The following is a 461,373-nucleotide window of genomic DNA, read 5'->3' as shown; positions in this document are numbered from 1 at the left end:
CGACATCCATAACAAGATAGCCGACATCGCCTTCAGTCATCAAGCTCTGCGCTAAGATATTGATATTTGCTTCAGCAAACAGACGGTTAATCTGTGACAGGACGCCTGGTACGTTTTTGTGGATATGTAGCAGACGATGCGTGCCTTCTTTAAACGGAATAGATACTTCTGGGAAGTTTACAGCCGTTGCCGTGTTGCCTTGGTCAGAATATCGCACAAACTTATCTGCAACTTCCAATCCAATGTTTGCCTGTGCTTCTTGCGTTGAGCCGCCAATATGCGGCGTCAAGATGACATTATCGAACTTACGTAGTGGTGACTCAAACTCTTCGTCTGCAGATTTTGGCTCTTTTGGGAACACATCAATCGCTGCGCCCAAGATTTTACCAGACTCAAGCACGGCAGTAAGGTCATCAATCTCAACACAAGTACCACGTGCCGCATTGATAAAGTAGCTACCCTCTTTCATATGCGCAAACTGCTCAGCTTTCATCATATAGCGCGTGCTTGGCAGTTCAGGTACATGCAAGGTCACGATATCGGCAGTAGATAACAGCTCTTCTAAGCTAGCTACTTGTACTGCGTTACCTAGTGGCAGTTTGGTTAAGACATCATGGTAAATGACTTTCATACCAAAGCTTTCAGCCAATACAGACAGTTGCGAGCCGATAGAGCCATAACCGACGATACCGATGGTTTTGCCGCGCACTTCATGTGAATTGGTCGCAGACTTACCCCAACCGCCGCGATGTACAGTGGCATTTTTTTCAGGGATACCGCGATAGAGCATGATGGCTTCAGCAAGTACCAACTCTGCTACCGAACGGGTGTTTGAGAATGGCGCGTTGAAGACCGGAATACCGAACTCACGAGCAGCATCTAAGTCTACTTGGTTGGTACCAATACAAAAACAACCGATGCCAATAAGCTTTTGTGCATGCTCAAGCACTTCGCGCGTCAGCTGCGTGCGCGAGCGAATACCAATAAAATGAGCATCTTTAATCTTTTCAATCAGCTCGTCTTGATCCAATGCATGGCTGATATTTTCAATATTTTGATAACCAGCATCTTTCAATACCTTTAAAGCATTGTCGTGCAGACCTTCAAGCAATAAAAACCGGATTTTGTCTTTTTGGAGTGATAACGCCATGTGAGAACTGTCCTATAATTGTCTTATAAAAATCATCTTAGGGATAAGCTTGGATGAATGAAATGAAAAGAGTCTGGATATCTTACACAAAATTGGTCGGCGATGTTAGCAGATTAAATGAATTATTGGTTATCAATCCTGAAAACTTTTTATGCTATAGTAAATCCTGCTATCTAAATGAGCGGCCATACCCTCTTTATGCTGTGTACCCATATATACAGGTAAACTCATAACGCTCTATCATTGCTACGCCCATTAGATTGCAATAATATACATCGTTCATATCCCTTTATGTACATACGTTCAGTTAAAGCCATTTGGCTATATAATAACTCGCATAATAATCCACTTTATCCATAGCGCTCACGTTGATACCGAGATTTGACCATGACTTCTTTATCTAGCCAAACCCTATCTAAAACCCCTACCTCTGCTGCTCAAACTCTGTTAAGTGCGCTGATTGATACCCATCAGTTTGATGCCAGCCAAATCAAAACTGATAGCGAAAGCTTAGAGCATTGGGGCAAGGACTGGACCAAGCATTTTGCCCCTGCGCCTGCTGCCATCGTCTTTCCAAAGACTACAGAACAAGTGCAAGCCATCGTACTACTTGCCAATAAGCACAATGTGGTCTTGACACCAAGTGGTGGTCGTACTGGGCTGTCTGCTGGCGCAGTCGCCGCCAATGGTGAGATTGTGGTCAGTATGGACAAGATGAACCATATCGGACAGTTCTATCCTGCCGATCGCATGGTTGAGATTGAAGCTGGTGTGGTGACTCAGCAATTACAGCAGTTTGCCGAATCAAAAGACCTCTACTACCCTGTCGACTTTGCTTCAGCAGGCTCCAGCCAAATAGGCGGCAATATCGGCACCAATGCAGGCGGTATTAAAGTGATTCGCTATGGCATGACCCGTCAATGGATTATGGGGCTGACTGTGGTTACTGGTAAAGGAGATATCTTGCAGCTCAATCGCGGTATGGTAAAAAATGCCACGGGTTATGATTTACGTCAATTGTTTATCGGTAGCGAAGGCACACTTGGCTTTGTGACTCATGCGCAAATTAAACTTGAGCGTCAGCCGAAAGACTTAAACGTCATGGTACTGGGCATGGACAGCTTTAATGATGTGATGAATGTGCTATCTGCCTTTCAAGCAAAGATTGATTTGACCGCCTTTGAATTCTTTGATGATGTGGCGATTGATAAACTCATGGCCCATGGTCAAGTACAAGAGCCGTTTGAATCGCGCACCAAGTTTTATACGTTACTAGAGTTTGAAGCGCCATATGAGCCCATCATGGATAAAGCGATGGCGATATTTGAAGACTGCATGGAGCAAGGTTGGGTCGTCGATGGTGTCATGAGTCAGAATTTAGCGCAGGCGGAAGAGCTGTGGAAGCTACGTGAATACATCTCTGAGACCATCTCGGTGTTCACGCCTTATAAAAATGATGTTTCGGTACTGATAAGCTACGTGCCAGAATTTATCGCTGAGATTGATCATATTGTCAGCAGCAACTACCCTGACTTTGAAGTCTGCTGGTTCGGTCATATTGGCGATGGCAATTTGCATTTAAATATCTTAAAGCCTGAAAATATGAGCAAGGATAATTTCTTTGCTGAGTGTCAGGTGGTGAATAAGCATGTGTTTGAGACGGTGCAGAAATATGGTGGTTCGGTGTCTGCTGAGCATGGTGTGGGTATGACTAAAAAACCATATCTACACTATAGCCGCAGTGAGACTGAGATTGAGTACCTAAAAGATATCAAAAAAGTCTTTGATCCCAACAATATTATGAACCGTGGGAAAATTTTTGATATGTAAGGCGTTTTTATTCCTGACATATCTTTGATTATTAAAGATAAATAAAAAGACGCTCAATCAATAAGATTAGCGTCTTTTTGTATACTGATCTGACGTTAACAAAGATACCGTCATAGCACTAGGACGATATCGTTTTAAAATAGAACAAATTATACATATAGCAGCGCTAAACCTGCGACGAGCAGCACACTTAAAAAACCTTGAACGATTAAAAACGCTTGATGCGGCGCAGCGATATGCCGCACCATATTACCAAGCGTATTATAAGTGGTGCCTGCTGCATTGATATGAGGCGGCGTATCAAAATTTTTGATCACTTGTAGAAACTGCTCAGTATGATCAGGCTTCCAATTGTGGGGCAAGAATGGCAAAAAAGGTGATAGCTGTGCCGCTTGTTTTTTGGTCGCAGGCGACCATAACCAACGCTCCAAAAACAGTAAGCGCATACGCCAATCAGCAAAGCTACGATGTTTGATAACGTGCAGTAATAATACCTGCACATTTTTATGACGTGTATCCGCATATATACGCTGAATTAGCGTATATACTTTGGCTTTTTCACCTTCGATACACTGCAAAAAATGCCCATTGCCATAACATAATGTGCCTGTAATGCCCTGCTGCTGATTATAATTACGAGCATGACTTTCTACTTCTTCAAATATCGTCGTACTAAAACGTGAACCAATCGTCATGCTACTGACGTACACCAATTGCACCAGTGCAGTATCTTCAATCTCATCTAATGTTCTAAAAACAGCAGTGTGAATTTCAGGCATCATTAAAATTTCCTAACGGGTCAATATTAAATATGAGCAAGGAAAACCAACCAAATAAAATTAAGTATAAACTTATCAAATGATGCTCCAATCAGGCATAAAGAATCACAAAAACCTAGCAAATCGTTACGACGTTTGACTGTTATTGGCTCATGAGCTTGATATCATATCAGTCGCAATTCACTGCAATAAACATATAATAAGCAGTAGATGCACGTTAAAAGGTATTCAATGTATTTTTGCAGTGCGATAAAGCCACTTGCAAACTTATAAAAATGCCTCACTAAAATAGATCATATGAAAAACGATTCTTATAACTTATTTTAAATACACAGATAAATGATTGTAACGATTCTGACAGCCTATTGGTATATTTTTCTCAACATTATTATACGAAAACGTCGCCTTTAAGTTGAGGCTTAAGTTTGCCATTATTGATCCCACTTATACAAAAATTAATCGCAAGATGCGTAGCACCTTCATTTATTAATATCACTTATTAACACCCGCTTATTAACACCCACTTATAGAAACGACAGATAGGAACCTTATGAGTAAGATAGAAAAACCGGACGACTTTCATCTGACAATTGCTGAAATTAAGAAAAAAGACTATCCCCAACTAAAAGCCTTGATGGACCGTGTTTATGTCAATTTAGGCGGTGCATGGTCAAAGAATACGATTCATACTTTGATTGATGCTTTTCCAGAAGGACAGATTGCTTTATTTGACCACGACGAACTGATTGGTATTGTCTTATCCATGCGCGTTGATTATGCCAAGTTCTCTAACCCACACACTTATGATGACTTGATTGGTCATAAAGAGATTATCAGAGACAATCCCGAAGGTGATGCTATCTATGGTTTAGACGCTCTGATTGACCCTGAGTATCGTGGTTATCGTTTGGGTCGCAGACTTTATGATGCCCGTAAAGAGCTGTGCCGTCAGTTAAATTTCCGCGCCATCTTGGCCGGTGGTCGTATTCCTAACTACCATAACCATCAAGATTTGACGCCGGGTGACTATATCGATGCGGTTGCCTCACGCGAGATTCATGATTCTGCGCTTTCTTTTCAGTTATCCAATGGTTTTATCGTTAAGCGTATTTTGACGGCTTATTTACCTGATGACGCACAGTCCAAAGGTTTTGCGACCTTGCTTGAGTGGGCAAATATTTATTATGCGCCTAAAGACTATAAGCCCAATACTCGCAAATCTGAGGTTCGTATTGGTGGTATCCAGTGGCAGATGCGCGAAGTTGAGTCGCCAGAAGAGCTGTTGCAACAAGTTGAGTTCTTTGTTGATATCATGGCTGATTACAACTCTGACTTTGCATGCTTGCCTGAATTTTTTAATGCGCCCTTGATGGGTCTGTGTGAATCGACTGATCAAAACATCGCGATTCGCTTTTTGGCAGGCTATACCGAATGGTTTAAAAACGAGATATCGCATCTGGCTGTCAGCTACAACGTCAACGTTATTACCGGCTCCATGCCATATTTGGATGAAGAAGATACCTTATTCAATGTCAGCTATCTGTGTCGCCGCGACGGTACGGTAGAAGAGCAACGCAAAATTCATATCACCCCGCATGAGCGTAGCGCTTGGGTAATTGAAGGCGGTGACGAGGTTAAAGTGTTTGATACCGATGCCGGTCGTATTGGTATCTTGGTCTGTTATGACGTTGAATTCCCTGAACTTGCTCGCCTAATGGCGCTTGATGACATGGATATTTTGTTTGTACCCTTTTGGACCGATACACAAAACGGCTATCTACGCGTGCGCCACTGTGCTCAAGCGCGTGCAATTGAAAACGAATGCTATGTGATGATTTGCGGCTCAGTAGGCAACTTACCACAAGTTGAAAGCCTCGATATTCAATACGCGCAGTCCTCTATCTTCTCGCCATCAGATTTTGCTTTTCCGCATGATGCGATTATGGCCGAAACGACGGCGAATACTGAGATGGTGTTCTTTTCAGATGTGAATTTAGACAAGCTTATTCATGTCCGTAATGAAGGGTCGGTACACAACCTGCTGGATCGCCGTGACGATTTGTATAGTTTGAAATGGAAACGCAAAGCTAAAATATCTGCTAGTAAGCTGAGTGATGATGAGCTTCGAGAAAACTCTGGTAGCGTGCTTTTAGGCGATCCATTACAAAACCGTGCGCAAAAGTCTTAAACGGTTACTATAGTTGAAATACTTTAAAGTCGCTACAGTACTACTGGTGTAAATTTTTTGCAGCCTCTGTCTGCGTAGGCACAGCAAGCAAGAAAAATTTGCACCAGTAGTACGTGTTGTATCGATATTACTTTTCACCGACTATAGCAAACCGTTAATTAATAAGATTCTTAATATTTTATATCATACGGCTGACCATTCCGCCGTATGATTTTATCTATTAGACATAACTGACGATAAAAAGTAGCTAATATGACGCCTGATATCGAAAATAAAAATATAAAAGTTAAGAAAACATCCAAGCAAAAAGTACTATCAATTATTAAAACTGTGCTGCTCTACGGCTTAGTATTCACCCTTATATACACTGCCGTTAATTGGTGGCGACAGCCTGTCATGCCAACCAATCCACAGTTGCAATTGATGGACTATCAAGGGCAGAGCGTTGACTTGACAGCAATGAGTAAAGATAAACCCACGTTGGTATATTTTTGGGGAACCTGGTGTCCGATATGTAGTGTTACCTCGCCCACCATAAATACGCTGGCAGCATCAGGTGACTATCCTATCGTTACGGTCGCTATAAAATCCGGTTCTGACCAAGATCTAGGTGGCTATCTTCAGGAGCATAATTATAATTTTACGACGATTAATGACCAACAAGGTATTATCTTTGATGATTGGCAAGGACAAGTCACACCGTCGTATGTGATATTAAAAGATGGGAAAATGACTCAAGGACTGACGGGTATTCAGCCTGAATGGTCGTTGAAATTACGATTGTGGCTATCATCGATTTTTTGGTTAAACACTTGAATAAATGATGACATAAAGCGTTGGTAATCCCACCATAAAAAGACTGCAAAAAATTTACACCAGCAATACTGTAGCGACTTTAAAGTATTTCAACTATAGATTAAAATCAATGAATAAAAACGGTTAAATCAACAACGACTATCAACTACTGAAAGTAGGGATTATCTGACGATAGTGATATGATGCTGTCTTGCATATAAAGACAGCATGAACATTGATTGCTCAATTTATTATCCTAGCAGATATAAAGTAACAACCAATCGCTCGTTAAATAAATTTTGTGACGGTTTTGACGGACATAGAAACGATACTCGGCAGCTCTTCTTACCCCACTCTTTTTGTCATATAATAGCGAGTGTTATCTACTTTCAATCCCAGTATTACCTTAAGTTTTGTAGCCAGCTTTACACGCACTTTTTAATTCAATTTACATTTTAATCACCATTTTAAAAGACGCCTTCTATGACTGATAAAAGTACTGATATGCCAAGCCAAGACTATAAAGACACGCTAAATCTTGCTGACACGCCGTTTGCGATGCGCGCCAACCTTGCCAAACGTGAGCCAGATTGGTTAGCGGCTTGGGAGGCAGATGACGTTTACGGTAAGATTCGTCAAGCACGTGCTGGTGCGACCAAATACATTTTGCATGATGGTCCTCCATATGCCAACGGTCAGATTCACTTGGGTCATGCAGTCAATAAAGTACTCAAAGACATTATCGTTAAGTCAAAAACTTTATCCGGTTTTGATGCGCCTTATGTACCCGGCTGGGACTGTCATGGTCTACCTATTGAGCAGAAAGTCGAAGCCAAACACGGTAAGGTCGGCCAAAAAGTTTCTGCCACTGAATTCCGTGGTCTATGCCGTGAATACGCCCGTACGCAGATTGAATTACAAAAGGCAGATTTTAAACGCCTAGGGGTGTTTGGTGACTGGGACAACCCTTACCTAACCATGAACTTCCACCAAGAAGCCAATATCGTACGCGCCCTTGCAAAAATTTATGACAATGGTCATGTGACTCGCGGTATGAAGCCAGTAAACTGGTGCTTGGACTGTAGCTCAGCACTGGCAGAAGCCGAAGTTGAATATCAAGATAAAGTCTCAGACGCTATTTATGTCAGCTTTGATATTGTAGACAGTGGCAAAGTTGCGGCATTGGCTGAAATAGACGGCAATATCGCTGCCGTTATCTGGACGACAACGCCTTGGACATTGCCTGCCAACCAAGCTATTGCACTCCATTCTGAGCATAACTATAGTGTGGTCGCCACTGAAAACGGCAACTTACTACTGGCGACTGACTTGGTTGAATCAGCGCTAAGTGAATTTAAGCTGGAGAATAAAGGCGTCCTAGCTACTGTATTAGGTCGTGAGCTTGAAGGTCTACATGCTCAGCATCCGCTTATCGAAGCTCGCCAAGTGCCATTAATCTTGGGCGATCACGTAACGACTGACAGCGGTACTGGCTTAGTTCATACTGCACCGGGTCATGGTCTTGACGATTATATCGTCGGTCTAAAATATAATTTGCCTGTTGAAAACCCAGTGAGTGGTACGGGCGTTTATTTAGAAAGCGCAGCGGTATTTGCCGGTGAGCACATCTATAAAGCCAATCCACAAATCATCGCTGCCCTACACGAAAACGGTCATTTAATCCGCCATACCAAAATTGAGCACAGCTACCCACATTGCTGGCGTCATAAATCACCGATTATTTTCCGTGCCACGCCGCAGTGGTTTATCAGTATGGAAACTAAAGGCTTACGTGAGCGTGCACTTGCTGATATTCCAACGGTTCAATGGACACCAGCATGGGGTCAAAACCGTATCGAGTCGATGATGACAGGTCGCCCAGATTGGTGTATCTCCCGTCAGCGTACGTGGGGCGTGCCAATTACCTTCTTTACACATAAAGAAACCGGTGAGCTGCATCCAAACACGCTTGAGCTGATGGAAACGGCGGCACAAAGAATCCATGAAGGCGGCGTAGAAGCATGGTTTGATGCCAGCTGTGAGGATTTCTTAGGAGCAGAAGCCGCTGATTATGATAAAGCGACTGATACTTTAGACGTTTGGTTTGACTCTGGAACGACGCATTTTGCCGTACTCGATCAACGTGACGAGCTGACCAATCCTGCTGATATGTACTTAGAAGGCTCTGATCAACATCGAGGCTGGTTCCAAACATCATTACTGACCTCAGAAGCGATGTACGAGCGTCCACCATTCAAGCAAGTATTGACCCATGGCTTTGTGGTTGATGAAAACGGTCGCAAGATGAGTAAGTCACTGGGCAATATCATCACACCGCAAGAAGAAATCAATAAAACAGGCGCAGATATGCTGCGTTTGTGGATTGCATCGAGTGACTATCGTTATGAGATGAGCGCGGGTAAAACCGTATTTAAGGGTTCAATCGATATGTATCGCCGCATTCGTAATACCCTACGCTTCTTGCTTGCCAATACGGATGATTTTGATCCTGCGACCAATAGCGTTGATATCAACGAATTGGTTAGCCTTGATAAATTTATCATTGAGCGTGCGCAAACGGTACAAGCACAAATCATTAGTGCGTATGATGCGATGGACTTTCACCAAGTCACGCAGCATATCACCGCGTTCTGCTCGCAAGACTTGGGTAGCTTCTATTTAGATATTATCAAAGACCGCCAATATACGACACAGACTGATGGTCAGCCGCGCCGCTCTGCACAAACGGCCATTTATCATATCGTCCAAGCGCTTATTCGCTGGATTACACCGATTTTATCGTTCACTGCGCAAGAAGCGTGGGAAGTATTACATGGTGCTGATAGCTATGTGTTCACTGAAGAATGGTACACCTTCCCAGAGTTTGAGCTGAGCGCCATCAGTAATGATGACTGGCAACGTATCATGCTGGCAAAAGACATGGTCAATAAACATATCGAAACGGCACGTGGCGAAAAAATCATCAATGCCAACTTATCGGCTGACGTCAATCTATATGCTGATGGTGCCATGCATGAAAGCCTAGCCAAGCTTGGTGAAGAGCTGCGTTTTGTACTCATTACTAGTAATGCAACTTTAAAACCTTTGAGCACTGTCCCTGCTCATTCAGCAAGCACAGATGAGCAAACGGACAGTAATAGCACAGGTGTCGTTGACTTAGTGGTCGAAGTACATGCTGCAACCGGCACCAAGTGCGTGCGCTGTTGGCACATCCGTGATGATATTGGTACAGATAGTACACATCCAGAATTGTGTGCCCGCTGTGCAACCAACGTCAGCGGTGACGGTGAGGTTCGCCACTATGCCTAACTCAACGCCTAATCCAACGCCTAATCCAACGAACGTACCAGACGATAAACAGCTGCCTATCGACGTCGACAACTCACCTAAACCGGCTCATGCCACCACGGGTAGCTCATCGACGCCTAAGAGTCGCTTGAATAAGACGCCAAAGATGGTCACTAATGGTCGCCTTGCGCTTAATTGGTACCTGTTATCACTGGTCGTGGTCATCCTTGACCAGTGGACAAAATGGCTAGCAGAAACCAATCTGACCTTTCTTAAGCCTGTGCCTGTGATTGAGCCGTTTCTGAATTGGACGCTCGCTTACAACTACGGCGCGGCTTTTAGCTTTTTGGCAGATGCCGGTGGATGGCAAAAGTGGTTTTTTGCAGGACTGGCGCTATTGATGTCGCTATTCTTGATAGGCTATCTAGTTAAAGCGCCTCGACAAGCCAAGCTGTTATCACTCGGTTTAGCATTGGTGTTAGGCGGTGCTGTGGGTAATTTGATCGATCGCTTATTACATGGTCACGTGATTGATTTTATCCATGTGCATTATGCCGATGTTTGGCATTATCCTATTTTCAATATTGCTGATATTGGTATCTGTATCGGTGTGGCACTGATTGTGATTGACATGCTGTTTTTGGAAAAGAAACGTGAAGCCTAGTGTTATAACGTCTTAGACTGCCTTTGAAACTAAAAGATGTATATCTTTAAAAGTGTTCTTTAAAAAAATAGCCACTATTATAGTGGCTATTTTTATGCTCTATAGTTGAAATACTTTACAGTCGCTACCGTATTGCTGGTGTAAATTTTTTGCAGCCTCTGTCTGCGTAGGCACAGCAAGCAAGAAAAATTTGCACCAGTAGTACGTGTTGTATCGATATTACTTTTCACCGACTATAGCTTTGTACTTTATCAAAAAGTACAAAAGATTTTAGCAATCAATCATCCGCATGTGCTTGCTTAAACTCAGCATACTCAACTTGGTACAATGAGCCAAGACGTTGCTGCAGATCAGTATCTAAAATCTTTTTCGCCTCTTTAAAAAACTTGTTTTCTTCTTCTTTTAAATGATGACGTACCTTATGAATCAAATCTGCACAGGTGCTATCCCACTTCTCTTGGCCAATACACCCGTCATCCAACGTTTCCATCATCTCATCCATCTCATGATGTTCAGTAATGGCATGCCGAGATAAATCAAGCCCATCATCGTGCTGCATGACTGGCACATATAAATGGCGCTCTTCTGCCGCCGCATGTGCCTTTAGCTCAAGCTTAAGTGCTTCATAGACGGCTTTACGCTGCGCCGCACCCTCTGTTTTTTTAAGCTTATCGCATAACGCCCGTTGAATCTCATGATTGCCGATTAAAGCCGAAAAAATATCTTGTGTCAAATTAACCTTATCAGCATTATTATCGTTACTCATTATTTCTTCCTTTAACATTATTGATGCGTTCGGTATTCAAATGGTTTTATTTAATCCTAAAACATCATAACAACAATAAAAGCCGCTATTGTCATCTATCAGTTAGCTATAGATAGTTATTTGGTTAACCTTCCCTATTCTCACATTAGAAATATACCGATATATACTGCTCTATAAACTTGCTTACCAACTATCAATATACCGTTCTTGTCATCAAGTGAGACCAATTTGTCTGGGTAGTCCGAGTTAAAGGTATGTATAGTCGGTGAAAAGTAATATCGATACAACACGTACTACTGGTGCAAATTTTTCTTGCTTGCTGTGCCTACGCAGACAGAGGCTGCAAAAAATTTACACCAGCAATACGGTAGCGACTTTAAAGTATTTCAACTATATATCGGTGAGATTAAGCTTATTTGGCATTAGCGCCTCTGTCGGTACGACTGGCGATTAGTACGACAATGCCTTGGCTGAAACGGTTAATGGATTGTATAAATCTGAGGTCATTCATTATTTAAAGCAGAACTGGAACGGCGTAAACGATGTTGAATTGGCAACTCTTGAATGGGTAGATTGGTTTAATAAAACCTGTTTGCATAGCACGATTGGTTATGTATCACCTTTTGAGTTTGAAAAGCGGTATTATGATAGTTTAGTCCTGTCAGGCATCACTGCTTGACTCAAGTAAATCAGCCTCCGATAAAGTCGAGGCGGTTCACAAGCTGGGATACTCTCAGTCAAATTAATATCCTAGTTCATTTAATATTCGATAATTATCACAGCCAGCTTGATCCCCGTTATCACAAGCTTTACCGAACCATTCTTTTGCTTGATTCTTATCTTGACGCAAACCTTTGCCCTCTTGGTACAGCGACCCAAGGTTAAACTGAGAAGCAATATGGCCCTGCTCCGCTGCCTTTTGATACCATTTAGCTGCTAAAGCAAAATCTTGCTGGACATCTTTGCCCTCTTGGTACAGCGACCCAAGGTTAAACTGAGAAGCAATATGGCCCTGCTCCGCTGCCTTTTGATACCATTTAGCTGCTAAAGCAAAATCTTGCTGGACATCTTTACCCTCTTGGTACAGCGACCCAAGGTTAAACTGAGAAGCAATATGGCCTTGCTCTGCTGCCTTTTGATACCATTTAACTGCTAAAGCAAAGTCCTGCTGGATACCTTTGCCATCTTGGTACAGCGACCCAAGGTTAAACTGAGAAGCAATATGGCCCTGCTCTGCTGCCTTTTGATACCATTCAGCTGCTAAAGAAAAGTCCTGCTGGACACCTTTGCCGTCTCGGTACAGCGACCCAAGGTTAAACTGAGAAGCAATATGGCCCTGCTCTGCTGCCTTTTGATACCATTCAGCTGCTAAAGAAAAGTCCTGCTGGACACCTTTGCCGTCTCGGTACAGCGACCCAAGGTTAAACTGAGAAGCAATATGGCCCTGCTCTGCTGCCTTTTGATACCATTTAACTGCCATACTATTATCTTGCTGAACATCTTGACCGTCTTTGTAAGTTAATCCAAGGTTAAACTGGGCTTCAGCATCACCGTTATGCGCTGCTTTTTGATACAATTTAGTTGTCGGATTTAAACGTTGTGCAGTATATGAAGGATTTTTTAAAGAATCCAACTTACGCTTTAGTAGTTTCAGGGGCATATTTTTCTTCAAGCTGTAGTGGTCAACTAATTTAAAGTACTCTTCCTTATTTATTAGCCTTTTACTCTACAGCATTAGCTGCTAAGAAAAGCGACTTTGATAAAGATGAGAAAAAATCTTGATATATTTTATAATTCTCAATTGGCTTTAGGTTGTAGTGAGCGTTAGCTCTAACGATTACAGACTTGCCAGAAGAAGAAGAAGAAGAAGAAGAAGAAGAAGAAGAAGAAGGTCTCGCGGTTACAGTCATTCTAACCTTGTTGCCATTGTATAATCTGGTAGCTGAAACCATACCAAGGTCAGTGTCAGCCTTATCAATTACAAAGCTCAAATCTTGTAACGTTGATATTACATTTCTAACTACTACAGTTCTATCACTAGTATCAAAAGATCTAGTTTGCATACTATAGTTGAAATACTTTAAAGTCGCTACCGTATTGCTGGTGTAAATTTTTTGCAGCCTCTGTCTGCGTAGGCACAGCAAGCAAGAAAAATTTGCACCAGTAGTACGTGTTGTATCGATATTACTTTTTACCGACTATAGTATCAAAAGATCTAGTTTGCATACTACGTAGTTCCACTTGAATATCAGCGCCTAAAATTCTGGCATCATGAGTTGTAGCACAACCAGTAATAAGAGTTATACAAGCTGCGAAGAAAGCTATTTTTAATGAGTTGCCTGAAACCAATATTTCCAAGAGATACAGCAACTTAATCCAGATTTCACAAGGTGCTTTAGTTTTAAATAAGATAAATTCAGGGTGAATTTTAAGTTAATAACATAAACAGCAAGTGAAATCATAAAAGTGCTTGAAGAAATAATCACAACAATATTTCAAAAATAATTTACGTTATAAGAATAATATTAACATTTTAAACCCCACTCTCAACTTGAAATAAGCAATTCAAACTGAAGTGGCGGGTTACCAAGTTTTTTGTTGAGTACAAAGCATAGATTATGTGACAGAATTTTACGAATCAATCGATGAGACAAATGCCATAAATCTCTTGCTCGTACCCTTTGTATATTAAATCGTTCTGATAGCTGACCAATGACTGTTTCAACGATACGGCGGGCTTTCATTAGCCGTTTTACCACAGGTTTGGGTCTATCCTCTTTCATGTTAGCTCTGAGTGGCGTTTGTAAATCCACTCCTTGAGCGTCGTAGTACTGAGTGAGACTAGGGCTGATATACCCTTTATCAGCGCCGAGCAAACCATAGATATTGTCAGTAATATCAGGCGCAACCGCTCTTTCATCAACATTGGCAGGAGCAAAGGTAAAGCCTTTAATCATGCCCGATAAGTTAACAAGCAAATGTCCTTCAAAGCCATAGTACCTCTCTTGCTTAGCCGCACAGTAGCTAAAAGCCGCTAAGTCTTGATAGTTTTTATGCCGATAAGCGCGTCCATAATGACAGACGGGTATCGGAAAACCATCCATAAAATGGATGTTGTCACGGCCCTCAAGTTGACTGACGTTATCTTGTATCCGCTGTTTGACTTGCCACAGATTCGCGCAATGCTTTGCGAAGTTAGGATATGAGCCTATGGCTGGAAACCAGGCTTGCCAGTGCTGGGTAAAATATTGCCAAATCTGTTTGTCTTGATCAAGGTTTAAAAATTCACCGACCAGTTCCATGCAAATGATCTCAGGATCACTCAGCTTTGGCGCGTAACCTGCACCTCGCAAGGGTTCAGTAACGACTATTTTGTAATATTGCTCTACCATTAAATAGATATTGATGATAAATTCGTCTATGGGCATCTCATGACTCCGTTGTATTCTTGGTCGAAAACAATAGATTAGTGAGATGCTCTTCTTTTTTCAATCACTTTCGAAGTTGAGAGTGGGGTATTTTAAATACATCAAAGAAACCTAAGTAAACAAAAATTTATTTTTTTTGTGATAGCTCAATCTTTGAGTCGGGCTAATAATGTAATAGACAAGTATGGAAGTTATGTAAAATGCTATACCTATTTTGAAGTCCTCTAACAACAGAATCATGCTTAGTTAAAGGTTTATGATAAACTCATCACTATAATCAATCCGATAAATCCTATTTAACAAAAGACACATTATTATGACCGACTCGCAATTTATCACGCCCAATGAAGATGTACGTATCACTTTTGGCAGCCTTGTGAAGCTGCATTTCGAAGTAACGCTCGAGAACGGTACACTGATTGATTCTACTTTCAGCCGTGATACGCCTGTGACTTTAACCATCGGTGATGAGAGCTTGTTACCCGGTTTTGAGCAAGTGCTGATGAATCTACGTGCAGGCGATACGCGCGCAGCCCACCTTGAGCCAGAGCAAGCGTTTGGTGAGTGGAATCCTGACAATATCCAACGCTTTAGCCCTACTCAGTTTGCCCTTATCGCTGACAATCCCGAGATTGGCATGCTGGTAGAATTTGAAGATAAAGGCAAAAATACCCTACCCGGTACGATTAGTGCCATCACTAACGACGAAGTTGAAGTGGACTTTAACCATCCGCTTGCGGGACAATCCGTGCTGTTTAAAATCAAAATTTTTCAAGTAACGCCGCCGGGTGTCACAGGTATCAAGCTCATTTAAAATGAAAAATTGATTTAGAATAAAATAAAAAAGGACAAACAGATGCAATATCAAACACTACCACAACTCAATGAAAAAGTTTCCAAAATCTGTTTGGGGACGATGACGTGGGGACAGCAAAACAGCGAAAGCGATGCACATGAGCAGATGGACTTAGCACTCAGCGAAGGCGTAAATTTTTGGGATACTGCTGAGATGTATCCGTCACCGCCGGATAAAAACAAGCAGGGCGATACCGAGCGCTTTATGGGTACTTGGTTTCATAAAACCAAACAGCGCGACAAAGTTGTGCTTGCCAGCAAAATATCGCCGATGGATTTTTTGCGTGATGGGCAAACACGCTTTAATGCCGCACATATCAGTAGCGCCATTGATGGCAATCTTGAGCGTTTGCAGACCGATTATATTGATATCTATCAGCTACACTGGCCTGAACGTCAAACAAACTATTTTAGTCAGCGTGGTTATACCGAAGCAATGGCAGCGCAGCCGCTCGATAATTTAACGCCTTTTTTAGAGACCATCCAAGCATTAAATGATGAGATTAAAAAAGGTCGTATTCGTGCTTATGGCTTATCAAATGATACTGCTTGGGGTCTGATGCGTTATTTATGGGAAGCGGATAAAAACGGTTTGATTGCACCCATCACCGTGCAAAACCCGTATAGTTTGCTTAACCGCTTATATGAAGTGGCTATGGCAGAGATTGCGCATCGTGATAACGTGGGTTTACTTGCTTATTCACCGCTTGGCTTTGGTGTATTGTCTGGTAAGTATCTCGACGGTAAACGTCCAACTGGCGCGCGTCTGACCATGTACGATCGCTTTGCCCGTTATACCAATGAGCAAGCACTAGCAGCCACCGCTCAATATGCCAAAATTGCGGCGGATGCCGGTTTAGATATGGCACAGATGGCATTGGCTTTTGTTAACTCGCGCTCGTTTGTGACCAGTAACATTATTGGTGCAACCTCGACCGAGCAGCTAAAATCTAACATCGATAGCATCCATTTAACCTTAAGCTCAGATGTACTAGCCGCTATCGAAGCTGTACATACGCAGCAACCCAATCCGTCACCATAATTGAGGCTTATCGGATTTTTATAAATTAAGATGAAAGCATTTATAAATTAAAAAAGGCGCAAATCGCAAGTATTATCACTGCGATTTACGCCTTTTTCATACACCCTTAACTAACCGATTTAAAGAATATAGCATTAAACTTTCGCTATTTTGGTCAATACGCGCGAATGTAATTCAGCTAAGCCTTCTCGCATACGTGCTTGTAATAAATCCGTCAGCTGACTTTTGGTCAAACCTTTAGGATCGATAGCTTCTAGTGGTAAGACGTAAGCGGTGACATCTTTACTATCTAATACCTTCTTTAAGCTGTCTTTCATCGTAAGCTTGCCGTAATAGGGTAATGCTTCACTTAACGTGCCATCTTTATTGACATAAGCAATCACCAGCGGGCGCACAGGTACGTCAGCATCTATTGCAGCTTGTAGTAAGGTGCCATGAATACGTTTGATTTTTTTGCCATCTGTGGTGGTCGCTTCAGGAAAAAAGATAACCGAAAAACCTTTGGTTAGAAAGTTGGCGATTTGCGAGGCGACTGAGCCTACATCACCGGAACCACGTTCGATAAATACCGTGCCTGCCGCGTGTGCCAGTTTACCAAAGATAGGCCACTCACCAATTTCAGCTTTGGATAAAAAGAAGGCAGGGCTTACTGTACCGACCACAGGGATGTCCATCCATGATACATGGTTAGAGACCCATAACCCGTGATGTTGCTCTACTCGCTCAACAGCAATAACCTTGACGCCAAAAGAGCCTGCCATTTTACGGCAAAAAGCTTGGATATAGCGTGGCAGTGTTTCGCGTGGCGGCTGTTTAAATGCCCCAATACGTTGGGCGGCGCGTAACCCACCAGCGATCGTGGTGGTCATGCCAGCAATCTGTTTGCCGCGCCCCAATTGCTGTTTGATTGAAAAGCCTGATTTGGGTTGGCTCATCTGTGTCCCTCGTGATTAAAAACTTATGATTATATATGGTAAACAAACGCAATAAGTATAACAAAGTTTATTCAGCCAGTGACGACTTGTTCACCGAGTTATGAATAGGTTTTGTGAGTAATTTGCTGCTAATATCTCTAACTGATGCAGTTTAGAAAGACTATCGTTGAAATACTTTAAAGTCGCTACCGTATTGCTGGTGTAAATTTTTTGCAGCCTCTGTCTGCGTAGGCACAGCAAGCAAGAAAAATTTGCACCAGCAGTACGTGTTGTATCGATATTACTTTTCACCGACTATATCGCACTGCTAGGATGAAATACTGACTAATGAACTCTGTAACATAAAATCATCGATAATTGTGTGAATACGCTTTAATATCAACTGATAAGACCACATATAAATGGTTATCTGAACGCGACTATTATGATTTTTTCTATTTATATAAGATTGGTCACTTACTCAATTTATTGAATAAAACCCATCTATTTAGCACTAATATTTAGAACTGATATTTAGAACTGAGATTTAGAATAAGCAGCGTTGCGATTTATTTACTTTATGCATAGGTGATACTCTTTGGAATATTTTGAAAGACATACCGGTGGCGAGCGCGCCATCATCGTACATTTAGACATCCGCCAAATTCAAGATCCTGATGATCTGGGTGAGTTTGAGCTATTGGCAGACTCAGCAGGCGCAGATCGCTTGGCACTGGTCACAGGCTCTCGTGCACGTCCCGATGCCAGATATTTCGTTGGTAGCGGCAAAGCAGAAGAGATAGCAGAATTGGTGCGCGAGCATGATGCGGATATCGTGCTTTTTAACCACAGCTTATCGCCTTCACAAGAGCGTAATATTGAAGCCTTGGTGCAATGCCGCGTACTTGATCGTACGGGTCTGATTTTGGACATTTTTGCGCAGCGTGCACGTACTTATGAAGGTAAACTACAAGTAGAGCTGGCGCAGCTTAATCATTTATCAACGCGTTTAGTTCGTGGTTGGACGCATTTGGAACGTCAAAAAGGCGGTATTGGTCTGCGTGGACCCGGTGAAACTCAGCTTGAGACGGATCGCCGTTTGCTACAAGTGCGAGTCATGCAGCTCAAAAGTAGAATTGAAAAAGTCAGACAGACACGTGCGCAAGGTCGAGCTCGCCGCCAAAAATCAGATGTGCCGACTATCTCACTTGTTGGTTATACCAATGCTGGCAAGTCCACTTTATTTAATCGCTTGGTCGATGAAAATATCTATGCGGCCGATAAATTGTTTGCGACGCTCGACCCGACGCTACGCCGCCTAGATTGGCAAGGTGTGGGACGCGTGGTATTGGTCGATACCGTAGGTTTTGTCCGTCACCTGCCACATGAGTTGGTTGAATCTTTCCATGCAACCTTAGAAGAGACGCTTGAGGCAGACTTATTGCTACATGTCATCGATTCTTCGAGCGAAGACATGCATGAGCAAATTCAAGCGGTGAAAGATGTACTTGCTGAAATTGATAATGATGTGCCTGTGCTCAATGTTTATAACAAGATCGATTTAACCGATGAGCCTGCACGTATCGGTTATGCCAGCGAAGGTCAGCCTAATCGCGTCTATGTTTCTTCTAGAGAAAACTTAGGCATGGAAGAATTGTCATTAGCCGTGCAGCAGTTACTCACTGGCACACTGACTACCTTTGATTTGACACTGCCCTATAATGCTGGGCAGTTAAAAAATGCCTTGTATGAGCTGGGTGTTATCCAAGAAGAAAGCTATGATGACAGTGGTCATGAGTGCTTAACGATTCGCTTGCCAAGCGATAGACTGAGACAGTTACTTGGTCAAGCCAACTTAGAGCCTTTAGATGTATTGCCATTAGCGCAAGCGACATTGCTGATGCCGATACTTGAAGAGTTTGAAAAACCTGATGAAGATGAAGAACAAACGATGACGGACGCTGAAGAAAAAGCGTTTGCTGAATTTGAGGCGTTAAATGCTGAAGCTGAAAGAGCAGCACAAGACTTGATAACAGAAGACATTCAAACACCTGACTCGCAAAAATAAGTCATTTACTTAGAATATTTTGAAGGAAGATAAAAGGACGCTATCGATGAATAGCGTCCTTTTTAATGTTAAATCAACATAGCACACAAGAGAAACTTGTACCAGCAGTAGCTATATATCGATATATTAATGTATCGATTTTATTACTTACAGTACTATATCGCCACTATTGACCGATACGCTTTATTAGTTGGCGCACTCTATATATAATCACTTATATACTGCACTCGTGAGTCTCCTCTCACTCATCTTTTTACCCTCTTATCTACACCTAACGTGGTCCACTTGCTTATGAAGTCTACCCATTCTTCAAAGATGCCTTTATGGATGGCATTACTCCTGACGCTCACCATTGTCATTACTGTGCGTGAGTCGGCGGTAATTATCTGTCAGTGGGCAGGTATTGAAAAAGCTGCCAATATCGTTGGCTTATTGACCATGTTTTTTATTTTGATTATTTGGCGGTTTATCAAAGGTATCCCAAGTTGGCTTACCCAAGCGAGTAATACCTTGCTTGTCGATAGTGGCTTTGCTTTTTTACCAGTCTCTACCGGTGCAGGCTTGCTGTTATTTGCTTTAGGAGATGAGCTATGGGGCTTTATGCTAACCATACTGATTAGTACGCTGATACCGATTTGGGGATTCGCTTTATTATCCAATCGCTGGCTAAAGCGCAATAATCATGCGAACAATAACACTACTATTAACGAGCAAAAATGACAGCCTTGAGCGGTATAAAAAAAGGAATACTATGAGTTTTGATAATGTGTTTGTGGCAACCCTTGCAGCGATATTGCTCACTTTAACAGCCCATATAATTGCTCGCATATTGGCACGCAAACTCTCATGGTTGCCGATGGTCATTACCGCACTGGTATTGGTCGTTATACTTTTATTCATTTTTCGATGGGATTACAATCATTATTACGGCGTGGCCAAACCTGTCTTTGACCATTTGTTAGGTTATGTCACTGTCTTATTGGCAATACCTTTGGCTGCCATGAATTTCAAAGGTTTACCGGTAAAGAAACTTGTCCTGATTGTGGCGATGGCAAGTTTGATTGGGGCATTATTACCCATGTCATTGGCATACCTATTTTCACTCAGTCACGACACGATACTGGCATTTGCCAGTCGTTCAGTGACCACTCCAATTGGTCTGAGCATCGCAGATTTAATCAAAGCACCTCTGGCGATGGCAAACCTGATTATTATCGTTTCAGGTATCATTGGCGGGACGTTGGCACGTTTCTTATTTATCGGCATTGAGGATGACCGCGCCAAAGGCTTAGCGCTTGGCTTAGTCGCTCATGCTTTTGGCACAGTAGAAGCGTGGCAGATTAGTCATACAGCGGGACGATATGCCGCGTTTGGCTTGGCAGTGAATGGTTTGGTCACTGCTGTCTGGGTACCTATCTTTGTCACGGCACTGTCAGTTTAATAGAATTTCGATACAATATAATTTCGATACAATAAAACCAAGCGCAGATAGTACAAGTAGTACATCAAGCGAGGATGACAATGTAGCGGATTTATATAGATTTGACTATAGTCTGTAGCCGCTTCTGACCTCGCACTTAACAAGTGCACCCTGCAATATCATATTGATTTCATTAAAAAATTTTATAATTAAAATATTTATTTAGATAGCTTATTAGGGCAATCAGATGTAGTAAAAATTTATTATATGTTATAGTAAGCAACTATTATTTTTTGTATCTATTGCAATTGGTTTTTGTTAGCCGTGGCTTTGTTTTATAGCGCTGAGGTTAGAGCCTATAAAACAAAGCCACGATAACCGCTTTGTCGCGCAAACCGATGTGTCTATGAGCAAGGCTATTTGCTACTACTCGATAAAAAGTGATAACCCTATGATCAATATTGCACCTTTCATGACCCGCTGCTTGTCTCCTATTTTACTCACCGCCGTCGCTCTATCTAGCCTACCTATCGCTGCTCAAGCAGGCAATATGTATATCTATAAAGATAAAGGCGGACAAGTACTCCTGACTAACGTCAATCCCAGTGGTAATTTTGATAAGTTTACTAAAAAAGTAAAAGTCACTTATTATAAAGATTCCAGTCTATATGATAGTGGTAGCAGCAATAGTAGTAATGATTACGGCAGTAGCTCGGCTAGCAGCAGCGGCACTCGTAACTCTTACGATAGCTATATTCTAGCCTCAGCGCAGCGCCACGGTGTCGATCCAGGGCTTATGAAAGCCATGATGCACACTGAATCTGCCTTTAATCCCAATGCTCGCTCACCAGTCGGTGCACAGGGTTTAATGCAGCTGATGCCAGCTACAGCACGTCGATTTAAAGTGAGTAACCCTTGGAATCCTGCTGATAACATCGAAGGTTCTGCCAAATATATCGCTTGGCTGATGCGCCGTTTTAACAACAATGTCGAGTTTGCAGTAGCGGGTTACAATGCCGGTGAAGGTAACATTGATAAGTACAATGGCATTCCACCGTTTAAAGAAACACGTAACTATGTTAAAAGCGTGATGAGCCGTTATCATAGCCTGTATAAAAACGATTCAGGGCTATCAGGCAATAGCATGAATGCCAATAATAGTAATATTGGAACTACTAGTAATGGCGGTGGTATTCAAAACGTCAGTTACGGCACGAGTAGTAATAGTAATAGCCCAAGCTATGCCAACTCTGCTTATTTGGCATTGCGCTAATCTCGTAAATCCAAAATAAAAACAACAGTCACAAAAGAGCCCGTTAAAATAAATAACGGGCTCTTTTGTGCTTGATTGCTTTTTATATAAAACAACCTATAAGTACTGAGCAAAATATACTCAGTACTCACAGCAAATTTTATAAATTATTTGTTAGCTAGTGCTTGGGTTGCAGCAACTTCAGCAGCAAAGTCTTCTTGCTTCTTCTCAATGCCTTCACCGACTTCTAAACGTTTGAAGCCAAGTACTTTTACGCCTTCAGCTTTTAATACGTCACCAACTTTTTTCTCATTGTCCATAACGTAAGACTGACGTAGTAACGTCACTTCTTCTAGGTACTTACGTAGGCCACCTTCGATCATTTTTTCAACGATGTTGTCAGGCTTGCCAGACTCACGTGCTTTTGCTTCAATGATGTCTTTTTCGCGCGCTAACAAATCAGCAGCAACGTCTTCGTCATCAATAGCAACTGGGTTGAACGCAGCGATGTGCATAGCAAGGTTTTTACCAGTTTCTGCACTGCCACCTTCATAAGATACCACTACGCCGATACGTAGACCATGGCGATATGCAGCAATGTTAGCGCCTTCAAGTACTTCAACACGGCGGATTTGGATATTCTCACCGATTTTTTGTACCAAAGATACGCGAGCTTCTTCAACAGTCTGATCATTGCCATATGGCAATTCAGCGATAGCAGCTACGTCAGTCACATTGTTTTCTAATGCAATGTTCGCTACTGTTTCTGCAAATGCAGTGAAGTTTTCGTCTTTTGCAACGAAGTCAGTTTGGCAGTTAACTTCTAACAAGAATGCTTTGCTTTCGCCTTGAGCGATGATGATAGCGCCATCAGCTGCGATGTTACCCGCTTTTTTAGCTGCTTTTGCTTGACCAGATTTACGTAGGTTATCAATGGCAGTTTCAACATCGCCATTTGATTCTTCTAACGCTTTTTTACATTCCATCATGCCAAGACCAGTACGGTCACGCAATTCTTTTACCATTTTGGCAGATACTTTTACTTCTGACATAAGAGTTACCTTTTATTATGTATGTGAGTGCACAATATCTAAACGCACTTAAATTCTGTATGGCGGCTTAACAACGCCACTTTAATAAATCCGCTGTAACAATAAGGCATGACGAGTAACACTACATCATGCCTATTGTTTATCTCTATGCTGTTAGTCACGTTATATGGCTGCCAATAGATAAATTATCAAGGTACCCTTACAACGTTAAACCATATCACTCAGCGATTTATTCTGCTGGAGTAGCAGCTTCTTCAGTTTGAGCATCAGCCGCTTCTTCAGTAGCAGGTGCTTCTTGCTCAGCTTTACCACCAGCTTGAGTTTGTGCGTATTCTTTACCAGCGATGATTGCATCAGCCATAGAAGTTACGTACAAAGTCACGGCACGGATAGCATCATCGTTTGCTGGGATGATGTAATCAACGTTATCTGGGTTAGAGTTAGTATCAACGATACCGATAACTGGGATACCTAGGTTTTTAGCTTCTTTGATAGCGATTGCTTCATGATCTACGTCTACAACGAAGATTGCGTCAGGTAGACCGCCCATGTCTTTGATACCGCCCAATGAACGCTCAAGTTTTTCCATATCGCGAGTACGCTCTAACGCTTCACGTTTGGTTAGCTTAGCAAATGTACCGTCTTCAGCTTGCTTCTCAAGCTCTTTTAGACGATTGATTGACTGGCGTAGTGTTTTCCAGTTAGTCAACATACCACCTAACCAGCGATGGTCAACGTATGGCATACCAGCGCGTGCTGCTTGCTCAGCGATAACACCACTTGCTGCGCGTTTAGTACCAACAAATAATACTTTGTTTTTCTTAGCTGCTAAGCCGTTAACGTAAGTCAATGCTTCGTTAAACGCTTTTACCGTGTGCTCTAGGTTAATGATGTGAATCTTGTTACGGGCGCCAAAGATATATGGACCCATTTTTGGATTCCAAAAACGTGTTTGGTGACCAAAGTGAGCGCCGGCTTGTAGTAGGTCGCGCATTTCAATTTTGGTTGGATTCTTTGTAGCCATGTTAAATGTCCTGTTGGTTGGGTTATGCCTCCACATCACAAAAACTGCCTATCTAGCGACACGCATCTGCCATTATTAATGCTTATCAATAGCGCATTAATCTTTTAGTAACTTTGGGCAAATTAATCAAGTCGCCAAACACCCAGCAATTTTTTGCCATGATGTGTGTGTCATTGGTTGATGGGTTGGTTTAAAAAATTGAGCTATGATTTGAACGTACAGAATACTGTAGAATAAAAATAGCTGGGCTGTATTTTATCATATAACGCTTAGCGACTGCTAGCGCTATTACAAATAGCTAATGCTCAATTAATCTGCATTATCAAGGTTCAAATTACGGTCTATCTGCCAAATTAAATAGCAACCAAGACTCATCAGTGAAAACATCGCGATACCGATTTTTAGTACTGGATTGACGGGGAATAAATTTAACAACAATCCACCAAAGATACCTACTGAGAACATCAGCGAGCCTTGTAGCGCACTTGCCATACCCGCACGGCGCTGTTGAAAAGCCAAGGCAATCGCTGAAGAGTTGGGCTGAGTCAAACCTAGACCTGCAATACAAAAGAAAATACAGGCTAATACCAATGGCAGCCAGGCATCTGTACCAAACACAATACCGAGGGTAAATAGCGCCCCTGCTGAGATGACTTGCATCATCGCCCCAAAACGTAAAATACTCAAAATACGAAAACGGTTGGTGAGCCATTGGTTAAGCTGCGTTAATGCTACAAATCCTGCGGCATTCATCCCAAATAGCCAGCCAAAATGTGTGGCTGATAGGCCATAAGTATCCATGATTAATTCAGACGCTGAGCTAATATAGACAAACATTGCGCCCATCAATAATCCGCCACCAATCGCCGGATAATTAAAGGTGGGATCTTTGAGCAACTCCCAATATTGACTGAGTATCTCTTTAGCAGGACGTACATTGCGATTTTCTTCGCTAAGCGTTTCAAAAAAGAAAAACTTGGTGAGTAATAAATTGAGCGTACCAAAAGCCGCCAAAAACCAAAATATAGAGTGCCAGCTAAAGAACTGTAAGAACACTGCGCCAAGTGATGGCGCTAATATCGGCGCTAAACCCATTACCAAAATCATAATAGAGAACGCTTTGGCAGTTTGCTTGGCTGTTAGGCGATCACGAATCGCTGCACGGGTAACAACTGCCCCCACACACGCACCGAGTGCTTGCAACGTACGACCGGTGAACAACACATATTCATTATTGGTGGTTGCACAAATAATGGAGGCAATCACATATAAAACCATGCCTATGTATAAAGGTTTGACGCGGCCAACGCGGTCACTAAAGGGTCCATAAAATAGCTGCCCAAATACCAATCCGACAAAATAAGCGGGTACGGAGTTTGCCATAAAGGCAGTCGATACGCCAAAGTCATCGGCCATCGATGGTAACGCTGGCAGATACATATCAATAGATAAAGGTCCTACCGCAACGATAAGACCCAGCATCATAATCCATGCGACAGGTAAATCGGCAGAGCGCACGCGGTCAGCAGCAACCGGTTTATTAGGAAGAGGGAATTTTGGAGCAGACATAGTTAAACCCTTTGACCTAGTGATTGTTATTTTATTTTTATCGACGAACCGCTATGCAAGCAGACAGTCTTATATCGCACTGTCTGCGTATATTTCAATAGAGGTATCACGTTACTAAAACAAACTTTAATCCATAAAACAATGGTTCGTTTAAAAAAATAATGGTTCGTTTAAAATAGGGCCAAGTTATTTAAACAATAAGCCATCTAAACTGTATTAACGGAACTGGCGCTTGCCAAATACGGTACTGGCTTGCTTGGCTTTTCTAAGGGCCAGTTTACGATTGCGCCCGAACATCATTTTTAACTGCCAGACTTTTTCTATATATAAAGTCATCGCAGATTGCTCAAACATGGCATTGATAACGCGTTTACTTGCCAGCACCGCATCGGGTGAACGTTCTGAAAATTCAGCAGCAAGTTGCTGCGCCTGTTCAAGCGGCGTGTCACTACAATGGCTGACTAGCCCTAGCTCTTTGCCTTCTTCTGCATTAACGGTACGGGCTGTCATTGCCAGCTCTTTTAGGATATCAGCGCGTACCACACCAAACCCAGATTGGGTCAAGCCCATATCTGGTACTAGCCCCCACTTTGCTTCCATAATAGACAATTTACAATCAGGATGGCTGATACGAATATCACATGCCAGCGCCAGCTGTAAGCCTGCACCGACACAATAGCCTTCAAGTACGGCTATGACAGGTACTGGGACATCGCGCCATACCAAACAAACACGCTGAAATGAGCTTTGCCAAGGTTTGATCAGCTCCCATAGCGCAAAAGCTTGGTTTTTTGGGTGGTTTAAGTCGCCCAAATCGATACCTGCGCAGAAGGTGCCTTCAGCACCATTTAAAATTACTGCACGTATCGTTTTGTCTTTACTGATGCGACCGGCTACCGCAATCAACTCTTCAATCACTTTAAAGCTCATGGCGTTTTTTTTCTTTGGTCGATTGATAGTCACGGTTAAAATGTCGTCGGTTGCGCTGACTTGTAACGTTTCATATTGGTAGGTGGCGATAGTGTACATAATCATCCTTAATAATTGAAATAATAGCTTGTATATAGACTGATATTAACAGCCTTGCCTCTCCGCTACTTTGTCAATAACTGACTGCCACGATATCGTTAGTCCTTAACACCATAGAACCCTCTATTTAAATCATTTTCCAAGTCATATCATTCTCACTCAGACGATGATAATTAAGCTGCGGATAAGCAGACAAATCAAGCGTTTGTAAGTTATTTAAAGCCGTTAATAAAGCCTCATAATAAGGCTCTAGCATTGCAAACTGCGCAGGCGTGGTATGTTGGATATTTAATAAACACCTCTCCTCTAAATCTTGGCTGGCTTGGCGCAGTTGTGGCACGCCCGTATAACGACTGCCGCCCAGTATCCGGTGGGCAATTTGCGCAAGCATACTGCGATTGTGCGCCTCCCATGCTTGCGTCAATGCTTGTTTTTCATCATTAATGGTATCGAGCATCATAATGATCAGCTTGGCAGCGAGATCCGGTTTATTGGCTGAGCGCATCAATGCATCTTGCCAATTTAGAATATCCAAAGTATTAAACACAGAGGCGTTTAAGTGACTGTTTTTTTGCAGATAAGCAGTATTTACTAACAACTCATCTTTATTATCATCGAGCGTTTGAATAGAACGCGTGCCAAATACCGATTGCCCTTGTTCTTGAAAACGCAGGCTTTCATAGCGTGGCTGAGTGTCACGTCGACTTTCACGCCTATAATCTTCACGCGGTTGACTGTCTCTTAGATAGTCATCACGGATTTTTTTTAATGATAAAGGTCGCGTAACTCTTTTCTCATTGCTCATCTTGGTAGGTTTATAACTCTTAACCTGCTCGCTTCGAATCATTTGATAAGTAGGCGGCGCTCCACTTGCTATACTAAGACTTTGTGAGTGCTCATCATTTTCTGCCGTTAATGGTGATGACGAAGCACTACGCCCGAGCCATTTTTGCAATACTTGTAGCAGCTGTGGCTGACTAATAGGCTTGCCGACATAATCATTAATACCACTAGCGATTAATTTATCACGCTCATCTGCCAGTCCATGTGCAGTGAGAGCAATAATGGGAATATGACTATCTGCTGCTTCAATCTTACGAATTTGCCGCGCCGCCTCATGCCCTGACATACGTGGCATTTGAATATCCATAAAGATAAGGTCGATACTGTTTTTATGCTGTGCCTTACCCTTTTCTTCTGTCGTCGTGTCTTCAATATGTAGGGCACTAACCGCTGATTTACTGACATCATCTCGCGTGACCGCTTTTGAGATTTGGGTTTTTTTCGACAGACTTTGTTTTTCAGTTTTGGCAGATTTGATATTTTTCGTTTGTTGCTTACTAATCATCTCTATCGCATCAAAGCCATTACTGGCCGTAATAACATGAATACCAAGTTCGCTCAGCAGCGCATCAAGTACCAGTAAATTTGGCAGATGATCATCGACTGCCAATACAGTAACGCCCTTCCAACGTGGTTCTGCAATACCAGTAGGTACGCTACGCTTTTGCGTATCAAGCATCGCATATAACTGTCTTTTGTCTAATGGCTCATACAAGATATTGGCATGGTAACGATTGAGTAGTGCTTGATCAGCGGCAACTTGATAACCAAAGACAGCAAGCTTACCTTGATAATGCAGACGTATTTGCTTAAGCAGTGCCATCATATCGTCTTGGGTATCATCATCAACGATGACCCAATCCCAATAGTTACCGTGCTCTTTTAACGATTCAAGTAAGCCAGGCAAGGAGTTGGCTTGGGTCAGTGTAATAGGCAAATGATGCAAACTGGCTTTTAGTACTTGTATAGACGCGGTGTGGTTAATCCAAATAAGAACATTAAACTCATCGGTCGCACTTGCCAATGGCGCTAATACTGGCAGCTCAATGGTCTGTCCGGTTGCTGCTTCTAATACATCAACATGCGCTGGCATACGAAACCAAAACGTTGCGCCTTGATTCGAGATGTTCTCTTGCATGTTGTCATAAAAACCAATATCACCACCCATCAGTCGCGTTAACTGCTTGGAGATGACCAGACCCAATCCTGTGCCACCATATTGACGCGTGATGGATGGATCTCCTTGGCTAAAGCTTTGAAAGAGCATTTTTTGATCAGAGAGTGAAATGCCCTTGCCACTGTCTTGCACGCTAATCATCAAATAATTGTCTTGATAGTCGTCTAAACTAACGCGTACCACCACGTCACCGCTATCAGTAAATTTAATCGCATTACCGACAATATTGGTCAATACTTGCTTAAGGCGCAGCGCATCGCCATTAACACGCATTGGCACATCGTTATAGAACAGTACCGCCATGCGCAGACCTTTTTCTGCAGACACCGGTGACAGCATATCAACTACGTCATAGATAGTGTCATAAAGATCAAATTCATGGCGATCAAGCACCAACTTACCCGCTTCAATTTTGGAGAAATCAAGCACATCATTGACTAATGCCAATAAGTGGGCGGATGATTTGCGGATGGTTTGTACATACAAGTCTTGTTCGGGATTGAGCTCACCGTGACGCGCGAGCAAATTAATAAAACCATCGATACTGTTGAGCGGCGTACGCAGCTCATGACTGATATTGGCTAAAAACGCTGATTTGGCTTGGCTGGTAGAGATTGCCGCATCACGTGCATTGCGAATAGAGATATTTTGCATTTCCATCTCATCAAAAGCAAGACGCAAATCATCTTCTGTCTGCTCCGCATGTTCTTTAAGCTCTTGAAAACTGACATATAAACGGCGTAATGTTCTAACCAAGTCTTGTTGTAATAAATTTAGCTCACCATTTGACTCAACTGGGATAGGCTGATAAAGGTTATCGACATGAGTACGCTGTAATTGCAAACGCAGCTCATAGATAGGCGCAATCCAACGTTTTGAGTAGATGTTTAAACTCAGTAGCAGAATTAACAGCGTAAACAAACCAGTGATCACCAATGCCATAGCAATACGGTAGCGCGCGATATAAAGCGGTTCACTATCCATATCGACTAATAACCACAGCGTTTGACCATCAAATTCACCCAATATACTGCCGTAAGCGGTACCAATGGGAGTTGGTTGTTGCGCCAAAAAACGCTCTGAGGGATCTACTGCGGGCCACGCCTCGTCCGTACCATAGCCGACTGTCGCGAGTACCTCATTATTCTGATTGACAATGGCGATACGCTGGACGTGTTGCTCTGCCCGCATACGCCCGAGTTTATCTTGGATACCCTCTAGCGTTGCCATCGCAGCTTGTAAGACACTGTTGGTAGTGCTTTCATTGTTGTTTTCTGTCGTCTGCGCCTTGGCATCATTTTGCGCTAACAGCTCAGGGACAATCTCTGCAATCGTTGGCGAATAGCGGATAAGCACCGCCTCAGCCAACACTGCTTGCTCTGAATTACTGGCACGCATGGTTTCATAAAACACCAAGATACCACCCACTGCTGCCAGTAAACAGATGGGCAAAAATACCAATATAACCAGCTGACCATAAGCGCTACTGGTATCAAAACGTTTTTTGTAAGCCATGCTGGGTACCATCTCCACTACTGTTTTTGCTACCAATATTTTACAATGCTTTTACTGATCGCTTATTTATCATCTATCAACGACTATATATAGCTTGCGATTATCTTAACAGGATTCTATCAGCGGCGGTTAGACAATCCTTATCCAAGCTCTCTACCTAAGCGCTGTCAAAAACTAAATGATATGATGGTGCAAATTTTTATTTGCCACAATAAACACCTGACAGCCGCGCTGTATTCACTTATTATTGTTAGCGCATTTATTAATACGTGATTATTTAACACTTCGATACCAGCGTATTATCCAATTATCAAAACACGACTGTCACCTTTAACGCATGGTTTTACAGACAACGCGTTACTATCTCGTTAAACTATTTGAAACCGATACCACTGAAACCGATACCACTAAGGATACTTTATGTCCGCTACAGCTCCGTTAAACGTCAACTTTATCACCCAGATTACTGACCTTGCTGATTGCGTCGGTCAAACGCCCTTGGTCAAATTGCAGCGTTTACCTGAGCAAGAGCAGATTGACAATGGTGCCATCATGCTTGCCAAGCTTGAAGGTAATAATCCTGCTGGCTCTGTCAAAGACCGCCCTGCGTTTAATATGATCTATCAAGCGGAGCGGCGCGGTGATATCAAGCCAGGTGACATGTTGATTGAGGCAACCAGTGGCAATACCGGTATTGCTTTAGCCATGGTGGCGGCAATGCGCGGCTATCCGATTACCTTGTTTATGCCAAGTAACTCAACCCAAGAACGTAAAGATGCCATGACTGCTTATGGTGCAACGCTGATTCAGGTAGAAGAAGGGATAGAAGCAGCGCGCGATATGGCATTACAAATGCAAGCAGATGGCAAAGGTATTGTATTAGATCAATTTAATAACCCTGATAATAAACAAGCGCATTATCTGACTACAGGGCCTGAGCTGTGGGCGCAAACTGAGGGTAAAATCACTCATTTTATCAGCTCTATGGGCACTACTGGCACTATTACCGGTGTAGCACAGTATTTAAAAGAGCAAAACCCTGCCATACAAATCATCGGTCTACAACCTGATGAGGAAGCAGCTATTGCTGGTATCCGCCGCTGGCCTGCCGCTTATATGCCAGGAATTTTTGATGCCGACCTAGTCGATGAGATTATGGATATCGATCAGCGCGTCGCTGAGGTCTATATGCGTAAGCTTGCCAAAACTGAAGGGATATTTGCGGGTGTCTCCTCCGGTGCAGCGGCATGGGCCGCCACACAAGTCGCTAAAGCAAATCCTGATGCCGTCATTGCCTTTATCGTCTGTGATCGGGGTGATCGTTATTTATCGACTGGCTTATATAATGTCGATGACAGCATAGATAATGCAAACTAAAATCGTTTATAAACCGCTGACAATGCCGTTGATGCTGTTAGCGCGTTTAATGCAGTACAGTAAAACAATAATTAGGTAGAAACCTCTATGTCACAAGCTTTTTCGTCTGACCCTATACTGGTCTTTGATATTGAGACGGTTGCGGATGTCGATGCTGCCCGCCGTATTTATCCGCAATTGGCAGAGCTCAATGATGCAGATACGCTCAGTGCGTTGACTGCCATTCGCATACAAGAAGCTGGGCATGATTTTATGCGTTTGCCATTGCAGCGCATTGTCTGTATCTCTGCGCTGTACATCAAAGATGGAATATTTTCGTTATTTTCGCTCACCGCTGATAAATTTAGCGAAGAAGAGATTCTTGCCAAGTTTTTTCGCGCATTTAATGATATTGAAAAACTGCCTAAACTGATTAGCTGGAACGGCTCAGGTTTTGATATTCCTGTGCTTATTTATCGTGCCATGCAATATGATTTGGCAGCGCCTTGGTTATTTGAAGAAGGCGAGCGTATCAAAAACATGCGTTTTGATAATTATGTCAATCGCTTCCATACGCGCCATATTGATTTGATGGATCGGTTTAGCCAATATGGTGCCAGTCGCCGCGAAGCTATGGATGTCGTTGCGAGCTTATATGGCTTGCCCGGTAAGACGGATGTCGATGGCAGTATGGTTGGCGAGCTTGTCAGCAATAATGATTGGCAAACGCTGTCAATATATTGCGAGTCTGATGTGATGAATACCTGGCTGATATATCTGCGCTGGCTGCGCTTGACTGGACAGCTGTCTTTACCAGATTTTGCAGTTTGGCAGCAGCAAAGTCGTGATTATTTAACCAAATTTACCCAAGCAGATGGCACGCCACGTCATCAGGCATTTTTGAATGATTGGCTTAACAGCTAAAAATTTTAGCTAACTATAGTCGGTGAAAAGCAATATCGATACAACACGTACTACTGGTGCAAATTTTTCTTGCTTGCTGTGCCTACGCAGACAGAGGCTGCAAAAAATTTACACCAGCAATACTGTAGCGACTTTAAAGTATTTCAACGATAGCGTACTGATAAATGCTGTCTATAAGCGATGATGATAGGTTTATAATCATCGCTTTTTTTACTTTGTGAGCGCCTAATACCTTGGCAGCTTTATATGTTAAAATTGCTATTATTTTTAACACCTTCATTTTATAGGCAGGTTTATGCAACCCACCGATTCAAAGACATCTACCTCAGATACGACCGAGCAGCCAAATGAGACTCAAACGATTACGATTCCGCCTAGTAAGAAAAAATCTAAGCCTTCGTCAAAGACGCGTCGTCGTCTAAAAGATGCTGAACCACTACCCTTTGCTATCGATGGCTTGTCACATGATGGTCGCGGCGTTGCCGTATACGGTAATGGGTTTGTGGAAGCCGATGGCCATATCACAGACAAACATGGCAAAAAAATCTTTGTCAGCTTTGCCTTGCCGGGTGAAAGCGCGTTGGTCAAAATTACCAATAGCCGTACCAGCTTTGAAGAAGGCGATGCCGTGAACATCACCGCCAATCCAAATCCTGAGCGCGTTGTACCTCCCTGCCCGCATTTTGGTGTTTGCGGCGGCTGTAATCTGCAACATTGGCAGCCAGAGGCACAAATTAACTTTAAGCAATCTGTCCTTGCTGAGATGCTAGTGCATCAAGCCAATGTGGCACCCGATCACTGGCTTGAACCAGTGGTTGGTGATCGTCTTGGCTACCGTACCAAAGCGCGACTGGGTGTGCGTTATGTTGCCAAAAAAGAAACTGCCTTGGTTGGCTTTCGTGAGCGCTCAAGTAACTTTTTGGCGGAGTTAAATGAATGTCATATTTTAGATCCACGTATCGGCTTTGAAATTGAAAACTTAAAAACCCTTATTAGCACTTTAGAGAGCCGTAATAAGATTGCTCAGCTTGAATTGGCGATGGGCGAGTATTTGCCAGAGTTGCCTGATGGCGATCAACCAGTCGCGCTGATTGTGCGTAATCTTGAGCCATTGTCAGATGCTGATATTGATAAGCTCAAGGTCTTTTTTGCGGCACGCAATTGGCAGTTATACTTGCAACCAAAGGGTGCGGATAGCATCCAGCGTATTGCCTTAACGGCTGCAGATGATTTAAGTGAGCAATTTGGACGTTTGTATTATCAATTGCCAGAGTATGATTTGACGTTTGAGTTTATCCCTACCGATTTTACCCAAGTCAATCTGTCGGTAAACCGTCAGATGACCAAGCTTGCTTGTGATTTGCTTGATTTAAAAGCGGGCGAGCGCGTTCTAGATTTATTTAGCGGTTTGGGCAACTTTAGCTTACCACTAGCACGATTGGTTGGTGAAACTGGCTCAGTTGTTGGTGTTGAAGGTAGTGAAGCCATGACTATACGCGCCGCTGACAATGCGCGCCGCAATGGTATTAATAACACCGAGTTTTATAGCCAGGATTTGACGCACGACTGTACGGATAAACCGTGGGCCAACCAAGGTTTTGATGCGCTGCTTATCGATCCACCACGTTCTGGCGCTTGGGAGATTATGCAATATTTACCTAAGTTTAATGCTGAGCGAATTGTCTATGTTTCCTGTAATCCTGCGACGCTTGCTCGTGATACCAAAGCACTACTCGAACAAGGCTATCGTTTAACGCATGCTGGCGTGATGGATATGTTTTGTCATACTGGTCACGTTGAGTCAATTGCACGCTTTGAAAAAGTCTCTGCTTAAACCCTATGTGATGGCAGCGTTTGGTGTTAACCCATGATTTTTATAGGCGTGAACAGATACAAGATAACAATCACACCTGTTTTATCTGCATAACGAGGCTAACGCTATCATTACAGAGGCTTGCTTGATTTGTCATCGCAACATGCGATAATAACAACCACTGCTTTTATTATTTATAAAAATACAGTGAGCCTACGTGCTCATGTTTCTATGCAAGATCCCTATAATTGATTTTATAGCTGCTAAAAAATGGATTTTTTAGCGGCTGTACTGATTTATAACTGACCATTTATCAATAGCAAGCTCATATCTCGCATTGTAGATGGCGTTATCATCAAGTCAAAATAGCTAAGAGGAGTGGGCTATGGTAAAAATTCGTGAAGGATTACCGCTGGTAGATGGACAAACCACGCAAGCCGACAGCGCAACTTTGGCAGCGCAACTGGTCGCGAATCAACGCTCGCATCAGTCTGCCAATAGCTATGCTCAAATCCCACTAGATATCAAGTATCAACTTGCCACTCGTAAACTCCATACCACCTTTGATCGCTCTGTCAATTACGCATATTACAGTCATGACTCAAATCTTGAAAATGACTATTTAAGGGATAAAATCCTTGATGAATCCGAGGCGTTTTCACAACAAGAGCTTGAAGCGTTAGATTTGGATCACATCAATATTGACGTACCCACTTGGCTTGACAATGTTGCCAAGCGTATTGGGCAAGATTCGGTACCCAATCTTAGCGCTGCCTGTGCGTTTATACGTAAGCACATGAATACCAGTGCATCGGAGCGTTCGGGCGCTTACGTGACTGGTATTGGCATGACTGATATCTTAACCTATCTCTATCAAGATGAAGATGCCCTTGTCGCTGCCATGCTCTATCGCAGTGCGCGCCAATCGATTATTAGTCTTAACGATATTGAAAAAAAGTTTGGCGCGGATATTTCAACCTTGGTTAAAGATACTTTGGCGATGGGTCAATTGTCTGAGATTATTGAAAGTAATAAGCGCTTAGAAGATCACTTTGTAAATAACCAACGTGACCAGCTATCAAATATTTATAGTATGCTGATCTCAGTCACCAACGATGTCCGGGTGGTACTGATTAAGCTTTCTGAACGTACTTTTGCTATGCGCGAGCTGACCTTTTCTAATGAAGATCGGCAAACTCGTGTGGCGCGTGAGGTTATGACCATTTACGCGCCGTTGGCACATCGCTTGGGTATTGCCCAGCTTAAATGGGAGCTTGAAGATTTAGCGTTTCGTTACCTTGCCCCTGACCGTTATAAAGAGATTGCCAAGCTGTTGTCAGAAAAGCGTAGCGAGCGTGAATCCTATATTCAGCGCGTACAAGATAGGCTCAATGAGTCTTTGGCAGAATCGGGTATTGAGGGCGAAGTTTCAGGACGTGTTAAGCACATTTATTCTATTTATCGAAAAATGAAGCTCAAAGGTTTATCCTTTGATCAGCTGTACGATATCCGTGCGCTGCGCGTTTTAGTGACCACTCCTTCAGACTGTTATCATGTCCTTGGGCTGGTACACGGGTTGTGGCGTTATATTCCTGAACAATTTGACGATTATATTACCAATCCAAAGTCTAATGGTTATCGTTCACTCCATACTGCAGTCATCGCTGAAAACAAATCGCTTGAGGTGCAGATTCGTACTCAAGAGATGCATTTTGAAGCCGAGCTTGGCATGTGTGCCCATGTCAATTACAAAGAAGGTCTAAAAAATAAGAAGGATAACTACCTTAACCAGCGAATCAGTTCATTACGTCAACTACTGTCTATCAATAATCAGCCGCGCTCATCCTTATCGACTGGTGACGAGTTAGAAGAAACTGAGTTTGATGATGAAGAGCAGTTGGTTGATTTTGATGAGCTCGAACGTATTTACATCTTTAGTCGTGATGGTGATATTACTGAGTTGCCAAAAGGCGCGACTGTGTTAGATTTTGCCTATTATGTCCATACGCAAGTCGGTAACCGCGCCCAAGCAGCACGGGTTAATCAGCGTTATGTGCCGCTGACCTATCAGCTCAAAACGGGCGAGCAAGTCGAGATTATTACCAAATCTTCACGTGAGCCCAATCGCGATTGGCTGGTGGCTTCACTGGGCTATATCCATACCAACCGTGCCCGCTCAAAACTTCGTCAATGGTTTAATAAACAAGACCGCGATAAGAATATCGAGATCGGTCGTCAGATGCTAAGTAAAGAGCTTGAACGCCTATCGGTGCACCCAAATAGCATTGATTTAAACGATTATACGCAGCATTTTAATGTTAATAATACTGACGATATCGTGGTCGGTCTGGTAACGGGTGAAATTGGTCTAAATCAGCTCACCAGCCATATTTCTCGTCAATTGCATCTAGAGCCTGAAAGATCTGAAGAAGATTTTGCCCCTACTATTGATAAAAGAGAATCAGGCAAGCTTGATGCTTATAAAATTCAAATCGATGGCTTAGATAATATTGAGGTTGGTTTGGCAGGCTGCTGTCATCCTGTACACGGTGAGCCTATTGCAGGTTACATTACTTTATCGCGCGGTGTCAGTGTTCATAACCGTGGTTGTCCTGAATATCTGCGCTTGATTGAACGTGACCCTGAACGCGAAATTAAGGCAGCTTGGAAGATTAAATCAGGTCGCTATCAGCCGGTTGATATTCATATAGAAGCGTATGACAGACGCGGGTTATTGCGTGACTTAACCCAAATTATTGATAAAGAGAACGTCAATATTCGTCAAGTTCAAACACTCAGTAACGATGATAATATTGCCTTTTTAAAGTTTCATATTGAGGTGTCGGGGCTGGCGCATTTATCCAAGTTACTTGCCAAGCTTGAACAGCAACACGGTATCTTGCATGCGCGGCGCGCGGTTGCTTAATGAGACTATTGATGTCATATCCCAAAGATACATTTAATCCTTAATAGAGATGTTATAAAATACTATGCCTGAGTTGCCAGAAGTAGAAACAACAAAAACCAGCCTTGCACCCTTATTAGGTCAAAAAGTCACCAACGTACAAGTATTTCAACCAAAACTGCGTTGGTCAATACCTGATAATTTAGCAGATTTGGTTGATTACACATTAGACAGCGTTGAGCGACGAGCAAAGTATTTAATTCTTAATTTTATACCGCTAGCTGATGATGGTATCTCATCTACTGTTCAACCTAGGAATTTACAGCCGCGACAGCTTTTGGTTCATCTTGGGATGTCAGGTAGCCTTCAACAACACAATCATGCAAGCGATAAGCGCAAACATGACCATCTAATCATGAGTTTTATCGGCGCTGATAGTACCCAAACACAGCTACACTATTATGACCCCAGACGCTTTGGATCTATCTTATGGCTTGAAGAGTATGGCGATAAACTGTTAAATCATTTGGGACCTGAGCCATTATCAGATGCGTTCACTGCAGACTATTTATATCACCTAATCCAACGTAGCCGACAGTCCATCCAAACTCAAAACAGTAAATCGATTAAAAAGCAACCCATCAAACGAGCCATTAAATCTGTGATTATGGAGCAGCAAGCTGTGGTCGGCGTTGGCAATATTTATGCAACTGAAAGCTTATATCTCTCAGGTATTCATCCTGCGACCCCAGCTAATGAAGTGTCATATGCGCAAATAGTTATACTGGTTGCCCATATCAAAACCATTCTACAGAAGGCAATTAAGCTTGGTGGTTCCACACTGCGTGATTTTACCGTTGCTGATGGTCAAACAGGCTATTTCCAACAGACCTTGAACGTCTATGGTAGGCAAGGTAACGCTTGTCCACACTGCGAATCCACTTTAGAAAACATTAAGCTGAATGGACGTGCTAGTGTCTACTGCCCTCTTTGTCAGCCAATCATTTCAATGTAAATTTGCTCAAAATAAAGATTTCCTAGATTAACACACCAAGTGCAACGCTTACTTACACATTCTGGCTAAGTCACTTTTAATCGTCTATCATCGGAATAAACCGACTAACAAACATGTCCTCATATGCTGCGCATTTTTGTTGCTTATTGACCTACATATTGCTTTAATAGAGCCAGTACTTACAAAAACAGTACTTACAAAAACACTGCAAGCCATTTATTTATCAGTAATATATATGTCATTTATCGTTGCCGTGATGTCTCTATTCTTGTAGAGATATCGAAGCTTCTATACATCATACTATTTATGTGTTTTAGGATATCATTATGACTGCTCAAGCTAATATCAAATGCACCGCGAAATATAAACTATTAACGGTTATGGTAAGTGCCAGTTTAGCGTTTGCGAGCATGCAGTCTGCTTTGGCAGCGATAGAAATTGATGAAACAGATTTTGGCCCCTCTTATGAGACTATGGCTGTAGATACTGTTGTAGGCAAACCATTACAATTGATAGCAGCCGTCGCAGGCACAGCAGCTTATATCGTCAGTCTGCCCTTCTCTTTGATCGGTGGTAATGCTGAGCAAGCACAGCAGAAGCTTGTTGTTGAACCATGGAATGCCATGAGTCGTTGCTTAGGCTGTACGATTGCTGAAGACAACTATTATAAATCGCAGGTCGTTGATAACAACGTTGATAATAACGTTGTGCGTATCGTGGTTGATCAACCATCAGAGATTATTATTAATACCAATGACCATGTTGTCGTTAGACCTTAAATATAAATGCAGTTAAGTACTTATAAACAAACCCAATAAGAAAAAGGCTAACATAACGTTAGCCTTTTTTATTTTTTAATCTGACAGTCAGTAAAAATACGCTTACTTATTAATATTACCAAGCTTAGCGCTAATTTCGCGCAGCAATTGCACTTCTTCAGAAGGTCCTGCGATTTTCTCTACAACCTCATCTGCACGGCGCAATCTATTGACCATTTTTACCATCATAAAGATAATAAATGCCAGAATTAAAAAGTTAATCAATACCGTAATAAAATTACCATAAGCCAATACAGGAACGCCAGCGGCTTTGAGAGCATCATAAGTCATTACTACACCTTCAGGTGTATCACCTAGTATCAAAAACATATTTTTAAAATTAATTTCACCGCCGGCAATAAAAGCAACGATGGGCATGATAACGTCCTCTACTAAAGACTTTGTGATCGTAGCGAACGCTCCACCGATAATCACACCGACGGCGAGATCCATCACATTGCCTTTTAAAGCAAATTTTTTAAACTCAGATACCATACTCATAATCTATCTCCTCAAAAATCTTATCGACCATAAAATAAGCGTATATAGTCGGTGAAAAGTAATATCGATACAACACGTAATACTGGTGCAAATTTTTCTGGCTTGCTGTGCCTACGCAGACAGAGGCTACAAAAAATTTACACCAGCATTACTGTAGCGACTTTAAAGTATTTCAACTATAAATGATGAATCTAACTTTGGATTTCAATCATGAGCATAAAATTGTTCGTCTTTTTAGCAAATTATATCCGACTATTGTCTTTTTATTTTATGCAAAAGGCAACACAAAAAAAAGCAGCATAGAATAGTTGGTATACCACTATTCTATGCTGCTCATTAGATATCTTTAATACGGAACCAAATAATGGATAACCACTATTTATTGTTCAATATTAAGCACCTTTCTTACGACCATAACGCTTACGTTCACTTTCAGTCAAATAGCGCTTACGTAGACGAATCGCTTTTGGCGTTACTTCTACCAATTCATCATCTTGGATGAATTCTAGTGCTTGCTCAAGCGTAAACTTGACTGCTGGCGTTAGTGTTAGCGCTTCATCAGTACCACTAGCACGGACGTTGGTTAACTGCTTAGCAGTCGTCGGGTTAACGGCCATGTCATCGTTACGTGAGTTAAGACCAACGATCATACCTTCGTAAACTTCAAGCTGTGGCTCAGCGAATAATTTACCGCGTTTTTGTAGGTTAAATAGAGCAAAACCTAGGCAAACACCCTTCGCCATAGAAACCAACACACCATTCGAGCGACCACCAACATCACCAATCTTTTGTGGACCGTAATGTGAGAAGCTTGACGTCATGATCCCTGAACCTGAAGTCAAGGTTAAGAACTCAGAGCGGAAACCAATCAAACCACGGGCAGGCATAGTCGCTTCAATACGCATACGACCTTTACCATCAAGTTCCATATTGGTCATCTCGCCTTTACGCAAGCCAATCTGCTCCATGATAGAACCTTGATGCTCATCTTCAATATCGAAGACCACGTTTTCATACGGCTCTTGTAGCTTACCATCAACTTCTTTAACAATAACTTCTGGGCCTGAAACACCCATCTCAAAACCTTCACGGCGCATGTTTTCGATAAGTACAGATAGATGAAGCTCACCGCGACCTGATACTTTGAATTTATCAGGAGACTCTGTATCTTCTACACGTAATGCGACGTTATGAATCAATTCACGCTCAAGACGTTCACGAATGTTACGCGAGGTCACAAATTTGCCGTCACGACCAGCAAAAGGTGAGTTATTTACTTGGAAGTTCATTGAAACAGTAGGTTCATCAACCGTCAAAGGCTTTAATGCTTCGACAGTGCTAGGATCACAAATCGTATCAGAGATATTTAGTGCATCAATACCAGTAATACAAACGATATCGCCTGCTTGCGCATCTTCTACATCAATACGATCAAGACCATGATAACCCATAATTTTCAAAATACGGCCATTACGAGTATTGCCATTTTTATCAATGACAGTCACTTGTGTATTGGTTTTTACTTTACCGCGCTGAATACGACCAATACCGATAACACCAACGAAGCTGTTGTAATCAAGGCTTGAGATTTGCATACGGAAAGGTGCTTCAGCATCCACTTGAGGAGGCTGAACCACATCAACAATAGTTTTGAAAAGTGGCGTCATGTCATCAGCTAAGTTATCAGCTTCTAGACCAGCAATACCATTCAATGCTGAGGCATATACCACTGGGAAATCTAACTGCTCATCAGTCGCACCAAGGTTATCAAACAAATCAAAGATTTGATCCATTACCCAATCAGGACGTGAGCCAGGACGGTCAATTTTATTGATGACAACGATAGGTTTTAGACCTTGCTCGAACGCTTTTTGAGTCACAAAACGGGTCTGAGGCATTGGACCATCAACCGCATCAACGACTAGAAGTACGCAGTCAACCATAGACATTACACGTTCAACTTCACCACCAAAGTCGGCGTGACCTGGGGTATCAACAATGTTGATACGGTATTCTGTACCGTCAGTGTTATCTGTCCAACGAATGGCTGTATTTTTAGCCAGAATAGTAATACCACGTTCTTGCTCAATATCACCTGAATCCATTGCACGCTCAGCAATGTTGGCACGGTCACCAAAAGTACCAGACTGATGTAATAGCTTATCAACCAAAGTAGTTTTACCGTGGTCAACGTGGGCAATAATTGCAATGTTACGCAGGTGTTTGATATCGTTCGCCATATAAAATGCTCGTTTCGTCTTAAAAAAATGCAGTAGCAGTAAGCACCGCTGGATAAACTTTTGCCATTAACCAGATAAGTAGGATTACGTTATGATTAAATAACCATACAATAGGTACAGCTAGATAATTAATAGAAGTAAAACATAGACTTATGGTGATGAATCCATCGTACAGATAGCTATGCTAATGTACACCTTGTCAATTTACAAAGTGTTTGGGTGGCTAGTATAACATTATTGCATCATAAATTTATGTAATTACTTACTTTTCTCGATACATCAATAAAAAAAAGCCACCCAATGGGTGGCTTTTTTTGTAACTAATTAGCTTATTACATAATTATTAGCTATTACTTATTGAACAACCATATCTTTAGTTTGTTCAACAGTCATCGTTTTGTCACCAGTGATGATGGCATAAACGCGACGGTTCATAGCACGACCTTCTTCAGTGTTGTTGTCAGCGATTGGTTGGTCATAACCATAACCAACGGTTGATAGACGGTTTGGTGCAATACCAAATTCGTTAGTCAACATAGATTTCACAGCAACAGCACGGGCTTCAGACAGACGTTGGTTATAACGTGCTGATGGACCAGTTTTAGAAGCATGACCTTCAACACGAGCAGTAGAGTTAGGATACTCACGCATCTTCTCTGCTACTTTAGCGATTTCAGGTTTGTACTGAGTTTTGATAGCTGACTTGTCGTTATCAAAGAATACACGTAGTTCCATTTTTAGCTCATCAGTAATATCTACTGGTACTGGGCAACCGCGCGCATCTACAACCACATTCATTGGAGTGCCTGGGCAAGCATCGATGCTATCAAGTACGCCATCGCCGTCTGAATCAAGATCAGATTCTACAATAACGATTGGTGGAGTCTGAACGTCAGGCTCTTGCATTGGTGGAACTGCTACTGCAGGTGCTAAGTGACCACCAAGGACTACTTCTAGGCCGGCCAAAGCCATGCCTTCCCACCAGTTGTTATCAAAGTTATGAATCGCACGAGCTTCACCACGTAGGCTTAGCGCATCATTGATACGATACATAGCACCTAGACCTAGGTTACCGATAGTATCTTTAGTTTCGGCAACTTCAGTACCCGCTGCATTTTCAATCTTAATTTTAGATTGGCCAGCACCAACCAATACATATGGCTTAAGCTTATTATCAGTGTAACCAGTGAATTGCTCAGTACCAATCAAGAAGTTACCAGAGATCATTTCTTGTTCAGCATCGAAGCTGTCAGTTGATGCTGGATCTACACCATCAGTATTTGATACACCATACTCTACTTGAAACTGGGTAGAAGGAGTCAATTCGATACCTAGTGCGGCACCAGTATATAATCCATTTTCTTTATAGAAACCACTATCGCCAACACCAGCAGGGCTCGTAGTTTCAACTTGCTCATCATCAGCGCCTTCGCTGTAGTGATAACCAAGTAGTAATGGGCTGATAGTTACGCCAGCATTAGCTGCTAGTGGGGCTGCGGTGATGGCAAACAAAGCCAAAGCAATTTTATTTAATTTCATGAAACTTTCTCCAAAGAATAATTTTAGTAGTGCATTAAGCAAAACTATTGCTCAAAAACAAACATCATTTACGAACGTACGAACTTAAAATTACAAAGCAAAACCAATTAAGATGTAGCTTAGCTATTATCAATTCAGTTTACAACTTTTTTCGTAAACCAGCTACACATTATTACACGATAATGTCATAACTAAAACACATTAGCCCGCTTAACTTACTGAGAGCTAACACACGTTACACTCTTTATCTTTTGTATGTTAGGTCGCAATAGATGATGAAACGATTCCTACCTATTGTTACAATTCATTTTAATACAAGTAGTTAATTTTCTCTATTGTTAAAAGCCGCTATTCACGAAATGAAACATTCTTTGACAGTAGATATATATTTGGTTTATATTGAACATATATCAATAAACAATATTTCACTATTATCTGTAAGATCTTTCTTTCGCGCTTTACGTCATGAATTATAAGAATAAACTGATAGAAGTCATTGAGTCATTAAACATATAAATTGCTAGGATCATCCTCATAATCAATACTTAAAACTATCTTAGCTATCCCTCTCATACAGGTAGCAGTCCATTATGACCATATCATATAGAACACTTTTAATATGCTCAAAAGATTGTAGACGCCATAATGAGCACGGATTTAATTTAGTAGAATTAATCATAACGGTTGCCATTTTGGCAATCATAGCAATGATTGCCACACCCTATATCTTAACCCAATTAGCTCGTATGGAAGCCAAACGTATTGCAGGTCAAATAGACACTACCTTAACTATGGCAAAAGCCGAGAGTTACATTAGAAGACAAAATTTACTGGTTTGCTTATCTAATGGTGGTGGTCTTTGCCATAGAGACAGCTTTAAACAGTTATTATTATTCTCGGATAAAAATAATAATAACAATTATGATGTTGGTATTGATGATTTGTTAGAAGATCAAGCGCTAAACCCGAAATACAGTACTTTATATTTGAGGGTCGGTAATAACCGCCATTACACTAAGTTTTGGGGCGATAGTGGCAGTCCTCGTGGGCATTTCGGACATATTAAATACTGTCCAACCTCAACCTACAATCACACCATGTATCAAATCTCATTTAGCCAAGTCGGTCGCATTACTTATAAGCCCCATGAAGATCATCCGACTGGATGTGGCACTTAATAAAATAGCCATACATGCTAAGCATTAACTATCGTAACTAGCGATGCATAGCTATTTTCATCATAATAACAGCCTGCTCTATCCCCACAAATAGCGCATCCGCTATCAAGGCATGACCAATATTTAGCTCATATATACCGTCAATTTGGGCAATCGCATTAACATTATCATGTGTAAGACCGTGACCAGCATTGACCAACAGCTTACTATCAATTCGTTTGGCGGTAATCACTGCAGTTTTAATACGTTCAAGCTCTACACTTCCTTTCTCTATATCACCTGCCAAACCTGCCTCAGCGTAAGAACCTGTATGTAATTCAATAGCATCAGCGCCACAAGTGACTGCTGCATTAATCTGCTTGTCTTCGGGATCAATAAATAGAGAGACTTTAATACCTGCTGCCTGTAATTTAGCGACATAATCTTTCAACAAATCCAGCTGTCCTGCTACATCAAGCCCGCCCTCTGTGGTTAATTCAGCACGCTTTTCTGGCACTAAACATACCCAATATGGTTTGACTCGGCAGGCTATCTCTAGCATCTCAGTCGTTGCTGCCATCTCTAGATTCATTCTAGTGGTCAGCTGCCCTGCCATCTCATACACATCGGCATCTTGAATATGACGGCGATCTTCACGCAAATGAATGGTGATACCATCAGCACCTGCTTTCTCACACAAAAGGGCTGCAGCTAGTGGGCTTGGATAGCTCACACCGCGTGCTTGACGTAAGGTTGCCACATGGTCAACGTTGACACCTAAGAGTGGTTTTTTTGATATATTATCTGAATTTTGCTCTAATGTATTCGGCAAAATCTGCGCTGTAGCCGTCATAAAAAATCCTTTTATTAATAGTTAGATCATTTACTAAAAATAGCCTGTAACGTATTTATGATAAGTAGTGTGTGACCATACGCTATCATTCGAAACGCTTTATAATTGATAACGCTGTTGCTGCTGCCAAAGCAAACGACTTTGTAGCGGCTGATAATCAAGCAAGTGATCAATCAATTGCCGATGCAAACGCGACCACATGTTTAGCGTATTAACAGATAAACCTTGCTCAAGCATCATCAATACCTCACTTCCATTAAAGACAGTATGCCTAACCAAACTTTCGCTGTCTTCATGATGCACAATAGGCATTAAACCGACATCAGGTAAGAATCGATAAACCTGTGCAGAATCGATAGGATTTTCGAGACTGTCTTGATTCAAAGTCAGTGAAAATCCCAACTCATTAAATAGATAGCTCTCAAAATGGCGCAGACACAAACGTAGCTCGTCAGCGCTTAGAGGTTTTTTGAGCTTGTATAGGCTATCTTGATAATGCTGCCATAATATTGGCATAGGATCTTCAGTAGGCAATAATCGCCATAATATCTCATTGAGATACAAGGCTGCATATTGATGCTGACCTGTGATGCTTTCTTGATACCGTGTTTCTGCATTTGCTGCATCATCATTTTGTGGAGCTGATTGATGAGCTGAAATAAAAGAGGCAATATTGATTTGACTAAAGGTTTTGAGATCACGTTTGCCCGTAGCAAAGAGTTGTAAGGGCATAAATAGTGGCGCGCCTTTTTTGCCAATACCATGTATCACCCCATGCTGCTGAGAAAATAAATAATATAAGGCGCGCTTTTCTTGATAAGGGCGCTGGTGTAATAAATAACCGATTAACGCTTCATTACGCATGGATTATTACTCCAGCTACAATCAGTCCAAAATAAAAGAGCGTTGCTATTAATATCCTAAACTGGTCAAAGCTCGTTCGTCATCAGACCAGCCACGCTTAACTTTCACCCACAACGTTAACATGATTTTTTTATCAAACAGCTGTTCCATATCTTTACGCGCATCCATACCCACTTGCTTGATACGTTGACCTTTATCACCAATAACAATCGCTTTTTGACCACTACGCTCAACATAAATAGTGGCATCGATAAAGGTACAAGCTTTACGTGGACGACCGGTTTTTGGATCAGTATGTGCCGCTTCATCTTTAAAACCATCAATTTGTACGGTTAAATCATAGGGTACTTCATCACCGGCACTACGCATGATCTTTTCACGAATGATTTCACTGGCTAAAAAACGCTCTGAGCGATCGGTGATTTGTTCTGTATCATAAATTGGTGCAGCCACTGGCAAATGTGATGCTATCACTTCTTGTAGACGATCTAAGTTTTGATTTTTTAATGCAGAAACAGGGACGATATCGGCAAAATCAAAACTGTCGTTAAAGGTCTCCATTAGTGGCAAAACGCTGCCTTTATCTTTCAAGGTATCGGCTTTATTAATCACTAAAACCACATTTAGATTGGTATCACCAAGCTTTTGTAGAACCAGTAAATCATCATCACGCCATTGGTCAGAATCAACAACAAACAATACTAAGTCGACATCTACCAATGCAGAGACGGCCGCTTTATTCATGCGCTCATTGATAGCACGCACTTCGTTGCGATGAATACCTGGAGTGTCGACAAATACTGCCTGCATCTCATCATTAGACAAGATACCGTGGATACGATGGCGAGTCGTTTGTGGTTTACGCGAAGTGATAGAAAGCTTTTGACCCAATAAATGGTTCATCAACGTTGATTTGCCGACATTTGGGCGACCAACGATGGCGACATAGCCGGTTTTAAAACCTTCAACGGCAAGTTTACTATTATCTGGTGAAAAAAATGCTTCAATTGCTGAATCGTTATCTACTGTATCGTTTTCCACTACGCTATCTTTTACTACATTATTTTGGCTTACATTCAGGTCAGTATTTTCGGTCATATTTGTGGCATTATCTTCATTATTTAATGGCAAGTCAGAGTGATTGCTCATGGGGTAATCCTATGGGGTTTGTCATCAGTCAAACTGCTGTATGCTCATATGACATAAACAGCAGCACTGTTATCAAGTTAAAAATATGTAATATCGCAATACTAATTCGTTAAAGAATAAGCATTTTTTAAAATGTAGAGATTATAATTTTAACGGCGTTACTATTAAGGCAGTACTATAAAATCAGGGCCATATTACAAAAGCTATTAGCGGCGTTTTTTGGGCACACCTGGCAACTTATGAAGCTGGTTAATCATCAGCTCAGCAGCTTTTTGCTCAGCAATCCGGCGACTTTCGCCAGATTCGGTAATATCAGGACAGTTAATAATGTTTACCTGACAGCGTACCACAAATAGTTGATGCGGGGCATTGCCGCGTGTTTCCATCAACTCGTAATGTGGTAAGTCAAATTGCTTCGACTGCAACCATTCTTGTAAACGACTCTTGGCATCTTTTAGGGCTTTTTGATCGTTCACATTATCAATCAAATCCCCATACCAAGAAAGCACACATTCTCGCGTGATATTCATATCTTGACTGTCTAGATAAATAGCACCAATCAATGATTCTACCGCATCTGCCAATATGGAAGCACGATTGCGACCGCCACCTTTACGTTCACCGACCCCCAATATCAGCTGATTTGACAGCTCTAGATTTTGAGCGATAATGACTAAAGATTCTTGCCTAACGAGCGTCGCTCGCATACGGGTCAGACGACCTTCGTTTTGGGTCGGATAACGATGATATAGCGCCTCACCAACAATCATCCCCAATAAGGCATCACCCAAAAACTCCAAGCGTTCATAGTTCTTTTTACTATCGAACGAGCGATGCGTGAGTGCCAGCTTTGCTAGGCTTAAATCATTAAACACATAACCCAATTTGCGCGTTAATACTGCTAAGCGTTGAATAAATTCTGAACTAATAACAAGCGTGTCATCAGATAGGCTATTTTTTGGTGGATTAGGAACCGCCTGAGGATACTGCGAAGTTGGTTTCATGCGTGGCTTATGATTATCCCTTTTGTTGCACTATTTAATCTCATCAAATAGTAACGTTTAAAAATATTAAATACAAAAAACCAGCTCATAGAGAACTGTTTTATAGCGTACTGGCTTGTTAAATCGTTGCTGTTTAGATTCTAAAAAATCGAATTAATCTGCTATTGTAGGATCAATATCGCCTTCAAAGCGATTCACAATATCAATATTACCAAAGAGCGTATGGGTTTTTTCATATTTTTTATAAATAGCTAACTGACCTGTTTTTTTATCTTTAAAGGTAAATATCTCTTCAGCCTTGGTATCGTAATCCGCATTAATAGACAACTGCTTATCAACACGAACAACGAACTGCTTAGCAGTTTCTTTCTTGCTATTAGATTCTTGAAGCTGAGCACCCAAGGTTTTGGTCAGCTGATAATCGGCAATTTGTGCCGGCACAATGGCAACAATTAATTTAGCAGCAACGCCCAAAGCGATGATAATAAAAACGATACTAGTGACACTAGCACCGCGCTGTGTAGATAAGCCAGATAACTGTTGCACCATAATACCTCTCAACGGGAAATTTTCTATATTCGTAACTTACCATGCTTATAAATTACTATATTTTAGTACATATTTATAAGCTAGATATCATTACATTAAATAGCTGTAATATTAGCACAAAACGTTTGTCGATAAATCCATCCGTAGAGCATTGATGCCATTAATCAATAGCGCCATTACGTTTAAAGGTGGGTAACTGCAGACCTGGCGGCTTATGCATCCAAATATACACCGCTTTTCCTGCTAAATTATCATCAGGCACAAAGCCCCAAAAGCGTCCATCCGCGCTGCGATCACGGTTATCACCCATGACAAAATACTGACCTTCAGGCACGTTAATACGCCACTCATTACCTTCTGAGCTCACCACTTCTGGCGACTGTTGCTGTAAAAATGGCGCATATTGTGAGCTGTTCATGCCATTCAAATAGCGCACGACATACTCATGCTTACCTTGGGTCTCTTTAAAGTATTGTGCGTCACCTTCTTCTTGCTGACCCATCGCAGCAGCATTCTCTTCCGTCAGCATTTGACCCGGAGCCACTTGACCTGCCGAATATAACTGTGACGTCAGCTCTGCATTGGCGTCAAAATCCATAGCTTGAGTAGCAACAGGCACGTCATTAATCGCAAGCGTACCTTGATTATAACTCACCGTATCACCCGGTAGACCAATGACGCGCTTGATATAATAAATACTTGGGTTCTCTGGATAACGAAAAACGGCCACATCGCCATGTTCAGGCGCACCGGTATCGATTACTTTATTATAAGTCAGCGGCAAACGTACCCCATAAGCATACTTATTGACGGCAATGAAATCGCCTGTATATAAGGTCGGCACCATGGAAGACGACGGAATATTAAACGGCTCAATTAAGAATGAGCGCACAATAAGCACCACTGCTAATACCGGGAAAAAATCATATGCCCAGCGTACCAACCAGCTCTCTTTACCGCGACCCCGTGTTTTACGTTGTTTAAGTGTCAGCTTATCTAATAGCCAAATAAGACCCAAGCCAATGGTTAATGGCACTAAAATCAAATTAAAATCAAAATCCATACTTAATTGCCTATTAGCGAGCTACTTATCCAACGATGACATCCGTAAAAACAGCCATGATATTCATTTATTAACAATCTAGTCTACCTGCAATACCGCTAGGAAGGCTTCCTGTGGAATCTCCACGTTACCCACCTGCTTCATGCGCTTTTTACCAGCTTTCTGTTTCGAGAGTAGCTTTTTCTTACGCGAGACGTCACCGCCATAACACTTAGCTAGGACATCTTTACGCATGGCTTTTACCGTACTACGACCAATGATTTGGCTGCCAATCGCTGCTTGGATAGCGACATCAAACATCTGACGCGGAATCAGCTCTTTCATCTTACTAACCAGCGCATTACCACGGTAGCGCGACTGGGTTTCATGAACAATCATAGCGAGTGCATCGACTTTATCACCATTAATCAAGACGTCAACCTTAACCAATTTATCGACCTGATAACGCTCAAAATTATAATCAAGTGACGCAAAGCCACGTGATACCGATTTTAGACGGTCAAAGAAGTCCATCACCACTTCACCCATCGGAATATCAAAGATCAATTGCACTTGGCGACCCATAAAACGCATATCGACCTGCACACCACGGCGCTCAATACAAAGCGTCATCACATTACCCAGATAATCCTGCGGTACTAAAATCTGACAGCGAGCAATAGGCTCACGGAACTCTTCTATATTATTCGGTTCAGGCAATCTTGATGGGTTATCAACATAGATAATACTGCCATCTTTTTTCACAATCTCGTAGATAACTGACGGAGCGGTGGTAATCAAATCCAAGTCATACTCACGCTCTAGACGCTCTTGGATAATCTCCATGTGCAGCATACCGAGGAAGCCACAGCGGAAACCAAAGCCTAACGCATCAGAAGTATCTGGCTCAAAAAATAGCGACGCATCGTTGATTTGCAATTTTTGCAGCGCTTCACGGAATTTTTCAAAATCAGTAGATTCAACAGGGAACATACCGGCATATACTTGCGGCGTAATCTGTTTAAATCCAGGAATACAATCGACATCAGGCGTACTGGCATGAGTAATCGTATCACCAACCGGCGCACCAGCAATATCTTTAATACCTGCAATAATAAAGCCTACTTCACCCGCTTCTAAGATACCCGTATCTAACGGCTTCGGAGTAAAGACACCAATTGATCCGACTAGATGCGCATCTTTGGTCGATTTAATATAAAGTTTATCGCCTTTTTTTATCGTACCTTGGCGTACACGCACTAATGATACGACGCCTAAATAATTATCAAACCATGAATCAATAATTAACGCTTGCAGCGGTGCGTCACGATCACCTGTTGGCGCAGGAATAAACTCAACCAACGCCTCAAGCAACTTATCAACGCCAAGACCGGATTTTGCTGACACGCGTGGCGCATCAACGGCATCAATACCAATGATGTCTTCAATCTCTTGAATAACACGTTCAGGCTCAACTTGTGGCAAGTCAATTTTATTTAAAACTGCCATGACCTCTAAGCCTTGATCAACAGCGGTATAACAATTGGCAACAGACTGCGCTTCCACGCCTTGTGCGGCATCAACCACCAATAAAGCGCCTTCACAAGCCGCTAAGGAGCGTGAGACCTCATAAGAGAAATCCACGTGGCCCGGGGTATCAATAAAATTCAGCTGATAACGCTCACCATTGGGATGGTCATAATACAGCGTCACCGACTGCGCTTTAATCGTGATACCGCGCTCACGCTCAATATCCATAGAATCAAGGACTTGTGCCTGCATCTCGCGATCTTGCAGCGCGCCACACATCTGAATAAAGCGATCGGCAAGCGTCGATTTGCCATGATCAATGTGGGCAATAATAGAAAAGTTACGAATATTGGCTAATGCAGTCACAAAGCGCCTACTAAATAATGGAGGATTGAATAACGAATATAAATGCTGTCAGATGGCAACAATAGAATAAACACTCATAGTTGATATTGGTCAATACACCAAGGGTACTATATAAAGCGAACATCGTATTGTAGCAAGTGAAATGCCCACAGCGCTGATTATTACTTATAACTATGCGCAGGCATGTGAGGGTATTCTAGCAGTTTTCCACTGTAAAGTAAGTTGATTTTATCAGCAAGCTTTGGTTTTATAAATGAGGGTAAACAAGCCAGCTTCAAATATAAAATATTTACTAGGTTAGATCTGATATAAATTTTGTGGGTAACTATTTATTCTAAGCTATAAAACAGGCAAAAAAAAACCAATCACAAAGGATTGGTTTTTTAAATTTGAACAACTGCATATAAATGGTGGCGATGAAGAGACTTGAACTCTTGACCTCACGATTATGAGTCATGCGCTCTAACCAGCTGAGCTACATCGCCATTTAAGGCTCGGTATTATGCCGATATGAGTGACTTACGTCAACCCCTAATTGGCTTTTTTTGCAAAAATATTGAATTAAATTCAAGATCAGAGCAATTTTAAAACACCAAACCGATACTGCTGTGCCTTTTTAAAGATAAGCTAATAAAGAGACACCTTTAAAAAACTGCTAAAAAGGTTGGTAAACCGATAAGCCGGGTTCTGTCGTGGACAATCATTCCTCTAGGCGCACAATCGCTCGTACGCTCAAGCAACCTACCCGCATCGAACGCGGGCCGCGCCATGCCGATGCCTATTTGGTCTTGCTACGCGTGGAGTTTACCATGCCGTGAACTGTTGCCAGCCACGCGGTGCGCTCTTACCGCACCCTTTCACCCTTACCGATGATATCTTGCGATAACAAAGGCGGTCTACTCTCTGCTGCACTGGTCGTCAAGTTACCCTGCCCAGCCGTTAGCTGGCACGCTGCCCTATGTAGCCCGGACTTTCCTCCCCTGCTCAATCTGTTGCCAGTGTGCAGCGGCGATTGCCTAGTCTACCAAGCGCGCTAGTATAGCAAAATAAATCCTGATTTCGGAAAGTTTTTTTAGCTTATTTTTAGCGATACTTTATATAAAGTTTTGAGGGAGTATATAATCTATATTATTAAAGCCATCATTGTCTTGCACAGGTAAGGATAACCAATGCGCCGTTGGATAATATTGAGCTAAATATTTTTGCAAAAATTCTATCGTACCAGCTGCTATCTCAGCATCCGTCTGAGCAGCACTATCATGAATATGGTTATAAACAATGCTATGAACTTCTAGACCACGCGATGTTATCGCCTCTAAACTAAGTAGAGTATGATTGATACTGCCCAAACGACCGGAAGTCACCAAAATAACGGGATAGCCTTCTTGAGCAATATAATCCAAGGTTAATAATTTCTCAGTGATCGGCACCAGTAGCCCGCCTGCCCCTTCTAATAACACCACCTCATAATCTGCTTGCAGACTTTTTGTGGCGCTCGTAATCACATCAGGATTAAGAATATCACTGGCAAGTCTTGCCGATAAATGCGGTGATGCAGGCTTCTCAAAACGATAAGGACAAGTGGTATTATCAACATCACACGGCTGTAGCGGAATACCCATCAGCTGACGATGGGTAATAATATCGTCCGCAACGCCCATTTTTCCGCTACTTAAATCTCTTGCAACGCCCGTTTGCACCAGCTTTTGGGTAATGACATTAATGCCTTGTTGCATCAACACTTTGGCAATCATACCAGTGGCATAAGTTTTGCCGATATCAGTATCGATACCTGAGATAAATAGAACGCTCATGGCTATCCTTACTATCCTTTTGCGGACAAAGAAGTTTGAGTTAAATAAATACTGACCACTTTTAATAACGCTTGGCACAGAGTTATAAGCTCACTATCAGTAATGATATAAGGCGGCATTATATAGACTAACTTACCGAAGGGTCGCACCCAAATGCCGTGTTCAATAAGTAAGGATTGAAAGGTCGGCATATCAACAGCGTCGTCTAGTTCGATAACAGCAACTGCACCTAAACAACGTACTTCCTTGACACCCTCTAGCTTCGCTGCTGAGGCAAGCTGCTCAACCATCAGTGCATGCATATTTTCCGTGCGCGCTTCAATGTCGTAAGACAGGATTAAATCAATCGAGGCACAAGCAACCGCACATGCCAGCGGATTGCCCATAAAGGTCGGACCATGCATCAGTGCTGAATAATCACTTTGGCTAATGGTATCGGCTATGGAGCGTGTACATAAGGTCGCGGCAAAAGTCATATAGCCGCCAGTCAGCGCCTTACCAATCGTCATAATGTCAGGGCTAATATTGGCATGCTCACACGCAAATAACTTACCACTACGCCCAAAACCAGTAGCAATTTCATCGGCTATAAGTAGCACATCATGCTCACAACAAAGCTGACGCAGTAGCTGTAAATACTCAGGGCTATAAAAGCGCATGCCGCCTGCGCCTTGAATAATTGGCTCGATAATAAAACCAGCAAGCTGATGGCTATTTTTAGCAAAAAACGCTGTTAATTCATCACGTTCATTTTGAGTAATATCACGCTCAAAGCCCATTGGTGGCGCTGCTACAAAATGCTGCATCGGCAACTGCTTGCCATAGAGACTGTGCATGCCATTGATAGGGTCGCAGACACTCATGGCGTGCCACGTATCACCGTAATAACCTGAATGGGTTGAAGCAAACTGCTGCTTGTTTGGGCGCTTAGCGGCGATTTGATACTGCAGCGCCATCTTGAGCGCCACTTCTACTGCAATGCTGCCGCTATCGGCATAAAATATCGCATCAATACCAGCAGGAACGATTGACAGTAATTTTTTACCCAAGTCTATTGCTGGTTGATGGGTCAAACCGCCGAACATGACATGCGCCATTTTGCCCAATTGCTCAATAATCGCAGCGTTTAGTTTGGGATGATTATAGCCGTGTACACTCGCCCACCATGACGACATACCGTCAATCAGGCGTGTACCATCTTGAGTGACGATATGAATACCGTCGGCATGGTCAATCATGATATTGGGATAACGCGGTGGCAGGCTGGCATAAGGATGCCAGAGATGTTGCTGGTCAAAATCGTTGGTTGATACAGTTGTCATATTTTATTTACCAGTAATGCGCTTGTATTTTGACATCAAATCACTTTCGGTTTCGACATGATTGGGATCATGAGGAATACAATCGACGGGGCAGATGACCACACATTGCGGCTCATCAAAATGCCCAACGCATTCGGTGCATAAGTCAGGGTCAATCACATAAATGTCATCGCCCTCTGAGATGGCTTCGTTTGGGCAGGCAGGCTCACACACATCGCAGTTGATGCATTCATCCGTAATTAACAACGCCATAGAATGCTCCTTGTTTTTCTATCAGGCATTTCTATCTATTAAGAAATACGCAATCTAACACAGATACGCGACCTATTTACTACCGAGCTTTTGAATAAAAGCTTCGGAAACACAAGGCGGTACAAATTTCGTTACATCACCGCCAAGTTTGGCAATTTCTCGAATCATAGTCGATGAGATAAATGAGTAATTCTGTGAAGGCGTCAAAAATACGGCTTCAAAATTCTCATCAAGCTCGCGGTTCATATTCGCCAATTGAAACTCATACTCAAAGTCTGACATCACACGCAAACCACGCAACACGGCGGTGGCGTTTTTTTCACGCATAAAATCGACCAACAAACCCTCAAAACCTATGACGGATACCTGCGGCAAATCAATAAAGACCGTTTCGACCAACGCCACGCGTTCTTCAAAGTTAAATAACGGCTTTTTATGGTGACCAGATGCCACCGCAATCACCACCTCATCAAATAATTTGGTCGCGCGCGTGACTAAGTCCACATGACCATTGGTAATGGGGTCAAAGGTGCCAGGGTATAAAATCTTGGTATGCAATTTTGAAGAAGTAGCAGAAGAGCTCATAGCAGGACCAATGTGGTTGGTAATAATGTGGTTGGTAATAATAAGCTATATGCTAGCAAATTTTATCCAAACTTAATACTTATCTGCTACATTTATCCTAACAGCGGAGCTACATTTGCAACGGTGGCTTTGTTACAATAGTCAGTTCGACTCATTCCTTTTATTATTTGGTAAAAATAACCTCGCTAAAAGGCTAGGATGAGGAATTAGCAAGACTAGGAAAATAGGGACAGGATATATTTAAGCAGTCCTTATGGAGACATTATGTCAAAAAAATCAAAAAAACCGGAAAATCAAATTTGTGCCAATAAAAAGGCTCGTCATGAGTACTTTATTGAAGAGACATTTGAAGCAGGACTGTCATTACAAGGTTGGGAAGTTAAAGCCATCCGCGCTGGTAAAATGACCATTACTGAAGCTTATATTATTTTTCGTAATAATGAGGCATTTCTATTTGGCGCACATATTCAGCCGCTGCTATCAAGCTCAACACACGTGAGCCCAGACAGTATCCGTACGCGTAAACTCTTGCTCAATCGCCGCGAAATCGAGAAATTATTTGGGGCAGTCAATCAAAAGGGCTATGCCTGCGTGCCATTGTCCTGTTATTGGAAAAACTCGCTGGTAAAATGCCAAATTGGTTTAGCACTCGGTAAAAAACAGCATGACAAACGTAAGACGCTTAAAGACCGTGATTGGGAACGTGATAAGCAGCGCGGCTTTAAAAAGGATTTAGATTAAAACTCTCTTTCAACAGATTGATTTTAATCTAAGCATCTTAAAAAACGGACGATTCCACATTATGTTGAATCGTCCGTAGTCAGTTTAAAATAAAATCGATACGTTATTAAAGAGCGGCGCAGCTTTAAAAGCCCGTTTGTGATGAATTTCATTAAGAGCGGGACTAAAATCCTATTGGATTAACCAGTGTTAAGATGGATACAGTTGTCGTTGCAACCCTTTAAAACAATGCAATTTGGCTAGAGATAAACACGCTTCTATTCTTTTAAATGCTCGATATAAACGATGAATAACGTCTAACAGAAATGATGGGCAGATACCGTAAATCCAATTTTGATCTGACTATCTTCCCTTTGATCTGACTATCTTCCCTTTGATCTGACTATCTTCCCTTTGATGTGATTACCTTCCCTTTGATGTGATTACCTTCCCTTTACAGTTACTCGATCAATAAATTTACTGCAGCAATCCTGAATAAACAACCAAGGTTTCTAGATTCTTAGCAACCTTGGTTGTTTGTAGATTACTTACGCTATCAACAACTTATCCTCAATCCTTTATGACATCATGAGTACGATTCATGTTAAAATGAGCGCCTTTAAATTAGCCATTAACTACCGTTATCAATAATGGCTATTATATATATGCATTTTTTCTGATTAAGGTTATCCCATGTCTGCCGATACCATCGCCCGCACCGCCTTTAAACAAGGCACCAAACCCCTTTACGACTACGACAAACATTGGGCAAGCTGCTACGAGCCTGCGCCTTATTTGCCAATGAGTCGTAAAGAGATGGATGAGCTTGGCTGGGATGCCTGTGACGTCATCATTATCTCGGGCGATGCTTATGTCGATCACCCAAGCTTTGGTATGGCGATTATTGGGCGCTTACTAGAATCACAAGGCTTCCGCGTCGGTATCATTGCTCAGCCAGATTGGAAGAGTAAAGATGCCTTTATGGAACTTGGTAAGCCAGTCTACGCTTATGGCGTGACGGCAGGCAACATGGACAGCATGATTAACCGCTATACGGCTGATCGTAAGATTCGTAGTGATGATGCCTACTCTCCTGGTAATGTCGCAGACAAACGCCCTGATCGCGCGGCTATCGTCTATAGCCAGCGCTGCCGTGAAGCGTATCCTGATGTGCCAATTATCTTAGGTGGTATCGAGGGTAGCCTGCGCCGTATCGCGCATTATGATTATTGGTCAGATAAAGTACGCCGTAGTATTTTGCTTGATGCCCGTGCCGATGTCTTATTATATGGTAATGCCGAGCGCGCCATCGTCGATGTGGTACATGGTTTATCAAAAGGCTATAGCTTTGAGCAAATGAGCAATTTGCGCGGTACAGCGTACCTGCTCACGCCGACGCGCCGCCATTGGCAAGCGGGCATGACCGAAGTTGCCAGTAATGATGTCGATACCGTTGGTCGTGTTGATCCTATTATCAACCCCTATGTGATGACTGAAGATCTTGACCTGTGTTCAATCGAACAAGATAAACCTAGCGACTCACCAGTTGGGCAAGCCTTGTCAGGAATGTCAGGGCAATATCCAGGATTCGTGTCTGAGCCAGTGACCAATAAAATCTTGAATACTGACCAAGTCGATGAAGAGACGCAAGTCGTACAAATGCGCGGCTTCAATAAACCGATGACAGCGCGCAAGCATAAGATAAAGATGCCGCCACGTGAGCAAACCGTCATTCGCTTGCCGGATTATGAGCATGTCAAATCTGACCCTGTGCTTTATGCGCATGCCAGCCGCATCTTGCACCTTGAGACCAATCCGGGTAACGCTCGGGCACTGGTACAACGTCATAGCAGCGGCGCGGGTAATTCACATACCTCTATCGATGTGTGGCTCAATCCGCCACCGATTCCTTTATCAACGGAAGAGATGGATTATGTGTTTGACTTGCCATATGCTCGCCTACCGCATCCAAGCTATGGCGATGCGCGTATTCCTGCTTACGATATGATTAAATTTTCGGTCAATATCATGCGTGGCTGTTTTGGGGGCTGTACTTTTTGCTCTATCACCGAGCACGAAGGACGCATTATTCAAAACCGCTCAGAAGAATCTATCCTACGTGAAGTCGAAGCGATTCGTGATACTGCCCCAAACTTTACCGGTGTTATCTCTGACCTTGGTGGTCCAACCGCCAATATGTATCGTCTTAACTGTAAAGATGAAACTATTGAGAAAAATTGCCGTAAACCGTCTTGCGTCTATCCTGATATCTGCGAAAACCTAATCACCGATCACAGTAATTTGACCCAGCTTTATCGTAAAGCGCGCGATATTAAAGGCGTGAAGAAAATCCTTATTGCCTCTGGTCTACGTTATGATTTGGCGATTAAAGACCCTGAATATGTCAAAGAATTGGTTAGCCATCACGTCGGTGGTTATCTCAAGATTGCCCCTGAGCACTCGGAAGAAAACGTGTTATCAAAAATGATGAAACCTGGCATGGGCAATTATGACAAATTTAAAGCCATGTTTGAGCAGTACAGCCAAGAAGCGGGCAAAGAGCAGTATTTGATTCCTTACTTTATCGCCGCCCATCCGGGTACCAAAGATGAAGACATGATGAATCTTGCGCTATGGTTAAAAGGCAATGGCTACCGCGCTGACCAAGTACAGGCATTTTACCCAAGCCCGATGGCGACCGCGACCACCATGTATCACACTCATAAAGACCCACTTCATAAAATCAGCCGTGATGAAGGTGATGTGGATATCGTTAAATCTGGTAAGCAGCGCAAATTGCACAAAGCTTTCTTACGTTATCACGATCCAAAAAATTGGGTGATGCTGCGTAAAGCGCTACAAGATATGGGTCGCGGTGATTTGATTGGTAAAAATCGTGGCTGCTTAATACCGCCATTTAACGCAAGCTTAGAAGGTCGTGATGCCGCGCAAGACAGCTACCAATCAGCGCGTAAGAAGAACAGCCGTCTGGGTAATGATTCGGTGAAACGTAGCAATAAATCAGCTGATAGCTGGTCAAATAAAGGTACTGCGGGCAAAAGCGCTAGTAGCAAAAAGAATGTGAGTAAAGGCAACTTCCAAACTCAGCATACCGGTCTACCACCGCGTAAAACTAAGTAATTAGATCACCAATGATCTGCTGTCTTGCAGTGGATCAAAAGCATTTATTAAATAAGTGCCTATTAGATAAGCGCCTATCAGCCACACGTTGATAGGCGCTTATTTATTTGATTTTAAAGCTGCCTTTGCTGCTTGCTCAAAGTAATCAAATCATAAATTCATAAAGTCGTTATTCCAAGCAACTACTCTCAATAACTGTCTATAAAACATCGGCATAAATAAACAGTCATCGAAAGGTGGCTGTTTTTTTATGCCTGCTCTGTTGAGCGCTTTGTAGGAAATGCGCCTCATTATCTGACTTGCTAGAATAAGAAACAACCCTTCTCTGTATTTCGCTATAGTCGGTGAAAAGTAATATCGATACAACAGGTACTACTGGTGCAAATTTTTCTTGCTTGCTGTGCCTACGCAGACAGAGGCTGCAAAAAATTTACACCAGCAATACGGTAGCGACTTTAAAGGATTTTAACTATAGAGAAGCGCACAGAAAGCTGTCAAAATAGCTCCTCTATAAAAATGTCTCATGACTTATCATAAAGAGGATACCTCGATGCCAAAGCGCCTTATAACTATACTCATCATTGCTACTGCCAGTATGTGGGCGCTGGCAGGCTGCGATAATAGTGCTGATACTGCTGCTAAAAAAACCGATGCGGCGGTATCGACGGCGGACTCAGCGGCAGCCAATACGATAGATTGGTCAGTCATGGATAGCGGTGAGAAACCAGCCGATCTTGCTAATTATCAGTATCCGTTTGCGCTCGATAGCCAAAATGTCCGTGATTATGCAGAGTATTTCAAAGTAGATAACGCCACAGCTCAGCACAATCTGACTGTGAGCATGGCAAGTAATGAGGCACTATCTAAAGCCTTGGATCAGCTCAGTGAAAGCTATGTTTCGCATGAGCTGACTGATGATAAAGATATGAAGCTAATCATTCATACCACGCCTGATATCGCTGCTGGCAGCTATGATTATGTATTGGCTGGGGAATTTGCAAAAGGGTTGGTGCTACCTATCGTAATTGTGCCAGATGGTAAGAAAAGTGAAGCGAAGGCGCATGGAGAGATGGTGGAGTAGCTAGTATTAGAGTAGCGTCTTATCTGCGTTTCTTTGTATACCACGCACAGTAACTTTTAATTATCAAAATAAAGCAGGGTCATAGAAATTTGAAAGCTAGCCTCAGTATCACTTGCTTTAAGGATGAGCAAATATGCCTATCATTTCTCGATTTTCTTTGACGACTCGCTCGTACCTCGCACCGCCTTTCAACTCTACATGAATAACAAATACATAATAGGTTATCACCCTTAATATGATTAAAGGAAAGTTGTTAGGATAACAGCACTTGAATAAAAGGAGTTTAATGTGCAACTATCTTTAGAAAAACTGCCAGTTTCAGAGCGTATGGTATTAATCGAGCAACTTTGGGATAGCATCATAAGCGATAGTAAGTCATTAAAAGATATTGAACGTATTACTTTAACATCATCACAAGAAAAGCTTGTTGAACTGCTTGATAAACGTCTTTCAGAGTATGCGGAAAATAAGTTTTATCATAGATTTGAAATGGAAAAGATGATGGGGTCTCGGGGCATTCAGATTCTTTGCCACTTTACGCCGATTAATAATCTTGAAAGTATTTTAAATAATGGCTTATACCCTAGAGATTATATAGACGAGAACCTACCTGACGCCATATGGACAGATGATGGAAGATTTGAGGGTATGAAGAATGGAGTTTGTTTATCGATATCTTTTCCTAACCATCAAATGTTTTATAGAAAAAGAATGCAGCTTAAAGATATTGAGTCCTGGGCTGTTATTGTTTTGGATGCTAGAAAGGTTATATTAAATCATGACTGTGCTTTTTTTCAAACTAATTCTGCTTTTGGAGACTATAGGAATAAATCATTAAGCGAATTTATGACTTCTAACGCATTTTTTTCGCTATTTGAGGAAAAAGTTGAAACCCGTAATGGAGTCGTAACTAGACAAGACTACTTAACAGATGAATTTCCTACTGATGTTCAGGCAGAGGTGGTTGTGTTTGATCACATTCCCCCTGATTCAATAGAAGCTTGTTATTTACAGAGTGAAAAATATCTAAAATATTTCGAAGAAAAATTTTCTAAATTCACTTTTATTGAAGATTCTAACGATAATTCGGCTTTTGGAAAAAGAGAGTGACTTTGAAATTATTAATAAGCTTCGAAAAGGACTAAAGTATGGCTCAAAGACCAACGTATATTCCCCAGTTTAAAAATAAATTTCTTGTTAAAACTGAAATGGTTGAGTTTAAATATCATTCAGGATTTGCAGCAGTACAAAAACAGAAGTCAATTGACGAACTTCATAACTCAATTCAAGAGAAGTATGGTTTTGATAAGATTTTAGAAGTTTCCAGTAAATCTAAAGAAGACTTAGGTGTGGCTCTTAGTGCTTTTAATTTGATGATAGCTGATAAAGCTACAAAAGAGAAATATAGTGTGGAATGTGCCTTTCAAAGCAGTAAGGTTTTTGAAAATGGTGGTGCTTATACTGACTTATTAAAAGTAACCTCCAAGCAAGCTAAAAAAGATGAAAGGTTGAGGAATTCAGGAAAATTAATTGGGTTTGAGTTTTATAATACTAAATGGCAATTAAACCCCTTAACAGCATTTTATGACTGGTTATATGTGAATGCCTTAAATCAAAACGTCCAGCTGCATGATAGATTAATGCAGTATCAAACCTTTACAGATATTGAATTCAATCCTAAAAAATCAATTAACTGTCAAGCTTATTCAATTGCGATGTTTGTAGCTCTTGCAAAAAGAAATATGTTAGAAAGCATAAGAAATCCTGATGAATTTTTAGATTTTTACAAAGAATTTCAAATAAGTAACACCTATCAACTAAATGAAAACCTTACACTATTTTAGTAGGTACAGGTCAGTTACGCTCAACGTATCCATCAGTTATCTTAGAGTCATAGGGTATAGCCCTCATTTACTTCTTGTATATTTTCAGCAGTAGCGCGAGGGACGAGCGCCGAGTAAACCATTAAAGTAAGACGACACATGACCCGCATATTTGCCCACTTTAAAAGAACTCAATGCTGAGGCCATGCTTTTTCGTTTCTGTATCATTGCTCTTTTAATAGCAAGGACTTGCTCTACTCCCCAACCAACGCCAAAAACTCTTCCTCACCCACCACCTTCACACCCAATTTCTCCGCTTTCGCCATTTTTGAGCCAGCCTTATCACCTGCTAGTAGCGCAGTGGTTTTTGCCGAGATGCTACCGGAGACTTTGGCACCGAGCGCTTGTAGTTTTGCTTTGGCTTCATCGCGTGCCATGCTATCAAGTGCGCCGGTTATAACCCACGTTTGCCCATCGAGCGGCAAGCCCTCTGATACCACTTGCTCGACCTTATCCCAATGCACGCCAGCTTCGCGCAGTGCAGTGATGACTTCGATATTGTGCGGTGCGCGGAAGAATTTATAGGCAAGTTCAGCAGTAATAGCGCCCACATCTGGCGTGAGTAGCAGTTTTTCGATACTGGCAGACATTAAGGCATCAAGGTCGCCAAATTGCTGGGCGAGGTTTTGCGCCGTCGTCTCACCGACACCGCGAATACCCAGCGCATAGATAAAACGTGATAGCGTAGTATGTTTACTGGCTTCAATGGCGCTGATGATATTTTGCACCGACTTTTCGCCTAGTTTTTCAAGCGTAACCAGTTCTTCTTGATGATTGTGCAACTGATAAATATCAGCGACCGTCTTGACCAAACCATGCTCAAAGAAGCTAATGAGCCAGCTCGCACCAAGCCCATCGATATCCATCGCTCGACGTGAGACAAAGTGAATGAGCGCTTCTTGCTGCTGCGCGGGACAAAACAGTCCGCCGGTACAACGTGCCAATGCTTCATCTTTGGGCAATACCACAGGAGAGTCGCACACCGGACAGGTCGACGGCAGCTGTACCGGTTCAGAATTTTCTGGACGTTGCTCATGCCAGACACGGGTCACTTTAGGGATGACATCACCTGCACGATGGACGCTGACCATATCGCCTGCACGTACGTCCAATCGCTGAATCTCACCGAAGTTATGCAAGGTAACATTGCTGACGGTAACGCCACCGACTTTCACTGGCTCAAGCTTGCCAACTGGGGTGATTTGCCCAGTACGTCCGACTTGCCAGTCGATAGCATGCAAGCGCGTCATGACGGTTTCGGCAGGGAATTTATAAGCGGTTGCCCAGCGCGGCTCACGTGATAGAAAGCCAAGCTGCTGCTGTAATGCAAGGCTATTGACCTTAATGACCATGCCATCAATCTCAAACGGCAAATCTGCACGCGTTGCAATGATTGACTCATAATAGGTTTGAGCCTCGCGTGGGTTTGATACCACTTCGACTGCACTGACGCTAAAGCCAATATCTTTTATCCATGCGAGCGCTGCTGACTGAGTATCGATAGTGTCAAGCAATCCTTGATTGACTGAATAGGCGTAAAACGCCAACGGACGACTGGCGGCTACACTTGGATCAAGCTGACGTAAGCTCCCAGCGGCAGCATTGCGTGGATTGGCAAAAGTTTTTTCCTCTTTTTCTGCCGCTAGGCGATTTAGACGCTCAAAACCTGCCTTGGGCATCAGTACTTCACCGCGCACCTCTAACAGTTCGATGTCAGCGGCATCAGCGAGCCAAAGCGGCATATTGCGAATGGTTTTGGCATTTTGGGTGATATCCTCGCCCGTTTGACCATCACCGCGCGTAACCGCTTGCGTAAATTTACCGTGGACATACTTGAGTGATACCGCCAAACCATCCAGCTTTAGCTCCATCTCATATTCTGGGCTTTGCTGAGCCACGCTTAAGCGATCATTAACGCGGCGCATAAAATCACGCAAATCATTATATTCAAAGACGTTCCCAAGCGATAGCATCGGGATGTCGTGGGTCACTTGAGTAAAAGCAGGCAACGGCATATCACCGACTTGATTGATAGGGCTGTCAGGCTGTACCAAGTCTGGATATTCTTCTTCAAGCTCAAGTAAAGAGCGACGTAATTGATCGTATTCGCTGTCTTCTAAGATAGGATTATCGAGCACATAATAGGCATAATTATGCTGCTTAAGTGTATCGATAAACGTACGCATCTGAGTGACGATAGCATCATCATTGGTAATAGGTTTTGCAGTATCGATGTCTTTAGAGGTAAGCGGTGAGATAGCATCAGTCATAGTCGGCGTCTTTTTCTTTGCAATTCAAGATGCCGATATGATAACAATTTTGCAGGATGCTCGGATGACATTTTAGCGAAAATTAGGATGTTGAAATACTCACAGACCGAAAACTATAGTCGGTGAAAAGTAATATCGATACAACACGTACTACTGGTGCAAATTTTTCTTGCTTGCTGTGCCTACGCAGACAGAGGCTGCAAAAAATTTACACCAGCAATACGGTAGCGATTTTAAAGTATTTCAACTATATAAAAGGCAAATAACGTTATCGCTATTTGCCTTTTATGGTACTGCTACTATTTATCTATTTTTAATCGACCTTGGTAGCGATTAACCTTCATAGTCGCGCACTTGATTGCGCAGTTGCTGCTTGTATTCAGGGGTGATTGGGTCATTCTCTTCATCAAGCATAACGGCGTCCAAATCGCTTGCCATCATATAAGCGATGCTCATCATACTATCGAAACTGCGCAGCGCTTGTGGATGCGGCAATGATAAGAAGACCACCACGCCGTTGTATGTATTAGTTGCCACGCTATGTGGATCAAAAGGTGCGATACCACTATCGGTAATGCCCATCATACTAAACCAAAGCATGCCAGTACCGTCTTTTTGCTCATAGCGATGGAACATATTCATCGCGCCATAGCGCAGACCATATTTATCAATTAATGCCAATAAGTCACGACCACGAATCACCGCTTGCGGACGGTCACGATATTGGTGCGGCAAGATGGTGATATTAATATTGTCTTTGGCGTTGATAAGAGAAGCGTTCTGCGCGTCATCAACTGGCTTTGATAAATGCTGATCGAGTATCGGGCTATTACTATCAAAGCTTGGCTCTTCTGCCGTATCAATAGATGGCACCAGGCTGTCCGTCGCCGATACCAAGCTTGAAAATGCATCAGGCTCTTGTTCGATATTCATTTGATCAGCGACTTCTACAAACTCGCTATTGCCAGCGTGCTGCTGTTCAGCCTGCCAGCGTGCATAGTCTTCATCATCTATTTGGCTATAATCGTCGCGTGCATCATCGCCTATATGATTGTTGGCAGCCGTCAACTGCTCATCGTCATGCTGATACGATTGGGTCATAGGCTTATCTTCAACGACAGCATTTAAATAACTACGGTCAGGAGTGATACTGGTCTCTCCAGCGACCGTATCATCCAAATCTGGCTGGTCGACGATATTGCGCTCATGACGCGGTATGATAGGAATACCGTTTTTATCATAATTGACCGCAGCAGCTTCTGCATTTTTGCGACGCTTAAAGCCACGCATGACCATAATTAGCCCAGCAAGCACAATCAATGCGGCAATGGCGATCAATATAAACTGAATAGCGGTCATGAGAAATAATCCTAATATACGACAAAAGGGAATACATAAGAGGGAATAAATGGCAATAGTCTAGCATGGCTAATTAATATCGTCACCATATAGTCATCGTTTACCATGAGGCTGACATACTTGCGTGACCTTATGACCTCAGCCCTAACTATACCACTGACAATCGCTGCCAGTTATCACTATTTTTGCTATTCAGCGATGCTCTTAATCAGAAAGGTAACGTGCTGCCTCATCAAGCGAGACGCTGACCAAAGTTGAAATACCAGCGTTTGGCATGGTGACACCTTTTAGCTCATCAGCAATCTGCATCGTCAGCTTATTATGGCTGATAAAGATAAACTGCAAGTCGTCTGCTAATTCATGAATGAGACTGGTAAAGCGTGCAACATTCGCATCATCGAGCGGTGCATCAACCTCATCAAGCACACAAAACGGTGCAGGATGCTGCTTAAATATGGCAAAAATCAAACTCAGCGCGGTCAGTGTCTTTTCGCCGCCTGAAAGCACGGCCAACCGACTGTTACGCTTACCTTTTGGTTGTGCCATCAAGGTAAGCCCCGCGCGCCACTGTTCTGATTTTGGCGCATTAACAGGCATATCTTCCACATTCAAGGTCAAGCTTGCTTGCCCGCTGCCAAAGACTTTTTCAAATAAATTGGCAAGCTCATTATTGACCGCATCAAGCGTCTGCATAAATAGCGTCTTGGTGGTTTCATCAATTGACGCAATCGCCTCGGTCAACGTCTGCATGCTGGCAGCAATATCTGCTGTCTGCTGCGCGAGTGGCTCTAAGCGTTCATTAACCTCCGCCAATTCTGCCACCGCGGCAAGATTAACCGCGCCTATTTTACTTAATTGCTGCTCAAGCTTACTACGCTCAGTCTCAAGCTCAGCGATTTTATCTGGACGTACACGGCGATCATGAGCGATAAAATCTGCTAATAAATTTGACACGCTCATTGTTTGCTGCGGGTGCTGAGCTATGTCCGATTGCGCTTTATATTTATGGCTCACTTTATGGTAAGCATCTAGCGCTGCTTGTGTATGATTGCTAGCATCATCTAATCTCGCTGCGCTTAGTGCTAGCTCGGTGGCAAGACACGCAAGCTCGCTTTGTTGAGTTTGTAAGATATTTTGTACGGTATCCAGCTCGACCTGCTGCTGATTATACTCTTGCTTCAGCGCTGTTAATGCTGTCTCGCGCTCTGTTAACAGTACCTGTTTCTCATCGCGCGCTGTTTGCGCTGTTTGCAGTGCTGCTTGCAGTGCTGGCAGCTTATTTTGCTGCTGTTCATAATTTACTTTTAGTCTTTGCTCACTTTGTAGTGACTTGTCGTGTTGCTTGGTAGCACGTGCAAGGCTGCTCGCACTATGCTCCAATCGCATCTCGCTCTGCTGAACACGAAGCTGCAAGGCTTGCCAAGCGTCATCATCTGCCTGACGCGTGCGGGTTAGCTCACTGCGTTCCGCTTGTAATTGCTGAGTTGTCGCTCGCGCATCAGCTATCTGTGGCGTTAGCGCTGCTATCTCGCTTTGGATATCCTGCTGCTCATCATTAAGCACTTGCTGCTCTTGAGCTAATTCCTGCTGCTCTTGCTCAAGAGCAGCTTTATCAACAGTTAGGCGTCGGCTGTCCGCTTGTAAGCGCTCAGCATTAGCGCGTTGAGTGGTGAGCTGCTGCTGATATTGATGTTTATCACGGACTAATTGCTCAGCTTGGGCACGCGTCTCTTCTAAGCTGACCGTTAGTGCATCATAGTTACGCTGGTTATTAGCAATAGCCTTTTTCTGGTCTTGTATTTTGCTTTCAAACTCATCAAGCAATTCTTCTAACGCTTGTAAACGGCTACGCTGCTGTAAACGCTGTGTTAAAAATTGACTGTTACTATCATTTTGCCCATCTTGCGCACCCACAAAATTACTGATATTCATCGTACCCTGACGACTGATAAGCCAGCCATCAGACGTGAGCAAAATAGCAGATGGCGGCAATACTTTTAAAACTTCTTCAAGCGCTTGTTTATTATCTGTCTCAGGTTGCGCAATATATAGATAGCATTGCTGCAAAAGTGCTAAGTTCGGTGCGGTAATCAGCTGCGATAAAGGCCGTACTTTATCAATTAAAGTATCTGGCAAATTACTGATAAATGGCTTTGTAGCTAACTCATTTTGCGTAGCAGATAACCATAAGCTGTGACCGCTCCCTACTGATGATTGACCTTTACTATTATGCTCGTTTTGTGCCGTTTGGTAAGTAAAAAGATGGGTAAAGTCATGTCTAAGAACTTGCCATAGGCTACTCGCTTTTCGAGAGTCATCATTGGCGTGTGATTGATTGGTTGGATTAGCAATTAATACATGACTTTCCAACCATAACGCCAACACGCTATCGAGTAGCTGTGCATGTTCTCGACCTTTTTCGCTTAGCTCAATCTGATCACGCAAAGTAGTAATGGCTAATTCATGAGAGTCGCTGGCTATTTCGTTTTCTAAACCAGTCTCCGAAATAGATGCTGGCGGTTGAGGTTTTGCCGTAGGTTTAGGATGTAATATTTGATGCAGGGTATCATACTCAGCTGCCAATACAGCGTGACGTTTTTCATGTTCATTCAACTCACGCTGCTGCATATTTAATCGCTGCTGTAACTCATGCGCTTGCGGTTGTAGTTCGGACAGGCGCTCATCGATGCTATCTTGTTGCCACTCAATCTGCTGCAACTGTTTGTTTAGCTCAGCAACTTGCGTCTCTAAGGTCTGATGTAAATTTTTCACATCCGCTTTTTCTTGCCCATCAGAACCATCATTATTACCAGGTGGTGATAGTGATTGTTGCATTTTCTGCCATAAATTCTGCCAACTTTGCTGACGGCGCTGCCATTTATCATGGCTTTGCTGATGGCGCTTTTGTGCTTGTGTATTAATAGCTTTTTGCTGCTCAAGTGTGCGAGCATTATCTTGCAGCCGTGATAATTGATTTTGCGCCTCATGCCATGCGCGTTGTAATGGTTGCTCGTTACGTTTATGCGATTCACGTTTTTCATTCAGCTCGCTAAGCTGCGGACGCAGTTCTTCTAATATATTCTGCTGCTCTGCTTGTTCAGATTTTAGACATTCAATCTCAGCAACTGCTTGTACGCACTGCTGATCCAAGCTAGCAAGCTGCAGCGCGGTAGCACTCAGTTGTGACTTTGTAGCGCTGAGTTGATGTTCAGACTGTTGATAGCTTAGCTGCTGCTTATAGTGTGCACTTTGAGCATCGTCTTTTAGCCACTGCTCTTGATTGATATGCGCAGCAAGCTTATCCTGCTTAGCTTTTAGGGTCTCATGGCTGGCTTGCAGGGCTGAGACCTCATTAGTGCTACTCTCATGGACGATTCTTTGCTGCTGCTGATTGTGTTTGGCTTGATATAATTGCTGAATGGCAAGTTGCTGCTTGATATCAGCAAGCGTTAATGCCAGTTCTTCGTAGCGCTCAGCACTGGCTGCTTGCTTAGACAGTCGCTTTTGTTGGCTAACCAGCTCACTTTGCATATCATGTAAACGTGCTAAATTGTCTTGGGTCCTCTTAAGTTTCTTTTGCGTTTCTTCTCGGCGTGCTTGATAGCGCGACACCCCTGCCGCCTCTTCGATAAACTCACGCAGCTGCATGGGGCTAGATTCAACAATACGCCCAATCATCCCCTGCTCAATAACCGCATAGCTACGCGCGCCAAGACCCGTACCTAAGAATACATCGACGACATCACGGCGACGACAGCGTGTGCCATTAATAAAGTAATCCGAGCGTCCATCCAAATTTACCTGACGGCGGACAGACAGCTCTTGATATAAATTAAACTCGTGGCGAATACCCGTTTTCTCATCTTGCGTATGCTCAAAAGTTAGCTCAACACTGGCAACACTTTTGGCGGCTTTATCTTGCGTGCCAGCAAAGATGACATCACTCATCGCCCCGCCACGTAACTGCTTGGCAGAGGTTTCGCCCAACACCCAACGAATGGCATCAATCACATTTGATTTGCCGCAGCCGTTTGGCCCGACAATGGCGGTAATGCCATGACGAAAGGTAAAAGTCGTTGGATTGGCAAAGGATTTAAAGCCTGCCAGCTTAAGGGATTTTAGACGCATGAAGGATCAGTAAACTTAGCAAAAACAGGCGGCTATTCTACCTGAAATTAGAGTGAGTTTTTAGGGTTAAAATTATAAGTGCATAAACGATTTTGATTGAAGGCTTTGATTGAACCCTTGAAGTAGTTTTTGTTCTACTTGGCAAACCTCATTTTGATTCAAGTAACAGTTATTAAACTCTATCAGCGATTGCCACGTGATACTGGCGATTTCTAAATGTTTCGCCACTTCTAGCAATTCATCTTTTAATAAATGCTTATATTTTTCAGGCTTGGTCTGACACATAGTTATTTCTTGATTTATGAGACTTTGCTTATCTTCTTTTAAAATGCTACCACCAATGAATAATAATAAAAACTTTGTATCTTTATCAATAAATCCTATTTTTAATAAATACTCGTACATTAGGCAATACTTTAATATTTGGTCAGCATTTTTTTTACCATTAAGCTTTAGTTCATTGGCAATTAATACATTCGCCTCATGGTTATAGGATAAATTATCCATAAACATAGCGTTTAGTTCGGTACTATATTCAAAGATACCACTATTACCATGTGTCGACCATGAACCGCTTTGGTCGAAATTAATGAATTGTCCATAGAATAAATTTAGATAACTATCACTACATAAACTTAGGAAAATATCGAATTCTTTATTTAGGTAATCTTCAGAAAAAAACTTAACTCGGCGAACAGCTTCCCTAGCATTACAAATACCCGTTGTTTTCTTTGAGTAAGTTTCTAACTGCTCAGACTCATTCATTTTTTGATTAAGCTTTTGACTAATAGCTTCCTCTATTTCTTCTAGACTCTTATCTTTCAATTCTAGACTTGTTGTCCATTCAATAATTTGACGTACATATTGTTTTTTGCTGATACCAAGTACACGCTGTGGCTCCCATACGAGAAACTCTACCATGTTGGATAAACCTGTCGTCCATGGAATCTGGTCTTTTAGATGGCTGATTGAGCCAAACACACGGCGATATTTTTCTGCAGCTTTCATTTACCAGTACCCTTAAGTTAACGCTTTAATTTCTATTAAAATTTAAAATCTTTATATAACCCCAAGCCCACTTAACAATAATTGTCCACCAGCAAATAGCAGTAGCACACCAAATGCACGCTTAAGTGTCAGCACAGGTAAGACATGGGCAAGCTTGGCTCCGACTTTTGCCATAATAAAGCTAGCCGCTGAGATACCTAAAAATCCTGAAATATGGACAAAGCCTATCGTGCCCTCAGGTAGATTGGCGACATCTTGACCAAACCATGCAAAACCTGCCGCGCCAGCCAATGCCAGCACCGGCGCCAAACTTCCCAGCGTACACCGCCACGCTTATTATGGGCAGTGAGTGAGCTGATTGAGGTCACAACGATGGTTGCAAGCGAGGTACCAATAGCCAAATGAGTCACCACTTCTGGCGGAAAATTATAAGCAGTAAAAATCCAGACCAATGCTGGCACGATAATCATGCCGCCACCGACGCCGAACAAGCCTGCGCTGACACCCGCAAACGCCCCTGCAATCACAAACCATCCATATAACATCATCGAATCAGCCTTTTATCCTGCATTTTTTATATTAAGTTATTTTATCTTTTTGGCACTTACTTATGATGCGCTTAATTGCATTTGCCAAATCATCAGCCGACCTTTATCCTATCTACTCTATAGTTGACATACTTTAAAGTCGCTACCGTATTGCTGGTGCAAATTTTTTGCAGCCTCTGTCTGCGTAGGCACAGCAAGCAAGAAAAATTTGCACCAGTAGTAGGTGTTGTATCGATATTACTTTTCACCGACTCTATCTTGTTTATCTGTGACAATCGCTCAGTATATCAAAGATTTCCCCTGCCACATTTATCAGATTTTCTATATTAACCACATCGAAAAAACTTATGCTGCCACTCGACTCTTTATCTGACTGCGCCTCTAAGTCATACCTTCTTACTCATTTGCCAGATCTTAACCATAGGCATTTATCTAGCAGCGTCTCGACCAACAGCGAGCTTATCGCAGCAGTACAGGATGGCACGCTCAATGCCACTGCAATGCATCTACTGACTGCCGAAACCCAAAGCGCAGGTCGTGGACAACACGGACGCTCATGGCAATCACCACGCGGCAATGTTTATCTGTCGTTATATCATCCTGTTCATATTCCCATTAGCGGTTTATTGTCGTTAATCATTGGCGTTGAGCTGGCAAAAATGCCCATTATACAAACATTAAATGACCAGCTATGTGCGCAAGGCTTAACGCCCATAGGGGTAAAATGGGCGAATGATTTAGGCTTTTATTCATATCAATATCACCATCAATCTGAGTTGCATAAAATCCTATTAGCAAATGAAATGACGCCATTTCATAAGCTTGCGGGTATTTTGATAGAGCCAGTTACTCAAGCGGGAAAATTAGTCGGGATAGTAATGGGTGTGGGACTAAATGTGCAAGCAACGCCCAAGCTTACTGCTCAAACCTGCGAAGGTATGAGCTATCAAGCCATTAGCTTACAGGATATCAAGCAGCTACTAGAGCCAGACAAATCAGCAAGTGCTTTGCTAAGTCTACGAGAGCTTTATCAGCAAATGAGTAAAGCATTAATGGCAGCAATGACACGTTTTGAACACTTAGGTTTAGAAAAACCAACCGGTCAAACCTATAATTTAGACAGCTTTTTAAAGCAATTTGACTCGATGGATGCCCTAGCAGGACTGCGCTTACGCATCACTCAAGAGCACAATGGTCAGACAGAGACGCTAACTGGCTATGCTTGCGGTATTGATACACATGGATGTTTGCAATTACGCCAAGATAACGGTAATATTTCTGCGCTTTTTACCGGACGCATCGACGTTATTGATAACGCTTAAAGCATTTACTTAATGCGCTCTATCTAAAGGGAATTTTATGCTCTGGCTTGATCTCGGCAACACCCGCCTTAAATACTGGCTGACCGATGATATCGGGCAGATAGTCTCGCATGATGCCAAGCAACATTTACAAGCACCTGCCGAATTACTCATGGGTTTGACCGACCGCTTTGAGCGTTATGCCCCTGACTTTATCGGTATCTCATCAGTGCTCGGCGATGATCTTAATATCAAAGTCTCAGAGACGCTCAGTCGCCTTAATATCCCGTTTGAATTTGTTCACGTCGATGCCAATTATCCACTGATGAAAAGCGCATACAACGACGAGCAGCTCGGCTGTGATCGCTGGCTACAAATGCTCGGCGCGGTGGATAAAACCAAACGTCAATGCCTGATAGGCTGCGGTACAGCCATCACCATTGATTTGATTGACCATGCGACGCATTTGGGTGGTTATATTTTCCCGAGTATCTATTTACAGCGTGAGTCGCTATTTTCTGGTACCAAGCAAATCACCATCTCTAACGGTACTTTTGATAGTGTCAGCCAAGGTATCACTACGCAAGACGCGGTGCATCGAGGGATATTATTATCCATCGTTGGGGCAATCAATGAGATTAGCACTCGTCATCCCAACTTTGAAGTGATTATGACCGGTGGCGATGCGGCTATTATTGCCCAACACGTCAACCGCCCCGTACGGCTACGAGATGATTTATTATTAAATGGTCTGGCACGCTATTTTGATCATAGTAAACAGTCTTAGCAATTTAAATTGCTTTTATAGAATACCAATAAAAAAGCAGTACGCTTAAAACGTACTGCTTTTTTAGTTTAGTAACTGCTGAATACACTTTACAATATTTTTTACTTAGTCTCGTTAAACAATTCACGACCAACCAACATACGACGAATCTCACTGGTACCCGCGCCAATCTCATACAGCTTGGCATCACGCCAGTAACGACCAAGCGGATACTCGTTGGTATAGCCATTACCGCCAAAGATTTGAATGCCCTCGCCTGCCATCCAAGTGGCTTTTTCAGCACACCATAAAATCACACTGGCACAATCTTTACGCACCTCTCGACTATGACCGGCAGCGCGCTGATCTAACATATCGAGGTTTTTACCGACGGTATATAAGAAGCTGCGTCCTGCTTGCAAGATAGTATACATATCGGCAACTTTACCTTGAATAAGCTGAAACTCACCAATCGCTTGACCGAATTGCTTACGGTCGTGGATATAAGGCACGACATTGTCCATCACCGCTTGCATGATGCCGACAGGACCAGCTGCCAATACTGCTCGCTCGTAATCCAATCCACTCATTAACACTTTAACGCCTTCGTTTAAGCCACCTAAGATATTCTCTTTAGGTACTTCAACATTATTAAAAGTCATCTCACCAGTATGACTACCGCGCATGCCCAATTTATCGAGCTTTTGCGCGGTGCCAAAACCTTCCATGCCTTTTTCAACGATAAAAGCGGTCATGCCTTTAGCACCTAATTCTGGATTGGTCTTAGCATAAACCATCATCACATCAGCATCAGGACCATTAGTAATCCACATTTTGCTACCATTTAGCACATAATGACCGTCTTTTTCTTCGGCTTTTAGCTTCATGCTGACGACATCAGAGCCTGCACCAGTTTCACTCATGGCCAGTGCACCAATAAACTCACCACTGATTAATTTTGGTAGATATTTTTGTTTTTGTGCTTCACTACCATTACGTTTGAGCTGATTGATACACAAGTTAGAATGCGCACCGTAGCTAAGTGCCACAGAGGCAGAGGCGCGGCTAATCTCTTCCATCGCTACCATGTGGGCGACGTAACCCATGTCAGAGCCGCCGTACTCTTCGGGAACGGTGATGCCATGTAAACCAATGTCGCCCATCTTTTGCCATAAATCCATTGGAAACTCATCGCTACTGTCAATCTCGGCAGCACGTGGAGCGATTTCTTTGGCAGCAAACTGTTGTACCATATTACGTAAGGCGTCGATATCCTCGCCAAGCTGAAAATTCAATCCAGGTAAACTCATAACTGTTCCTTTTATTTTGATGTTTAATTGCTGAGATATTTATTTAATTTATGACCAACGGTATTTTTAATGCCATTGGTTAAGACTGACGTTTATTAATCAAGGCACGCGCCACGTTTGAGCCGTTAGGGCGACCCAAAAACTCACTGATACGCTCACCCGCTACGACCAATTTATCCAAATTAATGCCAGTGCTGATACCCATACCATGCAGCATATAAACCACATCTTCAGTTGCGACATTGCCCGTTGCGCCTTTGGCATACGGACAACCGCCAAGTCCCGCTACTGAGGTATCAAATTCACTGACGCCCATTTGTAATGCCGCTAAGGTATTACTTAATGCTTGACCATAAGTATCATGAAAATGTCCCGACATCATGGTTATATCAGCATACTCTAGTGCGGCTTGTAACGCCCGCTGGACCTTAAGCGGTGTACCAACACCAATGGTATCAGCAATGCCAATCTGCTCTGAGCCAATCTCAACCAAACGCTTGGTAACATAGGCTACTTGGCTTGGGTCAATTTCACCTTCATAAGGGCAACCAACTGTGCAAGAGATAACGCCACGCACCTTGATGCCTTGCGCTTTTGCAGCAGCAGCAACGGGTGCAAAGCGCTCGATGCTTTCATCAATACTGCAATTGATATTTTTTTGGCTAAAAGTTTCACTAGCCGAGCCAAAAATAACGATTTCATCAGGACGATGCACGATAGCATTTTCAAAACCACGCATGTTCGGCACCAACACCGAATAGCTCACATCACTTTGGCGTGTGGCCGCAAGTGCTTCGAGCAGCGCGCTATTGTCACCCATTTGCGGCACCCATTTTGGCGATACAAAGCTAGCAGCCTCAAGCTTTTTCACTCCTGCGGCAATCAAATCATCGATAAGCCTTTGCTTAACCGCAGTTGGTACCGTCATGGATTCATTTTGCAAGCCATCACGTGGACTGACATCAACGATGGTGACGTGTTTTGGGTACGAGATACTCATACTGATTATCCTTTTTACTTACTGTCTTCATTGTCAATACGCAATAGCTCATCACCATCGGCAACCAAATCACCCGCAGCAAATAATAATTCTGCAACCACGCCATCTGTCGGTGCAGTAATGGTATGTTCGATTTTCATCGCTTCGATGACAGCTAATGGCTCGCCTTTTTTCACGGTATCACCGACTGCTACTTTAAAGGCAACGACTTGACCTGGCATTGGCGACTTTAAGCTACCGACCGCTGCATTCTCTTCGCCGACGTGCGCCATGATATCAACAAGCGTAATCTCATCTCGTCCGTTATCAGTAAACACATAGACGGTCTCATGGTTTGTCCAGCTTTGGGCGTTGATACGGGCACCTTCCAACCACAATATATGGTTGTGTGCGTCAATGCTGCTATAGCTGACTTGACCCTCATAGACTGTCGACGTTTGCGCCGCAACATTAATATTATCTTGAGTGTCCGTATTGGCGACTTCTTGTTCAATGACAAGCGTAAAGCTACTGAGCTTTTCAGCACCCTTTTTGTTATCTGAACAACCTGCATTGTGCCAGTTACTGATACGGGCACGATAAGGCTGCTCTGCACAAACCAAGCTAAACGAACGTGTATAATCGCTAAAGGCACGGAAACCCGTAGGCTTGCTAAAGGGATCAGCATCTGACCCATATAGTGCCGCCTCACTAGCAAGTTGCTGCGTAATAGCAGTAACCACGAGCGTTGATAACTCAAGCGGATGCTGATGAAACAGCTGCTCACGCTCACGCTCAATCAGCGCTGTATCAAGATTGGCTTGGCTAAACGACTCGGTATTAAGAATATAGCGCAAAAATGCCACATTATTAGGCAGACCTACAATGCGCGTTTGAGCGAGTGCACGATCAAGCTTGGCTAACGCCTGCTCTCGCGTTGGTGCATGCACAATGAGTTTTGCAATCATAGAATCATAGAACGGACTGATGACATCGCCTTCGCGTACGCCATCGTCAATACGTACATCTGCGCTGTTCTTGTTAATGATAAAGGTGCTATGCTCAGGCTTTTGGTAAATAAATAAAGTACCCGTCGCTGGTAAAAACCCATTGTCAGGATTTTCAGCACAAATACGTGCTTCAATCGCATGTCCGTTTATCGCGAGCTCTTCCTGTTTTTTCGGCAATGGCAAACCTGCCGCTACTAGCAGCTGCCATTCCACCAAGTCTACGCCAGAGATGGCTTCACTGACCGGATGCTCAACTTGCAGACGGGTATTCATCTCCATAAAATAAAAGTTCATCGAGCCTTCGCGCTGCTCAACGATAAATTCAACCGTACCTGCACCAAAATAATTGACCGCACGCGCCGCTTCGATTGCAGCGGTTCCCATCGCCTCACGCATCGCAGTATCAACACCTGGCGCTGGCGCTTCTTCTAATACCTTTTGATGGCGACGCTGTACTGAACAATCTCGCTCAAACAGATGGACGTAATTGCCATGCGTATCACCGAATACTTGAATTTCGATATGGCGTGGTTTTAGGGCGTATTTTTCGACCAATACTTGATCGTTACCAAAGCTGGTAATCGCTTCACGGCGGCATGATTCTAATAAATCAATAAAGTCACTGGGCTGCTCAACGATACGCATGCCTTTACCGCCACCACCAGCACTGGCTTTAATCAATACAGGATAACCAATGCTGTCTGCTTGCTGTTGTAAAAACTGGGCATCTTGATTTTCACCGTGATAGCCGGGTATCAATGGCACGCCAGCTGCTTCCATTAAGCGCTTTGACTCGGATTTACCGCCCATGGCGCGGATAGCATCAGCCGATGGACCGATAAAGACCAATCCTGCATCTTGGCAAGCTTGGGCAAAATCTGCATTTTCACTTAAAAATCCATAACCTGGGTGAATCGCTTGTGCGCCAGTCTCTTTGGCAATCGCAATGATAGCATCGCCTTTTAGATAGCTGTCTTTAGGAGCCGAACCACCCAAATAAACTGCTTCATCGCAGACAGCCACGTGCTTGGCTTCACGGTCAGCATCAGAATAAACCGCGACGGTACTCACACCCAAACGCTTGGCAGTCGCGGCCACTCGGCAGGCAATTTCACCACGGTTGGCGATCAAAATTTTAGAAAACATAACTATCCCTGTATCTTGTCGTTTTATCGTTGATAAATAATCAAACGGTAGGCTGATATTCACGCATGACCGTTTACGCTAAACTGGTTTTATTATTCATTGGCAATTTAGCGAACATATTTTTTATTGCTACTCTGCTACTAGCCAATTGGGCTGACGTTTTTGCAAGAATGCTTGTACACCTTCTTTGCCTTGCTCTGATGAGCGGATATCAGCGATGCCTTTGACGGTATCAGCAATCAGCTCATCGGTAATGGCTGCGCCTGCGACTTCATGCAATAAGCGCTTGCAGGTTTTGACCGCTTCAGGGCTATTTTTGACCACTTTGGCACAAAATGCCGCAACTGCTTCATCCAGCCACTCTTCGCTGACGCGCTCATGGATAAAACCAAGTTGACGGGCTTTTTTAGCATCGAATACTTCAGCACTTAAAAAATAACGCTGCGACGCTCTAGCACCTAGTGCTCTAATCACATAAGGGCTAATGGTCGCAGGCGCTAAGCCCAAACGTACTTCACTAAGACAAAAATTGGCAATTCTCACAGCGATGGCCACATCACAAACGGCAACCAAACCCATGCCGCCTGCATAAACATCCCCTTGAATAGCCGCTATCGTTGGCTTTGGACACTCATAAATAGTCTTGAGCATTTGCGCCAATTTATCCGCGTCTGCCAGATTTTCCTCATAGCTATAATCCGCCATAGCACGCATCCAATTAAGGTCCGCTCCCGCACAAAATGCTTTACCAGCAGCAGCTAGGACGATGACACGCACTGCATCATCAGCACCAAGTGACTTAAATGCGTCGGTCAGCTCAGCAATCATCTCATCATTAAAGGCATTACGTATCTCAGGGCGATTTAAGGTTACCGTCGCGATATGCTGCTCAACGGTGACCAATAAGCTTTTATAATTATTCAGATTTTGTTGCATAACCTTCTCTATATTTTATGTATGTATGAGCGCTAAATGACTTGCAAACTTACATTCTAAAGACACCAAAAGTTGTCTCTTCAATCGGCGCATTGTGAGCTGCGCTAAGCGCTAATGCCAACACGTTACGGGTATCAGCAGGGTCAATCACGCCGTCATCCCATAGACGAGCGGTGGCATAATAAGGATGACCTTGCTTTTCGTACATCTCACGAATCGGCGCTTTAAATGCCGCTTCGTCTTCATCACTCCACGCTTCGCCTTTACGGTCAAAGTTATCGCGCTTGACGGTTGCCAATACCGAGGCTGCTTGCTCGCCGCCCATCACAGAAATGCGCGCATTTGGCCACATCCATAAGAAGCGCGGGCTATAAGCACGTCCACACATGCCATAGTTACCAGCACCGAATGAGCCACCGACGATGACAGTAAACTTAGGTACTTTGGCGTTGGCTACTGCCATCACCATCTTAGCGCCATGACGGGCAATACCTTCATTTTCATACTTACGACCAACCATAAAGCCGGTGATGTTTTGGAGGAATATCAAAGGAATTTTACGCTTACAGCACAGCTCAATAAAGTGCGTGCCTTTTTGTGCAGACTCACTAAATAAGATGCCGTTATTGGCGATAATACCGACTGGCATGCCTTCGATATGAGCGAAACCACACACTAGCGTCGTGCCAAAGCGCACTTTAAATTCATCAAAGGCACTGTCATCAACGATACGAGTGATAATCTCTCTGATATCAAATGGCTTGCGCTTATCGGTAGGAATGACGCCATATAGCTCTTTAGCATCATAGCGCGGTGGACGTGGTTTTATTTGATTTGGAATTTGCTTAGCAGGACGGTTCAAATGACTGACGATATTACGGGCAATCGATAACGCATGAGTATCATTTTGCGCCAAATGATCAACCACCCCTGACAGACGCGTATGCACATCACCGCCGCCCAAATCTTCTGCCGTGACTTCTTCACCTGTTGCGGCTTTGACCAGTGGCGGACCACCCAAAAAGATAGTCCCTTGGTCTTTAACAATAATAGATTCATCACTCATCGCTGGCACGTATGCACCGCCTGCGGTACAGCTGCCCATAACCACCGCAATCTGTGGAATACCGGCCGCACTGAGATTGGCTTGGTTAAAGAAGATACGCCCGAAATGCTCTTTATCTGGGAATACTTCATCCTGATTGGGCAAGTTTGCACCGCCCGAATCGACCAAGTAAATACAGGGTAAATGGTTTTCTTGCGCAATTTCCTGCGCACGCAAATGTTTTTTGACCGTTATTGGGTAATACGTGCCGCCTTTTACCGTGGCATCATTACAGACAATCATACACTCAGTACCATTGATACGACCGATACCAGCAATCACACCCGCCGCTGGAATATCTTCGCCATACATATCGTGCGCCGCCATCGGAGCCACCTCTAAAAATGGTGTACCGACATCAAGCAAACGCTCTACACGCTCGCGAGGCAAGAGCTTGCCACGTGCCAGATGCTTGGCTCGCGCACGCTCTGAGCCGCCTTGGACGACTTTACGCAGGTGCTGATATAAGTCATCAACCACCTCTTGCATGGCAGCACTGTTTTGCTGAAATTCAGCGGCATTTGGACTCAGTTTACTGGTTATGATAGCGCTCATGATATCCCTTTTCTTTAATACGTAAATGCGAGTAATTTTTTTATTTTACGGTCTGGTTATAGTCATTTCAATACAATTTTGATACAAGGAAACCAAGCGCAGATAGTACAAGTAGTACATCAAGCGAGGATGACGATGTAGCGGATTTATATGAATATTACTATATTTTAGTCTTTGCTGATAAAATTCATTAGTAAAACAACTGCTAAAACGGCTCAATTTTTTATAAACCAAGCTCTTCTTTCATCTGCTCAATAATTTTATATTTCTGAATTTTGCCAGTGATGGTCATTGGATATTCAGTCACAAAGCGATAATAGGTCGGTACTTTATAATGGGCAATGTGCTCACTACAGAACTGACGCACTTCTTCTTCAGTTAAGCTGCCAGCTTCTTTAGGAATAATCCAAGCCGCCAATACCTCGCCATAACGCTTATCCGGTATACCAACGATTTGTACATCACGGATTTTAGGATGACGGTATAAATAGTTTTCGATTTCAACTGGATAGATATTCTCACCGCCGCGGATGACCATATCTTTACTGCGACCGACGATTTTGACATAGCCATCTTCATCCATAGTCGCCAAATCACCAGTGTGCATCCAGCCATCTTGAATGGCTTCACGGGTTTTAAAACGACTGCCCCAATAACCTTTCATCACCGAATAACCACGAGTCAGCAGCTCGCCCGTTTCGCCTAAGGGCACAATCTCACCTGTTTCGGCATCAACGACTTTTACTTCAAGCGCTGGCTGCACAAGTCCCACGGTCGAGACTTGTTTATCAAGTGGCGTATGCTCATTGGTCTGACAAGATACTGGACTGGTTTCTGTCATGCCATACGCAATGGTGACTTCTTTCATGTGCATCTCATCGATGACGCGACGCATCACCTCAATCGGACAGCTAGAGCCTGCCATAATGCCGGTACGCAAGGTCGATAAATCAAAGTTTTTAAATTCAGGATGGTCAAGCTCGGCGATAAACATCGTTGGCACGCCATGTAGACCCGTACATTTTTCGGCTTCGACTGCTTGCAAAACCGATAACGGCTCAAAACCATCATTTGGATAAACGATACAACCGCCATGAGTAAGAATGGCTAAATTACCAAGCACCATACCAAAGCAATGATACAAAGGCACTGGAATACATAGTCTGTCCTCTTCAGTGAAATTCATAGCCTCACCGATGAAGTAGCCGTTATTTAAGATATTTCGATGGCTTAAAGTCGCGCCTTTGGGTGTGCCCGTCGTACCACTGGTAAACTGTACGTTAATGGCGTCAGTGTTTTTAAGCTGGGCTTGACGCTCGGCGATACGTGGATCATTGGCATCACCTTCCGCCATCCATGCAGAAAACTTCTGCATAAACCCAAACTCTTCATCACTGTCTGGCTCATCAATCCAAATGATGCGCTCAATCGTTGGTATTTCAACCAAATCCAGCTGAGTGTAGTTTTTGTGGTAAATCTCAGGACACATCTCACGAATCAACTGCGCATAGTCACTGCTTTTAAAATGGCGCATCAATAGCAGTGCCGAGCAACCAAGTTTATTTAGGGCATATTGAAGCTCAAAGACACGGTAAGCGGGGTTGATATTTACTAAGATGACACCGACCTTTGCGGTTGCTAATTGCATCAAAAGCCATTCAGCGTTGTTGTGCGACCAGATGCCGATGCGATCACCAATCTCAAACCCCATCTCAATCATGCTGCTCGCGAGTTGATTGACTTGCTGTTGCAGTTCACGATAAGTCCAGCGGATGTTTTGATGACAGACGACCAGAGCTTCACGTTCAGGATATTTGGAGGCGATGGCATCAAAGAAATCGCCGATGGTCGCTTCAATCAGCGGTACATCAGGACCTTTATCATAGCTATGAGTCAGTGGGGCATTTGCCGAGCGTGCGCCCATATTGATACTGGGTATATTATTTAAAATGCTATCAAAGTCAGAAAATTGAGTCATAACGAGTCCTTTCGTTTTACTTTTTATAATGCTTATTAGTCACCTGTCACCCATTCACGCTTCCTTGAACAGGTTTTGACTAGCGTTAGCTACTATACCTCCTTAAATCGAATGCTGTCAATAATAGTAATACAATACGTATCATTTAAAAGAAAAGAATACAGTGAATTCATTAAATATGAACACAAAAAAGCCAGCACTGCATTAAGATGGCAGCACTGGCTATGGCTTATAGGTTTTTTTAATAATTATGCATTAGGGTTGGCAGGCACTTTGATAGTGACTGTTGCGCTAACTTCATCATTATCGTCGAGTAGATTCATGATTAGCTCTTCATCAGTTTCAGTGGTTACTTGCCAATTGCCAGCCGCTTGCGGTACGCCCGTTGCCATCACCGAAATCGCTTTATTTTTTAAACGAATCATCGGTGGCTTATGATCGTAACCGCTATGTTCTAGTCCCAAGATATCATCAGCGATGGTTGCTGCTTGTGCACGCAGTGGCGCTACATAACGACAAGCAACCCCATTGATAGACATACAATCACCAATCGCATAGATATTATCAGTATTAGTACGCAGCGTTGGCGCATCCACCACGATACCAGTGCGACGGTTGAACTCAACCCCAGCTGCAGTTGGCAATTTACCATCAACCGTCAAACCAGTACTAGCAATCACATGGTCAACCAGTAATATCTCAGATGTCTGAGCATCTGTATCTTCTCCATTAGAGGCAAATGGCTCATAGCTGACTTGCAGCTTACCAATATTGTTTTCACCTTCATTATCATCACTGCTACGAATAACATCCGTTACCTGATAGCCGCCCAAAAAGTTAATCCCTTGTGATTTGACTGCCGCTGCAATACGTGCGGTCGCTTTTGCTGGTAGCATTTGCGATAAAGGCGCATCATTTAAATCAATTAAGGTTACCTCATGACCCGCTTTTAGCAAGTCCTCAGCAATCTCCGTCCCTACCATGCCCGCACCAATAATGGCGACATGCTGACTGCCCGTTGCGAGTTTTTCTTGTAGCTGTCCAAAACGCTCAATATGGTTGACATGCCAAACCAAATCTTCTGGTAAGCTTTTTGGAAAGATAGGATGAGCACCCATTGCGAGTACCAGCTTGTCGTAGCTGATAGTGGCATAATTGGTATAAACGGGATCTGAGCGCAGCGCAGAGACGAGCTGTAACTGTTGAGTGGTAGCATCAATATCAGTCACCTGTGTATTAGCAAGTAACGTCACTTGCGCTGCCTTTGCAGCATCAGTGCCAGTCGCTCTTACTAAGTCTGATGCGCTTTTGTTTTGGCTAATTGCCATGGTTAGCATGGGCTTATGATAACGATCGCCGCTATCAGTCGTGATTAAGGTAATTGGCACCTCTTTGTCTTTGGCACGAATCGCATCGATGACGTGCCAGCCGGCTAAACCTGCGCCAATAATGACAATACCTTTGGCGTCTGTTGCCATAGTAGAAGGAAATGTAGTTTCTGTGCTCATACTGACTCCATGATAGATGAGGGATTATTCTAATTGTTAGGTGCTTGATGGCTATTGTATCAGTAAACAGACATTCACTCACCTATCCACTCACGCATGTATAGTTGAAATACTTTAAAGTCGCTACCGTATTGCTGGTGTAAATTTTTTGCAGCCTCTGTCTGCGTAGGCACAGCAAGCAAGAAAAATTTGCACCAGCAGTACGTGTTGTATCGATATTACTTTTCACCGACTATAGTCACTCACATAAAAATCACGGTTGGATGTATCAATATACTGATATTCTAATGCGATAAGAAATGCCATAAAAAGTGTCATAAAAAGTGTCATAAAAAAAGCATCTATAAATAGACGCTTTTAATGGAAGATTAAATGACGCTATGAAAATTTAATCGTTAATGATTTAAAATTTTCGATAAGAACAGTTGCGCGCGCTCACTTTTTGCCCCTTCAAAAAACTCATCTTTACTACAATTCTCAACGATACGACCTTCATCCATAAAGATAATACGATTGGCGACTTGACTGGCAAAGCCCATCTCATGTGTGACACACATCATGGTCATACCCTCACGAGTCAGCTCAACCATCACATCAAGCACCTCTTGAATCATCTCAGGGTCAAGTGCTGAGGTTGGCTCGTCAAACAGCATGGCAACTGGATCCATTGCCAAAGCGCGGGCAATCGCTACACGCTGCTGCTGTCCACCGGACAGCTCAGCTGGATACTTTGCTGCTTGCGCCGTTAGCCCGACGCGATCTAGATATGCCATGGCTTTTTGTTTGGCCTCAGCTTCTTTACGTCCCAACACTTTGATTTGAGCGACAGCCAAATTGTCAATAATCGTCAGATGCGGGAATAGCTCAAAGTGCTGAAACACCATACCGACGCTACTACGGAGTTTAGGCAAATTGGTTTTTGGTGCGCCAACGGAGATGCCACTGACCATAATCTCGCCTTTTTGAAAAGTCTCTAGTCCGTTGACCGTTTTTATCAAGGTCGATTTACCACTGCCTGATGGACCACAAACGACGACGACATCGCCTTTATGTACATGGGCGCTACAGCCAGTCAATACTTGAAAATCACCATACCATTTACTAACATCACTCATTTGGATGACGATTTCATCGCTTGCATGACCAGTGTTGGTGACCAGTCCGCCAAATTCATTTGTATACGTGTCAGCATTATTTATCACTGGCTCATTCATCACTGGCTCCTAACCACATTATTTTCATCATTATTAAATAAAGCTTTTAATGCATAAACTTCAACGTTAAGGTTCTCGTAAAAATTATTAGAATCTTAAACGCTTTTGTAGTTGTTGCACGCCAATAGAAGCACTCAAACTGATAATAAAATAAACAGCGCCTGCTCCTAATATATAGGGCGTTAATAAACCCATCAGCTCACCGCGTACATAAGCAGCGCGGAAGAAATCCGTTAAGCCAATCGCAAAGACTAATGTCGTATCTTGGAATAAAATAATACACTGCTGTAAAATCAGAGGTAGCATCTTGCGAAACGCCTGCGGCAAAATAATCAAGCGCATTGTCTGCCCATAGGTCATACCGAGTGCTTTGGCAGCATTAACCTGCCCACTACCGATAGATTGAATACCCGCGCGTACCACCTCTGAAAAGTACGCCGCTTCAAACATCATAAAAGCGACCACACAGGAGGTGAAAGCTGTATCGAGCTGTAAATATTTACCGGCAACCCAAAAATAAATCATCGGCACGGCAAAATAAAACCACAGCAGCACAAGCAGCAATGGCACAGAACGAAAGTAATTGACGTATAACTTGGCTGGTATCTCAAGCGCTTTGATACCAGACAAGCGCATCAATGCCAATACTGTCCCTAAGCTGATACCGCCCACTATGGCTAAAAACAATACCTTTAAAGTCGTCAGCATGCCACCCATCAAACCAGGGTAAGCAGTTGCAAGCTCGGTCATCATATTCATTTTTGACTCCCTGCAATCAGCCCAGGCACACGCAATTTACGTTCAATCAGCCCCATAATGGCAATTAAAGACAAATTGAATACCAGATAAATAATGGTCGCATAGGTATAAATCTCAAGACTGTTTTGGGTGTATTCACTAATGGTTTTGGTCTGACTAATCAGCTCCATCACCCCTACTAAAGACGCAACCGAAGCGTTTTTAAAGCAGTTGGTCAACTCCGAGCTAAGTGGCGGTAAGATAATCCGAAACGCTTGCGGCAGCAGCACTTCTTTATAGGCTTGCGGGATACTAAAGCCGAGCGCGTAGGCGGCATTGATTTGTCCTTTAGGTAGCGACTCGATACCGGTACGCACCTGTTCCACAATACGGGCAGCGGTAAATAAACCAAGACCGATACTGGCTGACAGCATGGCAGAGGTATTAGGAGACAAGTCTTTGTACCACCACTCTTGTATGGATGGCGTTAGCCAACCTGGGGCGATATAAAACCAGAAGAATAGTTGTACCAATAAAGGGATATTACGAAAAAACGTCACATAAGTGGTGCCGATAGCACGGGCAGTCTTATTAGGCAAAGTACGCATGATTCCAAAAATAGTACCAATCACCATGGCGATTGCCCAAGCAATACTGCCAATTAATAACAACCAGCCAAGACCAGTAATCATCCAATGGATATACAGCTCGCTACCGATACCAGTTTGCTCAAAAAGCACACCCCAGTTCCAGCTATAATTCATAATTGTCTCTCCGAGCAACGGTTAAAAAGCCCACGCTTTCAGACTGCTATCAAACAATTTGACAAACAATCTGAACACGTAAGCATGCTATGTTGAGGGACAAGGAGCGTTATTGCGCAGTCGCTACTTTTGGCTGATCGCTATCATGTGGATTGGCAATCAACGCTTTTAAGTTATCTGACATCTCAAACTTTAGATTGACATTTTTTGGTGGAATTGGGTTTAAGAACCATTTGTCATAAATGCTATTGATCTCGCCTGACTTAAAGACAGTGGCTAATGCATCATCGACCACAGCTTTAAACTCTGGATCGTCTTTACGCATCATACAGCCATAGATTTCAAACGATTGTGGCTCACCAACGATAACCCATTCATCTGGATTTTTTGCTTTGGCTTTTTCGCCGGCTAGTAACACATCATCCATCATAAAGGCCTCGGCACGACCGTTCTCTAGCATCAAGAAACCTTCGCCATGATCTTTTGCTGAAATGATATTGATATTCATCTTTTTATCATCGTTATACTCACGAATATAACGCTCTGAGGTTGTACCAGCAGTCGTGACCAAGGTTTTCCCTTTTAAATCATCAAAGCCTTGAATACCTGAATCTTTTTTGGTCAATAAACGTGTACCGATTTCAAAGAAACCATTTGAGAAGGCGACTTGTTTCTGGCGTTCTTCATTGTTGGTCGTTGAGCCACATTCGAAATCAACCGTGCCGTTTTGTACCAATGGAATACGAGTTTGTGAAGTAATGAGGTTATAGCGGATTTTTAGATCTGGCATATTGAGCTTTTGTTTGACAGCTTCAACCACTTTCATCTCTAAATCATGTGCATAGCCGATCGGCTGGTTAGGATCATCAGCGATGTATGAGAATGGAATAGAGGAGTCACGGTGACCGACGACGATAGTACCTGATTCTTTGATTTTATCTAAGGTGCCGTTGGTATTCGTCGTCTCGGTGCTGGTTTGGCTATTGTTATTACAACCTGCTAGAGCTAGTGCCATAAAGGCAACTAACGTTAACGGTTTGGATAGAGAGGTAGAAAGAGAATAAGTCATGAGATATGTCCTTTTATCACATTGCCACAAGATTGGAATGACATTTAAGTGCGATAGAGACCGTAAAAAACGCTATGAATTTGCGCTTATGAGCCCTATCGCTATGCATCCGTGCTGTTGCTGTTGTTTATCACTATGCAACTTAATATTACTGTACAACAAATTGACTGATGAGGGTAAATTTTTTTTACTCAGCCAACTATTTTAGGTTTTTAATTGCTTTGAGATGAAAATCCTTAGATAAAACAAGCTTTAACGTCATTCATATAGATACCTATAGTTGAAATACTTTAAAGTCGCTACAGTACTACTGGTGTAAATTTTTTGCAGCCTCTGTCTGCGTAGGCACAGCAAGCAAGAAAAATTTGCACCAGTAGTACGTGTTGTATCGATATTACTTTTCACCGACTATATTTACTAAGATTGATAAATCTGTATCTATCCCCATAAAGCTAGCAACCTCTTAATCTTATAAATGACCTATGACACAAGATAACCAAACCCCGACTGCCCATGAGCAAAACGCTGATCTGATGCAAGATAACGACCTTCGCCAACGCTTTTTTATTGAAGACTCTCCTGTGCGCGGTGATGTGGTGCGCCTATCGCGTAGCTATGCGACGATCATTGCGCAAAAGCCTTATCCTGAAGCACTGAAACGCTTACTCGGCGAGATGCTGACGGCAGCAAGTTTGCTGATTGGTACCGTTAAAATCAATGGTTGCTTGTCGATTCAATTGCAATCATCAGATAGCGATAGTCTGCTCAATTGGGCGATGGCTGAATGTGATCAAAACGGTGTCATCCGTGCCCTTGCCAGCTGGAAAAGTGACACTGACGAGCAAGTGCAAGCGTGGGACAGTATGCTGCATGCCAAAGAAGCGTTTGCTGAGCTGGGTGCTACCGGTCAAGGCGTATTGTTTATTAATATCCAACCGGATGGCGGCGAGCCGTATCAAGGTATCGTTGAGCGTAGCCATGACAATTTGGCAGACTGCTTGGCTCATTACCAAAAGCAATCGGCGCAGATTCCAACGCTGATTAATTTGGCATCTGACGGCTTGCAAGCGGGTGGCATATTGGTACAAATGCTACCGCGTACCGCTCAAGAAACCTACGAAGTTGAACAAAATGAAGATGCTGGTATTGATGATGACTTGTGGACACGCTTGTCTGTATTGACTCGCACGCTAAAAGCGGAAGAATTGACCACGCTTGATACCAATGAGATTTTGTATCGCTTATACAATGAAGAAAAAGTCGTTGCTCCTGAGCCTATCTCGCTATCATTTGGTTGTACCTGTTCACGTGAAAAGTGTGAGATGGCCATCGAGCAAATCGGCGAAACGGAAGCATTGGATATCATTGCAGAACAGAACAGTCCCTTTGAGATGGATTGCGGATTTTGTGGTGAGATCTATAAATTTAATAACGATGATATTGCAGCGATCTTTACTGAGTAGTCTTTTATCTCATTGATTTAAGCCTTTAGTCATAAAAATACCCTCAAGTGTCATGTTTGAGGGTTTTTCTTAGCATTAGCATTAGTCTTGGCATTAGTCTTATTATTTTAAATCTCTTATTTTAAATCTCATAGGTTTCTGGATAAGAATAAATACGGGGGTTAAGTGCATACTTTGCTTTATGAGCATCACCCAACCTATCATCTAAGAGCCAAGCAATGACTTGCTGATGTACCCTATCACTGTAGATCAAATTCATATGATTGACTCCATAAAAAATCGCTTTATGCCCTTCTGGTACTGCTAACGTATGTTCTTCGGTATGCTCACCAAGTGCCGACTCTACCGAAACCAGCCCATCACCCAGTAAGCTTTTGGTCTTAAACTCAAAATGAGTCTCGACCAAAACTGCTGCCACCAGATAGGTATTCACATGCAATGGCAAGTGAGTAGGATGACGAAAGTCTGCTGGTAGCACACTGCGCCCCTCTAACGCTTGCCAATCGGCATCTCGAATACTACCGTAACGCAAATCAATAATACCCGCACTGCGCATATCGCCAAGCTTTGCCAGTGATCCAGCAAAGGGTAGTTTGGCAATTTTATCTTGAACAAAATTTCCAATCTGCTCCAAACTTGCGCCATGATGCGGCGACCCTAAAGTCACAAGATTGCTCACCCGTTTAACCCAGCTAAAACCTTGCTCCTTGCCATAAAACAGCGCACTGCGACTCACCAAACCACCCATACTATGACCGATCAAATCAATCTGAGTGATGTCTGGATTATTCTCAACCAAATCTTGTAACACCTGAGCAAAGCTACGTCCATTACTTGAGATACGTCGACCTGTATTATAATTTAAGTACAAAACGGTCGATGATGGCAAGCTATACATGAGTACTTTTGCCAGATTATTCTCACCAGACACCTTCCAGCTTAAGTGGCTTAAACAAAGCCCATGACATAAGATAATAACGCGCCCTGACAATGCAGCGCTTTGCACCCGATTATTCGTATCATACAGCACCATCGATACCGCTAGTGGATTTTGATGCGTAATCAGATGATCACCCATCACCCCATTTAAGATATTGACCATGCGCCGCAAGTTCTTTGGTAATAGCCTCACTTTTTTGGGCTTTAAAACAGTATTATAAAGGTGCAGACCTGAAGCCAAATTGTTACCAACCAGCTGCATCGCCTGACGTACCGTACCATAAATACGTCCCGTGATACCCTGTTGCCAGCGCTCAACATTTCCCTTATTAAACCGCCCCAAAGGACGCAGTAATATCTCACGGTGGATGGCTTCTACAATATCTGTAACCTCGACCACACCCATGGTCGCAAGCTGTGCCAATCCTTCAAAAAAATCAACCAATGAGAGGGGCTGATACGGTTGGACGTCGCTACGATTGACGCTCTTTTCAGTCAGCTCATCCACATAAATATAGTCAAGTTTATCCAGTTCCTCATAGACGTCGCCTTGGAATTCTGCATCAATAGCAGATTCTTCCTCATTAGAAGGACGCCGAGTCGTCGCAAATAAATCATGAATGGTTTCTAAAGATTTTGGACTGAGCATAGTGTTGACATATCAAGCAATTAAAGAGGTTTTTCATACTATCCTGTAATTGTCTTAAACAGAAGAGAATGATTTAACTATCAAGTATCTTTATTGTCAAAAAAACATCAAAGTTTATAGCATGAAAGCTTGCACACTATAGTCGGTGAAAAGTAATATCGATACAACACGTACTACTGGTGCAAATTTTTCTTGCTTGCTGTGCCTACGCAGACAGAGGCTGCAAAAAATTTACACCAGCAATACGGTAGCGACTTTAAAGTATTTCAACTATATAGTAGCTATCGCCTAAAACACAAAAACCCTAAGCCATGACTTGGGATTTTTATGTTTACTAAGACGTATAAATGCTTATGCAAATGTCTAACTAGACAAAAGACTCTGCCAGTATCACATCACCATCCTCGCGTGTAATCATGACGGTCGCTGAGCGTGGCGTACTGCCTCCAGCAACAGCACCCCACGTATTACCCGGATGCTGAATGTTTATAAATAATGTCTTAAAATCTGGGGTCATGGTAATACCGGTGACTTCGCAGCCTGCAGGACCGACGAAAAAACGTTTGATATTGTCATTATTGGCAGGCATGCCGACTCGGGTTTTTTGCCCCGCTGACGTAGTAGTGAGGGTTCCATCGCTGACATTGCCCGGTAGCGCTGCTAGCAACATACAGCTACTGGTATCGGTATAAGCACCGTCATCTGTTTGAATCCACAATACGCCACGTGGATCGAAGTACAAACCATCGGGAGAAGAGAAATCATTATTGTCATTCAGTTGAGATAAGTTTTCTGCAGACAAATCACTCGGCGCGGCAAACAAATAAATATCCCATTCAAAACTTGTTGCCGCATGATCGCCCCCTGCTTCTGCCCAGCGAATAATATGGCCATTGTCATTGCCGAGCGCTTTGCCACCAGTGTCATAGCTGCGTGGGTTGGCAGCTGAAACTGGCTGATCATCACGTACGCCGCGATATTTATTATTGGTCAATGTCACATAGACCTCGCCCGTCATAGGACTGACTGATACCCATTCAGGGCGATCCATTTTGGTGGCACCGACCACATCTGCCGCCGCACGGGCAAAGACCAACACCTCATCTTGTCCATGAAAAGGCAAAACAGTATTCGAGACATCCAGTCCATTTTGACCATGGACGAGCGCTTTCCATTTACCACGACCATTTTCATTAAAGATAGCAACATAGAGCGTGCCATCATTCAAATACTTGTCACCTGCTTTCAATCCACCACCGATATCAGCATTTGACCATGTGGCTTTGGAAACGAACTTATAAATATATTCGCCCCGAGCATCGTCACCCATATAAAAGACCACAGGTTTGCCTTGCTCAACAGGGGCATAGGCGCAATTTTCATGAGCAAAACGTCCCAATGCCGTGCGTTTTTGTGGCATAGAGCTTTTATCAAAAGGGTCAATTTCGGTGATGTAACCAAAGGTATTAAAGCCATTGCGGTAATCATCAGCAGCGCTAGCACCGACGGCGGTCATATCCCAGCGTGAAAACTCGTCTGCTATCTTGGCATCTTTAGCATCAGGGGTATGCCATAAATACTCCCAACCTGGGAAGTTTTCCGTTGCCCCGTAGCGTTCGCGACCATAGTTATGCCCAGCGCTTAATTGGCTGGCATCTTGCCCACGTGCGAACACGCCCAAGAAATTTTCTTCAGTGGTCAGATAAGTGCCCCAAGGTGACAATCCTGCACCGCAGTTATTATTGATACCACGAGTCTGAAAGCCTGTCGGATCAAATTTGGTCTTAAGCAAATCAGAGCCAGCAACTGGCCCAGTTAGTTGAGCGGTCGTACTGCTAGTGATGCGGCGATTATATTTTGAATCTCGTACCATCTCATAGCCCATACCATCCGTGCGGCGTTTCATCTCTACCACAGCTACCCCGTGGCAGTTGACTTCACGGCGCACATCGCTGGCGCGGCGGCGGCTCTGAAAGATAGGCGCAGCATTATTGTCTTCTTTCACATCATAGCCAAAAGGACTCAGCTCGGCACTATTGACATATTCATGATTCATCACCAGCAGCCCATTCTCTGACGCTTTGGCATCATAGGCACCGCCCTTTTTACCAAAGAACCACATACCATCATGGTTATCACCCATACGCCATTCGAATGACTCTGCTGACTGCTCTCGATTGTCTTTCCAGTCATCGATACCAGATATCAGCGGCGTACCAAGAGGCAGTATTATCTCGGCCTTATAGCCTGCTGCCACGCTCATCGTTTCGGCAGTTGAATGCGCCACTGCCGTAAACTTCAAAGTTTCGGGACGTTTGAGATTACCTTGTGCAGGGATAGCAGCAGCATTGCCCTTATTTTTGATAGGACTGCTGTCACCGTCAGCACTATAGCCGACCAAGGGTAGCGCGCCAAAAAACGCCGCCGCCGTTAATCCTGTGCCACCTTTTAGGATACTACGTCGGTTTAAACGACGACTAATAATGGTTTGAAAATCGATATTGTTGGTCGGGTTGGAATTTTCAACGACTTCATGGGCAAGTTGTTGTTTGTTATTCAATAATGTCATTATCAGTCACCTTGCCGTTAGGCTTGATTGGCATGAAAGAGTTGATTGCAGTCTTATAGTTGCAACCATCAAAATAAGAATTACGCCTAAGCCTACTGAGTATTTATGACAGTACGTTGAAATACTTTAAAGTCGCTACCGTATTGCTGGTGTAAATTTTTTGCAGCCTCTGTCTGCGTAGGCACAGCAAGCAAGAAAAATTTGCACCAGTAGTACCTGTTGTATCGATATTACTTTTCACCGACTATAGATGATAATTTGATGGCAATGTGCCGATAACCTCATGACAAATGGCTATTACCACTGATAAACCAAAAAAATCCCAAGTGTTAACTTGAGATTTTTTGATAGCGTCAATGCATTTAAAAACTTATACGAGAATGCTTCTATAAAAAATTATCGAACCTGAACCTGCCATTCATGAGCATCTAACTTGAGTTTTAGCGCATCACCTGCCTGAAGTATCCCAACGCCACTTGGCGTACCAGTCATAATGACATCGCCTGCTTGTAGACTAAAGGCATGACTGATATCAACCAACAACTCATAAACTGGAAACAACATCAACGCACTATCACCATTTTGCTTGAGCTCATTATTAATGTAAAACTGATATTCGACATTTTTAAAGTCACCAAATGCTTGCGGCGCAATCCAATCAGCCAGCACGCAAGCACCATCAAAGCACTTGGCTCGCTCCCAAGGATGACCTTTGTCTTTTAGCTTGCTTTGCAGCTCGCGTAAGGTTAAATCAAGCCCTAAAGTTACGCCGCCAATAGCTTGCTGTGCTTGTGCGATGGTTGCCTTAGATAAATCCGCTGACAGCTGAATACACAGCTCAGCTTCATAATGTGTCTCACCAAACTGTTCTGAATCTGGACGCACAATATCATGATGCACACTGACCACTGACGATGCTGGTTTCATAAATAAGATGGGCGACGTTGGCACTTCATTACCCAACTCTTGAGCGTGCGCCACATAGTTACGACCGACGCAAACGACCTTGCCAATAGATGCACGTACGCTATCATTAACAGTGGCGTTGCTCGCGTCATCATTGGCACTGGCAGCAATTGTATCGACTAAGGATATAGATGGTGATTGGCTCATTCTAGGCACTCACAGCAAATTATTGATATTTTGAAAAGAGACATATACTGCACTATTTAACACGACGTTTATAATAAGTTGTTTTTCGTGACAACTTATTAGCCAACCGTATGCGTGCTCACATCTGGTGGCACATAGCTTGCGTGACGATTCATACGCTTTTCAAACATTCTAAAGCTGAATAAAATCACCCACGACAATAAAAGATAAACGATACCTGCAGCGAAGAACAGCTCCATCAAGGTATAAGTACGCGCACTAATGGTACGGGCAACGCCAGTGATATCCATCAAAGCAATGGTTGACGCTAGCGCACTACCTTTTAGCATAAAGATAACTTCATTACTGTACACTGGAATCACGATACCAAAGGCACGCGGTAACGTAATGCGCGTCAGTTTTTGCCACTTTGACATCCCAATCGCATCGGCAGCTTCAAGCTCACCCACCGGAATATTTTGGATTGCACCGCGGATAATCTCCGCCAAATAAGCACTGGTATTTAGGGTAAAAGCAATGATGGCACACCAATAGGCTTGACTTAGTACCGGCTCCCATAAGAAAGACTCACGTACAGCTTCAAACTGCCCAAGACCGTAGTAAATCAAAAATATCTGTACTAGTAGCGGTGTGCCACGGAAAAAGAAGATATACAGAAAAGGGAGTATCTGTACCATCCAGTTTTTAGACAGCCGTAACAGCGCCAAAACCAAACCAAAAAACAGCCCGATAACCCCTGAGAAAATGACCAGCTGTACGGTTAAAACCGCGCCACCGAGTAAATCTGGGATATGGTCAAAAATCACCTGCCAATTCCAATCCATAGTATCTGTCCCCTTATCCTATGGTCGATTGACGTTGAATGGTTTGACGGCTGAGCTTTTTAGCATAACGCGCTGCTGGATTGGCACGCCATTCAAGCCACATCATAAAGCCAGTAATCAGCATGGTCAGACCCAAATAAATAATCGCCGCCGCCATATAAAAGGTGAACGGCTGCTGTGTTGACTGCGCCGCGCGCGAGGACTGATACATGATATCTTTAAGACCTACAACCGACACCAATGCCGTATCTTTGAGCAAAACCAAGAATAAGTTACCCAATCCTGGCAACGCAATCTGCCATACTTGTGGCAAGGTAATGCGATAAAAAGTCTGAAAAGGACGCATACCAATTGCTTGCGCCGCTTCTTGCTGTCCTATCGGAATCTCTTGAATCGACATACGAAAGATTTCGGTCGCATAAGCACCAAAAGCGATAGACAATGCCATCACGCCGCCCCAAAAAGCGCTAATTTCGACATAGTCGTTATAGCCGAACTTTTTGAGGATACTCATCAGTAATATAGAGCCGCCATAATAGATAAACAGCACCAATAGCAGCTCAGGAATACCGCGCATCGTAGCGGTATACACGGTCGCAATCTTACGCAGCAGCCAGATATTAGACAGCTTCGCTGTGGCACCGAGCAAGCCTAAGACCATGCCGATGATCAAACTGGTCACGGCAAGCTGTATAGTGACGGTAGCACCGCTCAATAAGAGCGCGCCAAATCCTTGTAAATCAAACACAATTATCCACTCAGTCTCTTTATATTAGCAAATTGCAAAATATGAGTTAAAAGAATCAGCATCAATAGCTGAGCACAGCTAATAAACGTATTTTAGACCCAGTAAGTATGAGTCATTTGCGTCGTAGATGGACGCTAGATTGATACGATTATTGCTGCGGTAATTGACACAGCAAAAAAGAGCGCTGATTTTATCATATTCATTCGCTGCTATGTTAATACTCACGCGTAAAAGCACTGCCTAAATAGACACTTATAGTCGGTGAAAAGTAATATCGATACAACACGTACTGCTGGTACAAATTTTTCTTGCTTGCTGTGCCTACGCAGACAGAGGCTGCAAAAAATTTACACCAGCAATACGGTAGCGACTTTAAAGTATTTCAACTATATCACGACAAATATCAAATAAATCAGCTAAATTTGATAAAAACTGACCGTCTATAATGCTTAAAACGGAATGGTTTGTTATAAAAAAAAGACATCACCATAATGGCGATGTCCTCATGCTTATCAAGACACTATTCATGCAGTTTTGGATACGGCAATACTACTGAGCCTTTATTGTGCGGCGCTATCTATAGCTGGCGCTTCTGTTAGCGTTGCGCTTGCTCTTCTTTAGCAATCACCGCATCAGCCTCTACATTACCTTTATCTACGACTACTACTTCTTTGATATCATTAGCAGCGACTGCTTTTTGAGCAGCAGTGGTTGAGCTGGTACCAAAATAGCTACCCGTGATTTGATCATAAGTGCCATTGTCTTTTAACTCGGCCAAGGCTTTATTGAATTTAGCAACCAATGGATCACCTTTACGGAAAGCAATACCCATCGCATCATCGCTGGTGCTGATTTCTTGACCTTTTACTTCATAGTCTTTACCGGCTTCTGTTTTTAGCCAGTCGATACCAGTTACTTTATCAGACATCATCGCACGCACACGGCCTGACGTTAGATCTAAATAAGCGTTGTCTTGGGTATCATAAAGTTTGATGTCAGCGTCAGCGTGTTTATCTTGTAGATATTGCGAGGCAACCGTTGAACGCTGTGAGGCAATAGGCTGACCTTTTAGAGCGTCAACACTGACATCATCGCCTTTCTTACCGATTAAGATAATACCACTATGAAAATAAGGGTCGCTAAATTCGACCACTTCTTTGCGCTCAGGGGTGATTGACATGCCAGCGATAGCAGCATCAAACTTCTGCGCATTCAAACCTGGAATGAGTCCATCCCAATCTTGCGAAATGACTTCACATTTAGCTTTCATTTGCGCACAAAGCGCGTCGACCAATTCAATCTCATAGCCGATTAACTTACCATCTGCATCGGTATAGCTAAAAGGTTTATAGCTTGATTCTGTCGCTATTTTGATATTTAAAGGCACGTCAGTTGCGGCATCTGTCTCAGTAGTTTCTACCGGTGCAGCGCTATTATTACAACCTGCCAGCATCAGCATGGCAGCACTTAATGGTGCTAACCACAAGGCTTTTTTTGTCATTAATGAGGTCATTGCAACTATCATAGTGGGTATTCCTTAATATATTTACCAGCCGTATATATATCCGCCGCTTAAGACGGACATTATCAATCGACGATAATGATTACAGCTTATTGACCGAAGTTTTTCTGCTCAAGACGGGCAAGCTCACCATTGCTGCGAATTTCACTCAGCGCTTTATTAAAGTCTTCTTTAATTGCATCGCCTTTACGCACAGCAATGGCAATATTATCGTCATTGTCAATCTCATCACCAACGATACCAAAACCTTCAGGATTGTCTGCTAACCATGATTTGGCAGATACTTTTTCAGCCAGCACCACATCACTACGACCAGACTTTAGGTCCAAATAAGCATTGTCATAACTGTCATAAAGCTTAACGGTATTGCCGTCTTTGCCTTCATAATTATCTTGTAAATAAGCACCCGGCGTCGTTGAGCGTTGACCACCAAGCGTCAGATTCTTGATGACTTTAGGATCAAAGCTGCCTTTAGTGTCGGTCAGCCAAACCATCGTATTAGCAAAGTAAGGCTCGCTGAAATCGACTTTTTCTTGACGTTCGGCAGTAATAGACATACCGGCAATGACCGCATCATATTTTTGCGCCAATAAACCCGGGATAATACCGTCCCAATCTTGAGCGACAATTTCACATTTGGCTTGCATCTGCTCACATAAAGCATTGGCAACGTCAATATCAAAACCCGCCAAACTGCCATCGGCATTGGTATAGTTAAAAGGAGGGTATGCGCCTTCAGTCGCAATACGAATGGTCTTGCCAGAGGTTCCTGCTGCCGGTGTATCTGCATTGGTATCAGCAGCGTCATTAGCAGGTTGGCTACAAGCACCTAATACGAGCGCGGCGGTAACGGTCATCGATGACCACAATAGGCGAGAATTCGACATCATACGTTCCTTAAATTCTGATGGATTTTTAAGATAATTTTTAATCTCTAATTTTTAATACAGCGTTCTGGTATATTTTCTCTGACGTCCCTGCCAGACAAGCCACTCAGATTTAGGTAACTGGATATTCAGGCTATTAGGTATAGTCGGTGAAAAGTAATATCGATACAACACGTACTACTGGTGCAAATTTTTCTTGCTTGCTGTGCCTACGCAGACAGAGGCTGCAAAAAATTTACACCAGCAATACGGTAGCGACTTTAAAGTATTTCAACTATATATAGATATATGGGCAAGTGCTGTTCATACCCGCTCACAGGTCTTTTGATAATACCTGAGTGGAATATCAAAAACAAACGTTTTGCATACCGACTGTGATTATTGAGTAATAAACCCATTAATATACTTACCGATGTGCAATCTTAGTGTTTTAAATAATTATTACCAAGACTGTAATCTTACCAGATTTTAGCAATGGATTAATTTTGACGATGTGATGCCATAAAGTCTTTGACACGCTCAGACTTAGGATTATCAAAGACTTGTTCAGGCGTACCAATCTCTTCAATAACGCCCTGATGCAAGAACACCACTTTGCTAGAAACTTCACGAGCAAAACGCATCTCATGGGTCACAATCAGCATCGTGCGTCCCTCTGCTGCCAGCTCTCGCATAACAGCAAGCACTTCATTGACTAGCTCAGGGTCTAAGGCAGAAGTCGGCTCATCAAACAATAATACTTGCGGCTGCATCGCAAGGGCGCGTGCAATAGCAACACGTTGGCGCTGACCACCGGAGAGATTCGCTGGATAAGCGTCTTTTTTATCGAGCAGGCCGACTTTATCGAGCAGCTTTTCAGCATCACTAATGGCTTGGTCTTTTTTTATTTTTAAGACTTGTATTGGCCCTTCGATGATATTGTCAATAATCGTTTTATGTGGCCATAGATTGAAATTCTGGAAGACAAAACCCACGCGGGCGCGTAAGTGTTCTAGCTGCTTGATATCAGCCGCTTGCAATTCGCCTGACTTAGCCGGCTTCAACATCAGCTCATCTTTACCGATAATGATGCGACCTTGATTGGGCTTTTCGAGCAAATTGATACAGCGAAGCAGGGTCGACTTACCTGAGCCGGACGAGCCTAAAATAGAGATAACATCACCATCATAGGCAGTCAAAGATACGCCTTTAAGTACAGCCAATGAGCCGAAGCTTTTATGAATATCTTGTAAATCTAAAGCGATAGGTCGAGTCGGATTATTTGCAGTATCAAGCATGGTTTAGCAGACTTCCAATAAATATGAGTGAAAACATGAAGTAAAAAGGCGCTTGGCGATAATATAGTTTTTATAAAATGAGGCCCATAACGCACAATCAATTATGGGCCTCATTTTATCATCTTAATAGCATGAGCGCTGTTTTATCTGCCATATTAGTAGGTTGAGACGTGCTCTTCGCTTTCAGTCCCGTCCATCACCTCTGCATCTTCAGCAGTCGCTACCGCTGGCTCATCTTTCTTTACCACAGGCACTTAAGGTTAGTGCCACTGCAACCAATCCAACGCTCAACCAACTTTTATACTTGCCAGTCTGCTAAGCGTTTTATTTGTTCATTGCCATTATTATTCTCCAATATCAGTATCTATAGTTGAAATACTTTAAAGTCGCTACAGTACTACTGGTGTAAATTTTTTGCAGCCTCTGTCTGCGTAGGCACAGCAAGCAAGAAAAATTTGCACCAGTAGTACGTGTTGTATCGATATTACTTTTCACCGACTATATTATAATCAGTGATTAAATCATGCCTATGATATACGGACAAGCAACCTCTATTCACAAAATCGGCTTTACTATCGACCTAATCTCCTCTATGTTAAATAGCATAGCGCCACTAGAGCGCTGACCTTTCTCTATTTATAACGATAAGGATGTATATTTATGAGTCAAATGAATACCGCAGATATTACCGCTTATATGCAAAACGTCGGAAAAGAAGCGCGCGCGGCATCCAGAGCACTGGCTGCTGCCAATACGGGCGATAAAAACGCTGCACTGATGGCGATTCACGATGTATTAAAGAATGCCAAGCAAGATATCTTGTCTGCCAATAAAATCGACATGGACAATGGTCAAAAAAACGACCTAGATGCTGCGCTGCTTGATCGCTTAGAGTTAAATGACGCTCGCTTTGATGGCATGCTACAAGGTTTAAAAGACGTTGCAGCATTGCCTGACCCTATTGGCGAAGTCACAGACATGACGTATCGTCCGTCGGGTATTCATCTGGGTAAAATGCGCGTGCCACTTGGTGTGGTCGGTATGATTTATGAGTCGCGTCCCAACGTCACTCTTGAAGCGGCTTCTTTGGCACTGAAATCAGGTAATGCCATCATCCTGCGTGGTGGCTCTGAAGCTTTTGAGTCCAATCAAGCGATTGCCAAGTGTATTTTAGAAGGACTAAAAAAAGTTGGTATGTCTGAGTATAGTGTCCAAGTGCTAGAGACCACAGACCGTGCTGCCGTTGGTGAGCTTATCACCATGACTGACTACGTTGATGTTATCGTACCACGCGGCGGTAAAGGGTTGATTGAGCGTATCAGCCGCGATGCGCGCGTGCCGGTTATCAAGCATCTAGATGGTAATTGCCATACCTTTATTGACAGTGATGCCGATCCTGAGATTGCCATTAAAGTCAGCGTCAATGCCAAAACCCACCGCTATGGGACTTGTAATACCATGGAAACTCTATTGGTCGATGAAGCAATCGCTAATGAGCTATTACCCAAAATTGCCGAAGCTATCGTCAAAGCCGATGATGCGATGCAACTGCGTCTTGATGATAAAGCGCAGGCTATTCTGAATGACAATACTACCCTTAAAGGTCATCTATCAGCTGCCACCGCTGAAGATTGGGATACCGAATATCTCGCCCCTATCCTCGCGATTAAAATATTATCCGGCATTGATGAAGCGATTGAACATATCAATACCCATGGCAGTCATCATACTGATGTCATCATTACGGATAACTATACTAAGTCGCAACGCTTTATTCGCGAAGTCGACTCAGCAAGCGTAATGATTAATGCCTCTAGCCGTTTTGCCGATGGTTTTGAATACGGTCTTGGTGCCGAAATTGGCATCTCAACGGACAAGATTCATGCGCGTGGACCCGTTGGGCTTGAAGGTTTGACCTCACAAAAGTGGATTGTTTATGGTCATGGCGAAACACGTGCCTAATTTATTACGTCTTCACTACAACTTATAATGTCTCCTGCAGTATAATTGTTACAGAACGTCAGCTTAATTGCTGGCGTTTTTTTATTATTATTAATGAATATGTTATATATGACATATAGCCATTATTTTACATGATAAAAACCTATCGATAGGACGAGGATACCCATGCAAAGTGGCAAAATTAAGCACTGGAATTCCGATAAAGGCTATGGCTTTATCGACGTCGACAATCAAAGTGAAGACGTTTTTTTTCATATAAAATCAGTGCAAATGGCGCAGCCTATTAGCGAAGGGCAACGCGTCTATTTCAATAGTGAGCGCAATGACAAAAACCAGTTGCGCGCCACCGAAGTCACATCGGATGAATTGAGCATTTTAGAAACTTCAGTAGAAAATCCAGCTCATCGCAGCTCAGTTAATCATAATCAAAAAAACAACCGAAACCATACTCGTAAAAATAATCGTGGAAGCCAAAACAAGAAAAGTAGCCTCTCTACCCTATTCAGCTTGATTGCCATTATCGCTGTTGCGGTTTACTTCTTTGCTGATATAAAATCCAGCTTTTTTGCAGATAGCACGCCACCAGCTACCCTAACGCAAAACTCCATTGAAACCGCTAGCACCGCAAATGCAGTGGCTATCACTGGTGATGCGCAGATAGATCAAACCATTGCGCTTATTCAGCAAGGCGGTCCTTTTTCTTACCCTAACAAAGATGGCACCAAGTTTTATAATCGAGAAGGCAAGCTACCGGCGGAGTCGCAAGGTTACTATCGTGAATATACTGTACCCACGCCTACGGTTTCTCATCGCGGTGCACGGCGTATTGTTACTGGTGGTCACCCACCCACCATCTATTACTTGACCCTTGATCATTACGACAGCTTTCAAAAACTGGAGGTGAAATAATATGACCCAAGCTATTTACTATGTGAATCAAAGCAGCCTTGAGCGAAACCTTGTTAAAGGTAAAAACAGCAAAGCATTTGCCAATATTCCTGAACAATCAATCACCATACCTATGGAAGAGCGATTGAATAAAGAAACACTGTTACGCAGCTTAGCAAAAGCGTGCAATTTCCCAAGTTGGTTTAGTCATAACTGGGATGCGGCGTGGGACTGCTTAACAGACAGTGATATTGAGTATTTGACGCTTGATTTAACAGCCGTTAAAAGTATTAACATCGAAGATTTTAATGTATTCAAAAGCCTCATAGAAGATGCATTTAAAGAATTTGGCAAACCACAACTGTGGATTGTCGTGGCGTCCGATGATTTGTCTTAGTCGCTATAGTTGAAATATAGTTGAAATACTTTAAAGTCGCTACAGTACTACTGGTGTAAGTTTTTTGCAGCCTCTGTCTGCGTAGGCACAGCAAGCAAGAAAAATTTGCACCAGTAGTACGTGTTGTATCGATATTACTTTTCACCGACTATATCTCGAATTGAGGTTAATTTATAGGATCAAAAAAACCGCCTAGCAAAAGCTAAGCGGTTGTTTTATATCTGACTTTTAAAACCAACTAATCAGAAATTACTGGTTTTTAGCATAAACAGGAAGCTCTTTGCAGATTGCTTCTACTTTGCTACGCACTTCAGCGGTTGCTGCTTCATCGCCACGGCTGTCTAACACGTCACAAATCCAACCTGCCAAAGCACCTGCTTGCGCTTCATTGAAGCCGCGAGTCGTAATCGCTGGTGTACCAATACGGATACCAGAGGTTACGAATGGAGATTTAGGATCGTTTGGCACGGCGTTTTTATTCACAGTGATATGCGCATCACCCAACCATTTATCCGCTTCTTTACCGGTCATTTCTTGCTTCACTAGGCTGATCAGCATTAGATGGTTTTCAGTGCCACCAGAGATGATTTCATAGCCGCGCTCTTGGATGACTTTTGCCATCGCTTGGGCATTTTTCACCACTTGCTGCTGATAGGTTTTGAAGTTATTTTCTAAGGCTTCTTTAAAGCAAATCGCTTTGGCCGCGATAACATGCATCAACGGGCCACCTTGATTGCCTGGGAAGACAGCAGAGTTTAGTTTTTTGGCAAGTTTCTCATCACGAGCCAAAATCATACCTGAACGTGGGCCACGTAGAGTTTTGTGCGTTGTCGTCGTAACCACATCAGCAAATGGTACTGGGCTTGGGTAAACGCCACCAGCGATAAGACCAGCAACGTGTGCCATATCGACGAGCAAATAAGCGCCCACTTCGTCAGCGATTTCGCGGAAACGCGCCCAATCAACGACTTGTGAGTATGCTGAGAAACCAGCGATGATCATTTTTGGCTTATGCTCTTTTGCCAAGCTCTCAACTTGGTCATAATCGATAAGACCAGTGCCTTCGACCAAACCATACTGTACTGCATTATAGTTTAGACCTGAAAAGTTGATGTGCGCGCCATGAGTCAAGTGACCACCAGCATCTAAGCTCATGCCTAGTACCGTATCATTAGCTTCAAGCAGTGCTAAGAACACAGCAGAGTTTGCTTGGCTACCAGAATGTGGCTGTACGTTCACATATTCTGCACCAAACAATTCTTTTGCACGGTCGATTGCCAATTGCTCAACGACGTCAACGTGCTCACAACCACCATAATAACGCTTACCAGGATAGCCTTCAGCGTATTTGTTGGTCAAATCAGTACCTTGTGCTTCCATCACAGCTTGTGAGCAGTAGTTTTCTGAAGCGATAAGCTCAATATGGTTCTCTTGACGCACGCTTTCAGCAGCCATGGCTTTAGCAAGTACTGGATCAAAATCTTTGATAGAAATATCTTTAAACATAATAAGGTCCTAAGTGGTGATAGTCGTTAGTAATGACAGTCATTGAAAAGAAGCGAGTAGTAAAAGAAGTTTGAAATAGGCAAGCAAAAGGTATGGGCTTGTTATTAGCTTGTCAGATTTAACAATAAATTCGACACCTGTTTGCATCGACATCCTTGCTAAAGTTTAAGTGTAACATGAAATTTTATATGACGAACGCAAAAAAATCTCACCTTATATCAAGTAGACGACAGGGCGAAATTCTCTATATTTAAATCTATTTTTTTCAGTAACTTATCAATATACCATCTAAGTAGAGGTGATAAATCCATTAAAATTTATTCCCTAAAAACCTATCTGAATGAGATACTAAAAAATAGTTGGCTCATTAATTAGTTGTTTTAATTTGCTAATAAAGAATTTAAATGTCCAACTGTTTTTCACAGAACTGTGGCAAAAAGGTCTCACTAATGAGTAAAGGACGACCGTACCAATTATAAAGCGTCTGCCGTTGCCAGCCATCTACCGTATGTTTGATAAAGCGCTGATTGGGCAAGGTGCGGCTGCGCTTAAACAACACGTAGCCAATTGGGGTACTTTTTAACTGCTGTAGACGTCTGGCACTGCCCTGTAGACTGGATAACGGAAACAGGCTTTGCGCCTGTACCCATGGTAGCTCGTCATTGCCATATAATTGTACCTCGCGCACCCATGCTAGCCGCGGACGGCTCAGCGCCGCGCCTTGCATACCTAATTGCTTTTTTTGCGCCAAGGATAATAAACGATAACCCTCAAAGCTGCGTTCGACACGTAACGGCTGCCCTGCTTTTACCTCTAACAACGCCGTTAGCGAGCCTTCAGTATGTAGACAAACCAGCAGCTCAGGTAACGGTGATGAATAATTAGAGCAGCAAAGATGAGAGGTCATAGTTTATGGCTAATATGTGCTTTATTAAGTAGAAGATGGTTAAAGAATAAGGTTATTCATTGTTATCAAACGTTGGCATATTATCGATATTAAACGGCAAAGCTTCAAATGCTTGCTCTCGATACTGCGCCATATGTAGCCGATCTTTGTGGCAAAAATCAGCAATCGCTGGTACAAAACGTGCATCATAAATACGGTGTAATGAGTGGGTGGTAGTTGGGATAAAACCACGAATCAACTTATGCTCGCCTTGCGTCCCTGGGTCAAAATAGTGCAAGCCTTGCTCGATGGCAAACTCAATACCTTGATAATAACACAGCTCAAAATGCAAGCTATCATACTCACCAAGCGCGCCCCAATAACGACCGTACAAAGTCGCCATTTTATTGTCAGGCTTATCATACAAAAACAAACTGCTCGCAATAATCTCACCACCGGCATCAAGCGCTTGTGCCAACATTACATGCTCAGCCATATTTTGCGCCAAAGCTTCAAAAAAATCTATGCTCAAATAAGGCTGCTGCCCACGTACCGCATAAGTCATTACATAACAATGATAAAACGTCTTCCAATCGGACTCGATAATCTCATCACCGCATTTTCGCTGGCAGGTGATACCTTGCTCAGCAACTTTTCGGCGCTCAGCTCGAATGGTTTTGCGTTTTTTGGCTTTGAGGGTTGCCAAAAACTCTTCAAAATCTGCAAATAGTTGATCATTCTGACTTAGGTTCTTATTTTGCCATAAAAATTGACAGCCTTGACGCTCAAGTACTGGTGTATTGCTTGCTATATTCATTGATGTATTAGAAGCAGAATCTACTCCATGGCTTTGTCCTGCTGACCTAGTGTGGCTATTAAACGGCATCAATGTGGTTGCGATAGTAGCCATCTCAGGCGTGACAAATAGCCCATGCCAGCCGGAGGCATCTACTTGCTGCGCAATATCGTCCACGCCTTTAATGGCAGTGTTTATAATCTCAGCATCGAGCGTCTCGCCCTCTGCCAACCAAAGGCGTTGACCTGTAATAGGCGTATAAGGCGCACTGGTCACCAAACGCGGATAGTAGTCGAGACCGTACTGTGCATAAGCTTGCGCCCATGAATGGTCAAATACAAACTCCCCTCGATGATGACCTTTAATAAAGACGGGCAGCACTGCAACCGGCTGCTTCACTTTTATAGAAGCTTCTACAGAAGACAGACTTTGTTGTACGGTAAAGTCGTCATCAGATTCTACACGGTGCACCAATATATAAATAGGCAACCACCCAGCCTCCTCGCCAATTGCGCCAGTATCACTAAGCGCTTGCCAAAAAGCAAATGACATAAAAGGAGTGTCTGGCGTTTGCCACTCGCCTTGGCTTTGCCAACTGTTATCGTTAAGTAACACATATTGTAAATTCATAATCAGTACACTGTTTTTTTTGATGAATTTTCTTGATCATATATAGTCGGTGAAAAGTAATATCGATACAACACGTACTACTGGTGCAAATTTTTCTTGCTTGCTGTGCCTACGCAGACAGAGGCTGCAAAAAATTTACACCAGCAATACGGTAGCGACTTTAAAGTATTTCAACGATATCCTATCAAATTGGCATTTTTTTGCTGTCACAATTTGCAAGAATTTTGCATAACCGTTATAAAATCGGCGATACCGTTTAAAAAACGATGCGGTGCTAGTGATATATAAACAAAATTTTTATGCCATACGTGATAAAAATTGCGATTAAAAACAGGCAAATTGTATGGAAAAGATGATATCAATCTTGATGACTGATAGAATAAGGGTATTATTAGCTTAATATAATTCATATACATGAGATATGAGCGAAATAGTATACTTAGTTCAACATACGAGATTGACATCATATCGGATTTATAGTGGATGAACTATAATATACCGACAGTCATGTATCGTCAGGCAGTGTTACCCAATCGTTCAACCCCTTTTTTGACGGCAAGCTTGTCATAAAGGTTAAAGCAGCTGCCAAAAGATAGTTTTGCAAAATAACGTCAACAGGCAGTCTCAAAATTATTTGAATGCGTCGAACCGTTTCAATATATTTTTGTATGATTGCAAAAGTGACATACGATGTACTTAATTTAGCGCCATCGCCCATTATGGTATGAAGGCTGTATAAAGGTATTAAATAATATCCAAGCCCTACTCACTTCATTACTGACAACATAAAGGAACACTCTACTACAATGTCAAAAATTATTTATACAAAAACCGACGAAGCCCCAGCGCTTGCAACCGTATCATTCTTGCCTATTGTGAAAGCATTTACTCAAACAGCAGGCATCGAAGTTGACACCATTGATATCTCAGTTGCTGCCCGTGTATTGGCTGAATTCCCTGAATTTTTAAGTGAAGAGCAACGCGTTCCTGACAACTTAGCTGAGCTGGGTCGTCTAACACAAGATCCAAACACCAACATCATCAAATTGCCAAACATCAGTGCTTCTGTTCAACAGCTTAAAGCGGCGATTAAAGAGCTACAAGGTAAAGGCTATGCTATTCCTGATTTTCCAGAAGATCCACAAACGGATAAAGAAATAGAAATTCGTCAGCGTTATGGCAAAAGCCTAGGTAGCTCGGTGAACCCTGTACTGCGTGAAGGTAACTCAGATCGCCGTGCGCCAAAAGCGGTCAAAAACTACGCACGTAAGCACCCACATTCAATGGGTGAATGGAAGCAATGGTCACAGACGCATGTATCGCATATGCACAGCGGCGATTTCTATGACGGCGAGCAATCTATCACTTTAGATAAAGCACGTACCGTGCGCATGGAACGCTTAGCTGACGATGGTACTGTCAATGTCTTCAAAACAGGCCTCGCTTTGCTTGATAAAGAAGTCATCGACCTCATGTTCATGAGCAAAAAAGCGCTACTTGAATTTTATGAGCGTGAAATGGAAGACTGCCGTGAAGCGGGCATTTTATTTTCACTGCACGTAAAAGCAACCATGATGAAAGTATCGCATCCTATCGTATTTGGGCATGCAGTTAAAACATATTATAAAGAGGCCTTCAACAAACATGGCGCTTTCTTTGATGAATTAGGCATCAACGTGAATAACGGTATGGTAGACCTATACGACAAAATCTCAAAACTACCAGCATCAACTCGTGAAGAGATTGAACGCGATTTACATGCTTGCCAAGTACATCGTCCACGTTTGGCGATGGTTGATTCATCAAAAGGTATCACCAACTTCCATTCGCCAAGTGACATCATCGTTGACGCATCTATGCCAGCCATGATTCGTAATGGCGGTAAAATGTGGGGTGCTGATGGCAAGCCATATGATTGTAAAGCAGTTATGCCAGAATCTACCTTTGCGCGCATTTATCAAGAAATGATCAATTTCTGTAAATGGCATGGTAACTTTGACCCAACAACTATGGGTACAGTGCCTAACGTCGGTCTAATGGCACAAAAAGCGGAAGAATATGGCTCGCATGACAAGACTTTTGAAGCGAGTGATAATGGTATTGCCCGTATTGTTGACGAAGAAACAAATGAAATTTTGCTTGAACAGCGTGTTGAGAAGGGCGATATCTGGCGCATGTGTCAAGTTAAAGACGAGCCTATCCAAGATTGGGTCAAGCTTGCGGTACGCCGCGCGCGCGAATCAAATACGCCGGTCATCTTTTGGTTAGACCCATATCGTCCACACGAAAACGAGCTGATCAAAAAAGTAAAAATGTATCTAAAAGATCACGATACCACTGGTTTACATATCGAAATTATGTCACAAGTTCGTGCCATGCGTTATACCTTAGAGCGTGTCGCTCGTGGTCTTGATACGATTTCTGCTACCGGTAATATTTTACGTGATTATCTCACTGACTTATTCCCAATTTTAGAATTGGGCACCAGTGCTAAGATGTTGTCAGTGGTTCCATTAATGAAAGGCGGCGGTTTGTTTGAAACTGGCGCTGGCGGTTCAGCACCTAAGCATGTACAACAATTGGTTGAAGAAAACCACTTACGTTGGGATTCATTGGGTGAGTTCTTGGCATTAACCGTGTCGCTAGAGCATTTAGCACAGAATGATGGTAATGCTAAAGCCCAAGTATTGGCTGATACTTTAGACACAGCGACTGAAAAGCTGTTGTTAGATGACAAATCACCATCACGCAAAACTGGTGAACTTGACAACCGTGGCAGTCATTTCTACCTTGCCATGTACTGGGCACAAGAGCTTGCAGCACAAGATAAAGACAGCGAGCTAAAAGCACAGTTTGCTCCACTTGCGCAAAATCTTGCGGATAATGAAGCAGCTATTATTAAAGAGCTGAATGACGCTCAAGGTAAGCCTATGGATCTTAAAGGCTATTACTTAGCAGATGAATCATTGGTTGAACAAGCAATGCGTCCAAGCACTTTGTTCAATGCAGCAATTGCATCCTTATAATTAACTCATCTTATAAAAGTTAATTTATAGAAGTTAAATTAGCATAAAAAAACACTCCAAATATCTTAGAATTTGGGGTGTTTTTTTGTCTTTTATTTATGAGTGCTTTTTATATCAGACAGTACTTACAGCACCATATAGTCGGTGAAAAGTAATATCGATACAACACAACACGTACTACTGGTGCAAATTTTTCTTGCTTGCTGTGCCTACGCAGACAGAGGCTGCAAAAAATTTACACCAGCAATACGGTAGCGACTTTAAAGTATTTCAACTATAGCAATTGAGCACCATCCAAACGATAGACTTTTTGCCTTTATAAACTTTTTCAACTGCCGCATCGACCACTTTAATCATGACAGGTGTGACATTAACGCCAACACCATCACCTTCGGTAAAGGGAATAATCGGATGGTTTGGGGCATTAAAGGATAAATCAGCGTTTACGGTTATTTTTTTCGCCGTCTCTTGGTACGATAACCTTGTTATATGACATAAAGTGATGCTCCTTGATATATATTATGTGTTTTAAGCTTCCTTGACATTCTGTTATGCTAGCTGTTTTATCGTGGTGATGACAGCATTATAAATATTTGTACAATACGATAAACTTAAGGTGAAACACGTCATTACCTTTATGCTTTATTCGTATATTAATTCTTATAATGTATGCCCTGCTATCCGTCATTTTATTTTAGGAAACGCTATTTTATGTCCAGCTCCAGCCTAATTTTGTTTAATAAGCCTTACGGAGTACAAAGTCAATTCCGTGATGACAGCAATAATGATCATACTACCCTATCGGAATATTTTACGGACAAGTCACTCCGTATCGCTGGTCGGCTCGATGCTACCTCAGAAGGGCTGCTGATTTTGACCAGTGACGGACGGATTAATAAAGCCATTACTCAGCCACCATCTGCAAAGAATTTTGCACAAAACAAACAAAAACAAGGCAAGACCTATTTGGTGCAAGTGGAAGGCGTTGTCACTGCTGTCCAACTAAAGGAGCTGGCGTCAGGGGTCATATTAAAAGATGGTAAGACGTTACCTGCCTCTGCTACGTTGCTCGATGAAGCCGACTTACCGATTACATTATGGCAGCGTGATCCGCCCATTCGTGAGCGTAAAAACATCCCGACCTCTTGGTTAATGCTTACTATTTATGAGGGTAAGAATCGACAAGTCAGGCGTATGACTGCTCATGTAGGACTACCTTGTTTACGCTTGATTCGCTGGTCAGTAGCAGGGTTTGAACTTGGAGAACTGGGAGTTGGCGAGTTTGTACGCATTCATCTAAATAGTGAGCAATGCCGCAAACTTGGCATCATAGGTTAGCCACTGCGTTACTCTAACGAGAAATTTAACGATAAAGCGCTTTATTTTTAAATGTGACCAATAATATAGCACTGATATTACGACACCTTAAACATAGCGTCTCGAAAGAGTAAGGTTTATCTGTTAATATTTAACTCGGTGCTATATATGAATCGCACGCCTTTTTGCTCAGTTATTTGTTTAATTTATAGTAAGGATATGTCATGACTGCTTTTCATCATTTTGCCTTGTTTGCTACTGGCGTTTCTGCTGCGCTATTAATAAGTGCTTGCCAGCCAGCAGCAGATGATGTTGAGGTGAATGCAGCGCAAGACGATGCACAGGTCGCAATAGGACAAGTTGAAAGCCATGAAGACATGGATGCTCATGATATGACTACTGCTGGCACTGCGCTAGATGAGACATCAATGACGGACATGCTCAAAGATTATACGAAGTCGATGAGCGATATGAACAATGAGATGATGGTTGGTATGGCTTATAATGATCCTGATACCGCCTTTGCAAAAGGTATGCTTGGGCATCATCACGGCGCAGTAGATATGGCAAAGATTGCGCTTAAATACGGTACTGATAAAGAGATGCGCCAGCTTGCAAAAGACATTATCGACTCACAGCAGCTTGAGATTGATATTATGAATAAATGGCTTGCTAGCCATCCTGATGCGCCAAAGCCAAAGCCCAACACTCAAGCAATGCAACAAGCTTATGCTGCAGGTATGCAAACCATGCATAACAATATGATGGCTGGCATCGCAGACCCTATACCAGATATGGCATTTGCGCGTGGTATGCTGCCTCATCATCGCGGCGCGGTAGATATGGCAAAAATACAGCTCCAATATGGCACCGATGAAGAGATGCGTAAATTGGCACAAGACATCATTGATGCCCAGCAGCCTGAGATTGTATTGTTACAAGAATGGATTGCAAAAATGTTAGTTAATGCAGAAAAAGATGCAAGCAATCCTACCGATCAAGATACTTCTGCAAACACGAAAGAAGCTGTAGATTCTGCCAAAATAACCAAACCTAACGCTTAAACGTAAACCGTCCAAGATTTGGGGTTCATTTCATTAAACATGGATTTTTTACGATATGGTTATTAATTTCCGACGCTTATATGATTAAGAAGCTTAATCATTATAAATCTGCATTACATTAAGCCAATTTTCTTCCGTATTTGAGTGACCTAAATCGTTTTCAAGATCAGCTCTCAAGAAACGCAAGCTAACACTATGCGGAAATACTTTTTCTAAACTATTTTTTGCATGGGTATTATCGTTGAGCACTCTGGGTAAAACCTTGACCATCATCAGCTCATCACGGCGAAACAAATGGCATTCAATGTCGTGCGATGCATCATTGAATAGTGCTAATTGTTTGTTATCCGCTTTAATACCATCAATTGCGATAATAACATCATGTGCTGAGAGTCCAGCTTTTGCCGCTGCACTTCCACGCGTCACGCGATTGATCTTGATCCCAGCTGGCGTTTCAGTACACCTCATACCCCACGGCACATGCTTGTCAGCGGTTTCTTTATTATTGGTATAAAACTGAATGCCGTTAGCAGCCAGCAATTTCTCAATCGGTAACTCTTCAACGCCATTAATATAGCGACGTTCAAACTCTTGCCACTCTGCTACTGGCATAAATTGCCCGATTACAGTCCCCATATCCGCACTACTGATACCGATGCGCTTGCTTTCATTTTGCCGCGCTTGTTCATAAAAACCTTTTACCACATCAAATAAGCGATAACGTCCCGCACTTTTTTCTAGCAGCGTTAAATCTAAGCATAACGCTACCAAAGCGCCTTTATTGTAATAGCTGATACCAGCATTGCCGGTATTTTCATCATTGCGATACAGCTTAATCCACGCATCAAAGCTCGATTCTGCCACACTTTGCTGCGCGCGGCCCGGCGTTTGATAATAGCGATTAATTTGTTCTGCCAATAACTTCAGATAGCTTACCTTATCAATGACTCCTGACGCTTGCAGCATAAAATCGTCAATATAAGAGGTAAAGCCTTCAAACACCCATAGCAAAGGCGTAAAAGCTTCGCGGCGCAAATCCACCTCTAGCATCACATCGGGACGCACAGTCTTAACCCACCACGCATGAAAATACTCATGGCTACATAAGCCTAAAAATCGTTGATAATCACTGCTTGGTACTGCTGGCTCATTGATACGAGGTAAATCACGGCGCGGGGTAATCAGACTGGTCGAATTGATGTGCTCCAAACCGCCATAATCTTGCCCGCTGGCATAGGTCATAAAAGTATAATCATCAAACGGCGCGGCACCCAACCAATTGAGATAGGTCTGACAAATCTGAGTGAGGTCTTGCTGCAGTCGCCCCATATTGGCATTGTGCTTACCCGCGAGGAAAAATTGATGGCTCAGCGTCTGGTGCTGACTGTCTTGAATAATAAAATCAAACTTCTCCTGTATCGCAATCTCAAACGGATAATCAATCAGTTCGTGATAGCTGTCCGCTTGCACACTATATAAGTCTCGCTCATCATATAAGTCTCGCTCATCGCTTTGTAAATTCGTGGCTTTAAGTCCACATGCCAATAATACTTGTTCCTTCTTTTTATCAACAAAAAAGGCTTCGGGTACCATCAAACTGACTTGTACTGGTGATTGCTCTTGCCCATTAACCGCCAATGCCAAAGAAGTAAAATTGCCGTATAGACGCTGCTGATCGACATAAGCCGTGCGCACCGATAAATCATAACAGTATACTTCATAATATACGCTTATCGTTTGTCCCGCCCTCGCCTGGGGCAACTGCCAAGTATGCTTATCTATTTTTTGCGCGCGATGCCTGTTAGGTTTTGCGTCATTGTCCACAGCTTTGCTATCTACTGATTGCTTCTTTCCTATTGGACAATCTACTACCTCATAATGTACCGCAGTAATATTGCGGGCAAATTCACGCATCAAATAACTGCCCGGTATCCATGCCGGCAACCATAAGTTTGGCGCGTCTATATCTGCCGTAAACCTAAGCGTAACATCAACCAGATGCTCTAAAAAACGCTCAAAGTCGAATTGATAATGAATATCAGATAGCTGATTATTGGCAGCATGAGAGATGGACGTCATATTTTTTATCCTTATAGTTATCGCTATGGTAGAAGTCATTGCTCAAAAACGCAACCGGCAGACCTAAAACCAGCAAGACGCTATCGTTGAAATACTTTAAAGTCGCTACCGTATTGCTGGTGTAAATTTTTTGCAGCCTCTGTCTGCGTAGGCACAGCAAGCAAGAAAAATTTGCACCAGCAGTACGTATTGTATCGATATTATTTTTCACCGACTATATTTGGTAAATATACTAAAAATACTGATTATTTTGCTCAATTACACGATTAATTGGCATTTTTTTGTTGTTTTAACCTTGAAAGTTATGGGAGTTATCGCAATTAAAGAGGCTAACTGCTAAAGTTACCCTAATAAACTGATGATAATTAACTGATGACGTGGCTATTTGGCTGGCTGATTGGCTTTTTTAGGTTTATTGCAACCGTATTTAATTTTTAATATCAACATATTTAGGATAATTTATGACTACTATCGCAAAAGACACTGCCGTCAAGTTTAACTACACTTTAAAAGACGACGAAGGCAATATCCTTGACCAGTCTCCAGAAGGTCAACCACTTGCTTATTTGCATGGTCACAGCAATATCATCCCAGGTCTAGAGCAACAACTAGAAGGCAAATCTGCTGGCGAAAGAGTCAATGCTGTTGTTGAGCCTGCTGATGGTTACGGCGAGTATCAAGAACAAGCGGTACAACATGTACCACGTGACAACTTCCAAGGCGTTGAAGATATCCAGCCTGGTATGCAGTTTCAGTCAGAAGCTGGTGGTCAAGTCATGCTAGTGACTGTCACCGCTGTCAGTGACAAAGAAGTGACTGTTGATGCAAACCATCCACTAGCTGGCAAGCGTTTGACTTTTGATGTTGAAATCCAAGAAGTGCGTGCTGCTACTGAAGATGAACTAAACCACGGTCATGTACATGGCGCAGGTGGCGTTGAGCACTAATCACTGATTGATTATCGTGTTAGATGCTTAGGTGATAAGTGATGCTTCACATCATTTATCAAAAAGGGTTAGTAGATTTTTCTATTAACCCTTTTTAATGGGCAAATTTTAAAGGTTTTTATCCATACTTACTTAAGACGAACACCCTTTAGATATGACAAAGCCCAGACGTAACAAAGCCGCATAACGACTAGCATTATGCGGCTTTTATTACCAACCATCCATGTTACTGTCATTCAATACTTAATCCCGAAGTATTTTATAACGGTCGGGCATCCAGCCCTATCATCCCTAATCAGCAAACTACCTATCCCTTATGCGACTTTCCAGATACCAATCCCTAGTACCTCTGAACCTTTTCGTTCAATCGTGCCGTATATGTATAATCGCAGATTGACCCAAACTAAGTAAGAGGTCTAAACGTCAATGCATGTAAGCATATGCTTACATGCATTGACGTTTAAACAGCTGAATGAATAATAATTTACAGTGCTTTCTTATGGCTTTTCTTCAGGACTGCTTAGCGTTTTCGGCTCAGTACTCAGCATGATATAAGCCGCTTCATTGATGAAGGCTTCATCTTCTGGTAACTCTGGACGCTCACCCGCCTTCATCTGACTACGCTCTTCAAACTTAGCATCCATTGCCGCTTGATAAGTATTCCAGTTGGCATAAGGACGCTCACCAGTTGCAATCAGACGCTTATTTTCAACCTCTAATGAGCGTTTTTCTATCAGCTGCATTTTAGCACGGCGTTTATTGATATCGAGCGCAACTGGCTTTTTCTCATCTTCCATATTACGGATATCATTGAGCGTTGATAAATAAACGAACTGAGGATTTTTTTGTTGACGAATTTTTGATTGTTGGTTTAGCGTCGCTAAGGTATTCGACGTAAATTTACCTTCAGGCTTATACGGTGCTGTCTTTATCGTATCCCAAGGCAAGGCTTTTTTCTGTGCGCGCTCGCCAAAGGTTGCATTGTCATAGATATTGACCAATTCAACATCAGGCACCACGCCTTTATTCTGTGTACTACCACCAGTGATACGATAGAATTTACGCTGCGTTAACGTTGCAGAACCAAGTGCCAAACTGTCTAATTGGATTTGCGCTGAGCCTTTACCTGTCGTGGTACTACCGACCACCAAGCCACGTCCATAATCCTGAATGGCGGCTGCAAAGATTTCACTTGCTGACGCAGACGCTAGGTTCGTCAGAACGACTACCTTGCCATCATACAACTGCTCACCACCATCGTCATCACGGTAAACTTGGATATTGCCACGATTATCACGAATCTGTACCAGCGGACCACTCTTAATAAAGAAGCCTAGCATCTTGGCAACTTCATCTAGCGAGCCACCCGGATTGTTACGTAGATCAACGACTAGACCGTCTATATTCTTTGTATTAAGCTCTTTAAGTGCTTTTTCGGTATCGATACTAACGCTACGGTAGTCCTCACCATTACGGCGAGCGCGGTAGTTTAGATAAAAACTCGGGATCTCAAGGACACCGATACGCTTTGGGGTCTTATCAATATTTGGACGCTGAACTTCAACGACACGCTGAGTAACACCTGATTCTTCTTGTTGAATGATATCACGCACCACAGTCACATTACGGGCACTGGCATCAGGGGTATTGGGCTGACGTACTTTAATCGTCACCGATGTGCCGCGCTTACCACGAATTAGGCTGACGATTTCACGCGTTGACCAGCCAACTACATCGGTCATAGTCTTACCGTCTTGGGCAATACCAATAATTAAGTCATTGGGCTTAATTTGACCCGACTTTGCCGCAGGACCCCCATCGACTAAAGTTACAATGCGCGTATAGTCTGGGTTTTTGCGATCAGGACGGATAGATACCCCAACGCCTTCTAACTGTAAACTAGATTGGATTTGTAGCTCATTGGCTTGAATCGGTGCATAATAATTACTGTGCGGATCGTAGGTCAGCATCGCCGTGTTTAAGATGGTTTCCATAATCTCATCATCTTTTAGACGGGTAAACTGTTCTTGCTGACGAGATAAACGATTAAGCAAAATCTCACTAGGCGTACGTTCGTCATTACGTACTAAATCTTGACCGCGCGTGATATCTGGGTTGTCTAAAAATACCTTTTCTTTTGCTTTCTCATCTTCTTTACCTAAAGTAATACTCATCAACTGAAACTTCAACTGACTTGTCCAATAGTCGCGCTGCTCTTTTTTGGTTTTAAAATGATTGAGTTTTTCACGGTCAAGGACAATGGTATCCTTGCTGGTTAAATTAATATCCGTTTTTAGCATCTTTTTTGCCATGGCAAAATACTCATTTGAGCGTTTACGATAGCGCTCAAACACCTCTACCCCAGCAGATAAATCACCACGCTTTAAGCGCACGCCAAACTCATCGGCATACTTTTTCTTAAACTCATCGACATCAGATTGCAAAAACAGCGTATGGTTTGGGTCAAGGCTATCGATATACATAGACAAAATCTCGCTACCAGTCGCCGTATCGAGTGGCTGATTAAGATAATGACTGCGATCCAGCAATGCCGCTACTTGGCGCGTGGTAACCTGTTGCTCAGGCGTTTGTTTAAAGCCTTCGGTATTGGTATCAGCTACTGCGGTGCCATAGCTTTGGGTAAGAATTAAACCTGCGATGCCCACTGACGCTGCACTGAGTAACCACTGTGCTGGTTGTTTTTTCATCATATATACCTAATTATTTTAAGTGAAAAGTATGCTTTATTTTTAGCAAAATCAAAAAATATCTATAAACGGCTGTCCATAAAATCTAGCTATTTTTACTCTCTTATATTTAACACTAAACCATGCGTTACGCTAGCACTAAAAGCTTATATCTACATATGGATTATGTTGGCTTTGTCGTTAAAAAACCAATCAATACTAGCATGGCCATAAATATAGCTCTGTCTCAAACTGTATAAACAATCTTACACGCTGCGCCCTAACATACCAAATGTCCTACTGCATAAACCAGACGTATCTATTTAACGAATATCAGTCAATGTATTAAAATGTCTTCAAATGTCTTCCCGTGATACATTATGCTCGGCTCGCAATTACTGTCATAATAAGACCCTAATGGCGATGAATAATAGATGTCATTTATCGTTATTTTTTAGTTTAACGTATCATATAACAATATATAACCTCATAAGGATCACGCAATGTATGGTGTTTTAATGATTGATATCGATAGTACCGCGCTGACGGCTGAAGATGTCAGCCTAATTAGACAAGCACAAGTTGGTGGGGTCATTTTGTTCGCCAGAAACGTTACAGATGCCGCCCAAGTGCGCGCGCTGTGTGACGACATACGTTGTCACAATGCCGATATCCTGATTGGGGTCGATCAAGAAGGGGGGCGCGTTGCCAGATTACGTAACGGTTTTACGCCATTGCCAGCGATGGGCAGGCTTGGTGAGTTATTTAACCAAGACCCCAATCGCGCCCTCGAATGTGCTTATGATTGTGGCTATTTGATGGCGGCGGAAGTATTGGCAGTAGGCATAGATTTGAGCTTTGCACCGGTGCTCGATAGAGATGGTATTAGCCAAGTTATTGGCGATCGCAGCTTTCACCATGATCCTCAAGCCATCATCGCTCTGGCAAGCCAGTTTATGCGAGGCATGAAAGCTGCTGGCATGGCAACAACAGGCAAGCATTTCCCTGGTCACGGTTCGATAGCTCCCGACTCGCACGTCGCTGAAGCCATTGATGACCGTAGCTTAGATGATATTATGAACAGTGATATGCAACCATTTGCGCAAACGTTGCCATGGCTCGACGCTTTGATGCCAGCGCATGTGATTTTTTCACAAGTAGATAATAAACCAGCGGGATTTTCTAAAATTTGGCTCAAAGACATCATTCGTGAACAGCTAAATTTTGAGGGTGTGTTATTTTCTGATGACTTGTCTATGGCAGGGGCAAAAGCGGCGGGTGATGTCAGTGCACGCGTCACAGCAGCGATTGAAGCCGGTTGCGATATTGCTTTGGTCTGTAACGACCGCGTCGCCGCTCATGAGGCGGCAAAAGCGGCGCAAGCGCTGCCCTATCCCAATCAAAAACGCATCAAGACCATGTGTGGGCAGATACCGGCTTGGCAAGGCGATCTCGAATCTACTTGTCAGCAGTTTGACTATTGGCAACAGGCAAAAATAAATATCTCACAGACGTTCTTTCCTACTCAATTAGAATCTCAAGCATCAGCTAACCTTGAGCTAAAAGACCCAACCAGTTATATATAATAACTATAGTTGAAATACTTTAAAGTCGCTACCGTATTGCTGGTGTAAATTTTTTGCAGCCTCTGTCTGCGTAGGCACAGCAAGCAAGAAAAATTTGCACCAGCAATACGTGTTGTATCGATATTACTTTTCACCGACTATAACTAATAAATGGCAATCAAGTTAATCTGATATAAAAAGATAAGCAAAATAAAAACCGCATCTTGATTAAGATGCGGTTTTTCTGTTTTATAATTTAACTTACAACATTTTAACGCTTTACTTAGTTGTTGGCAGCTGAATCCAATGCAGTACCACGGCTTGCATCATCAGCGTCTGGCATCAAATCATCGTTATCGCTGTCTAATGGATTTAGATCTGGGTCAAGCGCGTCATTACTAATTGCTAAGCCATCATTGGCCGTAGTCGTTTCGTCATAGACCACAAACTCGATACGGCGGTTACGGAAACGACCTTGGTCTGTCGTATTGTCCGCTATAGGATCGGTCTCACCCATACCTTTGGTCATAAGCTTACTGGGATCAGCACCTTGTGCGACCAAATATGCCTTCATTGCCTGAGCACGCTCTTCTGATAGCTTTAGATTATAGGCAGCATCCGCTGTTTTGTCGGTATGGCCAATAATCATCAGTGTCATATTGGGCACCTGTTCCATCAGCTTCACAGCACGGTCCAATAGCGCTTTGTTGGCGTCAGGAATCAACGCTTTATCTACTTCAAAATTGACCACTTGTAGACTTAAGGCGCGAGCTACATCACGAGGATCTGGGTTTTGACCCAAGTTATCCATTGCTGCCTCAGACGCTGTTAAGCTGTCAGCAATTTCAGTTTGCTCATTGAGCGGACCTTCAGCAATAACCGTCATCGCTGGCGCAGCAGCTTGTAAATCAGATACCAATTTATTTAAAGCGGCAGTGTCAGCAGCATTGACTGTAATCGTATCGCCTTTAACCAACATACTAGCATTTGGGACGTTTTTAAAAATAGACAAAATAGTGGCAAGCTGCGCAGTCGCTGGCATATCAATTGAGAAATTATCATCGATATCTGCTCGGCAATTATTAGCGGCATCACCAAACACGCTAGTCAGTGCCGTCATAACATTGCTCTGTAGCGTGTCATTACCCACATCCATACGGCAAGCATATAGCTCACTATTTTCACCAGTGGTAATACGCAATGATGCTGGTGCCATATTAGCCGCAACCGCCTGTCCATCACTATTCGCTGCTTGCTGCGCTGTCACAATTGGCATGCCGACCGGCTCAGGCTTGTCTTGGCAGCCTCTTAATAGTGCCCACGCCAAAGCACCTAAAATAATCAGTCCAATAATGGGTAATAGCGCTTTCATAAAGCTACCATCTTTTTCTGCTTCGTGCTGTAGCGGCGCTGTGCTTACCGTATCTGATATATGCGCTCCAGTAGAAACAGGGGCAGCAGCAATCACGCCAACAGGCAATACAGCCGTTGCCCATACAGGGATATGACGCTGATAACTGTCAATATTTTCGTTTAAAAATTGAGGTACAGGAGTCGTGCCTGACAAACTTTTGATTTCATGATAAGCAAGCGGCGCTGCCATGGCAATTAAGCCACGAGCAGCCACCACATCGACGTTGTGCTTACCAGCAAGCTCACGGGCAATTTGATCACGACGCGCATCTTCTGTCCATACACGATCATAAAAACCTTGGTCATCGCGAGCAATCGTTTCATTGGCAAAACGGTCATGGGTCTGATTGTCTGCTAGACGCGCCGCAAAAATAGCATAAAACTGTTCAAGCAAATTCTTCTTGGCGGGATTGTGATCGTCTCCAAGTACTGCTGGACTGACTGTCCGTGTCAAATGACTGATAATATCCATAGCATTCTTCCTCAATTCATCATTATTTTATGTGGCTTGTTTTATCTCGTTTACGCGCTCAAAAAACAGAGTGCTATATCAGTGATCATCTATATCAGTAGGATATCTAAAATTTAAGAGTCTGAAATAATAAATAGCCACGCTATAAAATAAGCGCTGACTATATTCAGTTTTTGTTATTATAAAAGTATTAAGAAGGTGTTCACAATCAACACGCTGTTGTGCAAATGCTACAATAAGTAATATTTCAGTTGTTACGCGTAACTATGACGCCTATAAAGTAAAAATTGCTAACATATAATCAGCTCAACGTTAAATTGTAATATTAATAAAAAAAAGTGCCCTATAAAATATAAGGCACTTGTTAACGTCTTATAGTCTTTGAAAAAAATATAGTTGAAATACTTTAAAGTCGCTACCGTATTGCTGGTGTAAATTTTTTGCAGCCTCTGTCTGCGTAGGCACAGCAAGCAAGAAAAATTTGCACCAGCAATACGTGTTGTATCGATATTACTTTTCACCGACTATAGTAATTTATCATCTGACTTGAGCAGGTTCAACCACAATGATATTGTTTGCCATGTCCTCAAATTCAGATGAAGAGACAGAACCATTTGAGCCTGAAGGCGCGCTATTAAAATTATTAGTGTTATTATTTCTTGCAAGTGCTGGCATCACACTATCGTTGGTCTCATCGTCTGGCGCTTGATACTCCACATTATTAGCGCTGTTATTTGCAGGCGCGTTTTCAAATTGATTGTTAAAATTATTGGTCGCCATGCCTTGTTGTTGCATGACGCCATTATTCATATCATTAGGGTTGCTAGGTAATGGTAGTGGCGCAGTACTCTCGATCATCATCGATGGTAGCAATGTACGCATATCCGCCATTAAACGTTGTAGCTGCATAGTATCTGGCGCCTCTACCGTAATGCGATCGTTTTGCAATTGTAAGCGCGCAAACGGTACTGATCTCAATAATGTCAGCACATTAGGTAATACCTCTATCGGCATATTAGCAACGCTGCTGGCAACGCCTTCTTTTACGATTAACTGACACATTCCTGCCTGCTCACCAAAACTGGTATTGAGCGCCTGTTGCAATAGGCTTTGCAGCGCGACATCGCCCACCGACCCACTACAAGTATATAAGCTGCCATTGTTATCCACCCCAACTATCAGCTCAATTGGCGTTACCACTTGTACTGGCGGTTCAATCACAGGCGGCACGACAACTGGCGTTGTCACCACAGCTTCTACTGGCGGCGTATCATTTGGCTTGATTAATAATGCCCACACAAGCCCAATGGCTGTCACTGCCCCTAGTAATACAAATGTCCATAGCAACATATCATTGCGTTGATTTCGGGTCCGTGTTTTTTCTCGGCGTAGGCTGGTGTTTTCTGCCAAATGATGCTCTGCTGGACTGACATGAATCGAATCAGTACTGAGACGCTCATCCAAAGTCGGTATCGGCGATTCTGCTGTGAAACTCGGTGAAGTAATAATATCGACAGCGGCGGGCTCGTAGTTATTTAAAGCAACAGCTGGTATCACAGTACCTGCCAGTACTCTCTGGCTTTGAAACAGCTCATCATCAGGATGCTGAAGCGCGCCAATAATAGGTGCGGACCATATCGGCAAATAAGGGCGCAATGAGGCTTGTTCACCTTGCAAAAAGGCTGGCAGAAATTGTCCATTTGCCAGTATTTTTAACTCTTGATAGGCAAGTGGCGCGGCATTTATCAGCAGCTGCATCGTCGTAAACTCATCAATATGATGGGTCGATGCAAGCTCTTGAATCATCAGCCGACGTAAGCTTGGCGTTTGCCATAACTGCTCAAACAATGGCGCTTCTGCGACATGCTCACCGATAACGGTAGCATCGTCACGCAATAACTGTGAGTAAATATTTGGCAATGCCAAACGCGACGCCAAAATAGCATAAAATTGTTCTAATAAGCTGACATGGGAGACGCTACCATTGTTACCCAATATAGCTGGGGTCACCTTTTGCTCTAGTTGGTCAATGATACTCATAAGTTACTGCCTCGGTCAGCGTTAATGTTACACATATAGTTGAAATACTTTAAAGTCGCTACCGTATTGCTGGTGTAAATTTTTTGCAGCCTCTGTCTGCGTAGGCACAGCAAGCAAGAAAAATTTGCACCAGTAGTACGGGTTGTATCGATATTACTTTTCATCGACTATATAGTCGATATATCTTGATTGGTAATAGTATCAGTCGTTACTGTCAGTATACGAAGCATTACTCACTGTCGCTCACACGATGTTATATTATTCAATATAAATAAACATTAAAGCACAATTTTGTCGCATATTGGTTTTTGTACTATGATTGCTGCTACTATTATTAATATGAGTACGTAACTGTTTATCAGTCATATTTGGATGACAATAACCAATAAAACCTAGGCTTTAAGTATTGTCTTACTTATTACTGCTATCTATCAGACCCAACCTAAGGACTATCCTTTGTTTAATCAGACGACGCTTATCATTATTATTACGGTTATTGTCAGTTTGTTGGCGTGGCAAAACAAAGCACTGTTTAATCGACTCATTTTTTATCCGCCAGCAGTAAACAATGGTCAATGGGATCGATTTGTTACTCATGGATTTATCCATGCTGATAGCATGCACTTGCTCTTTAATATGTTTACCTTATACTTTTTTGGTCGTGCCATTGAGGGCTTATATCAGAAATTTTTATTCGGCTATGGCTTTTTGCTTTTTTATGTACTGGCTATTATTGTCGCGATGATTCCAAGTTATATTAAGCACAAGCAAAGTGCCAGTTATTTAAGTCTTGGCGCATCAGGCGGTGTATCTGCTGTATTGTTTGCGTTTATCTTGCTTGCTCCTTGGGAAAAAATCTATCTGTTTGCGATCATCCCTATCCCAGCCATCTTATTTGCAGTTGCCTATGTCGCTTACAGTATCTATTCTGATAAACGCGGCGGCTCAAACATCAATCATATGGCACATATGTGGGGCGGCGCGTTTGGTGTCATAGCTACCATCATTTTAGAGCCACAAGTCCTACCTCATTTTCTAAATGCCCTATTATCACCTGGATTTTAGGCAACGCTATGATGGAGTTACTTTATATTTTGACTATAGTTGAAATACTTTAAAGTCGCTACCGTATTGCTGGTGTAAATTTTTTGCAGCCTCTGTCTGCGTAGGCACAGCAAGCAAGAAAAATTTCCACCAGTAGTACGTGTTGTATCGATATTACTTTTCACCGACTATAGGCCTTTTAAATAGGCCTTTTTAAGTAGTCTTATAGTTAACGTTGATGTTTTATTATGATTATAGATGTTATTGGTGATATTCACGGCTATGCAGACAAGCTCATTGGACTGCTAAAACAACTGGGTTATGTACATAATGGTCAGCACTTTGTGCCGCCAGCCGGTCATCGTGCGCTATTTATTGGTGATGTAATTGACCGCGGCTCACAGCAGATAGCGACGTTAGAAATCGTTTTTGCCATGCTGGATGCTGATGTCGCTGATGCAGTAATGGGCAATCATGAATATAATGCACTTGCCTTTGCCACCTCTGATCCCGATGATACCAGCCAATATCTGCGCTCACATAACGAGATACATACCCGCCAGCATGAGACGTTTTTGGCAGAAGTGCCATTTGGTTCAGAGACACATCAATATTGGTTACAGCGCTTATATGAGATCCCATTGTGGCTGGAAATCGACTATGCTTGCTTTGTCCATGCTTGCTGGGATGTCGATAGTATGGCGGTACTACAGCCACTCTTAACAGAGAATAATTGCCTGACAGCCCATGGGCTGATCGCGACCTCTAGAGAAGGTACTGTAGCATTTGATGCGTTAGAGCGCGTCTTAAAGGGCGTCGAAACCCCATTGCCTAATGGGTTAGTAATGGTCGATAAAGAAGGCACCAAGCGCACACGCGTGCGAGTACGTTGGTGGCTCGATGCATTGAATACACGCAGCATTCACGAAGTGGCTCGCGCACCTTTATCTGCATTGGCACAAATCCCTAAAGATGCATTGGCTGAAAACATCGACTTTACGCTAAAAACCCACAAGCCTGTATTTGTCGGGCATTATTGGCTAACGGGCGAGCCTGAACCGCTCAGTCCACAAGTTATCTGTACCGATTATTCGGCAGCCGTCGATAGTGGCTATCTGACCTGTTATCAGCTCGATAGCGAGCAGCCATTACCTTTAAAAACCAGTCATTTTATCCAATATCGTCACGATCAAGATACCAACATACTCGGTTCTATTTAAGATATAGTCGGTGAAAAGTAATATCGATACAACAGGTACTACTGGTGCAAATTTTTCTTGCTTGCTGTGCCTACGCAGACAGAGGCTGCAAAAAATTTACACCAGCAATACTGTAGCGACTTTAAAGTATTTCAACTATATATGGTGATTTTTATGCTCGCTTTGACATTAAAGCGCAAACTTGGCTTTACGAATGCAGCAAAATTTTTGTATGATGGTCTTTTTGAGGATATCAAAGCATGAGCACCACATCAGCGACTGTTAACGCTATTGATCAGAACGGACCTATTACCTCGCCTGCTGGTCAACCAAAAGTTGGTATTATCATGGGCTCACAATCTGACTGGGCGACCATGAGCGCGGCGGCACAATTGCTTGCAGACTTTGATATCGCCTTTGAATGTGAAGTAGTATCAGCGCACCGTACGCCTGATAGATTGTTTGATTATGCCAAAAGTGCAAAAGGTAACGGCTTACAAGTGATTATCGCTGGTGCCGGTGGTGCCGCCCACCTACCTGGTATGTGCGCCAGTCAAACGCCGCTACCTGTTTTTGGTGTCCCCGTAAAATCTTCTATGCTGAGTGGTTGGGACAGCTTACTTTCTATCGTTCAGATGCCTAAAGGCGTGGCAGTTGGAACGTTAGCGATTGGATCCGCTGGTGCTTATAATGCTGCACTGCTTGCCATCCAAGTGTTGGCATTACATGATGAATCGATTGCGACTAAGCTTGGCCATCTGCGTCATACCCAAACTAATACCATTCTTGCCAGTCCAATACCCGGTATTATCAATCCTTAATACCCAGCTCAAGTGAATAGCATTCGATGGTTATATTTGCTATTTTAATCGCCTTATTTAAATATAAGCATGCTTCACTTGATATTTACTTTTAGATAGGTTTTACTAAATACAAGGTGCATACAATGCACCTTTTCCTATTTTAATTCGTTAGACTTTTATACCCTTAATGCCTTTATATTCGTATACCTTGAAGCACTTAACCCATTGTTTATCTAAATCAAAGAGCCTGCCATGACCATAGCGAACGCTTACCCTGTTACTCAAACCATCCGTACCATCGGAATTTTAGGCGGTGGTCAGCTCGGCATGATGCTGGCGCAAGCGGCGATGCCATTGGGCTATCAATGTGTGTTTTTAGAAGACAGCGCTGACTGTCCCGCCAGTTTATACGGACGCGTTTTTACCAGTGAGCAATTAGACGCTTTTATTGAAGCTGCTGATGTCTTTACTCTGGAGTTTGAGAATACCCCGACTGCGACTGTTGAGCAATTGGCAAACTTATCAAAATCTGGCAAAAAACAAGGGATGTTCCCGCCAACGATTGCGCTAGATATCGCGCAAGATCGTTTAAAAGAAAAGCAGATGTTTAATACGCTTGATATCGCAACGGTGCCTTTTATGCCCGTCAGTTCAGAGGCAGAGTTACAGCAAGCCTGTCATGAGCTTGGACTGCCTGTCGTGCTAAAAACCAGCCGAGGCGGTTATGATGGTAAAGGTCAATTTGTGATTAAAGCCGACAGCGATATCAAAGCAGCTTGGCAAGAGCTCAAGGATGCGGTTACAGGTAAAGGCTCACTGACACAAACGCCAGCACCATTAATTGCAGAAGGCTTTATTCACTTTAGCCGTGAGCTTTCTATCATCGCCGCACGAGGACAAAACGGTCAAGTACGCTGTTATGATTTGGTCGAAAACCATCATCATCAGGGTATCTTGGCCAAGACCCAAGCGCCAGCCATTGGTACCAGTCATTTATTCAAGCAAGCGACTGATGCCATTACCAAAGTCATGAATCATTTGGACTATGTTGGAGTGATGGCGCTTGAGCTATTTGTGACTAAAGATGCTCGTGGTAATGACACTTTACTGGCTAACGAGATAGCACCACGCGTTCATAATTCTGGACACTGGAGTATTGAGGGTGCTGTCACCAGCCAATTTGAAAATCATATTCGTGCCGTGGTCAATCTACCACTAGGCGATACTGATAATGTCCATCCAGCAATTATGATCAATATCTTAGGGCAATATCCTGATATTAGCGCGGTGCTCAATATTGATGGCGTCCATTATCACAGCTATCATAAAGCGGAGCGCAATGACCGAAAAATTGCCCATATTACCTTGATGCCAAACGATGTGGCAGACTTAGAGCCCGCACTAGCCAAGCTGGTCGCCATACTACCTAATAAAGTCGGTCTTGATAAGAAAGTAACACCCATCAACAATCCGACAACGGCAGAAGATAGCTTAACTACTGCTGAAGTAGAGACTAACGCTGAAAATAAAAAAAGCTCAGCAAATAATGACAATGAGCAGCAAATTGCTGAGCTAGCTAACCCAAAAGTAGAAAAGGCTAAGAAATAATGCAGATTTGGGTAGACGCAGATTCGGTACCATTAATTGCTAAAGACTTGATTATTAAAACCGCTGAGCGCACACAAACCATGGCTATATTTGTCGCTAATCAACCAATCAAACTGCGTAAGTCGCCGCTACTGGTGATGACTGTCGTGCCCTCTGGTTTTGATAAGGCCGATGATTATATCGTTGAGCAGATTCAGCCAGGTGATTTGGCGATTACCAGCGATATCCCTTTAGCAAATGATATTTTGGACAAAGGTGGCATGGTACTGACGACCCGCGGCGTGGTCTATGACAAAAACAATATCAAGCAAAAGCTCAATATGCGCGATTTTATGGATACCATGCGTGGCACTGGTGTGCTCGAGTTGCAAGAAATGAGCGGGCAAAAACCTTATGGCGATCGTGATAAAAAAGCCTTTGCTGATGGTTTAAACAAATTGGTACGCTAATTTTCAAATTCTTTATAGTGGTTGAAATACTTTAAAGTCGCTACCGTATTGCTGGTGTAAATTTTTTGCAGCCTCTGTCTGCGTAGGCACAGCAAGCAAGCAAGCAAGCAAGCAAGCAAAATTTGCACCAGTAGTAGGTGTTGTATCGATATTACTTTTCACCGACTATACTTCTCACCGACTATAGTGGTTAAAACAAAAAACGCGAGTAAGCCTAATGGGTTACTCGCGTTTTTCTAATAGACTTGTCAAATAAGTAGCGACTACGTTAAGTCCATTGGAGAGTGATTAAGCCAAACCACTAGAGAAAGGAATGACTTCCTCTAAGCCAATGGCGCCTGTTATGACCATGAGCAACCTATCAACACCAACTGCGATACCGCTACAAGGTATCAAGTCATCAGACGCCGCTAATAGATGCTCATCAATAGGCATTTGTGGCAAATTATGACGCTTGCGCAATTGATTGTCCTGCTCAAACCGTTCCCTTAATGCCTGTCCATCTGCTAGCTCATCATAAGCGTTGGCAATCTCAATTCCTTTGATATAGAGCTCAAAGCGTTTGGCGACCTTATTACCGTCTTTATCAACAGCGGTCTTTGCTAAAGCGGCAGTCGCAGGCGGATACTCAATAATCAACGTCGGCAAATCATGCCCTAAATTTGGCTCAACGGCATGGCTAAATAATAAATCCAGCCAGCTTTGACGACGGTCTTGTTCGCTATCGATTGCGCAGCTCTGTGCGCTATTAAAATCAAACCCCGTCAAACCTTTGTCTTCTCCTACTGCCTGTAATGCTGATAGACTGGCTGTCAGCGGATGAATACCGACAAAATCCATAAAAGCATCAACGTAGCGATAATGACTCATGATGATCGGATAACCATACAGCATCTCTAATAACTCACCCAGCTCAGCCGCCATATCATCCAGACTATAATTCGGCTGATACCATTCAAGCATCGTAAACTCGATATTATGGCGTGCCCCTATTTCATTATCTCGAAAAACGGGGCAAATCTGATACATAGGTACCTGCCAGCTGGCAAGCAAACGCTTCATGGCAAATTCAGGCGAGGTATGAAGATAATATGTATAAGGTTTGTCTTGATACGTGACCTGTGCAGAAACTGACTGCAAAAAAGTATCGGTATTGCCGGCTTGCGATAATAGCGGTGTCTGCACCTCAATCACTTGACGCGTGGCAAAAAACTGACGAATGACACTCACCAATTGCGCACGCTGCTGCGCCATCGCAAGGGTCATAGTTGGGGCATAGCTCGGTTTAGACAAAGGCTGATTGTTGGCTTTACTCATAGCGGATTACAGTGCCTCATAAGTCTTCAAGATAGATATTCAAACAGTCACACTGACTGGTTACGCTTGCCATTCACGGCGCAAATGGTAATCACGGCGTAGCTGATCAAAATCCGACCCTTTCACTTGACCACTCGTTATTTTATTTCTTAAAGCCGTATCGTCTTTTTTAATATCATAAAACTTTAGTAATCTGTCTGGATTTTCTTTTAGCTCAGACCATAGATAAGTATTGAGTGGTAGCAGCTGATGCATCGACAACACAGGCAGCACTGCCAATTTTTCACATAGGGCATCATAGATGATTTGCGTACCGCGTAGCTTACCCTCTAACGTATAGCCAGCGATATGCGGTGTGGCAATCGCAAGCTTGGATAGTAAACTCTCCGCTATCTGTGGCTCGTGCTCAAACACATCCAATACCACTTGGCGTTCGGTCGCATCGATATCGGCTTCGAGAGCAGCGGCGTCAATCACAGGTCCACGCGCACTATTAATCAGCATGGTATGCGGCGACATCCGTGCCAAAGTTTCTGCATTTATTAAATGACGGGTTGGATAGTCGCTGAAATTATTGCTGATGCTCATTGCCCCTTGCGTATCCGTATCTTTTTTATCCGTCAAAGGCACATGTAAACTTACGATGTCGCTTTGACATAATACTTGCTCAAGACTGGCATTATTGATATCGGACGTGGCTAACAATGGATCATAACCCAATACTTGCCAGCCCAAATCACTGGCATACTGAGCCAGCGTACTGCCAATATTACCAAGCCCAATGATGCCCAATGTTAATGGCGTCATAGATTGTGCCCAATACTGTGGACGCAATGTCAAAATAGCGCTCACTACATATTGCGCGACTGAATGTTTGCTACAGCCAGTGGCATTGGCAAAGGTAATATTGCGTTCTGCCAAATAATCTTGATCGACATGATCAGTACCAATGGTCGCAGAACCGACGAATTTGACACTATTATTATTAGCTAATAATGCTTGGTCTATTTGGGTGACTGAACGTATCAACAGCACATCAGGCTGCAAGTCCGCCAATAATTGCGCATTGATATCGCGTCCAGCAACGCGTATTACCTGCACCTGTTGCTCAGTATTTTGACCCAGCGCTATAGGATTAAAAAATTCATCAAGGCTTGCGATATTACTATCAGCCACAATAGTGAGATTTTTAATCGTATCTACCTTGTTTTTCATAGTATTCGTGACCGCCTGATTGATTGTGGATAATCTTATGTATTACTTTAGGCGCTTTAAGCAATTGCTTTACTATAAATGCGCTTATAAAGGTGTGTCTTGGCTTGGCTCATTCACTTTAATCAGGTTTTTACCTTGAGCCAACTCTTCTTGCTGAGCAAATAGCTCATTCTTATGCTGCGAGATCCATTCACGCCATACTGCCAGTCCGATTGCCAACACCACAGGACCGATGAATAAACCGACAAAACCAAAAGCAGTCAGGCCGCCTAACACCCCAATAAAGATGATAATGAAAGGAATTTTGGTCGCGCCACTAATGACGATAGGACGAATAAGGTTATCAACCCAGCTAATCACTAAGATGCCCCACAGTGCCAAGCCGATACCTTCAACCGTATGCCCTTGACTGAGCAGAAAAAGCGATATGCTGCCCCAAACGAATGGTGTACCAAACGGGATTAAAGCAATGATAAACGTCAATATCGTCATCAAAATAGGACTTGGTGCACTGGCAAAATAATAGCCGATACCCGCCAATAGCGCCTGCGCTAAGGCTGTCAGCCCAATACCGTAAACTACTGCACGCGTGGTGGTACCGACAGAATCAATATAACCATCGATACGATTGCCGATGATATTACGCAGCGCTTGGCGAATTTGGCGAACCAAGCTTGTGCCGTCACGATAAAAGAAAAACAACGTCATAAGCGCCATACCAAGTTTGGCAAGACTACTGAACACGACGTCAAAGGCAATTTTGCCGTAATACAGATGCGACTGTACCCAAAGACGAAAAGTCTCTAGCGTCCCTGCAGGGTTTTTATTGACTCTCCAAAGCACATCTTTGACCTGCTGCCCTATCACCGGCAAGTCTTTGACAGAGTCAGGCACGTCCAGATAGCCCGCTTTAATACGATAGACCAAATTACTGATCAGGCTTAACGCTTCTTGCTGTAAGATAAAAATACCGGCTACCAATGGCACGCCTATCATCAAAGTAATACTGACGGTCATAATCGTTGCACTAAAATTTGAGCTAAATCTGACCCTTTGATGAAAAAAGTTATAAATAGGAAAGGTCACATACGCCAAAATTGCTCCCCACAGTGCCGGCACAATAAAAAACCGTACCACTTGAAAACATAGCACAAAGAGCACGACCAATAAAGTAATTGCCAGCAAGCGCTGAATAATAAATTCTTTTGTCCAGTTTTCAATCATAGGGTACAAACCAAGGGTGACCAGCAGAAACCTAATACGGTTCTACTATAAAGTTTATAAATGGGTTGTCTAAATCACAGGTTATGTTTGTAATTTTCATCCATTAGCGAAGGTTTTGGGCAGTACAGATTTAGATAAAATATCTGCTTTTATAGGCTTAAGCAAGCTAATAGAAAAAACATATTATGCAACAAGATCACTCAAATAAATAAGGCTATGTTGTAACCTTTACTTACAACTTTCTTGATAGTAAATTTAATAGTGCCTGTATCGTCATTGATGTTGATTGCCAAAACCTATAGAGCAGAATTATCTTAACAAAAACATAGGGAATATGCGCTTTTTATGCACTTTTATATCTGCCATCTAGAGGGCTAAATCACTGGCTGGTTCTATTAGTAGCATCAATTGATGTTATACTAAAGGTATTCATTTACGCTTTCAAATGGCGCTCTGTTGGTTTGGCTTTATTTACTTTTATCAAGATAAGCCTCTAGCGTTTTTAAAACAACTTCGCGCCTGTTATCTTACTCTAGACGATATTTAGCATTATGTTTAGAGCAGTGCTGCATAAATCGAGATGGTAGATTTGCATGACATTCATGCCTATACATGTTTGATGCTCATGATACTGATGCACTATATTAAGCACCTTATTTTGAGTAAATAATTGAAAATACATATTTTGAGTGGATTTCGGAAACATATTTTAATTTGGTTTTATTTGAAACCAAGAGACATCTAACAAATTTAAACAACCTATTGATAGGAACAATAACAATGTCAAAAGACACCGCAAAAGACACTGACAACCCCAACCTTACATCTTCTAATAAGGGCCATCAAGCTTCAAAATCGCAAGATAGCGTTACGTTTGCCCTAGCCCAATCACACTTCTTAGTTGGCGATATCAAAGCCAATGCTGAAAAAATGCGCACCCTAGCACTGCAAGCACGTGAGCAAGGTGCTGATGTCATTATTTTTCCAGAGCTGGCCTTATTGGGCTATCCGCCGCAAGATTTGTTGCTACGTCCTAGTCTTTCAGGACGTATCAAAAGCGCGCTATCTACTCTAAGCGACATCGATGATATCGTAATGATTGTTGGCTATCCGCATGTTGATCATCATGGCACCTTTAACTCAGCCGCTATCTTGCATAACGGTCATCAAAAAGGCTTTTATCACAAGCAAATCTTGCCAAACTACGGCGTCTTTGACGAGCGCCGTTACTTTGATAAAGGACGCAATCAAGTCTTATTTGATTATAAAGGCATCACCATTGGTTTGCTTATCTGTGAAGATTTATGGGGAAAAGGTCCTATTGCTGAGCTCAAAAAGCAAGGCGCTGATCTTATTGTGAGCTTAAACGCTTCACCATTTGAGATTGAAAAACAAGATGCCCGCAAAACCATGCTGACCAAGCGTAGCCGTGAAAACAACTTACCTATTGTTTATCTCAATGCCGTTGGTGGTCAAGATGATTTGGTATTTGACGGCGGCTCTATGGCCATTCAAGCAGACGGCAGCGTCGCACATGAAGCCTCACGCTTTATGAATCAGTTACTGCTGGCAAGCTTTGATGTAAAAACAGCAAAATTTGATATACAAGCAAAAGCACCTTTGTCATTAAGCCGTGAATCAGAGATGTACCAAGCATTGGTCGTCGGCTTGCGTGATTATGTCAATCTTTCAGGGTTTACTGGCATCATCGTTGGCTTATCAGGCGGCATTGATTCAGCATTGACACTATGTATCGCTGTTGACGCATTGGGCGCTGATAAAGTTTATGCGGTCATGATGCCTTATGAATATACCTCACAAATCAGCTTAGAGGACGCCCAAGCCCAAGCACGCCGTCTCAATGTTTCTTATACGGTTTGTCCTATTTTTGATGCGGTCGAAGGTATCCGTCATACCCTTGCGCCACTATTCAACAAGTCGCCAGCCGATACCACCGAAGAAAACATTCAAGCACGTGCACGCGGTGTCGTACTAATGGCATTGTCTAATAAATTTGGGCATTTGGTCATCACCACAGGGAATAAATCAGAATTGGCAGTTGGCTACTCAACCTTATACGGTGATATGGCTGGCGGCTTTGACGTCTTAAAAGACGTGTATAAGTCACAAGTTTATAAACTGGCCAGCTATCGCAACCGTTTAGAAGATACACCGGTTATCCCTGAACGCGTCATTACTCGTCCGCCATCCGCTGAGCTACGTCCCGATCAAAAAGACCAAGACAGTTTGCCTGATTATGATGTTCTAGACGGTATCTTAATGTCATATATTGATGAAGATATGGGCTATCAAGATATTGTAGATAAGGGCTTTGATGCTGATTTGGTCGCTAAGGTGATCCAAATGGTCGATAATAGTGAGTACAAGCGCTCACAGGCACCAATTGGCACTAAGATTAGCCATAAAGCCTTTGGTCGTGAGCGCCGTTATCCACTCGTTAATAAATGGTCAATAAAAAGCTAAGCCTTGATACCTAAGCCTTGATACTAAATTCATCAACAACCTTTTAGATCACTCTTTTAAAGGTTTGATAAATTTAAGTTTTTATCCAATATCATAAAACTGTTTTATAATTAGCTGGGTGCTTGCCCAGCTTTTTTAGTTTTTGTGCATAAATAAATGCTAATGATACAATTCCTTTTACCTTAAAACCTTCCAACTATTATTTTCAATCTATCTACCTTACCTATTTTTATCCGAGTATGTCATGAGCTTGCTAACCGCTGGTGTGTTTATTTTTATATTAATTGCGCTAAGCGCTATCGTTTCCAGTTCGGAGTTGGCGCTCGCCTCCGCCCGTAAAATCAAGTTACAAGTCATGGCCAAGGAAGGCGAAGTACGGGCGCTGGATGTGCTCAACATGCAAGAGCAACCCGGCAGCTTTATTACCGTGGTACAAGTGGCACTCAATGCGGTCGCCATCTTAGCAGGGGTCATTGGTGAATCCGCTGTCAGTCCTTATTTACAACGTCTATTTGGTAATGAGACGGCAGCGTCCGTGGTGTCATTTATATTGGTCACCAGTATGTTTGTGTTGTTTGCAGACTTGATGCCCAAGCGTTTGGCAATGTCCAACGCTGAACCTATCGCGGTCAAAATGGTGCGACCGATGATTTTCTTTATTTTTATCTTTAAGCCTATTATTTGGGTATTTGATGGGGCGGCAAACTTACTGTTTAAACTCATAGGTGTGTCAACTGTACGCCAAGATGAAATGACCTCAGAGGATATTTATGCGGTGATGGATGCTGGTGCGGAAGCTGGCGTCATTAAGCATCAAGAGCATCATCTCATCGAAAATATCTTTGAGATGCAAGAGCGTACCGTGACTTCAGTCATGAATCCACGTGAGCATATTGTTTATTTTGATACCAAAGCCAGCACCGAACAAGTGGTTGCTGTGATGATTAAGCAGCCGCATAATAAATTCTTGGTCTGTAACGACGATGATTTAGAGCATATCATCGGTTATGTAGAATCACGCAGCTTTTTAGCCTCAGTACTTGAACAACAAGAAGTTTGTTTAACCGACAAAGCGTTGCTAAAACCGGCCTTGTTTATTCCCGATACCTTATCGTTGTTCGAAGTACTGGAAACGTTTAAATCAACGGGTGCAGATTTTGCCGTCATTGTGAATGAGTATGCATTGGTCGTTGGTGTTATCACGCTCAAAGATGTGATGAGCATCGTGATGGGCGAGCTGGTCACCTTAGAAGAGCAACCGATTGTCCAGCGCACCGACAACTCTTGGTTAATTGATGGCATGACGCCCATTGAAGATGTCATTCGCTCATTGGGCATGGTCAATTTACCGCATAGCCAAAATTACGAAACCATCAGCGGTTTTATGATGTATATGCTGCGTAAAATCCCTAAAAAGACAGACTGTGTCGAATATGCCAATTATCGTTTTGAGATTATTGCGACCGATAACCTCAAAATTACTCAACTACTGGTGACAAAATTTGAAGATGTCATTTAATTCACTTAATACACGATGTAATTTATGGGTACTGTCAGTATTGGCTTCATGACAATTTTTATTCCCAAGCTTACTCACTATAGTTGAAATACTTTAAAGTCGCTACCGTATTGCTGGTGTAAATTTTTTGCAGCCTCTGTCTGCGTAGGCACAGCAAGCAAGAAAAATTTGCACCAGTAGTACGTATTGTATTGTATTGTATTGTATTGTATTGTATTGTATCGATATTACTTTTCACCGACTATAAATCAAGCACGCGCACCAAATATCGCAGTACCAACACGCACCATGGTCGAGCCATTAGCAATCGCATCGGTCATATCATCACTCATACCCATGCTCAGCGTATCCCATTGACTTAGCTCTGGATGGGTACGCTTAATGTCGTCAAATAATTGTTTGGTTCGCTTAAAAGCATTGGTGTTTGCTTTAGCAGGAATAATCATCAACCCGCGCAATTGCAAACGCTTATAATTTTTAATGTCTATTATTAATTCTGGAAGCTGCTCTGGCAGACAGCCCGACTTAGTGTCTTCATTATCGATATTAATCTGAATCAGGACATTTAGCGGCAGCATCCCATCTGGACGTTGGTTGTTAAGACGCTTGGCAATAATGTCACGCTCAAGCGTTTGCACCCAATCAAAATGCTCGGCAATATCGCGTGTTTTGTTACGCTGAATACTACCAATATAGTGCCAAACAATATGTTCGCATTCTACTTGCTCATGTAGCAACTGTATTTTTTCAATCGCTTCTTGTAGATAGTTTTCGCCAAAATCATACTGTCCTTGACGCGCCAATGTCGCCACCATCTCAGCAGATTTGGTTTTGGACACCGCAAGCAAAGTCACACTACTCGGCGCCCGCAACGCTTGTTCGCATGCTTGTGCTACTTGTGCCTTTACCTGCTGCCAGTTCTCAGTCAGATTTTGAACCCCTACTTCATTATTGGTAAGGTTGGTTGCGACATGCTTGTGTGCTTGCTGAGAAGACATATTCATAAAAACTCTTATTGATGTAATGAGTTAGAAATAAAAGAGAGGTGATTATAGCGATGCGTTATTGCTATTTGAAAAACCCGTCAGGCTATTTTTGCATTTTATTCAGTTAGTAGATGGTTAATTCAGCACAGTCTTGTTATGATATTGTTACATGGTTTAATATGTGCCACTAAAAGCTCTAGCAATAGTAAGAATTATAGTGAAGCCTAACCCACCTTAATGAGGTTAGCTTAAACAATGTCATAAAATCTTGCTTATCGCCTGCTTTCTATGTTGCTTTTGGCACACCTTATTCATTGATAGGAATATTCGATTATGGCTGAACAAAATTTAAGAATTGAAGACTTGCTGCGTTTTGCCGTCAAGCTTAAGGCTTCAGATTTACATATTTCAGCCGGTATGCCTGCGATGATTCGAGTCGATGGCGAGATGACTCGGATTAATATGCCAGAGATGAGTCATAAAGTGGTGCATCAACTCATTTATGACATCATGAATGATAGACAACGTGCCGACTTTGAAGAATTTTTTGAGACGGATTTTTCTTTTGAGATTCCAGATTTGGCCCGTTTTCGGGTAAACGCATTTAATCAAAATCGCGGTGCAGGCGCTGTCTTTCGTACGATTCCATCCAAAATTCTGACCATGGAAGATCTAGGTATGGGAGAAGTTTTTAAGCGTGTCTCAGACTTTAAGCGTGGCGTGGTATTGGTCACTGGTCCAACCGGCTCAGGTAAGTCGACCACACTGGCGGCCATGATTGATTATATCAATGAAACCCGTAAAGAGCATATCTTGACCATTGAAGACCCGATTGAATTTGTTCATGAGTCAAAAAAGAGCTTAATTAACCAGCGTGAAGTACACCGCGACACCTTAGGTTTCGAACCGGCATTGCGCTCAGCTTTACGTGAAGATCCTGATATTATTCTAGTTGGTGAGCTACGTGACCTTGAGACCATACGCTTAGCGCTCACTGCCGCTGAAACCGGACACTTAGTCTTTGGAACTTTACACACCAGTTCCGCTGCCAAAACCATTGACCGTGTGATCGACGTATTCCCTGCTGCTGAAAAAGACATGATTCGAGCAATGCTATCAGAGTCACTACAAGCAGTGGTCTCGCAAACGCTTTTACGTCGTCAAACAGGCGGGCGAGTTGCCGCGCATGAGATTATGCTGGGTACGCCCGCTATTCGTAACTTGATACGTGAAAACAAAATTGCTCAAATGTATTCTGCTATCCAAACGGGTGCTGGTGATGGCATGATTACTCTCGATCAAGCCCTTAAAAATCTTGTAGCGAGAGGCACCATTAGCAAAGACGTTGCACGACCTTATGCTAAGCAGCCTGAAGCCTTTTTATAATAGGAATAATATCGGCGATTCGTTTCAGGAAAACTTAGTGACGATTATAAATTTCTGGATAATCTCCCTTTACATTAATTTTCATTTTTCACGATTTTTAAAAGTTTATTGAAGCAGGTTTCACTCTATTTATTGCACATTTTCTTGCACATTTTCTTGCAAATATAGGTACGTTATGGACATTGATAAACTTTTACAATTGATGATTAATAAAAATGGCTCCGACCTTTTTATCACTGCCGATGTCGCACCTTCTATGAAAATCAATGGGAAAATACTGCCTGTTGGTAAAATACCTTTGACCGCTGAGCAAACCATGAGGCTGGTTAAAGGTGTCATGACAGTCAATCAGCAAAAAGAATTTGATGAGACCCATGAGTGTCAGTTTGCGATTACTGATCAGGCGCAACAAGCACGTTTTCGGGTTAGTGCTTTTATACAGCGCGACATGGCAGGGATGATTTTAAGGAAAATCGAAAACAAAATCCCTACTGTCGAAGAGCTACGTCTGCCGCCAGCGCTAAAAGAGCTGGCAATGAAAAATCACGGTTTGGTTTTATTAGTTGGCGCAACCGGTACTGGTAAATCAACCACGCTTGCAGCCATGATAGGACATCGTAATCAAAATTCTCATGGTCATATTATTACCATAGAAGACCCTATCGAGTTTGTCCATAAACATCGCGGCTGTATTATTACCCAGCGCGAAGTCGGTATCGACACCCACTCTTTTGAAACCGGTCTAAAAAATACCTTGCGCCAAGCACCTGACGTTATTTTGATTGGTGAGATTCGTAATCTCGAAGTCATGAGTTACGCGATTCAATATGCTGAAACGGGGCATTTGGTATTTGCAACCTTGCACGCCAATAATGCTAACCAAGCAATCGACCGTATTATTCACTTTTTTGAGGCCAGTCGCCATAATCAATTGTTTATGGATTTGTCGCTTAACTTGCAGGCCATTATCGCGCAGAAATTGATTCCAACGCCTGATGGCAAGGGACGCCGCGCCGCTATTGAAATATTGTTAAACTCACAGCTGATTAGCGATCATATCCGTAAAGGTGATGTGCATGAGATCAAAGATGTCATGACACGCTCACGTGATAGCGGTATGCAAACCTTTGACCAAGCTTTGTTTGATTTATATGAAAATGGTGAAATTACTTATAAAGAAGCTATTCTTCATGCTGATTCTCCCAATGATTTGCGCTTAAAAATCAAACTCAGCAGCAAAAATGGCGTGGCAAACTTAGATGAAGGCGCAGATAGTTTATCGTTAGACATTACCTAATGATGTATTTTTAACCGCAGTTATTATGTTTTATATAGTCGGTGAAAAGTAATATCGATACAACACGTACTACTGGTGCAACTTTAAAGTATTTCAACTATATATCTAGAAAAATCGCCACAAAAAAGCCCTTACAGATGAATGATGAGGGCTTTTTGATGACGATTTTTTCTCAGCGATATTTTGATGCTTACTTTACGCTGTCCTTACATGCTTGGTCATTACAGATACCATATAGTACTAGAGAGTGACCCGATAGCTTAAAGCCATGCTCCGCCGCTACTTTAAGCTGCTCTTCTTCAATCACTTTATTATGAAATTCGACAATCTTACCGCAATTATCACAAACTAAATGGTCGTGATGCTCTTCTTGGGTAATCTCAAACACTGATAAATTGTTTTCAAAGTTGTGACGCTCGACAATGCCTGCCTGCTCAAACTGAGTTAGCACGCGATAAACGGTCGCTAAACCCACATCTTCGCCTTGCTCAATCAGTGCTTTATAAACCTCTTCCGCGCTCATATGGTGCAGCTCTGCACTCTCAAGCAGCTCTAGAATTTTGATACGCGGTAACGTTACTTTTAATCCCGCTCTACGTAAATCTTGGTTGGTAAAAGAAGCCATAATATCCCTTCTGACTATGAAAGTCTTAGCAAATAAGTTCAAAAAACATAAGGTGAATAATCATCAGTAGTGATGAATGGGTCATTGTAAAAAATCATACTCATACAAAATCAGTCACTATCAAATGTATTTCTAGCACATTTTTTCTAAAAAAATGACCATAAGCCTATGAATTTAAAATATAAATAATAAATGACGCAAGAAAGCGTTCGGTAAATAATGTCGTAAGTGGTAGGCAATTGCAAGTAAATGACGTATCATTTATCCAAGATTGTCGGTAAGACCAGTATCTACTGCCCTTAGCCGTACCTAACCCATTTTTTATGAGTCATCTTACCATGATAAAGACCCTAAATTTACGTCCGTTTCATTCTGCAAGTGCATTACGCAAGATTGTCATTACCAGCATATTGGGTGTCGCTGTTACTATGTCTGGCTGCTCATTGTTAAGTGTGTATAAAATTGATTTGCCACAAGGGACGCCTATTACTCAAACCCAAGCACAAAAATTACAAGTGGGTATGAATCAAAATCAGGTGCTTTATATTCTTGGTAGCCCAGCAATTAGAGATACCCTAGAGCCGAACCGTTGGGACTATATTTATGACTATCAAGCAGGGACTGAAGCTCGCCGCAAAGGTATCGCTGACGTCAAAAATGCCAGTCAGCATCTAAAGGTTTACTTTGATAATAATGGCATAGTGACTGGCATTCAAGGCTTAGAGAGCCTTCCTAAATAATCACTTCGATAGCGAGCTTTAAATATTAAACTCGAGATTTACTTTTGCGCTGAGACATAGGATCAGCGCTTAAGCTTCTATATACCTCTATTCGATCAAGAGGCTGCAACTGATAGCTGAGTGGCTGCTTTTGCGCATAGACGCCGACATGCCAACGTTTGGCTGTTGGCACTGCCACATCAACTACCTCATCACACCACCTCGCCAATCCTTCAAACTGCATTAACCAACCAGCTTGCTTTAATGCTTCATACAAAGTTGTGCCATCAGCGACTGACAAGGTTAGATAATGCTGACACTGTACGTCTTCCGCATAGGCTAAGTATACCGTTATCATAATAGCTTGTGGAACATTGTCTTGTTGAACATTGTCTTGCTGAACAGTATTCAGGCTATTAACTTGACCCTCATCAACTATTAGCTTAACCACTGTATCATCCAACCTATCAAGGCTAATAACAATGCCACTGGCACAATTAAACGTATCGCCACACGCCATAAATTATAAAAGGCTTCGTTACCAAAATTTAAAGACTTACGTAAATGACTGATTTTCATCTGCCACCCTGCAAAAACTGACAACAATAATACGGCAATACTGCTGATAATGACCAGTATGCCGACTAGCCAAACAGTCGGTATGGCAACGACCAATAGCAATGCTATGATGGATGTTATTGCCAAACTTAGCAGCAGACCAAACCTATGCGCGAGCTGCTGTGTACTATAATGTATTAAGTAACTGGCGACAAAAATCACCCCTGCCCAATACAGTAGCTGTCCGATTGGCGGTAGCGTCATACCACTGATAAATAAAGCCACTACCCCGACCAATAACTGTAATATCCAAATCGGTAGCACAAGCTTGGTTGCGCGATATTCGCTTGACGCCTGCGGGCGAGAGGGATTTTGCGCATGATGATTGTCTACGCCCACCGCCGTTACCGCTTGCTTAGTTATACGGTTTTGACCAAACCAATATAAGCCTGTACCTGCGCCAACACTGACTAAGGCGAGTGCAACTGCTCGTGCCCATTCTCCTAAGCTGATATTGGTCATCGCAAAGGTAATATTTGGCAAGCCGTTGGCGACTCCAAATATCAAACCAATTAACATTAAGCCCAAGCCAATCGGTAAAGGGCTCACACCCAGTAAACTCAACAGTGCAGCAATAACCATCAAACCTGCAGCAATCGCAAAGCTGGGTACTTCAGGTGCGCTATTTAATTCTGTGAGCGCAGTCAATATGCCAGTGCTCGCACCTGATATCACAAGAGCAGCAATAATTATAGATACGAGCGCTGCAAGCCAACCAAAGCCACGCCATAAGGCACTGGCATCTGCTTCTCGAGTGAGCTTTTGCATACCAGCCAAAGGTGCCTCAGCGCTACGATAAGCCAGTGCAATCTCAGCATAAATGACCGGTAGCGAGACCAGTACCATGGCTAATAACCACAATAACCAGAAATCAATCTCACCGATTGACGCCGGTGCAAACCAGCGAAAGAGTAATAATGGTAGCAGCGCTGCAATGAAATAAGAAGCATAGCGAATCATCATAATTTAAATCCAAGCGATTTAAGGTGAATAACATTGAGTCATACTAATTAAGTATAAATAGCTATTAATCTATTAACAGACCATTTATATAGGATAGAGATATGCAATTATATAAGGACTGACAGTTATAAAAAAACCCCGAAATCGGGGTTTAATAACTTAGTTAAAATAAATACAAGCGACGCTCTTATCGAAAATTATGAATAAGGTAAATCAACTTTATCTGAGATTAGTGAATGGCACTCACATAATCTGACAAGATACGAATATCGCGATCAGACAATTTAGAAGCAACGGTCTGCATCATGCCCATCTCACCTTCTTTTGCGCCATCATTGACACGCTTTTGATCGTCACTATCGATATCATCTACACGACCAGCGGCACGGAAAAGTTTTAGTTGAGTGGCGATATATTCAGCATGCTGTCCACCTAAACGTGGAAATGCTGCCCATACGTTACCCGCTGCGTCTGGACCATGACAGCCTGCACAACCGATGACACCGCGCGACTTATCACCGCCTAAAAACAACTTGGTCGCTTCTTGAGTGGTTGCAGGATTACCAAAGGCCACGCCCCAAGGTTTTTGGCTTGAGTAATAACCTGCTACGTTGGCTAAATCTTGCTGAGATAAATTGGCCACTTGCGACTGCATGATACCGTTTTTGCGGTAGCCTGCTTTAAAATTGACCAACTGCTTATATAAATATTTGACGTTTTGACCACCAAGATTTGGCTGGGCTGGCACAGGGCTCACACCATCAACACCATGACAAGCGGCGCAAACGGTTTCTGCGATTTGTTTGCCGGCATTAAGATCATATTCAGGAACAGTGATAGCAGCTTGTACGCTGAAACTTGCAACACATAAGCTGGCGGCAGCGATTAACTTTTTCATTGATACAAATCCTACTAACTCGATGTAAGCATTGTTTAGAGTGGTTGCATTATTTAGACGCGTTATATTCACAGAGCCATTATTCAGTCGCTAAGTCGTATATTCTATCGTCTTTTTCACAAGCAGCCCGAAAGCACTTACTAATATCAGGGTTTATTTTGGATTATTATAGCAAGACTTTTTACTATTTGCCTACTTAATCGTAGCATTGGGTAGTTTTTCTATTCACTGACTCAGTCCCTGTGTTATAAAGGACAAAAAGCGCAAAAGGTTCTAGACCCCTGCGCCTTATTTATGTGTTTTAGCAGATACCCAATAAAAATTTAATAGATAAATAACGACTTATTTGCTCATATACTCAATCAGCTTGCGATAATCATCATTGCTACACGCTTCGCACAATCCACCCGCCGGCATCTGAATCATACCATTTTTAACCGAACTAATAAGTGCGGACATGCCTTTTTGTTTTATCAGCTGCTGCCATTTAACACTATCGCCTTTTTTAATCGCATTCAAGGCACCGCTGTCGTGACAGGCAGCGCAGGACTCATTATAGGTCGTTGCAATATTAGCCGCCTCTGCACCAGTTATCATTGCCGCACTAATGATAACTGCGCTAACACTACTGACTAAAAAGCGATTGCTTTTGGCAAAAATCATGGTCATTGATAACATCAGATACCTCCATTGGCTCATTCGTCCAGACATTTTCTTCATTGCTTCTGTCCTTTAACGTCTATGATTGAACCGATTCTCATGGATATTGTAACAATATATGTCAAATTTATATATATGAATATCGTTTAACTTTATTAATACTGCTTGATAAAGACCTAAACAATAGCTTAATGCTGCTTTATTTTACGCCTCTAATGTAATTAATATGCGGCTAATAGTCGTTATTTCAATAACTAAGCGCATTAATAGTATAGAATAGTCAATAATTTAAAACCCTTATTTTATGAAAGATTGGTTGTTGGTTATTAGTAGCCAAAGAGGCTGTGCTATTGACCGAGCAAATGCAAATTTTTTACTATTGTATCTAAATTTTAAGTATCTAAATTTTAACCGTAATGAGTCATTTATGAGTACCCCGTTCAATGATGTCGCCGCGCAACATGCGGATTTTAATACCAAAGCCCGTCAACGCATTCAGCAAACTGAATTTATGATGTCAGCGCCGACCTTTCGCCTTTGTCCTGCAGATATAGGGTTAGAAGTGGCATTTGCTGGTCGCTCAAACGCTGGCAAGTCTTCTGCCATCAATGCGCTTACCAACCAGCGCCAATTGGCACGCTCATCTAAAACGCCTGGTCGTACGCAGATGATTAACTTTTTTAATGTTGGTGATGCCGATAGGCGTTTGGTGGATTTGCCAGGTTATGGCTATGCAGCCGTGCCGCTTGAGATGAAAAAAGAATGGCAGGTTGAGCTAGAAGAGTATTTGGTGTCACGCTCAAGCCTTGCAGGTCTGGTGCTGATGACTGATATCCGTCATCCATTGAAATTTTTTGATGAGCAAATGCTACGTTGGGCAAAAGATGGTGAGCTGCCAGTTCATATCTTATTAACCAAAGCAGATAAGCTGAAATATGGTGCCTCTAAAAATGCTCTACTTAATACCCGTAAAAGACTGAAGCAACTGGGTTTGAACTGTAGTATTCAGCTATTTTCAGCATTAAGAAAAGAAGGTCTTGATGAATTAGCAGGCGTTATGGGCAACTGGTATGAGTATCAGCTCGAAGCAAACAAAATTATTGAATCTTCTTTCGCATTACTAGAAGGCTCTGAGCTAGAAGACGCAATCGAAAAGGATGCGGTCCAAAAAGACAAAAACCTAAAAGATAGTGCTCAAAAAGAAAGTAAATAGCTCTCATAGTCTTCAATAAAAAAGGGCTTATCGTTATTATCGATAAGCCCTTTTTTATTATCACTTTTTATCACTTAAAAGGATTTTATTTAAGCACATAATAGCTCAGCCAATGCTTGTGGCGTGTCGACCTGATAAGTGGGCTGCTGTGCGGCAAGTTCGTCGCTGCTAGCGGTACCATAATTAACTGCAATACTGGTCATGCCCAGACTGTTTGCCATCTGAATATCATAAATGCTATCACCGATAAATACGGCATCAGAGACTTGCTGCTCGGTACATTGCAAAATATCCGTCAGCATTTGAGGGTCAGGTTTGGAGCCTGCTTCATCAGCACAGCGCGTCATAACAAAATAATGATGGCTATCAGAGGCATCCAAGACACGATCTAAACCCTTACGTTTTTTGCCTGTGGCGACCGCAAGCCTACGATTTTGCTGCTGCAAGGTTTGTAGCATATTTTCTATCGGCGCAAAAAACGGTGTACGCTGGCTGTTAGCAATATAATAATCCGCATAACTTTGCTGAATGAGCAGCTTTTGCTCAGCGCTCGCCTGCGGATATAAAAGCTCAATACCCTTCATTAAACTTAACCCGATAATATCTTTTACCGCTTTATCGGTCGTTGTAAAACCATGTGCCTTGCCAGCTATATGCATAGACTCAACAATCAAGCCAATAGAGTCCATCAAGGTGCCATCCCAATCAAATATGATTAATGTTTTATCTGCTAAATGGTGTTGGTCAGCTAATTGGCAGGTCTTAGCAGGGACTTTCGTTGTAGCGAGTTGGCTCATAAATAGACCTTCACAAATAATGATAATCAATGGCAGATAACAAAACGTCACGGCGACTTATTATTCATAAGCCAGCGTGACGTTTGTGATTGATGCTTAATCTAGACGGCATCTAATATAAAGCTTGTTTAAGCAGCCGCTTATTTAGGCAGCTGACTCTTAATCTCTTCTGGCATCCAATCGAGCATCTCGTCTGGTAAAGGCGCAGTGATGGTATCATAACCTGGAATATCTAAGCGCCACGCATGTAAGCACAGACGATGAACGCCAGATTTGTCATGCACATGGTATTTGTTATCCCCTAAAATAGCATGACCAATATGTGCCAAATGCACACGGATTTGATGGGTACGTCCAGTGAGCGGCTTGGCCTCAATCAAACTGACTGGCTGCTCAGCAATCGTGAAACGACCATGAACGACGATATCAGTCTGACTCTCTTTGGTTTGCGGATCTTGGGCATCTACTTTAACGCGGCGCTCACCGCTTGCAAGCGTGTAACGCAGTAATGGCGCATCGATACGTTGCTCGTTAAGCGCAGGCTGACCTTTTGCAATACATAAATAATGCTTTTGAATGGTTTTGTCGACCAGATGCTGCTGCAATACTTTAAGCGCAGAGCGTTTTTTAGAGATCATCAAAAGCCCTGAAGTGTCTTTATCGATACGGTGCACAAGCTCTAGATACTTCTTGCCTGTGACTTCACGCATGGCTTCAATAACGCCAAAATCAAGACCACTACCGCCATGAACCGCAATACCTGATGGTTTATTGAGCACTATCAAGCCTTCATCTTCGTAGACCACACGTGCCAATAAGCTTTTGGCAAATTCGGTGCTGATGATAGGTTTTTCGCGAGTGGCAAGTACCACTGGTGCAATACGTACCACGTCTTCACGCTGCACTCTGTCATGAGCTTTGCAGCGCTTATTATTGACTCGTATCTCATCTGAGCGAATCATTTTATAGATATGCGGTTTTGGCAAACCTTTTAGGCGATTAAGCAAAAAGTTATCCAAGCGCTGGTCATGCTGATGACGCGTGACTTCAAGGTAATTGACCTTGCCGAAGTTGCTAATCTCATCGTCAGCACTTTGTGGACGCGTTTTGCTATTAAAGATAGCTGGCGCTTCGTGGATAGGTTCGTCTTTTGTCATTTTTGAGTTCGTCATTTTTAGTTAGGTATTTACACAAAGATTTGCTATAGTTTAGCATGTTGAGCGCCAATTAAGCAGAGGCTGAAACAATAATTCATTGTTGTTTTTGGTAGCATATCGCGATTTTACTGCTTGCTGATTACTTTTAAGCAAGACTGATTAAGCTAGATATCCTGTGCAAACTCGGTGTTTCATCTAATTTTAAGGGTGTTATGAGCATAGATATGCCTTATAATACCCAACGAATTGTAAGAAGATGACTGATATTTATCAGTACAAAATTATTTTTTAGTAAAAACTATTTATTCTTACAAAGCATTTCTTCCAGAATATTGTGACAATAGATAGCATTGCTTGATGAATGTGGCAAAAGCCCCTTTATTAAGTGATAACCATATACCCTCTACTCACTACCCGCATAATAATGACTTGATGTGATGATTTATCGTCTAACAGTCCTTTAGCCGCGTGCAGTTGAGCAAGTATGGGTCGTTAAGAGCGCAATCGAGAATCAACACTATGTATCTCGATAACTGCCTGAGTATTGGCGGTCAAACAGAGGACGATAAGTAGGATAAATATGAGACACCGTGCCGATAAGCCGGTCATTTATTCTGTTTGCCAAGTACGCCCCGCTGATGACTAACGCAGCAAGAACTCGCTTTAAGACACCCAAGATATTATTAACGTTATATACAAAAGAACGATAAATAAAGAATGACCAATTGCTTGACCTAAATGGATAACCGCTGGACTGTAATTTATACATTGCTATTTTATATAGTCGACAGCGATATGATTGCTAGACCTTGATTGATTAACTGTGACAGCACGATGCTTTTTTGGTATCAGGAATGCTTTTATATATCAGTAACCATGCGCCGCTATTACAAAGTGCGCTGACCATCAACATGGTTCAAAATACTGATAATAAACGTTCACTAACCTGCTGATGCATTAATCGCTATAACAAGCCTGCTTATATTAAAATATAGATATGCAATAGCCTTACACTCTATGCCTTCTATATTGACGTTATTGCCACTGGTTTATAGTAAAGCTTTTGAAAAGCGTTTCTGCGCTTTAGTAACGCCATGCTTTATGTTCTCTCGTTAATTTATATCTGCTCACGCTAATTTTGTTATTAGCAGCGCTTGCCACTTTGCCCTAAAGCCTGTCTCGTTGTTGTTGTGCGTACTCATAGGATACTATTATGAAACGCATTTTAATCAACGCCACTCAAAACGAAGAGATTCGTGTTGCCCTTTGTAACGGCAATCATCTGTACGATTTCGATCTTGAAAACCGTACCCGCGAACAAAAAAAATCCAACATCTATAAAGGTCATGTGACCCGTGTCGAGCCATCGCTTGAAGCGGTATTTGTCGAATATGGCTCACAGCGCCAAGGTTTTTTGCCGATTCGTGAAATTTCTGCCGAATATTTGAGTGGCAATCCACGTGATGAAAACATCAAAAAACTGATCAAAGAAGGTGACGAGCTCATCGTCCAGGTTGAAAAAGAGGAACGCGGCAATAAAGGCGCTGCGCTTTCAACTTATGTGTCATTAGCAGGACGTTATCTGGTATTAATGCCAAATAATCCTCGCGGTGGCGGCATCTCTCGTCAAATCTCAGGTAAACTGCGCGAAGATATGAAGCGCATGCTTGGCAGCTTAGATTTACCAAAAGGCATGAGTGTTATCATTCGTACTGCTGGTATCGGTAAAACGCAGGAAGACTTGCAGCACGATTTAAATCATTTGCTAAACATCTGGCAAGCCATCCAAGAACAAAACCAAAAATACCCATCACCGCGCTTAGTTCATCAAGAAGCAGGCGTTGTTACGCGTGCTGTCCGTGACTATTTACGTGACGATATCGCTGAGATTTGGATTGATAACGAAAACGCTTATATTGAAGCAGCGGGCTTTATCGATGCCGTTATGCCAAAACAGGCTGAAAAACTGCGTAAATATACCGATTATGAGCCGATGTTTTCGCGCTTTAATATCGAAAAGCAGATTGAAACGGCTTATCAGCGCGAAGTGCGTCTACCATCAGGTGGCTCAATCGTTATCGATCAAACTGAAGCCTTGGTATCTATCGATATCAACTCCGCCAAATCAACTAAAGGTTCAGACGTTGCTGAAACCGCTTACCATACCAACCTAGAAGCAGCCGATGAGATTGCCCGTCAATTACGCCTGCGTGATATGGGCGGTTTAATTGTCATTGATTTTATTGATATGAATGACAACAAGCATCAAAAAGAAGTTGAAAAACGTCTGATTGATGCCACCAAATATGACCGTGCCCGCGTGCAATTTGGTGACATTTCTAAGTTTGGTTTGATGGAAATGAGCCGTCAGCGCCTACGTCCATCGCTAGAAGAGTCAACCGGCTATATTTGCCCACGCTGTCATGGCAATGGCATGATTCGTGACCTGCGTTCATTATCGTTATCAATTATGCGTCAGATTGAACAAATTGCGCTAAAAGAGCGTCAAGGTGAAGTACAAGCAGAAGTACCGACTGATATCGCAGCGTTCTTGTTGAATGAGAAACGCGACAGCTTGGTCTACCTTGAACAAGACAGTGGTACGCGTATCACCATTTTACCGCATGCGCATCTAGAATCACCAAACTTCAAACTTCACTTTAACCGTGATGGCTTTGCACCATCAAGCTATGAGCGTATTACCGACACTCAGCTGCAAGAACATAGCGAGCTTGGTTATAACGTTGATTGGCAAACAGCTGAAAAAGAGCGACCTGAGCAGCAGCCAACTCGCCAGCCTCGTCAAGGTTCTGATAACAATAATGGCAGTCAAGCACAGGTGCGTACTAACACGCAGCAAAGTGCGCCTACGCAGCAGCAGCAAAGCACCAGCCATAGCAATGAACATCGCAGTAATAATAACAGCAATGTGACATCAGCGCGTGCGCCACAGACTAAAGAGACTCCAAGCGTTCCAAACCCTCAGAGCTCTCAAAATATTGTAACCTCATCAGCACCAGTAGCGCCTCAACCTACTGCTATTGTTGCTGCTCAGCCGCAAGCCGTCGCTTGGTTGTCTAATTTATTTGCGCAAGCACCGCAAGCTCAAACCACATCAAGTGTCAGTAGCCGTGACGCTGCTGAAGCTATCGAAGCGCTGGTAAATACTGGTGCGCAAAGTCTTGGCTCATTTGGGCAAGTAGATAACACAGCTTTAGTGAATACTGATAACAGCCAAAACGCTTCAGCACCACCGCAATCAACTAACCAGCAAAGTGGTAATGAGCAGAATCGTCAACAAACACGTTCTGCTGAGAATAGTACTGACGATAACAGCGATGCTGAAGAGAGAAGAAGACGTAAGCCTCGTAAATCAAGACCATCTAAGCCGCGCCAAAGAAAAGAGCAGGCAGATGAAACTGAAAATAGCACTGTTAGCAATACGACTAACAGCAGCGCAACTGGCACTGACGACAAAGCTGACAATCAAGATAAGCGTCAGCAGGACAATAGACGTCATAGCGATCGCAATCGCAACAACCGTCAAGACAGCAATCGCAATACCAATGAAAACAACGCTAATATAACCACTGCTAATGCAACCAGTGCCAGCGACAGCAATCGTTCTGACAGCTCTGATAACGTAGCAGAAGAGCAAACTCGCACTAAGCGCAAATCGAACAGCCAACGTGGATCACGTGGCAAGCTTGAGCGCGGTGAAACATTAACAGCAGCTGACTCTAAGCAAAATAGTCAGCAAGCATCTAAAGATGCTAACGGTAGCAAAAACCAATCTAATGCGCGCCGCAACCAAGACCCTAACGAAGTGGTATTACAGGTGAATGAAGCTGCCAGTAAGCTCAAATCACCAGAAGTTGTACACTTGTCATTAGATGATAGTAAGTCTGCAGCACGCCAAGCGACTCACAAGCAAGCAGCAATTGAAAGTCATGCCGCTGCCGAAAAAGAGCGTCCAGAGAATAACACTCAACAGCATGCGGATAAGCAAAAGTCAGGCGATAACAAACCAGCGCAGCAAACTGCTCAAACTGCTCAAACTGCTCAAACTGCTCAAACTGTCGATACTAGCAGCGATGCATCTGATAAAACGCAACAAAGTAGCGTACAAGCTGACACTGCTGAAAAAATCTCTGCACAAGTCAATACTACTCAGGTCGATCAGGTAGAAAAAAGCACTAATCATGACAAAGCTGACCAACCTACTACTTCGAAAGACAATGACAAAGGTAGTAGTCACAAACCTGCTGTAGATAAGCAAGCTACTACAAAAAGCAGCACGGGCAATGAAGCGGAGAGTACTGCACCGATTCAAGAAGTGATAGCGGTACAAGTAGAAAAGGTAGCGCCAACCGAAACCACTCAGGAAGCTAGTGTTGCTGCAAGTACTGCCGAAGAAAACGTTGTCGTGGATTCTAACGAAGTTGCTGCTGAGAATAGTAGCAGTCAGGCAGGGCTTGAGCTTACCCATGATGCTTTATTTGCCAAACGCTACATTACAGCAAATAAGTTTGGTCAAGCGAGTAACGACCCACGCTTAGTACGTCGTCAGCAGGCGCAATCATCAGTTGCTGAAGCGTCTCACGCAAATGAGCAAGATGTGCAAGTTACTGTGAGCGCACCGACTATTCGTGGTACGGTTGGCGAGTTTATCCGTGCAACATTAGCAGAGGCAGAAAATCGCTTAGCGACAGACGGTGTCATCAGCTGCTTTAATGCTGCTATAGCCATGCATCAAGAGCAGGCTAAAGTTAAGGATACCGCTGACAAGCAAGTTGCCACTAAACCAGTTGCTCATAGCGGCTTTGAGTTTAGTAACTACGGCTATCAACCTTTAGCAGCGGATTACCTTGCACGCTTTGAGTCAATGACGCAAGCCGTCAGTCAGTTTGCAGCTGCCCAAGGTAAAACATCAGTAGAACCACGCGCTATCAGCAAACGTGCCAGTAACGATCCACGTGGTCAGCATCCTGACTATAAAGAATCGGCTGTATTGACTGTTGTTGACCCGGCAAATAACGAGCCCGTTCAAACTGGTATTGATATTGATGCGAATAAAGTAGAAGCCGATGCTCTGGCCAATCAAGCTCAAACAGATGCTGTCAGTGATCAAAGTAAGCAGTTATTAGATGCTGAGCAAACACCAGCTGAAGTAGATACAGTGCAAGCTGATGAATCAATAGTAGCACCCTTTTCCAAAGAGGACAGTCAGGCAGCCAAGTCAAAAACGACGATAGCCAGTTATAAGAACATGATCGAAAATGTGGCCGAGCAATTACTACCACAAAAAAGCATGTTCAACTTAACAACGCCTAAAGTACCAAAGGCTCGCGCCCGTAAGCCAAAAGCTGACCATAAAAAGCCGACGCAAGCTGAAAAAGTAGAGTCAGATAACTCAGATAACGAAAGCTAATCGTGAGTCATCCTGTCTAAAAAGCAAAAGCCCCAAAGTTGTCAGCAACTCTGGGGCTTTTTTATGTCTTCTGTCTTATAGTCGGTGAAAAGTAATATCGATACAACAGGTACTGCTGGTGCAAATTTTTCTTGCTTGCTGTGCCTACGCAGACAGAGGCTGCAAAAAATTTACACCAGCAATACGGTAGCGACTTTAAAGTATTTCAACTATATTTAATAGTGTCGATTAATAACCAACACTATTAATGAGCAGCAGACTCATCCTTGTTGCGCATTTTATTAACAACCGTCAAGATTGCAACGATTGCCGCCCCAATGATAAAACCAATCACGCCATTTAACAGCGCAGTAGTAAAGCTTGCAAAGATACCGGTCAAATGGGCAATATCTTCAACGCCATGGTATAAAAAGTTAATACCATGCACTAATATACCACCACCGACTAAGAACATCGCCAAGGTACCAGCGATAGACAGAAACTTCATTAATTTGGGCGCTGCGGACAATAAAACCTTACCAACCTTTTGAATAAATGCACCTTCTTTTTCCATCATATGCAAACCAACATCATCAATTTTGACAATACCGGCGACCAAGCCATAAATCCCGACGGTAATACTAATCGCTAAAATAGACAGCACCAAACTGCGCTCAAGCAAAGTTGCGCTAGCAGTTGCGCCCAGCACAATCACAATGATTTCCGCCGATAAAATAAAATCAGTACGTATGGCCCCTTTGATTTTTTCTTTTTCAAACGCAACCAAATCTACCGTTTCATCGGCATTGGCTTTTCGATGGGCTTCTTGCTCTTCATCATGCGGCAAAACATGCGGCCAAAAGCGATGGATGACTTTTTCAGCACCTTCATAAACCAAAAACAACCCACCACACATTAATAAAAACGTAATTAATGGTGGGTAAATAGCACTGATGAGTATCGCCGCTGGGACTAAAATAAGCTTATTAATAAATGAGCCTTTGGCAACCGCCCAAACTACGGGAAGCTCACGATTTGCTTTGACGCCTGAGACTTGCTCAGCGTTAAGCGCTAAATCATCACCCAACACCCCTGCTGTTTTTTTGGCGGCAATTTTGGTCATGACTGAAACGTCATCCAATATCATACTGATATCATCAAGTAGGGTTAATAAACTGGCACCTGCCATAGTTGCTCCTTAAGCTAACATTGCTTCAATAAGTAATTTTCAAATAACAGATGGCTCTGTCATAAAATATGGTCAGTTATAAAAGACAGTGATAAGCAGTAGCCTACCTAGACATAAAATGATATGAAATAGCACAAATGTATTTTATTTATGTTTTCTTAACGAATAGCTACAAATTGTGTATTTAATAAGACGGTTATATAGCCTTTCGCGGTTATTTATAAAAATATGCTAATATGGGACCGATTATTACTTATCATTTATTATCAATAAATTGTCAAAAACCATTTAAATTTATCACCTCTTATTACTTGAGCTCGTTATCATTTTAGATCAAACTTCCACAAAATATTTATTACCTTTTTGCTACCAAAATCTTGATTCGGCATGACCGCCTAAAGGAAACATCCTATGTTCTTAGCGCCTTTTTCTAAAACCATGCTCAACCGTGATACATTTTCTCGCAGTCATCTCTCTCGTGTAATGAGTGCTGCTTTACTGGTTATCGTTGCGGCTGGTTGCTCTAATAATGCTGCAGATGCGACCAGCAATACAGATCTTGTCAATAGCAGCAAAGCCAAGACCAGTACTGCTGCGCTATCCAAGGACAGCGATGCTAAGGTAGTGAAGTCGTTGCAAGCCAATTTAAAAGCTTCTGGTATTGAAGAGACTATCCTCTCAGCCGTGCCAACCGATATGGATGATATTTATTGGGTCACCGCTGAAGGGCTGCCTGCTTTTTTTACAGATAAGGCGGGCAAGCATATTATTCAAGGTCAAATTATTGCTGTTGGCGCAAAAGCCCCTGTAGATATCAGCGGTACTTTGGTCGCTCGTACGGCTCAAGATGCACTAAAAGCCGTCGATAAAAAAGATATGGTCATCTATCCCGCCAAAGGCGCGACTAAAGCTGTGGTTTACGCCTTTACCGATGCCGATTGTCCTTATTGCGCCAAACTCCATGAAGAGATGGAAGACATCAATGCGCGTGGCATTGAAGTGCGTTATTTGGCATGGCCACGTAGTGAAGGCAGTATTCCAAAGATGGAAGCCATCTGGTGTAGCGAAGACCGCAAGGCGGCAATGGATCAAGCAAAAATGGGCGCCAATATACAAGCCCCTAGCTGTAATAGCCCCGTCCAAGCGCAAATTGATCTAGGCATAGCACTGGGTGTACGTGGTACGCCCGCTATCTTTACTGAATCAGGACAGCAAGTGGGTGGCTATCTACCTGCGGCTCAATTAGCAGAAGCAGTTGGTGCTAACTAAGAATGGTTATATGTTTTGAGTATTTGTGATATCTATGACCTTGGCGACATTGTGTAGACGTCACAACTCCTTATCGGTATGATAGGATAAAGCGTTAGGCAGCTTAGCCGTATAGTTTCTCTATAAGCGCTTATTTATGTTAGTGATTCTTGTCGTTTCAAGACCTTTCATAGCAGCATTTTTTATCCCACTATTTAATCTCTCGAGGATCCTGTGAGCAAATCCATCAAACTAGCGATACTTGGTTTAGGCACCGTCGGAACGGGTGTGGTCAATCTAATCAATGATAATTTAGATGAACTAAAACGTCGTAGCGGACGCGACATTGTGATTACCGAAGTTGGTATTCGTCGTCAGCGTGATGATATCGATCCTAATATTATACAAAACAGCGATTTGATGGCAACCGCTGCCAGTGACAATGTCGATATTGTCATCGAGTTGATTGGCGGTACGACCCTTGCCAAAGACGTTGTTATGCACGCCATCAAAAACGGCAAGCATGTCGTAACGGCCAACAAAGCGCTACTGGCTGAGCATGGCAACGAGATTTTTGCCTTTGCTGAACAGCATAACGTCCATGTCGCCTATGAAGCAGCCGTAGCAGGTGGTATTCCGATTATTAAAGTCATGCGTGAAGGCTTAGCCGCCAATAAAATTGATTGGCTAGCAGGCATTATTAATGGTACGGGCAACTTTATTATGACGGAGATGCGCGATAAAGGTCGCCCATTTGCCGATGTATTGAGCGAGGCGCAAGCACTTGGTTATGCTGAAGCAGATCCTACCTTTGATGTCGAAGGTATCGATGCGGCGCACAAACTGGCGCTACTTGCCTCTATTGCTTTTGGTATTCCACTACAGTTTGATAAAGTCTACTGTGAAGGCATCACCGGTATTACTTTGCAGGATGTCAATTACGCCGAAGAGCTTGGCTATCGCATCAAGCATTTAGGCTTCGCTGTTCGCCGTGCGGGCAATGGCAGCGGTGACGACAGCGCCGGTATTGAGCTGCGTGTACACCCAACGCTGATTCCACAAAACGCCCTGCTTGCCAACGTTAATGGCGTAAAAAATGCCGTATTGGTGAACTCCCATCCTCTCGGTCAGACGTTATATTGTGGTGATGGCGCGGGTGCGGGTGCGACAGCTTCTGCAGTGATGGCAGATGTCATGGATTTAGTGCGTGTTTTAGGATGCAAAGATGCTGACCAACAAAACAGCAATGGTCATCATGTGCCGCACTTAGCCTTTATCCCTGAAAAATTGTCAGATACGCCGATATTGCGTGCTGAACAGATGATTACCGGATACTATTTACGGGTACATGCGTACGATAGTCCTGGCGTATTGGCAGACATCACCCGTATCTTGAGTGATGCCGGTATCAATATCGATGCTATTTTACAAAAACCTGCGCATAAGCTTGGGCAAGTGCCGGTGATTATCTTAACGCTGCCTGTGGTTGAGAGTCAGATGAATCTTGCCATCGAAAAAATCGAGAAATTAGATACCATTACTGATAAAGTGGTACGCATACGCTTAGATGAGCTGGCGTAGAGATATTCTTTAATCAGTCAAATACTTTGGATTAAAATACCTAAAAAAGGAAATAACGATGTCACATGATGCAATTGTAATCTTAAACGGCGCACGTACCCCAATTGGCGGCTTCCAAGGCATACTCAAAGACATGAGTGCTACAGAGCTGGGCGCAGCGGCTATTAAAGCCGCTGTTCAGCGTTCAGGCGTTAATGTTGATAGCATTGATGAAGTCATCATGGGTTGTATCTTGACTGCAGGTTTGGGTCAAGGTCCTGCCCGCCAAGCGATGCGTAAAGCAGGTCTATCTGATGCGACTGGTGCGGTCACCATCAATAAGCTATGCGGCTCAGGTCTAAAAGCAGTCATGCAAGCACATGACGGTATCAAAGCTGGTAGCTTCAAGGTCGCTGTTGCAGGTGGTATGGAATCAATGACCAATGCGCCTTATATCATGCCAGGGTCGCGTGGCGGCTACCGCATGGGGCACAAAGAAGTCAAAGATCACATGTTCTTAGACGGTCTAGAAGATGCTGAGACTGGTAAGCTGATGGGCATGTTCGCTCAAGAAGTGGCAGATGAAAAAGGCTATACACGCGAGCAAATGGATGATTTTGCTATTGAGTCGCTAAGTCGTGCGCTTACGGCTATTAAAGACAATCATTTCAAAAATGAGATTGAGCCAGTTACGTTTAAGACTCGCAAAGGTGAACAAACGGTTGATACCGATGAGCAGCCTGCCCTTGCCAATGCTGAGCGCATCCCTACTTTGCGTCCTGCCTTTGCAAAAGACGGCACCATCACAGCGGCAAACGCCAGCTCTATCTCAGACGGTGCAGCGGCGGTTGTGTTGATGAAAGAGTCACAAGCCAAAGAAGAAGGGCTAGATTATCAAGCGCGTATCATTGCGACTGCCTCTAACTCTCGTCACCCAAGCGAATTTACCATCGCGCCTGTTGGGGCGATTGAAAAAGTATTGGCAAGTGCGGGCTGGTCAGTGGCTGATGTCGATTTATGGGAAATCAACGAAGCATTTGCCATGGTTACGATGGTAGCGATGGATGAGCTAAACATCGAACATGCTAAAGTAAACATCGAAGGCGGTGCTTGTGCTCTTGGTCACCCAGTTGGTTGTTCAGGTGCGCGTATCTTAGTGACGCTGATTAACTCTCTAAAACGTACCGGTGGCAAAAAGGGCGTCGCTACGCTATGTATCGGTGGCGGTGAAGCGGTAGCAGTAGCAATCGAACTGGCTTAAGCTATTTTAAAATGATCGGTATGCTATAAATTTTTAGCTTATTTTTAATAACTTTAAAACCGCATTGCTGTGAGCAACGCGGTTTTTTTATGTCTAAATATTACCAATAGTCTGCTTGGACGTATTCGCGTAAGAAAGCCTTAACTTAAGGTTGTATAGTGATTGTGCCCTTTACAGCCTATTACACATCATTACGTCAAGCGCACACTTTGCTACTTTGCTCATATATCTCGTGCCAAATCGTCCTGTTAGGATAATAACAAGTCGAGCAAATCGAGATAGAGACTGGCTATAATAAATACTATGCTTGAAATACTTTAAAGTCGCTACAGTACTACTGGTGTAAATTTTTTGCAGCCTCTGTCTGCGTAGGCACAGCAAGCAAGAAAAATTTGCACCAGTAGTACGTGTTGTATCGATATTACTTTTCACCGACTATATTGCTTGAACCGTTCATCTAATAACAGTTCATATAAGAATATCAACAACCCATTTTATAAAAAGAAATTTATTCATACAAAAGGAAAATAATAATGAGCCAACTTATTCGTTTAAGAGATATCCAAGCAACTCATCATGATTTGATCGGTGACGACTATTATGACCCAACTGGCAAGACTGCCTTTGGCGTCAATGAAGAAAAAATCGGTAAAATCGAAGGCGCACTGGTAGAAGACACCACCGGTCGTATTCGTTACTTAATCGTCGATGCAGGTGGCTGGTTTAGCTCAAAGGAAGTATTGGTACCCGCAGGTTTGGCACGTATCGTTGGTGATGACGTATTCTTTGATAGCTTGAACAAATCGCAGGTAGAAGCGATGGAAGTCTATGACCATGATTACCAGTATAGCTATAAAGAACAGTATGAAAGAGACCGTCAGGCATTTATCGCAGATAGTGTTCCAGAAGCTGAGCGTATGGAAATTGCTGACCATAATTACGATGCGCCAAATACGTTAGAGCTGTTAGAGCAGCGTCTGACTGTTAATAAAGATCGAATTGTGGCAGGTTTGGTAAAAGTCGGTAAGCACGTGGTTACTGAAGAGCGCAATGTCAACGTTGACCTAGAAGAAGAGCATGCCAATATCGAACGCACTAATGTCAATCGTCCCACTGAACGCCGTATCGGTGATATTGATGACAATCAGACCATCGAAGTCGAAGTCGAGCTAGAAGCTGAACGTGCTCATGTCAATAAAGAGACCTATGTCACAGAAGAAGTGAATGTTGGCAAAACGACAGAGCGTCATACTGAAACGATCGTAGAGACCATTCAACGTGAAGAGCTAGATGTCGATAATGATGGCAATGTAATTGACCGTAATGGCAATCTGTTTACCCGTGATGATATCACTGCTGAAGATGTACGCCGCGCTCGTGGTATGTAATAGGCTAGGCATTCGTATGGCTTTATAATCTGAATAGTGTTTATGATTTTGTTATATACTATTTAAATCAATACTATACGACAGCCATTAGCCACTGAGTGACTTGCTCAGTAGATAAGACCAGCGCTCGTCTCTGGTCTTTTTTTATATATAGTTGAAATACTTTAAAGTCGCTACCGTATTGCTGGTGTAAATTTTTTGCAGCCTCTGTCTGCGTAGGCACAGCAAGCAAGAAAAATTTGCACCAGTAGTACGTGTTGTATCGATATTATTTTTCACCGACTATACAATAATAAGGAAAATGACCATGAGTGCTAATAATGAAAATAGCTATCCTGACACCAGCTATCCTGATTTTACCGCTAATACCGCTAGCGGCACACAAGATGATGTAACCTCATCCGACTTATCATCACCTGAACATAGTCAGAAGCAAGCGATAGTAGGCCATCAACAAGGCAGTCTTTCAGACAATCTAACCGATACTAATCACGGTAACGGTGGTTATCTAGAATTATTAGAAGAGCGCCCAGTGGTCAATAAAGAGCGCTTGGATGTTGGTAAAGTAACCGTCACCAAGCATTTTCGTACCAAAACGATCCAAGTGCCTATTGAGCTGGTAGAAGAGTATATAACGGTACGTACCGAGTATCACGATACTGAAAGTCAGGACCTATTATCAGGGAACTATGATGATAAAGACATATTGCGGCACGTGGAGCCATCATTAGATAGTAAAGCCGTCGTTACTATCAATGGCACGCAAGTTGAGATTGGTGATGCGCCCATTGAAATTGTTTTATCGCGTCAAATCGCAACCATTACTAAGGACACTTACGTCACCCAAGAAGTAGCCATTGAAAAAACCACGCATACACATACTGACAGCATCAAAGTCGAACTCAAACATGAGGAACTCGACGTCACTGAGGAAGGTTTTTTGGCACATGAGCAAAATACTGCTCATAAAAGATAAGCTGTCGAATTTCAAATTCTGTGGAAATCAAAAGTAAAAAAAGCAACGCGAACGTTGCTTTTTTTATTTTTGATTATCTATAAACGTTATGGCTACTATTATTGGGTCTTTTTGCATTCATAAGTAGTGACGTTGGTGGTATCTGTACCAGCAGTACGCATCACACCCGTTTTACGATCCTGATGAGCGACACGCCACTGTACAAAGCCTGTCGTACCGTCTATGGCAGTTGCGCCCTCAAATACTTCAGGATTGCTGGCATCATTGGTTTTGGTTAACGTGAGGGTGCCTTTGGCAGTCGCAAGCACCACTTGATTATCAGTATCTTTATAAGTGGCTTCAACTGCCAGCTCAGGAGAGCACAAATACGTTATTTGATTAACGCCAGTATTAACCGTAGCCACGGTATCATCTGCAACTTCGCTAGCGGCCACATCGCTTGGCTCGGCAGGTTCAGCAGACATAGGCACCGCCTGCTCTTCACTGATACTCTCTTCTAGGCTTGGCTGTGTTTCTTGCTTTGGCTGACAGGCTGTTATAGACAAGGCTCCTGCCAATAATGCAGTAACAACCAAAGAGTGACGCCACTGTTTTAATAATGCTACATTCATCATACTCTCCCAAATAATTATACTAAACACTATAGCCTGTCCACAAATGCGCGCCTACGTTGAATTTGTAAGTAATGAATACATGTAGATGATAATTTTATTCAGTCATAAATTGTTTAGCCCATAAAAAAGTCCCTATCTATTTCGATAAGGACTTCTTAATCAGGGAATTTTAGCTATAGTCGGTGAAAAATAATATCGATACAACACGTATTGCTGGTGTAAATTTTTCTTGCTTGCTGTGCCTACGCAGACAGAGGCTGCAAAAAATTTACACCAGCAATACTGTAGCGACTTTAAAGTATTTCAACTATAGCTAAGTTTATATTTTGCCATGACACTGTTTGTACTTGAGTGCTGAACCACATGGGCATGGGGCGTTACGGCTGATGTTCATACCGGCGTATGGGTTTGGCTCATTATCATTATTGCCATTACCTGCCATAGCACCTGCTACGCCAGCACCCGCAGCACCGGCGACAACATTACGACCTTGCACTGCGGCTCGTTCCACACCGCCATCCATATTATCGATATCACTGTGCTCAAACTGCATCTGCATATGGGCTGCATTTTCACGTTGCTGAACTTCCAACGCCGCTAGCTCTTCTTTGGTTGGGATATGCACACGTGATAAGTCTTGAACCGTTTCAGACTTGATCGCGCCAAGCATCATCTGGAACAGCTCAAATGACTCGCGTTTGTACTCTTGCTCAGGATTTTTCTGTGCATAGCCACGCAAATGAATACCTTTACGCAGCTGATCCATCTGGGTTAAATGCTCTTTCCAATGCTTATCTAGACTCTGCAGCATAAAATGACGTTCAAGCTGGGCAGCCTCTTTTTCGCCCATTTGCTCACGTCGATTATCATAACGATCTAAGGCTGTTTGGATAAGTTTGGCACGTAACCCTTCTTCATCCAAACGGCGATCTTCATCAAGCCAATCATTAATCGGCATCGCAATCTTAAATTCGTTCTCAAGCTCATCCTCTAAGCCATCGACATTCCATTGGTCATCGATAGAGCCTGGCGGAATAAACTGGTTAATCATGGCGTTATAGACTTCTTGATGCATGATCTTAATGGCTTGTAATAAATCCATCTCAGCCAACAAATCATCACGCTGACCATAGATAACCTTACGTTGATCATTGGCCACATCATCGTATTTCAGTAGGTTCTTACGCGCATCGAAATCGCGACTTTCTACTTTACCTTGGGCGTTTTCAATCGACTTTGAGACCATTTTATGTTCAATGGCTTCGTCTTCTTTTAGACCCATCGCCCGCATCATATTCACGACGCGGTCACCGGCAAAGATACGCATTAAGTCATCTTCAAGCGATAAAAAGAAACGTGACATCCCCGGGTCACCTTGACGACCCGCACGACCACGTAGCTGATTATCAATACGGCGTGATTCATGACGCTCAGAACCAATGATGTGCAAACCACCAGCCGCAACGACTTGGTCATGCTTGATTTGCCATTGGGCTTTTAGACGCTGCATTTCTTCTGGACTGACCGAATCAATATCTTCGATAAACGACTGCCAGTTACCGCCAAGGATAATATCGGTACCACGACCTGCCATATTGGTAGCAATCGTGACCGATTTTGGGCTACCTGCCTGCGCGATAATTTCAGCTTCACGCTCATGCTGCTTAGCGTTTAGAACGTTATGCTTGACGCCTTCTTGATCTAGTAGATAAGACAACTCTTCACTGGCTTCAATCGTCGCCGTACCGACCAATACTGGCGCGCCTTTGGCTTGAATCTCTTGAATCTCGCGGATGATGCCTTTATATTTGCCTAACTTGGTTAAGAAAATCTGATCATCCATATCGATACGAGCAATCGGCTCGTGCGTTGGAATCACGATGACGTCTAAATCATAAGTTGATTTAAATTCTGCCGCTTCGGTATCAGCAGTACCCGTCATACCAGATAGCTTGTCATAAAGACGGAAAAAGTTCTGGAATGTGGTGGTTGCAAGCGTTTGGTTTTCGGCTTGAATCTCAACGTTTTCTTTGGCTTCTACCGCTTGATGCAGACCTTCTGACCAGCGGCGACCAGGCATGGTACGGCCGGTATTTTCATCAACGATGACCACTTCGCCATCATCGACGATATAGTGGATGTTTTTGACAAAGACATGGTGGGCACGAATAGCGGCTTGCACGTGAGCAAGTAATGGCAAACGACTTGGGCTATAAAGACTTTCGTTTTCGCCAAGCTCGCCGACTTCGATTAAGAAGCGTTCAATTTTCTCATAGCCTTTTTCGCTAATCTCAATTTGGCGATTCTTCTCATCAATCCAGAAATCTTCTTCTTCATTATTCTTATTGGCTTCTTCGTCTTTTGAGCGGATAAGCACGGGGATAATGGTATTAATCAGCGCATACATACGTGATGAATCTTCGGCTTGACCGGAGATAATCAGTGGCGTACGGGCTTCATCAATTAAAATCGAATCAATTTCATCGATAATACAGAAGTTTAATGGGCGCTGTTTTTTCTCTCTTAAACTAAAGACCATGTTATCGCGCAGATAATCAAAACCGTATTCGTTATTGGTACCGTAAGTGATATCGGCTTGATAAGCAGCGACTTTTTCTTGTGGCGGTTGCTGCGAGTAAATCACGCCAACGTTCATGCCCAAAAAGCCAAATAAGGGACGGTTTAATTCCGCATCACGCGCCGCCAAATAATCGTTGACCGTCACCAAATGCACGCCTTTGCCACTGATGGCATTCAGGTACATCGCCAAAGTACCCATCAAGGTTTTACCCTCACCGGTCTTCATCTCAGCGATTTTGCCTTCGTGCAAGGTGATACCACCGATCAGCTGCACGTCATAGTGACGCATGCCATTCACTCGTAACGACGCTTCACGGCAAACCGCAAACGCTTCTGGCAATAAGGCATCTAGACTCTCGCCATTTTGATGTCTTGCTTTAAATTCTTCAGTTTTTTGTTGTAATTGTTCATCAGACAGGGCTTGTATGGTAGCCTCGTATGCGTTGATTTTGCTGACGACTTTGTGCATGCGTTTGAGTTCACGCTCATTTTTGGTGCCAACGACACTGCCTATAATCTTTGATAACATAATTTTTTGACCTATGGAAATATTCGATAATTAGTGCGCATTAGCCAACGTTTTACTCGCCGCCTTGTCATCATCCGGCTCAGTGCTACACAATGAAGTATCGCCTAATGAAGTATCACCCAATTCAGTGTGCCGTCATTATATATGGTTATGATGCCGATGGATACAAGGGCAGTGAGTAGATATTTGCCGACGTAAAAGCACAGCAGGACGTGTTAAAATAGCGCTCATACCCCTATATATTTTCAAATTTTCTGTATGCAAGCAGCCTACATTTTAGGTGATGCTTTTTTATTTTGAATCGATTATCACCAGCCTTGATACTTCAAGCCTTTTATTTAAGCACACTTATTTAGCCACAGTTATCTAGCCACACTTATTTAATATAGTCGGTGAAAAGTAATATCGATACAACACAACACAACACGTACTACTGGTGCAAATTTTTCTTGCTTGCTGTGCCTACGCAGACAGAGGCTGCAAAAAATTTACACCAGCAATACGGTAGCGACTTTAAAGTATTTCAACTATAAATGAAAAAAGACAACTTAAGAGACCCTGCATGTCAGTCAAACCCTCTGCTCAAACTAATGACACCATACAATCGACTTCAAAATCTGTGCCAGCGGCGTCTGACTCATTGGTCATAGGCGATGCGATCTATCACTTGGCAGATCATACACCCATGATGGTGCAATATCTCACCATGAAAGCCAACTATCCTCAAGCGCTACTGCTATACCGGATGGGTGATTTTTATGAGCTGTTTTTTGATGATGCCAAGCGCGCGGCACAGATACTAGACATCACACTAACTCGCCGTGGTACAGATAAAGCTGGTAACACCATTGCGATGGCAGGCGTACCGTTTCATGCTGCTGACAGTTATATGGCAAGATTGATTGCCGCTGGGCAGACAGTGGTTGTCTGCGAGCAAATTGACGAATCAGCCACTGGTAATGCTAGGAATACGTCTAATACTCCTACGATGGGCGATAAACAGAAAAAGGATAAAAGCAAATCTGCTGCTGGCACTATTATGCGCCGTGAAGTGGTCAAAACGCTGACCGCAGGGACGATTACTGACGATGCCTTAATTGCGCCCAATCACACCCCTACTGTCGTCGCCATTGATATACTAATACCTAAATCTAACAGCAAACAATCCTTGCAAGCTGCCATCAGTCAGATGGATTTGGCTGCGGGAACGTTAACGACACAAACACTAAGCGCGAACCATGATGACATTGAGGGGCTAAAAACCCAGATGCTCACTGTGCTAGCACGCTTTGCGCCGAGTGAATGCATTATTGGTGAAGCACTCAATGACAGTATTGGTGGTATCGGCGAAGACTGGCTGCTGTGGCTGCGTCAAAGCCTTGACTGCCCTATTATCGAAGTTGCTGCTAATGACTTCCATCGTCAGCATGCCAGCGCGACTTTATGCCAGCAATTTGGAGTACAGCGTCTTGATGGCTTAGGATCAGGCATTAGCGATGCGCCATTGGCTCAATCTAGCTGTGCAGCGCTCATTCACTATGCGCGGCAGACTCAGCAGCGTCAGGTGCCACAGATTAATCAGCTGATTGTCGAGTACAGCGATGATTACTTAATCATTGATGCCAATAGTCAACAGAATCTTGAGCTATTTACACCCGTTAGCAGCAATGGCACCTCTTTACTATCTGTACTCAATCACTGTCAAACGCCGATGGGGCGACGTTTATTAGTACAGCAAATGAAGCGACCATTACGTCAACATTCGCGTATCAACCTACGCTTGGATGCGATAGCTTGTCTATTAAAGACAGACAAGACCTCAATCGAGTCGAATCAAGCGTCGAATCAAGCATTGAAACACAGCTCACTGGTGATAAGCTTACGCGAAATGCTTAATAGCATCGGTGATATCGAGCGCATCAGTAGCCGTATCGGGCTGATGAGCGCCAAGCCTCGCGACTTACGTAAGCTTGCTGATGGTATTGCCAGTAGCACCCAGCTTACTACCTTACTGACGGATTCAGGTGTCAGCCATGAGCAGGCAGGACTGTTGCCGATGCTGATGCAGCAACTGCCAGCCCAGCTACCTGCCGTACAGTCTATAGCCAAGCTGATTGAGCGCGCCATTATCACAGAGCCTCCGGCGCATATCCGTGATGGCGGTATGCTAGCCGCAGGTTACGATGACGAGTTTGATCGGCTGACCCATTTACATGACAATATCCAAGTGACACTGGATGAGATGGTAGAGCGAGCACGTTTAGAGAGTCAATTGCCCAGTCTAAAAGTCGGTTTTAATAAAGTCAGCGGCTTTTATTTTGAACTACCAAAAATGCAGGCAAAAAATGCGCCGGCACACTTTATCCGTCGGCAAACGCTCAAGAGCAGCGAGCGCTTTATCACTGACGAATTAAAAGACGTCGAGACCGAATATTTGAGTGCGCAGACATTAGCTCTGACTCGTGAAAAGCAGCTATATCATGAGCTTTTAACGGAACTTAGTAGCCATTTAGCTGAATTACAACAGCTGAGTGCTGCAATCGCTCAAATAGACGTACTGAGCAATTGGGCGCAGCTGGCTATGACATATAACTGGCAGTGTCCTGTCATGAGTAATAATGATGAAAATAAAGATAGCTCAAATACTGACAATCAAGCCAGTATTGATATCAGCCAAGGTCGTCATGTGGTGGTCGAAGCCGCGTTAAATCCCGTCAATGCTGGTAATGCTGGTAATACCGTTAATAGCTCTAATAACAGCTCTAATAATAGCGGCACCACTAGACATAACAGCCATTTTGTCGCCAATGATTGTGCGCTCGGCAGCGATGCAAATCCTGAAAGGCTGCTTCTGATTACCGGTCCTAATATGGGCGGCAAGTCGACCTATATGCGTCAAACCGCGCTAATCGTTCTTCTTGCCCATTGTGGTAGCTTCGTCCCAGCAGCGAGCGCTCATATTGGTGATATCGACCGCATCTTTACTCGTATTGGCTCAGCGGATGATTTGGCTGGTGGCAAATCCACTTTTATGGTGGAGATGATTGAGACGGCTAATATTCTGAATCAGGCAACCAATCAATCACTGGTATTAATGGATGAAGTCGGACGTGGTACTGCCACCACTGATGGACTGGCTATCGCCCATGCTTGCGTCAATCGATTGCTAGAGATTGGCTGCCTGACATTATTTGCCACCCACTATTTTGAGCTGACAAAATTGGCGCAAAACCCTAAAGAAAGTAGTGGCAGCAATGACAAGCTTATCCGCAATGTGCATGTCGCTGCTAGCGAAGTTGATGGTCAACTGCTATTACTGCATCAAATTAAAGAAGGTGCAGCAAGCTCTAGTTTTGGATTGCATGTCGCTAAGATGGCTGGTATCCCCACTCAAGTATTAAATGATGCCAAACGCTACTTGGTAGATAACTTAACTATAGATAACTTAGGCATAGATAACTTAAGCATAGACAACCTAAAATCGAATAATGAAAGTGCTAATGATGATAAAAATGACTTAGCTAAGTCGGTAAAGGACAAACGCCAGCAGACTGCTGATAGCGACATAGAAAAACTAAATCTAAGTAATATTAAAAAAACTCAAAATATGACTGATATTCCACAACAAAATCAGTTATTTAGCTTACAAGACGAGCTACATGCTATCGACCCTGACAGCCTAACGCCAAAGCAGGCGCACGATTTAATTTATCATCTAAAGAAAATCATTAGTCGTTAAAGGGAATTGTTAAATTACCTCAAAGGCGTTAAAATACGCCTTATTCTAAATTTATACTATTTAGCCTTAAGCCAATAACAGGTAGACATTACTATGACCTTTGTCGTTACAGATAACTGCATTCTTTGCAAATACACCGACTGTGTGGAAGTCTGTCCTGTGGACTGCTTTTATGAAGGACCGAATTTCCTCGTCATCGACCCTGATGAGTGCATCGACTGCGCCCTATGCGAGCCTGAATGCCCTGCCAATGCCATCTTTTCAGAAGACGAAGTACCCAAAGGGCAAGAGATGTTCACTCAACTAAACGAAGAGCTGGCGCAAAAATGGCCAAACATTACAGAGATGAAAGAGCAGATGCCAGAAGCCGCTAAGTGGGATGGCGTAGAAGGTAAAATTCAGTATTTAGAGAAGTAGGTAATAACGGATACTTTGGATACTATGTAGGCTGCGGCTTTTAGCCCAGCCTTTTTGTTTGTCCAAAAATTTTGAAGTGAGCAAATAGCGCAAATACATACTATTCAAGATCTGTTACGACTGTCCATGCGCATTGCAGCTCAAAACCTCCAACAGCATTTAAGCTCTTCTGATAATGGAGCGATATAAGATGACTATGACTAAACGCACTTACACGCCTATTGCCTCGACAGCTGCCAAATGCCATCTGCAGGGCTTATTAGACAGTATCAATAGGCCTGCCGAATATCGCACACATATGACAGTGCTTGGTGAACTGCTCGCCTCTTATACCGTTACCCTATTGCCTCATCAGTCCAATAAAGAGACGCTGATTATTTCAACTGCTGAAGATGCCGACTTCTTACAGCGCGGCGTAGCAAAAATTTTACATGACCAAAACATACCTACTAAGCTTGCTGTTTTTTGGAACCATCATTACCAGTTGCCTAATCGGACAAGTGTCGCGCCTATTGTTCATAAGTTTATCCAGTCAGGATATGAGACCGCTACCAATATCATCATAGTGAAGTCGGTTATGTCAGGCAGTTGTGTGGTACGTACCAATTTGATTGAGATGATAGATGATATGCCGAACGTAGAGAATATATTCATACTCGCGCCTGTCGCCCATCGATATTCAGAAGAAAAGCTAAAATCTGAGTTTCCAGCTACTATCTCAAATAAATTCAAATTTATCTGTTTTGCGATAGATGAACAGCGTAGCGAAGGTGGCGAAGTTATCCCCGGTATTGGTGGACAAGTCTATGAATTGCTAGGGCTTACCGATCAGCCTGTGCTAACCGCTTATATGCCTCAGGTAGTAGAGAAACTAGCCTTTGCCGATATTTAACCCTGTCTAAAGGGCAAGAGATGTTCACTCAACTAAACGAAGAGCTGGCGCAAAAATGGCCAAACATTACAGAGATGAAAGAGCAGATGCCAGAAGCCGCTAAGTGGGATGGCGTAGAAGGTAAGATTCAGTATTTAGAGAAGTAGGTAATAACTGACACTTTGGATACTATGTAGGCTGTGGCTTTTGTGTAGGCTGTGGCTTTAGCCCAGCATTGAACGATTTACGCAAATTCGCTGGGCTAAAGCCGCAGCCTACCTCCGCCCATCACCTCGTCTATACACTGATTGCCTTATGAGCCACTATATTCGTGACAAAACCCAAGGCGGTTGTTACTTTTTGACTTTTAATCTACTTGATAGAAAGTCGTCACTGTTATTGACTCATATTGACAAGTTTCGTGATGCCTACGCTAAAACCATTCAACACCACCAATTCAAATTAGACGCTATGGTTGTGCTTCCTGACCACGTCCATATAATGATTACTTTGCCACCAGACTCTGATAATTATGCTGTCATCGTCGCCAGTCTTAAAAGTCAATTCTCTAGGCAGATAAACAAAACTGAAATCATAACCTCGTCACGACAGGCAAAGAGAGAACGTGGCATTTGGCAGCGACGATTTTGGGAACATCGTATTCGAGATGACGCTGATTATCGGCAACATATGGATTATATTCATAATAATCCTGTTAAGCATGGCTACGTTACCAACCCTCAAGATTGGCAATATTCCACATTGCATACATTGATTAAAAAAGGCGTGTATCCCGCTGGTTGGGGAACGGATGAGAATGATAAAAGTATCAACATTCGATATGATAGTTAAGCTAATATATTCGCTTAACTTTATAGGCTTTGGGATTTGTAGGCTTTGGGATTTGTAGGCTGGGCATTTTGCCCAGCTCCAAACTTTGCAATATCATAATGCTGGGCTAAAGCCGCAGCCTACGCTTTCTTGCCCAGCTTACCTTTTTACCCAGCCTAGGCTTACTGGTTATTATCCAATCCTGTCTTTTTAGGATTTTCTAAACGCCATTTCTGAAAGCTTAAGTTAACTTCCTGTAAACCATCTTCACCTTTAACTGCCCTATCACTCAAATCTGTTACCAGCTGTTCGCAATATTGCGCATAGTTAAATATACACGCATTTTTATAAAGTTCTAATGCTCTATTCTTGTCATCTGCTAATAAATAAATATCTGCTGATCTAACTAATACCTTATAAGACAACGTATTGCTCAATACCTTACTGGTTAATTGAGCTTTATATTCAATATTATTAATGTCTTCCGACATCATGTGAAAAAATAATATATCATAAAATTGCTCAAAACCGATCACAGGTGTTAGGTTTAATAGTCGGTCTTCTTTTTCTTGATAGCTAAATGAAGGCTCAGCAATAGCGTAAAAAACTTTGCTATAAGCCCGATAGTTTATTTGATAAAAGACACTACCTAATGCTAAAACAATTGAAAGAAATAATAAACTATATTTTATGAGCTGCCCCATTTTAACTGATAGCTCAATTTTCTTATGATCTATAAAGCTTAATAAAACGACGAAAATAATTAGATATCTAGGTAGCCATAGCGGAAACTCAGAACTAGAGTAAGCGATAAAAATCGCTAATAACATGTAAACAGCAGCGTCTAAATTGGATAGTTTAAAATTAAAGTTTTTAACTAAGATATAAGCAAACGGAGATAAAGTAAGGAGTCCTATGATACCTGTCTCTGCTGCTATATTAGATATAAAGAAATGCGAATGACCATTAGCATAAAAAAATGATAACTGTTGGGCATGGTCTAATGATGCTTTCATTAGGTTACCCCAGCCTACTCCCGTCAACGGATTTTCTTGGAAGAAGAGCCATGCCTGCTGCTGCAGTATCCAGCGTGAGTCAAGCGCGGTATTAGATATACGTGCAGCACCACTGACTGCAGCACTGTTATTATATAAGAGCAAGTAACTACCTACACCATAGCCTAGCAATAACAACGTGGTACAGGCACTGGCTGTGATTACTTTAATCTTCACAGGTAGCTTAAATAGTAAGAAGTAACCCAATATAGCAATAACCATCAGTATCAAGCCTGTGCGACTCGCTGATAATCCCAAGCCAATTGCCAATAAAAAGCTTGGTAGGACTATTAAACTTGACTTAAAAACACCTTTACAAAGGCTCGATAGATATAATAGCCCACCGGTACTAAGCGCTAAAATAAATGCCGCTTGATTGGGCTGGCTGATATTAGCAGAGATACGCGCGCCTGCCGAATTTGGATAGAGCAAATACATAGGTAAGTCTAATCTCAGATATTGAGCTATCTGCGTCAAGGCAGTCAACACGCCTGCGCTCACCATCAGCCACATAAGTATTTGAAACAGTTTAGCCTTATTAGGAGCATTCGCTACACAGATACTGACTGCTACGCACGTCAGTAGAACTGAAAGATCAAAAATTAAGCCGCTTGGATAAGTAATCCGATTGATATAAGGCTGTACTGCAATTAACCCAAAGATAATAGCCCATGCTATCGTAGATAGACTTATGTGCTTGACATGACTTAGCGCATACCAATAAACCAACCCAGCTGCCACAAACATCATGGCAACCAAATCAGGATACATATCATTAGCTGATGGAAAGCGATGAAAAGTATTAAGCACTCCAACCAAATAACCAATACCGATCAGTACTATTAAGACAATATTAGGATCAACAAGCTGTTTATTTATTATTTTCATGAGTCAGTTACTACACTAAATAGAGATAGAATATTTTAGAAGCTGTAACTTGGTTGCAATTATAATAGCTTCTATTCATAGCAGCGCCATACTTTTGGCTTTTGTCTGTCAAAGTTGCAGCCTATGCACTTTTTAGCATAACCCTGCTGCAAAACAAGTGCCGCCTATTTCCCACGTCAAACTATTATTTACTACTGTCGGCTGTAGCGTATAGGTGGCACTATCCACATTAGCCTCGCCAGTTGCCGTTACCAATGCAGTCGTAGGCGTAATACTAATTGAGTTAACATTATTAGCTGCGGTAACTCCTGACGCATTAAGACTAACTTCCGCGATACTATCGCAATTAGTCAATACATATTTACCCCTGCCCTGAAAGCAGGTATCGATATTGGTTCTGACTGTGGTAGCCGCTAATACCACTTCGGTAAAACGTGCTTTTTTGGTGTAGGCTTGATAAGAAGGAATGGCAATCGCAGCCAAGATACCGATGATGGCGATGACAATCATGAGTTCTATTAAGGTAAAGCCCTGTTGCTTTAACATCAGACACCTCTTTATGAATTTCTGCAAATTCTGGACATAAAAATACCCTACTAACGACAGGGGTCAATAGGGTATCGTTTAGCTATGGAATTATGACTCAGTTTATAAGATTAGATTGCTTAGTCTTAGCCTATTAACATAGACCTGCTACGATACAAGTACTACCCGCTTCATCCCAAATTAATGTACCATTACTTGAAGTAGGTGTAAGAATGTAATTTTTGCCATCTACTGACGTAGCGTCACCAGTAGCCGTAACTACACCTGTACCTGTAGTAATAGCAACAGAAGCTACTTGATCACCTGCCTCAGCTTCAGCTTGGGTGCCACCGACTTTATCAAAATCATCACAGTTCGCTAAATCGCCTTCACCGCGCGTTTGATAGCAAATATCAATAGCACCTTTAACAGATGATGCGGCTAGCACTACTTCAGAAAAACGCGCTTTTTTGGTATAGGTTTGATAAGCAGGTAGTGCAATCGCCGCCAAGATACCGATGATGGCGATTACAATCATTAGTTCGATTAAGGTAAAACCTTTTTGAGCGTTCATAGACTTGTCCTTTATAGATAGTATGAGGATAAAAATACGATATATATTAACTTTATTTATGGTGTTGGTACTGCTCTACTTATAGTGTTGGTACTACTCTTGTCATAATTGTTACAGATAGCCTGCCAATTTATTGCGATTCATTATCTTATTCTAATTATAACTATATTTAAAGCCTTTTATGTAACGTGTACCTAATTTTCGCTGACACTTAATTTTAGGGGTGTGCCTTAGTATGGCTTATTAACTAAAAATTGTCAGGTTAAATACTGGTTAAGCAAAATACGTAGGTCATACTGAGCTATTTTATCAGTCGCTCACATCATGACTGTTTCTTATATCAATTGTTCCAATCATCCCCTGTGCCGCACGTGCTGACGCTATTGACTATTCGACATTTCACGCCTTGATAATTGAGAGTGAGATTCCCATCACCGTTCATCTGTGTACTTGACTTGGGTTCTGCAGTGATTGTCCATGTGTTGGTAAGTGGGCTGGGCGCTGCTGCGACCGTATATAGTGCAGTGCCTTGTCTGGGATAGTTACCAGTGAGATCCGTTGTGACGACATTAGCGAAACTACCTTGCGCCAGTTTACGACTCTGAATCTCGGCAGCGATATTGTGCATCTCACTCATCATGTCTGTGCGTTTGGTCTTGATGATATAACGCTGATAACTGGGATAAGCGATAGCAGCCAGTATCCCAATGATGGCGACCACGATCATGAGCTCAATTAAAGTAAAGCCGTTTGGTTTTTGGTTGATAGTATTTATCATTACCACTCCTCTTGGCCGCTGCCGCAATCAGTGGCGGCAAGGGTGACGGCGGTTTTGTTTTGACAATGCAGACCTCTGCTAGCCAGTACGATATGATTCGCGTTTGCTGTGATACCAGTAGTATTGGGTGTCGCGAGCATTTTCCATGAGCGTCCGGTGATGCTATCGACAGTGGTAGTGGTACTTGAAGCAGACGGTGCTAGGCTCTTGGCGGTATTAGTGCCATCTACTAAGGTAATCTTATAGCGATAGTTGGTAGCAGTACTGCCATTAGGGACATAGATGGTTTTGTTGGTTGGTGAGTCATCGTAAGCATAAGTTGTTGTAGTCGTGCCACTTACTGTCGTTAATTTTTGTGGTTTGAAACCTTGATAAGTAAGCGCCCGTGCCCGCCAGCGCTCAAGCTCGACCTGTAGCTGTAGCATTTTGGCTTGCGCTTCACGCTCAGCATTCATGATCGCATAGCGGCGGTAACTGGGAATGGCGATAGCCGCCAGTATACCGATGATCATCACAATCACCATCATCTCTAAGAGCGTGAAGCCGCGGACACTGTTAGCATCTGATGCACTTTTTATTTTGCTCATATGCGGCATCCTATTGTGAAGTGATTGTTTCAGTATCGCTAAAATTTTATTGCGCGCGCTCATACCATGCTCTGGGCTGTAGCGTATAGCGCTCGTTGAACAGATATTCAGGTGCGCTGCCATCACCGATACTATTAGTATCACCTTGGGTAGGTTTTCCTTGATCTGCATAGACAATACCTTTGATATTGCTACCGTCTTTATTAGGATCAATACCGTAGCCAGAGCGTGTAGTGGCATTAATACGATCAGTGATGGTGGTCGTACCGATAAGCACCCTTAAGTTGGTGTTATTTTTATTATAAGCGCCTAAGGTCAGCTCTTTAATCCCTTCACCAGCAGGGATATAACCCCCTGTACCTGATACTGAGTTAGCATCCATGCAGATACCATATGGGAGACAATAAAGCTGTCGTTCTGAGCCACCGGAAATCCGAGCCGTACAGTTATTTACCTCATAATACTGTTTGTCAGGATTATAAACCGTGGTATATAGTAGGTCATTGATCACCACACTATCACCAATGCCCTTGTTGTATCTGACATTATTAAAGCCATCGAAGCGCGTCAATGGATAGTACCAGCCTTGCTTAGTGCCGGCGATCATCTCTGCTTTAGCAGTTTTCTTTATAGCTTCTGTTGGCGTTGCACCAAGGGTAGTCGCTAAGTTGACCAGATTGCTTTCTGTTAAGTTTGTAACGTTTAGCGTTGGCGTAGCATCATATAGGCTGGCTTTAGTCACATCACTATCAATAATGCCATAAACGCGGTTGGCATAGGTATTGCCATCACGTAAAGTCGATAGCGGTACACTACGGTTACCCGATATGACATTGACCAAAGCAAATATTTTACCATTGTTAGGACCACCCTCATTACGGTAGAAGCTCACAACCGGGCGCTCGTAAAAGCGATAAGTGTATTTGCTGTCAGCAGCAGCACTAGGCGTAGTATTGAGTATCCGTATGACGCGCTTACTTGAAAAGCCAGTTACCTCACTAAAACCAAACTTGGCAGGACGGGCGTTTTCAAAATCAGCGCGGAAGACTTGCCCGCCGAGATCAGCGGCGTAGAGATGATCCATCAGACCATCATTGTCACGATCAAGGACGGTGATACCGCCGACTATGCTGTGAATCATATTACTATTGTTAGTCAAGTTATAGCTAGTCGACCATATCAGCGCCCCTGTTTTGGCATTGATGATATAGATGGCATTACCTTTAGCTGGCGCTGCCGCGGTAGCTGGCGCTGTGGCGGTGGCTGGCGCTGCGGCGGTGGCCACATACTCATCATCTTCATAAGCCATATCATAGCCGCCACCAAATACCAGTACATCAACTGGATCGGCGTCTTTAGTCATACGAATTTTAGCCGCAGTTGGCTTGCTCCAAATTTGACCCATTCGACTAAAACCTATGGTCGCTGGAGTAATCGTAAACAATATTTTGGGTGCAGTTTTGTCAGTGATATTCATACCATAAAAAGCTGATCCGCCCATACGCAGACCACCATAAGCAAACATACCTTTGCTATTTGCGGTATCCAATGTAGCCTTTTTGGCAGCTAGATCATAGGTATAATCAGTGGTCACCAACCATGGGGCGTCGACACCGAAGTAGGGCTGACCAATTTGATTTTTCTTTGAACCATTAACCAGAGCCTCTGGCTGTGCCGCTAACATAGCTTTGGGGACAATAGCAAACTCTTCCTTGCCATCATCAGCATCGACCAGATGCAAGGCGCCATCCATCGAGCCAAATAATGCGTAGTCATCACGAGGATCGATAATACTACCATTGTCATTCAACGTTGAGCTATAGGAGATTGCCGTAGGTTTGGAGTGGACGACGCCGCCTAAGACTCTGGTTATCTGAACGGGTTGAGTCAGTGTTAAACTTTCAACTGCTGTTCTGGATGTTGCCAATCCATTAATGTTGATCAAGTTATCAAAGCCTAAGAAGCTCAGCAAACGGCGTTTGTTTAATTCGTTGTCCTTGGTATACAAAGAATCTACCAAACTACTAAAGCCCACCGGTTTACCAGAGGCGTTCACACTTAGCTTACGTAGAATTGGCTTGCTATCCGTCGCCGAGGTGACGTCTTCAACATACAGGGTACGTACGCTGGCTAGACCTGACATTGGGGTACGCAATTGCGCATAAACGCCGCCTGCCTCTATACTACTATTGTCAACCGTTGTAGTACCTACTGGGGTAAAGTCAGTCAACTGCCAGAGGTCTTGAGTGGTCTCATTCAGTTGCCCTGCAGCATTTTTGTAGAGTAGCTGATCGCTTTTGCCATATAAGGTTCCAGCATCCAAATGGTATTTCTTTAGGTTGCCCTTCCAGATACTGGCTGATGAAGCAATGTCAGGACTTAGCATCGGCAGGTACGCATAGGGCAGCTGATTTGACGCGCGATAAGGATCATCAGGAATGCTAATTGTTCCGGATGGTGATGTAGTAATTACCTGTGTCAAGGTCGACGCAAAATCCACTATGCTATTTTCAATGATTTTAGAGCTCTTCAGCTCTTCGGTAGTGACATTAGACTTACCTTGCTCTCCTGCAATGTAATAAAAACCGCCATTACCAAATACACTGGTATTAGTAGATAACTCGTTATCACCATAGCGTTGACCTAGCTTACACAGATTGCGAGCATCATCGGTTACCTCGGTTGCCGCGCCTTGTGAACAATCTACAGCTTCTACTTGCTTACCACCAACCGTTATCTTACGGGTAGTGGTTAACCCTTTAAAGTTATCTCCAAAGCCTGCCGTTGCGGTCTTGATGGGGAGCAGACGTGGGTTGGTAGGGTCTCGTAGTTTTTGAGTATACTCAGCCATACAGCCCCATGTACCATCACCAGTACCAGTACCACCTGATAGTCCGTTACAGCTATTGACAGACAATGAGCTGCCCTGTAAAGATTTATTCATCAAGCCTTGTGCTATCTCAACTGATGAGCCGCTCGGGACACCATCGGTCAATAGATAGATACCGTTACCGCTACATTGTTTGAGCTCTAAGGGTGAAATATATGAGGCACTATTCTTTGAAGTGCTAACAGATTCATCAAAGCCGCTGTGAACAGCATAATTATCTGTTTTAGTGGTGGTGCCCATCATATAAGCGCCAGCCTCAGCCAACCCATGTGCTGTCGGTTTGCCATCGCCAGATGCTACACTTAAGCCTGCGATTACTTTGATTATTTCTATACGCCTATCTGGTGTTAACTGACCTAATGGCGCTACAATCTTGGCCTTTGTGCCATTATAGCCAAATATACCAACTCCGATCGCATATTCGTTCGGTATTGAGCCTATACCTGTTCTGAATTCATTACCCGTTTTGTTCCGTACTTGGTCAGCTAATAATTCTATCAGCGCCATTTGTAGACGTGACAATCTATCAAACTCTTTAGGATTCGATGTTCCTCCTCCCTGCGTAGTCTCACAGCCCTTGGGCGTAAAATAAACCTCTACATTTCCAACAATCGCGAAGATACTCTCATCTTCTCGAGGACCATAGCTCTTTCCTACACCTTCATCGCATGGGTGACCATAATCTGCTAGGATACTTGACTGCCTCATACTTGCTGAGACATCAATCATCATAAAGATACTAGCACCAGTACCTTTTGCAGACTGGTAAATTTCCAAGTCACCAATAGGCAATCTTTCGACACTACCCGCCGTTTGCGAGACCATAGCAGTCAAACTGAGGAGCACAGCAATTGTTAAGGATTTGGTAGGCCATGGTTGTCTGGCTGAGTTTTTGTTATAGAGGTATTTCATGATCTGATCCTTTGGATTGTCATCAGGACGATTAACCAACCGACCATGCTATTTTAAGCCTTTATTAAAACCAGTGTGATTAACTTGATGGTAACGTACATAGCTTGCCAGTACCTTTACCAAAATCGACACACTTGGTCCGTAGTGATTGATTCTCCACGTTCACTTGTTCATAAACAACCGTGCTTGGGACCCCAGCCTCTGCCATACAGCCACCGATAGTCTTTTTACTATCAGTCACAGTATGTAGCCTACTGGTTTGCTCAAAGCAATTGTCGCTACCTACTGTTGCATCTGCATAAGCGGGCAGTACCGCGGTACTATGAATGTCAAACATAAAAGCTTGGCTAGCGATTTCACCACTGTCTTGCCCAATGGTATAACTACTGAACGCCTCATTACTGAAATTAGGCGGGGTCAGTGAGACACTGACTTGGGTCATACTGGCATTACGACTGCTAACATAATCTGCGGACTGAGTAGGATTACAGTAACCGGAGTTGGCACCAAATACGGTACCGCTCGGCGTCAGGATTGAGGCTTTATTGATATCAAAAAACCGTCCGCGCGGACGAAAACAAAATACGTATTCATGGTCAACACTCCCCCTTTTATTGAGCATAAAATATCCAAACGGTCCCGTACGTGACGTCATATCGTTGTAAATATCTGTATTGCTATTACCGTTGATGCTCTGTTCAATGTTTTGGTTGGCATTATCCGCTGACTGTAGCAATAAAGCATTGATTTGATCACTGGTCGACAACTTTAGATCAGTGGTGCTCTGTCTGACTGCAATAGAACCTGCCATAATGATCAAAACCAAAAATAATAACACCACGATCAACACGGCCCCTTGTTGACTTTTAGGGTACTGAGACTGCTGAATATGAGACATATAACCCTCTCTTATGGTGCTGTTGCAACGGCAATCACTGACATGACACGGGCATTCCGTAGTAGCACAGTTGATTCATAGGCGCGGCGGTAGAACTTTTTACGGCTGCTGTCTGTTTTTAATGTCTGGGTAGTACCAAGTACAGTAAACGTCTCTTTGTCAGCCTCTGCTATGAGTGGTGTCGTACTACGAACAATAACACCAACCTTAACAGTCGTTATCGCTGGTTTGTCGGTGAGCTCTAAATAAGTTTTAGCGGGGAGATACGTGAGATTATTGACATCAGCCTGAGCGCCTAACAATACCTGAAACTGATCAACGGCTTGGATAATAACCTCACCGTTGTCACCAAAGTTAGTGACCGCACCAGCGTCAGTAGCACGACCAGCATCACAAGCTAATGCCAAGTCTGGTACTGTCGTAGATATAGCACGTACGAAATAGCGCTCAATGACCCAATTAGTATCATTTACTGGAATTACTGTTCCTTCACAGTCGTACAGGATGTTAGGGGTAATATTCTTATATTGTATGGTGAGCTGGTCGCTTGCTACATTTGTTATATTGGATATGCCAGTCCATCCTGTAGAACCCATACTATTAGTAAGCAATGTGGTAGCTGTTCCATTGGTAGTTCCCAGATTCGTTGGAGTCAACACGACTCCGCCATGATCTGTGGTATCTGTAATATTGCTAATAGGATTACCCAAGTTGGCAATCCTAATATGATCATTCAAAGACTGTAGCGCAAATATGGTACTGTCTTGTACTTCTGAGGCACTCTGCTGTACTGTCAAGGTTCGAGTGTTAATAAAGTAAACTTGCATGACTGCGGCAGATATTAGCAAACCCAAGACTAGTGAAATCATCAGCTCAATGAGGGTAAAGCCTGCCATTGCACTTACTTTATTATAAGGGTTCATTAGTAAGCCTCCGATATCAAGCAATGGCTGCCCGTTTTATAAACGCCATCACTATTGGCACAAGCCTTAGTATCGTCATTATTCATCATTGCTTTGGTGTCATTCCATGCTGTGATGACACACATTTGGGTCTGAATAGACTGCGTGGTTGTCCCTGGGCAGGTGACAATAGCCATCTTAATATCTTCGTCAGCGGCCATTTTTTTGACCATCAAGGCATCACGAGCAGCAAGCTGGTTGATATTGCATAATTTATTTGGAATTTTTTTACCATTAGCATCATTTGTGGTGCCTGTTGACAAGCAGTTATCCGTACCGCTACGGCTAATGGTTTTAGTATCAACCGTGATATTATCTGTTGCCGTACTAGTAATAATAGCTTGTATAGTGGGTATAGCAAGTGCAGTATTCGGAGACACACTTGTGAAAACAGAACCGCTACCAGTGACATAAGCCTCAGGATAAGCCCGCATAACCTCAGTCAGATTGCGCACAACAGTTAATGATTTGGTACGTACCAAACTTTCATCCGTGGCACTGATGGCTCGCATTTGTAGCGCACTAAAACCTAATACGGCAATTGACAGGAGCAATAAAGCAACCATCACTTCAATGAGACCGACACCGCGCTGGGAGTTTGAGCCATTCATCAACAGGTTACTCCCATCTGGTTGGTAATATTAGCAACCCTACTGACCACGATTTGTCGTGGATTAGCTGCCGTATTCGTATCACAAATTGTATAAGTGATGGTAGCGGTCACTCGTTTGCTGGGCTCGAAAGTGACAGTCGCAGTCGCTGGGCTTGATGTAAGTGTACTACTAGCATTGTAGTTATAACTGGCAATGGTACTCGCATTTGTATCCGAACCTGTGAGTATGATAACTTTCGGATTGCTCATATTATTGTAGCTCACAGTCACTTTTTGACGGCGAATAATACTCTCAGCCTTAGCCTCTTTTAAGGCGTTTTCTAGCGTCGCAGTCGTCGACTTAACCCTTTGATTGGCAAGCTGAGTGCTGATACTAGGTGCAGCAATACTCACAATAATAGCGAGCACAGCTATCGTGACCATCAGCTCAATCAGAGTAAACCCTGAGCTGCTCATGCGCAATTTCTGTGATCGATAGTTAGCCGATACGTTCACGTCAAATCCCTATATAGCTGCTGGCATATTCAATCAGGACTGGCTTTACAGTCGTAATGAATAGCTAATATTTAAACATACTTTAATATAATATATTCAACTATAGCCATGCCGTTTTTTTTCCATAAAGCAAGTCATCTAGTAAGTCATCTAGTAAGCTCTTACTCTTTATTTTCTATCTACACGACAAGCTATAGTCGGTGAAAAGTAATATCGATACAACACAACACGTACTACTGGTGCAAATTTTTCTTGCTTGCTGTGCCTACGCAGACAGAGGTTGCAAAAAATTTACACCAGCAATACTGTAGCGACTTTAAAGTATTTCAACTATATCTACTGATCGTTAGATGTCTATTTAATATAACGTGATGGTAACATATTGGCAACACAATAGTATTTGCCAATAAGCCATGTGAGCAACTATGACTGGCTGCCATGTGCTAATACATAGGCATACAGATGGCATTTATTATTGGCGTTATGGGTTGTTGCAGGGTAAATTGACAGGGTGCGAGCTAAAGCTTGTAGACTTGCCCCCGTAGTTGCCACATCATCAAATAAGATCAGGCGTTTAACGGGAGAAGGCTCAATTAAAATAAAGGCATTGTTTAAATTGCTTAAGCGTTCGGCACGTGTCAGTCCTTGCTGACTGAGCGTATTATCAATACGCTTAATACCTTGCCATAAAGGAATATCCCAGTGCTTAGATAAATGTGCAGCCAAGATACTGACAGGATCAAAGCCACGTTTGATGAGACGCTCATCAGTCGTTGGCATAGCGACAATCACGCTATTATCCTGATGGCAACCATGAGGACGTGGTAGCTGGCGTAACGCATGTAACAATAACGGCAGCTTGGTCATATCCTCATGATGCTTAAAGGCTCTAATAGCTTGGCGCATGGGATAGTCATAATAGGTCGCCGCTTGTATGGGCAGCGTGGTGTCAGCAGCAATATCAACCTGAAAAGGCGTGGGTAACCACGAAATACTGCTATGGCAGCTGGTGCATAACAGTCCGCTGCTACAACGGCTATGGAATTGCTTTCGTATATTAGTAAAGAAAGAATGATTATTTGATAAAGAGTGCGATGTGTTTTCGGCTAATAAGCTGTTTTGACTGAATAATGAATGGTTTGATAAAGAAAGGTTTTGTAAAAGCTGTGATTGCGGGGTACTACGATAAACGCGGCATAGCTGACAGCGTATACTAAGATACTCTGCCAGCCATAGTCCGCTTTGATAAGATGCTAAAGCGGGCATAAATCGTGATAAGTATTGACCACTCGCAAACTAAAACCCTTTCCAATCGTTCAGCACGATACCAACACCGACCGCTGTATTCTCATAATTGTAGTCAATAAGGGACTCGCCATAACCTTGAAACAGCTGTACATAGCCATTAACGCTTTTTGTTAACGGATAGACGTAGTCAATTTGCGCGGATCCTTTATTGGTGCCTGGATGGTAGCGCAACGTACCGCTTAGGCTTTGTTGATTTGGTAAATCATACAAGAATTTGATATCACCGTAACTCATAAAATCTTCGATATCTGGGTTGTCGTCGTTACTGCTGCCACCATCTACTCGTGCCCATACGCGCGGTACAATCGAGAACTTACCCCATTCAGCACCGCCCATCAAATAAATACGGTTCCATGAGCGTGACAGCGGCTCAGACCGGCCATTGGAATGATGCACCGCCCCTACCCCTAACATCCGCAAACGTCCACCAAAAGGTAGATTGGCGGTAACCGGTTGGGTCAAAAAGACCTCTGGCTGATAGTCAGTGGCGCGAAACGGTCTTGAATTGTCTTCGTTGTATACCTGCCAGTGCGATTGCTGAGTATAGCCAAACCACAAATCAGCATTGGTATCAAAGAGATCTTCAGCAACTTTGCTCTTTAGCGACAGTTGAAATTTTAGCTCAGCTTGACGTACATTATTAGACGTAAAGTTGGCTTGCTCTTGGTCTTGTGACGGTGTATTTGGACTTAGATTGGGATCAGCGGTATAGAATAATGGCAACACGTAATTTGGGTTATGAGGTCTTATGTTCCAGGTACCACGCTCACTGTTTTTATCAAGATCATACGCCAAGCTTAACGGCGTATATTTTTCAATATCCGCTTGAGTCACCCCAACACTTTCTAATACCTCCGCTTCTTTTTGCGTCAGCCCAACCGTATCTAAACGTTCAGTCTCAGCAGGCGGTTTTGTCTCGATATCTTGTGGATAATTACTCGAAACCTTTTTAGCGATGACATTGCCATTGGCAGTAATGGTACTGGTTTCTTCAGCCAGTATGATCTGCGGGTTACCTGACAGCGTACTGATAACCGTCTTTGCCAAATCTACTGGCTGTTTACTTGTGACATAACTTGGCGTCTTGCCTTGTTCTGCAACCTTATCAAAGCATGCCAAACGGGCGGAACTGGTCTGTACTTGGGTACATTCAAAAAACAATGCAGCCTGTTGAGCGACAAACTCTTCGCTCAACAGGCTGCCATTTTGTACAGCGATATTTGTACTTATGGGCTGCGAGCTCTTAGTTTGTGGCAACTCATTATAAGTCTGAGCTGTATCAGCAGCCTGCGCTTGTACGGTAAAGCAAGTAAGCGCTACGCCAACGGCGATATGTAGAGAGCACTTATTCGTTTGCAGCGTCATTTTTTTTGGCGCTTTAGAATGGCTTAAAGATGGGCGCTGCGAAGTAATATTGGAAAACATAAGTATCCTTTATTCAACTGATCATTACTGTCAATAGAATATATGAGGTAATCGATATAACCGTTAGCGACGGCGCTAAATTGGCATAAAAAATTATTATAACTTGGAGATAAAGGGTGGCTATGACGTTGAATAATACGCTTTTAGCAATGTTGCTTTATTGTAATGAAAATGTACACACTATACTAGCTTTATTGCTGCATCAGATGCCGCTAAATGACTATAAATAGCATAAAACCAAATACTTATAATGGGTGTAAAATAAAAAAGGAATCATTTAATAAGTGTCTTGCTAATCAAACTCTCAAAGTGAACTTGCTCTATTTAGCACGAAATACAACTGATCGATTGCTACACGCTTGCTGCTGAAACAAAGTCAAAAAAGCCAACGTACTGTGACAGTACGTTGGCTTTTTTATAGGAATCGTATGAAGACCTTTAAGAGGATAAAACAAATATTTCTGATATGACCATTATTTATTTAATGCCGTCAAAGTCTGCTCAAACTCTGCGCGACCAATCTCGCCCACTTGCTTCTGTAGCAATTCACCGTCTTGATAGTAGAGCAAAGTTGGCGGGCCAAACAGTTTATACCGCGCTAAAATCGCCTTGGAATCCGCTGTGGTTTCCGTAATATCAAGTCGTACCAATTGCCAGTCTTGCATTTGTGCGGGGCGATTGGTAAATAAATTCTTATCCATAATACGGCATTCAATACACCAATCAGCCGTCAAATCGACCAACACTTTAGGATTGGCAGCGGTGATAACGTCCAATTCTGCCAACGTAGTGATATGCTCATCTGACCTATTTGATGTACTGTTTTGAGCGCCAGCTTGACCATCAGCTGACTGCACTAGCATGGGAGCGGCGCTTAATGAAGCTAGCGGATGTAAGCTATCGTCATTACCCAATGCAGCGCCAATCACTAAAGTAGCGGCCCAAATACCGGCAATCAAACCGATGGCTTGCGACAGCATGCGACCTTTACCACGCCAGCTCCATGCCCATGTTGCCACAACCATGAACCATAATGCCCATACCAGCAGCATCACTGACGATATAAAGACACGCTCTATGAGTAGTAATGCCACGGCAAATAATAATAAGGCAAAACCTTGCTTGACCCAGTTCATCCACTCGCCCGCTTTTGGCATAATTTTGCCTTGGGTCGCACCAATCAAAATCAGCGGCGCTGACAAGCCAAAGCCTAGCATAAAGAGGGCAGCAAAGCCCAATAGCGGATTGCCAATCGTTGAGACGGCAAGCAATGCCCCAAATAATGGCGCCGACACACAGGGCGATACTACCAGCGCTGATAAAAATCCAGCGGCTAAACTACCACCAGCGCTACCAAGCTTACTATCCCCTGCTTGGCTTAAGCCCTGCATCTTACTACTGATAAAATGCGGCAGACGAATCGTAAACACTTCGAGCATGTAAAGGGCTAACAAAACAAATATCACCGCAAAACTGATGAGGATAATTGGATTTTGTAGCCAGCCTATAATACCGAGCGACTCACCAAATATGGCAATAACTGCACCGAGTATCCCGTAAGCAATCGAGACCCCTATTGCATAGCTAGTCGTTAAAATGACGCCTTTCTTGACCGTTGGATTTTTCTGACGGGCGACAATATTAGCGACGATAGGTAGCATAGGTAGTACGCACGGCGTAAGCGCTAAGCCAAGCCCTGCCAAAAATAACAACCCTAATGCCAACCAAGGATGCTTAGCTAAGCCAAACGGATCGCTATTAGTCAAATTATCGGCGGCAGCTAGCGTATCATTTGTCGTAGCAGCGCCAGAAATTGTATTGGCAGCACTAAGTTCATCTTCTAAAGAGCCGTCTTCTAACAAGGCATAATCAATCACCTCATCCTCTGACAACCCTTGCTCTGCTTCAGAAGCCATTGCTTCACCACTTTCTATCATTGTGGCATTTAGCGTCTCTGATATCGCGACTATATTGCTATTATTTACCGACTTTGTGTCAGCAGCAGTATCTTGATTAACAGCATCTTGATTAACAGCAGCTTGGGACGAGCTTGCAGCGATATTGACAGTGGTTTTTATTTTCTCAGGTGGGTAGCACAGTCCTGCTTTGGCACACCCTTGCCAACCAATCACGACCGCTGCATTATTGATACTTTTGTTACTACTCAGAGTAGTGGTCGCTACCATATTCGCTTGATCAAATACTGGCACTTTACCGAAAGTTGGATCATCAATTAAGACAGGCGTCTGACTAAAAGTAAACGGTGCGGCGGTAACGCCAGCAGGCAAAGTGAGTTTAAGCTGATTCTTATAGACATAATGTTCTGGAGTGATATCAAAATTAATCGATAGCTGGGTTCCAGCTTTGAGAGCTTTGCTGCTACTCGTGACTTGGAAGGCTTTATCCACTGACAGAAATTTTGACTGCCCAGCACTTTGGTTACTGCTAAAAAGATCGCCCAATCCTGCTGCCTGCGTCGTCATGGTCGTCGCAGTCAGTCCTGTAAGTAACGAGCTACTCGCAATAGTCAGTGCCAGTAAATAGGACTTTTTTGGCGACTTCTTTGGTGACTTATTGACAACTGATGGCAGAATATTTGATGACTGATTTTTTGTGGATACCGCTTTAAGTGACGAGATACTTTTTGCTATCTTAATGGACATAAAGGACTACCTGTTATAACGACTATATAAATCAACTTACTTGCGCTATCGATTAGTGACTAACGTTTGACTGCAATGTTTAGCGTGGTTTTGATCTTCTCTGGCGGATAGCACAGTCCAGCTTTAGCACAGCCTTGCCAGCCAATCATAACCGGCACATTCTTTGCCGCTTTACCATTTTTAGTCGTAAGCATAGTGGTTGCTACAATGGTTTTTTGAGTAAATACTACTACCTTACCAAAAGTTGGATCGTTAATGGAAACGGGCGATTCACTAAAAGTAAATGGCGCAGCACTAATACCTTTTGGGAAGCTCAAGGTCAGCTTATCTTTATACACGTAATGACCTGGTGTGATATTAAAGACGATTGATAGTTGGGTGCCTTTAGTCACTGCTTTGGTACGGCTAGTCACTTGAAATGCCTTATCAACTGGCAAAAATTTTGATTGCTGAGCGCTATTTTTGCTAAACAATTCCCCCAGACCTGCACCCTGAGTTGCAACAGACGTCATTGACAAAGCGGTCATCAAAGCAGTGGTTGCTATGGCGAGTAAATAAGGCTTTTTAGCTGATTGTTTATTCATGATAGTTGATTTCGATTTTGGTGTTTTGATAGACATATGATTACCTCGGATGGCTTTAAGAACAGCTGTTTTTTACAATCACTATTAAATAGTCAATCGGGCTATAGTCGGTCCTAAATAAAAGAAATACAAATGTTATAGAGTACTACTGGGGTTAATTTTTCTTGCTTGCTGTGCCTACGCAGACAGAGGCTGCGAATAATTAACCTCAGTAGTTCTGCACCCTTTTAAAAGTGGATTAACTATAATAATAAATAGTATGGTTAAGACTCCATTAATCTGGATTCATAGTTAGTAATATTCATAAAAAAATATCAACCAATAACGCCTTATTGGTTGATATATAGGTCTCATCAAAGAGGCTTTTAGCACCAAGGCATTTATCACAATAAACCATGGTTTTATATTTATTCAGCATTGACGGCAGATTGTGATTTGGGTCAATGTGTTATCCATAATGTATGATTGCTAACCTTTCAAAAATAGCATTTGACTGTTGCTTACTATAACGCCGCACTAGATTTGATGAAAGTAAAAGCGCTGGTCGGTCAACAATATACAACAGTAAGCAAAACTTAAGAAACGTATCGAAATGTAAAGTCTAAATCACCATAATCATAATCATAATCATTACTACCACGCCCATCAGTACCAGCATTAAAAGCTCAAGCAACGACAACCAGCTACTGATAAAATTGGTGGCTTCTGCCTCTTGCATATTGGCAGCACTGCTAAGCATATTTTCAAGCTCGCCTGAGTTTTCACCACTTTATTTGAAAAGCTATCGTTGAAATACTTTAAAGTCGCTACCGTATTGCTGGTGTAAATTTTTTGCAGCCTCTGTCTGCGTAGGCACAGCAAGCAAGCAAGCAAAATTTGCACCAGCAGTACGTGTTGTATCGATATTACTTTTCACCGACTATCGCTTATTTAAAGAATAAACGACTTAAAAAAGCGGCGTAGAATCATTAATATCAGGCATCAAACCTTGCAATAATAAAACATCTAAATGCTGTTGTTGTAGCTTTTTATCGAAATCATTGACTTCAGCTATCAGCATGCGCTCGATGCGCTTATCACTAGCAAAAACACTGAGACGTGCACAAATTACCGCCAACTGATATATGCGTTTTTTACAATAACCATCTAAACCTTGTAGCAACCTGACCATGTGCGGGGTTTCAAGGCTGGCATAATCATAATCGCTTACCACATCCTGACCAAGCGCTGTCACGCCATAGCTGATGGATAAATGGGCGCAAAAATAACAGCTGAACAAATAGCCAACCACATGTCCAATATAATAGCCACGATCGTAAGTAAAGCTACTGACACCAAAATGCCCAAGCACGTAGCTGTTAAGACTGCCTTGATCAAAAATAGGTTTATGATGCTTGAGCTTGCCAACGGTGGCAAAGCATAGTGGATTGTGTCCATCCTGCGTCGTCAGCTGCCAACCTGCTGGCTGCTGAGCTGGCATATGGCGTACAATATCTTCGATGATATCATCGACCACATGCAGCTGCTGCCATAAGCGCTCAATGGCATCCGTATCCATCAAACCGCGTTTATCAAGCTGCTGTGCAAGCAAATATTGCTGGTATTCGGCAAACTGTGTTTTGAGGGTTTGTACAAGGTAAGTCGGACGGATAGCAGCAGACGCCAAATATAATTGCTGCGTGCGCTGGTGCTGTGCTCGATAAAGCGCCACACGCTGAGTAGCAACACTACTGTCACTGGCAGAGGTCGTTGAGCTTTGGTTTATCAGAGTATGATTGGCAGTGTTTATATTAGCAGAGTTAGTCTCCGTCAAGCTGCCCTCAGCATTTGGTAAAACAAATAATGCCAATAATGCCGCTTTATCAAGCAGAGTAACCACACCTGCTTGTGCGCTATTTTCCTGCTGAAGATTTGAGTCGTGCTGATTACGGTTAGCTTTGACTCTGCTATAAGCCTTGTCTTTCTTATTAGCAGACGTAGAAGAATCTTGTAGATTACTTGATTTTACGCTTGGTTTTGCGGTCGGTTCAGTCATAAAACACCATCAGCTGCAAAAATAAACATCACCTAAGTCATGCTATATTACAGATAGACCGTAATATATAAGCATGAAATATAGGCCGCTAAGACACTGTCGCACCTAGGCGACTTATTACTTCATTGTCATTCCATAGTACCTGAACCTACGCTCATTGTCAGCTGCGCAAGATCGAAATACTAATGATGAAAAATGATTGTTATCAAATAGGTCAACGGCGGCATACCAACCACATCTTTGAAACGCTGCGCAAAACTCAATCGTGACATACCCAAATAAAACACAATCGTATCTTGTCTGGTCAGCGAATAAGATCAATTGCCCGTACCATTTAAACGATATAGTTGAAATACTTTAAAGTCGCTACAGTACTACTGGTGTAAATTTTTTGCAGCCTCTGTCTGCGTAGGCACAGCAAGCAAGAAAAATTTGCACCAGTAGTACGTGTTGTGTTGTATCGATATTACTTTTCACCGACTATAATGTGGGACAGACAAGAGAATATAAAACTGACAGGCACAAAAAAATGCCAAAAATGGCAACGGCTGGTTTTAAATAAAATTTAATAGAAATATAGAATATAAATAGCAGGAATAAAACTAAAATATGGGGCGACTGATGGGACTCGAACCCACGACAACCGAGATCACAACCCGGGGCTCTACCAACTGAGCTACAACCGCCATAACTATGGCCTGATTAGGCAATATTTGCAGGCTAAATGGTGCGCCTGGCAGGATTCGAACCTGCGGCCACCTCCTTAGAAGGGAGATGCTCTATCCAGCTGAGCTACAGGCGCTCTTAGAGGACTTTTACATATTTTGGTTAGCTTGATATACAAGAAACCAAACCATTATACATAAAAAAAAGCCTGTAAGGCTCTTTAAAATAGATGGTCGGAGTGATAGGATTCGAACCTACGACCCTCTGGTCCCAAACCAGATGCGCTACCAAACTGCGCCACACTCCGAAATTTTCTATTATCACGATAGTTTGTTGATTAACTGGTTGTTGGCAATGCCGCTAACTGGCTAACGTTCCTTGCTATCGAGGTGCACATATTAATGGGAAACGCCGATGGTGTCAACACCTATTTTTAATTAATTTGAAATAACTGCTAAATTATTTAAAAAAGGCTTATTTCTTATAAACTGAGCGTCGACAACTAGCGTTACTCAACATAGTGCTTAAGGACCTATGCGCTCATTATACTACATCTTGTGTCGGAAGCAAGTCAGTGTTTATCGTAGCTGTCAGCACATTAAAGGGTATCAGCCATAACTGAGCATAGGATGCGTTTTCACTATTATATGTGTCCTGAGTGTCTTGCTTCAATACAACCGCTTGTCTCTGATCGTCTTGTACCGGATATACCAGCCAGACTTGCTCTGCTTGATAAGCCTGCGCATAGCTGCTCAATTGATAGGCGTCGCTGGCACTAATAGCGCTGGCATGCGCTAAATGCTTCCATTTAATATCGATCACATGGCTATAGTGACGTGAATGCTTTTCTCGCGCATCCTTTGCTTGTGAGACATAATTATCATACATGGCGGTATTTTCAGCACTTGAATGTATCTGCTTATAAATCAGTAAATCAGGACGAATAGACAAACACGCCTGCCCTTCTGCATCATTGAGCCAGACACGCTGCGTTTGAAACAGTGGTTTATAGTCGTCGCTTAACTGCTGGAAAAATAGCGCGATACGCTGACTCGCCCATTGTTCAAACGCTTGATTCATATCAATCAATAGGCATAAGCGCTGCGGCGTTAATTTTTTATGAAATGGGTTTTGTGAATCGATACTGTGACCAGTCTCAGCATGTGACTGGCATAGCAGCCAATAAGCAAAATCTACTAGCTGCTGGGCGGCTTGTAATTGCTGCGCTTGCAGTGGCTGAATCGCAAGCTCATGCTTCGCTTGAAAATATATTGACGCTAGCTGGCGTATTTCATACTGATGTAGAACAGAGACTTGCTGCCACGGCTGCAAATATAGAAGAAGGTTTGATTGGGATAGCAGAGGGGCAAGCAGCTTTAATGCACTTTTAATGATTCGATTAGCCAGCATGCCTTTACTCAGCACACTGCGCTCACAGACGAATTTATGAGGCTGCATACTATTGTGGCGCAGCTGTTCTTTTATCAGCAGGCGACCTTGTAACGCTGTTTGGTTATGGATTTGGGTTTGATAATGCGTGATCGGCTGATGATGCGCTAAGCGTTGCAAAAACTGAGTAATGAGCCAATCAGATAAAGGCAATGCGGCTACTGGCAGCGCTATCAACGGGCTGCTGAATTGCCCAAAATTTTTGCTATGAGGCGATTTGTCATCATCACTATTCATTAAGTCTGACAGCATATTTTGTACCCAGTGACGGGTTTGAAAAATATCTGTATCTGCTAGCGGCTTATTTGGCTGGCATGACTGCTGAGTAGGGCTACTAGCAGTGTTTCCGATAAGTTTTGGCAGTATCTCAAGGATCATACCGCTAGGCATGACAATGACGCCGATATAATGTCCAACCTTTAGTTGCCACTGTCCTTGCTTACGCTTAATGCTAAAAACTGACAGCTCTTGCGCTATCAACCACTGAAAATCAGAAATGTATGAAAAATCATGCATTATTAAGCGCTGATGCTCGAACACTGTCATGATATGAGCGGTAAGATTGCTGTCAGGCATACTCATATGAGCGCTTTTTATCTTATGTTTTGCAGCGCTCTGATTGCGTCCATTGTTATTCATCACTGATTAACATCCTCATGGATATAAGCGCTGATAGACGGCGGTATTGGCAAACTCGCCAGTCTTGGCAATAAGGTCAGTATTAATTGCATAACTACCTGTATGCATAGACTGAGCAAAATAGGATTGCTGTCCTGCAAACATTGAGTGTTGAGCGGCTATAGTATTCTGGCTAGCTATTCGATTGGATATATCATTATTCATTAACGTTTGGCTATCATGAATAAATTGCGCCTGCATCGGCTGCTGTTCATCTTTAAAGATATATTGCAAGGTGGCAACTTGCCCACCTGCTGCTTGGGCTAATTGCGGAATGATTTGTTCAACCAATACTATTTGTAACTGCTCAAGACTATGCACAGAGAACAAAAACGCATGACCCAATTGCGCCTCAATCCCTAGTGTTTGGCTAATACGAAGATTTAAACCCGTCAATACTTTGGCTAAATCGATGGACTCCGCTGCGTTTGGTATTTTTGACGCTTTGCTAAGACTTATAATCGGCAGCAGCTCAGGCTGCGACGGGCAGTTAATAAATCGAAAACGTCGACGCAGTGCCATGTCTAGTGGTGCTAAAGAATGATCTTGGGTATTCATGGTCGCATAAATATCAACATTGGCAGGCACACCAAATGTTCGCCCAGAGTATGCCAAATTCACCGTCATCGCATTGGCTGTACCCACTCGTTTATCAGGTTCAATAAGGCTGAGTAATTCACCAAAAACGCGTGAGACGTTGGCACGATTGATCTCATCAATCAGCATGGCATAACGCTGCTGAGGATCATTAGCAGCGCGCTGGCACAATTTTAAAAATGCGCCGTCTATAATGCCGTAGCTCATTTGAGACAGGCTGTTATTCGACTGATTAGAGGCTGCCATCATTGGGCGAATGCCTTCGACAAACTCTTCATAACCATACGCTTGATGAAAGCTGACCATACTAAAGCGCTGCTGCTGAGAGGGCGCATGTTGGCTGGCATTATTGTCATACTGCGCCTGCTGAAATTCTGACAATTGCTCTGACAATGCGCTTAATAACATCATGCTGTCAGGCAATAAATACCAAGCACCGCTATGATCTTTATCAAAGTAAGCTTGGCTGGCTCTATTTTTATACGTAACGGTTTGTGAGCTGGTTGGACTGTGCATTTGCAGCACAGTCCATGCCGTATTACTTAAATTCTTCTCACGTGCGTTTTGCGCCGCTTTGGCGACAAAAAACTCATGATTGACGATTTCAGGTACTTTTACTAAGTCTTGTTTTTGCGATTGAAAATCTAAAAATACTAAACAGACAACGTCACGCCAGCTCAAATCTTGCAATAACTGCTTGAGCAAATCCTCATCATTGGCTCTGGTCAGATAATCCGTATATTCTTTAGAGATTTGGAGTAATCGGTAGGTTTTACCCGTACCCGCGACGCCCGTATAAATAATATTGGTCGGCTTATCATTAGACACATCAGGCATAGCATTATCCAGCGAAAAATTATAAAAAAGTGCTAACATTTTATCATTATAGTTGCTCACTCTACATTGTATCACTGCTTCGATCACTAACGCCTAAGAGGCCGTTACGTCACTGTTCTTTTGTAAGCGTAGCAGTACATGGTAATAACAGTAGCGACTGAGCAGTTAATGTAACATAACTAAAATAGCTGCTAGGATAAAGCCTATTCGGTGACTCATTGATGACATGAGCCTTTTAACCCTATAGTTGAAATACTTTAAAGTCGCTACAGTACTACTGGTGTAAATTTTTTGCAGCCTCTGTCTGCGTAGGCACAGCAAGCAAGAAAAATTTGCACCAGTAGTACGTGTTGTATCGATATTACTTTTCACCGACTATAGTATCACTAGCATTGTAAATCTCACTTAATTGAGGAATATTGTATGTCAGGATTATTAAAAAAACTCCCTATCAAACTGACCAATAAACTGCCAGCCAAAGTCTCTGAGAACACAAAACCTGCGGTCAAAAAATCTAATAGCACGCTAAAACCGATCAGCAATCAATTCACCAAACTGTTATCCATCACCAAATACCTACCTGCTGGTGCACGCTCGAGCATTTTATCGAAAGCGTTTGGTAAAGTGGTGCCTTATGTGGGCACAACGGGCATCTATTATGAAACGGTCGAGCCAAACCAAGTGGTGGTCAGTTTAAATAACACCAAATCCGTGCAAAACCATATCGGCTCCGTCCATGCGGTTGCCATTACCTTGCTTGCTGAAACGGCAACGGGCTTTATTTTAGGCTTAAATTTACCGTCTGATCGTGTACTATTGATTAAGTCTTATTCGCTGAATTTTTATCGTCCGATTAAAAAAGGACAAATGGCTGCTATCGCAAGCTTATCTGATGAGCAGCGTTTAGATATTTTAAATACCCCAAAAGGTGAGATGGTCATTCCGTGCGTCATTCATGACCGTGAGTCGGACAGTGATCGCGACCCAATCGTAGTCGAGATGACATGGGCGTGGATACCCAAGTCTGAATTAGAAGCGCGTCGTCAAGGTAAAGCTAATGAAAAATCGGCAGAGGTTGATACTGAGTCTCATAACAAAGCAGAAGCAGTAGAAACCGAGCAAGACAATCCATCAGCTGATAATGATGGGGCTGTTTAAGACAAATAATGCATGAAGAATACGTAAAGCAGGGCGCTATCAATGTTAATTAGCGTTGCATTTGGTGTGTTAATCTAAGTATAAAAACAGGGCAAATGTATTATTCTTAACTGGCTAAACCGAAAAAGACTACAAGTAAGATTGCATGATTTTGTTATAATAACATTTTGTTTTACTCGCCATTAGGATTTTCAGTTATGTCAGAGAACACTAGCACTGCTACTCAACCGACACCCCTTTTGCAGGATACCTTTACTGTAGGCAGTCGTACTTTTTCTTCTCGATTATTGGTCGGTACGGGTAAGTATAAAGATATGACTGAAACGGGCGCTGCAATCGGCGCGTCAGCAGCAGAGATAGTGACGGTCGCTATTCGTCGTACCAATATTGGTCAAAATAGTAATGAGCCTAATTTGCTTGATGTCATTTCACCGGATAAATACACTATTTTGCCCAATACAGCGGGCTGTTTTGATGCAGAAACGGCGATTCGTACTTGCAAGCTTGCTCGTGAGCTATTAGGTGGGCATAATCTGGTTAAGCTTGAAGTATTAGGGGACGAAAAAACCTTATACCCTAATGTGATGGAAACACTCAAAGCGGCAAAAGTGTTGATTGATGACGGTTTTGAGGTCATGGTATATACGTCAGACGACCCTATCGTTGCTCAAGAGCTTGAGAGCATGGGCTGTGTGGCAATTATGCCACTTGGTAGCCTGATTGGCTCTGGTCTTGGTCTGATCAATCGCCATACGCTAAGCTTGATTATTGAAAATACTAAGGTGCCCGTATTGGTTGATGCCGGTGTCGGTACCGCTTCTGATGCCGCGATTGCCATGGAGCTTGGCTGTGATGGTGTACTGATGAACTCAGCGATTGCCAATGCTAAAAACCCTGTGATGATGGCTCAAGCAATGAAGCATGCGGTCTGGGCAGGACGTCAGGCTTTCTTAGCGGGTCGTATGCCGATGCGCAAAATGGCAACTGCCAGCTCACCACAGACGGGATACTTTTTTCAGTAGCATTAAGTATTAGTTGATTGTATTTTTCATTATAAAAGGATTTATTATGCGGCTTCTTACGGCAGTCGACCAGTTATTTTTACTTCTTGAGTCGCGTAAACATCCCATGCATGTTGGAGGTCTATTTTTATTTGAATTACCAGAAAATGCCGATATCAGTTTTGTTCATCAGCTTGTAAAACAGATGCAAGACTCTGATGTACCGCCAACCTTTCCTTTCAACCAAGTGCTTGAGCATATGATGTTTTGGAAAGAAGACAAAAATTTTGATGTCGAGCATCACTTGCATCATGTCGCACTACCCAAGCCTGCCCGGGTGCGCGAACTTTTGATGTATGTTTCAAGGGAGCATGGTCGTCTATTAGACCGTGCCATGCCGCTATGGGAATGCCATGTGATTGAAGGCATTCAGCCAGAAACTGAAGGTAGCCCAGAGCGCTTTGCTCTGTATTTTAAAATTCATCACTCGCTGGTTGACGGTATCGCTGCCATGCGTTTGGTCAAAAAATCCTTGTCACAATCGCCCAATGAGCCTGTTACTTTACCTATTTGGTCATTAATGGCACATCATCGCAATCAGATCGATGCGATTTTTCCCAAAGAGCGCTCCGCTTTACGCATCCTCAAAGAGCAAGTATCTACGATTAAACCCGTATTTACAGAATTGCTGAATAATTTTAAAAATTACAATGACGACAGTTATGTCAGCACCTTTGATGCGCCGAGGAGTATCTTAAACAGACGCATTTCAGCATCGAGGCGTATAGCAGCACAATCTTATGATATCAAGCGCTTTAACGATATTGCTGAGCGCATCAATATTAGCAAAAACGATGTGGTGCTTGCGGTTTGTTCTGGCGCAATCCGGCGTTACTTGATTTCTATGGATGCGCTACCGAGCAAACCGCTTATTGCTTTTGTCCCCATGTCTTTACGTACTGACGATAGCATAGCAGGCAATCAGCTGTCATTTGTTCTTGCCAATTTGGGCACCCATCTGGATGATCCATTGAGTAGGATCAAACTGATTCATCGCAGTATGAACAATAGCAAACGCCGTTTTAGACGCATGAACCAAGCGCAAGTCATTAACTACAGCATCGTCTCTTATGCGTGGGAAGGAATCAACTTGGCGACCGATCTATTCCCTAAAAAACAAGCCTTTAACCTGATCATCTCAAATGTTCCAGGCTCTGAAAAGCCGTTATACTGGAATGGCGCGCGCTTAGAATCCTTGTACCCTGCATCGATTGTCTTTAACGGGCAAGCAATGAATATCACGCTGGCAAGCTATTTGGATAAGATGGAATTTGGTATTACTGCGTGCAGCAAAGCCTTACCTCATGTGCAAGATATGCTGATGCTTATAGAAGAAGAGTTGCAGCTGCTTGAGAGCGTTAGTAAAGAGCTTGAATTCAATGGCATCACAGTTAAAGACAAAAGCGAGAAAAAACTAAAAAAGCTGGCTCCGTAACGGAACCAGCTTTTATTTGTAATACCTAGCTATCTAAATGGTGCGGTTAAAGAGCGTCGCCCCATGCTGGTACAACTACTTGCATCAAAGGCTTTAGTAATTTTATATTACAGGCAAAGATAGAGCCTGATGTCATCGAGTTGTGTGCACCTGTATGATCAACGACCACACCGCGTGCTTCGGTGACGATAAGCTCGCCTGCAGCGATGTCCCAAGGCTTGATTGACATCTCAAAATAACCATCAAAACGACCGGCTGCCACATAACATAAATCAAGCGCTGCTGAGCCTAAACGGCGAATTTGACCGCCCGCTTCAGTGATTTTTTGTAAGCTTTCATAATGCTCTTTGGCATAAGAGATGATTTCACCATTGCGCTTACGCTCAAGAGGATGACCAGTAGTAAATAAACCACCATCAATGGTTTTACGCTCACTAACACTGATACGGCGTTGATTTAAACGGGCGCCTTTACCGCGGCTGGCAGAGAACATCTCATCACGGACAGGGTCATAGATGACACCATGTTGAGTAACGCCTTTATGTTGTACGGCGATAGACACACAAAACTGTGGTACGCCATGAACGAAGTTTTTGGTGCCATCTAATGGATCAATAATCCAGCACCAGTCAGCATCTTCCCCGCGACCTTCCTGCATACCAAACTCTTCACCCAAATACGAGTGCGTTGGGTAGCTAGATTTTAGCGTCTCAATCGTCAGCTCTTCACTAAAGCGATCAATACGGGTGACCAGACCATCTAATCCTTTTGACTCGATATCTAGCTCAATTTTGTGACGGTTTTGATGCGCGTATAAAATCTCTTTACCGACTTTTTCAGCAGCACGCGCTGCGATGACGACCATGGGTTCCATAAAATAACCTGCTTGTTTGATGAATGAATATTACTTGATAAGCACCAATTGATAGATACTCATTGATAAAGAATAAATATAAAGTAAGAAGTACTTATGATATAAATACTACTGATAAAATCAAAGAAAAATAAAGCCTGATTATAAAACTTTGCTTATAACGTTGGCTGAAAACATCTACACTCAAAACATGCTGCTATTATTGGAAACTGTCATTACTTAGAGTTATTCAAGCTTAAAACTAAAACCATCATAGCTTAAAATCACAGCCACATAGCAAACCATCATATATGGTTGCTATCAGTCGCACCGCCCAAGTTGTCAAATAATTCACACCTACGGCAAGCAGGCGATGTTTTGGCGCAAAAATTCACGCTTTATTTTTTACGACGCTATTTTATCAATTTTTTATGGACTATGGTTATTTATTATTTTTATAATTTAGCATACAGCTCTTTCACTTTCCTTAAAACTTTGAACCACATCAGTTAAGATAATAATTGTTGGAGCTGATTGACCACACCTTCTACGTCTAAACCACAATCTGCCCACTGTTCTGATTGAGAGCCATGCGCTACAAAGCGATCAGGGATACCTATATTACAGATAGCCGGGCGATGGTTTTTAAAGGCAGCAGAATCATTTAACAGGTATTCATTGACCGCACTGCCTGCGCCGCCCATGATCGTATGCTCTTCTAAAGTCGCTATATGAGTGACACCTTGTAAAAGCAGCTGCTCTAAAAGTGTGGTATCTAAAGGCTTAACCCAACGCATATTGACCACATGCAGCTGACAGCTTGATGCTAATAAAGGAGATTTTGCAATCATTTCTGCCGCTTGCTGAGCCGTTGCAACCATCGTACCGAATGCCAGTAATGCCAATTTTTTTGGCGCATCTTTTTCACCCAGTACCGACTCTATGACCGCTTTACCAATGTTATAAGTTTGCGCCGGCTGCGTAATAGTCGCGCCAGTGCCGACACCGCGCGGATAGCGCACTGCTGTACAACCTTGGTATTCATAACAAGTATTGAGCAAATGATAACATTCGTTTTCATCTTTTGGTGCCGCAATCATCATATTGGGCACGCAGCGTAAAAAGGCAAAATCGAATACGCCCGCATGCGTAGCACCATCTTCACCAACTAGGCCGGCGCGATCAATCGCAAACATCACATCAAGATTTTGTAAAGCAACATCATGAATAAGCTGATCATACCCGCGCTGTAAGAACGTCGAATAAATCGCCACAATCGGCTTTACGCCTTGTGTTGCCATGCCGCCAGCCAACGTCACAGCGTGTTGCTCAGCAATCGCTACATCAAAGAAACGCTCTGGAAACTGACGAGCAAACTCAATCATTCCTGAGCCTTCTTCCATGGCTGGGGTAATAGCGAGCAACTTATTGTCCTGTACTGCTTTATCACATAAAAACTGCCCAAACACTTGTGAGTACTTTAAGGAAGGCTTAGCCGCTGCTTTTTCAATTTTGGGCGCGTCATCTTCAGCAGGTAAACTGCCAATAGCATGATAACCTACTGGGTCTAATTCAGCAGGCGCAAAGCCTTTACCTTTAGTGGTATAAATATGGACTAAAACCGGACCCTTGACTTGCTTTGCAAGCGACAAAACGCGCAGCAGCTCAGGAATATTATGACCATCGAAAGGACCGAAATAGGTAAAGCCAATCGCCTTAAATAGATTGTCTTCTAATTGCGGTACATCACGTTGCTTTTTATGGCGCTTACGTCGATCAAAGGCTTGCATATCAGGGCGTCGACATAATATCGGCTCGCCTGCATCAGAGATATCAACCTGATACCCTGACTCCCAAAGCATCGCTAAATGCCGCGAGAATCCACCGATCGAGCAGGAAATCGACATGTCATTGTCATTTAAAATCACCATCAAATCAGCGTCTTGTTGCACCGCATCATTCATCGCTTCAAAAGCCATGCCACCTGTCATCGCACCATCGCCGATAATACAAGCAACGGTCTGCGCACGCCCTTGATAGCGTAGCGCTAAGCTCATGCCTAAACCTGCTGAGATGGATGTCGATGAATGACCAACCCCAAAGGTATCATAGACAGATTCTGCGCGTTCTGGAAAAGCGGTTAAGCCAGCTTTAGAGCGGATAGTTCCTAACCGATCACGGCGACCCGTCAGTACTTTGTGCGCATAAGCTTGATGGCCCACATCCCAAACTATCTGATCTTGCGGAGCATCCAATAAATAATGTAGCGCAATGGTCAATTCAATTACGCCTAAATTGGCACCAAAATGACCACCACTTTGACCCGCTGAATACAATACAAACAGCCTTAGCTCATCGGCTAAAGCAATAAGATCAGCAGTGCTAAAAGCTTTGAGATCAGCAGGGCTATCCACTCTATCGAGCAGTGGCGTATAGGGACGCTCACGTGGGATCACTGCATACGTTTGTTGCAGGTTTGATAGCGGTACAGCAGAATCAACAGCTGACGCAAATAATGACTGAGACTGTAGGGAATGAGGTGACTGCTGCATAAAACGTACGATACCTACCAATCTGCTGACAAGCTGCTACCTTAGACGATGTCTAGCAATAGCAATAGCAATAGTCTAAGTGGCGTTAATAATAGTGAGGCCATCATTCATATCATTGCTAATGCAATTAATGGCATCGACTATACAATTAGTGATACAGCTTTTATCGCTGCAAGTTATCCAAAATACGCTATTTGATATAAAACAGCAACGTTTAACCATAATCCTAAGGACTGCTCTAATAGCTGGCTCAAAGGTCAGGCTAATAGCTATTATGCCTTATTATGCCCTATTATTTTGCATCTATATCGGACGTTAATGACGACATAGTAATGTAAGGGCAAAGACTTGTCACTGTATCCGTCAAAATAGTATGGCATAATAGCATTTATTTTTAATTGTCGCTTTAATCATCGTGCGCCGTCTGTGAACTTTGTGTGTTTTTATAATTTGTGGGTTTTTATAATAAGTATAATTAGCATACTATTATTTTGCGCACCCGCTACCCTACAATAACTTAGCTATTATTATCAAGCTATGTCAGACGGTTAGCGCTACGATGATCAGCTTATGCAGGGCATTAATGTCATATCAATTTATTACTAGCGCCAAATTGCCTACTCGTCACGGCGAGTTTGATATTCATATCTTTGAAAATGATGAAGGTCAAGAGCATGTGATGCTGACTGTTGGTCTGCCTGTGGTTGATCAAACGGATACTACCGACAGCCTGCCCTCGCCTGATACCATCTTAAATCAAGAAGACAATGCTTTATCAGAACGCCCTATTCCTTTAATACGGATTCATTCTGAGTGCTTGACCGGTGACGCTTTTAGCTCCTTAAAATGTGATTGCGGACCACAGCTAAATACGGCTATGCACGCAATACAAGAAACCGGCTGCGGGGCTATTCTATATCTGCGCCAAGAAGGTCGCGGCATCGGTCTGACCAATAAAATCCGCGCTTACGCCTTACAAGATCAAGGTCACGACACTCTAGATGCCAACCTTATGTTAGGACTACCTGCTGATGCGCGTATTTATGATATGTGCGGACCGATGCTTGCTCATATCGGCGTTGATGCGGTACGCCTTATCACCAACAATCCCAGTAAAGTCGCTTACTTAACCGAGCATGGTATCGATGTCATTGAGCGTGTGCCATTGGTCGTTGGGGTGAACGATATGAATGCTGAATATCTAGCGACCAAGCGCGATCGTATGGGTCATTTATTAGACACAGATTTTAATACCACCTTACACCTTAATAAATAGCAAATAATCAGATATTTTATGAGCATCCCAAATATAGACAACGATATCAAAGTGTCATCGACCGATGCAACAACGATACCAAGTCATCATGACATCATGCGTGTGCGTGAATTTCTAGTCGATTTGCAAGCACGTATCTGCCAAGCGTTAGAAGCACAAGAGCGCGATGGCTGCGCTGATGCGCATAAAGCCGCTACCTTTTTTCCTGATGATTGGGAGCGCCCTGAAGGCGGCGGGGGTCGCTCGTGCGTATTGGCAGATGGCGAGGTGATTGAAAAAGCCGGCGTCATGTTTAGCCATATTCACGTCCAAAACCTGCCTGCTTCAGCAACCGCCCGTCATCCTGATATTGCCGGTCGTAAAGCACAGGCGATGGGTGTCTCATTGGTTGTCCATCCAAAAAACCCTAACGTCCCCACTAGCCATGCCAATGTGCGGTTATTTATTGCCGAAGCAGAAGGCAAAGACCCTATTTGGTGGTTTGGTGGCGGTTTTGATTTAACCCCATTTTATCCTGTGCTTGCTGACTGCATCCATTGGCATCAGGTTTGTCATGATCTTTGTGCGCCTTTTGGCGATACTGTCTATCCTGATTTTAAGCAGTGGTGCGATGAGTATTTCCACCTACGTCACCGCGATGAGCAGCGTGGTATCGGCGGCTTGTTTTATGACGACGTCAATACTGAGAGCCGCGGTTGGGATTTTGAAACCTGCTTTAAATTTATGCAAGCGGTTGGTAACGGCTACCTTGAGGGTATCCTGCCAATTTTTGAGCAGCGTAAAAATGCGCCCTATACCGAAGCGCAGCGTGAATTTCAGCTCTATCGCCGTGGCCGCTATGTTGAATACAACCTCGTTTATGACCGCGGCACCCTATTTGGACTACAAAGCAATGGACGTATTGAATCCATCTTAGTCAGTATGCCTCCGCTTGCTAGCTGGCATTATCGCTTTGAGCCAATTGAGGGTACACCTGAGTTTGAATTGACTGATTTTTATCTAAAACCACGCGATTGGTTGATTTTATAGTCTAAATTGTAACGCATAAAAATACCCCATAAGTTGTGTCCAACTTATGGGGGTCAGTTCACAAGCCGACCTTTTTTATTTCCTAGATTAAGCCATCAAATCCGCTTGTACGATTTCAATCCAATAACCATCGACATCTTTGATAAAAACAATGTTTTTCATGCTGCCTTCATCTGGACGTTTTTTGAATTCGACATGATTTTCATCAAACCAAGCCACCGCTGCATTGAGGTCAGGTACGTTAAAACAAATGTGACCAAAGCCTTGTGGTTCTTGATTGCCATCATGATAGCTAAAGTCCGCTTTTGTCTCAGTACCATAGTTATGAGTCAATTCCAAAATACCACGCTGACGGAAGGCAAAAATCTCTAAATCGTTACCCGACGGCAAATTTTCACGCTCGCTCTCAGTAAGCTTGGCTAAAAAATACAAATCAAAACCCATGGCTGGGAATTTTTTGACTGCCAGCAATGTCATACCTAAGACGCCAGTATAAAACTCTAAAGACCTCACAGGATCTTTGACACGCAGCATCGTATGGTTAAAGGTATAACCTGTCGTCTGCGCTGAGATAGGCTGTACGCCATCAGCCTTTACGCTGCTTTCAGGTTGCTCTTGTATTGAATGGTCGTTATTAAAAGTATCATTATTATTCATAGTTATTCCTATATTTAAATATTTTTAATCGCTAATAGATTAAACAGTCATACTTATAACGCTCAGTCTCTACAGGACACTATTAAGCATCCAAAAATCGTACCTTTCCTGTTTCTAAGTCGTACTCGGCACCAACGATCAATAGCTGACCACTACTGGTTAAGTCCTCTAACGCACGCGAGCCATGTTTTAATTGGCTAACTGACATATGCACATTGGCACGTATAGAGCGATCAACCAACTCGTCTGCATCCACATCCTGACCGTTGGCGGTTGCAAGTTCATGTAGGTTGTAGACACTTGGACGGATACGGTCAACAATAGATTGCAAATTGGGCGAGTAGTTTTTCTCAGGATTGATTAGTGCTTCAACACAAGCGGTGACCGCACCGCAATGCGAATGACCAAGTACCACGACCAATTTGGTGCCAAACTTTTCGGCAGCAAACTCAACCGAGCCAATTTGCGAGGGAGCAACCACATTACCTGCCACGCGTATGACAAACAAATCACCCAAGCCTTGATCAAAGACAATCTCAACCGGTACCCGTGCATCTGAACAACCCAAAATAATCGCTACCGGGTCTTGGTCGCTGACAAGTTCTGGACGTCTTTGCATGCAAGGATCGGTGCTGGTCAAGCTATCTACGTAGCGCACGTTACCTTGTTTAAGAAGCGCCAATGCTTCTAGACCTGTTTGGAGGCGTGTATCGTGAGGCATAATAAGTCCTTGATCATTTAAATAGTTAACATGGTAGGTCGCTCTACAGCCATCCTGTCCATAGAGCCTATATTTCCGCTAGTGCTTAGCTTTTTAGGCAGGGTTTGACAAAAACTTTACCTCTGCCAATCAAACTGCATTCATTGTACATAAACCAATTGTATAGGAATAAAGACAAAAACATGATAAAAAAATTCAATTCACCCTGCATTAATTGGTAATCATCCCAAGCATAAGACACTTAATCAACATAAAAAAATCATCCCTAAAAGCACTTGGTGCAGAATCAAGCAATAACGAACTCGCACTGATTTATATTAAAGGTTTGTTATAATAGCCTGCGACCAGCCCCCGTTTAAACTCATCGCTTTAACATACCAAATCATCGTATTTAACGTATACAGCATTTCTAAAAAAACCTATGACCATACCGAGGTTCTAAAAGACATCAACCTTGATGTCAAGCATGGTAAAATCACTCTACTACGACTGCTTGCAGGTTTTGAACTGACCCCTGCCGTCAAATCCGTACACATAAACTTGGGTGCTAATGAATCAACGATGATACGTACCGTGCTGATTCCTGTTATTTTTCCGGCAGTGATGGCAGGTTGGCTGCTTGCCTTTACCTTATTTCTTTTTGACTTCGGTGGTTAGATTATTTTATGTTAGAGCTTCGTCATCTTAATACCCTAACTGCGCTACGGGCACATGGCTCATTAGCTGCTGCTGCCGATGAGCTGCATGTCACTGCTTCTGCTGTCTCGCATCAGTTAAAAGAGTTAGAGAATTATTACGATATCAGTTTGGTCAATCGTCGTACGCGTCCATTGACCTTTACGCCAGCTGGCAAAACCGTACTGGCGCTCGCTGACAGTATTATGCCGCAAGTTGCTCGTACCAAAGCCAACTTAAAGCGCCTCGCTCATGGACAAGCAGGCAGGCTGCGTTTGGCGTCGGAATGTCATAGCTGCTTTGATTGGTTGATGCCGATTCTCAATTATTATCGCCGTGAGTGGTCAGATGTGGAGCTGGATTTTGCCACAGGTTTTGAGCCTGAGCCGCATCATTTATTGATGGAAGGGGATATCGACCTGCTGATTACGACTAGTAATTTGCCGATAGAAGGCATCAGCTATCAACCCTTATTTGAGTATGAGAGTCGTTTGGTACTATCCCCCACTCACGATTTGGCAGAGCAGCATTTTATACACCCAAATGATTTGATTGAGGAAACCTTGATTGCTTATCCAGTAGAAGCCAAGCGCCTCGATATTATTGCCAATTTTATGACCCCAGAGCAGGTCAGCTTTAAGGCTATCCGTACCACTGAGCTGACGGCTATGCTCATACAGCTAGTAGCAAGCGAGCGCGGCGTGGCAGCACTACCTGATTGGGTGGTCGCAGAATATGAGAAAAAAGGCTGGGTGGTCTCGCGACCATTAGGGGATGGTGTCTACTGTCAGCTCTATGCAGCAACGCGTAGCTCTAGTCAAGATACCGCTTATATGCAAGGGTTTGCCAGTTTATTAGAAGGTATCGTAAAGCCTGTGTAATTATGATTTTTTATTGCTTCATTTTTATGATTATAAAACCAACTTAAAGCAATAAAACCCAAGCGCAGTTGCTAGTAATGTCATCCCCACATGCAAACCTACCAACCCTAAAGCTGCCAGTAGCCGCCCATGATGGATAAAGGTAAATACTTCAGCGCTAAAGGTGCTAAAAGTGGTCAAGCCACCTAAAAATCCAGTAATCACAAATAGCCTGATATTGGGAGACAAGCCGCTGCCCATACGCTCAAACCACACCAGTGCCAACCCTATCAATAATCCACCTAATACATTGGCGCCAAGCGTACCAAGAGGTATCCAATGGTGCAGTGGATTGAAACGTGCCAGCCAGCCTCGCAAGCATGCGCCAAATGCAGCCCCTAATCCAATAGCTAGCCACTGCATAAATCATCCTTAATCAGGTAGAGGTTAATAGAGATGCTCTCTCATTCATAAAATAATACTTAAACCGCAGGCAGTTCTGTCATTGGCCAACGTGGCACACAGCTCACCGCTAAATCATCGGACTGCCCTGCTTGCAAACGCTCATAACCGGCATAAGCAATCATTGCACCATTATCAGTACATAAAGCAGGCGGCGCATAATGAACAGTGGCATTGATTTTAGCCAGCTCACGCTCGAGAGTTTCACGCAAATGGCTATTGGCACTGACACCGCCTGCTATTACCAATCGGCTCATATCCACTTGCTTAAGCGCTTTGACGCATTTTTTCACCAAGGTATCAACGACAGCATGCTGAAAACTGGCAGCAATATCAGCGCGGACTTGCGGGTCGCTATCAGAACCATTTCCTGAACCGTCAGTGTCCTTGATAAGATTGTGCACAGCCGTTTTCATACCGCTAAAAGAAAAATCCAAACCGCGATGTAACATCGGTCTGGGCAGACTATAAGCATTCGGATTGCCGTTTTCCGCCAATTTAGCAATATTAGGACCGCCCGGATAGGGCAAGCCCAACATCTTTGCGGCTTTATCAAAACATTCGCCCGCCGCATCATCGATGGACTCGCCGAGGATTTCATATTGTCCGATACCGTGGGCGGCAATGAGTAGCGTATGTCCACCGGACACTAATAGCGACACAAATGGAAACGCTGGTGGATTGAGACCCATCAGCGGTGCCAATAAATGCCCTTCCATATGATGAATGCCAATCGCTGGAATATCTAGACCATAAGCCAAGCTACGACCAAACAATGCACCCGTCATCAGCGCGCCGATAAGCCCCGGACCCTTGGTATAAGCGATAGCATCAATCTCATCTTTGCTGATATTACATTGGGCCAACAGCTCATTAAACAGAGGCACCAGCTTACGAATATGATCGCGACTGGCAAGCTCAGGCACAACGCCGCCGTAAAGGGCGTGCAGCTCTATTTGTGAATACAATACTTGCCCAAGCAGACCTTTATTCTCGCTATTTATCTGTTCGCTATCGAAAATCGCCAGACCGGTCTCATCACAAGAAGTCTCTAAACCCAATACTTTCATCTATGTGCCTTTATTTTTTACTATGCATGATTTTTTAGTTATAGTTGAAATACTTTAAAGTCGCTACAGTATTTCTGGTGTAAATTTTTTGCAGCCTCTGTCTGCGTAGGCACAGCAAGCAAGAAAAATTTGCACCAGAAATACGTGTTGTATCAATATTACTTTTCACCGACTATAGCTTAACGCTTAAAGATACGCTTTATGTCGTTATGGCAAAAAACCGCCACTGTAAGCTTACAATGGCGGTCAGTTTAACAAATTTCACTCAATAACATTTAGCTAACCGCAGCGACCATATAATCAACAGCAGCATGAACTTGCGCTTCACTGACCTCGGCACTCGCCTGCGCGGGCATTTTATTAAAGCCTTTAGCAGAGTGCATATGTAGCGTATCGATACCTTTGGCAATGCGTGGTGCCCACGCTTCTTTATTACCAAATACTGGCGCTGCTAACAGACCTTTTTCATGACAGACTTTACATTGTTTTTCATACAATGTAGCACCTGCGTCAGCAGCCAACACTTCAGGATCAGTAGCAGCTTCAGCACTTACTTCTTCAGCTTCTACTGCCGGTACTTCTGCCTCAGCGGTAAGCTCGGCTTCAGTAGGTGCTGCTGGCTCTACAACCACCGTTTCAGTAGCAGCTTCAGTTTCATTAATCGCTGCAGGCTCATCAGCGGCAGTATTATCACCACCGCTACATGCGCTAAGTGTCAACAACGCACTAAGACTTAGACCAGAGAGCGCCAACTTAACAACTGATTTTTTCTTTATTACAGATTGTTTAACCGTCATGGTTATTCCCTCGTCTTTAGATTGTTAATGACATCACTCATTATTGAATACTGCCTTCAATCATGATTAATTTGTGGCTGGCATTGCGGCACTATCGGCAGGCGCCATAGCGGTATCAGTACTATCGACGCTTGCTGTTGCATCAGCTGCTGTTCCCTCTACTACAGCCGCCCCTTCTTCAGTACTCATCGTGGCATCTGTTGTCGCGCCCACAGCTGGCATTGGCGCTGTTGCTGGAAAATCCATCTTTTCTGCTGCAGGTGCGTTCTTGCGAGCAAGCGCTGCTGCAGCATCGACACGATCGACGGCTAAGATGTGCTCTGATGCTTCGCCTTCTTTTTCACTACTACAAGCACTCAGACTGACGCCCATAATAAGAGCCAATGTTGCCCATAGTGCCGTACTTACGACTGATTTTTTTATTCCAGTTTTCATCAAAAACCCTCAATATAATTGCTATAAAAGCGTTGTCGCGCCTGATTATTTTATTTAATACCAGACTCGACTTATCATAACATAGACTGCATATCAGCCGTTATTATCAGACTATGACTTTATCCAAAATTCAATGATTATATATTCGAAAAGACTGGCCATAAATAATAGCACTTATATCCGGTTAAATACGTGATTAAACTGATATAAGCAGTTTAATCAAGCGCTTTATTTAAAATAGGTATGCTAAAGCCTTTGACTTTACTGCTATTTTTTATTAAAATAGGCGCCCTTGTGCTATTGCGCAAGACTATCCTAGTTTGAGCTGATGCCAGTAATCTTGAGATATTACGGCTAAATACTAATATACAGCCAAACTAATGCCCTTATATCTCATCCTAATCGAGGAGTCTTCATGCCTGCAGTTAAGGTTAAAGAAAACGAACCAGTTGATATCGCTATCCGTCGTTTCAAACGTGCTTGTGAAAAAGCTGGCGTATTGTCAGATGTACGTAAGCGTGAATTTTATGAAAAACCAACGCAAGTACGCAAGCGCAAAAAAGCGGCTGCAGTAAAGCGTTATAAAAAGAAATTACAACGCGAAACTATTCGTACCACTCGTATGTACTAATCGATAATACGATTAGCTAAGTACCAGCGCTACACTAACGCCACTGTTATCCAATGATATCAGTGGCGTTTTTTATGCTACAATTTTTATTATTACTGCGGTCACATGATTGATTCTAAGGCTTTCTGTTATAAAGCTTGTGATGATTAGCAGATTTTTACACAAACTTTTTATTTATACTGATAAGGAATAATAACAATGAGCCAAATTAAACAGACGTTAACTGACACCATCAAAGTCTCTATGAAAGCACGTGAGCTTGAACGGGTCAAAGTATTGCGTAACGTACAAGCGGTTATCAAACAAATCGAGATTGACCGTCGGACAGAGCTTGATGATGCCGAAGTATTGGAGATATTACAAAAACAGCTCAAACAGCGTCATGAATCATTGACTATTTTTACCGAAAATGGTCGTGATGATTTGGCGACCAAAGAGCAGTTTGAGATTGATATTATCAATGAATATATGCCAAAACAGATGGATGATGCTGAGCTTGCTGCTTTGGTCAGTGCAGAAATCGCTGAACAAGGTGCCACGTCAATGCGTGATATGGGTAGCGTGATGGGTATCTTAAAAAGTAAAACCGCTGGTCGTGCTGACCCTGCACTAATCTCAAAACTCGTCAAAGATGCGCTACAAGGCTAATAGCGACGACAAGTTAATAAAATCAACGCTATTTTTTATTCAGTGCTTTATATAGTTGAAATACTTTAAAGTCGCTACCGTATTGCTGGTGTAAATTTTTTGCAGCCTCTGTCTGAGTAGGCACAGCAAGCAAGAAAAATTTGCACCAGTAGTACGTGTTGTATCGATATTACTTTTCACCGACTCTAGTCGTCAGCTATCAAAAAACCGCCTAAGGCTTAAAGTCTTTGGCGGTTTTTACGGCTTTGATTTCGGCATTAATATTGGCAAGCAGAGGTCGGGCGCTATTGGCTTGAGCCGTATTTTGCAGTTTTTCTGTCAATTGCTTAGCTTGCGTCAAAGAAGTCAGTGCGCGCTCATAGTGCCCACTCCATAGTTGATCATGACTGCGATAACGCAGCGCATTAATAGTAGCGATACTTTTTAGCGGTGCAGAATCAGTGGTCTTTGCCAGTTTTTCATTGGCTAACTGCAAACTTTGCCAAGCATAGCGATCGCTTGGTTGCTGCTCAGTTAATGGTTTGAGTAAGACTTGCGCTTTGGTTGGCTGATTGCTATTGGTCAAGGCTTCCGCTAAATACAGACGTAAATCACGGCGCTCAGGATACAAACGCTGCTGACTTTCTAATACTTCAGCCGCTTGTTGCCATTTATTTTGTTCAGTCAAAATTTGGCTTTGGGTAATGGACAATAATGGCTCGAGTACTTGGCGCTTTGCTATCGATAATGCAGACAGTTCAACAAATAAATCGTCTGCTTCTTTAAAGCGTTGCTGCGCTCCATACCAGTGCATCAGCGCAAGCTTTGCCCCGACGCTGTTCTTTGCTGCGGTCATCAAGGCCATCTCTGAAGCATGCTTTCCTGTACTTTGTACGCGCCAATAGAGCAAATCAAACAAGGCTTGATGGCGCTGCTGTTGATTTAACGGCAGCGCATTATAACGTTGCGCACGGCTTTGAGATTCGCTTAAGCGCTCATTACTCAGTGGATGTGAGCGGATAAAACTGGGCAGAAACTGATTGGCCGTTTGGTTCATCTGACTTTTTTGATTCATGGTCGTAAAGAAGCGTGGCATCGCACGCGGATCATAACCAGCTTGGTTCATGATTTGCATACCAACCCGATCAGCATCACGCTCATTATTACGACTAAACGCCATGCTGCTATTCATCGCGGCGGTTTGGCTGCCCATCATGACTGCTGCTGCTGCATCACCATCGACGGTCGATGCAGCTATCGCGGCGAGCATGCCACCTATTTGCATCAGCAAGGCTTTCTTGCGCTCATCAGCACCGCTCTCATAATGACGCTGACTGATGTGTGCAACCTCATGAGCGACGACGCTTGCCAGCTCATCCATACTGTTTGCTGCCAATATGGTGCCGGTATTGAGACCAATCACGCCGCCTGGTGCCGCAAACGCATTGATACTTGGATTATCAATAATGACCAAACCGAGCGGTGCTTGCTGACGCGCTTGGGCATTAAGCCGCCACGTCAGCTCTTTCACGGTTTCTTGAATCCAAGGGTCATGCTCCATCTTTACACGACCATTAATGTTTCTTAATGACCATTCACCAAGCAATTTATTTTGATATTGCTCTTCAAAGCTCAGCCCCTGCCCACGTAAATTTGGCAAATTTAGCGCTTCTGTGCCAGTGGTTTGCCATGAATCATCACTCAATGGCGCAGCTTGGCTCTTGCTATAGGCGGCGCTTGTACAGGCTAATAGTATCGTTGACACTGCTAATTTTAGCGCACGCGTTGGCAACAGCTGGCGATTGACCAGCTTAGAGAATGACCTTGTCTGTATGCCTGCATAGTGAGTGATAACATATTTATTCTGTGCATTTATCAGTGGCTTATCAAGCACTGATTGTCTTTTAAAATAATCCAAGTGCGTACCCTATATGTATAATCATAACGTGCTTTGACTATAAGAGCTTGTCTATTCAAGGTCAATTACCGTATGCCTGTCGCTACCAATAACTCCGCAGGGCGTCACTATTGCGCAACATGGTTATGTGAGCCTACTAGATAAGTCTAATATGAAAATATAAAAATCAATATTACTCAGTCGTTTTGATTGATCAAACGCGATGATGACTATATTCAACTGCAATTGAATACAGGCAATTTGCTATAATGATTGCTTATAAAACCGTCGGCGTCGCAACATAATCGCCATGTCATATTAAGATAGCACTATCTATAAATATTGTAATTGTAACCCTAAGCATTAGACTGAAACACGAGGTTTAATGATAGACACGTTAAAGGTTTATTTTATGTCTGCTGATAGCCCATCAATCATGGTACGAGCTTCTTATCCGATATGTTTGGCAGAGACTGTGTCTAAGAGCGGGCAGCAATCAATAAGGCAGCTCCTAGATTTACTACCAGTCAATGACACCAACTTAAAGCATAAAACAGATTTGAGTAAACCGTCGCTTATTATTAAAAATATGGTCGATGGTCGAGGACTTGCCTGCCCGATGCCACTGTTAAAAACCAAAGTAGCATTACGCAGTGTCGTCGCTGGTGAGTCATTATACGTGGTGGCAACCGATCCAAATTCTCAAGCTGATATCATGGCTTTTTGTCAGCAAAGCTTGCAAACAGATGCCGAGAACCCACTATCGCTTATCATAAATCAAGCCACCGTATCAGACAGTAAAGCGGCAAGCGACAACCAAACTAAATATTCTGTTGATACAATATATCACTTCATCATTACCAAAACTGATAGCAACTAAGCGTCGCTATCCTTTACAATTACAACTATAAAGATTTTTATCTGACTGTTTGCTTATCTATTTAACCAAGGTCAAGAATATGGCTAATACCACTACTAATGCTGCAAATACCCGTAAAAAAGACAGCGCCGCTCCTGAAAAAAACGAAGCGCGCGAGGCGGCATTAAAGGCGGCAGCTGAGCGTCCGCCTTATGATGCCAGCGCGCTCGGCGATACCAGTACGCGCGATTTGGTACCAGCTATGCCAACGCATTTGTCCGCGCCTGGGGTGAATTTGGGTGCTTATATCAACACTGTCCATCAAATCCCTATCTTGACTCCGACCCAAGAGCAAGAGCTTGCCCATCGCTATTATGATGAAGGCGATGTAGAAGCTGCACGTCTGCTGGTCATGTCGCATTTGCGTTTTGTCATTCATATCGCACGCAGCTATTCAGGTTATGGGTTACCGCAAGCAGATTTGATCCAAGAAGGCAATTTGGGACTGATGAAGGCAGTAAAACGCTTTGATCCTAATAAAGGCGTACGTCTAGTATCATTTGCAGTGCATTGGATTAAGGCGGAAATTCATGAATTTGTCATTCGTAACTGGCGCATTGTAAAAGTTGCCACTACCAAGGCGCATCGTAAACTGTTCTTTAACTTACGTAGTCTCAAAAAGACCAATAATCAGTTGACGATTGAAGAAGCCGATGCGATTGCCAATGACTTGAACGTCACCCGTAAGCAAGTGCTTGAGATGGAGTCGCGTCTTACCTCTTACGATGCATCGTTTGAGGCGCAATCGAGTGATGACGATGACGGACGTTATGCACCGCAGTTGTTTTTAGAAGATGGCATTGACCCTGCCGAGATTGTCGAAGAATCTGACTGGGAAGAAAACAACTCATCAGCCTTGATTGCTGCAATGGAAACCTTAGATGATCGCTCTCGTGATATTGTCGAGCAGCGCTGGTTATCTGAGCAAAAGTCAACGTTGCATGAATTGGCAGCGGTCTACTCTATCTCTGCAGAACGCGTACGCCAGATTGAAAAAAATGCCATGGACAAAATCCGTGAAGCGATGACCATCGATAGTGTGATTTTACCTGATGATATTCAATAAGGCGAATATCAATAAAACGTCTACCATTCTTTAGCAAACCTTAGTCAATAATACGAGTATGATCATGCTAAATTGGATTAGTATCGCGGCGATCAATATGGCCATCGCCGTTGCTCTGGGTGCGTTTGGCGCGCATGGTCTTAAAGCTATGGTCAGCACTCAGCAGCTAGAGTGGTGGCAGACGGCAACCCTATATTGGTTCGTCCATTCGCTTGGGTTATTACTTGTTGGCATCCTCATTCGCCTGAATTATGCAACCCAAACCGCAGCATGGTTACTACAAATTGGGGTGATTATTTTTGCTGGTAGTTTATACGCCATGACACTTGGCGCGCCGCGTTGGTTTGGCGCCATTACCCCTATTGGCGGTGTGCTGATGATTGCTGGTTGGTTATGGCTTGCTCTATCCTCCGCACGCTTAACAAATAGCTGATAAATGAATTTCAATAAAAAACTCTTGGTTTAATCAGCTACGCAAGCGCTGTTAATAGTAAAAATAAGATAGATAAATAGGAATCTTGAATTATTAGGAAGCACAGTATATGAGTAATATTAGTGTCAATGGTAAGAAGTTACAGACGACTCATCAAACGGTACAATTGGTCGTCAATGAGCTCGGGCTTAGTAACGGTCGTTATGCGGTGGAAGTCGATGGTGAACTGATTCCTAAAAGCGAGCTTGATAGGCTACATATTGTCGAAGGTATGACTATTGAGGTAGTACAGGCTGTAGGCGGTGGCTAAAATTTTCTATATAGTTGAAATACTTTAAAGTCGCTACCGTATTGCTGGTGTAAATTTTTTGCAGCCTCTGTCTGCGTAGGCACAGCAAGCAAGAAAAATTTGCACCAGTAGTACGTGTTGTATCGATATTACTTTTCACCGACTATAGCAATTAAAAGAGCAGGTTTGAGAAATAGTACTTTAGATAATCATACTTCAAAACTTAACTTTTACAACACTTCCTCTTTAAAAATGACTATAAAAAAGACCTCAACGATTATTCATTTGAGGTCTTTTTTTACTTAGCGTCTTAAGCTGGCTGATTTGCTCTTTCTTGAGCATGTCATGTATTCAAATCACTCATGAATACTGTTCAATTTAATAACCATGCTATTTGTACGTTTATTTATTAGCTAAGCATTATTAAAATTTTATGACACAGCAAGCTGTCACTAAACTGCAGCCTCTACTGCAGGCTCTGCTTCAGCCGTCATCAAATCTTCATAGCGTCCATCACGCCCAGCACCCTGTGTCTTTTTACTCTCCAATTTGGTTTTATATTTGCGTACTTGTCTATCAAGTTTGTCTGCCATCTCATTTATGGCTTTATACATATCATCATCAAGAGCTTGAACAAACATCTCTTTACCCGAGACTCGCATGATAGCTTCAGCCTTATGGCTCTTTTTAGCACCGCTGTTATCTAGCGATAGAATCACTTGAAGACTTTGAATCCGATCAAAGTGACGCTCTACTTTTTCAAGTTTTTCGCGAACTGCGGTGTCCATGGCATCGGTAATACTGATATGGTGACCACTGATAGAAACATTCATATTATTGTCCTCTTATTGGTACTTACAATCAACAGATGAGGTAGCATTGCTGCTTTTATCACCCTGCCTTACCACAAAATAATCTTGTGTCTTTATCCTCAACGCCTCTAATAGCAGTGCTTTTAATAAAATATCGACGTATCCTTTTATCGTCTTTTTTATCTCATCCTTAATAACTGGCTACATAAATTTGCTAAATCGACACTTAGATTTTGTTGTTGGTAGGACTCTAATTTGTCATGAAAACCCGATAGTAGCAAGACTCTATATTGTAATTAAATGTAATAAATCCTGTTGTTTCTTCAATGTTTCTATATAATCAGAAAATTTTATTTTTTATGTTTACTATAAAATATTTTGGTGATTCATCATCTCTATAGATAACTTGTCGAATTCAGACCATTAATATTTTTGTTTGCGCTGAGTAGATGAGCCGATACTCATCGCTTCACGATATTTGGCAACTGTTCTTCTGGCAATATCGATACCTTCTGCTAACAAATAATTTTTTATCTTACTGTCGGATAGTGGCTTTTTGGGCTCCTCATCGGCTATAAGCTGCTTAATCATCGCGCTGATAGCAATTGATGAGATATCGCCATCGCTGCTGCTAACATGTGATGAAAAGAAGTGCTTGAGCGAAAACAGACCTTGTGGGGTCAAAATGGTCTTACTGGTAGTCAGGCGCGAGACCGTTGATTCGTGTAAATCGACTTCGTCTGCAATTACCTTTAAAATAAGCGGTTGCATGGCAGTGGCACCGTACTGCAAAAACGCTTGCTGGTAGCGGACGATACTGGTCGCCACCTTCAAAAGGTTCTGATTACGCTCTTCGATACTGCGAATAAACAAGCGCGCATCGGTGAGATTTTCACGCAGATATTGATTATCAGGGCTATTATCACCGCGCTTAACAAGGTTGGCATATTCTTGATTGACCCGTAGTTTTGGCAAAGTTTCAGGGTTTAGACGTACCTGCCAGCCATCCTCTTGGGTAGATGTGTCGGTGTTTTGATTGGCATCATGGCGACGGATAGGCGTCACCAGTACATCAGGGATATCATAACTGTCGGGCGACTGAGTATAATCAGGTTGGCGACTCTGAAACAGCAATCCTGGTGAAGGATTCAAACTGCGTAACAGCATAAGTGCGGGGGTAATCTCCTGTGCAGCAAGTCCTGTGCGCTCAGTTAAGGCTTTAATGTTATTACTGACCAGATGCTCACTGGCTGACAAGAGCGCTTGGGCTTGTTTGAGATACGGTATGTCAGTATCGAGCTTAGATAGCTGAATCGCTAGGCATTCACTTAGATTTCGCGCACCAACCCCCAGCGGATCACAGGATTGAATCATACGCAGTACGGCCATCACTTCGTCATGTTCAACACGCTCATCCCACTGATAAAAACTCGCAATGGTATCAAAGCTTTGTAGCAACTCCTCGATATCAAGCCGTACAAAACCCATATCGTCCATAGAGTCCATCAGATACTCAGCGATAAGCGTATCTGTCTCTGAGAGTCGCTTAAAATTTAGCTGCCAGCGCACATGGTCTTGAATCGTCGCATTGGTACTGCCTTGATAGCTATCAAAGTCATCAGAATCTGGACGCGCTGACGGGCTGCCTGTACCAGCACTGGCTGTGTCAAAACCATCATATTCTGCATAAGGGCTATCATAGTTGAGGCTTTCTTCATTTGAACCGTCGAAGTCCTCAAGCATATAACTGTCTATGGCATCCGTATCAAAACTGTCTTGCTGCAATTTATCTAGGCTATCGCTAATACTGTCATCATACTCAAACTCATCCTCATTATTACTTGAAGAAGATACGGAAAATGTGTCAGAAGCCGTGTTTTGATTCCAGCTGTCTAGCGTTAGTGGCTCGCCAAACTCAACTAACGCGTCTTTATCGGCACTTTTATCGGCACTTTCATACTCATCTTCATCGTCTTCGATGCGTTCTAGTAGTGGATTACTATCCAGCTTCGCTTGAACCTCCTGCGCAAGCTCAAGACTAGAGAGCTGCAGCAATTTAATAGCTTGCTGCATTTGCGGGGTCAGTTTTTGTGAGATGCTTAGCGTGGTCGCCAATCCGAACGACATACTCATGGGCAGCTTATTACACTCCAGTCTTGGTGATATTGTCTTTGTGATGCTGATTAGGGAGCGGTTTACCCTTAACAGGACATGACGATAGCATTTTTTGCGATAATTTTGCTATGATAATTTACGCCCTAGCCAGATACGTGATGTATAAACCTCTGTCCATAGCTTTATGACGGCTTTTAAAGAATCTTTTAATGAAAATTTATACCTGCTCATATAGTCGATTCCAAATAAAGTAGATACATCATGTTTTGACGCGGCACTGGTATAAATTTTTCTGGCGTGCTGTGCCTGCGCAGACAGAGGCTGCAAAAAATTCATTCCAGTCCCGCTGTATCATTTTTATACTGGGCTTACTATCGTTGCATAAAGTGATTTGCGGAATAAGGTGTAAATAAACCATTAATAACGGCAAAAATAACGGCAAACCTAAAAACGCTTTATAAGACATATATAACGCTAACAATACTGAGAAGCCTACTATGAGTAACCCTATAAATAATACGCAGCTGACCGTTGCTGCTATCCAAATGAATAGCCAGCAAAACATTGAAGACAATCTAGCGGATATAAAAGCCGCTATTATAGAGGCTGCTGCACAAGGCGCTCAGCTTGCCGTGCTACCAGAAAACTGCTGTAGCATGGGTAGACAATTTGCTACCGCAGAGCACTTTGATGCGCTGTCAGCGATGATAGCGGAGTATGCACGTACATATGGTATGTACGTTCTTGCAGGCTCATTGCCTTGCCCGTATCGCCCTGACGGTGTGATTGTGCCTGACGGTAGACTGCGCCAAGCAAGCCTATTGTTTGCGCCCGATGGTACCCGAATCGCACGCTATGACAAGATTCATTTATTCACCGCGACAGTTGCGGATAAGCAAGGTAGTTATAATGAAGCGGCGACGTTTGAGCCAGGCGCACAAACAGTCGTGGCAGCTCTCGATGTAGAGGGTGCCGTTTATCAGCTCGGTATGATGGTGTGCTTTGATCTGCGTTTTCCTGCATTATCGCAGCGCTTACGTCAAGCAGGGGCAGAACTATTAAGTGCACCATCTGCTTTTACGTATCTAACAGGACAAGCCCACTGGTCGCTCTTGCTGCAAGCGCGAGCTTTGGACAGCCAATGTATGGTGATTGGTGCAGCACAAGGTGGTGAGCATGCTTATAAAGACGGTCATACACGTCAGACTTGGGGACATACGACGATGAGCGCTTATGATGGAACCGTAATCAGCAGCTACGATGCTAGCGAATTAAACCAATCTTTAAATGAAGACAATAAAAATTATGCCATTGTACTGGCGACATTAGATAGACAAGCGCAAAATCAGGGACGACAAAAGATGCCTATTTTTGATTGTCATCGTTTGGCGTAAAGTCATTTTTATACAGGCGTTTTTTCATAAAAGTTTTTCTTGATAAAAGCTATAGTCAGTGAAAAGTAATATCGATACAACAGGTACTACTGGTGCAAATTTTTCTTGCTTGCTGTGCCTACGCAGACAGAGGCTGCAAAAAATTTACACCAGCAATACGGTAGCGACTTTAAAGTATTTCAACTATATTTATGATAAAAGACACTTTTAAAATTAAGTGGTTGAATCGCTGTCTTTGGATGCGTGAGTGGCTCGGGGATGTGCGCGGTCATAGACTTGGGTCAATTTAGCAAAATCGACATGGGTATAAATTTGGGTGGTGCTGATATCACTATGCCCAAGCATCTCTTGGACAGCGCGCAAGTCGCCACTGCCCGATAACATATGCGAAGCAAAGCAATGGCGCAACAGATGGGGATACATATTTTGGGCAATGCCAGCACGAGTAGCAGCAACTTTGAGACGCTGCTGCACTGCCCGTGTTGATAAACGCGTGCCCAGTTTTTCACTGATAAATAACGCAGTGTCCATCTGCTCTACCCACAGATTGCGATGGGGTAAATAACGGCGAATGGCGTCAGCCGCTTTTATCCCTAAAGGTACTAGACGTGTCTTATTACCTTTACCGGTCACACGTACCCGCAAATCAGCCAAGTCCACATCTGCTATATCTAGCGCTACTAGCTCACCGACACGCAAACCACTGCTATAAAGTAACTCAAACATCGCCTTATCACGTAGCCACAAGCGCGCTTGTTCGGGTGTATCGGGGATTTCTTGATCAAGCAGTTGCGTCAATAAATCCACATCTGCGATAGAGGGTAATGGTCTAGGGCTGCGCTTAAGCTGATACCCTGTGGTTGGATTGATACGCGCCAAATCCTCTTCTATCAACCAGCCATAAAAATGACGGATTGCCGATAGTTCTTGCTGGACGCTGGCAAGCGCAAGCTTATCTTCATCAAGGCGTTGACTGATATGCTGGGCTAATTGGCGTTTATCACAGCGTGTCCACGTCAAACATTTCCCGCGTAAAAATAGCGCCAACTGGTTTAAGCCAGCAAAATAAGCCGTCAATGTATGCGGCGAGTGATTGCGCACAGACAAGACATTTAGCCAACGATGCACAGGCGCTAATAATTCACGTAATGCTGCATCCGCTTCTATGGTGAGTGCCAATTCTGCTGATAGCCATGACGGTGAATCAGATTGTGCGTCTGTCACGTGAGGATTTGTATACGACATCACCATATTGAAAATAACCCTGTTACCTATCTAGTAAAAATAACTGTTATTTACTTTTCACTCTTAAATTTCTGGATTGGGCTTGATACCAGCTTGTGCCATCAAGCCATCTGGACTAAAAACACCTTCATACACAAACGCAGTTGGTCCGGTCATCATGACAGAATAACCCGGCTGCCATTTGATAACCATGCTACCGCCATAGAGCTGGGCACGTACATCTTCGCCTTCGTCAAGCCATCCTTCACGTATGCCGATGGCAACGGCTGCACAAGCGCCCGTACCACAGGCTTGTGTCTCACCAACACCGCGCTCATACACTCGCAGACGAATATGACGTTGGTTCATTACCTGCATAAAACCGACATTGACGCGTTCTGGAAAGGCAGGGTGTGATTCGATGGCTCTGCCTAAGCTTTCAACGTCGGCATCAAGCACATCATCAACTTTGATGACCGCATGCGGATTGCCCATATTGGCAACATAAAGCTGCACAGGCGTACCATTCACGTCCAGATGATAGGCATTTTGGATTTTGGTGGTGGCTCTTGGGGTAAATGGAATCTCGCTTGGCTCAAACTTGGGCTTACCCATATCAACTTCGACCCAGCCATAATGGTCGGTCGTCAGTGAAATAATGCCGCTCGCCGTCTCAACACGGAGACGCTGCTTAAATGATAACTTGCGCGCTTGAACAAAACGGGCAAAACAGCGGGCGCCGTTGCCGCATTGCTCAACCTCTGTACCATCAGTATTAAAAATACGATAACTAAAATCAACGTCGGGGCGCATCGGCGGCTCGACCACCAACAGTTGATCAAAACCAATACCTAAATGACGATCACCCAATAACTGTACCAAATCCTTGGTTAAGTCCAAACGCTGAGTCACCAAATCGATGACCATAAAGTCATTGCCCAACCCATGCATCTTAGTAAATTCTATTAGCATATCCCTGATACCCTATCCGATTTTTATATATGTCTTATATTAGCACGCTGTCAGTTACAATCATAACTATCACCGTTATCAAATGCCAAGTTATAGTCATCTCTTAATATTCATGTATTCAATCAAAACTTGCCATAAAAAAACCCACTATCATCACGATAATGGGTTAGCTTTTTGAGATACTTTATGCTGCTTACTATAGTTGAAATACTTTAAAGTCGCTACCGTATTGCTGGTGTAAATTTTTTGCAGCCTCTGTCTGCGTAGGCACAGCAAGCAAGAAAAATTTGCACCAGTAGTACCTGTTGTATCGATATTACTTTTCACCGACTCTAGTTAACCTTGCCACAATACTTCGTCTGCATATAGCGCTTCAATACTTTCACGTTTGCGAATTAGCTGATGGCGATCATCAGCTACCATGACCTCACTAGCTCGCGGGCGTGAATTATAGTTACTACTCATGGTAAAGCCATAAGCGCCAGCACCCGTAATCGCTAAGACATCCCCTGTAGCGAGCGATAATAAACGGTCTTTCGCCAAAAAATCACCCGTTTCACAAATGGCGCCAACGATATCCCACGGCTGCGTACCTTCCGTATCGATACCATTATTAGGTAATGCGCTTGGAATCACTGCCATTTCAGCTTGATATAAAGCAGGACGAATTAAATCGTTCATTGCCGCATCGACAATGGCAAAATTCTTATGCTCAGTCGGTTTTAGTACGTCAACTTGCGTCAATAAGATACCCGCATTAGCAACGATACTACGACCCGGCTCGAAGAACACCGTCAAGCCAAGTTTGCTAAGTTTCGGTAATAAAGCATTGGCAAATTCATCGATAGACACTGGTGTCTCATCGATATAACGTACACCCAGACCACCGCCTAAATCGATATGACGCAGCTCAATACCTACTTTACCTAAGCTATGCACCAGTTCAATCACTTTGTCCAATGCGGCAACGAATGGCTCAACCTCAGTCAACTGCGAGCCGATATGACAGTCAATACCGACGATATTGATATGAGACAATTTGGCTGCTTGCTGATAAACGACCAGCGCATCTTCGTGAGCGATACCGAACTTATTGTCTTTGAGACCTGTTGAAATATAAGGATGGGTTTTGGCATCGACATCAGGATTGACACGTAGTGATATCGGCGCTGATTTATCTAGTGCCTTTGCAACGTCATTGATTAAAGTCAGCTCGCTAATGGACTCGACGTTAAAGCAACCAATACTTTGGTTAAGCGCATATTCAATATCGCTATAGGTCTTGCCGACGCCTGAGAATACCACGCGCGAAGCTTCGCCACCTGCCGCCAATACCCGCATCAGCTCACCACGTGAGACGATATCAAACCCTGCTCCCGCTTGCGCCAATACGCCAAGTACAGCAAGGTTAGAGTTTGCTTTTACCGCATAACAAATCTGGTGATTTAAGCTAGCAAAACTGTCAGTGTATGCTTGATAGACCGCTAAAATCGCCTGTTTTGAATAGACATAACATGGCGTACCATAATGTTTAACCACTTCGGTAATACTTACTTGCTCCATATGTAGCGCATCATTTTGGTAATGTAGCGCAGGCAAATGGGCAGTTAAAGCTTCAGGATTGATGTACAGTCCTTGCTCAGTTTGGGTAGTGACTGACTGGCTCATATAAATATCTCTAATATAATCAAGTTATCAAAGTAACAATAAAATAACAACAAAGTGTCGGGCTTGCTCAAAAATCGTTTGAGCATTTACGTTTTAATCTAAGAATCCATTAATAATCGTTAGGATCGTTACTCGGTTCAGGCAGCTGAAAATCCTCTGTATTTTTCTGGTCGCCGTCAATCTTAGCAAAGGCGGTATCTTGTGGATTACTGCCACTATCTAATATCGCAGTACTATCTTGCACCGCTTTACTACTAGCGTCTACAAGGTATAAATTGCCCTTTTGTCCGCAGCCTACCAAAGTAACCGAAGCTATCACGATACTTGTACCAAAAATAAGGGTGTAGACACCATGGCGGCTAGCGCTCAAACGGCTATTCGAACGTTGTTTATTTGAGGTGCGTTGTGTATTAAACATAGAGTAAAAGCCTTTAATGCTGCAATGGTTTGAGAGTGCCAATATCTTTTTAATGGAAACAATGCCGGTAGACGCTCGTATAAAAAATCCTACATAAAACAGATAGAAGATGACCATTTTTAATCATAGCATTATTCTATAAAGCTGTGCGCTTATAGAATAAGATTACTTAGTAAATGTGCTGAAATATAGTGATAGTGAATCCAATCTAAATATAAAACAATGCTGTTTATACAAAGCTGGACAAACTTATTTACAATTATTATAAAGGCAAATTTTTACTTATTTTATCTGATAAGCCCTCACTGCCTTCAGTGTACACCTGTAACCAGCAAGCAAGGGCAGACTAATTAAAGCCTTAGGGTTATTCTGGTGTACTCCCAAAATATGATATATTATAGTCAACCTTTGTAGCTATAACGCAGCACTAGCATGTGTCTGCTTTACACTTAAAACCTTTTGGAAATAGTGATAGCTCAAGCATAACGAAAATCAGCGCGGTGATGGTTTATGCATCCGAATCGTGCGATCTCTACCAGCACCCATATCGCTGGTTTTCGTTTATTCAACAGGTGATCGTCGAAATGATGCACCTTTTATAAAAGACAATCTAAGGATAGAGTATGAGCGCTGGCGTAACCACCACTTTTGATGACAAACACTCTGAATCATCAACACTGACCAATCCCACTTTAGTACTGAACTGCGGCTCTTCTTCAATCAAATATGCGTTGATTAGTGATGATGAAACCACTCGTATCACAGGTCTGGCAGAAAACTTAGGTCTCGATACTGCCCGCATCAAACACACGACATTAAATGGTGAAAAGTTAGAAATTGCGATTGCTGGTGGTCGTCATGAACTTGCCTTAAAAAGAATCCTTGAGCTGCTTGAGCAGTATCACTTTATTGCCGTTGGGCATCGAGTGGTACATGGCGGTCGTGAATATTCAGAAGCGGTGCGTGTCGATGCGCATGTGTTAGAAGAAGTCAAACGTCTAAAAGTCCTCGCCCCACTACACAATCCGGCGAATGCGCTGGGTATCGAAGCCGTACAAGCCATTTATCCTGAGATTCCGCAAGTGGTGGTATTTGACACTGCCTTTCACCAAACCATGCCTCCAGTGGCCTACCGCTATCCGATTCCAAAAGCACTCTATGAAGAAGAAAAAATCCGTCGTTACGGCTTCCATGGGACATCTCACGCCTATGTCTCAGAGCGTGCCAGCCACATTACCAGCGCGACAGGACCACACGGCTGGATCACCGCGCATCTAGGCAACGGTTGCTCAGCATCTGCCGTCTATGACGGTAAAAGCTTAGATACCAGCATGGGTCTAACCCCGCTTGAAGGCCTAATGATGGGTACGCGTAGTGGTGATGTTGATCCTAGCTTACATATTCATCTCAAACGTAAGCTTGGCATGAGTTTAGAAGAGACTGATAAGATGCTCAACAGTGAGAGCGGTCTGCTTGGTATCTCAGGCTTATCAAATGACTTGCGCACTATTGAACAAGCCGCGAACGAAGGTCACGCAGACGCCCAATTAGCCATCGAAATGTTCTGCTACCGTGCTGGTAAATATCTAGCCAGCCTGAGCTGTGCCTTACCTGAATTTACAGGTATCGTCTTTACCGGTGGTATCGGTGAAAACTCTGTGACCACGCGCGCGCGTATTTTAGAAGTCATGCGTCATTTTGGTATTAAAGTAGATGCCGGTAAGAATGCTGGCTTGGTCGGTGGCAATGAAGGCAGTTTCCATACTGACGATAGCAGCATTGAGCTGTGGGTTGTCCCAACTGATGAAGAATGCCGTATCGCACAAGAGACTCGTGCGGCCTTAGGTCTACAATAAGACTGGTACGCCTGCGATAAGAATCACAAGTTGATTCTTATCTACTCAAGGATGACCATTTCTTTAAAAATATAATAAACAGTAGGATACATTATGCAAACTATTTTACTTGTGCCCATCAGCCGCGGTATCGGTGTGACATCAGCAGCTTTGGGCTTGATTCGTGCTTTTGATTATAACGGTATCAAAGCGGGTTTTATGAAGCCGTTTTTACAAGATGATGCTCTGGATAAGCAAAACAGTTTAGACAGTTCAAGCGCCTTGGCCATGCATGCTTTTGGGCTAAAGCCACCTAAATCTATCAGCCGTCAACATGTTGAGCGCATGATTGGCGATGACAATCTTGATGACTTAATGGAAGAGGTGGTCGTTAATTATCATACCCTCGGTGATGACTACGATGTAGTGATCTGCGAAGGCTTAGTACCGACGACTGAAACTTCTTATGCCTCACAAATCAACCGGGCGATTGCCCATGCATTAGATGCCAGAATCATCTTTGTTAGCACCGCTGATACCAGTAAGCCTGCCTATTTGGCCGATAAGCTTGATGTCCATGCTCGTGAATTTGGTGGTATGGCAAGTGATCGTATGCTTGGCTGTATCTTGATGCGTATGCATGATTTGCCGAATACGCAAAGCACCTTAGAAAATCAAATCGTTGCCCCTGGTGAAGCGATTGTGAGTTTGGACAGCGGCTTTATACAAGAAGTCCAGCGCCTATCGCCGCACTTCAATAGCGAACAATTCCGCTTAATTGGTGTCGTACCGTTTAGTGATTCGCTATCAGTACCGCGTACTTGGGATATCGCTGCTGAGCTTGACGCCACTTGGCTGAATGTTGGTGAGGCAAAATCGCGCCGCATCAATCGCATTAGCTTGACTGCGCGCTCGGTTGCACGTGTCGATGAAGTGTTCAAACGGGGCACGCTTATCGTGGTGCCGGGCGACCGCGACGATTTATTGTTGGCAGCTGGCCTGGCCTGTATCAATGGTGTTCCGCTAGCAGGATTGGTATTGACCGGTGGCGTGTTACCAAGCTCAACAGTGGCCGAGCTTTGGCAATCTGCGCTGAAAACTGGTATTCCAGTAATGAGTGTCGAGACGGACAGCTATGAGACGGTACAAAACCTGGTACACATGAGTGCTGAGATTCCAAGCGATGATACGGAACGTGCCGAGGAAGTGGCTCGCTATGTCGCTGCGCATTTAGATCTTAGCTGGATTAAAGCATATTTTAGCCAAAATCATGAGCCGCGTTTGTCACCTTCTGCTTTCCGTCATCAAGTGGTCAAAAAAGCGCAAATTGCCAAAAAACGTATCGTGCTACCAGAAGGCTCTGAGCCGCGTACGGTAGAGGCGGCCTGTATCTGTCAAAGCCGTGGTATCGCCAACTGTGTGCTACTCGCTAAGCGTAGCGATGTCGAACAAGTCGCTAAAAACCGCGACTTAGTATTACCAGAAGGGCTTGAGATTATTGATCCTGATAGCTTAGATATGAGCAAATATATCGCTGCAGTAGTCGAGCGCCGTAAAGGTAAAACCAGCGCAGAAGTGGCTGCTGAATATCTGCAAGATACCGTTTATCTAGGTACGACTATGCTGCAGATGGATGAAGTCGATGGCTTGGTCTCTGGTGCGATACATACCACGGCGAATACCGTCCGCCCAGCGTTTCAGTTGATTAAAACGGCACCGGAGTATTCACTCGTATCGTCAATTTTCTTTATGCTGTTGCCGGAGCAAGTGGTGGTCTATGGTGACTGCGCGATCAACCCTAATCCAAATGCGGAAGAGCTGGCTGAGATTGCCATTCAGTCTGCGCAATCAGCCGCCGCCTTTGGTATTGATCCAAAAGTGGCGATGATTAGCTACTCTACTGGCTCATCAGGAATGGGTGCAGACGTCGAAAAAGTTACCCGTGCGACCCAAATCGTCCGTGAACGTGCACCGAATCTAAAAGTCGATGGACCGCTACAGTATGACGCCGCTTCTGTCATGAGCGTCGGCAAGCAAAAAGCCCCTGACTCGCCAGTTGCAGGTCAAGCAAACGTCTTTATCTTCCCTGACCTGAATACGGGTAATACCACTTATAAAGCGGTACAACGTAGTGCCAATGTGGTCAGTGTCGGACCGATGTTGCAAGGCTTAAATAAACCGGTCAATGACTTGTCACGTGGTGCCTTGGTCGATGATATTATCTATACCATCGCCCTCACTGCCATTCAGGCGCATAGCGACGTTATTTAAGCATTTAAAGCTTTGTTCAAAAAACGTATTATCAAGCCGGTTATCATGATGATAGTCGGCTTTTTTTATAGCTGTTAAACGCTATATGTAAATATAGTCGGTGAAAACTAATATCGATACAACACGTACTACTGGTGCAAATTTTTCTTGCTTGCTGTGCCTACGCAGACAGAGGCTACAAAAAATTTACACCAGCAATACGGTAGCGACTTTAAAGTATTTCAACTATATAAAAAATCGATAGGCAGGATAAAGTAATAATCACGTGCTATAGTCGATTTAAAGTAAATCCACCACAACGCCCATCTGTATTAATTTACACTCACTCATTTATGCTAAATATTGCCAATAATAATCACAGCCAAATTTCTAAGTCTGCCATCCGTGCTTATTTGGGCGGCTCATTTGATCCCGTGCATAATGGTCATTTGCAAATGGCGATGTATGTTTATGAGTATTTATTACCAATAGCGGAGCAGCAACAGCGCCCGCTGTATGTATCGTTGCTGCCTAATGCGCGCTCACCTTTTAAAGAAAACAGCACCAATCCTGAGCATCGTCTGGCAATGCTAAAACTGGCAACCCAAGAGTCGCCCTTATACATTAACGAGCTTGAACTGTGGCAAGTACCGCCTGTCTATACTATCGATAGCGTACAAACACTGCGCGCACGCTATCCAAATGACAGTCTGATATTTATCATGGGTATGGACAGCGCGCGTAGCTTGGAACAATGGAAGGATGGTCTACAACTGACTGATTATGTCAATCTATGGGTTTTTAATCGTGAGAAAAATTCTGATATTAATAAAAGATTTTCTGAGACCAATTTGCAAACTCAGTTGAAATCGCAACTTCCTGTGCTATTGCAACCTTCAACCATTAACTCACCTGCTGAACTCGTAACACTCACTTCTCGAAATATAACAGACAGCACCATCTTAAAAAACGCTTATCAAGGTCGCATTTACCTAGACCCGCGCCCTGTGGCAGCCATATCAAGCACGCAAGTACGTCAGCAACTGCGCCAACCACTACCGCAAGCGCCTCAATCATTAAATATAAAGCACAGCGCTGAAACGCAAATTGCATCTTTACAACCAATAAATGATATCATAGGCAATACTGCACCCAATTCATTAGCTAAATGGTTAAATCCTGCTGTTTATCAATATATTATCGCCCATCAGCTATATTCTGCTGCTCAATTCCGTTAAAATCGCCTTATACTTTTAATTTTGCCCACTTTGATCATTTTGCCTCAAAAACGTCTGCCCATATATGGCTCGTTAGAGAATGCACTGTGACGATTTACCATTTTATTTTTAATATTTACGATTCAAGAGATTAAAATTTATGACCAATACCATGACTGACGAACGTTTACAAGAATGCTTGACCCTTGTTGAAAACGCTCTAGACGATATGAAAGCTAAGAATATCACCATAATGGATGTAGCAGCATTGACAGACGTAATGGAGCGTATCGTTATCGCTGACGGTACCTCAAAGCGCCATGTACGTGCGATGGCTGACAGCGTCGGCGCTGAAGCGAAGCAAGCAGGCTTTATGCCACTGGGTCGTGAAGGCGGTATCGATTCTGACTGGACGTTGATTGATTTGGGTGCGGTCGTTGTACATATGATGACGCCACAAGCACGTGAGTTCTATGACTTAGAAGGTCTATGGTCATCACCTGAGCAATTGGCTGAGTTGGTCGCCGTTCCGCGTGAAAAGAAAACAGCCGGTCGTCGCAATAAAAATAAATAATCTTGTTTATTGCCATAACGATGTGAACACCAAAAAGACCAGATGATTATTCTGGTCTTTTTTTATTTAAATTTTACCGTTCTAATAAACTTTAAAGTACTAGGCCATGTTGAACATTTATAATTTCAACCGTACATCGAAGATTTTCTTTGTCATAAATATTGAGTTCTAGTAAGATAGATTTTAGTCTGGTCCAGTGTTCATCTTTGAGCATTGTGCGAGGCATAGCGAATGAGGTCTTTTTGGTGTGAGAACTTAAAGATTAACCGTTCGCTATTTTTTTGCCATCAATTTATTTCCAATGTTCAACACGCCCTAATAAACCGTAACGCTTAATTCTGTAGTGTAGTTCGGATAATTACCTTCTGCATTTAGAGCATAATTATCACTGAAACCACCATTACTTTTTAGTAATGACTGTATTGTTCCCTTAATCCCTTTTAATAGAGAGTAACAAATTAAATGATAGAGCTTCTAAGCGATCCTTCGATATGGCTTGGTTTCTTCGCACTGGTTAGTCTTGAGATAATTCTAGGTATTGATAATCTAGTCTTCATTGCCATTCTCGCTAATAAGCTTCCCCCACATCAACGCACTAAAGCGCGCAATCTTGGACTTGGTCTAGCGCTCATTATGCGTTTAGGACTGCTATTTGTCATGTCGTGGCTCGTGACACTGACCGAACCTGTGGTCAGTTATGCTACGTTCAATTTATCAATCAGAGATTTGATCTTAATCGTCGGTGGTTTCTTTCTATTACTTAAAGCGACGCTTGAGCTACACGAACGGTTAGAAGGCAAGCTTGATGCTAATAACAATAGCAAAGTCTATGCTGGCTTTGCAGCTGTTGTTGCTCAAATTGTTATCTTAGATGCTGTTTTCTCCTTTGATGCGGTTATCACTGCGGTCGGCATGGTAGAGCATCTAGAAGTAATGATGGCCGCAGTTATTGTGGCGATGGCAGTGATGGTTTTAGCCGCTAAAGCTTTAACTGATTTTGTCGGTAAGCACCCTACTGTTGTTATCCTGTGCTTGAGCTTCTTGCTTATGATCGGCTTTAGTCTGATCGTTGAAGGCTTGGGCTTCCATATTCCAAAGAGCTATTTATATGCAGCCATTGGTTTCTCTATTGTTATTGAAGCCTTTAATCAGTTTATGCAGCGTAACCGTACTAAACATGAGAGTGCCATTCCGCTACGCGACAGAACGGCGGATAATATCCTAAGACTGATGGGCGGCAAAACATCTAACAATGATGAAGAGTTACTAGCAGAAGATGAGACTTCAGCGCCGAGCATTCCTTTTGCAGAAGAAGAGCGCTACATGATTAGCGGTGTGCTCGCGCTTGGCGAACGCGATGTTGAAACCATTATGACGCCACGATCAGAAGTCTCTTGGGTTAACGTCGAAGATGATTTAAAAGAGATTCGTGAGCAAGTGTTGTCAACGCCACACAGCTTATTGCCTATTTGCCAAGGACAGTTGAACAAAATATTGGGCGTAGTACGAGCCAAAGATATCTTAGCGGTATTAGATGAACAGCCTAACAATATTTATCTGGCTTTAGAGCCTTTACTAACTAAGCAGCAGCCTGTTTTTGTTTCTGACACTATTGATAACTTGCGTCTTATCAATTTGCTAAAAAATGCCAAGGGCAATTTAGCTATAGTGGTCGATGAGTATGGTCAAGTTGCAGGACTGGTGACGCCCTTAGATCTGTTTGAAGCTATTGCTGGTGAGTTTCCTGATGAAGATGAAACTTTAGAGATTGTTAAACAAGAAGATCATTGGATAGCTGAGGGTACTATTAGCTTAGATCAGTTGCGTCTTGAATTAAATGATCCAAGCCTATTAGGAGAAGCCGAACAGCTGACCATAGGCGGCTATATTAATTTCAAACTAGATGGTATTGCTCAAGTTAATGAGCACGTCAGCAGCGACGGCTTTATTTTCACGGTATTAGAAACGTTATCGACAAGAATTCTTCTAGTAAAAATTGAGAGAGATGTCGCTCAATGAAATTCATAGTTTATCAAGTCTTGGCGTAATAACTGCAAGAGCTTGACGGTGTTCTTTAATTATCCTAAAGACATTAGAAAAGCGATTTATACCACCAATGCTATCGAGTCTTTAAATAGTGTGATTCGGACAGCAGTGACTAAGCGTAAAGTTTCCCTTCTAATCAGGCAGCATTCAAGGTGATTTATCTGGCATCGTCGAGGTGGTCGATGCCAATTCGTAACTATAGTCGGTGAAAAGTAATATCGATACAACACCTACTACTGGTGCAAATTTTTCTTGCTTGCTGTGCCTACGCAGACAGAGGCTGCAAAAAATTTACACCAGCAATACGGTAGCGACTTTAGAGTATTGCAACTATAGATGTCTGCTTTAAATCGCTTTATGATTATGTTTGATGACTGTATCAGTAAGCATTGCTACAAGCTAAATGGCAGTTACACAGAATTTGGGATGCTCTCTACTGATTAAGTGTCTTATGCTTGGGATGATTACCCTAGGACAGCCCCTTAAATATTATTACTATTGTGCTGAGCAGACAGTCGACGTTTGATAAGCCAAATAATGATAATCACTACAGCAAGCAGTAAGAAAATCTTAGAGTAAGGCGCTAGCATAGTCGCAATGACCTCATAGTTTTTGCCCAAGTAAAACCCTGCTAGGGTTAACATTGTCGTCCAAATGCTAGAACCCAAAGCCGTTAATACTAAAAAAGAGAGCAGCGGCATTTTATTCATTCCCGCAGGGATGGAGATCAGTGAACGAATACCAGGCACCATGCGGCCAAAAAAGACCGCTTTCTTACCATGTTTATCAAACCAAGCATTGGACGACAAAACATCCTCTGACTTAATAAACACGTATTTGCCGTACTTTTCAGTAAATACTATTAGGCGCTCTTTATTGAACAAAGTTCCCAGATAATAGAGAGGTAAGGCACCAAGAACGCTGCCAAACGTACCCGCCACTATGACTAATAATATATTTAAATCACCCCTAGCTGCCGCAAAACCTGCTGCTGGCATAATCAGCTCAGACGGTATAGGAGGGAAAACATTTTCAGCAAACATAGCAAATATAATGCCGAGATAGCCAAAATTTGCCATGATAGCTAGCACCCACTCACTCATTTGATGCATTGAATGACCTTATCTTATTGATGACTTCTTTCTTAGTATAGTGGAATAAAGCGGATTCAAATCAAAGGTAATTTGTAACTGAACCGCCCCGACTATATCGGAGACTGTTTGTTTAAGTTAGGCCACCAGGCCTAACCGATTAAGATTATCATAATACCGTCTTTCAAACTCAAAAGGTGACACATATCCATAGGTTGATGGGGCAATCGGTAGTACTCGACAGATTGGCTCGATCCCGTAATTATCTTTATAATTATCGATAAATTGAAGCATTGTTTTAGTTAGTGGTCGAGCTCCGCCTGAGCTAAAAAAGCCGCCGCCTTACGTATGATTTCATTCGCTTGCTTGAGCTCTTTATTCTCGCGTTCAAGCTCCTTAATACGTTGCTCTTGGCTTTGAGCTTGTACCGAGGCAGGAATGGTTTGGTCTATATGTTTTTTAATGTCAGATTGAGTAGTCATTGCTTATTCTCCGGTTAGTGGATTATAAGCAGTTACACACTTTTTAGGAAAGTCTCCTTATTGTTGGTTACTCGCTGCTTTCTTCTGTGTTCTTTCTCTTCTTGTTGCTAATATTTTTTAGATGCCTTAAAGTGCTTTTTTTCGACTCTTGTTGTCCTTTGCTTTTTTCTTACTATCTAAATCCCCTTGTTTCTGGTTGTTGGAGTTAGCCTTTGTCTACTGAATCTATAATTTTGTCTTTGATTGTGTTCTTCTTGCTAATAGCTTTTATTCGCCATGTAGTTTATCCACTGGTCATAGACTCTTATTTTAAAGGGACTAAATTTCTTGCTGTGAAAGCCAGAGTTCAGCAACACATTGACGAGTGTAACGAACTTAATGAGCATATTGAGCATTTGAAGTTGTCTTATACTTATGCTGAGGCTACTGACTATGGTGAAGGGCTGTTATCTGATGCTAGTCGTTATAATATGAAGAGGCGTACTTGGGCTACTGAATCAAGTGACAATCGATGGACACACAATTGCTCAGCTTCTATTGTGAAAAGTGCTGATAATCAACCTTATAAATATTTATGTAAATATTTCAATATAAGTCCTAACAAAGAGACGTTAGAGCAGTTTGAAGAGGTGTTAAATAATTTTTCTGCTGTAGAACAGGGAAAGTATCTATTAGAAAATGAGAGAGAAGCGATTGTTTCAAGTATCAGTACTTCTCTCTCACCCTACATCTTGAGACATTATCGAGATAGGGTTAATACAGAATTGGGTTTTAAAAAAATTAGTTTATCTAATTTATATTTTCCTGTTTATACCTTTAGATATGCTTCTGCTGGTGGCAATAGTAAGTCTAACTTTGCCTTAGAATTGAATTTAGACAGACTAGAGAGATTTATTGGCTACTTAGCCAATTTGTTAAAAGTTAAGAACAGCGTCGCAGGTCAAAGGGCTCTTATGACTGCGAAACTAAGAGAAGAAATAAAAGAGAGAGATAGTTATGCCTGTAAGATTTGTAATCTTTCGACTTCAGATGAAGCTAATCTTTTACTAGAAATTGATCATATTATCCCTCTTTCAAAAGGAGGAGTAACCTGTGAAAGTAATTTGCAGACATTATGCTGGAAATGTAATCGCTCGAAAGGTTCAAAAATATATAGTGCTGATGTTATACCCAATCCTGCACTGACTGACTCAAGAAAATTAGATACGACTTGGCCACCTAAAGCCAGCACACCGACTGACTCAGGAAAATTAGATATGACTCGACCACCTAAAGCCAGTACACCGACTACAGGCCTACAAAGTTCAACTTTTGAAGATGGTAGAACTAGAAATGCGATGACTAAACAAGGAACTAATCTGACCAGACCACAAGCTAATGCCCTAAGATCGGCAAAAGACTACATTGAGTACTCAGGTTATTCACGTAAAGGTCTTATTGAGCAGCTTCATGAATGTGATGATTACGTTGTGTCTGATGCTACAGTTGCAGTAGATAGTCTAAACATTGATTGGAAAGAGCAGGCTGTGAAGTCAGCAAAAGACTACATTGAGTACTCAGGTTATTCACGTAAAGGTCTTATTGAGCAGCTTCATGAATGCGATGATTACGTTGTGTCTGATGCTACAGTTGCAGTAGATAGTCTAAACATTGATTGGAAAGAGCAGGCTGTGAAGTCAGCAAAAGACTACATTGAGTACTCAGGTTATTCACGTAAAGGTCTTATTGAGCAGCTTCATGAATGCGATGATTACGTTGTGTCTGATGCTACAGTTGCAGTAGATAGTCTAAACATTGATTGGAAAGAGCAGGCTGTAAAGTCAGCAAAAGATTACCTTGAGTACTCAGGTTATTCATGTAAAGGCCTTATTGAACAACTTCATGAATGTGATGACTATAGTTTAAGTGAAGCAACTTACGGAGCAGAACAGGCGTGCTTGTTCGTAGCTAGCCTTACCTCTAAAAATTAAAGTCACGACAAGATGACAGTTGTGGCTTTAATTTCTCTTATTTTATTGTGTTGGTTAATCAAATTGAGAAGGGTTTTCTAAGAATTCATTGACTACCATACGAAACTCAGCTGGGTTATAAATGAAGGGGATAGGAGTTTTGATGCCACCAGTTCCCGAAACTACAACTGACCCATAATTGAAAATCCGACCAAATATACTTTGATTGACTACAAAGCCTTCGACCTTCTCCAATCGTAGTTCAATTGTATTACGTCTAATAAAACCAGTTTTAGCGATTACACGCTTAGTAGTTAATGCAAGCTCAGTACTAATAACCCTAATTATGGCAAAAACAATGAAACTTACTGCTATAAATAAAATGACACCAGCACCGCCATCTTCATTAGGAGCAAGGCTAGCACCCATCCCAGAGAGAAGAAAAAGACCACCAATCACAAAAAATGGCCATTGCGACCACCATGATACTTGGGCTTCCTTAATAACACGTTCATTAGTAATCAAATTTGAATCAATATAGCTGCCCATAAATACCTCTAAAGTAATTAAAACAAAGAATACTATAGTATAACAGCAATAAATCAGTAACAAATATCAATAATATTATTCTTTATTGGGGGGGATTACCGCGGGAATTGCTCCCCTACTTTTAAACCCAAATCCCAAACACAAAAAAGGTGAGCCAAAGCCCACCTTTTTTATTATCTAAAATAACTCAAACAATCCTATCTAACCCATGCCCGCGCATTACGGAACATACGCATCCACGCGCCGTCCTCATCCCACGCTTCTGGTTTCCAGCTATGATTGTACGCGCGTAGCGTACGCTCAGGGTGCGGCATCATAATGGTGACGCGACCGTCAGTGCTACACAGACCCGTGACACCGCCGAGCGAACCGTTTGGATTGAGCGGATAAGTCTCAGTTGGATGACCTTGGCTGTCGACATAACGCATGGCGAGCTGACCATGTTTTGCCATACCGTCGATCTCAGTGTTGTCCAGCGTGGCATAGCCTTCACCATGCGCCACAGCGATTGGCAAGATACTGTCTTGCATGCCTTTGAACAAGATGGATTTGGTGCGCTCGACTTTGACGTTGACCGTACGCGCTTCAAAGCGAGCCGACTTATTGGCGATAAAGCGTGGGAAGTTCTCCGCGCCCGGGATGAGGTCTTTTAACTGTGCCATCATCTGACAACCGTTACAGACACCGAGTGAGAAGGTATCAGGACGGGCAAAGAAGCGCACAAACTGCATGCGCAATTCGTCATGAAACAAGATAGAATTCGCCCAGCCAGAGCCAGCGCCCAGTACGTCACCATAACTAAAGCCACCACAGGCGACCAAACCATCGAAGTCTCGTAGATTGATGCGACCGCTGAGCAAATCGCTCATGTGCACATCGACCGCTTCAAAGCCAGCTTGGGTAAAGCCTGCTGCCATCTCTGTCTGACCATTGACGCCTTGCTCACGCAAGATAGCGACTCTTGGCTTGCTGTTATTTGAATCAGCACGACTATTAAGGTAAGGCTCTTCAACTTTTTGATTAAGATCGAAGTTTGGTGCAGCGATAAGACCTTGATGGCTGGCGTCGCCAATCAAGTCATACTCTTGCTGGACGCACGCTGGATTGTCACGGCGGCGAGCGATTTGATAGCTGACCTGACTCCATTCCTGTTGCAGCTCGCTACGGCTAAAGCGTAGAGTGTCATCACCCATGAGGGTTGGTGTTTGGATGAGCAAGCTGTCTTCCTCAGAGCTTTGACCGACGAGGCTAAGCATATCGCTGACGTTATGCTGCTCTGCTAACGCCATGAGGGTAGCGACGTTTTCTGGTAATACTTGGATGACTGCGCCTAGCTCTTCACTGAACAATTGACCTAATAAGTTGTCATCAGTCAATGACAGCTTGATACCTTGACGGCTGGTAAATTGCATCTCAGCGATAGTCGCGAGTAGTCCACCATCACCGATATCGTGATAGGCACTGATGACGCCTTGCTCATTACCCGCTTGGATAAAGTTAAAGAAGTCGACCAAGTCGCTTGGCTGCGCTAAATCTGGGCAGTCATTACCTAATTGGCTTAGCGTTTGCGCGAGAATTGAGCCGCCTAAACGTAGCTTGCCTTTAGATAAGTCAATACGGTAGAAGGCGCTATCACCATTGATAAGCTCAGGAGTTAGCGTTTTTGCGACATCAACAACAGGAGCAAAAGCTGTCACCACCAAACTCATTGGCGAAACCACTGATTTATCCGTGCTGCTGTCTTCAGCATTGTCACTACTGTCTGTCCAGTTGGCACGCATTGATAGCGAATCTTTACCGACTGGAATAGCAATACCCAGTGCTGGACATAGCTCTTCACCAACGGTATATACCGCATCAAACAAGGCGGCATCTTCTGCATCATCGCCACACGCTGCCATCCAGTTTGCTGACATGGTGATATCAGATAGCTGAGTAATACGCGCGCCAGCGATGTTAGTAATGGCTTCACCAACCGCCAATCGTGCAGAAGCTTTTGGACTAATAAGTGCAACAGGCGTACGTTCACCAACACTCATTGCCTCACCGCTCATTGGCTGACCATCGAGAGCTAGCAAGCCTGATGCCGTAACGGCGCAATCTGATACAGGCACTTGGTAGCGACCCACATACTGATCACGCACGACCATACCCGTGATAGAACGGTCACCAATGCTAATCAAGAATGATTTGCTAGCGACAGTTGGATGACGTAGCACGTCTTTGATTGATTCGGCCAGATTGACTTCACCAAGCTCTAACGCTGGCAAGGTGCTCTCTTGACGCTCAAAACTACGCTTCATCTGCGGCGTACCACCGAGCAATACTTGCATCGGCATATCGACTGGCTGCTCAGGGAGCAATTCGTCATCGACCACTAGCTGACGTACTTCAGTGGCTTCACCCAAAATCGCATACGGGCAGCGCTCACGGGCACAAATCGCATCGAACTGCTCTTTGCTTTCAGGACGAATCGCTAGCACGTAACGCTCTTGCGCTTCGTTTGACCAGATGGCCATTGGCGACATGCCCGCTTCTAGCGACGGGATTTTACGTAGATTGAGCACTGCGCCCATTTCGTGGTCATTGACTAGCTCAGGCATGGCATTGGATAAGCCACCGGCACCGACGTCATGCAATGAGACGATTGGGTTGCCGTCTTTACTGTTGTTACTTGCATCGATATCGTTGCCAGCAAGTGCCCAGCAGCGATCGATGACTTCTTGACAGCGACGCTCCATCTCAGCATTGTCACGCTGTACAGAAGCAAAGTCTAAGCCTTCATCGAGTGAACCACTATCGACCGAAGATGCTGCACCGCCGCCTAGACCAATCTGCATCGCAGGGCCACCAAGGACGATTAATAAATCACCTTGCTGAATGGCGTTTTTTTCAATGAGATTGCGTTTGATATTGCCATAACCACCTGCCAGCATGATTGGCTTATGATAGCCGCGCATTTGACTGCCATCTTTTGCCACTGAGGTGTCCAATTGGAAGCTACGGAAATAACCGCATAGGTTTGGACGACCAAATTCGTTTGAGAAATTGGCTGAACCTAATGGGGCTTCGGTCATAATCTCAAGGCTGGTTGCCATGCGATCCGGCGTACCATAATCCTGCGTACTTAATTGACCTGACTGCTCCCATTTCTCAGCAAGTTCTGGGATATGAAGATGTGACACATGGAAGCCAGTCAAACCTGCTTTTGGCTTACCACCACGACCGGTTGCGCCTTCATCGCGAATCTCACCACCCGCGCCCGTCGCTGCACCCGCATAAGGAGCAATCGCCGTTGGATGGTTATGAGTTTCGACTTTCATCAAAATATCGATTTCTTCTTGATGGAAATCGTAAGGATGCGCAGAATTGGCATCCATCGCATCAGTAGGAATCGGGTAAAAACGCAAGCCGTCAGAACCTGCCATCACCGCCGCGTTGTCTTTATAAGCAGATAAAATACCTTGCGGATTGGCTTTATAAGTATTTTTAATCATTTGGAACAGTGATTTTGGCTGTACTGCGCCATCAACGGTCCATTCAGCATTAAAGATTTTATGACGGCAATGCTCAGAGTTCGCCTGTGCAAACATCATCAGCTCAACGTCGGTTGGATTGCGCTTTAGCTCATTGACATAAGCATTCATCAAATAATCAATATCTTCGCTCGATAACGCAAAGCCAAACTCAGTATTGGCTGACTCAAGCGCTGCCTGACCTTGTCCGATGACATCAATATGATTTAACGAAGCTGGCTGCTGATCATCAAATAATTTACTAGTGTCATTTAAATCATAAACCAAGCTTTGCGTCATACGGTCAAATAATAATTGCTCAGCGGCAGCAGACAGCTGGTTATTGGTCGCACTGACTTCACCGTCGACGGTTAGCGTATAAACAATGACGCGCTCAACACGATTGATGGCAATTTCACAGTTATTAAAGATATCGGTCGCTTTACTTGCCCATGGTGATATGGTGCCAAAACGTGGTCCAACGATAACTTGTAACTGATTGCTTTCAGGGGCTGCAAGAACCGTAGCACTGTCGACAGCAAGTAAGTCTAGCGCTTTTTTATGCTCATCACCTTTGAGTTCTCGTGATAATACATACACTTGCTGAGTATGAATTTGGCTGACATTTAGCTCGGTTTTTTGCTGAAACTGACTGATGAGTTGCTGCGTCTGAAAATCGGTAAGAAACGGTTGTCCGGCGATGGTCATCATAAAGGCATATTCCATAGGATATAGGCAAGAACAGGCATCTCTGCCATGCAAAGTAAATGGTCCGCGTATTATAACAAGAAGACTTCTAATAAGCAGGTTTAAACCAAGATAAATTGCCAATCGTTTAGGTAATATGATGCTAAAGCCTTGAGCAAATACTGTCGATTTGCTATCAAAACAGCAAGCCTGACGGCACAGCGTCACAATTTTTACCTAAAGCTTATAGTCCTTACAAACGCTCACATCGCCTTACTGGGCGCCTATATAAATAGCCTGCCAGTCATCGCTATGCTAGTTAGCAGTTGTTAATGAGCTCAGTCGTTCATAAATATAAATACGAACACAAGCTTGTTTAAGCTCAAAAATGAACAATTATAAATTCAAATTTTATTTACTATAATGAAAAAGGAAATCGCCATGAGTAACCAAAAGCATATCGATAAAATCCAAGCCGTCATTAAAGACGTGAAATTTGCCATGATAAGTACCAGTAATAAAAAAGGTGATATTCATGCGTGGCCGATGACCACCAGTGAGGTGAACCTTGATAATAAAGAAATTTGGTTTATCGGAGATAAAACATCTGATGTCGTAAAAGATATCCAAGACGATGCTAGAATTGGTCTCACTTATGCTACCCAAGATGAGAAGAACTATGTATCCATTAGTGGTGATGCAGAATTACCGACTGACAAAGCCAAGCTCGATGAGCTATGGTCACCTGTCTATAGTGCCTTTTTTGCTAACGGCAAAGAAGATGCAAACATCCAATTGATTAAAGTGGTACCGCATGGTGTAGAGTGCTGGCTTAGCGGCAGTACCGTCGTGAATATGTTCAAAATGGCGGCAGCAGCGCTACAAGATGGTAAAACCGCTGAAGATATGGGCGAAACCTTCTCAGTTTCGTTATAATTCATAACTATAGTTGAAATACTTTAAAGTCGCTACAGTACTACTGGTGTAAATTTTTTGCAGCCTCTGTCTGCGTAGGCACAGCAAGCAAGAAAAATTTGCACCAGTAGTACGTGTTGTATCGATATTACTTTTCACCGACTATAATATATCAAGCAGATAAAAACAAAGCTTTTACCATAAAAATACCCCATAAATTGTGTCCAACTTATGGGGGTCAGTTCAAATGCGACTGGCGTTTTTTATGGTCTAGAGTTTATTAGACTCATATCAATACTATGAGCTTAACCGCTTTGCTTAAGATATGGCCAAGCTGCTTTGAGATAAATCATCATCGACCATAATGTTAAAATCACTGCTGCTACCATCAAAACATAGCCGATGGTTTCAAGCGATTCCCAATTTAACAAAAGCACCGTAATCGCTATCATCTGAAAAGTAGTTTTCAGTTTACCTACATAAGACACCGCCACACTGGTGCTTTTACCCAGCTCTGCCATCCATTCACGCAATGCCGATACGGCGATTTCACGCGAGATAATCACAATTGCGGCTATCGCCATGATAATATTGGGATGCCATTGTACTAAGATAATCAGCGCGGCTGCGACCATGAGCTTATCAGCAACAGGGTCCAAAAAGCGTCCAAACGCAGATACCACATTGAGCTTACGCGCAAAATAGCCATCAAGCCAATCGGTAATCGCCGCTAGGATAAAAACACCCGTTAATAATAAGTGACGTAATAAGCTATCGCTAAACTCACTCATACCAACCTTAGCAATCACGTTATCTGAGATTGCGGGCATGCCAATCCCCATGGCAGGCGGCCAATAGGCAATTGCCACGAATAGCGGAATCATCAAAATACGCGCAATCGTCAGGTTGTTGGGCAAATTAAAAATACTCTTGTTACTCTGCGTACTTGACGTCTCCTGCGGAGGCAAATGCGTGCTCTCAGTCATGGCAAACCTAGTTTAATATTGACCTAATAATGGCAGACAGCTTAGCATTTTTCAGGCAAGTCGTCATGCCATCTGTGTAGGTATCTTATACCAAGCGTATATTCTGATAATCGAGCGCTTTTTATTCTGACCCCTGCTGTCAAATCCGTACAACTAAACTTGGGAGATTTTAGTTACGCAGCTTGACGATAAAAGTCAAACCACATCTGTCTTGGCAATCTATAGCCCAAACCCTTTTGAATTCTCGTTCCACTGCGAGCACAGCTCTTGTCTTGCGTCGCTGCAAAGCAGTGCTTTGCTAATCGCTCCTCATTGTACTCAAGCTCGATATATTGTGTGATCTCGTTGATCGCTGTCAACCTTGTTTTATAGTCTTGGTGATACACAAGCTCATTCTTCCTTGCGGAGCAGTGCTTGATAACATTTGTATTTCTTTTATTTAAGACTGACTTTAATATCTCGGTAAAAAGCCATGCTACTTTTATAGCATGGCTTTTTACCTTTTATACCTTAGTTTCCAATAATTTTAAAATGCCTAGCGCATTTATAGTCGGTGAAAAGTAATATCGATACAATACGTACTACTGGTGCAAATTTTTCTTGCTTGCTGTGCCTACGCAGACAGAGGCTGCAAAAAATTTACACCAGCAATACGGTAGCGACTTTAAAGTATTTCAACTATATATTGAACCAACACTGCTATTTTGCACGTTCTGTCTTGACCACTTCGACCAGCTCATTGATAACTGAGCTATCAGCTAGGGTAGATAAATCACCAAGACCAACATACTGCCCTGCCGCTAGACTACGCAATATGCGGCGCATGATTTTACCAGAGCGCGTTTTGGGTAACACATTGACCATATAGATGGCATCTAAATTGGCAATCGGACCAATCTCGGTGCGTACATGGCGGTTTAATTCTGCTTTTAGTGACTCAGTTGCCGTTTCACTCGACTTTAAGATAACAAAAGCACAAATACCTATACCGCGTATATCGTGTGGCATTCCTACCACTGCCGCCTCTGCCGTCGCTGGGTGGGCGACTATCGCACTTTCAATCTCTGCTGTGCCCAGTCTATGCCCTGACACATTAAGCACGTCGTCAACACGACCGGTAATCCAGTAGTGACCATCTTCATCACGCTGTACCCCATCGCCCGTGAAATAATAGCCGGGATATTCGGTAAAATAAGTCTCTAAAAACCGCGCGTGGTCTTTATAAATGGTGCGCATTTGACCAGGCCAGCTACCATTAATTACCAAATTACCTTCAGCAGCACCTTCAAGCGCAACGCCATCGGTATCAATGACCTCTGGTATGATGCCATATAGCGGATTCATCACCGCGCCTGGCTTCATCGCAACCGTCCCCGGTATTGGTGCTAGCATAATACCGCCGGTTTCGGTCTGCCACCAGGTATCGACGACCGGACACTTACCGCCACCGACGATATGATAGTACCAGTCCCACGCTTCAGGATTGATAGGTTCACCAACCGTGCCGAGTAAGCGCAGACTTGAGCGGTCCGACTCACGTACAAAGGTATCGCCCTCTTTCATCATGGCGCGAATAGCGGTCGGTGCGGTATATAAAACGGTTATTTGATGCTTATCAATGATATGCCCAATGCGTGCCCATGTCGGATACTCTGGCACGCCCTCAAACATGACTGTCGTCGTGCCATTGGCAAGCGGTGCGTAAGTGGCGTAGGTATGACCCGTCACCCAACCGACGTCCGCAGTACACCAGTACACATCATCATCCTTAACATCAAAAACATCACGAAACGTGGACAGCGCATAAGTGATATAGCCGCCTGTGGTGTGCAACACGCCTTTGGGCTTACCTGTTGAACCAGAGGTATATAATAAAAACAGCGGGTCTTCTGCATTCATCACTTCAGGTTCACAGTACTGCGATTCACCATCGACCAAGCTGTGATACCAGATATCACGGCGACCACTCATCGGCACTGAATTGCCGGTACGATGGACGACGATGACATTGCTAACGCTGTCTGTGCCATCCATATCTAGAGCACGATCGACATTGGCTTTGAGTGGCGTACGCTTGTTACCACGGATACCTTCATCAGCGGTGATGACCAGCTTGGACTGGCTATCAATAATACGGTTACCCAAGCTTTGCGTAGAAAAGCCGCCAAACACCACCGAGTGTACTGCTCCAATACGCGTACACGCCAGCATTGCGACCACTGCTTCAGGTATCATCGGCATATATAAGGTGACGCGGTCGCCCTTTTTAACCCCAAGCTTGCGCATGGCATTACCTAAGCGACAAACTGCTTCATGCAGCTCTTTAAATGAGATTATTTTATGTAGGGAGGGATGATCCCCTTCCCAAATGATGGCAGGCTTGTAGGGGTTGTTTTTGACATGACGATCAAGACAGTTGACTGAAATATTCAGCTCGCCATCTTCGAACCACTTAATGCGAAAATCCTCTAAGTCGTAGCTGACATCACTGATTTTGGTGGGCTTTTTTATCCAATCAATCAGCTCGGCCTGCTTCGCCCAAAAGGCATCTGTCGCTTCAGGTGACGCAATGGATTGTTGGTATTGTTCAACATACTGCTCGGCAGTAACATTGGCAGCGGCGAGGAATTCAGGCGTAATTGGAAATGATTTTTGAGTCATGAGCTTCATCCTTTTTTAATTATTATCACCTGTAACGAACATCGCTAATAGCGAGGATTGATACAGGCAGTAAGGGTCATCTTCCATAATGGTGACACTCAAAGACAGTTTGACAAATATGCCGAATGGTTGCAAGGCATCAACCATTAATCACAACAATTGCATCGCACACCAATGTGTTTAACAATGCAGATTCTATGGCCGCAATTTTTTAAAATGTGGTGGCAATAATGCTATTTAATCCTTGTAACCTGATATAAAACGTGGACAATAGCAACCTGATATCAATCGCTGCAAATGACATCATCCAATCTCTATTTTTTATATGAAAACAGGCTTTATGAGTCTTATTTTCCCTTTTTTAAATCAGGAACCACCGACCATGGACAATTACCGCACTGCCTCGCAACACCCTCATTATGATGTCATTATCATTGGTGCTGGTGCGTCAGGGTTATATTGCGCGCTGACAGCCGGTCGCCGTGGTCGCCGCGTACTGGTGCTAGACCATGCCAATAAAGCCGGCAAAAAAATCCTCATGTCTGGCGGTGGGCGCTGTAACTTTACCAATTATTTTGTTGCGCCTGAACATTTTATCGGTAGTAATCCGCATTTTTGTAAATCAGCGCTCAGTCGCTACCCGAGTTGGGAATTCATCGGTATGGTTGAGCAGCATAAAATACCCTACCATGAGCGCGAACACGGGCAGCTATTTTGTGATGATTCGGCACAAGATATATTGACTATGCTCCTTGATGAGTGTGCCGCGGTAGGCGTACAGGTCAGACTGAACACCCAAATTGATAGCGTGCAAGCAATCGAAAACGATAAGAAAGCACGGTTTCAATTATCAACAACCAAAGCACTCAGCAAAAAAGACAAACAAGAGCAAAAAGATATGGCAAATCAAACCAATCTGCCGCAAACAGGCTATCGCTGTGAATCACTAGTGGTGGCAACGGGCGGCTTGTCTATTCCAACCATGGGTGCTAGTGGTTTAGGCTATGCATTAGCACAGCAATTTAATCATACGCTTATACAAACTGATGCCAGTCTTGTACCTTTTACCTTTACCGATAAAATCGGCGAGCTGATTCGCGCACTTGCTGGTATTAGTATCCCTGTGATTGCCAGTAATGAGCGTATCTCCTTTAAGCTGCCGCTATTATTTACCCATCGCGGACTCTCCGGCCCCTCCATGCTACAGCTTTCAAACTATTGGCATATTGGCGAAACCATCAGCATCAATTTGCTCCCCGATATCGATATGACCGCGCTATTACTTGCGCATAAAAAGTCTCATCCAAGACAGCTCATCCGTACGGTATTGGCGGATTATACCGATAGCGGCGATGATAGTAACAAGCTGCCCAAAAAACTGTTGGTAGCGTTACAGACCCACCTGTGGGACGACATCAAGCAGACTGAGCTTGCCAATATTAAAGATGAGCGCTTGATAGAGCTGGGTGAAACCCTTAATGGCTGGCAGCTTAAACCCTCTGGCACCGAAGGCTATCGTACTGCTGAGGTCACACGTGGCGGGATAAAAACCGCTGAAGTGTCCTCGAAAACCATGCAGAGTAATTATCAAGATGGACTGTATTTTATCGGTGAAGTGTTGGATGTCACAGGCTGGCTTGGCGGTTATAACTTCCAATGGGCGTGGGCAAGTGGCTTTGTCTGCGGCGAAGTTGTCTGATGCCAAATGATTTTTCTAACATTTAAACGCCACTTATAGTTGAAATACTTTAAAGTCGCTACCGTATTGCTGGTGTAAATTTTTTGCAGCCTCTGTCTGCGTAGGCACAGCAAGCCAGAAAAATTTGCACCAGTAGTAGGTGTTGTATCGATATTACTTTTCACCGACTATAGTATGAGAAAAACACCAATGACATCATCAAAAGAGCCACCTTGCTAATCATAGCAAGGTGGCTCTTTTATTGACCGTCAAACCATTATGCTTGGTTTAAAAACGGATAATCGGTGTAACCTTCTGTCCCGCCACCATAAAAGCTCTGCGGATGCTGCTCATTGAGCGGTGCGCCTTCGCGAATACGCTCAGCCAAATCAGGGTTGGCAATATAGTCACGACCAAAAGCAACCGCATCGATATAGCCATCTTTGATATTTGTCTCCGCTTTTTCAGCGGTATAACCACCAGCGGCAATAATCATCTGTCCAAATGCTTCACGAACGCGCTGACGGAATTCAGTACTATATGGCGTACCACCGGCCCAATCAGGCTCAGAAAGATGTAGATACATCAGACCGCGCTGATTAATCTGCTCAATCAGCCAAATATTTTCGTCTTCATTGTAGCCCGCTTCCACATTATTAAACGTACCAAGTGGTGAAATACGAATGCCGACATGGTCAGCGTCCCATGCATCGACACAAGCATCAATCACAGCCAGCATCAAGCGCGCGCGGTTCTCACGGCTACCGCCGTATTCATCAGTGCGCTGATTGGTATGCTCAACCCAAAACTGATGCAACAGATAACCATGAGCACCATGAATCTCTACGCCATCAAAGCCCGCTTCTTTGGCATTTTTGGTCGCAAGACCAAAGTCAGCAATAACTTGCTGTATTTCCTCAAGCGTGGCTGGTCGTGGCGTTGTCGCATCAACGCGAATCGCTTGGTTGTTGCTGTCGCGCAGTGACGTACGTACCCCCACATTAACATCGGAAGCTGAAATAGGCGCTTTGCCATCAGGTTGCACGCTTTCGTGTGCAACCAAACCCGTGTGCCAGAGCTGTACCACGATTTTGCAGCCTTTTGCATGGACATTATCAACGATGGTTTTCCATGCGGTCATCTGCTCTTCAGTATGGATACCAGGCGCGCCCGCATAACCTTTTGCTTGAAAAGACACCTGGGTCGCTTCAGCAATGATCAGTCCAGCGCCGCTACGCTGCGCATAATACTCACTCGCTAGAGCAGTGGGAACATCACCCGGCTCGACAGAGCGCAGGCGCGTCAAAGGCGCCATAATAATGCGATTTTTTAGAGTTTGGGTGCCCATTTTTACGGGTTCAAATAAGTTGTCGTGTGCCATAAAAAGCCTTGTTTGCTGTTATAAAAATACGGTTATAGAATTTATTAATCATGAATAATTCGCACTTAATTTTATGTCTCAATAACCTATTAAGTACTCTATTCATAAGCCGTATTCTTTATAGGGCATAGATATAGCAATTCCAAGTAAAACTTACAAACAAAAACACCAACACCCCTATATTTTCAATCTTTTAAAAGTGAGCTATGCTGCAGAAACCGTAGAGATAAACTGGGTAAACTAACGACTCGATGATGAGTTTACCATGACTAAGAAAAAGCAGAGCTATAGTACGGAATTCAAAGCAGAGGAGCGAGAGATATTAAAAAAGGCGGTAAGAGATATCTCCCCCACCGCTCAATACAACGTTGATTCTAATAACTTTAAATACTCGCTGCAACCTCAGCACCATCACGAATCGCACGTTTGGCATCGAGCTCAGCCGCCAACTTTGCACCGCCGATGAGATGGTATTGCGCGTCTGGGGCATCACCGACATTTGGCATTAGCTCGACGACTGATTCTTGACCGGCACAGACCACGACACTATCGACCCGTAGCAGCTGGCTTTGACCTTGATTATTGGTGATCCAGATACCTTCATTGGTGATTTTATCGTACTGAGCACCTGATACTTGGATAACGCCGTGTGATTTGACATGCGCGCGATGTACCCAGCCCGACGTTTTATTGAGACCACTGCCCAAGCGACCTTTAGTACGCTGTATCAAATACACTTGGCGAACAGGGGTAATGTCGCCAGTCTTGATGAGACCACCCTCTGTTTGATAATCGGTAGCAGAGGTGACGCCCCACTCTTCACGCCACTCTTCGATAGACTGGGCTTTCGGACGGTAGCTTGAATCTTTTAATAACTCAGGGTCTAGCTCATCAAGCGGCTGACCATGTTTGGCAGTGAGATATTCACTGACGTCAAAGCCGATACCACCAGCACCGATGACAGCAACGGTTGCGCCGACTGATTTTTCACCAGAGAGCAATTCAGCATAGCTCATCACTTGCGGCAAATCAGCGCCTTCTAACTTGCCTGCTAGGCTTCTAGGTACAACACCGGTTGCAACGATGACATGATGGAACTTGGCTTTTTCCAGCATGGCTTTATCGACTTTGGTATTGAGTTTAATCTCAACGCCTAAGTGCTCAAGCTCATTGATGTAGTAGCGAATGGTCTCAAAGAACTCTTCTTTACCAGGGATCACTTTGGCATAGTTAAACTGCCCGCCTAAGATATCTTTTGCTTCAAATAAGGTCACCTCATGACCACGTAGCGCGGCGACGTGCGCCGCTGACATACCGGCAACACCGCCACCGATGACGGCGACTTTTCTAGGTTTCTTGGTTTTCTTATAAACCAATTCCGTCTCATAGCAGGCTTGCGGATTAACCAGACATGTTGAGCGTTTATTGTCAAAAGTATGGTCAAGGCAGGCTTGGTTACAAGCGATACAAGTATTGATACGATCGGCTTGACCGTCTTTGGCTTTATTCACCCAATGCGCATCAGCTAAGAAAGGACGCGCCATTTGAATCAAATCTGCTTGGCCACTAGCCACAATTTCTTCTGCGGTTTCTGGCATATTGATACGGTTGGCGGCCATCATTGGGATGCTGATGTGCTTTTTAATCTCAGCAGTGAAATCAACAAAGGCAGCACGCGGTACGCTGGTTACAATCGTCGGCACACGCGCTTCATGCCAACCGATACCGGTATTCATAATGGTGACGCCGGCTTCTTCTAGCGCTTTGGCAACAATGATGACTTCATCCATGACGTTGCCGTCTTTGACCAAATCGATAACCGATAGACGGAATAACATAATAAAATCTTCACCGGCAGCCTCGCGTACGGCTTTGACCACGTCGACTGCTAGCTTCATGCGTCCTTGGATATCACCGCCATATTCGTCCGTACGTTTATTGACGTGACGCGATAAAAACTGATTGAGCAAATAGCCTTCTGAGCCCATGATTTCGACACCATCATAACCTGCCTGTTTGGCGAGTTTTGCAGAACGAGCATAATCCTTTACTGTCTGCTCAATGTTTTTGATGCTCATCTTACGCGGTTTAAAAGGCGAGATTGGCGATTTAATAGGGCTTGATGAGACAACAAAAGGGTGATAACCATAGCGACCACTATGCAAGATTTGCATGATAATTTTGCTGTCATACTTATGCACGGCACGAGTGACACGCTGATGATTGAGGACGTCAGCGCGCGTATTCATCGTACCACTAGCAGGTAGCAACCAACCTTCACGATTGGGCGAGATACCGCCCGTGATCATCATCGCCACGCCGCCCTTGGCACGTTCTGCAAAATACGCCGCCAGTTTACCGTAGTTATAAAAACGGTCTTCAAGTCCCGTATGCATCGAGCCCATTACCAGACGGTTTTTTAACGTAGTAAAGCCCAAATCGAGCGGCTCAAATAAATGCGGGTAGTGTTCGTTCAAGCTGGCAGTGTCAATCGAATTGGCAGTATGGCTGGCGGTCATATCATTTTCCTTATGAATGGTTTATGGAAATATTTTGTAGCAATGCTTTGTAAGGATTCTTATGCTATGGTATTTAGCGTTACGGCTATCGTACCACACCGCCATTATCGTCAGCTATGTAGACAAGCGACTAATGAGTGAACACTAATTAATCGCAGCGCTGAATGATTCTGTCTAATAGTGAGGATTTTTGCAGATAGTTAAACAAACTCCACAAAATCTGTCTAAATTTTTCTGGCGACTGTCTATAATAATCAGACCCTGATACAGTCGATTGGCGACAGCAAAGTACCATTACTGCGTCATCGACTATAAAACATACGATAAAGGACTATCCCCATGACCGACTTTCACACAGGTCTCGGCAAAAATGCTGCTAACCATCAACCGCTTACCCCTATTGACTTCATCATTCGTAGCGCTCAGGTCTATCCTGACAGAACGGCTATCATCTATGACGACCTAGAACATAATAATCTCACGCAAACGTGGCAACAGACTTACGATCGTTGCAGACAACTGGCTGATGGTCTACGTAAATTGGGTGTTGATAAAAATGACACGGTTGCGGTCATGATGCCGAATACGCCAGCAATGGTCGAATGTGCCTTTGGGGTGCCCATGTCAGGTGGCGTGCTATGTACGTTAAACACTCGTCTCGATATCAATGCGCTCAGCTTTTGCTTACAACACTCAGAAGCCAAAGTATTGATTTTAGACAGCGAGTTTGCTGAGCATGCTGAGATGATCGACGAAACGTTTCCCAACCTTATCGTTATTCATGCGACAGATGCAGCGGTCGATATCGAGCGTTTTGGACAAATGAGTTATGAAGAATTAATCGCCAGCGCTGATAGTTTGGATAATTGGGAAAAACCAACAGATGAATGGGATGCAATTGCTCTGAACTATACGTCTGGCACCACTGGTAAGCCCAAAGGTGTGGTTTATCATCACCGCGGTGCGACACTTAATGCCGTGTCCAATATTTTAGATTGGGATATGCCAAAGCACCCAATGTATCTATGGACGCTGCCATTATTTCATTGTAATGGTTGGTGTTTTCCTTGGACGATCGCTGAGCGAGCTGGTGTCAACGTCTGCTTGCGCAAGATTGACGCTGATTTGATTTTGCAGCTGATTGCCAAACATAAAGTCTCACATTATTGCTCAGCGCCTGTGGTGCATAATATGATTGCCGGTGGCAAGCCTGAATACAAAGAAGCCATCAATCATGAAGTTAAGGGCTGGGTCGCTGGTGCGCCGCCGTCTGAAACCATGCTGGCAGCCATGGAAGCCATGGGCTTTCATATCTCTCATGTTTATGGTCTCACCGAAGTTTACGGACCTGTCACCATCTGCGCTGAGCAACAAGAATGGGCTACGCTTGATGTCGCTGGGCGCGCGCAGAAAAAATCACGTCAAGGCGTGACCTCACATTTGATGAGCGGATTTGAGCTGTTTAAACAAGGTACCACTGAACCGGTTGCCGCTGATGGTAAAGAAATGGGCGAGCTGGCACTGCGCGGCAATATGGTGATGAAAGGTTATCTAAAAAGCCGTAAGGCCACCGAAGAAGCCTTTACTGATGGTTGGTTCCGCACCGGTGATTTGGGTGTTAAATATCCTGACGGCTATATCAAAATCATGGACAGGCTTAAAGACATCATCATCTCAGGTGGCGAAAACATCTCTAGTATCGAAGTCGAAAACGTCCTATATAAAATGCCAGAAATCCAAAGCTGTGCTGTAGTCGCTGCGCCGCATGATAAATGGGGTGAAGTACCGGTGGCATTTATCGAGATTCATGCTGGCAGCACTTTACAGCGCGATAATGTGATGGCGCATTGTAAACAGCACCTTGCTAGTTTTAAAATGCCTAAATATATTATTTTTGCTGAAATCCCAAAGACCAGCACCGGTAAGGTACAAAAGTTTGAACTGCGCCAAGCGGCCAAATCCTTGGCACACGAAACGCCTAAAGTAACGGCAAGTGCCAAGTAGGCTTTTATAGTTTGAATCATCATTCATAAAAAAGGGTCAGCCTAACGAATGTCAGCTGACCTTTTTCATATTTAGCTTAAGATAGTTTAAGCCTACTATTTATCCATTAAGTTTCGGCTCGAGCCATTGATAAATTAGCATCCCAATGATCATCGCTGGGATAAAGACATAAGCCTGCCACTGTCCCGTGCCAAGTAGCACGATTCCAGGTCCTGGGCAAATACCCACCAAACCCCAACCGATACCGAACAACATCGCGCCGATTAACAGCTTCTTATTGATGACTGTTTTGCTTGGCATATCGATTGACGTGCCAATCCAACTGGTCTGTTGACGCTTGGCCAATTGTACACCGACAATCGCCACCACTAGACCACCACCCATCACCAGTGCCAGAGAAATATCCCATGCACCAAATACGTCCAAAAAGCCTTGTACTTTAACAGGATCGGTCATACCTGATATCAACAGTCCGAAGCCGAATAACAACCCTGCCAGTAACCCAATTATATTTTTTAGCATTATTGTGTCTCGCTATTATCTTATATTCATCATATTAAATGCGGTTTTTGCCGTCTATTTACTCACTGTCTACTAGCTATACTGCCAATCATTTACAGCAGCCCTAGTACATGTCGACCGATATAAACCGTCACAATACCAAAAAACATAAAGGTCACCGTCGCCGCCATCGAACGTGGCGATAGTCGTGCATTACCACAAATGCCATGTCCGCTGGTACAGCCTGAACCCATACGTGTACCAAAACCAACCAATAGCCCTGCCCCGATTAATAAAGGTAACGAGGTACTGATTTCGACATCAGGTAGCGGTCTAACCAAACTATATAATAATGGCGAGATAATCAGACCTGCAATAAATAATACCTGCCACATCTCTACGCGCTTTGGTTTGAGCAGGCTTGAAAAAATACCACTGATACCCGCAATACGACCAACACCTAACAGCAGGATAACAGTCGCAACTCCTAGTATTAAACCGCCTACTAAGGAGATTGGCGTAAATGCCTGCCAGTCTATTTGTATACTCATAATATTTACCTAAGCCAATTTTTATCAAAAACAGATTTATGTAGTGGATTCAATTTAAGAACAATATCGTATAAACGACTCTTTTTTATTTAGACCAGAATCTATATCAATTTACTTAATTACATTATATTATAAAATATAGTGAAAGGGTAAAAAAATACTGAACTTCGCATCATTCGAGGTTCAGTATTTTTATATGATTACTCATTGCTTAATAAAGCATGAGTCATTCAAATTATTTTGCTAACACTTCATCAAGTGCTTTTTCAAAACGCTCTACCGTACCGTCGATGTCTGTCAATTTATCCAAACCAAATAGACCTAAACGGAAAGTTTTGAAGTTATCAGGCTCACCCACTTTTAGCGGTACACCAGCAGCGATTTGCAATCCGGCTTCAGCGAAAGCACTACCTTTATGCATGTCATCACGCTCAGTGTAAGACACCACAACACCTGGCGCTTCAAAACCTTCAGCTGCAACGCTTTCAATACCTTTATCTGTCAGAACCTTACGGACACGGTTGCCAAGCTCCCATTGTGCGTCACGCAATATATCAAAGCCAATCTCTTTTGCCTCTAAGATAGCATCGCGGAATTGACGTAAGCTATCGGTTGGCATGGTTGCATGATACGCATGACCACCGTTTTCATACGCACGCATGATGGTTAACCATTGCTTTAGATCAAGACTAAAGCAGTTGGATTCAGTGCTCTCTACTTTTTTGATGGCAGCGGCGCTCAGCATAACCAGACCTGCACATGGCGTGCTACTCCAGCCTTTTTGCGGTGCACTAATAAGCACATCGATGCCCAATTCTTTCATATCTAACCACACACAACCTGAAGCAATACAGTCAATGACCAATAAACCGCCAACGCTATGTACTGCTTCACTCAATGCTTTGATGTATTCTTCTGATAAGATAATACCAGATGACGTTTCAACGTGCGGCGCATAAACAATGGCAGATTTATCTTCTTTAATTTTGGCAACCGCCGTTTCGATATCCACTGGCGCAAATGGTTTTGGCGCTTCAGTGTCTTCCGTACGCTCAGCCGTTAGTACCGTAGATGACTTGGCAAATTTGCCTTTTTCTAAGATTTGCGTCCAACGATAGCTAAACCAACCGTTACGGATGATGAGGCAATCTTCATCAATGGTCAGTTGACGGGCGACTGCTTCCATACCATACGTGCCAGAACCTGGAATAATAACCGCTGCTTCAGCGTTATAAACGGTCTTTAAATTGCTCAGCAAATCATTCATCACCTCTTGAAAGGCTTTTGACATATGATTGAGGGCGCGGTCGGTATAAACTACTGAATATTCTAATAAGCCGTTTGGATCAATATCTTGACGTAATGCAGTCATGTGACGCTCCTGTCTGTTGTAATATTTTTTAAGTATGAGTAATAATTGAGAATATGACGCAGGGTGGACGATATAGTACTTTATCCTAGCGCTATTGCCGTTGACGCTGGTATCTTTTACGTCGTTGATGTCATCAAATAGTAAGTAAAACCGCGTAGGATATACGCACCATTATTGTTGCTACGCGGTGGTAGGCTGATAACAATGGTCATTGAAATCTATTAAATAGATGAAAGTTAAATAGTATATAGTATATAGACGCTGATATTGTAACAAATACCGCTTGAGTATCCTAAAAATATTCCCTATTTTTCAATCAAGCATCATCACTTAATATCGTCATAACAGCCCGATATTAGCACTGATAATGCAGGTTGACAATGCTATTGTTTGCGTTAAAGTCATACTGATATAATTTATGATTTCTGATAAACACAAGGCGACTATCAGTGATGTCGATGGGCGTCTTGTAGACCTGATACGACAAAGTCGAGTAATTCATTGTCACCTTCGCGCGCCGCTTTACGCATGAGCTTGGAGGGCGCGTGGGTCAAGTTTTGCGTTAAGCGCCGCGTCAGCTCAATCATGATATCTTCAGGGTTAGCATTATCGCCTTGCAGCTTGGCAATAGACTCCTGCAATAGTTTGTCTACCTGCTCATGGGTACGCGACCGATACTGCTGGATATCCTTGCCTACTTGGCGCACTTGAAAACGGCGATCCATCTCAACCACCAATTGACTGACCAACAGCTCCGCATCGACGGCTGCTTGGCGGCGTTGTTCGATATTACCGGCTATCACATGCTGCAAATCATCGACAGAGTATAGATAGACATCGTCTATACGGCTAACGGTTGAATCAATATCACGCGGCACCGCCAAGTCAATCATCAGCATCGGCTGATAGCGACGGCTTTTTAATGCCCGCAGCGTCATAGTTTTATCAATCAATATGTCCATGCTACCGCTACAGCTGCTCACAATATCGGCTTCTGCCAATACTTGTGGCAGCTCTTGCAGCGTTCTGACTTCGATCTGGCGCTTGGGATTACGCAGCTCAGCGGCTAAAGCTTCTGCACGCTCAGGATTACGGTTACAAATAATAATGCGCCCGACCCCAAGACCTGCGATATGCATCGCTACCAAACGATTCATCTCGCCAGCGGCTACCACCAATAGCGTGCGACTTGGCAAATCATCAAAGATTTGCGTCACCAGTTTGGCAGCAGCATAGCTAAGTGATACGGCTTGTGCACCCACTTGCGTCTCATTACGTACACGTTTTGCCGCTGCAAATACCTGATCAACAATCCAGCCTAGCTGATTGCTAAGCGCTTTTTGGTCTTGCGCCAGATGCACAGCACGCTTGATTTGCCCAAGTATTTGCGGCTCACCCAATATCATAGAGTCAAGACCTGCAGCGACCCGTAGCCAATGGGTTAAAGCGTGCATATCACGATGGACATATAAATAAGGGTCAATCTCGTCCAGTGACAACTGCTTAAAATCTGCAAGCCAAGTTTTAATTTTTAGGATGTGAGCGCTGATGATAGTCGATGATATGTTGGTGCTACTGTTAAGCGAAATACTAGACTCTACAACGGATAAGGCTGAGCTTGCTAACAATGTGTTCGGTGATAATATGCTTTCTGGGACTAACGCATAAATCTCTGTGCGGTTGCAAGTGGAGACTATCACACTACCGTCGCTAAAGCCTTGTAGCTGCGCAAGTGCGATATTGACATCGTCACCGACAAGCGCCAAGCGCTCTCGTAGAGCGACTGGTGCAGTTTTGTGATTGACCCCAATGACCACTAATCTCATTATTGACAGACCATAAATATAATATTCACTCGCCAACCAAACACCTTTAGCGGTTTTTAAAAAGGTTAAAAAGCGCTTATTATATCATTATTGATAGCTTTATTTAACACTCACCTCCATAAGCCAGCACTTTATCTGTATCTGGGCACAGTGCCTACAAATCAACTGCTATTACTGGCTTAACATTCAAACACTTGCATATAGGTTTACTTAAAGCTAACAATATTAGCCTTAATTTCGGGTTCTACTAAAAGAATTTGCCCCATTGCTGATGCTTGAGTAACACGGCTGCTATTGTATATCCCCTCATGCTACTCTTATAATGTTTGACATCATTATTCGTCACAGATATCTGTTTTTAAAATGATTATAATAAACCCAATCTTCTATGCTGCAAGTCCTTTTATGGGTATAGAAACAAGGTCAGAATAGGTAAATACTGCACGCTATGGTCTTTTTTAGGTCCTCATTTAACCGACAATCTATGCATAACGCTCAATCTAGCCTTCGAGCTTTATTGCACGCCCTAATTGAGCGGCTATGCCAACGTTATAAGCTAGCGTTTTCGTTGGCGGTTTGTTTGTGCCTAGGATTCCCTGCCCATGCCATTGTTTCACCAAACATAGCTTTACCCAAAATCTCTTCTACTAGCACCAGTAGTAACGCCACCGTTACCACAACCATTAACGCCTCTCATAACCTCATTAACGGTCACACACCGGTGACTGAAAGCATGGTTAATAAGAATTCGATAACTGATACTTCCATAATCGAAATTACGCCGTCATCTGACTTTAATGAACCAAGCAATGAACCAAGCTTATATGCCTTATTAGATGCAGAATTTTCCGCAAATCGTGATGATACAGAGCGTGCGCTGATTATCTATAAGCAGCAATCGTTTAAACAAGATGCCACAGCCGTATTTGAAAGAGCGCTAAGCTTATCGTTACGTAATGACAGGGTCGAAGAATCTTTACAATTTGCCAAAGCATGGCAAGATGAAAACCCAGATCACGTGCCCGCTTGGTTTTATGTCGCTCATTTGGCACTGCGGGCGCATGATTATGATTTGGCGGGTGAGACTCTAAACCGTATCTTGAGCTATGATCCTCGCGCCGACCTTAGTGAAATTCTGATTGGCATTTATCCAAACAGCGATGATGATAAGCGCGAATTACTCAGCGCCTTGCAACCTATCGCCAGTGAAAAAAACGCTTCGCTGTCAGTATTAAAAGCTGGTTTGCTTTACCAATTTAATGAACCTGAGATTGCCATCATCCATATCAATCATGCGCTTGAGCAGCAGCCGGATTATGTGCCTTTTATTACTTTAAAAGCAGATATCTTGCGCAAAATTGAAACACCAAAGGCAGTCCTTGATCATCTCAGCCAAGCGCACCTACGTAATGCTAATAGCAAGAACCTATACTTGTATGAGATTCGCTATTTGCTTGACTTAAAACAAAATGAGCAAGCATGGCAACTGTTGCTAGATGCTCATCAGCGTTTTGCAGATGATGCTGAGATTACCTTGTTAGCGGCGCTGGTCAGCTTAGATATCGAAAAATACGCTAGCGCTGACCAGCTGCTTAACACGCTTGCAAAAAACTCCGCTTATCTAGATCAATCTCATTACTATCTGGGCATCAGTGCCGAGCGGCAGCAGAACTTTGAGCAAGCCAAATACTATCTCAATGCCGTTATGCAAGAGGATTTAGTATTGGAAGCTCGACGAAAAGTGGTCGCATTAGACTTACTCAACGATGATGTCGATGCCGCTATCGCTACTTTAGAAAAAATGCGTAGAGACTTTAGCGTATTTGCCCCCGATAGCTTTGTGCTACAAGCCGATATCTTATGGCAGCAGAATGAATCTGCAGAAGCTTTACTCCTGTTAACTAAAGCTGCTCGTAAATACCCTAATAATGAGATGCTGCTTTTTGCACGCGCCCAACTCCTTGATGATAAAGAGGACTATATCGTAAAGCGTACCTTACTCAATCATTTGCAAGCGCTTGACCCTACCAATCCTGCTTACCAGCTGAGTTATGCCCAATTACTGCTAGCCAATGAGCGTGGTTCTGAGCAAGGATTGGCATTAGCAACGGCTATTATACAAATACGCTATGATGACCCTCGTTACGACAATGAGCGGCATCTACAAGCCCTCAATGTGCTGGCAAGCAATGCGTTAGCCAACGAAAATTATCAACAAATTATCGACTATTTGCAAAGCCCTTACGATGTGCTTCCTACTTTACGCTCAGGGACATTGCTGTTACGCGCTTATCAAGGCTTGGGTGACAATGAAAAAGTCGACGCTTTACTCGCCGACTTGCAGCAGCGCTTCTCATTTGGGCAACACAATATCAATGACCGTATACAATTGTATTAATCTACTTATTATTGAACCCTATCATTACAAGCCACTTATAAGAAGCTAACAGCCACGCATAACTGAGTAACAAATAAGATTTAAGCTAACCTATTTTCGAAACAACCATTTTGCAAATTTGCCCATTTTTGAGGAAACGTCATGTCAACCCTACTATCTTCTTATAAACCTAATAAATTAGCCCTATTCACTGCTATGACGGCATCAGTCGCCATCTTGTCAGGGTGTCAGTCATTAAAAACCGGCAATACCCCCAACCAGCCGACTGGCATCATTCAAGGTCAAAATACTGAGCAACCAAAGAAACTTGAGAGCTTTAACATTATAGGCAAGATTGGCGTTACAACGGCTGCTAGCGATACAACAGGCGCTCAAAGCGGTAGTGCATTTTATGCATGGGGTCAACAGAATGACCGCTTTGCCATTGAGCTTATCGGTGCGCTAGGCATTGGCAAAACCAATATCGAATACAATGGTCAATCAGCGACATTGGTGAGCGAAAAAACGGGCACATTAACCGCTACTGACCCTGAAACGCTGCTCAAAAAAGCCACTGGCTGGCAAGCACCCATCTCACAAATGCCCTACTGGATTTCTGGTCGCTCAGCGCCATCAGATAGCACACCGCAGCTTGATGCCCAAAATCGTTTAATCAGCTCAGTCAATGGTGAATGGCAAGCCAGCTTCAGCTATAAAGGCAATGATAAACTACCAAATAAAATCAGCGCTGTGCAGGCGCAAGGCAATAAAGTGGTTATGACCGTTAATCATCAAAAGTAATAGCACCTAGTAAGTTTGATTGATATATAAAAGCGGCTACCTAAAAATTGTGACCATCATTTATGACTAAGAACGCTCCTACTGCATCAGTTATCACGCGCTTATCACCGGCAAAAATTAATTTATTTTTGCATATTACGGGTAAGCGTGCTGATGGTTATCATAATTTGCAAACTGTGTTTCGTCTGCTCGACTGGGGCGATTATCTGCATTTTTCGGTAGCGAATAAGCCAATGGCTACTATTGATAGCGCAGTAGATAATAGCGCAGTAGATATTAATAGCCTGTGTGGTCAGCTACTAACGTTAGATGGTGCAGAAGCTATAACTAGCAGCATAGAGGACAATTTAATCTTTAAAGCGGCTCGCACCCTACTGGCAGCTGCCATAGACTCAAGTAAGCTGCCTGAGCACCTACCCAAAGTATTAGTGACGTTAGATAAGCACTTACCAATGGGCGCAGGCTTGGGCGGCGGCTCATCTAATGCGGCGACAACATTACTTGTGCTTAATGAGATTTGGCAGCTTAATTTTAATCAAGAGACGCTTATAAAAATTGGTGCAAAAATTGGCGCAGATGTGCCGATATTTATCTTTGGTCAAGATGCTATTGCGACGGGCATTGGTGAGCAATTGACAGCCATTGATTTGCCCGACCAGCAATATTTAGTATTGACGCCTAATGCTCACGTTAATACTGCCAAGCTTTTCGCGCACCCTAAGCTACCGCGAGATATCACCCTGCTATCAATTGAGACGATTAAAAACCAATACGATAATTATGTGCAAACTCTTATTGCGCCCTACCACAATGTCTTTACGCCCGTAGTCACAAGCCTCGCTCCCGCCGTTGACGAAGGACTACGTTATTTACAAGGGCTAGAAAAAATAGCGTTGGGTACAGCACGAATGACTGGCTCTGGTAGCACGGTATTTTTGCCATTGGATGCGAGTGTTACTGATGATAAGTTGCTTTTGTCAAAGTGGATTGAAGAGGCGCCTTGTACAGCGTATGTAGTGAGAAGTTTGTGAGTTTAAATGGCTTATGATGTCAGCGTTAACGACTCTAAAATTAAGCAAAATGCTAAGTTTTTTACCTCTCCTTTTATAATGGACCTTTATAGTCGGTGAAGCGTAAAAATAGCATTATTATAAATACAGCCTATAGATTTTTATTGACCTAATATCAGTTTTATTTTTAACCTATTTCGAATAAAAACCATAAAAAGGCGCAAATGACTTGCAAAAGCTGAATATTTATTTATAATAGGTCGCCTCAATAGGGGTATAGCCAAGTTGGTAAGGCATCAGGTTTTGATCCTGACATCCGTTGGTTCGAGTCCAGCTACCCCTACCATTTTTAAGCTTAAAGCATTTGATGTGTACTTATTATAAGCCGTTTATAGATAGCCGCTTATCTTATTGACATTGACAATGTTATCCCAGTCTCGGTATAGTTCGCAATGAACACCGTTAGGGAAAAGTTGTTTATTAGACGGTTTTTCCGTTTATAAGATAACGAACAGGTCGTGACGCTATTCTAACAATGACTTTTAAAAAAGTTGCTTTTAGATATCGACGTACACAGCCTAGACATTACAGGGGTATAGCCAAGTTGGTAAGGCATCAGGTTTTGATCCTGACATCCGTTGGTTCGAGTCCAGCTACCCCTACCATTTTTTACTGTAATAGTAGTCATCAATAATTTTCACCACTCTTTTCTTAATTTGAGCAGTTTGACACTGCTTAGCGGTCGCTGCTTGAGTCAATCAATAGGACTTCTGTCATGCCTTATTTAGCGATTTTTACGGGTAATGCCCACCCTGAATTAGCAAAAACCGTAGCCGATCATCTCCATATACCTCTTGGTAAAGCTGACATCACGCGTTTTTCTGATGGCGAAATTGCCGTAGAAATCAAAGAACACGTGCGCGGTAAAGACGTGTTTATTATGCAGCCTACTTGCGCACCGACTAATGACAATTTGATGGAAATCATGATGATGGCCGATGCCTTGCGTCGCTCTAGTGCTGGTCGTATCACAGCTGTCATGCCTTATTTTGGTTATGCTCGTCAAGACCGTCGTCCTCGTTCAGCTCGTGTGCCTATTTCTGCCAAAGTCGTCGCTGACATGTTGAACATCGTTAGTATCGATCGCGTGATGACTGTTGATTTGCACTCAGATCAGATTCAAGGTTTCTTTGATATCCCAGTCGATAATATCTACGGCACGCCTGTATTACTTAATGACCTACAAAAACAAAATTATGACAATATCATGGTTGTCTCGCCTGACGTCGGCGGTGTGGTTCGTGCACGCGCGATGGCTAAGCAGTTGGGCGATACCGACATGGCGATTATTGATAAACGTCGTGCCCGTGCCAATGAGTCACAAGTGATGCACATCATCGGTGACGTCCGTGACCGTGATTGCGTCATCGTTGATGACATGGTCGACACCGCAGGCACACTATGTAAAGCTGCCGAAGCACTCAAAGCAAACGGCGCACGCCGTGTGGTGGCTTATATCACTCACCCTGTGTTATCTGGTAATGCGTTAAAGAACATCAGTGAATCGGAATTGGATGAGATTGTGGTTACTGATACGATTCCATTGTCTGACGCAGCCAAAGCTTGTAGCAAAATTCGTCAAGTCAGCATTGCGCCAATGCTTGCTGAAAGCTTACGCCGTATTAATAACGAAGAATCTATCAGCGCGATGTTTGACGCTTAAGATTTTTTGTCAATTAAACAGGAAGCGCCAAGTTTCATTACTTGGCGCTTTTTTTGCTTAATAGTTTTGCGCTGTTGTTTTTATAGTAATTTTGCACAGCGATTTTGCGTAGGTCTTTATTATTATTACATAATCACGTATAATGCGCGCCTGTGCTGACCGTTTTTCTAATTTAAGACCGTTGGCATTATTACAAGTGCTGATCACGCTTAGAGTGATGATTTTTACGATAACTTATATCATAAAAACCATTATGTTGAGCAAATGGCTAAATTTAATCGTTGTGCTTTTTATCAAGCATCATAAATATTAGCTATCATCACGTATTAGTGGATTGGTCGCAAATCCACTTTTTTATGACCAGACACTTCATTATTTTTTTATAGGATTACATCCATGACTATTAATCATTTTGCATTAAACGCAGTTGATCGTTCTGCTGAAGTTCAAGGTAAAGGTGCGAGCCGCCGCCTACGTAAGCAGAACCTAGTTCCTGCTATTATCTATGGTGGTGGTGAGCAGCCAATAGCTATCTCTATCAAAATCAATGAGCTAGTAAAATCACTTGAATTCGAAGCTTTCTTCTCACACATTTTGACTTTGAATGTAGACGGTGAAGAGCATCAAGTGGTTATCAAAGATCTACAACGCCATCCAGCTAAAGGCTTCCCAATGCATGCTGACTTTCAGCGCGTTGTAAAAGGTCAAAAAATCAACATGAATGTTCCTGTTCATTTCTCTGGTCGTGAAGAAGCGCCTGGTACTAAAGCTGGTGGTATTCTATCAACGTTAGTAACTGACATCGAAATCGTTTGCATACCATCACAGTTACCTGAATATCTAGAAATAGATGTATCTGGTATGGAAATTGGTGATTTGTTCCGTCTATCAGATATCAAACTGCCTGAAGGCGTTATCATCTTTGATCTTGACATGGAAGATGCACACGACCGTACGATCGTGAACATGCAGCCACCAACGGTTCAAGAAGTTGACAAAGTTGCTGAAATTGATGCTTCTGACGTACCTGCTACTGAGCAAGGTACTGATGGCAACAAAGACGGCAAATAATAAACAACCTCTATGTAGCGACCTATCGTCTGCTATGTAATACAAGGTTCGTTTAGTCAAAAAAAATAGCAGGTGATGAATATCTCCTGCTGTTTTTGTAAGTAAGGTTTGAGAAATCAGATGTGTGCGATTCATTGAATGGCACTATTATCACAGACCTTACCACTCATTTATTATAGTCAAGCAGGGTGTTTTTATGGCCATAAAGCTTATTGTCGGTCTTGGTAATCCGGGTCAGGAGTATATGTTTACGCGCCATAATGCAGGATTTTGGTTCGTCCATCATTTGGCTCAGCAGTTTAATATCGCCCTCGCCCCCGACAAAAAATTCCACGGTGTCACAGGACGCGGGCAAATTCATGGCTCTGATGTGCGTCTGTTGATGCCGCTGACCTTTATGAATAAGTCAGGTCAGTCGGTTGTGCCCATGGTTAAATTTTATGGCATTGACAATGACGAGCTGTTAATCGCTCATGATGAGCTTGATATTCCCGCTGGCAGCATCAAACTCAAAACCGATGGTGGTCATGGCGGTCATAATGGTCTGCGTGACATCACCCCGCATATTGGCAACGACTTCCATCGTCTGCGTGTGGGCATTGGTCATCCGGGTCACAAATCTAAAGTCAGTGGACATGTTCTCTCAAAAGCTGCGCCAGATGAGCAAATTGCCATTGATAGTGCATTATCTGCCGCTTTTGAAGCCTTACCATTATTATTAGATGGTGATATTGAAAAGGCACGTTCGCAAATTAATGGCTTTAAATTACCTGAATAAATGGTGTTTCAATTATAACAGCCTTTTATTTTAGCAAGTTAATCTCCATTAACGTTTTGATTTAACTCATTTATATCCGTTACGCTAAGGAAGCAACCTATGCTACTTAATATGCTCAAGTGCAAATTACATCGCGCCCGTGTTACTCATGCTGAGCTACACTACGAAGGCTCATGCGGTATTGATGGTGATTTATTAGATCTTGCCGGTCTGCGTGAAAACGAATCTATCGACATCTATAATGTCACCAATGGCAAACGCTTTCGCACCTACGCTATCCGCGCTGAAGCTGGCTCTGGTATTATCTCACTAAACGGTGCAGCGGCTCATATGGCTGATTTAGGTGATATCGTTATCATCTGTGCTTACGCGCATTTTGACGAAGTCGAAGCTTCAACATATCAGCCAAGACTGGTCTATTGCAACGAAGACAATACGGTTAAAGACACAGCGAATATTATCCCTGTGCAAGTAGCTTAATCGTCATATCTATCACGGTATTCGCTACCCTGTGTTTTACCGTATATTGATTATTAGTTAATAAAAAAGCTGAATCCTATTTGGATTCAGCTTTTTTATGTTTTAAGTATAGTCGGTGAAAAGTAATATCGATACAACACGTACTACTGGTGCAAATTTTTCTTGCTTGCTGTGCCTACGCAGACAGAGGCTGCAAAAAATTTACACCAGTAGTACTGTAGCGACTTTAAAGTATTTCAACTATAGTTAGCGACTCTTTTTACGATTTCTAAAGCCACGCCACAAGCCTTCATGTTCGACTTTTGGCATTTTCAAAGTAATGGTATTCGATATCATATCTTGCACTGCTAAGCCGCGACGATTAAATAAGCAGAATGCATAGTTAAATATCAGTCCCAAAAATGCGCTGGTTAGTAATATAGCGCGTGAGCCGCCGATTAAGCTGCCAATAATGCCAAATAGTAATGGCATCAAAGACGCTGCAAAAATACGTTTAAAGGATTGTCCCCATGTGAGCAAATAACCGTTGTTATTGACGGTTTTAAGGCGCCAAGTCTGCATCCCTAGGGTTTGCCCACCACGACGCCAAAACAGCCCGTAGAACCCTACTAGCGTCAGTATAAATGATGGTGTCATGATAAAGTTCTGATACCATGTTGGCAACGACTGGGCTTGTGAAGATTGCGAACCCGTTTCCATCGTAAGTAGCGTCCCAATCACCGTTAGCACAGTTCCTACCAAGAACAACAATGCTAAAATCAACATGCCATCATAGAGAATTGCTACGACACGAGCCATTGGTTTAGCAATCGTTGGCTCTTCGATCTCAGAGTTTTGATGCGCTGACATTTTGGATACTGAGTTTGATGACTGTGCTTTAGCAGCAGATTTAGACGGGCGTTTAGATAAACTCTTTGACATAGTACCAGCTCATAGCAAGCAGTGAATAATGGCTCTATTGTACCGTAATTCAGGCGCTTATCGTACATTATCCTAAGATGCTAGCTAGTCATACGATAAGTCATATAAGGAGGATGTCAAACAAAAACTGCAGACATAAAAAAACCGCCAAATTGTCATAAGACAGGCGATTGATTTAGTAAAAATTGATGATGTAAAATGGTGCGCTTGGAGAGATTCGAACTCCCGACCCCTTAGTTCGTAGCCAAGTGCTCTATCCAACTGAGCTACAAGCGCGTACTTTACACATCATTTACTACGCGGTAAATAACTTTGTAGTAAATTAGGTTGGTAATTATATAGATTATATTGCCAGTGTCAAGACTTTTTAATAATTAAAATATAATATATTTATTTTAAATATTAAACGAGTTCAACAACTTTAAATTGCATCACAACTCTAATAATAAACCGAATATAATGGCGGTGAAGGAGGGATTCGAACCCTCGATACGCTTACACGTATGGTTCCTTAGCAGGGAACTGGTTTCAGCCACTCACCCACTTCACCGAACGATATAAAACGCTTATCAAAATATTTTTTAACAAAAAAACACTTCTTTAAACACAGTATCGATGCTAACGATACGTCTTATGCCGTGGGCGAGTATTATAGCAAAGCCAAAAATAATTGCAAGCATTCTCTGAGCTTTTAATCATACTTTTTGCATAATAATGAATTTAACGGTCTTTATGGCTTTTTTGGCAGCGGATGGCTATAGTATTTATTACTTATTATAAAAGATATCAAAGGATGTGTTATGCGACCAGTCGTATTGTGCTTTTCAGGCTTAGATCCCTCCGGTGGGGCAGGATTGCAAGCGGATATTGAAGCCATCGGGCAAGCAGGCGCTCATGCTGCTATCGCCTGTACCGCGATTACCGTACAAAGCTCACAGCAGGTCATTGGCTTTGAAGCATGTGCAGCAGATTTAGTAAGAGATCAAGCGGTAGCAGTGCTCGATGATTTGCCTGTTAACGTTATCAAGTCAGGCATGCTCGGCACTACCGACAATATTGCTATGCTAACCCAGTTATTTGCTGATGAGACTATCCCTGAGGGGACACTTTTTGTTTTAGATCCGGTATTGGTTGCCAATAGCGGTGACAGTTTGGGTGATGAGCAGACGCTGGTCACCGCATTTAGACGGTTGCTACCCTATGCCACCTTAATTACCCCTAATACCCATGAGCTACGCGCCTTGAGTGCTGAACAAGACTTACATATAGGGGCGCAAAAATTATGCGCACAAGGAACCTATGCCGTGTTGGTCAAAACTTCACATGATTTTGATAGCGGTGATATTGAGCAGTATTTATACATAGAAGGTGAAATGGTATATAAAAGTACCTTGCCGCGCCTAGATGGTGAGTTTCATGGCTCTGGCTGCTCGCTAGCCAGTTTTATCGCGGGACGCTTGGCAATGGGTGATGCGCTTATCGATGCGGTTAAGGCAGCGGATAGCTGGATTACCAAAACCTTGCGTGCTGCTGACGTGCCTCACCCTGAGGATTCTAAAGCGCAATTGATACCCAATCGCTTTGTCCGCTTTTAATATAGTCGGTGAAAACTAATATCGATACAACACGTACTGCTGGTGCAAATTTTTCTTGCTTGCTGTGCCTACGCAGACAGAGGCTGCAAAAAATTTACACCAGCAATACGGTAGCGACTTTAAAGTATTTCAACTATATTTAGATTTATATAAAAGACCAACATACAAAAAGGCGCTCTATATTTAATAGAGCGCCTTTTTACTTGAATATTTTATCACATAGTAAACATTCTTAATCTTATCGCGTTTAGCTTATCCTAACATCGGCATAAAGCTCGAGGCCAAACCACCGATAAAAATCTCAAGTAGATAAAAGGCAAAAAAGGCAATCATTGGTGATAAATCAATCATCCCTAAGTTTGGCGTAATACGACGAAATGGCGCTAAAATTGGCTCAGCTAAATTGATAATGATACCAATAATAGGATGCTCAGATCTGGTAAACACCACAATCCAGCTCACGATGATAGAGCCGATTACCAAGTAGCGACACATGCGCAAAAAATCTAAAACTAAGCTGATGGTACCGGTAAAAAATAACGGTACTGGCGCTATACCTTTATGTGTCAAAGCGGCTTTGCCAGCAATATCAATCAGGCGAATTAAAAACATCAGCACGATGGCAGCAATGCTGATACGACCTTGTGCGACGGTTGGGAAAATACGACCGAAAACATCGACGATATGGGTCGCTTTATAAGCAGGCGCAATCATAGGATTGCTAGCATCCATACCGGCAAACTGCAGCATAAAACGAATAAACACCAACATCATGGCGAAGGTGGTGACCAAGTCAAAAATTTGCAATAACATGTTGTTCATGAAGCGCTACTCAATGTGACATTATTAACAGGTTTTAGGGTGACGAATGTCATTATCAGGCATTTATTCTTACAAATCAGAGGCAGTATTTTTACAAAATCCTGCCTCTGATATAGAGATGACTATTTACTCATCTCTTCGCTTAGGGCTTGGCTGCGGTCATAGCATGCTTGCATGGCTTCACTAATTTGACGACCAATATCATTGGCTTGCATTGATTCAATCGCGGCTTGGGTAGTACCATTTGGTGAAGTCACTTTACGACGTAGCTCAGCGGGCGCATCTTCGCTGCCCATTGCCATTTTTGCCGCACCTAGCATGGTTTGCATTGCCAGTGCTGACGCTTGCTCTTTATCCAATCCTAGAGCTACTGCCCCATCAACCATAGCTTCAATAATGTAAAACATATAAGCGGGCGCTGAACCTGATACTGCGGTAACTGCATGCATGTGCGCTTCGTCCTCGACCCACATCACAAGCCCTGATGCTTCCATAACCGCAGTTGCCAATTGTTTTTGCTCAGCAGAGATGTCATCAGTACCATAAAGACCAGTGGCACCCATCTGAATCATCGCAGGCGTATTTGGCATCGCACGCACAATATTACGATAGCCGCCAAGCATGCTAGATAAAACATCGGTCGATAAGCCTGCAGCTACCGAAATCACCAACTGCTTATCCAAGACATCAGCGAAGGCACTGACCACCGCTTTCATCACTTGCGGCTTGACTGCCAGCACCACAATATCAGCATCAATAACCGCTGCTTTGGCATCCGTCATTGGGTCAACAGTATTCAATCCTTTAGCAGCTAATTGCTCACGTGCCTCGCTACTTGGATCAGAGACAGTAATGAGATTGGGCTTGATACCACAGCTCACCATGCCGCTAATTAAAGCCTGCGCCATATTTCCGCCACCGATAAAGCTGATTTTCTTATTATCCAATACTGACATACATGTCTCCTACTGACCAAATTTAAAGGTATTCAAACTAACATAATGATAATTAAAATGACACTCAGTTTACCATACTGCTACTAGCACCGTTTGGGAAATTCTGAAAAGCAACCGTCGGGTTCAGCTTATGCTAATCACAATATTGCACATGATTTATCTGGTACTTAAACTGCTCTGTTTGGTACTTAAACTGCTTTGTTTGGTATTAATTGGCTTGCGATAGAGGGCTTATTTTCAATACTACTATCAGTACTAAGCGTCTCAGAGCCTAACACCCAAGTCTCAAAAGGTGACAACAATAAGAGAGGTAACTCTATTGAAGATGCATTGTCCAAATTGCTATTAACAATACTTACCATTACCAAGCTTTCACGTAACCATGATGGGATACCCAATGTTTGGTAGAGTTTTTTTCCCGATTGCGGTCGTGTCGCTAGTGCGGTTTGGATACGCGTGCTGCGATGTAATGGTGTTGTTTTTAGTGTTGTTTTTAGCATTGGCTTTAATGTTGCCTCTAATGCTATATCGTCTAATAGGGGCAATAGCTCACTTGGTATCGTCTGCACTTGCCAAGTAACATTTTGATCACTACGCAAAATGATTGGTATAGGCTGATGCTCAGGTAAATTATTAGCCAGTAAAAGAGGCTCAGATAACGATAGCGTTTGCTCAGATAACGGTAGTTTAAGCCATGCTAGCCAGTCATTACTAAGCCGATAAAGCTGCTCACGGTAGCGGCGAATGGTATAGGACTGTTTGCGACCTTGCCAAAAAAGCGCCGTTTGATGATCATGGTCATGACGCTGGCTTAAGCGCCATACATCATCAACAAGCTGCTTAGCAGGCGGTAATGGCTCATCTTGAGCTAACCAATAATGTAATAGTTGTCGCTGGCGATAAAGTGGTAATTGCTTTACCTCATTGATATCTAGCACTCGTTGGGCAGATGACAATTGTAGCGAGGCAATAGCCGTCTGCTGCATATCTTGTGATGCTTGCGCACTGACGATTAATTGTGCATCGCTTAATAACTGTGCACTCCGAGCAATATTATCAATAACGTTGGGATTATATTTCGCCAATACTGGCATGATGTCACGGCGCAGTCCACTACGGACATTATCACCGCCGTCATTGGTTGGATCATCGATATAAGATAACTTTAAACGCTGAGCATAGGTGCTAATACTGGCACGCTGTATGGTAAGCCAAGGACGCCATAATACAATGCGATGGACGCCCTGCGTTTGTACACGCCACGGCTGCATACCCGTCAGACCATTCAACCCAGCCCCTTGAACCAGCCGCATCAATACTGTTTCTGCTTGGTCATCAGCATGATGAGCTAATAGTAATACATCATCTTGATTTAGTTGCGTGCGCATCACGTCATAACGCGCTTGCCGTGCTGCTTGCTCATCATGGCCATTTACTTGCGCCTGCAAGATAGTGCAAGGTATTTTCTGACGCTTTGCCCACTCAGCGACATGCTGTGCCCAAATATCACTATCCGCTTGCAAACCATGATTGACATGCAATAGCTGCGGTAAAAATGGCAGCCTACTTTGCTGGTATAGCTGTACACACAGCGCTGCCAGTGCCAATGAATCACGCCCACCACTACACGCCAGCCAAATTCGGCGACCATGCAATTGCTCGCCATAGTCAGCGAGACTGCTCAATAATGCTTGTGCTAGCTGACTATCAATCGGCAGCTGAGCTATTGGGTCAATTGGATATGGTAGGATTGCACTGCTGCTCATCATTGACCTTATCTAATTAGATGGTATAGTCGGTGAAAAGTAATATCGATACAACACGTATTACTGGTGCAAATTTTTATTGCTTGCTGTGCCTACGCAGACAGAGGCTGCAAAAAATTTACACCAGCAATACGGTAGCGACTTTAAAGTATTTCAACTATATATAAATTAATTGATACAAAAAAACGCGCCATAAAATGACACGTTTTTATTTTAACATTAAGCGTAAGCCTTTAGTGCTAAAAGCTGATTATCAACTATTTAGCAATGGAACATACTAGCAAGGCAACATGACTTCTGAGTTAAAAGATTTGAACTTCTCATAACGCTGCTCACAACGCGTATGAGTATCCAAATCTTTTAGCTCATCCAATTGCTCAACCAACAGGGCTTTTAATGCCGTCATCACTGGCTGTGGCTGAATATGAGCACCCTCACCTTCGTCAATAACTGCATCAATCAAGCCCATGTGATACAGATTGATAGCATTTAATTTTAAGGCTTCACTGGCATCTTGCGCTTTTTCAGCAGTTTTCCATAGTATGGAAGCACAGCCTTCAGGAGAGATGACCGAATAAATGCTATTTTGCAGCATATTTACTTTATCACCAACACCAATCGCCAATGCCCCACCTGAGCCACCTTCACCAATAATGGTGACGATAATAGGTACTTTGAGGCTTGAAAACACAGCGATGCTTTCGGCAATGGCTTGCGCCTGCCCACGCTCTTCAGCGCCAATACCCGGATAGGCACCTTGGGTGTCGACAAAGGTCATGACCGGAATATTAAAGCGCTCAGCCATTTTGACCAAACGAATAATTTTTCGATAGCCCTCAGGATTTGCCATACCGAAGTTATGCTCAATACGCTCGCGTGTGCTGCGACCACGGTGTTGACCAACGACCATCACCGGCATACCGTTTAGGCGTGCGAGTCCACCAAGGATTGCTTTGTCATCAGCATAAGCACGGTCGCCATGCAATTCATCAAATTCGGTAAACAGCTGATTCACATAGTCCATAAACAATGGACGTTTGGCATGCCGTGCAAGCTGAACGCTATCCCAGACGGTACTCATAGACGCTTCCCTTTCCTAGTTATACTTAATAGAGTTATGTTCAATATGGTTATATTTAATAATGGCATCGTTATCGGTTTTAGGATAATGAAAGTACAGTTGTAAACTCAATAAAAACTATAATAGCACATCTTATATGCCATAACATTACCGACAACACCGCTTTTGTTACGTTATTTCTAACCGCATTAATCAACCAATCTATTAACGGTCTTAGCTGATAAAAAATTAAACCTCAATGACGCTTAGCTTGATGCCCCATTTGGCAAATTGTTCTATTTCAGTCTGCAAGTCAGAAAATAAGAAAGCATAGTACTCGCTGCTATCACCAACCATGATTTGCCAATGATTGCCATCGTCTACTTTTAATGCTAATGTCGGCAACTCATAATCACTACGACTGTGATGTGCCAGTACTGCTAAACGAAGTAGCAGGCAGAGATAAACTAGCTGATCGCCGCCAATTACGCACGTCTGCTCTAACATATCTGCTTTTAGTTTACGGCGATGATTCAACATCAGCTGTGCCATACGCTTTTGGTCTACTTGTGAAAACCCTGGAATGTCAGAATGTTCCATCAAGTACGCACTGTGTTTATGATAGCTACTATGAGCTATTGCCAGCCCTATCTCATGTAAGAATGCTGCTCGCCTGAGTAAATCGCCATCTTCCGTACTGAGTCCAAGTTTTGTTTGTACTTGTTCAAAAAGGTGACGACTGGTTTTGACTACTTGCTTAGCCTGATTTTTATCGCCTGAATAGCGCTTAATCAGTGCCAATACACTGCGGTCACGTACGTCTTCACTGGCAAAGCGTCCGAGCATGTCATACATGACACCTTCGCGTAGCGCGCCATCCGAATAAGTAATAGTATCAACGGCCAGTACTTTCATGACTGCTTGTAATACCGCAACGCCTGCTGGGAATACCGCTTTACGGTGCTCTTTGACGCCTTCTAAATCCATGTCATCGACGTTGCCAATTTTAAGCAGCAATTTCTCTAACTTTTTGACCCCTTTATAAGTGATACGTTCTTGCTCATCTGCCCAGCCTTTAGAGACCAAAACATTACGTACCGCTTTAATCGTACCACTCGATCCAATGGTGCTGCTCCAGCCCATTTTTTGGTAGCGACCATTAATCGCCAGCACTTCTTTACGCGCAGCCGATATGGCGTTATTAAAAGCTTCCTTGGTAATTTGTCCATCAGCAAAATATTTTTGCGTAAAGGCAACACAGCCCATCTGTAAGCTCTCGGTCAACAGCGGATCAAACTCTTGACCAATAATAAACTCTGTTGAGCCGCCACCGATATCAATAACCAAACGCTTGTCACTACTGGCATTGGTATGCGAGACGCCTAGATAAATCAAACGCGCTTCTTCTCGTCCCGCAATAATCTCGATGGGCTTGGGTAAGATTTTATTGGCACGGCTGATAAAATCATTGGCGTTTTTGGCTTGGCGTAAGGCGTTGGTCGCAACAATACGAATACGCTCAGGAGGCACCGAATCTAGACGCGCTACAAAGCGGCTAAGACAATCTAAACCACGCTGCTCCGCTGCTCCGCCTAAAATATTATGTTCATCCAGTCCTGCGGCTAACTGCACTTTTTCAGACATAGACACCACTTTTCGCACCTCACCATGATCAAGGCGAGCAATGGCTAAATGAAAACTGTTGGAACCAATATCAATGGCTGCCATCAGTTCATCTTCTGCGAGTGGTGGGTTTTTTAGGTTGTCTTTGGGCATAAGCGAGGTCGTTACCGTGTCAGATGAAAAAAACAATTAAAAGGGTTTAGGCTTTTAAAATAGAAAATACGTTGGGTTGAAATCAGGATTACCATATATAAAAACGATAACAATCATATAAATGATAGTAAGTTTTTCCATTAAAACATTTATGCCAAACGCTGGCAAGTAAGCGAATACAATAGCCAAACCCTGGCTAAAAACAGGATATAGTTGAAATACTTTAAAGTCGCTACAGTATTGCTGGTGTAAATTTTTTGCAGCATCTGTCTGCGTAGGCACAGCAAGCAAGAAAAATTTGCACCAGCAGTACGTGTTGTATCGATATTACTTTTCACCGACTATAACTGCTTTTATTATTAATCTAAGAATAAAAAAACCAGCATAGTAATCTTGTTGCTATGCTGTTTTTTTAACCGCCTAACACTGCTGTGTTACGCTTTTGCCATTTCTGCAAATATCTCGTCAGCCGCTTTGATAGAGGTATCAATATCTTCATCGCTATGCTTAATAGACATAAAACCTGCTTCATATGCAGAGGGTGCCAGATAGATACCCCGATCAAGCATACCGTGGAAGAAAGTATTAAACACTTCCATATCGCACTCGGTCACTTCATCGAAATTTTGTGGTACTGCTGTATCACCGTCTGTCACGAAGAACATACCAAACATACCACCAAGCTTATTGGTACGTAGATTGATACCATGTTTGTCAGCAGCCGCTTGAAAGCCATCAACCAAACGATCAACCTTTACGGCTAGCTCATCATAAAAACCCTCTGCGGTTAAGTCTTCAAACATGGCGATACCAGCACGCATTGCTAGCGGATTACCGGATAACGTACCCGCTTGGTAGACGCCGCCAAGAGGGGCGATACAAGACATGACCTCTTTTTTGCCACCAAAAGCGCCAACTGGCAAGCCCGCACCGATGATTTTACCAAAGCAAGTCAAGTCAGGGTCGATACCGAAATGCGCTTGCGCACCGCCCAGTCCAACACGAAAGCCCGTCATGACTTCATCAAAAATCAATACCGAGTTATTGGCAGTACACTGCTCGCGCAAGGTATCATGAAATTCTTGGCTTGGAATGACCATATTCATGTTGCCAGCGATCGGCTCCAAAATTACGCAGGCGATTTCCTCACCCCATTTCTCAAAGCAGTCTTTAATCGCTTGCGAGTCATTATAAGGAATCGTAATGGTATGCTTAGCAAAATCTGCTGGCACGCCTTTTGAGGTTGGCTCACCAATATCAAGCATGCCTGAGCCCGCTTTTACTAACAGACTGTCTGAATGGCCATGGTAGCAGCCTTCAAACTTGACGATTTTGTCACGCTGAGTATAACCACGTGCCAAACGAATCGCACTCATCGTCGCTTCCGTACCCGAGCTGGTCATACGAATCATCTCAACACTTGGGACGATTTCGCAAATTTTATCGGCAACAGTGGTTTCAAATGGCGTTGGCGTACCAAAGCTCAGACCATCATCAGCGGCTTTTTTGACCGCATCAATGACTTTTGGATGGGCATGACCCAAAATCATTGGACCCCAAGAGCCTACATAATCGATATAAGCATTGTCTTCGGTATCATAGATTTTGCTACCATTAGCACGGTGCATAAAGATTGGCGTACCACCGACCCCTGCAAAGGCACGGACAGGCGAGTTGACGCCACCGGGGATATGCTTGCAGGCTTGGGCGAATAGTTGTTCGTTTTTGGTACTCATAATTAGTCTCTACTTAATCGTTTTTTATTTAGTGCTTTTATACTTAGTGATTGTCTATTTAGTGCTTTCTATTATTTCATTCACAATAAATGTGCAGCTTAAGCTTTTTTAACAACAGATGATTTAAGTTTCATCGGACCATAGCCATCAAGCTTACAATCGATATCATGACCATCGGTAGCGTCCGGCAATAGGCGAATACTTTTTGCTTTAGTCCCTACTTTGATGATGGTTGATGAGCCTTTAACTTTCAAATCTTTAATTACGGTGACAGTATCACCGTCTTGCAACTCATTGCCAACGGCATCGCGAATGATCGCATCTTGGTTTTCAGCTTGTGCTACATCGGTTTCTGCTGCTGTCCATTCATGAGCGCACATCGGGCATATTAGTAACGCGCCATCTTCATACGTATATTCAGCATCACATTTCGGACAATTTGGTAAGCTCATAATTCCCTCGGCAGCCATCATACATTAGGTTTATTCTAGAGCTCATATTGTACCGTAACTCGCACTCTTTAACCAATTTGTCCACTTGAAAACCACTGGCTGAGCCCAATTTAACGCTTGATTGCCATCTTAACGATGACGTTTTTTATGAGGGTGTTTTTTGTGGTACTCTTCTTAGCCTCATTTGATTTTATATTTATCTATCTTGTCATAAACATCTGACATACCACTTTTATGACCCTTATTTTTAACCTTTAACCATTTATAAAAAATCTCTCATTAGAAGGATAATAACAATGACTCAATCTATCAATGCAGTGACATTGGCGCAGTTTTCCCAATTATCTATCCAAGGCGAGGATGCCGAAAAATTCTTACAAGGACAGTTAACTTGTAATGTCACTAAGCTCGGTCTTAGCTATCAAGCCGCGGCTATTGGCAATTTAAAAGGTCGCATAGAATTCGGTATTTGGATTAAAAAACAGGCTGAAAAGCATTATGACGTGGTTATTAGTACTGATTGCGCAGAGGCTTTGCAAGGACATTTAAAAAAATTCGGTGCATTTTCAAAGTTTGATACCAGTACGCCAATGCCGATTTATCCTTGTGTTATTGATAATGTGCCGACTTTTAGCCATCAGGACGACTACAATACATCTGAGAATATCCAAGCTTGGATGCAGTCTAGTATCGCAACCGGTAATTATTGGATAGTAGCGGCAACGCAAGGCGAGTTCCAACCACAAGAGTTGCGTCTGCATCAGCGCGGCGGCATGGACTACGATAAAGGCTGTTATTTGGGTCAAGAAGTCATCGCCCGTATTTACTTTAAATCAGCGCCGAAAGCGTTTTTGCACTATGTAAAAGGAACAAGTGTAAAAGGCTCAGGTACAACCCCTGCCGCTGGTGAAAAACTGGATAAAGTACAAGTCGTCAATGCGATTACTACTAGTGAAGGCTTTGAGGCATTGGTCGTCGCCCGTCCAGAGCAGTTGGCTGAAAGTGGTCTGACCATATTGGATTTACCACTGGCCTTACAAGCGGATGTTGCTCGTCCCAAGTAATACCAGACGTTAAGCACACTCTCATCTAATTTATTAATCGCAGCAGAGTAATCTATGACCCATATTGCGGTACTCGGAGCAGGCGTGGTGGGCGTGACCACCGCATGGTATCTTCGCCAAGCAGGCTATGATGTGAGCGTGATTGAGCGTGAATCAGCGGCAGGTATGCAAACCTCATTTGCCAATGGCGGACAGATATCTGTCTCCCATGCCACGCCTTGGGCAAACCCTACTGCACCGATGAAAGCGCTTAAATGGCTATTTAAAGAAGATGCGCCGCTGCTATATCGTTTGCGCGCTGATAAAGCACAGCTCAAATGGGCCATGCAGTTTTTGCAAGAGTGCCGCGCAGACAAAGCCGATGCCAATCTGGTACAAATGGTGCGTTTGGGATTGTACTCACGTGATGCCTTGCAACAGTTACGTGCTGATATCGGTGTTGATTACGAGCAGCAAACGCGCGGTATCATGCATTTTTATACTAATCAAGCTGAATTTGATGCCGCTATCGCGCCAACTGAGCGCATGCAAGCGCTCGGCTGCGAGCGTTATGTCATTGACATCAATAATGCTGTTAGCCTCGAGCCAGCACTTTATCCTGTTGCCCACAAGCTCAAAGGCGCGACATATACTAGCCATGATGAGTCAGGTAATGCACACTTATTTACCCAGCGTTTAGCGGAGCACTGCATAAAGGCTGGCGTTAAGTTTTTATACGATACTGAGATTTTAGCCATCAATACTGATGACGATTATGCTCATCCGCACGTACATAGTATTACTATTCGACCTAATGGCGAAAATGCGCAAACCTTTAGTGCAGATAGCTATGTATTGGCGCTTGGTAGTTATAGCGTCGCCTTAATGAAACCACTTAAGATACATCTGCCTATTTTTCCTGCCAAAGGCTACTCAGCCACTTATCAAATCAATCCTCGTGCTCCGCATCTAGCACCCTTTGTTAGCTTGATTGATGATGAGTTTAAGCTGGTAACATCGCGTCTTGGTGATAAATTACGAGTGGCTGGGACAGCAGAATTTAACGGCTACAACTTAGATTTAAATACCATACGCTGTGAAGCCATCACTCGCCGCGTGCAGCAGTTATTTCCCAAAGGTATCATCGCCAATTCAGTGCAGTACTGGACAGGACTACGACCGATGACCCCATCAAATGTGCCGTTGATTGGACACGCACATATGGGCCAAGTTCGGCATGGTAGTCACAATGTGCAAGCGACTTTTGATAACTTATGGCTTAACACCGGTCATGGCACGCTTGGCTGGACTCATGCTTGTGGTTCGGCAAAAGCGATTAGTTTATTGATACAGGGCGAGATACCAGCCGTTGATTTTGATTTTATTGGTATGGTCAACTCACTATAAGAAAAATACAGTATTGCTGGGATGAATTTTTCGTAGCCTCTGTGATAGCAGCAAACAAGAGAAGTTTATAGCAGGCGCACCTCTTTAATAACGTATCATCCGTCAGATCATTCACACTGACACCTGCATGCGCTTGAGCGATCTCTTGCTTCACGCCTTTACGACCATGTCCAAAGCCATGTGGAATACTCACTACCCTTGGCATCAGCTCATCAGTAACTTCTGCTGCAATAATCACGCTACCGACACGCGAGGTTACTTTGACATCTTGACCATTTTTAATACCGTGCTGCTCAGCCGTCTCTTCTCTACTATATCTCGCTGTAGCTTCAACACATAGTCAAATGTATGCACTGTGGTGACGTACCTCGCTGACAAAACATCCTAACGATTACATAACTATGCTACCCATAACATAGGCATGATTTTTTTTATAATTGAGCAACAGTATCAACATGATCAATACAGACAAAGCGTTTTGAAATTCATATATTGGTAGCACAAGTTAGCCACTGGCTGTTTGTAATGTAGTTAAGCATTTTGAAAAATGCTATATAAGAAATAAGCTATCTAACAGTAGTACTGTACTAGCAATAAGAATCATAAATAATAATTCGGATACTAAAACGTTATGCAACCTGTTGATTTAACTTTTAAATAACAGCCACTGTAAAAGACGCAATAACTAAAACAAGGATAACAGTAATGAACGAACATACCCTAAAAGGTGAGTGGAACCAAATAAAAGGCTCAGTCAAGCAGAAGTGGGCTGATCTTACTGATGATGATTTATTACACGTTGAAGGTAGCCGTGATAAGCTCGTTGGTAAAGTACAAGAGCGCTATGGTCATAGTAAAGATGATGCTGAGCGTGAAGTAGATGCATGGCGTACTGAAAATAAATACTAGTAGATAGTTATACTTATAAAAAGGATGGTTGTGTTACCTTTATATAAGCAGATTATTTAAACGAAAACCGCATTAGTTTTTAGTGCGGTTTTTTTATGCATTATTTCTTAGCAACTGATTATAAGAGATAAAGCTCAAACTCCAGACACGATAAAACCGCATAGCAATTAATTGTTATGCGGTTTTATTGTTAACGATCCTTGTTACCTATCACGGCTCTAATCGCTGCATCCTTGCAAGATATTGAGCATATTGTGACAGTCGGGCATCCTGCCCTTTTTACTACTACTGGCATTATCTGCCTTCAGCACGGGTTATGTATCCTTAATCCAATTGCTATTATCATCCTGATGCTAGCAGTTGAAGTATTATCCTTAATACGGTCAACTCAATCCTTGAGTCACATTCCCTTATGCCGTGTGTGTATAGTGTCAAATTATTGAGCTACTGTTAAGTCGCGTAAACGTCATTACGTGTAAGCATATGCTTACATCAGCTTAAATCTGGATAAATAAAACACTTAACCTTATGATTTTAATAAGATTTACTATCATAACAATTTTCACAATAGTAAAACTATAATAAAATTATAATATAGTTCACATAAAACCGATACAATCATAAAAATTAAACCGTTAGTGAAATCAACAATCACCTATTCAATAGACTATTGTAAACAGTTACTGTCTAGTATTAATAACGGCTTGATAGTTTTAAGCAGCAAGGCTATCCCATCGTTTATATGGATGAAAGTGGCTTTGAGGCTGAAACTATTCGTCCTTACGGTTATGCAACGATTGGCAAGCCTTGTATTGATCGCTACAACTGGCAAGCTAAAAAGCACACCAATGTTATTGGGGCTTTGTATAAAAAGATGCTGTGTGCCCTTGAATATGTCGATAAAAATGTGAATTGGGAAGTGATGTATGATTGGTGCAAATATACACTTAATCCCAAGTCTTAAAACCAAAGGCGTGATTGTGATGGACATGAGCGAGGATACAGAAAAGCACTGCTATCAAAAATCTAATACTTCAATCACATCATAAGCAGGTGTCTCATAAGGATGCGCCTGCTTTAATGCGATGATAACGTCTTTAATACTAGCCTTAGCAACCACCATCTCGACCCGCCATTCATTGATTTTCTCAAGACTGTCTTGTGTACCAATATGCGGCGTGCTACCTACCAGTGGCATAAAATGCCCAATTCCCTGCACTTGCCAACAGCACTGTTCATAATCGCCAATCTTACCAGCACCTGCCGCAAATAGCGCTGACTTTACCTTCTCTAATGCTGAGTCTGGTACAAAAACGGTAAGTTTATACATGTCGTCGCCTTATTGAATTAGTTGCCTTATCAAATCTATTTAAAACCAACTTAAAAATTCCGTTATTTTTTTGATAATGAGGGGTGGTCGGTCCATATATAGCGCAGCAACCACTCTTTTGCCTCGCCCGCATCATCAATACCGATACGTGGACGCAGGGATACCGGTGGCTGACAGCCATCATTTTCAACCCAAACTTCTGAGGAGGGTGCGATTGGCTTGCCATATAACGTTCGATCTATCTGTAAACCCTTGGTCCGCTGACCAAATTAAGCATATGATGAATACCGTAGGTCAGGTATACATAAAAGACACCGCCTATATGGTACATAATCTCTGTACGCGGCGTTCGTGTACCCGCATGCGCATGACACGCAGCATCCCCTTCACCAATATAAGCTTCTGTCTCTGAGATACGCATGCGCAAGATTTTTTGCTGACCATCGCTATCGATCAACTGTCGACATAATACCTTGCCAATTAAGTCGGCAGCGACCACCATTACTTATTGCAACTGATGTTATACAGACAGTTAACTCGATATGATAGTAATCTTGATCCTAGATATACCACACTAAAAACAATATGAATAAAAGGATAAAACAATGAGTAACTCTAATATGCAAAATAATAAGCAGCATAATGGTAGTGACAAAGCAGAAGACAAAAAAAATGATGTAAAAGATAATGACACTGCTAATGACTCCAAAGATCAGAATGCTAATAAAGCTTCTGATAGTAAAGATAATAATTCAGGCAATCAGTCAGACAGCAAAGACAGCAAGTCTTCAGATAAAGATGCTAACGACAAAGGTGATAAAAACGCTTCTTTAGCTGATACTGCTACTACAAAGGCAAAAGAAGTGGTTGGTACATTAGCAGATAAAGCTGCAGATGCCATGGAGTTTGCTGCTAAGAAAATTAAAGAAGCCCGTAAAGACAGCTAATGTATTTAATTGCATAAAAAAACTGAGCTCATGGCTCAGTTTTTTTATTGTCTTAACTATTTTTATTTCCCTGCGTTTAGCTTAGTGGTACACCAATACGACTTGCTACTTCTTCGTAGGCTTCGATGACATCACCTAGTGACTGACGGAAGCGGTCTTTATCGAGCTTTTTCTTGGTGGCTTTATCCCAAATGCGGCAGCCATCTGGTGAGAACTCATCACCTAAGATGATGCGGTCATGGAACACACCAAACTCTAGTTTGAAATCTACTAGTATCAAATCGCCAGCATCAAACAGGGCTGTTAATACTTCATTCACTTGATGACTCAGCTCTTTCATTTTTGCGAGCTGTGCGTCGGTTGCCCAGCCAAGAGAGATTGAGATTGACTCATTAACCATCGGATCACCAAGCGCATCATCTTTATAGAACAGCTCGTACGTCGGTGGCGTCAAGGCCTGCCCTTCTTCTAACCCTAAACGGCGTACCAAACTGCCCGCAGCAAAGTTACGCACAACGCATTCAACCGGAATCATATCCAAACGCTTGACCAACACTTCGTCATCAGACAATTGCTTTTCAAAATGCGTCTCAATACCAGCGTCCGCCAGCTTTTGCATAATAAACGCGTTAAAGCGATTATTAACCACGCCTTTGCGTGCTAACTGCTCGATACGCTTACCATCAAGCGCTGAGGTGTCATCACGAAAATGTAAAATCAGCAGATCGTTGTCTTCTGTTTCATAAACAGATTTGGCTTTGCCTTTATAGAGCATTTCTTGCTTTTGCATTAGGAGGTTTCCTGTTCGTTCAAGCTTATGTGGTAAAAACGCGCAGCGGCCGCTAATGTCTTATAAAACCAATGCGATACATTGATATTGATAAAAGTATTAGCGGCATAGATAAGGTTAAAAAAACTACTTATTCAGCCCGGCTTGTAACAGCACGTTGTGGTTTTGGCAGCTGGTACTGTTTACCAGACTCATTCTGTAATGTGAGCGTATTAGCGCCTGCATTAGGGGTTGGGTACAGCGGTACAAATGGTGCGGTCTCTTGAGCAGCTGGCAGCTGTAGCGGCGCCAATTTTTTGCTTTGCTGATATTCTAGGCTACCGTTGTCACGCTTGCCAATGAATTCTTTTGTCGCTTGGCAGCCGCTCAATACTAACGTACTACCCAACACTATCGTCATTACAGCAGGGAATATTTTTGCAGTCACTGATGATACTTTCATCATATTATCTCTCTGAGTTAGCATTTACACGCATCATTTTATAATAAGTTTGCACGAACCAAGGCTGTATCAATCGTCGCATGATGTTGCTCAGCTAGCCATACTAGCGGCAGGCGAATACCTTTATCAATCATACCCATTTTGTGCAAAGCATACTTGGCTGGGATTGGGCTTGATTCGATAAACAAGTCACGATGTAAGTGCTTGACGACATCATGTACTTGATTGGCAGCGTCAAAATCACCACGCAAGGCTGCTGTAAAGGTTTCGCTCATGGCTTTTGGTACCACGTTGGCAGTGACAGAGATGTTACCTTTACCGCCAACTTTCATTAGCTCAAGTGCGCTGCCATCATCGCCAGATAGAACCACAAGACGATCGCCAACCACTTTGATTAATTGCTCACCGCGTGCCACTGAGCCTGTCGCATCTTTAATCGCAACGATATTGCCAAGATCAGCTAAGCGCTCAACCGTTTCTTGCGCGATATCAACGACTGTACGCCCAGGGACGTTATACAGCATTTGCGGGATATTTACGGCTTCAGCGATGGCTTTATAATGCTGATATAAGCCTTCTTGCGGCGGCTTATTATAGTAAGGGGCTACCAATAATGCACAATCTGCACCAGCATCTGCTGCATCTTGAGTCAGCTTAATAGCTTCCATCGTATTGTTTGCGCCAGTACCCGCAATCACCGGTACACGACCTTTAACATGCTGTACAAAATAGCGAATCACATCGCTGTGCTCTTGCATTGACAAGGTTGCGGATTCACCAGTCGTACCAACAGCGACAAGGCAATGAGTGCCTTGTTCAATCTGCCAGTCTATGAGGTCTGCCAGACGCTTATAATCGACCGTGCCGTCACGAAGCATGGGCGTTATCAAGGCTACCATTGAGCCTTGTAGTCGGGTTTTAATATCGTCGTATGCTGTGCTCATAACTGTGCCTTACTGTAGTATCCTAGCTTTTATTAAAGCTATCACATGATAGGTCATTTGCAAGTACCAATGCATATTCTGAAGTATTCATTGTTAAATAGTTGCATGGATACTATAAATAATATGCATGCTCATAAACACCATTGGTAAGATCTTGCTCGATGTTAATACTGAATGTTTGTATGTCTTATACCGTCCTTGACGCCATTTCATCTGACACCAATAGGATGATTATCTCGCTATAAAAACGCCTGCTAGTGTAGCATATTTTGGATTGACCGCTATCAATCAATTAATGCCAAAGCAAGCAATTCTACAAATAATTGCCTAGCTGCTTCAATTTCATTTTGCCATTAATATACAGTAAAATTGATAACATCTAGTTTTTAAACCAAACCGTCAGTTTAGCGTAATTACTAAGGGTCGATAAAACCTTTTTAAACCTTTTAACCAATCGTCAACACATCGTTGGCTAGCCGATACAAGCAAAAAAACGCTTATGTTCTCTTATGCCACAAGTAATAGCAATACCTCTAATTACTCTATGCGTAATCCAATAATACCAGGGATACCTTGACGCATCACCTCAATCGTCACCACCCCTTTTTTAGGCAATACCGACACGGCACTCGAAACATCATTGACGGTTTTAATCGATTTTTGATGTAGATTAGTAATGATATCGCCTGCTAGTATGCCCGAGCGTGCCGCCAATCCTGTTGGCTCAATCGCTGTGACCAAAACGCCGGTTTTATTATCAGAGGCCAACTCTACTTGTTCCTCTGGGGTCAGATTACGTAATGCTAAGCCCAGACTTATCTCGTTATTTTGCTGACCACGGTTTTGTGACTGCATGTCATTTGAGGCGTCACTAAGCTTGCCAGTGACGAGAGATTGCTTGCCATTGCGCTGAATCTGCATGCGAAAGGTGTCATTGGGACGCGCGCGATTAATCAGGTTTAATAGGTCAGAGGCTTCCATAATTTGGACATCATTGTAGCGTAAAATAATATCCCCTGATTTTAGCCCTGCTTTTTGGGCAGGTGAATCGGGTGACACGCGTGTCAGTAATGCCCCTTGCGGACGCGCTAGGTTATAAGCTTCAGCCAAATTACGATCAATATCTTGCGGATAAATGCCCAAATAGGCACGCTCAACCTTACCATTGGCTTTGAGCTGCTCATAAACATCCATCGCCGCATCAATCGGGATGGAGAACGACAGCCCCATATAACCACCGGTTCCACTAAAAATACGTGAATTAATCCCAATCACTTCACCGCGCTGGTTAAATAACGGTCCACCTGAATTACCAGGATTCAATGCCACATCGGTTTGAATGAATGACACACTGGTTTCACGCGAAAAATTGCGTGATTTGGCGCTAACAATACCTGCCGACGCTGAATAGTCAAAACCAAATGGCGAGCCAATAGCCAGTACCGGCTCACCGACTTTTAGGCTATTAGAATCACCAATCGGTAGCGCTGGGAATTTTTTGCCTGTAACCTTTAATACTGCTACATCCGAGCGCTCATCACTGCCAACCAAGGTAGCATCAAGCTCTGTTCTGTCATTGAGGGTCACAGTGATTTTGTCTGCGCCCGCCACCACATGGTGATTGGTCAGCATATAACCATCATCGGTCACAAAAAACCCCGTGCCATAAGCATGCTCAATCGCTGGCGTCGCTGCTTGATCAGGGATACGCAGGCGATCACCAAAGAATTTGCGTAACAGCTCAGCCGTTTGGGCTTTTGCAAGTTCGGCCTCACTCACAGTTTTGGTCACATTGACGCGTGCCACCGCTGGCGTGACTTGCTGCACCAATCCTGAAAAATCAGCGGTGGTGACAGCAGCTTGCGCGCTTGGCATGGTGTTTAGGTTAATACCAACGACCATAGTAGTAGCGACAGCGATTGCCAATGTGCTGCGTTGAAGCAAGCGCTGCATGATAGCTGTAGTGATTTTCGATTTAGACATGTCGATTGGCATCTTATTCCTCTTCCAAGTAATTTTTATAATTTTTGTGAGCAGCTATGCTATTAATTTACAGCACGGTATGGCATTTTACTTCATGTCATTCATGACTAATAAATAGCGACTTTATCTTAGTTTATAGAGTATTTTTGCTGACTACAGATTAGTTTGTCATCTATTGATGCCTCTATCTCAATACCGTAACCGTAAGCCTGCTTGAATACTCTAAACAATACACTGCAAACTTACACCATTTAAATGCTATTATCGTTTGCTGCGTCATTTAAGGACTTAACCTAGCTATCATACTAGCTATCATAACCACTAACTAACCATAAGTAGTGCACAACATCGTTGCAGCATACAGTCGCTAGTTCATAACAAAAATAGCTTACGCTGTCTGTCCTTTCAAGAGTTTTACAACGCTTTGGGTGACAGTTAGCCCTCGGTTATATAAAATAAAATCATGTTATGATAACCAGTAAAACCATCTTAAACAAACAAAAGTCAGCGATGAAACTTATTAATTCTTCACTGCTTAAATTGGCTATTATTTTATCGTATCCTCTCTCTTTTGCGCTTCTGGTTCTTAGCTTTTATTTTCTAAAGCTTCGCTACTTTATCTAGAAGCGTATTCATCTTTGCTATTATTTTGTGTTTGCTACTATATAGTATACATGACTCATGCTGTGACTCTTGCGGTAACTGTTGATGGCGAATTTTAATAATGATATTAATTGGTCATCAACTAAAAAAAACTGTCTGTGCTGAATGCTGCCGCTCTGAATCACTATAAAGCATGACCATATTATAAAAGGATTAATTTATGGATACCGCCCTATTGTTATCCGGCGTGGTTGGGATTGGTATTGCCGCCCAATGGTTGGCTTGGTATTTAAAGCAACCGTCCATTTTATTTTTATTACTGATTGGTATTATCGTTGGTCCAGTACTAGGGGTTTTCGATCCTGATTTAGTACTCGGCGAGCTGATGTTTCCCTTCATCTCACTAGGCGTAGCGATTATTTTATTTGAAGGATCGCTGACGTTAGAGTTTGAGGAGATTAAACAACACGGCTCTGTGGTGCAGATGCTGGTGTCAGTCGGCGTACTGATCACTATCGCCATCGTGTCTCTGTCGACGTATTTGCTCTTTGATATCGACCCTATTATTGCCTTATTATTTGGCGCATTGGTCTGCGTGACTGGTCCGACGGTCATTATGCCGCTACTGCGCAGTGTACGACCCAATAAAACCATCTCCAATATCTTAAAGTGGGAAGGTATCATCATCGACCCTATCGGCGCGATTGCGGTGGTATTGGTCTATGAATATATTATCTCAGGCGGTGAAGGCAGTAGCATTCTGCTGTTTGCCAAGATTGTAGTATTGGCAGTAGCGATGGGGTTAGCTGGCGCGTGGGCATTAGCGTTTTTAATGCGTCGGCATATGATTCCTGAGTTTTTACGTAATGTTTTTACCCTTGCTTTTGTGCTGGTGTTATTTTCAATTTCCAACCATTTAGAGCATGAATCCGGTTTATTGACAGTAACTGTACTTGGGGTTGCGCTGGCTAATTGGCCAAAATTCCCGCGTGATACGATTTTAGAGTTTAATGAATCGCTCACCATCTTATTAGTGTCGGTCTTATTTATTATTCTCGCAGCTCGTGTTGAGCTGGCAAGCTTATTGAGCATCGGCTTTGCGGGTCTAGTGCTACTAGCGATTGTGATGTTTGTCGCCCGCCCCTTGTCGGTTTGGGTGTCGTCTATCGGCTCCAACCTAAAGACCAAAGAGAAGCTGATGATCAGCTGGATTGGTCCGCGCGGTATCGTTGCTGCTGCCATCTCATCACTCTTTGCCATTCGTCTGCAAGAGTATGATATTCAAGGTGTCGAGCTACTGGTACCTTTGGTATTTTTGGTCATCATTGGTACAGTGATGATTCAGGGCTTGGGCGCAAAAATGGTGGGAAACTTTTTGGGTGTACGTGAGCCTGAAACCAATGGTATCTTAGTCGTTGGCTCAAACCCTGTCGCTTTGTTGGTCGCCACCTCGTTAAAGGATCAAGGCTTTGATGTCATCGTCGCCCATAATAACTATACCAATATAGCCAGCGCACGCATGAGTGGCTTGCGTACTTACTTTGGCAATCCTGTCTCTGACCATGCTGACCATCATTTGGATCTCATCGGTATCGGTCGTCTGTTTGCCATGAGTATGGATAAAGAGCTGAATACTTTATCTGAGATTCACTATCGTCATGAGTTTGGTGAGCGCAAGCTATACCGCTTAAAGTTTAGCGATGAAAAAGTCAAAAGTGAGCGCGATGATAAGCAAGGGAACTTCCATTCACAGTGGTTGTTTGGCAAGGATGTTACGTATACCAAGCTTGCCAGTATGCTGTCTAAAAAGGCGCGTATTAAAATCACCAATATCACCGACAGCTATAGCTTTGAGCAATATAAGGCCGATAATAAACAATTTGTGCCACTTTATACGGTCGACAAAGAAGGCAAACTGCACGTCATTACCGATAAGTTCGACGGTACGGTGCCGCGTGATCGCAAGCTTGTCTCATTGGTCGTCGATGATGACGTACAGCCAAAACCAGTCGATGTGACGCCGCAACAAGAGCAAGCGCGCGCCGCAGCTGATGCAAGCTTTGAGTCCGACTCTAAAGCGCCTGAAAAACGCCAAGAAAAAGAACTGGCGGATGATGACAGTAATATAGAGGAAGCTTCTTTGATAGATAGCGACAAAGACGCTGAACAAAATCTACTCAATGATGTGCCAGCTGCTAGTTTAGAGTCTAAACCCTCCTCAATCACGTCAGTAGCACTGCATAAGAAAGCAGCTAACGAAAAAATAGCAACAGCTGAATCTGCCGGTACTATTCAGGCTAATCCCCAAATGGTGTCTGCTGATCCTACTACGCCAGCAATACCTAAAATAATTAGCAATAATAAAAATAGTGGTAACGGTAATGGCAATGCGCCTAAAAATAAAAAAGGCTCTCTAGACCCCAACCGCTTACCGGACTCAAGTTCAAATAAGGCTAATAATAGCACTACTGCTGAAGTTGTATTAAGTAAGGATTTGGGTAAAAATGATTGAGATAATGGTCATATAAATTAGACCTGAATAAATAACGCCTAAACAATATTTATTAAATGCCTATCAATGAAAAGAGGGGTTTTTATTTGGGCAAGCTTATTAGTTGATAAAACGATCTATTAAATATCCCATTTCTCTTCAACCTTCTGCCATATTCGCGCGCTGACCTCATCAGCGCTGCCTGAGGCATCGATGCGCTGAATACGCTTAGGATACTCATCTGCTAGCGTCCTAAACCCTTTATGTACTCTGGTAAAAAAGTCCGTTGCTTGCTGCTCGAAGCGGTCAGCTGCACTGCGTTTATTGGCACGTGCCATGCCTTCTAATACTGGCAAGTCTAACCACAAGGTCAGCTCTGGTAACTGGGTGACAAATTGCTCAATAAGCGTGTCAATTTTACCGCGTACAGTCGCATCACCATCTGCACGCCCAAAGCCTTGATAAGCAACTGTTGAGTCGGTAAAACGGTCACATATTACCCATGTCCCGCGTTGCAGCGCAGGCAAAATCACTTGCTGCATATGGTCACAGCGGGCGGCAAACATTAATAGCAATTCCGTATCATCATTGATAGCAGTATTAGGGTCTAATAATATCTCGCGCAAGCGTTCAGCAAACGGGCTACCACCCGGCTCGCGGGTGCGCAAATAGTCAATGCCATTTGCCTGCAAACGTGCGCATAATTGCTCAATCGCAGTAGTCTTGCCGACGCCTTCGGTACCCTCAAAACTAATAAAATGCCCTTGAAGAGGCGTAGTGGTGGTTTGAGAAAACGGCGCTTGTATGGATGCTGACATGATATGACCTTATGTCATTGATGAGCGTTATCTTTATTTTGATAACGCTCATTAAACGATGGTTTTTTTAAAGCAATATAAAGAGCAATCTAAAATAGTGTTACTGCGGCGGCGTTTGGGCTTTTTTCTCACGCATGACGCCGAGATACTCTTTAACCGCTTGATTGTGCTCAGTTAAGCTATTGGTAAATTTATGCCCGCCGTTGCCTGTCGCCACAAAATATAGCGCTTCGCTCTTAGCAGGATGTAAGGTTGCTTCGATAGAAGCAGCTGACGGCAGTGCAATGGGTGTAGGCGGCAAACCATCGATTTGATAGGTGTTATAGCGCGTTTTTTCATCGATGTCTTTACGGCGAATATTACCTTCATAGCGGCTGCCCATACCATAGATAATGGTAGGATCCGTCTGCATACGCATGCTTTTGTTCAAGCGGTTATTAAAGACTGCTGAGACCAAAGGACGCTCTTCTTCCACACTGGTTTCTTTTTCAATAATAGACGCCATCACCAGCGCCTCATAAGGGCTCTGATAAGGGAGGTTTGGCGCACGGTTTTCCCATGCCTTGGTCAGTGCCTGCTGTTGGCGCTTGTACAAGTCGGTCAACACTTTCTTGTCAGTGGTGCCTTCTCCATAATAATAAGTATCAGGGGCAAACCAGCCTTCAAGATTGTGATTAACGATAGGGTCATTACTGTTGGCAACCGTATCCGGCAAGATACCAACCAAATCTAACGCTTGTGCGATGCTAGCATTCGTACTGTCAGCCGTTAGCACTTCTTTTTTGATGCCTTTATTATCACGTAGCGCCTGATACAAATCTTTTGAGGTTTTGCCCTCGATAATTTGTACCTTGACCATTGCCGCTTTTACCCCTTGCCCAAGTACGTGTAGCGCCTCAGCAATGGTAGGGTTTTCCGGTAATTGGTAAATACCGGCATGCAATGGACCATCGACCTGCGTTTTCATATAAAGCTTGGCAATCGTGGCAGAAAACAGCGGGATTTCCTGTTGCCACTGCGGTAGCAAACCGTAATAGGTCTGACCTTTCTCAATCGTCACCATCTGCTGCGGCTGTTCAATCCGACCAAATAAAGTCTGATAAACCATGACCAAGAAAAATGCAGCAATTAACCCAAGCACCAATAGTACTTGATAACCACGCTGCATAAAGAATGAAGGGTTATCGATTTTATAATGGCGTGGTTTATTATCACCGCTAATGAGCGAGATATCGGTAGGCGGAACTTCTTTTGCACCTGTCTCATCGACTGGTTTTGAATTCAAAGGTGTCCCATCGACACGCTCGTCAGCAGTGCCTTTTTGGTCATTCGATAGCGTATCATTAGGACGTTCAGGAGGCGTTTCAGGTGTTGGCGTGCTCATGGTCACTCGCGAGGCAGAAGTTTGCTAGAATTTAGCATTGAAACGCCTATTTTTCAATGGGATTTGCTTAGCTTATCGATTAACTTGGTGTTTGGCTTTAGAGTTATGGCTTAATATTCATACTCTTTTATTATTATTTCCACACTTTTCCATTGGTCACGAAAACTTATTATGAATCTACATTTTAATCAAAGTCTTGCTAAGAGCTATAAGTCACCCAGTCAAATCGTTCGCGTATTAAGTGAAGATTGGGTTGCTAAGCAAAGCTATTGCCCTAATTGCAGTGCTGAACCGTTGGTTGAATTTGCTAATAACCAACCTGTTGCTGATTTTTATTGTGGACACTGTAGTGAGGAGTATGAATTAAAAAGTAAAAAGGCAAAATTAAGTAATATTATAAATGATGGTGCTTATGACACCATGATTGAGCGCATCAATAGCGACAATAATCCAAACTTTTTCTTTTTGACTTACTCTCAAGAATATAGGGTTAATAATTTCTTAATCATTCCCAAACAGTTTTTTAAGCCGGACATGATTATAAAACGTAAACCTTTATCAATGAATGCCAAACGCGCAGGTTGGGTTGGCTGTAATATCGACTTGCGTAAAGTAGCAGAATCAGGAAAAGTATTTTTGGTCAAAGACCAGCAAGTCATACCACGAGATAATGTTACCAAGCAATTTCAAAAAACCTTGTTTCTACGCGCGCAATCTATAACGTCACGCGGCTGGACACTAGATGTACTGCAATGTATTGATAAGCTGGAGGCTAATTTCTCCCTCAATCAAGTTTATGCATTTGCGGAAGCATTACAGCCTAAACATCCTAAAAACAACCACATCCAAGATAAAATCCGTCAGCAATTACAAGTGTTACGTGACAAAGGCATTATTGAGTTTTTGGGTCGTGGACATTATCGAAAATTATATTAAACGCTTTTCGTTATAGCGCTCAGCTCTGGGCTGCCCTTTTTTATCACGATATACGTCTGCTATCAGCGCCTCTCTATCATCCCAAGGCGGCAAACGCGCAGTGGCAACAAGGCGCTGATGAAATTTATGCGCGGGATACTCCCAATCAATTTCATCATTCACTTTCCTTTAAGACACAAGTCCAAGTAACAAAAGACGATCACTTCTTTTTAAGTGCTTTTGTTAATCTAGCGGATATAAACATTAAAGAATTTTGATAAACGTGTATTGAGGATAGTGATGATAGTGATGATAGTAGAAGGTAAGAAAGCAGAGAGCGTGTTTCAGATAGAAATTGTTGAGACGCTAAGTAATATTGTAGAAGTTGGCGCAGAAAACGAGCACGAAGCGCTGTTAAAAGTGCAGGCAATGTATCGAAATGAAGAAGTTGTTTTGTACCCAGATGACTTTATTGATACTAAGTTTAATATCTTTAAGTAGGATTAAATACTTAAAAACCCACCATTTCACCCGATAATAAAGTCAGGCTGGCCATTGGCATAATACCTCGTAGTGCATTGCAAAAGAATAGCTGCTGAAGCTGTGGCAAATCCTTATCTTGTAATGACCGTACAACAACTGGATATTTAGTCGTAGATAACTCATCAATGATTACTTGCCGCATCACACCAGCGACACCTGACTGTGCCATCGAAGGTGTGTACCATTGACCTTGCGTTAAATAATTTGTGTTGGATTTATTATTAGGGATATTTATCATCTCTGACGACGGCGAGTCTACCAATCGTGAATCAGATAATTGATAAAACACATTGCTCATCGTACCCTCAACCCAGCGCCCAGTCATATCACGTAGCAAGCCCTCACTGATATCTCCCTCGCCATTAGATGCTAATACACGAGTCTTGATACCCTGCAACTCCGCACTTGCCAGCACATTATCAAGGCGATTAAGGGTTTTTAGTCCCGCAATAGACGGTGGCAGACAAGCAATTTGCGAAGACAAACAAACAGCAGTACTCACAGGCTGTACAGGAATAGAGCATTCATCATTTAATGACAACTGCTCAGCAGTGCTAACCGTCATCGCCAAGGATTTTAGCCAACTCTCACACGCGCTACCACACTCACTTGGCGTATAGCCGTAACCACGGATATCTTGCGCGGCGCGTGTGATGATAAGCTTTAGCATCCCTTGGCGGTGCTGCTGGGCATGCACTTGCAAGGTAGATAACAACGACCAGCTGTCTAAATCGAGCTGCAAGGCTTTAGCATGAGAGATGAGGCGCTGATGATGATATTCCGCCCACAGTATCTGCCCATTGATAACGCCCATGGTCGTAAAAAAACCATCGGCGTATGCCAATCCACGATTGTCTAGTGAAGCGGTAGCCGCTACGACCTGTTTTTCTAATGCAGATAAACAAACCCAGCTATTTGATGGCTGCATGGCTTACTTACTATTTTGGCTAGCGGATTTATTAAGAATCATCATACAGCTATAGAACTCACATTTTGCCAGCTCTACTTTTTGCCCGCCAATGACTTTATTTTTGATAATTTGACCGCTTAGTATATCAGCCACCAGCTTACCGCCCTCATCACCCATCAATTGACGAGCAAGCTGATAAGATTTTTTGGCATGATTTTGACTCAGCTTTTTTTCTTTATCAGAGTCGGTAGGATTGGCAAAATACCAACCAAGCTCGAGATACTTCTCAGAGTCAATAAGATCCAGATAAGGCGCCTCGGTATTCATAAAGCGGTATTTGGACGCAAGATTACTGGCATAGTCCAAGCTGTTTTTATCGGTGCTAACCACTTTACCAAGCGTTGATTTGATATCATCAAGTTGATCGACGCGAAGCGGCTCGACTTTTTTAGGACCCCATGATGCGACATCATACTTAACTGGTGTACCCTCTTGGACAGTGGCACCATCTAAATCAGCATTTGGCGCAGGGGTTTTTGGTTTTGGTGTATCGGAGACGGTCTGCTTATCAGCACTTACCTTCTCTGCTGATACTTCGCCACTTTTATTATTATCACAGGCGCTCAACGACACGCCAACTGCCATTATCGTACTGACCATAAGGGTCTGTAGGGTGTTATTCCACATGGGCAACTTACTCACACTTTTAGATAGTTCTGAAAATGGTATTAACAAGCAGGCAGGTATGCCGCTGATAATGAATAGTGTCTGTTATTGAAGTCTTGTTATCACTGAGTTTTTTTACATACGCTTTTTCTATTTGAGTATTCTATAATTCACATTGATAAAATACAGGTAAAAGGAACATGGTTACTTTTTTATACTCTCTAGTTTACCCAACTGCTTAGCGCTTGACCACCCTTTACCTTACGGATAACACTCGCAGAGAGTACAGATTTGTTAAAGAGCTAACGTCATAAAAAGTTACTCCGACTCACCTGTTTATATCTGTAGTCTCGGGTTTGTCAAACTGAGCATTATCCCTTATGATAAGTGAGCTTTGATACCTTTATTACCCTCACTTTCGCCCTATACCGCCAGTGGAGCCTTTATGACCCAGCATTTTATTGTTATTGGTAATCCGATTGCTCACAGCAAATCTCCTGAAATTCATACGTTATTTGGCGCGCATGCAGGGCTTGATATTTGTTATCAATGTCAATATTGCCCTGATGATCCAGCAAGCTTCACGGCAGTCATTGAGGCGTTTTTTCATGGTGGCGGCGTGGGTGCCAATGTGACCGTTCCCTTTAAGCAAGTCGCTTATGAGTGCTGTGCAGCTCGTGGCGGCTTATCTGAGCATGCTAAAATCGCCGGCGCGGTTAATACACTATCATTAAATCAAGCGCTATTGGCAAGTGGCGTCTCGCGAGCCGAGGCGTTATATGGCGACAATACCGACGGTCAAGGATTGGTCAATCATATGCAGCGCTTAGGCTGGCCATTGAATGGTGCACGCATTGCAATCATTGGCGCAGGCGGCGCAGCGCGCGGCGTGGTATTGCCGTTGATAGAAGCTGGGATTGAAGCGCTGACTATTGCCAATCGCACGTTGAGTAAAGCAACAGAGTTGGTCAATGAGCTTAGCACAGCCAGTGTAGTCATCCATAACCAGCAAATTCAAACGTGCTGTACGGCTGATTTAAGTGGCGACTTTGATATCATCGTCAATGCCACTTCTATTGGGCTATCAGGTGAAACGTTGCCATTAGCCGATGAGCTAAACTGCCAATACGCTTACGATATGATGTATGGGCGTGAGCTACCATTTTTGCAGCATTTTGCCGCACGTGGCGCTCAGACCTCTGATGGTTATGGCATGCTTATCGGACAAGCAGCATTAAGTTTTGAGTGTTGGACAGGACACGCTATTGATGTTACGCAGGCGACCGCAGCATTAGAAAAATCATCAATATAGTCAACGTCGCGTGAGTGCAGCCACAACCTATCTAAATTACAAAAACAATCTACGTTTCTTATACTAGCCAAAGCGTGTCAGCATCCACTTTTCTATACGGCGTAGCGGTACGCGCAAATTCGTTGAATGCATAACGACTCCACCGCCAAGACCAACTAGGCAGCCAAGTAACGTATCCAGCAAGCGTGTGTGCATCACTTCTTGATAGACCGCTGACGTAAGCGGCAACCCACTGCCATATTCTGCAATAAATATTGTCAGCGGCGTGATAAATACAACGGCCAGCCCATAATGACGATCCACCAATGATTCAATACAAAGCATCATAATCAATATCGAAATAGCTATACCCCATATCGACAAGCCCCAAGATAGCATCCAACTCGCCAGACCCACGCCTACCAATGTCCCTAGTAAACGATGTATTTGCTTAATCCACATAGTACGTAAGTGGATGCCCTGAATGATCAGGAAGCAGCTGACAGCTGCCCAATACGGATTAGACATATCTAGCATTAAGGGAATCAGGAATGCCAAACTGACAAAACTCGCGACAATAATACTCTCACTAATGGTATCAGGCTCATAGCTATAAGTTGGTGTAGGCGTAGCAGGACGCGTCGCTAATAAAAATAACGAATACAGCAGCCCCATGATTAAGGCAAAGCCACTGCCAAGCATCACAAGCCCAGTGACCGACATGATTTGCTCTAACGGTAAGGGTATAAATAATGCTAGCGCCCCAGCCATCATCACAAACAATCCAGCTGGCGGCGGCTGGCGATAATAACGCCCAAATATAACCACAGCAAAGGCTATCAGCATAAATACTGGCAGCCTAAGAATAGGCACTTGCTGTGCTACCAAGCCGAATGCAAAGCATAACGACATGGCAAAGCCCCATGCCATTAAAGTGACTAAGCGATAGGGCAGCTTGCCTACTAAAGGCAGATTTAAGATGACCATTGCTCCTAAAGATGCCTTGATTCCTGATGACAAAGCGTCAAAGTAAGCCCCCACAAATATAGGAAAACCAATCGTAATGGCAGCGATAATGGGCATATGCCATGGTCTCTTGCTGCGATTGACTGTCAGCAAATGAGCAAGCTCACCATCCATCAAAAACTTCATGCGAGTCAATAATATTGTCAGCCAAGACACCCGCTTTGCCTTGGGCTTTGATGCGCTCATACAAGACCTTCCTTATATCGTAAATGCATTTCAATAATGGGCTTATCGATCACTTTGCTACTGCCATTACTCTTCTCATAAATATAGTTGAAATACTTTACTGTCGCTACCGTATTGCTGGTGTAAATTTTTTGCAGCCTCTGTCTGCGTAGGCACAGCAAGCAAGAAAAATTTGCACCAGTAGTACGTGTTGTATCGATATTACTTTTCACCGACTATAGATGCTTAACGAGACACGGTAGTAAAAAGTTAAGTGACAAAACAATAACTTAATGTTGTAATTATACTAATAATTCATGAATATTAGTTATCAGTTGTATGTTTGTGGCTATATAAGATTTATACTGCATCCATGCGCAACAACTGTTTTTTATCAAAGATAACTTAACAGTTTTCAAAATAGACAAGCTACCCTTAACAGAGCTACCTATTGACTCAAGATATTCTCTACTTTTATTACAAATACTTAAAATCGTTTCCGTAAACCCTGGCTTAAAAACTAAGTCAACCGTCTATGATAGCCAACAACTAAAGAGAACGACTATGTTAACTTACAAAGCACCTTTACGTGATATCAAGTTTTTAATTAATGATGTATTTGACTACCAAACGCATTATAAAGATTTGGATAATGGCGAAAATGCAGATCCTGAAACCGTTGATATGATTCTTCAAGGGATGGCAGATTTTGCCGAAAACGTCTTGGCCCCTTTATATCAGCCAGCTGATGCAGAAGGTTGTCATTTTGAGAATGGTGTAGTCACAACACCTAAAGGCTTTAAAGAAGCTTATGACCAATTTGTAGAAGGTGGCTGGCAAGGCATCTCTTACCCTGAAGAATACGGTGGTATGAACTTACCAACCTCATTGAATCTTATTAAAGCTGAAATGATTGGTACGGCTAACTGGCCATGGGCAATGTATCCTGGTCTATCAACCGGCTGTATCAATACCATCATACAATACGGTACGGCTGAGCAAAAAGAGACGTATTTACATAAATTGGTCGAAGGCTCTTGGGCGGGCACCATGTGTCTGACTGAGCCACAATGTGGTACGGACTTGGGTCAAGTAAAGTCAAAAGCCATTCCACAAGATGACGGCAGCTATAAACTTAGCGGTACTAAGATTTTCATTTCAAGTGGTGAGCATGACTTAACTGAAAACATCATCCATATCGTTCTAGCACGTCTGCCGGATGCGCCAGAAGGCACGCGCGGTATCTCATTATTTATCGTACCGAAATTTTTGCCAAATGCTGAAGGCAATATTGGCGAGCGCAATGGCGTCTCTTGTGGTTCTATTGAACACAAAATGGGCATCAACTCATCAGCAACTTGTGTCCTAAACTTTGATGATGCGGTCGGTTACCTCATTGGTGAGCCGAACAAAGGTCTTAAAGCGATGTTCACATTTATGAACACTGCCCGTATCGGTACTGGTATCCAAGGTCTGGCGCATACTGAATTGTCTTTCCAAAACGCGCTACCGTATGCCAAAGATCGTCGCTCAATGCGTACCTTATCAGGTACGAAAGAGCCTGAAAAAGTTGCTGATGCTATCATCCATCATGCTGATGTACGTCGCATGCTATTGACCCAAAAAGCCTTTGCTGAAGGCGGTCGCTCGATGATTTATCATTCAGCTCGCTATGCAGACAAAATGGCACAAGGCATCATTAATGGCGATGATGAAGAATTCGAAAAATGGGATGATAAGCTTGGCTTCTATACGCCAATCCTTAAAGGTTTCTTAACTGAGCTTGGTATTGAAGCGGCTAAACACGGTCAGCAAGTGTATGGCGGTCATGGTTATATCAAAGAATGGGGCATGGAGCTTATCGCTCGTGATGCTCGTATCGCGACTATGTACGAAGGTACGACCGGTATCCAAGCATTAGATTTATTAGGTCGTAAAGTTATCTTGCAGTCTAAAGGCAAAATCATTCGCGATTATACGTCAAGCATCATGAAATGGTGTGGCGAGTATGCCTTAGATAAAGACATGCGTAAATTTGTTTGGGCATTGACTAAGCTATGTGCTGAGTGGAACACCCTTACTGTGCGCTTGATGTTGATGGCACGTAAAGACCGTGAAATCATCTCAGCGGCTTCTGATGATTTCTTAATGTACTCAGGCTATGTAATGATGGGTTACCACTGGGCACGTATGGCAGCAGTCGCTCATGAAAAGCTGAAAAATGGCGGGGTTGAAGCGCCAGAATTCTATAAAGCGAAAATCCAAACTGCAGAATTCTACTTTGATAAATTATTACCACGTACCTCAGGTCACGCCGAAAGTATGGTTGCACCAAGCGCCAGCATGACTGCAATGGATATCGATAGCTTTGCATTTTTAGACTAAGATGGATTAATCAATCATCGATAACGAAAAAAAGCGCCTATTTTTATGCTGTATTAATCTAGGTAAGAAAATGCTAAATTCAGTTACGAATTTAGCATTTTCTTATGATAAACCGCACTAATTTCCTCAACCTCTACGCATACCTGTAACGATGCACGTCCTGACTGCTCTGCGCCCAACGTCTGCTCTATCGTTGCAACCAATTGCTCAGCGAGCTGATTACGGATGAGTATGTCACGACCGCTCATGATTTTTAGATGCGCATAAACAAAGCCATTGGCTTGCTCATCATCTTCAACGCCCACTAAAAATGTTTCGACAGGAATGATGCGTGCTTTAATATCTGTTGCTTTACCAAAATGTCCGCTGTCCCACAGGACTTTATTCAATACTTTGAGAAATGATTCTTCATGAGCAATACTGACATTGGGTGTTACTTGGATGGTTAAATGCGGCATGATTATATCCTTATAAAATATGAGTAAAAAACGAACGGCTTTATGAAGCTAAATGTATCTGACAATCAGCAATTTTCAATCATCGGTAAGAGAGGCAAAGCGAGCCGTAAGTGTCGTCGCTAATTGTGCTGGCGGCAATTCAATCTCTAAGCCTCGTCGACCACCGCTCACATAGATGGTTGAATGTGTTTGCGCTGACTCATCTATAATGGTTACTAAGCGCTTTTTTTGGCCCAATGGACTGACACCGCCCAATACATAACCAGTACTACGTTCGACCTGTTTAGGATCTGCCATTTGGACTTTTTTGCAGGCCAGTATTTTATTAACAGATAGCGCCTTAGCCATTTTTTTAAAGTTTAAGGTTTTATCCACTGGCAAGATAGCAACGGCGAGCACTTCTGTATCGGTCAATACGACTAAGGTTTTAAAGACTCGTGTCACGTCAACACCCAACTTTTCGGCCGCTTCCAAACCAAATGAGGCGGCATTACTGTCGTGAGTATATTCGTGTAATCGATAATCAAGACCACGTTGTTTGGCGAGATTGATAGCTGGCGTCATAATATTCTAATTTAATTAAGTGACGTTAATGAGTAAGCAGAAATACAATACATTATATCTTGTGCAAAACTATTATTACCCTAAACACTTTAACTTTCAAATCATTGAATATCGTATGCAGGGCGTAACTTACCACATAGTAACCAGAGCTTATTAATATTAACAGTATCTACAGACACTATAGTTGAAATACTTTAAAGTCGCTACCGTATTGCTGGTGTAAATTTTTTGCAGCCTCTGTCTGCGTAGGCACAGCAAGCAAGAAAAATTTGCACCAGTAATACCTGTTGTATCGATATTACTTTTCACCGACTATATATATCGCTTTAATGGCTTTTATGGCATTATAAGGGCAATATATTTGACTAATTTTGATACCGATTATGATACCGAAGTTCTTAAAAAAACGGATTTTTAAAGTACCAGTGGTTAGCGGTAATACGCCAGCCACTGAACCGTCAGTCACGCCAAAAATTGATGGTAGCCCAGTTGTAATCACGCCTTATTCTAATGCACCAATCAATCAGCTATATCGCAAGCTGTCAGGGCAGATCCTTGATGTGGCGGTAAAACCAAAGCTTTTGGGCGAGTTGCCTGAGTTTGATCATGATGATCAAACTTTAAGGTTCTATGTGTTGCAAGATTATTCGCGCTCCAACAGTATTTTGATTGACCTGCAAACGCAAGAGCACAAACTACCGCCAGCATTGGTTGGGGTAAATGACAGTGCTCATAATATAAAAGAAAATGCTGCCATTATATTTTTGCATCACCCACATGCTAAAGATACCCAGTTATCACCGCGCTTATCACGTCTGGTCTCTGCTGTTTTGCAGTATCCACAATTAAAAGTATGCTTGGTACCGGTATCTATCCTCTGGGGACGCGCGCCAGAAAAAGAGGATTCTTTATTTAAACTGCTAACGGCGGATAACTGGCAAGATCCTAGCATCACCAAGCAGTTATTTAATATTGGTGTAATGGGACGCGATACTTTTATTCAGTTCCATCCGCCGCAAGATTTGCGTACTCTTATTGATGATGGCCTCAAGGGCAATGATGAGGAATCAGCTGTCTTTGATTCTGCTCTTTTTGAATCTATTACCAGTGATTCAAATGGCAGTCATGATATCGACAGCACTACTAAAAATACAATCGATGCAGCACCAAATTATACTGTAGTAGCAGCGGCTGATGGCAATCGTGAGCTTGTACGCTCCCTTCAAGAACAGCTCAATATTTATTTGGACAAACAACGCGCCAGTATGCTCGGCCCTGATTTATCAGACAGACGTAACTTAGTAGACAAGCTGGTTTACTCGCCTGCCATTAAGCATGCAATAGAAGCGCAAGCGGCAGAGACAGGTACTAGCCCTCGTGAAGCACGACTGCTCGCAAAGAGCTACGCTAATGAGATGGTCAACGACTACTCACATTCCATCATTCGCGGTTTTTACAAATTTTTAACGTGGTTATGGACGCAACTGTATGATGGTGTAGAAGTCCACCACTTCGAGCGCGTACGTGAGCTTGCAGCAGATTATGAGCTAGTGTATGTACCTTGTCATCGTAGCCATGTTGACTACCTACTACTGTCTTATGTCATCTATAAACGTGGTTTGAGCATTCCTTATGTCGCCGCTGGAGATAATTTAGATGTGCCAGTTTTAGGCCCAATATTACGCGGCGCAGTGGCTTTTTATATTCGTCGTAGTTTCCGTGGTAATGCGCTTTATACCGCTGTCTTACGTGAATACATGCACACGCTTATTACCCGTAATACCCCAATTGAATACTTTATCGAAGGTGGTCGCTCACGCTCAGGACGCTTGCTACCACCAAAAATGGGTATGCTGGCAATGACAGTACACAGCCAATTGCGCCAAAGCAACAAGCCGGTGGTCTTTATTCCGACCTATATTGGTTATGAGCGTATTATGGAAGGTGGCACCTATGTCGGTGAGCTAAAAGGGAAACCAAAAGAGTCTGAGTCTTTAATTGGACTGCTCAAAGTCGGTCGCAAGATTGAGCGTATTTTTGGCAATGTCCACCTAAGCTTTGGTACACCGCTACATTTGACCGATTTTATGACCAAATTTGATGTACCGGAAAATAGCTTACCTGTTGATCGTACGGATACTCCTCTCGATAGTAAAGCCAGCACGATGGTGGATAATATCGGCATAAAAGTCATGCAGCATATCAATAAAGCAGCGGTAGTCACTCCAGTATCACTGCTGTCATTGGTATTATTATCTGCACCAAAATCGGCGCTCGATGAAGATATTTGCCGTGAGCAAATTGCTCTATATCAAGGTTTGGCTCAACAGCTGCCGTATTCAAGTGATACGGTCGTCACCGACATGTCACCGCAGCACATCATTGATTACGGCATCAAACTGAAGCTTATTGAGCGTATCCCTCATATTTTAGGCGATATCATTCAAATTGCAGGTAAGCAAGCGGCATTACTGAGCTATTTCCGCAATAACATTCTTCATGTCTTTATTCTACTGTCTTTCTTGGCGGCTTTAGTTGCCCGTAATGGTCGTATAGAACGTAGTCGTCTGGACAATATCGCCAATCAGCTCTATCCATTTTTGCAAAGTGAGCTGTTTTTATACTATCCTGCGCATAGTCTGGCTGATACCCTTAACAAAAAAGTTGACAGTCTGATTGCTCACGGTCTGATTGTAGAATTGGGTGATGGCATGCTGAGTGTCCCTGAAGCCAATAGTAGATGCTACCAGCAGCTACAAGTGCTCGCGACTCCGGTTGAACAAAGTCTTGAACGCTACTTTATGACCTTGGCCCTACTTGCCCAGCAAGGCTCAGGCAATTTAACTGAAAACGAAGTGGTTGATCTATGCCATCTACTCGGTCAGCGTTTATCGGTACTCTATGCCGATGATATTCCCGACTTCTTTGACCGCGCGCTATTCACCAGTTTCCTCGGTGCGCTGACTCGTCTCGATTATCTGCAAAAAGCAGCAGAAACCGGTATCTTAACCTTTGATCACCGTATCAATGACATTGCTCATCATGCAAAATACGTGCTGAAACCTGAAATAATGCAAATCTTGCATCAAGTTGCCAGTCTCAATGAAGCAGAGATTGCTCATGCTATTACTGAGATCAGCAATAAAAAGCAGCGTAAATTTGGGCGTAAACGTTAATTATTAATCCATTCGATGACGCATAAAAATACCCCATAAGTGGTGTCCAACTTATGGGGGTCAGTTCAAAATAGGCGCTTTTTTTATTACTTTAAATTTGAAATTTCTAAGTAACTGTCTTCTGAACAACAGTCCTAGGTTGAAATTTTCTTATACTTCATGCGCTTAGGATTGGCATCATCACCCATCGTCTTTTTGCGATAAGTTTCAAACTCAGAATAGTTACCATCGAACCAAACTGGACCTTCATCTTCAAATGCCAAGATATGAGTCGCGATACGGTCAAGGAACCAGCGATCATGCGACACCACCATAACGGTACCTGGGAAGACTTGAATTGCATCTTCTAGCGCACGTAAGGTTTCGATATCTAAATCGTTTGATGGTTCATCAAGAAGCAAGACGTTCGCGCCTTGCTTCAATGTCTTAGCTAACTGTAAGCGGTTACGCTCACCACCTGACAATTGACCTACATGCTTCTGCTGGTCTGAACCTTTAAAGTTAAAGCGACCAATGTAAGCGCGGCTTGGAGTGGTATAGTCGCCAACGGTAATGATATCAAGCCCGTCAGAGATTTCTTCCCAAACGGTTTTATTGTCATCTAAGTTGTCGCGTACCTGACCAACATAAGCAACTTTAACACTTTCACCCAAATCAACTGAACCAGTATCTGGCGTATCGCGTTCGGTAATCATGTTAAATAGCGTGGTTTTACCCGCACCATTTGGTCCGATGATACCAACAATGGCACCGGCTGGGACATTAAAGCTAAGGTTTTCATAAAGCAAACGGTCGCCAAATGATTTGGAGATATCATTCACTTCGATGACTTTATTACCCAAACGAGGACCCGGTGGAATATAAATCTCAGAGGTCTCATTACGTTTTTGGAATTCTTGCGAGTTCAATTCTTCAAAACGCTGTACACGAGACTTAGACTTAGCCTGCTGACCTTTTTGATTTTTGCGAATCCAATCAAGCTCTTTTTTCAGCGCTTTAGCAAACGACTCTTCTTGCTTATTCTGCTGCTCTAGACGTGTGTTCTTTTGCTCGAGCCACTCAGTATAGTTGCCTTCATACGGATAGCCATGACCACGGTCAAGCTCCAAAATCCACTGAGCAACGTTATCCAAGAAATAACGGTCATGGGTAATGGCAACGATAGTACCGCTATAATTCTGTAGGAACTGCTCTAACCATGCCACGGACTCAGCGTCCAAATGGTTGGTTGGTTCGTCAAGTAATAGCATATCAGGGCGCGACAATAGCAAGCGGCATAATGCCACACGGCGTTTCTCACCACCTGATAGTTTGCTGACATCAGCATCCCATGGTGGCAGACGCAATGCATCGGCGGCTCTTTCAAGCTGGGTATTTAAGTTATGCGCATCCCATGCTTGGATGATGTCTTCCATCTTACCTTGCTCTTCAGCAAGCTTATCAAAGTCAGCATCAGGCTCAGCATATTCAGCATAAATAGCATCTAAACGTGCAAGCGCATCTAGCGCTTCACGCATGCCGTCTTCGACATTACCACGTACGTCTTTACTGTCGTCAAGCTGTGGTTCCTGCGGCAGATAACCAATTTTGGTGCCCGTTTGTGCACGAGCTTCACCACTAAATTCAGTATCCACACCCGCCATGATGCGTAGCAAGGTTGATTTACCTGAACCATTGATACCCAAAACACCAATTTTGGCACCAGGGAAAAATGACAGATTAATATTTTTTAAGATTTCACGCTTAGGTGGAACAAGTTTTGACACGCTGTTCATCGTGTAGATATATTGAGCCATTAACACTCCGATAGACTGCATAAAAGAGGTAAGCGAGTCAGACTTAGCAATACTGCCAAGCGCGCTGTACCTCAAAATCAGGGGTATTCATTGACCGTCATTATCGCATTGTGGCGCATGCCCTGCAAGCTAACCGGCTGTTTTACCTGTCGTTTTGCCACTTTTAGCAGCTTTTGGCAAAAAAGCGGCTGTTTTATAAATAAAAGAGTAATGATAAACACATGTTTTCATTCACCTTGCTCCAGTTAAGACACCGTGTTTAAATCGAATCCATGACGGTTTCTTTTACAAACCAGACCACTACCGTTTGACTTAAATAATATTATTAACATTTGCCTTATCTACTCTTACGCTAATAGCCTAGAAATGTAGACTAAAAATCCGCACAATAACAAGAGTGGAAATAACTAAAATAGGCTTATATTGAAAAAACCAATGCTGAGTCAGTGATGTACAAATAACGATAACATCTAATAATAGAGAACTTTTATGAGTAACGACAGTACAAAACCAGATATAAATATCGTCCATAACGAAGCAGCAAGGCGTTTTGAGACTTCAATCGATGGGCATACAGGTTATATCAGTTATAAAGAGCGTAATGGTAAGCTAGTATATGATCATACCATCGTCCCACAGGAATTAGGCGGTCGTGGGGTCGGCTCAGCATTGGTTCAGTACGCATTGGACTATGCTCGTGAAAACAATAAAAAAGTAGTACCGCAGTGCTCGTTTGTTGCCTCGTATATTGATAAAAATCCTGACTATCAAGATCTACTATAGTTACAACCTCTGAATAAGTATTTTTAACGATAGATAGCTATGATAGTTCGCCCTATTAACCGTTATACTAGCGCTATATACTCTCAAGATTAATGTCTCACTACCCTCCTATTTTTCTGATACTTTTATTATATGTTTGCAGCTAAATATATAATAAAATAACAGTAATAGGTGGGTTTTTTGTCCTATGACTTTTATCGCATAAGCCTTTGTTACGTTCGTGAAGCCATATAAAACTCATAGCAATCGTCACACTATTTTATCGTTAATAGTGATGTTTCCATCCACCATAATAATAAAGGATATCACCATGAGTAGTTTATCTAACCAACAAGTTGATTTGCAGCTAGAAGAATTGCCAGGCTGGCAGCGCGATGGTAACGCTATCGTAAAGACCTACCACTTTAGCGATTTTGTTGAAGCCATGAGCTTTATGAATCAAGCCGCTTTTCATGCTGAAGCCTTAGAGCACCATCCTGAATGGAGTAATGCCTATAACGTGGTCGAAGTTCGCCTGACCACTGGCGACACTGGCGGTATTACCAGCCATGATGTTCGTTTGGCAAAACGCATGGAACATATCGTCCAACCTAAATGCTTATAAAGATCACGCTTTACGCTTACTATAGTCGGTGAAAAGTAATATCGATACAACACGTGCTACTGGTGCAAATTTTTCTTGCTTGCTGTGCCTACGCAGACAGAGGCTGCAAAAAATTTACACCAGCAATACGGTAGCGACTTTAAAGTATTTCAACTATACGTATAATTCAGCAGATGAGCATATTTTAGCCATAAAAAAAGACCTCAGATTTTCACTCTGGGGTCTTTTTTATTAGCCAGTTTTCTAACTGGCTAATGTCTTTATGGGACGAGTATACTTTTTCTATTACGTACGGCGGCTCACAAACGCGACGATGAATAGAATGACGGCTAATGCTAACAAGATATAGGCAAAGTTTGCAGACAATCCAGCAACACCACCAAATCCTAAGAAACTTGCTAACAATGCGATTACGGCGAAAATAATAGCCCAACGAAACATAATCATTCTCCTAAAATAATAATTAAAAAGTCAAATAACAAGGTTGCTATAGTAAGTGCTAAACAGCTAATTTCTAGTTACTCTAGCAATCTCAATCATCTGATATTTTGCTTTTTATTGTTTTACTGCTTATCAGTGCTTAGGAATATAGAGTAGCAATGATTTTCAATGTAAAAGGTTCATTTTGGTAATAATGTAGATAAGTTATGTAAACTTTGTAGAAAGTCTTACCATTTTAAGAGATTTTCAGCAGTTATGTGTGGAAACGGTAAATAACCCCTTAAGTACTACTAGGTCTATGAGAAGATTATTTAAAGATATTACGCTCGATTTTATAAATATTATCTACAACACCTTTTTTCTAAACCCAATTGACCTTAACGATAATTTTCTGATAACAATCATTTAATAAAGCACACTAACAAGGAAAATAACGATGAATACGGATATAGCAAAGAATACCAACTCATTAAATGATGACAAAAAATCCAATAGCGAACAACGACCTTATGGGATCGTTTTATACGGGGCGACTAGCTTTGTTGGGCAAATCACTGCCCATTATCTGGCAGAGTTTTTATCTACTAGCAAAGATGCGAGCGGCACTACAGTCACTTGGGCGATAGCTGGTCGCGATGAGAAAAAGCTGAATGAATTGCAGTCTAAACTGGCAAGCAAAGTAAATATTATTATTGCCAATAGCGACGATGCAACAAGCCTTGATGAGTTGACTGAGCAAACACAAGTCATTATCTCAACCGTTGGACCTTACCTGAAATATGGCGAGCCGCTTATCAAATCTTGTGTTGATAATGGCACCGATTATGTTGACCTCACTGGTGAGGCAATTTTTATCAAAGATATGATAGATAAGTATCAAGAAGCGGCAAAACAAAGTGGTGCCCGTATCGTCAACTCTTGTGGCTTTGATTCTATCCCATCAGATTTAGGTGTTTATTTTACTCAAAAGCAAGCCGAAGCAAAGTTTGATAGTGCCTGTGATGTCATTCATATGCGCGTAAAAGCCGCAAAAGGCGGGTTATCAGGCGGTACCATTGCCTCGATGGCGACCATCTTTGAAGAGGTCGGACAAGATAAATCTCGCCGCAAGCAGGTAGCAAACCCTTATTTGCTGAACGATGATAAAGATGTGCCGAACGTACGTCAGAGCAATGTTAGCAAACCTGAATACGATAGCGAACATAAGCGCTGGCTTGCGCCATTTGTGATGGCAAGTATCAATACTCGCATTGTGCATCGCAGTAATCAATTGCTGGGTTATGAATATGGTCGCGATTTTAAGTATGACGAAGCAATGTGGATGAAAGATGGTATCAAAGGTAAGCTTACGAGCTACGCCTTGAGTGCAGGCTTGCTTGGCTTTGCCACTGCTATGATGATTACACCAAGCCGCGAGTTATTATCCAAGCACGTATTGCCTAAATCAGGCTCAGGACCTTCCAAAGAAGAGCAAGAAAACGGCTATTTTGATATTCGCCTATTTGGAAAAACGGCTAATAAAGAGACTATTGCTACCAAAGTAACGGGGGACAAAGATCCAGGCTACGGCAGCACTTCACGTATGTTGTCGCAAGCTGCCTTGTGTTTAGCGCAAGATATCAGTAAAGAAGCAGTAGGCGGTGGTTTTTGGACGCCCGCTTCAGCAATGGGTGACAAGCTACTTGCTCGCTTAAAGGAACATGCTGGTCTGAGCTTTGATGTGATTGATAGGTAGTTTTATGCCTTCAAGAGCAGTTTTTGTATTATTAATTAGTAGTATTAAAATAACCGCATCTTGGCAACAAGGTTCGGTTTTTACCGAACAACAACAACAACCCTACAATAATTGCACGACATCACTTATCAGTATGAGTCTGTTAGATTCTTCACCGATGCACCACTGAATGGTTAGTATTTAAGTTGTTATTATTCTGCCTAGTGTTTACAACGTATTTATAAACAATGTTATTCACTGACTAGAATTTTTATATAAATCAATCATGATAGTCGCTTATTGATTATCATGATTTTGTTTTCTCTATCGATTATATGTTAGATATTTTAAATATATAGATTTAGTTTACTAAATAGATGTGAGCTATGTCAAATAGCATTTAAGCAATATTATCTCTATGACAATTCTAGCTGACATTATAAAATTATAAATTGAGGATTAAATAAATGAAAAACCATACTCTATCTTTATCACTACTTATTGGCGCTGCCCTTACAATGCCAGTATTGGCGATTGCAGCTCCAACTGACACTGCAGCGGTTAAAAAACAAACTGCCACTGCTGAGATGACCGTTGAGACTAAAGTCGAAAGCACAGGTAGTGAGACTGACGCAAATACCTCTAAGATAAGTAAAATTACTCCGTTTGCCATTAGCGAAACTCAAACCATCTCACGCTCACGCGTTAATAGCAACATTGGTCAACAACCAATGACTACTGAGATAAAAGCACCACAAAAAGCTATACAAAACCTAGAGTTACAAACGACCGAAATAGTATCTGAGGATGCTGTGCTAGAAGCTCCAGAAGACTTAATAGAGATGTCAGAAGAAGCTCCAGAAGACTTAACAGAGATGTCAGAAAAAGCTCCAGAAGACTTAACAGAGATATCAGAAGAAGCTCCTGAAGACTTAACAGAGATGTCAGAAGAAGAGCTATAAGTAAATACCTAGTTAACTTCGCTAACGCAATCATTGATTGATATATCGTTATTAAAAAATGAAGTCGATTTATATATCATGCAAAAAAAGGCAGCCATTAGGCTGCCTTTTTTGTTTCTACTTAGAGTAAGACGTCTTATTTCTTAGCTTTAGTCACACCTGCTTCTTGCAACAGCGCGCCAAAGGTACCCATCTTGCTAGGAGCTTCTGCTTTTTCCGCACGAGGAGCCTTGCTGCGACTGTCGCTATGATTGCTACTACTAGGTTGACGCTTAGGCTTAGACGGGCGCTTATCGCCAGCTGGGCGATTGCTGCGTGGACGACTGGTTTTCTCATCATTATTAGTAACCTTTGCCGTCGCAGGTTTTGCTGCTGGACGTGCGGGTTTTTCGGCTTCAGGTTTCATACTAAAACCAATACGACCGCGTTTTTCGTCAATAGAGATAACACGGACTGAAACGATATCGCCGGGCTTGACGCGATTCATCGGGTCTGCGACAAAGTCATTCGCCATTTGCGAGATATGAACTAAGCCATCTTGATGCACACCAACATCGATGAAACAACCAAAGGCTGTTACGTTGGTGACAACCCCTTCTAATATCATGCCTTCGCTCAAATCTTTAATGCTGTTCACATCATCACGGAAGTTAGCCGTCTTAAACTCAGGGCGTGGGTCACGAGCTGGCTTTGCAAGCTCATCTAAAATCGCTTTTACGCTAACATTTTCATCATTAGCAGCTAGCGCCGTGGTATCGATACTGTTTAGCACACCATCGTTACCGATAACTTCTGGCAAGGATTTATCCGTTTGGGTAAGTAAATTATCAACCAGCTTATAGCTTTCTGGATGTACACCAGTAGCATCAAGTGGATTGCTGCCATCATGTATACGTAAGAAACCGGCGGCTTGCTCAAATGTCTTAGCACCTAAGCGCGGAACATTTTTCAATGACTCGCGACTGTCAAATGCACCATGCTCTTTACGATAGGTGACGATTTGCTGAGCAACATTGCGATTCAAACCAGCGATATGTGCCAAGATAGCTGGACTTGCCGTATTCACATCAACACCAACGGCGTTAACGCTGTCTTGCGTGACTTTATCTAGGCTATCTGCTAACTGAGTTTGATTGACATCATGCTGGTATTGACCAACACCAATAGCTTTTGGATCAACCTTGACCAACTCTGACAATGGATCTTGCAAACGGCGAGCAATAGATACCGCCCCGCGTACAGACACATCTAAATTACCAAGCTCATCAGTGGCAAGCTCACTAGCAGAATAAACTGATGCGCCAGATTCATTAACGATGACCGCTTTGGCTTTTAATGCCTCGTTCGCCGCCAAAATCTCTTTAATCATCGCATCTGTTTCGCGGCTTGCCGTACCGTTACCGATAGCCACTAGATCCACGTTATAAGTGCTTAAAAGCTCATCGATGACTGCTTTGGCTTCAGTCATTTTATTATCAGGCGCAAATGGATAGACCGTGGCGATAACAGGCTTATCTTCACCATCTAACATCACATGACCTTGGGCATCAACAATCGCCATTTTTACGCCATGACGGATACCGGGGTCAACACCCAAAATCACTTTGCGACCAGCAGGCGCTGACATAAGTAAATGCTGTAAATTATTGGCAAAAACATCAATCGCAGCCGCTTCTGCGGTCAGACGTTTTTCGGTCAATAAACGATGCTCGATATGTGGACGCCATTTGTCTTTCCATAAGCTGCTTGCGGCTTCTGCCAAAAATTCTTGACGCTCGGTTGGTGCTTTACCATCAATCGCAAAATGCTTAATGATTTTTTCAATAAATGGCGCATCTTCGCCTTCAATTTTTAGACCCAAAACATTCTCTTGACGACCACGTAGCATCGCTAATAGACGATGATTTGGCAGGCGGGCCAGACTTTCGCTATGCTCAAAGTAATCTTTGAATTTCTCACCGACTTCACGCTTTTCCTCACTGGCAACACTAGATACGATGCTGGCTGTTTTGGCAAAACTACTACGTAAATGGTCTAACAAATCTAACGCTTGAGTCCATTCATCAACGATGATGGCTTGTACGCCCGCCAATTGCTTTTCGATATCACTGAAGTCAACTTCAATCTCATTACCACTTTCATCAGTAATGCTCGATTGCACTTGATAGTCTGCTAACGCATCGGTCGGTGTCACGTCTTGCGTCAACAGCGCTTGTGCTGCAACGTCAAGACCAGCAGCGCGTGCTTTGGCAGCTGGTGAGCGGCGACGCGGACGATATGGCAAATAGATGTCTTCAAGCTCAAGTTTTGATGTTGCATTATCAATACGTGTCTGAAGCTCCTCAGTCAAATTGCCTTGTGTGCTGAGCAATTCAATGATTTTGAGGCGACGGGTTGCCATGTCACGCTCATAATTGAGAGATTTCTCTAGCGCGCGCAATTGCGCATCATCAAGATTCTGAGTCTTCTCTTTGCGATAACGCGCAATAAACGGAACGGTCGCGCCTTCATCGTACAGTTTGACAAATGCATTGACTTGAGCAGTCTTAATGCCAAGCGCGCGAGCAAGCTTGTCGTGAATATTCGCGTGTGTGGTTGCATCCAAAACCTGTGCATTTGTCGAGGTTTGAGATGGCGTTAAGGTATCAGTGCTACTCATATACGTATCAATCGTTGAGAAATGTAGTTTTGCATTATAGCAAAAGCTGCATGAATAGAAATCCTTTTTATCTTTTCGTTATTTGTGGCATTATTTATCGCAAAAATCGTCTGATGAGCGCATTCTTGACGCTTTATTAAACAAACACATACAGCATTTACCTTTATCAGTGATGCAATTATGACTGCAATCTTATACACTAAAGTCTCGTCAGCACAAATATTGATGTGTACCGATATATTGAACAATAGTTCTTATTTTTTATAAGTTTTTGCCAATCGATGGAATGATGCTCAAATAGTTGCACTAATAAATAGTGAAAATGATATTCACACTGTTTTTATTGAGAATGAATATACTGACTGGTGCGTTTTAACAAAAATTTCTGCTAATAATAATTTTTATAAGAGGATGTCTGTATGTCTGAAAATAACAGCCCCGATACCTTAACTCAGCGTATTTTAGTCGTTGATGACGATGCACGCCTGCGCTCTTTGTTGCAGCGCTTTCTAGAAGACGATGGTTTTGTTGTCCGTACTGCCCACGATGGCAGTCAAATGGATAAACTGTTGCAGCGTGAACTTTTTTCGTTGGTGGTACTAGATTTGATGCTACCAGGCGAAGACGGTATCAGTATCTGTAAGCGTCTGCGCGAAGACAACGGTGACATCCCTATTATTATGCTCACGGCTAAAGGTGGCGACGCCGATCGCATCGCAGGACTTGAAGCAGGTGCTGATGATTATCTACCGAAGCCCTTTAACCCAAAAGAGCTATTAGCACGTATCAAAGCGGTACTCCGCCGCCAAAACCGTGAGTTGCCTGGTGCGCCAAGTCATCAGCTTGAAGTGGTTGAATTTGGTCCATGGACGCTTGATTTGTCGACGCGTACGCTCAAACGTGATGGCAATGTCGTTACCTTGACGACGGGTGAATTTTCGGTGTTGAAAGCGTTAGTTCAGCATCCACGTGAGCCATTAACCCGTGATAAATTAATGAATCTAGCACGTGGTCGTGAATGGGGTGCGATGGAGCGCTCAATTGACGTTCAAGTATCACGTTTGCGTCGTCTGATTGAAGACAATCCTTCACAAGCGCGTTATATCCAGACTGTCTGGGGCGTGGGCTATGTGTTCGTGCCTGACGAAGCGGAAGTAGAAGCAGCTAAGAGCGAATCACTATAAATCCTTAAGTATTGCTTGCGTCCGTTGATATATAATACTATTAATATGTAATCCTATTAATACCACGGGCGCCTACTTGAAATCCTCTATTATTCATCAGAATATACCCTGCACCTTGGTGACAGGGTTTTTGGGTGCTGGAAAAACGACTCTCATTAATCAGTTGATTATGAGCAAGCCTGCGAATGAGCGCTGGGCATTATTGATTAACGAGTTTGGTCGTATTGGTATCGATGCGGTGCTAGTCACAAGCTCACAAGATAGCCGTACGACAAATGATATTGCCGTTCGTGAAGTCAGCGGTGGCTGTATTTGTTGTACCAGCCAGCTGCCCCTACAGATTGCCATTGGTCGCCTGCTCAGTGAGCATCATCCGCAGCGCCTGCTTATTGAACCGACAGGTCTTGCCCATCCACGTGAGCTTATACGGCAGCTTAGCGCAGCGCATTGGCAGACTGCTCTAAAGATGCAAGCCGTCATAACCGTGCTTAGCGCTGTGCAATGGCAACAAGACAAGTATCGTTCCCATGAAGGTTTTCAAGCGCATGTCCGCGATGCAGATGTCTTGGTGATCAATCGCTATGTTCAACTGAATGCTGACGAAAAACAAATGTTGCAAGCGTGGATAGCCAAGCTAAATGCACAGGTTTTTATTATTTGGGCAGATTGCGACTATCAAACGACTTCTAATGATATAGGTACAATAAATACCTATTTAGCGACGTTAAGCGAGCAGCTGGCCAAGCCCAGTCAAACTATCTTGCAACAGCGGATAGTCAATATCGCTCAGCCGAAAAAATCTGTGATTAGCTTGCAGCCGCTAAGTAATTCATTAGCGAATAAGCCATTATTCAACCCTTCTACAAACGATAATGCTACTCAGGCAGACAAAGAGATAGAGCTGCCCTATCGCTATCATGAAAAGCAGCAGGACATCGTGCTAGCAGGTTGGCGACTGCCGGCACACTATGTATTAAATGCTGATAAGTTGCAGGATTGGCTGCTAACGCTGCCAAACTGGCAACGCATCAAAGGCGTAGTGCATACGTCTAATGGCTGGCTACAGATTAACTTTACTCCTGATAGCTTAACCACAAAGACGGTGAGCACACAAGTCGATAGCCGACTAGAAATTATTTTGCAAGCAAGTACTGGGCAAGAAGATGTGATAGAGATTAAGGTAGATTGGGAAGCCTATGACCGTGAGCTGATGGCGATAGTAATTTTTATCTATAGTTGAAATACTTTAAAGTCGCTACCGTATTGCTGGTGTAAATTTTTTGCAGCCTCTGTCTGCGTAGGCACAGCAAGCAAGAAAAATTTGCACCAGTAGTACGTGTTGTATCGATATTACTTTTCACCGACTATAGATAAACAGCTCTTCACGATACCGATAAAAAATGACCCTCCTATGTTAGTAGCAGGGTCGTTTTTCTCATTAACGTAATTGACTGTCTTTACTACCACGTCGATTAAACAACTCCGCGGCTTTTGCTTCTTGCTCAAGCTCGCTCTGACAACCAACACAGTGCTGTACACCGGCTACTGCAATACGCCGTGCTTCTGGAATTGGGTTGCCGCATTCATCACAAAACTCTGCGCTTTTACCTGTCGGCAATGCGCGGCGTGCGCGCTCTAGCGCATCGTTGACGGTCGCATCCATTTGCTCATGCTCAGCACCATCTCTTGACCAACCACCTGCCATAGTCTTATCCTATTTATTGTTATTGATTATGCGTATTTTTAATCTAGCATAAAGGTCTTTAATAACAAATAGATGGGGTTAGATATCATCAATTTCAATATAACTGTGCGGACAAACTGTTAATCAATCCTTGGGTTGTAACTCGACCACTTGTCCACGTACCCCGATACTCTCATCACTCATCAAGCAAACATAACCTGCCATAATATCCTCAGGGGTTTTAAGACTCATCGGATTTTCACCTGGATAAGCGTGAGCACGCATATTGGTGCGAGTGCCACCCGGATTTATACAGTTAAAACGCAGATTGGTAGTGTTTTGCGTCTCTTGGGTAAAGATATCGCTCATCCCTTCTACTGCTTGCTTGGACAGCGCATAGGCACCCCAAAACGCACGAGGATGCGTACCGACGCTGCTAGAAGTAAAGACGATAGAACCCTGCGGCGCATCTTTTAATAAAGGCAGTAACGCTTGGGTAAGCATAAAAGTCGAAGTAAAGTTAATCTTCATGACTTGAGCAAACATATCAACATCGTACATCTCAAGTGGCGTCAATGGACCAAGCATCCCCGCGTTATGCAATATCCCATCAAGCTGACCCACTTCTCTATGAATCAAATTTTCTAGCTTTTGCATTTCTGCATAAGTAGCGCCTTCCAAATTCATCGGTAGCATGGCAGGTTGCTTACCACCAAAGCTCTCGATTTCATCATAAACATATTCAAGCTTGCTACTGGTGCGTCCCAATAACAGAACCGTTGCGCCATAGCGAGCATAGGTCAAAGCCGCAACACGACCAATACCATCACCTGCCCCTGTGACTAAGATAGTCTTGCCATCTAAACAGTTTTCAGGTGGCACAAAGTCACGAATATCATCGTGAGTCCAAACTGGCATAGGCGCTTGCAAGTCAGTCTGATGGCTTTCAAGATTATTGGCTACATTATCAGCTACATTGTCGGCTAAATGGTTTTCCGACTGATTCACTAATGGGTTAATATTGTCACTCATGGCGTTACTCACTGCTTATCGTTTAATAAATGGGATAGTTAACCATTATGCTATGTTGTTAGAATACTGACTGATAACACGCTGTGTCTTATGGCTCATTTGATTTATAAATAGTCGAACTTACCAGAAGAAAGCAGTAATTTACTCAACTGCTCAGGGGTATCGGTAATATAATCTGCACCCCATTTCTTCAAGTTGTTCTGATCTTCAGGCGGAATATAACCATAAGCGGCCAAAATCGTCAGCATACCAGCGGCATTGCCAGCTTCAATATCACGGATATGATCGCCAACATAAATCACACTTGCAGCAGCGCCGCGAGGAATACCAAGCTTCTCTAGCGCCGCATACATAGGCTCTGGGTCAGGCTTAGGACGTGACACATCATCAGGACAAACTAAAACCGCACAGCGCGTGTTTAGCTGCATTTTTTTTAATAACAGCTCTGATAAATAGCGCGGTTTATTGGTCACGATACCCCACGGTACGCCCTTTTCTTCAAGGGCACTTAAAACATCTTCAAGTCCGTTAAAAACACAACTATCCACACAAATATCGGCTTCATAATCGTCCAAAAACTGCTGACGAAACTCAAGCAAAGTCTCTTCACTAAAATCTGTCTGGTCATTATGACGTAGCATCAGCTGTACCATCGCCGAAGCACCTGCAGAGACTTGCTCACGAATCTCTATCTCAGAGGGCGCTTGCCAGCCGTTTTCATGGCTCATTTTGCCAATAATACGTACAAAATCAGCAGCCGTATCAATCAGTGTCCCATCTAGGTCAAATAAGACCACTTTTACAAATTGGCTCATTACAAAGGCTCTTAATTAGGGTAATAAAAAGGGAGTTAAGCGCGAGGTTTCTGTACTGCCATCATATAATTGACATCGACGTTTTGAGCCAACCAGTAACGCTTGGTCAATGGATTATAATGTAGTCCAATGATATCTTGGCGCGTAAAACCTGCATCAATCGCCATTTTATCAAGCTCAGCTGGCGTGATAAATTTGGCGTAATCGTGCGTGCCGCGATCAAGCAAGCGCAATACGTACTCTGCACCGACGATAGCAAACAAATAGGATTTAGGATTACGGTTAATCGTTGATAATACGCATACCCCGCCTGGCGCCAAGAGCTTAAAACAGGCGTCTACAATAGCGGCTGGATCTGGTACATGCTCTAGCATTTCCATACAAGTCACGACATCAAACTGACCAGCATGAGTAGCAGCTAAAGCTTCAACCGGAATATGCTGATAGCGTAAGGTATCTTGTAAATTGCTTTGCTCAGCATGTAAGCTTGCCGCTTTGAGGTTTTCTGTCCCAAGGTCGATACCAGTCACATCTGCGCCGCGACGTGCCATAGCTTCTGACAAGATACCACCGCCACAACCAACATCAAGAACTTTTTTACCAGCCAAGCCCATTTCTGCTGTTTTCTGATGGTCAGCACTCACGTAGCCACACTTAACATTTTCCTCTATCCAATTTAGACGCAGCGGATTGATCTCATGTAAGGTCGCAAAAGCACCGGTTTTATTCCACCACTCACCTGCCAATTTATTAAACTTTTCCACTTCGCTTGGATCGACATTGATAGCGTTTACGGTATTTTCAGCCATGCCACTATCATTTGCTTGAGTGTTCAAAGGCTGTCTAGAAGATAAAGCTTGGCTCATAGATTCTTTCCTTTATTGTTATAGTGTGTGACTAAAGACTCAATATTAACATGAGAGCCGCGAAGCTGTCGTAAGTATAGTCGGTGAAAAGTAATATCGATACAACACCTACTACTGGTGCAAATTTTTCTGGCTTGCTGTGCCTACGCAGACAGAGGCTGCAAAAAAATGACACCAGCAGTACTGTAGCGACTTTAAAGTATTTCAACTATACATCGTCACCGATTGTGAGATGTTTTATTAATGCTTTGATTTTCAAGCAAAAATAAAATGACAGGCTATAAGTAAGACACCTTAAATAATGACTGACAGCTTTACAACCATTAGTTAAGAATCGGGTTCACAAACCGCCGCATTTTACGCTATTATAGTTGCTATTCTATTATAGGTCGACTTAGGCGATGCATCGTCCTTTATCGGCTTGGTCATTGCTTATTTGCTTTGGCATTTATATGAATACCAAAGCTATAACTATTAAAGCAAACTTCTGAATGTCGTTATTTCAAGGAATAAGTATGAAACGTATCATCGCATTAACTGGTTTGGCTTGCGCTATTGGATTTGCCAATATAGGTGCACAAGCTGCCAATTATGTCGCAGGAAAAGACTATCGTGTGTTAGATAATCCAGAAAAAATCAGCGGTGATGCTATCATTGTGCGTGAGTTTTTTTGGTATGGTTGCCCGCATTGTAACGTCCTTAATCCGCATATGGAAAAATGGGCAAAAACCAAAGATAAAGATGTGGCATTCTTTAAAACACCAGCAGCGTTAAATCCTGTTTGGGAAGCCAGTGCCCGTGGTTTTTATGCCGCGCAATTACTTGGTTTTGAAGACAAGACCCATGATGCTTTATTTGATGCCGTACATAAAGATGGTAAGCAGTTATTTGACCAGTCTTCATTAAGCAAATGGTACGCCTCAAAAGGTGTGAACGAAAAGAAATTTAATAGCCTTTATAACTCTTTCGCCGTTGGTACCAAAATCGGGCGCTCACAAGCAGGTGCTAAGCGTTATCAGCTATCAGGTGTGCCAGCGGTTGTTGTGCAAGGCAAATACGTCGTAACGGGCGAAAGTGCTACCGTACCTAAAGTGGTTGATTTCCTAGTCGACAAAGTACGTGCCGAAAAGAAATAGCCGCTTTATTTAATAATCAGGGTAACTTTATCATTAAAGTGATACTGATTACATAATACAAAAAGCCAATCGCTAGTGATTGGCTTTTTTGTATTTTAGTATTCTATCTTTAGTGTTTTATAGGTACCCACTAACCAAATTCGCTTGCCTATAGTCGGTGAAAAGTAATATCGATACAACACGTACTACTGGTGCAAATTTTTCTTGCTTGCTGTGCCTACGCAGACAGAGGCTGCAAAAAATTTACACCAGCAATACGGTAGCGACTGTAAAGTATTTCAACTATATATCTCTTATCACTATATATCTCTTATCGCTATTTTTTTAGATTCGTTAAAATCGCGACTTCACGGATATAACTGGCCAAATCTGCTTTTGACTCTGCCATTAGCTCCTCATCGTTTGTATGCTTAGCGTACTCAATCCAGAGCAATAGCTGATACATACTATGCTGCTCAGAGGCTTGATATTGTTTGACGAACTGCTTGAGCGTACCTTCATCATTGATATTTAGACGCTCATACCAGCTCTCTATCTTAGAAACTTGCTCTTTAGGAAAATATGCATCAAATAATGCTTTTATCAGCTCATGGCGATTTTCTTCAATCATAAGCTTGCCAACACGTTTGGTCTGACGATTGCGGGCATTAGCGCTGGTGATATCGGCAAGCGCCATCAATTCCGCCATAAAATAATCGCTAGCTGGTAAGGCTTTAAGTTGTTTTTTCGATAAGTTGGCAAGCGGTATCGACAACTGTTGCAGGCGCTCATGAGCTTTTTTGAGCTCTGTGCGCGATACGCGCATATCTTGTTCTGACCAGTCAATCATAAAAGCTTTCCATTTTTAAAAATAAATAATAGGTATAAAAAAGTAGGTATAAAGGGTCTAGTAGACGCTACCAGCGATGCTTTTCACGGTGTTTGGCCGTCACGGTTAAGCCTTCTGGCAAGCTATTTTGCAAGCTATCTTGAAGGTGTTTGGTGATAAATACCGAGCGGTGCTTACCGCCCGTACAGCCAATGGCAACCGTTACCGTATGACGATTGTTATGCAAAAAATCGGGTAACCAACGATTCAGGAATGTAGCGATATCTCCCGTCATCTCAGTGACCTCTGGATAATCCGCAAAAAACTCACCCACTTCAGCATCAAGACCAGTCGCCGCGCGCAGTGTTGGATTCCAATGCGGATTGGGTAAAATCCTGACATCAAAGACAAAGTCTGCATCGATAGGACTGCCGTACTTAAAACCAAACGACAATAGGTTAATCACGATTTGATTGTCTACGCCGACATAATCGCGTAGACGCTCTTTTAGCTGATGGATATTCAGCATACTGGTATCTATCTTGATATCGGCATACTTACATATTGGCTGCAGAAGCTGAATTTCTTTTTCAATGGCTGCTGGTAGATTGTAAGCCGTATTTTCTACGCCTTTGGTATCTAAAACCATCAACGGATGGATGCGGCGGGTGGCATTAAAGCGTGCAACCAGCGTCTCTTCTTGCGCCGTCACATACATCACCGTGACCGCCTCTTCGCCATAGGCCTGCTTTAAACTGTCATGAATTGCAGCAAAGTTGGATAAATCTGCGCGCGGCGTACGAATATCAACGCCAAGGGCAATGCGTTTAATACCACTATCACAGACCAGCTTTTGCACCGCTTCAGGCACAAGAGACAAAGGCAAATTATCAATAGAATAAAAACCCAAGTCTTCAAGGATATTCAATACTGAGGTTTTCCCTGAGCCTGAACGTCCTGACACCACCAATATATTCAACCTATCACCAACGGATTCGTTAGAATCTATAAGCTTTGGTTGAGCATTATGGGTGTCCTGATTTACCTTCATGTTCCATCATCCTTATAAATTGCATCCAGCAAATCACAGTATTATAAATAGCAGTGTCACAACGACTTATTAATCGTTACCAATTGATTGTCGAGCAAGCGCGCACGACCTAACCCTGCAGCCACTAAAACAACCAACTCTTGATGCTCATTGACGCTGTCATCATCCACAGCCGTTAGCTCAGCGGTTTTTATTTCTAAATAGTCAATAATAAAACCAGCGCTCGTAATACGCTCCCGAGCTGCCGTCAAAAGCACATCTAATGGCTGCTGCTTATCCGTAATCTGTTTGGCTAAATACTGTAACTCTTGCTGTAAGATAGGCGCTATTTGGCGCTCAGACTCGCTTAAATACTGATTACGTGATGATAAAGCTAAGCCATCAGCAGCACGGACAATAGGCGCGCCAATAATCTCGATTGAATAGCTCAAATCACGAACCAATTGCTTGATAATGGCCAATTGCTGGTAATCTTTTTGCCCAAATACAGCTACGTTAGGCTGCACAATATTAAATAACTTAGAGACGACTATGCCGACACCATCAAAATGAGTGGGGCGGGTTTTGCCACATAGTTGCTCAGTAATAGTCCCAGCAAGAATAGTGGTCGGCGGCGGTAATACCGGATACATCTCATCAATACTTGGTGCAAAAACATAATCAGCGCCAACCGTGGCTAGCTTTGCAACATCTTCATCCAAGGTGCGAGGATAGCTATCAAAGTCTTCACCAACCCCAAACTGCGTTGGATTGACAAAAATACTGACCACGACGATATCGGCATGCTGTTTGGCAATGTTTACCAGCTCCAGATGACCCTCATGTAAATTGCCCATTGTTGGTACTAATGCAATGCGCGGCGCGGCGCGATAAGGTTGTAGGGCGGCGCGTAGGTCTGAGATATGGTGATGAATCATTGGCATGGTTGACTGCTCTTTTACTGATAAGCCTAATTACTGAAATTTGATATTTTGTTAGCTAAACTGGTGCTGCTCTTTTGGGAAGCTACCTTCCTTTACTGACTGCTGATACAAGGCAAATGCGCCTTCGATACTGTGCTCAGTGTTGCGCTCATCAGTTAAAAAATCATGGACAAAACGCGGCGTGCGTCCATGAGCCATACCGAGCATATCGTGCATGACCAATACTTGACCATCGGTATCAGCGCCTGCGCCAATGCCAATCACTGGCACAGCAACGGCTTCCGTTACCGCTTTAGCAAGCTCAGCAGGAACACACTCTAGCACCAAAAGTGCGGCACCGGCATTAACCACGGCTTTTGCATCGTCAAGGAGTTTTTGACCTGCTTCATCGCCACGACCCTGGACTTTATAACCACCAAAAACATTCACCGACTGTGGCGTTAGTCCCAAATGCACACACGTTGGCGTACCTGCTTGCGCCAACATGGTGACCAACTCGCAAAGCTCACTACCACCTTCAATTTTAATCACGTGCGCGCCTACTTGCATCAGCTTGCGGCTATTAGCAATAGCTTCTGGCAGCGTTACATAGCTCATAAAGGGTAAATCCGCTAAAATAAGCGCTTGCTTATTGCTACGGGCGACATTGGCAGTATGATAAGCCATATCATCGACAGTAACAGGCAAGGTCGAATCATGACCCTGCACCACCATACCCAAACTATCACCGATTAAAATCGTGTCAATTTGTGCTTTTTCCATCATGCGCGCAAACATGGCGTCATAACAGGTTAGACAAGTAAATTTAGTACCGTCTTTTTTAAACTTATTTAAAGTAGATAACGTTGTCATATCACCCTCAATACTTTTAACTATTCATCAAGCATCCATAGCTTTGACGATTAGCTTGTCTATATTTGATTACGGCTTAGCTCAGCATTTGATAATAACTTTAAGCCTGCCCAATCGCTGCTTTGTGGATAATCGACTATCGATTTTCCAGCAATGATTAACTCTGGTACTAGTTCTCGTAACGGTATCAAGACAAAATTACGCTCGTGCAATCCCGCATGCGGTATCGTTAACTGCGGCTCGGCAACTTGTTCATCACCGTATAACAATATATCCACATCAAGGCTGCGCTCACCCCAATGACGAAGGCGGGCGCGTTTTGCTTGCTGCTCTAACTGCTGACAAAAAGTAAGCAGCTCAAACGGCTTTAAGATAGTTTCAAAGCCAGCAACGGCGTTCACAAAATCTGGCTGATCTTGCGGTCCCATCGGCACTGATGCATAAAACGAAGAAATACGCACTGTGCGTATTTTTTCTGCCTCTTGCAGCATCTCAAACGCGTGCTGTAAATGCTCAACAGGCGCCCCAAGCTCATTTGCCAGATTACTACCCAAACCAACATAGCAAGTAACCCAAGGGCGCGCATTCATATCCGCACTATTATCAGAATTTTTATGAATGTCAGTAAGGCTCATATTCATAGCTATCATTGGACCTTTCTAGCTATTGCCAATATCAGATGTCACCAGTACTTGGCTGACGACGGCGACGTTTCGATGGTACAGGGCCTTTATTGGCATGCATATTACTATTAACTGTCTTATTAGCATCTATCTGTACAGTAGCACTTTGAATACCAGTATCTCGATTAGCTTTAGCAAGCTTAGCGCTTGATGCTTTAACGGGTTTCGGCGCTTTAGCAATGGCGTTATCAGTAGAGTCAGCAGCTGGTTTAGGCGCTTTTTTTGCGTACTTGCCAGCTGATTTGTCATTACTATTAGTGTCTATTTCCACTGCTTTTTTAGTACTACTAACTTCTGCGACAGTACCACTATTTTCAATCACAGTAGGCTGACGACGACGACGCTTATGCGGTATCGGCTCATTGTTCATACTGACAAGCGCTGGCGATTGCGCAGCGTTGCGCTCTGCATGAACGATGGTGCGCGCATTATTCGAAGATGACTGAGTTTCAATTAATGCTTGTTGCGTATGCAATCGACTTTTTGAAGCATTTACTTTATCAGCAGCTTTTGCTGGCGGCCGAAATTGACTGTCAGCCGATACTTTTTTGCCAGCTGTTTCTTGCATAGGCGCTTTTTGCGGCGCTCTAGGCAAGATTTTTTCTGAACCAGACAACTGCTTTTTAAGAGGCGGTACAACGTTGCCATGCTCGATAACAAACAGTGGTGCAGGTTTTAGCGTATGCTGCTGATTGCTACCATTATTACTGCTCGCCAAAGACAATTGCTGCAACTGTGCCAGCTCATTATTGTCTTGTGCGACTTGCTGCGGGCTGTAACCTTTGTTTTTTTGGTTAACAGATGTATGCTGACTGGCACGGCGGCGACGTGATGGCACATTTGAGGCATCATTGACCATCACTGATTTTGGATTGCCATTGCTCAGCGCTTTATCTTGATAGTCATTATCTATCTGATTTGGCTTAGCATTGTCATTTGAATTCTGCTGCTTTTGACGATTGCGTCCACGACCACGTTGACCTTGTTTATAAGCACCGCGGCGTATATTTTCATCAAAACCCTCAATCGCTTCATCTTGTTGCTGCTCAGACAAGGTTTGATAGGTCTGCCACCACTCGCCCATATCATTGGTCGATTCAGAAAGCGGATGCTCAGCATCGCCGCACTGCTCGCGCAATAACAAGAAATCAAAACCGGCACGAAAACGTGGATGCTCAGACAATTGCACAATTTGTTTGCTACGCGGCGCGGCTAATTTTGGCTGCAATATCCAGATATCACGGATAAACTGTTCAGCAAACTTAGGAATGGCGGTCTTAATACGTTGACGATCAATCACTTTGCCTGCTGCATGCATTTGGGCGTCCGCAAAAGGCATATTGCGCTTTTTGGCTTTTTCTAATTGATGTAAATAATTTTCCCACAGCAAAGCAGCATAAAAGAAAGCTGGATTGATGCTTTTGCCAGCGCCAATACGTTTATCGGTATTGATAGCCACTTGCTGCACAAGCGCGCTCGGCTCAGAGGGTGGATAAATGATTAAGCTATCAATTGCGCCTGACTCAAACAATAACGGCAATAATGGTACTAAATAGCCACCAGTAAACATCTTTTGCGTTTCATCATAAAGACGATGCGGAGAAATCTGCTCAAGTAGCGACCAATTGCCATCATGGAACTGTGCAGCTAATTCGCTATCAAAATCAAAGCCCAACTTGGCTTTAAAGCGTAGCGCACGCAGCAATCTAACCGGATCTTCTTCGATACGAATCGGTGCATTACCTAACAGGCGAATAATTTTATTATCAATATCTTCAAGCGCCCCGCAAAAATCATGAACCACACCTTTGAGCGGTTGATAATAAAGGGCATTGATAGAAAAATCACGACGGGCAAAATCTTGTTTGATATCGCCCCAGACATTGTCGCGCAAAATCATACCATCTTGATTGGTATTGGAATCATTGATAGGTGGACCACGAAAGGTCGCCACTTCGATAAGCTCACGTCCAGAGTACACATGCGCTAACTGAAAACGGCGACCGATAATACGGCAGCGTTTACCAAAGACGTCTTTAATCTCATGAGGCTTGGCATCAGTGACCGCATCGAAATCTTTTGGACGCAGACCTAGCAAGGTATCACGCACGCCTCCACCGACGATATAGGCGTCAAACCCAGCTCGGGTTAGGGTAGCGATTACTTCGGTAATGGAATTGGGTAATTCAGATTTATTCAGTTCTAACTGCTTGGCGGCACGCTCGGCCATGCATCTACTCCTTGCCTTTATTCTTAACCACCCTGACGAACACAGCGTCAATCAGGCGGATGTACCTGCTAGTTTAACAAATTTTGGCCATGGTGGGTGTATTTAGACATTTACTTACATGCTAATTTGTCAATATTAAGATTAATTAAAGCAAAATACAGCAATTAATCTTGCACTGTTAAACGTCCACGATTTTTCTCAACGGTTTTTGCACCAATTCCCTTCACTTTAGTTAATTCATCAACCGTTTTAAAGCGGCCAAACATCTCACGATATAGAATAATGGCTTGTGCTTTGCTGCTGCCAATACCATGCAGCAATGTCAGCTCGCCTTCTGTCGCTCGATTGATATTAATGATTGACTGCGTGCGCGCTTGAGTCTGCGATGTCTCTTGTGCCAGCAGGTATCTATAAGCGCTTTGGGCACTATCAAAACATGGAGCGGCATTAGCATTGCTGAGCATTATGACCATCATAGCTACACAACAACCAATGTCTAATAGCAAACTCATAATCGACTGTTTATTGGGTGCGTTCATGTAGTTTCGCCGCTTCCCATAACGCATCCATCTCGTTAATATCACTATCTTCTAAACGCTTGCCAGCTGCGGCTAATTGTTCTTCAATATAGCCAAAACGCGACTTAAATTTATGTATACAGGTCAACGTTGCTGTTTCGGCATCAAGGTTTAATTTGCGCGCCACATTAACCAGCGCAAACATACAATCACCCAGCTCTTTTTCGATATCAGTAATCTTTTCTTTTATCTCCTCTTTGGTCTTATTTACAATTTCAGCTTTTAGCTCGTTCACTTCTTCATCTAGCTTATCAAACGCGCCACTAATGCCTTCCCAATCAAAACCCAATTTTGATGCCTGCTTTTGCACCTCTTGCGCCTGCATAAGGGCACTACCTGCTTTGGTGTTATCTAAACGCCGTTTGGGTTTGCCCCGTACCGCACGTGTTTGCTCTTCCTCTATTTTAATTTCATCCCAGCGTACTTTTACCGCTGCGTCATCTGCAAGTATTTCTGCTTCGAAAACATGCGGATGGCGGCGAATCAGCTTTTCTTGTAAAGTGGTAATTACGTCACTCATATCAAAACGCCCTTGCTCAGCATACATCTGGCAATGAAAAATGACTTGAAGTAACACATCACCTAACTCGCCTTTAATATCTTCATCATCATCACTTTGTACCGCTTCAGCCAGTTCATAAGCTTCTTCGATCGCGTAAGGAATTAGGCTGTGATTGCTTTGTTTTTTATCCCAGGGACAATCGCTACGTAGCCGCGCCATCAACGCCAATAAATCGTCTAATTCACCGCTTGCAGCAGCTGTTCCTTGCACAGGTATGGGTGCCGAGATTTTCTTTTGTATAATACTCATAAGGGATGCTCTTATATTTTAATTTATTAGGCACAGGATAAAGCGACGTTCATAGCAATTGAGCAGTTAGTGTATCATTGATGCACAATTGACTTATAATCATGTTAATACTGAATTATTTTTCACTGCTCACGTGCAAGGAACCTTATTATTATGTCCACTTCTGCAACTATTGGCTATCAGCCAGCAACTGAATTTAACCCTATTATTATCAATTCATTTAAAGCGTATGATATCCGCGGCGAGCTTGGGGTCAATTTAGACGAAGACATTGCTTATCGTATTGGACGTGCCTTTGCACAGATTTTATTGCAACGTTATAGCACAGCTGATGGCACAGCTGAACTAAAAAATTTAAAGCCTGCTGTCGTTATTGGTAGTGATATCCGCCACTCAAGCGAGCAATTAAAACAAGCAACCATCAAAGGTATGCTGGACGCGGGTATTGACGTCATTGATTTGGGCATGACGGGCACGGAAGAGGTATATTTTGCTACCAGTCATTATCAGGCGTTGGGCGGCATTGAAGTCACTGCCAGTCACAATCCTATCAATTATAATGGCTTAAAACTGGTAAAAGAGCACTCAAAACCGATTAGTGCTGATGATGGTTTGGCAGAGATTCAAGCATTAGCAGAATCCGGGCAATTCACTGCTGATAACGCATTGGGCAAATTACAGCTGTTGACAGATAAAAGTGCCTATATCAATCATGTCATGACTTTCGTTGATATTAATAAATTAAAACCGTTAAAGCTGGTAATAAATTCAGGCAATGGCAGCGCAGGACCGGTAGTCGATTTATTGATTGATAAACTCATGCAAGCAGGCGCGCCTATTGAGGTGATTACATTACATCACACGCCTGATAGCAGCTTTCCAAATGGCATCCCCAACCCTATGATCGAAGCCAATAGAGTCGCCACTCAGCAAGCCGTATTAGAGAGTAAAGCCGACCTTGGTATTGCTTTTGATGGTGATTTTGATCGCTGCTTTTTATTCGATGAGTATGGTGATTTTATTGATGGTAGTTACATTGTCGGTATGCTCGCGCAAGCCTTTTTAAATAAATACCCAGCCGAATCCATCGTCTATGACCCGCGTGTGATATACAACACCGAAGCCGTCATTCATGAGCATAACGGCAACGCAGTCATTAGCAAGTCTGGACACTCCTTTATTAAGCAAGTCATGCGCGATTCTGGCGCCGTATATGGTGGCGAGATGTCTGCCCATCATTACTTTCGTGATTTTTTCTATTGCGATAGCGGCATGATTCCTTGGCTCTTAACCATTGAGTTATTATCCATCACAGGTAAGACCTTATCAGCATTGGTCAGCGGCTATATCAAGGCTTATCCAAGCTCAGGTGAGCTTAACTTTCGCCTGACCACTCATGATGCACCGACGATTATTAGCGCGATTGAAGTAAAGTTTAGCGCGCAAAACCCCACCAAATCTACCCTTGATGGCTTAAGTCTCAATTTTGGTGAATGGCGCTTTAATCTGCGTGCCTCTAATACAGAACCATTGATTCGATTAAATATTGAAAGTTGCGGTGATGCAGAGTTATTAGCCACCAAAATAGCAGACATTCAAAAATGGCTTGTGACTCAAGGGGCAATTGCTGCTTAAATTTCTATTTTAGCTAAAATCACTAAATCCTTAATCAAAAAGCGCCGATTAATATAGATATTAATCGGCGCTTTTTAAATTATCTTATTGTGCTTTATATACTATCGTTGAAATACTTTAAAGTCGCTACCGTACTACTGGTGTAAATTTTTTGCAGCCTCTGTCTGCGTAGGCACAGCAAGCAAGAAAAATTTGCACCAGTAGTAGGTGTTGTATCGATATTACTTTTCACCGACTATATTATCACCGATAAAACCCATTACTTAGCGCGACCAATACCCATATAATCACCAACTAAGCTGTCAATTTGCAAACTTGTTAATACATTTTGTGCATCAAATACAGGTATTGCTTGCTGATTTAATGATGTCACATCAAGTTGATCTTCCGGTGACCAACTGACAATAAAGACCGCCTGCGCTTTATCCAACTGCTGATAAGGACTGTCCATCAATTCAAGTAAAGGCTGTTGTCCGTAAAGTGCCGCGAGCTCAGTCTGTGCTTTATCACTATAGACCAAAGTACGAATATTATAAGACCACAGTAACGCTAATAAGGGATGAATGGCTGAACCTGCCGTCCGCCCTGAGCCGGCTTTATAACTACCGCCCCAAATCATGACCGTTTTATTGTCGATAAAACCATCAAAATATTGCCAAAATTTGCGGAAGATCAATTCTTTTTGATCTTCATTGATGTGGATGACCGACTGTAATAATCGCATGGCTAAGCTTTGCTCATTGCTTGATTGCTGTAACATTAACAATTCAGCCGGTAAGGTATGACCACCAAAGCCCCAACCTGCTTGTAAGTAGCTATTACCCACGCGCTCATCAAGTCCCATGATATGACTGACCTGCTGGATATCGACTTTTTGACTATCCGCCAAGCGAGACATCTCATTCATAAAACTGACCCGCGTTGCCAGCATCGCCATGATGCTACTGCGCGCAAACTCTATGGTCGCAATATCAGCATAATGAGTAGCACGCGCATGCTGCATTAATGGCTGTAGCATACCCAAATGATGACGGCTATTAGGCGTTTTTTCACCGAGTAACCATAATGACGGATTTAACATCGAGCTATAAGCGTCGCCATCTTTTAAGAAGACGAACGGTAGATAATAGACCCAAGCGCGCTTTAAGCGCTGAGACAATGCAGCTATAGTGCCAAGCTGCTTAATACCACTCATCATTAGCGGTTGCGCCTGCTGATGACTATGATTGAAAGCCGTAAGCCAATCATCCTCTATCCATACTGAATCGATACTGTCTAAAAATAACCAATATAGTGCTACTGTTTTTGGCTCATTAATTTCTTGGCTCTCATTAATTTCTTGGCTCTCATTGGTAAAAAGGCTGTTATTATGGTTTGCTGTTTCATAGCACTGGATTAGCTTATCAGCAGCATTGGGCAGTGCATAACTCATAATGTGATGCTGCTGCGTATACATCTGCCATAACGCTTGTAAGTGATGCTCAAAGCTATATTGCTGTAGCTGCTGCGCCAATAACTCCTTATCTGCATATAAATGAACGCGTTGACCAAGACTTGCCAGTACCACAGCACTGGTCACCGCCTCGATACTATGACCGATAAGCACGCAAACAGCAGACTCTCTTGCCAAATGGCTAAGCGAATTTGGTTCAGATTGGGGTATATTCTTATCCATAGCATCAGTGCTCATGAGTTTACCTTTAATAATTATTGACTGAATAGCAGCGCTATCAAGACAGCTCTTTAATATGTTTTAATAGCTGATTGGTTGAGGTATCAAATTGCGCTCCTCTCTCTTGCTGCATTGCATCATGAACCGACTCTGCCATCTGCTTGCCCATCTCAACCCCCCATTGGTCAAATGGATTGATATCCCAGATACTTGCCATGACATAAACCTTATGTTCATAAAGTGCTATCAGCGCCCCTAAGCTATGTGGAGTGAGCTCATCCAGAAGTAAGGTTGTAGAAGGCTGGTTACCTCGATAATATTTATATTTATCAGCATCACAAGCGACTTGGCCATCAGATTCAGCGATAGCCGCATTACCAAAAGCCAGTACACGGCTTTGCGCCAAACAGTTGGCTAAAGACAGCTCATGCTGCTGCTGTAGCGGGGTATTCTTTGCCTCATCACTGTAGCGACGTACACAAGCGATAAAATCACAAGAGACTTGCTGCGTCCCTTGATGCAGCAGCTGATAAAAAGCATGTTGGGCATTGGAGCCAATCTCACCCCAAAGAATTGGACAGGTATCATAATCAATACGGTCACCATGTTGGGTCACCGATTTACCATTACTTTCCATCTCAAGCTGAGTTAAATAACTGGGTAAATAGCTTAAGCGCCCATCATAAGGCAACACCGTATGAGCATTTACTTGCAAAAAGGTACTATTCCAAACCGCAATTAAACCTAATAATACCGGCACGTTTTTTGCAAAATCTGCCTGCGCAAAATGATCATCCATACTGTGCGCGCCTGCCAACAGTTCTTTAAATCCAGACATGCCAATACGAATAGCAATGGCAAGACCAATCGCTGACCACAATGAAAAACGACCCCCTACCCACTCCCAAAGCTGCAACTGATGTTCAGGATGAATACCCCAAGCGCTCATTTTCTGACCATTGGCCGAGATACCTATAAAGTGGCGGCGGCGTACACTGTCTTCAGTGCCCGCACGCAGTTTCGCGGTAGCAAGCAGCCATGATAAGGCTGTTTTGGCATTGGATAACGTATCAACGGTACCAAAGGATTTGGATGAGATAATAAATAAAGTAGTTTCAGGATTTAGATGTTTTAGCAAATTATCCAGCTGCGTGCCATCCATATTGGAGACGAAATGTACTTCAACACAGGTATCCGCCCACTCATCAAGGGCAGTAGTTGCCATAAGCGGTCCTAAATCAGAACCCCCTACACCAATATTGACAACATCTGTAATGGCTTGACCTGAAAACCCGCGCCACGTCCCACTACGTACACGCTCAGATAAGCGTTCAACTTGCAGCAAGCTTTGATGTACGTCTGCAACGACATCTTGCGTATCAAGTTGTAAGCTTGCAGTGGCAGGCAATCGTAGTGCGGTATGCAAAGCGGCACGTTCTTCACTGGTATTTACCATTGCCCCTTGCAGCAAAGACTGAATACGAGCAGCCAACTCACAACTATTTGCCAAATTTAATAAGTTTTCTAGCACAGCATCATCAATACACTGCTTGCTATAATCCATATATAGCGCACCAGCCTGCATGCTAAAATGTTGGGTACGCGTATTATCTTGTGCAAACAAGGCAGCCAATGACCATGGCGATTCAGCTAAGGTTTGCAGCTGCTGCCAATATTTAGAATGACGGGCACTGCTATACACTTTATTGTCTTTTGTATCGTTCATTAACTACTCTTCATCGGCTAATTGCTGCTGAGCAAAATACATAAAGGCTTGCATGTAAGAGCGCATATCGCCGGCATCATAACTGTTACCGCGCATGGTCGTGACATTGACACCATATTCACTGATAAGTGCATCAATAGCATCTGTCAACTGAATCTCTCCGCCAACTGAAGCTTTGGTATTCGCCAGATAGTCAAAAATATGGTGGCTAAAGACATAGCGACCAACCACGGCGAGTCTTGAGGGTGCATCAACTACATTTGGTTTTTCTACAAAACCTGCCACTTTAAAGCTAATATTTGCATCTATTTCATTATCTACACTACTTACACCACTCAACGCTTCATTTAGTTGAGCAATACCATATTTATGTACGTCTTCATCAGCAACCTTGTCTACCAATATCTGTGAATGGTTATCTTTAGCAAAAGCGTCCATCATAAAAGCTAAATTATCAGCAGACATATCACCGTTAAAGGGATCAAGTACCACATCTGGTAAGAGTACCGCAAAATCATGCTGACCAATAATCGGACGTGCAGCAAGCACCGCATGCCCCAAACCTAATGGCTGACCCTGACGTATCATTGATATGGTCACATCATCTGGTAGCCAATTTAAGCTGTCTGCTAGCTCATCTTTGCCCTTATCACGCAATTGATTATCCAGCTCGGCATTGATGTCAAAGTAGTTTTCAATCGCGCTTTTTTGCGCATGACCGACTAAGACGATATGTTTAATGCCGGCAGCAATAGCTTCTTCAACTACATAATGAATGGCAGGGCGATTACCAAGCGGCAATAGTTCTTTAGGTACTGACTTAGACAATGGCAACATACGAGTGCCAAAGCCTGCAACGGGTATCACCGCGTGAGTAATTTTTTTCATAGGGATTAATAGACGCTTAGATAAGAAGGGATAAGGGTTGGTCTTCTGTGGTGCTTATACTAGATTATAACCATTTGGATTCATACTTTGCCAACGCCATGTATCTTGACACATATCTGTGATAGAAAGGGTTGCTTGCCATCCTAATAGCTCTCTTGCTTTATCAGCACTGGCATAGCAACTGGCGATATCACCCGCTCGGCGATCAACAAATTGAAAAGGAATATTCTGACCCGATACAACAGAAAACGCTCTGAGCAACTCTAAGACCGAAGTGCCCTTTCCTGTCCCTAAATTGATAGGTAAAAAACCCAAACTTTGGGGTTGCTGCTTTAAATAATTGAGCGCGGCTACATGCCCTTCAGCCAAGTCAGTCACATGAATAAAATCACGTACCCCAGTGCCATCGACGGTAGCATAGTCATTGCCAAAAATGCTTAACTTATCAAGCTTACCAACAGCGACTTGAGAGATATAAGGCATTAGATTATTCGGAATATCATTAGGATCTTCACCAATACTCCCTGACGAATGTGCCCCGACAGGATTAAAGTATCTCAAAGGAATAAGACTCCAGCTCTTATCTGATGCTGCCAAATCTTCCAAGATATGCTCAACGGTAAGCTTACTTTGCCCATAAGGATTGGTACAAGAGCGTTTCGAGCGTTCATCAATCGGTAGCGTTTCAGGATCGCCATAGACCGTAGCTGATGAAGAAAAAACAAAGTTTTTAACGTCATGCTCTTTCATGATTTCAAGTAAGTTAATCGTTCCACTCACATTATTATCATAATACATCAGTGGTTTAGCAACAGATTCGCCAACCGCTTTTAGACCGGCAAAGTGAATCACGCCAAAAAATGGCTGCGCGGCAAATACTTGTCTGAGTGACTCAGTATTTCGAACATCACCTTCGATAAATTCGATAGGCTGTCCAATAAGGCTAGAGACGCGATTTACCGCTTCACGACTACTATTAGATAAATTGTCATATATCACGACATCATAGCCTGCTTCATGCAGTGCAATACAAGTATGTGAACCGATATATCCTGCGCCGCCAGTGACTAAAATTTTATGCTTCATACCCACACTCACAGCTATTTTTAAAACAAAAAAGACACCCCATTGTAGGGGTGCCTTCATTATTTTTCAACGTCATTTGAGTATTAGCAGCCAGTTATCTGCTGATATTACCAGCCTGTCACTTCTTTTAGTTTCTCACCCAATTTTGATGGGTCACGCGTGTAAGCAATGCCTGCCGCTTCGAACGCTTTAAATTTATCTTCAGCAGTACCTTGACCACCAGAGATGATAGCGCCGGCATGACCCATACGCTTGCCTTCAGGAGCAGTAACACCAGCGATATAACCAACAACTGGCTTAGTTACGTGATCTTTGATATAAGCGGCTGCTTCTTCTTCAGCAGTACCACCGATTTCACCGATTAGGATAATCGCTTCAGTTTGTGGATCTTCTTGGAACAATTTCAATGCATCAATCTGGTTCATACCAGGAATCGGATCGCCACCGATACCGATACACGTTGATTGACCAAAACCAAGTGTAGTGGTTTGAGCAACGGCTTCATAGGTCAAAGTACCAGAGCGTGAGATGATACCCACTTTACCTGGCAAATGGATATGACCTGGCATGATGCCGATTTTGCACTGACCTGGGGTGATAACGCCTGGGCAGTTAGGACCAATTAGACGTACATCGCCCGCTTCTTCAAGATAGCGTTTGGCTTTTAGCATATCAAGCGTTGGTACGCCTTCAGTGATAACAACAATTAGCTTTACACCAGCGTCAATTGCTTCGATGATAGAATCTAGTACAAAAGGAGCTGGTACATAGATAACAGAAGCATCTGCTTGGGTAGCTGCCATTGCTTCGTTCATGGTGTTGAATACTGGTAAACCTAGGTGCGTTTGACCGCCTTTACCTGGGGTTACGCCGCCAACAACCTTAGTACCATATTCGATGGCTTGTTCTGAGTGAAACGTACCATTTTTACCCGTAAAACCTTGAACCAATACCTTGGTGTCTTTATCAATTAATACACTCATTATTTTATCCTTGTATACGGTTGTCTTATAGGCGCCTGCCTATCCAGCCCTCGTTAAATGTTAACGGCGGCAGAATGACAGCAAACGCCTTAGACTCTTGAGCAATTAAGCTTTAACAGCGTCAACAATTTTTTGAGCGGCGTCTGATAAACCTTGAGCTGAGATCAATTTCAGACCAGATTCTTCTAGGATTTTCGCGCCTAGCTCAGCATTGTTACCCTCTAAACGGACAACGACTGGTACTTTAACATCAACTTCTTTGATAGCAGCGATTATGGCTTCTGCAATCATGTCACAACGTACGATACCACCGAAAATGTTGATCAAAACACCTTCAACGCTGCTGTCTTCAAGAATGATCTTAAATGCTTCAACAACGCGATCTTTGGTTGCACCGCCGCCAACGTCCAAGAAGTTAGCAGGCTTGCCGCCGTACAATTTGATGATGTCCATCGTTGCCATGGCAAGACCGGCACCGTTTACCATACAACCGATATTGCCTTCTAGCGCAACATAGTTTAGATCAAACTCAGCCGCTTTAAGCTCACGCTCATTCTCTTGTGATTTGTCTTGTAGCGCAGCAATTTTAGGCAGACGATACAAAGCGTTTGAGTCGATACTAATTTTGCCATCAACACAAACAATCTCGCCATTTTCGCGCACGGCTAATGGGTTGATCTCAAGTAAATCAATGTCGTTTTCAACGAATGCTTGATAAGCGCCAGTCATCAATTTAACGAACTGACTGATTTGCTTGCCTTCTAAACCCAATTTAAACGCCACTTCACGCGCTTGAAATGGCAATAAACCAACCAGTGGATCAATACTTACTTTAAAGATTTTTTCAGGGGTTTCTTCTGCAACTTTCTCAATCTCAACACCACCTTCAGTTGATGCCATAAACGTCACACGACGTGAAGAGCGATCAACAACAGCGCCAAGATATAGCTCAGTTTGTACTGGGTACATATCTTCTGCAACCAAAACGAAGTTCACTGGCTGACCAGCGGCATCCGTTTGATAAGTTACAAGGTTAGTACCGATAAGCTCATCAGTCACTTGCTTGGCTTCTTCGCGAGTCTTAACCAATTTAACGCCGCCCGCTTTACCGCGACCACCAGCATGAACCTGTGCTTTGATGACTGCGATATCGGTTGGGGTTTTATCAAAAGCTGCCGCTGCTTCGTCGCCACTGTAGGCAATGAGGCCTTCTTGAATTGGCAAGCCATAGCTTTTCAATAGCTCTTTTGCTTGATACTCATGTAAATTCATTGATTGAATCCTTTATTTTTACTATTAGTAAAAAATAAAAACCTATACATTGTAGAATATTCTACTGTACTTAAGACCAAGGCATCATTCAAAATAGTCATTCAAAATAGTCATTCAAACAGTGCGATGATCATGTCATCATTTAATAAGCATTTAATACACTTAAAATATCTTTAGCCGTTAAAATCATTTACGTTTTTTACGTTGGATGGCGTGAATCGCACGACCATCTGCTGACAATGCTGCTTCATGTACTGCTTCAGAGATGGTTGGATGCGCAAACGTCATCAACTGTAAATCTTCGATGCTTGATACAAATTCCATCGCAATCATACCTTGATGGACGATGTCGCCTGCACCAGCAGAAATCGCATGCATACCTAACAAACGGTCTGTTTTGGCATCAGCAACCACTTTGATAGAACCTTGAGCTTCACTTTGAGCCAAGGCACGACCGTTAGCGGCTAGATTAAATGAACCGGTTTTGACTTCATAACCTGCGGCTTCTGCTTCTTGCTCTGTTAAACCAACCCATGCGATTTCTGGATGCGTATAGATGACGTTAATGATAGTGTCGTAATTCACTTGTGCTTTATCGCCATGAATACGCTCAACGGCCATCATGCCCTCTTCCATGGCTTTATGCGCAAGCATAGGACCACGTACCAAGTCACCGATGGCATAAACGCCATCAAGATTGGTTTTGCACTGATCGTTAACATCAATCAAACCGCGTTCGGTCAATTGAATACCACTGTCTTCACCTAATAATTTTTCAGAGTAAGCGCGACGACCGACACAAACGATAAGCTTATCAAAGCTCTCTTCACTAGATTCGCCTTTGGCTTCACTGGTAACGATCACTTGATCGCCTTTAACTTCAGCATTGGTTACTTTAGTATCGACACGGATATCAAGACCTTGCTTTTTCAGCATTTTGCCTGCTTCTTTGGCAATGTCTTTATCAGCAGCGGCTAAGAAGCTAGGTAGTGCTTCATACACCACGACTTCTGCGCCAAGGCGACGCCATACTGAACCAAGCTCAAGACCAATAACACCGGCACCAATCACGCCTAAACGTTTAGGTACGGCAGTGAAGTCAAGTGCGCCAGTAGAATCAACGATACGATCGCCGTCTGTTTTGGCAACTGGAATATCAATTGGCACTGAACCTGCCGCCAAGATAACGTTTTTTGCAGTAATAGTGGTTTCGCTATCATCAGCAAGTGCGGTAAATTTAACTTTTTTGTCATTACCTTTACCGTCAACCAACGTACCCCAGCCTTGTAGCCAGTCAACGCCATTGCCTTTTAATAAGGCTGCAATGCCGCCAGTCAACTGCTTCACGATGCCTTCTTTACGGGCAATCATTTGTTCGATATCGATAGCAACGTCGCCAGTGCTAATGCCATGCTCAGCAAGGTCGTGCTTGGTCGCTTCATAGCGATGCGAGCTGTCAAGTAACGCTTTTGATGGGATACAACCGACGTTTAAGCAAGTACCGCCAAGCGCAGGCTCGCCTTTATAAACGCGTTTTTCGATACAAGCCACGCTCATACCAAGTTGTCCTGCACGGATTGCCGCTTCATAACCACCAGGTCCGCCGCCGATGACGACTAAATCATAACTGTCTTTCATAATACGTTCCTATTTTAATTTTAAGTATCATATAAACCAATTTTATCTCGTTAGTAAACCATCGACTTATCTATTCGATAACCAATACGATATCTAAGTGTTAGATAATAGATGCGTTTAAAAAGACAATAAAGATGGCTGCTGAGTATTCTTAGCTTATTGCTCATAAGATAAAACTGAAAAAGCTAAAAGGCATTGAAAGATAATCTATACAAAACTAAAAAGCTTGTATCAGTCATCACTGATACAAGCCTAAAAACTTAAAGATCTAAGAGTAGCATAGTAGGGTCTTCAACCAATTCTTTCAATGTTACTAAGAATTGTACCGCTTCTTTACCATCAATCATACGATGGTCATAAGACAATGCAAGATACATCATTGGCAAGATTTTAACTTCGCCATTAACCGCCATAGGACGGTCATTGATCGCATGCATACCCAAGATAGCGGTTTGTGGTGGGTTCAAGATAGGTGTTGACATCAATGAACCAAATACACCACCGTTTGAGATGGTAAACGTACCGCCAACCATGTCTTCTAGACCAAGCTTTCCTTCTTGTGCTTTACCACCAAACTCACGAATCTTGGCTTCAACATCTGCCATGCTCATACGATCAGTATCACGCAATACTGGTACTACAAGACCACGGTTAGAAGATACGGCAACACCGATGTCATAGTAACCATGATAAACAATATCATCACCGTCTAATGACGCGTTGACAGCTGGGTAGCGTTTTAGTGCTTCAGTCGCCGCTTTTACGAATAACGACATAAAGCCTAAACGTGTGCCATGACGCTTTTCAAACTGATCTTTATACTTAGTACGCATGTCCATCAACGGTTTCATGTTGACTTCGTTGAACGTCGTTAGCATTGCCGTTTCTTGAGAAGCGGCTAGCAGACGATTCGCGATTGTCTTACGTAGACGTGTCATTGGCACGCGTTTCTCTGTACGCTCGCCAACTGCCTCAGCAACAGGACGACCACTATCAGAAGTGATTGAGCTGTCCGCTTTTAACGTTGGGTTTGACATATCAGTTTTGGTCACACGACCGCCGCGACCACTGCCTTCAACGTTTTTAGGATCTACACCAGAGACTTTAGCCGCTTTACGTACCGCTGGGCTTTGATCTTTATGATCAGCTTCAGCAGACGCTTGTGCTGGCTCGCCGCCATCTGTTGCTTGCTTAGGTTGTACTGGCGCAGCTGGTTGATCTGGATCAACAGCAGGAGCCGCTTCAGCACTGGCGCTAGCACCAGCTTCAAATTCAGCAATCAGCTCATCAGACAACACGGTATCGTCTACTTGCTTAACGATTCTGGTCACAACACCGTTATCAGGCGCGACCACTTCCAATACAACTTTGTCAGTTTCGATTTCAGCTAATAGGTCATCACGGTTTACTTGCTGACCTTCAGTGACATGCCATTCAACGATTGTACCATCGGCAACCGATTCTGGAAAAACGGGGGCTTTAATTTCAGCCATCGATATACTCCTTAGATTTGGATATTACTATTTATAATTAAGTCGTGATAGGCAGTCAGCACCATGTAAAAACGTGATATTTAAATTGTCTCACTGGGTACTGACTGTCATCGCCTGATTCATTGATTACATACAATCTGTTATTTAGTTATTTAGATGAGCAATTAAATAGACAGCTCATCTACACTGATACCAAGACCACCAGCGATTAAATCTTGTTGTTGCTTAACGTGTAATTTTGCTGACCCTGTCGCAGGTGCTGCACTGGCAGGACGTGCCACCGGCTCCATAACTTTTGCTCTGGTTGGATGCGGTACGACAATGCGGAACATATGTGGTGCTAAGTAATACCAAGCCCCTTGATTCAATGGCTCTTCTTGCGTCCAAACGATTTCTTTTAAGTTGCTGTATTTTTCGATTTCAGCAATTAAGCGTTTTTCTGGTAAAGGATAGAGCTGCTCGATACGAACGATTGCCACATGGTCTAAACCTAGCGCACGGCGCTGTTCTAGTAATTCATAATAAACCTTGCCGCCACATAGCACCATACGAGTCACATTGTCCGGATTTTGCTGATCCATCTCTGGCAACACGGTTTCAAACTTACCATTTGCCAATTCTTCTAATTGAGAAGTCGCAAGCTTATGACGTAGCAAACTCTTTGGCGACATAACAATTAGTGGTTTACGAATTGGGCGAACCGCCTGACGACGTAGCGCGTGATAAATCTGTGCAGGAGTCGTTGGTGTGATGACTTGCATATTATCTTCGGCACATAACTGCAAGAAGCGTTCAAGACGGGCTGATGAATGCTCAGGACCTTGACCTTCAAAGCCGTGAGGCAATAGCATGGTCAAACCACAAACACGCTGCCATTTGGTCTCGCCACTAGCGATAAATTGGTCGATCACCACTTGCGCGCCGTTGACAAAATCACCGAACTGCGCTTCCCAAACAACCAATGCATTTGGTACTGTCGTCGCGTAACCGTATTCAAAAGCCAGTACCGCTTCTTCTGATAATAAAGAGTTATAAGTCGAAAAGCGTGCTTGGTCTTCACTCATGTGAGCAAGTGGCACATACATGCTGCCATCTTCAATATTGTATAGCTCGCTATGACGATGTGAGAACGTACCACGGCCTACATCTTCGCCAGTAATACGTACCAGCACTTTATCATTATTGACCAGTGACGCGTATGCCAATGTCTCAGCCGCACCCCAGTTCAAAGGCTCTTCACCGGTTTGCATGGCCAAGCGCTGCTCAACAACTTTTTGTACTTGACGCTGTAGCTTATAGCCTTCAGGCATTTGCGCCATGCGACGACCATAACCTTTTAATACTTCGATATCGACACTGGTATCCCAATCATCGACCAAATCATGACCCAAATAAGGTTTCCAATCGACAAATAGCTGCTCATTAGGCTCGTTTACCAGTGAGTTGGCAACGTATTCACCGCGGTCTAACGATTCACGGTATTCATCTTCTAAACGCGTTTCATCTTCTTTACTCAGCAAACCTTCTGCGATCAGATTTTGCGCGTAAATAGTACGAGTCGTTGGTAGTTTTTTGATCACTGCATACATTAATGGCTGGGTAGCTGAAGGTTCATCGGCCTCATTGTGACCGTTACGGCGATAGCAGAAGAGATCTATGATGATGTCTTTATCAAACTCATAACGATAATCTAATGCCAATTGCGCGGCAAATACCACAGACTCAGGATCGTCACCGTTGACGTGTAAAATTGGCGCATGAACCATTTTTGCCACATCAGTACAGTATTCTGTCGAGCGCAAGTCTTCTTGGCGACTGGTGGTAAAACCAACTTGGTTATTGATAACAATATGTAGTGTGCCACCCGTGGTATAAGCACGGGTTTGTGACATCTGGAAAGTCTCTTGCACTACGCCCTGACCTGCGAATGCGGCATCACCATGAACAACGATTGGCAATACTGAATTGCCCGCCTTGTTTTCATGAAGTGACTGATCATTGCGACGTACTTGACGCGCACGTACTGAGCCTTGCAATACAGGAGCAACGATTTCAAGATGTGATGGGTTAAACGCTAACGCTAAATGCGCCTCGCCACCTGGCGTCATCACGTTCGATGAAAAACCATTGTGATATTTAACGTCGCCTGAGCCTTTTTCTGGCTGTACTTTGCCATCAAACTCATCAAACAAATCGGCAGGGTTTTTACCCAAGATATTAACCAATAAGTTTAGACGCCCACGGTGCGCCATACCAATAACCATCTCTTTGGTGCCATAACCGCCAGCACGTTGGATGATTTCATTGATAGCTGGAATAAAGCTCTCGCCACCTTCCAAACCAAAACGCTTAACGCCGGTATATTTACGCGCAAGGTACTTCTCTAAACCTTCCGCTGCGGTCAAACGCTCAAGAATAGACAAGCGTTTTTCTGTATCAAAAGAGATGTGACCTAGATTGGTTTCTAAGTATTTTTCCATCCAGCGCTTTTCTGTGCTAGTGGTCACGTGCATATACTCTACGCCGATATAACGGCAATAGACGCGCTCCATGATCTCAATGATTTCACGTAACGATGCTTCATTTTTACCAATATTTAGATCATTAGTAGGGAATACCGTATCAAGATCCGCTTCAGAAAGATTGTGATAGGCAAGGGTTAAATCCTCTACTTCCGCACGTGGGTATAAACTTAATGGATCTAACTGTGCACGGCGATGACCGCGACGACGGTAAGCTGAGATGAGCTGCTGTACGCCCATTTGCTTATTATCACCAACATTGTTGCGATGACCTCTAGCTGAGCTATTGGTGTCAGTACTGACCTTATTAGCCGTCTGATTACGGGCTAATAACAAAAACTGGTCTTTAATGGCATTGTGTGGCTCATCATTTGGCGATTTGTATTGTTCAAAATACGTTTGCCAATCAGTGCCAACACTATTAGGATCTTCTAAATACTGCTCGTAGAGGATATCAATATAATTGGCGTTATCAGCGGCCAATTCTGTGTTATCTACGCTCGCTGCTTCTTTAGTTATACTATTCATAATAATCGTCTATTTGATAGATAAATGAATGGAATCGTGCTTATTATTGTGGAATCTGTTGTATATGGGTGGCTCAGCTATTTAATAAATAGCTTTTTAACAATAAACAATTAACATAGAACATCACTCAAATTATTTGCGAACGTTCAGTTTTGTTATGTCACTCTTCGCAAAACATTAATTTATATGATGCTATCAGTTATCACTGAATTGTTGTTTAAAACATTTTTGTCAAATTTTTTTCAGCTGGCTTACTTATCAGTCATTTCTGCTGAATAACTTGGCTATTGTAGCTTTGTAATGACTATTTGACAAATTATACACTGCCGTATAGCGTAACATGCCTACCTTTGTAGCCATAGTTTGTTTGTTCAATACTAGGTATTTATACAATGAATATCTAGTATCAATTTGAGCAACTTATATCTGATTGACATTCTGCATATTCATACATTACTGCTATGCATCAGTTTCAACCTCAGTATTATATACCTTCTATAGTAGATCCACTGTAAAACCGATACAGTGCGACTGGGATGAATTTTTCGTAGCCTCTGTGATAGCAGCAAGCAAGAGAAGTTTATACCAGTCACACCTCTTTAATAACGTATCGATTTTATTTTGAACCGACTATACTAACGTCATTCACCTTTATAATATAACAATGAGAGCGTAATTTTCTGCGCTTAATCATTGCTATCGACAATTATATAGAGAGACGAGCCAGATAGCAGGTCATCTTACACATGAGCAACGTATAGTCGGTGAAAAGTAATATCGATACAACACGTACTACTGGTGCAAATGTTTCTTGCTTGCTGTGCCTACGCAGACAGAGGCTGCAAAAAATTTACACCAGCAATACTGTAGCGACTTTAAAGTATTTCAACTATATATTGTTAATATCGCCTTACTTGCCATCGTGTTTTTTGATGCTAATTAAAATCTATAGATGAAATAGCTTAATTTCGCGATCTTGCAAACATGGTTTTTCTGCTTATTTTAACGAATAAAAAACACCACCTTATCTTAGGTGGTGTTTTTTTATAGCGCTATTATAAAGCTAATTGATGCTAAAAGGTATATTAACCTGCTTGATCAAGCAACAAATTACGCAGATGACCGATAGCTTTGGTTGGATTCAAACCTTTTGGACATACTGATACGCAATTCATGATACCGCGGCAACGAAATAAGCTGAATGGATCGTCTAAACGAGCCAGACGAGCGCGAGTATCACTATCACGGCTGTCAGAAACAAAACGATCGGCATGCAATAGTGCTGATGGTCCTAAGAACTTATCAGGATTCCACCAGAATGATGGGCAGCTGGTTGAACAGCAAGCACATAAAATACACTCATACAAACCATTGAGCTTTTCGCGTTGCTCAGGTGACTGCAAACGCTCCGTCGCAGGCGCTGGCTGATCATTGATTAAGAATGGGTGTACTTTTTCGTACTGCTCATAGAATTGGTTCATATCAACGACCAAATCACGAACTACTGGCAAACCTGGTAACGGACGGACCGTTACTTTTTCTGGCAAAGTGTTCATGTTGATCAGACATGCTAGACCATTTTTACCGTTAATATTCATGCCATCAGAGCCACAGATGCCTTCACGGCATGAGCGACGGAAGGTGAGGGTTTCATCTTCCTTTTTTAGGCGTAATAATACGTCAAGCAACATACGATCTGAGTCTAATAACTCAACCGTATAAGTTTGCATACGCGGCGCTGCGTCCAGATCAGGATCGTAGCGATAGATTTCGATGGTGCGAGTACCTCGGCTCATAATGCTAAACTCCACACGTAGGTGATGGCGGGCATACAAAGATTGCAACATAATCGCGCTGACTATTGATATGTACTGATAATTAGCATCAAGTACTGATTAATAGGGCGCTGGCATGAGCTTGTAGCTGGCGGTCACCTTTTTAATAAATGAATAAAGGATAAAACGTTTATGCTGTCTGTATACATCAGATGCAAGCCGTCTAGAATTAGTAGACGCGAACCTTTGGTTCGATATAATCAACCGTCAATGGCACTTTACGAACAGGCTTATGGATGATTTTATTGCCTTCAGAATACCATAAGGTATGCTTCATCCAATCGTTATCGTTACGGCCGTTTGGTGCGTATGCATCATCTTCTGGACGGTCATAGTCAGAGACACTGTGCGCGCCGCGACTTTCGTGACGCTGGGCAGCAGATATCATCGTGGCTTTTGCGACCTCATAAAGGTTTGCCACTTCAAAGGCTTCGATACGAGCCGTGTTAAAGACTTGTGATTTGTCTGCCAAATGAATCTGATCAATCTTATCGCCTAGCGCTAGAATTTTTGCAACGCCTTCGTCCATCATTGCTTGCGTACGGAAAACACTAGCATGCGTTTGCATGGTCGCACGAATCTCATCGGCAACGTCTTGCGCATTGTAGCCTGACGTTGACTGTTGCAGCTTATCTAAACGACTGACCGTATAATCAAGGACACGAGGATCAAGTGGCTTGTAGTTATGGTCCGCATGATGGAACTCATCAACGATATGCTTGCCTGCCGCACGACCAAATACCAATAGGTCTAGTAGTGAGTTGGTACCTAAACGGTTGGCACCGTGGACACTAACGCACGCACATTCACCAATCGCATAAAGACCTTTAATCACATTACCTTTAGCATATAAACCGTCTTCATCAGTACCTGCCTCTAGATCCGGTACAATCACTTGACCATGAATCGTGGTTGGAATACCGCCCATCATGTAGTGAATGGTTGGGATAACGGGAATCGGCTCTTTAGTAATATCGACGTTAGCAAAGTTTTTACCAATCTCGAATACTGAAGGCAGACGCTTCATGATGGTTTCAACACCTAGATGCGTCATGTCCATCACGATATGGTCAGCATTTGGCCCACAACCACGACCTTCTTTGATTTCTTGGTCCATAGAACGAGAAACCAAATCGCGTGGTGCCAAGTCTTTAACCGTTGGCGCATAACGCTCCATGAAGGCTTCGCCATCTTTATTACGTAAGATTGCGCCTTCACCGCGGCAACCTTCGGTCAATAGTACGCCGGCACCATGAACGCCCGTTGGATGGAACTGCCAAAACTCCATATCTTGCAATGGAATACCAGCACGTACCGCCATGCCAATACCGTCGCCAGTATTGATATAAGCGTTGGTAGATGCCGCAAAGATACGACCAGCACCGCCCGTTGCCAATACCGTGATTGGTGATTGGAACACAGCAACCGTACCTGTTTCTTGTTCAATCGCGATAACGCCATTGATATTACCAGCGTCATCTTTGATCAAATCAAGTGCAATCCACTCGATAAAGAACTCAGTACCTTGCTGTAGATTTTTTTGATATAAGGTATGCAATAGTGCATGACCGGTACGGTCAGCAGCAGCACACGCACGTTGTACCGCTTTCTCGCCATAGTTTGAGGTATGACCACCAAAGGGACGCTGATAGATCGTGCCGTCCTCATTGCGGTCAAACGGCATGCCCATGTGCTCAAGCTCATAAACAACTTTTGGCGCTTCACGGCACATGTATTCAATCGCGTCTTGGTCACCCAACCAGTCTGACCCTTTAACGGTGTCATAAAAGTGGAAATGCCAGTTATCGTTGCTCATGTTACCGAGACTTGCACCAATACCGCCTTGGGCTGCAACAGTGTGCGAGCGAGTTGGGAATACTTTGGTCAATACTGCAACCTTCATGCCGGCTTCAGCTAAATGCAATGATGCACGCATACCTGAACCGCCACCACCAACGATGACCGCGTCATAGTTTAGGGTTTTGATATTGCTAATGGTATTGTCTTGTCTAGTTGCCATTACGGTTTTCCTAATGCCTGTTAATACTTACGAAGTAAATACAAGGACTGCTTAACCAGTCATGCACTCCGAGCTGAATCATCGACTCAAAGCACGGATATGGATGATGAAATTGTACAAAACTGGGTATTTAAGCCGCCTTCAACCACTTACTAAAATGTGCATATCTATCTGAGAATTAAACAGCAACGACACCGAAGCCATTACCCCAAAAAATCATGATGCCCCAGAATAAAAATACTAAAACGGCAATAATCATTAAGGTCTGTAATACCAGACGTAGACCCGCTGCGCTCGCGCCCAGTTTGCCTGTAGTGATATAGTCAGTAAATACGGTCCACATGCCAATCCATGCGTGACCGGCAAGGGCTAGAACTGCCACTAAGCTAAACAGACGCATTGGTAGGCTAGTCATAAAGTTTGACCATTCAGTATAAGTGACATCGCCATGGGTCAAAAAGAAGCCCAGTAGCACCACACTGTAAACTGCCAAGACCACCGCACTGATACGCTGGACAATCCAATCACGTGAACCTGAGCCGGTTAGACTGGTTGCGCTTTTGATTCCTGAATCGTTTTTCATTAGAACATCACCCATACAAATGACGCGACAATTAAAATCGCTGCAATTACAAAGCTGATCATAGAGGCGGCACGGCCAGATTTCAGCTCTTCATTCATGCCCATATCAGCAAATAAATGCTTCATACCCATCACAAAGTGATAAGCGATGGCGGCGACGAAAATCCATGCCAAAAAGCGCACAAGGACATTATCAAATACGGTTTCAAAACTCTCAGGCGATGCCAAAGAATTCTGCAATAACCACAGCATGACTGGAATAAGTAAGAATAAAACAATGCCAGAGATACGATGCAAGATTGAAGCAATCGCAATCGGTGATCGATTAACACTAATCACTTGGCTTAGGGGCAGATCAATAGGTCGGTTGCTTTTCACAGCGGGCATCCTTTTTGCGGTTATACTCCTGTATCTGCTATCAACGCCCGATACAAACACTATCTATAAGCGGTGAGCAACACACGAGACGAATAAAGTAAGGAAGGGCTAGCTGACGTCGTTTAATTTGCGCTAAATCTGAAAGTCTGCAAGGAGTGCTAGGGTCATTATAGAAACTCAACCCTCGCTCAATGAGCTGATACATCCTTTCAACAACAAGCTGTCTACATATTAACAGACCATAAAACGAAGCAGGGGATAAATCGATTAACTATTCTATTTTTACTGGTTCTCATTAACAAAAAAAGATAACGCCATGGAGTCATCTCTATATTATCCTTTTTCGTTAAGCTAACCTTCACTGTAGGCTATTTAAAAATAGAACAGTTAACAAGAATATTCAAGCGACAAGCTCAGTCTTGGTCTACAAAATGATCATTCAATCGTAACAAAGTATGAATGGAGCAAAGCCCATTATTTACTTTATCAAGACAAGCCATCAATTTTCGCAAAGCTAGTGCCAGTTAAATTCTTCTAATTATAAAATGACTGAGCACTAATTACAAATTTATTCCCTAAATAGTGGTTATTAGAGATTAATTAACAAAAAACTCGCTATTTGCAATATAAATTCATTAGTATTACTCAGTCTTACTACCCTACAAATCCAAACGCGTTTGTCGGTCAATGATGCTATGTCTGTTTTATAGTCGGTAACAGCAAATATCTCAACATAGTATTTGGCTAAAATCGGCTTCCTATGTCGGTGTTAACAATAATCATTACGCTATGGAAAACAGGGTGGTTTACAATTAAATTACCTACCAGACATATTTTGATACAAAGTTTACAGCCGATAAGTACTGTTAGCGCACGTCTATTGTGGGTCAAAATGGTAAAAGTCTTTTCAAAACTTGAGTAATAACTGCTAATATAGCCTGCATATTAAATGGGTCACATTCATTTTGTCCATTTGACTATATTATGATGCGAGGGTGTGCGTCACTACTATTTTTGTTCTAACAAATTAAAACAATGGAGATTAAATTATGGCTGATAATCAAGCCACATTGACCGTAGATGGTAAGGATTACCAACTTCCTATTACTGAAGGCACTTTAGGACCGTCAGTTATTGATGTTGCTGCTTTCCAAAAAGCTGGCTACTGGACCTATGATCCAGGCTTTATGGCAACCGCTCCTGTCGAATCAAAAATCACCTTCATTGATGGTGGTAAAGGCGAACTATTGCATCGCGGCTACCCTATCGACCAGTTAGCAAACAATGCAGAATATCTAGAAGTGGCTTATGCACTGATTCATGGTGACCTGCCTAACGCTGAGCAGAAAGCAGATTTCTATGAAAAAATCCGTAAGCATATGGGTGTTCATGATCAATTGCGTAAGTTCTTTGAAGGCTTCCGCCGTGACGCGCATCCAATGGCGATTATGGTTGGTGTCGTTGGTGCTTTATCAGCGTTTTATCATGAAAATTTAGATATTAGCAACGAAGAACATCGTGAGATTACAGCGATTCGTCTTATCGCTAAAATGCCAACGCTTGCCGCTATGAGTTATAAGTACTCAAAAGGCGAACCGTTCATGTACCCACGTAATGATTTCAATTATGCTGAAAACTTCTTATACATGATGTTTGCAACGCCTGCTGATGTTAATTATAAAACCAATGACGTTATCACTCGCGCCATGGACAAAATCTTTACCCTGCATGCTGACCATGAGCAAAACGCATCAACGTCTACCGTACGTCTAGCTGGCTCTACTGGCGCAAACCCTTACGCTTGTATCGCTGCTGGTATCGCAGCATTGTGGGGTCCATCACATGGTGGCGCCAACGAAGCGGTACTTGAGATGCTCGATGAAATCGGTTCTGTAGAAAACGTGCCTGAGTTCATGGAAAAAGTGAAGAGCCGTGAAGTGAAACTGATGGGCTTTGGTCATCGTGTTTATAAAAACTTTGACCCACGTGCACAAGTCATGAAAGAAACGTGTGATGAAGTATTAGGCGCATTGGGTATCAATGATCCTAAGCTTGAGCTTGCAATGGCGCTTGAGAAAATTGCTTTAGAAGACCCGTTCTTCGTTGAGCGTAACCTGTATCCAAACGTTGACTTTTACTCTGGCATTATCTTAAAAGCCATCGGAATCCCAACGTCAATGTTTACTGTCATCTTCTCATTGGCTCGTACCTCTGGTTGGATCAGCCATTGGCTTGAGATGCACAGCACACCGTTCAAAATCGGTCGTCCACGTCAGTTATATACTGGTGAAACGCATCGCGATTTTGTTAAAGTTGAAGATCGTAAATAGTTATTGAGCAGGTATAAAAAAATCTCGCCATGTGCGAGATTTTTTTATGACTAGATTTAACAGATTACTTAAATTCTTTTAACGTTTGCTCATATTTAGCGATTTGTTCGTCATAACCTTCGATGGTTTCATTAAATTTCGCCATTAGCATCTCAAATTCTTGCTGTTGGTTTTGTTTCATTTTCTGCATATCAAGTACTTGCTGGGCTTCTATCTGCTCCCAGACTTGATGCTGGATAATCAAACGTGCCAATGCAGGGCTTTTGGCGCTTACTCTGCCAGCGATTTCTGGAGCTTCAAAAAGCTGTGGCACTAAGGTTGCGATATTAATCAAAGTATCTATATCCTGCGCATTCAGTGGCGTGGTTACCGGCTGATAAAGCACTTCCATTGCTTGCTCATAGCGCTCTATAATCTGCTCTTCGGTCAATATAATAGGCTTCCGTGGCTCTAAGCTAATACGCTTTAACACTGTTAAATCACGCTTGCCGACTTCAGTATTGCTGTTAACTGGCTGATCATTACTAGTTTCAACAGCATCGGTAGGCTCATCGACCAATAAAGAGTTTGCACTGTCTGCGACATCAGCGGCTTGTAGCGACTCATACTCTGCTTGCAGACGCCCCTGTAATCTTTGAAACTGGGTAACATATAAAGGTTGAAAATGCTCTATACGAGCCGCAGCCGAGTCACTTTGCACCATAGGTTGAGTGTCTTCTTCGCTCTTTTGCTCACTAGTTTGTGGCTTATCCGCTACATTGTCTTTTGCTGCTTGCTGCTGACATCCGCTTAACAATAAGACGCCGGTCAATACCGTCGCAAGTAAGGTCTTCGAATACCGTGAACGCCCAGTGCCCTTCTTGGCAAGGTTACAACAATCTTCACTATTAGGCTTTTCTGGCAAAAATTTAAACATCTGAATTTATTTCCTGTGTTAAAAACAAAAATGTCACATAGCTATATAAAGGTTAAACTTAAGAATCAATCACGGTATGAGCTGCTAACCTCAAGCTTATCCATCGATTAAACGACTAAGAATGGAATACAGCTTGCGAGATCCTGACAATCTTCTCCGCGCTGACGACGGACAAAATAGTCTTGTACCATGCGTGCTTGCTGCTCAATACCATATTTAAAAAAAGGTTTACCCACTTCTAACACATAGTCATAGCGGCGATCGATAATAGCACCACGCACTACCTTCAAGCCTTGTTGCAGCTGCCATACATGTGTCAGTTCATGTATCAGCCAACTTTGCTTGCCCAATGCCGCTTGACTGAAATCTTCAACCCAATCTACTGGATGAAAATAAAGATGACCATTAGGACTCACCGCATAATGCTTGAGTACCCACCATGCTGTCTTCAGCTCAATGTCATCAAGTTTGAGGCTATCGCCAAAGACTGAATACGCCAGCTTTATCTCACCGGTAGTAAGCTTGCGCGCCTGCCGTTTAGTCGCCTTAGTAGGTACCGAATGATGATTAAATAGACGTTTAAAGATCGACTGCAACATGACTATTATCATCCTTTATATGTGATCTATCATGCTTATAGAATCAGTTAATACCTTAATAGCGATAATATAGATATAAATAAAGCGTTAAAGACATAAGCTGTACATTTAGCTGACTTTTATTAACGTGAATCTGCGTTAGCCTATCCTTTATAACAGTTATTCATAAAAGTATTACTTATCACCTTATTTACAACCACCAATCGCTTAATCGTCATAAAGACAGCGTTATGAAGACAAATATGGAAAACAGCAATTCAATGTTATAGCTTATGGACAACTGTTTAATTTTACAATAAAAAGCCTTAAATAACGAATATATAGAGAATTTTATGCCGCCTAATTTTCATGCTGATACGCCCTTAGCCCAACGTATGCGTCCGACCACGCTTGATACCATCATTGGCCAAGAGCATTTGTTGGCAGTCGGTGCTCCATTACGGCGCTTGGTGGAACAAGGACACCTGCCCTCTATCATTTTGCATGGGGAAGCAGGTATTGGAAAAACAACCATTGCCATGTTGCTTGCCGATGCCGTTGGCAGACCGTTTCATGCGTTGTCCGCGCTAAATACTGGGGTTAAACAGTTACGCGAGGTATTAGATAGTAAGGATTCGCTAAGCTTTGAGTCGCCTGTAGTATTTATTGATGAGATACATCGTTTTAATAAAGCGCAGCAAGATGCCTTACTCGGTGCAGTTGAGTCTGGCGATATTACCTTGATTGGCGCGACCACTGAAAACCCTTCTTTTAGTGTCAATAATGCGCTGTTATCACGTTGCCAAGTCTATCGCTTAGAACCATTGACGCCTGAGCAAATCAGCGCGGTATTACAGCGTGCGCTTTTGGAAGACAATGTTCTTAAGCAACTGTCCATCGACCTACAAGCACAGCAAACCATCAGCCAATTGGCGCATGGAGATGCTAGAAAGTCTCTCAATTTATTGGAGCTAGCGATTCAAACAGCTGACACTAAGCAATCACCGATCATCATCGACGATGCATTGGTCGCTCGGGTCGCTCAGACAGCACTCGTACGCTATGATAAAGATGGTGAGCAGCATTATGATATTGTCTCCGCCATGATAAAGTCTGTGCGTGGCTCAGACCCCGATGCTGCGCTATATTGGATGGCACGAATGCTCGTTGGCGGAGAGCCAGCTGATTTTATCGCGCGGCGCTTGGTGATTTTGGCCAGTGAAGATATCGGTAATGCCAACCCCAATGCCTTACTCCTCGCTGATGCTGCCCTACGTAGTGTACAATCTATCGGCATGCCAGAAGCACGTATTATCTTGGGGCAAGTAGTGGTATATCTGGCAACCAGCGCAAAAAGCAACAGTACATACAACGCTATCAATGCCGCAATGAGCTTAGCAGAAAAGGATGCCTCACCTGTGCCGCTACATTTGCGTAATGGCGTGACTAAGTTGATGCGTCAGCAAGGCTATGGACAAGATTATGTCTATCCGCATAACTATCCTAACCATTATTATGCGCAAAACTATTTACCAGATAAGTTGATAGGCACGCGCTTTTATGAATTTGCGGACAATCAACGTGAACAGCATAGTAAGCAGTTTGTTGATTGGTTAAAAAGCCAAGCCGCCAGCAATGACTAATGGCTCACAATATGGCTCACAATATGGCTGATTATGTGCGGTGATTATGTGCGGTGATATGTCAATTGTCATTACTATTAATGATACCAATCACGATTTTGGACAAACTGCTCTATATAGTTTCGAGATGAGGAAGCATAGTGGGATGAAAAGCGTTAAAATGTCCTCATAATGATATATAAGCAATAATTAGATAACGCTTTATATCCCAAATTAACACCTATCTATATAATAAAATATTGAGACATCCTATGAGTTTAAATACGATTCCTGAGATTATCGAAGACATTCGTGCAGGTAAAATGGTCATCTTGATGGATGATGAAGACCGCGAAAACGAAGGCGATATTATCATGGCAGCGACCCATGTTCGCCCTGATGATATCAACTTTATGATTACCCATGCGCGCGGATTAGTGTGTTTGACCTTATCACAAGCACGTTGTCAGCAATTGGCACTGCCACTCATGTCTGATCGTAATGAAGCAAAATTTAGCACCAACTTTACCGTTTCTATTGAAGCGGCTGAAGGGGTGACGACTGGTATTTCAGCCGCTGACCGTGCTCGTACCATTCAAGCAGCCGTCTCCTCTTCCGCAAAGCCAGAAGACATCGTGCAACCTGGGCATATTTTCCCAATCATGGCACAAAATGGCGGCGTCTTACATCGCGCCGGACATACCGAAGCGGGTTGCGATTTGGCACGTCTTGCGGGACTTGAGCCAGCAGCGGTTATTGTTGAAATTATTAATGCGGATGGCACCATGGCACGCCGCGATGACCTTGAAGTGTTTGCAAAGGAACATGACCTAAAAATCGGTACGATTGCTGATTTGATTAATTACCGTATTGCCAACGAACAGACTGTTGAAGAAATTGCAGCGCATCCCTTTGAGACAGAGTACGGTACCTTTACCTTACATCGTTTCCGTGAGTTTGGTGCTGACGAGACTCATTTAGCTTTGGTTAAAGGCGATGTGAGCCAAGGTGTTAGCACCGTTCGCGTTCATGGTTTTCATCCGTTACGTGACTTGTTTGCCGCCAAGAATGATACCACTGGGCGTAGCGGCTGGAGCGTGCGCTCAGCATTGGAAGAGATTAGCACATCAGAGCGCGGTGTTTTGGTTTGGATTGGTAATCATGAGCCGACTGACCTGGGTGATGCTTTGGATAAAGCGTCATTGAATGAAGCTATGTCTACCATCACCCAGCAACCTTATCGCAGCATTGGTGTTGGCGCGCAGATACTACGCCATCTAGGGGTACGTGATATGCGTCTGTTGTCATCACCGATGAAATTCCATGCCTTATCAGGTTTTGATCTAAATGTAGTTGATTGTGTTCATGCACCAAAACAAGATTAATATATAGTCGGTGAAAAGTAATATCGATACAACAGGTACTACTGGTGCAAATTTTTCTTGCTTGCTGTGCCTACGCAGACAGAGGCTGCAAAAAATTTACACCAGCAATACGGTAGCGACTTTAAAGTATTTCAACCATACTTCATTAAAAATGAAAGTTTATGATCCATAAAAAGGGCGCATCAACCGAGGTTGGTACGCCCTTTTTCTTATTTGTTCAAAGCTTAATGACAAAACACCATACTTAGACTTTTGGGATATGGCCAAATGTTGCCTCTAGTGCTAGCAGCCGTTCACGCTCTTCATCAGTCCATGGCATTTTATCTTGACCATTGCTATCTAAGCGCACTATAACTGCATCCGCGGTCGCAACGATGGCAGCTTGTGCTGTACTATAATAGCTGTACTCTATCGCAATGCTGGTCGTGCCTAAGCGCTGGCAACGCACGCCTAATAACAAGGTATCCGGATAAGTCACTGGGCGTAAATACTGGCAGCTGGATTGTGCTAATACCGTCACCATATTGCCATCAAACATGCCAAGCGCTTGCAAGTAGCCAATACGGGCTGACTCAGCGTAACGGTAGTACACCACATTATTTAGGTGATTAAAGGCATCCATTTCACCCCAATGAATCGGCTGCTGATGAATAATTGGATAATGCGATAGCGCGTCAGGACGATGATTGTCCAAAGTATTAACTATAGATGTTTGATTAAAAAGTTCCATAACTGCCTGCCTCTTATTTTTATAATGCTTTAAAACAATAGTGTAAATCAGCAAACCATTAACGTTGCGGCTTATTTAACATCTGCGAGGTCAACAATGGTGATGTTTTTGGTGCAGTGGCAATCAATCGATCCAAACCTTCTATCACTTCTGTCATATTTTTAGGAGAGGATTTGGTCTGTAAGTCATTTTTGTCGGACTGTTTTCTACTATCGATAGAAGCCTGCGATTCTGCTTGCTTAGGAGGCATCAGCGTTTGCAGCTGCTTGCGGGCTTGATTTAAATACATGACTAACTGATCACGATCATGCATATTGCTGGCTTGACTGGCTAAATTTAAGGTCATAATGGCTTCATGAATCGTCAGTTGCCGACGCGTTAAACGGCTATTGTCAGCAGATTGACTCGGCGCTGTGTTTTTCTGGGCTGCACTTTTGAAATCAGCATTAGTATTAGCAGCACGCTCATGGCGATATAAAAAGTCTTGGATATTTTGAATCGCAAGATTTTGCAGCTGCCAAGGGCTTGGCTGAGCGCTTCTCGCCTGCAAGCGCTGAATATCTTTGACCAAACTTTGCTTAATGACGACCGTTAGTGCAGGCGCAATCTCATTACTTTTTTGTGAGAGCTGCCAATGCAGACCTTGCAATAAATCAATCGCCGCACTGTTATTGCTGTCTGCCAACAATCTATCAGCAGCTTGTATCTGAATACGCAATAAATCTAGCTGGTTTTGAGCTTGGCTACTGACAGCTGCACTAGTCGCTGGCAGCGTTTGTTGATTCATCACAAATAAGCGGTCGTCCATCTCATTTAAACGGCTGACAACTTGCTCATTACTTTGCAAACGCTCATTGACTGTATGTGCAAAGCGCTGCTGACTGATATATAGCCACAGTAAGACGCCTATCAACAATAAAATAACTACCCATTGCAAGCGTAACAAGAACATATTTGCTTGCCGGCGCTGCTGAAGAGCAGAAGGGTCATTCGATAACGATTCAGAGTTCATTGGCATAAGGCCACACCGTTCATGATTGATAAGGTTAAGCGTAATCAGCTGAGCACATAGAGTAAATAAGTTTTATAGCAGTAGCATATTACTCTAAACGTCTCTCTTTTATCTTAAACTAGCTATATTTTAAATATTATAAGCTCGTTGTATTAATAGCAGCAAGAATGGTTTCTGGCGCCAAGTCTTCCACACGCCAATAACTTAAATGCTGCTCAGCAACCATATTGGCTAAGCGCTCGCCCAATACTACATAAGCAAAGTCTGATAGCTCAAGCGTCACATTGACTGACATCGCTTGGTTTTCTGCTGCTAAATTTAATGTTTTGGTAGCCTGAACGATACTTTGCCAATGCTCAAATGCTGTGCCACTACTCACAATGACAATGGGTTTTGCTTGCTGTGATATGGTTATGCCACCTATCGCATTCTGACTATCGAAATCTTGTAGCCATTGCTGATACTGCGCCATGGCATCGACAGGTATCTTGCGCTCGTACCAAGCAATACTATCGATATGAACTCCGCGCGCCTGTAGCGTATCGACCAATAATCGTCTTCCACCAAGACCCCGCCACACAAGCAGCTTATCCCCCGCCTGCAGGCTGTCAATCTCAGGCATCGATAGCATCCCTTCGTTATTAGCAATAGCAGGCTGCAGTACTTGATAGCTAGCAAAGGGTAATTTCACCTCATTTAACACCGCAGCAGTCGCTTCTCCAACCGCAATCAGATGGCTTGGCGCGACTAAAACCCCCAAGCTATCTTCTATGCCCTCTACTGCTTTATCAGTCGCGCCATTAGCTTGACGCTCACGCTCAAGCAACTGCCAGATAGCCAAACCTGAGGCTGCCGCTGTCGGGCTGACGATGACCAGTGCTTGATACTCGCCTGCTAGCCATTGGCGCATCAGTATCATATCATTGTCAGTGGTTGAACGCGGTTGCAGTGTCAACATCGGCATATCAATGACCGACATACCTGCCGCTTGTAAATGTCGCGTCAGCGGTGCAGCACGCTCTACTGGGCGCGTATTGATGACGACTTGCGGCAGCAATGATGGCGTATCAATTGGCTGATTTGAATCCGTGGACTTAGGTGATGAGCAAGACATAAACATACCGTAAAAAAAGCGGATAGCGTTAGCATAACCATAAAGCAATCTAAACCATGATAGCTCTATGATTGAGTTATCATGGTGATTCGGTATATATCCAGTGTTATCCAGTTTGGCTATTATTCAGGGTGATAGATCGCTGACAAAATAGCACCAGCACCAGCTTCTAATAGCATCTCAGCAACTTCGATACCCAGCTGGTTGGCTTGGGCTTCTTGCTCAGCTTGACTGCCCGTTAATGTTTGACGCTTTTCAACTTTAAGCAGCTCGCTACCATCTTCTTGACCAACGCGACCACGCAACCACAAGGTATCGCCTGCGTCATTATTGTTGCTAACACTGCCATTGTCGTCATTATCAGCAGCCAATGCGTCTGCCTTTTGCAGTACAGCATAAGCGGCGATAGGTACTTGGCAACCACCTTGCAGATGTCGATTTAATGCGCGCTCAGCAATCAGGCGAATACGGGCTTTGTCATCATTAAGAGGTGCCAATAACTTTAATACTTCGTCATCATCTGCGCGGCATTCAATCGCTAACGCACCTTGCCCAACCGCTGGCAAACATATATCGATATCCAATTCGCTGCGAATACGTGCATTAAGCTCAAGACGCTGTAGACCACTAGTCGCCAAAATAATAGCATCATACTCGCCAGCATCTAACTTGCTTAAACGCGTACCGACATTGCCGCGCAGGGTTTTAATTTGCAAATCTGCACGATAAGCTTTGATTTGACACTGACGACGCAAACTTGCTGTACCGACTACCGCACCTTGTGGCAATTCATCGATACTATGATAAGTGTTGGAAACAAAAGCGTCGGTTGGCGAGGCACGCTTGCAATAAACACCTAACGTCAAGCCTTCTGGTAAATCCATGGGCACATCTTTTAGAGAGTGCACCGCAATATCTGCCTGCTTGTCATACAATGCCTGCTCAAGCTCTTTGACGAACAAACCTTTACCGCCAATTTTTGCCAGTGGCGTATCCAAAATTTTGTCACCCTTAGTGACGATTTTTAGCAGGTTAATCGTCATCTCAGGATACAACACTAGTAGCCGATCACGAATATGCTCAGCTTGCCATAATGCCAATGGGCTCTGGCGCGTGGCAATATTTAAGGTAGTCAAAGCAGGTTGCTGCATGGTGCTCATAAAAGGCCTCAATAATTTTAATACTAAATTTTCATTGCTCGAAAATAATGCGAGTTTGTCGCCCAAGATGCGGCATAAAAATGGTTTATAACAATAATAATGCAAAAAAAATACCCCTATTTAAGCATAAATAAGGGTTTGATGATATGGAGAGATTATTTTAGGAAAGAAAGCAGGCAATGCTTAGATGTTTTGAATCTTTTCGCGTAGTCCCGGTATAGTTGAAATACTTTAAAGTCGCTACCGTATTGCTGGTGTAAATTTTTTGCAGCCTCTGTCTGCGTAGGGTATAAAAAACTCTAAGCGCTCCGCTAGTAAGGCAACCTCATCATTTGCTATACTTGAGTTCTTATTCTCTTGACTTGTCTTAGACCGATATGAACGCCAACTCTTCAAACCTTAGTAATCCTGATTCAAATAACAATTCATCTGCTTCTGAGTTTAGCACAGATGCTTCTATAACAAACGCTGCCGCACAGAACATCCCTCCTAGCAGTCAGGGTCAGCAGATGTGGGGCGGACGCTTTAGTGAAGCGACTGACAGCTTTGTTGCTGCCTTTACCGCATCGGTTGGCTTTGACCAACGCTTTGCTCGCCATGATATTCAAGGCTCAATCGCTCATGCGACCATGCTTAAAGAGTGCAGTATCTTGGAAGCTGATGACGTTGCGACTATCATTGATGGCTTACAACAAGTGCTGCGTGAAATCGAAGCCGGTGAGTTTAACTGGTCGATTGCCCTAGAAGACGTCCACATGAACGTCGAATCACGCCTGACCGATATCGTCGGCGCAGTGGGCAAAAAACTGCATACCGGACGCAGCCGTAATGACCAAGTGGCGACTGACATTCGTCTTTGGTTACGTGAAGAGACCGATAATATCATTGCGCTATTGGTTCGCTTACAAAGTGGCTTACTTGATTTGGCTGAGCAGCATACCGATACCATCATGCCAGGCTTCACCCATTTGCAAACCGCGCAGCCTGTCAGCTTTGGTCATCATGTCATGGCATGGTTTGAAATGCTGTACCGTGATACCGAACGCTTGGTCGATGCACGTCGACGTATCAATCAAATGCCTCTTGGTAGTGCCGCACTTGCTGGTACAACGTTCCCGATTGACCGTACCATTACTGCTGAACTGTTAGGGTTCGAAGGTATTTGCCAAAACTCGCTTGATGCCGTATCGGATCGTGATTTTGCGATTGAGTTCACCTCGGCAGCGTCTATTTTGATGATGCACATGTCACGCATGAGTGAAGAGATTATTTTATGGATGTCCGCGCAATTTAACTTTGTGCAAATCCCTGACCGCTTTTGTACTGGCTCATCTATCATGCCGCAAAAGAAAAACCCTGACGTGCCAGAGTTAGTTCGTGGTAAAGCGGCGCGCGTATTTGGGCAATTGATGACGTTACTTAGCCTAATGAAGAGTCAGCCACTTGCTTATAATAAAGACAACCAAGAAGATAAAGAACCGCTATTTGATTGTGTTGATACCTTGACCGGTTCGTTATTGGCGTTTGCTGATATGCTACCGAATATTACACCCAATAAAGAAAACATGCGCGCCGCAACGATGAAAGGGTACGCTACTGCGACCGATTTAGCCGATTATCTGGTGCGCAATGGTGTTGCATTCCGTGATGCTCATGAAGTCGTTGGTAATGCCGTTGCGTTAGGCATCAAAGAAGGCGTGGATTTGAGCGATTTATCATTAGCACAACTACAGCAATTTAGTAATGCGATTGGCGATGATGTTTTTGACTTTTTGACTTTAGAAGGTTCACTTGCCGCTCGTGACCACTTGGGTGGTACTGCGCCCAATCAAGTGAAGCAAGCCATCAGCCGTGGACGTACCCGCTTAGAAGTATTTGCGTAAACATTTTTGTCTAACTGCCGGGTTAATCTAGGTAGCTCATTAATGTCATATTTTTACCATAAAATACCCGCCTTCGTTGCGGGTGTTTTTTTGAGCAGAATCAGGTACAGTATTAGGCAATCCTATCTCTTCTTAAAATCATTAAAAAACCACTAGAGTCGGTGAAAAGTAATATCGATACAACACGTACTGCTGGTGCAAATTTTTCTTGCTTGCTGTGCCTACGCAGACAGAGGCTGCAAAAAATTTACACCAGCAATACGGTAGCGACTTTAAAGTATTTCAACTATATAAATCAGGAGTTACTCATGACCGCAACCTTTAACCCACAAGCCAATACCGTATTTTGCCGTAAATATCAGCAAGACTTACCAAAGATGCCGCATCCTCCTTTTCCGAATAAAAAGGGTCAAGAACTACAAGAAACTGTGTCTGAAAAGGCTTGGAAAGAGTGGCTTGAGCAGCAAACCATGCTAATTAACGAAAACCATCTCAGTATGCTAGATCCGAAAGCGAAGCAGTTTTTGACCGAGCAGCGTGACAAGTTTTTAGATAATGAAGATTATGAGCGTGCTCAGGGCTGGACACCAGAAAGCTAATATTGAAACGATACTAACAAACAGGTAAATGACTAGGACTTGTCGTCGAAGTTTGATAGTATTAAGAAGATTCACAACACTGACAGACTCGGGGTGCGATATATATTGACTGCTTAACATGCAGTTAACATATGGTCGCTGAGAAACCACCCGCCGAACCTGATGCGGTTAGTACCGACGCAGGGAAGTCTTAAGCTTATGTTATATCTGTATAAAGGGCGCGCAAAAATGCCTTTTTATTATTGTCAGTATCTAGCAGCGCTGTATATTGCTGTATGCCAATAAATAAAATGATGCCCACCAATCTTTTATAGATGACTTATCAGGATTTATTTTGATAACAGCATTATATTGTGATTGAATTTATCGGTATGGGATAGGCTTGCCCCGCAGCTACTGGCGGTGTTGATTTTATTCAAAAACCAACACGCTAGGACAGCATATGACTATTTCAGATATTGGTTCACAAGCCTCTACGACTACTTCGTCAAAAGCGACTGCTAAGGCAGACGCGCTAAAAACCCCCGCCCATCGTAGCGAAACTGACGCCCGTTTCGAAGAAGACGCGCGCGACTTGCATCGCATCCTTCCTGCCTCTCGTAAAGTCTATATCGAAGGCTCACGCCCCGATATTCAAGTACCGATGCGTGAGATTACCCTTGACCCTACTCCTATCCAAGGCGTACCTGAAAGCGAGTGGGAGCAAAATCCACCGTTTTACGTCTATGACACCTCAGGTGTTTATACTGATCCCAATACCACAATTGATTTGACTAAAGGTTTACCCAAGCTGCGCGAAGAGTGGATTAAAGAGCGCGGTGATACGGAACAATTAAGCGGCTTATCAAGCGATTATGGACAGGCACGTGCCCGTGATATCAGCACTGCCAATCTGCGTTTTGCGCATATTGATAAGCCGCGCCGTGCTAAAGCTGTTGATGGGAAAGTAGGTAACGTCACGCAAATGCATTATGCGCGCCGTGGTATTATTACTCCTGAAATGGAATATATTGCCATCCGCGAAACCCAAAAGCAGCATGAATTGACCGATATGCGCCAGCACGAAGGCGAGACTTTTGGTGCGCATACGCCAGCGATTATTACCCCTGAATTTGTACGTAGTGAAGTTGCCGCGGGTCGCGCCATTATTCCGAACAATATTAACCATCCTGAATCTGAACCGATGATTATCGGGCGTAATTTCTTAGTGAAAATTAACGCCAATATCGGCAACTCTGCACTGGGCTCTTCTATTGATGAAGAAGTGTCAAAAATGACGTGGGCAACGCGTTGGGGTGCGGATAACATCATGGATTTATCCACCGGTAACCACATCCATGAAACCCGTGAATGGTTGATTCGTAACTCACCTGTACCAATTGGTACTGTACCGATTTATCAAGCCCTAGAAAAAGTTGATGGCGTTGCCGAAGATTTAACATGGGAGATATTCCGAGATACCTTGATTGAGCAAGCCGAGCAAGGCGTTGATTATTTTACGATTCATGCCGGTGTATTGCTACGCTATGTACCGTTGACCGCCAATCGCTTGACCGGTATCGTCTCCCGTGGTGGCTCTATCATGGCGCAGTGGTGTTTGGCACATCATAAAGAAAGCTTTTTATATACCCATTTTGAAGACATTTGCGAGATTATGAAGCAGTATGATGTGGCGTTTAGCTTAGGTGATGGTTTGCGTCCGGGCTGCTTGCAAGACGCTAATGATGAAGCGCAATTCGGTGAACTGCGTACCCTCGGCGAGCTGACCCAAGTCGCATGGAAACATGACGTACAAGTCATGATTGAAGGTCCAGGTCACGTGGCGATGAATCGTATTAAAGAAAATATGGACTTGCAGCTTGAGACTTGTGCCGATGCACCTTTTTATACTCTAGGACCATTAACCACCGATATCGCACCCGGTTACGATCATATTACCAGTGCCATTGGCGCAGCAATGATTGGCTGGTTTGGCACTGCGATGCTGTGTTACGTGACGCCAAAAGAGCACTTGGGTTTGCCTAATAAAAAGGATGTCAAGGACGGCATCATCACTTATAAAATCGCTGCCCATGCCGCTGATCTTGCCAAAGGTCATCCCGGTGCGCAGGCACGTGATAATGCGTTATCCAAAGCCCGTTTTGAATTCCGCTGGGATGATCAGTTTAATTTGGCGCTCGACCCTGATACCGCGCGCGAGTTCCATGATGAAACCTTGCCTAAAGACGCGCACAAGTCAGCACACTTTTGCTCCATGTGCGGTCCTAAATTTTGTTCCATGAAAATTACCCAAAACGTACGTGATTATGCTGCCGGACTAAAAACCTTAGCTGATACAAAAAACAGCGTGTCCCCACAATCAGGTGCGCTCAATGATGCTGAGCATTTGATTAAAAAGGTAGATACACAGCTGGTCGAGCAAGTTGGCTCAGCAAGTGCTGAGGAGATTCATCAAGGGATGGCAGAAATGACAGAGAAGTATCACAAAGAAGGTCGCCAGTTATATAAAGAAGTATAGAGCAGTAAAATTAATATCTAAATTAACCATAAAAATACCCCATAAGTTGGACACAACTTATGGGGTGTTTTTATGCGTTACAATCTAAACTTTAAGATCAAAATCTAGACGTTAAACTTTAGACGCCTGATAAATCTCATCAATCGAAGTATTAATGGTATCGGCAAATTTTTGATCGCTTTGCTGTTTGCTTAAGCCTTCGGTAAAGGCACGCGAGAAGCTCGCAATCATACCTGGGTTTTGCTTAAGTTTCGCGCAGGCATCTGTGCGGCTATAGCCACCTGATAATGCGACCACTTTAAGCACTTTTGGATGGTCCATCAGTTCTTGATAAAATCCTGCTTCTTCAGGCAAAGTCAGCTTAAGTATCACTTGTTGCTCATCGTTTAAGCGCTCAAGATGACGCAAGATACTGGCTTTAAGCATCAGCTCACAGTCATGCTTTTGCGCGCTATTGATATCCACTTCTGGCTCAACGATAGGCATCAAACCCTTTGATAGGATTTGCTTTGCCACATCAAACTGCTGCTGGACGACCAGCTCAATGCCATCGACATTTGGCTCGTAAATCACAGAGCGCATTTTAGTGCCAAATACTGAATAGGTTTTTGCCTTATCCAATAATAAGTCTAAATTAGGTATCGGACGCATGACTTGCACGCCATTCATACGTTCTGCTAAGCCTTTATCGACCTTTAAAAATGGGACGATTTGCTTGTCTTCCCATAAATAGTTGCCCGTTGGCTTACCATTGACTGCTCGTTCCATGGTATCTTCGAACAAAATCGCACCAAGCACACGCTCATTATCAAAGCAGTCGCACGTCATGATACGCACTCGCATCTCATGCACTTGGTCAAACATGGCTTCGTCATTGTCATAGGCATCGCCCATAACCCCGTAGTTCTCTAACGCTTTTGGCGTACTGCCACCACTTTGGTCAAGGGCGGCGATAAATCCTGAACCATTTTTGATACGTTGTAATTGCTTTTGGTATTCCATGGAAAGAGCATCCTGTTTTATTTATTAAGATCAAGTGTCACAAATGAGATCTTTAGCTGATATTGATCTAACCGTTCGTAGATAACCTTACCATAGGATGCTATATGTGCCTATATCTGAACAGCAAAAGCACCTATAAAATTGGCGCCATGCCCCTATTAAACCAAAAGCATTTAAGCCAAAAACAAGACTGCCACACAGCAAATCGCCAATAATAAACCTACGATATTCATACGGTTGAGCGATTCTTTAAATACCCCAATACCAATAAGAGTAGCAACAGCAATTACGCCAACGTTCATAGCGGTAAAAACAATACTTGGCGATTCGGACAATACTTGATGGGCACGGATATAAGCATAAATATTGCCCATATTTAGTGCACCTAGTAAGATTCCTGCCGCAAGGGCATTACCCTGCCAGCGGACGCGGTTGATCAACAGATAAATAAGCAGCAATAAAGCCGCTAAGCCAAAACTGACAAATAGTGTCAGCGGAAAGGCAGCACCTTGCTTAGCGACTTGTTTGAATAAAATATCAATAATGCCATAGCCTGCCCAGACGCCAAACAACCATAGCGGTGTATGTTTGGCTTGTTTGCTAATCTGACCCTGATGCGGATGGTAAATCAGCGCCCCAAGTGCCAAAAATCCAAGCAATAAGCCGAAAACACGTGTGCCTGTCAATACTTCTCCAAATAAGAGAAATGCCGAGACAATAGGAATAATTAACGATAAACGCTGAGCGGCATCGGTGGCTACCATACCGACCGCCTCAATCGCGCGCCCAAGAATGATAAACACCGCTGGCAACAGCACACCAAGGGCGATAATAATAGCCCACGCTCCGCCAAGGGCGCTCATGCCACTAATATCCGGCTTCAATAACAACCACGTCAGCAAAAAGGCGACTGGATAACCAGCAACGATGGTTTGACGGATATCGATATCACGTTGGCGCAATACTTTGAGTAGCACAGAGACAGCAACGCTACATAGCACCGCTATCGTTAAATACATCATAACTTTTTTCCTTAATCATCCATCATGTTGAGGATATCTCTATATCAGTGTTGATCTTAAAATCAAAGAAAATCATAGAATGTAACAATATAGGTCGTATGCAGCAAGCCATTTATCTTTATGAGTCATAAGATATCGGAATTAGTGTCTGCTGCGTTCAAATTACAATTAGTCTGTAAGCGTGGTGGTTAAGATTTGCTAAAATAGCACACTACTTACTCACTTATATAATTGCTCAAGACGGTGTCTACTCACGCTTATCTTGACGTATTGCTATTGCCTATGAACACTCTATTTCACTTTTTTGAAAATCGCCTACCTGCCTTCCCTGAAACACCGATGCCGCTACCCTCACCTCGTGATGGTATGCTGAAATTTTTGTGGGCATGTACTAACGGTCTACGCGGCTGGCTACTGCTGTTTATGATTTTGTCAGCGGGTATTGGTATTTACGAAGCCATGCTCTTTGCTTGGATTGGTAATATCGTCGATTGGCTTGGGGTTTATACGCCGGAAAATCTGTGGCTAGAAAAAGGCGACATGCTGCTACTCATGCTGGCGGTGATGATCGTCAGCCCATTATGGATTGCCTTGTCATCGTTTATCCATTTTCAGACCTTGCAAGGGGTATTCCCTATGCAGATGCGCTGGCGTTTTCATCAGCGCATGCTTGGACAATCGATGCAGTTTTATCAAGATGAGTTTTCTGGTCGTGTCTCAGCAAAGGTAATGCAAACGGCATTGGCAGTACGTGATACCGTTATGACAGTTACCGACATGTTTATGTATGTCGCAGTCTATTTTATCACCTCAGGCATTATTCTCTTTAATCTTGATAGTCTATTATTAATACCCTTTATCGCGTGGTTTGTACTGGTTTGTCTCGCAATGTGGTTTTTTATTCCTAAGCTCAAACAGACAGCTATCGTACAAGCGGATGCTCGCGCCTTGATGACGGGGCGCATCACTGATGCTTACGCCAATATTATGACCGTCAAGCTGTTCAGCCACTCGCGCCGTGAGCTCAGTTACGCCAAAAACGCTATGGGGCAGTTTTTGGGTACCGTCCATGCACAGATGCGCTGGGTCAGCTATCTTGAATTTTCAACGCATTTGATTAGTGTTGTTTTGGTCAGTAGTACTGCTGGTATTGGCTTGTATTTATGGCAACAAGACGCGATTGGTGTCGGTGCTATTGCCGCTGCAACCGCCATGGCACTACGCTTAAATGGTTTAACGCGCTGGATAATGTGGGAGACAGCAAGTTTGTTTGAAAGTATCGGTACGGTACAAGATGGCATGCATACTTTATCTGCACCGCAAATGATTACTGATAAGCCAAATGCACCTGCGTTAGATGTCACTAATGGACGTATTGTCTTCGACAATGTTAATTTTAGTTATGAAAATAATGATGATAACGAGGCTAGCAATAGCAATGATATCAATGGCTATTGCATCAATAACGCCAGTATCTCTACCATAAAGCTGCTTGACAACTTTTATCTAGACATCAAACCGGGCGAAAAAATCGGTCTGGTTGGGCGCTCAGGTGCCGGTAAATCCACTTTGGTCAATCTGCTACTGCGCTTTTTTGATGTCGATGGCGGTAAGATTTTTATTGATGGGCAAGCGATTGATGAAGTTACCCAAGAATCATTACGTCAGCAAATCGGTATGGTCACCCAGGATACCTCTTTATTACATCGTACCGTGCGCGAAAACATCGCTTATGGTCGTCCGGATGCCACTGATGAGGAGATTGTCATCGCGGCAAAACAAGCCCAAGCATGGGACTTTATCAAAGACTTATATGATGATAAAGGCAATACTGGACTTGATACCCAAGTTGGTGAACGCGGCGTCAAACTTTCTGGTGGTCAACGTCAGCGTATTGCCATCTCTCGTGTTATGCTAAAAAACGCGCCGATTTTATTATTAGATGAAGCCACCAGCGCTCTTGACTCTGAGATTGAATTTGCAATTACTGAAAGCTTAAACGATATTATGACTGGCAAGACGGTTATTGCTATCGCCCATCGCTTATCAACCATTGCTGCTCTTGATAGACTGGTGGTGATGGATAAAGGTCAAATCATTGAGCAAGGCAGTCATGACGAGCTATTGAATCTACATGGCGTCTATGCACGCTTGTGGCATCGTCAAAGCGGTGGCTTCTTAGGTGAAGACAGTTAATTAAAAGCGCTTTATTAACAATAACCTTTCACAGGGACGTGTTTATTGTATGGAAGCATTCATAAATCGCATCAATCTATTGCCTTATGACGGACAGGTAAATAACTTAGGGATTGTTATTGATTATCCCAGCTCCTTATTTTATAACCTAGTGACCGAGCTACCTTGGCAAGCGGATATCGTCACTTTATTTGGTAAGACGCATATTACGACGCGTCAAATCGTTTGGATGGGTGATAGCAATATTGACTATCAGTACTCTGGTCATAGGCGTCAAACGATACCATGGACGGATACTATGTTTCATGTGAAACAACATGTTGAGCAGCAGTTATCAGCGCTTGGAATTGATGCTAATTTCAATTCGTGCTTACTCAACTATTATCCTTCTGGCGATGACGGCATGGGCTATCATGACGATGATGAAAAAGAGCTCGGTGAGCAGCCGGTTATTGCTTCGTTATCGCTCGGTGCTACACGGAAATTTGTCTTTAAGCATAAAAAAACTCAAGATAAAGTCGAGCTCTATCTTGAGTCAGGTCAGCTCATTGTCATGCACGGTGATACTCAGAGCTTTTGGAAGCATAGCATTACCAAAACTAAAACGGTAGCTACAGGACGTATTAGCCTAACCTTTCGCCAGATATATTCCAATAATCAAAGCTAGCTATTAACTAAACCTAGCAATGAATTAAATTTGACTCAGCTGACTTTTAACACCAATTTACCAAAAGCATCGCCTTTTTGCAGCTCATGATGGGCAGCAATCACTTCTGCTAATGGATAGGTCTTTTGCAAACGTAAAGTCAGCTGACCATCTGCCACAAGCTGTAAAACACGCGCCATGTCTTCGCCATTACGCTGAGCCGCATAGCCCTCAACGCTTAGATTTTTTTGACTGCCTGCCTCTTTAAGCTTATCTACCCAAATCGTTGGTAGCACATACACACGCCCAGAATCTTTCACAACGTTCAGCGCTCGTACACCAGCTTCATCACCGACCAAATCCAGTAGCACATCAGCTTGCAGCTCAGGGAACGTTTCGTCCTTGGTGTAATCAATCCAGCCTGCAAGCTGGCTGGTGTCTATCAAGCTATCCAGTTTTTCATACTTTTCTGCTGAACAAATAAGCGTGACTTTAACATTGTTTTTGGCAACTTTATCTATCAAAAGCTGTATCAATAAATGACCAACACCGCCTGCTGGGGCGTTCATCACTACATGCTCGCCCTCTTTTATGTCGGCAAACTCAACAAATTGTAGCGCTGTTTGTCCAATACAAGGCAGTGCGCCTGCCTGCTCTAAGGTAACAGTTTTAGGTACACGTGCCAGCATTTTGGCATCGACAGCGACATATTCAGCATAGCATCCACCGTTAAAGGTTAATGCCGCCACTTTATCACCAACCACAAAATCTGTGCTACGGCTTTTGACCACTGTGCCTGACATATCAAAACCTAAAATCGCGGGCTGATTATGATCAAACTTATCTTTTTTGATATTGGCAGCGCCCCAACCTTTACCTTGACGGGTTTTATAATCGACAGGATTGATACCTGCGTAAGCAATTTTTACCAGCACTTGATCATCTGTCAATTCAGGTACGGCGACATCATCTTGGTACGTCATGACTTCAGGTGCACCAAACTCACATATGAGTACCGCATGCTGGGTCTTTGGGATTTGTTTATCAGACATCATTTATCATCCTTTTTTATTTTACTGTTTAGCGTTATTTATTCCATTATTGGTTTTTTACTCTAAGGCAATGCCAATTCTGCACTCAAAGGCAGATGATCAGACAGGGTTGACCACGGTTTACCCGTATGTACCCAAGCGTCTTTTATTCTCAGATTACGTACATAGATACGATCTAAGCTTAGCACAGGTAACTTCGCTGGAAATGTTGGCAGCAGCTTGCCATGACAATGTTTAAAAGCTTCGGTCATGCCCAAATTCGATGCCAGCTTATCACAAGACATTTTTTTCCAATCATTAAAATCTCCTGCCAAAATCAATGGCTGATCAGGTGCAATCTCATCTCGGACATAGTTAACAATCGCTTCATATTGCTTGATACGATCGCGCTCAAATAGGTTTAAATGGGCACATAAAACCACCACTGGCACATTCCAACCTACCGGCTGCACTTCACAGTGTAAAACCCCGCGCTGCTCAAGCTTATTAACCGTAATATTGACGTTATGCTTGGGATCAAGCGGAAATCGGCTCAATACGGCATTGCCATGATGACCGTTTTCGTATTCTGAATTTTTGCCATAACTGTTTTCTAGTTGCAAATATTCACCAAACCATTCGTGCTGAGACTGGTCAGGGTATTCATTATACTGAATATTGCGCTTGAGGTTTTGCCCTTGTACTTCTTGTAGGCAGAGTATGTCGGAACCAATAATATCAAGCGCTTGGGCAATACCCTGAACTTTGACTTGGCGATTCATCGGCGACATGCCTTTATGAATGTTATAGCTTGTGAGTAGAAAAGAGGTGGTATTAGTCATAATAGTATTAGTCATAAACTCAGTATTTATAGAGTAGGTATTGAATATGGCCGGCTTAAAATAAAAAATAATCGTTTGAAATATAATCGAGGCACTATAAAACCATACATATAAAAAGAGCATTGGCTCATATTGAACCAATGCTCTCATACTATACCCATGTGCTATCAATGACCAATGGCTAATTCGTTACTGAGCCTAAGCCATCTATTAATAGCGGGTGACAAGAGCAATCGGTTGGTCTTCACTCATAATATCTTGTGGCATAAATACCGCTTTGCCGCCATTATGAATGACATGCTCAATGATTTCACCAATGGCATCATCAGTGATACCTTCTGCGCCTGAATCATCAGCAAGACTTAGCGTTTGCGCTTTTTCATCAATTTTAGCCGGTTGAATATAACCACGGCGGACATACAAAGTATCGCCTACGCCCTGAAAAGCACTACGATAGACTTCTTGCAAATCAGTCTGTAGTCTATTTGCCCCGCGCGCTTTATCAATCTCACCCAGTGCCGCTTGGTGTAGCGAGGTACGATAACCTTCTACTGCTTCTTGTACACTGTTGATAATATGCTGCGCACTACCCTCTTCTAGATTGGTGGCATTTGATACCGTAGCGATGATATTATCCGGACGGTCACAAACATCTTTATAGTAGCCAATATTTTTGGTATCGCCAACGACAACGAGTGGCATTTTATGCTCGCCCCACAGTTCTTGAACACTCTTATCTACTTGGTTAAAGAACTCTTTTAACGCGCTGCTGTCATTATTTGCTGAGCGATCTGATCCACCATCGCTTGTCGTATGAAGTCCATTATTGTCGATAGGGAATGGAATATTTTCCATATTGTTTTGGGCAGTATCGTCTAGATCGAATTCTCGTATCACGCGATCATTAGAGACTTCAATTAAACGCGCCTTATCACGAGTCAATACCAAAGTATAATAATGCACAGCACTTGCCATGTCACGCACCAAATCACGGGTCGCAAAGCGATGTGAGATGACCACGCGCTCAGTGGTATCAATGGGCATACGAATCACTTGTACGTCGTCAGTACTGGCAAAGATAGCTAACGTATCTAGATTAAGATTATGATTATGCTCTTTAGTCTTAGCATGGATATTGTCTAAGATAGTGGTCGCTGTACGCTTGTCATACTCATTGGTTAGACGTTCTTCGACGACTTTTAATTGGTTTTTTAGGGCAATAGGGTCTTTGTCATTGGCAGGGTGTTCGCGGTGCGTTTTGACAAAAATACTGACTGCTGGATTCGCCTTTGTCTCGCGTAAGCTTTTGAGGGTTGCTTTCATAAATACTGCTCCTTGTTTTATGACCATGAATTTCCAGTACTACTTTTGGTATGCCTTGCCTGTTAGTTATTCTATATTTTTGCTATATGGCGACGGCATACTCGTAATAACATCAGTTATTCTATAACCCTATCAACTTGACCTCATAATCTATAGGGTTAATTTGCAAGCAAATGATGACGCTTTGTAAATGGTATCAAAGTCTGCCACAACAACCTTAATAAATGTAAGTTGGTTAACAGTGCGATAAAGCTTAAGTTCTCAGCTTGTATTTTCACCAATAAAGACCCATCATTTACATACTATAGTCGGTGAAAAGTAATATCGATACAACACGTACTACTGGTGCAAATTTTTCTTGCTTGCTGTGCCTACGCAGACAGAGGCTGCAAAAAATTTACACCAGTAATACGGTAGCGACAGTAAAGTATTTCAACTATACAATAGTGATTATCGAATACACCATAACTATTATCCTCACATCGAGGTACTTGATTTTGACACATTTTTATACTGATCAAATTTATTAAGAATGCGAGCAATAACGCTATTCGACGGTTTAAATAATTACGCCAAATTAAAGCAGTTTACTCATAACACTCATTATTTATAGCGAACCCCTTTATGACTTCTATTTCTTCAGAGTTACATCTTGTCGATTTTGCAGATCCTGCGCCAAGTACCTTACAACAGCAAGTTATTAGCGCCATTGACGCGGCTAATGCATTTTTAGATGAATTAACGGTGATGACAGAGACCAAGGAAGCGTCTACCCCGATAGACGCTGAGCAAGCGCTAACCGATATAAAAGACTTTGACCATATCAACCTAGCACTGGATCGCAGCTGGGGAATTTTGTCGCATCTTAATAGCGTGATGAGTAACGATGAGATTCGTCATGTCCATCATGAGCTGCTACCAAAGCTGTCTGCCTATGGTACGCGAGTTGGGCAGCATCAGCCGCTATTTAGCCGTTATCAAGCGATTATCAATGATAAAGCATTCTTTGCAACGCTTGAGCCTGCTAGAGCACGAGCTATTGAGCTTGCGCTACGCAGCTTTGAGTTATCAGGGGTCGCACTACCTAAAACAGAACAAGACAAATTTGCTACCATTCAAAGCCAGCTGTCTACGTTGTCAGCCACTTTTTCAGACCATGTCTTAGATGCTACTCAAGCTTATGTTTTACCGCTTAAACAAGAGCAGTTGACAGGCTTGACCGACAGTGGCTTGGCATTAGTAGCTGATGCAGGTGAGCAGTACAAAACAAACCAGCTTGCAAATGGTTCGCTCACGCAAACAGAGGTTGATGCATTGCCAAGCCCGTATTATGTGGCAAGCTTAAATATGCCTGTATATCTTGCCATCATGACCCATGCCGATGATCGCCATCTACGCGAGACGTTATATCGCGCCTATGTCACCCGCGCCTCTGAGTTTGATGAGCATACCAATGCCAAAGGAGAATCGCTCAATAACGCCGATATCATGAGTCAGATTTTGCAGTTACGTGAGCAAAAAGCCAAATTACTGGGTTTTAATAACTATGCAGAAGTATCGCTATCCACCAAAATGGCAGATAGCGTGGCGGAAGTGGAAACCTTTTTGCGTGATTTAGCTGTGCAAGCAACGCCAACTGCTGAGCAAGATTTGGCACAATTGCAAAAGTACGCGCAAGATTACGGTATTAAAGATTTACAGCCGTGGGACAGTGCTTATATCGCCGAAAAGGTAAAACAAAGTGAGTTTAGCTTATCACAAGAAGAAATTCGCTCGTACTTCCCATTACCAAGAGTGATTAGCGGGTTATTCGCTATCGTTGAGCGTTTATACGGTATCAAAGTACAAGAGCAAAGTAATGACAGCGCAAATAATAGTACAGACAAATCATTAGCATCACGTTGGCACGATGATGTCCGTTTTTATCAATTATTCGATGCTGATGACAATTTGCTTGGTGGTTTCTACTTTGATTTATTTGCCCGTAGTGGTAAACGCGGCGGTGCTTGGATGAGTGGCTTTCAGTCGCGTTATAGTTATAATAAGCAAGATCATCAGCAGCTACCAGTGTGCTTTATGGTGGGCAACTTTACCCCAGCACTCGATGGTAAGCCAAGCTTATTGACTCATGATGAAGTTGTCACCTTATTCCATGAGTTCGGTCACGGTTTACATCATCTGTTGACTCAAGTAACCATTGGTGATGTTGCTGGCGTCAATGGCGTAGAATGGGACGCCGTCGAGCTGCCAAGCCAGTTTATGGAAAACTGGGCATGGGATGCGGAAGGTATTGCTCTTATTAGCAGTCATGTCGAAACGAGCGCGCCCTTGCCTAAAGATAAGCTTGATGCGCTATTGGCAGTCAAAAACTTCCAAAGTGGACTACAAACGCTCCGTCAAATCGAATTTGCCTTGTTTGACTTGTTGATTCATGCGCAGACACCAGTGCTTGATTATAAAGGTATCTTGACTACCCTTAACAGCGTACGTGATGATATTGCCATTGTGCAGACGCCTGATTACAACCGCTTTGCCAATGGCTTTAGTCACATCTTTGCCGGTGGTTATGCCGCTGGTTATTACTCATATAAATGGGCAGAGCTGTTATCTGCCGATGCCTTTAGTAAGTTTGAAGAAGAAGGTGTTTTTAACCCTATCACAGGTAAAGCCTTCCGTGAGACCATCTTGTCCGTTGGTGGTAGTTTTCCAGCTAAGGTGAATTTTGAGAACTTCCGTGGTCGCAGTGCCAGTATTGAGGCTCTGTTACGTCATAGCGGTTTTGCTGATACTAACAACCAGACTAAAAACAGTACGGCTGCCAATGCCCAAACAACTCGTAAGGTGATATAAATGCGCTATCAATCAACGCGCCCAAAGCGGCAGTTTTTAGCAGGCGTTCGCTGTCCGAAATGTCAGATCATGGATTCGGTAGTACAAATAAATATCGTCACCCCTGCACCTGATGAATATATTGAATGTACGCTGTGCGGACATACCGAACATCGTCCTGATCCTGATGCTATCAGTGCAAAGAACCATCTTGAAGACCAACTCACTCGTGATGCTATGATCACCGGAACCAGTGGCACGGTCAAATTTAAATAAAACCACTTAAATTTTGACCATCAAACAGTCATACCTCATAGTTACTGTAAATAGTACGGTATGCACTCACCTATCTAGCAATAGATAGGCATTTTATTTTGAGTTTGCTATAGTATGGCAACTGATATTGTTAACCTAAATTGACTGTGATATGAAAAGCAAGAAAATGCGTCTTTTATTTAATAAAGTTTCGAAACAATCTACCCATTCTGCTAAGCCACGTCAAAAATGGTGGTTTGGTATTCTATTGATTGTGCTATTGATCGGCTATTTGGTTTGGAAAGGCACGGTGCCCCAAACCAATACCACTGATGCCGAACAATTACCTACGACTACCGAAGAAACACCAGCTAGCCAAACCGATGCCTTACTATTAGATAGTGCCGCAAGTGACTTAGACACTGGTAGCCTAGAAACTGGTAGCTTAGAAAATAGTGCTTTAGACAATAGCTACTTGGAAACCAATGATACTACGTTAGCTCAGAATAAAGCTGACCTAACTACGACAAGTGCTAACATCCCTGACCCTAAAGCTATCTTAAAAGCGCCATTGCCAAAAACGAACAGCTTAGCCAAAGAAGAAATTGATCGCTTAGAAGATGAACGTAAGCGCTTAGCCGGACAAGAAAAGCTCGCTGCTGAACAGATTGCCATGACCAAACAGTTGACTGAACTTAAGGCTCAAGAAATCGCACTACTTGAGCAACAAATTGCCCAATTAGAGGCTGATACTGCGGCTAAAACCAACGCTAACTAACGTATGCTTTTATAAAGAGGTTGATGATGGCATCTTTGCCATTCACTCATACCTCTATAGTCGGTGAAAAGTAATATCGATACAACAGGTACTGCTGGTGCAAATTTTTCTTGCTTGCTGTGCCTACGCAGACAGAGGCTGCAAAAAATTTACACCAGCAATACGGTAGCGACTTTAAAGTATTTCAACTATATTCTAAATAGCAGTGCTCAGCTGCTAATAGTGCCTGTTAATAGCGCTGCTCTCCTTTTAGATCCTATTCTTACTCGAGCGAAAACCCTATATCCTGATAATTACCAACGTTACTATCGTGCTTGCCGTGATGGTATAGTTGAAATACTTTAAAGTCAGTTATTCTTTACGCCCATAAAAAAACCGCCTTAGGCACTTATAATGATAATAAGCCACCCAAAGCGGTTTTCTAAATGTTAACGCTATCAAATATCAAGCATTAGCTTTGCTCAATACCTTTCATAGTCAACTTGATACGACCACGATTATCAACGTCTTGTACCAGTACTTTCACGATTTGACCTTCTTTTAGATAGTCAGAAACGTTTTCTACGCGCTCATCAGCGATTTGTGAGATATGGACGAGGCCATCAGTATTTGGTAATACGTTAACAAAAGCACCGAAGTCGACGATACGAGCGACCGTACCTTCATAGGTTTTACCCACTTCAACTTCTGCCGTGATTGCTTCGATTTTAGCAATCGCTGCTTTAGTTGCCGCTTTGTTTTCACCAAAGATACGAATAGTACCCGCATCATCGATATCAATAACCGCACCAGTTTCTTCAGTTAGCTGACGAATCGTCGCGCCACCTTTACCGATAACGTCACGGATTTTGTCTGGATTGATCTCAATTACTGCATAATTAGGCGCATGAGCATTGATTTCAGTACGGCTCTCAGGCAATACTTTGTTCATCGCGTCTAGGATATGAATACGACCAGCATGGGCTTGTTTTAACGCTTGCTCCATGATATCTGGTGTAATACCTTCAATTTTAATATCCATCTGCAGGGCAGTAATACCATCTTTAGAACCAGCAACTTTAAAATCCATATCGCCAAGATGATCTTCATCACCTAAGATGTCAGACAATACCGCGAAACGCTCGCCTTCTTTGACCAGACCCATGGCGATACCAGCAACTGGTGCTTTAATTGGTACACCAGCGTCCATCAATGCCAAGCTCGCGCCGCAAACAGAAGCCATTGATGATGAACCGTTTGATTCAGTGATCTCAGATACCACACGGATGACATACGGGAAGCGGTCGCTATCAGGCAGCATCGCTTGTACACCACGGCGTGCTAGACGACCATGACCAATTTCGCGACGTTTAGGAATACCTTCACGACCCGTTTCGCCTACTGAGAAATGCGGAAAGTTGTAATGCAACATGAAATGGTCACGAATCGTACCCGCTAGCGAGTCAATCATATTGACGTCACGAGTATTACCAAGGGTAGTCGTTACCAAGGCTTGGGTTTCACCACGTGTAAACAGTGCTGAACCATGAGTAAATGGTAGTACACCAACCTGTACATCAAGAGCACGAACGGTCTCTAAATCACGACCATCAATACGTGGCTTACCAGACAAAATATTGTCACGAACGGTACGATATTTTAGATCGTTATAAATCTCTTTTAACTCAGATACTGTATCACTATAGCTTTCTGATTCAGCATCGCCAGCAAGGGCTACAATAGCGGCGTCTTTAATTTCGTTAAGCTTGCTGTAGCGAGCTTGCTTATCAGTAATCGTATAAGCATCAGATACTTGCGCACCAAACTGCTCTTTCATACCAGTCTCTAACGCTTGATCACGTACAGGAGCGGTATATTGCTGCTTAGCAGTACCAATTTCTGCTGCCATTGAGGCAATGTTATCGATAACGATTTGCTGCTGCTGATGACCGTATAATACTGCGCCTAGCATTTGATCTTCTGATAACTCTGCAGCTTCAGATTCAACCATCAATACGGCAGACTTTGTACCAGCCACGACCAAATCAAGATCACTTTCTTTAAGCTCTTCAAGAGTAGGGTTCAGTACGTACTCACCATTGATAAAACCAACACGGGCGGCAGCAACAGGACCATTGAATGGGGCATCAGAGATAGCTAGCGCCGCTGAAGCACCGATTAATGCTGCGATATCTGCTGATTGAGTTTTATCAGATGATACAACCGTCGCTGTGATTTGAATCTCGTTTACATAGCCTTCAGGGAATAGCGGACGGATTGGGCGGTCAATCAGACGCGACGTTAAGGTTTCAGACTCGCTTGCACGACCTTCACGCTTGCCATAAGCACCTGGAATTTTACCTGCAGCGTACATTTTTTCTTGGTAGTTGACAGTCAATGGAAAGAAGTTTTGACCTTCTTTGGCATCAGACTTTACAACCGCTGCTACCAACACAGTAACGCCGCCCATGTGTACTAAAATAGAGTTTGCTTGGCGAGCAATACGCCCTGTTTCGATGACAACTTGCTGGTTGCCGTATTGAAATTCACGCTTAATGGTATTAAACATTGTCATATAATTTTCCTAATATTGACTGACGAAATAATATCAGCACAAAAAATACTGATATCTGTCATTAAAATTCTTGGTATATAGCTTCTAACAGACTGTCTTTACACTTATAAATCTTGTCTATCGAAACTATTATTATCAAATATTTATCTTATGCAACTGGCTTATCTAGCTCGCTTAGCCCTGCATATTGGTTGATGCTAAAATTCGGTTTGCTATAACTATCATTTAAATTTTTATAGCATCAAAACTGCTCCATCTATGGAGCCTTTTAAATACTGTAGTTATGCATGTTTATCTATTTATATATCTATCATAAACAATGCAAAAAAATTACTAAGGCATTATTTTACAGTGATTTATGGTCATTGACCAATCAAATGCCGCACTGTCTGTTTCTTAATAATACTTACTAATCAGTCAATTATGAGCTTATATTTATGTACTTTAGCTCACACCATACCGATAAGCATAAAAAAACGGCGTGAAACTATTCCACACCGTTTTTAGAAAAATCTATTTTATCGATATCAACAAGCAAGTTCCAAATGGCTCCGCAAAAAATCTAAAATACTGCCTGATTAAGGCATATTTCGTTTTAGCAACCATTCGTACTACTGTCGCCAAATTAACGACGTAGACCTAACTGGCTAATAAGGGTGGTATAGCGACCAAGATCTTTACTTTTTAGGTAATCAAGCAGTTTGCGACGGGTGTTAACCATACGGATAAGACCACGGCGGCTGTGATGATCCGCTTTATGTGCTTTAAAATGGTTTTGTAGATCGTTGATGCGAGCACTTAACAAGGCTACTTGAACTTCTGGTGAACCTGTGTCACTTTCGCCACGTTGGTATTGAGCGATGATTTGTTCGCGATCGGCATTAGTTAGCATAAATATCTCCGGCAATGCTAAGAGCGCCTTGATGGTCTTAAAATTTAAGCATCAAGGAGCAATAGAATAGTCAATAAAATAGCCTGTACGTCATTCAGGACAACCCTGCATTACTAGAGTTGACCTAGTGTACGACAAGCTCAATGAGTCATAACTGTTATTTAAAACCGTTTAGAATAATCTAAACCGTATTTAAATATGACGCCAATTATAACAAAAAACTGCTGAGCTAACAGCAGTTTTTTGTTATGACTTTATGAATACATGGTTATTGATGAGTAAATAGTTATTACCTATCAACAAATAAACATGAAACTATAGCAGCTAACCTTATATTCTAAAACTTATTATGTTTTTGGACATCATCTTCACTAGCCGTACCGCCCAGCTCATCTTCAGCTAACGGCGCAGTGGTAGCTTCTGCTACACTGTCAGGAGAATTGTCAGCACTAGGATTGATATCTTCTACAAGTTGATTAATCTCTTGTTCTTGCTCATCCATATCTTTTACTGAATTGCTCATATTAATTCCTATTTATAGTTGAAATACTTTAAAGTCGCTACCGTATTGCTGGTGTAAATTTTTTGCAGCCTCTGTCTGCGTAGGCACAGCAAGCAAGAAAAATTTGCACCAGTAGTACGTGTTGTATCGATATTACTTTTCACCGACTATATATTTAACTTTCTTATTATGCTTTTCATCCGTGTCATGCTTTCCCTAGCTGACTTAATCAAGATACAAAAAAAGCAGGTTTCACTATAGGTGAAACCTGCAATAAAATGTGACGATATGTGATTTGTGTGAATTCTTAGTAAGTTTTACAGCTGTTGAGTTATAAAAATGCCTAAATCCACCTACTCAAATTATAACTGAATCAATTTTTTAGGTTGCAATCGACCATTTAAGCTCACTGCCCCTAGACCGATAAACGTTCCATGCTCATCGATAAGACGAATATCTACCGGTATCTCATGTAGCAATTGCTGCGCGTTATCATCGTTATCATCGTTATCATCGTTATCATCGTTATCATCGTTATCATCGTTATCATCGTTATCATCGTTATCATCTTCAACATTTTGATTAACAGCAGCGTTTTTATTGCTAGTAGATAAGTGCTGTTCGATAGCTGATGTAATATAACTTTGCAAATCATTAGTCAACTGATCGATAACATTCAAACGTTGACCCATTTGCACACGCTCACACTGCTCTGATGATAATGTAAGCTCAGCATTAATATCGATGCAGGCATCTACTGGCAATAGATATGTCTGACGTTGTTCTAATGCCAACGCCTCTAAATTTGCAAGCGTAATTGTCTCATCGATTTTAAAATCACCCACTTGTAAACGGCTCAGTGCCGTCAAATGCCCAAGTGTACCTATGGCTTTGGCAATATCTTCTGCCAACACACGCACATAAGTGCCTTTTGAACAGGTGACTGTCAATTGTATTTGCTGCTCATCGATTGCTTTCAACTCAATGGCTTTGAGGATAATATCTCTTGGAGGGCGGTCTACTTCAATACCAGCACGAGCATATTCATAGAGTTTTTTGCCATCTTTTTTTAAGGCAGAATACATCGGTGGAATTTGCTGCTGGGCACCTAGAAACTGCTGGGCAATTTTGTCTAACATTGTATCATCAAACGCTGAAATCGTTGCCTCAGCAGTGACTTGTCCATCAGCATCACCGGTATCAGTTTGACTACCAAGTAAAATAGTCGCTTGATAAGATTTATCCGCATCAAGCTGATAGTGACTGAACTTAGTCGCTTCACCCAAACAGATAGGCAACAACCCCGTTGCCATCGGATCAAGTGTTCCGGTATGACCTGCTTTTTTGCTGTCATGGTTAGGCGATTTGAATAAATATTTTACCTTTGACACCACTTGCTGTGAAGTCATACCTTGAGGCTTATCGACTAAAATAACACCCGAAATTTTAATCTTGTCAGGGTGATTACTAGACTTTTTATCCGCTTGCGTAGATGCGATAGACATAATGACTTTTACCCTTCTACTCTTCGTTTTCTTGCTCGTCAGACTCATTTTCTTCAGTCTTAATAACCGCTTTACTGATTAAATCCATCATATAATTACCACGGGCGGTAACTTCATCATAATGAAAGCGCAAACGCGGTGTTGTGCGAGTTTTTAAGCTATGACTCAGCTCAGTACGCAAGAATCCTGCCGCTTTATTCAGCACTTTGATGCTTTCTTCGTGATTTGACATGGTCATGGCATCATTGAGCTCAGGCTCCATAATGGTCACATATACATCGGCATAGCCTAGGTCTGGGCTGACTTTAACGCTAGATATAGTGACAAAACCTGTCAGACGTGGATCATTGACCGCGTCACGGATAAGGACAGCAAGCTCACGCTGAATCTGGTCAGCTAAACGTTGTAAACGTTGGTTCATGTTATTACCTTGTTTTTAATATGACTTATTTTTATTGATCAATATAATCATTTATTAATAAATTTAACGACTAATATTTGTTAAAAAAGGCCTAGCAGGATGTACCTGTTAGGCCTAAGTACAGCTGAATATTTATAAGATAGCTAACCCATCATGCCATACTCAGTTAATAAAGCGGATTGCATGATGTACCATCCTAATTTTACCAGTGACTTTAGATAGTACGTGCGAACTCTTGGATTTCAAAGACTTCGATTTTATCACCAGCTTCTACATCATAACCGCGAACGGCTAGACCACATTCCATACCGGTACGTACTTCATTAACGTCTTCTTTGTAGCGACGTAATGATTGCAATTGACCGGTAAAGATAACTTGGTCATTACGTAATACACGGATAGGTTTGTTGCGATAAATCGTACCTTCAACCACCATACAACCGGCAGCTGCACCAAACTTACTAGAGCGGAATACTTCACGAACGTCTGCAACACCCAAGATTTTCTCACGATGTTCTGGCGCAAGCATACCACTCATGGCCGCTTTCACATCATCAATTAAGCCATAAATAACACTGTAATAGCGAATATCCATGTTGGCTGTGTCCGATTTACGGCGTGCGGTGGCATCTGCACGAACGTTAAAGCCTAACAATACCGCTTCACTAGATTCTGCTAGCGTCACATCTGACTCAGAGATAGGACCAACGCCTGAGCTAATCACTCTGACTTTAACTTCATCAGTTGATAACTCATTCAGTGCTGACAGTAACGCTTCAAGCGAGCCGCGAACATCGGTTTTTAGAACGATATTTAAGTATGAAACATTGCCTTGTTCCATTTGATCAAACATGCTCTCTAGACGCATCGCGTTTTGACGCTCAAGCTGACGCTCGCGCTCACGGTTGGTTCTAAAGTCTGCAACTTCACGGGCTTTTTTCTCATCGGTTAAGACTAAGAATTCACTACCAGCTGCTGGCGTTTCAGGTAACCCTAAAATCTCTACAGGGATAGATGGTCCAGCTGACTGAATACGTTGACCATGCTCATCGGTCATTGCACGGACTTTACCGTAATGTTCACCGGCTAAAACTAAATCACCTTGTTTCAATGTACCTTTTTTGACAAGGACACTAACGACAGGACCACGACCTTTTTCCAGTCTTGACTCAATAACCACACCTTGAGCAGGACCATCTAATGGTGCTTCTAATTCCATTAACTCAGCTTGCAAGCTAATAAGCTCTAGCAGCTCATCAATACCATCACCTGTTTTGGCTGAGATACGAGCCATTGGGGTATCACCGCCCCATTCTTCTGATACCACTTCTTTTGCAGTCAATTCGTTAAGAACACGATCAGGATCAGCACTTGGCTTATCCATTTTGTTGATTGCAACAATCAGCGGCGTACCAGCAGCGCGGGCATGATCAATCGCTTCTTCAGTTTGTGGCATCATGCCGTCATCAGCAGCGACGACCAGTACAACGATATCCGTCGCTTGAGCACCACGTGAACGCATTGCACTAAAGGCGGCGTGACCTGGGGTATCAAGGAAAGTAATGACACCACGTGCTGTTTTCACATGATAAGCACCGATATGCTGAGTAATACCACCCGCTTCACCCGTAGCCACTTTCGTTTCACGGATTTTATCTAATAATGACGTCTTACCATGGTCAACGTGACCCATAATAGTAACAACTGGTGGACGCGTTTGTACGTTACTGCTGCGCTCATCAGCCGCATCTTGTAGATCGTCTTCAACCTTAGTATCACTCACAGGTACTGGATTGTGACCCATCTCTTCTACGATTAGACTAGCAGTTGCTTGATCAATCGTATCTGATTCACGAGCAATTTCGCCCATTTTCATGAGTAACTTAGTCACTTCACGAGCTTTCACTGCCATACGCTGGGCAAGATCAGAAACCGTGATTTGCTCACTAATTTCTACATCATAAACGATTTTTTCTACAGGTTTTTCAAACTTATGCTGTGCTGACTGACTTGAACGCAAACCATTTTTACGGTTTTTAATTTCGCGCTCGTCTTGATTCTTACGTCGACCACGACCACGGGCAGTAGTGCTACTTGTGCCACGCTTGATTTCACGACGTTCTTTCTCAAACGATTCTTCTAATGCGTCACCGACTAAACCTTCTGCCAATGGCTCATCTTTACGAACTTCAGTCGCTGGCTGATCCGTATATTGACCGGCCATTTTACGCATTTGCTCAAGCGTGCGCTTTTGCGCTTCTTCAGCTTGGGTACGGCGTGTTTCTGTTTCGATCTCGCGTAAACGAGCTTCTTCTTTTTCACGCACTTCGCGAGCTTTACGCTCAACTGCCGTCTCAACTTTTGGTTTCGTCGCAGCAACTTTCTTCTTAGGTTGTTCTTTTGGTTTGACCTCAATAGTAGTCTTACCGCCTTTTTTCACAACCACTGACGTTGAGATATCATCGTTCTTATCGTCTGATTTTTTGCTAGAGCCGAGGCTTGCACGCATCGCGGCTAAGGTAGCTGCTTGACGTTCTTCAGATTTTTTCTTAGTAGCAGCACGGTCTTCAGCATCTTTAGCAGCACGCGCTTGCGACTCAATCATCGCTTGCTCACGTGCAGCCAATTCTTCAGCCATCTTTTCTGGATCAGGCTTTTCAAATACTTTCTTTTTACGCACTTCAACATTGACGCTCTTAGATTTTCCCGAAGAGCCAGTCACACGCGCGGTGCTAGTCGTCTTAGACTTCAGACTAATACGACGCTTTTCTTCCTGACCATGACTTTGCTTTAAATACGTCACCAACTTCTCCTGCTCAAGCTCGGTGACTAGGTCACCCTCTGCGCGCGCAGGCAGTCCAGCATCTACCAGTTGCTGTTGTACAGCACTTGCGGTTTTGCTTACCATATCTGCCAGTTCTTTGACGGTCTTATCTGCCATTTATTATCACCTACTGTCTATTATTTGCTATATGTTCAATTCAGTTGTTGGCTACAAATGATTGGGGTAAGGCTGGTATTTATGTTGCAATCATACCAGCACTTTATTATCGATAGCATATCACCAAAAGACAGCGATATGCAGTTACCGCTTATTCATTGAACCAAGATTCCCGAGCTTTCATGATGAGTTTTCCTGCGGTTTCGGTATCTAAATCTTCGATATCTTCTAAATCAAAGACGGCTTGTTCTGCCAAGTCATCAACGGTAATGATGTCTTTTTGAGCCATTTTATAAGCCCAACTGACCGTCATTCCTTCAAGATCTTGTAGTTCTTGACTTGGCTCTTTCATGTTCTGTTGTTTGACCAATTCGTCTGCGATGACCACTTCTTTTGCACGCTCTTGGATCATATCAATCGCGTCATCATCTAATCCCTCGATATCGTAGAAGGTTTCGACTGGTACATAAGCCACTTCTTCAATACTGGTAAAACCAATATCGACAAGCGCTTGTGCTAAGTCTTTATCCACTTCTAGACGTTCATAGAATAGTTCAATAAAAGCTTTAGATTCGTTTGCTTGACGCTGCTGATACTCTTCTTCTAGCATCATATTCAGCTTATAGCCGGTCAGCTCAGAGGCTAAGCGTACGTTTTGACCTTGTGAGCCAATTGCACGCGCCAATTGATCGTTGGTGCTAAAGATAATATCAGCCGACTGCGTATCTTCATCTAAGATGATACTGCTTACGTCTGCGGGCTCCAAAGAGCTGATGATAAATTGGGCAGGATCATCTGACCAAACCACCACATCAATACGCTCGCCATCAAGCTCTTGCTGTACCGCTTGGATACGTGTACCACGCATACCGATACAAGCACCAACCGGATCGATACGATGATCGTTGGTCTTAACCGCTATTTTAGCACGAGTACCCGGCAAGCGAGCGACATTACGAATTTCGATGATTTGTTCTGCAATCTCAGGCACTTCTTTTTGCATCAATGCCGAGAGCATTTCAGGATGCGTACGTGACAATAATAACTGTGCGCCGCGGTTTTCACGGTTCACATGATACAAAATAGCATTGATACGCGATTTTGCACGCAGCTGCTCACGTGGCAACATCTGATCACGTGACAAATAACCTTCAGCGTTGTCACCTAAATCAATAATGTAACCATCACGGGTTTGTTTTTTGACTTCGCCGTACATCATCTCGCCAACACGTGGCTCAAAAGCATCTGCTACTAAATTACGCTCAGCTTCACGAATCTTTTGGATGATAACTTGTTTGGCTTGAGTGGCAGCAATACGACCGAATTCAATCGACTCAATTTGCTCTTCTTTGACATCACCAATTGACCATTCGTCTTGATCAAGGTCAGTAATCGCAAGCTGACAAGCAGGCATTTCATGGTCTTCATCTGCAACCACTGTCCAATAACGATAAGTATCATAATCGCCCGTTGCACGGTCGATTGAGACCCGCACTTCTACTTCTGGCTGATCGGTATATACTTTTTTCTTAGTCGAGACTACCAAGGCATCTTCAATTGCTTCAAAGATATCTTCAGGATTTAAGCCCTTCTCGTTACTGACAGTTTCTACTACCGTTAAGATTTCACGACTCATGCTATACCTGTCCTATCATTTTTTAATTGACTTAAATTTTATAATTTTTGACTTACTCTATATTTTCACCATCAGCCATCTAAGCCATCAGACTAGCTGTATTTATCATAAAACGGTCTAATAGCGAATAGATTAAGCATCTTCATAAATTAAATTGGCTTTATCAATATTACTTAATGCAATCTCGAACTGCTCGCCATCAGTGGCAGTCAGCTTCAAAGAGGTGCCATCGATACTATTTAAAGTACCGGTTGCTTTACGGCGTTTTTTATCACCTTCACCAATCGCTTGTATCAAGCGTAAACTCACGGTCTGACCAACATAAGCATGCATCTGCTCATCTGAGAAGAAAGCACGGTCAAAACCAGGTGAAGACACTTCTAAAATAAACTCACCAGCAATCGGATCATGAACCTCAAGAATACCGCTCACTTGGTGGTTCACTGCTGCACAGTTTTCAATCGTTACTTGCTTATTTTGGGCTTGCTCTTCTGGCAATGCCTCAATATAGATGCGTAACAAAGAGCGATTGCCTTGTGGTGCAAACTCGATACCCCATAGTGCCACATCGCAAGCAGCGACGGCAGGGGCAATGATATTGGTTAATTCTGTAACTTTGGTCGAAAGCTTCATAATCTGTTTATATTTTCCTATTCACTTATCTATCTTACTTAATAAATCCTGCTGAAGTTTTTCTTCATCATGACTTAATAAGAACCTATCATTATTTAAACCACAGTGATTGTCTTATGCTTAAAGTATAAACACAAATGATATCTACTGGGTGTTTATATCAGGGTAAGCCTGACAAATATCAAGCTCAGCCGCGCCATGCTTTTATTACTTATAAAGCAGTACTATCGATAAAAGAGTGAGGAATAAAAGATAGTGTGCTTAAGTATCATCACACCATGAATGGCGACTGATGACAAGCTTCTATAAATGGTATCGCACTCTATAGACATAGAGCTTAGCATAAGTAGGATAGATATCGCGATTACACAGACCGTTAGATACAAAAAAACCCACAAGCATAATGGTGGGCTGATTGTTACTGACAAATTTAGTGTGCAAAACATCAGTATAAAAAGTGGTAGCGGGGGCTGGATTTGAACCAACGACCTTCGGGTTATGAGCCCGACGAGCTACCAGACTGCTCCACCCCGCATCAATCTTGAATGCGTATTATAGGGAGGTTTTATATAAGTGTCAATCTTTATTTAAAAATAAATTAAATTAAAAATTTTACCTATTTATGAACGACTCACTTAATACGATACAACTTTAAAACTTGGTGCGATTGGGGGGACTTGAACCCCCACAGCTTGCGCCACCACCCCCTCAAGATGGCGTGTCTACCATTCCACCACAATCGCATTACTCTAACTGCTTTATCTATATTCTCAATACCCGTTATAGTTGACGCGTAAGGTAGGCATCAAGGGTCTAAGACTTGTCAAAACAGAAAAAGCATTGTAAATGTAACGCTTTCAAATAGCAAGGGTTGCCTACTTAAAAAACGTGACCTAAAACCCGCTACTGAGGATTTTGTGTTAAAGGGCGCGGCGTTTGTGGTGCTGAAACCGGCGCATCTAGACGAAACTGATCTTCCGCTTGCTTACGAGCATGAACCGCAAGGGACATACTGGTGATGAAAAAGATGGCGGTCAATACGGCCGTCGCACGTGTTAAGAAGTTAGCCGTTCCCGCTGCACCAAATACCGTACCTGAGGAGCCAGCACCAAAAGAAGCCCCTGCGTCTGCCCCTTTACCATGCTGTATCAAAATCAAGCCAATCATGGCAATCGCCACAATAATATGCAGGGTTAATATAAACGTAAACATGGTGGCCTCTTTTGCCGCGTAATGACGACTGATAACGAAAAATAAATCGTGTGGTTTAATAGTGATAAAGATGAATGGCAAATGATGCCAAACTGATGATATAAATAAGGCGCATTGTACACGATTGCAAGGGCACTGTTAAACCCACTTTTGCCAACTGATAAAGACATTTTGTGAATAAGAAATAAAATAAAGACTCACACCTTTATTCTATCTAGCAATGATCTATTACATACTGCCTTTACTAAAAGCGGTGACAATCGCCAAAAAGCTCTCTGCCTTTAGTGAAGCGCCGCCAACCAAAGCACCATGAATCATAGGATCAGCAGCAAAGCTATCTGCATTATCAGCATTGACACTACCGCCATACAAAACAGTCATGTTAGATAACGAATCGGCAAAACCTGCCAGTGTTTGCTTGATATATTGATGAGTGGCACTCACCTCTGACACTGTTGGTACTTTACCAGTACCAATCGCCCATACCGGCTCGTAAGCAATAATGAGACGAGTCGATAATGAATCAATAACTTCTGGCTGCTCAGCAATGAGCTTTTTGACCACTGCTAACTGACTATCGATGACTGGCAGCGTTTGCTTGGCATCATATTGTGCTTGGGTTTCACCGATACAAAATACTACGCCCAACTCTTGGGTCAAAGCATGGGTCATTTTTTGCAATAAAGTATCGTTGGATTCTTGGTGGTACTGACGGCGCTCTGAGTGACCAAGGATGGTCCATGTAGCCCCAACATCAGCAATCTGCTGGGCTGAACAGTCACCGGTATAGGCGCCCACACTGGCACTATAGGCACTGACGTCTTGGGCGGCACATAGTACCGAGGTGTCTTTGAGGCGACTACTCACTGCTGCTAAATGCAAAAAACTTGGTGCCACCATTATTTGACAGCGCGTGGAGTTGTTGTGGCTAAGTTGCTTAGTTGTACTAATAGCAGTGCATAATTCATTCAGTAGCGCGTCAACGTCATGGCTCGTTGCTGGATTCTGCTTCCAATTTCCAATTACCCAAGCTTGCATTCTTCTTTACCTTGTCTTATGTATGGCTGCCAATGTGGCTAATATAGTCGGTAAAAGTAATATCGACACAACACCTACTACTGGTGCAAATTTTTCTTGCTTGCTGTGCCTACGCAGACAGAGGCTGCAAAAAATTTACACCAGCAATACGGTAGCGACTTTAAAGTATTTCCACTATATGCGCGCAAGTATAACAAATATTTCACAAGTGCTATAGTGTAGTGCGCCCCAAATCAGAACTGACCCTTTAACCGTTTTTTTAGTAAATATGGCTAAATGATTATTTTTGATTAGCCAATCGCCAATTGCCAATCGCCAATCAAGCCCTACTCTCTATAAAACCTTTGCGCTCACGTAAATCCCTATATGATTCTCTCAATATAGGATAAAGTGCAGACAATCGATTTTCTCTATATTTCAAACCCGTATTTAAAATAACTATTTTAACCATTAGCTTAACTATCAACGATACAATGGTGATAGTTAAGCATGGTGAATAGTCTGCGATTTAGGCAAATATATCGCCTACCAAATATCGAGCAAGGAGCAATCTTAATGTCTATCACAACCAGTAAATACGGTGGCTTAGCACAGCAGCTGATTAGCGAAGGTATCGTAAGCGAAGCGCATATGAAAGCGGCGCAGACTGATTCGCAGCAGCAGCAAATAGGACTGGTCTCTTATCTGGTAGAGCACAAGCTTGCCAATGCCTATCAATTGGCACAAATGCTGTCGCAAGCGTTTGGCGACCCTTTATTTGATCTCGATGCGCTCAGCTCAGAGGTTATCCCAAAAGATTTGGTCGATGAAAAAATCGTGCGTAAGTTTAATGCCTTACCAATGTTTAAGCGCGGGCAACGCTTGTTTGTGGCACTTAGTGATCCGACCCGTATCGATGCGATTGATGCGATTGCCTTCAACTCACGCTTGTCGATTGAAACAGTCGTGGTTGAAGAAGACAAGCTTAAAAGGTGTATTGAAAACCTTTACGCTGATACCATGCAAAGTTTTGATAGCTTTTCTGATAGTGATTTAAATATTGGCTTTGATGAGAGTGAAGAAGAGGACAGCGCGACCAAACTTTCTGATAGTGTCGATGAAGCACCGGTCGTCAAGTTTGTTAATAAAATGCTGGTTGATGCCATTCGTATGGGTGCATCCGACTTACATTTTGAGCCCTATGAAAAAAGCTATCGAGTGCGCTTTCGAGTTGACGGTGTGATGCAAAAGATGGCCAATCCGCCCGTGCAGCTTGCTGGAAAAATTGCCGCACGTCTAAAAGTGATGTCACAAATGGACATCTCAGAGCGCCGTGTACCACAAGATGGGCGTATGAAGCTTAAGATATCTAAAGATAAGGCCATCGACTTTCGGGTAAGCTGCCTGCCAACCTTATTTGGCGAAAAGCTTGTTTTGCGTATCTTAGACCCTTCATCAGCCATGCTCGGTATTGAAGGATTAGGCTACGAGCCTGACCAACAAGATATGTTTTTAGAAGCGTTACATAAACCGCAAGGGATGCTTCTTATCACAGGTCCTACTGGCTCTGGTAAAACCGTCTCACTTTATACTGGCATCAATATTCTGAATACTGGTTCGACCAATATCTCAACCGCCGAAGACCCTGTCGAAATTAACCTTGAAGGCATTAATCAGGTCAACGTCAACCCAAAAGTGGGATTGACCTTCTCTACTGCCCTCAAATCATTTTTACGCCAAGACCCTGATATCGTGATGGTTGGTGAAATTCGTGACCTTGAAACCGCTGAAATTGCGATTAAAGCAGCACAAACAGGGCATATGGTACTTTCAACCCTACATACCAACTCAGCGCCTGAAACATTGACGCGGTTACTCAACATGGGTGTAGCTTCCTTTAATATTGCTACTTCCGTCAACTTGGTCATTGCCCAACGGTTAGCACGGCGCTTATGTAAAAGCTGTAAAAAATCCATCAATATTCCGCGTCAAAGTTTGCTTGAGCTGGGCTTTACCGATGCTGACTTGGACAATACAGACAATATCATTTATGAGCCGGTCGGTTGTAATAAATGCCGTGAAGGCTATAAAGGGCGTGTCGGTATTTATGAGGTTATGAAAATCACTCCCGACATTTCACGTATTATTATGGAAGATGGTAACGCGATAGATATCAAAGATGCGGCACTCAAAAATGGTTTTAGAGACTTACGTCGTTCTGGTGTTTTAAAGGTGTTACAAGGCGTGACCAGTATTCAAGAAATGATGCGCGTGACGTCTGGATAGCCTAGTTGGTTGAAAAATTTGGTACAGATATTGCTTCGAGTAAAGTTCATCGCGGCCGTAAAGCTTGTTGTATGATTGCTGCTGAACAATAGTCAGTAGCAGCGGAAACAAAACAGATAAACACTGGTTTTTTGCGCTAAAATAAAGTATATCCACTTAAACCGATGAGTGAAGCACGTTTTCTAGATCGTATTATCTATACTGGATTATATCAGACCATTTTTTGAGGAAGGGACATGGCAAAAGCTAAGACCGACATGCTGTTAGACTTTGTCTATGATGGGGTCAACCGGCGCGGGCAAAAGGTAAAAGGTGAGACCACCAGTCATAGCTTAGAGCTTGCCAAAGCCACATTGCGCAAACAAGGTATCACGGTTAAAAGTATCAAGAAAAAGCCAAAACCCTTATATAGCTTTAAAAAACCCATCAAGCCTATCGATATTGCTATTTTTGCGCGTCAATTGGCAACGATGATGAAAGCTGGGGTGCCATTGACCCAATCCTTTGAAATTGTTGCTGACTCTCTCGATAACCCAAGTATGAAAGATTTGGTTTTACAAATCAAAGCCGATATTGAAGCTGGTGGCAACTTTGCTTCAGCATTACGCAGGCATCCACGATATTTTGATGACCTTTTTTGCTCGCTTGTCGATTCTGGTGAGCAGTCAGGTGCGTTAGAAACCATGTTAGAGCGGGTTGCGACGTATAAAGAAAAAAGCGAGCTGCTCAAAGCTAAAATCAAAAAAGCCATGAAATATCCTATCGCGGTCGTTGTAGTCGCTATCATTGTGACCATCATTCTGCTCGTTAAAGTCGTTCCAGTATTTGCTGATTTATTTGGCTCTTTTGGCGCAGAGCTACCTGCTTTTACGCAGATGGTAGTAAGTATGTCTGAGTGGATGCAAGCGTGGTGGTTCATGTTAATTGTGTTTATCGGTGGCGCTATTATCGGATTTTCAGAAGCTAAGAAGCGCTCAAAGAAATTTCGCGATTTCTTAGACCGTGTGGCATTAAAAGCCCCGATATTTGGTAATATCGCTTACCAAGCTGTTATTGCGCGTTTTGCTCGCACTTTGTCTACCACTTTTGCTGCTGGCGTACCACTTATTGATGCTCTGGACTCTACTGCGGGCGCGGCAAATAACGTGGTGTTTTATAACGCGATTCAGCAAATCAAAAATGACGTCTCTACAGGGCAACAATTACAGTTCTCCATACGCTCAACCAATTTATTTCCAAGCCTTGTCATTCAAATGGTTGGTATCGGTGAAGAGTCTGGTAGCTTGGAAGACATGCTCGATAAAGTAGCGATCTACTATGAAAACGAAGTCGATAACGCGGTTGATGGTTTGACCAGCTTGATGGAGCCGCTTATTATGGCGGTACTTGGCGTATTAGTCGGTGGCTTGGTCATTGCCATGTACCTACCAATTTTTCAAATGGGCTCAGTGGTAGGCTAAAAGCTCATTAAAGGACAGCTCATTCATGCAATTTATACAGTTATTACAAGAAAATATGAGTATCGCTTTGGTCGTATTTGGTCTACTAGGACTTTGTGTAGGTAGCTTTTTAAATGTGGTGATTCATCGTATACCACTGATGATGGTATCGGTTTGGCGACAAGAATGTAGCCAGTTTATGTATGAGCAAGCAGACATACCACGTGAGCATACGACGCCACTGGTCAATATTATTGCCACCGATATACCTATTACCTTAAGCCGCCCTGCTTCACGCTGCCCGCATTGTGCCCATAAAATCAAATGGTATGAAAACATCCCTTTAATCAGCTGGATAGTACTACGTGGTCGTTGCTCAGAATGTAAAACGACTATTGGACTGCGTTATCCTGTCGTTGAGCTGGTCACTGCGCTGCTATCTGTATTGGTCATTTATCAGTTTGGTGTCAGTACGGCTGGGCTATCAGCATTGATTTTGGTATGGACACTAGTCGTTTTAACCGGTATCGATTTTGATACGCAGCTATTACCTGACCGCTTAACTTTTCCATTGGCAGGGTTGGGACTGGCGGTAAACTCACAAGGCTGGTTTGTCTCCCCTACTCAGTCGATATGGGGCTTACTGTTGGGGTTTTTATCTCTATGGATAGTGGTCAAGATATTTTATTTGATCACCAAAAAACATGGCATGGGACAAGGTGACTTTAAATTATTGGCAGTACTGGGCGCGTGGCTTGGTCCTGTGATGTTGCCATTGGTTATTCTATTGTCATCTTTACTTGGCTCCATCGTTGGTCTTATCCTTATAAAAAAACAAGGCGAGAGCAAGCCCTTTGCTTTTGGTCCTTATATTGCCATTGCGGGTATCGTGGCGTTGTTATATGGTTCAGATATCGTTAATTGGTATTTAGGCATGTATAATTAAGCAGTATCCACTTCCCGATCGTTATTTTCAACCTTTCATTGACTACCGTCATTAGCCTTCTATCAGTCAGATAAGTCATTATTATGTCAAAATACGCAGCAATACCTTCACCTTATTCACATCAACCGCAAGCACCTGACCATAAAAGCAAAACCTTGGTAGTGGGTTTAACGGGTGGTATCGGTAGTGGCAAATCAGCTGCTAGCAACTGGTTCGCGCAGCAGGGAATCGATATTATTGATGCAGATGTCATTGCCCATGAAGTAGTTGTCAAAGGCAGCGCAACGTTACGCAAAATCCAGAGGAAATTCGGTGATTGGGTACTAAATATCAATGGCGATATGGACCGCGCCGCTGTACGAACCCATGTATTTACTTATCCTGACGCCCTAATTGAACTTGAAGCCATTACCCATCCCGCGATACGTGAAGCCGCAAAACTGCAATTGGCAGAGAGTACCTCACCGTATGTGGTGTTGTCAGCGCCGCTATTGATTGAAGCGGCAGAAGCTGGGCTTGCCAATTTATGCCAACGTATTTTGGTGATGGATGCCACAGAAGACACCCAGCTTGCGCGTGCCAGTCAACGTGATGCGCTAAGCGTACAGAAAATTAAAGCCATTATGGTCAATCAATTAAGCCGCGAAGAGCGCAATCTTCATGCCGATGATGTGGTATTAAATGAGAATGATCTTGCGGCGCTATATGCACAACTAGAGCCGCTCCATCAAGACTATCTTAAGCTTGCCCAGCAGCTAAAGTTCGCTGCCGATTAATCTCATACAAAGCCATACCAGTCGCCACACTGACATTTAAGCTTTGTAAGTTGCCATGCTCGTTGCCTGACATCGGAATATAAACCAGCTCATCACAGCTTTCTGTTGTCAGGCGGCGCATCCCCTCGCCCTCTGAACCCATAATAATGGCTATTTTTCCAGTCAAATCTGCGGTATGTAGAGGTTTGGCATCGGCATTTAAAGCGGTGCCAAACACAAATACACCGGCATTTTTAATCTTTGTCAGCGTACGTGCTAAATTGGTCACGCTCACAATGGGCATCATCTCAGCCGCGCCGACTGATACTTTGGCGACGGTTGGGGTCAAGCTTGCTGCATGGTGCTTTGGACAAATAACCGCATCTACGCCCATGGCGACTGCTGTACGTAAGCAAGCACCGAAGTTATGGGCGTCGGTAATTTGATCTAGTACCAGTAGCAAACAATCCTCGCGCCCTGCAAGAGTATCGAGCAAACCTTCGTCAGCGAAGCCTAATGGACGGGCGTTAAGCACCACACCTTGATGTTGCGGGCTACCACATAGCTGGGTAAGTTTGTCTTTTTGCGTTGGTTGAATGCTAATACCATTATCACGTGCTTGCGCCATAATAGCTTGGACATGACTGTCAGTCTCGCGCCCTTGCTGCACAAACAAACTCAGCCCATCAAGAGGACGGTATTCGAGCAATGCATCAATGGCATGAATGCCATAAAAATAGGTAGGTTTTGCCATAATAGGCCTATTAATTATAAAATGGGTATCGCACGATACGATAAAAACTATGCGATAAAAAGAGAGGTGTGTAATTGTAGCAACTAATGACCCTCTTCATCTAAATAATGTCAGCAAAAAAAAGAAATAAACCTGATAAGATTTATTTCTTTTGAATCATTGGCTTTTTGGCGTCATCAATCATCTAACGACACTTGGAGGCGTATTAGCCTTCTAAGTGGCAGATATACTGGACGATCTCTTCTGTGCGTAGGTTGAAACCACTGTTACCTTCAACCACGAATGACTGTCCTGCGCGGTAGTAGCTGAACGCTTCCTCACCATTTATTTTGACTTCGCACTCACCACCGGTGATTTCGATACGTTCAGAGGTATTGGTACTAAAGTGATAATGCTCGACCAAATTGTCACAAGGCAAGATAACACCCAAGGTTTTATGACGACCGTCCTCGAACATAATGGTATGGCTTGAGCAACGACCATCATAGGATATCGTGGCTTGAGCATTGACTGTTACATTAGTAAATTGCGCCGCTGTCATAGTGGCTTCCTTATTAAATAATTATTGCCAACTAAAAAACCAAATTGAATGTGTAGATAAGCAACTGCTTAGATAACCGTTGTTATATCCATCTTTTACCATCGACTCCATAGCGTTTTTACTTTACTGTGAGCTGATTATAGAGTTGATTTGTTTTATAGGTTTAAAAATAACCATTTATTACTAATACTTACTGCCACACAGGTTTATATCACATTCTACAAGATAACTGCTCTGTCGTAGAATTCATGAAAATCTGGTGGTAAGAGTTTATCATTATGTGAGATTATGCTACCACATTATATCTATAAAATTTGTTACAGCGGCAGGAAAGTTCAGCTTATTATGATGGCTTTGATTGAGGTTATTGATTACCTTTAAGATTTGTATTTAAGACTATTTGCCACCATACTATTTGCCAATTGCGTTTATCTATGTATAGTTGAAATACTGTAAAGTCGCTACCGTATTGCTGGTGTCATTTTTTTGCAGCCTCTGTCTGCGTAGGCACAGCAAGCAAGAAAAATTTGTGCCAGTAGTACCTGTTGTATGGATATTACTTTTCACCGACTATAGCTGTATTAACTGAACCGATTTATTCCTTTATTTAACCTATTGTAGAGATGACTTTCTCCTACGACATTACATCGTATTAGAGGTTTGTTGTCCGTCATGAGAGGCGTTGATGCTAGTATCATTAACTTTACATCAGTTTGCATTAATCGCCCAGCATGAGCTGAGTGTGGCTGAAGGCTTCAATGTCATCACTGGTGAGACGGGTGCTGGCAAATCGCTATTACTCGATGCGCTGTCTTTATGTGTCGGCGAGCGCGCAGACATGGCGATGGTCAGACATGGCGCGGCGCACGCGGATATATACGCGCAATTTGATGTAGAAAACAACCCCGTCATTGCTGAATGGTTTGCCAAAAATGAGCGCGCGCTAGAAGAGCCAGAAGTATTGATTCGTCGGCAACTCAATAATACAGGACGCTCAAAAGCTTGGTTAAATGGAACACCTGTCAGTTTGGCTGAACTCAAAAGCTTAGGGTCATTGCTGGTCAATATTCATAGTCAGCACGCGCAGCAAGCGTTGCTCAAACCGCAGTTTGTGGTGCAATGGTTAGATGAAATGGCACAGATAACTTCTCTTACTACGAAAACTACCAGTAGCTATCAGCAGTATCAGCAGCTCAAACGCCGTGCTGACGATCTTGCTAGCCGTGAAGCGCAGCGCCAAGACCGTATTCAACTTCTACAAAGCCAGCTGGCAGATATCGCACCGTTATTGGTCGTTGACTATGCAGAAGTAGAAGCGGAGCATGAAGAACTATCCAATATTGAAGCGCTGATGATCGAGGCCAGTCATGGCTTGCATCTGCTCGATAATGATACCGATGAACCAGATGTCATGACCTTGCTCGGGCAAGCGATTAAGCTATGCGATAATCAGATGAGCGTTAGCCAAACCTTTGAGCAAGCTTCAGAACAGCTGCATTTGGCGCAGCAGCAAATTACTGAAGTGACCAGCTTGTTGTCAGATTATGCTGAGCAGCAACTGCCTGACCCTGAGCGCTTGCAGTCATTAGACAGTTTAATCAGCTTAGGTCATCGCCTGTCACGTAAGCACAACCTGCCAGCCAACGACTTAATTAATGAAGCCAAAGGGTGGGAAGCGCAATTAGAACAGTTAGAAAACGAGCCAAGCAGTGATGCAATGGCGGTGCAAATCGAGCAAGCATGGCAAGAATATATAGCACTAGCAACTGAGCTAAATAAAGAACGCTCTAAAGCCGCACCGATTGTCAGCAAACAGCTGATTAAGCAATTACAGCCGCTTGCCCTGCCCAATGCACGCTGCGAGTTCGTATTTACCAAAAAGACCGATGTCAGCCAATATAATGGGCAAGGCTGTTATGATATCGACTTATTATTTAGCGCCAACGTCGGTATGCCGATGCAACCGCTGCATAAAATCGCTTCAGGCGGCGAGCTGTCACGTATGGCGCTGGTGATGCAGGTCTTGCAAGCGACCAATGCTGATAATAATGCGGCAAAACCTATGCTGGTCTTTGACGAGGTTGATGTCGGTATCAGTGGTGGTACGGCACAAGTTGTCGGTGAGCTATTGCGTGCACTTGGGCAAACTCAGCAATTACTCGCTATTACCCACCAAGCACAAGTAGCAGCGCAAGCACATCAGCATATTTTGGTACAAAAACACCATGACGAGCAAACTGAAAGTGAGCTTGTCATCTTAACTGAGAGCGATCAAGTTGATGAGCTGGCACGTATGTCTGGTGGTGTGATCATAACCGACGTCACCCGTGACCATGCTCGCAGTTTATTGAGCGATGTTAAATGATCATTGATTGACCATCATAAATACCTTTTGACTGCTAAATTCTTGCTTTAGTTGATTTTTTACTCATTATCGCCATATAGTGGTCTCTCACCTTTATTAGTAGGTTGCGTTTGTCTCTATGTCCAAAGCCAATTTGACCCATCATTTCTTAATCGCGGCGCCTGAGCTGTCAGACCCACGGTTTGAGCAGGCACTGATTTATATCTGTCGTCATGATAAACACGGCGCACTCGGTCTAATGATCAACCGCCCTTTAGAGCAATCTAGGGTGGGTAAGTTGCTAGAAGACTTGGATATTGAGGTTACTGATGCACAGGTAATGGAAGATCTGGCATTAGAAGGTGGTCCTATGTATCCTGAGGTGGGCTTTGTGCTGCATACAGGACAGCCAGAATGGGCATCCTCATTTGCCATCTCAGAAAACGTCTGCATTACCACTAGCCAAGATATCCTCAAACGTATTGCAGCAGGTCAAGGCGTTGGGCATTATCAGCTGTGCTTGGGTCATGCCAGTTGGGGTAAAAAACAGCTCGATCAGGAGCTTGCTAACGGCGACTGGCTGGTATGCCCTGCTGATTTAAACTTATTATTTGATACACCATTTGAAGAACGTTGGCAAATTGCCGCTGATAAGATTGGGGTTAATTTTGATTATTTAAGCAGCGACATCGGTCATGCTTAACATCATATGCTTAGCGAATACAGAAATGAAAATAGGAAATTCCCTTTATTATGGTAGACAGCACTCTTATAAAAGATAGCAATGATACTGATACTGATACTGGCGTTGCTGAACCAGCTATTAAGCCGCATCTTATCTTAGCCTTAGATTATGGGGTTAAAAAAATGGGCATGGCACTCGGTAATAGCCTGACAGAAACAGCGCGTGCCTTTGATATATTAGCGATGAATAATGGTCAACCTGATTGGGATAATCTATTAGGTATCATCAAGGTGTGGGGCGTGGCAAAGGTGGTGGTCGGACTGCCATTAAATATGGACGGTAGCAGCTCCATGCTATCAAAACGAGCACATAAATTTGCCCGTCGTCTAGCACATAGAATAATGGAACAGCATCTACCTGTGATCGTATCTCTATGCGATGAGCGATTAACATCCGTCGCAGCGCGTGAGATAGCATGGGAGAATGGCTGGATTCAAAATGAGCGCGACCCGATTGATGACATCTCTGCTTGTATTTTAATGTCGACCTACTTTGCTGATCCTAATAGTAGTATTGCCATCGACGCCATCAAAGCAGATTAATTGAGCGTTAGATTGCTTTTTAATGTCTCATCAATATCTGATACACCTTCAATCCAAACGAATAAATGACTGATTACTATGACCACTGTCTCAGACCAATCTTTGCACAATAGCTCGCGACATGGTTTTGCACCGCTTGCTATTGCGCGTATCAAAGGCGCCCAACGTGTCAACCAAATAGCCGTCTATCTCATTTATGCCGCTATTATCGCTTTTATGGTTTTTGGCACCATTGCCAGTATCAAAGCCTTTCATGATAATCAGCTACTGTATCAACTATTCTATAACCTGCCTTATGCTCTGGTGGCGCTGACCATTCCACTGACGCTATATAATGCCTTTATTATCTATCGCTATCGTCTCAATCAAACCTCGATGGTTATCATGACCATTGGTGTCTCAAGCATCATTCTTATCGGCGGGCTATTATTTGCCGATACCGCTTGGTTAGGATTGGCATCATGGCTTGGCGTGGCATTTTTATTCAAAGTCAGCTTTAAACGTTTCTTTAATTTTTTAGCCCTAGCCGACTTACCTGAGAATAACAAAAGTGCTGAAAACAATGAAACCATTACTACTACTGACGCATAAGATACGACTTTATAAGATCAGCAATAAACAAGCTTACAGCTATCAAACTTATCTATTAGGTTTATAAAATAAAATATGACGACTTCAACATTAGATTCAAATATTAATCATCATTTAGATACCCAAGGGCTTATTTGTCCTGAGCCGGTTATGATGCTCCATAAGATAATTCGCAAAGCGGATGGCGGCGATGTTATTGAGATATTAGCTACAGATCCTGCCACTACGCGTGATATTCCTAATTTCTGTCGGCATTTAGGTCATACGCTTGTCCGTCAAGAAATACTAAATGATGCGCCAACCTATCGTTATTTAGTCAAGAAAAAGAGCGCTTAGCGCAATAGATAGTCGGTGAAAAGTAATATCGATACAACACGTACTACTGGTGCAAATTTTTCTTGCTTGCTGTGCCTACGCAGACAGAGGCTGCAAAAAATTTACACCAGTAGTACTGTAGCGACTTTAAAGTATTTCAACTATATAATGCAAAAATATCTTTGCGTTATAAAACACATATCATTCACATCTTAAAGGTAGGTCGCGTGTTAGCAACAGAAATACAGTACGTGCAGTGGCACGAAAATGAAACCTTACGTCAAGCCCGCTGGTTGTCTCAAAGCAATCATGTGCCGCCTGCGCGTATTGTTGTGGTCGACGACAAAACAACAGCCGATGAGGCCTATCGCTTGGCTTGTGCTGGCACCTCGATGCTGTGGCGCGGTGACTTTAATAATGCAAGGCAACTATTGCAAGCCCTCACTCGACGCATTGACCGTACCAATGAACGTTCTGAGCAGCGCAAAATTAACAAAGCGGCCAACAAATCCGCTAAGTCTGGTAAACCCACAGATGAGGCTTCGGTAACATCTAAAGTGATCCCTAATTTGTTTCATCAGCAACGCCAAACCCAATCTCAGCGTTCGCGCTTATTAAGCCGTTTATTATTAGAGTTGGATGCCGGTTATGTCAGCCAGTTACGTCGCGCCCCTGATGTCAGTGCTGCTTGTACGGCTGCTTTTGGCGAGCTGAATGAGTCATGCTTACTCTCGTTTCGTGACCTGCAAGGTGCGTTAGGTGCAGCGGGGTGGCGCGTAAAAGGCGTGGCGATTGAAAATTTAGGTCTATCAATTTTCCCGCATTATGGGGTCTTTGCGCCAACCCGTCATGAATATGTGCAGCTGTTACTCGATGCACCGTTGCCAGCCGTTTATGATGTCGCCTTTGATATTGGCACCGGAACCGGTTTGCTAGCTATTATTCTAGCGCAGCGCGGTGTGAAGCAAGTGATTGCGACGGACTTAAATCCGCGTGCATTAGCCTGCGCTAGTGAAAACCTTGCGCGTTTAGAACTACCTGCTGTGCAATTACAGCAAGCGGACTTGTATCCGACTGATGCGCCACTGGCTAATCTGCTGGTCTGTAATCCACCTTGGTTACCCGCCAAGCCAACCTCACCCTTAGAATTCGCCGTCTATGATGCCAATAGCACGATGTTGCGCGGGTTTTTGCAAAGCGCAAAACAGCATTTAGCTGAGCATGGAGAGGTCTGGTTAATTCTGTCGGATTTAGCGGAACATTTGCAGTTGCGCAGCCGTGATGAATTATTGAGCTGGTTTGCAAATGCCGGTTTAGAGGTAAAATACCGTCTGGATACTCAACCTAAACACGGTCGAAGCCAAGATGATACTGACCCACTATTTGCAGCGCGCAATGCGGAAATCACCTCATTATGGTGTTTAGTTCCTTTCAATACCTAATACATAGATAGTCGGTGAAAAGTAATATCGATACAACACAACACGTACTACTGGTGCAAATTTTTCTTGCTTGCTGTGCCTACGCAGACAGAGGCTGCAAAAAATTTACACCAGCAATACTGTAGCGACTTTAAAGTATTTCAACTATACATAAAAATGACTTTGCAAAATATTATTAACTGATAGTCAGCTTAATATAAAAAATATTGTCTATATTAACCTTTACTTTCTGATACCACTGCCGAGTATGTCTTATGAGCCGCGACCGTGCCGTACAGCAGCGCCAACCAAAAGCGCTGGCAGTAGATGATGAACCGGCTTATATGACCGAATTTCGTCAAGCGATGCTGGCTCGTGGTTTGGCAACGCGTACCCGTAATGCTTATGTGCGTGATTTGCGCTCCTGCGAGTTAACCAATCACGCGGCACTAACGCGTTGGCAGCCCGAAGATGTGCTGTGCTGCCTGTCTATTCTTACTCAAGATGGCAAAACGCCGCGTACGCAAGCACGCATGCTTTCAAGCCTACGCCAGTTTTATCTGTGGATGATTGCCAGTAACCTACGTGAAGACAACCCTTGTGAGCGTATTAAAAGCCCAAAACTTGGTCGTCCACTGCCAAAAGATTTGGCGGAAGCTGACGTCGATAATCTCCTTGCCGCGCCCGATAGCAGTACTGCGCTAGGGCTACGTGATAAAGCCATGTTAGAGGTACTCTATGCTTGCGGTTTGCGCGTCAGTGAATTGGTGAATTTATCATTAGAACAAGTGAATCTAAACTCTGGCTGGCTACAAATCACAGGGAAAGGAAATAAGACCCGTTTAGTGCCATTAGGAGAATATGCATCAGATGCGTTAGAAGATTATTTGACGCATGGACGTGGTGATTTGATAGCCCATTTAAAAGCAGGAAATTGCCAAGCGGTGTTTTTGACAGCGCAAGGCGGCTATATGACACGGCAAAATTTTTGGTATCTGTTAAAGAAGTACGCCAAAGTTGCCAGTATTGATAAAGCGTTATCACCGCATACGCTACGTCACGCATTTGCCACCCATCTACTCAATCATGGTGCAGATTTACGTAGCGTGCAGTTGTTGCTGGGTCATAGTAATTTATCAACGACGCAGATATATACTCATGTGGCGACGGCAAGATTGCAAAAACTCCATGCGGAGCATCATCCACGGGGGTAGAATACTGTGTACGATATGAATAAAGACTTCTTATGCTGGGTTTATTTTCGTTTTGATTTTAGACTTCATATTTAAGCATCCTTTCTAGTTAAGTAAAGCTGCATTGGCTGAAACGGTCAATGAACCGCATAAGACTGAAGTAATTCATTATTTAAAGATTTCTACAACGACAGAAAAAACATCATCCCAAACCGCCTCATTTGCCAAAAACGGATAATCCTGCAGTAGCTTATTACTTTTAGCGCCCTTATTTTGTAGCATACTGCGAATGATTCTATCGGCATAGCTATTGGGCATCTCAACAATCTCTTTTATCGCCAGTCGTGCATGGTCATGTTGTCTTAGGTACTGTGACTCGTTATGCATCTCTTTTTCAATAACATGAGCAATCAGTCCTGATAAGTACTGAACGTGAGGCGTCAGGTCCATAAAGCGCCATGCAGGTTGAATAAGGTGACTGTCTGCAAAATTTAAGTTTGAGCGAATACCATCAGGGTAAGTAACCGCCTGTTTATCAAAGCGGTAATGATCACGGATTTGCCTCATGAGCGGCACAGAGACACGGTCTAAAATCTTATCATAGGCATGACGGTCTGAGGGATGTTCAGCAATGGCTTGTGATATAGGTAGGATAATTGGCTCATGAATAACCTGGTCTCGTCTGAGGACATCATTAATTAAAAAACGATGTACGCGACCATTGCCATCAGCTAGCGGATGAATATACACAAAAGCAAAGGAAGCAACAGCACTACGCATCAGTGCTGATTGTCCCTCGGTCTTTTTCATTAATGCTTGTAACCCTGTTAATTTATAAGCAATATCCTCTGAAGGCGGGGCAATATAATGCACAATCTCTTTAAAGCCATTGACCTGAGTATGCGACACAAAAACTGGGGATTGACGGATACCATACTGCTGGATGACCGTTTTACTCCCTAATATCTCTTGTTGTAATTCTGCCAGCGATTCAGGATCAAGCGGAATGTCGCCCTTACCAGTGCGCCGTGCCATCACCTCGGCAAAACGTTCAATCCGCTTTAACTCTTTCCCTTCACCTTCTATGGTAAAGCTGGCTTTACTCTCTCGTAGAGTCATCCATACGGAGGCACGCATCAGTAAGTCTTGCCCAAATTCATCGTTCAGCTTCTCAACCATCGTGGCAATATCGAGTGCTGCTGCTTGCGTAAACGCCTCTGTTTTTACCAGCATCGGACAGAAATGACGGGTTCCTGCTAGATTGTCATTGATACGCCAGCGAGCGTTTTTGATGATATGCTCAGGGCTTGAGGTAACCATTTTCTTGGTATCCAAAGCGTCCACATAATTGCCGCCTAAATTGCTCGATACTGCTAACTCCTTATCCATGAGCCATTCATATAAGAAAGCCATTCTACGGGCATAGCTGCCTGTTGGCTCAGCGTTTACCCATGCTTGTACGTCATCAGCACCTATCTGCTCAAATAGACGAACCAGTAATTCTAAATTCAGTACTTCATGACGCATATGAAACTGTAAGTGAGCAATGATAGTGTCCAATGGACGTGCCGTTTCCTGATAGGCGTTATGGATGACATTACCCTCTTTATAGGTTTGTCGACGCCCACCGATACTACTAGTGATATATAAAGGCGAAACCAGCTCGATGCTGGCATAACGGATAAGCCATGCTGCGCCAATAGGATCTGAGGTAGAGGTATTCATCATGAGTGGCTCAAGCGATTATAGATAAGCTATTTTGCGGAAAAACGATTATAAATGCAATATAATGATTATTATCAAGACTTATTGCATTAAATCGATTTTTATATGACGTTACGGAACCTTTAGATCAAGATCAAAGGGCATGTTTAGTGGAGATAATGAATCCAAGTTGAATGGGGTAAATACCCCGCCTTTAACACAGTTACGTAGTATCAGAATTCCTGTTTCTGTAAATAATGCCTTCTTGCCTCGCGTGTAAAATTTTATATAACAGGTGTTTATGAGCAAAAATAAAATATTGGATATTCCTAAAACTCTTGTTTTTTAATTGAGTTGCCAATAAAGAGGATGACCATAAACCTTAGCAAAATAATCAATTAATGCTCTAACATTTAGAGAGACATGACGAGTATGAGGATAAATAGCTGCGACATGTTGAGGTGTGGTTTTGACGGCCGTACTATAATTAGGCAGTAGCTTAATGAGCTCACCACTCTTTAAATGCTCACCGATGAGCCAATCTGGAAAAAGCACAATCCCCATACCTTTGAGTGCAGATACCAATAAAGATTCTGCATTATTGGACATCAATAAAGCGGGTGCTAAGAATGGCGTCCAATCTTCACTTTCTGTTTTAAAAAGCCAACGATTGGGTCCTGTTGAGCCTTTATATAGTAAACATTTATGATGTGTCAGATCTGCTGGCACTTGCAATTTACCATGCGTGCTTATGTACGATGGAGAGGCGGCAAGATGATAGGTTTGCTCGCCAAAAATACGAGCATGAAAGGCCGAATCATTTAAGGTGCCAATTCTAAAAATAACGTCTGTTGCATAATGATGAGGATCAATAAAGTCATCCGTTAAACTCAAATCTATCTGTAATTTAGGATACTGAGCACTAAGCTGTGGCAGCCAAGGTGCGATATGTCGTTGTCCAAAAAATACGGGAGCGTTGATTCTAATTAAACCACCCGGTTCTAATGTCCTGTCTTGAAGCTCCTGCTGTGCTGCACTCATGCTCTCGGTCATGGATTTTGCATAGCGCATAAATACGCGACCTGCCTCAGTAGGAGTAACAGCGCGTGTATTACGGTAAAAAAGCTGCTGTCCCAGTGAGTCCTCTAACTGCCTGATAATACGTGACACTTTAGAAGCCGAGACGCCTTCTTTTCGAGCCACTACAGAAAAACTCTGAGCGTCAAAAACCTCTATAAAAAATAAGAGTGTTTGTATGTTGATGGTATCTACCGTATTCATTTGTGCAACTTATGCAAAGGTCATTTTCGTATTATAGCGTTTTTTAATGGGTATACATTGCTGTAAGCTGCAGCGTATTGCTCATTAAGGATTTTTTCATGCAAATTTTATTGATACTCATTGTTGTGTTAGGCGGCATGGGGTTGTCTGTTGAAGCAGGGTTACTTGGGCCTTTAGGGAGTCAGGTAGGCGAGCTGTGGGCAACATTGAGCATTTTTGGTGTTGGCGCTGCTTTAACATTCTTTTTAATGTTGTTTTTTAGTCCGCGAGACAGCCCTTCCTTTTTCTCACAGCCGCCTTTACTACTGGTTGGTGGTATTTTAGGGCCTGTTTATGTTGTGGTATTAACCGTAGTGACGCCTGTTATTGGCATTGCGCTGACGATGATTGGGATATTGGCTGGGCAAGTATTTCAGAGTTTAATCATAGATCATTATGGTTTGTTCGAAACCATGGAACGAAAAATAGACAGCAAACGAATTATCGCTTTATTTTTCATTATTGCCGCACTTTTTTTTATGGCAAAAGGATAACCTAAATGACGCTTATTTTAATGATTGTATTAGCAATAATTGGCGGTGCGGCTTTAAGTATCCAGGCAGCATTAAATGGTCGCCTTGGCAGCAACGTTGGGGTGTTTAAAAGTGCCTTTTTAACCTTTTCTGTGGGTGCGGTTGTGACCGCTTTGCTTATTTTATTTTTTGAGCCAAATCATACCGTTACTTTGATGGATGTCCCTAAGTGGCAACTACTTGGTGCATTGTGTGGTGTTCCTTATATTGTCATTATGGTGGTTGCGGTCCAGCGTATTGGGACTGCTGTGGCAACGGTGGCAGTTATTTTTGGTCAGCTGAGTATGAGTGTATTAATTGATAATTTTGGTTTACTTGGTAATGAGGCCATCAGCCTTTCAGGCAGTCGAATCAGTGCTTTGGTTTGTTTGGCAATCGCGCTTTATTTTATTTATGCTAGCAGCAACTCTGAACCTAAAGAGGCTCAGTAGTTCATATCTATTGATCGTTATTAACCATACTTTCTTAGGTCACAGCTACTATGATATAGATGTAGTATTGCCAAATTTTTGCAGAATGATATTCGCACACTGTTCATGTGCTTCCATTGGCACAACACATGCTGAACTTTCTAATAAAAATGATAAATTAAGGCAAAAAGTAAAAAATATAGATACATTGCTATCTAGCATTAGAAGATACCAAAATATAATTGTTACTTTTTTCGTAATTAAAAAACGAATATCTGGTTAGCAGTATAGATCGAAAATAATATAGTTGAAATACTTTAAAGTCGCTACAGTACTGCTGGTGTAAATTTTTTGCAGCCTCTGTCTGCGTAGGCACAGCAAGCAAGAAAAATTTGCACCAGTAGTACGTGTTGTATCGATATTACTTTTCAACGACTATAGTTAATTTTTATCCTACTGGGTTCAGAATTTATATAGACCTAAGCAAAGTATTTTACGAACGAAAACGGTGCTCTTCCCATCGAATCCTGAAAGATATTTTTGATTAATAAGAATTTATTAAATTGTTTTACAAGTCAACTAATGTTAGTGTTAATTTCTAATAGACCACTTGCAAAAGTAGCAGAGGGTTTTCAATGACCCTCCTTTAATACCAACCACAATTTCTATCAATCCATAGCTGCAAACCTCCTGTTTTATCGTTACAATACTCACCATAATGTGCACGCTGTTCGTTTGAGCAATGCACCACCTTTTACTTATCCATAATCCGAGAATCCAATGAGCCATAGACCACCTAGCGATCTATTAGAAAAAGCCAAATACTGGCGCGAAGACATCAATTTTCGTCAAGATGTGCTGGGCAAGCCGTTTGATTTTGCGACCACGTGGGGTATTTTTTCACCACAAAAACTTGATGATGGTAGCTTGATGTTGCTCGATTATGTGGATTTTCAAAATGATGATGACTCGATAGATTTGGGCTGTGGCTATGGCGTATTGGGTATGGCCGCAGCGCGTGAATGCCCTAATGGTCAGCATACTTTAATTGATAAAGACTTTATGGCGGTTGAATATGCGCGCCTTAATTGTGAAAAGAATGGTCTGAATAATGTCGATGTGCATTTATCAAACGGTTTTAATCATGTGGATAAAGCGAAAGACTTTAGCCTTGTGATGTCGAACCTGCCAGCCAAGGTAGGCAAAGAGCAGCATTACCTATATTTTCTTGATGCTCATGCGCGTATGCGTAAAGGTGGACGCTTTTACGTGGTGACGATTAATGGTTTACGTCAATTCATGAAGCGCTCATTTATCGAAGTATTTGGTAATAGCGAAAAGGTCAAACAAGGTAAAACCTATACGATTACCATGGCAACCAAAGATTAAGTCCTAGAATCAGACAAATAAAAAGCACGCTAGATCATAATGATTTAGCGTGCTTTTTTATGGCTAAACTTTGAAGATTACATCTGCCGTTTCAGTAAATACTCACCCAATAGCGCACTGGCAATAATTGGTAATAGCACCATCAGTAGTGGCGAAAAGCCAGTAGCAAGCGAGACAAAACCAACCAAATCCTGCACGTAACTAAACAGCAAACCAAATAATAATGCCACGACAATTCGCAAGCCAAGACTATGCGTACGCAAGGAACCAAAAACGAATGAGCAGGCGACAATCACTAGCGATAAGATAGATAAGGGTGATAATAGCTTTTGCCAAAACGCCAGCTCATGACTTAAAGAGCGCTGACCTTGTTGACGCATAAACTGACGGTGCTCATATAGCTGAGTCAACGATAAATCCTCAGCTTGATGCGTGAGCAAATACACAGACTCAGGGGCAAAGGGTAAACTCAGTGTGTCGGTGGGCGATATGGCTTGGCTACTTTCAAAGCCTTGATTAATCATCAGCTTGGTCATATTGTTCAGCTGCCACTCATAACGATATTGCTCACTCGGTTTACTACTGACAGTATCAAGTGGTTCGCGCCCAATATATTGCCCACCTTCCGCATGGATGGCGGTTTGCAAACTACCATTATTATCCAAGTGCCAACGCTTTACCTGACCGATATTGCCTTTTACATCAGCATAATCGATATAGAGAATATCACTGCCATCAGGTTTTGTAGTGCCTCTTTTTGTATTCTCAAAGCGCGGCTGCACCGTCCAATAACCACGTACTGAAGTCACCAGCGAGCTGTTACCCTTACTATTAATCTCATTTGCCAATTGATTAGAATGTGGCAATACAAATTGATTGATTATCAGCGCCAATACCACAAAAATCAGAGCAGGTTGTAATACCCAACTGACGATGCGATAGACACTGATTCCAGCAGCGCGCATGACGACCAGCTCGCTGTTATTAGCCAGCAACCCCAAACCAATGACCGCGCCCAATAAGGCACCAGTCGGAATAAATTGCTCTAAAAAATAAGGCGAGCGATAAAAGATATATTTGATCGCCTCTCCCATCGTATAACTATCATCTAGCGAATCAAGTTCTGATAAATAAGAGAATACCAGCTGTAATGCCCACAATCCTATGACCGCTGCGATAATTGCCAGCAATGCATTGAGCTTTACGTAACGACTGAGCACTTTTAGATTGGTCGGTTTTGCAGCCAAATGATTAGTCGCTGGGGATTTTTCAAATAAGGAGCGCATTAAGACTGCCCTCCCTGTGAGCCATTGTTTTGGTGATCAGTCACTGTTAAAAGGTCAGTCTCTGGTTTGCGAAAGCGCAATCGATGCTGCACGCGGCTGCCCCAATTTATATAAAGTGCCAATGCCATAAATCCTAAAATCAGCCATGCATACGCCCAAACGCTTACACTTCCTTTGCCGACTGCATTTTTGAGTGAAATAATACCGAGCACGCAGCTGACAAACAATAAAATAGAGGGAAACAGGCGTAACCAGCGGCCTTGACGTGGACGGACTTGCGCCAGTGGCACTGCCAGCATCGGCGCGATAATCATCAGCCAAGGTAGCGATAAACGATAACCAAGTTCACCTTGCGCCGCACGCATGGCATTGTTGCTACCCACTTGCGCATTGCCCGTTGCAGCTTGCCATAACGGTCCAATCGCTTGGGTCTCGATATTGTCTTCAGTGATGACTTCTTTTGACGACTCCGTCAAGGTAATACGATAACGATCAAAGCCTACTTGATTGTATTTTAGACTACCCGCGCCGACTTCATAACGCCGACCTTGGAATAAATCCAATTGCGTCACGCCACTATTGCCCGTGTCTACTTGCTGAGCACGTTTGGCAAGCGTAATAGCATCTTTGCTAATATTGGTACTATTTGCAAGCGCATTTGGCAGCTCTGGAATATTGAGTTGCTCGGCTGTTTCGGGGTCTATATTATTTTCGACATCCATGGCACTATTTTTAGCAGTGTTAGTTTTAGCAGTATTATTTTTAACCGCACTGCCCTTTTTTTCAGGCTCAGACTGAATCAATATCACATCTTGCAATTGTTTTTTATCATCACTCAAACTGCCCACATACAGATGATAATTACCACTACTGATAAATTGATTGGGGCGAATCAAATCAAAGGCACTGGTTAAGGCTTGCTGCTGCCAAACATTCTCAGATGAACGCACACCCCATGGCTTACCAACGATGGATAATGCTGCCTCACCAACGAACAATGCCAATATTAATGGTGTCATCAAGCGCCCAAGCCGACCGCGTGAGATACCACTAGCATTGATAACTGCCATTTCTTGATCAACGTAAAGTCGACCGAATACCAGCATCAAGGCAATAAAAAATGCCAATGGCAGGATCAGTTCTAAAAAATACGGCAAATTATAACCAATGATGGTGAATAATAAGCTGATATCTAAATTACCTTCGGCTGCAATACCGAAATATCGGATCAAGCGACCGCCGAGCATCATCACCACTAAAAACCCCAAGACCAATGCGGTCGTTGAGGCAACTTGTTGGGTCATATAGCGGCGTAATATCACAGTAGGCACTCTTAGCGGTTGTAGTGGTTGGCGTTTGTGCGGTTTATCGCGTCTGTATTGGTAAGGGTAGTTAAGCTTGAATAGAGGCAATAGGTGTAACCGCTAATGCTAGCATATTTCTATAAAAAATAGCGGGAAAATGTATTTGAATACATTACCTAGCCGTTACTGATAAAGCAGTTATTGCTTGCTCATCAACAGGGTTAAATTGGGACGTAATTTAGCTATTTGAAACATAAGCGCACCATATAAGATACAAGTTCTCTAACTAAGACATCACGATTAAGTCTCTCATGCATGTTTTCTAACTGAATTTGTGTACTGTACGTATTACGTACTGAATACTTTCAGCGTTAGTTGTTAGTATTTAACGTCAGTTAGCACTCAAAATTATTTAAGATTTAGCATCTACACTCATGTCGTTTACTAATTAACGGAGCATAAAATGTCTATTCCCTCTACCTTACTCGGATTATCTGGTGGTCAATTTAATGAGATTGATTGGTCCAACTGCGCTATTGTTATGATTGATTTCCAAAATGAATATGTTGACGGCGCAATGCCGTTGGGTGATGCCGGAAATAAAGCCACTGCGAACGCGCGCCTGCTGCTCTATAAAGCTAGGAACAAAAACATCCCGATATTTCATGTCGCTCATCATGGTCAGGATAATGACAAGATTTTCAATCCGTTATCATCAAAGGTAGATATTATTGATAGCCTGCAGCCCCTTGATGATGAAAAAACCATTATCAAAATGCACCCTAACGCCTTTTATGATACCGAGCTCCAAGCGCTTATAACATCGGCCGGCAAGCAACAGATTATTTTTGCAGGCTTTATGAGCCATATGTGCGTCAGCTCAAGCGTCAGAGCGGCCTTTGATTTAGGTTTTGAGAGTTTTGTTTGCCATGATGCCTGCGCCACCCGCGATCTGCCTAGTGTTGCAGGACAAGTCATAACCGCTAGCACTGTGCACGATAGTGCAATGGCTGCACTTCAAGATAGATTTGCCGCTCTAGTAGCGACTGATAAGTTGACTAACAGCTAACGACAGACGCTAAAATAATGCAGGAAATAGGTTCAGAAACATTACCCAACCCTTGCTAACTGCGTACTGTGCGTCGATATGCTACACTACTACGCTTGCTCGATAGGTGTGCCTATTTAAGATTGGTAGCAGTTCAAATACAATATCGATTCAAATGCGTTGCCAGTTTAAATTTGATACCTTACTGTACTCACGACTGTACTCACGCTTTTAAAAAAATGCATTCATCTAATAAGGATAACAATATATGAATATTAAATTAACGCAAAGTTTACCAAAAACCCATACACAAAAAATTCTTAAAAAAGAAGCCAAAAGTAAAGACGCCGCCTGCCTTGTCGTCTTAATCGATGATAAAAAAAATATCTTAGCAGAGTCGGTATTGAGCGACTATCAAACCCGTATTGAGCAATTGATTGAAGTGTCGCACTTTAACGGTAAAGCTTGTGAAACGGTCGCGGACTACGCACTGGCTGGTGATAAAAAAACCACCAAAGAAAATCCAGTACAGCTATTATTGGTTGGTGTCGGGAGCCTTGATAAGCTTCGTCATAGCGTCTTACAAAAAATCGCCAATACCATTTATAAAAGCACGCAAAAGCGGGTCGACTCTATCACTGTGGCTTTAGGTGATACGTTAGAAGAAAATCAGTTTGGTCAATTTGCCCTGAATCTACTGGCAGCAAGCTATCGTTTTGACAAGTATAAATCTGAGCAGCAGACGCCTGTTTTAACAGATATCTACTTACTGGCAGATCCGTCTTTAGAAGATTCGTTAAACTTTGCACAAGCGGTCTTTGCTGGTCAAAGCTTGACCCGTGATGTCGCCAATGAGCCGGGTAATATCTGTTTCCCAGCGTATATGGCTGAGCAAGCACAGGAACTGGCAGCCACCTATCCTAACTTATTAAAAGTTACCGTCCTGGGTGAAAAAGAGATGTCAGCACTGGGTATGAACTGCTTCTTAGCGGTCGCGCAAGGCTCTACCAAAGAAGGCAAACTTGTACTAATGGAATATCGCGGTCAGTCTAATTTTAGCGCCACTGCCGATACTAGCAAAGCCACTACCAACAGCGCAAAAGTAGCTGGTGGTCTAAAAGCGTTGGCTGATAAACTACCTAGTAAGAAAGCCGCTAAAAAAGCTGACCAAAATAGCGAAGACAATGCCCATGCTGCAAACAATGATGCGCCTATCGTTCTTGTCGGTAAAGGCGTGACCTTCGATTCAGGTGGTATCTCAATCAAACCGGGTGCGGCAATGGATGAGATGAAATTTGATATGGGCGGTTCAGCTGCGGTACTCGGTACCATCAAAGCCTTGTGTGAAGCGCGTCTACCTATCAATGTCGTTGGTGCGCTAGCTTGTGCTGAAAACATGCCATCAGGGGATGCGACCCGTCCAGGCGATATCATCAGAGCAATGAATGGTAAGTCAGTTGAAATATTAAATACTGATGCCGAAGGTCGTTTAGTATTGTGCGATACCTTGTGCTACGTACAGCGCTATCAACCAAAAGCCATTATTGATGTGGCGACTTTGACCGGTGCCTGTGTGGTTGCATTGGGTCATGTACGCTCAGCAGTCTTTAGTAATGATGAAGATGTGTTGTTTGACTTAGAAAATGCCAGTCATTTATCGGGTGATCTTATCTGGCATATGCCAATGGATGATGAGTACCAAGCACAGCTTGACTCGCCTATCGCTGATATGCAAAACATCGGTGGTAAAGGTGCTGGTGCTGTGACTGCCGCATGTTTTTTATCGCGCTTCGTTGAAGAAGGTCAAGCATGGGCACATTTAGACATTGCTGGTACGGCATGGATTTCAGGTCAAGACAAAGCGGCAACCGGTCGTCCAGTGCCATTATTTATGCAATATCTAAAAAACAGCGCAAACATGGCATAATCTATTGATGCAAACCAATTAATGAAAATCAGTTTATGAAAATCAGTTTTTATGTTTTAAGTGAGAGTAAAGCTCAAGATTTCTTGGGCTTTATTTGTCAGCTGACCCAAACCGCGCTTAATAAAAGCACGCAATCACTGCTGATTCTTATTGAAGATGATGCCGCATTGCTGTCGGCGCTTAATGAGGCGTTATGGACGCAAGAGGCTACTAGCTTTATACCCCATCAATACCTTTTGGACGCTGATACCGATATTAATCATAAAACATTAGCACCCATCCTTCTTAGCAGTTATATGCCTGCTAACTTTAAAGGTATGGTTCTTAATACCACCATATATCCAGTGAACACCTTTATGGCAGCAACCAACAATGCGCAGCCTACTCGAGTACTTGAACTGATAAAACCTGATGCGACTAGTGTGCAAGAAGGTCGTCACAAATATAAAAGCTACCAACAACTAGGCTATGAGCTGACCCATTTCAACGTTTAATCCATTAAACCTCTTTATCTGTTACGATAAAATCATTCTGTTTGCCACATATAGTAAGCCCAGTATAAAAACGATACAGCGGGACTGGAATGAATTTTTTGCAGCCTCTGTCTGCGCAGGCACAGCACGCCAGAAAAATTTATACCAGTGCCGCGTCAAAACATGATGTATCTACTTTATTTGGAATCGACTATACAACGCTTTTTCTTTAGCCCTATCAACCCAGACAGATGAAGGTTAAAGGTAGGCGCTTATCCTAAAAAATGCTACCATCCTCCGATTATTTTTCTGTTTTCGCTATAAATATCTTATTTATTGACAAAATTGAGGGTGTATAGATGCGTTCATTGATTGCAATGTACCAGCGTATAGGACTAGTACCGCTTATTATTATCGGTTTGGTATTAGGAGTATTGATAGGTTGGTTGGCACCAAATATTGGTATTGCATTAGGATTATTGGGTACCTTATTTGTGGGGGCACTAAAAGCCGTCGCACCGATACTGGTATTTGTTTTGGTCATGGCAGCCATTAGCCAACATCGCAGCGGTAATGAAGTCTATGTCAAACCAGTGCTTATCATGTATATGTTTGGCACTTTCTTGGCAGCGTTGACAGCCGTAGGGGCAAGCTTCTTATTTCCAACAGAGTTGGTCTTGGTCAATGCCGTTATTGAGCCAGTACCACCAGCAAATTTAAAAGAAGTTTTGACCAACTTGCTGATGAATCTAGTTGCTAATCCTGTCAATGCCATCGCTGAAGCCAACTACATTGGTATTTTAGCATGGGCCATCATCATTGGTTTTTCCTTACGTCAAGCGAGCGACACTGCTCGTACCGTGGTTGGCGATTTTTCTGATGCCATCTCACAAGTGGTCAAATGGGTCATCGCCCTAGCCCCTTTTGGTATCTTGGGTTTGGTCGCAAATACGGTCGCTGAGACAGGCTTCGCCGCTTTGGCAGGTTATGCTCGTATCTTAATGGTATTGGTCGGTTGTATGCTGTTTATCGCTCTAGTCGTCAACCCACTTATCATTTTAGTTAAGACAGGAAAGAACCCTTATCCACTCGTATTCATATGCTTACGTGAGTCTGGTATCACCGCATTTTTTACCCGCAGTTCAGCGGCAAATATCCCCATCAATATGAACCTTGCGCGCAAACTAGGTCTGCATGAGGACACATATTCGGTGACTATTCCGCTAGGCGCAACCATCAATATGGCGGGCGCAGCAATCACCATTAACGTCTTAACGCTTGCTGCTGCCCATACGCTTGGTATTGAAGTGACATTTGCATCAGCGCTGCTGCTAAGTTTGGTTGCAACGATTAGTGCGTGCGGCGCATCCGGTGTCGCTGGTGGCTCATTGCTGCTGATTCCACTGGCAGCCAGTTTATTTAGTATCCCAAATGACATTGCCATGCAAGTGGTCGCCATTGGTTTTATTATCGGTGTGATACAAGACTCAGCAGAAACTGCTCTGAACTCATCAACAGACGTCTTATTTACCGCTGCTGCTGATCCAAAATATGCCCGTTAATTTGCTATAAAATCGTATTTTTAAACTTCGAAGGGCCCAATTGATGATTGGGCTCTTTTTTGTTTGCTACTCTCTGCTATTTATTTAACTACTTTAAATGCTCAATGTTTATTTCAATAACGGGCGCTTGCATATCCAATTGGCGTTTTAGTTGGCGCAGTTGCTCGACCTCAGCCAACAGCTCAAGTATCAAACCAATCGCTGGCACGCTGGCTTCAAAGTCGCGGCTTAGCCTTGAAGCACGGCGCACAGTCGTCAGCTGATAGCCGGTAAACTGTTCGCGCTCTGGTACGTCATATTCGATGATATTCTCTTCAATCAGTTCGATCACCCACTGGCGCTCTTGACCACAGGCAGATATTAGCTCATCTAAGCTCATGATAATGTCATTAAATTCAGGCGAGTGTTTCATAGCGATTATCCTCGTTTTTCTTTATTTTATCGTTATCGTCTACATCTCTATTAGGGTATTAAACGGCTTTCATGAATCTCGTTGTTTATCGCTCAATAGTGGTGTCAGCAAAGGCTTGTTTTAGTGCTTCATAAGCGTTGGTTGCCGCTTCACTATTGATATGTGGATTGACAATATTTAAGGTTAAGTATAAATCGCCCGCTTGTTTGGCAGGAATACCTTTACCTTTTAGGCGCAAGTTGCTACCTGATTTACTGTTCTTGGGAATCGTCACACCAAGTGTACCTGCTGGCGTGCTAACATTAATTTTTTCACCCAGTGCCGCCTCCCATGGGGCGATATTCACAGTTTGATAAACGTCAGCGCCTTCGATACGAATATTAGCCGCATGACTGAGTTTAACTTTTAGAAATAAATCGCCGTTTTTGCCGCTACCGCTGCCCGCCGCTCCTTGTCCAGCCAATCTAATTTGCTTACCATCAGTAATGCCCTTAGGGATTTTGATTTTAAGGGTCTTATTATCGTAGTCCACACTGCCATTTGGCTGACGAATTGGAACATTTAACTTAATACTGTAGTCATCACCGTTATAGACCGAAGCCAAATCAACGGTAATCTCAGCATGTTGGTCTTGACCTTTGCTATCTTGGCTACCAAAGCCGCCATATTGCGACTGACCGCCCGCCTGTCCATTAGTTTGTCCGCGTGCACCGCGCCCAAATGCCGAAAAAATATCATCAAATCGAAACCCCCCGTCGCCATAGGCTTCACCATCACCAAACTGATCTTTGATATCCTCCCAGCGTTGACCACCTTGACCGGCTCCGCCCGCCTGTCCACCGAAGCCACCACCACCTTGACCGGCAAATGGATTGTTTAGCATGGCATCATATTCAGCGCGCTTGTCTTTGTCTCTAATGGTTTCATAAGCATTATTAATCTCGGCAATCTTATTATCAGCGTCTGGAGCATCGCTAACATCCGGATGATATTGACGGACGAGCTTACGGTATCTTTTTTTAATATCAGCATCTGAGGCATCTTTTTTGACCCCTAAAATGTCATAGTAGTTTTTTTCTGCCATGTTGTTGTTCCTCAAAATAAGACCTATTAATAATAATGAAATGCCAATTGTAAACGCTAGTAATCGAAATTAGGTTGGTGATATAACAGATTGTGACCCTAGTCTACTTACAATGATAGCGCTAAAAAAACCAAATACCGTTATAGAAATATTACCAATATAGGGGATTCAACTTAAAAACGATACCATGCGCTTGCTATAAATTATTATCGTCTTTACTAGGCAGATAGTAGTATGCAAGGGATATTTATCTCTGAAACATACTGTTTAATACGAAGAATTTTTACTTTCAACTGATTTTATAGCGAGAGAATCGACCCATAAATTGTTTATATTGATAGTAATCTAAATATAGCAAAATAAGAATACATTCGATAACTTACTGTTAAAAAAGAATTTTTGACCTTAGAAGTTTTTTTACAGAGCTGTAAGAATGGGAAAAGTTATTTCTTGTATGATGTTTTCTATTATTTGTACTCATAGGGAGTATGCATAACATAGGCAAGAGTATCTGTCTATTTCTTCAATAGCGAAAAGGTTTTAAATGTCTTATTTAATCAAGTCTTTAGTCATCACTTTATCAATACTATTGAGCGCCACTGCTTTTGCCCATAACACTAACACTAGCTACTACGGTAGTAAGTTCCACGGTAAACGCACTGCAAGTGGTAGTATCTTCAATATGAACTCCCTGACAGCCGCACATAGAACGCTGCCGTTTGGTACGAAGGTACAAGTGACCAACAAAAAGACAAAGCAGAGCGTGATTGTAAAAATTACAGATAGAGGCCCTTTTATACGAGGTCGCATTCTTGATTTATCGAAAGCTGCTGCTGGTCAAATAAACTGTCAGCTTTGTACTACTACGATGGAAATCCTATCTTATGGTGATGGTCGATATCGTAGAGAATAAGGCAATAAAGTAAAAAAAAGGGAAGGCGTAAGCCTTCCTTTTTTTAATGACTGAGTTTTATCGCTTAGTTTTAATTAAAAACCAAGTGTTAATCGCCTTCTAGTGTTAGCCGATACTGGCTTCCATTTCTTCCAAGGTTGTCATTGCCAGTAGCAACTTTTCTTCATGTTGACTATGTTGCTGCTGTAGCATGGTTTGCTCGTTCAACAATGTCATCAAATCAGCCTTACGGCTTTCTTCATAAAGATCAGTATTCGCCAGTTTTTCTTCTAAAACCAGCAGCTTTTCATCAATGGTCGCTAAGGTCTTTTCTGTAGTTTCGATATCACGGCGGATAGGCGCGGTTAATTTGCGTTGTTCAGCCGCCAGCTTGCGCTGCGCATCTTTACTAAGCGCAGGTTGAGACTCGCTGTTGCCCACTTGCTTGCCTGCTTGGCTGCCTGCTGAATTGGCATTTGTTTCACGTGAAACAAACTTCTTACTCTCTTTTTTACTTTTTTTCTTACTGGTATTTTTATCTTGCGAGTTTTCTTGTTTACGCTTTTCGGCAAGCCATTTACCGTAGTCGCTGATATCACCATCGAACTCATCGATTTGGCCATCATGTACCAAAAATAGCTCATCACAGACGTTGGCAATCAGCTCACGGTCATGCGATACCAGTACCACTGCCCCTTCAAAGCCTTGCAAAGCAATCGTCAACGCTTGACGCATTTGTAAGTCTAAATGGTTGGTTGGCTCATCGAGTACCAGCACATTCGGACGTTGCCAAACAATCAAAGCTAACGTTAAGCGCGCACGCTCGCCACCAGAGAATAGCTCACTGATGGTATCGATACGGTCGCCACGGAAATCAAAGCTACCTAAAAACGAACGTAGCATCGCATCAGAAGTTTTGCCTGCTAAGCGGCGTAACATCTCTATCGGGGTTGCCTTAGGATCAAGGATATCCATTTGATGCTGGTTGAAATAGCCTAGCTTTAGCGTATCTGAGACATTATAGCTGCCTGTTAATACACCAAGCTCACCGACCAATGCTTTAATCAAGGTCGATTTACCTGCGCCATTCATCCCTAGCAGCCCGATACGAGTATCAGGGGTGACTTGCACATTGGCATTATAAAGTAGCGGTGTGTCGCTATAGCCAATATCTGCATCGGTCAACTCAATCAACGGCGAGCTCATGTTAGCTGGCTCATAAAAGCGGAACGAAAACGGATTGTCTGCCATCATCGGTGACAGCTCAGCCATACGCTCAAGCTGCTTGATACGGCTCTGCGCTTGCTTTGCCTTACTGGCCTTTGCGCGGAAACGCCGAATAAAGTCATCCAAATGTGCTTTGGTCGCTTCTTGCTTCTCAAAAGCTTGCTGCTGCTGTGCCATACGCTCGTGACGCGTGCGAATAAACTGCTGATAGTTACCGGTATACAGAGTGATTTTTTGCTGCTCAACGTGCAAGATATGACCAACCGTATTGTCCAAGAACGTTTGGTCATGCGAGATAACGATAACTAGACCGGTAAAAGCATTAATCCACGTCTCAAGCCACAAGATAGCATCCAAATCCAAATGGTTGGTTGGCTCATCAAGTAGCATCAAATCTGCACGGCTCATCAAGGTTTTAGCAAGGTTTAAGCGCATGCGCCAGCCACCCGAAAACCCTTCTACTGGCAGCTCATGTTGGTTGGTATTAAAACCTAAACCCGCCATGATTTGTGCGGCTTTGGTCGGTGTACGATAACCATCAATTTCATCAAACTGCTGATGCAATACCCCAATCTGCTCATCGCTGACGCTGCTTAGGTCATTCAAAGTGGCGTTAATCTCGTACCATTGCTCATCACCGCTCAGCACATAATCAATCGCCGTCTGTGTGGTCGCGCCAACTTCCTGCGCCATATGCGCCACATGCCAACTATCAGGGATACTCACTTCACCTTTATCAAGCGTCACTTCGGTGTCACCGGTACCCATTCGTGTCAATAATAAGGCAAATAAGGTCGATTTTCCGGTCCCGTTATTGCCCGTTAAGCCAACTTTGTGGCCCGGATGTAGCTGGAAGCTTGCCCCTGCAAACAACTCACGACCATCACGGCGAACACCAACGTCTTTAAATTCGATCATATAATTTCTTCATCTCAGCGGTAATATAAAACTTAAGGCAATAGGAAAAACACTTATCTGGCGTGTTTACTGGCGGCTATTATTTCAAACGCCTAACCGATAGGCAAACAATTAAATAAGTATTTTAAATTCAAACCTTTATACTGCTAATAACTCCCTTGTATTAACAAACAACAAAGGGCATATATAAGTACGTTATAATAGTAAATGCGGCTATCGCCCTTGACAACTTAATCGTTAGCCCAACTATGTTATACTAGAAAAACACTATTGACATCAGGCAGTTAAGTGCTGATATTATCAGTTTAGGACTACTTGCTATGCCGCCTACACCACAGTTGTGACCCAAAACCACCGCCTACTTTGCATAAATAATAGTGCAGTTGCCTGTGGGTTATGAGCAGCAGCCATTAAAAGCTACTAGCAGTTCATCCTAGCCTGTATCAATAGACGACCTCGCATACGTAAAAAATAATAACATCTGATTTTAGCAATTGAGGTAGATATGAACCAACCAGCCAACCAATTTAATCCAAGCTCAAGCCAACCTGTCGATCCAACCGTTTTGAACCTGACTGACAGTGCGGCACAAAAAGTACGTCGCCTGCGTGAAGAAGAAGGCGATAGCAACCTTATGCTCCGCGTCTATGTCACTGGCGGCGGCTGTTCAGGCTTTTCTTATGGCTTTAACTTCGCCAATGAGCTCAATGAAGATGATGCCAACTTCGATAATAACGATGTGACTTTGGTCGTTGACTCATTAAGCTATCAATATCTACAAGGCTCTACCGTTGATTATACCGAAGGCTTAGAGGGTGCACGCTTTATTGTGACCAACCCTAATGCCACGACCACGTGTGGCTGCGGCTCGTCATTCTCGATCTAAATACTCGCTTTGGTATCGCTCAATATCCAATGATTATGCAAAAAGATTGTTTTGCTATAGCACTTATCCGATTGGTAGGTGCTTTTTATTTCAAATATTTCTGTAAAAACCTGGTGCATTGGCTATTGATAAAATAGAGTTGTCCTCCATAAAAGTTTCCAAGAGAATAAGCATAAATGAGCAATAAAAATCACGTGTATCTTAGAGTTTTACTGTGGTTTTATGGCTATATTTTCTGCCAAACAGGGTAGAACTTACCGCAAGTGAAGCTTACTGTATTTGTAATCGCACGTGGTTTTTACAGTGCCTTTGGGCTAAACTGACGGCACTATGTCCTCTTTTTCGATTAGCCATTTATGGTCTTTTAATCCATTATAACCAATAACAACAGATGATCCTTATGAGTAATTTTGCGAGTAGCTTTGTCGATTTTGATATTCCAAACTGGTTTGCCAGCGAGCATTTAGCAGGCATGCTACGTGGTATCGAAAAAGAAGGATTGCGCGTTAAACCTGATGGTTATTTGGCACAAACGCCACATCCTGCCAAACTTGGCTCAAAACTCACGCATCCTTATATCACAACCGACTATTCAGAAAGCTTACTTGAGCTGATTACCGATCCCAAGTCCTCGCCAAAAGAGACGCTGACCATGCTGCGTCAACTGCATCTGCTGGTATATCAAGGTATGCCTGAAGATGAGCTGATGTGGCCGCTATCTATGCCTTGTATGCTGTCTTCTAATGATGAAGATATTCCGTTGGCAGATTATGGCAGCTCTAATACCGGTAAGCTGAAAACTTTGTACCGTAGTGGGCTTGGGGTTCGTTATGGTCGCCGAATGCAGACGATTGCAGGCTTACATTATAATTTATCATTTGGTGATAACTTATTTACCGCATGGCAAGCGCAAACGCCTACAGCACAAGCTATGACGTTAACAGAGTTTAAAAATGATAAGTATTTAGGTCTGATTCGTAATTTTAAGCGCCTGACCAGTTTGGTGTTGTATCTATTGGGCGCAAGTCCAAGTGTCTGCCCTTGCTTTGTTTCAGGGATTGAGCACGACCTTGAGCTGTTCAATAACTCAACCTATTACAAACCGACTGCCACTAGTCTGCGTATGGGCAAACTTGGTTATACCAATAGTGTTCAAGAGCACCTTGATATCCGCTACAACAATTTGCCAGAGTATATCAAAGGGCTGCGCCGTGCGATTCAAACCCCGCATGAAAGCTTTGAAAAATTGGGCTTAGATGATGAGAATGGCAATCCTATTCAAATCAACAATCATATTCTACAAATAGAAAACGAGTATTACAGTCCTATTCGCCCTAAGCAAATAGCGATGAGTGGTGAAAGTCCGACCGAAGCGCTTGAGCGTCGTGGTATTGCTTATGTTGAGTTTCGTGCGATTGATTTAGACCCTTATAGCGATATTGGCATTCGCCTATCTAGTGCCTGCTTTTTAGAAGTAATGGCACTATATTGCCTACTGAGTGATTCCCCTGAATTGATGCCTGAAGAAGAGGAAGCGCTGGCTATCAATATTGAGCGCGTCGTCAATGAAGGCCGCCGTGAAAATCTACAAATCCTTAATAATGGTGTCGAGCAATCATTAGAGAGCTGGATGCTGATGCATTTGAATCGTATGCAGCCGCTAGCAGCATTGCTTGATGCCCATTATGGCGGCAATGATTATCGTGCGGCAGTTGCCTTAATGCAAGGCAAGGCTGGTCACTCTGAATCGACTATTTCAGCGCAAGTCAACTCTGATAGTAAGCGTTTGGGCAGTTTATGGCAGTTGGGCTTTACTTTGGCTCAGCAGCATCGTGAGTCATTATTACAACAAACCCTCAGTCCAAATACGCAAGCCAAATATGAAGTGCTCGCTGAGAAATCCATCTTACAACAAGCGGAGATGGAAGAAGCTGAAACAGAAGACTTTATGAATTTCTTACAGCAATATCGCTAATTTTTCATACCTTTCTGTCATTCATTAACGAGCACATTACAAGAGTATTTACCCATGCTACAGCTGACCACTTACCGCAACCTACAAGTGTTTTTAGTCATAATGACTGCTATAGGTATGAGCTTTGCGTTATTTTTCTTACAGCGTTATATGGGGTTCTCACCTTGCCCGCTTTGTATTTTTCAGCGTATTGGGCTGATGATAATGGGCGGTTTCGCTTTAATCGCCGCTTTGTTTCATCCAAAATCGATGGTTATCAGACTGTTACTTTGGCTTGGTAGCTTAGCTGGTATTGGCTGGGCGGCAATAGTCGCAGGGCGTCATGTTTGGCTACAGCATTTGCCAGCGGATCAAGTACCGTCATGTGGTCCGGGTTTGGATTATTGGCTCGATACCTTGCCTATGCAGCAGGTATTAAAAGAAGTGTTTGCCGGCTCTGGTGAATGCGCCTCCATTGAATGGACGTTTTTGGGCTTAAGCATCCCTGAACAATCCTTGATTTTATTTAGTATTCTTATACTGACACATTTGCTGATCTTGTGGCGTATCGTACGTCCTTCTACTCCTAAGCCTCTCGCTCGATAAATACCGAACGGCGCGCTAGTCATAGTTTTTCCCATTTTTATCACATAATTTAACGAAATCAAGCTCGCAACGCGGGCTTATTGTCGTTACTCTAGTCGTTTTCATTTTACGTGATTTTTACGCTGATTTTAGATTCAAAATAACATCAGTTGTGATTAGCAATACTGTTTAAAAACCTGCTCCATGGTAATACTATGATAAATTTTTCGCCTGTATTTTCTACCTCCTTGATTATCAAACGCTGTACAAGCCTATTATTAGCCGTGCCAGTCTGTATAGCACTGGTAAGCTGTGACAGTGCCTCTTCTTCTACAAATAAAAATACCCAAGGTGCGCCGATTAACAGCGACCAGAGTAAAGTTTTGAATAATGATGAGGCTGTTTTAGAAGAAAATAGTGCCAAAGCGTCAGTTAATGAAGACGGTCGTCAAGAAGGACAGGCACTCATTGCAGCAGCAAGCTCCAATGATAGCTCAGCACGTTCACCGATGATTTCAGCATCAAATAGCGATAGTATATTGCAAGCGACCTTGATGGGCGATTATGGTGGTGTTGTCCCCTGCCCATCTTGTGGCAGTATTAATATTACTTTAAACTTATTCGCCGACGGTTCAGTATTAAAGACCAGTGTCTTTAATCAGGCTGAAACGCCGCAACCGCCTTTAATAGAATCTGGTGTGTATCGTCAAGACAACGATGTGATTACTATTGTTTATGAGAAAAAAAATATCGAAACTTATCAGATTCAAAACAATCACTTGATTATGATGGATGAGTATAAAAACCCTGATGAAGACTATGCCCTAGCGCGTCAATAAATGCGTGAATAATGACGCCATACAACATCTTTGAGATGATATTAAATCAGAGCACTTTATAATTTCGATAACGCCTACCTACTAGGCGTTTTTTATTGGTCAACGAACCATGATTACTTTACAATGAGCGCTTGCCTGCTGTACTACAATCATTGGCTCAGCGTAAAAGAACATTGGACTAAGCCAATATTTTGCTAATCTAATATTAGCTTTGATATAGCACTATCTATCTATCTTTTATTGGCTTACATTAGATTTTCATTCCTTTTATTCAAGCTCGTACGGAACGTCTATGCATATTCATATTCTTGGTATTTGTGGTACTTTTATGGGCTCGCTGGCATTGCTGGCACGCGCGCTTGGACATACGGTGACTGGTTCAGATGCCAATATTTATCCGCCCATGTCCACCCAGCTTGAACAGGCAGGCGTCACTATCGAAGAGGGCTATTTGATAGCGCATTTGCAGCCAGCGCCGGATTTGGTAGTCGTCGGTAATGCGATGAAACGCGGCATGGATGTGATTGAATATATGCTCGATACAGGTCTGCGCTATACCTCTGGACCGCAGTTTTTATCTGAGCAAGTATTGCAATCTCGCCATGTCATTGCGGTGGCAGGTACTCATGGCAAGACCACGACGACGACCATGCTCGCGTGGATACTGCATTATGCCGGTATCGATGCAGGGTTTTTGATTGGCGGTGTGCCATTAGTCAATACTACTGATACGAATTTGCAGCAAGTTTTTGCTCATAGCAGTTATTTGGGCACAGAAAAAGACGATAGTGATAACTCAGTAAACACAGGCTATTTTGTCATTGAAGCAGATGAATATGATTCTGCATTTTTTGATAAGCGCTCAAAATTCGTGCATTATCGTCCACGTACGGCAATTTTAAACAACTTAGAATTTGATCATGCCGATATTTTTGCTGATCTAGATGCTATTCAAACCCAATTTCACCATATGGTACGTATGATTCCGAGCACCGGTAAAATCATTATGCCAGCGGCGACCATTAGCCTAGAAGATACTTTGGCAAAAGGGGTTTGGACGCCTATCTGGCGTACATCTGTTATTGACTCAACAATTTCTAGTGTTCGTAGAGAAGATAGCCCCTTAGAAAACAGCCAAGCAGAAAATAGTAGCGACTGGCAAGCTGAACTTATTAGTGCAGATGGTAGTCAATTTACTGTGAGTTTCAATGATAATAAAGAAGCAACGGCATTGGTCAATTGGTCAATGAGTGGTCTGCATAACGTCAATAATGCCCTCGTTGCCATAGCGGCAGCTTATAATATTGGGGTGAGTGTCAAAACTGCTTGCGCCGCTTTATCAGCATTTGCCGGTATCAAGCGCCGGATGGAGCTTATCGGCGATGTAAATGACATCTTAGTTTTTGATGATTTTGCTCATCACCCAACGGCGATTACTACCACTTTGGATGGTGCTAAGAAAAAGCTAGCGGATAGACGACTTTGGGCAATTATTGAGCCGCGTAGCAATACTATGAAAATGGGTATCCATCAAGATAGTCTAGCGCAGTCCGCTACCCTCGCTGACCATACATTATGGTACGAGCCTACCGGACTTGAATGGGGTCTAAAAGAAGTCATTGATAATGCCACTATCGCAAACCCAAGTATTGGCAGCCAACAGGTACTCTCTAGCGTGGATGACATTATTAAGCATATCTGTACACATGCCAAGGCAGGTGATGCGATAGTGATTATGTCTAATGGTGGCTTCGAAGGCATTCATCAGCGTTTATTAACTGCTTTAGGTAATATAGTTGCAATACTTTAAAGTCGCTACCGTATTGCTGGTGTAAATTTTTTGCAGCCTCTGTCTGCGTAGGCACAGCAAGCAAGAAAAATTTGCACCAGTAGTACGTGTTGTATCGATATTACTTTTTACCGACTATAGTTAATAGCATATAACCATTTCATTAGCGACTTTACTACTTTTGTAACACCCCGTTTACCTATTTCCCCTGCTAAATAGCAAATAACGCTTTTTCCTCACAGAGCCCATACATAGGTAACATTTTTTGCTTATTTCTCAATCTTGATAGTGTTTACAATGGATTCAACAAAATAAGTAAACCATTATAAATGAAACACACTTTGGGAGAATCAATATGAGCTTTATTTGGATGATTATCGTTGGTCTGGTTGCAGGTTTATTAGCACGTGCGATTAAGCCAGGTAGCGACCCTATGGGTTGGATTATGACCATTGTATTGGGTATCGTTGGTGCGATGCTTGGTGGTTTCGTTGCTGGATTAATCGGTATCAACGCTGATGGCGGTTTCACTGGTCTAATCTTCTCAGTAATCGGTGCGATTACCTTACTGTTCATCTACGAGATGATTATGAGTAAACGCCGCATATAATTAGGTACAGCTAAATATAGTTGAAATACTTTAAAGTCGCTACCGTATTGCTGGTGTAAATTTTTTGCAGCCTCTGTCTGCGTAGGCACAGCAAGCAAGAAAAATTTGCACCAGTAGCACGTGTTGTATCGATATTACTTTTCACCGACTATAGCTAATATATTTAAACAACTCATATATAAGATAAAGGTCTTGTGCAATCAAGGCTTTTTTTATTGTTTCAAATTCCTCTATCAATAGATTAATACTATAGTTTTCTTATGTTTATCGGTAAGGATATCTACCTTTAGCTATTGATAAGCATTACTTTTGTCTCCATTTATCTTATAATATCCAACCTATTTTTTATCTTTATCATTGAGGTGAGCCTTATGGCGTTACTCCCTATTTTAAGCTATCCCGACCCGCGACTGCGCATGATTGCAACGCCTGTCAAGGAAGTCACTGCTGAAATCAAAACCTTAATCACCGATATGATTGAGACCATGTACGATGCAGAAGGTATCGGTCTGGCTGCAAGCCAAGTTGATCATCATATTCAGCTTATTGTGATGGATTTATCAGAAGATAAAGACAGCCCAAGAGTGTTTATCAATCCAAAAGTAACGCCATTGGTGGAAGAAAAGCAGCCGTATGAAGAAGGCTGTCTGTCGGTACCAGATGTCTATGATAAGGTTGAGCGCCCAAATAAAGTGCGAATTGAAGCAATAGATCAAAATGGCAATGCTATCGATGAAGAAGTTGAAGGCTTACTGGCAGTATGTATTCAACACGAAATAGATCATCTAAATGGGGTGATTTTTGTTGATTATTTATCGCGTTTGAAACAGACGCGTGCGCGTGATAAGGTGCGTAAAGTCCTTAAAATACGTGAAAAACAAGGCGAGCAAGTTGCGGAAAAAGAGCCGCAGCCAGCAAATTCTTAATATATTTCTCTGATAAGCGGATTGTCACATAGGTTTATCATTAGATAGTTTTATCGTCTTTATTTTTTACCTCTATCAAATACCCGTTTTCATTAAAGGTTTTTACTATGATTAAAATCGACCAATATTTTGACCCTGCCGGCTGGCAGAAATTTACCAAAGCGGCTGAAGGTCGTGAAACGCCATTTTTGGTGGTTGATCTTAATCGTATTAAAATAAAATATCATGAAATGGTTGGTTTTTTTCCTAATGCTAAAATTCATTATGCGATGAAAGCAAGCCCTGCTGTCGAAGTCATCAATCTGCTTGCTGAGCTTGGTTCAAACTTTGACTGTGCGTCGATTTATGAGCTTGATCGCGTGCTTGACTGCGGCGTTGAGGCCTCACGTATCTCTTATGGCAATACCATCAAAAAGCCTGAGCATGTCAAATATGCCTTTGATAAAGGGATTGATTTGTATGCGACTGATTCAGAAGCAGATTTAAAAAACATCGCAAAACATGCGCCTGGATCAAAAATATTCGTGCGTATCTTGGTACAAGGATCAGAGACCGCTGAGTGGCCGTTGTCACGCAAGTTTGGTTGCCACCCCAATATGGCGATTGAGCTCTTGATTCAAGCGCAAGAATTGGGCTTGGTACCTTATGGCATCTCATTCCATGTGGGCAGTCAGCAAAAAGACGTTGCTGCTTGGGATGACGCTTTAGCTAAGGTCAAGTATATGTTTGACTGGATGAAGAACGAGGAAGGCATTAAGCTTCAAATGATTAATTTGGGTGGCGGCTTTCCGGCAAACTACCTGAGCGAAGTCAATCCTATTAAAGTCTATGCTGAAGAGATTAAAAGCTACTTAAGCGATGACTATAGTGCTGAAGACATGCCTGAGATTATTTTAGAGCCTGGTCGCTCGTTGGTTGGCGGTTCAGGGGTACTGGTCAGTGACGTGGTATTAATTTCTCGTAAATCGCATACTGATTTGACGCGCTGGGTCTATACCGATGTGGGTTTATTTCAAGGTTTAATCGAAACCTTGGGTGAAGCCATCAAGTACCCTGTTTATACACCAAAAATGGAAACCTCGACCAGTGCAGGTACGGTCGTATTGGCAGGACCAACTTGTGATTCAACTGATATCATGTATGAAGAAGCGGGTTATCAGCTACCAGAAGAGCTTGAGATTGGTGACAAAATATTTTGGTTAACTACGGGTGCTTATACCAACTCTTATTCCTCTATCGAGTTCAATGGCTTCCCACCGTTAGAAGTGGTCTATGTTAACTAATTTTGATAAATAATCGTTACTATAAAAAGCGCGGCATTGTGAATAACAGTGCCGCGCTTTTTCATGCTTACTTTGTTACTCATCAGATATAGTCATTTAAACCTAAGACATCCTGCATATTATATTGACCAACGGGCTGCTGAACGATCCACGTAGCAGCACGCACCGCACCAGCAGCAAAGGTCATTCTTGCCCGCGCGCGATGGGTAATCTCAACGACTTCGCCATCAGCTATAAACATCACAGTATGATCGCCAATAATTTCACCGCCGCGTATCGCATGAATACCAATAGTGCCTGCTTCGCGCGCGCCGGTTTGCCCTTCGCGGCCATAAACAACAACCTCTTTTAGATTCTGCCCACGGGCTTCTGCGACAGCTTCTGCCATCATATAGGCAGTACCTGACGGAGCATCGATTTTATGCTTATGATGTGCTTCGATGATTTCGACATCGGCGTCCGTACCAAACGCTTTAGCAGCCATACCTAGCAATTTTAATGACAGATTAACGCCTGTTGAATAATTGCCCGCGTAAACGATAGCCACTTGCTCACTCGCTTTTGCCAGCACCTGCTCTTGCTGCTCATTAAATCCTGTCGTACCGATGACCATAGCGACGTTGTGCTTAGCACAGACTTGCATGTTTTGTTCAGTAGCAGCAGGTAAGCTAAAATCAATCAATACATCAATATCATTAATAACTGCTTTTAGGTCATCAACAATCTGTACCTCTAAGCGCCCAATAGCAGCAACTTCTCCTGCATCTGCTCCGACAAGACTTGAGCCTTGACGCTCAATCGCTGCATTGAGTGCCGTTTGTGGATTGTCTTGTATCGCTTCGATAAGCATACGCCCCATACGCCCGCCTGCACCGATAACGCCGACGTTAATCATTTTTTTGTTCTCTTGCTGACTCATATAATTATCCTGAATGCTTTATTTTTAATACGCTAGTTTCTAAATTTATTAGGCTAAGTTTATTAGGCTAATTTTAGCAAATATCAGCCCATGAATGGTTTTTTATAGCACTATAGTAAGCCCAGTATAAAAACGATACAGCGGGACTGGAATGAATTTTTTGCAGCCTCTGTCTGCGCAGGCACAGCACGCCAGAAAAATTTATACCAGTGCCGCGTCAAAACATGATGTATCTACTTTATTTGGAATCAACTATAGCAAAAAGCCTGATAGTTTCACGTGAAACTATCAGGCTTTTATGAGTTATTCATTTAAGTAAAGGATATTGTTAGTCGAACAAATCACCAATCTTTTTAAAGAAAGATTTTTTATGTGGTGACTGCTGATGCTTGCTATCACCATCAAGCGTATCTTGGAACTGACGTAACAGATCTTTTTGCTCACGGGTTAAATTCACTGGCGTTTCGATGACCACACGGCAAATCAAATCACCTTTCATCGTAGTACGTACTGGCGTCACACCTCTACCACGTACTCGCAGCAACTTACCACTTTGTGTCCCTTCGGCGACTTTGATTTTGACTTTGCCGTCTAAGGTTGGGATTTCAACTTCTTTACCCAAAGCTGCATCAGTAATACTAATAGGTACATCCATATACAGATCGGCACCTTGGCGTGTAAAGACATTGTGCGGTTTAACACGTACTTCGACGTATAAATCGCCGTTTTGTACGCCAGCGCCGCCCGCTTCGCCTTCGCCTGACAAACGTACGCGATCGCCATCATCAACGCCTGCTGGGATAGAGACTTCTAGCGTGCGCGACTTATCCTTGACGCCATTACCATGACAGTCAGAACAAGGATTTTTGATTTGTTTGCCAGTACCGCCACAATGTGGGCAGGCTTGTTGAACAGCAAAGAAACCTTGCTGCATACGGACTTGACCTTGACCATGACAGGTTTGACAAGTCACGATATCAGAGGCATTTTTTGCGCCTTTACCATCACAGGTATCGCAAGGCGCAGGTGCAGTAAAGCTGATTTCTTTTTTGCAGCCGCGTACCGCTTCCTCTAAAGTCAGCTCAATCACATAACGCAGGTCTGAGCCGCGACGCGAACGTCCACCGCCGCCGCCACGTGATTGACCAAAAATATCGCCAAAGTTACCAAAAATATCGCCGAAGATATCTTGGAAGTTTCCACCACCACCACCACCGCCCATACCGTTTTCAAAAGCAGCATGACCCATACGGTCATACGCTGAGCGTTTTTCTTCGCTACTCAATACTTCATAAGCCATCGATGCTTCTTTAAATTTGTCTTCAGCATCAGGGTCGTCAGAGTTACGGTCTGGATGGTATTTCATGGCAAGCTTGCGGTAGGCTCGCTTGACCTCTTTGTTATCAGCGGTCTTACTGACACCTAGTATTTCATAAAAATCGCGCTTACTCATAGGCTCTCCTATCGTCTTCACAGTCCACCGCTTGGTTAATTTATCGTTCAATAATGCTCATCATCGCACTAAAAGTTTCACATGAAACATAGCGGAATATAGAGAACAGTGATGATAATCATATAAATCTTACCAGCGAATACAGTGGGGTGCTGCTTAGTCAAATCAATTATTAAAAGTTTGCGCTATTTATGGAGATGGCAGCGCCATTTATCAAGTTGGCGGAGGTACAAAGTGTTAATTAGACTCTTTGGTGAATATTAAAAAGAGTTGATTAAGGAATGAACAAAGGTTTTTATACCTTGATAATGCTCAGCCATGCTAGTATTTATCGCCATATTGATAGCTGTAGTCAAGTCCGTTTAAAAATAACTGCCACTCAAGGTGACGCTCTTCTATTTTGATCTGACCCTACTCAACTATTACTATTTAGACCCCTATTTACACTCATCGCCATTACGCTTGCATCAAGGTATTGATTTTATGAAAAAGCTGATTGTTTTATTGATTGTCATTGCCATTACTATCTATGCAGGCTCGCCTTATTACAGCGCCTATCAGCTTAAAAAGGCTTATGATGCTAAAGATGGTGCGACTATCGCGGCAGCTATCGACTACGAGCAAGTGCGCCCAAGTATGCAAAAACAGCTCACTGAGCAATTTGCTGTGACCATGACAAAGTATCCATTGGTCGCTGTGCTTGGTGGCGAGCCATTAAAAGAGGCAGCAAACGGTTTTATCATACAAGCAGTCGCTGGCGCCATCACACCGCAAAACATCGAAAAAGTCATCAATACCCAAGGTCAAGCCAATACGGCCACCAAAGAGCTGGCGGCAGCATGGGCAATCGCCAGCAATCAAGTAGATTTAAAAAACCTCATCCAGAATCTGATTATTCATCGCGGTGATGTCAATGCCGTGGTCAAGAATCAGATGCAGCAAATCATGGAAAAGCAAGCAGATGAGCTAGAAAAACAGGCGGTACAAGGAACGCATAGTGACAAGCCCAAACTAAGCTACTGCGGTATTAATTGCTTCACCATCAGTGGGCAAGTGAAAGGTTATCCTCTCGTCATAGAGATGGAGCGTGAAGGACTGATTGATTGGAAAATCATCGATATAATTTTGCCATAATCGACTTGCCATCATTAACTTTTGGCTGCAGCAAAAAAAAACCGCTTTAGGAACATATCTCCTAGGGCGGTTTTTTAGTCATTGTTCATTATGATATACATCACAACTATTATATAAATATCACACTATAAAAGTTTCAACGACTTACTTTACTCCCAAGAATTCTAAAAATTCAGGACTCTCAAAGCTCGCTTGAAACAGTACGCCATCTTCACGATAAATAGCAGGGGTTGCCATGACGGCTAGACCTGCAGCCTTTTCGCGATTTCCTGCCACATCATTAGTTTTACAAGTTGCAGGCGCAGGCGTCATCTTGCCCTGTAGCATTGCCTTATCAAGCGCTTTACGACGACTATCCTCATTACCTTGGCACCAGATACCGCGCATTTGCTCAGGCGACTCTTCATAAATCGGATAGCCAATCATTTTTACCGTCACGCCTTTGGCATTGAGCATCGACATCTGTTTATGTAGTCTACGGCAATACGGACAATTGACATCGGTTGCGACATAAATCACCGCTTTTTCAGCACTGGTTGCAGGATAGGTAATCAGCTGCTTAGTATCCAACGTGGTCAGGACAGATTGATTTTTAAGTTTTTCAAAGCTGCTATCAAGCCCAGTAAATTGACCTTTTTCGATGACTGATATTTCACCATCAGTGATGTACTGTGCGTCATCTGATAACAAGAACGGTACACCCTCTAAAGTCGCACCCCAAATCACGCCCGGTACTGCAGTGTAAAAGAACGGTGTTTTGGCACTCATATTTTTAAGCGCGCCCATATTTGCCAGTATGTCAGATTTGATACTGGCACTGACCGGCTTACCTATTTGTGCACTTGTGCTACGCGCTGGCGTTTTGGTCACTACCCGCTTGCTTGGATTCTTTTGCAGCTCGCCTTGAATGACATATTTGCCATCTTCAGTGATATGTAACGGCAACTGTTCCGCCAAATTGACTTGATACATATTGGGTAATTTTGAGGGTACAATCGAGGTTATCTGCGTTTTGATACCTGCTTGAGTAAGCAATTGGCGCAAACGGCTATCAACAGACTTGCTGACCGTGCCAATAGCTTGCGTATTCTGGCTAGTTTGGGCGCTTTGGCTAACCTTTTGGCTGACTGCTTTATTGGTCATATCGGCAGTGTTCGGCTGCGCGCAAGCAGTGGTTGCTACCAACATAACACCACTCAAACTTGCTAATTTTAATACAGGGAGTTTCACAGAGACCGTCCTATCTGGTTTTTAATAACGATAGTTATTTAATAAAAAATCTTTAACAAGGAAACTTTAAATAACTATATTATGTAAAAATATAGATTAAAAAAGATAGGCTGACTGTAGCACAAGGAGGTTTTTTTCAAAGTCTTAAAGACTTAATTTTGCAAAACTGCTACTGAGCTTTAAGAGATAGGCAACACAGGCAGCCTCTAATGCTATAGTTGAAATACTTTAAAGTCGCTACCGTATTGCTGGTGTAAATTTTTTGCAGCCTCTGTCTGCGTAGGCACAGCAAGCAAGAAAAATTTGCACCAGTAGTACGTGTTGTATCGATATTACTTTTCACCGACTATAACTGACAGAAACAAGTGAGAGGCATCATTCACAGAAATAGCAGACCGCAAAAAGCAGCACACTGTTGAGTGGCTGCTGATTTGGGAATAAAACTTTCAATGTGCTATTTGCAATTTAATAGACTATAACCCTAGAATTTTACCACTTCTTCTGGCGTTAAGAAACGACTGTCGCCTTTCTCTAGCCCGTCTAAAGTAATATGACCGACACTGGCACGATGCAGCTCAACCACTCTATTACCAAAATAACCCATCATACGTTTTACTTGATGATATTTACCTTGCTCCAAGGTTAAACGCGCATGAGTTTCATCGATGAACTCGAGGGTTGCAGGCTTGGTTTCTTCGTGGTCACCTTCTAACAAAATCCCTTCTGCCACTTCTTTGATAGCATTGGCTTGAGCGTCACTATCCATAGCATCTGCTAACGTCAACTCGTAGACTTTGGCATGTTCGTGCTTCGGGCTAGTTACACGATGTAGCCAGCCGCCATCATCACTGATGAGCAATGCGCCAGTCGTATCAACATCAAGACGCCCAGCAATACGTAAACTACCAAGCTCTGGCACCGCAATAAGGTCAGTGACGATTGGGTATTCTTTAGCTTTTAAGGTACATTCAAAGCCTTCAGGTTTATGAAGCAAGATATAGCGATTGCCAGTCGCGACCGATAATGGCTCGCCTGCCCACTGTACATCGTCATTGACGATATCGACATGTACGCCGGGATCTTTGATGACCTGCTCGTTTACTGTGACTTCACCAGCGTGCAGAATTTTTTTTGATTCTTTACGCGACAGTTCAGTGGCTTTACTCAGAAATTTATCTAGACGCATACGATTGCCTACCATCCGTTTTGGGATACTCACTCTCAATCAAAGACCAACGATGCATGCACTCGCACGTCTGTTGTTGGCTATCTTCAATGGTTAGAAGTGGTACTATAATAAAAAATGAAAAATGAAAAATGAAAAATGAAATTTACACTGCGCCAAATACGGACAACAGTGAAAGTTAGACAAGTTTACCATATCCAACCTAGACCTGATGAAATATGAGCTATCAAACGCTAAAACATGCCATCACTGCACGCTTAGAAATCAAAAAATCTGTCTTTATTGCCTATGCTTATCCCGTGACCTCACGTGAGCAAGCAATGTTTCACGTGGAACAGCTGCGTAAACAATACGCTGATGCCCGCCACCACTGTTGGGCATATATTATTGGTGATCCTAATAACACCACTAGTGCAGGTTTTGATGATGATGGCGAACCCAATGGCACCGCAGGAAGACCGATATTAAATGTCTTGCAGCACAAATCTATCGGCAATGTCATTATCATCGTCGTCCGTTATTTTGGTGGCATCAAACTCGGTGCTGGTGGCCTAACTCGCGCCTATGCAGGCTCGGCGCAAGCAGCGGTCGATGAAATGACATTAAGTCCTTATATACCCATGGTACAAGCACAGATATTGGCAGAATTTGCCACCGAAGCCCAGTGCCGTTACATTGTCGAGAGTTTAGGCGGCAGCATCGATGATGTCGATTATAGTAAACAAGTGATATTGACTGTGACGCTCGCTGAGGCAAATGTCGACCGTTTAAAAGAACGCCTGGCCATGGATGGACGCGTCTTAGAGTCACCATAAGAAATGAGTGTTTATAAAGGCTATAGTCGGTGAAAAGTAATATCGATACAACACGTACTACTGGTGCAAATTTTTCTTGCTTGCTGTGCCTACGCAGACAGAGGCTGCAAAAAATTTACACCAGCAATACGGTAGCGACTTTAAAGTATTTCAACTATTTTTTTCTTAATTGTTTTGAGTAACCATGCGTTCACTGAAAACCATTGGTTTTGACAACGAGCGTGGGTATGATAAAGCACTAATTTTTAACCATGATTTTTTAACAACGATTCTTTAACAAACATAAAATAAGACTAATATATGCCAACCTCAAAGCTGACAAAGCCATTCTCACCAGCGCCTTTTAAGCCGCCATTTTGGCTGACCAATCCTCATCTACAAAGCATTTTACCTAAGTTTTTTGCACCCAAAACGCCCAATTATAGGCGTGTTATCAAGCAAGATTCACTTGCCGAAACAGATATCGCTTATGACTTTTATGATGCCTATCCTGTCCAACATGCAGAAAACGGTGCGCTTGAGCAAACGCCATTAATCGTGCTGTTTCATGGAATGGAAGGCAGCAGCGACAGTCACTATGCCCGCGCGTTAGCGTATCAAATACATGCGCAAGGGTGGCATTTTGTTGTCGCTCACTTTCGCAGTTGTGGCGGTATCCCCGCTAATGGCAAAGTGTTTTATAACGCTGGTGACACTAGCGAAGTGCATCATATGTTAGAGAATTTGCGCGAGAATTACGCGCATATTTATGGGGTTGGCGTGTCACTTGGCGGTAATGCGTTGGCAAAGTATATGGGTGAATATGATGATGAGGCGCTATGCGATGGCGCCGCAGTGATTTCCGCGCCGGTTGATATGTCATCGGCTGCCATTACGATGCACAGCTTTTTGAGCCATCGTATCTATACACCCTATTTGCTCAACCCTATTATCAAAAAAGCCTTGGCGAATGAAATTACTGCAGATGAGATTGCTGCTATCAAAGCGGTAAAGCGTATTAGCGATTTTGATAATATCTTCACTGCGCCGCGTCATGGCTATCGCTCCAAAAACGATTACTATCACTCGTCTTCTGCCCTGCCATATTTACGGAATGTCACACGCCCGCTATTACTCATTAGCGCCAAAGACGATCCCTTTATTGGCTTTACTGCCACGCCCAATGATGTCTCAGATAGTGTCACTATTTTAGATACGGCACACGGTGGTCATATCGGCTATTTGCGCTATCGTGCAGACAGGAGCAATGTAAAAACTCCAAGTAAAAAATCAAAATTTGATATCAACTGGATACCCGAAACCGTGAGCGCCTACTTTAACCATATTGGTGTGCCGTCTAATAAAACCAAATAACTTATAAACCAAATAACATCAGTTTATCTTTAAACATTCTGAGGCTGCTTTATGTATCCATTTATCCGTTACGCCAGTACCATTGTTCATGCCGTGCGTAGCGGACTTGGCAGCCAACTGCTCAAGCAGCTCTTCACAACTAAGTAACCTTATAGCTACTATTTCCTAACAATACATTATATAAATACATATAGTAAATGTTAGGATGGTAGTGGGTTTTATGCTCAACTAAATATTGTCTAATTAAAATAGTTTAATAAGGAAAATAATATGGTTAATAATACGGATTATGTCGGCACGCTGTTTGATAATAGTGAATCAAACCTAAGTAAGATTACCTTAGCCTTTACCATGGCGGGCGTAGCGCTTAAAAAAGGTCATTCTGCATCGGTCATATTGATGGTAGACGCGGTATATTTGGCATTGCCGAACGCGTTAGATAACGTCAATATTGGTGCGCCATTTGAACCGGCTGGCGAATTGCTAGAAGCTTTTATCGAAAAAGGGGGTCAAGTATTGGTCTGCGGCGCCTGTATGAAACACAATGGCGTAGAAGAATCAGCCATCGATAAGCGCTTCACCGTCATCAGTGGTGATGACGTGGTTGAGCTGCTGATGAATGCAAAAGGGTCATTTCAGTTGAACTAAGTATTTAAGCTAAACAATTAGTTTAGAAAAATGGGTCGGTTTTCTTAATTATCTTTTTGATAGTTTATGGAACTGGCCCATTTTCTGTGTAATTAATCTACGTTTGTTTATTATGTAGAAACTATGTGATATAAAGTAGTTTACAGAATACTTTACCAAATACGGATAGTGTATTTCACATGAGCACCCCTACAAGAATTATAACCTCAAAAGATATTGAAACTGGTAAGCATATATCTCCAGCTCAAAGACTCAGAATTATGAACGCTGATGAGTGGGAGGAGTTCATCGAAGAATGGACAGATAGCTTAAAAAAAGAATACTTTAAAGTTGAAAGACTTGGTGGTGCAGGTGATAAAGGTCGGGATATTGTAGCTCAATTAGAAAACGCAGAGATATGGGATAACTATCAGTGTAAACATTATGGTCATTCCTTACGACCTAGTGATATATGGACTGAAATAGGTAAGCTTGTTTATTACACTGCTATAGGAGATTTTACTTGTCCTAGAAAGTATTTTTTTATTGCACCTTTAGGTGTTGGGACATCGTTATCAGACTTACTAAAAAACCCAAGAAAACTTGTTCAAGGTCTTCGAGAGAATTGGGACAAATATTGCAAAGATAAAATAACACAGAACTGTCTAATTAAATTAAGCGATATGGAGCCACAACTAGAAAAAATCGACTTTTCAATTTTTGGTTACGTTACACCTCTTACTATCATTGAACAACACAGAAAAACTCCCCATTTTATAACTCGTTTTGGTGGTGGTCTACCTAAACGAGAAATTCCTCCTGAACCTCCTATAAAATCAACTTCTGAAGAGAGCGAATATTTAAAAAAAATTCTTCAAGCATACAGTGATTTTAATAAACAAGATATATCTACTATAGATGACGTTACAGACATTGATCTTACCGAACATTACAAAGATTCTAGAATACAGTTTTACAGTGCAGAAGCTTTAAAACGATTCTCCAGAGATGCACTACCAGAAAATGAATTCAAGTTGCTACAACAAGAATTTTTAAATGGAATAAAAGATGAAATACGAAACCCTGTACATGCTAACGGATATCTTAGATTGCTTGAAGTAGTAAAAGTAGCTCGTGCTCTTCAAATAACTTCACATGCTTTAATTGACTGCTTAATGGTTAATGACAGGGGTGGCATCTGTCATCAGTTAGCAAATGACAATGAATCAATAGCATGGGCGAAAAATGGATAACATATCATTGAATAAAAATCCTTTTAATAGTGAAGTTGAGTTGGGCTTAAGAGCTTTAGTTATCTTAGTATCTTCATACCCTAAATCGTACAAACTACATGATCTCGTAGTTTTAGACTACTTTTTAGTGCACTCAAAAGATTTATCTAATGACTCTGAAGAAAGTCTACATCCTCCAGTCCCTTTTAGAAGTGGGGAACTACTTATTAAACGAAACAACTTAGAAAAAGGTTTACACTTATACATGCATAAAGGATTAGTGGAGCTAAATTTATCTGACCAAGGCTTCGAGTACAGTGCTAGTGAGAGTTCGAGGTATTTTTTAGATTTGTTAAGTAATAATTACACCATGAGCCTTACGAAAAAAGCAGATTGGTTGAGCGAAAATTTAAAAAAATTCACAGAGAATGAGCTTAATCAAATAATTGATCAAAATCTTAAAAGCTGGCATTTTGATACTTTCAGTGAGACAAACCTCATTAAGGGTAATAGCGATGACTAATTTTGGCTTTAAAATCTTAAGCCTATCGCTAGAGGGTGAAGGCTTACGACCTGCTGTTGTTAATTTTACTGATGGTTTGAACGTAATTACTGGTGCATCAAATACTGGAAAGTCTTTCATTTTAAACTGTATTGACTATATGTTTGGTGCTGGTGAAATCCCTAAGAGCATCCCAGAAGCGGAATTATATGAATCTGTTCATTTAACTATAAAAACTAATGGTGACAACAAAAAGTATTATCTTAAGAGAGCTTTGCATAAATTTGGTGTTGTCACAGTGAGTACGAGTGATGACACCTTTATACTACAACCTAAACTAGACTCTAAAAGTAACAAGGATAATATTTCACTATTTCTTTTAAGATTGACTGGGTTAGTAAATAAGAAAGTAAGAACGAATAAAAAAAATTCAACAGATAATCTAAGTTTTAGAGACCTTGCTCATCTTTGTTTGATACATGAAGAAAAAATTATTACCGAAAAATCTCCTCTATTTACTTCTCGTAAAACAGCAGAAACTAAGGCAAAGTCTGTTTTTTCACTACTGTTAACAAATATCGATGATTCAGAACTAATACCAATTGAAGATGACAAACTTGACCCCTGCTGTCAAATCCGTACAGTTAAACTTGGGAGATTTTAATTACGCAGCATGACGATAAAAGTCAAACCACACCTGTCTTGGCGATTTATAGCCCAAGCCCTTTTGAATCCTAGTCTGATTGTAATACAGCTCGATATATCTAATGATATCGGTAATGGCTGTAAACCTTGTTTTATAGTCTTGATGATATACCAGCTCATTCTTTAATGTGCCCCAGAAGCTTTCTATGGGTGCGTTGTCATAACAATTACCTTTGCCACTCATTGAGCCTTTAAAATGATGCTGCTTGATAATATTATGGTACGCATGGCTACAATACTGGCTGCCTCTATCGGAATGCACAGTCAGCCCTTGGCTTGGCCCTTTATTCTTAATTGCCATATTAAGTGCACGGCAAACCAAATCAGCAGTCATGCGCTTATTGATGGCATATCCAACAAGCTCTTTGGTGTATAAGTCCTTAACCCCCGCTAAATACAACCAGCCCTCAAGCGTCCAAATATAGGTGATGTCACTGACCCACGCTTGGTTAGGGCGACTGGCATCAAACTTCTGATCCAGTACGTTTGGATAGACCAGCTTGTTGTGATTGGAGTCGGTGGTGACTTTAAAGCGTTTGTGGCGACGGCATTTGATGCCATGTTCTTCTTTGATGCTTCTAACCATATATTGGCTGATATCGTGCCCTTGCGCACTTAGGTGGGCATGCAGTCGATCTACGCCATAGCACTGCTTGGTCTCAGTATGAGCGACTTTAACCAGTAGTTCACACTGATTGCGATGTATCTGTTGGTCGCTGAGATCACGACTTAGCCAGTCGTAATAGCTTGATGGCTTAACACTTAGCACGCGGCACATAGTGGTGATGCTAAAGAAGTGCTGGTTATCTTTGATAAAGGCGTACCTCACTAACTGTGCCTTGCAAAGTACGCCGTCGCCTTTTTTAGGATCTCTCGTTCCTCCTCGGCAACTTTAAGCTGTCGTTTGAGGCGTTTGTTTTCTTCGATCACTGCTATGAGTTCAGGATCATATTGAGCTGTTCCCTCAAGTTTGCCTTGATTGGCTTTATTGTGCCAATTAGATAAGGTCTGCATGGCGATACCAAGCTGCTTTGCAGTCGCTGAAATATTCCCATCGTTGTCCGCTATCTTCTTGACGGCTTCTGCTTTGAATTCTGCACTATAGGTTCTGATTTTCTTGGTCATGGTAAACTCCTGTTGTTGTGCTTAGTTTACCAAGTTTACTTGTACGGTTTCTTCAGCATAGCTCAACTATCTAAAGCTAAGCAAACTGCTAAAATTGAATTGTTAGAAGATATAATTCAAAATTTTTCTAGCGGAAAAGATTTTCCTAACCTATTAGAATTAAAAGAGCAAATTAATAGGTTGGAATCATTTTATAAAAGTCTTGAAGACCAAACTGTACCTTTAAAGATCAAAATCACTTTACAGGAAAAAGAGCGTCAAAAACTGTGGAAAAACACTCAGTACCTAAGTAGCACGCTACATACTAAAAAAGTACTCTTAGAAAGGTTTGAGGTTTTAGGAAAGAAGTATAAATCTGATTTAGAGAGATTAAACTCTACAATTGAAGCAAACACTCAATTAGACGGCTTACCATCTACTAATTGCTTCTTCTGTGAATCACTACCTGAACATCAAAAAAAAACAGCTGTTGAACAATATGATTTTAACATCATAGAACGTTCCTGCTTATACGAAATTAAGAGTATAGAAGTCTTAAAAAAGGAATTAAATCTCACGATGAATGAGGTTCAAGAAGTTCTTTATCAATTAAATTCTTCATTAGATAAACAGGAATTAGAATTAGAATCAATTGAGAGTAAAATTGAAGGTAATTTAAAACCTAAAATCAATAAAATAGTCAGTGATATGAAATCGACGCAAGATACAATTTTTGAAAAAAAAGACACTCTTAAAGACATTGAAAGACTTAATTATCTAAATAATAAAGTAGTAGACATACAAAACTTAGTTGTTACTAAGACCGAACCTAGCTATCAAAACGATGTATTGATAAATAACAAAATAGAAGATTTGTGTAAAGAAATTGAATATAGACTGATTGAGTGGGGTTTGTTCGATAATACTCGCATCACATTTAACTATGACTCAAAAATCTGGGACTATATTATCTCTGGTCACGAGCGTAAAACCTATGGTAAGGGGGTTAGAGCATTGACATATACAGCCTTTTCACTTGCTCTTCTAAAATACTGTATTAAAAAACATTTACCACACCCAGGGTTGGTAATAGTTGACTCGCCCCTAGTTGTATTCAAAGAACCTGAGCCTGACATAGAAGGCAAAGAAAAAAATATAAAATATAATTTCTTTAATGATATTTTATTAGAATTTAAAAATGAACAAGTTATAATTTTCGAAAATGAAGATGTGCCTGAAAATCTAAAATCAAGCATGCATATTATTGAGTTTACTAAAAATCAGAACACCGGTCGCTATGGCTTTATTCCAGTAATCTAGCTTTTTCATAACTTAGCTACAACTTCGTAGTCAAACATTTTAACTACAAAATCGTAGTCAAAACTCATTCCTATATTCAGCAACTAAACAAACACTATCCAACACGCTCTTTATCCTGTTCTGTTAAAGTAAGTCATGCAAACCTCCTCATAAAATAACAAGGACGCCGGTCATGACCTTACTTAACACTCTCAATTTAACCTACCCTATCGTTCAAGCACCGATGGCAGGAGCAACCACACCTGAGCTGGCAGCGACGGTCAGTAATTTTGGTGGATTAGGGTCATTGGGGGCTGGCATGACGGCGCCAGACGTTTTAAACAGTGAAATCAACACTATTAAATCGCTCACCGATCGCCCTTTTATGATCAATCTGATGGTTTTATCAGAGCACGAATCTAGTGCTTTGGACAGCGAAATACCTACTTGGCTAAGCGAGTATTATCAAGAGAAAAACATCGAAGTTACTCTACCGAAGCACCCAGCGCTAAGCTTTGCAGAGCAGCTACAAGTGCTCTATGACAATCCCGTTCCTGTCGCCAGTTTTACCTTTGGCATTATCAGCGCTGAGCAGGTACAGCGTTTGCAGAGTCTAGGCACACGGGTCGTCGGTACTGCCAATCATCCATTAGAAGCAAAAGCATGGGCAGATATTGGCGCAGATGCGGTGTGTGTACAAGGTTTAGAAGCTGGTGGGCATCGCGGTGGTTGGTTGCCGCAAAGTGAAAACGATCCATTGGGATTATTGACGCTGATAAGTCAAACGCGTGCCTGCACCGATATTCCTTTGATTGCTGCGGGCGGCATTATGACAAGACAAGCTATCAAGGCAGTACAAACAGCTGGTGCTGAGCTTGCGCAACTCGGTACAGCATTTTTGACCACCGATCAGTGCGGTATCAATGATATCTATAAACAAGCGCTACTCGATGCCAGTCAAGATAAACGCAGCTCTGAGACGCGCTTAACCAGATTATTCTCAGGGAAACAGGCTCGCGGTTTATTAAATGATTATCTGCGTGACTTTGCAAAATTTGAGAGCGCTCATAAGCTGCCACCTTACCCACAGTTAAATGCGATGACCAAATTTTTGCGTGCCCATGCAACCAAAAACCTCGATGCCGAACATCAATCTTTATGGGCAGGACAAGGCGTCGCTTTGGTCAGACAAGAGCGCACGGTTGAACTGCTAGAGCGACTGGTAAGAGAGAGTTAGTTTGATCGACGTAGGCTGATTTTTAACCCAGCCTACAATAGCTCATACCCAATAAATATTAGGCGCGGTGGTACAGCCGACGACTGTAAAACTTAACAGAGCGGCAAGTCCTAGGCGTTTTAATAGCATCGAAATATCCTATTCTATGTGTGTTGTTAATTTCATGTATCGTAGCAAAACTAACCACCTTTAGTTGGGTATTTTCCAGAATATCCTTATTTTTAGAAACGAAATAACGGTTCTTAAAATATAACGAACCTTACTATTGGTAATAACGATTTTATTCACTCATCAGCATGCGATATCATATAGTCGGTGAAAAGTAATATCGATACAACACGTACTACTGGTGCAAATTTTTCTTGCTTGCTGTGCCTACGCAGACAGAGGCTGCAAAAAATTTACACCAGCAATACGGTAGCGACTTTAAAGTATTTCAACTATAGTCAGTAATGACGCCTCATAACGCTATTCACCATCGTTCATTGAGCGTAACTATCACCATGCAGGACAACTCAACATTATGACAAACTTCCCTATCATCAGAATACGCGCGCGGCGCAAGTACTACCGTCTTATCTTTACCGGTCTGATGGCGCTGATGATGTCACTCATTATCTCATCCGCTCTGCTATTGGTAAAAGTAGGGTTCGTTGACGGCTTCTTTGGGGAATTAATGCATTCGTGGGGACTAGCCTTTGTCTTTGCTTGGCCAAGTGCTTATGTTTGTGCCTACTTTGTGCAAGAGCACGTGCTTAGTCGGATTGAGTTTTATTAAAAATATCTACTGCCATAAGTACATAACAATGCTCCTTAACCAAACAAGTACTGATAACTGACAGGCAGAGTTGTTACTGTTGATGACTGTAAATCAATTCGCTTATTAGATACACATCTAAAAACTAAATAAAGGATTTATCATGCGTAGCGCAACTTATGACCATTTTGGCAAACCAACTGAAGTACTCAGCATCGGTGATCGCCCTACTCCAGAACCCAAAGCCAATCAAGTCCGCGTCAAAACCATCTTAGCTTCCATTCACAATCATGACTTGCTGACCATTCGCGGTAAATATGGCTTTAAACCCGAAATGCCTGCCATCGGTGGTAGTGAAGCGGTTGGTATCATCGATGCGGTAGGCAGCGACGTCAAAGAATTAAAAGTGGGTCAACGTGTCGCAGCAGCCAGTGTGCAAGCGACTTGGGCAGAGTATTTCGTGGCTGTGGAAGACATGGTATTCCCGATGCCCGACAGCTTAGACGATGAGATGGCAGCACAATTGATTGCGATGCCACTAAGCGCTTTGATGTTGCTTGAGTTCCTAGATTTACAAGCTGGTCAATGGGTTATCCAGAACGCCGCCAATGGCGCAGTCGGTAAGTCACTCGCTATGCTAGCAGCAGCGCGCGGCGTAAAAACCATTAACGTGGTACGCAGTAGCGATGCGGTAGCAGAGCTAGAAGCTATTGGGGTCGAAAACAATATCAATACCGAAGAAGATGATTGGAAAGACCAAGTAAAATCCATCCTTGGCGATGACAAAATCAGCGCAGCAGTTGACTCTGTTGGTGGCGAAGACAGTGGTGCTTTATTATCACTACTCGGTCATGGCGGAACATTTGCAGTGTTTGGCGCGATGTCAGGTAAGCCGATGATGCTCAATCCTACGGATATGATTTTTAAACAAGCGACCTTAAAAGGCTTTTGGGGCAGTAAGCTTAGCCAAGAAATGAGCGTTGAGAATAAGCAACGCTTGGTTGATGAGCTGATTGAGCGCGCGGTAAATGGTCAGTTAAAACTACCGACTGAAGCGACTTTTGATTTGTCGGATATTTTAAAAGCGGTTGATGGGAAAATGCAGTCAGAAAAGAACGGTAAAGTGCTGTTAAAACCTTAAGGTTCATTTTATATAGTCGGTGAAAACTAATATCGATACAACACGTACTACTGGTGCAAATTTTTCTTGCTTGCTGTGCCTACGCAGACAGAGGCTGCAAAAAATTTACACCAGCAATACGGTAGCGACTTTAAAGTATTTCAACTATATCTTAAGGTTTCGAGCATTTTTCTCTACTCGCAAATAAATATCTTTATAAAGAAATCTAATTAGGAATAGCTTTATGTCTAAGCACAGAACGTTTAAAGCTTTGGTCGTCGAAGAAAATACTAACGGCACTTTTAGCAAAAGCATTCAAGAACGCAGCGTCAGTGACCTACCTGAAAATGATCTATTAATCGAAGTGCATTATTCATCATTAAATTTCAAAGACGCGATGTCGGCATCGGGTAATAAAAGGATCACCAAACAATATCCACATACCCCCGGTATTGATGCAGCAGGCGTCGTCGTCAGCGACAAATCAGGCACGTTTACCGCAGGGCAAGAAGTATTGGTATTTGGCTATGATTTGGGCATGAATACCGATGGGGGCTTAAGTCAAATGATATCTATACCCGCAGATTGGGCGCTGGCGTGCCCAGAAACACTGACACTAAAAGAAGCGATGACTTATGGTACTGGTGGCTTGACCGCAGCACTAAGTGTCCAAAAGCTAGAAAAAATGGGTGCAAAACCAAGCGATGGTCCAGTAGCCGTCACTGGTGCAACGGGCGGTGTGGGCAGCATCAGTATCGCCATCTTAAAACAACTCGGCTATGAGGTCATTGCGTTCTCAGGGAAGCCTGAGCAAAGCGAGCACCTAAAAGACTTAGGAGCAAGCGAAGTGCGTCATCGCGATACTATCAATGAAATCGGCAATAAACCTATTGGCCGTGAATTATGGGCCAATGCCATTGATACGATCGGCGGTGATTATTTGGCAAACTTGCTTAAACAGACCAAAGCTGGCGGGGTGGTTACTAGTTGTGGCCTAGCGGGCGGCGCTGAATTTTCGATGACGGTCATGCCGTTTATCACTAGAGCGGTGTCGTTGTTGGGTATCGACTCGGTATATATTCCGCTGGCGGATAAAAAGGCTATCTGGGAGCGCGTCGCCACCGATATGAAACTGCCCAATCTTGAGAGCTATGGCGAAGAAATCACCTTAGAGCAAACGCCAGAATACTTAGACCGCTTTATGTCGAGTCAAGTCGTGGGTCGTTATGTGGTGAATGTGCGGGGTTAGGGTTTTGGATATTGACAGCTAAATATTGTAAGAAAAGGCAGCACTCCCTTTGGATTGCTGCCTTTTTCTCTAAATTTAATCTAATGTAGATAAAACTTTCGTATGAAAAATAAACGATAATATATACTTATTTAAAAGTTATGGTGTCACTTCTCAAAATCCATCCTTTACCTATTTCTGTATTAAACAAAGGTTCTACTAGTAGCCAAGATTTGCCTTCCTTTCCAACTACTCTTACTATGGTTCCTTTTGATAAAATTTCGATTCCTATAGCATCAGCATGATGACTTTCTCTCAAATAAGTATTATCTTCAGTAATTACTCGACACCCTTTAAGCATTGAACGGTTTATGACAGAGTCAGAAGAATAAAAAAGCATCTTTATCGCTTTTTTAACTCCTACGTCTTTTGAGTTTTTCTTAAATTCAGGAAACTTCATGTAAATAAAGCTTGCGACGAGCCCATCTATTACTCCTGAACTTGGAAGATAAAAGTTAGTGCCTAAATAAGAGAAAACACCCTTTGTACTTTCGAAATACACAAAAACTCTATTCGATAAATCTAAATTCTCATTTAAAAAAATGTTCCACCATATACCTATTACGAGGTAGGTTAATATTATTGGATAGTAATAATTACTGTATAAGCTAAGTAAAATACTCTGTCTTTCTTCAGAAAGTTTATTGAAGTCATCCACAGAAGATACTTCATCACTTATACTTGCATCTATATTTTTGGCTTCAGCTAAAGAGTCTTCTGTTATCTCACGTGCTTTATCATAGTTTTGTGTCCACACTTTATCATTTGGGAAATTTTCAAGTCTAGATATTGCTTTAAAAGATTCAAGGTTGCGTAATGACTCAAACTGTTTGAAAACACTTGAATACTCTGATGATAAGGAATTGACTAAAGCTGCCTGTGACTGTATCTCTTTTACAAGTTTAAAAGATTCGCTTGTTTCGAATATAGCACGAGCTGCATTGAAAGAGCCTTTCAATGGTTCTATTGATTCTCTAAATTGACTGAATGATGCCATCATGTCTTTATATGCATTATTTCCCCCTATACTTTGTATCATTCTATCTTTCATAGACAAAGTATCAGAGTAAGCACTTAATCCTCTTCTCGCTTCAAGAAACGTATCTTGAAGCGCTACCATGTCTTGAAAACCTAAATCAGCATACCTTGCTATTGTACTTTGATTTTCAAAACTGGCAAAATCTAAGCCAGACTGTTGAGATGCTTTTCTGGCAATTTCTCCAATATTAGCAACTGAACTTACACGTGCATTTTTTCCCATCATTTCTGAAATTTTCGATGAACTTCTAATCTGATGTAAAGGGTCTATTTGTCTTTGGATCTCATTCATCCTTTCCATTACCGATGGTTTAAATATATCCTCAAGCTGTTTCTTATCCATCGATATCCATCCCTTTTTTAGCCAGTTTTAATTAGTTAGTATTTAGGGACTATTGGCTACATAATCAACTAAAATTTAGCTTTAGAGATTCAAACCAAAAAAAACACCCAACCAAGTTGAGTGTTTTTTTATGTCAGCTAAAGATTAAGCAGGATATTACTCCCACTCAATAGTAGCCGGTGGCTTGCTCGACACATCATAAGTCACGCGTGATACTTCAGCGATCTCATTCATAATGCGATTCGATACCGTCTCAATCAAATCATACGGTAGATGAGCAAAACGCGCGGTCATAAAGTCCACGGTCTCAACCGCACGTAGCGCAATCACCCACGCATAACGACGACCATCACCGACCACGCCGACCGATTTAATTGGTTGGAATACCGCAAACGCTTGCGCGGTCTTCTCATACCAGCCTGATTTTTCTAACTCTTCCATAAAGATAGCATCAGCAGAACGCAGGATATCAGCGAATTCTTTGGTCACTTCGCCTAGGATACGCACACCCAAACCCGGTCCTGGGAACGGATGACGGTTAATCATCTTCGCAGGTAAACCAAGAGTGATACCTAATTTACGCACTTCATCTTTAAACAAATCACGTAACGGCTCAACCAATTCAAATGCCAAATCATCTGGCAAACCACCAACATTATGATGGCTCTTAATCACGTGCGCTTTACCTTGATGCGACTTCGCTGATTCAATCACATCTGGATAAATCGTCCCTTGCGCTAAGAATTCGATGACTTTACCATCGCTTTGCTCACTGATTTCGCGGGCGCTATTGGCAAAGACGTCGATAAAGGTTTTACCAATAATTTTGCGCTTGGCTTCAGGGTCAGACTCGCCAGCCAATGCCGTTAGGAATAACTCTTCAGCATCAACACGAATGACTTTTACGCCCATGTTTTCTGCGAAAATTTGCATCACTTGGTCGCCTTCGTGTAGACGCAACAGACCAGTATCAACAAACACACACGTTAATTGGTCGCCAATGGCTTTATGCAAAAGTGCCGCGACGACTGAACTATCAACACCACCTGAAAGACCGAGCAATACTTGCTTATCACCGATTTGCTTTTTCAGCTGTTCAATACGCATATCGATGATGTTATCGGGCGTCCAGCTACCCGCACAGTCACAGATTTCATGGACAAAACGTCCTAGCAATGCCTGACCTTGGGCGGTATGAGTGACTTCTGGGTGGAACTGAAGACCATAATAGTGGCGCGAATCGTCAGCCATGATAGCAATCGGGCAGCTTGGCGTACTGGCAACGATATCGAAGCCTTGTGGGGCGTCGACCACTTTATCACCATGACTCATCCAGACATTGAGCTTCGCTGCTGCGTCTTCGATGCCATTAGTCAGCGTCGATTTACCATCGATATTAATGGTCGCTGCGCCAAATTCATGGATATCACTGGCGTGAACTTTACCACCGAAGCGCTCTGCCATTGCTTGCATACCGTAGCAGATACCAAGTACGGGTACGCCTAGCTCAAATACGGCATCGTTAATGCGTGGGCTGTTTTCCGCGTGAACGCTCTCAGGACCGCCAGATAAGATGATGCCTTTTGCGCCAAAATCAGTGATGCGCTGGGTGTCGATATCGTAAGGGAACATCTCACAGAATACGCCTGAATCGCGTACACGGCGGGCGATAAGCTGGCTGTACTGCGAGCCAAAATCGAGAATTAAGATGCGATCTTCTTTGATTGCGGGGGTGGCAGTTACAGTGGTCATAAACAAAGTGTCCATCAATAAATAAATTGGTACGCTATTTTAACAAGTTTCGGTAATGTAATGGCGGTTAGATATGCGTTTATTATTGACTATCTTTACTATATCGTACTTATGTTCATTCTTATCTTAGACAATCGTCTATATTGTGATAGGCTAAATTAATTAAAAATTCAGACTTATATGGTATGACCACTTTGTTATCAGCAGTTAGATAGCCCGCTACCGTATTGCTGGTGTAAATTTTTTGCCGCCTCTGTCTGCGTAGGCACAGCAAGCAAGAAAAATTTGCACCAGTAGTACGTATTGTATCGATATTACTTTTCACCGACTATAGTTATACCCAATATTCCGCTTTGGCAATTGGCTATTTATGGTGTATGGATGATGGTCTTACAAATAGCATGGTTTAGCACGGTAGTGATGCTGCTCTCTACTCCTGCCATTCATCAACGATTTCAGCGCTTTGAGCATTAGATAGACCGCGTATTGGATACAGCGATGATAATACTGGGATTAAATCTTATTTTACGTAGCCGATAAGACGCTAGTGACTCGCGAAATCTGCTAAAATAGTGCATTATATTCACATATCAAAGCCCGATACTATGACAAGTAAGCCTATGACCCGTCGCCCGACCGCCAATAATCACAGAAACAGATCACCTGAGACTGCTAAAAAACTCGGTCAGCTGCATCCACGCAATCCGCACCAAGGTCGCTATGACTTTGTGGCATTAACTCACGCGTTACCTGAGCTTGCTAAGCATACCATCACCAACCCTAAGGGCGAGCCGACGATTAACTTCTCGGACAGTGCAGCTGTGCGCGTACTTAATCAGGCATTATTGGCTCATTATTACGGTGTTAAATTTTGGGATATTCCAGAAGGCTATCTATGTCCGCCGATTCCAGGACGTGCTGATTACATTCATTATATTGCCGACCTGCTCGCGCAAACGACGCATGTTAATAAGGATAATACGCCACCGACTGGCAAAGAGATTCACGCTCTTGATATTGGTACCGGTGCCAGCGCGATTTATCCCATTGTTGGTAGTCAAAGTTATGGTTGGCGCTTTACGGCTTCAGATATTGATCCGATATCGGTCAATACTGCAGCGCTTATTTGTGAAACCAATCCCAAGCTAAAAAGCGCAGTTAAAGTAAAACTACAACCTGAGCCTAAGCGCATTTTTGCTAATATTATTGGTCGCCAAGATTACTTTGATGTGGTGGTGTGTAACCCTCCGTTTCATGCCTCATTAGAAGAAGCGATGGAAGCCAATAGCCGTAAGCAGCATAATTTGCAACGACATCGTGGTAAGAATGAAAACGAACAAATCAGCCGTAGCTCAACAAAGTCTGGCAATGCAGCACAGAATTTAAACTTTGGTGGTCAGCATAAAGAGCTGTGGAGTGAAGGCGGCGAGATTGCTTTTTTGACCAAGATGGCAAAAGAGAGTCAAGACTTCGCTGAACATGTTGGCTGGTTTACCACACTGGTATCTAAGTCAGAAAACGTAAAGCCTATGCAATTGCTGTTAAAACAACTTGGCGTCGCCCAAATGCGCATCATAGAGATGAGTCAAGGTCAGAAAAGCACTCGTATACTCGCATGGCGTTTTAATACTGATGAAGAGTAAGTAATAATTAGCGTTAGAAATATAGTTGAAATACTTTAAAGTCGCTACAGTATTGCTGGTGTAAATTTTTTGCAGCCTCTGTCTGCGTAGGCACAGCAAGCAAGAAAAATTTGCACTAGTAGTACGTGTTGTATCGATATTACTTTTCACCGACTATAGCTATAGTTTCACGTGAAACAATAAAAAACACCGCTCTGGTATCTGAACTGACCCCCATAAGTTGGACACAACTTATGGGGTATTTTTATGCGTTACAATCTAGACTTTAAGATCAAAATCATCGCATACTACAAGCAAGGACATACCGGACTTGCTACAGGTAAAAAGTTTGCAGTAAACCCCCAATTTGTACGCAAATGGGTAAAGCAATACCAAAGCGGTGGTATAGAAGCGATCAGACCTAAAACCAGTAAAGCTGTCTACAGTGCTGACTTTAAACACCAAGTATTAACGACCATGTTAAAGCAAGGTTTAAGTCAACCTGAGACGGCACTAAAGTTCAACATCAGCGCACCCGCTCTTATCAGCCATTGGCATAAAGCGTATCGACAGTATGGTATGTCTGGACTCACTCCCAAACGACAAGGTAGAGGCGCCATGACCAAGCCCGTGATCACAAACAAACCAGATGACGACAAAACACCTGCTGAATTAAAGCGTGAACTGGCATACCTGCGTGCAGAGAACGCCTACCTAAAAAAGCTCGATGCCTTGCTCAGGGAAAGGGAACAAGCGGCGACAAAGCAAGGCTCATCGAAGGATTAAGACAGCAACATCTTTTATCCAACTTACTAAAAGTAGCAGACATGCCGAAAAGCAGTTTCTACTACCATAGAACCATGCTAGGGGATAAAGATAAATACGCTGACTTAAAACAGCGTATCACGGCGCTATACCACAAGCATAAAGGCAGATATGGCTATCGTAGAATGACTGTCGCATTAAAACAGTTAGGTGTTCATCATAATCATAAGCTTATTGCCAAACTCATGAAACAGTTGACACTCAGTGCAAAGATAAGAAGACAAAAGTACCGCTCCTATAAAGGACAGCAAGGTAAAATAGCAAAGAATTATTTAAAACGTCGGTTTAAAGCAAGCAAACCACATAAACGTTGGCTCACTGATATTACTGAGTTTAAGGTAGGTGACCATAAGTTATATTTATCGCCAATACTCGATTGTTATAACAATGAGATAGTCAGTTATACGCTCTCAAGAAGGCCAACCTATGATTTGGTAAGCCAAATGCTTGATAAGGCGTTGGACAAGACTGGAAAACATCGTCATAAGACATTAATGCTACATTCTGATCAGGGATGGCATTATCAAATGAAGCCGTTTAGGGAGATGCTTAAAAAGCATCAGATAAAACAGAGTATGAGCAGGAAAGGCAACTGCTTGGATAATGCGTTAATGGAGGGGTTCTTCGGTACGCTAAAGTGTGAGACTATCTATATTGAGAAGCCTAAAACGATTGAAGCTTTAGAGAGACAGATTCATGAGTATATTCATTACTACAATCATGAACGTATTCAGCTTAAACTAAAAGGACTGAGTCCTGTACAGTACAGAACTCAGTCTTTGAAATAAACGTAAACCGTCCAAGATTTGGGGGTCAGTTCAATCCAAAGCGGTGTTTTTTTATAGAGGAAATAAATTGAAATACTCAAGGTAATTAGCTAAAAAGCATAACCTTTACGCCGATCGCAATAAGCACCAGCCCCCCTAATATTTCAGCTTTATCCTCAAGCCAAGTTCCAGAAGACTTACCCAAATAGATGCCAAAAAAGCCAAATCCAGCAGTGACGATAGCGATGATTAAGCACGCTAACCATGCATTAAGTGCTAGTAAATTTAAGGTGAAGCCTGCTGCCATCGCATCAATACTGGTGGCAATAGCCAGTGTAAACATCATACGATGGTTGATTTTTTTTCGTATATTTTCATCGAAACCATCTTCTAGTACCGCTTCAATCTCACCATTAAAAGCTTCATATAACATCTTAGCGCCAAGCACAATAAGAATACCACCGCCAATCCACGGTGCAGCAGTCGCCAACCAGCCTAGCAATACTGCACCCAACAAATAACCTATCAGCGGCATGACACCTTGTGCGATACCAAAATACAGCGCTGCGTAAACAGCTAAACGTAGAACATAAGCAGACGATTGTTTTTGGGACTTAGCGCCCAAGCCAATTGATACCGCAAACGCATCCATTGCCAAGGCTATCGCTAGTAAAATAACTTCGATCATTTCTATATCCATTATTTAAAGCATTTATTCAATTAAGTTTCACGTGAAACAAGATTAACATTAAAAAACCACCGCTTTGGTAACCAATGCGGTGGTTTTTCATTGATTCACAATATTATGCCATTTAGATATCTAAGTTAGAAACCGTCAACGCATTTTCTTCGATAAAGATACGACGCGGCTCTACATGGTCACCCATCAAACAGGTGAACATATGATCCGCTGCAATAGCATCTTCGATATTGACGCGCAGCATACGGCGGTTTTCAGGATCCATAGTAGTATCCCAAAGCTGATCAGCATTCATCTCGCCCAACCCTTTATAGCGCTGAATTGCTAGACCGCGGCGGGCATCAAGCATCATTTGCTGCCATAAATAATCAAAGTCACGTACGGGGATATCTTTGCTCGTACCCGCTGTGGCTTCACGGCGGATAAAAGCATCTACATCAAGCAAGGTATTCCATTCAGCTGATAAACGCAGCAGCTTAGTATACTCACCCGAATTGATAAAGCTGGCATCAAGCAAGTAATGATGTGCCAACTGATGCACATAAACGGTAATACGTGGCAGCCATTGTGCTTTTATTGACGGTGCTTCCGCTTCAGAACTATTACCTTCTTCAACTTCAACAACAGGCTTCATACCCAATAAATCGGCAGCAGCGGCGTCCATATTTTTTGGCTGCGGTGCATGGATATTGACCAATTCAATCTCAGGGTTTAAGTCACTACCAAAATGTTCAAGCTGAGTTTGTAGCGTGTCTTTCCAAGCTTGCATCGCATCTTTATCGTACGTCATATCAGTACTAAGTTTCGGCGTATGCGTCAATGCATCTAATAACACGGCTGGATAACGAATCTGCAAACGCGCTTTGATTAGCTGGGTTTGGTTATAGTCGTTTAACAATGTCTCTAACGCTTGACCAGTAATCGCCGGCGCATCCGCACTGATATGCAGCCTAGTATTATCAATCGTTGATGATAATAAATAAGCTTTAAGCGCTTCATCGTCTTTTAGATACAGTTCTTGACGACCTTTTTTGACTTTATAAAGTGGTGGTTGAGCGATATAAATATAACCACGCTCAATCAATTCAGGCGTTTGACGGAAGAAGAACGTCAGTAGCAACGTACGAATGTGTGAGCCATCAACGTCCGCATCGGTCATGATGATAATTTTATGATAGCGAACTTTATCAGGATTATATTCATCGGGTCCAATACCGCAACCAAGCGCAGTAATCAGGTTACCCACTTCCTGTGACGATAACATCTTGTCAAAACGCGCGCGTTCGACGTTTAGAATTTTACCTTTTAGTGGTAAAATTGCCTGCGTTTTACGGCTACGACCTTGCTTGGCTGAACCGCCAGCAGAATCCCCTTCCACAATGTACAACTCTGACAATGCTGGATCTTTTTCTTGGCAATCCGCCAATTTACCCGGCAGACCTGCGATATCTAACGTAGTCTTACGACGAGTCATCTCACGCGCTTTACGAGCGGCGTCACGAGCACGAGCAGCATCAATAATTTTACCGGCAATCAATTTACCAGCGCTTGGGTTCTCTTGCAGATAATCATTAAACTTATCGTGCATCGCTGATTCGACAGCAGATTTCACTTCACTTGATACCAATTTATCTTTGGTTTGACTCGAAAACTTAGGATCAGGAACTTTGACGGATACGATAGCCGTTAAACCTTCACGCGCATCATCACCAGTCGCCACCACTTTCTCTTTTTTGAAGAGATTTTCGCGATCCATATAGGTATTCAAACAACGCGTCAACGCTGAGCGAAAGCCAGATAAATGCGTGCCACCATCGCGCTGCGGAATATTATTGGTGAAACAAAACACCTTTTCATTATAAGTGTCTGTCCACTGTAGTGCCACTTCGACACTAATACCATCTTCTTGATTACTGATAAAATGGAACACATCATTGATGCCATCTTTCCCAGCATTGATGTAGCTGACAAACTCTGACAAACCACCTTTGTGCTCAAACTCATGACGCTTGTCAATACGCTCATCAGTCAAGACAATACGTACACCTGAGTTTAAAAATGACAACTCACGTAAACGTTTGGCTAAAATATCATATTCAAAAATAGTACCAGTAAACACGTCATTGCTAGGGTAAAAACGGATTTGTGTGCCTGTTTGATCTGTCGCTTCCATTTGCTGAATATCGCTGTCAGGCACGCCATCAGTATAAGTCTGATGATGATGATAGCCTTCACGCCAGATATTCATCTCAAGCTTTTTGGACAATGCATTAACGACAGAAACGCCAACACCATGCAGACCGCCAGATACTTTATAGCTGTTGTCATCAAACTTACCACCAGCATGCAGTACCGTCATAATAACCTGTGCTGCAGACACACCTTCTTCTGGGTGAATATCGACAGGGACACCACGACCATTATCCATTACGCTCACAGATTCATCTTCGTGAATAATGATATCAATTTGATCACAATGACCAGCAAGCGCTTCATCGATAGAGTTATCTACCACCTCAAAGACCATATGATGCAAGCCGGTACCATCATCGGTATCACCAATATACATGCCAGGACGCACGCGCACCGCTTCTAGTCCGCGCAGTACTCGAATGTCTTTCGAGCTATAATCAGAGGGTAATACCTCAGGAACGACAGCGGCGGCAATAGTCTCAACTACGCTGTCTGACGTTAGTTGCTGGTGGTCGGTAGGTAATGAATCACTCATGTGCATTCCTTGATCTAGCCATTATCAGCTATTTATCATCAGCTCACCACAGTGGTGATACTTAATGATGCTATCTACAATATCGTTTTTTTACTCAAATTCTGTCTTTATTACGGTTGACTTAAGTTTTTCAAAAGGTGATAGCAAGGCAAAAAACCAGATTTAAAAATACGTCAGGTTGGCATACTCTATTTAACCCCTACTGCGATTTCCTCTAAAACCATAAAGCCTAATAGAAATTATATTAATTTTATAATTATCAATCACTTAATCACTTACAACCAATAATAAACCTCTATATAAAACGGTAAGATAACTTGCTGAGAACAGGACAAAAATAAAGCCCTATTTTAGCATTTTTTTGCCTGTAAGTCACTGTTTAGGGAACGTTTTATGAGTAATAGAATGTGGAATGAAACGAGGGTAAAGTATGCAAGGAGACGGTCGCTTAAGGACGTAAAATAAGGATTAATAACGAAGATATCATTACCCTAATAAAAGCTACTGAGCTGGTAAAATACTACCTTGTTTCATGTGAAACACTTGGGGTTTTTCCCAATACTCATACACTAAAGGTAAAATACTATCGGTCAAACTGGTCATAAATACCTGGCATGGCAACTGTGCTAAGGTTGATAATAAAATCTCTATCGCCCTATCATCCAGCTCTGCGGTGATATCATCTAGTAATACCACTGGTGTAGCGCTTAATTTAGCGTCATTAACAGATGCCTCTAGATCATTCCCAGTGTTAAGCAAAAGTGGTAATTGTGATAAGCGCAATGCCGTAATCAACAATTTTTTCTCTCCACGAGACAAAATGTTGGCCGCTTGCTCTTTCAAAATAGGTAACTTAAAAGTCGAATCCGCTGCTGCTGCTAAAGGTGAGTTTAGGTGCTCATTAGCCTTATGTATTGGTCTTATAGAGCGCCAATGCACATGGATGTCAGCGCGGTGATTACCAATACGCGTATAACCCAACTGTAAATCCTGATCTAAGCGCTCATTAAGCTGTATATCGAGCGCTACACTCGTATCGTAGCCCGCATTGTAGCTCAAGCTTAATTGCTCAGCATAAGCAGGCAATAACTGTGCAATGCTCTCAGAAAAATAAGGTTGCCAAGCTTCAAATATAGCTTCACGGTAGTGATGAATCAGCGCTGCATGACTGGCAAGTCCTTTGTCCCAAGCTCTAAGCTCAGCAAGCTGAACGTGAGTCAAATGACGTCGTTGTTTGAGTAAACTATTGCGCTGTTTTAATAAGCGCTGATACGCAATCCACTGTGGATGAAAACCTTGTTTCATGTGAAACACCAACCAATCTAATAACTGCCGACGACTGGCACTGCCCTGCTCTAGCATGTCCATCGTCGATGGATCTATAAGCAAGGTAGGAAGCTGCTCCGTTAAAATACTTTGATTGTATACCGTGGTTTGATTGAGACGTAAAATTGTCGTAGCGTCTGCTTGCTTTTGGATAGCCAAAGTACGGCCATCACTAAGTTTAGCATGTACAGTTGCGGCGTCTTTATGATGCTGAATATAGCGTTTGGGCTGATTGTGGCGGAAACTCTTACCTCTTGATAGCAAAAACATACCTTCAAGTAGCGAGGTTTTACCGCTGCCATTAGCGCCGATAATGACGTTGCAAGCAGCAGGTGCTAAATTGATGGGCGTTAAATTACGCAAATATGAGATTTGTAGACGTTCAATCATAATACCGACAGCCGCCTATAGAGTTATTTTTTAATAAACAAAAGACCATTAAAAATATAAATATAAGGAACTAAATTTTAAGCTTATAAAGCAATTTTGAGCTTGAAAAGCTACTCAAATTTTGCGTTAAAGCCTAACCACCCAATCTTTTTAAATAGCAGACTAAATACGCATTGGCATAATGACATACTGATGGAACTCATCATTTAACTGATTAACCAATACCGACGCATTTGATTGACTCATATGCATTTGTAAATCACCTTGGATAACACCCAGCACGTCTTGTAAATAAGCGGCATTAAATGACAGCTCCATTGGTTCACCTTGATACTTGGCTTGTATCATCTCAACCGCTTCATCTTGCTCAGCATTATTAGCGCGTACTTCTACCATGCCATCACTTGCAAAATTAAACACCACGCCGCGAGATTTTTCATTACTTAAAATCGCTACGCGGCGCAGCACATCCATCATTTTCTCTTGATTGAATAAGGCCAGCTTATCGGTATTACTAGGCATCACACGGCGATAATCAGGGAATTTACCATCGATCAGACGCGCAGTAAAAGTCACCATGAGATTTTGACTGGTCTGACCGGCACTATCCACATCACCGAACGGCAAACTTACTTGCAGAAACTCACGACCGAAACTTAAGGTAACTGCATTATCTTGGTCGCCAAGCATCTTACCCAGCTCAGAAGCTAAACGTTCAAGCTCAATTACCGCTTTACGGGGCAAAATAGCCTGCATATTCAAATCAGCATTCACATCGATAACGCTACGTGCTAATGCCAGTCTATGTCCATCGGTCGCAACGGTCGTTAGTTGCTGCTGCGATACATCAAACAACATACCTGTTAAATAATAGCGTACATCTTGAATCGCCATCGCAAATTGAGTCTTATGAATCAAATCAATAAGGCGGCTACGGCTAATAGTTAATGGCGTGATATTTTCAGGGTTACCCAAACTTGGATAGTCTTCGCTAGGCAATGTGCCCAAGGTAAAACGACTTTTACCACTGGTCAGTAAGCAGCGCTCGTTTTCTTGAGTGGTCAGATTTACTTGGGCTTGAGCAGGTAATGATTTACAAATATCTCGTAATTTAGTCGCAGGTAACGTCGTTGTACCTGCTTGCACACAAGCGCCAGCAGGCAATTTCAACGTCGATGTCAGCTCTACTTCTAAATCAGAAGCCGTTAACACCAGCTCTGACTCAGACAATTGTAACTTGATATTACCCAAGATAACCATATTGTGGCGTTTATCAGCAGCCTTGGCGATCAAGTTAATGGCTTTTAGTAACGACTCTCGATTGATCGATAATTGCATGCTTAGTTACTCTTATTTAAATGATTTTTTATAAAAAAATAAAATAATGGCTTAATAACACCTTGTCTACTGACGATAATCCATTGGGTGTCTGTGTATGCTTATTTTCAATATTATAAACCATATCTACCCACTAAAATATAGTGATAGCAAAGCCTTCTAACCCGCTTGCAACATCAATGCTAGCGTCTTGTAATCCTTGTCAAACGCTGGGTCTGCTGCTCGCAGCTCATTGACCTTGTCGCAAGCATGCATCACTGTCGTATGGTCACGTCCACCAAAGGATTGTCCAATCTCAGGAAAGCTCTCGCTAGTCAACTCCCGTGATAGTGCCATCGCTATTTGGCGTGGTCTAGCAATACTACGCGTACGTTTGCGTCCCAACATATCTTTAATCGTTACATCATAATATTCAGCGACCACTTTACGGATATTATCCATATTAACGGCTTGTACGCGCATTGCAACGATGTCTTTTAGCGCGTATTGCACCATCTCAAGCGTGATTGGAGCGCCTGTTAAATTGGCATTAGCAAAGACTTGGTTCAATGCACCTTCTAAACGTCTCACGTTAGAGACGACGTTTTGAGCGATGAATAACGCACATTCTTTAGGAAGGCTCATGCCATAAGATGCTGCTTTTTTCTGTAGAATTTGTACCCGTGTATCAATCTCAGGTGGATCTACAGCAACCGTCAACCCCCAAGAAAAACGTGATCTAAAACGTTCATCAAATTCGGTCATCTGTGATGGATGCCTATCTGAAGCCAAAATCAATTGTTTATCACCGCTGGTAAAATCTGCAAATAATGTTAAAAATTCATTACTGCTTTTTGTCTTTCCAGCCAGTACATGAATATCATCTACAATTAATAAATCTACTTTTTTAATTTTCTTTTTAAAATCTTCTATTTTATTATTTCTTAATGAATAAACCAATTGATTAATAAATTTTTCAGAAGTGAAATAATAAAAAGTCTGATTATTTTTTAAATAGCGATGAGCTACAGAATGCATTAAATGCGTTTTTCCCAAACCCGAAGGTCCATATATAAATAAAGGGTTATGACGGTTTTTTGATTGACGTTTGCCAAGCTCATAACAAGCCTTATAAGCAAGGTTATTAGACTTACCTGTGACAAAAGTCTCAAAGGTAAAGTCAGGATTTAAATAACTTAAGGATTTTGCATCAGCAGAGTCAACCATTTCTGCATGACGCATATTGGCGTCGATATCTGCTTTGGCATTATTATGATGGATGGTTTCGAATTTATAATCTGCAGGAGAAGAGGGGAGGGCATCTTCTGCAAATAAAGATCCTGATTGTAGCGAACTACCATCATCGGTATCACGACCAGCATTATCAACACGTACAATAACTTCCTCAATACTTCCTTGACTATGCTTAGTAACCAGCTGCTGAATATCCTCTAAGTGATTCTTTTTAATATAAGTTACAAAGTAATCATTAGGTGCAAGAATAATCAAACTATTATTTTCTTGATGAGCGGATAGCGGCCTTAACCACATGGTAAACACGTTATCTTTAACATGATACCGTAAGTCGTTTAAGCATTTATCCCAAATATTTGCTGTGTCTATCATGAAAATTACTAACCCTATAGTCCAAAATATTTTGTCAAAAAAACAATTTTTTTATTGTGAAAATCAGTGAATCCTTACTCATAGAGTAACTTTTTTCTTAGCTAAGAGTCTCTATAGTCAGAGCACTTGAAATCATACATCCAGTTGGTGGCTAATCTAACACAAACCCCTGTGGATAACACCTTGTTTTTTGGGGATAAGGCTGTGGATAGTTTTGTGGATAAATAAGGATTGTGAGTTATCCATATTCCACCAACAGGTTATACACAGGGTTACCCATAGTCTATAGTTTTGATTATAAAGGTAAATTAACACTTAACCACAGAAAAACAGTCCCCCAATAACAACAATATCTATATATATTAATCAATTAATTATTATAAGATTCGCCAAAAATTGTGGATAACTTGAAAATTATCGCCAATAATATGGGTTATTTTTAGACTAGGTAATAAGATTTACAGTAAAGGATTGATCAATTTTACAGAGGATATTTAAGAAGTTAAATATCCTCTGTAA

The 461,373-nt window shown here is 42.9% G+C and carries 363 protein-coding genes, 10 tRNA genes, 1 other RNA gene, 10 pseudogenes, 1 riboswitch and 1 other annotated feature (1 of these 386 only partly in view); of the genes and pseudogenes, 163 read left to right on the top strand and 221 right to left on the bottom strand.

The window, feature by feature from the left end; genetic code table 11:
* Positions 1–1,150, bottom strand: partial view of a phosphoglycerate dehydrogenase gene (gene serA, locus PSYC_RS01910; RefSeq protein ID WP_011279676.1) — the 5' portion only. The gene continues 77 nt to the left of window position 1, outside the view; the window shows 1,150 of its 1,227 coding nt (coding positions 1–1,150); the start codon lies at positions 1,148–1,150; the stop codon falls past the left edge of the window.
* 387 nt (positions 1,151–1,537) lie between these two features.
* Between serA and PSYC_RS01905 the strand changes: the two genes are divergently transcribed.
* Positions 1,538–2,980, top strand: coding sequence for an FAD-binding oxidoreductase (locus tag PSYC_RS01905; RefSeq protein ID WP_011279675.1), 1,443 nt, complete (start codon positions 1,538–1,540; stop codon positions 2,978–2,980).
* A gap of 149 nt (positions 2,981–3,129) precedes the next feature.
* On the opposite strand, the gene PSYC_RS01900 is transcribed toward PSYC_RS01905, so the two are convergent.
* Positions 3,130–3,762 (bottom strand): BLUF domain-containing protein, encoded by a 633-nt coding sequence (locus PSYC_RS01900; RefSeq protein WP_011279674.1) that lies wholly within the window; start codon positions 3,760–3,762, stop codon positions 3,130–3,132.
* 547 nt (positions 3,763–4,309) lie between these two features.
* On the opposite strand from PSYC_RS01900, the gene PSYC_RS01895 reads away from it, so the two are divergent.
* The 4 genes from PSYC_RS01895 (at position 4,310) to lspA (ending at position 10,715) form a co-directional block, all read left to right on the top strand.
* Complete coding sequence (locus PSYC_RS01895) at positions 4,310–5,947, top strand: carbon-nitrogen hydrolase family protein (protein ID WP_011279673.1); 1,638 nt, start codon at positions 4,310–4,312, stop codon at positions 5,945–5,947.
* Positions 5,948–6,199: 252 nt separating this feature from the next.
* The gene (locus PSYC_RS01890) at positions 6,200–6,763 is read left to right on the top strand and encodes a protein disulfide oxidoreductase (RefSeq protein WP_011279672.1); all 564 of its coding nucleotides are present in this window, start codon (positions 6,200–6,202) and stop codon (positions 6,761–6,763) included.
* A gap of 462 nt (positions 6,764–7,225) precedes the next feature.
* Positions 7,226–10,072 carry an isoleucine--tRNA ligase gene (gene ileS / locus PSYC_RS01885; protein WP_041757460.1) on the top strand — a complete coding sequence of 949 codons (2,847 nt, stop codon included), beginning with the start codon at positions 7,226–7,228 and terminating at the stop codon, positions 10,070–10,072.
* Positions 10,065–10,715 (top strand): signal peptidase II, encoded by a 651-nt coding sequence (lspA, locus tag PSYC_RS01880; protein ID WP_083756025.1) that lies wholly within the window; start codon positions 10,065–10,067, stop codon positions 10,713–10,715. The genes ileS and lspA overlap by 8 nt, the downstream gene beginning before the upstream one ends.
* 277 nt (positions 10,716–10,992) lie before the next feature.
* Here lspA and PSYC_RS01875 read toward each other — a convergent pair whose 3' ends face one another.
* Positions 10,993–11,481, bottom strand: a complete 489-nt coding sequence (locus tag PSYC_RS01875) for a hemerythrin domain-containing protein (RefSeq protein WP_011279669.1) — start codon at positions 11,479–11,481, stop codon at positions 10,993–10,995.
* 391 nt (positions 11,482–11,872) lie between these two features.
* Here PSYC_RS01875 and PSYC_RS01870 point away from each other — a divergent pair.
* A pseudogene (locus PSYC_RS01870) lies at positions 11,873–12,160 on the top strand (integrase core domain-containing protein); the annotation flags it as partial.
* 63 nt (positions 12,161–12,223) lie between these two features.
* On the opposite strand, the gene PSYC_RS01865 reads toward PSYC_RS01870, so the two are convergent.
* From PSYC_RS01865 to PSYC_RS01855, 3 genes are all read right to left on the bottom strand, one after another.
* Positions 12,224–13,153 (bottom strand): SEL1-like repeat protein, encoded by a 930-nt coding sequence (locus tag PSYC_RS01865; RefSeq protein WP_148201642.1) that lies wholly within the window; start codon positions 13,151–13,153, stop codon positions 12,224–12,226.
* Positions 13,154–13,202: 49 nt separating this feature from the next.
* Positions 13,203–13,544, bottom strand: coding sequence for a hypothetical protein (locus PSYC_RS11495; protein WP_148201641.1), 342 nt, complete (start codon positions 13,542–13,544; stop codon positions 13,203–13,205).
* 483 nt (positions 13,545–14,027) lie between these two features.
* A complete protein-coding gene (locus PSYC_RS01855; RefSeq protein WP_011279666.1) occupies positions 14,028–14,909 on the bottom strand; it encodes an IS982 family transposase in 882 nt (293 codons plus the stop codon).
* A 316-nt stretch (positions 14,910–15,225) separates the two neighbouring features.
* Between PSYC_RS01855 and PSYC_RS01850 the strand changes: the two genes are divergently transcribed.
* Both PSYC_RS01850 and PSYC_RS01845 read left to right on the top strand, forming a co-directional pair.
* On the top strand, positions 15,226–15,723 hold the full coding sequence (locus PSYC_RS01850) for an FKBP-type peptidyl-prolyl cis-trans isomerase (RefSeq protein ID WP_011279665.1): 498 nt from the start codon (positions 15,226–15,228) through the stop codon (positions 15,721–15,723).
* 42 nt (positions 15,724–15,765) lie between these two features.
* On the top strand, positions 15,766–16,806 hold the full coding sequence (locus PSYC_RS01845; protein WP_011279664.1) for an aldo/keto reductase: 1,041 nt from the start codon (positions 15,766–15,768) through the stop codon (positions 16,804–16,806).
* 134 nt (positions 16,807–16,940) lie between these two features.
* Here the strand turns inward: PSYC_RS01845 and PSYC_RS01840 are convergent, their stop codons facing one another.
* Positions 16,941–17,741 carry a lysophospholipid acyltransferase family protein gene (locus PSYC_RS01840; RefSeq protein WP_011279663.1) on the bottom strand — a complete coding sequence of 267 codons (801 nt, stop codon included), beginning with the start codon at positions 17,739–17,741 and terminating at the stop codon, positions 16,941–16,943.
* 577 nt (positions 17,742–18,318) lie between these two features.
* On the opposite strand from PSYC_RS01840, the gene hflX reads away from it, so the two are divergent.
* The 4 genes from hflX (at position 18,319) to PSYC_RS01820 (ending at position 22,481) form a co-directional block, all read left to right on the top strand.
* Positions 18,319–19,788, top strand: coding sequence for a ribosome rescue GTPase HflX (gene hflX / locus PSYC_RS01835; protein ID WP_011279662.1), 1,470 nt, complete (start codon positions 18,319–18,321; stop codon positions 19,786–19,788).
* Between the two features lie 291 nt (positions 19,789–20,079).
* The gene (locus tag PSYC_RS01830) at positions 20,080–20,508 is read left to right on the top strand and encodes a hypothetical protein (RefSeq protein WP_011279661.1); all 429 of its coding nucleotides are present in this window, start codon (positions 20,080–20,082) and stop codon (positions 20,506–20,508) included.
* A 31-nt stretch (positions 20,509–20,539) separates the two neighbouring features.
* Positions 20,540–21,229 (top strand): LrgB family protein, encoded by a 690-nt coding sequence (locus PSYC_RS01825; protein WP_011279660.1) that lies wholly within the window; start codon positions 20,540–20,542, stop codon positions 21,227–21,229.
* Between the two features lie 430 nt (positions 21,230–21,659).
* Entirely contained in the window at positions 21,660–22,481 is an 822-nt protein-coding gene (locus PSYC_RS01820) for a lytic transglycosylase domain-containing protein (RefSeq protein WP_011279659.1), read from the top strand.
* Positions 22,482–22,627: 146 nt separating this feature from the next.
* Here the strand turns inward: PSYC_RS01820 and tsf are convergent, their stop codons facing one another.
* From tsf to PSYC_RS01795, 5 genes are all read right to left on the bottom strand, one after another.
* Entirely contained in the window at positions 22,628–23,512 is an 885-nt protein-coding gene (tsf, locus tag PSYC_RS01815) for a translation elongation factor Ts (RefSeq protein ID WP_011279658.1), read from the bottom strand.
* Between the two features lie 229 nt (positions 23,513–23,741).
* Positions 23,742–24,536 (bottom strand): 30S ribosomal protein S2, encoded by a 795-nt coding sequence (gene rpsB, locus PSYC_RS01810; protein ID WP_011279657.1) that lies wholly within the window; start codon positions 24,534–24,536, stop codon positions 23,742–23,744.
* Between the two features lie 309 nt (positions 24,537–24,845).
* Positions 24,846–26,105 (bottom strand): multidrug effflux MFS transporter, encoded by a 1,260-nt coding sequence (locus tag PSYC_RS01805; RefSeq protein ID WP_011279656.1) that lies wholly within the window; start codon positions 26,103–26,105, stop codon positions 24,846–24,848.
* A 216-nt stretch (positions 26,106–26,321) separates the two neighbouring features.
* Positions 26,322–27,134: a crotonase/enoyl-CoA hydratase family protein gene (locus tag PSYC_RS01800; protein WP_011279655.1), complete on the bottom strand. Its 813-nt coding sequence runs from the start codon at positions 27,132–27,134 to the stop codon at positions 26,322–26,324.
* Between the two features lie 127 nt (positions 27,135–27,261).
* Positions 27,262–30,669: an ATP-binding protein gene (locus tag PSYC_RS01795; RefSeq protein ID WP_011279654.1), complete on the bottom strand. Its 3,408-nt coding sequence runs from the start codon at positions 30,667–30,669 to the stop codon at positions 27,262–27,264.
* A 420-nt stretch (positions 30,670–31,089) separates the two neighbouring features.
* Here PSYC_RS01795 and cysM point away from each other — a divergent pair, with 420 nt between their 5' ends.
* From cysM to PSYC_RS01765, 6 genes are all read left to right on the top strand, one after another.
* Positions 31,090–32,046, top strand: coding sequence for a cysteine synthase CysM (cysM, locus tag PSYC_RS01790; RefSeq protein ID WP_011279653.1), 957 nt, complete (start codon positions 31,090–31,092; stop codon positions 32,044–32,046).
* An 87-nt stretch (positions 32,047–32,133) separates the two neighbouring features.
* Positions 32,134–32,949: a 3'-5' exonuclease gene (locus PSYC_RS01785; RefSeq protein WP_011279652.1), complete on the top strand. Its 816-nt coding sequence runs from the start codon at positions 32,134–32,136 to the stop codon at positions 32,947–32,949.
* 295 nt (positions 32,950–33,244) lie between these two features.
* Positions 33,245–34,783: a 23S rRNA (uracil(1939)-C(5))-methyltransferase RlmD gene (rlmD, locus tag PSYC_RS01780; protein ID WP_011279651.1), complete on the top strand. Its 1,539-nt coding sequence runs from the start codon at positions 33,245–33,247 to the stop codon at positions 34,781–34,783.
* Between the two features lie 364 nt (positions 34,784–35,147).
* Positions 35,148–37,688 (top strand): RelA/SpoT family protein, encoded by a 2,541-nt coding sequence (locus tag PSYC_RS01775; RefSeq protein ID WP_011279650.1) that lies wholly within the window; start codon positions 35,148–35,150, stop codon positions 37,686–37,688.
* Between the two features lie 64 nt (positions 37,689–37,752).
* Positions 37,753–38,682 (top strand): bifunctional DNA-formamidopyrimidine glycosylase/DNA-(apurinic or apyrimidinic site) lyase, encoded by a 930-nt coding sequence (mutM, locus tag PSYC_RS01770; protein ID WP_011279649.1) that lies wholly within the window; start codon positions 37,753–37,755, stop codon positions 38,680–38,682.
* Positions 38,683–39,008: 326 nt separating this feature from the next.
* Positions 39,009–39,461, top strand: a complete 453-nt coding sequence (locus PSYC_RS01765) for a hypothetical protein (protein WP_011279648.1) — start codon at positions 39,009–39,011, stop codon at positions 39,459–39,461.
* A 102-nt stretch (positions 39,462–39,563) separates the two neighbouring features.
* Here PSYC_RS01765 and mscL read toward each other — a convergent pair whose 3' ends face one another.
* From mscL to PSYC_RS01750, 3 genes are all read right to left on the bottom strand, one after another.
* Positions 39,564–40,001, bottom strand: coding sequence for a large conductance mechanosensitive channel protein MscL (gene mscL / locus PSYC_RS01760; protein ID WP_011279647.1), 438 nt, complete (start codon positions 39,999–40,001; stop codon positions 39,564–39,566).
* 392 nt (positions 40,002–40,393) lie between these two features.
* A complete protein-coding gene (gene typA / locus PSYC_RS01755) occupies positions 40,394–42,241 on the bottom strand; it encodes a translational GTPase TypA (RefSeq protein ID WP_011279646.1) in 1,848 nt (615 codons plus the stop codon).
* A 354-nt stretch (positions 42,242–42,595) separates the two neighbouring features.
* Complete coding sequence (locus PSYC_RS01750; RefSeq protein WP_011279645.1) at positions 42,596–43,780, bottom strand: OmpA family protein; 1,185 nt, start codon at positions 43,778–43,780, stop codon at positions 42,596–42,598.
* Positions 43,781–44,370: 590 nt separating this feature from the next.
* Between PSYC_RS01750 and PSYC_RS01745 the strand changes: the two genes are divergently transcribed.
* The gene (locus PSYC_RS01745; RefSeq protein ID WP_011279644.1) at positions 44,371–44,958 is read left to right on the top strand and encodes a prepilin-type N-terminal cleavage/methylation domain-containing protein; all 588 of its coding nucleotides are present in this window, start codon (positions 44,371–44,373) and stop codon (positions 44,956–44,958) included.
* A 37-nt stretch (positions 44,959–44,995) separates the two neighbouring features.
* On the opposite strand, the gene PSYC_RS01740 is transcribed toward PSYC_RS01745, so the two are convergent.
* The 13 genes from PSYC_RS01740 to coaD form a co-directional block, all read right to left on the bottom strand.
* Complete coding sequence (locus PSYC_RS01740) at positions 44,996–45,790, bottom strand: pyridoxine 5'-phosphate synthase (RefSeq protein WP_011279643.1); 795 nt, start codon at positions 45,788–45,790, stop codon at positions 44,996–44,998.
* Between the two features lie 99 nt (positions 45,791–45,889).
* A complete protein-coding gene (locus PSYC_RS01735; protein ID WP_011279642.1) occupies positions 45,890–46,654 on the bottom strand; it encodes a DNA repair protein RecO in 765 nt (254 codons plus the stop codon).
* 48 nt (positions 46,655–46,702) lie between these two features.
* Positions 46,703–47,752 carry a GTPase Era gene (gene era / locus PSYC_RS01730; protein WP_049750931.1) on the bottom strand — a complete coding sequence of 350 codons (1,050 nt, stop codon included), beginning with the start codon at positions 47,750–47,752 and terminating at the stop codon, positions 46,703–46,705.
* Positions 47,753–48,009: 257 nt separating this feature from the next.
* Positions 48,010–48,807 carry a ribonuclease III gene (rnc, locus tag PSYC_RS01725; protein ID WP_011279640.1) on the bottom strand — a complete coding sequence of 266 codons (798 nt, stop codon included), beginning with the start codon at positions 48,805–48,807 and terminating at the stop codon, positions 48,010–48,012.
* Positions 48,808–48,960: 153 nt separating this feature from the next.
* Complete coding sequence (locus PSYC_RS01720; RefSeq protein WP_011279639.1) at positions 48,961–49,356, bottom strand: DUF4845 domain-containing protein; 396 nt, start codon at positions 49,354–49,356, stop codon at positions 48,961–48,963.
* A gap of 160 nt (positions 49,357–49,516) precedes the next feature.
* Positions 49,517–50,419 (bottom strand): signal peptidase I, encoded by a 903-nt coding sequence (gene lepB, locus PSYC_RS01715; RefSeq protein ID WP_011279638.1) that lies wholly within the window; start codon positions 50,417–50,419, stop codon positions 49,517–49,519.
* 78 nt (positions 50,420–50,497) lie between these two features.
* Positions 50,498–52,294, bottom strand: coding sequence for a translation elongation factor 4 (gene lepA / locus PSYC_RS01710; protein WP_011279637.1), 1,797 nt, complete (start codon positions 52,292–52,294; stop codon positions 50,498–50,500).
* 408 nt (positions 52,295–52,702) lie between these two features.
* Positions 52,703–52,779, bottom strand: a tRNA-Met gene (locus tag PSYC_RS01705).
* 175 nt (positions 52,780–52,954) lie between these two features.
* Positions 52,955–53,322, bottom strand: an RNA gene (gene rnpB, locus PSYC_RS11275) — RNase P RNA component class A.
* A gap of 66 nt (positions 53,323–53,388) precedes the next feature.
* Positions 53,389–54,108, bottom strand: a complete 720-nt coding sequence (bioD, locus tag PSYC_RS01700) for a dethiobiotin synthase (RefSeq protein ID WP_011279636.1) — start codon at positions 54,106–54,108, stop codon at positions 53,389–53,391.
* An 11-nt stretch (positions 54,109–54,119) separates the two neighbouring features.
* Positions 54,120–55,430 (bottom strand): adenosylmethionine--8-amino-7-oxononanoate transaminase, encoded by a 1,311-nt coding sequence (gene bioA / locus PSYC_RS01695; RefSeq protein ID WP_011279635.1) that lies wholly within the window; start codon positions 55,428–55,430, stop codon positions 54,120–54,122.
* A 3-nt stretch (positions 55,431–55,433) separates the two neighbouring features.
* Positions 55,434–55,682 (bottom strand): YfhL family 4Fe-4S dicluster ferredoxin, encoded by a 249-nt coding sequence (locus PSYC_RS01690; RefSeq protein ID WP_011279634.1) that lies wholly within the window; start codon positions 55,680–55,682, stop codon positions 55,434–55,436.
* Positions 55,683–55,754: 72 nt separating this feature from the next.
* Positions 55,755–56,267 carry a pantetheine-phosphate adenylyltransferase gene (gene coaD, locus PSYC_RS01685; RefSeq protein ID WP_011279633.1) on the bottom strand — a complete coding sequence of 171 codons (513 nt, stop codon included), beginning with the start codon at positions 56,265–56,267 and terminating at the stop codon, positions 55,755–55,757.
* Between the two features lie 264 nt (positions 56,268–56,531).
* On the opposite strand from coaD, the gene smpB reads away from it, so the two are divergent.
* The 5 genes from smpB to PSYC_RS01660 all read left to right on the top strand — a co-directional run bounded on the left by smpB (position 56,532) and on the right by PSYC_RS01660 (position 63,053).
* Complete coding sequence (smpB, locus tag PSYC_RS01680; RefSeq protein WP_011279632.1) at positions 56,532–57,008, top strand: SsrA-binding protein SmpB; 477 nt, start codon at positions 56,532–56,534, stop codon at positions 57,006–57,008.
* Positions 57,009–57,680: 672 nt separating this feature from the next.
* On the top strand, positions 57,681–60,128 hold the full coding sequence (locus tag PSYC_RS01675; protein WP_011279631.1) for a YgiQ family radical SAM protein: 2,448 nt from the start codon (positions 57,681–57,683) through the stop codon (positions 60,126–60,128).
* Positions 60,129–60,651: 523 nt separating this feature from the next.
* Positions 60,652–61,209, top strand: coding sequence for a hypothetical protein (locus PSYC_RS01670; RefSeq protein WP_227500343.1), 558 nt, complete (start codon positions 60,652–60,654; stop codon positions 61,207–61,209).
* Between the two features lie 288 nt (positions 61,210–61,497).
* Positions 61,498–62,319 carry a DarT ssDNA thymidine ADP-ribosyltransferase family protein gene (locus tag PSYC_RS01665; RefSeq protein WP_011279629.1) on the top strand — a complete coding sequence of 274 codons (822 nt, stop codon included), beginning with the start codon at positions 61,498–61,500 and terminating at the stop codon, positions 62,317–62,319.
* A gap of 38 nt (positions 62,320–62,357) precedes the next feature.
* Complete coding sequence (locus PSYC_RS01660; RefSeq protein WP_011279628.1) at positions 62,358–63,053, top strand: DarT1-associated NADAR antitoxin family protein; 696 nt, start codon at positions 62,358–62,360, stop codon at positions 63,051–63,053.
* 233 nt (positions 63,054–63,286) lie between these two features.
* Here the strand turns inward: PSYC_RS01660 and ligA are convergent, their stop codons facing one another.
* From ligA to PSYC_RS01635, 5 genes and pseudogenes are all read right to left on the bottom strand, one after another.
* Entirely contained in the window at positions 63,287–65,362 is a 2,076-nt protein-coding gene (gene ligA / locus PSYC_RS01655) for an NAD-dependent DNA ligase LigA (RefSeq protein WP_011279627.1), read from the bottom strand.
* Positions 65,363–65,695: 333 nt separating this feature from the next.
* Complete coding sequence (locus PSYC_RS01650; RefSeq protein WP_011279626.1) at positions 65,696–66,721, bottom strand: cell division protein ZipA C-terminal FtsZ-binding domain-containing protein; 1,026 nt, start codon at positions 66,719–66,721, stop codon at positions 65,696–65,698.
* A 204-nt stretch (positions 66,722–66,925) separates the two neighbouring features.
* The gene (locus PSYC_RS01645) at positions 66,926–70,849 is read right to left on the bottom strand and encodes an AAA family ATPase (protein ID WP_011279625.1); all 3,924 of its coding nucleotides are present in this window, start codon (positions 70,847–70,849) and stop codon (positions 66,926–66,928) included.
* Positions 70,850–70,921: 72 nt separating this feature from the next.
* Positions 70,922–71,857 carry a hypothetical protein gene (locus PSYC_RS01640; RefSeq protein ID WP_011279624.1) on the bottom strand — a complete coding sequence of 312 codons (936 nt, stop codon included), beginning with the start codon at positions 71,855–71,857 and terminating at the stop codon, positions 70,922–70,924.
* A gap of 51 nt (positions 71,858–71,908) precedes the next feature.
* Positions 71,909–72,402 (bottom strand): annotated as a pseudogene (locus PSYC_RS01635) (TSUP family transporter).
* Positions 72,403–72,752: 350 nt separating this feature from the next.
* Between PSYC_RS01635 and PSYC_RS01630 the strand changes: the two are divergent.
* Positions 72,753–73,727 carry a biotin--[acetyl-CoA-carboxylase] ligase gene (locus PSYC_RS01630; RefSeq protein ID WP_011279623.1) on the top strand — a complete coding sequence of 325 codons (975 nt, stop codon included), beginning with the start codon at positions 72,753–72,755 and terminating at the stop codon, positions 73,725–73,727.
* A 37-nt stretch (positions 73,728–73,764) separates the two neighbouring features.
* Positions 73,765–74,493 carry a pantothenate kinase gene (locus PSYC_RS01625; protein WP_011279622.1) on the top strand — a complete coding sequence of 243 codons (729 nt, stop codon included), beginning with the start codon at positions 73,765–73,767 and terminating at the stop codon, positions 74,491–74,493.
* Between the two features lie 101 nt (positions 74,494–74,594).
* Here the strand turns inward: PSYC_RS01625 and PSYC_RS01620 are convergent, their stop codons facing one another.
* The 11 genes from PSYC_RS01620 to PSYC_RS01570 form a co-directional block, all read right to left on the bottom strand.
* Positions 74,595–75,782 carry an isovaleryl-CoA dehydrogenase gene (locus PSYC_RS01620; RefSeq protein WP_011279621.1) on the bottom strand — a complete coding sequence of 396 codons (1,188 nt, stop codon included), beginning with the start codon at positions 75,780–75,782 and terminating at the stop codon, positions 74,595–74,597.
* 79 nt (positions 75,783–75,861) lie between these two features.
* Positions 75,862–76,782, bottom strand: coding sequence for a hydroxymethylglutaryl-CoA lyase (locus PSYC_RS01615; protein WP_011279620.1), 921 nt, complete (start codon positions 76,780–76,782; stop codon positions 75,862–75,864).
* Positions 76,783–76,796: 14 nt separating this feature from the next.
* Positions 76,797–78,917: an acetyl/propionyl/methylcrotonyl-CoA carboxylase subunit alpha gene (locus PSYC_RS01610; RefSeq protein ID WP_011279619.1), complete on the bottom strand. Its 2,121-nt coding sequence runs from the start codon at positions 78,915–78,917 to the stop codon at positions 76,797–76,799.
* Between the two features lie 129 nt (positions 78,918–79,046).
* Positions 79,047–79,853, bottom strand: coding sequence for an enoyl-CoA hydratase/isomerase family protein (locus PSYC_RS01605; protein ID WP_011279618.1), 807 nt, complete (start codon positions 79,851–79,853; stop codon positions 79,047–79,049).
* 49 nt (positions 79,854–79,902) lie between these two features.
* A complete protein-coding gene (locus PSYC_RS01600) occupies positions 79,903–81,513 on the bottom strand; it encodes a carboxyl transferase domain-containing protein (protein ID WP_011279617.1) in 1,611 nt (536 codons plus the stop codon).
* 223 nt (positions 81,514–81,736) lie between these two features.
* The gene (locus PSYC_RS01595) at positions 81,737–83,491 is read right to left on the bottom strand and encodes an AMP-binding protein (RefSeq protein ID WP_011279616.1); all 1,755 of its coding nucleotides are present in this window, start codon (positions 83,489–83,491) and stop codon (positions 81,737–81,739) included.
* A 248-nt stretch (positions 83,492–83,739) separates the two neighbouring features.
* Entirely contained in the window at positions 83,740–84,999 is a 1,260-nt protein-coding gene (locus tag PSYC_RS01590) for an FAD-dependent oxidoreductase (protein WP_011279615.1), read from the bottom strand.
* A gap of 395 nt (positions 85,000–85,394) precedes the next feature.
* The gene (locus tag PSYC_RS01585) at positions 85,395–86,114 is read right to left on the bottom strand and encodes an amino acid ABC transporter ATP-binding protein (protein WP_041757867.1); all 720 of its coding nucleotides are present in this window, start codon (positions 86,112–86,114) and stop codon (positions 85,395–85,397) included.
* 186 nt (positions 86,115–86,300) lie between these two features.
* On the bottom strand, positions 86,301–86,972 hold the full coding sequence (locus tag PSYC_RS01580) for an ABC transporter permease subunit (RefSeq protein ID WP_011279613.1): 672 nt from the start codon (positions 86,970–86,972) through the stop codon (positions 86,301–86,303).
* Complete coding sequence (locus tag PSYC_RS01575; protein ID WP_011279612.1) at positions 86,969–87,715, bottom strand: amino acid ABC transporter permease; 747 nt, start codon at positions 87,713–87,715, stop codon at positions 86,969–86,971. The genes PSYC_RS01580 and PSYC_RS01575 overlap by 4 nt, the downstream gene beginning before the upstream one ends.
* Positions 87,716–87,824: 109 nt before the next feature.
* A complete protein-coding gene (locus tag PSYC_RS01570) occupies positions 87,825–88,784 on the bottom strand; it encodes a glutamate/aspartate ABC transporter substrate-binding protein (protein WP_011279611.1) in 960 nt (319 codons plus the stop codon).
* Between the two features lie 482 nt (positions 88,785–89,266).
* Here PSYC_RS01570 and PSYC_RS01565 point away from each other — a divergent pair, with 482 nt between their 5' ends.
* A complete protein-coding gene (locus tag PSYC_RS01565) occupies positions 89,267–90,247 on the top strand; it encodes an Hsp33 family molecular chaperone HslO (RefSeq protein ID WP_011279610.1) in 981 nt (326 codons plus the stop codon).
* Positions 90,248–90,368: 121 nt separating this feature from the next.
* On the opposite strand, the gene PSYC_RS01560 is transcribed toward PSYC_RS01565, so the two are convergent.
* From PSYC_RS01560 to PSYC_RS01525, 8 genes are all read right to left on the bottom strand, one after another.
* Positions 90,369–91,835 carry an alpha/beta fold hydrolase gene (locus PSYC_RS01560; protein ID WP_011279609.1) on the bottom strand — a complete coding sequence of 489 codons (1,467 nt, stop codon included), beginning with the start codon at positions 91,833–91,835 and terminating at the stop codon, positions 90,369–90,371.
* Positions 91,836–92,202: 367 nt separating this feature from the next.
* Positions 92,203–94,404, bottom strand: coding sequence for a PhoX family protein (locus PSYC_RS01555; protein WP_011279608.1), 2,202 nt, complete (start codon positions 94,402–94,404; stop codon positions 92,203–92,205).
* 396 nt (positions 94,405–94,800) lie between these two features.
* The gene (locus PSYC_RS01550; RefSeq protein WP_011279607.1) at positions 94,801–95,517 is read right to left on the bottom strand and encodes a fumarylacetoacetate hydrolase family protein; all 717 of its coding nucleotides are present in this window, start codon (positions 95,515–95,517) and stop codon (positions 94,801–94,803) included.
* A 98-nt stretch (positions 95,518–95,615) separates the two neighbouring features.
* Positions 95,616–96,341 (bottom strand): ABC transporter permease, encoded by a 726-nt coding sequence (locus PSYC_RS01545; protein WP_011279606.1) that lies wholly within the window; start codon positions 96,339–96,341, stop codon positions 95,616–95,618.
* A 13-nt stretch (positions 96,342–96,354) separates the two neighbouring features.
* Positions 96,355–97,089, bottom strand: coding sequence for an ABC transporter permease (locus PSYC_RS01540; RefSeq protein WP_011279605.1), 735 nt, complete (start codon positions 97,087–97,089; stop codon positions 96,355–96,357).
* A 595-nt stretch (positions 97,090–97,684) separates the two neighbouring features.
* Positions 97,685–98,614 (bottom strand): transporter substrate-binding domain-containing protein, encoded by a 930-nt coding sequence (locus PSYC_RS01535; RefSeq protein ID WP_011279604.1) that lies wholly within the window; start codon positions 98,612–98,614, stop codon positions 97,685–97,687.
* 86 nt (positions 98,615–98,700) lie between these two features.
* Positions 98,701–99,501 (bottom strand): transporter substrate-binding domain-containing protein, encoded by an 801-nt coding sequence (locus tag PSYC_RS01530; RefSeq protein WP_011279603.1) that lies wholly within the window; start codon positions 99,499–99,501, stop codon positions 98,701–98,703.
* A gap of 476 nt (positions 99,502–99,977) precedes the next feature.
* Positions 99,978–100,775 (bottom strand): ABC transporter ATP-binding protein, encoded by a 798-nt coding sequence (locus PSYC_RS01525; RefSeq protein ID WP_011279602.1) that lies wholly within the window; start codon positions 100,773–100,775, stop codon positions 99,978–99,980.
* Between the two features lie 660 nt (positions 100,776–101,435).
* On the opposite strand from PSYC_RS01525, the gene PSYC_RS01520 reads away from it, so the two are divergent.
* The 3 genes from PSYC_RS01520 (at position 101,436) to PSYC_RS01510 (ending at position 104,022) form a co-directional block, all read left to right on the top strand.
* On the top strand, positions 101,436–102,737 hold the full coding sequence (locus tag PSYC_RS01520) for a glutamate-5-semialdehyde dehydrogenase (RefSeq protein ID WP_011279601.1): 1,302 nt from the start codon (positions 101,436–101,438) through the stop codon (positions 102,735–102,737).
* A 165-nt stretch (positions 102,738–102,902) separates the two neighbouring features.
* On the top strand, positions 102,903–103,646 hold the full coding sequence (locus PSYC_RS01515; protein WP_011279600.1) for a ribonuclease domain-containing protein: 744 nt from the start codon (positions 102,903–102,905) through the stop codon (positions 103,644–103,646).
* 1 nt (position 103,647) lies between these two features.
* Positions 103,648–104,022 (top strand): barstar family protein, encoded by a 375-nt coding sequence (locus PSYC_RS01510; RefSeq protein WP_011279599.1) that lies wholly within the window; start codon positions 103,648–103,650, stop codon positions 104,020–104,022.
* 249 nt (positions 104,023–104,271) lie between these two features.
* Here the strand turns inward: PSYC_RS01510 and glyA are convergent, their stop codons facing one another.
* The 3 genes from glyA to PSYC_RS01495 form a co-directional block, all read right to left on the bottom strand.
* Positions 104,272–105,528, bottom strand: a complete 1,257-nt coding sequence (gene glyA, locus PSYC_RS01505; protein WP_011279598.1) for a serine hydroxymethyltransferase — start codon at positions 105,526–105,528, stop codon at positions 104,272–104,274.
* A gap of 400 nt (positions 105,529–105,928) precedes the next feature.
* Positions 105,929–106,435 (bottom strand): chorismate--pyruvate lyase family protein, encoded by a 507-nt coding sequence (locus PSYC_RS01500; protein ID WP_011279597.1) that lies wholly within the window; start codon positions 106,433–106,435, stop codon positions 105,929–105,931.
* A 52-nt stretch (positions 106,436–106,487) separates the two neighbouring features.
* Positions 106,488–107,840, bottom strand: coding sequence for a GNAT family N-acetyltransferase (locus PSYC_RS01495; RefSeq protein ID WP_011279596.1), 1,353 nt, complete (start codon positions 107,838–107,840; stop codon positions 106,488–106,490).
* Between the two features lie 806 nt (positions 107,841–108,646).
* Here PSYC_RS01495 and PSYC_RS01490 point away from each other — a divergent pair.
* Positions 108,647–110,866, top strand: coding sequence for an NADP-dependent isocitrate dehydrogenase (locus tag PSYC_RS01490; protein ID WP_011279595.1), 2,220 nt, complete (start codon positions 108,647–108,649; stop codon positions 110,864–110,866).
* A gap of 279 nt (positions 110,867–111,145) precedes the next feature.
* Here PSYC_RS01490 and PSYC_RS11755 read toward each other — a convergent pair.
* Positions 111,146–111,362 (bottom strand): annotated as a pseudogene (locus tag PSYC_RS11755) (NADP-dependent isocitrate dehydrogenase); the annotation flags it as partial.
* Positions 111,363–111,577: 215 nt separating this feature from the next.
* On the opposite strand from PSYC_RS11755, the gene PSYC_RS01485 reads away from it, so the two are divergent.
* Together PSYC_RS01485 and PSYC_RS01480 are read left to right on the top strand one after the other, a co-directional pair.
* Positions 111,578–112,204 (top strand): rRNA large subunit pseudouridine synthase E, encoded by a 627-nt coding sequence (locus PSYC_RS01485; RefSeq protein WP_011279594.1) that lies wholly within the window; start codon positions 111,578–111,580, stop codon positions 112,202–112,204.
* Positions 112,205–112,407: 203 nt separating this feature from the next.
* Positions 112,408–113,247 (top strand): CopM family metallochaperone, encoded by an 840-nt coding sequence (locus PSYC_RS01480; protein ID WP_011279593.1) that lies wholly within the window; start codon positions 112,408–112,410, stop codon positions 113,245–113,247.
* Between the two features lie 93 nt (positions 113,248–113,340).
* Here the strand turns inward: PSYC_RS01480 and PSYC_RS01475 are convergent, their stop codons facing one another.
* Positions 113,341–115,326: a M61 family metallopeptidase gene (locus PSYC_RS01475; RefSeq protein WP_011279592.1), complete on the bottom strand. Its 1,986-nt coding sequence runs from the start codon at positions 115,324–115,326 to the stop codon at positions 113,341–113,343.
* A gap of 461 nt (positions 115,327–115,787) precedes the next feature.
* Here PSYC_RS01475 and PSYC_RS01470 point away from each other — a divergent pair, with 461 nt between their 5' ends.
* A complete protein-coding gene (locus PSYC_RS01470; protein WP_011279591.1) occupies positions 115,788–116,273 on the top strand; it encodes an FKBP-type peptidyl-prolyl cis-trans isomerase in 486 nt (161 codons plus the stop codon).
* A gap of 497 nt (positions 116,274–116,770) precedes the next feature.
* Here the strand turns inward: PSYC_RS01470 and PSYC_RS01465 are convergent, their stop codons facing one another.
* On the bottom strand, positions 116,771–118,981 hold the full coding sequence (locus tag PSYC_RS01465; protein WP_041757448.1) for a carboxy terminal-processing peptidase: 2,211 nt from the start codon (positions 118,979–118,981) through the stop codon (positions 116,771–116,773).
* A gap of 482 nt (positions 118,982–119,463) precedes the next feature.
* On the opposite strand from PSYC_RS01465, the gene nagZ reads away from it, so the two are divergent.
* On the top strand, positions 119,464–120,546 hold the full coding sequence (gene nagZ, locus PSYC_RS01460; RefSeq protein ID WP_011279589.1) for a beta-N-acetylhexosaminidase: 1,083 nt from the start codon (positions 119,464–119,466) through the stop codon (positions 120,544–120,546).
* Between the two features lie 262 nt (positions 120,547–120,808).
* Here nagZ and PSYC_RS01455 read toward each other — a convergent pair whose 3' ends face one another.
* Together PSYC_RS01455 and PSYC_RS01450 are read right to left on the bottom strand one after the other, a co-directional pair.
* Positions 120,809–122,410 (bottom strand): OmpA family protein, encoded by a 1,602-nt coding sequence (locus PSYC_RS01455; protein WP_011279588.1) that lies wholly within the window; start codon positions 122,408–122,410, stop codon positions 120,809–120,811.
* Positions 122,411–122,947: 537 nt separating this feature from the next.
* Entirely contained in the window at positions 122,948–124,450 is a 1,503-nt protein-coding gene (locus PSYC_RS01450) for a hypothetical protein (RefSeq protein WP_011279587.1), read from the bottom strand.
* 456 nt (positions 124,451–124,906) lie between these two features.
* Between PSYC_RS01450 and PSYC_RS01445 the strand changes: the two genes are divergently transcribed.
* The 5 genes from PSYC_RS01445 to PSYC_RS01420 all read left to right on the top strand — a co-directional run bounded on the left by PSYC_RS01445 (position 124,907) and on the right by PSYC_RS01420 (position 129,553).
* Complete coding sequence (locus PSYC_RS01445; RefSeq protein WP_011279586.1) at positions 124,907–125,515, top strand: rhomboid family intramembrane serine protease; 609 nt, start codon at positions 124,907–124,909, stop codon at positions 125,513–125,515.
* A gap of 227 nt (positions 125,516–125,742) precedes the next feature.
* Positions 125,743–126,714, top strand: a complete 972-nt coding sequence (locus tag PSYC_RS01440; RefSeq protein ID WP_011279585.1) for a metallophosphoesterase — start codon at positions 125,743–125,745, stop codon at positions 126,712–126,714.
* A gap of 239 nt (positions 126,715–126,953) precedes the next feature.
* Complete coding sequence (gene purE / locus PSYC_RS01430) at positions 126,954–127,514, top strand: 5-(carboxyamino)imidazole ribonucleotide mutase (RefSeq protein WP_011279584.1); 561 nt, start codon at positions 126,954–126,956, stop codon at positions 127,512–127,514.
* 234 nt (positions 127,515–127,748) lie between these two features.
* Complete coding sequence (locus PSYC_RS01425) at positions 127,749–129,104, top strand: 5-(carboxyamino)imidazole ribonucleotide synthase (RefSeq protein WP_011279583.1); 1,356 nt, start codon at positions 127,749–127,751, stop codon at positions 129,102–129,104.
* The gene (locus tag PSYC_RS01420; RefSeq protein ID WP_011279582.1) at positions 129,104–129,553 is read left to right on the top strand and encodes a YaiI/YqxD family protein; all 450 of its coding nucleotides are present in this window, start codon (positions 129,104–129,106) and stop codon (positions 129,551–129,553) included. Before PSYC_RS01425 ends, PSYC_RS01420 begins: the two co-directional genes overlap by 1 nt.
* Positions 129,554–129,841: 288 nt before the next feature.
* On the opposite strand, the gene epmA is transcribed toward PSYC_RS01420, so the two are convergent.
* The 3 genes from epmA to PSYC_RS01405 all read right to left on the bottom strand — a co-directional run bounded on the left by epmA (position 129,842) and on the right by PSYC_RS01405 (position 133,309).
* Positions 129,842–130,870: an EF-P lysine aminoacylase EpmA gene (epmA, locus tag PSYC_RS01415; protein WP_011279581.1), complete on the bottom strand. Its 1,029-nt coding sequence runs from the start codon at positions 130,868–130,870 to the stop codon at positions 129,842–129,844.
* A 60-nt stretch (positions 130,871–130,930) separates the two neighbouring features.
* The gene (locus tag PSYC_RS01410; RefSeq protein ID WP_041757862.1) at positions 130,931–132,064 is read right to left on the bottom strand and encodes a 4-phosphoerythronate dehydrogenase; all 1,134 of its coding nucleotides are present in this window, start codon (positions 132,062–132,064) and stop codon (positions 130,931–130,933) included.
* Between the two features lie 105 nt (positions 132,065–132,169).
* The gene (locus tag PSYC_RS01405) at positions 132,170–133,309 is read right to left on the bottom strand and encodes an AI-2E family transporter (RefSeq protein WP_011279579.1); all 1,140 of its coding nucleotides are present in this window, start codon (positions 133,307–133,309) and stop codon (positions 132,170–132,172) included.
* A 780-nt stretch (positions 133,310–134,089) separates the two neighbouring features.
* Here PSYC_RS01405 and PSYC_RS01400 point away from each other — a divergent pair.
* The gene (locus PSYC_RS01400) at positions 134,090–135,793 is read left to right on the top strand and encodes an NAD+ synthase (RefSeq protein WP_011279578.1); all 1,704 of its coding nucleotides are present in this window, start codon (positions 134,090–134,092) and stop codon (positions 135,791–135,793) included.
* Positions 135,794–136,037: 244 nt separating this feature from the next.
* Positions 136,038–137,312, top strand: a complete 1,275-nt coding sequence (locus PSYC_RS01395; protein WP_011279577.1) for a hemolysin family protein — start codon at positions 136,038–136,040, stop codon at positions 137,310–137,312.
* A gap of 248 nt (positions 137,313–137,560) precedes the next feature.
* Here the strand turns inward: PSYC_RS01395 and PSYC_RS01390 are convergent, their stop codons facing one another.
* Positions 137,561–138,316: a YggS family pyridoxal phosphate-dependent enzyme gene (locus PSYC_RS01390; RefSeq protein ID WP_011279576.1), complete on the bottom strand. Its 756-nt coding sequence runs from the start codon at positions 138,314–138,316 to the stop codon at positions 137,561–137,563.
* 315 nt (positions 138,317–138,631) lie between these two features.
* On the opposite strand from PSYC_RS01390, the gene PSYC_RS01385 reads away from it, so the two are divergent.
* A complete protein-coding gene (locus PSYC_RS01385) occupies positions 138,632–139,684 on the top strand; it encodes a type IV pilus twitching motility protein PilT (RefSeq protein WP_011279575.1) in 1,053 nt (350 codons plus the stop codon).
* A gap of 175 nt (positions 139,685–139,859) precedes the next feature.
* Positions 139,860–140,981, top strand: coding sequence for a PilT/PilU family type 4a pilus ATPase (locus PSYC_RS01380; RefSeq protein WP_011279574.1), 1,122 nt, complete (start codon positions 139,860–139,862; stop codon positions 140,979–140,981).
* Positions 140,982–141,171: 190 nt separating this feature from the next.
* On the opposite strand, the gene fur is transcribed toward PSYC_RS01380, so the two are convergent.
* Positions 141,172–141,606, bottom strand: coding sequence for a ferric iron uptake transcriptional regulator (fur, locus tag PSYC_RS01375; RefSeq protein WP_011279573.1), 435 nt, complete (start codon positions 141,604–141,606; stop codon positions 141,172–141,174).
* 323 nt (positions 141,607–141,929) lie between these two features.
* Between fur and PSYC_RS01370 the strand changes: the two genes are divergently transcribed.
* Entirely contained in the window at positions 141,930–142,346 is a 417-nt protein-coding gene (locus tag PSYC_RS01370; RefSeq protein ID WP_011279572.1) for an outer membrane protein assembly factor BamE, read from the top strand.
* A 25-nt stretch (positions 142,347–142,371) separates the two neighbouring features.
* Here PSYC_RS01370 and PSYC_RS01365 read toward each other — a convergent pair whose 3' ends face one another.
* The 4 genes from PSYC_RS01365 to PSYC_RS01350 form a co-directional block, all read right to left on the bottom strand.
* Positions 142,372–142,776 (bottom strand): RnfH family protein, encoded by a 405-nt coding sequence (locus PSYC_RS01365; protein WP_011279571.1) that lies wholly within the window; start codon positions 142,774–142,776, stop codon positions 142,372–142,374.
* Complete coding sequence (locus tag PSYC_RS01360) at positions 142,764–143,906, bottom strand: hypothetical protein (RefSeq protein WP_011279570.1); 1,143 nt, start codon at positions 143,904–143,906, stop codon at positions 142,764–142,766. The genes PSYC_RS01365 and PSYC_RS01360 overlap by 13 nt, the downstream gene beginning before the upstream one ends.
* Positions 143,907–144,135: 229 nt before the next feature.
* Positions 144,136–144,804, bottom strand: a complete 669-nt coding sequence (locus PSYC_RS01355; protein ID WP_011279569.1) for a c-type cytochrome — start codon at positions 144,802–144,804, stop codon at positions 144,136–144,138.
* A 342-nt stretch (positions 144,805–145,146) separates the two neighbouring features.
* On the bottom strand, positions 145,147–145,524 hold the full coding sequence (locus PSYC_RS01350) for a c-type cytochrome (protein ID WP_406621526.1): 378 nt from the start codon (positions 145,522–145,524) through the stop codon (positions 145,147–145,149).
* A 367-nt stretch (positions 145,525–145,891) separates the two neighbouring features.
* Between PSYC_RS01350 and yihA the strand changes: the two genes are divergently transcribed.
* A complete protein-coding gene (gene yihA, locus PSYC_RS01345) occupies positions 145,892–146,677 on the top strand; it encodes a ribosome biogenesis GTP-binding protein YihA/YsxC (protein ID WP_148201639.1) in 786 nt (261 codons plus the stop codon).
* Between the two features lie 89 nt (positions 146,678–146,766).
* On the opposite strand, the gene PSYC_RS01340 is transcribed toward yihA, so the two are convergent.
* Positions 146,767–147,474: an HAD family hydrolase gene (locus PSYC_RS01340; protein ID WP_011279566.1), complete on the bottom strand. Its 708-nt coding sequence runs from the start codon at positions 147,472–147,474 to the stop codon at positions 146,767–146,769.
* A gap of 140 nt (positions 147,475–147,614) precedes the next feature.
* Positions 147,615–148,631: an RluA family pseudouridine synthase gene (locus PSYC_RS01335; protein WP_011279565.1), complete on the bottom strand. Its 1,017-nt coding sequence runs from the start codon at positions 148,629–148,631 to the stop codon at positions 147,615–147,617.
* A gap of 1,213 nt (positions 148,632–149,844) precedes the next feature.
* Here PSYC_RS01335 and PSYC_RS01330 point away from each other — a divergent pair.
* On the top strand, positions 149,845–154,062 hold the full coding sequence (locus PSYC_RS01330) for an Rne/Rng family ribonuclease (RefSeq protein ID WP_011279564.1): 4,218 nt from the start codon (positions 149,845–149,847) through the stop codon (positions 154,060–154,062).
* A 244-nt stretch (positions 154,063–154,306) separates the two neighbouring features.
* Here PSYC_RS01330 and PSYC_RS01325 read toward each other — a convergent pair whose 3' ends face one another.
* Positions 154,307–155,230 (bottom strand): DUF808 domain-containing protein, encoded by a 924-nt coding sequence (locus PSYC_RS01325; protein WP_011279563.1) that lies wholly within the window; start codon positions 155,228–155,230, stop codon positions 154,307–154,309.
* Between the two features lie 411 nt (positions 155,231–155,641).
* Between PSYC_RS01325 and PSYC_RS01320 the strand changes: the two genes are divergently transcribed.
* From PSYC_RS01320 to PSYC_RS01300, 5 genes are all read left to right on the top strand, one after another.
* Positions 155,642–156,499 carry a DsbC family protein gene (locus PSYC_RS01320; protein WP_011279562.1) on the top strand — a complete coding sequence of 286 codons (858 nt, stop codon included), beginning with the start codon at positions 155,642–155,644 and terminating at the stop codon, positions 156,497–156,499.
* 213 nt (positions 156,500–156,712) lie between these two features.
* A complete protein-coding gene (locus PSYC_RS01315; protein WP_011279561.1) occupies positions 156,713–158,059 on the top strand; it encodes a homoserine dehydrogenase in 1,347 nt (448 codons plus the stop codon).
* Positions 158,060–158,117: 58 nt separating this feature from the next.
* A complete protein-coding gene (locus PSYC_RS01310; RefSeq protein ID WP_011279560.1) occupies positions 158,118–159,299 on the top strand; it encodes a thiolase family protein in 1,182 nt (393 codons plus the stop codon).
* Positions 159,300–159,832: 533 nt separating this feature from the next.
* Positions 159,833–160,687 (top strand): DUF2382 domain-containing protein, encoded by an 855-nt coding sequence (locus PSYC_RS01305; RefSeq protein ID WP_011279559.1) that lies wholly within the window; start codon positions 159,833–159,835, stop codon positions 160,685–160,687.
* A gap of 307 nt (positions 160,688–160,994) precedes the next feature.
* Positions 160,995–161,663 (top strand): YsnF/AvaK domain-containing protein, encoded by a 669-nt coding sequence (locus PSYC_RS01300; protein WP_011279558.1) that lies wholly within the window; start codon positions 160,995–160,997, stop codon positions 161,661–161,663.
* Between the two features lie 98 nt (positions 161,664–161,761).
* Here the strand turns inward: PSYC_RS01300 and PSYC_RS01295 are convergent, their stop codons facing one another.
* Both PSYC_RS01295 and secA read right to left on the bottom strand, forming a co-directional pair.
* The gene (locus PSYC_RS01295) at positions 161,762–162,277 is read right to left on the bottom strand and encodes a hypothetical protein (RefSeq protein ID WP_227500342.1); all 516 of its coding nucleotides are present in this window, start codon (positions 162,275–162,277) and stop codon (positions 161,762–161,764) included.
* A gap of 319 nt (positions 162,278–162,596) precedes the next feature.
* Complete coding sequence (secA, locus tag PSYC_RS01290) at positions 162,597–165,386, bottom strand: preprotein translocase subunit SecA (protein ID WP_011279556.1); 2,790 nt, start codon at positions 165,384–165,386, stop codon at positions 162,597–162,599.
* Between the two features lie 562 nt (positions 165,387–165,948).
* On the opposite strand from secA, the gene mutS reads away from it, so the two are divergent.
* The 5 genes from mutS (at position 165,949) to PSYC_RS01265 (ending at position 171,265) form a co-directional block, all read left to right on the top strand.
* Entirely contained in the window at positions 165,949–169,125 is a 3,177-nt protein-coding gene (gene mutS, locus PSYC_RS01285; RefSeq protein WP_011279555.1) for a DNA mismatch repair protein MutS, read from the top strand.
* A 93-nt stretch (positions 169,126–169,218) separates the two neighbouring features.
* Positions 169,219–169,542, top strand: coding sequence for a ferredoxin FdxA (gene fdxA / locus PSYC_RS01280; RefSeq protein ID WP_011279554.1), 324 nt, complete (start codon positions 169,219–169,221; stop codon positions 169,540–169,542).
* 190 nt (positions 169,543–169,732) lie between these two features.
* Positions 169,733–170,434 carry a hypothetical protein gene (locus PSYC_RS01275; RefSeq protein WP_011279553.1) on the top strand — a complete coding sequence of 234 codons (702 nt, stop codon included), beginning with the start codon at positions 169,733–169,735 and terminating at the stop codon, positions 170,432–170,434.
* A gap of 20 nt (positions 170,435–170,454) precedes the next feature.
* Complete coding sequence (locus PSYC_RS11750; protein ID WP_021814480.1) at positions 170,455–170,580, top strand: DUF3470 domain-containing protein; 126 nt, start codon at positions 170,455–170,457, stop codon at positions 170,578–170,580.
* A gap of 148 nt (positions 170,581–170,728) precedes the next feature.
* Positions 170,729–171,265 carry an REP-associated tyrosine transposase gene (locus tag PSYC_RS01265; RefSeq protein ID WP_011279552.1) on the top strand — a complete coding sequence of 179 codons (537 nt, stop codon included), beginning with the start codon at positions 170,729–170,731 and terminating at the stop codon, positions 171,263–171,265.
* 161 nt (positions 171,266–171,426) lie between these two features.
* Here the strand turns inward: PSYC_RS01265 and PSYC_RS01260 are convergent, their stop codons facing one another.
* The 21 genes and pseudogenes from PSYC_RS01260 to PSYC_RS01165 all read right to left on the bottom strand — a co-directional run bounded on the left by PSYC_RS01260 (position 171,427) and on the right by PSYC_RS01165 (position 194,663).
* The gene (locus tag PSYC_RS01260; protein WP_011279551.1) at positions 171,427–173,187 is read right to left on the bottom strand and encodes an O-antigen ligase family protein; all 1,761 of its coding nucleotides are present in this window, start codon (positions 173,185–173,187) and stop codon (positions 171,427–171,429) included.
* A gap of 132 nt (positions 173,188–173,319) precedes the next feature.
* A complete protein-coding gene (locus PSYC_RS01255; RefSeq protein ID WP_011279550.1) occupies positions 173,320–173,733 on the bottom strand; it encodes a pilin in 414 nt (137 codons plus the stop codon).
* A 133-nt stretch (positions 173,734–173,866) separates the two neighbouring features.
* Complete coding sequence (locus PSYC_RS01250) at positions 173,867–174,286, bottom strand: pilin (protein ID WP_011279549.1); 420 nt, start codon at positions 174,284–174,286, stop codon at positions 173,867–173,869.
* Between the two features lie 340 nt (positions 174,287–174,626).
* A complete protein-coding gene (locus PSYC_RS01245) occupies positions 174,627–175,064 on the bottom strand; it encodes a type IV pilin protein (RefSeq protein ID WP_011279548.1) in 438 nt (145 codons plus the stop codon).
* Positions 175,064–175,651 carry a type IV pilin protein gene (locus PSYC_RS11955; protein ID WP_011279547.1) on the bottom strand — a complete coding sequence of 196 codons (588 nt, stop codon included), beginning with the start codon at positions 175,649–175,651 and terminating at the stop codon, positions 175,064–175,066. Before PSYC_RS11955 ends, PSYC_RS01245 begins: the two co-directional genes overlap by 1 nt.
* A gap of 46 nt (positions 175,652–175,697) precedes the next feature.
* Positions 175,698–179,453: a PilC/PilY family type IV pilus protein gene (locus PSYC_RS01235; protein ID WP_011279546.1), complete on the bottom strand. Its 3,756-nt coding sequence runs from the start codon at positions 179,451–179,453 to the stop codon at positions 175,698–175,700.
* Positions 179,454–179,532: 79 nt separating this feature from the next.
* Positions 179,533–180,351, bottom strand: coding sequence for a hypothetical protein (locus PSYC_RS01230; protein WP_011279545.1), 819 nt, complete (start codon positions 180,349–180,351; stop codon positions 179,533–179,535).
* Positions 180,352–180,362: 11 nt separating this feature from the next.
* Positions 180,363–181,274, bottom strand: a complete 912-nt coding sequence (locus PSYC_RS01225) for a PilW family protein (protein WP_011279544.1) — start codon at positions 181,272–181,274, stop codon at positions 180,363–180,365.
* Positions 181,274–181,924, bottom strand: coding sequence for a type IV pilus modification protein PilV (gene pilV, locus PSYC_RS01220; protein ID WP_011279543.1), 651 nt, complete (start codon positions 181,922–181,924; stop codon positions 181,274–181,276). Before pilV ends, PSYC_RS01225 begins: the two co-directional genes overlap by 1 nt.
* Positions 181,924–182,421, bottom strand: coding sequence for a GspH/FimT family pseudopilin (locus tag PSYC_RS01215; RefSeq protein ID WP_227500341.1), 498 nt, complete (start codon positions 182,419–182,421; stop codon positions 181,924–181,926). Before PSYC_RS01215 ends, pilV begins: the two co-directional genes overlap by 1 nt.
* Before the next feature lie 423 nt (positions 182,422–182,844).
* Entirely contained in the window at positions 182,845–183,687 is an 843-nt protein-coding gene (locus tag PSYC_RS01210; protein ID WP_011279541.1) for a ComF family protein, read from the bottom strand.
* 30 nt (positions 183,688–183,717) lie between these two features.
* Positions 183,718–185,154 carry a phospholipase A gene (locus PSYC_RS01205; RefSeq protein WP_011279540.1) on the bottom strand — a complete coding sequence of 479 codons (1,437 nt, stop codon included), beginning with the start codon at positions 185,152–185,154 and terminating at the stop codon, positions 183,718–183,720.
* A gap of 473 nt (positions 185,155–185,627) precedes the next feature.
* Positions 185,628–187,817 carry a protein-disulfide reductase DsbD domain-containing protein gene (locus PSYC_RS01200; protein ID WP_041757441.1) on the bottom strand — a complete coding sequence of 730 codons (2,190 nt, stop codon included), beginning with the start codon at positions 187,815–187,817 and terminating at the stop codon, positions 185,628–185,630.
* A gap of 59 nt (positions 187,818–187,876) precedes the next feature.
* Positions 187,877–188,437 (bottom strand): protein-disulfide reductase DsbD N-terminal domain-containing protein, encoded by a 561-nt coding sequence (locus PSYC_RS01195; protein ID WP_041757439.1) that lies wholly within the window; start codon positions 188,435–188,437, stop codon positions 187,877–187,879.
* A gap of 565 nt (positions 188,438–189,002) precedes the next feature.
* Positions 189,003–189,158, bottom strand: a pseudogene (locus PSYC_RS11290) (type II secretion system F family protein); the annotation flags it as partial.
* A gap of 189 nt (positions 189,159–189,347) precedes the next feature.
* On the bottom strand, positions 189,348–190,436 hold the full coding sequence (locus PSYC_RS01190; protein ID WP_011279539.1) for a hypothetical protein: 1,089 nt from the start codon (positions 190,434–190,436) through the stop codon (positions 189,348–189,350).
* A 610-nt stretch (positions 190,437–191,046) separates the two neighbouring features.
* Positions 191,047–191,122, bottom strand: a tRNA-His gene (locus tag PSYC_RS01185).
* A 39-nt stretch (positions 191,123–191,161) separates the two neighbouring features.
* A tRNA-Arg gene (locus tag PSYC_RS01180) sits at positions 191,162–191,238 on the bottom strand.
* A 94-nt stretch (positions 191,239–191,332) separates the two neighbouring features.
* A tRNA-Pro gene (locus PSYC_RS01175) sits at positions 191,333–191,409 on the bottom strand.
* 236 nt (positions 191,410–191,645) lie between these two features.
* Positions 191,646–193,133, bottom strand: coding sequence for an McrC family protein (locus PSYC_RS01170; protein WP_049750929.1), 1,488 nt, complete (start codon positions 193,131–193,133; stop codon positions 191,646–191,648).
* Between the two features lie 72 nt (positions 193,134–193,205).
* Entirely contained in the window at positions 193,206–194,663 is a 1,458-nt protein-coding gene (locus PSYC_RS01165) for an McrB family protein (RefSeq protein ID WP_227500340.1), read from the bottom strand.
* 423 nt (positions 194,664–195,086) lie between these two features.
* Between PSYC_RS01165 and PSYC_RS01160 the strand changes: the two genes are divergently transcribed.
* The 3 genes from PSYC_RS01160 (at position 195,087) to PSYC_RS01150 (ending at position 198,317) form a co-directional block, all read left to right on the top strand.
* Complete coding sequence (locus tag PSYC_RS01160; RefSeq protein ID WP_011279536.1) at positions 195,087–195,821, top strand: DUF4442 domain-containing protein; 735 nt, start codon at positions 195,087–195,089, stop codon at positions 195,819–195,821.
* Positions 195,822–196,018: 197 nt separating this feature from the next.
* Positions 196,019–196,843 carry a thiazole synthase gene (locus tag PSYC_RS01155; RefSeq protein WP_011279535.1) on the top strand — a complete coding sequence of 275 codons (825 nt, stop codon included), beginning with the start codon at positions 196,019–196,021 and terminating at the stop codon, positions 196,841–196,843.
* 46 nt (positions 196,844–196,889) lie between these two features.
* A complete protein-coding gene (locus PSYC_RS01150) occupies positions 196,890–198,317 on the top strand; it encodes a WS/DGAT/MGAT family O-acyltransferase (RefSeq protein ID WP_011279534.1) in 1,428 nt (475 codons plus the stop codon).
* Between the two features lie 46 nt (positions 198,318–198,363).
* On the opposite strand, the gene PSYC_RS01145 is transcribed toward PSYC_RS01150, so the two are convergent.
* Together PSYC_RS01145 and dxs are read right to left on the bottom strand one after the other, a co-directional pair.
* Positions 198,364–199,191, bottom strand: a complete 828-nt coding sequence (locus PSYC_RS01145) for an inositol monophosphatase family protein (RefSeq protein ID WP_011279533.1) — start codon at positions 199,189–199,191, stop codon at positions 198,364–198,366.
* Positions 199,192–199,679: 488 nt separating this feature from the next.
* On the bottom strand, positions 199,680–201,722 hold the full coding sequence (gene dxs, locus PSYC_RS01140; RefSeq protein WP_011279532.1) for a 1-deoxy-D-xylulose-5-phosphate synthase: 2,043 nt from the start codon (positions 201,720–201,722) through the stop codon (positions 199,680–199,682).
* Positions 201,723–202,305: 583 nt separating this feature from the next.
* On the opposite strand from dxs, the gene ribA reads away from it, so the two are divergent.
* Positions 202,306–202,998, top strand: coding sequence for a GTP cyclohydrolase II (ribA, locus tag PSYC_RS01135; RefSeq protein ID WP_011279531.1), 693 nt, complete (start codon positions 202,306–202,308; stop codon positions 202,996–202,998).
* 18 nt (positions 202,999–203,016) lie between these two features.
* On the top strand, positions 203,017–204,027 hold the full coding sequence (gene hemF, locus PSYC_RS01130) for an oxygen-dependent coproporphyrinogen oxidase (protein WP_011279530.1): 1,011 nt from the start codon (positions 203,017–203,019) through the stop codon (positions 204,025–204,027).
* 87 nt (positions 204,028–204,114) lie between these two features.
* On the opposite strand, the gene gloA is transcribed toward hemF, so the two are convergent.
* A complete protein-coding gene (gloA, locus tag PSYC_RS01125; RefSeq protein ID WP_011279529.1) occupies positions 204,115–204,684 on the bottom strand; it encodes a lactoylglutathione lyase in 570 nt (189 codons plus the stop codon).
* Positions 204,685–204,766: 82 nt separating this feature from the next.
* On the bottom strand, positions 204,767–205,405 hold the full coding sequence (locus tag PSYC_RS01120; protein WP_011279528.1) for a carbonic anhydrase: 639 nt from the start codon (positions 205,403–205,405) through the stop codon (positions 204,767–204,769).
* Positions 205,406–205,942: 537 nt separating this feature from the next.
* Between PSYC_RS01120 and potC the strand changes: the two are divergent.
* Positions 205,943–206,050: pseudogene (gene potC, locus PSYC_RS11480) on the top strand (spermidine/putrescine ABC transporter permease PotC); the annotation flags it as partial.
* Between the two features lie 20 nt (positions 206,051–206,070).
* Positions 206,071–206,961, top strand: a complete 891-nt coding sequence (locus PSYC_RS01115; protein WP_011279527.1) for a LysR family transcriptional regulator — start codon at positions 206,071–206,073, stop codon at positions 206,959–206,961.
* Positions 206,962–206,991: 30 nt separating this feature from the next.
* Here PSYC_RS01115 and PSYC_RS01110 read toward each other — a convergent pair whose 3' ends face one another.
* The 4 genes from PSYC_RS01110 to PSYC_RS01095 all read right to left on the bottom strand — a co-directional run bounded on the left by PSYC_RS01110 (position 206,992) and on the right by PSYC_RS01095 (position 209,704).
* A complete protein-coding gene (locus tag PSYC_RS01110; protein ID WP_011279526.1) occupies positions 206,992–207,363 on the bottom strand; it encodes a CrcB family protein in 372 nt (123 codons plus the stop codon).
* 59 nt (positions 207,364–207,422) lie between these two features.
* A complete protein-coding gene (tsaD, locus tag PSYC_RS01105; protein WP_011279525.1) occupies positions 207,423–208,472 on the bottom strand; it encodes a tRNA (adenosine(37)-N6)-threonylcarbamoyltransferase complex transferase subunit TsaD in 1,050 nt (349 codons plus the stop codon).
* A gap of 275 nt (positions 208,473–208,747) precedes the next feature.
* Positions 208,748–209,269 (bottom strand): c-type cytochrome, encoded by a 522-nt coding sequence (locus PSYC_RS01100; protein WP_011279524.1) that lies wholly within the window; start codon positions 209,267–209,269, stop codon positions 208,748–208,750.
* 66 nt (positions 209,270–209,335) lie between these two features.
* Positions 209,336–209,704, bottom strand: coding sequence for a hypothetical protein (locus tag PSYC_RS01095; RefSeq protein ID WP_011279523.1), 369 nt, complete (start codon positions 209,702–209,704; stop codon positions 209,336–209,338).
* A 415-nt stretch (positions 209,705–210,119) separates the two neighbouring features.
* Here PSYC_RS01095 and rpsU point away from each other — a divergent pair, with 415 nt between their 5' ends.
* Positions 210,120–210,335, top strand: coding sequence for a 30S ribosomal protein S21 (gene rpsU, locus PSYC_RS01090; protein ID WP_010195908.1), 216 nt, complete (start codon positions 210,120–210,122; stop codon positions 210,333–210,335).
* Positions 210,336–210,533: 198 nt separating this feature from the next.
* Positions 210,534–210,983, top strand: a complete 450-nt coding sequence (locus PSYC_RS01085; protein WP_011279522.1) for a GatB/YqeY domain-containing protein — start codon at positions 210,534–210,536, stop codon at positions 210,981–210,983.
* A gap of 211 nt (positions 210,984–211,194) precedes the next feature.
* Here PSYC_RS01085 and PSYC_RS01080 read toward each other — a convergent pair whose 3' ends face one another.
* On the bottom strand, positions 211,195–212,880 hold the full coding sequence (locus PSYC_RS01080; protein ID WP_011279521.1) for a M48 family metalloprotease: 1,686 nt from the start codon (positions 212,878–212,880) through the stop codon (positions 211,195–211,197).
* A gap of 391 nt (positions 212,881–213,271) precedes the next feature.
* On the opposite strand from PSYC_RS01080, the gene PSYC_RS01075 reads away from it, so the two are divergent.
* The 4 genes from PSYC_RS01075 to thiS all read left to right on the top strand — a co-directional run bounded on the left by PSYC_RS01075 (position 213,272) and on the right by thiS (position 215,587).
* Complete coding sequence (locus tag PSYC_RS01075) at positions 213,272–213,739, top strand: sulfurtransferase TusA family protein (RefSeq protein ID WP_011279520.1); 468 nt, start codon at positions 213,272–213,274, stop codon at positions 213,737–213,739.
* A 241-nt stretch (positions 213,740–213,980) separates the two neighbouring features.
* Positions 213,981–214,844 carry an RNA polymerase sigma factor RpoH gene (gene rpoH, locus PSYC_RS01070; RefSeq protein ID WP_201500657.1) on the top strand — a complete coding sequence of 288 codons (864 nt, stop codon included), beginning with the start codon at positions 213,981–213,983 and terminating at the stop codon, positions 214,842–214,844.
* A 64-nt stretch (positions 214,845–214,908) separates the two neighbouring features.
* A complete protein-coding gene (locus PSYC_RS01065) occupies positions 214,909–215,277 on the top strand; it encodes a DUF423 domain-containing protein (protein WP_041757433.1) in 369 nt (122 codons plus the stop codon).
* Between the two features lie 109 nt (positions 215,278–215,386).
* Positions 215,387–215,587 (top strand): sulfur carrier protein ThiS, encoded by a 201-nt coding sequence (gene thiS / locus PSYC_RS01060; RefSeq protein WP_011279517.1) that lies wholly within the window; start codon positions 215,387–215,389, stop codon positions 215,585–215,587.
* A 431-nt stretch (positions 215,588–216,018) separates the two neighbouring features.
* Here the strand turns inward: thiS and hpf are convergent, their stop codons facing one another.
* A complete protein-coding gene (gene hpf, locus PSYC_RS01055) occupies positions 216,019–216,399 on the bottom strand; it encodes a ribosome hibernation-promoting factor, HPF/YfiA family (protein WP_011279516.1) in 381 nt (126 codons plus the stop codon).
* Between the two features lie 402 nt (positions 216,400–216,801).
* The gene (rpoN, locus tag PSYC_RS01050; RefSeq protein ID WP_011279515.1) at positions 216,802–218,511 is read right to left on the bottom strand and encodes an RNA polymerase factor sigma-54; all 1,710 of its coding nucleotides are present in this window, start codon (positions 218,509–218,511) and stop codon (positions 216,802–216,804) included.
* A gap of 479 nt (positions 218,512–218,990) precedes the next feature.
* Between rpoN and PSYC_RS01040 the strand changes: the two genes are divergently transcribed.
* Entirely contained in the window at positions 218,991–219,887 is an 897-nt protein-coding gene (locus tag PSYC_RS01040) for a nitrilase-related carbon-nitrogen hydrolase (RefSeq protein ID WP_011279514.1), read from the top strand.
* 213 nt (positions 219,888–220,100) lie between these two features.
* Here the strand turns inward: PSYC_RS01040 and PSYC_RS01035 are convergent, their stop codons facing one another.
* From PSYC_RS01035 to PSYC_RS01020, 4 genes are all read right to left on the bottom strand, one after another.
* Positions 220,101–221,138 carry a tyrosine recombinase XerC gene (locus PSYC_RS01035; protein WP_011279513.1) on the bottom strand — a complete coding sequence of 346 codons (1,038 nt, stop codon included), beginning with the start codon at positions 221,136–221,138 and terminating at the stop codon, positions 220,101–220,103.
* A gap of 57 nt (positions 221,139–221,195) precedes the next feature.
* Positions 221,196–222,083: a diaminopimelate epimerase gene (gene dapF, locus PSYC_RS01030; RefSeq protein ID WP_011279512.1), complete on the bottom strand. Its 888-nt coding sequence runs from the start codon at positions 222,081–222,083 to the stop codon at positions 221,196–221,198.
* Positions 222,084–222,419: 336 nt separating this feature from the next.
* Entirely contained in the window at positions 222,420–223,751 is a 1,332-nt protein-coding gene (lysA, locus tag PSYC_RS01025; protein ID WP_011279511.1) for a diaminopimelate decarboxylase, read from the bottom strand.
* Between the two features lie 109 nt (positions 223,752–223,860).
* A complete protein-coding gene (locus tag PSYC_RS01020) occupies positions 223,861–224,169 on the bottom strand; it encodes an LptM family lipoprotein (RefSeq protein WP_041757428.1) in 309 nt (102 codons plus the stop codon).
* A 623-nt stretch (positions 224,170–224,792) separates the two neighbouring features.
* Here PSYC_RS01020 and PSYC_RS01015 point away from each other — a divergent pair.
* The 4 genes from PSYC_RS01015 to rsfS all read left to right on the top strand — a co-directional run bounded on the left by PSYC_RS01015 (position 224,793) and on the right by rsfS (position 230,045).
* Positions 224,793–226,025: an acetate/propionate family kinase gene (locus PSYC_RS01015; protein WP_011279509.1), complete on the top strand. Its 1,233-nt coding sequence runs from the start codon at positions 224,793–224,795 to the stop codon at positions 226,023–226,025.
* 93 nt (positions 226,026–226,118) lie between these two features.
* Entirely contained in the window at positions 226,119–228,275 is a 2,157-nt protein-coding gene (gene pta / locus PSYC_RS01010) for a phosphate acetyltransferase (protein WP_011279508.1), read from the top strand.
* A gap of 332 nt (positions 228,276–228,607) precedes the next feature.
* A complete protein-coding gene (locus PSYC_RS01005) occupies positions 228,608–229,492 on the top strand; it encodes a nicotinate-nicotinamide nucleotide adenylyltransferase (protein ID WP_011279507.1) in 885 nt (294 codons plus the stop codon).
* Between the two features lie 139 nt (positions 229,493–229,631).
* Positions 229,632–230,045 carry a ribosome silencing factor gene (rsfS, locus tag PSYC_RS01000; protein WP_011279506.1) on the top strand — a complete coding sequence of 138 codons (414 nt, stop codon included), beginning with the start codon at positions 229,632–229,634 and terminating at the stop codon, positions 230,043–230,045.
* Between the two features lie 124 nt (positions 230,046–230,169).
* Here rsfS and PSYC_RS11475 read toward each other — a convergent pair.
* Positions 230,170–230,271: pseudogene (locus PSYC_RS11475) on the bottom strand (IS5/IS1182 family transposase); the annotation flags it as partial.
* Positions 230,272–230,507: 236 nt separating this feature from the next.
* Here PSYC_RS11475 and PSYC_RS00995 point away from each other — a divergent pair.
* Both PSYC_RS00995 and PSYC_RS11470 read left to right on the top strand, forming a co-directional pair.
* Positions 230,508–232,064, top strand: coding sequence for a TerC family protein (locus PSYC_RS00995; RefSeq protein ID WP_011279505.1), 1,557 nt, complete (start codon positions 230,508–230,510; stop codon positions 232,062–232,064).
* A gap of 15 nt (positions 232,065–232,079) precedes the next feature.
* Positions 232,080–232,300 (top strand): annotated as a pseudogene (locus PSYC_RS11470) (transposase); the annotation flags it as partial.
* Positions 232,301–232,573: 273 nt separating this feature from the next.
* On the opposite strand, the gene PSYC_RS00990 reads toward PSYC_RS11470, so the two are convergent.
* The gene (locus tag PSYC_RS00990) at positions 232,574–233,203 is read right to left on the bottom strand and encodes a DedA family protein (RefSeq protein ID WP_011279503.1); all 630 of its coding nucleotides are present in this window, start codon (positions 233,201–233,203) and stop codon (positions 232,574–232,576) included.
* 189 nt (positions 233,204–233,392) lie between these two features.
* Positions 233,393–233,607, bottom strand: a pseudogene (locus tag PSYC_RS11745) (IS3 family transposase); the annotation flags it as partial.
* Positions 233,402–233,518, bottom strand: a sequence feature (AL1L pseudoknot). It overlaps the preceding pseudogene by 117 nt.
* A 269-nt stretch (positions 233,608–233,876) precedes the next feature.
* Here PSYC_RS11745 and PSYC_RS11740 point away from each other — a divergent pair.
* Entirely contained in the window at positions 233,877–235,634 is a 1,758-nt protein-coding gene (locus tag PSYC_RS11740; protein ID WP_011279501.1) for an Ltp family lipoprotein, read from the top strand.
* A gap of 54 nt (positions 235,635–235,688) precedes the next feature.
* Here the strand turns inward: PSYC_RS11740 and PSYC_RS00975 are convergent, their stop codons facing one another.
* Together PSYC_RS00975 and purL are read right to left on the bottom strand one after the other, a co-directional pair.
* On the bottom strand, positions 235,689–236,162 hold the full coding sequence (locus PSYC_RS00975) for a PH domain-containing protein (protein ID WP_011279500.1): 474 nt from the start codon (positions 236,160–236,162) through the stop codon (positions 235,689–235,691).
* Positions 236,163–236,359: 197 nt separating this feature from the next.
* Complete coding sequence (gene purL, locus PSYC_RS00970) at positions 236,360–240,388, bottom strand: phosphoribosylformylglycinamidine synthase (RefSeq protein ID WP_011279499.1); 4,029 nt, start codon at positions 240,386–240,388, stop codon at positions 236,360–236,362.
* 417 nt (positions 240,389–240,805) lie between these two features.
* Here purL and PSYC_RS00965 point away from each other — a divergent pair, with 417 nt between their 5' ends.
* A complete protein-coding gene (locus PSYC_RS00965; protein ID WP_011279498.1) occupies positions 240,806–241,300 on the top strand; it encodes a pyridoxamine 5'-phosphate oxidase family protein in 495 nt (164 codons plus the stop codon).
* Positions 241,301–241,584: 284 nt separating this feature from the next.
* Here the strand turns inward: PSYC_RS00965 and pgsA are convergent, their stop codons facing one another.
* The 3 genes and pseudogenes from pgsA to acs all read right to left on the bottom strand — a co-directional run bounded on the left by pgsA (position 241,585) and on the right by acs (position 244,926).
* Entirely contained in the window at positions 241,585–242,265 is a 681-nt protein-coding gene (gene pgsA, locus PSYC_RS00960; protein WP_011279497.1) for a CDP-diacylglycerol--glycerol-3-phosphate 3-phosphatidyltransferase, read from the bottom strand.
* A 173-nt stretch (positions 242,266–242,438) separates the two neighbouring features.
* Positions 242,439–242,663, bottom strand: a pseudogene (locus PSYC_RS00955) (hypothetical protein); the annotation flags it as partial.
* Between the two features lie 301 nt (positions 242,664–242,964).
* Complete coding sequence (acs, locus tag PSYC_RS00950; protein ID WP_011279496.1) at positions 242,965–244,926, bottom strand: acetate--CoA ligase; 1,962 nt, start codon at positions 244,924–244,926, stop codon at positions 242,965–242,967.
* A gap of 382 nt (positions 244,927–245,308) precedes the next feature.
* On the opposite strand from acs, the gene PSYC_RS00945 reads away from it, so the two are divergent.
* The gene (locus PSYC_RS00945) at positions 245,309–246,625 is read left to right on the top strand and encodes an NAD(P)/FAD-dependent oxidoreductase (protein ID WP_011279495.1); all 1,317 of its coding nucleotides are present in this window, start codon (positions 245,309–245,311) and stop codon (positions 246,623–246,625) included.
* A gap of 256 nt (positions 246,626–246,881) precedes the next feature.
* On the opposite strand, the gene PSYC_RS00940 is transcribed toward PSYC_RS00945, so the two are convergent.
* Together PSYC_RS00940 and PSYC_RS00935 are read right to left on the bottom strand one after the other, a co-directional pair.
* Complete coding sequence (locus PSYC_RS00940) at positions 246,882–247,985, bottom strand: alkene reductase (RefSeq protein ID WP_011279494.1); 1,104 nt, start codon at positions 247,983–247,985, stop codon at positions 246,882–246,884.
* 383 nt (positions 247,986–248,368) lie between these two features.
* The gene (locus tag PSYC_RS00935) at positions 248,369–250,504 is read right to left on the bottom strand and encodes an NADPH-dependent 2,4-dienoyl-CoA reductase (protein ID WP_011279493.1); all 2,136 of its coding nucleotides are present in this window, start codon (positions 250,502–250,504) and stop codon (positions 248,369–248,371) included.
* A gap of 339 nt (positions 250,505–250,843) precedes the next feature.
* Between PSYC_RS00935 and PSYC_RS00930 the strand changes: the two genes are divergently transcribed.
* Positions 250,844–252,508, top strand: coding sequence for an AMP-binding protein (locus tag PSYC_RS00930; protein ID WP_011279492.1), 1,665 nt, complete (start codon positions 250,844–250,846; stop codon positions 252,506–252,508).
* 99 nt (positions 252,509–252,607) lie between these two features.
* Here PSYC_RS00930 and PSYC_RS00925 read toward each other — a convergent pair whose 3' ends face one another.
* From PSYC_RS00925 to hemA, 4 genes are all read right to left on the bottom strand, one after another.
* On the bottom strand, positions 252,608–253,030 hold the full coding sequence (locus tag PSYC_RS00925; RefSeq protein ID WP_011279491.1) for a DUF6691 family protein: 423 nt from the start codon (positions 253,028–253,030) through the stop codon (positions 252,608–252,610).
* A gap of 92 nt (positions 253,031–253,122) precedes the next feature.
* Positions 253,123–253,560 carry a YeeE/YedE family protein gene (locus PSYC_RS00920; protein ID WP_011279490.1) on the bottom strand — a complete coding sequence of 146 codons (438 nt, stop codon included), beginning with the start codon at positions 253,558–253,560 and terminating at the stop codon, positions 253,123–253,125.
* Positions 253,561–253,795: 235 nt separating this feature from the next.
* On the bottom strand, positions 253,796–254,932 hold the full coding sequence (locus tag PSYC_RS00915) for an aminotransferase class V-fold PLP-dependent enzyme (protein ID WP_011279489.1): 1,137 nt from the start codon (positions 254,930–254,932) through the stop codon (positions 253,796–253,798).
* A gap of 446 nt (positions 254,933–255,378) precedes the next feature.
* Positions 255,379–256,758, bottom strand: a complete 1,380-nt coding sequence (gene hemA / locus PSYC_RS00910; RefSeq protein WP_011279488.1) for a glutamyl-tRNA reductase — start codon at positions 256,756–256,758, stop codon at positions 255,379–255,381.
* Between the two features lie 484 nt (positions 256,759–257,242).
* On the opposite strand from hemA, the gene PSYC_RS00905 reads away from it, so the two are divergent.
* From PSYC_RS00905 to panD, 9 genes are all read left to right on the top strand, one after another.
* Positions 257,243–259,156, top strand: coding sequence for a tetratricopeptide repeat protein (locus PSYC_RS00905; RefSeq protein WP_227500339.1), 1,914 nt, complete (start codon positions 257,243–257,245; stop codon positions 259,154–259,156).
* A gap of 141 nt (positions 259,157–259,297) precedes the next feature.
* Positions 259,298–259,936, top strand: coding sequence for a lipoprotein insertase outer membrane protein LolB (gene lolB / locus PSYC_RS00900; RefSeq protein ID WP_011279486.1), 639 nt, complete (start codon positions 259,298–259,300; stop codon positions 259,934–259,936).
* Between the two features lie 62 nt (positions 259,937–259,998).
* Positions 259,999–260,967: a 4-(cytidine 5'-diphospho)-2-C-methyl-D-erythritol kinase gene (ispE, locus tag PSYC_RS00895; RefSeq protein ID WP_011279485.1), complete on the top strand. Its 969-nt coding sequence runs from the start codon at positions 259,999–260,001 to the stop codon at positions 260,965–260,967.
* Positions 260,968–261,216: 249 nt separating this feature from the next.
* Positions 261,217–261,292 (top strand) — tRNA-Gln (locus PSYC_RS00890).
* A 243-nt stretch (positions 261,293–261,535) separates the two neighbouring features.
* Positions 261,536–261,611, top strand: a tRNA-Gln gene (locus PSYC_RS00885).
* Between the two features lie 110 nt (positions 261,612–261,721).
* Entirely contained in the window at positions 261,722–262,669 is a 948-nt protein-coding gene (locus tag PSYC_RS00880) for a ribose-phosphate pyrophosphokinase (protein WP_011279484.1), read from the top strand.
* A 396-nt stretch (positions 262,670–263,065) separates the two neighbouring features.
* On the top strand, positions 263,066–263,740 hold the full coding sequence (locus PSYC_RS00875; protein WP_011279483.1) for a 50S ribosomal protein L25/general stress protein Ctc: 675 nt from the start codon (positions 263,066–263,068) through the stop codon (positions 263,738–263,740).
* Between the two features lie 196 nt (positions 263,741–263,936).
* On the top strand, positions 263,937–264,518 hold the full coding sequence (pth, locus tag PSYC_RS00870; protein ID WP_011279482.1) for an aminoacyl-tRNA hydrolase: 582 nt from the start codon (positions 263,937–263,939) through the stop codon (positions 264,516–264,518).
* 99 nt (positions 264,519–264,617) lie between these two features.
* Positions 264,618–264,998, top strand: a complete 381-nt coding sequence (gene panD, locus PSYC_RS00865) for an aspartate 1-decarboxylase (RefSeq protein WP_011279481.1) — start codon at positions 264,618–264,620, stop codon at positions 264,996–264,998.
* A gap of 246 nt (positions 264,999–265,244) precedes the next feature.
* Here the strand turns inward: panD and PSYC_RS00860 are convergent, their stop codons facing one another.
* The 3 genes from PSYC_RS00860 to PSYC_RS00850 form a co-directional block, all read right to left on the bottom strand.
* The gene (locus tag PSYC_RS00860; protein ID WP_011279480.1) at positions 265,245–265,919 is read right to left on the bottom strand and encodes an RDD family protein; all 675 of its coding nucleotides are present in this window, start codon (positions 265,917–265,919) and stop codon (positions 265,245–265,247) included.
* Between the two features lie 199 nt (positions 265,920–266,118).
* Positions 266,119–266,195: transfer RNA gene (locus PSYC_RS00855), tRNA-Arg, on the bottom strand.
* 184 nt (positions 266,196–266,379) lie between these two features.
* Positions 266,380–266,469 (bottom strand) — tRNA-Ser (locus PSYC_RS00850).
* A 250-nt stretch (positions 266,470–266,719) separates the two neighbouring features.
* On the opposite strand from PSYC_RS00850, the gene PSYC_RS00845 reads away from it, so the two are divergent.
* Entirely contained in the window at positions 266,720–267,514 is a 795-nt protein-coding gene (locus tag PSYC_RS00845) for a hydroxymethylpyrimidine/phosphomethylpyrimidine kinase (RefSeq protein ID WP_011279479.1), read from the top strand.
* 252 nt (positions 267,515–267,766) lie between these two features.
* On the opposite strand, the gene PSYC_RS00840 is transcribed toward PSYC_RS00845, so the two are convergent.
* From PSYC_RS00840 to PSYC_RS00810, 7 genes are all read right to left on the bottom strand, one after another.
* Entirely contained in the window at positions 267,767–268,336 is a 570-nt protein-coding gene (locus PSYC_RS00840; protein ID WP_011279478.1) for a YggT family protein, read from the bottom strand.
* 122 nt (positions 268,337–268,458) lie between these two features.
* Complete coding sequence (proC, locus tag PSYC_RS00835; protein ID WP_011279477.1) at positions 268,459–269,292, bottom strand: pyrroline-5-carboxylate reductase; 834 nt, start codon at positions 269,290–269,292, stop codon at positions 268,459–268,461.
* A 188-nt stretch (positions 269,293–269,480) separates the two neighbouring features.
* On the bottom strand, positions 269,481–271,058 hold the full coding sequence (gene tilS, locus PSYC_RS00830) for a tRNA lysidine(34) synthetase TilS (protein ID WP_011279476.1): 1,578 nt from the start codon (positions 271,056–271,058) through the stop codon (positions 269,481–269,483).
* Between the two features lie 277 nt (positions 271,059–271,335).
* Positions 271,336–272,139: an acetyl-CoA carboxylase carboxyltransferase subunit alpha gene (locus PSYC_RS00825; protein WP_011279475.1), complete on the bottom strand. Its 804-nt coding sequence runs from the start codon at positions 272,137–272,139 to the stop codon at positions 271,336–271,338.
* A 228-nt stretch (positions 272,140–272,367) separates the two neighbouring features.
* Positions 272,368–273,894, bottom strand: a complete 1,527-nt coding sequence (gene ppx / locus PSYC_RS00820) for an exopolyphosphatase (RefSeq protein ID WP_011279474.1) — start codon at positions 273,892–273,894, stop codon at positions 272,368–272,370.
* A 434-nt stretch (positions 273,895–274,328) separates the two neighbouring features.
* Positions 274,329–275,630 carry a glutamate-1-semialdehyde 2,1-aminomutase gene (gene hemL / locus PSYC_RS00815; RefSeq protein ID WP_011279473.1) on the bottom strand — a complete coding sequence of 434 codons (1,302 nt, stop codon included), beginning with the start codon at positions 275,628–275,630 and terminating at the stop codon, positions 274,329–274,331.
* Between the two features lie 98 nt (positions 275,631–275,728).
* Positions 275,729–276,082, bottom strand: coding sequence for a zinc ribbon domain-containing protein YjdM (locus PSYC_RS00810; RefSeq protein WP_011279472.1), 354 nt, complete (start codon positions 276,080–276,082; stop codon positions 275,729–275,731).
* Between the two features lie 296 nt (positions 276,083–276,378).
* Between PSYC_RS00810 and PSYC_RS00805 the strand changes: the two genes are divergently transcribed.
* Together PSYC_RS00805 and PSYC_RS00800 are read left to right on the top strand one after the other, a co-directional pair.
* Complete coding sequence (locus tag PSYC_RS00805; RefSeq protein WP_011279471.1) at positions 276,379–277,146, top strand: folate-binding protein YgfZ; 768 nt, start codon at positions 276,379–276,381, stop codon at positions 277,144–277,146.
* A 54-nt stretch (positions 277,147–277,200) separates the two neighbouring features.
* Complete coding sequence (locus PSYC_RS00800) at positions 277,201–278,532, top strand: D-amino acid dehydrogenase (RefSeq protein ID WP_011279470.1); 1,332 nt, start codon at positions 277,201–277,203, stop codon at positions 278,530–278,532.
* On the opposite strand, the pseudogene PSYC_RS00795 reads toward PSYC_RS00800, so the two are convergent.
* A pseudogene (locus PSYC_RS00795) lies at positions 278,519–278,827 on the bottom strand (molybdopterin dinucleotide binding domain-containing protein); the annotation flags it as partial. The gene PSYC_RS00800 and the pseudogene PSYC_RS00795 sit on opposite strands and share 14 nt — an antisense overlap.
* A gap of 410 nt (positions 278,828–279,237) precedes the next feature.
* On the opposite strand from PSYC_RS00795, the gene PSYC_RS00790 reads away from it, so the two are divergent.
* Together PSYC_RS00790 and PSYC_RS00785 are read left to right on the top strand one after the other, a co-directional pair.
* On the top strand, positions 279,238–279,441 hold the full coding sequence (locus PSYC_RS00790) for a CsbD family protein (protein WP_011279468.1): 204 nt from the start codon (positions 279,238–279,240) through the stop codon (positions 279,439–279,441).
* Between the two features lie 742 nt (positions 279,442–280,183).
* The gene (locus PSYC_RS00785) at positions 280,184–280,405 is read left to right on the top strand and encodes a transposase (protein WP_011279466.1); all 222 of its coding nucleotides are present in this window, start codon (positions 280,184–280,186) and stop codon (positions 280,403–280,405) included.
* A 54-nt stretch (positions 280,406–280,459) separates the two neighbouring features.
* Here PSYC_RS00785 and PSYC_RS00780 read toward each other — a convergent pair whose 3' ends face one another.
* Both PSYC_RS00780 and PSYC_RS11985 read right to left on the bottom strand, forming a co-directional pair.
* Positions 280,460–280,771 (bottom strand): NIF3 1, encoded by a 312-nt coding sequence (locus tag PSYC_RS00780; RefSeq protein WP_011279465.1) that lies wholly within the window; start codon positions 280,769–280,771, stop codon positions 280,460–280,462.
* Positions 280,772–281,009: 238 nt separating this feature from the next.
* Positions 281,010–281,273: a DNA-3-methyladenine glycosylase gene (locus PSYC_RS11985; RefSeq protein ID WP_406621524.1), complete on the bottom strand. Its 264-nt coding sequence runs from the start codon at positions 281,271–281,273 to the stop codon at positions 281,010–281,012.
* A 103-nt stretch (positions 281,274–281,376) separates the two neighbouring features.
* Between PSYC_RS11985 and PSYC_RS00770 the strand changes: the two genes are divergently transcribed.
* Positions 281,377–281,718 (top strand): hypothetical protein, encoded by a 342-nt coding sequence (locus PSYC_RS00770; protein ID WP_011279464.1) that lies wholly within the window; start codon positions 281,377–281,379, stop codon positions 281,716–281,718.
* Between the two features lie 76 nt (positions 281,719–281,794).
* On the opposite strand, the gene purC is transcribed toward PSYC_RS00770, so the two are convergent.
* From purC to PSYC_RS00750, 4 genes are all read right to left on the bottom strand, one after another.
* Entirely contained in the window at positions 281,795–282,508 is a 714-nt protein-coding gene (gene purC / locus PSYC_RS00765) for a phosphoribosylaminoimidazolesuccinocarboxamide synthase (RefSeq protein WP_011279463.1), read from the bottom strand.
* A 130-nt stretch (positions 282,509–282,638) separates the two neighbouring features.
* Complete coding sequence (locus PSYC_RS00760) at positions 282,639–282,974, bottom strand: hypothetical protein (RefSeq protein WP_011279462.1); 336 nt, start codon at positions 282,972–282,974, stop codon at positions 282,639–282,641.
* A gap of 14 nt (positions 282,975–282,988) precedes the next feature.
* A complete protein-coding gene (dapA, locus tag PSYC_RS00755) occupies positions 282,989–283,894 on the bottom strand; it encodes a 4-hydroxy-tetrahydrodipicolinate synthase (protein ID WP_011279461.1) in 906 nt (301 codons plus the stop codon).
* A 537-nt stretch (positions 283,895–284,431) separates the two neighbouring features.
* Entirely contained in the window at positions 284,432–285,850 is a 1,419-nt protein-coding gene (locus tag PSYC_RS00750) for a Do family serine endopeptidase (RefSeq protein ID WP_406621532.1), read from the bottom strand.
* Between the two features lie 850 nt (positions 285,851–286,700).
* On the opposite strand from PSYC_RS00750, the gene PSYC_RS00745 reads away from it, so the two are divergent.
* Complete coding sequence (locus PSYC_RS00745) at positions 286,701–288,992, top strand: cation:proton antiporter (RefSeq protein WP_011279459.1); 2,292 nt, start codon at positions 286,701–286,703, stop codon at positions 288,990–288,992.
* Positions 288,993–289,111: 119 nt separating this feature from the next.
* Here PSYC_RS00745 and tmk read toward each other — a convergent pair whose 3' ends face one another.
* Positions 289,112–289,789, bottom strand: a complete 678-nt coding sequence (gene tmk, locus PSYC_RS00740) for a dTMP kinase (RefSeq protein ID WP_011279458.1) — start codon at positions 289,787–289,789, stop codon at positions 289,112–289,114.
* Positions 289,790–289,889: 100 nt separating this feature from the next.
* Positions 289,890–291,173, bottom strand: coding sequence for an endolytic transglycosylase MltG (gene mltG / locus PSYC_RS00735; RefSeq protein WP_011279457.1), 1,284 nt, complete (start codon positions 291,171–291,173; stop codon positions 289,890–289,892).
* 171 nt (positions 291,174–291,344) lie between these two features.
* On the opposite strand from mltG, the gene PSYC_RS00730 reads away from it, so the two are divergent.
* Entirely contained in the window at positions 291,345–292,109 is a 765-nt protein-coding gene (locus PSYC_RS00730) for a DpnI domain-containing protein (RefSeq protein ID WP_011279456.1), read from the top strand.
* Here the strand turns inward: PSYC_RS00730 and PSYC_RS11625 are convergent.
* Positions 292,101–292,271: a hypothetical protein gene (locus tag PSYC_RS11625; RefSeq protein ID WP_187147101.1), complete on the bottom strand. Its 171-nt coding sequence runs from the start codon at positions 292,269–292,271 to the stop codon at positions 292,101–292,103. The two genes, PSYC_RS00730 and PSYC_RS11625, sit on opposite strands and share 9 nt — an antisense overlap.
* 117 nt (positions 292,272–292,388) lie before the next feature.
* Here PSYC_RS11625 and PSYC_RS00725 point away from each other — a divergent pair, with 117 nt between their 5' ends.
* Positions 292,389–292,589: a DpnD/PcfM family protein gene (locus PSYC_RS00725; RefSeq protein WP_011279455.1), complete on the top strand. Its 201-nt coding sequence runs from the start codon at positions 292,389–292,391 to the stop codon at positions 292,587–292,589.
* A gap of 10 nt (positions 292,590–292,599) precedes the next feature.
* Here PSYC_RS00725 and PSYC_RS00720 read toward each other — a convergent pair whose 3' ends face one another.
* Complete coding sequence (locus PSYC_RS00720) at positions 292,600–293,559, bottom strand: aminotransferase class IV (RefSeq protein WP_011279454.1); 960 nt, start codon at positions 293,557–293,559, stop codon at positions 292,600–292,602.
* Positions 293,560–293,562: 3 nt separating this feature from the next.
* Positions 293,563–294,228, bottom strand: coding sequence for a hypothetical protein (locus PSYC_RS00715; protein ID WP_011279453.1), 666 nt, complete (start codon positions 294,226–294,228; stop codon positions 293,563–293,565).
* Between the two features lie 424 nt (positions 294,229–294,652).
* Between PSYC_RS00715 and aroE the strand changes: the two genes are divergently transcribed.
* A complete protein-coding gene (gene aroE / locus PSYC_RS00710; RefSeq protein WP_011279452.1) occupies positions 294,653–295,519 on the top strand; it encodes a shikimate dehydrogenase in 867 nt (288 codons plus the stop codon).
* A gap of 63 nt (positions 295,520–295,582) precedes the next feature.
* On the opposite strand, the gene PSYC_RS00705 is transcribed toward aroE, so the two are convergent.
* Positions 295,583–296,710 carry an FUSC family protein gene (locus tag PSYC_RS00705; protein WP_011279451.1) on the bottom strand — a complete coding sequence of 376 codons (1,128 nt, stop codon included), beginning with the start codon at positions 296,708–296,710 and terminating at the stop codon, positions 295,583–295,585.
* Positions 296,711–297,253: 543 nt separating this feature from the next.
* On the opposite strand from PSYC_RS00705, the gene PSYC_RS00700 reads away from it, so the two are divergent.
* Entirely contained in the window at positions 297,254–299,074 is a 1,821-nt protein-coding gene (locus PSYC_RS00700) for an acyl-CoA dehydrogenase C-terminal domain-containing protein (RefSeq protein ID WP_011279450.1), read from the top strand.
* A gap of 83 nt (positions 299,075–299,157) precedes the next feature.
* On the opposite strand, the gene PSYC_RS00695 is transcribed toward PSYC_RS00700, so the two are convergent.
* Both PSYC_RS00695 and ybaK read right to left on the bottom strand, forming a co-directional pair.
* The gene (locus PSYC_RS00695; protein WP_011279449.1) at positions 299,158–299,532 is read right to left on the bottom strand and encodes a 5-carboxymethyl-2-hydroxymuconate Delta-isomerase; all 375 of its coding nucleotides are present in this window, start codon (positions 299,530–299,532) and stop codon (positions 299,158–299,160) included.
* A 75-nt stretch (positions 299,533–299,607) separates the two neighbouring features.
* A complete protein-coding gene (ybaK, locus tag PSYC_RS00690) occupies positions 299,608–300,096 on the bottom strand; it encodes a Cys-tRNA(Pro) deacylase (protein WP_011279448.1) in 489 nt (162 codons plus the stop codon).
* 383 nt (positions 300,097–300,479) lie between these two features.
* On the opposite strand from ybaK, the gene plsB reads away from it, so the two are divergent.
* A complete protein-coding gene (gene plsB / locus PSYC_RS00685) occupies positions 300,480–303,272 on the top strand; it encodes a glycerol-3-phosphate 1-O-acyltransferase PlsB (RefSeq protein ID WP_011279447.1) in 2,793 nt (930 codons plus the stop codon).
* A 134-nt stretch (positions 303,273–303,406) separates the two neighbouring features.
* On the opposite strand, the gene ettA is transcribed toward plsB, so the two are convergent.
* A complete protein-coding gene (gene ettA / locus PSYC_RS00680) occupies positions 303,407–305,068 on the bottom strand; it encodes an energy-dependent translational throttle protein EttA (RefSeq protein WP_011279446.1) in 1,662 nt (553 codons plus the stop codon).
* Between the two features lie 489 nt (positions 305,069–305,557).
* Between ettA and PSYC_RS00675 the strand changes: the two genes are divergently transcribed.
* Together PSYC_RS00675 and PSYC_RS00670 are read left to right on the top strand one after the other, a co-directional pair.
* Positions 305,558–305,851 (top strand): GNAT family N-acetyltransferase, encoded by a 294-nt coding sequence (locus PSYC_RS00675; RefSeq protein ID WP_011279445.1) that lies wholly within the window; start codon positions 305,558–305,560, stop codon positions 305,849–305,851.
* Between the two features lie 310 nt (positions 305,852–306,161).
* Positions 306,162–306,455 carry a 4a-hydroxytetrahydrobiopterin dehydratase gene (locus tag PSYC_RS00670; protein ID WP_011279444.1) on the top strand — a complete coding sequence of 98 codons (294 nt, stop codon included), beginning with the start codon at positions 306,162–306,164 and terminating at the stop codon, positions 306,453–306,455.
* A 285-nt stretch (positions 306,456–306,740) separates the two neighbouring features.
* On the opposite strand, the gene PSYC_RS11285 is transcribed toward PSYC_RS00670, so the two are convergent.
* Positions 306,741–306,896, bottom strand: a complete 156-nt coding sequence (locus tag PSYC_RS11285) for a DUF1328 domain-containing protein (protein ID WP_011279443.1) — start codon at positions 306,894–306,896, stop codon at positions 306,741–306,743.
* 436 nt (positions 306,897–307,332) lie between these two features.
* On the opposite strand from PSYC_RS11285, the gene PSYC_RS00660 reads away from it, so the two are divergent.
* Complete coding sequence (locus PSYC_RS00660; protein WP_011279442.1) at positions 307,333–308,631, top strand: saccharopine dehydrogenase family protein; 1,299 nt, start codon at positions 307,333–307,335, stop codon at positions 308,629–308,631.
* Positions 308,632–309,077: 446 nt separating this feature from the next.
* Positions 309,078–309,572, top strand: coding sequence for a hypothetical protein (locus PSYC_RS00655; protein WP_011279441.1), 495 nt, complete (start codon positions 309,078–309,080; stop codon positions 309,570–309,572).
* A gap of 136 nt (positions 309,573–309,708) precedes the next feature.
* On the opposite strand, the gene PSYC_RS00650 is transcribed toward PSYC_RS00655, so the two are convergent.
* Positions 309,709–312,231 (bottom strand): Tex family protein, encoded by a 2,523-nt coding sequence (locus PSYC_RS00650; RefSeq protein ID WP_011279440.1) that lies wholly within the window; start codon positions 312,229–312,231, stop codon positions 309,709–309,711.
* Between the two features lie 419 nt (positions 312,232–312,650).
* Here PSYC_RS00650 and ompR point away from each other — a divergent pair, with 419 nt between their 5' ends.
* The gene (gene ompR, locus PSYC_RS00645; RefSeq protein ID WP_011279439.1) at positions 312,651–313,415 is read left to right on the top strand and encodes an osmolarity response regulator transcription factor OmpR; all 765 of its coding nucleotides are present in this window, start codon (positions 312,651–312,653) and stop codon (positions 313,413–313,415) included.
* A 43-nt stretch (positions 313,416–313,458) separates the two neighbouring features.
* On the top strand, positions 313,459–314,655 hold the full coding sequence (locus PSYC_RS00640) for a CobW family GTP-binding protein (protein WP_041757413.1): 1,197 nt from the start codon (positions 313,459–313,461) through the stop codon (positions 314,653–314,655).
* Between the two features lie 198 nt (positions 314,656–314,853).
* On the opposite strand, the gene PSYC_RS00635 is transcribed toward PSYC_RS00640, so the two are convergent.
* The 4 genes from PSYC_RS00635 to ubiG form a co-directional block, all read right to left on the bottom strand.
* Positions 314,854–315,120 (bottom strand): DksA/TraR family C4-type zinc finger protein, encoded by a 267-nt coding sequence (locus PSYC_RS00635; RefSeq protein ID WP_011279437.1) that lies wholly within the window; start codon positions 315,118–315,120, stop codon positions 314,854–314,856.
* A gap of 123 nt (positions 315,121–315,243) precedes the next feature.
* Positions 315,244–316,017 carry a YciK family oxidoreductase gene (locus PSYC_RS00630; RefSeq protein ID WP_041757832.1) on the bottom strand — a complete coding sequence of 258 codons (774 nt, stop codon included), beginning with the start codon at positions 316,015–316,017 and terminating at the stop codon, positions 315,244–315,246.
* A gap of 218 nt (positions 316,018–316,235) precedes the next feature.
* On the bottom strand, positions 316,236–316,946 hold the full coding sequence (locus PSYC_RS00625; protein WP_011279435.1) for an HAD family hydrolase: 711 nt from the start codon (positions 316,944–316,946) through the stop codon (positions 316,236–316,238).
* Positions 316,947–316,981: 35 nt separating this feature from the next.
* Positions 316,982–317,812, bottom strand: coding sequence for a bifunctional 2-polyprenyl-6-hydroxyphenol methylase/3-demethylubiquinol 3-O-methyltransferase UbiG (gene ubiG / locus PSYC_RS00620; protein WP_011279434.1), 831 nt, complete (start codon positions 317,810–317,812; stop codon positions 316,982–316,984).
* A 515-nt stretch (positions 317,813–318,327) separates the two neighbouring features.
* On the opposite strand from ubiG, the gene PSYC_RS00615 reads away from it, so the two are divergent.
* Positions 318,328–318,948, top strand: coding sequence for a thiol:disulfide interchange protein DsbA/DsbL (locus PSYC_RS00615; protein ID WP_011279433.1), 621 nt, complete (start codon positions 318,328–318,330; stop codon positions 318,946–318,948).
* A gap of 316 nt (positions 318,949–319,264) precedes the next feature.
* Here PSYC_RS00615 and yjgA read toward each other — a convergent pair whose 3' ends face one another.
* The 8 genes from yjgA to mazG all read right to left on the bottom strand — a co-directional run bounded on the left by yjgA (position 319,265) and on the right by mazG (position 326,884).
* Entirely contained in the window at positions 319,265–319,777 is a 513-nt protein-coding gene (gene yjgA / locus PSYC_RS00610) for a ribosome biogenesis factor YjgA (protein WP_011279432.1), read from the bottom strand.
* A 67-nt stretch (positions 319,778–319,844) separates the two neighbouring features.
* Positions 319,845–320,807 (bottom strand): RNase adapter RapZ, encoded by a 963-nt coding sequence (gene rapZ, locus PSYC_RS00605; RefSeq protein ID WP_011279431.1) that lies wholly within the window; start codon positions 320,805–320,807, stop codon positions 319,845–319,847.
* 56 nt (positions 320,808–320,863) lie between these two features.
* Positions 320,864–321,730 (bottom strand): pantoate--beta-alanine ligase, encoded by an 867-nt coding sequence (gene panC / locus PSYC_RS00600; RefSeq protein WP_011279430.1) that lies wholly within the window; start codon positions 321,728–321,730, stop codon positions 320,864–320,866.
* A 51-nt stretch (positions 321,731–321,781) separates the two neighbouring features.
* Positions 321,782–322,582 carry a 3-methyl-2-oxobutanoate hydroxymethyltransferase gene (gene panB, locus PSYC_RS00595; RefSeq protein WP_011279429.1) on the bottom strand — a complete coding sequence of 267 codons (801 nt, stop codon included), beginning with the start codon at positions 322,580–322,582 and terminating at the stop codon, positions 321,782–321,784.
* Between the two features lie 59 nt (positions 322,583–322,641).
* The gene (gene folK, locus PSYC_RS00590; RefSeq protein WP_148201666.1) at positions 322,642–323,172 is read right to left on the bottom strand and encodes a 2-amino-4-hydroxy-6-hydroxymethyldihydropteridine diphosphokinase; all 531 of its coding nucleotides are present in this window, start codon (positions 323,170–323,172) and stop codon (positions 322,642–322,644) included.
* 85 nt (positions 323,173–323,257) lie between these two features.
* On the bottom strand, positions 323,258–325,495 hold the full coding sequence (gene pcnB / locus PSYC_RS00585) for a polynucleotide adenylyltransferase PcnB (protein ID WP_011279427.1): 2,238 nt from the start codon (positions 325,493–325,495) through the stop codon (positions 323,258–323,260).
* Positions 325,496–325,659: 164 nt separating this feature from the next.
* The gene (locus PSYC_RS00580) at positions 325,660–326,034 is read right to left on the bottom strand and encodes a ComEA family DNA-binding protein (RefSeq protein ID WP_041757411.1); all 375 of its coding nucleotides are present in this window, start codon (positions 326,032–326,034) and stop codon (positions 325,660–325,662) included.
* Entirely contained in the window at positions 326,018–326,884 is an 867-nt protein-coding gene (gene mazG, locus PSYC_RS00575; RefSeq protein WP_011279425.1) for a nucleoside triphosphate pyrophosphohydrolase, read from the bottom strand. The genes PSYC_RS00580 and mazG overlap by 17 nt, the downstream gene beginning before the upstream one ends.
* A gap of 153 nt (positions 326,885–327,037) precedes the next feature.
* On the opposite strand from mazG, the gene PSYC_RS00570 reads away from it, so the two are divergent.
* Positions 327,038–328,519, top strand: coding sequence for a phosphomannomutase/phosphoglucomutase (locus PSYC_RS00570; RefSeq protein WP_011279424.1), 1,482 nt, complete (start codon positions 327,038–327,040; stop codon positions 328,517–328,519).
* 259 nt (positions 328,520–328,778) lie between these two features.
* Here the strand turns inward: PSYC_RS00570 and PSYC_RS00565 are convergent, their stop codons facing one another.
* The 13 genes from PSYC_RS00565 to sdhC all read right to left on the bottom strand — a co-directional run bounded on the left by PSYC_RS00565 (position 328,779) and on the right by sdhC (position 347,151).
* A complete protein-coding gene (locus tag PSYC_RS00565) occupies positions 328,779–330,209 on the bottom strand; it encodes a UDP-glucose/GDP-mannose dehydrogenase family protein (RefSeq protein WP_011279423.1) in 1,431 nt (476 codons plus the stop codon).
* Positions 330,210–330,249: 40 nt separating this feature from the next.
* Positions 330,250–331,917, bottom strand: coding sequence for a glucose-6-phosphate isomerase (pgi, locus tag PSYC_RS00560; protein WP_011279422.1), 1,668 nt, complete (start codon positions 331,915–331,917; stop codon positions 330,250–330,252).
* Positions 331,918–331,920: 3 nt separating this feature from the next.
* Positions 331,921–332,805 (bottom strand): UTP--glucose-1-phosphate uridylyltransferase, encoded by an 885-nt coding sequence (locus tag PSYC_RS00555; protein WP_011279421.1) that lies wholly within the window; start codon positions 332,803–332,805, stop codon positions 331,921–331,923.
* A gap of 54 nt (positions 332,806–332,859) precedes the next feature.
* Positions 332,860–333,891 carry a UDP-glucose 4-epimerase GalE gene (galE, locus tag PSYC_RS00550; protein WP_011279420.1) on the bottom strand — a complete coding sequence of 344 codons (1,032 nt, stop codon included), beginning with the start codon at positions 333,889–333,891 and terminating at the stop codon, positions 332,860–332,862.
* A 107-nt stretch (positions 333,892–333,998) separates the two neighbouring features.
* Positions 333,999–334,874: a succinate--CoA ligase subunit alpha gene (sucD, locus tag PSYC_RS00545; RefSeq protein WP_011279419.1), complete on the bottom strand. Its 876-nt coding sequence runs from the start codon at positions 334,872–334,874 to the stop codon at positions 333,999–334,001.
* Positions 334,875–334,979: 105 nt separating this feature from the next.
* Positions 334,980–336,146: an ADP-forming succinate--CoA ligase subunit beta gene (sucC, locus tag PSYC_RS00540; RefSeq protein WP_011279418.1), complete on the bottom strand. Its 1,167-nt coding sequence runs from the start codon at positions 336,144–336,146 to the stop codon at positions 334,980–334,982.
* A gap of 186 nt (positions 336,147–336,332) precedes the next feature.
* Positions 336,333–337,784 carry a dihydrolipoyl dehydrogenase gene (gene lpdA / locus PSYC_RS00535; RefSeq protein WP_011279417.1) on the bottom strand — a complete coding sequence of 484 codons (1,452 nt, stop codon included), beginning with the start codon at positions 337,782–337,784 and terminating at the stop codon, positions 336,333–336,335.
* Between the two features lie 260 nt (positions 337,785–338,044).
* Positions 338,045–339,277 carry a 2-oxoglutarate dehydrogenase complex dihydrolipoyllysine-residue succinyltransferase gene (gene odhB / locus PSYC_RS00530; protein WP_011279416.1) on the bottom strand — a complete coding sequence of 411 codons (1,233 nt, stop codon included), beginning with the start codon at positions 339,275–339,277 and terminating at the stop codon, positions 338,045–338,047.
* A 164-nt stretch (positions 339,278–339,441) separates the two neighbouring features.
* Positions 339,442–342,327, bottom strand: coding sequence for a 2-oxoglutarate dehydrogenase E1 component (locus PSYC_RS00525; RefSeq protein WP_011279415.1), 2,886 nt, complete (start codon positions 342,325–342,327; stop codon positions 339,442–339,444).
* Positions 342,328–343,412: 1,085 nt separating this feature from the next.
* Complete coding sequence (locus tag PSYC_RS00520; RefSeq protein ID WP_011279414.1) at positions 343,413–344,123, bottom strand: succinate dehydrogenase iron-sulfur subunit; 711 nt, start codon at positions 344,121–344,123, stop codon at positions 343,413–343,415.
* Between the two features lie 208 nt (positions 344,124–344,331).
* A complete protein-coding gene (gene sdhA / locus PSYC_RS00515) occupies positions 344,332–346,182 on the bottom strand; it encodes a succinate dehydrogenase flavoprotein subunit (RefSeq protein WP_011279413.1) in 1,851 nt (616 codons plus the stop codon).
* A gap of 178 nt (positions 346,183–346,360) precedes the next feature.
* A complete protein-coding gene (gene sdhD / locus PSYC_RS00510; protein ID WP_227500365.1) occupies positions 346,361–346,747 on the bottom strand; it encodes a succinate dehydrogenase, hydrophobic membrane anchor protein in 387 nt (128 codons plus the stop codon).
* Positions 346,748–346,764: 17 nt separating this feature from the next.
* Positions 346,765–347,151 carry a succinate dehydrogenase, cytochrome b556 subunit gene (sdhC, locus tag PSYC_RS00505; protein ID WP_011279411.1) on the bottom strand — a complete coding sequence of 129 codons (387 nt, stop codon included), beginning with the start codon at positions 347,149–347,151 and terminating at the stop codon, positions 346,765–346,767.
* A gap of 1,040 nt (positions 347,152–348,191) precedes the next feature.
* On the opposite strand from sdhC, the gene gltA reads away from it, so the two are divergent.
* Entirely contained in the window at positions 348,192–349,472 is a 1,281-nt protein-coding gene (gene gltA, locus PSYC_RS00500; RefSeq protein ID WP_011279410.1) for a citrate synthase, read from the top strand.
* 64 nt (positions 349,473–349,536) lie between these two features.
* Here the strand turns inward: gltA and PSYC_RS00495 are convergent, their stop codons facing one another.
* Together PSYC_RS00495 and PSYC_RS00490 are read right to left on the bottom strand one after the other, a co-directional pair.
* Positions 349,537–350,388, bottom strand: a complete 852-nt coding sequence (locus tag PSYC_RS00495; protein ID WP_011279409.1) for a hypothetical protein — start codon at positions 350,386–350,388, stop codon at positions 349,537–349,539.
* Positions 350,389–350,495: 107 nt separating this feature from the next.
* Positions 350,496–350,987 (bottom strand): hypothetical protein, encoded by a 492-nt coding sequence (locus tag PSYC_RS00490; protein WP_011279408.1) that lies wholly within the window; start codon positions 350,985–350,987, stop codon positions 350,496–350,498.
* Between the two features lie 332 nt (positions 350,988–351,319).
* On the opposite strand from PSYC_RS00490, the gene PSYC_RS00485 reads away from it, so the two are divergent.
* Both PSYC_RS00485 and ribBA read left to right on the top strand, forming a co-directional pair.
* The gene (locus tag PSYC_RS00485; protein WP_011279407.1) at positions 351,320–352,609 is read left to right on the top strand and encodes a replication-associated recombination protein A; all 1,290 of its coding nucleotides are present in this window, start codon (positions 351,320–351,322) and stop codon (positions 352,607–352,609) included.
* A 251-nt stretch (positions 352,610–352,860) separates the two neighbouring features.
* Positions 352,861–353,973 (top strand): bifunctional 3,4-dihydroxy-2-butanone-4-phosphate synthase/GTP cyclohydrolase II, encoded by a 1,113-nt coding sequence (gene ribBA / locus PSYC_RS00480; protein WP_011279406.1) that lies wholly within the window; start codon positions 352,861–352,863, stop codon positions 353,971–353,973.
* A 244-nt stretch (positions 353,974–354,217) separates the two neighbouring features.
* On the opposite strand, the gene PSYC_RS00475 is transcribed toward ribBA, so the two are convergent.
* The 4 genes from PSYC_RS00475 to hemC all read right to left on the bottom strand — a co-directional run bounded on the left by PSYC_RS00475 (position 354,218) and on the right by hemC (position 357,989).
* Positions 354,218–354,703, bottom strand: coding sequence for an acyl-CoA thioesterase (locus PSYC_RS00475; RefSeq protein ID WP_011279405.1), 486 nt, complete (start codon positions 354,701–354,703; stop codon positions 354,218–354,220).
* Between the two features lie 58 nt (positions 354,704–354,761).
* Positions 354,762–355,721 (bottom strand): hypothetical protein, encoded by a 960-nt coding sequence (locus PSYC_RS00470; protein WP_011279404.1) that lies wholly within the window; start codon positions 355,719–355,721, stop codon positions 354,762–354,764.
* Positions 355,722–355,851: 130 nt separating this feature from the next.
* The gene (locus PSYC_RS00465; RefSeq protein ID WP_041757407.1) at positions 355,852–356,829 is read right to left on the bottom strand and encodes a uroporphyrinogen-III synthase; all 978 of its coding nucleotides are present in this window, start codon (positions 356,827–356,829) and stop codon (positions 355,852–355,854) included.
* Positions 356,830–356,951: 122 nt separating this feature from the next.
* A complete protein-coding gene (hemC, locus tag PSYC_RS00460) occupies positions 356,952–357,989 on the bottom strand; it encodes a hydroxymethylbilane synthase (protein ID WP_011279402.1) in 1,038 nt (345 codons plus the stop codon).
* 509 nt (positions 357,990–358,498) lie between these two features.
* On the opposite strand from hemC, the gene argH reads away from it, so the two are divergent.
* The 3 genes from argH to thiC all read left to right on the top strand — a co-directional run bounded on the left by argH (position 358,499) and on the right by thiC (position 362,989).
* Positions 358,499–359,872, top strand: a complete 1,374-nt coding sequence (gene argH, locus PSYC_RS00455; RefSeq protein ID WP_011279401.1) for an argininosuccinate lyase — start codon at positions 358,499–358,501, stop codon at positions 359,870–359,872.
* Between the two features lie 308 nt (positions 359,873–360,180).
* The gene (locus PSYC_RS00450) at positions 360,181–360,471 is read left to right on the top strand and encodes an oxidative damage protection protein (protein WP_011279400.1); all 291 of its coding nucleotides are present in this window, start codon (positions 360,181–360,183) and stop codon (positions 360,469–360,471) included.
* Between the two features lie 79 nt (positions 360,472–360,550).
* A riboswitch (TPP riboswitch) is annotated at positions 360,551–360,674 on the top strand.
* Positions 360,675–360,913: 239 nt separating this feature from the next.
* Positions 360,914–362,989, top strand: a complete 2,076-nt coding sequence (gene thiC / locus PSYC_RS00445; RefSeq protein WP_011279399.1) for a phosphomethylpyrimidine synthase ThiC — start codon at positions 360,914–360,916, stop codon at positions 362,987–362,989.
* A 111-nt stretch (positions 362,990–363,100) separates the two neighbouring features.
* Here the strand turns inward: thiC and PSYC_RS00440 are convergent, their stop codons facing one another.
* Together PSYC_RS00440 and PSYC_RS00435 are read right to left on the bottom strand one after the other, a co-directional pair.
* Positions 363,101–363,991, bottom strand: coding sequence for a fructose bisphosphate aldolase (locus tag PSYC_RS00440; protein ID WP_011279398.1), 891 nt, complete (start codon positions 363,989–363,991; stop codon positions 363,101–363,103).
* Positions 363,992–364,164: 173 nt separating this feature from the next.
* Complete coding sequence (locus PSYC_RS00435) at positions 364,165–365,013, bottom strand: hypothetical protein (protein WP_011279397.1); 849 nt, start codon at positions 365,011–365,013, stop codon at positions 364,165–364,167.
* 282 nt (positions 365,014–365,295) lie between these two features.
* Here PSYC_RS00435 and PSYC_RS00430 point away from each other — a divergent pair, with 282 nt between their 5' ends.
* Both PSYC_RS00430 and PSYC_RS00425 read left to right on the top strand, forming a co-directional pair.
* Positions 365,296–367,209 (top strand): ABC transporter ATP-binding protein, encoded by a 1,914-nt coding sequence (locus tag PSYC_RS00430; protein WP_011279396.1) that lies wholly within the window; start codon positions 365,296–365,298, stop codon positions 367,207–367,209.
* A 49-nt stretch (positions 367,210–367,258) separates the two neighbouring features.
* Complete coding sequence (locus PSYC_RS00425) at positions 367,259–367,876, top strand: alpha-ketoglutarate-dependent dioxygenase AlkB family protein (protein WP_011279395.1); 618 nt, start codon at positions 367,259–367,261, stop codon at positions 367,874–367,876.
* Between the two features lie 35 nt (positions 367,877–367,911).
* Here the strand turns inward: PSYC_RS00425 and PSYC_RS00420 are convergent, their stop codons facing one another.
* The 3 genes from PSYC_RS00420 to PSYC_RS00410 all read right to left on the bottom strand — a co-directional run bounded on the left by PSYC_RS00420 (position 367,912) and on the right by PSYC_RS00410 (position 371,051).
* A complete protein-coding gene (locus tag PSYC_RS00420; protein ID WP_041757824.1) occupies positions 367,912–368,907 on the bottom strand; it encodes an NADP-dependent oxidoreductase in 996 nt (331 codons plus the stop codon).
* A gap of 62 nt (positions 368,908–368,969) precedes the next feature.
* On the bottom strand, positions 368,970–369,728 hold the full coding sequence (locus PSYC_RS00415; RefSeq protein WP_041757822.1) for an endonuclease/exonuclease/phosphatase family protein: 759 nt from the start codon (positions 369,726–369,728) through the stop codon (positions 368,970–368,972).
* A gap of 210 nt (positions 369,729–369,938) precedes the next feature.
* Positions 369,939–371,051: a hypothetical protein gene (locus PSYC_RS00410; protein WP_011279392.1), complete on the bottom strand. Its 1,113-nt coding sequence runs from the start codon at positions 371,049–371,051 to the stop codon at positions 369,939–369,941.
* Positions 371,052–371,675: 624 nt separating this feature from the next.
* Between PSYC_RS00410 and PSYC_RS00405 the strand changes: the two genes are divergently transcribed.
* From PSYC_RS00405 to PSYC_RS00395, 3 genes are all read left to right on the top strand, one after another.
* Positions 371,676–373,901 (top strand): M3 family metallopeptidase, encoded by a 2,226-nt coding sequence (locus PSYC_RS00405; RefSeq protein WP_011279391.1) that lies wholly within the window; start codon positions 371,676–371,678, stop codon positions 373,899–373,901.
* Positions 373,902–374,156, top strand: coding sequence for a YheV family putative metal-binding protein (locus tag PSYC_RS00400; RefSeq protein WP_011279390.1), 255 nt, complete (start codon positions 373,902–373,904; stop codon positions 374,154–374,156). It begins immediately after the preceding gene.
* A gap of 151 nt (positions 374,157–374,307) precedes the next feature.
* Complete coding sequence (locus tag PSYC_RS00395; RefSeq protein ID WP_011279389.1) at positions 374,308–374,913, top strand: hypothetical protein; 606 nt, start codon at positions 374,308–374,310, stop codon at positions 374,911–374,913.
* Between the two features lie 451 nt (positions 374,914–375,364).
* Here PSYC_RS00395 and pnp read toward each other — a convergent pair whose 3' ends face one another.
* From pnp to tpiA, 12 genes are all read right to left on the bottom strand, one after another.
* Positions 375,365–377,467 carry a polyribonucleotide nucleotidyltransferase gene (gene pnp, locus PSYC_RS00390; RefSeq protein ID WP_011279387.1) on the bottom strand — a complete coding sequence of 701 codons (2,103 nt, stop codon included), beginning with the start codon at positions 377,465–377,467 and terminating at the stop codon, positions 375,365–375,367.
* A gap of 625 nt (positions 377,468–378,092) precedes the next feature.
* Positions 378,093–378,359, bottom strand: a complete 267-nt coding sequence (rpsO, locus tag PSYC_RS00385; protein ID WP_011279386.1) for a 30S ribosomal protein S15 — start codon at positions 378,357–378,359, stop codon at positions 378,093–378,095.
* Positions 378,360–378,696: 337 nt separating this feature from the next.
* Complete coding sequence (locus PSYC_RS00380) at positions 378,697–378,882, bottom strand: hypothetical protein (protein ID WP_011279385.1); 186 nt, start codon at positions 378,880–378,882, stop codon at positions 378,697–378,699.
* Positions 378,883–379,223: 341 nt separating this feature from the next.
* Positions 379,224–380,366, bottom strand: coding sequence for a tRNA pseudouridine(55) synthase TruB (gene truB, locus PSYC_RS00375; RefSeq protein WP_011279384.1), 1,143 nt, complete (start codon positions 380,364–380,366; stop codon positions 379,224–379,226).
* A gap of 16 nt (positions 380,367–380,382) precedes the next feature.
* Complete coding sequence (locus PSYC_RS00370; RefSeq protein ID WP_011279383.1) at positions 380,383–380,787, bottom strand: ribosome-binding factor A; 405 nt, start codon at positions 380,785–380,787, stop codon at positions 380,383–380,385.
* A gap of 214 nt (positions 380,788–381,001) precedes the next feature.
* Positions 381,002–383,728: a translation initiation factor IF-2 gene (gene infB / locus PSYC_RS00365; RefSeq protein ID WP_011279382.1), complete on the bottom strand. Its 2,727-nt coding sequence runs from the start codon at positions 383,726–383,728 to the stop codon at positions 381,002–381,004.
* Between the two features lie 151 nt (positions 383,729–383,879).
* Entirely contained in the window at positions 383,880–385,364 is a 1,485-nt protein-coding gene (gene nusA / locus PSYC_RS00360; RefSeq protein WP_011279381.1) for a transcription termination factor NusA, read from the bottom strand.
* 132 nt (positions 385,365–385,496) lie between these two features.
* Positions 385,497–385,997: a ribosome maturation factor RimP gene (rimP, locus tag PSYC_RS00355; RefSeq protein ID WP_011279380.1), complete on the bottom strand. Its 501-nt coding sequence runs from the start codon at positions 385,995–385,997 to the stop codon at positions 385,497–385,499.
* Positions 385,998–386,455: 458 nt separating this feature from the next.
* Positions 386,456–386,532 (bottom strand) — tRNA-Met (locus PSYC_RS00350).
* Positions 386,533–386,656: 124 nt separating this feature from the next.
* Positions 386,657–386,740: transfer RNA gene (locus PSYC_RS00345), tRNA-Leu, on the bottom strand.
* 160 nt (positions 386,741–386,900) lie between these two features.
* Positions 386,901–387,209: a preprotein translocase subunit SecG gene (gene secG / locus PSYC_RS00340; RefSeq protein WP_011279379.1), complete on the bottom strand. Its 309-nt coding sequence runs from the start codon at positions 387,207–387,209 to the stop codon at positions 386,901–386,903.
* 228 nt (positions 387,210–387,437) lie between these two features.
* Complete coding sequence (tpiA, locus tag PSYC_RS00335) at positions 387,438–388,247, bottom strand: triose-phosphate isomerase (protein WP_011279378.1); 810 nt, start codon at positions 388,245–388,247, stop codon at positions 387,438–387,440.
* A 555-nt stretch (positions 388,248–388,802) separates the two neighbouring features.
* Between tpiA and pilB the strand changes: the two genes are divergently transcribed.
* The 4 genes from pilB to coaE all read left to right on the top strand — a co-directional run bounded on the left by pilB (position 388,803) and on the right by coaE (position 393,673).
* Positions 388,803–390,512: a type IV-A pilus assembly ATPase PilB gene (gene pilB / locus PSYC_RS00330; protein WP_041757403.1), complete on the top strand. Its 1,710-nt coding sequence runs from the start codon at positions 388,803–388,805 to the stop codon at positions 390,510–390,512.
* A 236-nt stretch (positions 390,513–390,748) separates the two neighbouring features.
* Positions 390,749–391,972, top strand: coding sequence for a type II secretion system F family protein (locus PSYC_RS00325; RefSeq protein WP_011279376.1), 1,224 nt, complete (start codon positions 390,749–390,751; stop codon positions 391,970–391,972).
* 25 nt (positions 391,973–391,997) lie between these two features.
* Positions 391,998–392,897, top strand: a complete 900-nt coding sequence (locus PSYC_RS00320) for a prepilin peptidase (protein ID WP_011279375.1) — start codon at positions 391,998–392,000, stop codon at positions 392,895–392,897.
* Between the two features lie 83 nt (positions 392,898–392,980).
* On the top strand, positions 392,981–393,673 hold the full coding sequence (coaE, locus tag PSYC_RS00315) for a dephospho-CoA kinase (RefSeq protein WP_011279374.1): 693 nt from the start codon (positions 392,981–392,983) through the stop codon (positions 393,671–393,673).
* Here coaE and rlmB read toward each other — a convergent pair.
* Both rlmB and PSYC_RS00305 read right to left on the bottom strand, forming a co-directional pair.
* Positions 393,636–394,406 (bottom strand): 23S rRNA (guanosine(2251)-2'-O)-methyltransferase RlmB, encoded by a 771-nt coding sequence (rlmB, locus tag PSYC_RS00310; RefSeq protein ID WP_011279373.1) that lies wholly within the window; start codon positions 394,404–394,406, stop codon positions 393,636–393,638. The two genes, coaE and rlmB, sit on opposite strands and share 38 nt — an antisense overlap.
* Positions 394,407–394,611: 205 nt before the next feature.
* Entirely contained in the window at positions 394,612–394,947 is a 336-nt protein-coding gene (locus PSYC_RS00305; RefSeq protein ID WP_011279372.1) for a pyrimidine/purine nucleoside phosphorylase, read from the bottom strand.
* Positions 394,948–395,632: 685 nt separating this feature from the next.
* Between PSYC_RS00305 and recN the strand changes: the two genes are divergently transcribed.
* The 7 genes from recN to xerD all read left to right on the top strand — a co-directional run bounded on the left by recN (position 395,633) and on the right by xerD (position 402,119).
* Positions 395,633–397,312, top strand: coding sequence for a DNA repair protein RecN (recN, locus tag PSYC_RS00300; protein ID WP_011279371.1), 1,680 nt, complete (start codon positions 395,633–395,635; stop codon positions 397,310–397,312).
* 118 nt (positions 397,313–397,430) lie between these two features.
* A complete protein-coding gene (locus tag PSYC_RS00295) occupies positions 397,431–397,994 on the top strand; it encodes a YqgE/AlgH family protein (RefSeq protein WP_011279370.1) in 564 nt (187 codons plus the stop codon).
* A 50-nt stretch (positions 397,995–398,044) separates the two neighbouring features.
* Entirely contained in the window at positions 398,045–398,578 is a 534-nt protein-coding gene (gene ruvX / locus PSYC_RS00290) for a Holliday junction resolvase RuvX (RefSeq protein ID WP_011279369.1), read from the top strand.
* Positions 398,579–398,656: 78 nt separating this feature from the next.
* Positions 398,657–399,169, top strand: coding sequence for a hypothetical protein (locus PSYC_RS00285; protein ID WP_011279368.1), 513 nt, complete (start codon positions 398,657–398,659; stop codon positions 399,167–399,169).
* A 75-nt stretch (positions 399,170–399,244) separates the two neighbouring features.
* On the top strand, positions 399,245–399,505 hold the full coding sequence (gene tusA / locus PSYC_RS00280; protein ID WP_011279367.1) for a sulfurtransferase TusA: 261 nt from the start codon (positions 399,245–399,247) through the stop codon (positions 399,503–399,505).
* Between the two features lie 206 nt (positions 399,506–399,711).
* Positions 399,712–400,926, top strand: a complete 1,215-nt coding sequence (locus PSYC_RS00275; protein WP_011279366.1) for a methyltransferase — start codon at positions 399,712–399,714, stop codon at positions 400,924–400,926.
* Between the two features lie 254 nt (positions 400,927–401,180).
* A complete protein-coding gene (gene xerD / locus PSYC_RS00270) occupies positions 401,181–402,119 on the top strand; it encodes a site-specific tyrosine recombinase XerD (RefSeq protein WP_011279365.1) in 939 nt (312 codons plus the stop codon).
* Positions 402,120–402,266: 147 nt separating this feature from the next.
* On the opposite strand, the gene PSYC_RS00265 is transcribed toward xerD, so the two are convergent.
* Both PSYC_RS00265 and PSYC_RS00260 read right to left on the bottom strand, forming a co-directional pair.
* On the bottom strand, positions 402,267–403,826 hold the full coding sequence (locus PSYC_RS00265) for a Fic family protein (protein WP_011279364.1): 1,560 nt from the start codon (positions 403,824–403,826) through the stop codon (positions 402,267–402,269).
* A gap of 321 nt (positions 403,827–404,147) precedes the next feature.
* On the bottom strand, positions 404,148–405,083 hold the full coding sequence (locus PSYC_RS00260) for a LysR family transcriptional regulator (RefSeq protein ID WP_011279363.1): 936 nt from the start codon (positions 405,081–405,083) through the stop codon (positions 404,148–404,150).
* Positions 405,084–405,181: 98 nt separating this feature from the next.
* On the opposite strand from PSYC_RS00260, the gene PSYC_RS00255 reads away from it, so the two are divergent.
* The 3 genes from PSYC_RS00255 to PSYC_RS00245 all read left to right on the top strand — a co-directional run bounded on the left by PSYC_RS00255 (position 405,182) and on the right by PSYC_RS00245 (position 407,454).
* On the top strand, positions 405,182–405,616 hold the full coding sequence (locus PSYC_RS00255) for a DMT family transporter (RefSeq protein ID WP_011279362.1): 435 nt from the start codon (positions 405,182–405,184) through the stop codon (positions 405,614–405,616).
* A 5-nt stretch (positions 405,617–405,621) separates the two neighbouring features.
* A complete protein-coding gene (locus PSYC_RS00250) occupies positions 405,622–406,086 on the top strand; it encodes a DMT family transporter (RefSeq protein WP_011279361.1) in 465 nt (154 codons plus the stop codon).
* A gap of 759 nt (positions 406,087–406,845) precedes the next feature.
* Positions 406,846–407,454: a class I SAM-dependent methyltransferase gene (locus PSYC_RS00245; protein WP_011279360.1), complete on the top strand. Its 609-nt coding sequence runs from the start codon at positions 406,846–406,848 to the stop codon at positions 407,452–407,454.
* A 77-nt stretch (positions 407,455–407,531) separates the two neighbouring features.
* Here PSYC_RS00245 and lptG read toward each other — a convergent pair whose 3' ends face one another.
* Both lptG and lptF read right to left on the bottom strand, forming a co-directional pair.
* A complete protein-coding gene (gene lptG, locus PSYC_RS00240; RefSeq protein WP_011279359.1) occupies positions 407,532–408,740 on the bottom strand; it encodes an LPS export ABC transporter permease LptG in 1,209 nt (402 codons plus the stop codon).
* A complete protein-coding gene (lptF, locus tag PSYC_RS00235) occupies positions 408,740–410,044 on the bottom strand; it encodes an LPS export ABC transporter permease LptF (RefSeq protein ID WP_041757818.1) in 1,305 nt (434 codons plus the stop codon). Before lptF ends, lptG begins: the two co-directional genes overlap by 1 nt.
* Before the next feature lie 463 nt (positions 410,045–410,507).
* Between lptF and PSYC_RS00230 the strand changes: the two genes are divergently transcribed.
* From PSYC_RS00230 to sstT, 4 genes are all read left to right on the top strand, one after another.
* A complete protein-coding gene (locus PSYC_RS00230; RefSeq protein ID WP_011279357.1) occupies positions 410,508–411,113 on the top strand; it encodes a cysteine hydrolase family protein in 606 nt (201 codons plus the stop codon).
* Positions 411,114–411,360: 247 nt separating this feature from the next.
* The gene (locus PSYC_RS00225; RefSeq protein ID WP_011279356.1) at positions 411,361–413,019 is read left to right on the top strand and encodes a leucyl aminopeptidase; all 1,659 of its coding nucleotides are present in this window, start codon (positions 411,361–411,363) and stop codon (positions 413,017–413,019) included.
* A 35-nt stretch (positions 413,020–413,054) separates the two neighbouring features.
* Entirely contained in the window at positions 413,055–413,513 is a 459-nt protein-coding gene (locus tag PSYC_RS00220; protein WP_011279355.1) for a DNA polymerase III subunit chi, read from the top strand.
* Positions 413,514–413,851: 338 nt separating this feature from the next.
* Positions 413,852–415,054 carry a serine/threonine transporter SstT gene (sstT, locus tag PSYC_RS00215; protein ID WP_011279354.1) on the top strand — a complete coding sequence of 401 codons (1,203 nt, stop codon included), beginning with the start codon at positions 413,852–413,854 and terminating at the stop codon, positions 415,052–415,054.
* 88 nt (positions 415,055–415,142) lie between these two features.
* On the opposite strand, the gene PSYC_RS00210 is transcribed toward sstT, so the two are convergent.
* Both PSYC_RS00210 and PSYC_RS00205 read right to left on the bottom strand, forming a co-directional pair.
* Positions 415,143–415,466 (bottom strand): chaperone modulator CbpM, encoded by a 324-nt coding sequence (locus PSYC_RS00210; protein ID WP_011279353.1) that lies wholly within the window; start codon positions 415,464–415,466, stop codon positions 415,143–415,145.
* Between the two features lie 85 nt (positions 415,467–415,551).
* Positions 415,552–416,550 (bottom strand): DnaJ C-terminal domain-containing protein, encoded by a 999-nt coding sequence (locus PSYC_RS00205; protein ID WP_011279352.1) that lies wholly within the window; start codon positions 416,548–416,550, stop codon positions 415,552–415,554.
* Positions 416,551–417,094: 544 nt separating this feature from the next.
* Here PSYC_RS00205 and PSYC_RS00200 point away from each other — a divergent pair.
* Positions 417,095–417,463, top strand: coding sequence for a septal ring lytic transglycosylase RlpA family protein (locus PSYC_RS00200; protein ID WP_011279351.1), 369 nt, complete (start codon positions 417,095–417,097; stop codon positions 417,461–417,463).
* A gap of 105 nt (positions 417,464–417,568) precedes the next feature.
* Here the strand turns inward: PSYC_RS00200 and PSYC_RS00195 are convergent, their stop codons facing one another.
* Positions 417,569–419,587, bottom strand: a complete 2,019-nt coding sequence (locus PSYC_RS00195; RefSeq protein ID WP_011279350.1) for an ATP-binding cassette domain-containing protein — start codon at positions 419,585–419,587, stop codon at positions 417,569–417,571.
* 505 nt (positions 419,588–420,092) lie between these two features.
* On the opposite strand from PSYC_RS00195, the gene erpA reads away from it, so the two are divergent.
* The 8 genes from erpA to PSYC_RS00155 all read left to right on the top strand — a co-directional run bounded on the left by erpA (position 420,093) and on the right by PSYC_RS00155 (position 428,459).
* Positions 420,093–420,473 carry an iron-sulfur cluster insertion protein ErpA gene (gene erpA, locus PSYC_RS00190; RefSeq protein WP_011279349.1) on the top strand — a complete coding sequence of 127 codons (381 nt, stop codon included), beginning with the start codon at positions 420,093–420,095 and terminating at the stop codon, positions 420,471–420,473.
* Between the two features lie 391 nt (positions 420,474–420,864).
* Positions 420,865–422,448, top strand: a complete 1,584-nt coding sequence (gene gshA / locus PSYC_RS00185; RefSeq protein WP_011279348.1) for a glutamate--cysteine ligase — start codon at positions 420,865–420,867, stop codon at positions 422,446–422,448.
* 54 nt (positions 422,449–422,502) lie between these two features.
* On the top strand, positions 422,503–423,033 hold the full coding sequence (locus tag PSYC_RS00180) for a disulfide bond formation protein B (protein ID WP_011279347.1): 531 nt from the start codon (positions 422,503–422,505) through the stop codon (positions 423,031–423,033).
* Positions 423,034–423,227: 194 nt separating this feature from the next.
* Positions 423,228–423,851 carry a copper resistance protein NlpE N-terminal domain-containing protein gene (locus tag PSYC_RS00175; RefSeq protein WP_011279346.1) on the top strand — a complete coding sequence of 208 codons (624 nt, stop codon included), beginning with the start codon at positions 423,228–423,230 and terminating at the stop codon, positions 423,849–423,851.
* 292 nt (positions 423,852–424,143) lie between these two features.
* On the top strand, positions 424,144–425,661 hold the full coding sequence (gene mpl, locus PSYC_RS00170) for a UDP-N-acetylmuramate:L-alanyl-gamma-D-glutamyl-meso-diaminopimelate ligase (RefSeq protein ID WP_011279345.1): 1,518 nt from the start codon (positions 424,144–424,146) through the stop codon (positions 425,659–425,661).
* A gap of 334 nt (positions 425,662–425,995) precedes the next feature.
* Positions 425,996–426,250: a GlsB/YeaQ/YmgE family stress response membrane protein gene (locus PSYC_RS00165; protein ID WP_011279344.1), complete on the top strand. Its 255-nt coding sequence runs from the start codon at positions 425,996–425,998 to the stop codon at positions 426,248–426,250.
* A 371-nt stretch (positions 426,251–426,621) separates the two neighbouring features.
* The gene (gene def, locus PSYC_RS00160; protein ID WP_011279343.1) at positions 426,622–427,176 is read left to right on the top strand and encodes a peptide deformylase; all 555 of its coding nucleotides are present in this window, start codon (positions 426,622–426,624) and stop codon (positions 427,174–427,176) included.
* 107 nt (positions 427,177–427,283) lie between these two features.
* Positions 427,284–428,459: a type III PLP-dependent enzyme gene (locus PSYC_RS00155; protein ID WP_011279342.1), complete on the top strand. Its 1,176-nt coding sequence runs from the start codon at positions 427,284–427,286 to the stop codon at positions 428,457–428,459.
* Between the two features lie 82 nt (positions 428,460–428,541).
* On the opposite strand, the gene dapB is transcribed toward PSYC_RS00155, so the two are convergent.
* Both dapB and dnaJ read right to left on the bottom strand, forming a co-directional pair.
* A complete protein-coding gene (gene dapB / locus PSYC_RS00150; protein WP_011279341.1) occupies positions 428,542–429,378 on the bottom strand; it encodes a 4-hydroxy-tetrahydrodipicolinate reductase in 837 nt (278 codons plus the stop codon).
* A gap of 328 nt (positions 429,379–429,706) precedes the next feature.
* Positions 429,707–430,831, bottom strand: a complete 1,125-nt coding sequence (gene dnaJ, locus PSYC_RS00145) for a molecular chaperone DnaJ (protein ID WP_011279340.1) — start codon at positions 430,829–430,831, stop codon at positions 429,707–429,709.
* A 483-nt stretch (positions 430,832–431,314) separates the two neighbouring features.
* Between dnaJ and PSYC_RS00140 the strand changes: the two genes are divergently transcribed.
* A complete protein-coding gene (locus tag PSYC_RS00140) occupies positions 431,315–431,965 on the top strand; it encodes a DUF2939 domain-containing protein (RefSeq protein WP_011279339.1) in 651 nt (216 codons plus the stop codon).
* Between the two features lie 144 nt (positions 431,966–432,109).
* On the opposite strand, the gene PSYC_RS00135 is transcribed toward PSYC_RS00140, so the two are convergent.
* Together PSYC_RS00135 and PSYC_RS00130 are read right to left on the bottom strand one after the other, a co-directional pair.
* Positions 432,110–433,195 carry a thioredoxin fold domain-containing protein gene (locus PSYC_RS00135; protein WP_011279338.1) on the bottom strand — a complete coding sequence of 362 codons (1,086 nt, stop codon included), beginning with the start codon at positions 433,193–433,195 and terminating at the stop codon, positions 432,110–432,112.
* A gap of 481 nt (positions 433,196–433,676) precedes the next feature.
* Entirely contained in the window at positions 433,677–434,381 is a 705-nt protein-coding gene (locus PSYC_RS00130) for a pseudouridine synthase (protein ID WP_041757393.1), read from the bottom strand.
* Between the two features lie 218 nt (positions 434,382–434,599).
* On the opposite strand from PSYC_RS00130, the gene PSYC_RS00125 reads away from it, so the two are divergent.
* The 6 genes from PSYC_RS00125 to PSYC_RS00100 all read left to right on the top strand — a co-directional run bounded on the left by PSYC_RS00125 (position 434,600) and on the right by PSYC_RS00100 (position 439,574).
* Positions 434,600–435,196: a YigZ family protein gene (locus PSYC_RS00125; protein ID WP_011279336.1), complete on the top strand. Its 597-nt coding sequence runs from the start codon at positions 434,600–434,602 to the stop codon at positions 435,194–435,196.
* Positions 435,197–435,496: 300 nt separating this feature from the next.
* Positions 435,497–436,549 carry a YheT family hydrolase gene (locus PSYC_RS00120; protein ID WP_011279335.1) on the top strand — a complete coding sequence of 351 codons (1,053 nt, stop codon included), beginning with the start codon at positions 435,497–435,499 and terminating at the stop codon, positions 436,547–436,549.
* Between the two features lie 270 nt (positions 436,550–436,819).
* Positions 436,820–437,197 (top strand): DsrE family protein, encoded by a 378-nt coding sequence (locus PSYC_RS00115; RefSeq protein ID WP_011279334.1) that lies wholly within the window; start codon positions 436,820–436,822, stop codon positions 437,195–437,197.
* Positions 437,198–437,376: 179 nt separating this feature from the next.
* Positions 437,377–438,429, top strand: coding sequence for an ABC-three component system protein (locus tag PSYC_RS00110; RefSeq protein ID WP_011279333.1), 1,053 nt, complete (start codon positions 437,377–437,379; stop codon positions 438,427–438,429).
* The gene (locus PSYC_RS00105; protein WP_011279332.1) at positions 438,422–438,931 is read left to right on the top strand and encodes an ABC-three component system middle component 2; all 510 of its coding nucleotides are present in this window, start codon (positions 438,422–438,424) and stop codon (positions 438,929–438,931) included. Before PSYC_RS00110 ends, PSYC_RS00105 begins: the two co-directional genes overlap by 8 nt.
* Positions 438,924–439,574 carry an ATP-binding protein gene (locus PSYC_RS00100; RefSeq protein ID WP_011279331.1) on the top strand — a complete coding sequence of 217 codons (651 nt, stop codon included), beginning with the start codon at positions 438,924–438,926 and terminating at the stop codon, positions 439,572–439,574. The genes PSYC_RS00105 and PSYC_RS00100 overlap by 8 nt, the downstream gene beginning before the upstream one ends.
* Here the strand turns inward: PSYC_RS00100 and PSYC_RS00095 are convergent.
* A protein-coding gene (locus PSYC_RS00095) for an IS3-like element ISPar1 family transposase (RefSeq protein WP_148201634.1) occupies positions 439,575–440,740 on the bottom strand; the annotation gives its coding sequence in 2 pieces (ribosomal slippage) (positions 439,575–440,482 and positions 440,482–440,740; 1,167 coding nt in all).
* 39 nt (positions 440,741–440,779) lie between these two features.
* On the opposite strand from PSYC_RS00095, the gene PSYC_RS00085 reads away from it, so the two are divergent.
* From PSYC_RS00085 to PSYC_RS00065, 5 genes are all read left to right on the top strand, one after another.
* Complete coding sequence (locus PSYC_RS00085) at positions 440,780–442,039, top strand: hypothetical protein (protein ID WP_148201633.1); 1,260 nt, start codon at positions 440,780–440,782, stop codon at positions 442,037–442,039.
* Positions 442,040–442,211: 172 nt separating this feature from the next.
* A complete protein-coding gene (locus tag PSYC_RS00080; protein WP_011279327.1) occupies positions 442,212–443,255 on the top strand; it encodes an NAD(P)H-dependent flavin oxidoreductase in 1,044 nt (347 codons plus the stop codon).
* A 523-nt stretch (positions 443,256–443,778) separates the two neighbouring features.
* A complete protein-coding gene (locus tag PSYC_RS00075) occupies positions 443,779–444,033 on the top strand; it encodes a DUF2798 domain-containing protein (RefSeq protein WP_011279326.1) in 255 nt (84 codons plus the stop codon).
* Between the two features lie 142 nt (positions 444,034–444,175).
* Positions 444,176–445,153, top strand: coding sequence for a zinc-binding dehydrogenase (locus PSYC_RS00070; RefSeq protein ID WP_011279325.1), 978 nt, complete (start codon positions 444,176–444,178; stop codon positions 445,151–445,153).
* A gap of 223 nt (positions 445,154–445,376) precedes the next feature.
* Complete coding sequence (locus tag PSYC_RS00065; protein WP_011279324.1) at positions 445,377–446,381, top strand: YhdH/YhfP family quinone oxidoreductase; 1,005 nt, start codon at positions 445,377–445,379, stop codon at positions 446,379–446,381.
* Positions 446,382–446,508: 127 nt separating this feature from the next.
* Here the strand turns inward: PSYC_RS00065 and PSYC_RS00060 are convergent, their stop codons facing one another.
* A complete protein-coding gene (locus tag PSYC_RS00060) occupies positions 446,509–447,801 on the bottom strand; it encodes a hypothetical protein (protein WP_011279323.1) in 1,293 nt (430 codons plus the stop codon).
* 156 nt (positions 447,802–447,957) lie between these two features.
* Entirely contained in the window at positions 447,958–449,553 is a 1,596-nt protein-coding gene (guaA, locus tag PSYC_RS00055; protein ID WP_041757390.1) for a glutamine-hydrolyzing GMP synthase, read from the bottom strand.
* A 605-nt stretch (positions 449,554–450,158) separates the two neighbouring features.
* On the opposite strand from guaA, the gene rlmF reads away from it, so the two are divergent.
* From rlmF to PSYC_RS00040, 3 genes are all read left to right on the top strand, one after another.
* The gene (rlmF, locus tag PSYC_RS00050) at positions 450,159–451,196 is read left to right on the top strand and encodes a 23S rRNA (adenine(1618)-N(6))-methyltransferase RlmF (protein WP_011279321.1); all 1,038 of its coding nucleotides are present in this window, start codon (positions 450,159–450,161) and stop codon (positions 451,194–451,196) included.
* A gap of 246 nt (positions 451,197–451,442) precedes the next feature.
* Positions 451,443–451,961: a helix-turn-helix domain-containing protein gene (locus PSYC_RS00045; protein ID WP_011279320.1), complete on the top strand. Its 519-nt coding sequence runs from the start codon at positions 451,443–451,445 to the stop codon at positions 451,959–451,961.
* Complete coding sequence (locus PSYC_RS00040) at positions 451,865–452,788, top strand: IS3 family transposase (protein ID WP_148201632.1); 924 nt, start codon at positions 451,865–451,867, stop codon at positions 452,786–452,788. The genes PSYC_RS00045 and PSYC_RS00040 overlap by 97 nt, the downstream gene beginning before the upstream one ends.
* A gap of 85 nt (positions 452,789–452,873) precedes the next feature.
* Here the strand turns inward: PSYC_RS00040 and PSYC_RS00035 are convergent, their stop codons facing one another.
* The 5 genes from PSYC_RS00035 to dnaA all read right to left on the bottom strand — a co-directional run bounded on the left by PSYC_RS00035 (position 452,874) and on the right by dnaA (position 460,854).
* Positions 452,874–453,455, bottom strand: coding sequence for a manganese efflux pump MntP (locus tag PSYC_RS00035; protein ID WP_041757387.1), 582 nt, complete (start codon positions 453,453–453,455; stop codon positions 452,874–452,876).
* A 124-nt stretch (positions 453,456–453,579) separates the two neighbouring features.
* On the bottom strand, positions 453,580–456,195 hold the full coding sequence (gene gyrB / locus PSYC_RS00030) for a DNA topoisomerase (ATP-hydrolyzing) subunit B (RefSeq protein WP_011279317.1): 2,616 nt from the start codon (positions 456,193–456,195) through the stop codon (positions 453,580–453,582).
* Positions 456,196–456,696: 501 nt separating this feature from the next.
* Positions 456,697–457,911: a DNA replication/repair protein RecF gene (recF, locus tag PSYC_RS00025; RefSeq protein WP_011279316.1), complete on the bottom strand. Its 1,215-nt coding sequence runs from the start codon at positions 457,909–457,911 to the stop codon at positions 456,697–456,699.
* A 162-nt stretch (positions 457,912–458,073) separates the two neighbouring features.
* On the bottom strand, positions 458,074–459,249 hold the full coding sequence (dnaN, locus tag PSYC_RS00020; protein WP_011279315.1) for a DNA polymerase III subunit beta: 1,176 nt from the start codon (positions 459,247–459,249) through the stop codon (positions 458,074–458,076).
* A gap of 159 nt (positions 459,250–459,408) precedes the next feature.
* Positions 459,409–460,854: a chromosomal replication initiator protein DnaA gene (gene dnaA, locus PSYC_RS00015; RefSeq protein WP_011279314.1), complete on the bottom strand. Its 1,446-nt coding sequence runs from the start codon at positions 460,852–460,854 to the stop codon at positions 459,409–459,411.
* Positions 460,855–461,373 lie beyond the last annotated feature (519 nt).

The sequence above is a fragment of the Psychrobacter arcticus 273-4 genome, assembly GCF_000012305.1.
GTDB classification, from domain to species: domain Bacteria; phylum Pseudomonadota; class Gammaproteobacteria; order Pseudomonadales; family Moraxellaceae; genus Psychrobacter; species Psychrobacter arcticus.
This window is presented reverse-complemented; position numbering and strand designations above follow the sequence as displayed.

Coding starts and splice junctions, on each gene's coding strand:
- PSYC_RS01495 (WP_011279596.1), bottom strand. CDS start 107,840: ATGAATTTACAATATGTGTTACTTAACGATAACAGTTGGCAAAGCCAA.
- folK (WP_148201666.1), bottom strand. CDS start 323,172: ATGAATGCGCGCCCTTGGGTTACTTGCTATGTTGGTTTGGGTAGTAAT.
- panC (WP_011279430.1), bottom strand. CDS start 321,730: ATGCCAATGATTCATCACCATATCTCAGACCTACGCGCCGCCCTACAA.
- PSYC_RS00495 (WP_011279409.1), bottom strand. CDS start 350,388: ATGTTTAAATTTTTGCCAGAAAAGCCTAATAGTGAAGATTGTTGTAAC.
- PSYC_RS01645 (WP_011279625.1), bottom strand. CDS start 70,849: ATGCGTCTAAAATCCCTTAAGCTGGCAGGCTTTAAATCCTTTGCCAAT.
- PSYC_RS00400 (WP_011279390.1), top strand. CDS start 373,902: ATGCGCTATCAATCAACGCGCCCAAAGCGGCAGTTTTTAGCAGGCGTT.
- ribA (WP_011279531.1), top strand. CDS start 202,306: ATGTCATATCAATTTATTACTAGCGCCAAATTGCCTACTCGTCACGGC.
- PSYC_RS01500 (WP_011279597.1), bottom strand. CDS start 106,435: ATGACCTCTCATCTTTGCTGCTCTAATTATTCATCACCGTTACCTGAG.
- PSYC_RS01845 (WP_011279664.1), top strand. CDS start 15,766: ATGCAATATCAAACACTACCACAACTCAATGAAAAAGTTTCCAAAATC.
- PSYC_RS00255 (WP_011279362.1), top strand. CDS start 405,182: ATGCAAATTTTATTGATACTCATTGTTGTGTTAGGCGGCATGGGGTTG.
- PSYC_RS01200 (WP_041757441.1), bottom strand. CDS start 187,817: ATGTCCATTAAGATAGCAAAAAGTATCTCGTCACTTAAAGCGGTATCC.
- PSYC_RS01260 (WP_011279551.1), bottom strand. CDS start 173,187: ATGAAAATAATAAATAAACAGCTTGTTGATCCTAATATTGTCTTAATA.
- PSYC_RS00490 (WP_011279408.1), bottom strand. CDS start 350,987: ATGTTGCAGTCGATCTTTAAACGTCTATTTAATCATCATTCGGTACCT.
- recN (WP_011279371.1), top strand. CDS start 395,633: ATGCTAGTATCATTAACTTTACATCAGTTTGCATTAATCGCCCAGCAT.
- PSYC_RS01300 (WP_011279558.1), top strand. CDS start 160,995: ATGAGTGCTAATAATGAAAATAGCTATCCTGACACCAGCTATCCTGAT.
- dapB (WP_011279341.1), bottom strand. CDS start 429,378: ATGAGTCAGCAAGAGAACAAAAAAATGATTAACGTCGGCGTTATCGGT.
- xerD (WP_011279365.1), top strand. CDS start 401,181: ATGAGCCGCGACCGTGCCGTACAGCAGCGCCAACCAAAAGCGCTGGCA.
- PSYC_RS01325 (WP_011279563.1), bottom strand. CDS start 155,230: ATGGCAGGTGCCAGTTTATTAACCCTACTTGATGATATCAGTATGATA.
- PSYC_RS01275 (WP_011279553.1), top strand. CDS start 169,733: ATGACTATGACTAAACGCACTTACACGCCTATTGCCTCGACAGCTGCC.
- PSYC_RS00780 (WP_011279465.1), bottom strand. CDS start 280,771: ATGTATAAACTTACCGTTTTTGTACCAGACTCAGCATTAGAGAAGGTA.
- PSYC_RS00245 (WP_011279360.1), top strand. CDS start 406,846: ATGAGCCATAGACCACCTAGCGATCTATTAGAAAAAGCCAAATACTGG.
- PSYC_RS00415 (WP_041757822.1), bottom strand. CDS start 369,728: ATGACTAATACCACCTCTTTTCTACTCACAAGCTATAACATTCATAAA.
- mscL (WP_011279647.1), bottom strand. CDS start 40,001: ATGAGTATGGTATCTGAGTTTAAAAAATTTGCTTTAAAAGGCAATGTG.
- PSYC_RS00935 (WP_011279493.1), bottom strand. CDS start 250,504: ATGACCGCCAGCCATACTGCCAATTCGATTGACACTGCCAGCTTGAAC.
- PSYC_RS01640 (WP_011279624.1), bottom strand. CDS start 71,857: ATGAAAGCTGCAGAAAAATATCGCCGTGTGTTTGGCTCAATCAGCCAT.
- PSYC_RS00745 (WP_011279459.1), top strand. CDS start 286,701: ATGGATACCGCCCTATTGTTATCCGGCGTGGTTGGGATTGGTATTGCC.
- mazG (WP_011279425.1), bottom strand. CDS start 326,884: ATGAGTATTATACAAAAGAAAATCTCGGCACCCATACCTGTGCAAGGA.
- PSYC_RS01600 (WP_011279617.1), bottom strand. CDS start 81,513: ATGAGCGCTATCATAACCAGTAAACTGAGTCCAAATGCCGCTGAATTT.
- PSYC_RS01555 (WP_011279608.1), bottom strand. CDS start 94,404: ATGACATTATTGAATAACAAACAACAACTTGCCCATGAAGTCGTTGAA.
- PSYC_RS01395 (WP_011279577.1), top strand. CDS start 136,038: ATGAGCTTGCTAACCGCTGGTGTGTTTATTTTTATATTAATTGCGCTA.
- pilV (WP_011279543.1), bottom strand. CDS start 181,924: ATGAATGGCTCAAACTCCCAGCGCGGTGTCGGTCTCATTGAAGTGATG.
- PSYC_RS00915 (WP_011279489.1), bottom strand. CDS start 254,932: ATGACTGCATTACGTCAAGATATTGATCCAAACGGCTTATTAGAATAT.
- epmA (WP_011279581.1), bottom strand. CDS start 130,870: ATGAGTAAAGCCAACAATCAGCCTTTGTCTAAACCGAGCTATGCCCCA.
- lspA (WP_083756025.1), top strand. CDS start 10,065: ATGCCTAACTCAACGCCTAATCCAACGCCTAATCCAACGAACGTACCA.
- rlmF (WP_011279321.1), top strand. CDS start 450,159: ATGACAAGTAAGCCTATGACCCGTCGCCCGACCGCCAATAATCACAGA.
- PSYC_RS01150 (WP_011279534.1), top strand. CDS start 196,890: ATGCGGCTTCTTACGGCAGTCGACCAGTTATTTTTACTTCTTGAGTCG.
- PSYC_RS01075 (WP_011279520.1), top strand. CDS start 213,272: ATGTCTGCTGATAGCCCATCAATCATGGTACGAGCTTCTTATCCGATA.
- acs (WP_011279496.1), bottom strand. CDS start 244,926: ATGACTCAAAAATCATTTCCAATTACGCCTGAATTCCTCGCCGCTGCC.
- galE (WP_011279420.1), bottom strand. CDS start 333,891: ATGAAGCATAAAATTTTAGTCACTGGCGGCGCAGGATATATCGGTTCA.
- PSYC_RS00285 (WP_011279368.1), top strand. CDS start 398,657: ATGACCACTGTCTCAGACCAATCTTTGCACAATAGCTCGCGACATGGT.
- PSYC_RS01745 (WP_011279644.1), top strand. CDS start 44,371: ATGACCATATCATATAGAACACTTTTAATATGCTCAAAAGATTGTAGA.
- truB (WP_011279384.1), bottom strand. CDS start 380,366: ATGTCTATCGCATCTACGCAAGCGGATAAAAAGTCTAGTAATCACCCT.
- purC (WP_011279463.1), bottom strand. CDS start 282,508: ATGCAAAAGCAAGAAATGCTCTATAAAGGCAAAGCCAAATCTGTTTAT.
- pcnB (WP_011279427.1), bottom strand. CDS start 325,495: ATGGCCGAGCGTGCCGCCAAGCAGTTAGAACTGAATAAATCTGAATTA.
- ribBA (WP_011279406.1), top strand. CDS start 352,861: ATGAGTTTAAATACGATTCCTGAGATTATCGAAGACATTCGTGCAGGT.
- PSYC_RS01265 (WP_011279552.1), top strand. CDS start 170,729: ATGAGCCACTATATTCGTGACAAAACCCAAGGCGGTTGTTACTTTTTG.
- PSYC_RS01690 (WP_011279634.1), bottom strand. CDS start 55,682: ATGGCGTTGTTAATTACGGATGAATGCATCAACTGCGATGTGTGTGAG.
- PSYC_RS01340 (WP_011279566.1), bottom strand. CDS start 147,474: ATGAGCCAACTCGCTACAACGAAAGTCCCTGCTAAGACCTGCCAATTA.
- PSYC_RS00720 (WP_011279454.1), bottom strand. CDS start 293,559: ATGCAGCCATCAAATAGCTGGGTTTGTTTATCTGCATTAGAAAAACAG.
- rpsO (WP_011279386.1), bottom strand. CDS start 378,359: ATGCTAACTAATGCCGATCGCGAACAAATCATCGCTCAATACCAACGT.
- gshA (WP_011279348.1), top strand. CDS start 420,865: ATGATCCTTATGAGTAATTTTGCGAGTAGCTTTGTCGATTTTGATATT.
- PSYC_RS00715 (WP_011279453.1), bottom strand. CDS start 294,228: ATGTGGAATAACACCCTACAGACCCTTATGGTCAGTACGATAATGGCA.
- dxs (WP_011279532.1), bottom strand. CDS start 201,722: ATGCAGCAGTCACCTCATTCCCTACAGTCTCAGTCATTATTTGCGTCA.
- PSYC_RS00080 (WP_011279327.1), top strand. CDS start 442,212: ATGACCTTACTTAACACTCTCAATTTAACCTACCCTATCGTTCAAGCA.
- PSYC_RS01425 (WP_011279583.1), top strand. CDS start 127,749: ATGACCATAGCGAACGCTTACCCTGTTACTCAAACCATCCGTACCATC.
- lysA (WP_011279511.1), bottom strand. CDS start 223,751: ATGAGCCAGTCAGTCACTACCCAAACTGAGCAAGGACTGTACATCAAT.
- PSYC_RS00440 (WP_011279398.1), bottom strand. CDS start 363,991: ATGGAATACCAAAAGCAATTACAACGTATCAAAAATGGTTCAGGATTT.
- sucD (WP_011279419.1), bottom strand. CDS start 334,874: ATGAGTGTATTAATTGATAAAGACACCAAGGTATTGGTTCAAGGTTTT.
- PSYC_RS01085 (WP_011279522.1), top strand. CDS start 210,534: ATGAGCCAAATTAAACAGACGTTAACTGACACCATCAAAGTCTCTATG.
- PSYC_RS01225 (WP_011279544.1), bottom strand. CDS start 181,274: ATGAACCCTTATAATAAAGTAAGTGCAATGGCAGGCTTTACCCTCATT.
- infB (WP_011279382.1), bottom strand. CDS start 383,728: ATGGCAGATAAGACCGTCAAAGAACTGGCAGATATGGTAAGCAAAACC.
- PSYC_RS01805 (WP_011279656.1), bottom strand. CDS start 26,105: ATGTCTGCTCCAAAATTCCCTCTTCCTAATAAACCGGTTGCTGCTGAC.
- PSYC_RS00965 (WP_011279498.1), top strand. CDS start 240,806: ATGAGTAACCAAAAGCATATCGATAAAATCCAAGCCGTCATTAAAGAC.
- PSYC_RS01320 (WP_011279562.1), top strand. CDS start 155,642: ATGTTCTTAGCGCCTTTTTCTAAAACCATGCTCAACCGTGATACATTT.
- rapZ (WP_011279431.1), bottom strand. CDS start 320,807: ATGAAGGTAAATCAGGACACCCATAATGCTCAACCAAAGCTTATAGAT.
- PSYC_RS01800 (WP_011279655.1), bottom strand. CDS start 27,134: ATGTACACTATCGCCACCTACCAATATGAAACGTTACAAGTCAGCGCA.
- rpoH (WP_201500657.1), top strand. CDS start 213,981: ATGCCAACGCATTTGTCCGCGCCTGGGGTGAATTTGGGTGCTTATATC.
- PSYC_RS01145 (WP_011279533.1), bottom strand. CDS start 199,191: ATGGAACCCATGGTCGTCATCGCAGCGCGTGCTGCTGAAAAAGTCGGT.
- PSYC_RS01850 (WP_011279665.1), top strand. CDS start 15,226: ATGACCGACTCGCAATTTATCACGCCCAATGAAGATGTACGTATCACT.
- PSYC_RS00165 (WP_011279344.1), top strand. CDS start 425,996: ATGAGCTTTATTTGGATGATTATCGTTGGTCTGGTTGCAGGTTTATTA.
- dnaN (WP_011279315.1), bottom strand. CDS start 459,249: ATGCAATTATCGATCAATCGAGAGTCGTTACTAAAAGCCATTAACTTG.
- PSYC_RS01235 (WP_011279546.1), bottom strand. CDS start 179,453: ATGAAATACCTCTATAACAAAAACTCAGCCAGACAACCATGGCCTACC.
- gltA (WP_011279410.1), top strand. CDS start 348,192: ATGGCTGATAATCAAGCCACATTGACCGTAGATGGTAAGGATTACCAA.
- PSYC_RS01485 (WP_011279594.1), top strand. CDS start 111,578: ATGTCCAGCTCCAGCCTAATTTTGTTTAATAAGCCTTACGGAGTACAA.
- PSYC_RS00630 (WP_041757832.1), bottom strand. CDS start 316,017: ATGCCAGTTTGGACTCACGATGATATTCGTGACTTTGTGCCACCTGAA.
- PSYC_RS00065 (WP_011279324.1), top strand. CDS start 445,377: ATGTCTAAGCACAGAACGTTTAAAGCTTTGGTCGTCGAAGAAAATACT.
- PSYC_RS01480 (WP_011279593.1), top strand. CDS start 112,408: ATGACTGCTTTTCATCATTTTGCCTTGTTTGCTACTGGCGTTTCTGCT.
- PSYC_RS00045 (WP_011279320.1), top strand. CDS start 451,443: ATGCGTTACAATCTAGACTTTAAGATCAAAATCATCGCATACTACAAG.
- sdhA (WP_011279413.1), bottom strand. CDS start 346,182: ATGGCAACTAGACAAGACAATACCATTAGCAATATCAAAACCCTAAAC.
- secA (WP_011279556.1), bottom strand. CDS start 165,386: ATGTTATCAAAGATTATAGGCAGTGTCGTTGGCACCAAAAATGAGCGT.
- PSYC_RS01165 (WP_227500340.1), bottom strand. CDS start 194,663: ATGCCTGATGTGTCTAATGATAAGCCGACCAATATTATTTATACGGGC.
- erpA (WP_011279349.1), top strand. CDS start 420,093: ATGAACCAACCAGCCAACCAATTTAATCCAAGCTCAAGCCAACCTGTC.
- odhB (WP_011279416.1), bottom strand. CDS start 339,277: ATGGCTGAAATTAAAGCCCCCGTTTTTCCAGAATCGGTTGCCGATGGT.
- PSYC_RS00450 (WP_011279400.1), top strand. CDS start 360,181: ATGACCGCAACCTTTAACCCACAAGCCAATACCGTATTTTGCCGTAAA.
- PSYC_RS00320 (WP_011279375.1), top strand. CDS start 391,998: ATGCAATTTATACAGTTATTACAAGAAAATATGAGTATCGCTTTGGTC.
- PSYC_RS01650 (WP_011279626.1), bottom strand. CDS start 66,721: ATGACCGCTATTCAGTTTATATTGATCGCCATTGCCGCATTGATTGTG.
- rnc (WP_011279640.1), bottom strand. CDS start 48,807: ATGAAACCAACTTCGCAGTATCCTCAGGCGGTTCCTAATCCACCAAAA.
- PSYC_RS01400 (WP_011279578.1), top strand. CDS start 134,090: ATGTCAAAAGACACCGCAAAAGACACTGACAACCCCAACCTTACATCT.
- PSYC_RS00405 (WP_011279391.1), top strand. CDS start 371,676: ATGACTTCTATTTCTTCAGAGTTACATCTTGTCGATTTTGCAGATCCT.
- PSYC_RS01035 (WP_011279513.1), bottom strand. CDS start 221,138: ATGGTGATGTCGTATACAAATCCTCACGTGACAGACGCACAATCTGAT.
- PSYC_RS00725 (WP_011279455.1), top strand. CDS start 292,389: ATGATAGTGATGATAGTAGAAGGTAAGAAAGCAGAGAGCGTGTTTCAG.
- pgi (WP_011279422.1), bottom strand. CDS start 331,917: ATGAACGATACAAAAGACAATAAAGTGTATAGCAGTGCCCGTCATTCT.
- PSYC_RS00825 (WP_011279475.1), bottom strand. CDS start 272,139: ATGAGTACCGTCTGGGATAGCGTTCAGCTTGCACGGCATGCCAAACGT.
- PSYC_RS01525 (WP_011279602.1), bottom strand. CDS start 100,775: ATGCTTGATACTGCAAATAATCCGACTCGACCTATCGCTTTAGATTTA.
- PSYC_RS00115 (WP_011279334.1), top strand. CDS start 436,820: ATGGTTAATAATACGGATTATGTCGGCACGCTGTTTGATAATAGTGAA.
- PSYC_RS00130 (WP_041757393.1), bottom strand. CDS start 434,381: ATGCGTCTAGATAAATTTCTGAGTAAAGCCACTGAACTGTCGCGTAAA.
- era (WP_049750931.1), bottom strand. CDS start 47,752: ATGACCGAAAATACTGACCTGAATGTAAGCCAAAATAATGTAGTAAAA.
- PSYC_RS01795 (WP_011279654.1), bottom strand. CDS start 30,669: ATGGCTTACAAAAAACGTTTTGATACCAGTAGCGCTTATGGTCAGCTG.
- PSYC_RS01670 (WP_227500343.1), top strand. CDS start 60,652: ATGACTTATCATAAAGAGGATACCTCGATGCCAAAGCGCCTTATAACT.
- PSYC_RS01420 (WP_011279582.1), top strand. CDS start 129,104: ATGCAGATTTGGGTAGACGCAGATTCGGTACCATTAATTGCTAAAGAC.
- PSYC_RS01830 (WP_011279661.1), top strand. CDS start 20,080: ATGAAGTCTACCCATTCTTCAAAGATGCCTTTATGGATGGCATTACTC.
- mltG (WP_011279457.1), bottom strand. CDS start 291,173: ATGAGCACGCCAACACCTGAAACGCCTCCTGAACGTCCTAATGATACG.
- PSYC_RS00785 (WP_011279466.1), top strand. CDS start 280,184: ATGGATGAAAGTGGCTTTGAGGCTGAAACTATTCGTCCTTACGGTTAT.
- hemA (WP_011279488.1), bottom strand. CDS start 256,758: ATGAGATTAGTGGTCATTGGGGTCAATCACAAAACTGCACCAGTCGCT.
- PSYC_RS01625 (WP_011279622.1), top strand. CDS start 73,765: ATGCTCTGGCTTGATCTCGGCAACACCCGCCTTAAATACTGGCTGACC.
- PSYC_RS01355 (WP_011279569.1), bottom strand. CDS start 144,804: ATGAAAAAGTTAATCGCTGCCGCCAGCTTATGTGTTGCAAGTTTCAGC.
- PSYC_RS00410 (WP_011279392.1), bottom strand. CDS start 371,051: ATGAAAGCAACCCTCAAAAGCTTACGCGAGACAAAGGCGAATCCAGCA.
- mutS (WP_011279555.1), top strand. CDS start 165,949: ATGTCAGTCAAACCCTCTGCTCAAACTAATGACACCATACAATCGACT.
- PSYC_RS00580 (WP_041757411.1), bottom strand. CDS start 326,034: ATGAACGCACCCAATAAACAGTCGATTATGAGTTTGCTATTAGACATT.
- ppx (WP_011279474.1), bottom strand. CDS start 273,894: ATGCCCAAAGACAACCTAAAAAACCCACCACTCGCAGAAGATGAACTG.
- bioD (WP_011279636.1), bottom strand. CDS start 54,108: ATGAGCGTTCTATTTATCTCAGGTATCGATACTGATATCGGCAAAACT.
- lolB (WP_011279486.1), top strand. CDS start 259,298: ATGTCAACCCTACTATCTTCTTATAAACCTAATAAATTAGCCCTATTC.
- PSYC_RS00565 (WP_011279423.1), bottom strand. CDS start 330,209: ATGAGCACTGATGCTATGGATAAGAATATACCCCAATCTGAACCAAAT.
- pgsA (WP_011279497.1), bottom strand. CDS start 242,265: ATGACTGAGAGCACGCATTTGCCTCCGCAGGAGACGTCAAGTACGCAG.
- PSYC_RS01750 (WP_011279645.1), bottom strand. CDS start 43,780: ATGAAATTAAATAAAATTGCTTTGGCTTTGTTTGCCATCACCGCAGCC.
- recF (WP_011279316.1), bottom strand. CDS start 457,911: ATGATTGAACGTCTACAAATCTCATATTTGCGTAATTTAACGCCCATC.
- PSYC_RS00770 (WP_011279464.1), top strand. CDS start 281,377: ATGAGTAACTCTAATATGCAAAATAATAAGCAGCATAATGGTAGTGAC.
- PSYC_RS01590 (WP_011279615.1), bottom strand. CDS start 84,999: ATGAGCACAGAAACTACATTTCCTTCTACTATGGCAACAGACGCCAAA.
- thiC (WP_011279399.1), top strand. CDS start 360,914: ATGACTATTTCAGATATTGGTTCACAAGCCTCTACGACTACTTCGTCA.
- sstT (WP_011279354.1), top strand. CDS start 413,852: ATGCGTTCATTGATTGCAATGTACCAGCGTATAGGACTAGTACCGCTT.
- lptF (WP_041757818.1), bottom strand. CDS start 410,044: ATGACCCAACAAGTTGCCTCAACGACCGCATTGGTCTTGGGGTTTTTA.
- PSYC_RS01385 (WP_011279575.1), top strand. CDS start 138,632: ATGGCTGAACAAAATTTAAGAATTGAAGACTTGCTGCGTTTTGCCGTC.
- ubiG (WP_011279434.1), bottom strand. CDS start 317,812: ATGAGCCAAGCTTTATCTTCTAGACAGCCTTTGAACACTCAAGCAAAT.
- ispE (WP_011279485.1), top strand. CDS start 259,999: ATGACTAAGAACGCTCCTACTGCATCAGTTATCACGCGCTTATCACCG.
- ileS (WP_041757460.1), top strand. CDS start 7,226: ATGACTGATAAAAGTACTGATATGCCAAGCCAAGACTATAAAGACACG.
- PSYC_RS00945 (WP_011279495.1), top strand. CDS start 245,309: ATGGACAATTACCGCACTGCCTCGCAACACCCTCATTATGATGTCATT.
- tsf (WP_011279658.1), bottom strand. CDS start 23,512: ATGTCAGAAGTAAAAGTATCTGCCAAAATGGTAAAAGAATTGCGTGAC.
- PSYC_RS00695 (WP_011279449.1), bottom strand. CDS start 299,532: ATGCCGCATTTAACCATCCAAGTAACACCCAATGTCAGTATTGCTCAT.
- PSYC_RS00430 (WP_011279396.1), top strand. CDS start 365,296: ATGAACACTCTATTTCACTTTTTTGAAAATCGCCTACCTGCCTTCCCT.
- PSYC_RS00380 (WP_011279385.1), bottom strand. CDS start 378,882: ATGAGCAATTCAGTAAAAGATATGGATGAGCAAGAACAAGAGATTAAT.
- PSYC_RS01195 (WP_041757439.1), bottom strand. CDS start 188,437: ATGTCTATCAAAACACCAAAATCGAAATCAACTATCATGAATAAACAA.
- PSYC_RS00295 (WP_011279370.1), top strand. CDS start 397,431: ATGTCCAAAGCCAATTTGACCCATCATTTCTTAATCGCGGCGCCTGAG.
- ybaK (WP_011279448.1), bottom strand. CDS start 300,096: ATGACGCCAGCTATCAATCTCGCCAAACAACGTGGTCTTGATTATCGA.
- yjgA (WP_011279432.1), bottom strand. CDS start 319,777: ATGATTGACTGGTCAGAACAAGATATGCGCGTATCGCGCACAGAGCTC.
- PSYC_RS01660 (WP_011279628.1), top strand. CDS start 62,358: ATGGCTCAAAGACCAACGTATATTCCCCAGTTTAAAAATAAATTTCTT.
- PSYC_RS01455 (WP_011279588.1), bottom strand. CDS start 122,410: ATGGATATTATCAGTCATTTGACACGGACAGTCAGTCCAGCAGTACTT.
- PSYC_RS00705 (WP_011279451.1), bottom strand. CDS start 296,710: ATGAGCGCATCAAAGCCCAAGGCAAAGCGGGTGTCTTGGCTGACAATA.
- PSYC_RS00525 (WP_011279415.1), bottom strand. CDS start 342,327: ATGAATAGTATAACTAAAGAAGCAGCGAGCGTAGATAACACAGAATTG.
- mutM (WP_011279649.1), top strand. CDS start 37,753: ATGCCTGAGTTGCCAGAAGTAGAAACAACAAAAACCAGCCTTGCACCC.
- PSYC_RS01155 (WP_011279535.1), top strand. CDS start 196,019: ATGTCAGAGAACACTAGCACTGCTACTCAACCGACACCCCTTTTGCAG.
- PSYC_RS00425 (WP_011279395.1), top strand. CDS start 367,259: ATGGAAGCATTCATAAATCGCATCAATCTATTGCCTTATGACGGACAG.
- PSYC_RS00925 (WP_011279491.1), bottom strand. CDS start 253,030: ATGCTAAAAAATATAATTGGGTTACTGGCAGGGTTGTTATTCGGCTTC.
- pth (WP_011279482.1), top strand. CDS start 263,937: ATGGCCATAAAGCTTATTGTCGGTCTTGGTAATCCGGGTCAGGAGTAT.
- PSYC_RS00395 (WP_011279389.1), top strand. CDS start 374,308: ATGAAAAGCAAGAAAATGCGTCTTTTATTTAATAAAGTTTCGAAACAA.
- guaA (WP_041757390.1), bottom strand. CDS start 449,553: ATGACCACTGTAACTGCCACCCCCGCAATCAAAGAAGATCGCATCTTA.
- mpl (WP_011279345.1), top strand. CDS start 424,144: ATGCATATTCATATTCTTGGTATTTGTGGTACTTTTATGGGCTCGCTG.
- lepB (WP_011279638.1), bottom strand. CDS start 50,419: ATGGATTTTGATTTTAATTTGATTTTAGTGCCATTAACCATTGGCTTG.
- PSYC_RS01605 (WP_011279618.1), bottom strand. CDS start 79,853: ATGCAACAAAATCTGAATAATTATAAAAGCTTATTGGTCACCGTTGAG.
- dnaJ (WP_011279340.1), bottom strand. CDS start 430,831: ATGAGTAAGCGCGATTTTTATGAAATACTAGGTGTCAGTAAGACCGCT.
- PSYC_RS01895 (WP_011279673.1), top strand. CDS start 4,310: ATGAGTAAGATAGAAAAACCGGACGACTTTCATCTGACAATTGCTGAA.
- lpdA (WP_011279417.1), bottom strand. CDS start 337,784: ATGAAAGACAGTTATGATTTAGTCGTCATCGGCGGCGGACCTGGTGGT.
- PSYC_RS01110 (WP_011279526.1), bottom strand. CDS start 207,363: ATGCAGTGGCTAGCTATTGGATTAGGGGCTGCATTTGGCGCATGCTTG.
- PSYC_RS01205 (WP_011279540.1), bottom strand. CDS start 185,154: ATGTTTTCCAATATTACTTCGCAGCGCCCATCTTTAAGCCATTCTAAA.
- PSYC_RS01450 (WP_011279587.1), bottom strand. CDS start 124,450: ATGAGTATCATTGACCAACTAGAGCAAAAGGTGACCCCAGCTATATTG.
- PSYC_RS01510 (WP_011279599.1), top strand. CDS start 103,648: ATGACCCAAGCTATTTACTATGTGAATCAAAGCAGCCTTGAGCGAAAC.
- ruvX (WP_011279369.1), top strand. CDS start 398,045: ATGGTAGACAGCACTCTTATAAAAGATAGCAATGATACTGATACTGAT.
- PSYC_RS01115 (WP_011279527.1), top strand. CDS start 206,071: ATGTTAGAGCTTCGTCATCTTAATACCCTAACTGCGCTACGGGCACAT.
- proC (WP_011279477.1), bottom strand. CDS start 269,292: ATGTCAGTATTGGATAATAAGAAAATCAGCTTTATCGGTGGCGGAAAT.
- tmk (WP_011279458.1), bottom strand. CDS start 289,789: ATGTCAGCATCCATACAAGCGCCGTTTTCTCAAACCACCACTACGCCT.
- PSYC_RS01570 (WP_011279611.1), bottom strand. CDS start 88,784: ATGACTTATTCTCTTTCTACCTCTCTATCCAAACCGTTAACGTTAGTT.
- argH (WP_011279401.1), top strand. CDS start 358,499: ATGTGGGGCGGACGCTTTAGTGAAGCGACTGACAGCTTTGTTGCTGCC.
- tsaD (WP_011279525.1), bottom strand. CDS start 208,472: ATGAAAGTATTGGGTTTAGAGACTTCTTGTGATGAGACCGGTCTGGCG.
- PSYC_RS01890 (WP_011279672.1), top strand. CDS start 6,200: ATGACGCCTGATATCGAAAATAAAAATATAAAAGTTAAGAAAACATCC.
- PSYC_RS01310 (WP_011279560.1), top strand. CDS start 158,118: ATGTCACATGATGCAATTGTAATCTTAAACGGCGCACGTACCCCAATT.
- gloA (WP_011279529.1), bottom strand. CDS start 204,684: ATGAATAATAATGATACTTTTAATAACGACCATTCAATACAAGAGCAA.
- PSYC_RS00435 (WP_011279397.1), bottom strand. CDS start 365,013: ATGATGTATTTAACGATAGCGGTGCTATGTAGCGTTGCTGTCTCTGTG.
- PSYC_RS01160 (WP_011279536.1), top strand. CDS start 195,087: ATGTCAGGATTATTAAAAAAACTCCCTATCAAACTGACCAATAAACTG.
- PSYC_RS01575 (WP_011279612.1), bottom strand. CDS start 87,715: ATGAATTATAGCTGGAACTGGGGTGTGCTTTTTGAGCAAACTGGTATC.
- PSYC_RS00520 (WP_011279414.1), bottom strand. CDS start 344,123: ATGAGCCGAGGTACTCGCACCATCGAAATCTATCGCTACGATCCTGAT.
- PSYC_RS00180 (WP_011279347.1), top strand. CDS start 422,503: ATGCTACAGCTGACCACTTACCGCAACCTACAAGTGTTTTTAGTCATA.
- PSYC_RS00975 (WP_011279500.1), bottom strand. CDS start 236,162: ATGGGCAGCTATATTGATTCAAATTTGATTACTAATGAACGTGTTATT.
- PSYC_RS00100 (WP_011279331.1), top strand. CDS start 438,924: ATGACTAATTTTGGCTTTAAAATCTTAAGCCTATCGCTAGAGGGTGAA.
- PSYC_RS01535 (WP_011279604.1), bottom strand. CDS start 98,614: ATGATAGTTGCAATGACCTCATTAATGACAAAAAAAGCCTTGTGGTTA.
- PSYC_RS01580 (WP_011279613.1), bottom strand. CDS start 86,972: ATGAATATGATGACCGAGCTTGCAACTGCTTACCCTGGTTTGATGGGT.
- PSYC_RS00930 (WP_011279492.1), top strand. CDS start 250,844: ATGACCGACTTTCACACAGGTCTCGGCAAAAATGCTGCTAACCATCAA.
- PSYC_RS01545 (WP_011279606.1), bottom strand. CDS start 96,341: ATGGATTGGAATTGGCAGGTGATTTTTGACCATATCCCAGATTTACTC.
- PSYC_RS01350 (WP_406621526.1), bottom strand. CDS start 145,524: ATGAAGAAAATGTCTGGACGAATGAGCCAATGGAGGTATCTGATGTTA.
- PSYC_RS00210 (WP_011279353.1), bottom strand. CDS start 415,466: ATGAAACACTCGCCTGAATTTAATGACATTATCATGAGCTTAGATGAG.
- PSYC_RS01735 (WP_011279642.1), bottom strand. CDS start 46,654: ATGCGTAATGAAGCGTTAATCGGTTATTTATTACACCAGCGCCCTTAT.
- secG (WP_011279379.1), bottom strand. CDS start 387,209: ATGTTTACGTTTATATTAACCCTGCATATTATTGTGGCGATTGCCATG.
- PSYC_RS00325 (WP_011279376.1), top strand. CDS start 390,749: ATGGCAAAAGCTAAGACCGACATGCTGTTAGACTTTGTCTATGATGGG.
- PSYC_RS01305 (WP_011279559.1), top strand. CDS start 159,833: ATGAGCCAACTTATTCGTTTAAGAGATATCCAAGCAACTCATCATGAT.
- PSYC_RS01875 (WP_011279669.1), bottom strand. CDS start 11,481: ATGAGTAACGATAATAATGCTGATAAGGTTAATTTGACACAAGATATT.
- PSYC_RS00420 (WP_041757824.1), bottom strand. CDS start 368,907: ATGTCTGATAAACAAATCCCAAAGACCCAGCATGCGGTACTCATATGT.
- PSYC_RS01370 (WP_011279572.1), top strand. CDS start 141,930: ATGAGTCATCTTACCATGATAAAGACCCTAAATTTACGTCCGTTTCAT.
- PSYC_RS01210 (WP_011279541.1), bottom strand. CDS start 183,687: ATGCCCGCTTTAGCATCTTATCAAAGCGGACTATGGCTGGCAGAGTAT.
- PSYC_RS00465 (WP_041757407.1), bottom strand. CDS start 356,829: ATGTCTTGCTCATCACCTAAGTCCACGGATTCAAATCAGCCAATTGAT.
- hpf (WP_011279516.1), bottom strand. CDS start 216,399: ATGAATGTTTCTATCAGTGGTCACCATATCAGTATTACCGATGCCATG.
- PSYC_RS00125 (WP_011279336.1), top strand. CDS start 434,600: ATGAGCTATCAAACGCTAAAACATGCCATCACTGCACGCTTAGAAATC.
- PSYC_RS01775 (WP_011279650.1), top strand. CDS start 35,148: ATGGTAAAAATTCGTGAAGGATTACCGCTGGTAGATGGACAAACCACG.
- PSYC_RS01585 (WP_041757867.1), bottom strand. CDS start 86,114: ATGAGTGATGTTAGTAAATGGTATGGTGATTTTCAAGTATTGACTGGC.
- rpoN (WP_011279515.1), bottom strand. CDS start 218,511: ATGAGTATGTCGTTCGGATTGGCGACCACGCTAAGCATCTCACAAAAA.
- pilB (WP_041757403.1), top strand. CDS start 388,803: ATGTCTATCACAACCAGTAAATACGGTGGCTTAGCACAGCAGCTGATT.
- PSYC_RS00475 (WP_011279405.1), bottom strand. CDS start 354,703: ATGGAACTTTTTAATCAAACATCTATAGTTAATACTTTGGACAATCAT.
- lptG (WP_011279359.1), bottom strand. CDS start 408,740: ATGCGCTCCTTATTTGAAAAATCCCCAGCGACTAATCATTTGGCTGCA.
- tilS (WP_011279476.1), bottom strand. CDS start 271,058: ATGAGCAGCAGTGCAATCCTACCATATCCAATTGACCCAATAGCTCAG.
- PSYC_RS01015 (WP_011279509.1), top strand. CDS start 224,793: ATGAGCGCTGGCGTAACCACCACTTTTGATGACAAACACTCTGAATCA.
- PSYC_RS00675 (WP_011279445.1), top strand. CDS start 305,558: ATGAGTAACGACAGTACAAAACCAGATATAAATATCGTCCATAACGAA.
- PSYC_RS01560 (WP_011279609.1), bottom strand. CDS start 91,835: ATGCTCAGTCCAAAATCTTTAGAAACCATTCATGATTTATTTGCGACG.
- gyrB (WP_011279317.1), bottom strand. CDS start 456,195: ATGAGTGATTCATTACCTACCGACCACCAGCAACTAACGTCAGACAGC.
- PSYC_RS01190 (WP_011279539.1), bottom strand. CDS start 190,436: ATGACTGAACCGACCGCAAAACCAAGCGTAAAATCAAGTAATCTACAA.
- rpsB (WP_011279657.1), bottom strand. CDS start 24,536: ATGGCTACAAAGAATCCAACCAAAATTGAAATGCGCGACCTACTACAA.
- PSYC_RS00370 (WP_011279383.1), bottom strand. CDS start 380,787: ATGAACCAACGTTTACAACGTTTAGCTGACCAGATTCAGCGTGAGCTT.
- PSYC_RS00730 (WP_011279456.1), top strand. CDS start 291,345: ATGAATCTACATTTTAATCAAAGTCTTGCTAAGAGCTATAAGTCACCC.
- PSYC_RS01595 (WP_011279616.1), bottom strand. CDS start 83,491: ATGACTCAATTTTCTGACTTTGATAGCATTTTAAATAATATACCCAGT.
- PSYC_RS00060 (WP_011279323.1), bottom strand. CDS start 447,801: ATGGATAAGAAACAGCTTGAGGATATATTTAAACCATCGGTAATGGAA.
- PSYC_RS01900 (WP_011279674.1), bottom strand. CDS start 3,762: ATGATGCCTGAAATTCACACTGCTGTTTTTAGAACATTAGATGAGATT.
- PSYC_RS01295 (WP_227500342.1), bottom strand. CDS start 162,277: ATGATGAATGTAGCATTATTAAAACAGTGGCGTCACTCTTTGGTTGTT.
- PSYC_RS00070 (WP_011279325.1), top strand. CDS start 444,176: ATGCGTAGCGCAACTTATGACCATTTTGGCAAACCAACTGAAGTACTC.
- PSYC_RS00625 (WP_011279435.1), bottom strand. CDS start 316,946: ATGAGCCAATTTGTAAAAGTGGTCTTATTTGACCTAGATGGGACACTG.
- PSYC_RS00700 (WP_011279450.1), top strand. CDS start 297,254: ATGTTAACTTACAAAGCACCTTTACGTGATATCAAGTTTTTAATTAAT.
- PSYC_RS01245 (WP_011279548.1), bottom strand. CDS start 175,064: ATGATAAATACTATCAACCAAAAACCAAACGGCTTTACTTTAATTGAG.
- pta (WP_011279508.1), top strand. CDS start 226,119: ATGCAAACTATTTTACTTGTGCCCATCAGCCGCGGTATCGGTGTGACA.
- panB (WP_011279429.1), bottom strand. CDS start 322,582: ATGACAACGTTATCTACTTTAAATAAGTTTAAAAAAGACGGTACTAAA.
- PSYC_RS01465 (WP_041757448.1), bottom strand. CDS start 118,981: ATGAAAAAACAACCAGCACAGTGGTTACTCAGTGCAGCGTCAGTGGGC.
- hemL (WP_011279473.1), bottom strand. CDS start 275,630: ATGAGTACCAAAAACGAACAACTATTCGCCCAAGCCTGCAAGCATATC.
- PSYC_RS00570 (WP_011279424.1), top strand. CDS start 327,038: ATGTCCACTTCTGCAACTATTGGCTATCAGCCAGCAACTGAATTTAAC.
- PSYC_RS01335 (WP_011279565.1), bottom strand. CDS start 148,631: ATGACAAAAGACGAACCTATCCACGAAGCGCCAGCTATCTTTAATAGC.
- PSYC_RS00175 (WP_011279346.1), top strand. CDS start 423,228: ATGATAAATTTTTCGCCTGTATTTTCTACCTCCTTGATTATCAAACGC.
- PSYC_RS01820 (WP_011279659.1), top strand. CDS start 21,660: ATGATCAATATTGCACCTTTCATGACCCGCTGCTTGTCTCCTATTTTA.
- def (WP_011279343.1), top strand. CDS start 426,622: ATGGCGTTACTCCCTATTTTAAGCTATCCCGACCCGCGACTGCGCATG.
- PSYC_RS01005 (WP_011279507.1), top strand. CDS start 228,608: ATGCTAAATATTGCCAATAATAATCACAGCCAAATTTCTAAGTCTGCC.
- PSYC_RS00760 (WP_011279462.1), bottom strand. CDS start 282,974: ATGCTAACTCAGAGAGATAATATGATGAAAGTATCATCAGTGACTGCA.
- PSYC_RS00250 (WP_011279361.1), top strand. CDS start 405,622: ATGACGCTTATTTTAATGATTGTATTAGCAATAATTGGCGGTGCGGCT.
- PSYC_RS00230 (WP_011279357.1), top strand. CDS start 410,508: ATGTCTATTCCCTCTACCTTACTCGGATTATCTGGTGGTCAATTTAAT.
- PSYC_RS01720 (WP_011279639.1), bottom strand. CDS start 49,356: ATGGTGCAACAGTTATCTGGCTTATCTACACAGCGCGGTGCTAGTGTC.
- PSYC_RS01550 (WP_011279607.1), bottom strand. CDS start 95,517: ATGAGCCAATCACCATCTATATCCTTAGTCGATACAATTGCTGCCAGT.
- dapF (WP_011279512.1), bottom strand. CDS start 222,083: ATGCTAATAGAATTTACTAAGATGCATGGGTTGGGCAATGACTTTATG.
- typA (WP_011279646.1), bottom strand. CDS start 42,241: ATGGCGAACGATATCAAACACCTGCGTAACATTGCAATTATTGCCCAC.
- PSYC_RS00615 (WP_011279433.1), top strand. CDS start 318,328: ATGAAACGTATCATCGCATTAACTGGTTTGGCTTGCGCTATTGGATTT.
- PSYC_RS01020 (WP_041757428.1), bottom strand. CDS start 224,169: ATGTTTAATACACAACGCACCTCAAATAAACAACGTTCGAATAGCCGT.
- PSYC_RS01040 (WP_011279514.1), top strand. CDS start 218,991: ATGAGTAACCCTATAAATAATACGCAGCTGACCGTTGCTGCTATCCAA.
- PSYC_RS01565 (WP_011279610.1), top strand. CDS start 89,267: ATGACACAAGATAACCAAACCCCGACTGCCCATGAGCAAAACGCTGAT.
- PSYC_RS00225 (WP_011279356.1), top strand. CDS start 411,361: ATGAATATTAAATTAACGCAAAGTTTACCAAAAACCCATACACAAAAA.
- PSYC_RS00105 (WP_011279332.1), top strand. CDS start 438,422: ATGGATAACATATCATTGAATAAAAATCCTTTTAATAGTGAAGTTGAG.
- rimP (WP_011279380.1), bottom strand. CDS start 385,997: ATGAAGCTTTCGACCAAAGTTACAGAATTAACCAATATCATTGCCCCT.
- PSYC_RS00555 (WP_011279421.1), bottom strand. CDS start 332,805: ATGAAAAAAATTACTCACGCGGTGATACCCGTTGCAGGCTTTGGCACT.
- PSYC_RS01380 (WP_011279574.1), top strand. CDS start 139,860: ATGGACATTGATAAACTTTTACAATTGATGATTAATAAAAATGGCTCC.
- tpiA (WP_011279378.1), bottom strand. CDS start 388,247: ATGCAAGCTTGGGTAATTGGAAATTGGAAGCAGAATCCAGCAACGAGC.
- PSYC_RS01825 (WP_011279660.1), top strand. CDS start 20,540: ATGAGTTTTGATAATGTGTTTGTGGCAACCCTTGCAGCGATATTGCTC.
- PSYC_RS11985 (WP_406621524.1), bottom strand. CDS start 281,273: ATGGTGGTCGCTGCCGACTTAATTGGCAAGGTATTATGTCGACAGTTG.
- PSYC_RS00875 (WP_011279483.1), top strand. CDS start 263,066: ATGACTATTAATCATTTTGCATTAAACGCAGTTGATCGTTCTGCTGAA.
- PSYC_RS01740 (WP_011279643.1), bottom strand. CDS start 45,790: ATGACGGCTACAGCGCAGATTTTGCCGAATACATTAGAGCAAAATTCA.
- PSYC_RS00195 (WP_011279350.1), bottom strand. CDS start 419,587: ATGATCGAATTTAAAGACGTTGGTGTTCGCCGTGATGGTCGTGAGTTG.
- PSYC_RS00995 (WP_011279505.1), top strand. CDS start 230,508: ATGATAGAGCTTCTAAGCGATCCTTCGATATGGCTTGGTTTCTTCGCA.
- PSYC_RS00220 (WP_011279355.1), top strand. CDS start 413,055: ATGAAAATCAGTTTTTATGTTTTAAGTGAGAGTAAAGCTCAAGATTTC.
- fur (WP_011279573.1), bottom strand. CDS start 141,606: ATGGCTTCTTTTACCAACCAAGATTTACGTAGAGCGGGATTAAAAGTA.
- PSYC_RS00485 (WP_011279407.1), top strand. CDS start 351,320: ATGCCGCCTAATTTTCATGCTGATACGCCCTTAGCCCAACGTATGCGT.
- PSYC_RS00800 (WP_011279470.1), top strand. CDS start 277,201: ATGACCCATATTGCGGTACTCGGAGCAGGCGTGGTGGGCGTGACCACC.
- ligA (WP_011279627.1), bottom strand. CDS start 65,362: ATGACTGATGCTATCTCACCGCTTACCTCTAAAGACATCGATACTGCA.
- PSYC_RS00140 (WP_011279339.1), top strand. CDS start 431,315: ATGAAAAAGCTGATTGTTTTATTGATTGTCATTGCCATTACTATCTAT.
- plsB (WP_011279447.1), top strand. CDS start 300,480: ATGATACCGAAGTTCTTAAAAAAACGGATTTTTAAAGTACCAGTGGTT.
- ettA (WP_011279446.1), bottom strand. CDS start 305,068: ATGGCTCAATATATCTACACGATGAACAGCGTGTCAAAACTTGTTCCA.
- PSYC_RS00650 (WP_011279440.1), bottom strand. CDS start 312,231: ATGAGTAGCACTGATACCTTAACGCCATCTCAAACCTCGACAAATGCA.
- PSYC_RS01905 (WP_011279675.1), top strand. CDS start 1,538: ATGACTTCTTTATCTAGCCAAACCCTATCTAAAACCCCTACCTCTGCT.
- PSYC_RS00670 (WP_011279444.1), top strand. CDS start 306,162: ATGAGTAGTTTATCTAACCAACAAGTTGATTTGCAGCTAGAAGAATTG.
- PSYC_RS00470 (WP_011279404.1), bottom strand. CDS start 355,721: ATGCCAATGAACTCTGAATCGTTATCGAATGACCCTTCTGCTCTTCAG.
- bioA (WP_011279635.1), bottom strand. CDS start 55,430: ATGACAACTGTATCAACCAACGATTTTGACCAGCAACATCTCTGGCAT.
- PSYC_RS00840 (WP_011279478.1), bottom strand. CDS start 268,336: ATGAACAACATGTTATTGCAAATTTTTGACTTGGTCACCACCTTCGCC.
- sucC (WP_011279418.1), bottom strand. CDS start 336,146: ATGAATTTACATGAGTATCAAGCAAAAGAGCTATTGAAAAGCTATGGC.
- PSYC_RS01170 (WP_049750929.1), bottom strand. CDS start 193,133: ATGAGTATGCCTGACAGCAATCTTACCGCTCATATCATGACAGTGTTC.
- PSYC_RS01330 (WP_011279564.1), top strand. CDS start 149,845: ATGAAACGCATTTTAATCAACGCCACTCAAAACGAAGAGATTCGTGTT.
- PSYC_RS11495 (WP_148201641.1), bottom strand. CDS start 13,544: ATGCAAACTAGATCTTTTGATACTAGTGATAGAACTGTAGTAGTTAGA.
- ompR (WP_011279439.1), top strand. CDS start 312,651: ATGTCTGAAAATAACAGCCCCGATACCTTAACTCAGCGTATTTTAGTC.
- PSYC_RS00845 (WP_011279479.1), top strand. CDS start 266,720: ATGCGACCAGTCGTATTGTGCTTTTCAGGCTTAGATCCCTCCGGTGGG.
- PSYC_RS00265 (WP_011279364.1), bottom strand. CDS start 403,826: ATGATGAATACCTCTACCTCAGATCCTATTGGCGCAGCATGGCTTATC.
- pnp (WP_011279387.1), bottom strand. CDS start 377,467: ATGACAATGTTTAATACCATTAAGCGTGAATTTCAATACGGCAACCAG.
- PSYC_RS01610 (WP_011279619.1), bottom strand. CDS start 78,917: ATGTTTTCTAAAATTTTGATCGCCAACCGTGGTGAAATTGCCTGCCGA.
- PSYC_RS00905 (WP_227500339.1), top strand. CDS start 257,243: ATGCATAACGCTCAATCTAGCCTTCGAGCTTTATTGCACGCCCTAATT.
- PSYC_RS00920 (WP_011279490.1), bottom strand. CDS start 253,560: ATGAGTATACAAATAGACTGGCAGGCATTTACGCCAATCTCCTTAGTA.
- PSYC_RS00120 (WP_011279335.1), top strand. CDS start 435,497: ATGCCAACCTCAAAGCTGACAAAGCCATTCTCACCAGCGCCTTTTAAG.
- dapA (WP_011279461.1), bottom strand. CDS start 283,894: ATGAGCACAGCATACGACGATATTAAAACCCGACTACAAGGCTCAATG.
- rlmD (WP_011279651.1), top strand. CDS start 33,245: ATGCAACCCACCGATTCAAAGACATCTACCTCAGATACGACCGAGCAG.
- dnaA (WP_011279314.1), bottom strand. CDS start 460,854: ATGATAGACACAGCAAATATTTGGGATAAATGCTTAAACGACTTACGG.
- hemF (WP_011279530.1), top strand. CDS start 203,017: ATGAGCATCCCAAATATAGACAACGATATCAAAGTGTCATCGACCGAT.
- PSYC_RS01855 (WP_011279666.1), bottom strand. CDS start 14,909: ATGCCCATAGACGAATTTATCATCAATATCTATTTAATGGTAGAGCAA.
- PSYC_RS00790 (WP_011279468.1), top strand. CDS start 279,238: ATGAACGAACATACCCTAAAAGGTGAGTGGAACCAAATAAAAGGCTCA.
- PSYC_RS01120 (WP_011279528.1), bottom strand. CDS start 205,405: ATGCCTCACGATACACGCCTCCAAACAGGTCTAGAAGCATTGGCGCTT.
- PSYC_RS01250 (WP_011279549.1), bottom strand. CDS start 174,286: ATGAACGCTCAAAAAGGTTTTACCTTAATCGAACTAATGATTGTAATC.
- PSYC_RS01230 (WP_011279545.1), bottom strand. CDS start 180,351: ATGTCTCATATTCAGCAGTCTCAGTACCCTAAAAGTCAACAAGGGGCC.
- PSYC_RS00990 (WP_011279503.1), bottom strand. CDS start 233,203: ATGCATCAAATGAGTGAGTGGGTGCTAGCTATCATGGCAAATTTTGGC.
- hemC (WP_011279402.1), bottom strand. CDS start 357,989: ATGAGCACCATGCAGCAACCTGCTTTGACTACCTTAAATATTGCCACG.
- PSYC_RS00655 (WP_011279441.1), top strand. CDS start 309,078: ATGAAAAACCATACTCTATCTTTATCACTACTTATTGGCGCTGCCCTT.
- PSYC_RS00810 (WP_011279472.1), bottom strand. CDS start 276,082: ATGAGCTTACCAAATTGTCCGAAATGTGATGCTGAATATACGTATGAA.
- PSYC_RS01765 (WP_011279648.1), top strand. CDS start 39,009: ATGACTGCTCAAGCTAATATCAAATGCACCGCGAAATATAAACTATTA.
- PSYC_RS00940 (WP_011279494.1), bottom strand. CDS start 247,985: ATGGCACACGACAACTTATTTGAACCCGTAAAAATGGGCACCCAAACT.
- PSYC_RS01785 (WP_011279652.1), top strand. CDS start 32,134: ATGTCACAAGCTTTTTCGTCTGACCCTATACTGGTCTTTGATATTGAG.
- thiS (WP_011279517.1), top strand. CDS start 215,387: ATGAGTAATATTAGTGTCAATGGTAAGAAGTTACAGACGACTCATCAA.
- PSYC_RS01405 (WP_011279579.1), bottom strand. CDS start 133,309: ATGATTGAAAACTGGACAAAAGAATTTATTATTCAGCGCTTGCTGGCA.
- tusA (WP_011279367.1), top strand. CDS start 399,245: ATGACGACTTCAACATTAGATTCAAATATTAATCATCATTTAGATACC.
- PSYC_RS00305 (WP_011279372.1), bottom strand. CDS start 394,947: ATGACAGCGGCGCAATTTACTAATGTAACAGTCAATGCTCAAGCCACG.
- PSYC_RS01675 (WP_011279631.1), top strand. CDS start 57,681: ATGTCTGCCGATACCATCGCCCGCACCGCCTTTAAACAAGGCACCAAA.
- PSYC_RS01065 (WP_041757433.1), top strand. CDS start 214,909: ATGCTAAATTGGATTAGTATCGCGGCGATCAATATGGCCATCGCCGTT.
- sdhC (WP_011279411.1), bottom strand. CDS start 347,151: ATGCCCGCTGTGAAAAGCAACCGACCTATTGATCTGCCCCTAAGCCAA.
- panD (WP_011279481.1), top strand. CDS start 264,618: ATGCTACTTAATATGCTCAAGTGCAAATTACATCGCGCCCGTGTTACT.
- fdxA (WP_011279554.1), top strand. CDS start 169,219: ATGACCTTTGTCGTTACAGATAACTGCATTCTTTGCAAATACACCGAC.
- PSYC_RS00805 (WP_011279471.1), top strand. CDS start 276,379: ATGACTCAATCTATCAATGCAGTGACATTGGCGCAGTTTTCCCAATTA.
- PSYC_RS01840 (WP_011279663.1), bottom strand. CDS start 17,741: ATGAGCCAACCCAAATCAGGCTTTTCAATCAAACAGCAATTGGGGCGC.
- nagZ (WP_011279589.1), top strand. CDS start 119,464: ATGTATGGTGTTTTAATGATTGATATCGATAGTACCGCGCTGACGGCT.
- PSYC_RS01520 (WP_011279601.1), top strand. CDS start 101,436: ATGAGTCAAATGAATACCGCAGATATTACCGCTTATATGCAAAACGTC.
- PSYC_RS00205 (WP_011279352.1), bottom strand. CDS start 416,550: ATGGCAGAAAAAAACTACTATGACATTTTAGGGGTCAAAAAAGATGCC.
- glyA (WP_011279598.1), bottom strand. CDS start 105,528: ATGTTTAAAGATATTTCTATCAAAGATTTTGATCCAGTACTTGCTAAA.
- PSYC_RS01530 (WP_011279603.1), bottom strand. CDS start 99,501: ATGATGTCGAATTCTCGCCTATTGTGGTCATCGATGACCGTTACCGCC.
- PSYC_RS00035 (WP_041757387.1), bottom strand. CDS start 453,455: ATGATCGAAGTTATTTTACTAGCGATAGCCTTGGCAATGGATGCGTTT.
- PSYC_RS01515 (WP_011279600.1), top strand. CDS start 102,903: ATGCAAAGTGGCAAAATTAAGCACTGGAATTCCGATAAAGGCTATGGC.
- PSYC_RS01615 (WP_011279620.1), bottom strand. CDS start 76,782: ATGAGTATCTCGTACCCAAAACACGTCACCATCGTTGATGTCAGTCCA.
- purE (WP_011279584.1), top strand. CDS start 126,954: ATGAGCACCACATCAGCGACTGTTAACGCTATTGATCAGAACGGACCT.
- PSYC_RS01475 (WP_011279592.1), bottom strand. CDS start 115,326: ATGACGTCCATCTCTCATGCTGCCAATAATCAGCTATCTGATATTCAT.
- PSYC_RS01440 (WP_011279585.1), top strand. CDS start 125,743: ATGATTATAGATGTTATTGGTGATATTCACGGCTATGCAGACAAGCTC.
- PSYC_RS01630 (WP_011279623.1), top strand. CDS start 72,753: ATGCTGCCACTCGACTCTTTATCTGACTGCGCCTCTAAGTCATACCTT.
- PSYC_RS00860 (WP_011279480.1), bottom strand. CDS start 265,919: ATGTCAAAGAGTTTATCTAAACGCCCGTCTAAATCTGCTGCTAAAGCA.
- cysM (WP_011279653.1), top strand. CDS start 31,090: ATGTCCGCTACAGCTCCGTTAAACGTCAACTTTATCACCCAGATTACT.
- PSYC_RS00110 (WP_011279333.1), top strand. CDS start 437,377: ATGAGCACCCCTACAAGAATTATAACCTCAAAAGATATTGAAACTGGT.
- PSYC_RS01390 (WP_011279576.1), bottom strand. CDS start 138,316: ATGAATATGTCTTCTCAGCAAGCACACAAGCATGTCGCAACCAACCTT.
- PSYC_RS00075 (WP_011279326.1), top strand. CDS start 443,779: ATGACAAACTTCCCTATCATCAGAATACGCGCGCGGCGCAAGTACTAC.
- PSYC_RS11285 (WP_011279443.1), bottom strand. CDS start 306,896: ATGTTTCGTTGGGCTATTATTTTCGCCGTAATCGCATTGTTAGCAAGT.
- PSYC_RS00260 (WP_011279363.1), bottom strand. CDS start 405,083: ATGAATACGGTAGATACCATCAACATACAAACACTCTTATTTTTTATA.
- rsfS (WP_011279506.1), top strand. CDS start 229,632: ATGACCAATACCATGACTGACGAACGTTTACAAGAATGCTTGACCCTT.
- purL (WP_011279499.1), bottom strand. CDS start 240,388: ATGATGACCATCGCCGGACAACCGTTTCTTACCGATTTTCAGACGCAG.
- PSYC_RS01100 (WP_011279524.1), bottom strand. CDS start 209,269: ATGACGGTTAAACAATCTGTAATAAAGAAAAAATCAGTTGTTAAGTTG.
- PSYC_RS00635 (WP_011279437.1), bottom strand. CDS start 315,120: ATGGCAGGTGGTTGGTCAAGAGATGGTGCTGAGCATGAGCAAATGGAT.
- PSYC_RS01620 (WP_011279621.1), bottom strand. CDS start 75,782: ATGAGTTTACCTGGATTGAATTTTCAGCTTGGCGAGGATATCGACGCC.
- PSYC_RS00200 (WP_011279351.1), top strand. CDS start 417,095: ATGTCTTATTTAATCAAGTCTTTAGTCATCACTTTATCAATACTATTG.
- nusA (WP_011279381.1), bottom strand. CDS start 385,364: ATGAGTCGTGAAATCTTAACGGTAGTAGAAACTGTCAGTAACGAGAAG.
- PSYC_RS01490 (WP_011279595.1), top strand. CDS start 108,647: ATGTCAAAAATTATTTATACAAAAACCGACGAAGCCCCAGCGCTTGCA.
- PSYC_RS01360 (WP_011279570.1), bottom strand. CDS start 143,906: ATGATGATTCGCTATGCTTCTTATTTCATTGCAGCGCTGCTACCATTA.
- rpsU (WP_010195908.1), top strand. CDS start 210,120: ATGCCTGCAGTTAAGGTTAAAGAAAACGAACCAGTTGATATCGCTATC.
- yihA (WP_148201639.1), top strand. CDS start 145,892: ATGAGTACCCCGTTCAATGATGTCGCCGCGCAACATGCGGATTTTAAT.
- smpB (WP_011279632.1), top strand. CDS start 56,532: ATGTCAAAAAAATCAAAAAAACCGGAAAATCAAATTTGTGCCAATAAA.
- coaD (WP_011279633.1), bottom strand. CDS start 56,267: ATGAGCTCTTCTGCTACTTCTTCAAAATTGCATACCAAGATTTTATAC.
- coaE (WP_011279374.1), top strand. CDS start 392,981: ATGTCAAAATACGCAGCAATACCTTCACCTTATTCACATCAACCGCAA.
- PSYC_RS01255 (WP_011279550.1), bottom strand. CDS start 173,733: ATGTTAAAGCAACAGGGCTTTACCTTAATAGAACTCATGATTGTCATC.
- PSYC_RS00660 (WP_011279442.1), top strand. CDS start 307,333: ATGAATACGGATATAGCAAAGAATACCAACTCATTAAATGATGACAAA.
- PSYC_RS01095 (WP_011279523.1), bottom strand. CDS start 209,704: ATGAAAACTGGAATAAAAAAATCAGTCGTAAGTACGGCACTATGGGCA.
- PSYC_RS01470 (WP_011279591.1), top strand. CDS start 115,788: ATGACTACTATCGCAAAAGACACTGCCGTCAAGTTTAACTACACTTTA.
- PSYC_RS00880 (WP_011279484.1), top strand. CDS start 261,722: ATGCCTTATTTAGCGATTTTTACGGGTAATGCCCACCCTGAATTAGCA.
- aroE (WP_011279452.1), top strand. CDS start 294,653: ATGACCCAGCATTTTATTGTTATTGGTAATCCGATTGCTCACAGCAAA.
- rlmB (WP_011279373.1), bottom strand. CDS start 394,406: ATGGCAAAACCTACCTATTTTTATGGCATTCATGCCATTGATGCATTG.
- PSYC_RS11750 (WP_021814480.1), top strand. CDS start 170,455: ATGTTCACTCAACTAAACGAAGAGCTGGCGCAAAAATGGCCAAACATT.
- PSYC_RS00155 (WP_011279342.1), top strand. CDS start 427,284: ATGATTAAAATCGACCAATATTTTGACCCTGCCGGCTGGCAGAAATTT.
- PSYC_RS11955 (WP_011279547.1), bottom strand. CDS start 175,651: ATGAGCAAAATAAAAAGTGCATCAGATGCTAACAGTGTCCGCGGCTTC.